371 protein-coding genes, 5 tRNA genes, 1 other RNA gene and 1 pseudogene (2 of these 378 running past the window's edge) are annotated in these 413,202 nt (G+C 58.8%); 149 read left to right on the forward strand and 229 right to left on the reverse strand.

The genetic code is table 11. The features are described from left to right. Positions 1-32, reverse strand: partial view of an acetyl-CoA C-acyltransferase gene (locus G6L97_RS16870; RefSeq protein WP_111782968.1) — the beginning only. The gene continues 1,177 nt to the left of window position 1, outside the view; the window shows 32 of its 1,209 coding nt (coding positions 1-32); the start codon lies at positions 30-32; the stop codon falls past the left edge of the window. 137 nt (positions 33-169) lie between these two features. Here G6L97_RS16870 and G6L97_RS16875 point away from each other — a divergent pair, with 137 nt between their 5' ends. The 8 genes from G6L97_RS16875 to panB all read left to right on the forward strand — a co-directional run bounded on the left by G6L97_RS16875 (position 170) and on the right by panB (position 9,027). After that, positions 170-643: an Lrp/AsnC family transcriptional regulator gene (locus G6L97_RS16875; protein WP_003500312.1), complete on the forward strand. Its 474-nt coding sequence runs from the start codon at positions 170-172 to the stop codon at positions 641-643. Between the two features lie 81 nt (positions 644-724). Beyond that, positions 725-1,897, forward strand: coding sequence for an isovaleryl-CoA dehydrogenase (locus tag G6L97_RS16880; protein WP_035199562.1), 1,173 nt, complete (start codon positions 725-727; stop codon positions 1,895-1,897). A gap of 8 nt (positions 1,898-1,905) precedes the next feature. Further along, on the forward strand, positions 1,906-3,507 hold the full coding sequence (locus G6L97_RS16885) for a carboxyl transferase domain-containing protein (RefSeq protein WP_065704308.1): 1,602 nt from the start codon (positions 1,906-1,908) through the stop codon (positions 3,505-3,507). A 7-nt stretch (positions 3,508-3,514) separates the two neighbouring features. After that, entirely contained in the window at positions 3,515-5,500 is a 1,986-nt protein-coding gene (locus G6L97_RS16890) for an acetyl/propionyl/methylcrotonyl-CoA carboxylase subunit alpha (protein WP_065704310.1), read from the forward strand. A 1-nt stretch (position 5,501) separates the two neighbouring features. Beyond that, entirely contained in the window at positions 5,502-6,428 is a 927-nt protein-coding gene (locus tag G6L97_RS16895) for a hydroxymethylglutaryl-CoA lyase (RefSeq protein WP_065704312.1), read from the forward strand. After that, complete coding sequence (locus G6L97_RS16900; protein WP_065704315.1) at positions 6,418-7,194, forward strand: enoyl-CoA hydratase-related protein; 777 nt, start codon at positions 6,418-6,420, stop codon at positions 7,192-7,194. Before G6L97_RS16895 ends, G6L97_RS16900 begins: the two co-directional genes overlap by 11 nt. A 118-nt stretch (positions 7,195-7,312) precedes the next feature. Then, the gene (gene panC / locus G6L97_RS16905) at positions 7,313-8,191 is read left to right on the forward strand and encodes a pantoate--beta-alanine ligase (protein ID WP_065704317.1); all 879 of its coding nucleotides are present in this window, start codon (positions 7,313-7,315) and stop codon (positions 8,189-8,191) included. Further along, positions 8,188-9,027: a 3-methyl-2-oxobutanoate hydroxymethyltransferase gene (gene panB, locus G6L97_RS16910; protein ID WP_111782970.1), complete on the forward strand. Its 840-nt coding sequence runs from the start codon at positions 8,188-8,190 to the stop codon at positions 9,025-9,027. The genes panC and panB overlap by 4 nt, the downstream gene beginning before the upstream one ends. Before the next feature lie 201 nt (positions 9,028-9,228). Here panB and rhaI read toward each other — a convergent pair whose 3' ends face one another. Further along, a complete protein-coding gene (gene rhaI / locus G6L97_RS16915) occupies positions 9,229-10,521 on the reverse strand; it encodes an L-rhamnose catabolism isomerase (protein ID WP_003511194.1) in 1,293 nt (430 codons plus the stop codon). 99 nt (positions 10,522-10,620) lie between these two features. Further along, positions 10,621-12,717, reverse strand: a complete 2,097-nt coding sequence (locus tag G6L97_RS16920) for a bifunctional rhamnulose-1-phosphate aldolase/short-chain dehydrogenase (RefSeq protein ID WP_065704319.1) — start codon at positions 12,715-12,717, stop codon at positions 10,621-10,623. 201 nt (positions 12,718-12,918) lie between these two features. Here G6L97_RS16920 and G6L97_RS16925 point away from each other — a divergent pair, with 201 nt between their 5' ends. The 7 genes from G6L97_RS16925 to G6L97_RS16955 all read left to right on the forward strand — a co-directional run bounded on the left by G6L97_RS16925 (position 12,919) and on the right by G6L97_RS16955 (position 20,280). Further along, positions 12,919-13,749, forward strand: a complete 831-nt coding sequence (locus G6L97_RS16925; RefSeq protein WP_065704321.1) for a DeoR/GlpR family DNA-binding transcription regulator — start codon at positions 12,919-12,921, stop codon at positions 13,747-13,749. 48 nt (positions 13,750-13,797) lie between these two features. Beyond that, positions 13,798-14,808, forward strand: coding sequence for a rhamnose ABC transporter substrate-binding protein (gene rhaS / locus G6L97_RS16930; protein WP_003511200.1), 1,011 nt, complete (start codon positions 13,798-13,800; stop codon positions 14,806-14,808). A 208-nt stretch (positions 14,809-15,016) separates the two neighbouring features. Next, a complete protein-coding gene (locus tag G6L97_RS16935; RefSeq protein WP_065704323.1) occupies positions 15,017-16,552 on the forward strand; it encodes a sugar ABC transporter ATP-binding protein in 1,536 nt (511 codons plus the stop codon). A gap of 13 nt (positions 16,553-16,565) precedes the next feature. Further along, a complete protein-coding gene (locus tag G6L97_RS16940; RefSeq protein ID WP_065704326.1) occupies positions 16,566-17,567 on the forward strand; it encodes an ABC transporter permease in 1,002 nt (333 codons plus the stop codon). Further along, a complete protein-coding gene (locus tag G6L97_RS16945) occupies positions 17,564-18,574 on the forward strand; it encodes an ABC transporter permease (protein ID WP_065704328.1) in 1,011 nt (336 codons plus the stop codon). Before G6L97_RS16940 ends, G6L97_RS16945 begins: the two co-directional genes overlap by 4 nt. 3 nt (positions 18,575-18,577) lie before the next feature. Next, positions 18,578-18,901, forward strand: coding sequence for an L-rhamnose mutarotase (rhaM, locus tag G6L97_RS16950; RefSeq protein WP_065704329.1), 324 nt, complete (start codon positions 18,578-18,580; stop codon positions 18,899-18,901). Further along, positions 18,898-20,280 carry an FGGY-family carbohydrate kinase gene (locus G6L97_RS16955; protein ID WP_065704331.1) on the forward strand — a complete coding sequence of 461 codons (1,383 nt, stop codon included), beginning with the start codon at positions 18,898-18,900 and terminating at the stop codon, positions 20,278-20,280. Before rhaM ends, G6L97_RS16955 begins: the two co-directional genes overlap by 4 nt. Before the next feature lie 55 nt (positions 20,281-20,335). Here G6L97_RS16955 and G6L97_RS16960 read toward each other — a convergent pair whose 3' ends face one another. The 4 genes from G6L97_RS16960 to G6L97_RS16975 form a co-directional block, all read right to left on the reverse strand. Beyond that, positions 20,336-21,172, reverse strand: a complete 837-nt coding sequence (locus G6L97_RS16960; protein WP_065659631.1) for an alpha/beta fold hydrolase — start codon at positions 21,170-21,172, stop codon at positions 20,336-20,338. A 335-nt stretch (positions 21,173-21,507) separates the two neighbouring features. Beyond that, on the reverse strand, positions 21,508-22,203 hold the full coding sequence (locus tag G6L97_RS16965; protein ID WP_003511210.1) for an FkbM family methyltransferase: 696 nt from the start codon (positions 22,201-22,203) through the stop codon (positions 21,508-21,510). Between the two features lie 164 nt (positions 22,204-22,367). After that, positions 22,368-24,290, reverse strand: a complete 1,923-nt coding sequence (locus G6L97_RS16970) for a putative bifunctional diguanylate cyclase/phosphodiesterase (RefSeq protein ID WP_236742517.1) — start codon at positions 24,288-24,290, stop codon at positions 22,368-22,370. 21 nt (positions 24,291-24,311) lie between these two features. Next, entirely contained in the window at positions 24,312-24,818 is a 507-nt protein-coding gene (locus tag G6L97_RS16975) for a molybdopterin-dependent oxidoreductase (RefSeq protein ID WP_003511212.1), read from the reverse strand. A 625-nt stretch (positions 24,819-25,443) separates the two neighbouring features. Here G6L97_RS16975 and G6L97_RS16980 point away from each other — a divergent pair. Together G6L97_RS16980 and G6L97_RS16985 are read left to right on the forward strand one after the other, a co-directional pair. After that, complete coding sequence (locus G6L97_RS16980; RefSeq protein ID WP_003511213.1) at positions 25,444-26,880, forward strand: NAD-dependent succinate-semialdehyde dehydrogenase; 1,437 nt, start codon at positions 25,444-25,446, stop codon at positions 26,878-26,880. A 317-nt stretch (positions 26,881-27,197) separates the two neighbouring features. After that, on the forward strand, positions 27,198-28,295 hold the full coding sequence (locus tag G6L97_RS16985; protein WP_065704332.1) for a DNA alkylation repair protein: 1,098 nt from the start codon (positions 27,198-27,200) through the stop codon (positions 28,293-28,295). 18 nt (positions 28,296-28,313) lie between these two features. Here G6L97_RS16985 and G6L97_RS16990 read toward each other — a convergent pair whose 3' ends face one another. From G6L97_RS16990 to G6L97_RS17010, 5 genes are all read right to left on the reverse strand, one after another. Beyond that, positions 28,314-29,339: a sulfate/molybdate ABC transporter ATP-binding protein gene (locus G6L97_RS16990; protein ID WP_003511215.1), complete on the reverse strand. Its 1,026-nt coding sequence runs from the start codon at positions 29,337-29,339 to the stop codon at positions 28,314-28,316. A 5-nt stretch (positions 29,340-29,344) separates the two neighbouring features. Next, the gene (cysW, locus tag G6L97_RS16995; protein ID WP_065704334.1) at positions 29,345-30,232 is read right to left on the reverse strand and encodes a sulfate ABC transporter permease subunit CysW; all 888 of its coding nucleotides are present in this window, start codon (positions 30,230-30,232) and stop codon (positions 29,345-29,347) included. A 3-nt stretch (positions 30,233-30,235) separates the two neighbouring features. Next, on the reverse strand, positions 30,236-31,078 hold the full coding sequence (cysT, locus tag G6L97_RS17000; protein ID WP_083211639.1) for a sulfate ABC transporter permease subunit CysT: 843 nt from the start codon (positions 31,076-31,078) through the stop codon (positions 30,236-30,238). 54 nt (positions 31,079-31,132) lie between these two features. Continuing rightward, complete coding sequence (gene cysP / locus G6L97_RS17005) at positions 31,133-32,119, reverse strand: thiosulfate ABC transporter substrate-binding protein CysP (RefSeq protein ID WP_174003473.1); 987 nt, start codon at positions 32,117-32,119, stop codon at positions 31,133-31,135. A 173-nt stretch (positions 32,120-32,292) separates the two neighbouring features. Continuing rightward, positions 32,293-33,363, reverse strand: coding sequence for an enoyl-CoA hydratase/isomerase family protein (locus G6L97_RS17010; protein WP_065704338.1), 1,071 nt, complete (start codon positions 33,361-33,363; stop codon positions 32,293-32,295). 281 nt (positions 33,364-33,644) lie between these two features. Here G6L97_RS17010 and G6L97_RS17015 point away from each other — a divergent pair, with 281 nt between their 5' ends. Next, on the forward strand, positions 33,645-33,896 hold the full coding sequence (locus G6L97_RS17015) for a DUF2934 domain-containing protein (RefSeq protein WP_065704340.1): 252 nt from the start codon (positions 33,645-33,647) through the stop codon (positions 33,894-33,896). A 68-nt stretch (positions 33,897-33,964) separates the two neighbouring features. Here the strand turns inward: G6L97_RS17015 and G6L97_RS17020 are convergent, their stop codons facing one another. Next, complete coding sequence (locus G6L97_RS17020) at positions 33,965-34,768, reverse strand: SH3 domain-containing protein (RefSeq protein ID WP_003511225.1); 804 nt, start codon at positions 34,766-34,768, stop codon at positions 33,965-33,967. Between the two features lie 258 nt (positions 34,769-35,026). Here G6L97_RS17020 and ubiG point away from each other — a divergent pair, with 258 nt between their 5' ends. Further along, the gene (gene ubiG, locus G6L97_RS17025) at positions 35,027-35,773 is read left to right on the forward strand and encodes a bifunctional 2-polyprenyl-6-hydroxyphenol methylase/3-demethylubiquinol 3-O-methyltransferase UbiG (RefSeq protein WP_026330704.1); all 747 of its coding nucleotides are present in this window, start codon (positions 35,027-35,029) and stop codon (positions 35,771-35,773) included. An 82-nt stretch (positions 35,774-35,855) separates the two neighbouring features. Here the strand turns inward: ubiG and G6L97_RS17030 are convergent, their stop codons facing one another. From G6L97_RS17030 to G6L97_RS17045, 4 genes are read right to left on the reverse strand one after another with little or no spacing between them, the layout of a single operon-like run. Then, a complete protein-coding gene (locus G6L97_RS17030; RefSeq protein ID WP_065704342.1) occupies positions 35,856-36,284 on the reverse strand; it encodes a DUF1178 family protein in 429 nt (142 codons plus the stop codon). Beyond that, a complete protein-coding gene (locus G6L97_RS17035; protein WP_003511228.1) occupies positions 36,281-37,132 on the reverse strand; it encodes a carbon-nitrogen hydrolase family protein in 852 nt (283 codons plus the stop codon). The genes G6L97_RS17030 and G6L97_RS17035 overlap by 4 nt, the downstream gene beginning before the upstream one ends. A 29-nt stretch (positions 37,133-37,161) precedes the next feature. Further along, positions 37,162-37,416, reverse strand: coding sequence for a glutaredoxin 3 (gene grxC, locus G6L97_RS17040; RefSeq protein WP_003511229.1), 255 nt, complete (start codon positions 37,414-37,416; stop codon positions 37,162-37,164). A 60-nt stretch (positions 37,417-37,476) separates the two neighbouring features. Beyond that, a complete protein-coding gene (locus G6L97_RS17045; RefSeq protein ID WP_376909369.1) occupies positions 37,477-38,211 on the reverse strand; it encodes a ComF family protein in 735 nt (244 codons plus the stop codon). A gap of 201 nt (positions 38,212-38,412) precedes the next feature. Here G6L97_RS17045 and G6L97_RS17050 point away from each other — a divergent pair, with 201 nt between their 5' ends. Continuing rightward, complete coding sequence (locus G6L97_RS17050; RefSeq protein ID WP_065704534.1) at positions 38,413-39,294, forward strand: methyltransferase domain-containing protein; 882 nt, start codon at positions 38,413-38,415, stop codon at positions 39,292-39,294. A 17-nt stretch (positions 39,295-39,311) separates the two neighbouring features. Here the strand turns inward: G6L97_RS17050 and G6L97_RS17055 are convergent, their stop codons facing one another. The 6 genes from G6L97_RS17055 to G6L97_RS17080 all read right to left on the reverse strand — a co-directional run bounded on the left by G6L97_RS17055 (position 39,312) and on the right by G6L97_RS17080 (position 43,477). After that, on the reverse strand, positions 39,312-39,503 hold the full coding sequence (locus tag G6L97_RS17055) for a Flp family type IVb pilin (protein ID WP_153793397.1): 192 nt from the start codon (positions 39,501-39,503) through the stop codon (positions 39,312-39,314). 94 nt (positions 39,504-39,597) lie between these two features. Beyond that, on the reverse strand, positions 39,598-39,912 hold the full coding sequence (locus tag G6L97_RS17060) for a hypothetical protein (protein ID WP_003511234.1): 315 nt from the start codon (positions 39,910-39,912) through the stop codon (positions 39,598-39,600). Between the two features lie 162 nt (positions 39,913-40,074). Further along, positions 40,075-40,488, reverse strand: coding sequence for an 8-oxo-dGTP diphosphatase MutT (mutT, locus tag G6L97_RS17065; protein ID WP_065704347.1), 414 nt, complete (start codon positions 40,486-40,488; stop codon positions 40,075-40,077). Continuing rightward, positions 40,485-41,261, reverse strand: a complete 777-nt coding sequence (locus G6L97_RS17070) for a GNAT family N-acetyltransferase (protein WP_013761724.1) — start codon at positions 41,259-41,261, stop codon at positions 40,485-40,487. The genes mutT and G6L97_RS17070 overlap by 4 nt, the downstream gene beginning before the upstream one ends. 18 nt (positions 41,262-41,279) lie before the next feature. Continuing rightward, the gene (gene argJ, locus G6L97_RS17075) at positions 41,280-42,521 is read right to left on the reverse strand and encodes a bifunctional glutamate N-acetyltransferase/amino-acid acetyltransferase ArgJ (protein WP_003511237.1); all 1,242 of its coding nucleotides are present in this window, start codon (positions 42,519-42,521) and stop codon (positions 41,280-41,282) included. 92 nt (positions 42,522-42,613) lie between these two features. Beyond that, a complete protein-coding gene (locus G6L97_RS17080; protein ID WP_013761725.1) occupies positions 42,614-43,477 on the reverse strand; it encodes a peptidylprolyl isomerase in 864 nt (287 codons plus the stop codon). A 243-nt stretch (positions 43,478-43,720) separates the two neighbouring features. On the opposite strand from G6L97_RS17080, the gene secA reads away from it, so the two are divergent. From secA to G6L97_RS17105, 5 genes are all read left to right on the forward strand, one after another. Then, positions 43,721-46,429, forward strand: coding sequence for a preprotein translocase subunit SecA (gene secA, locus G6L97_RS17085; protein ID WP_038495808.1), 2,709 nt, complete (start codon positions 43,721-43,723; stop codon positions 46,427-46,429). Positions 46,430-46,578: 149 nt separating this feature from the next. Then, positions 46,579-47,472 carry a DMT family transporter gene (locus tag G6L97_RS17090; protein ID WP_076845508.1) on the forward strand — a complete coding sequence of 298 codons (894 nt, stop codon included), beginning with the start codon at positions 46,579-46,581 and terminating at the stop codon, positions 47,470-47,472. 81 nt (positions 47,473-47,553) lie between these two features. After that, complete coding sequence (locus G6L97_RS17095; RefSeq protein WP_076845507.1) at positions 47,554-48,756, forward strand: acyltransferase family protein; 1,203 nt, start codon at positions 47,554-47,556, stop codon at positions 48,754-48,756. A 57-nt stretch (positions 48,757-48,813) separates the two neighbouring features. Next, a complete protein-coding gene (gene uppV / locus G6L97_RS17100) occupies positions 48,814-50,229 on the forward strand; it encodes a Wzx-type polysaccharide biosynthesis protein UppV (RefSeq protein WP_038494164.1) in 1,416 nt (471 codons plus the stop codon). 8 nt (positions 50,230-50,237) lie between these two features. Further along, the gene (locus tag G6L97_RS17105; RefSeq protein ID WP_003511245.1) at positions 50,238-51,509 is read left to right on the forward strand and encodes a GNAT family N-acetyltransferase; all 1,272 of its coding nucleotides are present in this window, start codon (positions 50,238-50,240) and stop codon (positions 51,507-51,509) included. 63 nt (positions 51,510-51,572) lie between these two features. On the opposite strand, the gene uppQ is transcribed toward G6L97_RS17105, so the two are convergent. Beyond that, a complete protein-coding gene (uppQ, locus tag G6L97_RS17110; protein ID WP_003511246.1) occupies positions 51,573-52,214 on the reverse strand; it encodes a polysaccharide biosynthesis GNAT family N-acetyltransferase UppQ in 642 nt (213 codons plus the stop codon). A gap of 296 nt (positions 52,215-52,510) precedes the next feature. Between uppQ and G6L97_RS17115 the strand changes: the two genes are divergently transcribed. Both G6L97_RS17115 and G6L97_RS17120 read left to right on the forward strand, forming a co-directional pair. Further along, positions 52,511-52,595 (forward strand) — tRNA-Leu (locus tag G6L97_RS17115). A 266-nt stretch (positions 52,596-52,861) separates the two neighbouring features. Beyond that, positions 52,862-53,377: a disulfide bond formation protein B gene (locus tag G6L97_RS17120; protein WP_013761732.1), complete on the forward strand. Its 516-nt coding sequence runs from the start codon at positions 52,862-52,864 to the stop codon at positions 53,375-53,377. 29 nt (positions 53,378-53,406) lie between these two features. On the opposite strand, the gene G6L97_RS17125 is transcribed toward G6L97_RS17120, so the two are convergent. Next, positions 53,407-53,964: an HNH endonuclease gene (locus tag G6L97_RS17125; protein WP_003511248.1), complete on the reverse strand. Its 558-nt coding sequence runs from the start codon at positions 53,962-53,964 to the stop codon at positions 53,407-53,409. A 322-nt stretch (positions 53,965-54,286) separates the two neighbouring features. Here G6L97_RS17125 and G6L97_RS17130 point away from each other — a divergent pair, with 322 nt between their 5' ends. The 3 genes from G6L97_RS17130 (at position 54,287) to G6L97_RS17140 (ending at position 56,373) form a co-directional block, all read left to right on the forward strand. Next, entirely contained in the window at positions 54,287-54,589 is a 303-nt protein-coding gene (locus tag G6L97_RS17130) for a hypothetical protein (protein ID WP_065662509.1), read from the forward strand. Between the two features lie 146 nt (positions 54,590-54,735). Beyond that, positions 54,736-55,341 (forward strand): transglutaminase-like cysteine peptidase, encoded by a 606-nt coding sequence (locus G6L97_RS17135; RefSeq protein WP_111800331.1) that lies wholly within the window; start codon positions 54,736-54,738, stop codon positions 55,339-55,341. Between the two features lie 240 nt (positions 55,342-55,581). Next, positions 55,582-56,373 (forward strand): metallophosphoesterase family protein, encoded by a 792-nt coding sequence (locus G6L97_RS17140; RefSeq protein WP_003511251.1) that lies wholly within the window; start codon positions 55,582-55,584, stop codon positions 56,371-56,373. A gap of 54 nt (positions 56,374-56,427) precedes the next feature. On the opposite strand, the gene G6L97_RS17145 is transcribed toward G6L97_RS17140, so the two are convergent. The 4 genes from G6L97_RS17145 to G6L97_RS17160 all read right to left on the reverse strand — a co-directional run bounded on the left by G6L97_RS17145 (position 56,428) and on the right by G6L97_RS17160 (position 61,849). After that, positions 56,428-57,645: a glycosyltransferase family 4 protein gene (locus tag G6L97_RS17145; protein WP_065662507.1), complete on the reverse strand. Its 1,218-nt coding sequence runs from the start codon at positions 57,643-57,645 to the stop codon at positions 56,428-56,430. 9 nt (positions 57,646-57,654) lie between these two features. Next, the gene (locus tag G6L97_RS17150) at positions 57,655-58,980 is read right to left on the reverse strand and encodes a polysaccharide pyruvyl transferase family protein (RefSeq protein WP_065662506.1); all 1,326 of its coding nucleotides are present in this window, start codon (positions 58,978-58,980) and stop codon (positions 57,655-57,657) included. Next, positions 58,965-60,452 (reverse strand): lipopolysaccharide biosynthesis protein, encoded by a 1,488-nt coding sequence (locus G6L97_RS17155; protein ID WP_035199578.1) that lies wholly within the window; start codon positions 60,450-60,452, stop codon positions 58,965-58,967. The genes G6L97_RS17150 and G6L97_RS17155 overlap by 16 nt, the downstream gene beginning before the upstream one ends. Positions 60,453-60,613: 161 nt before the next feature. Then, complete coding sequence (locus G6L97_RS17160) at positions 60,614-61,849, reverse strand: glycosyltransferase family 4 protein (RefSeq protein WP_174003475.1); 1,236 nt, start codon at positions 61,847-61,849, stop codon at positions 60,614-60,616. Positions 61,850-62,305: 456 nt separating this feature from the next. Here G6L97_RS17160 and G6L97_RS17165 point away from each other — a divergent pair, with 456 nt between their 5' ends. The 7 genes from G6L97_RS17165 (at position 62,306) to G6L97_RS17195 (ending at position 71,931) form a co-directional block, all read left to right on the forward strand. Next, entirely contained in the window at positions 62,306-63,634 is a 1,329-nt protein-coding gene (locus tag G6L97_RS17165) for a hypothetical protein (RefSeq protein ID WP_174003477.1), read from the forward strand. Positions 63,635-63,774: 140 nt separating this feature from the next. Further along, positions 63,775-64,893: an acyltransferase family protein gene (locus G6L97_RS17170; RefSeq protein ID WP_035199581.1), complete on the forward strand. Its 1,119-nt coding sequence runs from the start codon at positions 63,775-63,777 to the stop codon at positions 64,891-64,893. 186 nt (positions 64,894-65,079) lie between these two features. Next, positions 65,080-65,988 (forward strand): hypothetical protein, encoded by a 909-nt coding sequence (locus tag G6L97_RS17175; RefSeq protein ID WP_065704372.1) that lies wholly within the window; start codon positions 65,080-65,082, stop codon positions 65,986-65,988. Positions 65,989-66,118: 130 nt separating this feature from the next. Continuing rightward, entirely contained in the window at positions 66,119-68,374 is a 2,256-nt protein-coding gene (locus G6L97_RS17180; RefSeq protein WP_065704374.1) for a polysaccharide biosynthesis tyrosine autokinase, read from the forward strand. Between the two features lie 10 nt (positions 68,375-68,384). Then, positions 68,385-69,044: a hypothetical protein gene (locus tag G6L97_RS17185; protein ID WP_065704376.1), complete on the forward strand. Its 660-nt coding sequence runs from the start codon at positions 68,385-68,387 to the stop codon at positions 69,042-69,044. A gap of 69 nt (positions 69,045-69,113) precedes the next feature. Further along, entirely contained in the window at positions 69,114-70,637 is a 1,524-nt protein-coding gene (locus G6L97_RS17190) for an O-antigen ligase family protein (protein WP_065704378.1), read from the forward strand. Positions 70,638-70,725: 88 nt separating this feature from the next. After that, a complete protein-coding gene (locus tag G6L97_RS17195) occupies positions 70,726-71,931 on the forward strand; it encodes a glycosyltransferase family 4 protein (RefSeq protein ID WP_111782973.1) in 1,206 nt (401 codons plus the stop codon). Between the two features lie 38 nt (positions 71,932-71,969). On the opposite strand, the gene G6L97_RS17200 is transcribed toward G6L97_RS17195, so the two are convergent. Continuing rightward, complete coding sequence (locus G6L97_RS17200; protein ID WP_065704382.1) at positions 71,970-73,064, reverse strand: glycosyltransferase family 4 protein; 1,095 nt, start codon at positions 73,062-73,064, stop codon at positions 71,970-71,972. 55 nt (positions 73,065-73,119) lie between these two features. Beyond that, positions 73,120-74,268, reverse strand: a complete 1,149-nt coding sequence (locus G6L97_RS17205) for a glycosyltransferase family 4 protein (protein WP_065704384.1) — start codon at positions 74,266-74,268, stop codon at positions 73,120-73,122. Between the two features lie 420 nt (positions 74,269-74,688). Between G6L97_RS17205 and G6L97_RS17210 the strand changes: the two genes are divergently transcribed. Beyond that, positions 74,689-76,026, forward strand: a complete 1,338-nt coding sequence (locus tag G6L97_RS17210; protein WP_065704386.1) for an SGNH/GDSL hydrolase family protein — start codon at positions 74,689-74,691, stop codon at positions 76,024-76,026. A gap of 136 nt (positions 76,027-76,162) precedes the next feature. Continuing rightward, positions 76,163-77,545 carry an O-antigen ligase family protein gene (locus G6L97_RS17215; RefSeq protein WP_065704388.1) on the forward strand — a complete coding sequence of 461 codons (1,383 nt, stop codon included), beginning with the start codon at positions 76,163-76,165 and terminating at the stop codon, positions 77,543-77,545. Between the two features lie 74 nt (positions 77,546-77,619). Here G6L97_RS17215 and greA read toward each other — a convergent pair whose 3' ends face one another. Beyond that, complete coding sequence (gene greA / locus G6L97_RS17220; RefSeq protein ID WP_065704390.1) at positions 77,620-78,102, reverse strand: transcription elongation factor GreA; 483 nt, start codon at positions 78,100-78,102, stop codon at positions 77,620-77,622. A gap of 209 nt (positions 78,103-78,311) precedes the next feature. On the opposite strand from greA, the gene eglC reads away from it, so the two are divergent. Further along, complete coding sequence (eglC, locus tag G6L97_RS17225) at positions 78,312-79,709, forward strand: endo-1,3-1,4-beta-glycanase EglC (protein ID WP_065662496.1); 1,398 nt, start codon at positions 78,312-78,314, stop codon at positions 79,707-79,709. Positions 79,710-79,787: 78 nt separating this feature from the next. Here eglC and G6L97_RS17230 read toward each other — a convergent pair whose 3' ends face one another. The 6 genes from G6L97_RS17230 to G6L97_RS17255 all read right to left on the reverse strand — a co-directional run bounded on the left by G6L97_RS17230 (position 79,788) and on the right by G6L97_RS17255 (position 86,024). Continuing rightward, positions 79,788-80,702 carry a TIM barrel protein gene (locus G6L97_RS17230; protein WP_065659654.1) on the reverse strand — a complete coding sequence of 305 codons (915 nt, stop codon included), beginning with the start codon at positions 80,700-80,702 and terminating at the stop codon, positions 79,788-79,790. Positions 80,703-80,728: 26 nt separating this feature from the next. Further along, complete coding sequence (gene ugpQ / locus G6L97_RS17235) at positions 80,729-81,454, reverse strand: glycerophosphodiester phosphodiesterase (RefSeq protein ID WP_019564838.1); 726 nt, start codon at positions 81,452-81,454, stop codon at positions 80,729-80,731. 11 nt (positions 81,455-81,465) lie between these two features. Then, on the reverse strand, positions 81,466-82,578 hold the full coding sequence (locus tag G6L97_RS17240; RefSeq protein ID WP_019564839.1) for an ABC transporter ATP-binding protein: 1,113 nt from the start codon (positions 82,576-82,578) through the stop codon (positions 81,466-81,468). 5 nt (positions 82,579-82,583) lie between these two features. Then, the gene (locus G6L97_RS17245; protein WP_065704392.1) at positions 82,584-83,672 is read right to left on the reverse strand and encodes a carbohydrate ABC transporter permease; all 1,089 of its coding nucleotides are present in this window, start codon (positions 83,670-83,672) and stop codon (positions 82,584-82,586) included. Next, complete coding sequence (locus G6L97_RS17250) at positions 83,672-84,583, reverse strand: carbohydrate ABC transporter permease (protein WP_019564841.1); 912 nt, start codon at positions 84,581-84,583, stop codon at positions 83,672-83,674. Before G6L97_RS17250 ends, G6L97_RS17245 begins: the two co-directional genes overlap by 1 nt. Positions 84,584-84,650: 67 nt before the next feature. Beyond that, the gene (locus tag G6L97_RS17255; RefSeq protein ID WP_065704394.1) at positions 84,651-86,024 is read right to left on the reverse strand and encodes an ABC transporter substrate-binding protein; all 1,374 of its coding nucleotides are present in this window, start codon (positions 86,022-86,024) and stop codon (positions 84,651-84,653) included. A 94-nt stretch (positions 86,025-86,118) separates the two neighbouring features. On the opposite strand from G6L97_RS17255, the gene G6L97_RS17260 reads away from it, so the two are divergent. Next, entirely contained in the window at positions 86,119-87,258 is a 1,140-nt protein-coding gene (locus tag G6L97_RS17260; RefSeq protein ID WP_065662492.1) for an ROK family transcriptional regulator, read from the forward strand. Positions 87,259-87,287: 29 nt separating this feature from the next. Here G6L97_RS17260 and G6L97_RS17265 read toward each other — a convergent pair whose 3' ends face one another. Further along, positions 87,288-87,611 (reverse strand): hypothetical protein, encoded by a 324-nt coding sequence (locus tag G6L97_RS17265; RefSeq protein ID WP_162632817.1) that lies wholly within the window; start codon positions 87,609-87,611, stop codon positions 87,288-87,290. Between the two features lie 188 nt (positions 87,612-87,799). Next, on the reverse strand, positions 87,800-88,285 hold the full coding sequence (locus tag G6L97_RS17270; protein ID WP_065704399.1) for a hypothetical protein: 486 nt from the start codon (positions 88,283-88,285) through the stop codon (positions 87,800-87,802). Positions 88,286-88,458: 173 nt separating this feature from the next. Between G6L97_RS17270 and G6L97_RS17275 the strand changes: the two genes are divergently transcribed. The 7 genes from G6L97_RS17275 (at position 88,459) to G6L97_RS17305 (ending at position 94,832) form a co-directional block, all read left to right on the forward strand. Next, positions 88,459-90,411 (forward strand): BTAD domain-containing putative transcriptional regulator, encoded by a 1,953-nt coding sequence (locus G6L97_RS17275; protein ID WP_019564845.1) that lies wholly within the window; start codon positions 88,459-88,461, stop codon positions 90,409-90,411. An 8-nt stretch (positions 90,412-90,419) separates the two neighbouring features. Then, on the forward strand, positions 90,420-90,848 hold the full coding sequence (locus tag G6L97_RS17280; protein ID WP_003511290.1) for a hypothetical protein: 429 nt from the start codon (positions 90,420-90,422) through the stop codon (positions 90,846-90,848). Between the two features lie 37 nt (positions 90,849-90,885). After that, on the forward strand, positions 90,886-92,082 hold the full coding sequence (locus G6L97_RS17285) for a YcaO-like family protein (protein ID WP_035202507.1): 1,197 nt from the start codon (positions 90,886-90,888) through the stop codon (positions 92,080-92,082). Further along, positions 92,082-92,795, forward strand: coding sequence for a TfuA-like protein (locus G6L97_RS17290; protein ID WP_019564847.1), 714 nt, complete (start codon positions 92,082-92,084; stop codon positions 92,793-92,795). Before G6L97_RS17285 ends, G6L97_RS17290 begins: the two co-directional genes overlap by 1 nt. Next, positions 92,792-93,997, forward strand: a complete 1,206-nt coding sequence (locus G6L97_RS17295) for a hypothetical protein (RefSeq protein ID WP_065704403.1) — start codon at positions 92,792-92,794, stop codon at positions 93,995-93,997. The genes G6L97_RS17290 and G6L97_RS17295 overlap by 4 nt, the downstream gene beginning before the upstream one ends. Before the next feature lie 69 nt (positions 93,998-94,066). After that, a complete protein-coding gene (locus G6L97_RS17300) occupies positions 94,067-94,504 on the forward strand; it encodes a helix-turn-helix domain-containing protein (protein WP_025595440.1) in 438 nt (145 codons plus the stop codon). Between the two features lie 94 nt (positions 94,505-94,598). Continuing rightward, positions 94,599-94,832: a hypothetical protein gene (locus tag G6L97_RS17305; RefSeq protein ID WP_013761765.1), complete on the forward strand. Its 234-nt coding sequence runs from the start codon at positions 94,599-94,601 to the stop codon at positions 94,830-94,832. A 200-nt stretch (positions 94,833-95,032) separates the two neighbouring features. On the opposite strand, the gene G6L97_RS17310 is transcribed toward G6L97_RS17305, so the two are convergent. The 3 genes from G6L97_RS17310 to xylF all read right to left on the reverse strand — a co-directional run bounded on the left by G6L97_RS17310 (position 95,033) and on the right by xylF (position 98,268). Next, positions 95,033-95,815, reverse strand: coding sequence for an ATP-binding cassette domain-containing protein (locus G6L97_RS17310; protein WP_003511297.1), 783 nt, complete (start codon positions 95,813-95,815; stop codon positions 95,033-95,035). Between the two features lie 18 nt (positions 95,816-95,833). Next, complete coding sequence (locus tag G6L97_RS17315) at positions 95,834-97,147, reverse strand: sugar ABC transporter permease (RefSeq protein ID WP_065662488.1); 1,314 nt, start codon at positions 97,145-97,147, stop codon at positions 95,834-95,836. A gap of 80 nt (positions 97,148-97,227) precedes the next feature. Next, positions 97,228-98,268 carry a D-xylose ABC transporter substrate-binding protein gene (xylF, locus tag G6L97_RS17320; protein ID WP_003511300.1) on the reverse strand — a complete coding sequence of 347 codons (1,041 nt, stop codon included), beginning with the start codon at positions 98,266-98,268 and terminating at the stop codon, positions 97,228-97,230. 242 nt (positions 98,269-98,510) lie between these two features. Between xylF and G6L97_RS17325 the strand changes: the two genes are divergently transcribed. Beyond that, on the forward strand, positions 98,511-99,743 hold the full coding sequence (locus tag G6L97_RS17325) for an ROK family transcriptional regulator (protein WP_065704405.1): 1,233 nt from the start codon (positions 98,511-98,513) through the stop codon (positions 99,741-99,743). A gap of 19 nt (positions 99,744-99,762) precedes the next feature. Here G6L97_RS17325 and G6L97_RS17330 read toward each other — a convergent pair whose 3' ends face one another. The 7 genes from G6L97_RS17330 to G6L97_RS17360 form a co-directional block, all read right to left on the reverse strand. Continuing rightward, entirely contained in the window at positions 99,763-101,307 is a 1,545-nt protein-coding gene (locus G6L97_RS17330; protein ID WP_065704406.1) for a glycerol-3-phosphate dehydrogenase, read from the reverse strand. 189 nt (positions 101,308-101,496) lie between these two features. Further along, the gene (gene mce, locus G6L97_RS17335; protein WP_111782974.1) at positions 101,497-101,913 is read right to left on the reverse strand and encodes a methylmalonyl-CoA epimerase; all 417 of its coding nucleotides are present in this window, start codon (positions 101,911-101,913) and stop codon (positions 101,497-101,499) included. Positions 101,914-101,926: 13 nt separating this feature from the next. After that, positions 101,927-104,068: a methylmalonyl-CoA mutase gene (scpA, locus tag G6L97_RS17340; RefSeq protein WP_065704407.1), complete on the reverse strand. Its 2,142-nt coding sequence runs from the start codon at positions 104,066-104,068 to the stop codon at positions 101,927-101,929. 118 nt (positions 104,069-104,186) lie between these two features. Further along, positions 104,187-106,190 (reverse strand): acetyl-CoA carboxylase biotin carboxylase subunit, encoded by a 2,004-nt coding sequence (locus G6L97_RS17345; RefSeq protein ID WP_174003479.1) that lies wholly within the window; start codon positions 106,188-106,190, stop codon positions 104,187-104,189. Positions 106,191-106,238: 48 nt separating this feature from the next. After that, positions 106,239-106,616, reverse strand: a complete 378-nt coding sequence (locus G6L97_RS17350) for a hypothetical protein (protein ID WP_111783012.1) — start codon at positions 106,614-106,616, stop codon at positions 106,239-106,241. A gap of 125 nt (positions 106,617-106,741) precedes the next feature. Further along, positions 106,742-107,638 carry a glutathione-dependent disulfide-bond oxidoreductase gene (gene yghU / locus G6L97_RS17355; RefSeq protein ID WP_003511310.1) on the reverse strand — a complete coding sequence of 299 codons (897 nt, stop codon included), beginning with the start codon at positions 107,636-107,638 and terminating at the stop codon, positions 106,742-106,744. A gap of 100 nt (positions 107,639-107,738) precedes the next feature. Beyond that, entirely contained in the window at positions 107,739-109,271 is a 1,533-nt protein-coding gene (locus G6L97_RS17360) for an acyl-CoA carboxylase subunit beta (RefSeq protein WP_035199610.1), read from the reverse strand. A 117-nt stretch (positions 109,272-109,388) separates the two neighbouring features. On the opposite strand from G6L97_RS17360, the gene G6L97_RS17365 reads away from it, so the two are divergent. Then, positions 109,389-110,807, forward strand: coding sequence for a helix-turn-helix domain-containing protein (locus G6L97_RS17365; protein WP_065704413.1), 1,419 nt, complete (start codon positions 109,389-109,391; stop codon positions 110,805-110,807). Positions 110,808-110,822: 15 nt separating this feature from the next. On the opposite strand, the gene G6L97_RS17370 is transcribed toward G6L97_RS17365, so the two are convergent. After that, positions 110,823-111,470: a DNA-3-methyladenine glycosylase family protein gene (locus G6L97_RS17370; RefSeq protein ID WP_013761773.1), complete on the reverse strand. Its 648-nt coding sequence runs from the start codon at positions 111,468-111,470 to the stop codon at positions 110,823-110,825. A gap of 72 nt (positions 111,471-111,542) precedes the next feature. Between G6L97_RS17370 and gluQRS the strand changes: the two genes are divergently transcribed. Continuing rightward, complete coding sequence (gene gluQRS, locus G6L97_RS17375; RefSeq protein ID WP_162632826.1) at positions 111,543-112,427, forward strand: tRNA glutamyl-Q(34) synthetase GluQRS; 885 nt, start codon at positions 111,543-111,545, stop codon at positions 112,425-112,427. Here gluQRS and G6L97_RS17380 read toward each other — a convergent pair. Next, complete coding sequence (locus G6L97_RS17380; protein ID WP_013761775.1) at positions 112,395-113,312, reverse strand: YihY/virulence factor BrkB family protein; 918 nt, start codon at positions 113,310-113,312, stop codon at positions 112,395-112,397. The two genes, gluQRS and G6L97_RS17380, sit on opposite strands and share 33 nt — an antisense overlap. A 182-nt stretch (positions 113,313-113,494) precedes the next feature. Here G6L97_RS17380 and G6L97_RS17385 point away from each other — a divergent pair, with 182 nt between their 5' ends. The 7 genes from G6L97_RS17385 to G6L97_RS17415 all read left to right on the forward strand — a co-directional run bounded on the left by G6L97_RS17385 (position 113,495) and on the right by G6L97_RS17415 (position 118,828). Continuing rightward, on the forward strand, positions 113,495-114,328 hold the full coding sequence (locus G6L97_RS17385) for an SDR family oxidoreductase (RefSeq protein WP_035199614.1): 834 nt from the start codon (positions 113,495-113,497) through the stop codon (positions 114,326-114,328). Positions 114,329-114,345: 17 nt separating this feature from the next. Beyond that, positions 114,346-114,543 (forward strand): twin transmembrane helix small protein, encoded by a 198-nt coding sequence (locus tag G6L97_RS17390; protein ID WP_003497428.1) that lies wholly within the window; start codon positions 114,346-114,348, stop codon positions 114,541-114,543. A gap of 1 nt (position 114,544) precedes the next feature. Next, positions 114,545-115,138, forward strand: coding sequence for a cob(I)yrinic acid a,c-diamide adenosyltransferase (locus tag G6L97_RS17395; RefSeq protein WP_065704414.1), 594 nt, complete (start codon positions 114,545-114,547; stop codon positions 115,136-115,138). Positions 115,139-115,170: 32 nt separating this feature from the next. Continuing rightward, positions 115,171-115,944 carry a rhomboid family intramembrane serine protease gene (locus tag G6L97_RS17400; protein WP_003511318.1) on the forward strand — a complete coding sequence of 258 codons (774 nt, stop codon included), beginning with the start codon at positions 115,171-115,173 and terminating at the stop codon, positions 115,942-115,944. Between the two features lie 183 nt (positions 115,945-116,127). Continuing rightward, entirely contained in the window at positions 116,128-116,874 is a 747-nt protein-coding gene (locus tag G6L97_RS17405; RefSeq protein ID WP_013761780.1) for an electron transfer flavoprotein subunit beta/FixA family protein, read from the forward strand. 25 nt (positions 116,875-116,899) lie between these two features. Then, positions 116,900-117,829, forward strand: a complete 930-nt coding sequence (locus G6L97_RS17410) for an electron transfer flavoprotein subunit alpha/FixB family protein (RefSeq protein ID WP_003511321.1) — start codon at positions 116,900-116,902, stop codon at positions 117,827-117,829. Between the two features lie 117 nt (positions 117,830-117,946). Beyond that, positions 117,947-118,828 (forward strand): 3-hydroxybutyryl-CoA dehydrogenase, encoded by an 882-nt coding sequence (locus G6L97_RS17415; protein ID WP_013761782.1) that lies wholly within the window; start codon positions 117,947-117,949, stop codon positions 118,826-118,828. Between the two features lie 67 nt (positions 118,829-118,895). Here the strand turns inward: G6L97_RS17415 and tlpA are convergent, their stop codons facing one another. Next, positions 118,896-119,564 (reverse strand): thiol:disulfide interchange protein TlpA, encoded by a 669-nt coding sequence (tlpA, locus tag G6L97_RS17420; RefSeq protein WP_065704415.1) that lies wholly within the window; start codon positions 119,562-119,564, stop codon positions 118,896-118,898. 24 nt (positions 119,565-119,588) lie between these two features. Here tlpA and argH point away from each other — a divergent pair, with 24 nt between their 5' ends. The 4 genes from argH (at position 119,589) to G6L97_RS17440 (ending at position 125,533) form a co-directional block, all read left to right on the forward strand. Beyond that, positions 119,589-120,989: an argininosuccinate lyase gene (argH, locus tag G6L97_RS17425; protein ID WP_025595424.1), complete on the forward strand. Its 1,401-nt coding sequence runs from the start codon at positions 119,589-119,591 to the stop codon at positions 120,987-120,989. Positions 120,990-121,184: 195 nt separating this feature from the next. Beyond that, the gene (gene lptM / locus G6L97_RS17430; protein ID WP_035199619.1) at positions 121,185-121,388 is read left to right on the forward strand and encodes an LPS translocon maturation chaperone LptM; all 204 of its coding nucleotides are present in this window, start codon (positions 121,185-121,187) and stop codon (positions 121,386-121,388) included. A gap of 13 nt (positions 121,389-121,401) precedes the next feature. Beyond that, complete coding sequence (lysA, locus tag G6L97_RS17435) at positions 121,402-122,670, forward strand: diaminopimelate decarboxylase (protein WP_019564865.1); 1,269 nt, start codon at positions 121,402-121,404, stop codon at positions 122,668-122,670. A gap of 178 nt (positions 122,671-122,848) precedes the next feature. Continuing rightward, the gene (locus G6L97_RS17440) at positions 122,849-125,533 is read left to right on the forward strand and encodes a TIGR02302 family protein (RefSeq protein ID WP_065659672.1); all 2,685 of its coding nucleotides are present in this window, start codon (positions 122,849-122,851) and stop codon (positions 125,531-125,533) included. 193 nt (positions 125,534-125,726) lie between these two features. Here the strand turns inward: G6L97_RS17440 and G6L97_RS17445 are convergent, their stop codons facing one another. The 3 genes from G6L97_RS17445 to G6L97_RS17455 form a co-directional block, all read right to left on the reverse strand. Next, positions 125,727-126,086 carry a response regulator gene (locus tag G6L97_RS17445; protein ID WP_003511329.1) on the reverse strand — a complete coding sequence of 120 codons (360 nt, stop codon included), beginning with the start codon at positions 126,084-126,086 and terminating at the stop codon, positions 125,727-125,729. A gap of 142 nt (positions 126,087-126,228) precedes the next feature. Further along, complete coding sequence (hpt, locus tag G6L97_RS17450) at positions 126,229-126,771, reverse strand: hypoxanthine phosphoribosyltransferase (protein ID WP_003511330.1); 543 nt, start codon at positions 126,769-126,771, stop codon at positions 126,229-126,231. A gap of 70 nt (positions 126,772-126,841) precedes the next feature. Beyond that, positions 126,842-127,510, reverse strand: a complete 669-nt coding sequence (locus tag G6L97_RS17455) for a hypothetical protein (RefSeq protein ID WP_065704418.1) — start codon at positions 127,508-127,510, stop codon at positions 126,842-126,844. Between the two features lie 200 nt (positions 127,511-127,710). Here G6L97_RS17455 and ftsE point away from each other — a divergent pair, with 200 nt between their 5' ends. From ftsE to G6L97_RS17475, 4 genes are all read left to right on the forward strand, one after another. Continuing rightward, on the forward strand, positions 127,711-128,370 hold the full coding sequence (gene ftsE, locus G6L97_RS17460; protein ID WP_003511334.1) for a cell division ATP-binding protein FtsE: 660 nt from the start codon (positions 127,711-127,713) through the stop codon (positions 128,368-128,370). Further along, positions 128,363-129,370: a cell division protein FtsX gene (locus G6L97_RS17465; protein WP_065687913.1), complete on the forward strand. Its 1,008-nt coding sequence runs from the start codon at positions 128,363-128,365 to the stop codon at positions 129,368-129,370. Before ftsE ends, G6L97_RS17465 begins: the two co-directional genes overlap by 8 nt. Positions 129,371-129,483: 113 nt before the next feature. Further along, positions 129,484-130,221 (forward strand): YdcF family protein, encoded by a 738-nt coding sequence (locus tag G6L97_RS17470; protein ID WP_003511336.1) that lies wholly within the window; start codon positions 129,484-129,486, stop codon positions 130,219-130,221. 123 nt (positions 130,222-130,344) lie between these two features. After that, positions 130,345-131,142: a lysophospholipid acyltransferase family protein gene (locus G6L97_RS17475; RefSeq protein WP_025595414.1), complete on the forward strand. Its 798-nt coding sequence runs from the start codon at positions 130,345-130,347 to the stop codon at positions 131,140-131,142. Here G6L97_RS17475 and G6L97_RS17480 read toward each other — a convergent pair. Continuing rightward, positions 131,139-131,666, reverse strand: coding sequence for a gamma-glutamylcyclotransferase (locus G6L97_RS17480; RefSeq protein WP_065704540.1), 528 nt, complete (start codon positions 131,664-131,666; stop codon positions 131,139-131,141). The two genes, G6L97_RS17475 and G6L97_RS17480, sit on opposite strands and share 4 nt — an antisense overlap. 49 nt (positions 131,667-131,715) lie before the next feature. Here G6L97_RS17480 and G6L97_RS17485 point away from each other — a divergent pair, with 49 nt between their 5' ends. Continuing rightward, entirely contained in the window at positions 131,716-132,717 is a 1,002-nt protein-coding gene (locus G6L97_RS17485) for a DUF2125 domain-containing protein (RefSeq protein ID WP_013761789.1), read from the forward strand. Here G6L97_RS17485 and G6L97_RS17490 read toward each other — a convergent pair. From G6L97_RS17490 to G6L97_RS17505, 4 genes are all read right to left on the reverse strand, one after another. After that, positions 132,714-133,133 carry a GNAT family N-acetyltransferase gene (locus tag G6L97_RS17490; protein ID WP_111782975.1) on the reverse strand — a complete coding sequence of 140 codons (420 nt, stop codon included), beginning with the start codon at positions 133,131-133,133 and terminating at the stop codon, positions 132,714-132,716. The genes G6L97_RS17485 and G6L97_RS17490 overlap by 4 nt on opposite strands. A gap of 9 nt (positions 133,134-133,142) precedes the next feature. Continuing rightward, positions 133,143-134,072: a prephenate/arogenate dehydrogenase family protein gene (locus G6L97_RS17495; RefSeq protein ID WP_003511341.1), complete on the reverse strand. Its 930-nt coding sequence runs from the start codon at positions 134,070-134,072 to the stop codon at positions 133,143-133,145. Further along, on the reverse strand, positions 134,072-135,178 hold the full coding sequence (gene hisC / locus G6L97_RS17500) for a histidinol-phosphate transaminase (protein ID WP_003511343.1): 1,107 nt from the start codon (positions 135,176-135,178) through the stop codon (positions 134,072-134,074). The genes G6L97_RS17495 and hisC overlap by 1 nt, the downstream gene beginning before the upstream one ends. Before the next feature lie 84 nt (positions 135,179-135,262). Beyond that, positions 135,263-136,024 (reverse strand): class I SAM-dependent methyltransferase, encoded by a 762-nt coding sequence (locus G6L97_RS17505; RefSeq protein ID WP_003511344.1) that lies wholly within the window; start codon positions 136,022-136,024, stop codon positions 135,263-135,265. Between the two features lie 107 nt (positions 136,025-136,131). Between G6L97_RS17505 and gloB the strand changes: the two genes are divergently transcribed. Together gloB and G6L97_RS17515 are read left to right on the forward strand one after the other, a co-directional pair. Continuing rightward, positions 136,132-136,902, forward strand: a complete 771-nt coding sequence (gene gloB, locus G6L97_RS17510; protein ID WP_003511345.1) for a hydroxyacylglutathione hydrolase — start codon at positions 136,132-136,134, stop codon at positions 136,900-136,902. Continuing rightward, positions 136,902-137,342 carry a cupin domain-containing protein gene (locus G6L97_RS17515; protein ID WP_065662475.1) on the forward strand — a complete coding sequence of 147 codons (441 nt, stop codon included), beginning with the start codon at positions 136,902-136,904 and terminating at the stop codon, positions 137,340-137,342. Before gloB ends, G6L97_RS17515 begins: the two co-directional genes overlap by 1 nt. Before the next feature lie 5 nt (positions 137,343-137,347). Here G6L97_RS17515 and G6L97_RS17520 read toward each other — a convergent pair whose 3' ends face one another. Beyond that, on the reverse strand, positions 137,348-138,121 hold the full coding sequence (locus G6L97_RS17520) for a DUF3108 domain-containing protein (protein ID WP_013761795.1): 774 nt from the start codon (positions 138,119-138,121) through the stop codon (positions 137,348-137,350). A gap of 251 nt (positions 138,122-138,372) precedes the next feature. On the opposite strand from G6L97_RS17520, the gene rpmB reads away from it, so the two are divergent. The 3 genes from rpmB to G6L97_RS17535 all read left to right on the forward strand — a co-directional run bounded on the left by rpmB (position 138,373) and on the right by G6L97_RS17535 (position 139,862). After that, positions 138,373-138,663: a 50S ribosomal protein L28 gene (gene rpmB, locus G6L97_RS17525; protein ID WP_003509888.1), complete on the forward strand. Its 291-nt coding sequence runs from the start codon at positions 138,373-138,375 to the stop codon at positions 138,661-138,663. Between the two features lie 111 nt (positions 138,664-138,774). Next, entirely contained in the window at positions 138,775-139,413 is a 639-nt protein-coding gene (locus G6L97_RS17530; protein ID WP_003511348.1) for a queuosine precursor transporter, read from the forward strand. 116 nt (positions 139,414-139,529) lie between these two features. Then, positions 139,530-139,862 (forward strand): pentapeptide repeat-containing protein, encoded by a 333-nt coding sequence (locus G6L97_RS17535; RefSeq protein ID WP_065704542.1) that lies wholly within the window; start codon positions 139,530-139,532, stop codon positions 139,860-139,862. A 4-nt stretch (positions 139,863-139,866) separates the two neighbouring features. Here the strand turns inward: G6L97_RS17535 and G6L97_RS17540 are convergent, their stop codons facing one another. From G6L97_RS17540 to G6L97_RS17555, 4 genes are all read right to left on the reverse strand, one after another. After that, entirely contained in the window at positions 139,867-140,892 is a 1,026-nt protein-coding gene (locus G6L97_RS17540; RefSeq protein WP_065704420.1) for an esterase-like activity of phytase family protein, read from the reverse strand. Next, positions 140,882-142,783 carry a cobaltochelatase subunit CobT gene (gene cobT / locus G6L97_RS17545; RefSeq protein ID WP_013761798.1) on the reverse strand — a complete coding sequence of 634 codons (1,902 nt, stop codon included), beginning with the start codon at positions 142,781-142,783 and terminating at the stop codon, positions 140,882-140,884. Before cobT ends, G6L97_RS17540 begins: the two co-directional genes overlap by 11 nt. A gap of 107 nt (positions 142,784-142,890) precedes the next feature. Next, a complete protein-coding gene (cobS, locus tag G6L97_RS17550; RefSeq protein WP_003511352.1) occupies positions 142,891-143,880 on the reverse strand; it encodes a cobaltochelatase subunit CobS in 990 nt (329 codons plus the stop codon). 68 nt (positions 143,881-143,948) lie between these two features. Next, positions 143,949-144,587: a J domain-containing protein gene (locus G6L97_RS17555; RefSeq protein ID WP_065704544.1), complete on the reverse strand. Its 639-nt coding sequence runs from the start codon at positions 144,585-144,587 to the stop codon at positions 143,949-143,951. Between the two features lie 115 nt (positions 144,588-144,702). Between G6L97_RS17555 and G6L97_RS17560 the strand changes: the two genes are divergently transcribed. Beyond that, complete coding sequence (locus G6L97_RS17560) at positions 144,703-144,984, forward strand: BolA family protein (protein WP_065704422.1); 282 nt, start codon at positions 144,703-144,705, stop codon at positions 144,982-144,984. A 19-nt stretch (positions 144,985-145,003) separates the two neighbouring features. Here G6L97_RS17560 and aroB read toward each other — a convergent pair whose 3' ends face one another. After that, positions 145,004-146,137, reverse strand: a complete 1,134-nt coding sequence (gene aroB / locus G6L97_RS17565; protein WP_003511355.1) for a 3-dehydroquinate synthase — start codon at positions 146,135-146,137, stop codon at positions 145,004-145,006. A 5-nt stretch (positions 146,138-146,142) separates the two neighbouring features. Continuing rightward, positions 146,143-146,724 (reverse strand): shikimate kinase, encoded by a 582-nt coding sequence (locus tag G6L97_RS17570; RefSeq protein WP_003511357.1) that lies wholly within the window; start codon positions 146,722-146,724, stop codon positions 146,143-146,145. A gap of 188 nt (positions 146,725-146,912) precedes the next feature. Here G6L97_RS17570 and G6L97_RS17575 point away from each other — a divergent pair, with 188 nt between their 5' ends. The 5 genes from G6L97_RS17575 (at position 146,913) to G6L97_RS17595 (ending at position 150,917) form a co-directional block, all read left to right on the forward strand. After that, positions 146,913-147,086 carry a hypothetical protein gene (locus tag G6L97_RS17575; RefSeq protein WP_003511358.1) on the forward strand — a complete coding sequence of 58 codons (174 nt, stop codon included), beginning with the start codon at positions 146,913-146,915 and terminating at the stop codon, positions 147,084-147,086. A gap of 11 nt (positions 147,087-147,097) precedes the next feature. Beyond that, on the forward strand, positions 147,098-148,078 hold the full coding sequence (gene xerD / locus G6L97_RS17580) for a site-specific tyrosine recombinase XerD (RefSeq protein WP_003511359.1): 981 nt from the start codon (positions 147,098-147,100) through the stop codon (positions 148,076-148,078). A gap of 63 nt (positions 148,079-148,141) precedes the next feature. Then, entirely contained in the window at positions 148,142-149,095 is a 954-nt protein-coding gene (locus G6L97_RS17585; protein ID WP_003511360.1) for an acetyl-CoA carboxylase carboxyltransferase subunit alpha, read from the forward strand. A 290-nt stretch (positions 149,096-149,385) separates the two neighbouring features. Continuing rightward, entirely contained in the window at positions 149,386-150,684 is a 1,299-nt protein-coding gene (locus G6L97_RS17590) for a L,D-transpeptidase family protein (RefSeq protein ID WP_025595405.1), read from the forward strand. Then, positions 150,681-150,917: a sulfurtransferase TusA family protein gene (locus tag G6L97_RS17595; RefSeq protein ID WP_003511363.1), complete on the forward strand. Its 237-nt coding sequence runs from the start codon at positions 150,681-150,683 to the stop codon at positions 150,915-150,917. The genes G6L97_RS17590 and G6L97_RS17595 overlap by 4 nt, the downstream gene beginning before the upstream one ends. A gap of 107 nt (positions 150,918-151,024) precedes the next feature. Here G6L97_RS17595 and G6L97_RS17600 read toward each other — a convergent pair whose 3' ends face one another. After that, positions 151,025-152,164, reverse strand: a complete 1,140-nt coding sequence (locus G6L97_RS17600) for a CobW family GTP-binding protein (RefSeq protein ID WP_065704424.1) — start codon at positions 152,162-152,164, stop codon at positions 151,025-151,027. Positions 152,165-152,372: 208 nt separating this feature from the next. Further along, positions 152,373-153,431 (reverse strand): D-alanyl-D-alanine carboxypeptidase family protein, encoded by a 1,059-nt coding sequence (locus G6L97_RS17605; RefSeq protein ID WP_046205618.1) that lies wholly within the window; start codon positions 153,429-153,431, stop codon positions 152,373-152,375. Positions 153,432-153,655: 224 nt separating this feature from the next. On the opposite strand from G6L97_RS17605, the gene G6L97_RS17610 reads away from it, so the two are divergent. Continuing rightward, positions 153,656-154,819 (forward strand): M20 aminoacylase family protein, encoded by a 1,164-nt coding sequence (locus tag G6L97_RS17610; protein ID WP_035199638.1) that lies wholly within the window; start codon positions 153,656-153,658, stop codon positions 154,817-154,819. 682 nt (positions 154,820-155,501) lie between these two features. Then, on the forward strand, positions 155,502-155,798 hold the full coding sequence (locus G6L97_RS17615) for a hypothetical protein (protein ID WP_013761805.1): 297 nt from the start codon (positions 155,502-155,504) through the stop codon (positions 155,796-155,798). A gap of 115 nt (positions 155,799-155,913) precedes the next feature. Here G6L97_RS17615 and pbpC read toward each other — a convergent pair whose 3' ends face one another. The 6 genes from pbpC to G6L97_RS17645 form a co-directional block, all read right to left on the reverse strand. Then, a complete protein-coding gene (pbpC, locus tag G6L97_RS17620; RefSeq protein ID WP_065704426.1) occupies positions 155,914-157,992 on the reverse strand; it encodes a penicillin-binding protein 1C in 2,079 nt (692 codons plus the stop codon). Then, complete coding sequence (locus tag G6L97_RS17625; protein WP_174003481.1) at positions 157,989-163,433, reverse strand: alpha-2-macroglobulin family protein; 5,445 nt, start codon at positions 163,431-163,433, stop codon at positions 157,989-157,991. Before G6L97_RS17625 ends, pbpC begins: the two co-directional genes overlap by 4 nt. Before the next feature lie 122 nt (positions 163,434-163,555). Then, positions 163,556-163,744 (reverse strand): Trm112 family protein, encoded by a 189-nt coding sequence (locus G6L97_RS17630; protein WP_003511371.1) that lies wholly within the window; start codon positions 163,742-163,744, stop codon positions 163,556-163,558. A 10-nt stretch (positions 163,745-163,754) separates the two neighbouring features. Further along, on the reverse strand, positions 163,755-164,426 hold the full coding sequence (locus G6L97_RS17635) for an LON peptidase substrate-binding domain-containing protein (protein WP_003511372.1): 672 nt from the start codon (positions 164,424-164,426) through the stop codon (positions 163,755-163,757). 68 nt (positions 164,427-164,494) lie between these two features. Then, complete coding sequence (gene trxA / locus G6L97_RS17640; RefSeq protein ID WP_065704430.1) at positions 164,495-165,463, reverse strand: thioredoxin; 969 nt, start codon at positions 165,461-165,463, stop codon at positions 164,495-164,497. Between the two features lie 54 nt (positions 165,464-165,517). Next, on the reverse strand, positions 165,518-166,027 hold the full coding sequence (locus G6L97_RS17645) for a prolyl-tRNA synthetase associated domain-containing protein (RefSeq protein WP_013761810.1): 510 nt from the start codon (positions 166,025-166,027) through the stop codon (positions 165,518-165,520). A gap of 256 nt (positions 166,028-166,283) precedes the next feature. Here G6L97_RS17645 and G6L97_RS17650 point away from each other — a divergent pair. Further along, positions 166,284-166,358: transfer RNA gene (locus tag G6L97_RS17650), tRNA-Gly, on the forward strand. A gap of 792 nt (positions 166,359-167,150) precedes the next feature. Here the strand turns inward: G6L97_RS17650 and G6L97_RS17655 are convergent. From G6L97_RS17655 to ruvC, 24 genes are all read right to left on the reverse strand, one after another. Next, a tRNA-Met gene (locus tag G6L97_RS17655) sits at positions 167,151-167,227 on the reverse strand. Between the two features lie 135 nt (positions 167,228-167,362). Further along, positions 167,363-168,559, reverse strand: coding sequence for a tRNA 2-thiouridine(34) synthase MnmA (gene mnmA, locus G6L97_RS17660; RefSeq protein ID WP_035199644.1), 1,197 nt, complete (start codon positions 168,557-168,559; stop codon positions 167,363-167,365). A 205-nt stretch (positions 168,560-168,764) separates the two neighbouring features. Beyond that, positions 168,765-169,955 carry an OpgC family protein gene (locus tag G6L97_RS17665; protein ID WP_174003483.1) on the reverse strand — a complete coding sequence of 397 codons (1,191 nt, stop codon included), beginning with the start codon at positions 169,953-169,955 and terminating at the stop codon, positions 168,765-168,767. Between the two features lie 489 nt (positions 169,956-170,444). Continuing rightward, entirely contained in the window at positions 170,445-171,527 is a 1,083-nt protein-coding gene (locus G6L97_RS17670; protein WP_003511377.1) for a Tim44 domain-containing protein, read from the reverse strand. 225 nt (positions 171,528-171,752) lie between these two features. After that, positions 171,753-173,348 carry a phosphoglycerate dehydrogenase gene (serA, locus tag G6L97_RS17675; protein WP_003511378.1) on the reverse strand — a complete coding sequence of 532 codons (1,596 nt, stop codon included), beginning with the start codon at positions 173,346-173,348 and terminating at the stop codon, positions 171,753-171,755. An 83-nt stretch (positions 173,349-173,431) separates the two neighbouring features. After that, complete coding sequence (locus G6L97_RS17680) at positions 173,432-174,610, reverse strand: phosphoserine transaminase (protein ID WP_003511379.1); 1,179 nt, start codon at positions 174,608-174,610, stop codon at positions 173,432-173,434. Between the two features lie 215 nt (positions 174,611-174,825). Beyond that, entirely contained in the window at positions 174,826-175,671 is an 846-nt protein-coding gene (locus G6L97_RS17685) for an outer membrane protein (RefSeq protein ID WP_003511380.1), read from the reverse strand. A 188-nt stretch (positions 175,672-175,859) separates the two neighbouring features. Continuing rightward, positions 175,860-177,212 carry a phosphoglucosamine mutase gene (glmM, locus tag G6L97_RS17690; protein ID WP_003511381.1) on the reverse strand — a complete coding sequence of 451 codons (1,353 nt, stop codon included), beginning with the start codon at positions 177,210-177,212 and terminating at the stop codon, positions 175,860-175,862. A gap of 188 nt (positions 177,213-177,400) precedes the next feature. Further along, positions 177,401-179,365 carry an ATP-dependent zinc metalloprotease FtsH gene (gene ftsH / locus G6L97_RS17695; protein ID WP_013761814.1) on the reverse strand — a complete coding sequence of 655 codons (1,965 nt, stop codon included), beginning with the start codon at positions 179,363-179,365 and terminating at the stop codon, positions 177,401-177,403. Between the two features lie 154 nt (positions 179,366-179,519). Then, entirely contained in the window at positions 179,520-180,857 is a 1,338-nt protein-coding gene (gene tilS, locus G6L97_RS17700) for a tRNA lysidine(34) synthetase TilS (RefSeq protein WP_174003485.1), read from the reverse strand. 30 nt (positions 180,858-180,887) lie between these two features. Further along, positions 180,888-181,880, reverse strand: a complete 993-nt coding sequence (gene ybgF / locus G6L97_RS17705; protein ID WP_003511385.1) for a tol-pal system protein YbgF — start codon at positions 181,878-181,880, stop codon at positions 180,888-180,890. 158 nt (positions 181,881-182,038) lie between these two features. Beyond that, complete coding sequence (pal, locus tag G6L97_RS17710; RefSeq protein ID WP_003511386.1) at positions 182,039-182,572, reverse strand: peptidoglycan-associated lipoprotein Pal; 534 nt, start codon at positions 182,570-182,572, stop codon at positions 182,039-182,041. 210 nt (positions 182,573-182,782) lie between these two features. Continuing rightward, positions 182,783-184,090 (reverse strand): Tol-Pal system beta propeller repeat protein TolB, encoded by a 1,308-nt coding sequence (gene tolB, locus G6L97_RS17715; RefSeq protein ID WP_003511387.1) that lies wholly within the window; start codon positions 184,088-184,090, stop codon positions 182,783-182,785. Between the two features lie 20 nt (positions 184,091-184,110). After that, positions 184,111-185,280, reverse strand: coding sequence for a hypothetical protein (locus G6L97_RS17720; protein WP_013761817.1), 1,170 nt, complete (start codon positions 185,278-185,280; stop codon positions 184,111-184,113). 8 nt (positions 185,281-185,288) lie between these two features. Beyond that, on the reverse strand, positions 185,289-185,747 hold the full coding sequence (tolR, locus tag G6L97_RS17725) for a protein TolR (protein ID WP_003511389.1): 459 nt from the start codon (positions 185,745-185,747) through the stop codon (positions 185,289-185,291). Between the two features lie 46 nt (positions 185,748-185,793). Continuing rightward, the gene (gene tolQ / locus G6L97_RS17730) at positions 185,794-186,513 is read right to left on the reverse strand and encodes a protein TolQ (RefSeq protein ID WP_003511390.1); all 720 of its coding nucleotides are present in this window, start codon (positions 186,511-186,513) and stop codon (positions 185,794-185,796) included. A 261-nt stretch (positions 186,514-186,774) separates the two neighbouring features. Then, positions 186,775-187,215, reverse strand: coding sequence for a tol-pal system-associated acyl-CoA thioesterase (gene ybgC, locus G6L97_RS17735; RefSeq protein WP_003511391.1), 441 nt, complete (start codon positions 187,213-187,215; stop codon positions 186,775-186,777). Continuing rightward, on the reverse strand, positions 187,212-187,748 hold the full coding sequence (locus tag G6L97_RS17740) for an NUDIX hydrolase (RefSeq protein WP_076845448.1): 537 nt from the start codon (positions 187,746-187,748) through the stop codon (positions 187,212-187,214). The genes ybgC and G6L97_RS17740 overlap by 4 nt, the downstream gene beginning before the upstream one ends. Beyond that, positions 187,745-188,272: an NUDIX hydrolase gene (locus tag G6L97_RS17745; RefSeq protein WP_003511393.1), complete on the reverse strand. Its 528-nt coding sequence runs from the start codon at positions 188,270-188,272 to the stop codon at positions 187,745-187,747. The genes G6L97_RS17740 and G6L97_RS17745 overlap by 4 nt, the downstream gene beginning before the upstream one ends. Further along, positions 188,272-188,850 carry a DinB family protein gene (locus tag G6L97_RS17750; protein ID WP_111801837.1) on the reverse strand — a complete coding sequence of 193 codons (579 nt, stop codon included), beginning with the start codon at positions 188,848-188,850 and terminating at the stop codon, positions 188,272-188,274. The genes G6L97_RS17745 and G6L97_RS17750 overlap by 1 nt, the downstream gene beginning before the upstream one ends. A gap of 37 nt (positions 188,851-188,887) precedes the next feature. Beyond that, entirely contained in the window at positions 188,888-189,106 is a 219-nt protein-coding gene (locus tag G6L97_RS17755; protein WP_075807662.1) for a hypervirulence associated TUDOR domain-containing protein, read from the reverse strand. Positions 189,107-189,158: 52 nt separating this feature from the next. Further along, positions 189,159-190,199 (reverse strand): Holliday junction branch migration DNA helicase RuvB, encoded by a 1,041-nt coding sequence (ruvB, locus tag G6L97_RS17760; RefSeq protein ID WP_003511396.1) that lies wholly within the window; start codon positions 190,197-190,199, stop codon positions 189,159-189,161. 126 nt (positions 190,200-190,325) lie between these two features. Continuing rightward, complete coding sequence (gene ruvA, locus G6L97_RS17765; protein ID WP_003511397.1) at positions 190,326-190,943, reverse strand: Holliday junction branch migration protein RuvA; 618 nt, start codon at positions 190,941-190,943, stop codon at positions 190,326-190,328. Between the two features lie 31 nt (positions 190,944-190,974). After that, positions 190,975-191,487, reverse strand: a complete 513-nt coding sequence (gene ruvC / locus G6L97_RS17770; protein ID WP_003511398.1) for a crossover junction endodeoxyribonuclease RuvC — start codon at positions 191,485-191,487, stop codon at positions 190,975-190,977. Between the two features lie 248 nt (positions 191,488-191,735). Between ruvC and G6L97_RS17775 the strand changes: the two genes are divergently transcribed. Continuing rightward, positions 191,736-194,045, forward strand: coding sequence for a methyl-accepting chemotaxis protein (locus G6L97_RS17775; protein WP_174003488.1), 2,310 nt, complete (start codon positions 191,736-191,738; stop codon positions 194,043-194,045). A 132-nt stretch (positions 194,046-194,177) separates the two neighbouring features. Then, entirely contained in the window at positions 194,178-195,179 is a 1,002-nt protein-coding gene (locus G6L97_RS17780) for an LLM class flavin-dependent oxidoreductase (protein WP_174003492.1), read from the forward strand. A gap of 55 nt (positions 195,180-195,234) precedes the next feature. Here G6L97_RS17780 and G6L97_RS17785 read toward each other — a convergent pair whose 3' ends face one another. After that, positions 195,235-195,981 (reverse strand): YebC/PmpR family DNA-binding transcriptional regulator, encoded by a 747-nt coding sequence (locus tag G6L97_RS17785; RefSeq protein WP_003497595.1) that lies wholly within the window; start codon positions 195,979-195,981, stop codon positions 195,235-195,237. A gap of 200 nt (positions 195,982-196,181) precedes the next feature. Here G6L97_RS17785 and G6L97_RS17790 point away from each other — a divergent pair, with 200 nt between their 5' ends. Further along, positions 196,182-196,685, forward strand: coding sequence for a pyridoxamine 5'-phosphate oxidase family protein (locus G6L97_RS17790; protein ID WP_003511401.1), 504 nt, complete (start codon positions 196,182-196,184; stop codon positions 196,683-196,685). Between the two features lie 37 nt (positions 196,686-196,722). On the opposite strand, the gene G6L97_RS17795 is transcribed toward G6L97_RS17790, so the two are convergent. The 7 genes from G6L97_RS17795 to G6L97_RS17825 all read right to left on the reverse strand — a co-directional run bounded on the left by G6L97_RS17795 (position 196,723) and on the right by G6L97_RS17825 (position 201,599). Then, entirely contained in the window at positions 196,723-197,565 is an 843-nt protein-coding gene (locus tag G6L97_RS17795; RefSeq protein WP_013761825.1) for an MBL fold metallo-hydrolase, read from the reverse strand. A 127-nt stretch (positions 197,566-197,692) separates the two neighbouring features. Beyond that, positions 197,693-198,517 (reverse strand): TIGR00282 family metallophosphoesterase, encoded by an 825-nt coding sequence (locus G6L97_RS17800; protein ID WP_003511403.1) that lies wholly within the window; start codon positions 198,515-198,517, stop codon positions 197,693-197,695. A 105-nt stretch (positions 198,518-198,622) separates the two neighbouring features. Next, positions 198,623-199,204 carry a 5-formyltetrahydrofolate cyclo-ligase gene (locus G6L97_RS17805; RefSeq protein WP_035199653.1) on the reverse strand — a complete coding sequence of 194 codons (582 nt, stop codon included), beginning with the start codon at positions 199,202-199,204 and terminating at the stop codon, positions 198,623-198,625. Continuing rightward, positions 199,204-200,466 (reverse strand): hemolysin family protein, encoded by a 1,263-nt coding sequence (locus tag G6L97_RS17810; protein WP_003511405.1) that lies wholly within the window; start codon positions 200,464-200,466, stop codon positions 199,204-199,206. Before G6L97_RS17810 ends, G6L97_RS17805 begins: the two co-directional genes overlap by 1 nt. Positions 200,467-200,700: 234 nt before the next feature. Next, a non-coding RNA gene (ssrS, locus tag G6L97_RS17815) (6S RNA) lies at positions 200,701-200,859 on the reverse strand. Between the two features lie 78 nt (positions 200,860-200,937). After that, positions 200,938-201,315 (reverse strand): cell division protein ZapA, encoded by a 378-nt coding sequence (locus G6L97_RS17820; protein WP_003511406.1) that lies wholly within the window; start codon positions 201,313-201,315, stop codon positions 200,938-200,940. A gap of 11 nt (positions 201,316-201,326) precedes the next feature. After that, positions 201,327-201,599 (reverse strand): DUF4164 domain-containing protein, encoded by a 273-nt coding sequence (locus G6L97_RS17825; protein ID WP_003511407.1) that lies wholly within the window; start codon positions 201,597-201,599, stop codon positions 201,327-201,329. A 324-nt stretch (positions 201,600-201,923) separates the two neighbouring features. Between G6L97_RS17825 and tkt the strand changes: the two genes are divergently transcribed. Together tkt and gap are read left to right on the forward strand one after the other, a co-directional pair. Next, a complete protein-coding gene (gene tkt / locus G6L97_RS17830) occupies positions 201,924-203,906 on the forward strand; it encodes a transketolase (protein ID WP_065704432.1) in 1,983 nt (660 codons plus the stop codon). Between the two features lie 62 nt (positions 203,907-203,968). Beyond that, complete coding sequence (gene gap / locus G6L97_RS17835) at positions 203,969-204,979, forward strand: type I glyceraldehyde-3-phosphate dehydrogenase (RefSeq protein ID WP_003511409.1); 1,011 nt, start codon at positions 203,969-203,971, stop codon at positions 204,977-204,979. 200 nt (positions 204,980-205,179) lie between these two features. On the opposite strand, the gene G6L97_RS17840 is transcribed toward gap, so the two are convergent. Then, positions 205,180-205,446 carry a hypothetical protein gene (locus G6L97_RS17840; RefSeq protein ID WP_003511410.1) on the reverse strand — a complete coding sequence of 89 codons (267 nt, stop codon included), beginning with the start codon at positions 205,444-205,446 and terminating at the stop codon, positions 205,180-205,182. A 386-nt stretch (positions 205,447-205,832) separates the two neighbouring features. On the opposite strand from G6L97_RS17840, the gene G6L97_RS17845 reads away from it, so the two are divergent. From G6L97_RS17845 to G6L97_RS17855, 3 genes are all read left to right on the forward strand, one after another. Next, positions 205,833-207,698 carry a potassium/proton antiporter gene (locus G6L97_RS17845; RefSeq protein ID WP_026330715.1) on the forward strand — a complete coding sequence of 622 codons (1,866 nt, stop codon included), beginning with the start codon at positions 205,833-205,835 and terminating at the stop codon, positions 207,696-207,698. A 68-nt stretch (positions 207,699-207,766) separates the two neighbouring features. Further along, positions 207,767-208,969: a phosphoglycerate kinase gene (locus G6L97_RS17850; protein ID WP_003511413.1), complete on the forward strand. Its 1,203-nt coding sequence runs from the start codon at positions 207,767-207,769 to the stop codon at positions 208,967-208,969. A gap of 190 nt (positions 208,970-209,159) precedes the next feature. Beyond that, positions 209,160-210,185 (forward strand): class I fructose-bisphosphate aldolase, encoded by a 1,026-nt coding sequence (locus G6L97_RS17855; RefSeq protein WP_003511414.1) that lies wholly within the window; start codon positions 209,160-209,162, stop codon positions 210,183-210,185. A 56-nt stretch (positions 210,186-210,241) separates the two neighbouring features. On the opposite strand, the gene G6L97_RS17860 is transcribed toward G6L97_RS17855, so the two are convergent. After that, positions 210,242-210,397 carry a hypothetical protein gene (locus tag G6L97_RS17860; protein WP_013761835.1) on the reverse strand — a complete coding sequence of 52 codons (156 nt, stop codon included), beginning with the start codon at positions 210,395-210,397 and terminating at the stop codon, positions 210,242-210,244. 136 nt (positions 210,398-210,533) lie between these two features. Between G6L97_RS17860 and G6L97_RS17865 the strand changes: the two genes are divergently transcribed. The 3 genes from G6L97_RS17865 to rcdA all read left to right on the forward strand — a co-directional run bounded on the left by G6L97_RS17865 (position 210,534) and on the right by rcdA (position 212,932). Next, complete coding sequence (locus G6L97_RS17865) at positions 210,534-211,823, forward strand: MFS transporter (RefSeq protein WP_003511417.1); 1,290 nt, start codon at positions 210,534-210,536, stop codon at positions 211,821-211,823. Beyond that, positions 211,820-212,011 carry a DUF1192 domain-containing protein gene (locus G6L97_RS17870; protein WP_003511418.1) on the forward strand — a complete coding sequence of 64 codons (192 nt, stop codon included), beginning with the start codon at positions 211,820-211,822 and terminating at the stop codon, positions 212,009-212,011. The genes G6L97_RS17865 and G6L97_RS17870 overlap by 4 nt, the downstream gene beginning before the upstream one ends. Before the next feature lie 405 nt (positions 212,012-212,416). Further along, on the forward strand, positions 212,417-212,932 hold the full coding sequence (gene rcdA / locus G6L97_RS17875; RefSeq protein ID WP_003511419.1) for a protease adaptor protein RcdA: 516 nt from the start codon (positions 212,417-212,419) through the stop codon (positions 212,930-212,932). A gap of 151 nt (positions 212,933-213,083) precedes the next feature. Here rcdA and rpmE read toward each other — a convergent pair whose 3' ends face one another. After that, positions 213,084-213,305 carry a 50S ribosomal protein L31 gene (rpmE, locus tag G6L97_RS17880; protein WP_003506183.1) on the reverse strand — a complete coding sequence of 74 codons (222 nt, stop codon included), beginning with the start codon at positions 213,303-213,305 and terminating at the stop codon, positions 213,084-213,086. A 261-nt stretch (positions 213,306-213,566) separates the two neighbouring features. Between rpmE and G6L97_RS17885 the strand changes: the two genes are divergently transcribed. Then, complete coding sequence (locus tag G6L97_RS17885; RefSeq protein ID WP_065704434.1) at positions 213,567-215,366, forward strand: ABC transporter transmembrane domain-containing protein; 1,800 nt, start codon at positions 213,567-213,569, stop codon at positions 215,364-215,366. A gap of 11 nt (positions 215,367-215,377) precedes the next feature. Here G6L97_RS17885 and G6L97_RS17890 read toward each other — a convergent pair whose 3' ends face one another. The 6 genes from G6L97_RS17890 to G6L97_RS17915 form a co-directional block, all read right to left on the reverse strand. Then, positions 215,378-217,024 (reverse strand): FAD-binding dehydrogenase, encoded by a 1,647-nt coding sequence (locus G6L97_RS17890; protein ID WP_065704436.1) that lies wholly within the window; start codon positions 217,022-217,024, stop codon positions 215,378-215,380. A gap of 89 nt (positions 217,025-217,113) precedes the next feature. Further along, on the reverse strand, positions 217,114-218,145 hold the full coding sequence (locus G6L97_RS17895) for a peptidoglycan -binding protein (RefSeq protein WP_035199659.1): 1,032 nt from the start codon (positions 218,143-218,145) through the stop codon (positions 217,114-217,116). Positions 218,146-218,147: 2 nt separating this feature from the next. Continuing rightward, entirely contained in the window at positions 218,148-219,167 is a 1,020-nt protein-coding gene (locus tag G6L97_RS17900) for a hypothetical protein (RefSeq protein ID WP_035199661.1), read from the reverse strand. A 200-nt stretch (positions 219,168-219,367) separates the two neighbouring features. Next, complete coding sequence (locus tag G6L97_RS17905) at positions 219,368-220,168, reverse strand: inositol monophosphatase family protein (protein WP_003511424.1); 801 nt, start codon at positions 220,166-220,168, stop codon at positions 219,368-219,370. Between the two features lie 164 nt (positions 220,169-220,332). Continuing rightward, the gene (locus G6L97_RS17910) at positions 220,333-221,433 is read right to left on the reverse strand and encodes a tetratricopeptide repeat protein (protein ID WP_019564913.1); all 1,101 of its coding nucleotides are present in this window, start codon (positions 221,431-221,433) and stop codon (positions 220,333-220,335) included. Positions 221,434-221,441: 8 nt separating this feature from the next. Further along, positions 221,442-222,095: a thiamine phosphate synthase gene (locus tag G6L97_RS17915; RefSeq protein ID WP_003511427.1), complete on the reverse strand. Its 654-nt coding sequence runs from the start codon at positions 222,093-222,095 to the stop codon at positions 221,442-221,444. Between the two features lie 103 nt (positions 222,096-222,198). Here G6L97_RS17915 and G6L97_RS17920 point away from each other — a divergent pair, with 103 nt between their 5' ends. Continuing rightward, positions 222,199-222,963, forward strand: coding sequence for a sulfite exporter TauE/SafE family protein (locus G6L97_RS17920; RefSeq protein WP_174003495.1), 765 nt, complete (start codon positions 222,199-222,201; stop codon positions 222,961-222,963). Positions 222,964-223,063: 100 nt separating this feature from the next. Here the strand turns inward: G6L97_RS17920 and G6L97_RS17925 are convergent, their stop codons facing one another. Further along, positions 223,064-223,240 (reverse strand): YdcH family protein, encoded by a 177-nt coding sequence (locus G6L97_RS17925; protein ID WP_003511430.1) that lies wholly within the window; start codon positions 223,238-223,240, stop codon positions 223,064-223,066. Between the two features lie 236 nt (positions 223,241-223,476). Here G6L97_RS17925 and G6L97_RS17930 point away from each other — a divergent pair, with 236 nt between their 5' ends. From G6L97_RS17930 to G6L97_RS17950, 5 genes are all read left to right on the forward strand, one after another. Continuing rightward, positions 223,477-223,680 (forward strand): YdcH family protein, encoded by a 204-nt coding sequence (locus G6L97_RS17930; RefSeq protein WP_003511431.1) that lies wholly within the window; start codon positions 223,477-223,479, stop codon positions 223,678-223,680. A gap of 154 nt (positions 223,681-223,834) precedes the next feature. Beyond that, on the forward strand, positions 223,835-224,302 hold the full coding sequence (gene purE / locus G6L97_RS17935) for a 5-(carboxyamino)imidazole ribonucleotide mutase (RefSeq protein ID WP_174003541.1): 468 nt from the start codon (positions 223,835-223,837) through the stop codon (positions 224,300-224,302). An 11-nt stretch (positions 224,303-224,313) separates the two neighbouring features. Further along, positions 224,314-225,402 (forward strand): 5-(carboxyamino)imidazole ribonucleotide synthase, encoded by a 1,089-nt coding sequence (locus tag G6L97_RS17940; RefSeq protein ID WP_035199671.1) that lies wholly within the window; start codon positions 224,314-224,316, stop codon positions 225,400-225,402. Between the two features lie 139 nt (positions 225,403-225,541). After that, a complete protein-coding gene (gene ykgO, locus G6L97_RS17945) occupies positions 225,542-225,667 on the forward strand; it encodes a type B 50S ribosomal protein L36 (protein WP_003497670.1) in 126 nt (41 codons plus the stop codon). A gap of 100 nt (positions 225,668-225,767) precedes the next feature. Next, positions 225,768-226,388 (forward strand): tetratricopeptide repeat protein, encoded by a 621-nt coding sequence (locus G6L97_RS17950; RefSeq protein WP_003511434.1) that lies wholly within the window; start codon positions 225,768-225,770, stop codon positions 226,386-226,388. Between the two features lie 69 nt (positions 226,389-226,457). Here the strand turns inward: G6L97_RS17950 and G6L97_RS17955 are convergent, their stop codons facing one another. The 3 genes from G6L97_RS17955 to G6L97_RS17965 form a co-directional block, all read right to left on the reverse strand. Next, positions 226,458-226,715, reverse strand: coding sequence for a DUF2312 domain-containing protein (locus G6L97_RS17955; RefSeq protein ID WP_006314683.1), 258 nt, complete (start codon positions 226,713-226,715; stop codon positions 226,458-226,460). A 151-nt stretch (positions 226,716-226,866) separates the two neighbouring features. After that, on the reverse strand, positions 226,867-227,172 hold the full coding sequence (locus G6L97_RS17960; protein ID WP_035199673.1) for a DUF1244 domain-containing protein: 306 nt from the start codon (positions 227,170-227,172) through the stop codon (positions 226,867-226,869). Between the two features lie 15 nt (positions 227,173-227,187). Continuing rightward, entirely contained in the window at positions 227,188-227,976 is a 789-nt protein-coding gene (locus G6L97_RS17965) for an N-formylglutamate amidohydrolase (RefSeq protein WP_035199675.1), read from the reverse strand. Positions 227,977-228,249: 273 nt separating this feature from the next. On the opposite strand from G6L97_RS17965, the gene G6L97_RS17970 reads away from it, so the two are divergent. Both G6L97_RS17970 and pyk read left to right on the forward strand, forming a co-directional pair. Next, on the forward strand, positions 228,250-228,654 hold the full coding sequence (locus G6L97_RS17970) for a DUF1036 domain-containing protein (protein WP_370647635.1): 405 nt from the start codon (positions 228,250-228,252) through the stop codon (positions 228,652-228,654). Further along, the gene (pyk, locus tag G6L97_RS17975; RefSeq protein ID WP_003511440.1) at positions 228,654-230,093 is read left to right on the forward strand and encodes a pyruvate kinase; all 1,440 of its coding nucleotides are present in this window, start codon (positions 228,654-228,656) and stop codon (positions 230,091-230,093) included. Before G6L97_RS17970 ends, pyk begins: the two co-directional genes overlap by 1 nt. Before the next feature lie 85 nt (positions 230,094-230,178). On the opposite strand, the gene G6L97_RS17980 is transcribed toward pyk, so the two are convergent. After that, entirely contained in the window at positions 230,179-232,086 is a 1,908-nt protein-coding gene (locus G6L97_RS17980) for a DUF882 domain-containing protein (RefSeq protein ID WP_003511441.1), read from the reverse strand. 176 nt (positions 232,087-232,262) lie between these two features. Next, positions 232,263-233,807, reverse strand: a complete 1,545-nt coding sequence (locus G6L97_RS17985) for a sigma-54-dependent transcriptional regulator (protein ID WP_035199677.1) — start codon at positions 233,805-233,807, stop codon at positions 232,263-232,265. A gap of 169 nt (positions 233,808-233,976) precedes the next feature. Between G6L97_RS17985 and G6L97_RS17990 the strand changes: the two genes are divergently transcribed. Both G6L97_RS17990 and G6L97_RS17995 read left to right on the forward strand, forming a co-directional pair. After that, positions 233,977-235,827, forward strand: coding sequence for a M3 family oligoendopeptidase (locus tag G6L97_RS17990; RefSeq protein WP_035199679.1), 1,851 nt, complete (start codon positions 233,977-233,979; stop codon positions 235,825-235,827). A gap of 42 nt (positions 235,828-235,869) precedes the next feature. Further along, the gene (locus G6L97_RS17995) at positions 235,870-236,505 is read left to right on the forward strand and encodes an aminotransferase class IV family protein (RefSeq protein ID WP_035199681.1); all 636 of its coding nucleotides are present in this window, start codon (positions 235,870-235,872) and stop codon (positions 236,503-236,505) included. Here the strand turns inward: G6L97_RS17995 and G6L97_RS18000 are convergent. Continuing rightward, positions 236,502-237,410: a sensor domain-containing diguanylate cyclase gene (locus G6L97_RS18000; protein ID WP_003511446.1), complete on the reverse strand. Its 909-nt coding sequence runs from the start codon at positions 237,408-237,410 to the stop codon at positions 236,502-236,504. The two genes, G6L97_RS17995 and G6L97_RS18000, sit on opposite strands and share 4 nt — an antisense overlap. Before the next feature lie 323 nt (positions 237,411-237,733). Here G6L97_RS18000 and G6L97_RS18005 point away from each other — a divergent pair, with 323 nt between their 5' ends. The 6 genes from G6L97_RS18005 to G6L97_RS18030 all read left to right on the forward strand — a co-directional run bounded on the left by G6L97_RS18005 (position 237,734) and on the right by G6L97_RS18030 (position 244,823). After that, complete coding sequence (locus G6L97_RS18005) at positions 237,734-239,179, forward strand: homospermidine synthase (RefSeq protein WP_019564920.1); 1,446 nt, start codon at positions 237,734-237,736, stop codon at positions 239,177-239,179. Between the two features lie 148 nt (positions 239,180-239,327). Then, positions 239,328-239,702 (forward strand): outer membrane lipoprotein Omp10, encoded by a 375-nt coding sequence (gene omp10 / locus G6L97_RS18010; RefSeq protein WP_003511448.1) that lies wholly within the window; start codon positions 239,328-239,330, stop codon positions 239,700-239,702. Positions 239,703-239,919: 217 nt separating this feature from the next. After that, the gene (locus G6L97_RS18015) at positions 239,920-241,851 is read left to right on the forward strand and encodes a 5'-nucleotidase C-terminal domain-containing protein (RefSeq protein ID WP_035199683.1); all 1,932 of its coding nucleotides are present in this window, start codon (positions 239,920-239,922) and stop codon (positions 241,849-241,851) included. A 357-nt stretch (positions 241,852-242,208) separates the two neighbouring features. Further along, on the forward strand, positions 242,209-243,243 hold the full coding sequence (gene hemH / locus G6L97_RS18020) for a ferrochelatase (RefSeq protein WP_013761853.1): 1,035 nt from the start codon (positions 242,209-242,211) through the stop codon (positions 243,241-243,243). Between the two features lie 60 nt (positions 243,244-243,303). Beyond that, positions 243,304-244,353 carry an SPFH domain-containing protein gene (locus G6L97_RS18025; RefSeq protein WP_013761854.1) on the forward strand — a complete coding sequence of 350 codons (1,050 nt, stop codon included), beginning with the start codon at positions 243,304-243,306 and terminating at the stop codon, positions 244,351-244,353. Between the two features lie 2 nt (positions 244,354-244,355). Beyond that, positions 244,356-244,823: an NfeD family protein gene (locus G6L97_RS18030; protein ID WP_035199685.1), complete on the forward strand. Its 468-nt coding sequence runs from the start codon at positions 244,356-244,358 to the stop codon at positions 244,821-244,823. Between the two features lie 3 nt (positions 244,824-244,826). On the opposite strand, the gene G6L97_RS18035 is transcribed toward G6L97_RS18030, so the two are convergent. Both G6L97_RS18035 and G6L97_RS18040 read right to left on the reverse strand, forming a co-directional pair. Beyond that, entirely contained in the window at positions 244,827-245,822 is a 996-nt protein-coding gene (locus G6L97_RS18035) for a KpsF/GutQ family sugar-phosphate isomerase (RefSeq protein WP_035199687.1), read from the reverse strand. Positions 245,823-245,882: 60 nt separating this feature from the next. Then, entirely contained in the window at positions 245,883-246,248 is a 366-nt protein-coding gene (locus G6L97_RS18040) for a PAS domain-containing protein (protein WP_013761857.1), read from the reverse strand. Between the two features lie 404 nt (positions 246,249-246,652). On the opposite strand from G6L97_RS18040, the gene uppP reads away from it, so the two are divergent. Beyond that, entirely contained in the window at positions 246,653-248,131 is a 1,479-nt protein-coding gene (gene uppP, locus G6L97_RS18045; RefSeq protein ID WP_111782979.1) for a polysaccharide biosynthesis protein UppP, read from the forward strand. Positions 248,132-248,190: 59 nt separating this feature from the next. Here the strand turns inward: uppP and galU are convergent, their stop codons facing one another. Then, entirely contained in the window at positions 248,191-249,078 is an 888-nt protein-coding gene (gene galU, locus G6L97_RS18050; protein WP_003511458.1) for a UTP--glucose-1-phosphate uridylyltransferase GalU, read from the reverse strand. 195 nt (positions 249,079-249,273) lie between these two features. Here galU and G6L97_RS18055 point away from each other — a divergent pair, with 195 nt between their 5' ends. The 4 genes from G6L97_RS18055 (at position 249,274) to G6L97_RS18070 (ending at position 254,030) form a co-directional block, all read left to right on the forward strand. Then, a complete protein-coding gene (locus tag G6L97_RS18055) occupies positions 249,274-250,497 on the forward strand; it encodes a lytic murein transglycosylase (RefSeq protein WP_003511460.1) in 1,224 nt (407 codons plus the stop codon). Positions 250,498-250,561: 64 nt separating this feature from the next. Further along, a complete protein-coding gene (locus G6L97_RS18060) occupies positions 250,562-251,797 on the forward strand; it encodes an SGNH/GDSL hydrolase family protein (RefSeq protein WP_035200604.1) in 1,236 nt (411 codons plus the stop codon). Positions 251,798-252,003: 206 nt separating this feature from the next. Then, on the forward strand, positions 252,004-252,678 hold the full coding sequence (locus G6L97_RS18065) for a response regulator transcription factor (protein WP_003511462.1): 675 nt from the start codon (positions 252,004-252,006) through the stop codon (positions 252,676-252,678). After that, positions 252,675-254,030: a sensor histidine kinase gene (locus tag G6L97_RS18070; protein WP_065704448.1), complete on the forward strand. Its 1,356-nt coding sequence runs from the start codon at positions 252,675-252,677 to the stop codon at positions 254,028-254,030. The genes G6L97_RS18065 and G6L97_RS18070 overlap by 4 nt, the downstream gene beginning before the upstream one ends. 180 nt (positions 254,031-254,210) lie before the next feature. On the opposite strand, the gene G6L97_RS18075 is transcribed toward G6L97_RS18070, so the two are convergent. Genes G6L97_RS18075 through gltB form a run of 3 tightly spaced genes read right to left on the reverse strand, consistent with a single transcriptional unit; the run spans position 254,211 to position 260,593 of the window. Beyond that, positions 254,211-255,665, reverse strand: coding sequence for a glutamate synthase subunit beta (locus G6L97_RS18075; RefSeq protein ID WP_003511464.1), 1,455 nt, complete (start codon positions 255,663-255,665; stop codon positions 254,211-254,213). Between the two features lie 15 nt (positions 255,666-255,680). Beyond that, a complete protein-coding gene (locus G6L97_RS18080) occupies positions 255,681-255,839 on the reverse strand; it encodes a hypothetical protein (RefSeq protein WP_158006613.1) in 159 nt (52 codons plus the stop codon). An 8-nt stretch (positions 255,840-255,847) separates the two neighbouring features. Then, on the reverse strand, positions 255,848-260,593 hold the full coding sequence (gene gltB / locus G6L97_RS18085; protein ID WP_065704450.1) for a glutamate synthase large subunit: 4,746 nt from the start codon (positions 260,591-260,593) through the stop codon (positions 255,848-255,850). A 371-nt stretch (positions 260,594-260,964) separates the two neighbouring features. Here gltB and G6L97_RS18090 point away from each other — a divergent pair, with 371 nt between their 5' ends. Beyond that, on the forward strand, positions 260,965-262,017 hold the full coding sequence (locus G6L97_RS18090; protein ID WP_174003498.1) for a threonine aldolase family protein: 1,053 nt from the start codon (positions 260,965-260,967) through the stop codon (positions 262,015-262,017). Positions 262,018-262,053: 36 nt separating this feature from the next. Here the strand turns inward: G6L97_RS18090 and G6L97_RS18095 are convergent, their stop codons facing one another. The 10 genes from G6L97_RS18095 to G6L97_RS18140 form a co-directional block, all read right to left on the reverse strand. After that, on the reverse strand, positions 262,054-262,743 hold the full coding sequence (locus tag G6L97_RS18095) for a response regulator transcription factor (protein ID WP_003511468.1): 690 nt from the start codon (positions 262,741-262,743) through the stop codon (positions 262,054-262,056). Positions 262,744-262,761: 18 nt separating this feature from the next. Then, on the reverse strand, positions 262,762-265,464 hold the full coding sequence (locus G6L97_RS18100; protein WP_019564930.1) for a sensor histidine kinase: 2,703 nt from the start codon (positions 265,462-265,464) through the stop codon (positions 262,762-262,764). A gap of 54 nt (positions 265,465-265,518) precedes the next feature. Beyond that, positions 265,519-266,085 carry a potassium-transporting ATPase subunit KdpC gene (gene kdpC, locus G6L97_RS18105; protein ID WP_025595364.1) on the reverse strand — a complete coding sequence of 189 codons (567 nt, stop codon included), beginning with the start codon at positions 266,083-266,085 and terminating at the stop codon, positions 265,519-265,521. Between the two features lie 11 nt (positions 266,086-266,096). Then, entirely contained in the window at positions 266,097-268,181 is a 2,085-nt protein-coding gene (gene kdpB / locus G6L97_RS18110; protein WP_174003502.1) for a potassium-transporting ATPase subunit KdpB, read from the reverse strand. Between the two features lie 44 nt (positions 268,182-268,225). Beyond that, positions 268,226-268,390, reverse strand: a complete 165-nt coding sequence (locus G6L97_RS18115; RefSeq protein ID WP_162995269.1) for a hypothetical protein — start codon at positions 268,388-268,390, stop codon at positions 268,226-268,228. A gap of 9 nt (positions 268,391-268,399) precedes the next feature. Beyond that, positions 268,400-270,103 (reverse strand): potassium-transporting ATPase subunit KdpA, encoded by a 1,704-nt coding sequence (gene kdpA, locus G6L97_RS18120; protein WP_035199696.1) that lies wholly within the window; start codon positions 270,101-270,103, stop codon positions 268,400-268,402. A 33-nt stretch (positions 270,104-270,136) separates the two neighbouring features. After that, complete coding sequence (kdpF, locus tag G6L97_RS18125; protein ID WP_003511473.1) at positions 270,137-270,226, reverse strand: K(+)-transporting ATPase subunit F; 90 nt, start codon at positions 270,224-270,226, stop codon at positions 270,137-270,139. Positions 270,227-270,238: 12 nt separating this feature from the next. Next, on the reverse strand, positions 270,239-270,376 hold the full coding sequence (locus G6L97_RS18130) for a hypothetical protein (RefSeq protein WP_003497749.1): 138 nt from the start codon (positions 270,374-270,376) through the stop codon (positions 270,239-270,241). Between the two features lie 166 nt (positions 270,377-270,542). After that, positions 270,543-271,496, reverse strand: a complete 954-nt coding sequence (locus G6L97_RS18135) for an asparaginase (RefSeq protein ID WP_035199697.1) — start codon at positions 271,494-271,496, stop codon at positions 270,543-270,545. Continuing rightward, the gene (locus G6L97_RS18140; protein WP_019564934.1) at positions 271,493-272,950 is read right to left on the reverse strand and encodes an amino acid permease; all 1,458 of its coding nucleotides are present in this window, start codon (positions 272,948-272,950) and stop codon (positions 271,493-271,495) included. Before G6L97_RS18140 ends, G6L97_RS18135 begins: the two co-directional genes overlap by 4 nt. Before the next feature lie 289 nt (positions 272,951-273,239). On the opposite strand from G6L97_RS18140, the gene G6L97_RS18145 reads away from it, so the two are divergent. After that, positions 273,240-274,652, forward strand: a complete 1,413-nt coding sequence (locus G6L97_RS18145; RefSeq protein WP_035199700.1) for an aspartate ammonia-lyase — start codon at positions 273,240-273,242, stop codon at positions 274,650-274,652. Here the strand turns inward: G6L97_RS18145 and G6L97_RS18150 are convergent. The 4 genes from G6L97_RS18150 to G6L97_RS18165 all read right to left on the reverse strand — a co-directional run bounded on the left by G6L97_RS18150 (position 274,621) and on the right by G6L97_RS18165 (position 280,784). Then, positions 274,621-275,337: a FadR/GntR family transcriptional regulator gene (locus G6L97_RS18150; RefSeq protein WP_019564936.1), complete on the reverse strand. Its 717-nt coding sequence runs from the start codon at positions 275,335-275,337 to the stop codon at positions 274,621-274,623. The genes G6L97_RS18145 and G6L97_RS18150 overlap by 32 nt on opposite strands. A 217-nt stretch (positions 275,338-275,554) precedes the next feature. Then, a complete protein-coding gene (locus G6L97_RS18155) occupies positions 275,555-278,626 on the reverse strand; it encodes an efflux RND transporter permease subunit (protein ID WP_019564937.1) in 3,072 nt (1,023 codons plus the stop codon). Then, positions 278,623-279,708 carry an efflux RND transporter periplasmic adaptor subunit gene (locus tag G6L97_RS18160; RefSeq protein ID WP_019564938.1) on the reverse strand — a complete coding sequence of 362 codons (1,086 nt, stop codon included), beginning with the start codon at positions 279,706-279,708 and terminating at the stop codon, positions 278,623-278,625. The genes G6L97_RS18155 and G6L97_RS18160 overlap by 4 nt, the downstream gene beginning before the upstream one ends. After that, a complete protein-coding gene (locus G6L97_RS18165) occupies positions 279,708-280,784 on the reverse strand; it encodes an efflux RND transporter periplasmic adaptor subunit (protein ID WP_025595357.1) in 1,077 nt (358 codons plus the stop codon). The genes G6L97_RS18160 and G6L97_RS18165 overlap by 1 nt, the downstream gene beginning before the upstream one ends. Before the next feature lie 306 nt (positions 280,785-281,090). Between G6L97_RS18165 and G6L97_RS18170 the strand changes: the two genes are divergently transcribed. Beyond that, the gene (locus G6L97_RS18170; protein WP_019564940.1) at positions 281,091-281,705 is read left to right on the forward strand and encodes a TetR/AcrR family transcriptional regulator; all 615 of its coding nucleotides are present in this window, start codon (positions 281,091-281,093) and stop codon (positions 281,703-281,705) included. 570 nt (positions 281,706-282,275) lie between these two features. After that, positions 282,276-283,307, forward strand: coding sequence for a fatty acid desaturase (locus G6L97_RS18175; RefSeq protein WP_035199703.1), 1,032 nt, complete (start codon positions 282,276-282,278; stop codon positions 283,305-283,307). A gap of 47 nt (positions 283,308-283,354) precedes the next feature. On the opposite strand, the gene G6L97_RS18180 is transcribed toward G6L97_RS18175, so the two are convergent. Genes G6L97_RS18180 through G6L97_RS18190 form a run of 3 tightly spaced genes read right to left on the reverse strand, consistent with a single transcriptional unit; the run spans position 283,355 to position 284,759 of the window. Beyond that, complete coding sequence (locus G6L97_RS18180) at positions 283,355-283,930, reverse strand: DUF4865 family protein (RefSeq protein ID WP_035199704.1); 576 nt, start codon at positions 283,928-283,930, stop codon at positions 283,355-283,357. Then, positions 283,927-284,361 carry a cupin domain-containing protein gene (locus tag G6L97_RS18185; protein WP_080671296.1) on the reverse strand — a complete coding sequence of 145 codons (435 nt, stop codon included), beginning with the start codon at positions 284,359-284,361 and terminating at the stop codon, positions 283,927-283,929. The genes G6L97_RS18180 and G6L97_RS18185 overlap by 4 nt, the downstream gene beginning before the upstream one ends. Further along, positions 284,358-284,759 (reverse strand): tautomerase family protein, encoded by a 402-nt coding sequence (locus tag G6L97_RS18190; protein ID WP_019564945.1) that lies wholly within the window; start codon positions 284,757-284,759, stop codon positions 284,358-284,360. The genes G6L97_RS18185 and G6L97_RS18190 overlap by 4 nt, the downstream gene beginning before the upstream one ends. A gap of 107 nt (positions 284,760-284,866) precedes the next feature. On the opposite strand from G6L97_RS18190, the gene G6L97_RS18195 reads away from it, so the two are divergent. From G6L97_RS18195 to G6L97_RS18205, 3 genes are all read left to right on the forward strand, one after another. Beyond that, complete coding sequence (locus G6L97_RS18195; protein ID WP_013761885.1) at positions 284,867-285,769, forward strand: LysR substrate-binding domain-containing protein; 903 nt, start codon at positions 284,867-284,869, stop codon at positions 285,767-285,769. Positions 285,770-285,916: 147 nt separating this feature from the next. Beyond that, entirely contained in the window at positions 285,917-286,372 is a 456-nt protein-coding gene (locus tag G6L97_RS18200; RefSeq protein WP_013761886.1) for an Lrp/AsnC family transcriptional regulator, read from the forward strand. After that, positions 286,372-287,001 (forward strand): LysE family translocator, encoded by a 630-nt coding sequence (locus tag G6L97_RS18205; RefSeq protein ID WP_035199708.1) that lies wholly within the window; start codon positions 286,372-286,374, stop codon positions 286,999-287,001. Before G6L97_RS18200 ends, G6L97_RS18205 begins: the two co-directional genes overlap by 1 nt. A 38-nt stretch (positions 287,002-287,039) precedes the next feature. On the opposite strand, the pseudogene G6L97_RS18210 reads toward G6L97_RS18205, so the two are convergent. The 29 genes and pseudogenes from G6L97_RS18210 to G6L97_RS18350 all read right to left on the reverse strand — a co-directional run. Beyond that, positions 287,040-287,174: pseudogene (locus G6L97_RS18210) on the reverse strand (aldehyde dehydrogenase family protein); the annotation flags it as partial. A gap of 36 nt (positions 287,175-287,210) precedes the next feature. Then, positions 287,211-288,293, reverse strand: a complete 1,083-nt coding sequence (locus G6L97_RS18215; RefSeq protein ID WP_035199710.1) for an ABC transporter ATP-binding protein — start codon at positions 288,291-288,293, stop codon at positions 287,211-287,213. Then, positions 288,290-289,090 carry an ABC transporter permease gene (locus tag G6L97_RS18220; RefSeq protein ID WP_035199713.1) on the reverse strand — a complete coding sequence of 267 codons (801 nt, stop codon included), beginning with the start codon at positions 289,088-289,090 and terminating at the stop codon, positions 288,290-288,292. The genes G6L97_RS18215 and G6L97_RS18220 overlap by 4 nt, the downstream gene beginning before the upstream one ends. A 1-nt stretch (position 289,091) precedes the next feature. Beyond that, on the reverse strand, positions 289,092-289,919 hold the full coding sequence (locus G6L97_RS18225; RefSeq protein ID WP_370647636.1) for an ABC transporter permease: 828 nt from the start codon (positions 289,917-289,919) through the stop codon (positions 289,092-289,094). Between the two features lie 109 nt (positions 289,920-290,028). Further along, entirely contained in the window at positions 290,029-291,039 is a 1,011-nt protein-coding gene (locus G6L97_RS18230; protein ID WP_026330721.1) for an ABC transporter substrate-binding protein, read from the reverse strand. A gap of 56 nt (positions 291,040-291,095) precedes the next feature. Next, positions 291,096-291,410 (reverse strand): NIPSNAP family protein, encoded by a 315-nt coding sequence (locus G6L97_RS18235; RefSeq protein ID WP_019564951.1) that lies wholly within the window; start codon positions 291,408-291,410, stop codon positions 291,096-291,098. A 4-nt stretch (positions 291,411-291,414) separates the two neighbouring features. Continuing rightward, positions 291,415-292,881 carry an aldehyde dehydrogenase gene (locus tag G6L97_RS18240; protein WP_065704548.1) on the reverse strand — a complete coding sequence of 489 codons (1,467 nt, stop codon included), beginning with the start codon at positions 292,879-292,881 and terminating at the stop codon, positions 291,415-291,417. Positions 292,882-292,885: 4 nt separating this feature from the next. Further along, on the reverse strand, positions 292,886-293,926 hold the full coding sequence (locus tag G6L97_RS18245) for an LLM class flavin-dependent oxidoreductase (RefSeq protein WP_035199716.1): 1,041 nt from the start codon (positions 293,924-293,926) through the stop codon (positions 292,886-292,888). Continuing rightward, positions 293,923-294,861: a flavin reductase family protein gene (locus tag G6L97_RS18250; RefSeq protein ID WP_035199719.1), complete on the reverse strand. Its 939-nt coding sequence runs from the start codon at positions 294,859-294,861 to the stop codon at positions 293,923-293,925. The genes G6L97_RS18245 and G6L97_RS18250 overlap by 4 nt, the downstream gene beginning before the upstream one ends. Next, on the reverse strand, positions 294,858-295,703 hold the full coding sequence (locus G6L97_RS18255) for an alpha/beta fold hydrolase (protein ID WP_035199722.1): 846 nt from the start codon (positions 295,701-295,703) through the stop codon (positions 294,858-294,860). The genes G6L97_RS18250 and G6L97_RS18255 overlap by 4 nt, the downstream gene beginning before the upstream one ends. Positions 295,704-295,714: 11 nt before the next feature. Next, the gene (locus tag G6L97_RS18260) at positions 295,715-296,317 is read right to left on the reverse strand and encodes an amino acid synthesis family protein (protein ID WP_003511499.1); all 603 of its coding nucleotides are present in this window, start codon (positions 296,315-296,317) and stop codon (positions 295,715-295,717) included. Positions 296,318-296,435: 118 nt separating this feature from the next. Further along, positions 296,436-297,614, reverse strand: coding sequence for an iron-containing alcohol dehydrogenase (locus tag G6L97_RS18265; RefSeq protein ID WP_038494319.1), 1,179 nt, complete (start codon positions 297,612-297,614; stop codon positions 296,436-296,438). A gap of 97 nt (positions 297,615-297,711) precedes the next feature. Further along, entirely contained in the window at positions 297,712-298,443 is a 732-nt protein-coding gene (locus G6L97_RS18270) for an amino acid ABC transporter ATP-binding protein (RefSeq protein WP_025595347.1), read from the reverse strand. 29 nt (positions 298,444-298,472) lie between these two features. After that, positions 298,473-299,162 carry an amino acid ABC transporter permease gene (locus G6L97_RS18275; RefSeq protein WP_003511502.1) on the reverse strand — a complete coding sequence of 230 codons (690 nt, stop codon included), beginning with the start codon at positions 299,160-299,162 and terminating at the stop codon, positions 298,473-298,475. A gap of 76 nt (positions 299,163-299,238) precedes the next feature. Further along, positions 299,239-300,099 carry a transporter substrate-binding domain-containing protein gene (locus G6L97_RS18280; protein ID WP_013761897.1) on the reverse strand — a complete coding sequence of 287 codons (861 nt, stop codon included), beginning with the start codon at positions 300,097-300,099 and terminating at the stop codon, positions 299,239-299,241. Between the two features lie 184 nt (positions 300,100-300,283). Continuing rightward, positions 300,284-300,979: a GntR family transcriptional regulator gene (locus G6L97_RS18285; RefSeq protein ID WP_003511504.1), complete on the reverse strand. Its 696-nt coding sequence runs from the start codon at positions 300,977-300,979 to the stop codon at positions 300,284-300,286. Between the two features lie 144 nt (positions 300,980-301,123). Further along, a complete protein-coding gene (gene purU / locus G6L97_RS18290; RefSeq protein ID WP_003511505.1) occupies positions 301,124-302,008 on the reverse strand; it encodes a formyltetrahydrofolate deformylase in 885 nt (294 codons plus the stop codon). Positions 302,009-302,099: 91 nt separating this feature from the next. Continuing rightward, a complete protein-coding gene (gene glnT, locus G6L97_RS18295; RefSeq protein WP_003511506.1) occupies positions 302,100-303,407 on the reverse strand; it encodes a type III glutamate--ammonia ligase in 1,308 nt (435 codons plus the stop codon). Positions 303,408-303,490: 83 nt separating this feature from the next. Next, positions 303,491-304,819: an FMN-binding glutamate synthase family protein gene (locus G6L97_RS18300; protein ID WP_003511507.1), complete on the reverse strand. Its 1,329-nt coding sequence runs from the start codon at positions 304,817-304,819 to the stop codon at positions 303,491-303,493. A gap of 16 nt (positions 304,820-304,835) precedes the next feature. Further along, positions 304,836-305,522, reverse strand: a complete 687-nt coding sequence (locus G6L97_RS18305; protein ID WP_035200614.1) for a GltB/FmdC/FwdC-like GXGXG domain-containing protein — start codon at positions 305,520-305,522, stop codon at positions 304,836-304,838. Between the two features lie 35 nt (positions 305,523-305,557). Then, a complete protein-coding gene (locus G6L97_RS18310; protein ID WP_019564960.1) occupies positions 305,558-306,463 on the reverse strand; it encodes a class II glutamine amidotransferase in 906 nt (301 codons plus the stop codon). Between the two features lie 96 nt (positions 306,464-306,559). Beyond that, the gene (locus G6L97_RS18315; RefSeq protein ID WP_019564961.1) at positions 306,560-307,237 is read right to left on the reverse strand and encodes a helix-turn-helix domain-containing protein; all 678 of its coding nucleotides are present in this window, start codon (positions 307,235-307,237) and stop codon (positions 306,560-306,562) included. A 296-nt stretch (positions 307,238-307,533) separates the two neighbouring features. After that, a complete protein-coding gene (locus G6L97_RS18320; protein ID WP_003511512.1) occupies positions 307,534-307,896 on the reverse strand; it encodes a hypothetical protein in 363 nt (120 codons plus the stop codon). A 318-nt stretch (positions 307,897-308,214) separates the two neighbouring features. Then, positions 308,215-308,304: transfer RNA gene (locus G6L97_RS18325), tRNA-Ser, on the reverse strand. A gap of 197 nt (positions 308,305-308,501) precedes the next feature. Further along, positions 308,502-309,383, reverse strand: coding sequence for a dihydrodipicolinate synthase family protein (locus G6L97_RS18330; protein ID WP_038494355.1), 882 nt, complete (start codon positions 309,381-309,383; stop codon positions 308,502-308,504). Next, complete coding sequence (locus tag G6L97_RS18335; RefSeq protein WP_038494358.1) at positions 309,380-311,020, reverse strand: ABC transporter ATP-binding protein; 1,641 nt, start codon at positions 311,018-311,020, stop codon at positions 309,380-309,382. Before G6L97_RS18335 ends, G6L97_RS18330 begins: the two co-directional genes overlap by 4 nt. Next, positions 311,013-311,936, reverse strand: coding sequence for an ABC transporter permease (locus tag G6L97_RS18340; RefSeq protein ID WP_038494361.1), 924 nt, complete (start codon positions 311,934-311,936; stop codon positions 311,013-311,015). Before G6L97_RS18340 ends, G6L97_RS18335 begins: the two co-directional genes overlap by 8 nt. A gap of 14 nt (positions 311,937-311,950) precedes the next feature. Then, positions 311,951-312,865 carry an ABC transporter permease gene (locus G6L97_RS18345; protein WP_003511517.1) on the reverse strand — a complete coding sequence of 305 codons (915 nt, stop codon included), beginning with the start codon at positions 312,863-312,865 and terminating at the stop codon, positions 311,951-311,953. Positions 312,866-312,938: 73 nt separating this feature from the next. Next, positions 312,939-314,447, reverse strand: a complete 1,509-nt coding sequence (locus tag G6L97_RS18350) for an ABC transporter substrate-binding protein (protein WP_038495835.1) — start codon at positions 314,445-314,447, stop codon at positions 312,939-312,941. A 320-nt stretch (positions 314,448-314,767) separates the two neighbouring features. Between G6L97_RS18350 and G6L97_RS18355 the strand changes: the two genes are divergently transcribed. The 3 genes from G6L97_RS18355 to G6L97_RS18365 are packed head-to-tail and all read left to right on the forward strand — an operon-like array spanning position 314,768 to position 318,041. Beyond that, complete coding sequence (locus tag G6L97_RS18355) at positions 314,768-315,964, forward strand: sialidase family protein (RefSeq protein ID WP_111782982.1); 1,197 nt, start codon at positions 314,768-314,770, stop codon at positions 315,962-315,964. Then, positions 315,961-316,917 (forward strand): 4-hydroxythreonine-4-phosphate dehydrogenase PdxA, encoded by a 957-nt coding sequence (gene pdxA, locus G6L97_RS18360; RefSeq protein ID WP_038494367.1) that lies wholly within the window; start codon positions 315,961-315,963, stop codon positions 316,915-316,917. Before G6L97_RS18355 ends, pdxA begins: the two co-directional genes overlap by 4 nt. Further along, positions 316,914-318,041, forward strand: a complete 1,128-nt coding sequence (locus G6L97_RS18365) for an iron-containing alcohol dehydrogenase (protein WP_065704462.1) — start codon at positions 316,914-316,916, stop codon at positions 318,039-318,041. Before pdxA ends, G6L97_RS18365 begins: the two co-directional genes overlap by 4 nt. A gap of 48 nt (positions 318,042-318,089) precedes the next feature. Here the strand turns inward: G6L97_RS18365 and G6L97_RS18370 are convergent, their stop codons facing one another. From G6L97_RS18370 to G6L97_RS18390, 5 genes are all read right to left on the reverse strand, one after another. After that, complete coding sequence (locus tag G6L97_RS18370; RefSeq protein ID WP_003511522.1) at positions 318,090-318,797, reverse strand: FadR/GntR family transcriptional regulator; 708 nt, start codon at positions 318,795-318,797, stop codon at positions 318,090-318,092. 4 nt (positions 318,798-318,801) lie between these two features. Continuing rightward, positions 318,802-319,842, reverse strand: coding sequence for a four-carbon acid sugar kinase family protein (locus G6L97_RS18375; protein WP_111789632.1), 1,041 nt, complete (start codon positions 319,840-319,842; stop codon positions 318,802-318,804). A 160-nt stretch (positions 319,843-320,002) separates the two neighbouring features. After that, complete coding sequence (locus G6L97_RS18380) at positions 320,003-321,052, reverse strand: polysaccharide deacetylase family protein (protein ID WP_065704465.1); 1,050 nt, start codon at positions 321,050-321,052, stop codon at positions 320,003-320,005. Positions 321,053-321,058: 6 nt separating this feature from the next. After that, complete coding sequence (locus G6L97_RS18385; protein WP_065660426.1) at positions 321,059-322,246, reverse strand: carboxylate--amine ligase; 1,188 nt, start codon at positions 322,244-322,246, stop codon at positions 321,059-321,061. 165 nt (positions 322,247-322,411) lie between these two features. Beyond that, positions 322,412-322,801: an acyl-CoA thioesterase gene (locus tag G6L97_RS18390; protein WP_003511527.1), complete on the reverse strand. Its 390-nt coding sequence runs from the start codon at positions 322,799-322,801 to the stop codon at positions 322,412-322,414. A gap of 172 nt (positions 322,802-322,973) precedes the next feature. On the opposite strand from G6L97_RS18390, the gene G6L97_RS18395 reads away from it, so the two are divergent. Beyond that, a complete protein-coding gene (locus G6L97_RS18395) occupies positions 322,974-323,168 on the forward strand; it encodes a hypothetical protein (protein WP_013761913.1) in 195 nt (64 codons plus the stop codon). 38 nt (positions 323,169-323,206) lie between these two features. Here the strand turns inward: G6L97_RS18395 and G6L97_RS18400 are convergent, their stop codons facing one another. Together G6L97_RS18400 and G6L97_RS18405 are read right to left on the reverse strand one after the other, a co-directional pair. Continuing rightward, entirely contained in the window at positions 323,207-325,015 is a 1,809-nt protein-coding gene (locus tag G6L97_RS18400; RefSeq protein WP_035199741.1) for an ABC transporter ATP-binding protein/permease, read from the reverse strand. Beyond that, the gene (locus tag G6L97_RS18405; RefSeq protein ID WP_158006614.1) at positions 325,000-325,236 is read right to left on the reverse strand and encodes a hypothetical protein; all 237 of its coding nucleotides are present in this window, start codon (positions 325,234-325,236) and stop codon (positions 325,000-325,002) included. Before G6L97_RS18405 ends, G6L97_RS18400 begins: the two co-directional genes overlap by 16 nt. A 71-nt stretch (positions 325,237-325,307) precedes the next feature. Between G6L97_RS18405 and G6L97_RS18410 the strand changes: the two genes are divergently transcribed. From G6L97_RS18410 to G6L97_RS18440, 7 genes are all read left to right on the forward strand, one after another. Further along, a complete protein-coding gene (locus G6L97_RS18410; RefSeq protein WP_003511533.1) occupies positions 325,308-328,637 on the forward strand; it encodes a transglutaminase family protein in 3,330 nt (1,109 codons plus the stop codon). A 1-nt stretch (position 328,638) separates the two neighbouring features. After that, complete coding sequence (locus G6L97_RS18415; protein ID WP_003511535.1) at positions 328,639-331,044, forward strand: circularly permuted type 2 ATP-grasp protein; 2,406 nt, start codon at positions 328,639-328,641, stop codon at positions 331,042-331,044. A gap of 4 nt (positions 331,045-331,048) precedes the next feature. Further along, the gene (locus tag G6L97_RS18420) at positions 331,049-331,927 is read left to right on the forward strand and encodes a transglutaminase family protein (RefSeq protein WP_003511536.1); all 879 of its coding nucleotides are present in this window, start codon (positions 331,049-331,051) and stop codon (positions 331,925-331,927) included. A 157-nt stretch (positions 331,928-332,084) separates the two neighbouring features. Beyond that, the gene (locus G6L97_RS18425) at positions 332,085-333,323 is read left to right on the forward strand and encodes a vWA domain-containing protein (protein WP_013761916.1); all 1,239 of its coding nucleotides are present in this window, start codon (positions 332,085-332,087) and stop codon (positions 333,321-333,323) included. A 162-nt stretch (positions 333,324-333,485) separates the two neighbouring features. Then, a complete protein-coding gene (locus tag G6L97_RS18430) occupies positions 333,486-335,108 on the forward strand; it encodes an ABC-F family ATP-binding cassette domain-containing protein (RefSeq protein ID WP_174003506.1) in 1,623 nt (540 codons plus the stop codon). A gap of 86 nt (positions 335,109-335,194) precedes the next feature. Next, complete coding sequence (locus G6L97_RS18435) at positions 335,195-336,343, forward strand: alpha-hydroxy acid oxidase (RefSeq protein ID WP_035199743.1); 1,149 nt, start codon at positions 335,195-335,197, stop codon at positions 336,341-336,343. A gap of 202 nt (positions 336,344-336,545) precedes the next feature. Further along, on the forward strand, positions 336,546-337,514 hold the full coding sequence (locus G6L97_RS18440) for a MarR family winged helix-turn-helix transcriptional regulator (RefSeq protein WP_173997542.1): 969 nt from the start codon (positions 336,546-336,548) through the stop codon (positions 337,512-337,514). Between the two features lie 16 nt (positions 337,515-337,530). Here the strand turns inward: G6L97_RS18440 and G6L97_RS18445 are convergent, their stop codons facing one another. The 11 genes from G6L97_RS18445 to cpdR all read right to left on the reverse strand — a co-directional run bounded on the left by G6L97_RS18445 (position 337,531) and on the right by cpdR (position 350,905). Next, the gene (locus tag G6L97_RS18445) at positions 337,531-339,735 is read right to left on the reverse strand and encodes a methyl-accepting chemotaxis protein (protein WP_076845417.1); all 2,205 of its coding nucleotides are present in this window, start codon (positions 339,733-339,735) and stop codon (positions 337,531-337,533) included. Positions 339,736-340,031: 296 nt separating this feature from the next. Then, positions 340,032-341,531, reverse strand: coding sequence for an FGGY-family carbohydrate kinase (locus G6L97_RS18450; protein WP_162691713.1), 1,500 nt, complete (start codon positions 341,529-341,531; stop codon positions 340,032-340,034). Further along, the gene (locus tag G6L97_RS18455; RefSeq protein WP_003511545.1) at positions 341,524-342,366 is read right to left on the reverse strand and encodes a class I fructose-bisphosphate aldolase; all 843 of its coding nucleotides are present in this window, start codon (positions 342,364-342,366) and stop codon (positions 341,524-341,526) included. Before G6L97_RS18455 ends, G6L97_RS18450 begins: the two co-directional genes overlap by 8 nt. A gap of 2 nt (positions 342,367-342,368) precedes the next feature. Then, positions 342,369-344,093 carry a glycerol-3-phosphate dehydrogenase/oxidase gene (locus G6L97_RS18460; RefSeq protein ID WP_065687972.1) on the reverse strand — a complete coding sequence of 575 codons (1,725 nt, stop codon included), beginning with the start codon at positions 344,091-344,093 and terminating at the stop codon, positions 342,369-342,371. Between the two features lie 122 nt (positions 344,094-344,215). Next, a complete protein-coding gene (locus G6L97_RS18465) occupies positions 344,216-345,214 on the reverse strand; it encodes an aldo/keto reductase (protein ID WP_174003510.1) in 999 nt (332 codons plus the stop codon). Then, positions 345,211-346,185 carry a sugar-binding transcriptional regulator gene (locus G6L97_RS18470; protein WP_038494403.1) on the reverse strand — a complete coding sequence of 325 codons (975 nt, stop codon included), beginning with the start codon at positions 346,183-346,185 and terminating at the stop codon, positions 345,211-345,213. Before G6L97_RS18470 ends, G6L97_RS18465 begins: the two co-directional genes overlap by 4 nt. Before the next feature lie 29 nt (positions 346,186-346,214). Next, entirely contained in the window at positions 346,215-347,216 is a 1,002-nt protein-coding gene (locus G6L97_RS18475; RefSeq protein ID WP_065687974.1) for an ABC transporter permease, read from the reverse strand. A gap of 12 nt (positions 347,217-347,228) precedes the next feature. Beyond that, positions 347,229-348,749, reverse strand: a complete 1,521-nt coding sequence (locus G6L97_RS18480) for a sugar ABC transporter ATP-binding protein (RefSeq protein ID WP_065687975.1) — start codon at positions 348,747-348,749, stop codon at positions 347,229-347,231. Between the two features lie 69 nt (positions 348,750-348,818). Then, positions 348,819-349,832 carry a substrate-binding domain-containing protein gene (locus tag G6L97_RS18485; RefSeq protein ID WP_003511565.1) on the reverse strand — a complete coding sequence of 338 codons (1,014 nt, stop codon included), beginning with the start codon at positions 349,830-349,832 and terminating at the stop codon, positions 348,819-348,821. Between the two features lie 554 nt (positions 349,833-350,386). Further along, positions 350,387-350,461: transfer RNA gene (locus G6L97_RS18490), tRNA-Val, on the reverse strand. A gap of 81 nt (positions 350,462-350,542) precedes the next feature. Next, on the reverse strand, positions 350,543-350,905 hold the full coding sequence (cpdR, locus tag G6L97_RS18495; protein WP_003497910.1) for a cell cycle two-component system response regulator CpdR: 363 nt from the start codon (positions 350,903-350,905) through the stop codon (positions 350,543-350,545). Between the two features lie 181 nt (positions 350,906-351,086). Here cpdR and G6L97_RS18500 point away from each other — a divergent pair, with 181 nt between their 5' ends. After that, the gene (locus tag G6L97_RS18500; RefSeq protein ID WP_003511568.1) at positions 351,087-351,971 is read left to right on the forward strand and encodes an N-formylglutamate amidohydrolase; all 885 of its coding nucleotides are present in this window, start codon (positions 351,087-351,089) and stop codon (positions 351,969-351,971) included. Positions 351,972-352,291: 320 nt separating this feature from the next. Beyond that, on the forward strand, positions 352,292-353,068 hold the full coding sequence (gene hisN, locus G6L97_RS18505) for a histidinol-phosphatase (protein ID WP_003511569.1): 777 nt from the start codon (positions 352,292-352,294) through the stop codon (positions 353,066-353,068). A 53-nt stretch (positions 353,069-353,121) separates the two neighbouring features. On the opposite strand, the gene G6L97_RS18510 is transcribed toward hisN, so the two are convergent. Continuing rightward, complete coding sequence (locus tag G6L97_RS18510) at positions 353,122-354,063, reverse strand: alpha/beta fold hydrolase (protein WP_174003514.1); 942 nt, start codon at positions 354,061-354,063, stop codon at positions 353,122-353,124. 385 nt (positions 354,064-354,448) lie between these two features. Between G6L97_RS18510 and hspL the strand changes: the two genes are divergently transcribed. Beyond that, positions 354,449-354,931 (forward strand): heat shock protein HspL, encoded by a 483-nt coding sequence (gene hspL, locus G6L97_RS18515; protein ID WP_003511572.1) that lies wholly within the window; start codon positions 354,449-354,451, stop codon positions 354,929-354,931. Between the two features lie 66 nt (positions 354,932-354,997). On the opposite strand, the gene G6L97_RS18520 is transcribed toward hspL, so the two are convergent. Further along, complete coding sequence (locus G6L97_RS18520; protein ID WP_003511574.1) at positions 354,998-356,017, reverse strand: bile acid:sodium symporter family protein; 1,020 nt, start codon at positions 356,015-356,017, stop codon at positions 354,998-355,000. Between the two features lie 99 nt (positions 356,018-356,116). On the opposite strand from G6L97_RS18520, the gene G6L97_RS18525 reads away from it, so the two are divergent. Then, positions 356,117-356,977, forward strand: coding sequence for a LysR substrate-binding domain-containing protein (locus G6L97_RS18525; protein ID WP_003511576.1), 861 nt, complete (start codon positions 356,117-356,119; stop codon positions 356,975-356,977). An 18-nt stretch (positions 356,978-356,995) separates the two neighbouring features. Here G6L97_RS18525 and glpK read toward each other — a convergent pair whose 3' ends face one another. The 19 genes from glpK to G6L97_RS18620 form a co-directional block, all read right to left on the reverse strand. Then, positions 356,996-358,495 (reverse strand): glycerol kinase GlpK, encoded by a 1,500-nt coding sequence (glpK, locus tag G6L97_RS18530; RefSeq protein WP_003511578.1) that lies wholly within the window; start codon positions 358,493-358,495, stop codon positions 356,996-356,998. A 69-nt stretch (positions 358,496-358,564) separates the two neighbouring features. Beyond that, positions 358,565-360,286, reverse strand: coding sequence for an ABC transporter substrate-binding protein (locus G6L97_RS18535; protein WP_003511579.1), 1,722 nt, complete (start codon positions 360,284-360,286; stop codon positions 358,565-358,567). A 76-nt stretch (positions 360,287-360,362) separates the two neighbouring features. Further along, the gene (locus G6L97_RS18540) at positions 360,363-360,656 is read right to left on the reverse strand and encodes a DUF2160 domain-containing protein (RefSeq protein WP_013761935.1); all 294 of its coding nucleotides are present in this window, start codon (positions 360,654-360,656) and stop codon (positions 360,363-360,365) included. Position 360,657: 1 nt separating this feature from the next. Beyond that, a complete protein-coding gene (locus tag G6L97_RS18545) occupies positions 360,658-361,581 on the reverse strand; it encodes a carbohydrate ABC transporter permease (protein ID WP_003511581.1) in 924 nt (307 codons plus the stop codon). A 3-nt stretch (positions 361,582-361,584) separates the two neighbouring features. Continuing rightward, a complete protein-coding gene (locus G6L97_RS18550) occupies positions 361,585-362,451 on the reverse strand; it encodes a carbohydrate ABC transporter permease (RefSeq protein WP_003511582.1) in 867 nt (288 codons plus the stop codon). A gap of 2 nt (positions 362,452-362,453) precedes the next feature. Further along, on the reverse strand, positions 362,454-363,524 hold the full coding sequence (locus G6L97_RS18555) for an ABC transporter ATP-binding protein (RefSeq protein WP_025595315.1): 1,071 nt from the start codon (positions 363,522-363,524) through the stop codon (positions 362,454-362,456). A 13-nt stretch (positions 363,525-363,537) separates the two neighbouring features. Then, positions 363,538-364,608, reverse strand: a complete 1,071-nt coding sequence (locus G6L97_RS18560; protein ID WP_013761937.1) for an ABC transporter ATP-binding protein — start codon at positions 364,606-364,608, stop codon at positions 363,538-363,540. 37 nt (positions 364,609-364,645) lie between these two features. Further along, entirely contained in the window at positions 364,646-366,169 is a 1,524-nt protein-coding gene (locus G6L97_RS18565) for a glycerol-3-phosphate dehydrogenase (protein ID WP_019564992.1), read from the reverse strand. A gap of 108 nt (positions 366,170-366,277) precedes the next feature. Continuing rightward, positions 366,278-367,051: a DeoR/GlpR family DNA-binding transcription regulator gene (locus G6L97_RS18570; RefSeq protein ID WP_003511588.1), complete on the reverse strand. Its 774-nt coding sequence runs from the start codon at positions 367,049-367,051 to the stop codon at positions 366,278-366,280. Positions 367,052-367,192: 141 nt separating this feature from the next. Next, on the reverse strand, positions 367,193-368,671 hold the full coding sequence (cysG, locus tag G6L97_RS18575) for a siroheme synthase CysG (RefSeq protein WP_035199768.1): 1,479 nt from the start codon (positions 368,669-368,671) through the stop codon (positions 367,193-367,195). After that, entirely contained in the window at positions 368,643-371,291 is a 2,649-nt protein-coding gene (locus G6L97_RS18580; protein WP_035199770.1) for a nitrate reductase, read from the reverse strand. The genes cysG and G6L97_RS18580 overlap by 29 nt, the downstream gene beginning before the upstream one ends. 214 nt (positions 371,292-371,505) lie before the next feature. Then, the gene (gene nirD / locus G6L97_RS18585; protein ID WP_003511593.1) at positions 371,506-371,841 is read right to left on the reverse strand and encodes a nitrite reductase small subunit NirD; all 336 of its coding nucleotides are present in this window, start codon (positions 371,839-371,841) and stop codon (positions 371,506-371,508) included. 5 nt (positions 371,842-371,846) lie between these two features. Beyond that, positions 371,847-374,294, reverse strand: a complete 2,448-nt coding sequence (nirB, locus tag G6L97_RS18590) for a nitrite reductase large subunit NirB (RefSeq protein WP_076845412.1) — start codon at positions 374,292-374,294, stop codon at positions 371,847-371,849. Between the two features lie 5 nt (positions 374,295-374,299). Continuing rightward, entirely contained in the window at positions 374,300-375,097 is a 798-nt protein-coding gene (locus tag G6L97_RS18595) for an ABC transporter ATP-binding protein (protein WP_003511595.1), read from the reverse strand. A gap of 13 nt (positions 375,098-375,110) precedes the next feature. After that, positions 375,111-376,004 (reverse strand): nitrate ABC transporter permease, encoded by an 894-nt coding sequence (gene ntrB, locus G6L97_RS18600; protein WP_035199774.1) that lies wholly within the window; start codon positions 376,002-376,004, stop codon positions 375,111-375,113. A 112-nt stretch (positions 376,005-376,116) separates the two neighbouring features. Then, complete coding sequence (locus tag G6L97_RS18605) at positions 376,117-377,409, reverse strand: CmpA/NrtA family ABC transporter substrate-binding protein (protein WP_035199775.1); 1,293 nt, start codon at positions 377,407-377,409, stop codon at positions 376,117-376,119. Positions 377,410-377,786: 377 nt separating this feature from the next. Beyond that, positions 377,787-379,064, reverse strand: a complete 1,278-nt coding sequence (locus tag G6L97_RS18610) for a CmpA/NrtA family ABC transporter substrate-binding protein (RefSeq protein WP_174003517.1) — start codon at positions 379,062-379,064, stop codon at positions 377,787-377,789. Positions 379,065-379,100: 36 nt separating this feature from the next. Continuing rightward, positions 379,101-379,688 (reverse strand): ANTAR domain-containing response regulator, encoded by a 588-nt coding sequence (locus G6L97_RS18615; protein ID WP_065660503.1) that lies wholly within the window; start codon positions 379,686-379,688, stop codon positions 379,101-379,103. A 102-nt stretch (positions 379,689-379,790) separates the two neighbouring features. After that, on the reverse strand, positions 379,791-380,444 hold the full coding sequence (locus G6L97_RS18620) for a GntR family transcriptional regulator (RefSeq protein ID WP_003511611.1): 654 nt from the start codon (positions 380,442-380,444) through the stop codon (positions 379,791-379,793). A gap of 263 nt (positions 380,445-380,707) precedes the next feature. Here G6L97_RS18620 and G6L97_RS18625 point away from each other — a divergent pair, with 263 nt between their 5' ends. The 6 genes from G6L97_RS18625 to amyA all read left to right on the forward strand — a co-directional run bounded on the left by G6L97_RS18625 (position 380,708) and on the right by amyA (position 388,627). After that, a complete protein-coding gene (locus G6L97_RS18625; protein WP_003511614.1) occupies positions 380,708-381,949 on the forward strand; it encodes an NRAMP family divalent metal transporter in 1,242 nt (413 codons plus the stop codon). A gap of 121 nt (positions 381,950-382,070) precedes the next feature. Then, on the forward strand, positions 382,071-382,838 hold the full coding sequence (locus G6L97_RS18630; protein ID WP_035199785.1) for a LamB/YcsF family protein: 768 nt from the start codon (positions 382,071-382,073) through the stop codon (positions 382,836-382,838). 11 nt (positions 382,839-382,849) lie between these two features. Then, complete coding sequence (locus tag G6L97_RS18635; protein ID WP_003511619.1) at positions 382,850-383,659, forward strand: putative hydro-lyase; 810 nt, start codon at positions 382,850-382,852, stop codon at positions 383,657-383,659. Positions 383,660-383,666: 7 nt separating this feature from the next. Continuing rightward, positions 383,667-385,265, forward strand: coding sequence for a 5-oxoprolinase subunit B/C family protein (locus G6L97_RS18640; protein WP_035199787.1), 1,599 nt, complete (start codon positions 383,667-383,669; stop codon positions 385,263-385,265). Between the two features lie 11 nt (positions 385,266-385,276). Further along, positions 385,277-387,007, forward strand: a complete 1,731-nt coding sequence (locus G6L97_RS18645) for an acetyl/propionyl/methylcrotonyl-CoA carboxylase subunit alpha (protein ID WP_174003520.1) — start codon at positions 385,277-385,279, stop codon at positions 387,005-387,007. A gap of 132 nt (positions 387,008-387,139) precedes the next feature. Beyond that, entirely contained in the window at positions 387,140-388,627 is a 1,488-nt protein-coding gene (amyA, locus tag G6L97_RS18650) for an alpha-amylase (protein WP_174003523.1), read from the forward strand. Positions 388,628-388,665: 38 nt separating this feature from the next. On the opposite strand, the gene soxR is transcribed toward amyA, so the two are convergent. Then, positions 388,666-389,121 (reverse strand): redox-sensitive transcriptional activator SoxR, encoded by a 456-nt coding sequence (soxR, locus tag G6L97_RS18655; protein WP_003511623.1) that lies wholly within the window; start codon positions 389,119-389,121, stop codon positions 388,666-388,668. A gap of 154 nt (positions 389,122-389,275) precedes the next feature. Next, a complete protein-coding gene (locus G6L97_RS18660; RefSeq protein WP_076845409.1) occupies positions 389,276-391,381 on the reverse strand; it encodes a TonB-dependent receptor plug domain-containing protein in 2,106 nt (701 codons plus the stop codon). Positions 391,382-391,528: 147 nt separating this feature from the next. Between G6L97_RS18660 and G6L97_RS18665 the strand changes: the two genes are divergently transcribed. Next, positions 391,529-392,998, forward strand: a complete 1,470-nt coding sequence (locus G6L97_RS18665) for a glycosyl transferase family protein (RefSeq protein ID WP_112178536.1) — start codon at positions 391,529-391,531, stop codon at positions 392,996-392,998. Here G6L97_RS18665 and G6L97_RS18670 read toward each other — a convergent pair. From G6L97_RS18670 to repA, 6 genes are all read right to left on the reverse strand, one after another. Further along, positions 392,995-394,194: a low temperature requirement protein A gene (locus G6L97_RS18670; protein ID WP_111803334.1), complete on the reverse strand. Its 1,200-nt coding sequence runs from the start codon at positions 394,192-394,194 to the stop codon at positions 392,995-392,997. The genes G6L97_RS18665 and G6L97_RS18670 overlap by 4 nt on opposite strands. 38 nt (positions 394,195-394,232) lie before the next feature. Further along, entirely contained in the window at positions 394,233-394,505 is a 273-nt protein-coding gene (locus G6L97_RS18675; protein ID WP_003511627.1) for a hypothetical protein, read from the reverse strand. A gap of 66 nt (positions 394,506-394,571) precedes the next feature. Beyond that, the gene (locus G6L97_RS18680; RefSeq protein WP_013761955.1) at positions 394,572-394,784 is read right to left on the reverse strand and encodes a hypothetical protein; all 213 of its coding nucleotides are present in this window, start codon (positions 394,782-394,784) and stop codon (positions 394,572-394,574) included. A 399-nt stretch (positions 394,785-395,183) separates the two neighbouring features. Then, positions 395,184-396,461, reverse strand: a complete 1,278-nt coding sequence (gene repC / locus G6L97_RS18685; protein ID WP_149916137.1) for a plasmid replication protein RepC — start codon at positions 396,459-396,461, stop codon at positions 395,184-395,186. 185 nt (positions 396,462-396,646) lie between these two features. Then, complete coding sequence (gene repB / locus G6L97_RS18690) at positions 396,647-397,657, reverse strand: plasmid partitioning protein RepB (protein WP_003511631.1); 1,011 nt, start codon at positions 397,655-397,657, stop codon at positions 396,647-396,649. Then, on the reverse strand, positions 397,654-398,868 hold the full coding sequence (repA, locus tag G6L97_RS18695) for a plasmid partitioning protein RepA (protein WP_029658853.1): 1,215 nt from the start codon (positions 398,866-398,868) through the stop codon (positions 397,654-397,656). The genes repB and repA overlap by 4 nt, the downstream gene beginning before the upstream one ends. Positions 398,869-399,308: 440 nt before the next feature. Here repA and G6L97_RS18700 point away from each other — a divergent pair, with 440 nt between their 5' ends. From G6L97_RS18700 to G6L97_RS18715, 4 genes are all read left to right on the forward strand, one after another. Next, complete coding sequence (locus tag G6L97_RS18700; RefSeq protein ID WP_149916138.1) at positions 399,309-400,694, forward strand: FAD/NAD(P)-binding protein; 1,386 nt, start codon at positions 399,309-399,311, stop codon at positions 400,692-400,694. 417 nt (positions 400,695-401,111) lie between these two features. Next, complete coding sequence (locus tag G6L97_RS18705; RefSeq protein WP_174003526.1) at positions 401,112-401,537, forward strand: RidA family protein; 426 nt, start codon at positions 401,112-401,114, stop codon at positions 401,535-401,537. Between the two features lie 2 nt (positions 401,538-401,539). After that, positions 401,540-402,628 (forward strand): D-TA family PLP-dependent enzyme, encoded by a 1,089-nt coding sequence (locus tag G6L97_RS18710; protein WP_149916139.1) that lies wholly within the window; start codon positions 401,540-401,542, stop codon positions 402,626-402,628. A 71-nt stretch (positions 402,629-402,699) separates the two neighbouring features. Then, positions 402,700-404,178: a M81 family metallopeptidase gene (locus tag G6L97_RS18715; RefSeq protein ID WP_174003529.1), complete on the forward strand. Its 1,479-nt coding sequence runs from the start codon at positions 402,700-402,702 to the stop codon at positions 404,176-404,178. 12 nt (positions 404,179-404,190) lie between these two features. Here G6L97_RS18715 and G6L97_RS18720 read toward each other — a convergent pair whose 3' ends face one another. From G6L97_RS18720 to hutI, 6 genes are all read right to left on the reverse strand, one after another. Continuing rightward, entirely contained in the window at positions 404,191-404,760 is a 570-nt protein-coding gene (locus tag G6L97_RS18720) for a HutD/Ves family protein (RefSeq protein ID WP_065662382.1), read from the reverse strand. A 43-nt stretch (positions 404,761-404,803) separates the two neighbouring features. Continuing rightward, positions 404,804-405,811 (reverse strand): alpha/beta fold hydrolase, encoded by a 1,008-nt coding sequence (locus G6L97_RS18725; protein WP_112682381.1) that lies wholly within the window; start codon positions 405,809-405,811, stop codon positions 404,804-404,806. A gap of 245 nt (positions 405,812-406,056) precedes the next feature. Further along, the gene (gene hutU, locus G6L97_RS18730; RefSeq protein ID WP_025595291.1) at positions 406,057-407,730 is read right to left on the reverse strand and encodes a urocanate hydratase; all 1,674 of its coding nucleotides are present in this window, start codon (positions 407,728-407,730) and stop codon (positions 406,057-406,059) included. After that, entirely contained in the window at positions 407,727-408,545 is an 819-nt protein-coding gene (hutG, locus tag G6L97_RS18735; protein ID WP_149916142.1) for an N-formylglutamate deformylase, read from the reverse strand. Before hutG ends, hutU begins: the two co-directional genes overlap by 4 nt. 1 nt (position 408,546) lies before the next feature. Then, positions 408,547-410,082 (reverse strand): histidine ammonia-lyase, encoded by a 1,536-nt coding sequence (hutH, locus tag G6L97_RS18740; RefSeq protein WP_149916143.1) that lies wholly within the window; start codon positions 410,080-410,082, stop codon positions 408,547-408,549. After that, positions 410,079-411,338: an imidazolonepropionase gene (hutI, locus tag G6L97_RS18745; protein WP_149916144.1), complete on the reverse strand. Its 1,260-nt coding sequence runs from the start codon at positions 411,336-411,338 to the stop codon at positions 410,079-410,081. The genes hutH and hutI overlap by 4 nt, the downstream gene beginning before the upstream one ends. Positions 411,339-411,453: 115 nt before the next feature. Between hutI and G6L97_RS18750 the strand changes: the two genes are divergently transcribed. Both G6L97_RS18750 and hutC read left to right on the forward strand, forming a co-directional pair. Beyond that, positions 411,454-412,800 carry a formimidoylglutamate deiminase gene (locus tag G6L97_RS18750; protein ID WP_174003534.1) on the forward strand — a complete coding sequence of 449 codons (1,347 nt, stop codon included), beginning with the start codon at positions 411,454-411,456 and terminating at the stop codon, positions 412,798-412,800. 48 nt (positions 412,801-412,848) lie between these two features. After that, a protein-coding gene (hutC, locus tag G6L97_RS18755; protein WP_025595286.1) for a histidine utilization repressor crosses the window boundary here: on the forward strand, positions 412,849-413,202 show its start. 372 nt of this gene lie beyond the right edge of the window; the window shows 354 of its 726 coding nt (coding positions 1-354); the start codon lies at positions 412,849-412,851; its stop codon lies beyond the right edge, outside the window.

Raw genomic sequence — 413,202 nt, forward strand, 5'->3', positions numbered from 1 at the left:
GGCCATCCTCCCACCGAGAGAACGACCGTCATCGCAATCTCCTCCAGACCGCGACTGACGTGAACGCTATCACTATCTCGAATTCATTTCAAAGCTATTTTGATTGACAGTTTTTTGATTGGCGATATCTTTGATCCAACAATTAGTCATATCATAGAGCAAATGATCCATGATTGAGCTCGACAGTTTCGACCAGAAGATTCTCCATGTGCTTGGCGATGACGGGCGTGTGAGCTGGCGCGATCTGGCAGCCCGGATCGGGCTTTCCTTCACGCCGACACTGCGCCGCGTGCGCAAGCTGGAAGAAGAAGGCATCATTCGCGGTTATACCGCCGTGTTCGATGAGAACCGGCTGCTCGGCAATATGGGCGTCTTCATTTCCGTCACGCTGGAACGGCAGATAAAGGAAGCGCTGACGACGTTCGAGCACCATGTCGCCTCCATTCCGGAAGTGGTGGGCGGCTACCAGACGAGCGGCAGTTCCGACTATCTCATTCATGCCATGGTGCGGGATCTACCGCATTATCAGCAGCTTCTGGATTTCCTGACCACGGTTCCCGGTGTGTCGCGCATCCAGTCCAATTTCGCCATCAAGACATTCGTGCGCCGTTCCGCCGCCTTCACCGGAGGTGACGCGCCATAAATGAGAGTTGCCAGCACGGAGGAGGTGCTGGCCGCTGACGAGAGGGACGGAGACAAATGGCCGTCCGGAGGAGGAGACGCGATGAGTTTGAACCTCGCCGCCATTTTCGATGCCGATCTCGGCCCGGAAATCGCAGCATTGCGCGACAGCGCAAGAGCATTCGCAGACGATGAAATAGCGCCGCTCGCAGCAGAAATCGATCGCAACGATCAGTTTCCGCGCCAGCTCTGGCCGCGGATGGGTGAACTCGGTCTGCACGGTATTACCGTTTCGGAGGAATTCGGCGGTGCTGACATGGGCTATCTCGCTCATTGCGTGGCGATGGAGGAGATAAGCCGCGCTTCCGCGTCCATCGGCCTGTCCTATGGCGCCCATTCCAACCTCTGCATCAACCAGATTCATCGCTGGGGAACGGAAGAGCAGAAGCGGCGATATCTGCCGAAGCTGGTTTCGGGCGAGCATGTCGGTTCGCTCGCCATGAGCGAGACGGAGGCCGGCTCGGATGTCGTCTCGATGCGGCTGAAGGCGGAACGTAAGGGCGACGTCTATGTGCTGAACGGCACAAAGATGTGGATCACCAACGGTCACGAGGCAGACACGCTGGTTGTCTACGCCAAGACGGACATGTCCGCCGGTGCGCGTGGCATCACGGCCTTTCTGATCGAAAAAGGCTTCAAGGGTTTTCGCCCCGCACAAAAACTCGACAAGCTTGGCATGCGCGGCTCACCCACCTCCGAACTGGTGTTTACGGATTGCGAGGTCCCGGAGGAAAACCTCCTCGGGCGCTTGAACGACGGCGTGACGGTGCTGATGAGCGGGCTTGATTACGAGCGCGCGGTGCTGGCTGCCGGCCCTGTTGGCATCATGCAGGCGGCTATCGATCTGGTGCTACCCTATGCGCGCGAGCGCAAGCAATTCGGCAAGCCGATCGGCGAATTCCAGCTGGTGCAGGGAAAGCTTGCCGATATCTATTCGGCCATGAACGCCTCCCGCGCCTATGTCTATGCCGTGGCGCGCGCCTGCGACAATGGCCGCATCACAAGGCAGGATGCGGCAGGTGCGATCCTGTTTGCCGCCGAGCGGGCGACGCGAGTTGCACTGGATGCAATCCAGCTTCTCGGCGGTTCCGGCTATGTCAATGAAAGTCCGGCCGGGCGGCTGCTTCGGGACGCCAAGCTTTATGAAATCGGCGCGGGCACCAGCGAAATCCGCCGGATGCTGATCGGCCGCGAACTGGTCAAAGGCAATGGGTGAGGAATGCGATGAAGCTTACATCCAGTCTGAACCGCGATCCTACCTTTTCCGCCAACGTCACCTTCATGTCGGGCCTGGTGGATGACCTGCGGCAGCATGTCGAAAAAATCTCCAAGGGCGGCGGCGACAAGGCGCGCGAACGGCATCTGTCACGCGGCAAATTGCTTGCGCGCGACCGGATAGAAGCACTGCTCGATCCCGGGAGTCCGTTTCTCGAATTCTCGCAATTCGCAGCATACGAGGTCTACGACGAACCCGTTCCGGCCGCCGGCATCGTCACCGGCATCGGCCGGGTCGCAGGCCGTGAATGCGTCATCGTGGCCAATGACGCGACGGTGAAAGGCGGCACCTATTATCCGCTGACGGTCAAGAAACATCTGCGCGCGCAAGAGATCGCTGCCGACAACCACCTGCCCTGCATTTATCTGGTCGATTCCGGCGGTGCGAACCTTCCCAATCAGGACGAGGTTTTTCCCGACCGCGATCATTTCGGCCGCATCTTTTACAATCAGGCCAATATGTCGGCGGCAGGCATCGCCCAGATCGCAGTCGTGATGGGAAGCTGTACGGCTGGTGGGGCCTATGTGCCGGCTATGAGCGACCAGTCCGTGATCGTCAAAAATCAGGGCACGATCTTCCTCGGCGGTCCGCCGCTGGTGAAGGCCGCAACGGGCGAAGTGGTGACTGCGGAAGAACTGGGTGGCGCGGATGTGCATTCGCGGCAATCCGGCGTGACTGATCACTATGCCCACGATGACCGCCACGCGCTTTCGCTGACCCGAAGGATCGTCTCCACCCTCAACCGCCGCAAACGCGTGGAGCTGGATATTCGCGAACCCGCAGAACCGCTTTATCCATCGGAGGAGCTTTACGGCATCGTGCCCACCGATACGCGCAAGCCTTTCGAGGTGCGCGAGATCATCGCGCGTCTGGTGGATGGCTCCGAATTCGACGAGTTCAAGGCGCTTTATGGCACGACGCTTGTGTGCGGTTTCGCCCATATCCACGGTTATCCCGTCGGCATCGTCGCCAATAACGGCATTCTGTTTTCGGAATCGGCGCTGAAGGGCGCGCATTTCATCGAACTCTGCTGCCAGCGCGGCATTCCCCTGGTTTTCCTGCAGAACATAACCGGCTTCATGGTCGGCAAGGCCTATGAGGCCGATGGTATCGCCAAGGATGGCGCCAAGCTCGTTACGGCCGTTGCATCGGCTAAAGTGCCGAAATTCACCGTCATTATCGGCGGCTCCTTCGGTGCGGGCAATTACGGCATGTGCGGGCGCGCCTATTCGCCGCGCTTTTTGTGGATGTGGCCGAATGCGCGCATTTCCGTCATGGGCGGCGAGCAGGCGGCATCCGTTCTGGCGCAAATCCGGCGCGACGGCATCGAGGCGGATGGCCGCCACTGGTCCAAGGAGGGCGAGGAGGCGTTCAAACAGCCGATCCGGGAAAAATACGAGCGGGAAGGTCACCCCTATTATGCCAGTGCAAGGCTGTGGGACGATGGCATCATCGACCCGAAGGACACCCGCCTCGTGCTCGGCCTTGGCCTGTCGGCCGCGCTGAACGCGCCGATTGAACCCACCCGTTTCGGCATATTCAGGATGTGAGGCGACGATGTTCTCAAAAATACTGATCGCCAACCGCGGCGAAATCGCCTGCCGGATCATCCGCACCGCCCGCAAGATGGGCATCCGCACCGTCGCGGTCTATTCGGATGCCGACCGCGACGCCATGCATGTGGCGCTGGCCGACGAGGCCATTGCGATCGGTCCTGCACCTGCCCGCTCGTCGTATCTCGATGCTGAAAAGATCATCGCCGCCGCACAGGCAAGCGGCGCGCAAGCCATTCATCCCGGTTACGGTTTTCTCTCGGAGAATGCCGGTTTCGCCGAAGCCTGCGCCTCTGCCGGCATCATTTTCATCGGCCCGACACCCGATGCCATCCGCGCCATGGGCGGAAAAAGCGAGGCGAAGGCGCTTATGGCGCAGGCGGGCGTTCCCGTGGTGCCCGGCTATCACGGCGAGGATCAGGCCGACGAAAAGCTTGCCGGCGAGGCAGAAGCCATCGGCTATCCGGTTTTACTCAAGGCTTCAGCTGGCGGCGGTGGCAAGGGCATGCGCGTTGTCCGTGAAAAGCGTGAATTTGCGGCAGAGCTCGCCGGCGCAAAACGCGAAGCGCTCGCCGCCTTCGGCAATGACCGTATGCTGATCGAGAAATATCTGGAACGGCCGCGACATGTGGAGGTGCAGGTCTTTGCCGATGGCCATGGCAATTGTCTTTCGCTTTTCGAGCGCGATTGCTCGATCCAGCGCCGGCACCAGAAAGTCATAGAGGAGGCCCCTGCCCCCGGCCTGCCCGATACGCTCAGGCAACGCATGTACAACGCGGCGGTGGCCGCCGCCCGCGCCATCGACTATCGCGGGGCTGGAACGGTGGAGTTCCTGCTCGACCCGTCCGGCGCGTTCTATTTCATGGAAATGAACACCAGGCTTCAGGTCGAGCATCCGGTCACGGAATATATTACCGGGCTCGATCTGGTAGAATGGCAGATCCGTGTTGCGAATGGAGAGGCGCTGCCGGACGACTGGGGCAATCTGCGCATCAACGGCCATGCCATCGAGGCACGGATTTACGCCGAAGACCCGACGCATGATTTTCTGCCGTCAATCGGCACGGTCAGCCACCTCGCCTTTCCGGAAGAAGGACCTCACCTTAGGATAGATAGCGGCATACGCACCGGCGACGCCATCAGCGTGCACTATGATCCGATGATCGCCAAGCTGATCGTCTGGGACTACGACCGTCCGTCTGCCGTGCGGCGTCTGCGTCTTGCACTCGAAAAACTGGCGATTTGCGGCGTCACCAGCAATGCCGCCTTTCTGACACGGCTTGCGGGGCTGGACGCTTTCGCCGCCGCCGAACTCGATACCGGCTTCATAGCCCGCAACGAAGCGGCGCTCTTTGCCCCCGGAGCCACGAGCGAGAACGAAATAGCTTTGGCCACGCTCGGCCTGCTTCTCTCACGCCGGAACGGGGCCAAGCCGCAGGCCGATCCTTATAGCCCTTGGAACAATACGAACTCTTTCCGCCTCAATGCGCCAGCGCGGGAAACCCTGCGTTTCGTCCTGGATCAACAGCCGGTCGATGTCGCCGTTACACATGAGCCAGATGGTTTTTCACTGGAGATCGGCACGCGGGCAATCCGCGCTCATGGCAGCATCTCACAAGACGGCGCACTGCGGGCGACCGTCGATGGCAGGCAAAGGCAGTGCCGTTTCTTTGCCAGCGATAACGGCCACGCGCTTTTTCTGGATGGCGAGCACTATCGCATCAGCCAGCCCGACCCGGTCGATGTAGCTGATACCTCCACCCATACCGGCGGTCTGGAAGCCCCGATGCCCGGCGTCATCCGCGCCATTCTAAGCAAGCAGGGCGCAGCGGTTGAGGCCGGTGACGCGCTTGTGGTGATGGAGGCGATGAAAATGGAGCACACTATCCGTGCGCCAGCAAAAGGCACCGTCACCGCCATCAACTGCGCCGAAGGTAATATGGTCGAAGCCGGCGCCATGCTGGTGGATTTCGAACCGGAGGGCGCATGAGATGGCCTTGCCCAAAACCGTCAAGATCGTCGAGGTCGGCGCACGTGATGGCCTGCAAAACGAAACTGCTGAGGTTCCCACCGCCTTCAAGATCAGGTTGATCGAGCGGCTGGCTGCGGCCGGATTGGCGGCGGTGGAGGCAGGAGCGTTCGTTTCGCCAAAAAAAGTTCCGCAAATGGCAGGGTCGAAGGAGGTGCTTCTAGGCCTCAAACGACATCCCAATACCGGCTATCCGGCGCTCGTTCCCAATATCAAGGGTTTCGAGGCCGCCGTTGAAGCCGGTGTGACGGAGATAGCCGTTTTCGTCTCCGCATCCGAAGGCTTCAGCCAGCACAATATCGCCTGTTCGCGCGCCGAAAGCCTCGAGCGCCTGCGCGATGTTTCGGAGGCAGCGGCCAGCCGTAACATCCGCATGCGCGGCTATGTCTCCTGCATCGCCGGTTGCCCCTATGACGGCGCGGTCGCACCCGATGATGTGGCGGCGATGGCCGAAGCGCTTGTCGCCATGGGATGCTACGAAATCTCGCTCGGCGATACGATTGGCGTCGGCACGGCCGGGCAAATCCGCAAGCTCATCCAACATGTATCGACCCGCATCCCGCGCGAAAAACTCGCCATGCATTTCCACGACACCTATGGGCAGGGCGTCGCCAATGTGCTGGCTTCGCTTGAGGAAGGTATTTGTGTGTTCGACAGTTCCGTGGCCGGGCTCGGCGGTTGCCCCTTTGCGCCGGGCGCAAGCGGCAATGTCGCCACCGAAGACGTTATTTATCTGCTGCACGGGCTTGGCATCAAAACCGGCATCGACCTGATGGCGGTGGCGAGAACGGGAGACTGGATAAGTCGCCATCTCGGCAGGGCAAATGCGGCACGCGCAGGTAAGGCACTGCTTGCCGTAAAGATGGAGGATAATGCACATGGTGGGTGAGCTGTTGAGCGAGAAGCGCAAGGACGTTCTGTGGCTGACGCTTAACCGGCCGGACGTCCACAACGCCATGAACGCCGCGATGACGGACGCCTTGACGCATGCGATCCGGACGGCCTCCAGCGACGGCGACCTGCGTGCCGTGGTGATAACGGCGGCGGGCGACCGTAGCTTCTGCTCAGGGGCCGATCTGAAGGAAAGCGCTGGTGGCATGTTCCTCTCGCGAGACGGAACGAACCCCATCGCCAATGTGATGCGCGCTATCGAGACCTGCAACAAAATCGTCATCGCCCGCGTCAATGGCCGGGTGCTGGCGGGTGGGCTAGGCCTCATCGCGGCCTGCGATCTCGCTTATGCCGCCGATCATGCTGAGTTCGGCCTGCCGGAAGTTCGCGTCGGCCTTTTCCCGGCCATGGTGGCGGCGAAACTTCTGGCCAAAATACCGCTGAGCCGCCTCCACGAAATGGCCTATCTGGGGCAACCGGTCACCGCCGCAGAGGCCGAAGGCATCGGCCTCATCAACCGCACGGCGCCACGTGCCGAACTCGATGGCGTGATCGAGGGGGTACTCGCCCGCTTGCGGCAGAACGCGCCGGGCGCAGTCGCCGCCGGAAAGGCAGCGCTGCTGACGATGCGCGACATGCCGGCCAGTGAACGGCTCGCCTTTGCCGAAAGCGTCATCGCGAAGATCAGCAGCAGCGAGGAGGCGCGCGAAGGCAGAGACGCCTTCGCTGGAAAACGCCCGCCGCTCTGGGCTGGCGGGTCCTGAACCACCGCTCAAGGTCTTAATCGATATAATGCCCACAGCCGCGTTGACCCCGTTCGGCAAATCGAGTTCTATCCACCACCTTTCGCCGGAGGGCGATCGGGGAGCTGGAGGAGAACCTATGCGCCTTGTAAAAACCGTCGCCGAGTTGCGCGGTCTGACCGCCAAGTTTCGTCGCGATGGCAAGACCGTCGGCTTCGTGCCGACCATGGGTTTTTTGCATATCGGCCATCTGACGCTGGTTGCCAGGGCGAAGACGGAGAACGACGTGACGGTGGTCTCGATCTTCGTCAATCCGCTGCAATTCGGAGCCAATGAGGATCTTGCCCGTTACCCCCGCGATCTCGCCCGCGATAGCGCGCTGCTGGAAGAGGCAGGTGTCGACATTCTTTTCGCACCCGAGGTTACGGAGATGTATCCGCGCCCGATGCAGACCGTGGTGGATGTGCCGGAACTGGGAAGCCAGTTGGAAGGTGCGGTACGGCCGGGGCATTTTGCCGGGGTTACGACTGTTGTCACCAAGCTTTTTAATCTCGTGCAGCCGGATGCCGCCTATTTCGGAGAAAAGGACTACCAGCAGGTAACGCTGATCCGGCGCATGGTGGACGATCTCGCCCAGCCAGTCCGCATCGTTCCCGTCGCCACCGTACGTGAGGCGGATGGGCTCGCCTGCTCCTCGCGCAATGTCTACCTGAGCCTTGAAGAGCGTGCCGCCGCCGTAATTGTGCCGCGCGCGCTTGATGAGGCCGAGCGGCTGTACAATGAGGGCTGCGACGACCCGGACGCGTTCGAAGCAGCAATAGAAAAATTCATCGCCACCGAGAAGCTGGCATTGCCCGAAGTCGTGGCGGTGCGCGATCCCGACACGCTGGCCCCCGTGGCTTCGCTGCAGGCGCGGCCTGTGCTGGTGGCACTGTTTGTGCGGGTCGGCAGCACCCGCCTTCTCGACAACCGCGTCATCGGACGTGATAAAACTGGCAAACAGGAGGCTGCACGATGAGCACGCACGCGAAACAGAAGCGGCTGACGACAGCCTCCATCAAGCAAATGAAAGGCGGTGCGCGCATCGTCTGCCTTACTGCCTATACGACGCCGATTGCCCGCCTGCTCGATCCGCATTGCGACCTGCTGCTGGTTGGCGATTCAGTCGGCATGGTACTTTATGGCATGGACACGACGGTCGGCGTCACCCTGGATATGATGATCGCCCATGGCCGCGCCGTCATGCGTGGTGTGGAACACGCCTGCGTCATCGTCGATCTCCCCTTCGGGACCTATCAGGAATCAAAGGAACAGGCGTTCCGCAACGCCGTGCGGCTGATGCAGGAAACCGGCTGTGATGGCGTGAAGCTGGAAGGTGGTGAGGAAATGGCCGAAACCATCGCCTTTCTCGTGGCGCGCGGCATTCCGGTGTTCGGCCATGTCGGGCTGATGCCGCAGTTGGTCCACACCGCCGGAAGTTTCCGCTCTCTTGGACATTCAGATGCGGAAACGCAGAAAATCTGGCGCGATGCGATTGCGGTCGATCAGGCCGGTGCTTTCGCCATTGTCGTGGAGGGTACCGTCGAGCCGCTTGCGCGCGAATTGACCGAAAAACTCTCCGTCCCGACTGTCGGCATCGGCGCATCACCAGCCTGCGATGGGCAGGTGCTGGTTTCCGACGACATGCTCGGTCTCTTCACCGATTTCAAACCGAAATTCGTCAAACGTTTCGCCGATCTGGGTGCGACCGTTTCACAGGCAGCAGCAGGTTATGCCGAAGAGGTGCGCTCCGGCGCGTTTCCGGGGCCGGAGCATACGTTTCAGGTCCGTAGGCAATCGCCTTCGGCGGAGTGAGGGAACGGCGCAGATGAGGTGGTGAGGTGGTGACATACACCTTCACCTTCGTCACGCTCGGGCTCGTCCCGAGCATCTGCTACCTATCTATTTTGTGAAATGTCGGCAGATCCTCGGCACAAGGCCGAGGGTGACGTCGCGTTTGCGGCAAGGTTTGTAAGTAGGCTCGGCTTCTCCGCCTATCCCCTCAAACCCCAACCCCTAAACAATCCCGCCGCTGCCACCGACCGAAGCCGGGCGTTCCGCCGCAACCCGTTTGCGATAACCACTGGCCCGGTAGGTGGCAACAGGATCGATCGCGCCGCCCGCCAACTGCCTTGCTTTAGCGAGAACCGGCTCGACATCGGTGCGATAGGCCCGTTTCAGCGTATCGGAGGCCATCAACGCATCATTGTCTTGCTGGTAGCCATCCAAAGCCGCGCGATCCACCAGCAGCGCCTGCGCATAGGCGCGGCGGATTTCGTTGGCACTGGAAATCAGGCTTTCGATTGGGTCGGTCACATTGTGCGACTGGTCGATCATATGGGCGGGATGGAAGCCCTTCACGCCACGATGTTCGGCATCTACCAGCTCGTTGAAGACGAGGAACAGGCGGTAAGGCTCGATGGAGCCGGCATCCAGATCGTCATCGCCATATTTCGAATCGTTGAAGTGGAAACCACCGAGCTTGCCGAACTGGATGAGCCGGGAGACGATCATCTCGATATTGGTGTTCGGCGCATGGTGACCGAGATCAACGAGGCAGAACGCCTTTTCACCGAGCGTATTAGCGATGAGGTAGTTGGTGCCCCAATCCTGCACGACGGTGGAATAGAAAGCCGGCTCGAACATCTTGTGTTCGGAAAAGATGCGCCAGTCATCCGGCAGCGCCTTGTAGATATCGGCCATGGCCGCGAGATAGCGCTCGAAACTTCTGGTGAAATTGCTCTGGCCGGGGAAGTTGGAACCATCGCCCACCCACACCGTCAGCGCCTTGGAACCAATTGCCTTGCCAATCTCGATACATTCGATGTTGTGCTCCACGGCTTGGCCCCGCGTTGCGGCATCGGTGTGGCTGAGCGAACCGTATTTGTAGGAATGGCTCTGATCCGGTGCATCCGAGAAGGTATTGGAATTCATGGCGTCGAAGCCGAGACCTAGCGTGTCGGCATGGTCCTTCAAACGCTTCGGGTCCTGCTTGTCCCACGGAATATGCAGGGAGACATTCGGGGTCGCCCGTGTCAGCTGGTTGATGACGGCGCAATCATCCAGCTTGTCAAAAATGCCGCGGGGCTCACCTTCGCCCGGAAAGCGGGCGAAACGGGTGCCGCCGGTGCCGACGCCCCAGGATGGAACAGCGACGAAGAATTCCGCGACCTTGGCGGTGACAGCATCGATATCGATGTTGCGGCGCGCAAGCTGGTTGCCCAGCGCATCGTAGTCGTCCTTCAGCGCGGCGGCGCGCTTGTCGTTTTCGGCCGCGATCACATCGGCGGCGATTTTGGTGTCGGTCATCTCTTCCTCCCCGGAATCGGTCCAGTGCATGCTCGATCATCGCCCCCTCCGTCATTCCGGCCTAAGCCGTAATGACGGAGGTGAGACGTGCCGAAATTCCTACCGCGTAAAGCTCTGCGCATTGCCGGCATCGACATTGATGATATTGCCGGTTGATTTGGCCGACGCGTCGGACGCCAGGAAGTAGATCGCTTCGGCGATGTCTTCCGGGAACACATTGAGCTTCAGCATAGAGCGCTTGCGGTAATGTTCCTCCAGATCGGTCACCTCGATCTTCGACGAGGCCGCGCGCTGCTCGCGCCACTCGCCGTTCCAGATCTTCGAACCGCGCAGAACGGCATCGGGATTGACGGTGTTGACTCGAATGCCGGCTTCCGCCCCTTCCAGAGCAAGGCAACGGGCAAGATGGATTTCCGCCGCCTTGGCCGTGCAATAGGCAGAAGCATTGGGCGAAGAGGCAAGACCGTTTTTAGAGGCGACGAACACCACGTTGCCGCCGAGATTTTGACGCCTGAGTAGCCGGAATGCTTCTCGCGACACGAGGAAATAACCCGTCGCGAGAATATCGATATTCTTGTTCCACATGGCAAGCGTCGTGTCTTCCACCGGTGCAGAAGAGGCGATGCCGGCATTGGAGACGAGAATATCCACACCGCCAAATTCCACGCTCGCTTCCGCAAAGGCGGAAATGACCGCGTCTTCCTGCGTCACATCCAGCTTGACGCTGCGCACCGCATCAGCACTGTAGCGCTTCGCGAAATCGCCCTTGGCCGCTTCCAGCGCCGCCTCGTCAATATCGGCGAGAACAACGCAGGCGCCCTCCGCTGCCAGCCTTTCCGCCGTCGCCCGGCCGATGCCGCCGGCGCCACCGGTGACAAAGGCCACGCGTCCGGCAAGGCTTTTCGGCTTCGGCATGCGCTGCAGCTTTGCCTCTTCCAGCAGCCAATATTCGATATCGAAGGCTTCCTGTTCGGGTAGGCCCTGATATTCGGACACGGTGGAAGCGCCGCGCATGACGTTGATGGCGTTGACGTAAAATTCACCGGCGATACGTGCGGTTGCCTTGTCCTTGGCAAAGGACAGCATGCCGACACCGGGGATCAGGAAAATCACCGGGTTCGGGTCGCGCATATCAGGCGAATTATCATGGCGGCACGCCTCATAATATCTGACGTAGTCGGCGCGGTAGGCCTCTAGCGCCTTGTCGAGACCGGCTGTCAGCGCATCCACATCGGGATTTGCCGTATCGAGATCGAGGATCAGCGGGCGGATTTTCGTTCGCAGGAAATGATCCGGGCAGGAGGTGCCGAGATTTCCGAGCGGCTTCAGATCCTTCGAATTGACGAATTCCAGAACCGCGTCCTGATCATCGAAATGGCCGAGCTTGCGCTCCTTGCGGCCGATCCGACCACGGATTTCCGGCATCAACCGCGCAGCAATCGCGCGGCGTTCGGCAAGTGGCAGGCTCCTGGCAACGGCACCGCCGAAAATCGTCTTGCCTTCGGTCTTGGCCGCAAACCATTCGATCGCCTTGTTGATGATGGCGAGCGTCAGTTCGTAACATGTCTTGGCGTCGTTATCCCAGGTGAACAGACCGTGGCTTTCCAGCACAACGCCCTTGGCCTCGGGGTTGGCTTTTACGAAAGCCTCGAGATCGAGACCCAGTTGGAAACCGGGACGGCGCCAGGGAAGCCAGCCGATGTCATCGCCAAAGATCTGCTGCGTCAGTTCTTTCGAATTTTTGGAGGCGGCAATCGCGATGATCGCATCCGGATGCATGTGATCGACATGATCAAAAGGCACGAAGCCGTGCAGCGGCGTATCGATGGAGGCGGCGCGTGGGTTGAGGTTGAAGGTGCAATGCGGCAGGAAGCCGACCATGCGGTCCTCATCCTCGACACCCTTGTAAATGCCCTTTAGCGCTTCCAGCTTGTCGAGATAAAGCGTCGCAAAACCATCGAGCTTGATGGTACCGACATCGCCGCCGGACCCTTTAACCCACATGACGCGGACTTTCTCGCCCGTCAGCGGATCGGTTTCGAGCACCTTCGCGGATGTGTTTCCGCCGCCATAATTGGTGATGCGCTTGTCGGCGCCAAGCAGATTGGAGCGATAAAGCAGCTTGCCAGGCTCATCGAGCGTTTTGGCATAGGCATCGTCCCAACGGCTTTCGAGAAGGCGGGATTTTCCCGTCATGTCTTCCTCCCAAGTCAAGTCTGCATTCGCGGGTGCCGAGATCGGTCCGCCTCCGTTGACGGCAGATATCGCGCATACAAAAGCGAAATGTCAATCAAAAACGATCATAAATTTTCATGTTGCAGCGCGATATTGATTAATTTGATCGTTCTTGATTGACAACGTAAAGAGATTGCGAATAATCACAATCAGGAGGACCACATGCACGAACGCGAACGCCATCGCATCATCTTGAGCGCCACACAGGAAAAAGCTGTCGTGACGGTGCAGGATATTGCCGAACTGACGGATGCGTCGGAAGCAACGATCCGCCGGGATATCGCGTCCCTGCATGTTCAGGGAAAGTTGCGACGCGTGCGTGGCGGTGCCGAAGCGGTGCATCCACCGCAGTTGGGTAATCTGGCCGCGCGACCGTTCCGCGTGTCCGAATCGGTCAACATCGACAAGAAACGCGCAATTGCGCGCAAGGCGGTTGATCTCTGTAATGAGGGTGATGCGATCATCTTAAATGGCGGCACGACTACATTCCAGATGGTGCACTACATGGCGGCGCGACGGCTGCAGGTGATGACCAATTCCTTCGCGATTGCGGAGCATCTGGTCAAACATTCCAAATGCAATGTCAGCGTGCCGGGTGGCGCAATCTATCGCGATCAAAGCCTTATCCTGTCGCCCTTCGAAAACGATGCCATCCGCAATTTTTACGCAAGACGAATTTTTCTCGGCGCGCAGGGCATAGGCGCACTCGGCATCATGGAATCGGACGCGCTGGTGATCCAGAGCGAGCAGAAGCTGATGCGGCAGGCGGAAGAGCTGATCGTGATGGTCGATTCCTCGAAATTCAAAAAACGATCCAGCCTGATTTTATGCCCACTCGAAAACGTCTCGACCATCATCACCGATGACGGGATTTCGGATGAGGCGGCGCGGATGGTTGAAAATGCCGGCGTCGAATTGCTGATCGCCGGCGCAGCGGGGGATGGCAAGATAGCCAACCCGCCTGATGAGGAGGATTCCTCTTCGGTCGCTTGAGGAAGCACCGAAAAGAGGAACAGGTTCAAAAACGGGAGGAAAAGGAACATGAAACTTACACGCAGAACATTGACGAGCGTCCTGGCACTTAGCGCGGCGCTCTCCGTCGCGGGTCTTGGCGGCGTTGCCCAGGCAGCCGATGTGAAGATCGCGCTGGTGGTCAAATCACTTGGCAACGGCTTTTTCGAAGCCGCCAACAAGGGCGCGCAGGAGGCGGCAAAAGACCTCGGTGGCGTCGAGATCATCTATACGGGCCCGACCAGCACCACCGCGGAAGGCCAGATCGAGGTCATCAATTCGCTGATCGCGCAGGGCGTGGATGCCATCGCTATTTCCGCCAATGACCCGGACGCCGTAGTTCCGGCGCTGAAAAAGGCGGCGCAGCGTGGCATCAAGGTCATCTCCTGGGATTCCGGCGTGGCACCTGAAGGCCGCATTTTGCAGCTCAACCCCTCGTCCAACGCGCTGATCGGCAAGATGTGCCTGCAGCTTGCCGCATCGCACCTGGAAGGCGGCAAGGGCGATTTCGCCATCCTTTCTGCTACCACCACCTCCACGAACCAGAATATCTGGATCGATGAGATGAAGAAGCAGTTGAAGGACTTCCCCGGCCTCAACCTCGTTACCACCGTTTATGGTGACGACCTTGCCGACAAGAGCTACCGCGAAGCACAGGGCCTGCTTTCCTCCCATCCTGATGTAAAGGTCATCGTCGCACCGACGACGGTTGGCGTTCTTGCGGCCTCTCAGGCCGTGAAGGATGCGGGCAAGATCGGCAAGGTCTTTGTGACGGGCCTTGGCCTGCCCTCGGAGATGGCTGGCGCCATCAAATCAGGCGCAACCAAGGAATTCGCCATCTGGAACCCGATCGACCTCGGTTATTCCGCCACCCAGATTGCCTACCGCCTTGTGAAGGGTGAAGCAGACGGCAAACCGGGCTCGGAAATCGAAGCCGGCCGCATGGGCAAGATCAAGGTTGGCGAAAATAGCGAAGCGGCCATGGCCGATCCCTTCATTTATGACGCCAAGAACATCGATCAGTTCTCGAAGATTTTCTGATCTGAATAATTTCCGGCAGTGCGAAGGCTAACCCCCTTTGTCCTGCCGGACATCTCCCCCTGAAGGGGGGAGATCGATATGCCGCACCCGCTCGTTCCATAGGCAGGGTGTATCCGCTTGCCGATCTCCCCCCTTGTGGGGGAGATGCCCGGCAGGGCAGAGGGGGGTGCCTCTCGCCGCTTCACTCAAAACCAACCGGTAAGACGGAATGATGCGTGCTGAAACCAAAATCTTAGACGTTACCGAGACTTACAGCGCGACGCCCATTCTGGAAATGCGCGGCATCAGCCAGATATTCCCCGGCGTGAAGGCGCTGGATGGCGTCGATATCGCGCTTTATCCCGGCAAGGTCACGGCGCTGATCGGCGAGAACGGTGCTGGAAAATCCACGCTCGTCAAAATTCTCACCGGAATCTACCGCCCGAATGAAGGGGAAATCCTTCTCGATGGCCGGCCCGTCACCTTTCACGGCGCACAGGATGCCATCGATGCCGGCGTGACCGCCATTCATCAGGAAACCGTGCTGTTCGACGAGCTTTCCGTGGGAGAAAACATCTTCCTCGGTCATGCGCCCAAAGGCCGTTTCGGCCTCATTGACTGGAAGACCATCAATGCGCGCGCCGGGGTCCTGCTTGAACAGCTCGAAAGCACCATCGATCCGTCCATTCGGCTGAAGGACCTTTCCATCGCGCAGCGCCACCTCGTGGCAATCGCCAGAGCGCTTTCCGTCGAGGCACGCATCGTCATCATGGACGAACCGACAGCCGCCCTTTCCCGCAAGGAAATCGATGATCTGTTCCGCATCGTTGAAAACCTGAAGCGGCAGGGCAAGGCCATCCTGTTCATCAGCCACAAGTTCGATGAAGTATATGAAATCGCTGAAAATTACGCCGTATTCCGGGACGGAAAGATGGTCGGCGCGGGTAATCTCGCCGCCACCCCGCAGGATGAGATCGTGCGCCTGATGGTTGGCCGCGACGTCACGAACGCCTTTCCCAAGCAGGCGGTCGCGCTCGGCCCGACGGTTCTTTCGGTCCAAAATTATTCACACCAGACGGAATTTCGCGATATTTCTCTCGATCTGCGCAAAGGCGAAATTCTTGGCCTTTATGGGCTGATCGGCGCCGGGCGGTCGGAACTGTGCCAGTCGCTTTTCGGCATCACCCGCCCAGCCTCAGGACAGATTACCCTCAACGGCCAACCGCTCGTCATCCGTTCGCCGGAGGATGCGATCCGCGCCGGCATCGTTTATGTGCCGGAAGAGCGTGGACGGCATGGGCTGGCGCTGGACATGCCGATCTACCAGAACATGTCGCTGCCCTCTCTTGCCCGCACCTCTCGCAAGGGCTTTCTCGCCGCAGCAAACGAATTTGCTCTGGCGCGCAAATATGCCTCCCGCCTCGACCTGCGCGCCGCCGCCCTGTCCGTGCCCGTCGGCACGCTTTCCGGCGGCAACCAGCAGAAGGTGGTGATCGGCAAATGGCTCGCCACGCAGCCGAAAGTCATTATTCTCGATGAACCCACCAAGGGCATCGATATCGGCTCCAAGGCCGCCGTGCACGGCTTCATCAGCGAGCTTGCAGCCGAAGGTCTCTCCATCATCATGATTTCATCCGAACTTCCCGAAATTCTCGGCATGTCCGACCGCGCCATCGTCATGCGCGAAGGCCTGATGGCAGGTCAGTTCGAACGCGCCGATTTTTCTCCGGAAAAGCTGGTGCGCGCCGCCACCGGCAACGCCTGAGAGGGGCAAAACCATGCAACGTTTTCTCAAAAATCGCGAATGGCTGCTGGCGGGCATCATCGTCATCATGATCGCAGGCTTTGCGCTGCGCGCGCCCGGTTTCGGTAAGCTGGCCAATCTCGTCAATATCTTCAACGATACCTCCATCCTCATCATCCTGGCGCTTGGCCAGATGGCGGTCATTCTCACCAAATCCATCGATCTTTCGGTTGCCGCCAACCTCGCCTTCACCGGCATGGCAGTGGCGATGACCAATGCCGCCTTCCCGGGAATTCCACTGCCGCTTCTCATCGCCATGGCGGTCGGCATCGGTGCGTTTCTGGGATCGATCAACGGCATTCTCGTCTGGTGGCTCGGCATTCCGCCCATCGTCGTCACGCTCGGCACGCTCACCATCTATCGCGGCATGGCCTTCGTGCTGTCGGGCGGCGGCTGGGTGAATGCGCACCAGCTTTCGCCGACTTTTCTCAACGTGCCGCGCACCATGATCCTCGGCATGCCGGTTTTATCTTGGGTCGCCATCCTCATCATCGCCGGTGCCTGGCTGGTGCTCAGCCGGACCTCTTTCGGCCGCTCCGCCTACGCTTCCGGCGGTAATCCGGGCGCTGCGGTCTATGCCGGCATCGATGTCGGCCGCACGCGCTTTCTGGCTTTCGTTCTGTCGGGTGCACTGGCAGGACTTGCAAGCTATCTCTGGGTATCGCGTTATGCCGTTGCCTATGTGGATATCGCCGCCGGTTTCGAACTCGATAGCGTTGCGGCAAATGTGATTGGCGGCATCTCCATTGCCGGCGGCATTGGCTCGGTGGCAGGCGCTGTGCTCGGCGCACTGTTTCTCGGCGTCATTAAGAACGCCCTGCCCGTCATCGGCATTTCTCCCTTCGCGCAAATGGCGATTTCCGGCGTGGTTATCGTGCTCGCCGTCGTCTTCAACGCCCGCGCCGAAGCTCGAAAAGGGCGCATCATCCTGCGCGACCGGGCGGCAAGCGATCAGGCCAAGGAGGCCGCAGCATGAGTACGAATTCTCAACCGGCGCAGAAGCCACGTATCATTCCAGACAAGCTCGGCACGCCGTTGCGCCGTCTCCTGGCAAGCTGGGAAGTGCTGCTGCTCGGCGTCGCGATCCTCATCTTCATCGCCAATTCGTTTGCCTCGCCCTATTTCCTCAATGCCTGGAACCTGTCCGACGCGACGTTCAACTTCACCGAAAAGGCGATCATCGCCTTTGCGATGGCGCTTCTGATCATCGCTGGCGAGATTGATCTCTCAGTCGCCGCCGTCATCGCTCTCGCCTCCACCGCAATGGGTGCGGCGGTGCAGATGGGTGTTGGCACGCCGGGACTCGTCGCCATCGGCATCGGAACCGGGCTACTCTGTGGGGCGTTCAACGGCTTTCTCGTCGCTGGCCTCAAACTGCCATCCATCGTCGTCACCATCGGCACGATGAGCCTGTTTCGCGGTATTTCCTATATGGTGCTGGGTGACCAGGCCTATGGCAAATATCCGGCGGATTTCGCCTATTTCGGTCAGGGTTACGTATACTCGGTCATCTCCTTCGAATTCGTGCTGTTCCTCGCCATGGCCGTCATCTTCGCCATTCTGCTGCACGCCACCAATTTCGGCCGGCAGGTCTACGTGATCGGCAACAATCCGTTTGCCGCCCGTTTTTCCGGTATCCCCGTCGAGCGGGTGAAATTCATCCTCTTCCTTTTGACCGGCCTGATGAGCGGCATCGCCGCCATCTGCCTCACCTCGCGGCTCGGTTCCACCCGCCCCTCGATTGCTCAAGGCTGGGAGCTTGAAGTCGTGACCATGGTGGTGCTCGGCGGCGTGTCCATTCTCGGCGGCTCCGGCACCATTGCAGGTGTCGTCATCGCTGCCTTCGTCATGGGCCTCGTCACCTTCGGCCTCGGTCTTCTGAACGTGCCTGGCATCGTCATGTCGATCTTCGTCGGCCTGCTTTTGATCATCACCATCGCCATACCCATCGTTGTGCGCCGCCTTCGCGCCATCAGAGGCTAAGCCATGCCGGAATTAGAAAAACACGCTTTCAAGATGAAACTCTTCGCCGGCAAGCAAGCCGAATATAGACGGCGCCACGACGAGATATGGCCGGAACTGGTTGCTCTACTGCACGAAGCGGGTGTGAGCGACTATTCAATCCACCTCGACCCGGAAACCGACATCCTGTTCGGCGTGCTGACCCGCCCGAAGAACCACGGTATGGCAGCTTTGCCCGAGCATCCCGTGATGAAGAAATGGTGGGCGCATATGGCTGACATCATGGAAAGCAACCCCGATAGTTCGCCTGTCGCGACTGACCTTGTGACAGTGTTCCAACTGCCATGAATGACATGACAAAGCCACGCCGCGTCGCGGTCATCGATATAGGCAAGACCAATGCCAAGGTCGTTGTCATCGACACCCGAAGCGGCGAAGAGATAACCGGTGACAGACGTTCCAACCCTGTCCTTCGTGACGGCATTTATCCGCATTACGATGTGGAGATGCTCTGGAGCTTCATTCTCGCCTCTCTGCGGCGGTTCGCGGAAGAGCCGGGTTTCGACGCGATTTCCATCACGACCCATGGCGCGTCTGCCGCACTTCTTGACGAAAACGGCGATCTTGCCATGCCTGTGCTGGATTACGAGCACAGCTACCCCGCAAGCGTTGCGGAAGCCTATCTCCGCATCAGGCCAGATTTTGCTGAAACCGGCTCGCCCTCGCTTCCAGCCGGATTGAACCTTGGCGCACAAATCCATTTCCAGAAAACCGCCTTTCCGCAGGAATTCGCTGGGGTGCGCAGCATCGTCACCTACGCGCAATATTGGGCGGGGCGGCTGACCGGCGTTCAGGCCACCGAGACGACCTCGCTCGGTTGCCATACGGATTTGTGGAATCCGCGGCTGAAGGCGTTTTCATCGCTGGTCGAGCGCTTGGGCATTGCGCAATTGATGGCGCCGGTGCGCTCCGCCTTCGATGTACTCGGGCCAGTCCGCGAATCGGTGGCGCTGGAAACCGGGCTTTCGGGGGATATATCGGTCTATTGCGGCATCCATGATTCCAACGCCTCGCTCCTGCCGCATCTGCTGCGGCGGCAGGGTGATTTTTCGGTCGTCTCCACCGGCACCTGGGTGGTGAATTTCGCCATCGGCGGTACGGCAGAGGCGCTGGATCCCGCCCGTGATACGCTTTTGAATGTCGATGCCCTCGGGCGTCCCGTTCCCTCCTCCCGCTTCATGGGCGGCAGGGAATATGAAATGCTGACGCACCAATTCGGGCCTGCTCCGGGCGAAGAAACCGAAGCCGCTCTCGGCGGCGTGCTCACAAGAGGCATGATGCTGTTGCCCAGCGTCGTCAGCGGTTCCGGCCCCTTCCCCGGCAAAACAGCGCGCTGGATTGCCGACGACAATGCCACTGTTGCGGAACGGCACGCGGCAGCGGCGCTTTATCTCGCCCTGATGACGGAGTTCAGCCTATCGCTCATCGGGCGGAAAGGCCCGATACTGGTCGAAGGGCCATTCGCCAGCAATGCGCTTTATCTCAAGGCGCTGGCAGGTTTTGCCGAAACTGAGGTCATCGCCGTCAGCGGTTCCACAGGCACCAGTGCCGGGGCAGCACTCCTCACCGGTATCAAACCACTTGCCGGTCGCGAGCGTCATTTCGCTCCCGATGCCATTGCAGGGCTTCCCGCCTATCACAGCGAATGGCAGGCCCGTCTGGCTTGACGCAAGACGACAAAATGCGGCCGGGTATCCAGCCGCATTCCGTTTTGCAAAAGGATCAAGCCTTGATGAAGGCCAGAAGATCGGCGTTGAGCACGTCTGCATTGATGGTCAGCATGCCGTGCGAGAAGCCGGGATAGGTCTTCAGCGTACCGTTTTTCAGGAGCTTCACCGATTTCAGCGCAGAGTCCGCAATCGGCACGATCTGGTCATCTTCACCGTGCAGCACGAGTGTAGGCACGCTGATGGCCTTCAGGTCTTCGGTCTGGTCGGTTTCCGAGAATGCCTTGATGCCATCGTAATGCGCCTTGGCACTGCCCATCATACCCTGCCGCCACCAGTTCTGGATCACGCCTTCCTGAACGGTCGCTCCATCGCGGTTGAAGCCGTAGAACGGGCCGGAGGGCACATCGCGGAAGAACTGCGCGCGGTTTGCGGCAAGTGCTGAACGGAAGCCGTCAAAAACCTCCATCGGCAGGCCCTCGGGGTTGGCCTCGGTCTTGAGCATCAGCGGCGGCACGGCGGAAACCAGAACGGCCTTCGCGACGCGGCCTGCGGGTTCACCGTGTCTGGCAACATAACGCGCCACTTCGCCACCGCCGGTGGAATGACCGATATGCACGGCATTTTTCAGGTCCAGCGCTTCTGCAACCGCAAAGGCGTCTGCGGCATAATGGTCCATATCGTGACCTTCGGAAACCTGCGCGGAGCGGCCGTGACCACGGCGATCATGGGCGACGACACGATATCCTTTCGAGAGGAAAAACAGCATCTGTCCATCCCAGTCGTCGGAGCTGAGTGGCCAGCCGTGGTGAAACACGATGGGCTGAGCATCCTTCGGGCCCCAGTCCTTGTAGAAGATGTCTGTTCCATCTGTCGTCTTAACAAAGCCCATGATCGTTTCTCCTTCGGTTGCGTTGGCATCTTCCGGTGCGATCTATGTTGTGCGCCGGTTTGATGGAGGGATGATGACGCAGGAAAACATCCGCAACAATTGCAACAATAATTCTGAATGAATTGCTGATCTGGTAATAATGGCCGTGCCGCCCGCTGTCTTATGCCCCGTTACCGGCGCTAAACGGCACCGCGACCGAAAAGTTGCGACAGAAGACGCAAACGGATTGAAATAACCAACCGGATAAGTTGCGTTTTAAATTGTAATCAACGGCGCACGGGCGCGGTCGCGACTGCACACCGCCGGAAACGAAACTCGCGAAGTTGCTCGAACTCTCAATCCACGTCGGGATCGTATTCCCTCGGGCTGTCGTCCTTGGAAAACAACACGCAAGGGCCGCGTGAACCGCGTGGATCATAGGCGTATCCCTTGGCGGTCAGTGCCTGCATGATGTCGCGAACACCTTCGAGGCCATAAAGGTGATCGTGCAGCTCGACGAATATCCGCTCCACGCCAGCAAGCTCGGCATTGCCGAGCAGATCGCGTTCCGCGCCCTCGATATCCATCACGAGCGCCGTGATGCCCCGGCTGGCGACAAACGCATCGATATTCTCGGACGAGATTTCGATGCGCCTTTCATAAGGACCCTGATTTTCGTCCATGGACGACATCCAGAGATCCTTGCGGACATAGAAGGGATAGGTACGCGGCTCGTCGGCCGTGAGAAGTCCTTGGGAAAACACGACATTGCCACGGCAATTTGCCTTGATCACCCGTTCCGCCAGTGCCGCTGTGGACGGATTGGCCTCGAATGCCCAAACGGAAACATCCTGAATACCGGCAATGATCGAGGTTATGATGCCGATGCCGGACCCCAGTTCCAATACGCGGTCGCCGGGCTTGATGGCTTTCAGGACGCTGCGGGCCTCTTTCGCCTCATAGCTGCCGTCGGTCAGCGCCTGCCATATGACGGGCGATACCTCATCGGAAGAAAGAGGCAGGGCTACTCCATGCACATCCAGAATTTCCATATTTCCCAAGCCCTTTCTCAAAACCCGGTCTCGTCAACAGAACGATCCCGCATAGACCGCGAATGCTCTACAGTATCGGTGCGACAACCGGTATTGGTTTTCGCCGTCAACGATGTATCCCACTGAAATTTAACATGGCTTGCCCTGTTCGAAAGCAAACCCGTTCAAACGGAACTCCAGGCCACCAGCTCCTTGGCCGGCAACGGCCGGCTGATCAGATAGCCCTGTACCAGATCGCATCCCAGACGTTTGACCAGCTCATATTGCTCCTCCGTCTCGATGCCTTCGGCGATGGTGGTCATTCGAAGGCTGCGCCCGACGCCGACCACGAATTCGACGATCGCCAGCGCGTCGCGGTCGCTGGTGATATCGCGCAGGAATGACCGGTCGATCTTGATCTTGTCGAACGGCACGCCGCGCAAATTCGCAAGCGAGGAGTAACCGGTGCCGAAATCGTCCATGGCGATCTGGATGCCGACGGCCTTTAGCCGCGTTAGCGTGTTGATCGTCTGGTCGCTCTTGTTCAGCAGGATCGATTCGGTGATCTCAAGCTCGAGCCGGCTCGGCTCCAGCCCGCTTTTATCAAGGGCACCCATCACGTTCTGAATGAGGTTGGTACTGTGGAACTGAACCGGCGAGAGATTGACCGCCACCTTCATGTCCTCATCCCATCGCATCGCCTCGCGGCAGGCAGTCTCCATCACCCATTTTCCGAGCGAATGGATAAGGCCGGTTCGTTCCGCAACGGGAATGAACACGCTGGGCGGAACATCGCCGCGCACTGGATGTTTCCAGCGCAAAAGTGCCTCGAAGCCACAAAGCTTGCGGGTCTGCGTCGCCACCTGCGGCTGGTAATAGACCTCCATCTCGTCGTTCTGCAGCGCAGTCTGCAGATCGGCCTCGAAGGATTTCTTTTCGGTCAGCTGCTTTTGCATGCGGACCTTGAAAACACTCGCCCGGCCAGGGCCGATGGCCTTGGCTTCATAGAGCGCCAGATCCGCGCGCTTGAACAATTCATCCGCATCGACGGTACCATGCGATATGGCGATACCGATGCAGGTGCCGATTTTCACCTCCTGCTCGCCGAGCTGGTAGGTCCGGCTGATCTGCTCGATAAGCTTGGAGGCGAGACGGCGCGCCGTGTCCTCATTGAGATCATCGGACACGACAGCGAATTCATCGCCGCCAAGGCGGCAAACCATGTCGTAATCACCGCCGATCCCCGAAAGGCGCTGTGCCACGGCCTGAAGCAAGGCGTCGCCCGAATCGTGGCCAAGCGTGTCGTTGACGTCCTTGAACCCATCGAGATCAAGCAGAAGAATGGCCGTCGTTCCATTGCCGCCGAAAGAGCGGCGCAACCGCTCGATAAGTTCCTGCCGGAACAGCGAGCGGTTCGGAAGGCCCGTCAACGCATCATGATAGGCATCATGCTCAAGCCGGACATTCTTGGCCTGCAATTCAAGCGTGGCGGCGCGCAGGTCGTCCGTCAGCCCGCGCATGCTTTTCTGCGCGCGGTTCAACAGATCGTTCTGACGAAGCAGCAATATCACCAGCGCGATGCCGCACAGGATCAATCCGCCCGCAAGCGCGGTGTAGACGATATGCAGCTTGCGCACGTCCTCATGGGCCGTATCGATCAGATTGACGTCATAGGCGACCGACGACGAAGCCAGCGTCGTCATCGGCGCATCGAGCGAGCTCATCTCGGAGAGCAGATCCGGAACATCCCTTGGCTCCAGGGTGTTCATCTGCTGTTCCAGGCGGGCCAGAACCGCGTCAAGGCGGGTTACGAGATCCCGCCATTGCTGTTTTTCATTGATGAAAGCGCCGAGGTTACCCTGCTTCAAGAGCTCCAGGCGGCTTAGCATGATGTCCATGCGCAGCTGCAATTCGTCCCGGTCGATGACACCGGGACTGAGCGCAAAAACGGCCAATTTGTTCTGAAGGCGGAGATACTCCGCCACGGTCTGACTGACCGCCCACGAATCGTTATAGCGGGCAAATTTCTGCAGAGCGGTCTGACGCTCGGCAATGACGAAAGCGATATAGCCCGTTGCCAGGACGAAGCAACAGATGATCACCGCCACAAGTTTTCGCAAACGGCACCTTTATTCCACTATCAATTTGGCAACTTGCCATGCGGACCGCGAATAATAGGTCTGCTTCTGCAATTCCGGGTCGCTATCATAGGGATAGATGACAAACAGCGGACCCTTTTCGCGAACTGTCATGTAGTTGCCATCCAGCTTGATCGCGAGGATAACGTTAAATTTCTTAAAATCCTCAACCGGTATGGTGCTCACATAATCGTTGAGTGCAACTGCCGTTACGCTGGTGCCTTTTGCGCCGACGAGATCCATCAACTTTGCCAGTGACACGCCGTCAAAACGAACGCGGCCATCGTGCCAGGGCGTCGTGGTCTCCACCGTCACCATGCCCAATCCCTCCAGCATGTCGCGATCGAATACCGCAGCGCCATCGGCATTGGTGTTGGTGATGTTTCCGGAGATGGTCAATATCGGCTTGCCTTGCGGCTTGGCGATCGTCCCGGCCTCGGCACAGGAAAGCCACATGAGCGACAGAAACGCACTGAGAAGTACCCGGGCGAAACTCATACTCTTTCTCCATCTAGCGATCAGGTCGAGGGGTTTTCGCCAACCTCTGAGGGTCAAGGGAACCGACGCTCGCAATATATATCAGGAATGAATGTTATATCCTTAGTGAGATTTTATCCGTATTTTCTCTAGGTTTTGAGTAAACCGTTTGGATAATTTTTCCGTCTTATTGTACTTTTTTACACTTCACGCCCTGTTATGACGCAAGCAACACTACAAGTTACGTCTTCGTATCAATCCGTCTGGTGCGACAAAGGCCAAATTGCGGCATATGCGTGATTGCTTAACAACAGCAACACATGATTCGCGCGTATCGGACAAGACCAATGCGCGTTCGGCATCCGCCTGCCTGTCAGGCAGGAAAGCCGAGAGACAAGTTTCGCATCACAGAAAAATCATGGCGATTGCCAGAGCGAACGGTTGAAACATACCGTACGCAACTTAATATAAGAGCTGTCATTTCCGTTTCCGGCATTTTCAGCTTCCTCTTGCCGGAAATGCCCAGACGCCCGTTCCGCGCAGCGCAAGCGGCGATACCGGATATAGTCCGGTCAGGAAAATTCTGTTCACGTCTCCGGGCTGGACGGCACCCTGCCGTATCGGCCACATCATGAAGGTAGTCCCTATGCACACCTATCCCGACATCAAACTTCTCATTGATGGCGAATGGCGAGACGCCGTTTCCGGCAAGACGATCGCCGTATCCGACCCTGCGACCGACGAAATCATCGGCGCGATCGCCCATGCCGAAAAGGCGGACCTAGATCTCGCGCTTGCCGCCGCCGAGCGTGGCTTCAAGGTCTGGCGCGACACCTCGCCATTCGAGCGTTCCAAGATCATGCGCAGGGCAGCCGATATCCTGCGCGAGCGCAAGGACAAGATCGCCTATATAATGACCCGCGAGCAGGGCAAGCCGCTGTCGCAATCGGCAACCGAAATCATGGGCGCCGCCGATACCATCGACTGGTTCGCCGAAGAAGCACGTCGCACCTACGGCCAGGTCATTCCGGCGCGTGCAACCGGCGTTTCCCAGCTTGCCATCAAGCTGCCGGTTGGTCCCGTCGCGGCGTTTACGCCATGGAACTTCCCGATCAACCAGATCGTCCGCAAGCTTTCGGCTGCCCTTGCCACGGGCTGCTCCATCATCGTCAAGGCCCCGGAAGAAACACCGGCATCGCCGGCGGAACTGATCCGAGCGTTTGTGGATGCGGGCGTGCCGGCGGGTGTCATCGGTCTCGTTTACGGCGTGCCATCCGAGATTTCGGAATATCTGATCCCGCATCCGGTCATCCGCAAGATTTCCTTCACCGGCTCCACGCCGATCGGCAAACATCTGGCAGCCCTTGCCGGCAAGCACATGAAGCGCGCCACGATGGAACTCGGCGGTCATGCGCCAGTGATGATCTTTGACGATGCCGATATCGAAAAAGCGATCGAGGTGACCTCGCTTGCCAAGTTCCGCAATGCCGGTCAGGTCTGCGTCGCTCCCACCCGCTTCCTCGTGCAGGACGGTGTGGCGGATCGCTTCCTTGAAGGTTTCGTGGAAGCCACGAAGGCGATCAAGGTCGGCAACGGCCTGGAAGAAGGTGTCGTCATGGGGCCGCTCGCCAATGAGCGCCGCATCCCAGCGCTGGAAGGCCTGATCAACGACGCCGTTTCCCATGGCGCGGAACTGAAGACCGGTGGCCGCCGCATCGGCAACAAGGGCAACTTCTTCGAGCCCACGGTGCTCGCCAACGTGCCCGTGACAGCCAAGATCATGAACGACGAGCCCTTCGGTCCCGTCGCCATCATCAACCGCTTCTCGACATTCGATGATGCCATCAACGAAGCGAACCGCCTGCCTTTCGGCCTTGCCTCCTACGCCTTTACCAGCTCGGTCAAGACAGCGCATGCGCTCGGCCACCAGGTCGAGGCGGGCATGCTGACCATCAACCACAACGGCCTTGCGCTTCCCGAAGTCCCCTTCGGCGGCGTCAAGGATTCCGGTTATGGCACGGAGGGCGGTTCGGAGGCGGTTCAGGCCTATCTGGAGACGAAATTCGTCAGCCAGATGAGCTGAAGCTTTGGATGCAAGCTCAGGGCGGATGACAATATCCGCCCTGAACCTGAATTTGGCGAACTCGGAATCTCCACGCGTCGTCACCCCGGACTAGATCCGGGGTCCAGCGCGATCAAGTCATTGACCGCAAAAGACTATTCACCGCGCAGGCGCCCAGTGGCCGGATGCCGGGTCAAGCCCGGAATGACGGAGTGAAAGACCTTCGTCAATCTGTGAAGAAGCAAGATCTGCTATGTCTTTTCTTCGGTAGTACCACCTCCCTTGCCTCCGTCCTCATCATGCCCTAAAAGAACAAAAAGTGAACTTAGAGAGGTACTATGAGCGAGACAGCGGCACCCGCGTTGAAGGAAATCTTCAACCACGAAAAACTGCGACACATCGCCGATCAGACCAAAGCCGTTCATGCGCCTTTCGATGTTCCCGCCTTCATGGCGCTTGCCACGACAAATCTCGAAGCGCTGGGCATCATGCAGCGCATGCGGCAGGTGGCGACCAGCCTGCACGCCACGCTTCCCGGCGACTATGCCCGCAACATCGAAATTCTGACAGCCGCAGCACCCGGAATAGGCAACGGTTTCGCATCCATTTCGCTGCCAGAATATGTGGCGCTTTACGGTCTCGACGATTTCGATCTTTCCATGCAGGCGCTGCAATATTTCACCCGTTTCGGCTCCTCGGAATTTGCCATCCGCCATTTCCTGCAAAGGGATCTGGCCCGAACACTTGCCGTGATGGAAACATGGTCGCAACATGACAACGAGCATGTGCGGAGGCTGGCGAGCGAAGGCTGCCGGCCGCGCCTGCCTTGGTCGTTCCAGCTCAAAGCCCTGATCGATGATCCCTCACCGGTCACCGCGATCCTTGATGCCATGAAAGCTGACGAGGCGCTTTACGTGCGCAAATCCGTCGCCAATCATCTGAACGACATCACCAAGGACAATCCCGCTTTCGTGCTGGCGCTCATCGACACATGGCCGAAGGAAAACCCGCATACACGCTGGATCGTGCGGCAGGCCTTGCGCACTCTGGTCAAGAAAGGTGACGCTGCCGCGCTCGCCCATTTCGGTGCCCATAAGGAGGCTCAGATCGCACTCTCGGCGTTTCAGGTTTCTCCTGAAAGGGTCGCTCTCGGTAATCCGGTGCGGATTTCAGCTTCTTTCACCTCGACGGCAGAAAGCCCGCAGAAGCTGGTGATCGATTATGCCGTGCATTACGTGAAAAAGAGCGGTGACGCCTCCGCGAAAGTCTTCAAGTGGAAAGAAATCGAGTTGCAGCCGGGCGAAACATGCGCGCTCTCGATAAGCCGCGCCATGCGTGATTTCACCACCCGCAAGCACTATGCGGGTGTTCACAAGGTTGACCTGATGGTCAACGGCAGGCTGGCGGCCGAGGCCTCTTTCGAACTGCTGATATGAAGCTGGCGAGAGCGTCCCTCAAGCCGCCGGGAAAATCTTCGCACGGCGGATGATGACGGAACCGCGATCGCCTGCCGCGACATCATTTTCCGGCGGCACGTCGAATTCCAGGAGATCGCCGCCATCTGTGCTGGCGATCACCCGCCGCTCGCCTGCCCGGTCGAGAACCCGCGAAACCGAGGCTGGAATGCCCTCGTGCAGATCTTCCCATTCCAGGTCGGAGGGACGGGCATAGATCTCGACGGCGCCATCTGCCTGACCGTAGGAGAAAGGCAGTTCGTTGTCACCGACATAGACCTTTCCGCCGCGCGCCACGCCGGACACACGGTTGGCATCGCCGAGAAAGCGCATGACGAAGGCGCTGTTCGGCTGGCGGCAGACTTCCTTCGGCGTGCCCTGTTGCACGATCTCGCCCTGATTGAGGATGACGACGCGGTCAGCGAGATCCAGTGCCTCTTCCTGATCATGCGTCACGAAAATCGTGGTAATGCCCAGCGCGCCGTGAATTTCACGCAGCCAGCGGCGCAGGTCGCGGCGCACATTGGCATCCAGCGCGCCGAAGGGCTCATCCAGTAGAAGCACTTTGGGATCGACCGAAAGCGCACGGGCCAGCGCCACACGCTGCCGCTGCCCACCGGAAATCTGCGCCGGGAACCGGTCGCCCAGACCGTCAAGCTTGACCAAGTTCAACAGTTCCCTGACCCGCGCATCGATCGCGGCCTTGTCGCGCTTCACCTTCGACACCTTCATGCCGAACGCGATGTTTTCATGCAGCGTCATATGCGGAAAAAGTGCGTAGTGCTGGAACACGAAACCGACGCCGCGATCGCGCACCGGAATATTGGTGGCGTCTTCGTCTCCAAAAAAGATGCGGCCGCCATCGCTATATTCGAGACCGGCGACCATGCGCAGGATCGTCGTCTTGCCTGAACCGGAGGGGCCGAGCAGCGCCAGAAGCTCGCCACTTTCAATATCGAGCGAAACATCGCGCACCGCGCGGAAGGTATCGAAAGTCTTCACCACATTTTCGAGGCGGATTTTCATGGGAATCAGGTCTCCGTGGCGATGGCGGCACCGCCGCTGGTCTTCTTGGCCCCGCGCCCGGCGCCGCGCCGTTCCAGCGCCACCTTGGCGATGATGGTGATGACAGCGAGCAGAGCGAGGATGGAGGCCGACGCAAAGGCGCCCGCCGTCTGGTAATCGTGATAAAGCAGCTCGATATGCAGCGGCAGCGTGTTGGTCTGGCCGCGAATATTGCCTGACACGACCGACACCGCGCCAAATTCACCCATGACGCGGGCGTTGCACAGAACGACGCCGTAGAGCAGTGCCCATTTGATATTCGGTAGCGTCACCGAAAAGAAGGTGCGCCAGCCGGATGCGCCAAGCGAGGTGGCCGCCTCCTCCAGATCGCGGCCCTGCGCCTGCATCAATGGGATCAGCTCGCGCGCCACGAAGGGTGCCGTGACGAACATCGACGCGATGACGATGCCGGGTAGTGCAAAGAGTATCTTGATATTGTGCGCATCGAGGAACGGCCCAAACAGCCCCTGCAGCCCATAAACGAAGAGATAGGCGACACCGGCGACGATCGGCGAGATGGAGAAGGGTATCTCGATCAGCACCAGCAGGAAGCGCCGGCCGGGAAAATCGAATTTAGTGATCGCCCATGCGGCTGCGACGCCGAAGGCCGTGTTGATCGGCACCGCAATCAGCGCCGTCAGCACCGTCAGCATGATGGCGTGGCGGGTATCGGGGTGGGTGATGGTCGCTGAATAGACCTTCCACCCCTGCGAAAAAGCCTCGACCCCGATGATGGTCAGAGGAGCGACAACCAGGAACGCGCCGATGACGAGCACAAAAGCGATCAGGCTACGGCGAACCCAGGGCGCGTCACCGACGCGCGGTGGCTTGCGATGCGAGGAAATGGCGCTCATGTCTCAGCTCCTCACCGTATAACGAAGCGCACGCGCCTGCAGGTAATTGGTCACCGCCAACATGACGAAGGCCGCGATGAGCAGCACGGAGGCGATGGCGGCGGCGGCCTGATAATCATATTCCTCCAGCCGGATGAAGATCAGCAGTGCCGTAATTTCCGTTGAAAACGGCTGGTTGCCGGCAATGAAAATGATGGCGCCGAACTCACCGAGGCTGCGCGCGAAAGAGAGCGAGAGACCGGCCAGCAGAGCTGGCGTCAGAAGCGGCAGGATGACCTTGCGGAAGATTTCTAGATCGGAACCGCCGAGCGATTGCGCCGCCTCCTCCAATGCCGGATCGAGGTCTTCGAGCACCGGCTGCACGGTGCGCACGATGAAGGGTAGACTGGTAAAGGCCATCGCCACCATGATGCCGAGCGGCGTATAGGCAACCTTGATGCCGAATTGCGCAAGCACCGAGCCGAACCAGCCGTTACCCGCAAACAGCGTCGTCAGCGCAATGCCGGCAACGGCGGTGGGAAGCGCAAAAGGCAGATCGACAATGGCATCGACAAGGCGCCAGCCGGGGAAACGGTAACGCGTCAGCACCCAGGCGAGCGCCAGTCCGAAAACGACGTTGAACAAGGTCGCGGCGAGAGCGCAGAGCACCGTGACGCGATAGCTCGCAACAGCGCGCGGCGAAGAGATAATGGCCCAATATTCGGCTGGCCCGAGGCTCGCCGCCTTGAACACCAGCGCCGAGAGCGGCAGAAGCACGATGATGGCGACGTAAGTGAGGGTAACGCCGAGGGACAATTTAAGCCCCGGCAGAACATTCCGCTTCAAACCCCGCCCCCAATTCATCATAAAGCGACCCGGCAGTTTCCCGCCGGGTCTTTTACCTGTTGCATATCGTCGTGATTAACGGCTGCCGTAGAGCGTATCAAGCGTCGCGCCGGACGCAAAATGCTCTTTCTGGATTTTATTCCAGCCGCCGAAGACGTCATTGACATTGACGAGGCGAATGGCCGGGAACTTGTCCTTGAACTCGCCGACAACCTTTTCGTTGTGAACGCGATGGCCGAATTCGGCAGCAATGCCCTGGCCCTCTTCGGTATAGAGGAAATCGAGGTAGCTCTTCGCCAGCTCGCGCGAGCCGCGCTTGTCGACCACCTTGTCCACCACGGCGACCGGGAATTCGGCGAGCAGGCTGACGGAAGGCACCACGCCTTCAACCTTGTCGGCGCCATATTGCTTGGCAATGCCGCGGGTCTCGGCTTCGAAGGTGATCAGCACGTCGCCGATTTCACGTTCCACGAAGGTGGTGGTGGCGGCGCGGCCTCCGGTGTCGAAAACAGGGGTGTTGTCGAAGATTTTCTTGACGAATTCCTGAACCTTCTTCTCGTCGCCGTTGAACTTCTCCTTGGCATAGGCCGTGGCGGCGAGATAGGTGTAACGGGCGTTACCCGAGGTCTTCGGATTGGGGAAAACCACCTTCACGTCGTCACGGGCAAGATCGTCCCAGTCCTTGATGTGCTTGGGATTACCGGCACGCACGAGGAAAGACGGGAAGGAATAGAACGGCGAGGCGTCGTTTGCGAAATCCTTCTGCCAGTCGGCGGAAACGAAACCCTGCTTCACCAGAAAATCGACATCCGTTACCTGGTTGAAGGTGACGACATCGGCTTCCAGACCCTCAACGATGGCACGCGCCTGCTTGGAGGTGCCGGCGTGCGACTGATCAACCGTGATACCCGGATGCAGCTTGATGAAAGCCTCGTTCTCGGCTGCGAAAACCTCACGGGCAACATCGTAGGAGGCGTTGAGAATGGTGGTCGGAGACTGCGCCTGCGCCGCACCTGCAAAAAGAGCGGCAATGGCAGTGCCGACGATGAGAAGACGTTTCATGAATACCCCCGGAAAATCGAATGGTCGTCAACATAACGGGGGGCGACAACGCCTGCGAGCAACAGCCGTGCGTTAAGCAGAAGCGTATTAGAAATTTCACCCAAGCAACAGCAATTCAAAAGGTGATGATTTCATATATCTCCGCAAGCCGGATTTCTTTTGCGTTGCGCAATCTAAAGGCGGTGCTCGGGAAAGAGATTACCGGAATGTTTGGTAAAATATGGCAGAAGGTCTTCTTCACGCACCTCTTCCAGCTGTGCCGGTCGCCAGCGCGGATTGCGGTCCTTGTCGACCAGGGCCGCACGCACGCCCTCATAAAAATCATGACCCCGCAATATCTCCGTGCCGGCGGCAAATTCCCGTTCGAGGCATTCGATGAGGCTGGCGCTTTCCCGCCCCAGACGCAGCAGCTTCAGGGTTAGTTTGAGACTGGTAGGGGAGCGTTTTTTGAGAATTTCCAGAGTCTCGCGCGAAAACGTATCGTCACGCTCCGAAAGTGCTGCGAAAATCTCCTCGACCGTGTCGAAACGGAATGCCGCGTCGATGATCTCACGGTGTGCCGACAGGCCCCCCTCACCAGCTTCGACGGTATAAGTTCCGATTACCGCCTCGACACCATCAGGATCGAGCGCTTGTGATAGATTCTGCACCAAATCTGTAAGGCGCGCAGAAGGGACGAAATAATCGGCAAAACCGGCATAGATCGCATCGGCAGCAGAGACCGCATTGCCTGTCAGCCCCAGCCAGGTGCCGCATTCGCCCGGCGCTCTGGGCAAAAGCCAGGAACCGCCGACGTCAGGGAAATAGCCGATACCGGTTTCCGGCATGGCAAGCTTCGTCCGCTCGGTGACGATGCGGTGGCTGGCATGGGCGGAAATGCCGACGCCGCCACCCATGACGATGCCGTCCATCAACGCGACATAAGGTTTACCAAAGCGGGCAATGTGATAATTCAGCGGAAACTCTTCGCGCCAGAAATCCAGCACCTGCGGATCGCCCGCTTTGCCGAGATCGTGAATGATGCGAACGTCACCCCCCGCACACAGCCCCCTGTCGCCTTCTCCTGTCAGCACCACGCAGGAAACGTCAGGGTCATCCTCGAAACGGTGAAGCGCCTGGAGCATGGCACGAACCATCGGCAGCGTCAGGCTGTTGATGGCTTTCGGACGGTTCAGGTGGATGATGCCCGCCCCTACCCGTCTCTCGATGACGACCTGCGTCTCCGCTTCCGTTGCAACTTCCAAGGTCGCCTCCTCCGCTACCGTTCACCAGCCCATCTTGGAGGTCCGGGCGCGATCACGCAACGTTGATCTTGTCCTTCAGGAACGTCTTTCGCTCAAACCGCTTTCACCCGCGTAAAATGCCTGAAATCCGCTTTCGCAATGCAGCATGTTTGCTTGACGCCCGGAAAATCATGGCATGTAATGGAGTTTGAAATGCCGGCATTGATTCCTGTCGAGCGTGTGCCGGACCAAGCGGAATGTCGCCTTGTCAAAGGCGTTGTCAACAGCAACGGGAGACGAGCATGCAGGTTTCGGAACAAGAGTGGATCAGCAAACGGGCCTATACACTTTGGGAAAAGGAAGGCCATCCTCATGGCCGTGACGCGGACCATTGGGAACAGGCAAAGCATGAATTTTCGCTGCTGAAGACGTCGGAGGCGACCAAGCCTGCCCAGCGCAAGAAAGCAGCGCCGAAGACCGCTGCTGCGGAGCCGGAGGCACAAGCCCCCGCAAAATCCAAGGCCCGCGCACGCAAGGCCGCAACCGCGAAATAAAAGTACTCTCGTGACAATCTGAACCGGCAAATGAAAAGCCCGACGAAATCTCGCCGGGCTTTGTCTGTTTATCGCGGATCGCAACCGGGATCACCGACCCGGCAACCGCCCTGAAAGTTTTCCGAAGCGGGCGCGCGGCGTGGATCATCCCACTGGCGGCGCTCCGGACGACGCTGGCCTTCGTCCTGATTTGGTTGGCGATCGCGATTGCGGTCGCGATTTTCTTCCTCGAACCGAGGACGGTCACCATCTCGACGCGGCCTGTCCTGGTTTCCATCGCCCCGGTTTCTGTCACCCTGGTTCCAGTCGCCGTAACGGCGCTCCCAGCGGCCATCATTCGGTCCACCGCCCTGACGCGGATCGCGCCATTCATCCCGGCGGCCATCACGCCATTCGTCGCGCGGACGCGGGCGTTCCCAGTCACCGCGCGGCGGCGGAGGCGCAGCATTCCAGTAACCGCCTGATGGCGGCGGACGACGCCAGCGGTCACGCTCGCGGTAGAAGTCACGGTCACGATAATAACGGTCCCAATAACGACCGGCTTCGAAGGTGATCACGGGAACGCCGAGATCGCGGTAATAACGCGGCTCAACGTAGACCCGGTTCTGCCTGAACGTCGTCTGGATGTAACGACCGGCGACCCAACCACGACCGCTGACGAAAGAGACGTCGCACCACGGCGTATCGGACAGGCAGCCATGTACCGTCAATGGTGCGCCGACCGGGATCACGACCACGGCCGGATAGGCTGTGCTCGGACCGGAGCGCATATTCACATTCGCGGTGGCAAAGCCGCGAGTCGCAGCTTCGGCAAGGGCCGGCGCGGCGAGCATGGCCACCAGCGCAATTGCGCCAAACAGTTTTTTCTTCACTTACTTCTCCTCAAGCAAAAGCCCGCTTTGCCCTTGTCGGCGTCCATCGATTTCGATGGACGAGCATGCGTTCCACATACTGCCATGACTGGAAAATACGCCGTGTTCCATGAACGCAGCATGAAACAAATTGCAACCCGTTTCAGTTCCACCTGCGGCAATGAAGCACCCGGGAATTTGCCGACGGAATGTGCCGCCGGTCTTGACTTCGGGGATCAATCATCCGACTTCAATGCAACAGCAATATGGAGCATAACCATGAGCGAAACCGCACAGACGACCGTCGACCAGAGCGAAGTGGATCGCTTCTCCGCGATGGCTGCGGAATGGTGGAGCCCGACGGGCAAGTTCCGGCCGCTGCACAAATTCAACCCGGTGCGGCTTGAATATATCCGCAACCGCATCTGCGATAATTTCGGCCGCGACCCGAAGGCGCACCGCCCGCTTGAAGGGCTGCGTGTGCTGGATATCGGCTGCGGCGGCGGCCTGCTTTCCGAACCCGTGGCGCGCATGGGCGCGGACGTGGTGGGCGCCGACCCTTCAGAAAAGAATATCGGCATCGCCTCCACCCACGCCCGTGAAAGCGGTGTCAGCGTCGACTACCGCGCCGTGACCGCCGAACAGTTGCTGGAGGCGGGCGAAACCTTCGACGTCGTCCTCAACATGGAAGTGGTCGAGCATGTGGCCAATGTCGATCTCTTCGTCACCACCTGCGCGAAAATGGTGCGCCCCGGCGGGCTGATGTTCGCCGCCACCATCAACCGCACGCTGAAAGCCCGCGCGCTCGCGATCTTCGCCGCCGAAAACGTATTGCGCTGGCTGCCGCGCGGCACCCACCAATATGAGAAGCTGGTTCGCCCGGATGAGCTTGAACGGCCGCTGGTGGCCAGCGGCATGGATATCGTCCACCGTACCGGCGTCTTCTACAACGTATTGCAGGACCGCTGGAACCTCTCGCCGGACATGGAAGTCAACTACATGATGCTGGCGAAAAGACCCGCATAAAGCCAGCGCACCCAATTCGCCGGTCATGAACGACGGATGACGTCGCCCTAAGTGGTGGACGTCATCAAAATCGTAGGCAAACTCAATTCACATCATCGGGCAGCACCGGCAACGGTGCAATCTCGATGCCCTCGTCAATCAGGGCCTTCGCGTCCTGGGCAGACGCGTGGCCGATGATGCCGCGTTCGTCGGCCTCGCCATAATGGATCTTGCGGGCTTCTTCGGGAAATTTATCGCCGACATCTTCCGCATTCGCGCGGATATTGGCGACCGCTTCGCGGATTTTTGCGAGCGCCTCTTTTCTGGCCGCGTCCATGGCGAGCGTCTGGCGTTCGTCTTTTTTGCGGGCGGTGGAGACCGAAGGCGCCATCAGAAGTTTGGAAACCTGCGGGGAATTGCACATCGGGCAGGACAGGAAGCCGCGCTGCAACTGATTGTCGAAATCGTCGCTTCCGGAAAACCAGCCTTCGAACTCATGGCCCTTTTCACAGGCCAACGCATAACGGATCACGCCGCCTCACCTCCAGCAGGAATAACCGTGTCCAGTCCGAACTCGCGGGCATTGCGCAGATTGGGGATTTTCCCGCGCGCGGCAGCCACGAGAGACGTGTCGATCTCTGCGAAAATGATCTCTTCCCCGGCGCCACCGGCCATTGCCAGCACCTTGCCCCAGGGGTCGATGATGATGGAATGGCCGAACGTGACCCGCCCGTCCTCATGCAGGCCGGCCTGTGCGGCGGCAATGACGAAAGCGCCGTTTTCAATGGCGCGGGCACGCAGCAGAATTTCCCAGTGGGCTTCCCCTGTCTGGCGGGTGAAGGCGGCCGGAACCGTCAGAACCTCGGCGCCGGCGAGTGCCTCCGCCCGGAAAAGCTGCGGGAAGCGCACATCGTAGCAGATCGCAAAGCCGAATTTCCCCAGTGGCAGCTCAGCAACGCGAGCGACAGCGCCGGGTTCGTAAGCCGCACTTTCGCGCCAGCTTTCGCCATTGTCGAGATCGACATCGAACATATGGATCTTGTCATAGCTGCAGATACGCGAACCGTCAGGCGCAAACAGAAAACCGCGATTGGCAATCTTGCCATCCGGGCGGGCAATCGCTGTCGAGCCGACATGGACATGGATGCCGAGTTCGCGTGCCAGCCGCGCGGCGGTCGCAACGATGATATCGCCATCGTCGTCACGCAGCTGGGCGCGAAGCGCCTGCCTGTCCTTCTGGAGAGCGCCGGTCATTTCCGGCGTCTGAACATAGACAGCGCCCGCAGCCGCAGCAACACGTACCAGGCGCTCCATATCGGCGGCATTTTTCACCGTATCGACACCCGAGCGCATCTGAATGGCGGCAGCCTTGAAAATCATCACGTCCTCCGTATCGAAAATCGAGCCGATTAAGCGGCAAGCATAACGTCGAGTTTGCCAGCACGCTCCAGTGCATGTAGATCGTCGCAACCGCCGATATGCTGGCCGTTGATGAAGATTTGCGGGAAGGTCGTTCCGCCGGATTTCTCGATCATTTCCTGCCGGTACTCCGGCGTCGTCGTCGCGTTATATTCGGCGTAATCGACGCCCTTGCTGTCCAGCAACGCCTTGGCGCGCGCGCAATAACCACAAAAATCCCGTGTATAGATCGTTACCGGTGCCATGTATTTCGAAGCCTCGCAAACGTGTGCTGAAACGCACGATATCCTCGTTTCATTCAGGCTTCATATAGGACCGGAAATGGCCATTGCAAAGGTCAAAACGGTCACATCCGTAGCACCCGCCTTCCGCAAGACGCGACTTGCCGCGCCCACCGTCGCACCAGTGGTATAAACATCATCCACCAGCACCACTCGCTTGCCATAAACATCGGTTTTTCGGCCGGGCGCTATTGCAAAAGCACCCCGCACATTGTCCTGCCGGGCAAGCGCTGAAAGCCCCACCTGCCGCTCGGTCGGCTTCACGCGCAACAGCGTGCCGGCAAGCAGCGGTTTGCCGGTGGCCTTGGCCAGATGCCGTGCGAGCTCAGCGGACTGGTTGAAACGGCGACGCCAGAAGCGGTGGCGATGCAGCGGAACCGGCAAGATACAGTCGCAGCTATCAACCGTTCCGTCGCTTGCCCGCAGCATCCACAGCGCCATGAAACGCGCAAGATCGGTCCGGTCCTGATATTTCAGCCGGTGTACGAGTTTACGCGCGGTTCCCTCATGGCTGGCAACAGCACGCAAACGGTCGAAAGGCGGTGGGTCGGCGATGGCTTGTGCGCTCACAATACCCGCGCCGTGATCCCGGGCGAAGGGGATACCCAGAACCTCGCAAAAAGGCCGATCGATAAAGGCCACATCCCGCCAGCAATCCGCACACAGGGCACCCTCGCCGCCGGTCATGCGGGAACACCCTGCGCAAGTGGGAGGATAGACCATGCGGAAGGCCGAGTGCAACACGCTGCGTGCCGCCATCGACACCGTCGCGGACTTCGACAGCAATCCCGAAAACAAATCTTCACCAGCGCCCATGAGGTTGACTTTAGCGCCGAACGGGTGCCTTTGCGAGAGAGATATGTTTCGGCCTCTGACCGGAAAAACAATGCCCGAAGCGGCATGACAGCAACGATGCGGCCCGCCGATCCCAAAGGCGCTACAGGCCGAGCAGGCACGACGATGGATATTCTCTTTGACCAGGCCCTGATCGAACAAAATCGCCGCCGGGCGTGGAACCGGCGTGACGACAAGGCCCTGTTTCTTCTCGACATGGCCGCCGACGAGTTTGCCGACAGGCTCGCCATCGTCGAGCGCCGTTTCGAGACCGCAATCGAACTGCACGGCGGGACGGGCATCACCGCCCGGCGTGTGACTGAGACGGGCAAGGTGGAATCCATCCGCCGTATCGAGACGGATACCTCCTTTGCGACGGATGGGAATCTGCCGCAGGTGGCCTCCATGGAGCATCTGCCGCTCGAAGAAGCCTCCGCCAATCTCATTGTTTCCCCGCTTGCCCTCCACCTCACCAACGACACCCCCGGTGCGTTGATCCAGATAAGGCGGGCGTTAAAGCCGGACGGGCTGTTTCTCGGAGCCATTCCCGGCAGCGGCACATTGCAGGAACTGCGCGACGTGCTGTTGACGGCAGAAGCCGAGTTGACCGGCGGCGCCAGCCCGCGCGTCATTCCCTTTGCCGATGTGCGCGATGTTGGCGCACTGTTGCAGCGTGCCGGTTTTGCGCTTCCCGTCACCGACGCGGAAACTTATACGGTGCGTTACGACTCGATTTTTCCGCTGATGCGCGATCTGCGCGCCATGGGCATGGCCAATCCGCTGGCAAGCCGCAGCAGAAAACCGCTCAATCGCGCTTTTTTCCTGCGGGCAGCGGAGCTTTACGCCGAACGTTATTCCGATCCGGACGGGCGGATCAGAGCCACGTTTTCCATCATCTATGTCTCAGGCTGGGCACCGCACGAGAGCCAGCAGAAACCGCTGAAACCTGGTTCCGCCAAAATGCGCCTTGCCGATGCCTTGAAGACGACCGAAGTCAAGCTTTCCTGATAGGCGTAGCGCAGGCCTCAGATGTTGGCAAAAGTATCGGCGAGGAACTGGAATACAGCATTGATGTTGCTGCCGATGGTGGCTCCGCCACCGATGATGGTGGCGGAAATAACGCCGACGATCAGGCCGTATTCGACTGCGGTCGCGCCGTTTTCGTCTTTAAAGAAACGAATAAAACAATGCAGCACGGGATATTCTCCATCCGCCATCCGGTGATTACGCTAACCGGCATTATATATTGCTAAAATCGAATTTATACTATGCCACGGGCATGAGGAATCCGTTACCGATGATGGTAAACGATCAGCAACCGCTCTCGCTGCTATAGCCCGTCACGACACAGGGCATCTCGGGCATCGGCTGGGTTATGCTGCGGCGGATGGAATAGGTCTTGCCGGCATCGGTCTTCTTGATGGAGCCGGTGCTTATCATGTCGTAATTGTCGGAGAACTGCGCGACGCGCGTTGATGATTTTCCGGCAAGCATGGGGGTGACTATCAAGGAAAGAGCAATCACAGCCGTCCCGAAAAGCAGCGCGACATTAAGAACGCCGGTGCGACGGGATTTGTTGGAGTAAGACTGACGACCTTCCACCGTCTTCCAGAAATCCTCGTTCATAGCCAACCTCATACGCGCAGTTTACCGCTTCTTTAGCTTAACAATCTGCCAGAGGGTGCTGAACGATCTGTTAACACAGCCTCGTTTTGGCACGGTAAAGCGGAGTTACGGGATGTTTTCAACAGGCTGCGCGAGGGGATGGAACCCGCCAGGTAGGTCGCTTTAAATCAAATCCTGAAGGAAGGGGATGAGCGGCTCGTCGGCCGGCGGCATCGGATAATCACGCAGAGCCTGCGGCTTTACCCATTTAATTGCCTGTCCTTCGCGCCCATGGGCCATGCCTTCATAACGACGGCACACGTAAAGCGGCATCAGCAGGTGAAAAGTCTCGTAGGTATGGCTGGCGAACGTCAGCGGCGCAAGGCAGGCTATCTTGGTCTTGATACCCAGCTCCTCGTCCAGCTCGCGGACAAGGGTCTCCTCCGGTGTTTCGCCTTGTTCCACCTTGCCGCCTGGAAATTCCCACAGGCCGGCAAGCGACTTGCCCTCAGGTCGTTGCGCCAGAAGAATACGGCCGTCCTGATCGAGAAGGGCGCAGGCGGCAACCAGCAGGATTTTTTTGCCCGCTTCGCTCATTCTTCACCAGCCTTGCGCCAGTAGCGATAGGAATAGGCCTCGGTGAAGCCGAATTTTTCATAAAGTGCAATCGCGGGCGCATTTGTGGAGACGACCTGCAACCAGGCGCTTTTGGCGCCGCTGATGCGGGCCCAGCGCAGTGCTGACGCCAGCAGCTGCGTGCCGAGGCCCTTTTTCCGCTGCGACTTCTCGACATCGAGGGAAAGAATGCCGGCAAGATCGTTATCCTGCACGCAGATAACGGTGGCAAGTGCGCTGCCCCCTGCTTCTTCGTTGATGAACAGGCCAAGGGTCGGCTTGATCGAACTGAGGATTTCAGCGATCGCCGGGCGCAGGGTCGGGTCGCCATCGCTGACCTTGATGCTCGCCTCGACAAAACGGCCAATATCGTGGCTCGGCAGGCTGACCAGCGTTTCCGGCAGTTCCATGCCAGCGAGATCGGCCGTCATGACCTTGACCTCCTCAACCATGGACCAGCCGTCCTTTACCAGAAAATCCTTGAGCTGCGGCGGCATCAGCGTCGTTTCGCGCACCACCAGCGGACGGCCGAAATCCTCGAAGCGCTTGCGCGCCTTTTCCAGCCGCACCGCGCAGTTTCCATAATCGGAAGGATCGAGCGGCACCACGCAATTGATGCGTTTTGATGGATGCGACCCCGTCAGGCGGATTTGCCAGCTACCGTCATAAATCACCGACGAGGCCGGCCATGCCCGAAAGCTGACTGCTTCCAGACGGCGAACCAGCGGCAGATTGACGATTTTATTGTCCTGCATTCTCTTCGGCTCCAACGGTCAGCTCCGGTAGTCGCCGTTGATCGCAACATATTCCTTGGTCAGGTCGCACGTCCATACGGTGGCCTTGCCCTCACCGAGACCGATGTCAACCTTCACCGGAATGTCTTCCAGCCGCATCACGGCGGTGGTCTCCGCTTCCGAATAATCCGGATCGCGTTCGCCATTGACGGCAACGCGTACGCCGCCGAACCAGATTGCAAGGCGATCACGGTCGGCCATTTCACCGGATTTGCCCACAGCCATCACGACGCGACCCCAATTGGCATCTTCGCCGGCAACCGCAGTCTTCACCAGCGGTGAGTTGGCAATCGAAAGGGCGATCTTCTTGGCAGCGACATCGTTTTCCGCGCCGGTAACGGTGACTTCGACCATCTTGCGTGCGCCTTCGCCATCGCGAACCACCTGCAGGGCCAGATCTTTCAGGAGATCGTTCAAGGCGGCGCGGAAGGAGGAAAGCCGCTCGTCATCGGCGCGCGTCACCTTGACCTGACCGTCCTCAGCCGCCGCACCTGTCGCAAACAACATCAGCGTATCGGAGGTGGAGGTGTCGCTGTCAACAGTCACGGAATTGAAGGTCGGGCCGACACCGGCGGAAAGCAGCGATTGCAGCGCGGCCGGATCAATATCGGCATCCGTCACCACGAAAGAAAGCATCGTCGCCATATCGGGCGCGATCATGCCGGCACCTTTGGCGATACCGTTGATGGTGACCACGACACCGCCGATTTCAGCGGTGCGGGTCGCGACCTTGGGATAAGTGTCGGTCGTCATGATTGCCTTGGCGGCTTCCTGCCAGAAATCGGCTTCAGCCATGCCCTGCATGTCGCCCAGAACCCCGGCGAACTTGGTGGCATCAAGCGGTTCGCCGATTACGCCGGTCGATGCCAGAAACACTTCATTTTCAGAGCAGCCGACGGCAGCGGCTGCGGATTTCGCCGTCAACTCGGTCGCGGCCTTGCCTTTGACGCCGGTAAAGGCGTTTGCGTTACCGGAATTGACCACCACGGCGCGCGCCACGCCGCCGCCGAGATTGGCGCGGCAGAAATCAACGGGGGCCGAGGGGCATTTCGATTTCGTGAAAACGCCAGCCACGCTTGCCGGCTTGTCGAACACCATCAACAGAACGTCGGTCCGGTTCTTGTACTTGATGCCGGCGGCAGCCGTCGCCATGCGAACACCACGCAGTGCGGGCATGTCGGGATAGGATTTCGGAGCGAGCGGGGAAACGGCAACGGACATGGGAAAGCGCCTGAGATTCTGGAAACGGGGAAGATTTGAAAGTGCCTGAGATGAAGCGGGGCGGCCTGTGGCCGCCCCGTAACATGGTTTTATTACTGCTGCGGCTGTGCCTGCTGTTCCTTCGTGGCTTCGTCGTAGCCCTTCTTCAGCGTCTCATCCATGATTTCGATCTTCTGGTCAGCCTTTGCCTTCTCGATGAGGGCAACGTACTTGTCACGCATGACAAGCTGACGAACCTGCGGCTCGACCTGCTCGAAAGCCGGTGGCGGTGCGATGCGCTTGTCTTCCAGCTTGATGACGTGGAAGCCGAACTGCGTCTTGACAGGCGTCTTGGTGTAGGCGCCCTTTTCGAGACCGAAAGCGGCCTCTTCGAATTCCGGAACCATGCGGCCCTTACCGAACCAGCCGAGATCGCCGCCATCATCCTTGTTGGAGTCGGTCGACTTTTCCTTGGCAAGCGCTGCGAAATCCTTGCCCGCATCAAGCTGCTTGATGACGTCCTTGGCTTCGTCTTCGCTTGCAACCAGAATATGAGCTGCCTTGATTTCTTCTTCCTTCGGCAAGGCTGCGACTTCCTTGTCGTAGCGCGCCTTCACCTCTTCATTGGTGACAGCATCAACCACATGCTTGCGGAAATAGGCGTTGTGCAGCTCACGGTCCTGAATGAACTCCATGCGCTTCTTGAAGTCTTCGGTCTTTTCCAGACCTTCGGCGCTGGCATTCTTCACGAGAAGCTTGACGTCGATCGCGCCGGAAAGGGCTGCGACCTTCTTCTGCTCGTCGGGAAGCTGTGCGAGCTGCGGATCGAGATTGCCCATGGCAAGGTCGAGTTCGGACTGGTGGATTTCCAGATCGCCAACCTTGGCGACAACCTTGTCTTCCTGTGCAAAGGCAGGAAACTGGAGGCCGAGCGTGGCCACAATCACCGCAGCCGCAATTTTATTATAGCGCAACATTTTGAACCTTTCGGGGACAATGCCGGCTCCAGACATGGTTTCCGGCTCTGAAAAAACTTCCAAACACCGGATTGTGGCCATTCTGTAACGGGCAGAACCGTTGACATCATTTGCCCCCCCTCTTATCTGTCACGCAACCTCGCGTCCAGATACGTTGAAGGGCGAAGTCCGTCATTTGTTGCCGAAATCGGCGTGATGGAAAAAACCGCCTGCGAAAACGGAATTTCAGAAAGGGCCAGTAAGATGGTCAGCCTCGGCGGAATAGCCCGCAAATTGTTCGGTTCGGCAAATGAACGCCGCGTCCGCTCCTATAAAAGCAAGATCGCAGCCATCAATGCGCTGGAGGAAGCCACCAAGGCTCTTTCCGACGACGCGCTGGCGGCAAAGACGGCGGAGTTCCGCCAGCAGCTTGCGGACGGCAAATCGCTGGACGATCTGCTGATCCCGGCTTTTGCCGTCGCCCGCGAGGCGTCGCGCCGTGTTCTACACATGCGACCCTTTGATGTGCAGCTGACCGGTGCCATGATCCTGCACCAGGGCGCCATCGCCGAAATGAAGACCGGTGAAGGCAAGACGCTGGTGGCGACCCTTGCGGTCTACCTCAATGCGCTGGCTGGCAAGGGCGTGCATGTCGTTACCGTCAACGACTACCTCGCCCAGCGCGACGCGGCCACGATGAGTAAGCTCTACCGTTTCCTCGGTCTGACGACCGGTGTTATCGTGCACGGGCTAGATGACGACCAGCGCCGCGAGGCCTATGGCTGCGACATCACCTACGCCACGAATAACGAGCTTGGCTTCGATTATCTGCGCGACAACATGAAATATGATCGCGCCCAGATGGTGCAGCGCGGCCACAACTACGCAATCGTCGACGAAGTGGACAGCATTCTGGTCGATGAGGCGCGCACGCCGCTTATCATCTCCGGCCCGCTGGACGACCGCTCCGATCTCTATAACACCATCGACGCCTTCATTCCGCTGCTGTCGCCGGAAGACTACGAAATCGATGAGAAGCAGCGTTCGGCCAACTTCTCCGAAGACGGCACCGAGAAGCTCGAAAACCTGCTGCGGCAGGCGGGCCTGCTCAAGGGCGAATCGCTTTACGACATCGAAAACGTCGCCATCGTTCACCACATCAACAATGCGCTGAAGGCCCACAAGCTCTTCACCCGCGACAAGGACTACATCGTCCGCAACGACGAGATCGTCATCATCGACGAATTCACCGGCCGCATGATGCCGGGCCGCCGTTATTCCGAAGGCCAGCACCAGGCGCTGGAAGCCAAGGAAAAGGTGCAGATCCAGCCGGAAAACCAGACGCTGTCTTCCGTCACCTTCCAGAACTACTTCCGCATGTATGCAAAGCTTGCGGGCATGACCGGTACGGCATCGACGGAAGCGGAAGAGTTCGGCAACATCTACGGTCTCGACGTCATCGAGGTGCCGACCAACCTGCCGATCCAGCGTATCGACGAGGACGACGAGGTTTATCGTACCGGCGAAGAGAAGTTCCTTGCCATCATCGCCGAGATCAAGGCGGCGCATGATCGTGGTCAGCCGGTTCTCGTCGGCACGACCTCCATCGAGAAATCCGAGCTTCTGGCCCACATGCTGCGCCAGTCCGGCTTTACCGATTTCCAGGTTCTGAACGCCCGTTACCACGAGCAGGAAGCCTATATCGTTTCGCAGGCCGGTGTTCCCGGTGCGGTCACCATCGCCACCAACATGGCCGGTCGTGGTACCGACATCCAGCTCGGCGGCAACGTCGAGATGCGTCTGGAGCGCGAACTGGAAGGCATGGAGCCGGGTCCGGAGCGTGATGCGAAGGAAGCGGCCATCCGCGCAGAGATCAAGGTTCTCAAGGAAAAGGCGCTTGCCGCCGGCGGTCTCTACGTCATCGCGACCGAGCGACACGAAAGCCGCCGTATCGACAACCAGCTGCGTGGCCGTTCCGGCCGTCAGGGCGACCCCGGCCGCTCGAAATTCTATCTGTCGCTTCAGGACGACCTGATGCGCATCTTCGGTTCCGAGCGCATGGACAGCATGTTGCAGAAGCTCGGCCTGAAGGACGGCGAGGCCATCGTCCATCCGTGGATCAACAAGGCGCTGGAACGTGCCCAGAAGAAGGTCGAAGCCCGTAACTTCGAGACCCGCAAGAACCTGCTGAAATATGACGACGTGCTGAACGATCAGCGCAAGGTCATCTTCGAGCAGCGCCTCGAGCTGATGGAATCCGACAATATCGGTGAAACCGCAGCCGACATGCGCCACGAAGTGATCGAAGCGCTCGTCACCAAGCATATTCCTGAAAATGCCTATGCCGAACAGTGGGATATCGCCGGCCTCAAGGCCGGTATCGCCCAGTTCCTGAACCTCGACCTGCCGGTGGAGGAATGGGCGAAGGAAGAGGGCATCGCCGAGGACGACATTCTTCAGCGCGTTACCGAGGCCGCGGACAAATACGCCGCTGAACGTGCGGAACGTTTCGGCCCAGAGATCATGACCTATGTCGAGCGCTCGGTCGTGCTTCAGACAATCGACCACCTGTGGCGCGAACACATCGTCAACCTCGATCACCTTCGTTCCGTCGTCGGTTTCCGCGGTTACGCCCAGCGCGATCCATTGCAGGAATACAAGGCGGAAGCCTTCGAGCTGTTCCAGTCGCTGCTTACCAACCTGCGTGAAGCCGTCACCGCGCAGCTGATGCGCGTGGAACTGGTGCAGCAGGAACCGCAGCAGCCGGAGCTGCCGGAAATGACCGCGCATCACCTCGACCCCGTCACCGGGGAAGATGAGATGGCGCAGGGCGTGCCGGTCGCTTTCGTACCGGCCGAGGACCGCGACCCGAACAACCCCGCCACCTGGGGCCGTATCGGCCGCAACGAAATGTGCCCCTGCGGCTCGGGCAAGAAGTACAAGCACTGCCACGGCGTTTACGAACAGGCGTAAAAGGCCAGGGCTTTATGCCAGCAATCGATCGCCCGTAACCTGCGTTACGGGCGATTTTGTTTAGGCAGGATCATTGCTGCTGGTCGGGGTGTTGACTGGTATCGGCACTTTCCATATGGGAGCCGGATCATCCTGCGGAAACTGCTTTCATGGCCCCTCGCGATCTTGCCGCCTATATTTTTCTCGCGATTACGTGGGGCGTGTCTTTCCTGCTGCTTCTACATGTCGTCGCAGCCTTCGGCTGGATCGGCGCAGTCACGCTTCGCTCGCTCATAACCGCTGTAGCACTCTTTCTCATTGCGTGTGCGGCACGCCGGAAGCTTGCATTCTCCGCAAGCTGGCGCGCTTTCGCAATCGTCGGCGCAACGACGGTCGCCGGGCAACTGATCGGCCTGTCCTACGCGACGCCTCAGATCGGCACTGCGATGGCAGCCATATTGGTGGCGACCATTCCGCTTTTTTCAATGCTAATCTCGCAGATTTGGGGTCTGGAACGCCTGACGCGGCAGGGTATTGCCGGTCTCGTCATCGGCTTTGCCGGCATCGTCTTGCTCGTTGGTTTTCCCGCTGTTCCTGTCACATCCGGCTTTGTCATTGGCTGTGCTGCCGCTGTCGCCGCCTGCATCTGTGCCGCCTATGGCAGCAATTTTGCGAGCCTGCGCCTCAAGGGGGTTGGATCCTGGGAAATAACCATCGGTTCTTTCCTGACAGGCGGCCTGATGACCCTGCCGCTTCTTTTCGCGGTGCCCTTGCCCGGAACGCCCGATCTCGTCGATTACGGTTATCTTCTGATACAGGCGGTCGTCATGAGCGGCCTGACCTACATCACCTATTTCAAGCTGGTCTCCTCGATCGGCGCAACGAAGGCGATCAGCGTGGAATTTGCCGTCACCGTTGTGGCGGTGCTTGTTGGCGCCTTGGTGCTCGACGAACCGCTGTCGCTTCCCCAGCTGTTCGGTGCCGGCATCATCATTCTGGGCTGCGCACTGGTGCTTGACCTCATGCCCAAGAAAAAGGCCCCGCCCACGCCGTCGGGTGCATGAAGGGTTTATTAGCGTTTTCCACCAATAGTCGTGTTGATCGTTACGGATCAGGCGGGATCGCGTTCGTCACGCGAGGGGAAAATGCAACCGGGCAAATCAGACTATGAGCATTATTGGGACCCGTTGCGGGCACTCCTCATGCTGCTCGGCATACCCTATCACGCCTCCCTGCTCTACAGCTATGCTTTGCCCTGGGACATCAAGGATTTCGAGACCAGCCCAGTCCTGACCGCGCTTGGGGCAGCGCTCGTCACCTTCCGCATGCCTTCGTTTTTTCTGGTGGCCGGCTATTTTTCCACCATGGTCATCGGCAGGAAGGGCAAGATGCCATGGCTCAGACAGCGCTTCCTTCGCCTTGGCGTCCCTTTCATCGTGGCCGTGCTCCTGCTTGGGCCATCGCAGCTTTTCCTGCTGAAACTGGCAGGTATCGCCAAAGGTGATATTCCCGCCGACCGGCTGCTCGCGAACCTGCCGGATTTGCTGCTTCCGGGTGAGCAATGGATCATGCATCTATGGTTCCTACCCGCCCTTATCGCGTATTCGGGTCTGCTTGCCGGCCTGCTATTTCTGGCGGGGCGCCCGCCCCTCGCCTATGCAAGAGACTGGTTCGGCAGGATGCGGGGTCAATATCCAGCCGCGTTTTTCGCAGCGCTCTGCGCCTTCCCTGTTTTATGGGAGCTGACAGTTTACGGTTCGGGCCTGCTTGCTGGCAAAAATGGGAACAGCCTTCTCGTTCTCTATGAACCGGCCTCCGACCCTTACGCACGTTACGTACCGTTCTTCCTTATCGGGGCTTTGCTTCATCGAGACCGGGCTCTTTTTCACCGCTTCCGCCAGACGGGCATCCTCACGGGCGTCATCGCGTTTGCCGCGATCGCGGCAGCGGTCACGCTGCGGTTGGAATATCCTTTTTCGAACTCGGCCCTGCTGGTACTCGTCTCCGCAATCGCCGCCGTGGCGGCAAGCCGCCTGCTGATCGACATCGCCTGCCGCTTTTTCGACCGGCCAAGCCGGCTTGCCAGGAGAATGACCGACGCTTCCTTCACCATCTACCTGTTTCACCACCCGCTGATTTATGCCTTCGGCACCCTCTTCATCCTGATCTCGCTGCCGCCGATCCTGGAATTCGCCATCATCGTCGTCGCCACCACGACTACGGCCTATCTGCTGCATCAGGCGATACGCCGCAGTCCGCTTGCCCTTTTTCTCTTCAACGGGATCCGCAAACCGAGGCCGGTGGTCAATATCGGCACACAGGTGCCTGTCTCCCAAACCCTTCGTTAATGATAAGGTGCTTATAATCCAGTTGCCTACTCAACTGGAAATGATGGCGTGTGGATTATGGCTATCCTCAACACGGCGGAAAAAGCCTTACCCGCAGGCCTGCGCGCTAAACTGGCGCCGCTGGGGGCAAAAATCGCCGTCGTCGTTTCCGGCAGAGACGATGTCTCCCGGGCGCAGCGCATGGCGCTCGTCGCATTTGCGGTACGCATCATCAGCGCCGGTATCGCTTTCATCTCCCAGATCATCCTTGCCCGTCTGATGGGCGAATTCGAATATGGCCTGTTCGCCTTTGTCTGGGTTCTGGTCATCCTGTTCGGCAACCTCTCCTGTCTCGGCTTTCACACCACCGTCATCCGCTTTCTGCCCGGCTACCGCCTGGAGGATGCCCATGACAAGATCATGGGTCTGACCTCGACAGCGCGCCTCTTCGCCATGCTTTCGGCCAGCGCGCTTGCATTTTTCGGTTTCGTCTTCCTGTATTTCTTCGGCGAGCGCATCTCCGCCTATTACCTCATTCCGGTTTCGCTGGCGCTTTTCACCCTGCCGATGGTGGCGCTTGGCGATGTGCTGAACGGGACAGCTCGTGCCAACGGCTGGGCGGTTTCAGCCCTCAGCCCCACCTATATCATCCGCCCGGTGCTGATCCTGCTGTTCATGCTGGTGGCGATCCGTCTCGGCGCGGAAAAAACCGCGACGACAGCGATGCTTGCGGCCCTTTTGGCCACCTATGTCACCACGCTTTTCCACTTCGTGTTCATGAACCGCCGGCTCAACCGGCATTTCCGCAGCGTTGCCCGCAGGGTGCATTTCCGTCCGTGGATACGGTTTGCCTTTCCGATGTTCCTGATCGACGGCATCGGTTTTTTGATGACCAACTCAGATGTGGTAATCGTCGGTCTATATCTGCCGCCGGATCAGGTCGGCATCTATTTTGCCGCGGCAAAAACCATCGTGCTGATGCAATTCGTGTTTTTTTCCGTGCAGGCGGCTGCGGCCCCACGTCTGGCCGCGCTCATTGCTGCCAATGACAGGCAGGGGCTGGCCGGGTTCGCCAGCCAGGCGGCGCGCTGGGCCTTCTGGCCATCACTTGCCGTTGGCTGTCTCGTGCTTCTGGCAGGGCCGTTTTTGCTGTCCCTGTTCGGTCCCGGCTTCGTACAGGGTTACAAGCTGATGTTCTTCCTCTTTGCCGGCTTCCTCGCAAAAGCACTGATCGGCCCGGGAGAAACGCTGCTGAATATGGCCGGCAAACAAAAATTGTGCGTAGCTCTTTATATTATTATCTTCGGTTGTAACATTATACTCAACATGGTGTTGATTCCGGTCTATGGTCTGACTGGCGCTGCGGCAGCTGTGGCGATAGCAATGTGCGTAGAAGCTGTGCTATTGCATATTGCCATTCGCCGCACACTCGGGATCGTCCTTTTCGCCTTCAACGATCCCCGGGCGGGTCAAGACACTGGGAAGGCGGTGTAACGATAAGCATGTCCAGCGACCCAAAGAATCCGGATTTTCAGGACCCGCGCATCGCTGCGCTGATGGCGTCTACGGAGCGTGACCGCCCCGTGGCCGACAGCAGCCGGCGCGTGGGACGCGATGGCCGCGAATTCTGCATCTATCCTGGCCGGCTCGGTTACGACATGCAGGAAGAACTCGACTTCCTGTCCAACCGCGTCATGGAGGCAAATGTCTTCTTCACAGGGCGGCTTCTTGCGCCCGCCATGCCGCGTATCGATGACAAGTCCGTGCGCTTCGCCCTTATTCGCGACGAGAACGGCGCTAGAAGCCGCATGCGCTTTCTGATGCCCTTCACCGTGGAAAAGCCGGGTTTTTCCATCGGTCCCTCCATCATCCGTGGCTGGGCCAACCCCTTCGGCCCTCTCGGCACGCCGCTGGTCGATACCGAAGGTGCCGCAGAGACGCTCGACAATCTTTTCGATGCGCTTTCCGACCGGGAAATGCGCCTGCCGAATGTTCTGGTACTGCCGGATGTACGGCTTGAAGGGCCTTTTGCCCGGATGTTCAAGGCCATAGCAATCAGCCGCAACCTGCCGGTGACGACGACTGGTAACTATCAGCGGCCGATGCTGGAGAGCCTTCTGGACGGCGAAGCCTATCTGCGCAATTCACTTGCGCCGCATCATTTGCGGGAAATGCGCAGGCAGTGGCGACAGCTCGAAAAACTCGGGGCCCTTTCCTACACCGTTACCCGGCAACCGAAGGACATACGCTACCGCATGGAGGAATTCCTGGCGCTGGAAGCGAGTGGCTGGAAAGGCCGCAAACGCAGCGCGCTGGTGAACGACCGCTATCGCGCCGCCTTCGCCCGCGAGGCAATCACCAATCTGGCCGAAGCGGATGCGGTGCGCATTCACACCATCGATCTCAATGGCAGCGCCATCGCCTCCATGATCGTCTTCATGACGGCTGGCGAGGCCTATACGTGGAAGACCGCCTTTGACGAATCCTATTCGCGGTTTTCACCCGGCAAACTCTTGGTGCAGAAACTGACCGACTGGCAGCTGGACGACGCCAATATTCTGCGCAGCGACAGCTGCGCAGTGCCCGATCATCCGATCATGAGCCGCTTCTGGCAGGAACGGCAGGAAATGGGCACTCTGGTCGTCGGGCTTGCGCAGAACAGCGACCGTGACGTGCGACAGGTTTCCACGCAGGTGGACATGTATCGCAACACCCGCAACCTCGCCCGCAGCCTGCGCCAGAAAATCCTCTCCTTCGGGCGCAAGAACAGTTAGTCCCGAAGGATGCCGCAGCATCCTTCGGTTTGGTATCGGACTATCCACGGGGCTGACGCTGCGTCAGCGCGAGGCCGTCCGGATCATCTTGCACAATTGCGTCAGTGCGGCGTCATATCCGCCGCCGAGAATGTCGACACAACGACGGGCAAGCTTGATCTGCTCGTTTCGCGACATGTCGTTATAGGCCTGTATGGCATTGCGCATGCCACCGGGCGATACCGGCCCCGTGTTGCCGGGGTTTCCAGGATTGCCCGGATTACCGGGGTTCCCCGGATTGCCTGGTGAGCTGGAGCCGCCGATGCCAAGCCCGACACCAAGGCCAAGACCGCTCGATCCGCCCACATTCGCGCCAACATTGGCATTGATGCCGCTGGAGCCGCCAACCGAAGCATTGGCGCCCGCACTGACACCGCTCGAGCCGCCGACGGATGCGTTGACATCCGCATTGACCCCGCTGCTGCCACCGACCGACGCGTTGACATCCGCGCCCAGTCCGCCACTGCTTCTGCCGCCGACATCAGCGCTGGCATTGACGCCATTGCTGCCACCAACGGAAGCGTCGACACCGAGCCCACCGCTGCCATTGCCGCCCACACTGGCATTCACCCCGTTCTCACCGCCAATCCCGATATCCAGCGCGTGGGCGTTGACCGGTAAAATCAGACAGGCAGACAGTAACAAATTGCGAGAAAGCGCCCTCATAATTTCCTCCTATGAGTTCTGGCTTCTCCCGCCCCGCGTGGAAACTCCACGCAAACATCATAATTCAATTAGCAATTGTGTATATTCTAATTTATTAGTGGTATCTAATATTGCTTTAACGCCACAACCGTCGGTGTACCGATACGGGACGGACAAACGCCAGTCTCCTTTCATTCCCCGCCCGGTAAAAGCTCCGAAATGAAGGCTGCAAACGCACGTCATTAGACAGGAAAAATCAGCTTTGGGGTTGCACGCATGCCATTGACCGTGATAGACGCCGTGGCATTACCACCGTTGCCCCAATGGCGGAATTGGTAGACGCGCCGCACTCAAAATGCGGTTCCGCAAGGAGTGCTGGTTCGATCCCGGCTTGGGGTACCATTTCCAAAACCGCATTGATTTTCTTCGTTTTATTCCGGTCTTTCAGAAAGACCGGTCGATTGCTTCGCGGCCATCAAGACACTCACGAAACTTTGCTCATTCGCCCCTCGAATATTACCGGGCTTTCATTTGCCAGATGCAAAGGACTGGATTAGACGAATCCGGGAATACACCGTTGAACCGGCGACTTAATTTCGCCATCACGCCCGCCTTTTTGAAAGCCCGTTCGGGATATCTGCTTCTTCGTGAAGTTTGGGGAAAACATTATGGCCACTGCAACAACCGCCGACAACAGCCGCACGCTCGCCGCTCTTGGCGTAACGGCGGGAATGATCTTTACTGTCGGCTCCGCCCTCGGTTTCCAGCATATTGGCGGTTATACGCCCTGCGCATTGTGCCTTTTGCAGCGCGATCCCTACTACTACGCCATTCCGTTGGGTATTCTGGCCATAGCGACCAGCATCTTCAAGCTGCCGGTTCAGATCACGCGGCTGCTTCTCGCCCTCATCGGCGTGGCGATGCTGATCGGCGCCGGGCTTGGTGTTTATCACGCTGGTGTGGAATGGGGTTTCTGGGCGGGGCCTATCACCTGCGCCACGGGTGCGCCATCTATCACCACCAATGCCGGTGACCTGCTTGGCAATCTGAATGCCATCAAGGCACCCTCCTGCAACGACGCTGCACTTCGGGTGCTCGGCCTTTCGTTTGCCGGTTGGAATGTCATTGCAAGCGTTGCGCTTGCGGCCGTTGCCTTTTTTGGCGCGAGCCGGAAAAGCCGTTAAACGGAAAAGCCGCGTTGCAGTCCTCAGGATCAGGGCTGCAGCTCGGTATCCCAGTAAAGATAGTCCATCCAGCTTTCGTGCAGGTAGTTGGGGGGGAACAGCCGCCCGTTATTGTGCAAGTCCTGAACCGTCGGCTGGAAGGGCTTCTGCGCCGGGAACATGCCCGCCTGCTTGGGAAGCTTGCTGCCTTTTCTAAGATTGCAGGGAGAGCAGGCCGCCACGACATTGTGCCACGTGGTTTCGCCGCCATGGGCGCGGGGAATCACGTGATCGAAGGTCAGGTCGTCCCGCGTGCCACAATATTGGCATTCGAACTTGTCCCGAAGGAACACGTTGAAGCGTGTGAAGGCGGGGTTGCGGGTGGGCTGGACGTAGGTCTTGAGGCTGACGACGCTCGGCAACCGCATGGAAAAGCTGGGTGACGACACCGCGTGATCATATTCTGCAATGATGTTCACACGGTCTAGAAAGACGGCCTTGATCGCGTCCTGCCAGGACCATAACGACAAGGGATAATAACTCAGTGGCCTGTAGTCTGCGTTCAGAACGAGCGCCGGCAGGGCCTGTGGTGAAACTGCAATCGTCAAGGGCTTCTCCTGATCGATTCGGCATCTGCACTTGTATATTAGGTCCGTTGTTACAGGATTGTGAAGCCCATAAATGCAGCGGAGAAGAGCTTAATTTTTCAGCTCTAAAAACGTCTTTTTTGCGTTCCGGACAATCGGGCGGCGAGATAGTCGTCTGGCCACTATCTGGTGATGCGCCCCAGCGGTACCGAAGCGATTCGCCTGCCGACGAACGCTATATTCGTTCTCACCCTCAATGCGAGATCAGTGATATAGTCAACGCGACAAACGATTGGGAAAGCAGAATGCGTATCTGTCGTTCTGTCGAGGGAAGGAAACGGCCATGATCTTGCGCAGGCACCAAACGGCAGCGTTATGGAAGGGCCTGGCGGCTGGCGCCTTTGGCGTGCTTATGGTCCTGCCCGCTTCCGCTTCTGCCCAGCAATATCAGAATTTCGAAGTCACGCCGGATGGCCGTGGCGGTGCGCAGGGAACGATCGGCGGGCGCAATTTCGAGGTCTACCGCAATTACGACCGGCCGCCGGCAAGTCGGAGCAACTCAACCGATACGCGGCGTGAGTACCGAAACGCTGTGCCACAGCAGACATGTATCATAGATGCCGAGGGCCGCACCCGCTGCAAGTAAGCGCCATCGCACCGGTTTCCCGCTACTCTATCTCGCTTTAATAAAATTGGATTTCGCTAAAAAGCAATCTATCGACTTAAACGGCCCGCAACGAAGGGTCGCTATGTTGCCATGCACAAGAGACAACAACCGGGCAGAGCAGAGACATGGCGAAGAGACAAATCCGTCTGGCAAAGACTTTGGCAGTTGCCGTCAGCGTGGCGGCAAGCATCGCGACAATGGCATCGGCCGCCCCGCTTGCGGGCCTGGCGCAGAACCCGACCGCATCGCGCCCCGGCCTGTTCATGACGACAAGCCGCCCGACAATTGCCCCAATCGCCTTCGCAAAATTTTGCGACGACGCCGCCGACCAATGTGTCCGGATTGGTGATCGCGACACGGTCGAACTGACCAAGCAGAAGCGCACGGAACTCCAGCGCATCAACGCCGAGATCAACACATCGATAGTCTATACAAGCGAAGCGGACGGACAGGACGAATGGAATCTGAACCCCGCAAGCGGTGACTGTGACGACTACGCGGTGACCAAGCGGCAACGCCTTCTGCGCGCCGGCTGGCCCTCGGGCGCCCTGCGCATTGCCACCGCCCGCACCCCCACCGGCATAGGCCACGCCGTTCTGGTCGTCAGCACCAGCCAGGGCGATCTGGTGCTGGACAACCGCACCAACGTCGTCAAACCTTGGAAAGCGGTTGACCTGAAATGGATCAAGATCCAGTCACACGAAAACCCGCGTGTCTGGCTGAAACTCTAGGTCTATCGCGCACAGGATAGTCATCTTCGAACAGGAAGGGGGCGCTCCGTTCCTCTTCAATTGCCGCGGCGCGCCTTGCGAAAATCGACACCGGCTTTCGCAATTCCCTGCCCCGGATAGCTTTGTCCGACAGGGCTTTGGCGGATGCCGCAGCCGTTGCATGGACCCGGGTTTTACGGGCTCTGTGGCATTGGCTTTCAACACTCTTGACCTCGTGCAAGAGAGACAGTATCGGCATCTATGCCTAAAGTGCTAAACTGGATTCGCGGTCGTAAACAGCCAGCCCCCCGCGACGACCGGAGGCGGCGCAGAATAGACCTCGGCGACAAATCTCCGTCTTTTCCGATCTATGCCATTGGCGACGTCCATGGCAGCCTCGATCTGCTTTTGCAGGCGGAACAGAAAATCCTTGCCGATCTCGCAAGCAATCCATCCCCCGCTCTGGTTATTCTTCTGGGCGACTATGTCGATCGTGGCCGGGATTCGTGCGGTGTTCTCCAGCATCTGCTGCAACCACCGCCGGCGCCCCTGCGCCGCATCTCGCTTTGCGGCAATCACGAACAGCTCTTCAGCGATTTCCTCGAAAATCCGCAAGACAACATGCACTGGCTGGATTTCGGCGGCCGCCAGACGCTTTTGTCCTACGGGGTCGATATCAGCTACTTCATGAACAACGGCCGTCTGCGGCTCCAGCCGTTCAGGGATGCGCTGATTGGCGCGATCCCGCAGGCCCATCGGCAACTTCTAGTCAGCCTGCCTATCTGCGTCCGCATGGGACCCTATTTTTTCGTTCATGCCGGCCTTAAACCCGGGGTGCCGCTTGAGGCGCAGACCGATGAGGACATGTTGTGGATCAGGGAACCCTTCCTGTCGGAAGGGGCGGGACTGGACCTTCTCATCATCCACGGCCATACGCCGGCGCCGGAACCACAGACAGGTCCGCAACGGATCGGCATCGACACCGGAGCGTTTACGACGGGCAGGCTTACCATTCTAAAGCTGACGGATGCGGGGCCACGACTTATTGCCTGATGGCTTGCCATCGTTGGATCAGGTTGCACCAGCCAGACGCATCACAATCGCGATTTATTTGCCCTTCAGAATATTGCCGAGCACCGTCATTTGCCGGCGGTTCCATTCGACAGCGTCAAGGAACGCATTGTTTCCCAATTCCTGCCGCTGCTCCCGACTGGAAGAGAGCCGCACAATGGCATTGGCAAAGGCCTGATGATCTCCGTCTTCAACGACAATCACGCCACCACGATATCCTTCTGAAAGCCCCCTCACACCCGTCTGGGTGCTGATCGTTGGGACACCCGCAGCCAGAGCATCAAGCAGTTTTATATTGATGCCCGTGCCAAGCGTGATTGGATTGATGGAAAGTGGCGCGCGTGTGAACGCATCCTTCAAGTTCTCCACCCGGCCAAGCTTGAGAACCCCCTCCATGTCCTCGACCTTGCCACATATGCTACCTGCCAGCACCAGGCGAATGTCCGGACGGGCCGCCCTCACCAAAGGCAGGACATTGTGAAGGAAACTATTGAGAGAAATGACGTTCGCGTCGTTGCCTGAACCGAGAAACAGAAAATCAGCGGAAGTGAAGTCTTCCACTCTCTGGCCGAGATCCAGAATATGGCTCACCGTTTCAACCGCCGGCGGCTCTCCTGCCAGCCGCTGCTTGAACGAACGTTCCTCTTCTTCCTGTATGGCGACAACGACATCGGCGCGGCGGAATGCCTTGCATTCCACGTCCGGCGGAACCGAGAACCAGTACCCAAATCTGTTGGCCGTGTTCACGAACGCCTTGTGACGATCGGCGAAGGAATCGTGCGTGTCGAGAATGCGAAGCACATCATCCGGCAGCCCAAGAAAAGCTCTCGAATGAAAGGCATATTCGACGATAACGGCGTTGATCCCGAGTCGACGCTGAAGATCCAGGACCTGCCTGCCTATTTCCGGATAATAGAACTCGTCGAGGTAATTGTAGAAACCGCTGTCGCGGCCAAGGAGCCGTTGAATTTTTCGACGGGTTCGAAATGCGGTCAACCCAATCTCGAACCTGAAGTCGTCGATGAGCCGTGCTGCAAACCCGCATGTTTCCCTGGACACGACGTGCATATGCCCGGCCCCAAACTCGACCTCATGGGCCGCGGGATCGAAATCAGCTATCATCGGAGTATCGACATAGACGAAATGCACTTCATGTCCGAGGCTACGCACGGCGCGTGTCAGCTGGAGAATCCTGTTCCGCGCACCCTCGTTTGCGGGAACGGCAGGGAATACGGAAACAAAAGCGACTTTCATGAAAATGACTCAAGGCTGCTTGGCGAAGGTCTCGAACACCTGAAAATTCCTTTTGGAAAGGTCCAGAATTTCAGGCAGTTTCTTCCCGACTTTTTCGCGAATCTCATCGGCCTGATCCACAAAATTGATCAAGGCATTCTTGATGCCATCATCCGTATGGAACTTGGCGGGCGAAAGCAGCTCAGCCGCGGAGAGACCGAAATGCTGGTACAGCCCTTCGAACTTGCCTTGATACGCAATGCATATCACAGGAACGCCCTTGCCCAGCGCAGCGATCGCAAGATGCATGCGTCCGCTGACGAGGCCATCAAGTTTACCGGCAACGCCTTTTAAAACCGGGGCTGGCCATCTGCCATCCAGATATCGAACCCTATCCGTCTGTGAAGATGGAGCAAGCTCGGTAATGGCCTTGAGGCAGGCCTGATCGCCCACGTCTTTCCGGTAGTCATGCGGAATGACCAGCCAGCAGACCGGTCTTGCATCGGCAACGAACTCCAGTGCTTCGGCCCCGCGCCTGATGATCGCCGCGATCTGCGCGTTATCCGCATTCTTGAACAGCATGGGATGCAGGTTGAAGCCCATGACCCTGTATCCCTCGGCGCGCTTTCGCGCGATCCACGAGATCGTATCTTCATCGGGTTCCGATGGGACAAGGCTAAATGCAGAATCGGAAACCAGTGCCGCCTTGGCCGTGGCAAAGGCGTTCAGACGCTCGAGGGAAACAACGTCACGCACATTGAGCGACACCCCCGGATGAAGGGAGCTGTAGAACTTCGCCAAAGCGGGGTGCGGCGTTTCATTAAAACTGAAACCGAGGATAACGTTTTTGATCCCGGCAGCGGCAGCCAGATCAGCGCTTGCCAGAAGTTTTGCGCTGACCAGCGGATGATAATAGCCATCCATCACGTCGGCACCCACAACGACGATGCAATCGTACTTCCGCACCGAAAATTGCTGGGCAAGGGCCTGGATGAAGTCAGGCTTTCCAAAGATATCGACGGTAACAAAGCCTCTCTGCAAAGCAGAGTCGCCAAAATTCGTTCCGTCGACGAGGATGTCTATCTCGACATCGGGATTGCTCGCACGCGCATTCTGCACGGTCGCCGTGATCATCGCGTCATCGCCGGCGGAACCGAACAGGGTGATGGGATCACCAGCCACGATCAAAAGCCGGTTCAGCCGATCTCCGACATTGATAGGCTTGATACTGTGCTTCAGCTCTTGCAGATCATTGAAGAGTTGCTGGACCGCATTATCCAGATTGCGCCGCTCGTTATATTGCACCAGCTTCCGACGCAGTGGTGCAGGGAGTATTTTTTTCACGAGCTTGCGCATTTTCTTTCCTTTCGAGAACCGATTTTGCTCATGATGAGGGCGATGGCGGACCGGGCCTCGCTTCTCGCGGTCAGAGCCAAAAGCAACAGATATGCGACGCCAAACATACCACCGAGCAGGATGCCGGATACGAGGTCGCCCGCACCCAGCATTTTAACTTCAGGTCGCATCCACTGAACGAGCAGGAAGCAGAGACCGCTGGAACCGAAGCTTGGCAAAAGCAGGAGGAGAATTCTCCACAGCTTGATGCCGAGTTCCCGGGCGACAAAATAAAATGTGAAAGGCGTCGAAGTGAGCTGCCCGAAGACAAACACGATGACGATTTCCCGGATGTTTTCCGTCGGGACAAGCAATATCAACAGGATGGTAGAGATTGCCTTGACCGTCCCGGCAATCAGCACCTTGTCCGGCCTGCCGCGTGCGGACAGAAACGGGCCGTTTTGAAACTGGACGCATTGCAATGCACCCAGCAGCAGCAGCGGCCGCGCAACCGCGTCGGCACCCTGCCATTGCGCGCCGAACAGGACGTTGCAGATCTCTGGCGCCAACGCAGCCGAGAGCACGAAGATCGGTGTCGAAAAGATCGAAGATATGGTGATGGATTGCTTGTACAGTTCCGCCATACGCTCCCGCTCGTGCGATATGCGGGACAGCACCGTCAACGAAACATCATATAGCGCCGCCTGAAGCAGCTGCATGAGAAGCTGATAGAGCCTGCTGCCGACGGTGTAGAGCCCAAAGAGAGCAACCCCGTAACGCCCCAGGATCATGACGTCGATCAGCCGCGTGGCTCCGAAATCCACGATGCGCAGACCGAGAGCCGACGAGCCGAAGCGAAGCAATTCGAAAAAAGTGTCGGGCTTGAGCGTGGTGCCCGGAAGCCAGTGCGGTTTGCGCCAGAGCCAGATCAGCGTAACAATGGTTGCAACATAAGTCTGAACGACGAGGCTCCAGACGCCCAGGCCCATAATGGCGAAAGCAATCGCAACGCCACCGCCGATAATATTCGAAATGAAGGTTCTTATTGCCAGCGGCCTGAACGCGAGCGCACGCCGATAATTGACTTCCTGAAAAAGCGAGGCGGTATTCAGCGGCAGCAATATACAGATTGCCACGATGATCGGTGCCAGCCCTTCCACCTCGAACCAGCTTTCCAGTCTGGGCGACAGCAGACAAACAACGATGACAAACACCGTTGCCAGCGCAACGGACACATAAAATGGCAGATTGACGTCGCTTGGCTCCAGATTTCGTTTCTGCACGATCGCATCTGCGAAACCGAACTCCGACAGCATCTGGATGAGCATCAGAACCAGGCCCGCCGTGGCGACCATGCCGTAGTCGGTGGGGCTGAGGAACCGGGCAAGAACGATGAAAAGAATGGAGGTAAAAAGCTTTCCACCCCAGTTCTGGACGATGGACCAGAAAACGCCTGTTATCGCGGCGCTGCCTATCGAACTTTGCTCCGCCATCAACCTGCCGCCTGCAAAGCCGGTCGTGACAGCCCGACCACCGCAGCGGCCAGAAAACGATCGAAGTCCAGCTTAGGGAAACGGACTTTGCCGATATTGCTTTCTACCATGTGCTCTTTCCTTGGAAGAAACGCTTGCAACGGACCCGGTCCGTTGCCGGTCTAAGATGCGCGTAAGGTTCGGCTTTCCCTGCTTTTCGCCAGTACGTCCTCGTAGAGCTTCACATAGTTCTCACCCACCCGGCGCGAGGTGGATTCCTCGACGATATTTCCGAAATCGGCCTCTGTCGGCAATTGCGAGCGCGAAAGCGTCAACACCCGGCGAATGCGTGCGGCAAGGTCCGTGGCGTTGCCCGGTTCGAACAGCCAGTCGTGGTTGGTCTCGCCGATCAGTTCTGGAATGCCGCCCGAGGCCGCGCCGATGACCGGCACCCCCATCGCGTAAGCCTCGTAGATGGTGCGCGGCGAAGGTTCAGCCCAGAAGGAGGGAACGATGAGCACATCGATCTCTTCGAAGAATTCCTTCGGCTTTGCCCAGCCGACGAACTCGATCGGCAGGTCGCCGGCCTGGGCCTTGAAGCGTTCGATGGAATCGTCCATCGCGTGGCCGGCAACAAGACAGCGCCAGTTACCGTGGCCGATTTCCCTGAAGGCGTCGACCATGTTGCCGACACCCTTTTCCGTGTTGATGCGGCCGATATATCCGAAGGTCATCGGCTTGCCGGTTCGGTCGATCTGCCTGCGTGCGACCGGGTCGCCCTCTGGAACCGTGCAGGAATAAAAGATCACACGGCGCATGCTTTCCGGCAGGTGATGGAAAAGCCCGTGATCGACATGGGTTTTAAGGATTTCCGTGCCAACGCTTGCCACCGCGCCGATGTAGCGCTGCGTGAATTTCTTGGTGAAATTCACCACCTGACAGCCGAGATGGATGTGTTCGCAGGGCTTGCCACCCTTGAACATGGCGGCGTTACCGCACAAAAGATCATATTCGCAGATCGTGTGGACGATCGGAATGTTGCGCTTGTGCGCCGCCCGCCACACCAGCGTCGTCACATCCAGCAGCGAGTGCGTATTGAGAACATCCGGCTTGAAATCGTCAAGAACGGCTTCGAACTGCTTCTCGACGTTGAAATTCCATTGCTGCTTGATCTTCTGCATACGCCTTTGCTGCGGCGTATATTGTGGCCAGTCCTCGAGCCAGAAATCGTTATTGTGGAACATGCGGTAAACGCTGACGCCATTGCGCACCGTTTTGGGTTCGGCCTGCCGCTCTATGCAGGCGGCACCGACCTCATGCCCCATGGAGACGAGTTCCTCGGCAAGATGTTCGACCGAGCGTTCGCACCCGCCAACGATATGCGGCGGATAAAGGCTGCTGAGATGGAGAATTCGCATACGGATACGCTCTATTTCCTTATCGAAAATTTATGACTTCCGCTTGGCCTCGCCCATGTTCCCGGATACTCCGGGACCAATGAGACATGTGCAAAAAACACAAAAGGCAGAGCAGATTTAACGCTTGAAAATATGAATAACCAAAAATCCACTTTCAAAAAGCACGGGAACTGACGGCATTTCAAGTGCTTTTTTTCGCGGCGCGACAAAAGTCGTGCCGTGTTGCGAAAAGAACCTGTCCCGTGTTAGCTTCATTCTCATATGAAAAAACGTACGGGCGGAAGCGGTGAATTCTGTTTCGTCCGCAGATAATATCATTAATTTATATATTTATTTCATTTCAGAAACATGGATTTGATGGCGAAAACTTCCAGGACAATCTGACATCTTGAGAGGCGCCGACGATATGATCGCGGCTGCTTTTTATAATCTCGCCGGAATGACCAGGAGACGCAGATGAACGGAAAACAGCCGGTCACCATGGGCCACCTGACACGGCGCGGCCTGCTTTCAGCCGCACCTTTCGCACTGGTTGCCGCCACGGGTGTGCGCCCCGCTTTCGCGCAGACTCAATCCGTTTTTTCGGCCAGCACGGAAGCCTTTTTGGACAGTGTGGGCGTGTGTGGCCATTTCGCCCGCACGAACGGCATTTATCCGGAAAGCTTCGAGCGCATCCTGCCTGAACTGGAAGCGCTTGGTGTGGGCCACCTGCGTGACGATGGACTGATTACCGCAAGGGACAGCCGCAACAGCCCGGCTTTCCAGCGCCTGCGCAGGATTGTGGCGGCCAACGTTCGCCTCACGATCATCTGTTACGACAATCTCAACCCCTACGTCTCAACGCCACTGAACAGGATTGCCGATTTCTACGACTGGTGCGACGGCGGCATCGAAGTTTTCGAAGGCAGCAATGAACCGACGCTGACGAAAGACCCGGCCAATGCGCCGCGCATTTCGGCAGAGCATCAGGCTGCACTTTTTGCAACGATCCGCTCAACTCCGGCCGTGAGCAACGTACCGCTTGTCGCGCCAAGCTATGTCCAGGCGAATACGGCGCTGGCGCTAAACCTGCAGAACGTATGCGACTTCGGCAATATTCACCCCTACGCCGGAATGGAACATCCCGAAACGACTGGGCCGGGGGCGCTCTCCAAATCTGTCGCGGCCTCGGCGCATATAGCAGCCGGCCGGCCGGTGCTCGCCACTGAGATCGGGTACCACACCTCACTGCAACCGAAGACCTTCCATTTTCCCGTCACCGAAGGCATCAAGGCGCGCTACATGCCGCGCACGCTCCTGTGGTCCTTCATCAGCGGCATCCGCCGGGCTTATATCTATGAAATGGTCTCCAGCTTTGCCGAAGACGAGACAAATCCGGAATCGTCCTTCGGCCTGCTGCGCCACGATCTGAGCCGGACCCCTGCGTACGGGGCCGTTCGTGCCCTTCTTGCGCTTTGCAAGGCAAGTCGACAAACAGAGCCAGCGGAACGCAGCCTCGCTTTCCTCAACGATGATTCCGAAAGGTTTTCCCTGCGCCTGACAAGACCAGACGGCGCGCTGCTCGCCCCGGTGTGGCTTGGCATACGCGGCTGGCAATGGCCGGCGCGGATCGAAAATCCGCCAGCCGAACGTGCAATGGCCTTTTCGGTAACCGGCCCGCATAGCCAAGTCATCGCGCACCGGTTCGGCGATGACGGTTCCGTAAGCCAGCGGGTGATCGCAAAGGAAGGTGGGCAATACCGGCTTTCCGTCAGCGACCAGCTTACGGTGCTGGAGGTTTTCTGAACGGCGTGCGGGCGAAAATTTCCGGCCGACAAATTTTATATATCGTGTCAGCCTATTGCATGATAGCCTTCTGAAATAGAGCACTTTTGCTCGCTGCTGCGAGCGCAAAATATTACTGTATAAATTTTTTCTTTTTATAGATGATGACGATGCAAAAAATTGAAAAAGCGCCTGTTTCCGGGGCGCAGCGTCTCGATATTCTTCAAATGATGCGCGCCCTGGCGGCAATCATGATTGTTGCGCTGCACGCGCAGGTGAACTGGGAGTTCTCGCTCGTCAACCTCCATCTCCTGAGGCTGGGTGCGGGCGTAGATCTGTTTTTCGTCATTTCCGGCTTTGTCATCGTTTATGCCTCCCGGCCGTATTTCGCAGCGGAGGGAGGGCGCTCGGCCTTTCTTGTGCGCCGGCTTCTCCGCATCCTTCCTCTTTACTGGTTCGTGTTGACCATGCGGCTCGCCATGGCCGCGGTCGCCGTTCTTCTCAGCGCCAAGGCCTTCCCGTCCTTGCAGGCCGTCCTAACCTCCTACCTCTTCATTCCCTATGACAGCATGGGTTATGGTGACGCTTATCCGTTTCCAATCATCGATCTGGGCTGGACGCTGAATTACGAGATGTTTTTTTATGTCGTATTCGCGGTTTTTATCTTCTTGCCGCTGGAACGCGCCGTGCTGACAACAGCGGCTGTGCTGCTCGCCGCAGTGCTCATCGGCTCCAACTTCAGTCTCGCCTTGCCGTTTAGTTTCTGGTTTCAGCCCATCATTCTGGAGTTCGTGGCGGGAATGTTGCTCGCCGTGCTTTTCCTGCGCGGCGTGCGCCTGCCGCCCTTGCTGGGGATTGCGGTGGCCCTTTGCGGCGTGGCGATCTGGACGCTTATCGATCTGAAAAGGTTCGAATTCCAATGCAATCCGGGCTGTTATTCCTATACCCGGCTGCTCGTTTTTGGCGGTGGCGCGATTTTCCTGATGGCCGCGGCAACCCTGACCAGGGGCATCTCCCTGCCCCGTTTTGCGCAGCCACTGGCGAAACTGGGCGATTCCTCCTACGCGCTTTACCTGCTGCACCCGTTCATCTTTCGGGCATTCCTAGTTGCTTCCGGCGGCATCACCTGGCCGCAGGAGTGGAAAAATGTCGTCTATCTCATCGTCGTCGCCAGCACCATCGCCATCGCCCACGCATTTCACGTCCTTGTCGAAACGCCCGCAAATATCTGGCTTCGTGACCGGCTGATAACACCCCGGCGAAAAGTCGCCGTGTCCTGACGCCCAGAGAAAAGTCCGCGTGTCTGCTGTTAAGTATACCCCGAAGTTCCGTTCACAAGTTTATTTTAGCACTTGATCGTTAGCTAAGGCTGTGCGATTTAAAAAGAAAATTTTAGATGTTGGATAACCATATTCAGCATTTCAGCTTACTTAAAATCGTATTTTTTAAAAATTTGGAGAGTTGTGATGTCCCGCCTTCGTATTGGCTCGGCGCTCACTGGTGCGGTATTGATCACCAGCCTCGGTCTTTTTTCCGCAGTCGCCAACGCCCAGAACGTGGAACCAGCGCCGCCAGCTGCCGGGCAGCAGACGCCGCCGGTACAGACTGCGACAACTGGCGCACCCGTAAAGGCCGCCGACGAAACCAACGCCGCATTTCTGGCTCGCGTTAACAGCTCCAATCCGGACACGGTTTCCCTTGCTGCCGCGGAACTGTTCAAGCAGTCTCCGACGCAGGCAACGGTCAAGGATCTGGCCGGCATCGCTTCCAGCACCGATGCGGCAAACGCCGACATGGCGGGAAAGGTGACGAACGGCTTTCCGATCATTGCCGTTTCCACCAGCGCGGCGCAGTTCTCCGAACAGCTTTCTGGCCTGATCCTGAGCGACTCCAGCCAGTTGCCCACCATCGTCGCACTGGCCCAGAAGGTCGGCAACAAGGACTTCTCCGAAGTTGTCGGCGAAGGTCTGGCACTCGCCTATTCTACGGCGATGCAGAGGGGCAACACGATACTTGCCGCCGCAATCCAGTTGCAGACCAAGGGTGTCGGCGTGCCCTCCGATCTTCTGATCGCCTTTAGCGAAAATATTCAGGGAACGGCGGCGGGTCCGGCAGCGCCTGCGGCAGCTGCAGCTGCTGCCTCACCGATCGGTGGGGCTGGCTCTTCACCTGCAAGCGGCAACAGCATTGGCGGCTCGGGAGCGGCGGGCTCACCAGCAGGTACGGCACAGGCCGGCGGCGGAGCCGCACCGGTTGGCGGTGGCGGCAGCGGTGGCAGCACCGGCAGCGGCGGAACCACCACAACCAACAACTTCTTTGCCGCGCCCCTTTCAACCGGCAGCACCAGCACGCCAGTCAGCACAAGTCCCGTTTGAACCCGGTTTTGCCGCCCTTCCTGCGGGAATGGCGGCCGCCTGTCCTACCATGCAACCGAGACTTGGCGGGTGCCACGCCCGCCAAAAAGAGCGAGGCTGACAGTTGTTGCAAAGGCACGATCCCCTGACTATGGCCGATATCGACAAAAGCGGATTTACAGCCGACTTTATCGATATAGACGCCGTTCTTGCCACGGTCCGCCGACAGTGGCGCGTCGTTCTCGCGGCAGTCGCCATTGCCGGGACAATCGGTCTCGCTTACGCCGCGACGGCCGTTCCGATCTATTCAGCTTCGGCTACCCTTTTGATCGACCGCAACAACAGCCAGGTCGTCGAGCAGCTTTCGACAATCGGCGGCGTCGTGGAGGACGAGGCTTCCATTCTCAGCCAGGTCGAGGTCCTGCAATCGGAAACCATCGGGATTGCCGTCGTCGACAGTTTGAACCTGACGGAAAATCAGGAATTCAGGGCAAACCGCGCCTCGCTTCTGAGTTCGATATTCGGCACCATCCGTTCGCTCGTCAACGTTTCGCAATGGTTCTCACCGGCGAAAGAGACCGTCATCGATGACGGCACCCTGAAGCGGGCGCTGTCGGACCGGCTGCTGGACGGTCTCAGCGTCAAGCGTATCGGCCGGACCTACGCGCTGGAACTGACCTACAACTCGACATCACCGGTTCTAGCCGCCCAGATCGTCAATGCGGTGGCGTCGGCCTATCTGGTGGACAAGCTGAACTCCAAATACGAGGCGACGAAGCGGGCCAGCGACTGGTTGTCCGACCGTATTGCCGAGTTGCGTCAGCGGGCACTCGACACCGACCTTGCCGTACAGAAATTTCGCGCTGAACACGGCTTGATCGAGACCGGCAATAACGGCCTGCTTTCCGATCAGCAACTGGCCGAGTCCAACAGCGCGCTTATTCTGGCGCAGTCGGAAACGGCGAGGTCGCGAGCGCGGGTACAACGCATCGAACATATCCTTGCCACAGACGATGTCGACGCCGTCGTCACCGATATTCTCGAGAGCTCGGTCGCGAACGATCTGCGCAAGAAATATCTCGAATCCTCGAAGATCGAAACGGAAATCACCCGCAGGCTTGGCAGCAACCATGTTCAGGCGGTGCGTCTGCGCAACGAAATGCAAGAATACCGCCGGCTGATGTTCCAGGAAATCAGCCGTATTGCGCAAAGTTACAAGAGCGATTTGGAGGTTTCGGAAGCAAGAGAGAAATCACTTGCGGAGAGCGTTGCCAAGGCTACCAGCGTCAGCAACTCGGCCAGCCAGACCCAGGTTCAGCTCCGCGAATTGCAGCGTGAGGCGGAAACTTACAAGAACATGTATCAGACCTTCCTGCAGCGTTATCAGGAAGCGATGCAGCAGCAATCCTTCCCCGTAACGGAAGCACGCGTGATTTCGAGGGCAGTTCCGCCCAACATTCCAAGCAAACCGAACAAACCGCTACTTTTGGCGCTGTTCATGATCATGGGCGCCGCGGCCGGCGGTGGCATCGCCATGTTTCGCGAGTTCCGCGACCGTTTCTTCCGCACCGGAGAACAGGTTCGCGACGTTCTCGGGCTGGAATTTCTGGGCAACACCCCGCTCGTCCAGAACAAGCCGGGCACGGATGTGTTGCCAAAGGGACAGGAGGGGCCGCCTACCGCCACACGCCCGTCCAGCGTTGCCCGCTACACTGTCGATCACCCGCTATCGTCCTTCGCCGAAACGCTGCGCAGCACACGGCTTGCGATAGATCTTGGCATTCCCCCGAAAACCGGCGCGCGGGTGGTGGGCGTCGTATCGGCGTTGCCGAGCGAGGGCAAATCGACGATCTCCATCAATCTGGCTCAGCTTCTGGCCGGACAAGGAGCAAGGGTTCTTCTGCTGGATGCGGATATTCGCAACCCGGGCGCCACGCGCGCTTTGGGGCGCCATGCTGCAGAAGGCCTGCTCGAAGTGCTGTTAGAAGGCCGCAATATGCGCGATGTGCTGCTGCACGACGAAAAGACGCGGCTCGCTTTCCTGCCAACGGTCGTCAAGCAGCGCGTACCGCACTCCTCCGAGCTGCTGACATCGGCGCAAATGTACAAATTGCTGGCCGAAGCGAGCAGTCTCTTCGACTACATCATCGTCGATCTGCCGCCTCTCGGGCCGGTGGTGGACGCCCGCGCGATGGCCGGCCGAATCGACGGTTTCGTCTTCGTCACAGAGTGGGGCAAAACCGCCCGCAGGGCGGTACGCAATACAATTGAAAACGAAGTCCAGATCCGCAAGAAGTGTCTCGGTGTCATCCTCAACAAGGTGGACACGGAAAAGCTGAAGCTTTACCGGGCTTACGGTTCAAGCGAATATTATCACGCGCGCTACACGCGATATTACCATGATTAGGCGGGACGGAATGGCGGGCCTGCGTAAATTCTTCGCGGTCGTGCCGGTTCTCATCCTTTCCGTGTTTGTTTTATCCGTCGCCGCACAGGCGTTTTCCGAAACTCGGCGGTTTTCCGATGTCGTCGCCTTGGCAAGAATTGCCGACGACAAAAGCGGCCTGGCGCACGATCTTCTGGCGAAGACGGTCGATGGGCTGCACCCCGTCGTTGCGGAGAAAATCTGCCGTTCGGATATCGTCAAGGCCGGGTTACGGCTCGTTCTCGCAGATCTCGATGCAAATGGCCAAGATGCGACGTCGGAGGCCGGTACGGCGCGTCTCGGCTTTGCCGAAAGCTATATTCGTCACGCGCTCTCCTGTTTGCCTGCAAATGGCGATGTGTGGCTGCGTCTTGCCATGGTTCGTTCGCTGCGTAACGCCTCGCCAATGGAAATCGCCGTTCTGATGAATTTTTCCCAACTTTACGGGCCTGCAGACGCCAACCTGATACGCGGGCGCTTCGTGATGTGGCAGCAATTTCCAAAAGACACACTGCCTCAGGCCGATGCGGCCCGCAATGCGGACACGGCAGTCGTCTGCGGGAAGGAGGGGGAAATCCTGCGCTGGACCCTGCGGAAGATCTGTCCGCAGCAGCCGCAGGCCGGCATGAAACGCACCATGCCGCTTCCGTGACATAGCGGCCTGCCTCGTCCTCTACCTTAGACATCGTCGCAGCAACAGTTATTGCAAAGCCGAAAGCCAATGTCGTCCATCGAAGCCCAATCAGAACCGCTATCCTCATCGCCACCGCGACCGGTTGCGTTTCCAGACTATTTTCGGACGGCCGCCATAGTCATCTTCTGGGCTATCTTCCTGCTTGCGCTTCTCAATCGCGGCGCAACTGAAATCGAGAGCCGTATCGTCGTCACCGTTGCAATTTATTTGTTGCTCGTGCCCGCCATCCTGTTGTTCGGGCAGCCCCGGGCTGGTGCAAGCGTGGCGCTTGTGGCGACCTGCCTTTTGCTGGGGGCACTCATCATCCAGATGTGGCTGCAATCATCTGTGCCGGGTATTGCTCCACCCAATCCCGCCTGGTCGACCGCCGCCATGTTTGTGCAGTTCGCCCCCGACGCCACGGTTTCGCTCACCCCGGCGGATGATTGGCTCGGCCTGTTAAGCGCCGCCCTGCCCTTCGGCGCCTTCATGGCCGGCCTCGTCATTTTCGATACCGACGAGCGCGCGGCAAAAGCGCTGCGATGGTTCGCAATTGCCGGCGGATGGCTGGCACTGTTGTCAATCGTGCAATTTCTGCTTTTTCCAGAAACACTCGGCTTCATTCAGAAGCGCTTCTATCTCGGCAGCCTGACCGGCCTTTTCGTCAACCGTAATACCGCCGCCACCTTCTTCGGTCTCATTCTCCTGACCCTCGTCGTGATGCTGCACAAACGGCTGACAGCTCCAGACTGGGGAATGGTCAGGGCGCTGGTGGCAAATCGCCTGACCGTTCCAGTCGGCCAGAAACGCCTCATCCGCAAGGCCGCCTTCATCGGCGTGCTCACTGCCTTTTGCTTCATCGCCCTGATGCTGACCGGATCGCGCGCCGGCATCGCATCAAGCTTTGCGGCACTGAGTTTCCTCATTCTTCTGACCGTCTTCAACTCACCCATCAAAACAGGCCGCAACGCGGCTGCCCTGCGTCGCAAGCGGCGCGGCACGAAGCGCCGCGCGGCGATCGTGCTCGCCATTACGCTTGGCCTGTTCCTGCTCTTCGCCAATCGCGTGGCGCTTCGCATGGAAACGCGATTGGAAGACGACATGCGCTTCTGCTACATGCCGGGCATCGCGCGTGCCATTTCTGACAGCTGGCCTTGGGGAACCGGCCTAGCAAGTTTTACGGAAACCTACGCGCCCTATCATGCGGCGCAATGCGGGGTGGACGCCATCGTCACCCACGCCCACAATGTCTATGCCGAGGGACTGCTGACGCTCGGCCTCGCATTTCCATTTTATGCGGCTTTTTTCGTGCTCGTCCAACTCGCCATTTTTATTCGCGGGGCGCGCAAACGCAAAAACTACCGTTACGCCTCCCATCTCGGGCTTGCCGGGCTGCTGCTCGTCGCATTGCATTCGACACTCGATTTTTCGCTGCAGATCCCCGGCTTCGCAATGGCTTACGCCGTATTCCTTGCGCCCGTCGTCACGCTTTGTCTCAACCCCCCAGGGGTTGGACGGGACCGTTCGCGGCGGCGCGAACCATCTCCAAGCGATCCCGCAATGCCGGCCTAGATCAGTCCGGATGGGCAGCAGCCATCATTTCGCTGATGCGCAATAGTTGTAACGATTACAAACCACACAAAGACGCGAGAATTTGGGCATGCGGATATTGCAAATAACGTCGCTGTTTTCTCCGGACCGGGTCGGCGGCGCGGAGATATTCATGGAAGACCTAGCGCGCGGGCTGGCGGAGAATGGACACACGGTAGCGGTGGCGGCGATCTCACGCAAACAACAGGCCGTGGAGCTGCGGGATGATTTTGCCGTTTACCGCCTCGGACATACCACGCCGTTTTTTATCGGGGACTGGGAAGAGCAACCCGGATGGAAGCGAAAATACTACAAGATCGCCGTGCAGCTGGATCCGGGTCTCCTGCGCCGGCTTGCCCGCGTCATCGATGATTTCCGGCCTGATGTCGTCAACACCCATTCGCTGTCGGAGCTGACACCGCTGATCTGGCCGATGATCCGCAAGCGCGGCATTCCGCTCGTCCATTCCCTGCACGATTTCACCAGCATGTGCACCAACGGCTCCCTGTTTCACGACGGGCACATCTGCGACGGCACCAGCAAAAAATGCCGCGCCTTCTCTTACCTGCACCGGCGTTGCCAATGCGCCGTCGACGCTGTCGCCGGTGTCGGCCACGATATTGTCGAGCGCCATGTGCAGGCCGGCTTTTTCACCCATGTACCGGAAAGCCGCCGCACGGTCATCTGGAATGCCATCGCGCCGCCAGCTTCACAGACACAGCGCATTCCACGCGCGCCTGGGGACCCGCTTGTTTTCGGCTATCTGGGCCGCATCGAGGCGCCCAAGGGTGCAGATCTCCTGATCGAGTCGCTGCCGCTCCTGCCGCCGAAGGGCTGGCGACTGGTCATGGCGGGTCGCGCGCCGGGCGGCATCGAAGCCTACGAGCAAAAAACCGCCAACCTTCCGGTCGAATTTCCCGGCTACGTGGACGCCGATAGTTTCTTCGCCGGTATAGATTGTCTGATCGTTCCACCACTCTGGCCAGAGGCTTTCGGGCGCACTGTCGCTGAAGCTATTCTACGCGGTGTGCCGGTTCTCGGCGCCAATCTCGCCGGTGTCGCCGAACAGATCGGTCGGGACCGGCCGGAACGCCTTTTCACGCCGGGCAGCGCCGCCGAGCTTGCCGCCCGCATGACTAACGCGATGCGCAACCCCGCCATTCTCGCGGAAACACCGGAAACCAAAGCGCGCATTTCGCAGGGCGTCGCGCCCGAACGGGTAATCGGGGCATACGAAGCTCTCTATTCGGAGCTGCGCAGCGGCATCAGGGCATGAGCCGTAAGATTTCACCCCGGGGACATGACTTCTAGACGTCAGGTCTGTTCATGGAAAATCTGCGCATAGCTTTCCGCCGCCTTCTGCCATGAATACAGCTTGCGGTTTTCATAACCAGCCTGGCGAAGATCGCTTGCCAGATCCGGCTCCCGAAAAAGCCGCTCAAGTGCCGCGACAAGGCTGTCAGAGTCCGCGGGATCGAAGGTGAGTGCGCCCTTTCCGGCGATCTCCGGCGTTGCGGAACGGTTGGAGCAGACGACCGGACACCCCAGTTGCTGCGCCTCCAGCACCGGCAGGCAGAACCCTTCATATGTGGAAGGCACGCAAAGGCAGGCGGCGTGGCGGTAAAGGTCTGCCAGTTGATGGTCGTCTATGCCGGAAAGCCGGATCAGTCGCGCCTTCAGCTCCGGATCATCGAGCACGCTGCCGATTTCCTCGGCATCGTCGCGGCCAACATGCACGACGTGCAAATCAGGCCTAACCTTGCCAATCACGGCAAAAGCCTTGCCCAGAAGCGAAAAGTTTTTATTCGACGTCGCGTTTCCGACCGCCAGTATGTAGGGCGCGGCAACTGGCGGCGGGCCGTTTAAACTCGCTAGATCGACATTCAGGGTGCTGTCAGAATGGATAGTCAGGCTTTTTCCAGCAGCCGATGGATAAAACTGCGCCAGATCCTTTCGCGTCGCTTCCGATACGCAGGTGATCCGGTTCGAACCAGCCATCATCAGTCGAAAGATCAAATCCGTCGTCAACGTCGCCCGCCAGCCGATCTGTTCGGGGATGGTCTTGAAATAAAGATCGTGAACCAGGGTGACGCGCCGTTTGCCGCCGCTGGGACTTCCGAAGGGATCGGCGTTGAACAGCACATCGATGCCGAGCTTGCGGCAAAGTGCCGGCAACGTCATAGCCTGACGCAGCACATCAAACACCATGATACGCGGCCGCGGCGTCTCAATCAGCTGAAGGCGGCTTTCGCGCAGGTTTTCGGGCAGCTGTGCCCGCGTCCAGGGAGAGCGCAGGATGTAGTCGTCCCGCGTCTGATCCAGCAGCCGCTCCAGCAGGCTGAAGGTCACGCGGGCGACGCCGGAAGGTTTGCCGCCATACTGGCTCGGCATGTTTACGAGAATACGCATCCTGACCCTTCCGCTTGCCTGCACTTTCTGCCCGAATTGATCGCCAAGAGGCCCCTCACACTGCTTCCGACAGCAAAGCGGAAACGGACCGGCAGGTCTCCTCCAGCGAAAAACGCCGGCTCACATCCTCGCGGCCCTGCTGCGCCAGCCTTTCCGCCAGAGCCGGCTGCGACAGGATGCAGCCTAGTGCTGCCGCAAGCGCCGATGCGTCGCCCGGCGGCACCAGAAGACCCGTTTCGCCGTCCCTAATGATTTCGGTAACCCCACCACCGCGTGTAGCGACAACTGGCCGCCCGCACATCATGGCCTCCACCACCACCCGCCCGAACGGTTCGGCGACAACAGAGGTGTGGGCAACGGCATCCATCGATGCCATCAGCTCTGGTACATCCGACCGGAAACCGAGGAAGCGGACACGACCATCCAGACCGAGACGGGATGCCTGCTCGCGGATGCGCGTCTCATAGGCGTCCTGCCCGAATAGCGCTCCGCCAACGATGACGGCCTGAACGCCATCCATCGCCGCGATCGCGTCCAGAAAGACGTGTTGCCCCTTCCATTCGCTCAGCCGGCCGAACAATCCGACAAGCGGTTCAGGACCAAGGCCCAATTCCATACGCAACCGCGTAGCTCTGCCGGGATCGTGGGCCACAGCCTTTGCGGGGTCGAAGCCGTTATAAACGATGCGGACCTTTTCTGCCTGCCCGCCGGCTTCAACGAAAGCCCGGCCGGTTTCCTGCGAATTGACGGCCACCAGCCTTGCGAAAAGGCGCGCGAATGCCAGCGAGGCATGGCGATTGGCGGAGCTGAATGCGGGATCGGTGACTATATCGTGCAAAACCCAGACAAGTGGGCGGCGGCTGAGTTTCGCGGCAAGCGCGCAAACGAACAGCGCCTTCTGCGAATTGGCGCAGATTACGTCGTAATGTCTCGCCTGCTGGCTCAATTGCCAAGCGACGGCGACAACATCGGCCGCGCCACGCAGCATTGCGCCAAACGGTGAGTCACGGCGGATCGACAGCATTTTTTCGCCAGCGGATAACATGACCGGAGGCCTCCCGGCCGCTGCCAGATCATCAGCAGCACCACCGCCACTGAGAAAACAAGCTCGCCAGGAATGCGGTCCGGCCTTGACGAGGTCCGTCAGAAAAAGCTCGGCGCCACCCTTCTCTCCTGTGTGACTGACAAATAGAGCGGATGTCATGACATCACCTGTGAAGTATCAGAGCACCCAAGTTGCCATTGCCCTAAATTGCGGGCATGAATGGACAGCCCGTGAAAATGACGAGTGCACTTGCCAACGGCAGGGATATTTTCACCGGCAATTTCAGTATAAGAACAACAATGCTTGATTGTGGTTAGAAAAAATAACATTCAAACCTTTATGCGGATAAGAATCCGATATACGTAAATTAAAAGAAAAATATTCTATCTATATATTTTAAAAGAGATCGAAGAAAAATTCGTGACGTATAATTTTACTGCTTTTCGCCGTCCCGTTTCCTGCGTTTTGTCCCCCGGCCTTTCGGCGGAGTTATCCTAGGGCCAGACGAGGAGAACGAACGATGACACCGCTCAAACGCAACATATGCATATATACGACCGGAACGGAAGAGGTGCCGGCATGATCGGCGTATCGCTCGGCATCACCTCCCGAAACATCCCCACCATGGTCCCTTCCCTGAACGCGCTCTCACCCTTGCGCGCGCGTTTGACTGCGGGTCAGAATGCCACGATCTTCGTGAATGGTGACAGCACCGCCTATGCCGATGCCGGACCATTCCAGCAGTTCGCCATGATGCTTGGCGATCTGCACGACACAAGGGTTGTGCTGCACCGCTGGGCAGAATGGCAGACAAACGCCCCCACCGGGCCAAAGGCCTATGCGGATTCGGTTACGCTGCGCGCAGGCATGGGGCCAACGCTCACGGTCTATCTTGCGGCACTGCCCGGCGGCATGGCCGGTTACATGCTCGCGGACCAGCGCGCGGCGGCGTTGAAGATTCCGCGTCCCGACCTGTGCATCACGCATCATGGGCATAATATGCAGAGTTTCGAGACGCCGGGTGGTATCCTAAGCTCCGGACGAGCCGCCCTGCTCGGACCGCTTGGCATGATCGAATGGCAATGGCCGGGTGCCCCCCAACTCATCACCACCCAGAACCCCTGGCGCGATAGCACCGGTTACGACAAGGTCTATAATGCGATCCTTGACCTTGCCCGAGCGCACCCGGGCCTCACGCTGGTGGATACACACGCGTCATTTGTAGCGAGAGGCAAGGACCATGCGCTTTACCGCGACAACGTCCATCCGAACGATGCCGGATCTCAGCTCATCGCCCGAACCTTGTTCAGTTGTTATCTGGGATCGGCGCCCGATAACGTCTTTCAGACACCTTGTTGGCCAAAACTTCCCGCCGCCAATCTTATCGTCAACGGCGATTTCACCGATTGGACGGGGTCCGCTCCATCGGGTTGGAGCCTGGCGGCGTCGGGTTCCGCCATAAAAGCCGCAGAAGTCACCTTTTCTCCGGCTTTCGCTCACAGCCTCGGTTTGCGTGCGAATGGCAACCAGTCGGCCGCACTGGTTCGTTATTTTCGCAATGCGGAGGCCGCCGCGATGATCGGCAAAACCGTTTCATTTGCAGTGCTTTATAAAAATACCGAGGGACAGCGTGCGCCCTATGTCACACTGGTTTCAAAAAGCGGCGGCGCAGTCCGGACGATCAGTTGCTCCGCGCTTCAATTTGGTGGTGCGAACGCCCTCGACAATAGCGGCTGGATGTGGGCGACAGCCAACGACATCGCGATCGATCCTGATATCAGCCCCAGCGGATATGGTTTCTATGTGAGGATCATGCCGGCATTCGGCATGAGCGCGCCGGTTTCCAACGAACCGCTTTACATACAGCGGGTGATCGCCGTTGAGGGCGCTCTGCCAAAAGGCAATCTGAGCGACTGAAAACCATAGAAAATTGTCTTGCGCGGCAACGTCATCAAGACCACTATTCATCGTCATCACCCTGTCGCCTCATGGTGATGACGTCCTCTCCCACAGGGCCGCACCAAGGTCCGCCAGTGAAGGATACAGGCCGGGAATGACCAGAAGCACAAATATGGCGGCATCGCATCAATCGCCGTTGCCGGGTTTCGTTTTGGCGATGCCTCTTTATCCTTCAAAAACCATAAAGGTGCCCGGTCTCTTTCTGGCGATCTTCGTTTTTTCCATTGGCTTTTTCATTCAATGCAATGTGCTGACCAGCAATCTGGGCCTGCGCTTCCTCAACATCACCGACATGCTTGTCCTGATGACGCTACCCGTTATTGCCCTGCTTTACATTCGCTGTCTGACGCCCTCGATCATCCTGCTTTATCTCGTTCCGCTAACCATTTTTTTTGCACTTTCGGCTGTCTTTGCCGACGAACGTGGCGAAGGTGAATTTTACACCACCGCGATGGCATATTTTTACGCGGTCTATTTTCTGTTTTTTGCCTATATGCTGTTTAAGGAGAACCTTCTCGAGCTGTTCTGCTGGGGCATCTTCGCCGGCTTCATCGCGGTGACGATCCTGCTTTTTCTGGACATCGTCATTCACGACCAGCTCGCCTCCCTTGGCCTCTCTTTCATGTTCGATGAAACCGCCGTGCTGGCAGCTGCGGCAAAAGGCGAATTGAGCCCGTTGCTTTTGCGTGTCGAAAAAGCGGGTGGCATCTGGCCGGTGGGCAACACAGCCGGACCTGCCTTTGCGTTGGCGGGTGCGGCAGTCGCCTATCTTGCCGAAAGGCAAAAACGTCCCGCGCTGTTTGCCGTATTTCTGCTGGTCTATCTGGCGAGCTTCACACTTACTCTCAACCGGTCCGGAGTATTTGCCGTTCTTGCGATCGGGGTCTATTTCTACATCAGAAATTTTTCCATCAAAATGCTGCTCAGCACCTATTTTGGTTTTGCCTTGTCCGCCCTTGTCATCGCAGCGGTTTTGCCATTGGGTGCTTTCGATTTTGCGGAACAGATATTTTCAAAACGGTTTCTCGAGGACAGCAACAGCAGCAACAATGCGCAGGAGCGCTGGGATACGCTCACTGGCGGCTTTCAGGTGATGCTCCATCATCCTTTCGGCATCGGTTTTACCGCTCGATATGAAGAACTGTCGCGAATATCGAGAATCGGAACACCGCATAGTGGCTTTCTCGCCACGGCCTATGCGTCCGGCATAGGATTTGGCCTTCTCAGTGCCTTTGCGCTTGTTTACGCGATCCTCCGGAAACGAAAAGTCGGTTTCTTCGCCTATTCGGCGATCGCAATCGTTATCGTCTATCAATTTGAAGAGCTGAATTTCAATCCCGTTTTCATGGCCTATATGGGGCTCGTACTCGCCTATACTTTCATTGATCTGGATTTCAGGTTCTTTCTGAAAAATACGATGATGCGGATGGCTGGAATGGCAGAAGAGGACGCTTTGGCGACGGCACGACCGGCGTAAATTACGGTGAGGTTCTCTCGCTCCAAACCGCACATCCTTGCTGCCAAAGTTTGTTCCGTTTTCAAGTGGGCGCTTTAGGTCACTTCGATGATTTCAATCTCTTTGTCACCCAGGCTGACAACATCACCGGCAGATTTTCCCATCAACACTCCTGCGACCGGGGAGACATAAGACATCGATCCAGTGGCCGGATCGGCTTCATCCTCGCCTACGATCCGGAACCGTTGCGTCCTCCCGTCATCACGGCTGAATGTTACCACGCTGCCGAAGGCAACGGTGCCATCAGCAGGAGGGCTCGGCATCAGCTGGGCGGTGCGAACGCGCTCCGCGAAATACCGAATGTCCCGCAGAGGATTGGCCGAAAGCCGACGTCTTTCATTGACGTCTTCGACGGCATTGGCCGTTTCGCAGGCTTCGCGCGCCAATTGCAGCTGCTGCTCCAGCGCTTTCAGCCCAGCTTCCGTCACCAGATTGGGATGAGGCGAAATCACCCGGTCCGGCAGAACCGTTTCGGCTGCGGTTTCGGCACTATCTTCCTTGGTAAAGGCTACACTCAATTCTGGCACTCCATTGCCGTGAGATGCCGCTTTGAGCATCTCCCTTGCCGTCCAATCCTGCCACCGCCCATCGCAATGCTGCAATAGCGTGCACCACACAAACCGCCCATGTACCCCTCATTTCTGGCTCTAACAGGAGGCTTTTCGCCCTGTTAGGGTATTGCCCAAGAGGAGTGAGAAAGCCAACGCTAACGGACAGGAGACGGTCAATGGCCCGGACAGTATTGAATGCGCTTGGAGACACACTCTACTACAGCGACAATTCCACCGGATTTTTTTCCGCCACGGGTTCCGGACCGCTGCTGACAGGCACTGCCGGCAATGATTCCATGTGGGGCGACAGTTCCGTCAATGTGACAATGGCGGGCGGCACGGGCGACGATATTTATTACCTCTATTCCAGCATTAACCGCGCCGTCGAAAATGCCGGGGAGGGTATCGACACCATCGACACCTGGATGAGTTATACCTTGCCCGACAATTTCGAAAACCTGCGGGTAACCGGAGATGGTCGTTATGCCTTCGGAAATGAGCTGGACAACATCATAACCGGCGGATCGGGCAGCCAGACCATTGATGGCGGGGGCGGTAACGACGTGCTGATCGGCGGTGGCGGTGCGGATACATTCGTTTTTACGAGCGGCAACGGCACCGATCTCATCATGGATTTCAGCGCCAACGACACGATCCGGCTTAACGGTTACGGCATCACGTCCTTCGAGCAGCTCGTCAGCAATGCCACCCAACAGGGCGATAATCTCTGGCTGAACTTCGCCAACGGCGAGGCCGTCGTTCTTGCCGGAACGACCATCGACGATCTTCAGGCCGACCAGTTCGAGCTCAGCCTCGACCGATCATCCCTCACCCAGACCTTTGCCGACGAATTCGATGCACTTTCACTTCGCAGCGGCGATCAGGGGACTTGGGATGCCAAATATTGGTGGGCACCGGAAAAGGGAAGCTCGCTGACGACGAATGGCGAGGCGCAATGGTACATCAACCCCGCTTATGCCGGCACATCAGAGGTAAATCCCTTCAGCATAAACAACGGTGTCCTGACTATCACCGCCGCGGAAACCCCGCAATCGATCGCCAACGAGGTTGAGGGCTATGATTATACCTCGGGTATGCTGAACACCTATTCGTCGTTCAGCCAGACCTATGGTTATTTCGAAATGCGCGCCGACATGCCGACCGACCGGGGCGCTTGGCCGGCCTTCTGGCTTTTGCCTGAGGACGGCTCCTGGCCACCGGAACTCGATGTCGTGGAGATGCGTGGGCAAAACCCCAATACGCTGATCATGTCCACCCACTCCAATGCAACGGGAGAACAGACATCAGTCATAAACAATGTCAGCGTGCCGAGCACGGAAGGTTTCCACACATATGGCGTGTTGTGGGATGCGGAGCATATTACCTGGTATTTCGACGACGTCGCCGTGGCGCAGACGGATACGCCTGATGATATGCACGATCCCATGTATATGGTCGTCAATCTTGCTGTCGGCGGCATGGCAGGAACGCCGTCGGCGGTTGATTTCAGCGACGGTTCGCAAATGATGATCGATTACATCAAAGCCTATTCGCTTTCCGACTGGGCCGCGTAACGAAAAACGCCGGCAGTTGCGTTCAGAACTGCCGGCGCTTCAGACCTCAGCCTGTCGGCTGGGCCTTGTTCAGTTCAGTCATTCAGCCGCGATCTGCATCCGCTCAGTGTAGAGCGACATGAGATGACGCGCCGTTTCAAGGCTCGCGGGCTGTTCGGCCCGGTAGCGGCGGCCGATTTCCATCATCAGCACAGTATCCGGCAGGAAGGTCAGCTCCGAGAAAATGCCCTGCCAGTCGATATCTCCCCAGCCGAGCGGCATATGCAGATCGCCGATGCCGAGAGCGGTATTTTCCTGGTCGAAATACGGCTGATAGAAGCCCTGCGGCCGGCCGAAGGAATCGTGCACATGCAGATGGCCGGCGACCGGCGCCATGGCGCGAAGCTGCTCGCGGAAATCGAGCCCGCGATAGGTGGATTCGAGATAGGCGTGGCTAAAGTCGATCAGCGCCACGACGTTATCATGGCCGATGGCCTTAACTGTCTGGGCCACCTCGGCAGGCGTCTGACGATATTGGCCGGGTTCGGTGGAGAAGATATTCTCAAGCGCGACCCGCACGCCATAGCGCTTGCAGAATTCCGCCAGCTCGAAAAGCGCTTCCCGCTCGCGGCTGTCGGCATCGGCCCGCTCGGCGATCTGGTCGGCACGCAGGGCACCACCATGCTGAACGAGGATGCCCGCGCCGATGCGATCGCACAGGACGGCCAGCGCCTTGGCTGCATCTATCTGGTAGCGGCACGTTACCGGGTCCATGAAATTGGACGAAACAAGACCGTGCACCGTGTAACGGAAGTCGAATTCTTTGGCGAGCGCCACGAACCGTTGAGCGCGCTCCTCGATGATGCGACCGCCTGCGATCAGATCAAGGCTCGTTGCGGCGATTTCAACGGTGTCGCAGCCAATTTCGGCAAGCGCACGAAGATCGCTTTCGAGTGTGGCCAGTTCACCGTCGTCCGAGCTGGCGTTGAAGCCGGTTCCAATAAGATTGCTCATGTCATCATCTCCAGGGGTAAGGAAGGTCATGCGAGTTCAGGCTGCCGTACGGCGCGGCGCGCCGTATCGAACAGGTCCGGGCGGTCGATATTGACGTAGTCTACCCCGGCCAATGCGATCTCATTATGAAGGTTGGCATCATCGCCGCCATAATAAACCATGATTTCCAGACCCGCCTTGCGGCATGCCGCGACAAGGCCGGGCTTGCGCATCTGCGCAGGTGTGATCTCGATGATCGAGGCATGGTGAACAGCCGCAGCCAGCGAAGGCGACTTGGCGATATCGAGCGTCATCATCTTGCGGAATTCCGGCGCGGCGGCGGCCAGGCCCCGGCGCATTTCTTCGGAGAAAGAGAAAAAGAAGGTGTCGCGCACCATGCCGAGGCTCCGTACCAGTGCCGCCACCTTGACGGGATCGCAATATTTCAGCTCGACATAGACGCCGCAGCGGCCGCGCAAATGGCTGAGATAGGCATCGAGCCGCGGTACAGCCGCACCCTTGAAGTTTTCGCCGAACCAGCTGCCGGCGTCCAATGCATCGATCTCGCTCGACAGCATGTGGCCGATGGGACCCGTGCCATTGGTGGTACGATCCAGCGTTTCGTCGTGAAAGACATAAAGCACGCCGTCCGCGCTCTCGCGCACGTCGAGCTCGATGTAATCCGCTCCCTGCTGTAAGGCGAGGTCGGCGGCGGCAAAGGTGTTTTCGGGCGCAAAATGGTTGGCGCCGCGATGGGAGACGATTTTAGGCATGGAAATTCCTGTCAGTTTACGGCTTCCGGTTCACGCGCCGGAATAGTCGAATGGTGGGAAAGATCGGCATGCAGCCCGGCGATGCGGTTACCGGCGGCATCGAACACGAGCGTCAGCGCCGATTTGCAGCTGATCCCGACACGATCTCCCGGCGCGTGGCGTATCGTCTCGCCATATTCGAGCGCGTGGATCATGCCTGCGGGCGTATCGATCGTGTAGAATACCTCGCGCCCCATGGGCTCGACGGTGGTAACCTGCCCCTCAAGCCGCGCCTCGGACGATGTGACGAGGGCGATATCTTCCGGGCGCAGGCCAAAGGTGACTTCGCCGTCACAGCGGGCATTGAGGTCGAGCAGGGCATCGCCAATCTGCAACTGCCCGCCCTGCGCCCATCCTTTCAAGAGATTCATTGGCGGCGTGCCGATGAAACCGGCCACGAACAGATTGTCGGGCCTGCGATAAAGATCATCGGGCGTGCCGATCTGGGCAATGGCGCCGTTGTTCATGCAAATGATCCTGTCCGCCATGGTGATCGCCTCGATCTGGTCATGGGTGACGATCAGCGTGGTGATCTTCAGGCGCTTCTGCAGGCTTTTCAGCTCGGCGCGCATGGTGATGCGCAGGGTCGCATCGAGATTGGAAAGCGGCTCGTCCAGTAGCAGGATGTTCGGTTCCTTGACCAGCGCGCGGGCAAGCGCCACACGCTGCTGCTGGCCGCCGGAAAGCTGCGAGGGCCGTCGGTCGAGCAACGCGCTGATCTGCACGAGGCTTGCCGCCTCCTCCACCCGTCGCGCTGCCTCCTCACGCGGAACATTCTTGAAACGCAACGGAAAGGCGATGTTCTGCCGCACTGTCAGGTTGGGATAAAGTGCATAAGACTGGAAGACGATGCCGACATTGCGGTCGCGCGCATCGATGCGATTGACGTTGTGGCCGTCGAAAGAAATCTGACCCGCGGTCGGCGCGTAGAGCCCGGCGAGCAGGAAAAGCGTGGTCGACTTTCCGCATCCGGACGGCCCGAGAACGGCGACGAATTCGCCGTCTTCGATGGAGAGGGTCATCGGTTGCAGAACGCGGGTGTCGCCCCAGCTTTTGGTGACATTGTCGAGGGTGATCCTGGCCATGGCGATTATCCTTTGATCCCGCCGAAACTCATCTGGGTGATGTATTTCTGCGTGAAGATGTAAATGATCAGCACAGGCAACAGATAGATGATGCCTACGGCAGCGATCATGCCGTAGTTCACGCCGGCGCTGTCCTGTGCCACGAAGAAGAGATAGAGGCTCATCGTCATCTGGCTTTTTTCGATGAGCAGGGTCTGGACGAAGACATATTCTTCCCAGCCACGCAGAAAGGTGAAGGTGGCAACCGCGATCAGCCCGCTTCTTACCTGCGGCAGAACCACCATGCGAAAGGCTTGGAAGCGGGTCGCGCCATCGGTGACGGCGCTCATTTCGATGTCCCAGGGAACGTTATCGAAAAAGCCCTTGAGAACAAAAATTGCAAACGGCAGCTCAAGCGCACTCATGACCAGCACGACGCCGAAGAGATTGTTGAGCAGGCCCATGTAATGCAGTTGCACGAAGATCGCGACGGTGAGCGCGAGCGCCGGAAAGGCATGCAGCAGCAAAAGCCCGCGCAGCACGTTTTCACGCCCGGCGAAGGTGAAGCGCGACAGCGCATAGGCGGCCGGCGTGGCGACCAGCGCGACGATCAGCGTCTGGGAAGCGGCAAACAGCAGTGAACTGCGCATGGCGGTCCAGACGGACGGCATCAGCGCCATGCGCGTGGTGCCGGTTTTCTCGATATCGCGGCTCCAGAGGAAACTGTAGTTGTCGATAGTCAGATGCGGCAGCACCAGCGCGAAGACGAGCGCCGCGACCACGGCACCAAATGCCAGCCATAGCAGCGCGGGATTGCGCAGGCGCGCGGAAAGAAGCGCAACTGCTATCGCCCCGCCATAGGCAAAAGCGGCGATTGCGCCGCTGCGCCACAGCACAAGTCGGCTGAGATTGTCGTCGGAAGTCGTAAGCGACTTCACCAGCAGCCACAGGTAGGGCAGGAGAACCGGCACCGAAACCACCGTCAGGAACACAAGAATGACGGGAACGAAACCGGCGCGATGGGCAAGGCTGCGCCTTTCAAGACGCGTCCAGTCCGGCTTCAGATCAAGGGCACACCTGCTGTGGGCATGCGAGTGGGTGTGGGCGAGCGTCATCACAGCACCTCGATTTTGGCGGGAGCAAAAGTCGAGCGCATATTGCTGATGCGCCATTGAATGAGGGTGATGGCAACGCCTATCGCCATCAGGCCAAGCGCAAGTGCAGCACCATAGGCATAGGCGCCGTTTTCGAAGGCGCGCCGGTAGATATAAAGCGGATAGGTCGTGGAATCGTAGACAGGCCCACCGCCGGTGATGAGCAGGATATATTCATAGGTCGTCATCAGTGAGAGCGCCTGATAGAGCGTGATGAAACGGATCGGTGCCGAGAGCGCGGGTGCGACGACATGGCGAAGCACACCCCATTCGCTGGCGCCATCGACGCGCGCGGCATTGGCCAGATGCGACGGTATGGAGCGGATGGCCGATGTGAGGATGACCATGGCGAAAGACGCGCCGACGACACCGTTCGCCACCACCACCAGAAACAGCGGAAAGTCGTTGCGCAGGTTGAGAGCGGGTGCGCCGAGCGCGCCAAGAAACTGGTTGAGCAGGCCGGAAGACGTCGGATCGGCGATCCATATCCACAGCACGCCGTAAAGCACGGCGGGGCTCATGCGCGGCAGCAGCCAGAGGCCGCGAAAAAAGTTGCCTAGCCGGTCCGGTATCGCCGTGGTCGTTACGGCCAGAAGCGCGCCAAGCCCGATATTGAAGATGAACAGCGTTGCGCCGACATAGATCAGCGTCGTCAGCAACACCATCGGCAGGCGCACGTCGCGCTGAAACATGCGCTGGAAATTCTCGACCGTGAATTTGCCCACCCTCAGGTTTGCGCCCATATCGGTAAAGGCGATCACCAGATTGACGACGATCGGGGCAAGAAAGAACAGGCCAAGCAAGGCGAGAGCCGGAGCCAGATAAAAGATCGGCCGGGCCGGGCGACGCGCCCGAAGCTGAAATTGAGACATTACGATATACCGGTGGGAACGCGGAAAAGCCGCCCGGCAGAACCGGGCGGCATGGTTTCGGGCAAACTCAGTTGCTTGCGGCGTCGCGGATTTCGATCTCTGCGCCAAATTGCAGCTCAAGCTCGTCGGCGATGAAATCGACCGCCTGCGCGGCCGTCATCTTGCCGGTCTCAACCGCTTGCAGACCGCTGAACAGCACCTTGTTGTAGCTGCCGAACTTGGTGTGGTTGGGCACAAACTGCGCGTATTTCATCATCGGCGAAGCAGCGGAGAGTACCCAGTTATCGCGGTATTTCGGCATGGCCGTCTGGGCGTTGCTGATGGCCGTATGATAGGATGTCACCGCGTGTTCGTTGTTGAAATAGGGCAATGTCGCAAGCGCCACGAGATCGGCGGCGATATCGGCATTGGCACTCTTCGGATTGAGGGTGTAGAGCAGCGGGTGCGACAGGTTGGCCGGCTTGCCGCCTTTTTCGGCTGCCGGAGCGGAAATCCAGCCGATCTTGTTGAAGTATCCCTTGCCGTCTGTCGGCCAGGTCGCGCCGTTCTTGTCACCCACCTGCCAGGCAACCGCCCAGACACCCTGATGGAAGATGAAGGCCTTTTCCTGCTTGAAGGCCGTCTGGATCGCCTCCCAGCTCATGGCGGTATTGTCGACGGGCGTCACGCCTTCCTTGGCATTGCGCTCATACCAGCCGAGCGCCTTGGCCATTTCGGCCTTGGGGAACATCAGCTTGCCGGTCTTTTCGTCCATGAACTTCACGCCATAGGACTGGAACACCATCAGATAGTCGATACCGACATTCGGGCGGTGCAGCATGCCGTATTGTGCGGCCTTGCCGTCTACCACTTCCTTCGACAGGGTCGTCAGATCGTCGAGCGTGAATTCGCCGGCGTCGACCTTGGCCGGAAGGCCTTCGATGAAGGCTTCGTCCTTGCCGATCTTGCGCAGCATGTCCTTGTTGTAGAAGAACATGCGGATTTCCGCGTCCTGCGGAATGCCGTAAATCTTTCCGTCCGTCGCCTTGGCCGAATTCCACAGAACCGGCAGGATATCGCCATAGACCCAGGGAGCAGTGGCGATCTTGTCTTCCATCGGCATGGCATAGCCGTCCTGCGCGAACTGGCCGATCCATTCATGCGGCAGGATGTAGATATCCGGCCCCTGCCCCACCGAAAACGCCTTCAGCGTATCGAGCGCGAAGGAGTCCCAGCCCTGCACGGCGCTGTTGTTGATGTCGATGACGACGCGTTTGTCGACGCCTGCTGCCTTGAACTGCGCGTTCATGATGCCGGCGGCAGCTTCGATGTTGGTGACGCGACCGGGCGCATTCTTGTCGGCTAGCGTCCAGAGCTTGATGTTGATGTCTTCGGCAAAGGCGACAGCCGGCAAAAGCGCGCCGAGGGCAACCGTGGCCATCAGGGTGAGAGACTTGAACATGTGATCCATTCCCGTTGAAACTGATTATTTAATTAAGTTGCTTAATTAACAGCTTCATGACATTTCCCCAGGTAAAGCGCGGGAGAGTGAAACTTTGACTGAGAGACGGCAGGGCGGGTTGGCAGGCATTGGCGCAACACAGGGTGCGCTTCTGGGATATATCAGGCGCAAGGGTTCGGCCTCGCGGGTCGAGCTTGCCGACTATTGCAGCATAACGCCGGCTGCCGTGAGCATGATGACGCGCAATCTGCTTGAACGCGGTATCATCGAGGAAGGTGCACGCCGGCAGGAAGGCCGTGGCGCACCCCATATCGACCTCACGCTCAAAAAAACTGTCGGTTACGCCCTTGGTGCGCACGCCAACCGTTATTCGGTGATGTTGACGCTGTTGAATTTTGGCGGAGAGATCGTTGGAGAATTGCAGATGCGCGGCTCCTATGACGCGTTTTCCGATGTCCAACGGGCGCTTCAGGACGGATCCGAAGAACTACTGACGAAAAATGCGATCAACAGGAGCCAACTGATCGGCGCGGCCATTGCAATGCCGACCCGCTTTCGCAAGGAAGCCATGTCGCTCGATCTTGCCGAAGAGGTTATTTCCTGGGCCGGGTCTGACCTTTCCGCCATGCTGCGCGAGGCGCTGCGTTGTCCGGTGATCATAGAAAATGATGCCAATGCCGCAGCCATGGGTGAACTGACGCTTGGCAATGCGGACGGACACGAAAATTTCGCTTATCTCTATCTGTCCGAGGGGATCGGCGGCGGCATCATTATCAAAAATGAGCTTTATCGCGGTTATCTCGGCAATGCCGGCGAGATCGGCGCCTTGCGCGGCCGCAGCACTTCGCGGCCCTCCTTCGAAGACCTGGCGGCATGGTGCGTGGAGCATGTGGGAGAAAAACCCTCGGGGCGCGCACCCGAGGTCTGGACGGATTACCTCTTGCGCAACTCCGCCGTGTTTGAGGCGTGGCTGGAACGGGCGGGACCGGAGGTTGCGCGCCTCGCCTTCGCTGTCAGCGCCGTTCTGGCGCCCACGGCAATCTTTGTCGGCGGCACCTTACCAAGGATCGTACGACAGCGGCTGGCGGAATGGCTGGATTACGAACGCTCGGACCCGTTCGACGGCGCAAAGGTGATACAGCCGAAAATCCAGCTGCCGGATGTGGTTGCGACAGACCCCGTGGCCTTCGGTGCGGCGGCGATGATCCTGCACGGCGTCGGAGAAGTGCGTTAAAGGCCGGAGCGCATGTCCCGGGGGAGGCCTCAGCCGAGATTGGTCACCATGAAATAGATCAGCCAGCAATGCCCGATCACCAGCACGGCCCAGGCCCATTTTGCAAGCCTGATATCGACATCGATGACGGTATTGCTGATTTCCGCCACGCGAAAAGCCTCTTCCTCAACCCGGTTCTCCGGCGGGCGAGATCTCAGCACCTTCCTGGAAACCGGCTCGCCCACGACATAAAGCCTGTCGTTCGCAACTGATGGACGCGGGTCGTCGTTGGCGCTCCCGTCAAGGGAAAGCACGTCGTCACCCGAGGCGCAACTCACCGCTAATAGCTGTGATGACACCCGCCTGTTACGCATGTTACCTCCATTGGGCATCACAAATCTTCCACACAATAAAAATAAAAAAATTCACCTGCTGCTCCCGACAAAGCCTTGGCTTTACCGGGCATATTTGCGATGCGCGCAATACGCGCCGCGCCAGTTGAACCCCTTCTCGCCCCACGCTCTTGCGCTCCCCCGGAAACGCATCGGCATCAGCCCCGCCATTAACGTGCCGGGCTTCCCGGCAAATCGTGCCTTCCCGCGTAAGGCCTTACCTCTCGCTGGATCAGGAAGACGGATTTCTCGACCGGCAGCGGTTCGGCTGTCCGGTAGCGATGAGACCGCTTGGAATATTCAAACCGGATCCGCCTGTCTTCGAACTTCCCCGCCAGAACGCGATAGCCGTTGACGACCTCGTTCAGTATTTCCAGCTCTTCTCCCCACAGCCAGCCACCGTAAGAAGTGCCTTCGTTGGAGCGCAGCACGATCTCGAAAAAATGCCCGCCGGCTGCAAATGGCATGCGGAAAATAATATCGAGATTGTCCTCATCTTCGTCGTCGCATGCCGACAGTCTGGCATGGGCAACCTTCGCATGGGCCAGCGCCGAGACCGGATAGAACGGGCGCCCTTTGAACCACATGAACTCACACACCGCATAACCGACGTCGTCGGCACGCTGGTAAGGTTCAGTACGCGGCTCGAACGCCATGTAGCTTCCGTTAAACGCTATCAATTTCGAAAATTCCCGATGCCTGCCTGATGCATGATTGCTGTTTTCCGCCCGTCGCCCGCGCCTCTATTCACGACAATAGGCAAGCGGCGTCACACCAGCGTCAAATGGAACGCCAATGATGACTTTCAATTTCCCGGACACATTGTTAGATGGTGATTCATGAGGGAACGAAATTGGCTGGGAACGCTGAACTGATACCGATCCGGCTTTTTGGCACCCCGCGCTGCGATGCGGTGCGGCAAGCGTTTTTCCCGTCCAAGGGCTTTGCCCTCACTGCCGCCCTGATCCTTGCTCCCAATCAGTCCCTTTCCCGCCAGCAGGCCGCATCGCTGTTATGGGAAAACGTCGAGCAAAAAAGGGCACTGGGCAATTTGCGGCAGCTGATCCTGCGCCTCCAGAAGCTGTCGAGCGATGACGATGCCATCCTTCTGACAGAAGGGAACGACCTGAAGGCCGGAAAGCTGGCGCAGCGGACCGACCTTGCGATCTTTCTTGCCGGCGCGAGAGCAGAAGACCCGATGCAGAGGCTGCAAGCCCTGCTCGAATTCGGCGGCGATCTGCTGGAGGGGCTGGAGGCTGGGCAGGACCACCTTTATCTCTGGCTGCTGTCTGAGCGACGCCGTCTCAAGGACCTGTTCTTTTCAAGCTATACACCGCTTCTGGAGGAGTTGACGCGGTTCGGCCGCGCCAGTTCGAACAACATCGCATCGCTTGCCGAATGCGCGCTGAAGATCGAGCCGGAGCGCGAGGAAACCTACCGCGCCGCCATGGCGGCCTATGCGCGGGTGGGAAACACCAGCGCCTGCGAGGGAATTTTCCAGCTTCTGATGGAACAGCTCCGCCAGGAGGACCGACCTCCGGAGGCCGAGACAGTGGCGCTTCGACGGCGGATACAAAGTCTGGCCTCGACGATAGTATCCCCCGCCGAACCGGATGAGGGTAGCCGCCGAAAACCGATGGCAAAACCACGCGTCGCCTTCAGCCGTCCGGTGCGGGTGGACGGGCTTGCGGTATCGCCGGTGATGAGTGCCTTTGTCGAGGATGTCGCCAATAGTCTCGTTCGATACCGGACCTTCACCGTTCTTTCGACGCACAGCACCTTTGTAGCGACACACGACCGGACCGACGACAGTTATGCAATGTTGCGGGCGGATTACCGCATCGTCTCCACGGTTTTCGACGATGCCCGCATGTCGGTAGCGCTGATCGAGGAAGCGACCGGAGAAATCGTCTGGTCGCTGGAGGTTGTGCTGACCGCGCGGCATATTCACGCCGCTTTTCGACTGCTGTCCAAACAGGTGGCCGCGGGGCTTGCCCGCGAGATCGAGCGGCTTCAGGTGGAACCAGACCGCAACCACAGCGGCGAGGCCTACCGGCAATTGCTGGAGGGCCAGCAGCTTCTGCGCGGCAAGTGCGACCTGCCGCTTCTTCGAAGAGCACGCTCGATGTTCCGCAAGGCGGTCGATCTGGATAACAGCATGGCGGTTGCCCGCGCCCGCGTGGCGCAGAGCCTGCAGCTGGAATGGCTGATGCTGGGCGGCAACGACCCCCACCTGCTGCACCGCGCCAAGGCGGAGGCAGACGCCTCCGTCGAAATCGATCCCGCTCTTGGCGTCGGCCACTGGATGTGCGCCGTCGTGGCGCTCTACCAGCGGGATTTCGACATATCCGCCGAAAGGTTCTTCGAAGCGGAGGCGCTTGCGCCCAACTCCGCCGACCTTTTGCTCCAGCATGCCGATGCGCTCGCCCATTTCGGCGATGCCGAAACCGCATGGGAAAAGTTTCAGCAAGCCATCGACCTCAATCCGCTCGCACCCGACATCTACTGGTGGGCGGGCGCCAGCATCGCGTTCAAGCGTGAGGATTACGGCGCGGCAGTAGAACTGTGCGCGCGCATGGAAAATGACGAGCCGGCATTGCGCGTCTTGACCGCGAGCCACGCGCTCCACGGTGATTTGGACGCTGCCCGGGAAACCGGCAGCAGGCTTCAGGAAAACTATCCGGGTATGACGGCGAGGGAAATCAGCAGCCTGTCCCCAGACCGAGACCCGGTAGCGAATGAAAAATTCTATAACGCACTTCGATTAGCTGGGATCAAATAGGAGTTATTATGTCCTCGCACTTCTTTATTGTCGGAAAAAAGGGTTTCGGCGTTCTCTTCATTCGCACGGCGCCGCTCAGGGTTGCGTCCGTCTCGCATGAGACGATTGCCGCCTATGAAGCCAGCCATCCCGGTGTGGACGGTTACGCGCGCGTTGCTGCGGCAGCAAAATCCATGCTCGTTCGTCAGGACGGCCAGCCCGAAAACGAGCTGGATCAGGTCCAGATCCAGGGCATCGAAGCCCTCGTCGCCGGCGGCGCTGTCGTTTCCGAGGCCGATTTCGCCTTTGTCGGCGAAGTGATCGACGCCGGCTGGGATTTCAACCGCATGGTGCAGGCGCCGATCGAATCGGCCCTGAAGGCTGTTGGTCCGGCGGGTTCCGTCACCGGCGAACTGTTCGACGCCATCCTTGCCGACGACACCAACGCGGCGCCTTGATTGCGCCCCCGCAGCCTTGACCGCTGACGGCGCACATATTCCAGCGACAGCGGCTTTAGGGCATCCGGACGCTTCGTTCTTCGATCCCGAACTGCTTCGGCGGTTCGGGATTACCCGCGTCGGAGACGTGACCGGTCTCGATATTATCGGCATACCCGTCTGGTTCGCGACGCGGCCCAATTCACGCGGACTGTCGGTCTCCCAGGGCAAGGGGCTTGTCGCGGAGCAGGCACGGCTTTCCGCGATCATGGAAGCGATCGAAGGTGCCGTCGCCGAAGACACCCGCAAACATATCACCACTTTCGGCTCCATTCGTGAGATGCGGGACAAGGGCGCCCCTCTCGTTCCTTTCGAAACGATCGGCCGGGTCGACCCGGACACTCTTGATCTGCGAAACGAACGCGCCTGGGTGAAGGGAACATCCATACGCCAGCAGCTGGAGGTTTTTGCCCCCTATGAGCTGGTGGGCATGGATTTTCGCGCGGATTTCCCCTGGGACCGGCAGGCCTTTCTCATGAGTTCGCAAGGTCTTGCGGCGGGTTTCGACCATGACCACGCGGTTCTGCACGCCTTGCTCGAACTCATCGAAAACGACGCCTGCTTTCTCGTCGATACCTTCGAAACCCGCAATATCGCGCCGGAACCGGTCGTGTTGCCGATGGGTGTCGACACATCCTTCGATGCTCTTGTTCAACACCTTTCACATATCGGACTGCCGCCCCGCTTCTTTGATCTCACCAATACGCTCGGCGTGCCTGTAGTCATGGCGAGCCTGCCACGGTCAATCCACGCGCAGGACGGACTTGCCACCCGCAGCGCTGCCGGCGCAGCGTGCCGGTTTGGCACCTATGACGCGGCAATTGCCGCGCTGCTGGAGGCGATCCAGTCGCGACTGACTGACATCAGCGGCGCGAGGGACGATCTCTCTCCTTTGCGCTACCAGCGGGATATGTTTGCGGCGGGACCGGCGGCATCCGAGGTGTGGCCAATGGACCGGATCCCGGCCAGTCTCGATTTTGCGAATAGCGATCCGGCTCTACCGCCGTGGCGTCAGCTTGCAGAGCATCTTTTCGCCGCCGGGATCGACGACATCTATGTCTTTGCGCTGGAAACGGGCGTATCCGGTCTGCATGTCGTCCGGGTTCTGGCAAGCGGCCTCACCCCTGCCGGTGGTGGCCTTCAACGTATATCCCAGCGCACGCTCGACCGGTTCCTGAACCTCGGAGGCCTTTGATGAAGCCGGTGGTTTTTGCAGGCCCGTCCATCCACGGCATCGCACCCGCGCAGATTTCCGGCCTCGATCTTCGTGGCCCGGCTGCCTGCGGCGACATTTTCGACGCGGTAAAGCAGGGTGCCCGGACAATCGGGCTGATCGACGGCCTCTACGGTGACTGCGCCGCCGTGTGGCACAAGGAAATCCTGTTCGCGCTGTCAGGCGGCGTCACTGTTCTCGGTGCCGCCAGCATGGGCGCGCTAAGAGCGGCGGAATGCGCGGCCTTCGGCATGATCGGCATCGGCGAAATCTTTGAAGCCTATCGGGACGGGCTGCGTTTTTCCGACGCCGATGTGGCAGTCAGCCACGCGCCCGGCGAACTCGACTACCGCCCGCTTACAATCGCGCTTGTCGATGCCGAAGCGACGCTCGAAGCGTGTCGCGCCGCTATCGCCCCAGAGGAACACGACGCCTTGCTGAACGCCGCCCGCAAGCTGCATTTTAACCGCAGGACATGGCGTGCAATGGCAACTGAGGCAAACCTCAACCTCGAGACCGCAAATTTTCTGGCCGGAAACGCGGTTTCCGCCAAACGCAACGATGCGGCCCGGCTTTTAGGCCTGCTTGGCAGCGGAGAATTGCCATCCCCGCCGCCGCAATCGTGGAAATTACAGAACACGGTATTTTTCCAGCAATTGGCCACGCGGCAGACGGCGGGAGAAAAAGCGTCTTGACCGCTGCCCCGCACCCGTCTCTGCTGCCCGACTGCGGAGGACTGATCCGGACAATCGCGCTTGCCTTGCCCGCCGCGTTTTTTGCGGGTGACAGGGCTGAAGGGGGCGTCTCTCCGCTCATCCCGATCGGAAACCTGCTTTCGGCTCTGCCTTCCGACGTCACGGCCCTTGTTCTTATCGATGGCCCCTGTCTCGCCTCCGCTGAAAGCTGGCTCAGCAGGCTGGCAGCCACCTGCACCGCAGAACTGTTACCGCTCGATGCAACCAGCAGCGTTTCGCACCCGTGGATACAGGACGTGTTCCACGTTCGGACTGCTGATGGGATCGCAACCGAACTGCTTTGTGCATCGGAAAGCGCCGTCACTGGCGAGCTCGCCAATCGTCTCGGGCTTGCCGCCAACGCTTCGCATGTCACTTTGCCGGGCGGTAACCAGCTGGTCGGGCCGGACTTTCGATTGGTGGGCCATTCCAGCCTGCAGGACGACAGGGGTATGGCAAACAATGCGGCAACCGAACGGCCGCAACAATGGCAGCGGGTTCAGGCACTCGACTACAGAACCCTGGGCAGTTTCGGATATCGGCCGGAAGACCTCGGCAATGCCTCGGCCTCAATCGCTCTTACCTCGGCAAACACGTCGCCTCCGGCGATCACCTTCGGAAAAATCCACCAATGCGGTTTCCACGTCGACCAGTTCGTTTCGGTCACAGGTCTAAGACGCGATGGCCACCCGCTATTGCTGGTTGCCGATCCGGTGGCCCATGAATGCAACGCCCGTAATGCGATGGATTTGAAACGTAAACTGGATGCCTCCGTTCTATTGCTGGCACAGCAGGGCTTCGCAATCCTGCGAAATCCCATTCCGGTTTTACCCACCATCGACACCAACAAATGCCTGCCTCGGCTTTATAACAACGTGCTTGTTGAAAATATCGTGCGCTCCGACCAAGAGAAGCCATTCGTCTGGGTTCCCCATTTCGGTGATGCGGAAACGCTCGACGGTTTCGACCGAGAGAACAGGAAAATTTGGGAAAGACTGGGCTTTCACGCCATCGGCGTGGCCGGCTGGAGCCATTTTGCCAGCAGAAACGGGGCATTGCGATGTGCAACAAAGGTGATAAACCGTCAACCAGCACAGCATACCGACGGAAAACAGCCTTACTTTATCAGTAACACCTCACAATACCCGTGGAAATTGTGTTGAATGTCTACCTTCAACAATATTAATTGATAAATATCCAATTTAAGAACCTCACAACTGGAGGAGTTCATGATGCAGGCCAAACTACCCAGCCCGATCGATGTGCATGTGGGTACACAAATCCGAATGCGCCGCAAGTCGCTCGGCATGAGTCAAAGCGCGCTGGCGGGCCGGTTGGGCATTACCTTCCAGCAGGTCCAGAAATACGAAAAGGGTGCCAATCGCGTCGGCGCGTCCCGTTTGCAAGCCATTGCATCGGTTCTCGGCGTCGATGTCAGCTCTTTGTTCGCCAATGCGACGCCGGATGTCGGAAACGCCAATCCCGCCCTTGGCACGATCAATGCCATGCAGTCTTTCGTTGCGTCGAATGAAGGATTTTCGCTCAATCAGGCCTTTGCCCGAATCAAGAGCGCAACCGTGCGCAAGAGCATCGTTGCCCTCGTGACATCGCTTGCGGCTACCGAAGCGGCGGAAAATAACGGCGCGCCGGAAAACAAGAGCGACGATTGACGCAGGTGTGACGCTCGCGTGACGCTCGATGTGGTCGAAAATGAACAACGCGGGATCAACGCGTTTTCATACTGTCGACTGTCGAGAGGGAATCATGGTGGCGTCTACCGCAGCAATACTTGAACAGGACAATGCAGACGAGATTCTGGCGCTCGGGCGGATGGTTTCCTATCTTTGCCAGCGCTCCAAATCTCTGGAACTGGGGATGTCGACCTATTTCCTGGAAATGGCATTGCTGTCGCTGGCCCAGGACATCAATCAGCATGGCTCGCTACCGGCTGGCGCAGAAATGAACGGCAGCGGTTTCGCACACGCCGAACTCCATTAAAACACCGCTTTTTAACGACCGCGTCTGCAATTGCGCAGAGCCGCAGACATTTTTCGTCTGCGGTTCCGGCTGGGCTGAAACACACCGGACGCATATATTTTTTAGTCAACTCCAAGAACTTTTGTTCCCAGCATTTGTCGAGGCCCGGTTTTTACCGGGCCTCGATTTGTAGTGGAAGTAAAGACGACAGAATTCTGTCGTCAGGCAACGACCGCGCCCGGACCCGCCACAGCACCCGGCGGCACCTTGCCCAGAATAATCATGCCGAGGACCTCGTCCTTCGTCACATCTTCCGTGCGGGCATGGCCGACCACCTTGCCGTTTTTCATGACGAACACCCGGTCGGCGAGATCGAAGACGTCATGGATATCGTGGCTGATGAGGAAGATGCCGATGCCCTGCCGTTTCAGTTCCTTGACGAGATCGCCGACCTGTGCCGTTTCCTGCGGCCCGAGTGCTGCCGTCGGTTCGTCCATGATGAGGATGCGGGCATCGAACAGAATGGCGCGGGCGATTGCCACGGACTGCCGCTGGCCACCGGAAAGCGCCTTCACCGGCTCCTTGAACCGCCGGAAATTGGGGTTGAGACGCCCCATGACCTCGCGGGCCGAAGCTTCCATGGCGACATCATCCAATGTTCCCCATTTCGTCTTCAGCTCGCGGCCGAGATAAAGATTGGCCGCCGCATCGACATTATCCGCCACCGCCAGCGTCTGGTAGATGGTTTCGATGCCGTATTTCTTGGCGTCGCGGGGATTGCGGATATCCGCATCCTCGCCGTTGATGAGGATGTCGCCCCCATCCCGCCGGTATGCACCGGACAATATCTTGATGAGCGTCGATTTGCCGGCGCCGTTGTGGCCAAGAAGGGCCACAACCTCACCTGGGAAAAGATCGACAGAGGCGTTTTCCACCGCATGGATACCACCGAAGGAAATGGAAATATTGCGCATTTCCACGAGGGGCGTGACTTGTTCCGTCATTGGGGTTCTCCTCGGTTCTTACTTGGCGCGGGCGCGGTAGATGGTGTCGAGCCAGACGGCGACGACCAGAACCACACCGACGACGATGCGCTGAAAGGGCGTATCGATGCCCACAAGCACCATGCCGGATTGCAGCGATTGCATGACGAGCGCGCCGAGCATCGCGCCCGCTATGGTGCCGACGCCGCCGGCGAGCGACGTGCCGCCGATGACCGCCGCCGCGATCGTATAAAGTTCATCCAGTTCACCCTGGGCATTGGTGGCCGCGTTGAGGCGGGCAGTCGAGATTGCCGCAGCGATGGCGCATAGAACGCCCATCAGCGTGAATATCTTGACCGTGACCCAGCGGGTCTTGATGCCGGCGAGTTCCGCCGCCTCCGGGTTGCCGCCGATTGCGAACACATAGCGTCCGAAGCGCAGCCGCGTCGCGATGAAGGTCATGACAGCACCGACGGCAAGCGCCATCAGCACCGGAATGGCAATGCCGTGCGGAATGAACAGACCACCATCCGGCCAGGTAATGCCATTGGCATCGGCATAGTTGCGGGCAATGTTGACCGGCCAGGGATAGCTGTTGACGACAGCTACGAAACCGACGACGACGACGCAGCCAAGTGCCACCAGGAAATATTCCGCCCAGACGGGCCGCAGCGGAAAACCGAAACGGCGACGCTGGTGGCGGGAATTCAGGATTGCCGCGACAATGGCGACGCAGGCGGCAATGGCTGCGATCCAGCTCCATGTCGCGCCGATCGAGCCGCTGGTGCCGCCACCCATCAGGCGGAAGGTGGAATCCATCGGCGCCACGGTGCGGCCGCTGGTGACGAACCATGTGCCACCGCGCCAGACCAGCAGACCGCCAAGCGTGACGATGAAGGACGGCACGTTCAGGAAGGCGATGATCGAGCCCTGCAGCATGCCGATCGCTCCGCCGACGAAAATGCCGACCAGAAGCGTGACGATCCATGTCGCCCAATGTTCAAAGCCGAGGAGCTGCGGCAGGATTTCCGCCTGCATGACACCCATGATCATGCCGGAAAAACCGAGGATCGACCCGACCGACAGATCGATGTTGCGGGTAACGATGACAAGCACCATGCCTGTCGCCATCACCGCGACAGAAGCGGTCTGGACGGAGAGGTTCCAGAGGTTTCTCGGCGTCAGGAACAGCCCGCCCGAAAGAATATGGAAACCGATCCAGATCAGAAGAAGCGCGCCGACCATGCCGAGCAGCCGGGTATCAAGCTCCGTGGCACTGATGAAACGCGAAATCGAGCCCGTCTTTTCCGTCTTGGGGGACGCTGTGGAATTGGATTGTGTCATGTCGGCCATGGCCTGCCGGTCCTCCTTACATCTGAAAGGCGCCGCGCCACGTATCAGTGGCGCGGCGCCCAAACATCAACCTAGCGGTCTCAGTTGCAGGCCTTGACGGATCCGGCCTTTACACCCTGGCAGGCCGTTTCCTTCTTGATCCAGCCGGCGTCGATGACGACGTTCAGATTGTCCTTGGTAATGGCGATGGGCTTGAGGAAGACTGACTGCATCGTCACTTTTTTCGGACCGCCATCAAAAGCGGCAACGCCCTTGATTTCCGTCATCTTCTTGCCGCCCGCAAGTTCCAGCGCGATGCCGGCAGCTTCCTTGCCGAGTTCGCGGCTATCCTTCCAGACAGATACCGTCTGCGTGCCGAGCGCTACGCGGTTGAGCGCGGCGAAGTCCGCATCCTGACCGGATACAGGAACAGAACCTGCGAGGCCCTGCGCGGCAAGAGCGGCAATTGCGCCACCGGCCGTTCCGTCGTTCGAGGCGACGACCGCATCGACCTTGTTGTTATTCTTGGTCAGGAACTGCTCCATGTTCTTCTGGGCATTTTCCGGCTTCCAGCCATCGGTATAGGCTTCGCCGACATTCTTGATCTTGCCCGCGTCGACAGCGGCCTTCAGAACTTCCTGCTGTCCGGCAAAAAGAAAGTCCGCATTCGGATCGGAAGACGAACCCTTGATGAAGACGTAGTTGCCTTCCGGCTTGACCTTGAAGACTTCGGCGGCCTGAAGGCGACCGACTTCCTTGTTGTCGAAAGTGATGTAGAAGGCGTTCTTGTTTTCGATCAGGCGGTCGTAACCCACCACCGGAATACCTTCAGCGACGGCCTTTTCAACGGCCGGGCCAATCGCGTCGCTGTCCTGCGCAAGAATGATCAACGCATTGGCGCCCTGGGAAATCAGCGATTCCACGTCAGTCAGCTGTTTTGCGGCGGACGACTGCGCATCGGCGGAAATATACTTCGCACCGGCCTTGTCGAGAGCTGCCTTGATTGCCGCCTCATCCGTCTTCCAGCGCTCTTCCTGGAAATTGGACCAGGAAACGCCAACGACGAGATCAGCAGCAATGGCTGCGGTGTGCAGGGAAACGAGTACAGCTGTACCCGCCAAAAGCTTGGCAAACGAATTCATGATGTCCTCCCGGTAAGGGCGAAGCCTGCACCTCCATGCAGGGAAAACGCCCGGAAAAAGCTGTCGGGCTCTGTGATTTCACAATTTTCTCGACAGTCGAGAAAATTAATGTCAGAGATTCCCCATGCTGTCAACAACGGCTGCGGGCAGCATCCGGGTGCCTTGATCTTGCTCGTGGCGTGCGCCATCAGAGGGGATAAGCACGACAGGAAAAAAGCCGTTCAGGGAGCATACCCCAGCCCATGTCCGCCATTGCAAGCACGGAACTGGTGCGCCAGAAAAACAGCCTGTCGGTGATGGCAGCGCTGCGCCTTCATGGCAGCCTATCCCATACGGACATGTCCTCCTTCACCGGGCTTGCCTCCGCCACCGTTTCCGCAATCACCATGGAACTCGAGCGGGCCGGCCTAATCCTGCGCAAAGAGCAGCTAGCCGCCGCCGGGCGCGGGCGGCCGCGCATCCTCTTTGGGCCTGATGGTGCTTTCTGCCACGTCGCCATCGTCATCATTTCGTCCGACAGCGTGCAATATTCGTTGGTCGACTATGCCGGCAAGCTGGTGGACCGCTTCACCGAGCAGAGGATCACGGCTGAAAAAGGGTCGTTCGGCGACTCGATCCTCTCCGGCCTTGCACGGCTTGCGGACCGTTCGCGCATCGACCGGCACGACATTCTCCAGGTGTCGATCAGCAGCAAGGGGCTTGTGGACGCGGCAGCGGCGGTGCTCGTCTGGTCGCCGGTGCTCGGCACCGAAAAGATAGATTTCCAGCAGCTCATTTCTCAGGACGGCCGCATCCGCGTGACGCTGAACAACGAAACGCTGCTGGCCGCAAAAGCCATCTGGATGCAGGAGCAGGCAAAGGACGGCCCGAAACCGGAGGCACTTGTCACCCTATCGCTCGGCCACAGCATTGGCCTCGGCATTGCCCGCGCCGCGGGTGGAGGGATAGAGGTTAGCGCCCCCAATTTCGGACATATGCTGCATCTGGCCGATGGCGCCCTTTGCCGCTGCGGCACCAGAGGCTGTATCGAGGCCTATTCAGGGTTTTATGCAATCCTGCGTTCGGCATTCGAGGCCCCGCCGCAGGCGGAACCGGCAAAATTCGTGCCGATTGCCGAAGTGGACAAGATCGCCGCTTCCGCCCGCGCCGGCGGGCGCATGGCGCGGCTTGCCTTCCGCACAGCCGGGCTTGCACTCGGCAACGGCCTTTCACGTCTGTTCAGCCTGCACGGCCATATGCCGGTCTTCATCACTGGCCCCGGCACACGCTATTTCGATCTTCTGGAAATCGGCCTTCACGATGGCCTTGCGCAATCGCAGTCGGTCCGCTTCGGCGGAATGCCAAAAATCGGCATCGCGCCCAACGAACCGGAACTGGTGTTCGAAGGGCATATGGAACACGCTCTGTCCGCCGCCGACGACTATATATTGAGCGCCGATGGCCCTGAAAGAGCGGCAAGGAACTCGGGGAACTGACGGGACAACTCGTAAAAGCTCAGGCCTGCTCCGTCACGGCTTCGCCCTTTTCCTTGACACCAGTCAGCGTGGAAACGAATTCATCCAGAGCGGCAGCCTCGTCCCTGCTCAACCGCAGGCCCTGTTTAGTGCGCCGCCAGAGAATATCCTCTGCTGCAAAGGCCCATTCGTGTTCCACCAGCCAGCGCACTTCGCATTCGTAAAGTGTGCCGCCGAAATGCCGACCGAGGCCGGAAACATCGGTGGCGACACCGAGCAGTTCCGCAGCCTTCGTGCCGTAGTTTCTGATGAGCCGCTCGGCATGGCGTCCATCAAGGAATGGGTAACGGGAGACAAGCGCCCTCACCTGGGCGTCATATCTCTCCACCCCGAAGTCACCGCCCGGCAGATACGATCCCGCCGTCCAGGGCTTGCCCTTTTCTCCGATGGCTGCGCCGATCTTTTCCAGAGCATGTTCCGCCAGCCGCCGGTAGGTGGTCAGCTTGCCGCCGAAGATATTGAGTAGCGGCGCTTCGCCCTCTGCCTCTTCAACCTTCAGCACATAGTCGCGTGTGGCTTCCTGCGCCTTTGAAGCGCCATCATCGAAAAGCGGGCGCACGCCGGAATAGGTCCAGACGATATCATCCGGCTTCACCGGCTCGCTGAAATATTCGCTGGCGGCATTGCAGAGATAGGAAATCTCTTCCTCAGAGATGCGCACCTTGGCCGGATCGCCCTTATAGTCGCGGTCCGTGGTGCCGATCAGCGTAAAATCTTGCTCATAGGGAATGGCGAAGATGATGCGGTTGTCCGGGTTCTGGAAGAAATAGGCGCGCGGATCGGAAAACTTCCTGCGCACGATGATGTGGCTGCCCTGCACGAGACGAACATTGTGCACATCGTTGCGGCCGAACACGCCGGACAGCACGTTATCCACCCACGGGCCAGCGGCATTCACCAGCATGCGCGCTCTGTGCGTGGCTGAACGGCCGGTCTTTTCGTCCAGCGTCTCGATAAGCCACACGCCGCCTTCGCGCCGTGCGGAAACGACCCGCGTGCGGTTCATGATCGTCGCACCGCGATCCGCCGCGTCACGCGCATTCAGAACTACGAAACGGGCATCGTCCACCCAGCCGTCGGAATATTCGAAAGCCTTGGCAAAGACCGGCTTCAGAGGTTTGCCTGCCGGGTCCTGCCGAAGATCGACCGTGCGCGTCGGCGGCAAAAGCTTGCGGCCGCCGAGGTTGTCGTAAAGAAAGAGGCCAAGCCGGACCATCCATGCCGGACGCACGCCGCCTTTCTGGAGCGGCAGGACGAAGCGCATGGGCCAGATGACGTGCGGGGCCATGGACCACAGAATTTCACGCTCCATCAAGGCTTCGCGCACCAGACGAAACTCATAATGTTCGAGATAGCGCAGGCCGCCATGAATGAGCTTGGTGGCTGCCGAAGACGTACCGGAGGCAAAATCGCCCTTTTCCGCAAGCGCCACGGAATAGCCCCTACCCACGGCATCGCGGGCAATGCCGCAACCATTAACGCCACCGCCGATGACAAAAAGATCGAATATGTTTTCGCCGGACATAGGGCCTCCCAAAACAGCGCCGGGGACCATTTTCCCCTACGTTGAAAGATTATCGTCATAAAAACGAAAACAAAACGAATGTCAAAAGAAAACAAACGAAACCCATGTTTTCAGCACAAGCGAACGGCAACTGCCGCCGGTGAATCACGTCGCCAGCGTGTTTCGGGATGTCGGTACGGGGTCTGTGTTTCAGACGTGTGTCGGAGTGACCTGCTCAAGCTCGTAAAGCACGCCGCCCATATCCTTTGGATGCAGGAAGAGAACGGGATTGCCATGCGCGCCGATCTTCGGCTCGCCATCACCTAAAATGCGGATGCCTTTTTGGACGAGATCGTCTCGCACGGCCAGAATATCCGGCACCTCAAAGCACAGATGATGCGTGCCGCCACCCGGATTTCTTTCGAGGAAGGCGGTAATCGGGGAGTTCTCTCCAAGCGGATGAAGAAGTTCGATCTTGGTATTGTCAGCCTGAACGAAAACCACTGTCACGCCGTGTTCGGGCAGGGTTTGCGGCTCGGAAACTTGAGCGCCAAGCGCCCTGTATCGCGAAACCGCGGCATTAAGATCGGGCACGGCAAGGGCGACGTGGTTCAATCTTCCGAACATGGCCGTATTCCTCTCACGCGTTGCGCCGGATGCCTTCGAGCAGATCGAGAACCTTGTTGGCCGCATCCATGACATTGGTGCCGGGTCCGAAAATCGCCGAAACGCCGTGGTCCAGCAGGAACTGGTAATCCTGGCGTGGGATGACGCCGCCGACGACGACGATGATGTCCTGGGCACCCTTCTGCTTGAGCGCCTCCACAAGCTGCGGTGCGAGCGTCTTGTGGCCTGCGGCAAGCGACGACATGCCGACCACATGCACCTTGTTCTGAACCGCAAGATCGGCTGCCTCGGCAGGCGTCTGGAACAGCGGCCCGGCCAGCACATCGAAACCGATATCACCAAAGGCCGACGCGATAACCTTCGCGCCGCGATCATGCCCGTCCTGCCCGAGCTTTGCGACCATGATGCGCGGTTTGACGCCGAGCCGTTCTGCCACGCCGGAAAGCCGCGTAGCGAGCGTGGCAAGCTCCGGCTCGTCCTTGTAGGCTTCTCCGTAAATATCCTCCACCACTTCCGGCACGGCAACGTAATCGCCGAAGACGGCACGCAGCGCATCGGAAATCTCGCCGACGGTAGCGCGGGCGCGGGCGGCGACGACTGCCGCCTCGAGAATATTACCCTTGCCGCTGCGGGCAATTTCAGACAACGCCGCCAGCGCCTTCGAGAGGTCCCCGCCGTCGCGGCGACGTTTGGTGTCCTCAAGGCGGCGGATTTGCGCGGCGCGTACGGCGGCGTTGTCGATATCGAGAACGTCGATATCCTCCTCGGTTTCCAGACGGTAGCGGTTGACGCCGACGATGACTTCCTCGCCCTTGTCCACGGCCGCCTGCCGACGCGTGGCCGCCTCCTCGATCAATCGCTTGGGCAGGCCTTCGGCCACCGCTTTGGTCATGCCACCAAGCGCCTCCACCTCCTCAATCAGCGCCCAGGCTTTTTGCGCCAGTTCATCCGTCAGGCTTTCGACGTAGTAGGAACCGGCCAGCGGATCGACGACCTTGGTGACGCCGGTTTCATGCTGGAGAATAAGCTGGGTGTTGCGGGCGATGCGGGCGGAAAATTCTGTCGGGAGGGCAATGGCTTCATCAAAGGAATTGGTGTGCAGCGATTGTGTGCCGCCCAGCACGGCGGACATGGCCTCGAAAGCGGTGCGGACAATGTTATTGTAAGGGTCCTGTTCCTGAAGAGACACACCGGATGTCTGGCAATGGGTGCGCAGCATGAGCGACGACGCCTTTTGCGGCTTGAACTCTTCCATGATGCGCGACCAGAGGAAGCGGGCGGCGCGCAGCTTTGCGGCCTCCATGAAGAAATTCATGCCGATGGCAAAAAAGAACGACAGGCGGCCGGCGAAATCATCGACATTCAGTCCCTTGGCAAGGGCGGCCCGCACATATTCCCGCCCATCCGCCAGCGTGAAGGCAAGCTCCTGCACCAGCGTGGCACCTGCCTCCTGCATGTGATAGCCGGATATCGAAATGGAGTTGAATTTCGGCATCTCCTTCGCCGTATATTCAATGATATCAGCAATGATACGCATCGAAGGCTCGGGCGGGTAGATATAGGTGTTGCGGACCATGAACTCCTTGAGAATGTCGTTCTGGATGGTGCCGGAAAGTGCGGCACGCGAGACACCCTGCTCTTCCCCCGCAACGATGAAATTGGCGAGCACCGGAATGACGGCCCCATTCATGGTCATGGAGACGGAGACCTTTTCGAGCGGTATGCCATCGAACAGGATTTTCATGTCCTCGACGCTGTCGATCGCTACGCCTGCCTTACCGACATCGCCTTCAACGCGCGAGTGGTCGCTGTCATATCCGCGATGAGTGGCAAGATCGAAGGCGACCGAAACACCCTGTTGGCCGGCGGCGAGCGCCTTGCGGTAAAAGGCGTTGGAAGCTTCGGCAGTCGAAAACCCGGCATATTGGCGGATCGTCCATGGCCGCCCGGCATACATGGTGGCGCGCGGGCCGCGCGTGAAGGGTGCAAAGCCCGGCAGGCCATCGAGATGTGAAGCCTTTTTCAGGTCATCGGCCGTGTAAAGCGGTTTGACGTCAATGCCTTCGGGCGTATGCCAGACGAGTGCATCCGGTGAACGCTTCAGCTCCTTTTCGGCAAGCTGCAGCCAATCCCGCACCGTTTTTTCACCCGACATGCATATCTCCCCTTCTGCATTTCATTTTCAGTACTGTGACTGGTGATCGTGACCGAAATCCAGCCTACCCCGTAACCCGCTCCGCCCCTCATCCGTTCCTCAAAAACGGTATCAAGCCCTATTCAAATTCGATGATAACCTCATCCACGGCGAGGCTATCGCCCGGCTTTGCCGACACTTTGGCGACCCGGCCGCGTTTTTCCGCACGCAGGATGTTCTCCATCTTCATTGCCTCCACCGTCGCCAGCGCCTGACCGGCTTCCACCTCGTCCCCCTCGCCAACCGAGATCCCGGTGATGACGCCCGGCATCGGGCAGAGCAACAGTTTCGACGTATCGGGCGGCAGCTTTTCCGGCATCAGCAGCGCCAGTTCCGCCACGCGCGGGCTGCGCACATGGGCGAGAACATCCATGCCGCGCCAGCGCAGACGAACCGCCGCACCGGCAAGATCGACCTTGGCGGCGATCACCTCGCCCGCCACCGTGAACAGGCCAAGGCTGCGGCCGGGAAGCCAGCCGGTAGCGACCGTCAGCGCAGCACCATCCTCAAAACGGATTGCCATGCCTTCAGCACCGGTTTCCACGCTGACGCTTCGACGGGATTGACCAAGCGAAACCACCCAGTCCTGACCGACAATGCGACGATGATTGCCAATGGTACCGGAAATTTCGACCGCACGGTTTTGAAGCCGCTGGTGGATAACGGTGGCGATGGCTGCGAGCTTGCGCGCGGAGGCCTCATCGGGCTCGACCCCGGAAAAGCCCTCCGGAAATTCCTCGGCGATAAAACCCGTCGTCAGACGGCCGGCCCGAAAACGCTCGTGCTGCATGACAGCCGAGAGGAACGGCAGATTGTGGCCGATGCCCTCCACTTCGAAACGATCCAGCGCCTGCCCCATGGCATCGATGGCGGTTTCACGATCCTTTGCCCAGCTACAAAGCTTGGCGATCATCGGATCGTAATACATCGAGATTTCACCGCCTTCGAAGACGCCGGTATCGTTGCGGATCACGGTGCCGTTTTCCTGCTCGCCCTCTTGCGGCGGGCGATACCGTGTCAACCGGCCGATGGAGGGCAAGAAATTACGATACGGGTCTTCAGCATAAAGCCGGCTTTCGATTGCCCAGCCGTTCAACCTTATATCGGTCTGCCCGAAGGACAGCTTTTCGCCTGATGCCACGCGGATCATCTGCTCGACCAGATCAATGCCTGTGACGAGTTCCGTTACCGGATGTTCCACCTGCAGGCGCGTATTCATTTCCAGAAAGTAGAAATTGCGCTCGCCATCAACGATGAATTCCACCGTTCCGGCCGAATGGTAACCAACTGCTCTCGACAGAGCCACGGCCTGCTCGCCCATGGCCTTGCGCGTTGCCTCATCAAGAAAGGGCGATGGCGCTTCCTCAATGACCTTCTGGTTGCGGCGCTGGATCGAGCACTCTCGCTCGCCAAGGTAAAGAATATTGCCGTGTTGATCGCCCAGCACCTGAATTTCGATATGGCGCGGCTGGGTGACGAATTTCTCGATGAAGATGCGGTCGTCCCCAAAGGAAGATTTCGCCTCGTTTTTTGACGACTGGAAACCCTCGCGCGCCTCCGCATCGTTAAAGGCGATGCGCATGCCCTTTCCGCCGCCGCCGGCCGAGGCCTTGATCATCACGGGATAACCGATCTCGGAGGCGATCCTCACCGCCTCATCTGCATCCCCAATCAGCCCCATATGGCCGGGCACGGTGGAAACACCGGCTTCCGCCGCGAGCTTCTTGGAGGTGATCTTGTCGCCCATGGCCTGGATAGCGCCGACCGGCGGGCCGATGAAGATCACACCCGCCTTCTCCAGCGCCTCGGCAAAGGCAGCGTTCTCCGACAGGAAGCCATAGCCGGGATGCACCGCATCAGCCCCGGTCTTCTCGATCGCAGCAACGATTTTATCGATGACGATATAGGACTGCGACGAGGGCGCCGGACCGATATGAACGGCCTCATCCGCCATCTTTACATGCAAAGCATTGGCATCAGCATCCGAATAGACGGCAACCGTCGCAATGCCCATCTTCTTCGCCGTCTTGATGACCCGGCAGGCGATCTCGCCGCGATTGGCGATGAGGATTTTCTTGATCACGCGGTTATTCTCCCCTCTTCCCCTCACGACAAATGCCGTATGCCGTCCTCAAATCTCGAAAAAGTTCTCGAAGGATTCCGGGAAACTCTGCCGGGCGACGCGCTCGTCGATGACAAGCATCGCCTGGTAGGAAAGCGGATCGAAATTCTTTTCCGCCGGCAAGACCTCGCGGCCGAACAGCAGGCTGAGGCGGGCCGCGTCGAGATTACCACGCTCGAACGGCTCGGGACCAAAATGGTGCCAGAGCGAGTGCAGGAAGGCCGCATCGATGCGGTGTTCCTTGGAATCGTCCCGCGCCCTTCGGGGTATCATCTTGATGGGCGTTACCCCTTTTGGATTGGCGCGGCGGATGGTGAACTGGATGCCCGTGCTCGGCATGCCGGAGGGAAATCCCTTGTGTTTGGTCATTTCGGGCAGGTTCGCCATCTTTTGTCCTTCCAGAAGCATTTCCATTAAAAGCAGGTCCGCTTTTACGTCCGGATATGCGTAAATTCAAATAATTAGAGCGCTTTCATGGTCCTATTAAAACCAGAAGCGCTCTAGTCTTTTCGTTATGCCTTGCCGATTTTGTCCTGCGTCTTCTGCTCGAAGTCGGAGGCATCGTGGCGTTCATGCAATTGTTCGGACGGATCGCCCGAGGTTTTGTTGACGATCACGCCGCGCTTGACCGCAGGGCGTTCGCCAATTTCAAGCGTCCAGCGCATAAGGTTCTTATAACCGGCCGCTTCAAGGAAAGCACCGGCATCGCCATAAGCTTGGCCGAGCGCTATCTTGCCATACCAGGGCCAGACGGCCATGTCGGCAATCGTATATTCCGAGCCCGCCAGATAACGGTTGTCGGCCAGATGACGGTCAAGCACGTCAAGCTGGCGTTTAACCTCCATGGCGTAACGGTCGATAGCATATTTGATCTTGATCGGGGCGTAGGCGTAGAAATGGCCGAAACCGCCGCCGAGGAAGGGGGCGGAACCCATCTGCCAGAACAGCCAGTTCAGCGCCTGCGTGCGGGCATTGCCCTCTTTCGGCAGGAAAGCGCCGAATTTTTCCGCGAGATAGACGAGGATCGAGCCGCTCTCGAAAACCCGGGTCGGCTCGGGCGTCGAATGATCCATCAGCGCCGGGATCTTGGAGTTCGGATTGACGCCGACAAAACCGGAGCCGAACTGGTCGCCTTCGCCGATCTTGATCAGCCAGGCATCATATTCGGCGCCCTTGTGGCCAGCGGCCAGCAATTCTTCCAGCATGATCGAGACCTTCTGGCCATTCGGCGTTGCCAGCGAATAAAGCTGCAACGGATGTTTGCCGACCGGCAATTCCTTGTCATGGGTGGGACCGGCGATCGGGCGATTGATATTGGCGAACTGGCCGCCATTACCCTTGTCCCAGGTCCAGACCTTGGGCACTTCATATCCGGCGGGAAAATTATCTGCGGAGGAGTTCTCGGCCATAAAAATCAGTCCTTGTGCGTTTCGGGAGGGCACCGAAGGTCGGGCGCCTGAACATCATTATAGTAAGGTGGCCAAAGTATTTTTCCAGCCCCAGAGCAGGTCAGAGCGGAATGGTATCGTGCTTTTTCCAGCGGGTTTCGACGTTCTTGCCCCGCAGCGAAGCAAAGGCACGGGCGATGCGGCGGCGCGAGGAATGCGGCATGATGACCTCATCGATGAAACCACGCTCTGCCGCCACGAAGGGATTGGCGAAACGCTCCTCATATTCCCTTGTGCGCGCGGCGATCTTGTCCGGATCGGAAAGCTCCGAGCGATAGAGGATTTCCGCGGCCCCTTTTGCGCCCATGACAGCGATTTCCGCAGTCGGCCAGGCATAGTTCACATCAGCGCCGATATGTTTCGAGGCCATCACGTCATAAGCGCCACCATAGGCCTTGCGGGTAATTAGCGTCACCATCGGAACCGTCGCCTCAGAATAGGCAAACAGCAGTTTCGCGCCGTGCTTGATGACGCCGCCATATTCCTGCGCCGTTCCCGGCAGGAAACCGGGCACATCCACCAGTGTCAGCAGGGGAATGTTGAAGGCATCGCAGAAGCGCACGAAGCGGGCGGCCTTGCGTGAGCTGTCAATATCCAGACACCCGGCCAGCACCATCGGCTGGTTTGCGACGACGCCTACCGTCTGGCCTTCCAGACGCATGAAACCGGTGATGATGTTTCTGGCAAACGCCTCCTGCAACTCGAAGAAATCGCCCTCGTCGGCGAGCGCATGGATCAGTTCCTTCATATCGTATGGCTTGTTGGAACTGTCGGGGATCAGCGTATCGAGGCGCGCTTCCAACCGTGCGGGATCGTCATGAAAAGGCCGGACTGGCGGTTTTTCCCGATTATTCAGCGGCAGGAAATCGAAAAGCAGGCGCACATGCTCAAGTGTCTCGATGTCGTTTTCATAGGCGCCATCGGCAACGGAGGATTTTTTGGTGTGTGTGGAGGCGCCGCCCAGCTCTTCCGCCGTGACGATCTCGTTGGTCACGGTCTTCACCACATCCGGCCCGGTTACGAACATGTAGGAGGTATCGCGCACCATGAAGATGAAGTCGGTCATGGCAGGCGAATAAACGGCACCACCGGCACACGGCCCCATGATGACAGAGATTTGAGGCACGACACCGGAGGCGATGACGTTGCGCTTGAAAACGTCGGCATAACCGCCGAGCGAAGCAACACCTTCCTGAATGCGCGCGCCGCCACTGTCGTTGAGGCCAATCACGGGCGCGCCGTTGCGCACGGCCATATCCATGATCTTGCAGATTTTCTGGGCATGGGTTTCCGACAGCGAACCGCCGAGCACGGTAAAATCCTGGCTGAAAACATAGACCTGCCGGCCGTTGATGGTGCCCCAGCCGGTAACGACGCCATCGCCCGCCACCTTCTGTTCGGCCATGCCGAAATCCACCGCCCGGTGGGTAACGTACATGTCGTACTCTTCGAAGGAACCTTCATCCAGCAACACATCGATGCGCTCGCGCGCCGTCAGCTTGCCCTTGGCATGCTGCGCCTCAATGCGCTTGACGCCGCCGCCGAGCCGCGCTTCGTCGCGGCGCGTCTGCAATTGCTCCAGAATGCTGGGCATGTTTCCTCCATGCGTTTCCTCAAATCAATAGCTTAGAAAACATTCGCCTAGAAGCCTTGATCGTGCGCGTATGCGTGGCATAAATATTTGCAATATTTACTTTTGCAAAGTTGCAACATGGCTATGGAAAAGCTCTTCATCGGCCGCAAGGTCCGCGGCCTTCGCGAAAACGCCCGCGCCACGCAGGCACAGTTTGCCGAACGGCTCGGCATTTCGGCCAGTTATCTGAACCAGATCGAAAACAATCAGCGACCCGTTTCCGCCAGCGTTCTGGTGACGCTGGTGGAAAAATTCCAGCTCGACGTGACGGAGCTGGCAACCGGCGAAAACGACCGGCTGGTTTCCGCTGTGCGCGAGGCCCTGAAAGACCCGCTGTTCCTGAATTACGAGCCCGGGCTGCAGGAGCTGAAGCTGATTGCGCAGAACGCACCGGGTTTTGCCCATGCGCTTTTGCGCGCCCACCAGGCCTACCGGCAAAATAGCGAGCAGCTGGTGCAGCTGGATGACAGGCTGGGGCGGGGAACCGCGCAGGTGGAAAGAACACCTTACGAAGAGGTCCGCGATTTCTTCCACTTCGTCGACAATTACGTTGCCGAGATCGATCTTCTGGCGGAAGAACTTGCATACGAACTGGAGATAGAGGGCGGCGAGACCTACGGCATTCTCGCGGCCCATCTACGCAGCCGCTTCGGTGTCCATATCACCAGAACGGAGGCGGCGGGCGGATTGATCCGGCATTTCGATCCGGCCGGCAAAACGCTGGCGCTCAGTTCCTACATGGCAGTACCGACCCGCTGTTTTCAGCTTGCGCTTCAGATCGCCCAGCTTCATGCGGGAGCAACCGTGGACAGAGTGCTGGCCGGCGCCGGTTTCCGTAGCGCCGAAGCCGCGGAAATCTGTCGCATCGGCCTTCACAACTATTTCGCCGCCGCGCTGATCCTGCCATATGGGCAATTTCACCGGGCCGCGCAGGAATTGCGCCACGATCTGGAACTTCTGGCCGTGCGCTTCGGCGCGAGCCTTGAACAGGTGGCCCACAGGCTCAGCACTTTGCAACGCCCTGGTCAGAAAGGCGTACCGATCTTTTTCGCCAAGATCGACCGGGCTGGCAACATCACCAAACGCCACAGCGCCACAAGGCTGCAATTTGCCCGTTTCGGCGCGGCCTGTCCGCTCTGGAACATTCATCAGGCCTTCGAAAGCTCCGACAGGATAGTACGCCAGCTGGCGGAAACACCTGACGGCGTGCGCTATCTTTCCATCGCCACACAGATCGAAAAAGCCGGCGCCGGTTTCAACACGGACAGGCCACGCTATGCCATCGCGCTCGGCTGCGAAATTTCCCATGCGCAGAATTTCGTCTATGCCGATACACTCGATCTCGCCAATGCCGCCTCCTTCAAGCCCATCGGCGTTTCCTGCCGGGTTTGCGAAAGGGTCGACTGCGTGCAGCGCGCCGTACCGCCGCTAAAACGCAAACTACATGTCGATCATCTCTCACGTGGGGCCTTGCCCTACCGGATCGCAGACTTCTAGCGCCGCGCGGCCATATCAGGGTAGCGGCACCATCGCGCGCCGCATGATATTTGCATAGTAGCCCCAGAACAGCCGGGCGGCGACGGAGCGCCAGGGCGTCCAGAGTTCCGCCCGCGCCGCCAACCATTTCGCATCCGGCCGTGCCTCGAGCGAAAGCGCGTGGCCCACCGCAGCCCGCAGCGCCACATCGCCAACCGGAAAAATGTCGGGGTGGCCGCCGCAGAACATCAGATATACTTCCGCCGTCCACGGACCAATGCCGCGAAGCGCCACCAGCTCAGAAAGGGCCACATCCGCTTCCTTGCGACTGACGGCATCAAGATCGATGCGGCCATCCGCAACCGCGTGCGCCAACCCTTCCAGCGTTGTTGCCTTGGCCCGGGAAAGGCCGAATGTGGCGCGCAATTCTTCCGGCACCGCCAGATAGTTTTCCGCCGTCACCGCCCCGCCCGTGCCGGCAAGGATACGGACCCATATGGCGTTGGCGCTGGCGCGCGACACCATCTGCGACACGACGATATGGGCAAGGCCCGCAAAGCCGGGCTCGTGAATACGCAACTCCAACGGACCGGCTTTTTCGATAATAAGGCTAAGAGCCGGATCGAGGCGGGCAAGATGCGCCAGACCTTCGCTGATATCGTCGAGGCCCCTGATGATTTTCATGTCTGCACAGCCCATATTCACGTTGGCCCGGCACCGGGTGGCGAGGCGCTTCAAGACATGGCAGAAGAAACCATGCCTTCGCCCGTCCGTCAAAAACCGGTTTATCGTTTTGCGCCCAGCCCCAATGGCGCCCTGCATCTGGGCCATGCGCTTTCCGCTTTTCTGAACCACGACATGATGCGGGAAAACAGTGGCCATTTTCTGCTGCGCATCGAAGATATCGACCAGACGCGCTGCACTCCGGAGCTGGAGCAGGCGATCTATGATGATCTTGGCTGGCTGGGACTGGAATGGGAAAAGCCGGTGCGGCGGCAATCGGAGCACTTCGATGAGTATCGCACAGCACTCGACAGGCTGGTCGAGGCCGACCTCGCCTATCCCGCCTTCTTAAGCCGGGGTGAGACGAAAGCCGTTGTCAGGGCCTTTGAGGCAGAGGGAAGGCTCTGGCCGCGCGATCCCGACGGCGCGCCGCTTTACCCCGCAATAGATCGGCAAAGGCCGCAGGCGGAACGGGCCGAACTTCTGGCATCAGGCAGGCAACACGCCTGGCGGCTCGACATGGAAAAGGCGGTCCGCACCTTGCACAGCAAGCTGTTCTGGCGCGAGAGCGGCGACGGGCAGACCGGGGAAATCGAAGCTTTGCCGGCGCTGTGGGGCGATGTGGTGCTGTCGCGCTCCGACGCCCCCTCGAGCTATCATCTTTCCGTGGTGTTGGATGACGCGCTGCAAGGCATCACCCATGTGGTGCGCGGCATGGATCTGTTTAACGCAACCGCCATTCACCGGCTGCTGCAACAATTGCTGGACCTGCCGCCACCCGCCTATCACCACCACCGACTGATTTTGGGTGCTGATGGGCGCAAGCTCTCGAAAAGCGAAGGCAGCACCGGCCTTTCAGCGCTTCGGGCGGAAGGAAAAACGCCGTCAGATATCCGCCGGCTTGTCGGGCTCCTCTAGCACCTGCTCGCGGCGCGCACTGTTGCCGGAGATATTGCGGCGGATGATCTGCCGGACCTTGTATTTCATCAGAGCGGCATTCACTTCCGCACCCAGCATGAAGATGACACCCACCATGTAAAGAAACACCAGAACCACCATCACCGAGGCCAGACCGGCGTAGGTGGCGGCATAATTGGCGAAGGTGGAGAGGTAATAGGCAAAGATCGCCGCGCCGATGACCCAGAAGATCATTGTCAGCAGAATGCCGGGCCAGACATCCCAGATGCGGCGTTTGCCGGCCGGAAGCCACAGATGCGCCGCCACCAGCCCGACCGTCAGAACGACGATGGTGCCGTAAAGTCCGAGGCTGGAAACCGTGTTCAGCGCATCCGTCAGCCAGGGAAACCGCTGTTCGGCAAAGGACGTTGCGACCGGCACCGCAACAAGTACGATACTGATGCCGGTAAAGACTACCACTGCGATCAATACATAAAGCAGACTGAGAAGACGGGTGATGTACCACCAGCGCGTTTCCGTGACGCGATAGGCGCGGTTGAGCGAGATTCTGAGCGCCTCGACGCCGTTGGAGGCAAAATATGCGGCCGCCAGCACCGAAATCGTCAGCAGTCCGCCGCGCGGAATGGTCAGGACCTGCTGCACCTGCGCAGCAAGCGGACCTGCGATCGCTTCCGGCCAGGTGTCAAAAATCAGATGCACCGCCGTCTCGGAAAACTGGTCAGCCCCCAGAAAACCGGCCAAAGCCGTGCCGAAAATCAGGAACGGGAACAGCGCCAGCAGGATGGAAAGCGCCATGTGGCTCGCCATCGCCCAGCCGTCATCCTCGGCAAAATGAGAATAGGCATCGAAGGCAACCTTGCCTGCCAGGCGCACTGCGGCAACCATGTCGCCTCCATTCATCGGCATTTCATTTGTAACTTCGCCCCGAATATGGGAAGTCAGCTCTACTTTGTACAGCGCACAAGCCCGCCTTTCGGTTCCCGCAGGCATACAGATTTTGCGCAATACAATTTTCACAGGCCGGACCATCGGGCCAGCGCAACATTCGGCTTTCCGGAGCGGCATAGATGCCTGAAAAACCCGTCATCATAATTACCGGATGTTCCTCGGGCATCGGAGCCCATTGTGCCGGCGCGCTTCACCGCGACGGCTGGAGAGTGTTTGCCACCGTGCGCCGCATCGTCGATATGGCCGCGCTCGAAAATGAGGGCATAGAAACCCTGATCATGGACTATACCAAGCCCGAAACCATCGCGGCTCTCGTGGATACGGTTGCGGCCAGAACCGGAGGCCGCATCGATGCGCTGTTCAACAACGGCGCCTATGGCCAGCCGGGTGCTGTGGAGGATCTGCCGGTGGAAGCACTGCGGCAGCAATTCGAAACCAACGTCTTCGGCTGGCACGATCTGACGCGGCGGGTCATTCCCTTCATGCGCCAGCACGGTTCAGGGCGCATCGTGCATTGCTCCTCCATTCTCGGCCTCGTTCCCTATCGTTATCGTGGTGCCTATACCGCATCGAAATTCGCGATCGAGGGCCTTGGCGTCACGCTGCGCATGGAACTTCAGGGCAGCGGCATCCATGTGAGCCTGATCGAACCGGGGCCGATCACGTCGAAATTCACCACGACGGCGCTTGCCCACGTCAGGGACAAGATCGATCTGGAAAACTCGGCCCATGCTGTGGAATACAAGCGTCAGCTGGCGCGGATGGATGGGTCCGGCCCGGTCAACCGCCACAAGCTTGGCCCCGATGCCGTTTATGCCGTGCTGAAACACGCCCTGACCGCCGCAAAGCCAAAACCGCATTATCCCGTCACCGTTCCCGCCAAACAGGGGCTGTTGCTGAAACGGCTCTTGCCTGCCGGACTGTTCTATCGTCTGCTGCGCAGATTCGATTGAGGAGGAGTACCCCCTAAATGTCCGGCTTCACCACTGTTCTGGCCCTTATCGTTATGGGCCTCGTTGTCATCGTGCTGATACGAGGCCTTTTCAACATGCTGAAGGGCCAAGACGCCAACCGCTCCAACAAGTTGATGCAGCTTCGCCTTCTGTTGCAGGCCATCGCCATCGTGCTCATCATGCTGACCCTTTGGCTCACCGGCGGTGGACGCTGACATGGTGAAGCTGAACAAGATCTACACCCGCACCGGCGACAAGGGCACGACGGCGCTGGTGTCCGGTCCCCGCCGCCTGAAGCACGATCTTCGCGTCGAGGCCTATGGCACGGTGGACGAAACGAATTCGGCGATCGGCGTGGCGCGGCTGCATACCGCCAACACTGATATTGCCAGCATGGAAAAGCTGGATTCCATGCTGTTCCGCATCCAGAACGACATGTTCGACCTCGGCGCGGATCTCGCGACCCCGGAAACCGACGAGCCGCCAGCCTACGAACCGCTGCGCATTATCGAGAGCCAGGTCACGCGGCTGGAAAACGAAATCGACGACCTCAACTCCGCAATTGAGCCGCTGACCTCCTTCGTGCTGCCGGGCGGCAATGCGGCGGCGGCCAATCTGCATCTGGCGCGCACGATCTGCCGACGCGCGGAACGGCTCATGGTGGAACTCTCGGTTGCTGAAAACGAGATCGTCAGCCCGGAAGCGCTGAAATATGTCAACCGCCTGTCCGACTTCCTGTTCGTTGCCGCCCGGTTTGCCAATGACATGGGCAAGGCTGACATATTGTGGGTTCCCGGCAAGAACCGCTAAAGCCTATCTCTCGCACAAACGAAGGGCATTCGATGTTCATACCGCTGCACGATGCGAATTCCCTCAAACATATCCGGCTGCAATATGTCACGATCGGCCTGATCGTGGTCAACGTGCTGGTATGGCTATTTACCGGCGTGCTTGCCAGTGACGTCCAGGCCAATGCCGCAGCGCTCGGCCTCGGTTTCATCCCGGCTGTGGTGTTCGACTACGCCTACCTGGAGCCCGCCTTGCAGGTGGTGCCGGATGACCTGACCGTCGTCACCTATGCGTTCCTGCATCTGGATTTCTGGCACATGGCAGGCAATATGCTGTTTCTGTGGGTCTTCGGCGACAACGTCGAGGACGCACTCGGCCACTTCCGTTTCCTTATCTTTTACATCGCCTGCGCCATAGCCGGCGCGCTGTTGCACGGCTTTGTCGCACCCATGTCAGAAGGGCCGCTTATCGGTGCATCAGGCGCTGTTTCCGGCGTCGTCGCGGCCTATTTTCTCCTGCATCCCAAGGTGCGCGTCTGGGTTCTGGTGTTCATGCGCATTCCGTTGCCCTTGCCTGCCTTCATTCCGCTGGCGCTATGGATCGGACAGCAATTTCTGATGCTGGCACTTGGCCTTGAGGAAAATGTTTCCTGGGGGGCACATGTGGGCGGCATATTGGCCGGGGCTGTGATGGTAATTTTCATGCGCCGGCCGGACGTTCCCCTGTTCGACCGCACGATTGTTCCGCCAAGGGCGGCGCAGTTCAAGAATCCGTCGCAAACGGCGGGGTTGTCGCAAATCGAACGGGGCTATGACGGGAGCAGATGAGCCGTTGACGAAGAGATAAATTATTTACGTTAACGTCAACGTAAGGTATGCCTTGCGTGCATGTGATAATGAACATTGCTCCGTTGTATTTGCGGGAAAAATGCTTATCCATGTCGCCAACCTGTTTTTGGAGGTCCGCGCGGTCTTGTCGCCTCGCGGACAGGAGTTTGAGGAAAACCGCCGATGAAGATCCTTGTCCCTGTCAAACGAGTTGTTGATTACAACGTCAAGATCCGCGTGAAGTCGGATGGTTCGGGCGTTGAACTCGCGAATGTGAAGATGTCGATGAACCCGTTCGACGAAATCTCGGTGGAAGAGGCTCTGCGGCTGAAAGAAGCCGGCAAGGCCGAAGAAGTCGTGGTCGTGTCGATCGGCCCTGCCAAGGCGGAAGAGACGCTGCGCACGGCGCTCGCCATGGGTGCCGACCGCGCCATCCTTATCGAGACCGACGAGACGGTCGAACCGCTAGCCGTCGCCAAGCTTTTGAAGGGCGTGGCGGAAGCCGAGCAGCCCGGCCTCGTCATCGTCGGCAAGCAGGCGATTGACGACGACAGTAACCAGACCGGTCAGATGCTGGCCGCCCTTCTCGGCTGGGGCCAGGGCACCTTCGCCTCCAAGGTCGTACCGTCTGATGGCAAGGTCGCTGTGACGCGTGAAGTCGATGGCGGCCTGCAGACGGTCGAACTGAAACTTCCCGCTGTCGTGACCACCGATCTTCGTCTGAACGAGCCGCGTTACGCCTCGCTGCCGAACATCATGAAGGCAAAGAAGAAGCCACTCGACAAGAAGACCCCGGCCGATTTCGGCGTCGATGTCACGCCGCGTCTGAAGGTGTTGAAGACCGAGGAGCCCGCAGGCCGCAAGGCCGGCATCAGGGTCGGCTCGGTGGCTGAGCTGGTCGAAAAGCTCAAAGCCGACGGCGTCCTCTAAGGTTTCGGAAAAGGGAGATTACAACATGGCCATTCTTCTTCTGGCAGAACACGACAACGCAACCCTTTCCGACCTGACGGCGAAGACGCTGACGGCGGCAACGCAGATTGGCGGCGACGTCCACGTGCTCGTTGCCGGCTCCGGTGCGAAGGGTGCCGCCGACGCGGCGGCGAAACTGTCCGGCGTTGCCAAGGTACTGCTTGCCGACGACGCATCCTATGCCAACGCGCTTGCCGAGCCGCTGGCGGCGCTGATCGTCTCGCTGAGCCCTTCCTATGATGTCATCATCGCACCGGCGACCGCTTCGGCCAAGAATGTCGCCCCACGCGTCGCAGCCCTTCTCGATGTGGCCCAGGTCTCGGAAATCATTGAGGTCGTCAGCCCGGATACTTTCAAACGTCCAATCTATGCCGGCAACGCCATCCAGACGGTGCAGGCAAGCGACGCCAAGAAGGTCATCACCGTGCGCCCCACCGCGTTTGCGGCAGCCGCTGAAGGCGGTTCGGCACCGGTGGAAACCATCGGCGCTGCCGAGAACCCCGGCGTTTCTGTCTTTGTGTCCGACGCGCTCGCCTCTTCCGATCGTCCGGAACTGACCTCTGCGAAGATCATCATCTCGGGCGGTCGCGCACTCGGCTCCTCGGAAAAGTTCCGCGAAGTGATCCTGCCGGTTGCCGACAAGCTCGGTGCAGCCGTCGGCGCATCGCGCGCAGCCGTCGATGCGGGTTATGCACCGAACGACTGGCAGGTCGGTCAGACCGGCAAGGTCGTGGCACCGCAGCTTTACATCGCTGCCGGCATTTCGGGCGCCATCCAGCATCTGGCCGGCATGAAGGACTCGAAGGTCATCGTAGCCATCAACAAGGACGAGGAAGCGCCGATCTTCCAGGTTGCCGATTACGGCCTCGTCGCAGACCTGTTCGAGGCTCTGCCGGAACTCCAGAAGGCTCTGTGATTTTAAGCCTTTAGCCAAAGGCGGCGCGTTTTTTGAACGCGCCGCCTTCTCTTTTTCGGCGATATGCGTAACATCGCCGCAAATGACGCAGATGAAATCCCATGAGGAGACCAGCATATGACCGCCCCCTTTAAAAACATCGGTATCATCGGAGCCGGTCAAATGGGTTGCGGCATCGCGCATGTTTCCGCCTTGGCCGGTTACAAGGTGCACATTTACGATCTTTCCAAGGACGGAATCGAAGCCGGCCTTGCCACGATCAACGGCAATCTTGCCCGTCAGGTCACCAACGGCAAGCTCTCCGACGACGCCCGCAAAGATGCACTCGCGCTCATCAGCGGTTCGACTGACGTCAACGATCTGGCGCCCATGGATCTGGTCATTGAGGCTGCTACCGAAAACGAGGAAATCAAACGCAAGATCTATGCGCAGATTTGCCCGGTACTGAAGCCCGAAGCGCTTTTGGCCACCAACACGTCTTCCCTCTCCATCACCCGCCTTGCGTCCGCGACCGATCGTCCCGAACAGTTCATGGGCATCCACTTCATGAACCCGGTGCCTGTGATGAAGCTGGTGGAGCTGGTGCGCGGTATCGCCACCAACGAAAAGACCTTCGATGCGGCGAAGGACTATGTGCGGACGCTGGAAAAGGCGATCACCGTCGCCGAGGATTTCCCGGCCTTCATCGTCAACCGCATCCTGCTGCCGATGATCAACGAGGCGATCTACACGCTCTATGAGGGCGTCGGTTCGGTGGAAGCAATCGACACCGCCATGCGGCTCGGCGCCAACCATCCGATGGGACCGTTGCAGCTTGCCGACTTCATCGGTCTCGACACCTGTTTGTCGATCATGCAGGTGCTGCATGACGGGCTGGCCGACAGCAAATACCGCCCCTGCCCGCTGCTGGTGAAATATGTCGAGGCCGGCTGGCTCGGCCGCAAATCTGGTCGCGGTTTTTACGATTACCGTGGCGAGACACCTGTTCCGACGCGCTAAGGCGCAAGAGATATTCCTCTGAAATCATTCGAGATGACGGGAGGTAAGTCCCTCCCGCACTGGACAATTATTTAGCCTTCACTGCCGATACCAACGCCTTGGCATCTTCGCTGTCCCAGGCTGCCGGACCGTTCATGGCGGCAATCAGGCAGCCTTTTTCGTCCAGCAGAAGAGTTGCGGGAAGGCCGAAAGCCAGCCCTTCCTTTTTCAGAACATTGAAGACGCCCATGGAGCTGTCGCGATAAAGTTTCAGCGCGTCGATCTTGTATTCGTCAATGAAGGCTTTCGGTTTTTCGTCCGCGCCGGTGTCGATATTGACCGCAACAACCTCAAAGCCATCGCTGCCCTTTTCCTTCTCGAGTGCGTTCAGCGCAGGCATTTCCTCCCGGCATGGCACGCACCAGGTGGCCCACAGATTGAGGAGAACCGCCTTGCCCTTGAGATCGGCAAGCGACATGTCCGACCCTTGCGGACCCTTGAAGGACAGCGGGATGCCGCGCGGCGTATCCGTGGCCGACATGGCCGCCACCTGGCCCTTCAGGAGGGGTTTCAGCGAGGCGATGCGGTTTGCCGCACCTTCACATAAACCGGCCTCGGCAACCGCTGCCCCTTGAACCGGGCTCTCAGACCCAATATGCCTGAACCAGACCGCACCCGCGCCGAACACGACACCGGCAACGGCAGCAATTGCAACCAATCTGGCGGAAGGAAGCCTGAACGGCCTTTTTTCTGTCATCGAATACTCCAGGGCACGCAGAACATGGCTGACGGCACAGATCAGAAATCCTCCAACCAGATGTGGGGCGGACGTTTCGCTTCCGGGCCATCAGCCATCATGGAAGAGATAAATGCCTCCATCGGCTTCGACAAGAAGCTTTATGCCCAGGACATCCGCGGCTCTATAGCGCATGCCACCATGCTGGCGGAAAAAGGCATTATTTCGCAGGAAGATAAAGACAAGATCGTTCACGGCCTGAACACGATCCTGTCAGAAATCGAGGCTGGCAGCTTCGAATTCTCGCGCAAGCTCGAAGACATTCACATGAACATCGAGGCGCGACTTGCCACCCTCATCGGCACGGCGGCAGGGCGTCTGCACACCGCCCGCTCGCGCAACGACCAGGTGGCGCTCGATTTCCGCCTCTGGGTCAAGGAAGAGCTGCAGAAGACGGAAGGCATGCTGACCGCGCTCATCGCCGCCTTCCTCGACCGCGCCGAGGAAAATGCCGATACGGTCATGCCCGGCTTCACCCATCTGCAGACGGCCCAGCCCGTCACCTTCGGCCATCATTGCATGGCCTATGTGGAAATGTTCGGCCGTGACCGCGCCCGCGTGCGTCACGCAATCGAACATCTGGATGAAAGCCCGATCGGTGCAGCAGCGCTGGCCGGCACCGGTTATCCTATCGACCGCCACATGACGGCAAAGGCGCTCGGCTTCCGCGAGCCGACCCGCAACTCCATCGACACCGTTTCCGACCGCGATTTCGCGCTGGAGTTCCTGTCGATCGCCTCGATCTGCGCCACGCATCTGTCGCGCCTCGCCGAAGAAATCGTCATCTGGTCGACGCCGCAATTCGGCTTTATCCGCCTGTCCGATGCCTTTTCCACCGGCTCGTCGATCATGCCGCAGAAGAAGAACCCCGACGCCGCCGAACTGGTGCGAGCCAAGACCGGCCGCATCAACGGCTCGCTGGTGGCGCTTTTGACTGTGATGAAGGGCCTGCCACTCGCCTATTCCAAGGACATGCAGGAAGACAAGGAACAGGTTTTCGATGCCGCCGAAAGCCTGGAACTGGCCATCGCCGCCATGACCGGCATGATCCGCGACCTTGAGGTGCGCAAGGACCGCATGCGTGCGGCCGCCGGTTCGGGCTATTCCACCGCCACCGATCTTGCTGACTGGCTGGTGCGCGAGGCAGGCCTGCCCTTCCGCGACGCCCACCATGTGACCGGAAATGCGGTGGCACTGGCGGAAAAGAAAGGCTGCGATCTGGCCGATCTTTCGCTGGAAGACCTGCAGGCGATCCATCCGGCCATTACAAGCGGCGTTTTCGACGTTCTTTCAGTCGAGGCATCGGTTGCCAGCCGCACCAGCTTCGGCGGAACGGCTCCTTCCGAGGTCAAGAAGCAGATCGCCTGGTGGCGTGGACGCAACTAACGCATCGGACCGATAAGTGTGAAGCGGTTTTCGGAAAATCCGATGCGCAGACAAATTAAAATGGGCGGCGGAAACGATTCCATTTTTCTCCGCCGCCCTCATAAATCTGCGTTACGCTGCGATCACAAGAAACAGGGTGCACAAGCGCCCTGTTTTTCGTTATCAGAGAAGCACATATTTCCTTTGGACAGGCTCATGCTTTCAAAAACCGCGCGCAATCTCATCGTTCCCATCGGCATGGCGCTCGCCGTCAGTCTTGCTCTCAGTGCCTGCGGGCGAAAAGGCGATATCGATCCGCCGAGCACGCCGGTCGAAATGCGCAACAAGCGCAATGCCGACGGAACCGAGACGAAGCCGGCAACGGCGGAGCGGCCGTTCATCCTCGACAAGCTTCTCTGACGGGAAAAAGCCTGTGAACCATTTTGGCTATATCGACGGCGTGCTTCACGCCGAAAACGTGCCCGTGCCTGAGATCGCCAAGGCGGTCGGCACGCCGTTCTATGTCTATTCGACCGCGACGCTGGAGCGCCACTACAAGGTGTTCTCAGGCGCTTTCGCCGATGTGGACGCCATGGTCTGTTACGCCATGAAGGCCAATTCCAACCAGGCCGTTCTGAAGACGCTGGCAAAGCTTGGCGCGGGTATCGACGTGGTATCCGGCGGCGAATTGCGCCGCGCGCTTGGCGCCGGTGTACCGGCAAACCGCATCATGTTCTCCGGCGTCGGCAAGACGGTGGCGGAAATGGATTACGCGCTGGAAGCCGGCATCTACTGCTTCAACATCGAATCCGAGCCGGAGCTTGAGGTCCTCAACCTGCGCGCCGTCAAGGCCGGAAAAAGGGCGCATGTGTCCTTCCGCATCAATCCGGATGTGGATGCGCGCACTCATGCCAAGATTTCCACCGGCAAAAAAGAAAACAAGTTCGGCATTTCCTATGAGCGGGCGCGTGCGGTCTATGCCCACGCCGCCACCCTGCCCGGCATCGAAGTCACCGGCATCGATATGCATATCGGCAGCCAGATCACAGAATTGCAGCCCTTCGAGGATGCGTTCCGCTTGCTGCGCGAACTGGTGGAATCCCTGCGCACGGACGGGCACACGATCAGCCACGTCGATATCGGCGGCGGTCTCGGCATTCCCTACCGCGAGGACAATAATCCGCCGCCGCTGCCGGATGCCTATGCGCATATCGTCAAGAACGAGCTAAAGAGCCTCAACTGCAAGATCATCACCGAACCGGGACGCCTGATCGTCGGCAATGCCGGCATTCTGGTGACGGAAGTGATCTATGTGAAGGATGGCGGCGAAAAGAACTTCGTGATTGTCGATGGCGCGATGAACGACCTCATCCGCCCGACGCTTTACGAGGCCTATCACGGCATCCGCCCTGTCGTGCAGCCCGCGGTAGACGCCCCTCGCATCAAGGCCGATATCGTTGGCCCCGTCTGCGAAACGGGTGACTATCTGGCGCTGGACCGCGAGATGGCCGCACCGCAGCCGGGTGATCTGATTGCCGTCAGCTCCGCCGGTGCTTACGGCGCCGTGCAGGCAGGCACCTATAATTCGCGCCTGTTGGTGCCGGAAGTGCTGGTAAAGGGTGACAAGTTCCACGTCATCCGCCCGCGCGGAACCTATGAAGAGCTGATCGCTCTCGATTCAGTACCCGCCTGGCTCGATTGATCCGCCATACATCCGGCTTGGTCGATCACAATTGAGCGAAGCTGCCTAAAAAATGGGGGTGAGCATCCACTTGCCCTCGTCTTCGCCACAAAGAATGTTATCCTTGCTTCTCATAATACAAGCAGCTCGCCGTTCCGGGAATGGCGTTTGACGTGGCCAGAACCGGGAGAACGGATTGATGACCACAGCCGGAGAGGACAGGACAGGCAGAAAGCGCCCTACCGGCGCATTCGCGCAGCGGCCGGATCTTGCCCGCCGGGTTGCGGCTAAACGCTTCTTCGCAAAAATCGTGTTGTTTTCGGAAAGAGTAGCACCGAAGACGCTGTGGCCGCTTTCCATCGCCGCCGCGTTTCTAGCGCTCGCATGGTTCGGCCTCTACCGGCAAATGCCTGACTTCGTGCGGCTGGGCATCGTTTTCCTGCTGGTTTTCGGTTTCATCAGCACCATCCTGCCAATCGTCCGGCTGAAATGGCCGACAGACAACGACGCGTCCCGCCTTCTGGAAGAACGCAATGGTCTCGCTCACCAGCCAGTCGGCGTGCAGGAAGACGAACCGGCGTTGGACACCCCCATTTCCCGCGCCTTGTGGAAAGAACACCAGATCCGTATGGCGGAACGCATCGCCGCGCTGAATGCCGGCCTGCCGAAACCAGATATCGCCCGTTACGACCGCTCGGCACTACGCGCCATTCCCGCCCTTTTTCTGGTTGTCGCCTTCGGTTTTTCCTATTCCAATGGTGCAGGCACGATTGCAGATGCCTTCCGTAGCCGGCCGGCAGCCGGTCCGCTCAATCCCGATATCCGTCTCGACGCCTGGGTCACGCCGCCCGCCTATACCGGCCGCGCCCCGATTTTTCTGACAGGGCGCGATGCGACTGGCCACGACGCGGTGTCCGTGCCGCAATCCTCCAAACTGACGATCCGCATGACCGGTGGCGATGGCGGCGAGGAAGTGACCTTCGAGCCTGAGACCGCCGGCGCCCTGCAGAAGCTTGCCCCCGAAGCGGCGCGCGCCGACAGCGCAAGTGGCGATGTGGCGGCACAGACAGAAAAACGCGCGCCGGATCAACCTGTCACACCGCGCACCTTTGCAATGGATGTGACCGAAAGCGGCATGATCACCGCCAATGGCGAACAATGGGTGTTCAACGTCATTCCTGACCAGCCACCGACCATCGGCTTCGACAACATGCCGCGCCGCGCCGTCAATGGTGCGCTGGAGGTGGGTTTCACCGCCAAGGACGACTATGGCATCAAGGAAGCCCACGCCATCATCGAGCCGCTTGGCGTTGCGGAGGGTGCAACAGCACTTTACCCGCCGCCGGAATTCAAGCTCGACCTGCCGCGGCAGAACAACCGCGAGATCAAGGGGCTGACCAGCCGCAACCTGACCGAACATCCCATGGCAGGTAAGCGCGTGCGCATCACGCTGGTGGCAACAGATGGTGCCGGCCAGACCGGCCGCAGCCCCGCGCATGAAATGGTGCTGCCGGGCCGCAATTTCTCTGAACCGCTGGCGGCTTCGGTTGCCGAACAGCGGCAGATATTCTCGCTCGACACGCGCCAGATGCCAAAGGCGATCGCCTATAACGAGGCGGTTGGTCTGCGTCCGGATGAAACCATTCCCAACACCACGCACTATCTCCTGCTGCAATCGGCGCAGACCCGCATGCGGCTCGCCTATAATGAGGAGATGCTGAAGAACACCGCCGATTATCTCTGGGAGATCGCGCTCGGCATCGAGGATGGTGATCTTTCGCAGGCGGAAAAACGCCTGCGTGATGCGCAGACAGCGCTTTCCGAGGCGCTTCAGCGCAATGCCTCCGATGAGGAAGTCGCCAAGCTGATGCAGGAACTGCGTGAGGCGATGCAGCAGTTCATGAGCGAGCTTGCACAGCGCATGCAGAATGCGCCGCAAGCCAACATGAACCAGCAGGCACAAAACGTCTTGCGGCAGCGCGATCTCGAAAACATGATGAACCAGATCGAAAACCTCGCGCGCTCCGGCAACCGTGACGCAGCACAGGAAATGCTCTCGCAGCTGCAACGCATGATGAACAACCTGCAGGCGGGACGGCCGCAACGTCAGGGCCAGCAGGGGCAGCAGCAAAGCAGCAAGATGCGCCAGCAGATCGACAAGCTGGGTGAAATTCTGCAACAGCAGCAGAAGCTGATGGACGAGACCTTCAAGCTCGATCAGGCGCTGCGTGACCGCATGCAGCGCGGCGACCCGCAGGATGGCGGCGAAGGTCAGGACCCGCAGACGGGTGAAAACGGTGAATCACCGCAACAGGGCCAGCAGGGCGAGAACGGCCAGCAAGGCGGACAGCCGAGCGAGCAGATGACCGCCGAACAATTGCGCGAGGCGCTGAAAAATCTGAGGGCGCAGCAGGACGCGCTGGGCAAGCAGCTGGGCGAATTGCAGCAGGGCCTTCGTGATCTCGGCATGGAGCCGGGCGAAAACTTCGGCAAGGCGCAGCAGGAAATGGAAGGCGCCGGCGAAGCACTCGGCAAAAGCCAGGGCGAACAGGCGGTCGAAGGTCAGGGCAATGCGCTGAACGCGCTGCGACAGGGCGCGCAGGATATGATGGGCCAGATCATGCAGGCCATGCGCCAGCAGGGACAGCAGCCCGGACAGGGGCAGGAAGGCATGGCGGGCCAAGGCGGACAGAACGGCCGCGATCCACTCGGCCGTCCGCGCAGCACAACCGGCCCCGATTTCGGCGACCAGGTGAAGGTGCCTGATGAGATCGACGTGCAGCGCGCCCGCGAAATTCTCGAGGCTATCCGGGAAAAGCTCGGCAACAACCCGCCGGGTGAAATCGAGCGGCGTTATCTGGAGCGGTTGCTGGATATACGGTGAGGATGGAGGCCGCCATTCCTAGCGATCGGGCGTGTTTAACCTCGCGCATTTTTTAGGAAAGGCCAGCTTATCAAACACTCCACGTCATCCTCGGCCTTGTCCCGAGCATGACGGCGGAGAGAGTTGATAACTCCGCAACAAAAAAAGGCGGCCCAAAGGGCCGCCCTTTCTCAAATCTCTGTAGCCTTATCGCTCAGGCCGCAAGCGCCCGCGCAACAGCCTTGCGGATATCCGGAAGCGCAAAAGGTTTTGAAACCACGTCCACGATCTTTTCTGCCAGATCATCAGCGCGTTCGCGCTGTTCGGCATAACCCGTCATCAACAGGATGCGCATGGCCGGGAAGCGTTCGGCGGCGCGGTGCGCCAGCTCGATGCCATCCATGACCGGCATGCGGATATCCGAAAGAAGGAGATCGAAATTGGTTTCCTGAAGCTTCTCCAGCCCCTGCTCGCCGTCTGCCGCCTCGTGGGTCTCGTGACCGTCGAGACGCAGCGCACGGGCAACGAAAGCCCGCAATGCATCCTCATCTTCGGTAATCAGAATCTTCGCCATTAATCATTGCTCCTGGGCATCATTTCCAGCCGTGAGCAACATCGCAGGCTCCTCTTTTCAAGAGGTAAACACCCAGGGTTTCGCTGGGTGAATGGTTAATGAGGCGTCTCCGGCATGTCCCATCCCGGCACGGCAGAAATCGTCAGGCGTCGCCCGTGACGACGCCTACGAAGGGCAGTTCGCGGAAGGCGTAAGCCACATCCATGCCGTAACCCACGACGAAATAATCGGGACATTCGAAACCGACATAGTCGGCCTCCAGATCTTCCTTGCGCTTGACCTTCTTGTCGAGCAGCACGGCGATGGTGACGTGACGGGCGCCACGTTCGTAAAGCAGTTCCTTGGCGAAACGCAGCGTGCGGCCGGATTCGAGAATATCGTCGATCAGAAGAACATCGCGGTCCTTCACGTCGCTGTCGATATCCTTGACGATCTTCACCCCTTGCGAAACGGTGCCGGCACCGTAGCTCGAAAGCGTGATGAATTCGACTTCGGGGGCAAGGCCGCTGTCATGCAGCGCGCGGATGAGATCGGCCGCGAAAATGAACGATCCCTTGAGCACGGCGATGACCAGCAAATCCTTGGTCGGGCCGCTCGCTATATGCTTGGCCATGTCGCGATTGCGCTCGGCAATCTGCTCGGCGGTGTAAAGCGGCTCAATGTTTTTTCCACGGACGACGGGCATTCTTTCTCCTGTGCTGCGCCTTGCCGATTTTACCTTTCAGTAAAAATACGAAGACCACGCGTTAGCACAGTCAACGTTCGGAAGCACCCGCTTCGACGAAGGAAAGCTTGATCTCAGGCGTTTTTCCACCGGGATGGCGCAACTTTGCCGAAAATCCGTGGCTGAAACCGGGCTGCATCTGCCTGACCGGCGGTTCGATGACCATGCTGGCGACCAGTTGCCCCTTGGCAACGAAGAGGTCGGCGCGAAGTGCCGGCACCTCTTCCAGAGCGGCACCGTTGTTCTCCACAATACCGTTGATGAGCAGGACATCCATGCCGCCAGCCTCCTGCGGCGTGATGGTGACATGGGAAATGGCAAGCGGGTTTGCGGCCGCAACGATCGGCTTTTCCGGCACGACCACCGACAGGCCGCCTGAGCAGATGAAAACAAAAATGACGAGCGCCGCAACCAGCGCCGAATAGGCATCCACAGACAGGCGCGACAATTTGCGGTCCACCCAGCCGATGAACGCGTAACCAAGAGCACTGGCGGTGACGGGCGGTTTTTCCATCTGACGGCGCATCGCGCCGCGATTATCGTTTCCGGGCTGACGGACACGGTTTTCCTTGATGGTGACAAATTCCGCGTCTACCACATCGGGGCCGGTGTGGGTTGCCCGCGCCGTACGGCGCACTGGCGCTTCCGGCATCAGGAGGTCGAAATCGAATGCCGCTTGCCGGCGAGATGAACGGAACATAGCCATAGAATTCCTTGGGTGAGGTTTTCCGGCCCGCAAAACTGGGCATTGCAACGAATCCTGCCAAGTTTTAAATTTAATTGGTTAATGCTTCGCAAAAACGGCTCGCATAGGCTACCGGAACCGGGTTAAACGGCGCATCCGGGCCTCACGCGCCAGCGGTTTGCGAACCACCACGAAACGAAGAGACTGGAAGTCCGTTGATCCATTTCGAAAATGTCGGGTTGCGTTACGGCATGGGCCCCGAAATCCTGAGGGACATGACCTTCGACATTCCCAAGGGTTCGTTCCAGTTTCTGACCGGCCCTTCCGGTGCCGGCAAAACCACGTTCCTGCGCCTGCTGCTGATGTCGCTGCAGCCCACACGCGGCAATATCCGCATGTTCAACCGCGATGTGTCGCGCATTCCGCGCAGCGAGCTGCCCATGCTGCGCCGCCGCGTCGGGATCGTCTTTCAGGATTTCCGGCTGCTCGATCATCTGACGACCTATGAGAATGTCGCCCTGCCGCTGCGTGTGCGCGGCAAGGAAGAAAGCGCCTACCGCAACGACGTTATCGAGCTTCTGAAATGGGTCGGGCTTGGCGAGCGCATCAATGTGCTTCCGGCCATCCTCTCCGGTGGGGAAAAGCAACGCGCCGCCATTGCCCGCGCATTGATGGACCAGCCGGAAATTTTGCTGGCCGACGAGCCGACCGGCAACGTCGACCCGCCGATGGCCAAGCGCCTTCTCAACCTCTTTCTGGAGCTCAACCGGCTGGGTACCGCTGTGGTCATCGCCACCCATGATTTCGGCCTGATGGACCAGATCGACGCACGCCGGATGATCCTCACCGAAGGGCGGCTCGACATCTATGAATGAGATCAACCGCAAACAGTTAAGACCAGAGGCGACCGCACCGAAGCGGCCGCCGATGCGTATCCGCCCGATGGCACCCATTCTGCCGCCCTCCAACATTCAGGGCAACGCGCTGATGGTGGTGATCGCCATCATGGCCTTTCTCGCCTGCCTGACGCTTGGTGCCGTTTCCATGGTGCGTGCCACCGCCGCCACCTGGCAGAGCCAGATTTCCCGCGAAATCACCATTCAGATCAAACCCGAGGACGGGCTGGACATGAATGCAGCGCTCACCAAGGCACGTTCTCTGGCGCTCACTTTCGTCGGCACGCGGGATGGCACGATCCTCGATGACGCCGCCACCGCGCGTCTTCTGGAGCCGTGGCTCGGCAGTGGCCTCGATCTTTCCGAACTGCCGGTGCCGCGCCTCGTCGTGATTACCATCGATGAAAACCACCCGCCCGATTTTCAGGCCATGCGCGATATGCTGAAGGCTGAAATTCCACAGGCGTTTCTGGATGACCACCGTACATGGGTCGACAGGCTCGTCTCCATGGCCAGGACCACCGTCATGATCGGCGTCGGGGTCCTGATCCTCGTCTTCACCGCCATGGTGCTGACGGTGGTGTTTGCAACGCGCGGCGCGCTTTCCGGCAACCGGCACATCGTCGAGGTGCTGCATTTCGTCGGCGCCGAAAGCAGCTTCGTCGCGCGGGAATTCCAGAAGCACTTCCTGAAGATCAGCCTGAAAGGTGCGGCAGCGGGCAGCGCCCTCGCAGCGGCAGTTTTCCTTGCCGCCGGTTTCTGGCAATCGAGCACGGTTGCAACGCCGCAAAGCGATCAGGCAAGTGCGCTTTTCGGCTCCTTTTCCGTTGGCCTCAGTGGTTATATCGGCATCGCCACGACGATGATCATCATCGCGCTGCTCACCACCATCACCGCGCGTGTGACGGTCATCCGCACGATCGATGATATCGACCGCGTCCGCTCCGATCCGTCTAAAAGCGACGGTGTCGCATCGTGACGCCGTCTCCCGGATCTCGCGAGGAAACTGCACCCTTCACACGCCGGATGTAACTTGCGGACGGTGGACAAAAATGCCTGTTCCTTGCCTTAATCGGCGAGTATTCAGGAGGAATGTTTGTGAGTCGGACGGACCATGATCAGGAGCAGACGACCACGCGACAGGCAAAAAAGGGCCTGTTGTCGCGGCGAAGTCGCCTGCGCCGTTTTATTCGCGGTCTCATCCTGCTTTGCGTCATTACTCTCGGGGCTTTTTCCGGCGGTTTTTTGTGGTTCGCAGATTCAGTCGCCTCCATGCGCCCGCCCGAAGGCGCCAAGGGCGACGCGATCATCGTTCTGACCGGCGGTTACCAGCGCATCGAACAGGCGGTCGGCCTGCTGCGGGACGGCGTTGGCAAGCGCCTTCTGATTTCCGGCGTCAACCCGGCCACCACCCGCACGCAAATCCGCAAGATGACGCAAGGCTCTTCGGACATGTTTTCCTGCTGCGTGGACATGGGCTACAAGGCCATAGACACCATCGGCAACGCCAATGAGGCGGCGAGCTGGATACGCGACCACGGTTATTCCTCCATCGTCGTCGTCACCAACAATTACCATATGCATCGCAGCCTGCATGAACTGCACAATGCCAGCCCGCAGACCCAATTCATCGCCTATCCCGTTATCAGCGCCGACCTTGCCCGCACCAACTGGTTCGCGGAGCCGGATGTGGTCCGGACCATGCTCTACGAATACATGAAATTCGTGATTGCAGCAGGACGCGACCTGACCGGGCTCGGCAAGGGCGACGGGTTGCGCAAGGCGGGCGCCGATCACCCCACGATCAAGGCGGCAACCTCTTCCCCGTGAATGGAAAGAACGGAGAGAACACGCTTGCTGCGGAGCCTTGTTTTCGTGTAGGCGTCTGGCATCGGCATCCGGCATCGAGGCGCGCCTGAGCTTCGGAACGGCTGCAACCCGGGAATTCTGTCGATGCTCAAGCTGCGCTCTTTTCTTTTCAATACGCTGTTTTATCTCAATCTGATTGTCCGCATGATCGTGCTCACGCCGATCTATTTCATCCTGCCGCGCAGAATAGCCTATGAAATCCCCAAGAACTGGGCGCGATCCAACCATTGGCTGATGAAGACCATTGTCGGCACCACCTTCGAGATCGAGGGGCTGGAAAACATTCCCGAAACCGGCTGTATCTTCGCCCCCAAACACCAGTCCTTCTGGGACACCTATGCGCTGCTGCCCAACCTTCCCGATCCGGTCTATATTCTGAAGCGCGAGCTTTTGTGGATCCCGCTGTTCGGCTGGTATGCGATGAAGCAGCGCATGATCCCGGTCAACCGCGCCGCGCGCGGCAAGGTGATGCTAAAGGTCATGGAGCGGGCGAGAGAGGAGATGGCGGCTGGCCGCGAACTCATAATCTATCCCGAAGGCACACGCCGGCCACCGGGCGCTGAGCCCGAATATCGTTATGGCATCGCACGTCTTTACCGCGACCTCAAAGTCCCCGTCATTCCGGTCGCCATGCATCCCGGCCTCTTCTGGCCACGCCGCTCGACAATGCGTTATCCCGGCCATTTCAAGGTGCGGATCTTGCCGGCCATCGAGCCGGGACTGGACCCGGACGTGTTTTTCAAGACATTGATCGAGGTGACGGAAAAGGCGAGCGACGAGTTGCTGCTGGAGACCGCGCGCAACAATCCGCACCTGCCGCTGCCACCGACCGCCGTGAAGCGTATCGCAGAACTTCAGGGGCAAGACACTCCCGCCGGCTAAACCGCGATCGTGCCGACACTGGCGGCAATGCTTTCCAGCAGCGTGTCGCGAATACCCATATCCTGCAGATGCTGCACGGTATTGAAGACGTAATCGGCATTCGGGCCGGACCGGCCCGATGCGGCAGCCACGATTGTAGCCGCTTCCGCGACACCGAGACCACCAATATACTGCTCGTGGGCGGGATCGGCCACATAGGTCACGGCACTGCCGCGCGTGCCATCGGCGAGCGCAATGGCAACGACGCGTTCCTTGTAGACATTCGTTACCAGCTCGCGCTCGCGCAGATAGGCCATGACCGGACCATGGTCCGCTCCGCGCACGCGAAAGGCAACGCCGAGGCAGGAGCCGCCGCGCTCCAGACCGAGAACAAGGCCGGGCTTCTCCTCAGTGCCGCGGTACACATTTGAACTGATGCAGAGGGAGCGTCGATAACCGTGCAGCCGCGCCTGCTGCCTTTCCTCAAAGGCAAAGCCCGGGTTCCACATCAACGAACCGTAGCCAAAGACCCAAAAATCGTCCATATCCCAAGCCAAATCGAATTTATCTGAAGTCTGTTCATCGGAGATCAATATGGCATCGTCAAGCCAATCCGGCACGGTCAAAAAATTCCTCTGGCTTGGTATCGCCGTCGTGCTGGTTATCGGACTTTACACGGCCGGGTGGTTTTATGCCGCCGACAAGCTGAAGCAGACAGTTCTGAACGTCATCTCGCCTTCGCAGGCCAGAAACGTCAGCGGCGAATGCGGCGACATTGCGTTCAAGGGTTATCCGTTCCGCATCGGCCTTTTCTGCTCCAAGGTAACGGTGGACGACAAGCAGAATGGCGTTTCAGCCTCGTTCGGAGAATTGCGTTCCGCAGCGCAAGTCTACAATCCCGGCCACATTGTCTGGGAACTGGATGCACCGGCTGAAATCCGTACCGCGCACGGCCTGACGGTTTCAGCCCTCTGGCAGAACATGCAGTCGAGCATCGTCACCAAGCTTAGGGGTATCGACCGTACCTCGCTTGTCATCGACGGCCTGAAGGCTCAGGCGGTTTCCACCGTTACCGGCCAGACGATCGATTTCGATGCCGCCAAGACGGAAATGCATCTGCGCCAGAACGGCGCCGATCTAGACGGCGCGATAACGTTGACCGACTCGTCAACCGTCATCAAGGATTGGCCGCAACTTCTGCCGCGCCTCAACGCCATCGCCGATGTCACCCTTGCCGGCAAGGCGGGTATGGTAGACGGCAGCGATACGGCCGGGCTTTACGGTGCGAGCGGCGAGCTTCGCCGGCTGGTCGCTGATATCGGCGAAGGCCGCACCATGCGTATCAGCGGCCCTTTCTCCTTCGATAATGAGGGCTATCTCTCCGGCCAGTTCAAGCTGGAGATCGAAAAGCTCGACGCCTGGTCGGACAATGCCAAGCAGGCGTTTCCGCAGCTGCAATCCACCATCGATACCGCCCGCAAAATGCTCCGCGCACTCGCCGGCGGCGGCGACAGGGCGTCCGTCGACCTCGTGGTGGATCGCGGCCGCGCCACCGTCAGCGGTTTCATTCCGCTGGGGAAGATCCCGCCGATTTAACAGAGAGCTTTTGTAAAAAACACCTCAGCGGCATCCTGAATTTTTGAAAGATGCAGGATGCCGGCTTCTTTGTATCCATTGCGACGATGCCACATCTGCGGTTCCCGCTCGTCCTGCTGGCTGGACGTCATCACCAGTGAGGCACCCTGCTCACGCATCAGAGTTTCCCAAAAAACTGTAAGCGTTGCGCCGACGCCATGTCCCCGAAACTCGGGAACGACGCGGATCATGTCCATGTAGGGGATCTTACCCCAGAACATCGAGAACCGCAGAAAACCGACTAGAATCGTATCTTCTTTCACGACGAGATATTCGCGGCGTCCGACGCAACGCCGCAACCAATCCTCATCGATCCATTTGTCTTCCCGCAGCAGCCATTCGATATCGTCATCCGTCGCCGCCGATATCAATATCACTTCAGCGCCCTACTTCTTCTGATCCAGCGCGTGACGCCCAAAGTCAGGCGTATCGACGTCCTGACCGGCCTCGATGATGGAGCGGCGGATGGAGCGTGTGCGGGAAAACAGTTCGAACAACTTGTCGCCCTCCCCCCAGCGGATCGCCCTTTGCAGCGAAGCAAGGTCTTCCGAGAACCGTGCCAGCATTTCGAGGATGGCATCCTTGTTGTGCAGGCAGACATCGCGCCACATGGTGGGGTCCGAGGCGGCGAGACGCGTGAAATCTCGGAAGCCGGAAGCGGAATATTTGATGACTTCCGACTCGGTTACCGTCTCCAGATCGTCCGCCGTGCCGACGATGTTGTAGGCGATGATGTGCGGCAGATGCGAGACGATCGCCAGAACCTTGTCGTGGTGTTCGGCATCCATTTCATCCACACGCGAGCCGAGCGCCCGCCAGAAATCCTTGAGCCTTTCCAGCGCCTCCGCATCCGTGCCCGGCAGCGGCGTGAAGATGCACCAGCGCTCGCGGAAAAGACCGGAAAAACCGGCATCCGGGCCAGATTTTTCCGTACCCGCCAGCGGATGTCCAGGAATGAAATGCACATTGTCAGGCATATGCGGCGCCATCTGCGCGATGACAGAGGCCTTGGTAGAGCCGACATCGGTGACGATGGCGCCGGGCTTCAGATGCGGCGCGATCTGCTCGGCAACCGCCCCGGATGAACCGACCGGCACTGAAACGATCACAAGATCAGCATCCCTGACCGCCTGCGCGGCGGATGTCGTATACTCGCTTCCAAGCGCCAGTTCCTCTGCCCGCTTCAGCGTTTCCGCGCTGCGGGTGGAAATCGTGACATGCCGGGCAAGACCCAGTTCCTTGATGTCGCGCGCAATGGACGAGCCGATCAGGCCGATGCCAACAAGCGCGATGCGCTCAAACATGATCTCGCCCATTACGCCTGCCCCATGAACTCGGTGAGCGCGGCGATGACGCCAAGATTGGCTTCTTCCGAACCAACCGTCATACGCAAGGCATTGGGGAAACCGTAACCGCGCACGGCACGCAGGATATAACCGCGGCGGCTCAGGAACTCGTCCGCATCTGGTGCACGCTTGCCATCCTGGTCCGGGAAATGGATCAGGACAAAGTTGGTGACTGATGGCGTGACCTTGAGGCCGAGACCGGTGAAGACCGTCGTGAGTTTCTCCAGCCAGAGCGTGTTGTGAGAGATCGCCTTTTCCAGGAATGCCTGATCGCGGATGGCCGCGGCACCCGCTGCGATCGCCGGCGCGCTCATGTTGAACGGACCACGCACCCGGTTCAGCGCATCGATGATGGCGGCCGGACCATACATCCAGCCGACGCGCAGTGCGGCCAGACCGTAAACCTTGGAGAAGGTGCGCGTCATCACCACGTTGCGGTTCCCAGACACCAGCTCGAGACCGGCCTCGTAGTCGTTCTTGCGTACATATTCGGCATAAGCCGCATCAAGCACGAGCACGACATGTTTCGGCAGACCAGCCTGAAGGCGGCGGATTTCCGCGACCGGAACATAGGTGCCGGTGGGATTGCCGGGATTGGCGATGAAAACCATCTTCGTCCTTGGCGTGACGGCGGCAAGAATGGCGTCCACATCGACGGCGCAATCCTTTTCCTTCACCGTCACCGGCGTTGCGCCCGCACCCATGATCTGGATCTTGTAGACGAGGAAACCGTGTTCGGTGATGATCGCCTCATCGCCCGTACCCAGATAGACGTGGCAGAGCAGGCCAAGAAGCTCATCCGAGCCGTTACCGCACATGATATTCGCTATGTTGAGGCCATGCACGTCTGCAATCGCCTGACGCAGCGCAATCGCCTGTCCGTCGGGATAGATTTCCAGATGGCTGGCGGTGGCGGCGAATGCCTCGATCGCCTTCGGGCTTGGCCCGAGCGGCGTTTCGTTGGAGGAGAGCTTATAAACCTTCGCGACGCCATCCACATGTTCCTTGCCGGGAACATAAGCGGCGATATCCAGAATACCCGGACGCGGAAGAGGTTGGCTAAGCTCTGCACTCATTTGATCGACCTTCGGAAATGCGCCGGGGAGCCCGGCAAAAGCAATGCCGGAGGCATTAGACCGGAATGGCCCCTTTGTCGAGGGTCAGCGCGGCTTTCCGTGCTTTGCGGCGGTGCGGGTGGTGGGCACACCCTGAGGCGCAAGGACCGGCACGAAAACCCGGCGTGAGGCGCGCTGGGTAACGGGCAATCCCTGATAGAGACGTTTCTGTGCCTCAACCACGATAACGCCGGAAAACAGCGGCCAGAGCCTGCGGCCGGTAAGCTCAAGGTATCGGCGGAATTTCAGTACCGGGCGGCTGGTGGTGGGCGGAAAGAAAAGCGCTTCGGCGCTTGCCCCCGGCGTAAAATTGGTCTCGCGCAGAAGCGCCGTCAACTGCCCGCGCGAATAGGGCCGGCCCGAGCCGAAAGGTGTGTGTTCCATGCGTGCCCAGACCCCACGCCTGTTCGGCACCACGATCACCAGACGCCCGCCGGGCGCCAGCACCCGCCAGAGTTCTTTCAGGGTTTCGCGCGGATTTTCGGCAAATTCCAGAGCATGCACCATCAACACCCGGTCTATCGACGAATCGGGTAGCGGCAGTTCCTCGTCAAACACCAGCGCCGTGGAGGAAAGCTCGCCTGCCGGCCAGTTCACCGCTCCCTGCCCCGCCGGCATGAAGGCAAAGGTGCGCTCCGTGTCATGACGGAACCGCTCCAGAAACGGCACGGCGTAACCGAGGCCGACCAGCCTTTCCTCCGGCAAAGGCGGCCAGAGCGATGAAAGCGCCATGGTGATCGCCTGCTCGGCCGAGCGGCCAAGCGGGGAATGATAGAATTCGCGCAGATCGACGATATCGGTGTTCATGGGCGAGAATGTAGCATCAGGCGGTTGGACTTCAAGGCGTCTGCGCCTACATTGAAATTCAGGCGGACAAATGCGCCGGCTAAGGCCGGCAAATGGAGAGGACCACGATGAAACCTTTGGAAATAGACGTCTTTCTTTGCCGCAGTGATAATTTTGGCGTTCTGCTGCACGATCCAGAAAGCGGGGCGACCGCCGCGATCGATGCGCCGGAGGAAGGCCCCATCCTGCAGGCTCTTCATGGGCATGGCTGGAAGCTCACGCATATCTTTACCACTCACCACCATCAGGACCATGTGGAAGCCAATCTGGCGCTGAAGGACAAATTCCAGTGCGAAATACATGGCCCACATGATGAGGCGATTGCGATCCCCGGTCTCGACCGGTCCCAGGCCGATGGCGACGAGTTCGAATTTGCCGGACGGCGCGTTCAGGTCATTGCCACACCCGGTCATACGGCGGGGCATATCTGCTACTACCTTCCCGATGACGGCCTGCTGTTTGCCGCCGATACGCTTTTCGCCATGGGTTGCGGTCGCCTGTTCGAACGTACGGCAACAGATATGTGGCACTCTTTCCAGAAGTTAATGGCGCTGCCGGATGACACGAAAGTCTATTTCGGCCACGAATATACACTTTCGAATGCCCGTTTCGCGCTCACCGTCGATCCTGATAACGCGGCTCTAATCGAGCGCGCCGAAAGCGTCGAAAAGGCGCGGCAGGCGAATGAATTCACCATTCCCACCACCATCGGGCTGGAAAAACAGACCAACCCTTATATGCGGGTGGCCGATGCCGGCATCCGCAGTCATCTTGGCCTTGAAGGGGCAACCGATGCCGAAGTCTTTGCCGAAATCCGCACACGCAAGGACAATTTCTGATGGGCGCCGATCTGTCTTCGGCAGCGATCATTCGCGAACTGGAACTGGAGCCGCACCCCGAGGGCGGCTTTTACCACCAGACATTTCGCGACAAGGCAGGTGGTGAGCGCGGCCATTCAACGGCGATCTATTATCTTCTGGAAAAGGGGACGCTCTCTCACTGGCATCGCGTCACCGATGCGGTGGAGGTCTGGCACTATTATGCCGGCGCTCCGATCACCCTGCATCTTTCCGAAGATGGCAGGGAGGTACAGACCTTTACCCTCGGCCCCGACATTCTGGAAGGCGAGCGCCCGCAGGTGATCGTACCTGCCAATTGCTGGCAATCGGCAGAAAGCCTCGGCGACTTCACCCTCGTCGGCTGCACCGTCTCGCCGGGTTTCGCCTTTTCAAGCTTCGTGATGGCCGAACCCGGATGGTCGCCGGGCGATACCCCGTAACTACATCAACCGCCATATTTGGTGGCGGTGATGTAGACTTGGCCTACCCGCGTCGGAATGACGGCGTAGACCGGGGCATAGACATCCATATTGTCGGATTTGGCGAACCATATCTCCATGGAAATGGATTTCAGGTATTCGATATCCTTGCGGCCCTGGCGATAACCCGACTTCGGCACGTAACGCGCCTTGCAGACCACGGCATCGCCGCTGAAGCCATTCGTCTTGAAGGGCTTGGTGCCGCTGGGGCTCAACACCAGATCCAGCCGCGATTCGCCGTCATAGATCGGCAGGCGCGACGGGCAGATGCGGCCGCCGGCGGGAATGATGAGGCCAGAGATTGGATCGAGGACGGAGCGCAGGTCGCCGTCCTTCACATTCACCCAATTGTCCGGCCGCGCCTTCGGCTCCGGTTTCACCGTCGTCGATGTGACGTTGCCGTTACGATAGACCACATCATAGGTCCGCACCCGCTTGCCGTCCTTGTAAACAAGCGAATATGTATTCGCCTGCAGCCGATGGCCGCGTTTGGCACCCGAAATCGTCGTCTTGCCGGAAATATCCGCCAGAACGCTTGCAAGCCCTGCTGAGCTGAAGGAACCGGAAATCGAATAGTTCGGGCCGTTCATGCGAGTCGAAAAACTCGCCTTGGCAATTGGTAGAATACCGAGATTGATGCTGTATTCGCTTGTATGGCGGGCTTCGGCGGCGAGCGAGGGAGATACGCCTGCAAACGCCATTGTCACAGCCATGAAAATGCTTTTTCCTCTGGCAATCATTTGGATATCACCTTAAAAGAGGCGCGGAAGCGGCCTTATGGGGCGATCATATACGCCGACTTGTGGCAATAAAAAAGCGGATGCCGGTTGAAAACGCCGGAATTTCCTTTCATTTGCTCGCGAGCGGCTTGACTGTTAAGTCCCGTCTGACTATAGAACCGCAACTTTCCAATCATGGCCAGTTGGATTGCCACCACGGTTTTGCCGGTGGCGAGCCAGTGGTGAAACAGACAAACGAAATAGGTGTACCCATGTCCCGTGTATGCGAATTGACCGGCAAGGGCGTCCAGACGGGCAACAACGTCAGCCACGCCAACAACAAGACCAAGCGCCGGTTCCTTCCGAACCTCTGCCAGGTTACGTTGATCTCCGATGCTCTCGGCCAGCGTTTCCGCCTGCGTGTTTCCGCAGCAGCTCTGCGCTCCGTTGAACATCGTGGCGGCCTCGATGCCTTCCTTCTGAAGTCCGGCGAAAACGAACTGAGCATGCGCGCTCGTCTCCTGCGCCGCCAGATCGCCAAGAAGACGGCCGAAGCTGCTTAATTAGCGGTTTCGACATCACTGATATTCAGAAGGCTTGAATGGCTTTTGCCGCTCAAGCCTTTTGCTTGTTCTAATTCGGCTCCAACTGGTGGCATCACCCAGGATAAAAAAATGCCCTACCTGCGCTACACGCTCATTTACGTTCTGCTGATGACACTGGTGGTCGTCGCGTCCAATATTCTGGTGCAATACCCGCTTTCCGGATCGCTGTTCGGCGTCAATCTCGGCGATCTTTTGACCTGGGGTGCCTTTACCTATCCGGTCGCCTTCCTCGTCACAGACCTTACAAACCGCCAGTTCGGCCCGTCAGTCGCGCGCCGCGTCGTACTTGCCGGTTTTATTGTTGGTGTCACACTGTCCTTCTGGACCTCGATCCCGCGTATCGCCGTTGCCTCCGGCACCGCCTATCTGATTGGCCAGCTGCTCGATATTTCCGTATTCAACCGCCTGCGCCGCCAGCGCTGGTGGCACGCACCTCTTGCCGGCTCGATGCTGGGTTCGGTGCTGGATACCGCGCTGTTCTTCTCCATCGCCTTTGCTGCGAGTTTCTCCTTCGTCGGTCCCAACGATGCCTTCGCCATTGAAAATGCCCCCGTGCTCGGCATCTTCGCTCTGGAGGCACCGCGCTGGATTTCCTGGGCGCTCGGCGACCTCTCGGTGAAGATCCTCGTCGGCCTCGTGATGCTACTGCCCTACGGCGCACTGATGAACACGCTGAAGCCGATGCCAAAGGTCGCCAAATCGGGCTGACACCATTGTCATCCAAGGTTTAAGGCTGGGGTGAGAGCGTGGATCGAATCGCGCTTGCAAACCAGCCGACTGCGTTGCAGTCTGCGGTCCGTGGCACAGATCAGAGGCAGGCAGATATGCAGATCAATGACGTTATCGATATTGTGGAGGCCGCCAGCGCCACGCTTTCAGGCTCCAGCTTCAACGACGTCAATCTGTCGGGTACGGTGTTCAACGACGTCAATCTCGCCGGAACCAGCTTCAACCAGATCAACTTTTCCGGCGCGTCATTTACCGACAGCAACATGTCCGGCTGGTCGATCGACGACGTTAATCTTTCCGGTCTGAAACTGAGCAACGCCAACCTGTCCGGCGCGCAGATAACAGGATACCGAATGACAGGGATGAAGATCGACGGCATTCCCGTCGAGGATCTGATGGCTGCCTACAAGGCGGCGCAGCAGGTGTGAACCTTCACTCCACCAGCTTGAATTCCAACATCAGATTGCGCTGGAGAAATGAGTGATTGTCATCGGAAACGATGATGAGGCGTGTGGAACCATCAGGCCCCTTCACCACATCCATGCCTTCCATATTATCGATCTGGTAGACCATGCCCGCTTCCAGCAGGATTTCGCCATCCACCACCGCGCCCGGCCTGATATCGGCAGCCTTGATGCGGCGGATGCGCATCCCCACCCCTTCAGCGAAATTGAAGCGGCGCTCCAGAAGCAGCAGGTCGCCATTGGGCAGGAAAGCACCGTCCGTCACGTCGAATGAGGGGTGATGGGTGACCGCGAATGTGCCCTTCAACGGGCCTTCCAGTATGGCGGCGAGAAGATTGCCGTCGGCATCGATGCTTTTCTCAGCCACCACGACAAGGGCACCGGCAAGCGGCGAATCGGCCGGCGAGACCGCAAGGGCCTCCATGCCGCCATTGTGGCGCAGTTCGCTGTTGGGAATGAGATGAGGCAGGCGGCTGAGCGGCTTTGAGGTCTCGAACCCCGGATCGGGATAGGCGTCGATCCTGTGCCGCTGCTCGTAGCTGACGAATACCTTGCCATCCCGCAGCGCCAGACCTTCCGCATCCATTTCCATCTTGCGGGAGGGTTCACCGCCGCTGGCATCCAGCATGGCAGTGATACGCACGTCAGCCAACCCGGACAGCGCGCCCGACGGGCCGCGTGCGATCTTGCCCGTGAGCCAGTGGCCGGTATCCAGCACAGCAACGAATTCCTGCCCGTTTGGGCGAAAGCGGATGGAGGATATGGCACCGAATAGTTTTTCCGGCGTGCTCATCACCATGCCGCCGATAAATTCCAGCTTGCCGAAACGCCTGGCGCTGGTGCCGACCTCGAAGCCTGACAACAGACGGACGCTGACCGGAACATCGATGGTCGACGCGCCGATGGGAACCGGAACGAGCGCTGCGACCGCAAGAACTGCAGCTACGGCCAGCGATTTACAGGAAAGAAAAGCCCGGCCCCGCTTATCCCGCACGGCGAACCTTGCGGGACGAGCTGGCGGTATTGGTATCCTCGAAGAGAGCAGCAAGCTGTTCGGTCATCGCGCCAGCCAGTTCGTCCGCATCCACGATCGTCACGGCGCGACGGTAATAACGCGTCACATCATGGCCGATACCGATCGCCAGAAGCTCCACCGGCGAACGTGTCTCGATCTGTTCGATAACGGCGCGCAGGTGCCGCTCCAGATAGTTACCCGCATTGACCGACAGCGTCGAATCGTCCACCGGCGCACCGTCCGAAATCATCATCATGATCTTGCGCTGCTCGGGGCGGCCGATGAGGCGGTTATGCGCCCACATCAGCGCTTCGCCGTCAATGTTTTCCTTCAGCAGGCCTTCACGCATCATTAGGCCAAGATTGCGCCGTGCACGCCGCCAGGGTGCATCCGCCGACTTGTAGATGATATGGCGCAAATCATTGAGCCGACCCGGCGAGCCGGGTTTGCCGCTGGCCAGCCATTGCTCGCGCGACTGACCGCCCTTCCACGCCTTGGTGGTGAAGCCGAGAATCTCCACCTTCACACCCGACCGTTCCAGCGTACGCGCAAGAATATCGGCGCAGGTGGCCGCAACCGTGATCGGGCGGCCACGCATCGAACCCGAATTGTCGATGACGAGCGAAACCACCGTGTCGCGGAACTTGGTGTCGCGCTCCTTCTTGAAGGAGAGCGGCTGCATGGGATCGATGATAAGCCGCACGAGGCGAGCCGGATCGAGATAGCCCTCTTCCAGATCGAAATCCCACGAACGGTTCTGCTGCGCCATCAGGCGGCGTTGCAGCCGGTTCGCCAGACGTCCGACGGCGCCCTGAAGATGGGCGAGCTGTTTGTCGAGAAACGCGCGCAGGCGGTCAAGCTCCGCCTCGTCGCACAGTTCCTCGGCGTGGATTTCCTCGTCGAATTCCTGGGTGAATATGCGGTAGTCGACCTTCTCGTTGAAATCGTCGAAGGGGCTGTTGGGGCGGCGGGTCTCGCCGGGCGTCTCGGAATCCTCATCGAGATCGTCGGACATTTCCTCGTCCGACATCTCGGCGCCGTCCATCTCGCCTTCTTCCATCTCCTCCTGCGAGGCCTCGCTTTCATCAGCGGGCGTCGCATCGGAACCGGCTTCTTCCTCGACCTGTTCTTCTTCGGTCTCGTTAGTGCGCGGCTGCTCCTCGTCGGATTCTGCCTCCTGGCTTTCCGGCTCGTTATCGTCGTCGCCGAATTCCTCCGCCATCTGCATGGAGGTCAGCATCTTGCGCACCAGCCGCGAAAAAGCCTTCTGGTCGCCAATCACCTTGGAAAGGTCGCTCAGGTCGCCGGCAGCCTTGTCCTCGATGAAGTCGCGCCACAGGTCGAGAACCTTGCCGGCACTGGCCGGTGGCTTTTCGCCGGTCAGCTTCTCGCGCACCAAAAGGGCGACGGCTTCGGCAAGCGGTGCATCGTCCTTCGTGTTGATGCCCGAAAAATTCGCCTTGGCATATTTTTCCGTGTTCATGGCCTGAATGTTGGAGGCCATGCCCGGCATGCGCAGTGCACCGATGGATTCCACCCGCGCCTGCTCAACAGCGTCAAAGATCAACCGCGCCTCGGCACCCTGCGGCGACATCACCGCATGGGTGTCAGCGTCATGGCAGGCAAGGCGAAGCGCCATGGAATCGCCAAGGCCACGGGTGACGGCGATTTCCTGCGCGGTGGGTTTCTTGGAAATTTCCGGCAGGCGCATGCGCTCTCCGGCAAGGCCAGGCCGCTCATTGGCGAAAACGACCTCAACCTCTGCATCGCCGGCAACCGATCGCACACATCCGGCAATCGCCTGACGCAACGGTTCGGTATCGACCGCCGTACCCGGTTTTGCTCTGGAATTGTCGCCGCGCGCTGCCATTGTCTTTCCTGTCAGTTGTCGACGCTTCGGAGCCGCCCATCCAAGGATGCGCGGCCCGCCGGCGTCTTCAAGTCATCGGTGATGTTCTCCGGACAAGCCGGGGAAGATCAGGCGCTGAGAACGATGTTCGCAGCACTTTCCTTCAGCTCGACGCCGAAAGCCCGCTGATATTGTTCGGCAACCAGCGTGCGCTCCAGTTCGTCGCACTTGTTGAGGAAGGTCACGCGGAACGCAAAGGCGAGATCGCCAAAGATTTCCGCATTTTCCGCCCAGGTAATGACGGTACGCGGGCTCATGACCGTGGAAAGGTCGCCATTGACGAAGGCCGAACGGGTAAGATCGGCCACACGCACCATCTTGGAGACGGTTTCGCGACCCTTCGGATTGTTGAGGCTCTTTACCTTTGCGGCAATGATGTTCACTTCCTGCTCATGCGGCAGGTAGTTCAGCGTGGTGACGATGGACCAGCGGTCCATCTGCGCCTGGTTGATCTGCTGCGTGCCGTGGTAAAGGCCCGTCGTGTCGCCGAGGCCGACCGTGTTGGCGGTCGCAAAAATGCGGAAGGCGGGGTGAGGACGGATAACGCGGCTCTGGTCGAGCAGCGTCAGGCGGCCCGAGGATTCCAGCACGCGCTGGATGACGAACATCACGTCCGGGCGACCGGCATCGTATTCGTCGAAGACAAGCGCGACATTGTGCTGGTAGGCCCAGGGCAAAATGCCGTCCTTGAATTCGGTGACCTGCTTGCCGTCTTTGAGGACGATGGCGTCCTTGCCGACGAGGTCGATACGGCTGACGTGGCTGTCAAGATTGACGCGCACGCAGGGCCAGTTCAGGCGGGCAGCTACCTGCTCAATATGGGTGGACTTGCCCGTGCCGTGAAAGCCGGAAACCATGACGCGTCGGTTGTGAGCAAAACCGGCAAGAATAGCGAGCGTCGTATCGCGGTCGAAAAGATAGTCGGGATCAAGGTCGGGCACATAGGCGTCGCCCTGCGAATAGGCGGGAACCCGCAGATCCGTATCAATGCCGAAAACCTCCCGCACGGACACCGTCGTGTCGGGCAGGTTGGAAATATCAAGGTCGATTTTGCTCATCACGTCTCCAAGGCGGGCGGCGGCCACCCGGCCACATCATCAATCAGGCGGTAAACACGAACGTTGGCTTAGCAGAAACCTGACTGCTTTAACAATTGATATGCTTGAACAACAGCCCGAAAACGTTCTTCAGAGCCGCGATCGCCACCATTAGCATCAGGATGGTGCTTTTTGACAAGCTCCTTATAGCGCCTTTTTATCTCTTCCTGCTTTGCACCCGCAGAAAGGCCGAGCGTATCGAAGGCTTTCGCCTCCAGCGTCTTCAACTTGCGGTCCTGCTGCAGGCGCTGGCCGCCGGCCTTTGCCCCGTTTGCATAACCATTCGTGAAGCCAAAAGGATCGCGGATGCGGGCATTGGCCGCGCCCGCCGCGCCGGAACGCAGCGTGGAGTGCAGCGGGCTGTCGCGCGCAGTCTTGTTCACGCCAACCGTCCAGGTGGGACGATGGCCGGTGATCGCTTCCTTCTGGTAACGGGCGATCTCGGTGTCAGACAGCCCGGAGAAATAATTATAGCCCTTATTGTATTCCTTCACATGCTCGAAACAGAACAGGAAGAATTGCCCCTCGGCATTGCGGCCGACAGGTGCACGGTGAGCGCCCGGCTTGTCGCATCCGTCCCACTGGCAGGTCGGGGCCTGAACCTCAGGTTCCCTGTCCCTTTTTCTGCGTGTACGGATGCGGTCGAAATATTTCGAATCCAGTTTCATGATGCCCTGATTATGGGGTGCGAAAAGGCGCACAACAAGAATTGACAAAGCGGAATGTTGCAGGCTTTTAGGTAGCCCCTTTTAAAGACCAGCCAACAGGATTGGAGCCCATCGCATGTCCCTGCGAGAACGCATAGAAACAAAGCTTCGGCAAAGCTTTTCGCCGGAACGCCTGGTGGTGATCGATGAAAGCCAGATGCATGCCGGCCATCAGCCGGACATAACCGGCACCGGCGAGACGCATATGCGTGTTCAGATAGTGTCTGAAAGCTTCGCAGGCAAGTCACGCATTGACCGCCACCGGGCGATCAATGCACTTTTGAAACAGGAACTCGACGCCGGGCTGCATGCCCTCGCCATCGAGGCGGCGGCGCCGGGGGAGCCGACGCGGTTCTAGGTAACGCGCGCCTTAAGCCTCAGCCGGGATGCTTTTCCGACAGGAAAGACTGCACCTCGGACGTCGCGACATCGTCGGCCACGAAGGACTGGCCGATGCCGTGGGTGAGGATGAAGGTGAGCTTGCCGCCCTTGACCTTCTTGTCCTGCGCAATTGCCGCCATCAGCATCTCGACCGGCGGCAGTTCACCTGGAATATCCTTCATTGACACTGGCAGACCAACCGCCTTGAGGTGCGCTTCGACGCGCGCGGCATCATCAGGGCTTGCAAGGTTGAGGCGGGCGGAAAACTGGTGCGCCAGCACCATGCCGATGGCGACACCTTCGCCGTGCACCAGCCGCTTGCTGTCATAATTCGTTGCTGCCTCCAGCGCGTGGCCGAATGTGTGGCCGAGGTTCAGAAGGGCGCGTACGCCGTTTTCCTTCTCGTCGGCCACCACCACATCGGCCTTCGCCTGGCAGCTTGTGGCAATCGCCTGGATGCGGGCGGGACCGCCGGTGCGGATTTCATCCCAGTTCTTTTCCAGCCAGAAGAAGAAGTCCGGCTTGTCGATCAAGCCATATTTCACCACCTCGGCGTAACCGGCGCGGAATTCGCGCTCGCTCAGCGTATCGAGCACCGCCGTATCGGCCAGCACCAGATCGGGCTGATGGAAAACGCCGACAAGGTTCTTGCCTTGGCGGGTATTGATGCCCGTCTTGCCGCCGACGGAGGAATCCACCTGCGACAGAAGCGAGGTCGGTATCTGCACGAAACGCACGCCGCGACGCACGATGCCCGCCGCAAAACCGGCGAGATCGCCGATAACACCGCCGCCAAGCGCAATCACCGCATCGTTGCGCTCCACCCGTGCGGAGAGAACGGCATCGCAAACAGTGACCAGATGTTCGAAGCTCTTGGTCTTCTCGCCCGCAGGCAAGGTCAGCGAAACGGCCTCGATGCCATCCGTCTGCAGGCCGTCCATCAGGCCTTCGAGGTAAAGCGGTGCAACATGCTCGTCAGTGATGATAGCGGCACGCCTGCCCTTCAGCCGCGACGAAATCTCGCCGCCCGCCCTGCCGATCAGGCCCGGTCCGATCAGAATGTCGTAAGCGCGCTCACCGAGCGGCACATGGACAAGACGTTCGTCGGTGTGGATTTCGGAAGGCGTCATGATGCTCAGTCTTTCTGTTCAAGGCCGGCGATGGCGGCCAGCACTTCGGTCACGATGATCTCCTTGCGGACATCGCGGGATTCGATGGTCAGATCCGCTTCCGCATAGATCGGATAACGTTTCTCCATCAGAGCCGCCAGCGTGGCCTTGGGGTTTTCGGTCTTGAGAAGCGGGCGATGATCACGCTTGTTGACCCTTTCCCACAAAACCTCGATATCGGCCTTCAGCCACAGCGACACACTGCCGCGCGTGATGTGCCGGCGGGTATTGTCGTTGATGAAAGCGCCGCCGCCGGTAGAAATGACCTTGGGGCCACCGCGCAGCAGCCGCTTGACGACCCGCGTTTCCAGCGCCCGGAACTCCTCCTCGCCATAGGTGGCGAAAAGTTCGGCTATCGTCATGCGGGAAACACGCTCGATTTCGACATCCGTGTCGATGAAGGAGACCTTGAGCTGCTGGGCGACCATGCGACCGATCGCGGACTTTCCAGCCCCCATCAGTCCGACAAAGACGACGTTGCGCCCGGCGAGCTTGGCCCGCGCTTGCTCCCCGAGTGTGACCGGGACAGATAAATTCTTTTCATTCATAAAATTGAAAGCCCGTTTGGCATGGATATCTGCAAATGTTTACGAAGCGTCAAGCCAAATTGCTGACTGAATTGCGTTGAATCACATTCATCGCCGCATGCGGCAGCGGCGGACTACCGCTTTTTGATCTTGTCGCCGCTTTCGCTGCACCGCATATACCTTCAGACAGCCACCCTCACGGAGCCGCCATGCCAACCCTCTTCCGCTTCACGATGATACTGGCAACCATCGCGGGGCTGATCTATGGCGGCATGGTGCTGCTGGTCATGTTCGTCAAGCCCAATGATCGCGAGGTGACGGTGCGCATTCCTTCCGAGCGGCTGAACCCGCCGTCGGCGGAGCCGGCAAGGCGCACCCCATGAGTAGCAAAGAGATGAGCGGGCGGGACGGCGCGCGGCTCGAAAGTTTTCTGGAAATGATGAGCGCCGAACGGGGTGCCGCCGCCAATACGCTCTCTTCTTACGAACGCGACCTTTCCGATCTGCGTGAATTTCTCGGTGGCCGAGGCCAGTCCTTGATGGAAGCCGCCACGGCAGACCTGTCGGCCTATCTGACCCATCTTTCCACTCAGGGCTTTGCAGCCACGTCGCAGGCAAGACGCCTGTCTTCCATGCGGCAATTCTACCGGTTCCTCTATTCTGAAGGACTTCGCGGCGACGACCCGACCGGTACCATCGATGCACCCAAGAAGGGCCTCACCTTGCCCAAGACGATGAGCGTCGCGGACGTGACAAAACTTCTTGGCATCGCTGCTGAAGAGGCCGCCTTAACCGGCCCCGGCCAGCTTGCCCGCATCCGCATGCATCTCCTGCTCGAACTTCTCTACGCGACCGGCATGCGCGTCAGCGAACTCGTTTCGCTGCCGGTCAAGGTTTTGCGCCAGGAGGGACGCTTCCTGATGATCCGCGGCAAGGGCAACAAGGACCGCATGGTGTTGCTGTCTCGCGCGGCCATCGAGGCGATGGAAAAATACGACGCGGCCAGGAAGTCGCTCGTACCTGAGAAAAGCAGGACGCCCGCGTCCCCCAAAAAGGCTGACAGTCCGGAAAGTCCGTGGCTGTTTCCTTCAAACAGCAAGGAAGGGCATCTGCCGCGACAGGTTTTCGCCCGCGACCTGAAGGACATTGCCATTCGCGCGGGCCTCAATCCCTCGGCGGTGTCACCGCATGTCCTGCGCCACGCCTTTGCCAGCCACCTTCTGCAGAACGGCGCCGACCTGCGCGCCGTGCAGGAACTGCTCGGCCATTCCGACATTTCCACGACACAAATCTATACACATGTGCTGGAAGAACGCCTGCAAGAGCTGGTACAAACACATCACCCCCTTGCCAAACAGGGCAAAAACCTTGATTAGAGCGACCGGAACCGCCGGATAATCCGGCTCAAACCTTGCGCAAAACGATCGGAAACGGATCTCATGCACAATTATCTCGACTTCGAAAAACCTATCTCGGACCTTGAAGGCAAGATCATCGAGCTGAAGAAGCTTGCCGATGAAGACGAGAGCATAGACACCTCGGAGGAGATCAATCGCCTGGAATCACGCGTCAATGACGCGATGCAGGATATCTATTCCAAGCTGAACGCGTGGCAGAAAACGCAGGTCGCGCGCCATCCGCAGCGCCCGCATTTCGTCGATTACGCCAAGGCGCTGTTCACGGATTTCACGCCACTTGCAGGCGACCGCAAATTTTCCGAAGACGCTGCCATCCAGGCGGGCCTTGCCCGCTTTAATGGCCAGCCCGTCGCCATTATCGGCCAGGAAAAGGGCAATGACACCAAAAGCCGCCTGAAGCACAATTTCGGCAGCCCGCGTCCGGAAGGTTACCGCAAGGCGATCCGCGTGCTGGAACTGGCTGACCGCTTCTCGCTGCCGGTCGTGACCCTTATCGATACCGCTGGTGCCTATCCCGGTGTCGGCGCAGAAGAGCGCGGTCAGGCAGAAGCCATCGCCCGCTCGACGGAAATGTGCCTCAACGTCAAGGTGCCGATCGTCTCCGTCGTCATCGGCGAAGGCGGCTCGGGCGGCGCAATCGCGATCGCCACGGGCAACCGCGTCTACATGCTCGAACATGCGATCTATTCGGTGATTTCGCCGGAAGGTGCCGCTTCCATTCTCTGGCGCGATTCGACCCGTGCCAAGGAAGCCGCGACCAACATGAAAATCACCTCGGAAGATCTGAAGTCGCTTGGCGTCATCGACGGCATCATTCCCGAGCCGATGGGCGGCGCGCATCGTGATCCGGCGGCCGTGATTGGTGCCACCGGCGACGTTATCGCCAAGGCGCTCGCCGATCTTTCGCAGCGCTCGGGCACGCAGCTGCGCGCCGAACGCCGCCAGAAATTCCTGGATATCGGCAGAAACCTTTAGAGCGTTTCCAGTAAAAGTGCGCAGCGGTTTACGTGCGGAAATGCGCAAAAAGAGGCAGTTAGATTTTTTGGTGGATCAAAAAGAAGCCAAAACAATCTAGCTCCAGCCTTATTTTCCTTGAATCTCGCCCCAACTCGGCCATAGTCCGGTCACATCAACAGATGTATCGGCGGCCGCAGGGGCGGGTCCGATTTGAGTTAAGAAGATGTAAACGGTTAATACCGTATTTAAAATACACGCGGGACGGTGTAGAACTCCGTCGCCCGTGCCATCGTCTTTCGGATCAGATCATGCGTTTGACACATTTTGCACTTCTTGCCTGCACCGCGCTCATTCTCAGCGGCTGCAACGATACGCTCGAAACCGTCGAACGCGACGTCTCCCACGTTAAAAACAAGGTTGATTACCCGCTTTCTCCGTCCATTCTTGCCGAGATCGACAAGAAGAACATGGATCGCACCTCGCCGATCATGATCCGCATCTTCAAGGAAGAAGGCGCGTTGGAAATCTGGAAGGCCAAGCGCGACAACCGCTTCGACAAGATTGCCGAATACCAGATTTGCGCCTGGTCCGGCAAACTCGGCCCCAAGGTGAAAGAGGGCGACCGGCAGGCGCCGGAAGGTTTCTACAACCTGACGCCCGCGCACCTCAATCCCAACTCTAAATATTACCTTGCCATCAACACCGGCTTTCCGAACCGCTACGATGCCGCCAACGGCCGCAACGGCACCAACCTGATGATCCATGGCGCCTGCTCGTCATCCGGCTGCTATTCGATGACGGACGCGCAGATCCTTGAAATCTACGGTTTCGCCCGCGACGCCTTCAAGGGTGGCCAGAAGACCGTTCAGCTGCAGGCCTTTCCCTTCCGTATGACCGCGGAAAACATGGCCCGCCACCGCCAGAGCGAGCATCTCGATTTCTGGAAGATGCTGAAGGTCGGTTACGACAATTTCGAAGTCACGAAACGCCCGCCGGAAGTGAATGTCTGCGAGAAGAAATATGTCTTCAACCAGCAGACCGAAGGCGGCACGTTCAACGCATCTGCGCAATGCCCGGCCATGAGCACGCCGCCGGCACTGGTGAGCGCGCTTTCGAGCTACGAAAAGACCTATGATCTCGCCTATGAAAAGGCGATGAAGAAATATGACGGCATGGCCTGGTACGACCCGAGCGAGGCGGAGCGCAAAGCGCTGGTTGCCGAAAAGCGCAAGGGCCGCGAACCCGCTTATGCTCCGACCGGCTCGGCGCTGAAGGCCGGCAAGCTGATGAAGGAAACGGAATATGCCGCGCTGATGGAGAAGAAGGCGCAGCAGGTGACCTCGTCTTCGCCGGCGACCACCGCAACCGCGTCTTCTCTGCGGACCCCGCATCCTTCGGCAACCCAGCCCGCAGCTCCGCAATCGAACCCTGCCCCGGCGGCCCCGACAATGGTTGCCGCTGCTACGCCTGCGGCTTCGGGGCCTGGTCAGAACGGAACTGCCGCCCAGGTCCCTGTACCGGCCATGAACCCGCTCGCTTTTTCCGCAGCACCGCCAGCGGAAGCACCGGAAAAGAAGCCGTTCTGGAAGTTCTGGGCCAAGGAATGACCGACACGGCTGACATAGTTTTCGACTTGAGGGGGCTTAAATGCCCCCTTCCGGTTTTAAGAAGCCGTAAAAAACTCGCTGGCCTGCAGGCGGGCGATGTTCTTGTTGTAGAGACGACCGACCCGCTGGCGGTTATCGATATTGCCCATATGTGCAACCAGGATGGGCATAGCCTGGTTGAAACTACGACGTTGACCAAAGGACACCGATTCAGGATCGTGAAGGGAGCGTAATTACCCTCGCTGCCGAGAATACTCCACTCGATCTCCCCCTTGAGGGTGAGATACTCGACAAGGTAAAGGGGTGCCCCGCCCGCGGGTTTCAACCACCGTTTTGCGACCTAAAACCTCAACCCCGAAACCGCCAGCGGATTGTCCGTCATCGCCTGCCTGTCCGGACGGTCGATGCCCGGCGTGCCGGTGAAAGCAGCAAACAGGTCCTGCACGAACGCCTCCGGCAAATCCTTGGTAATCAGCACCATGCGCGTGCGCTGGTCAGACGGGTCCGGCCATGCCGCGAGGCGCTCGGGTGTGTGGAAAATGTTCTGTACCCCGTGCAGCACAAGGGGTCGGTCCGGATTGTCCGACAGCTTGACGACGGCCTTCATCCGCAACAACTTTTCCCCATGCGCCGAACGCAGCAAGTCCACGAACATGTCGATTGCCATCGGGGCTATCGGCTGGTCGTGAATGATCGAGAAGGAACGGATCGACGCGTCGTGCCGGTTCACATCGTGGTGGTGATGGTGGCCATCGTGGTCGCCATGATGGTGGTGGTCATGATCGTGGTCGTGGTCGTGGTGATCGTGTTCCGCCTCTTCCCCCAGCCAGCGGCCGACATCGGCATTTTTGCTGCCGGGATCGTAAAGACCGTTATCCAGCAGTGCGGCAGCACTCCAGTCGGCCCGGTCACCATCCTCGATCGTCGCGCGCGGGTTTAGCGCCTGAAGGCGGGCCGACAGCGTGGAAATTGTGGAAGCATCGGCAAGCGCGCGCTTCGTCATCACCAGCCGATCGGCCACCGCCGCCTGCTTCACCGCTTCCTCGTGATTATCGAGTGTGGACAGGCCGTTCACGGCATCCACAACCGTAATGATGCCGTTCAGAACGAAATTCTGCGCAATCACCGGGTTGCCCATGACAGACTGCATGACGGGAGCGGGATCAGCAAGACCAGTGGTTTCGATCACGACACGCTTCACCGGCTTCAGCTTGCCGGTCTGGATGCCGTCCATCAGTTCCGCCAGAGTATCCACCAGCTCGCCGCGAACGGTGCAGCAAAGGCAGCCTTCCGCCAGTTCGATGATGCCCTCGCCTGCACTTTCAACCAGCATATGGTCGATGCTGACATCGCCGAATTCATTGATGATGATCGCGGCGTCGCTCATATCGGGGTCTTTGAGAAGCCGGTTGAGCAGCGTCGATTTTCCGGCGCCGAGAAATCCGGTGATGATTGAAACCGGTATGCGATCGCGAGACATGTCTTGCCTGTATGTTGATGGCCGCTCCGGCAGATCGTTGGCCGATATTAGATCCGGAACCGCGCAATAATCACAAAAAATCGCCCGGGGCCTGAAGGCCACGAGCGACACTGTAATATCATAACAAACCGAAGCTGCGAATACAGATTCCGCGCAGCGTTCAGGCTTCGCGCGCGCCCTCATCCATAAAGAGTGCGGTTAGGCGAAATCAGAATGTCGGACGCGGGATCGGAATCGGCACGTTGGCCACTTGTCCCTTGGCGCTCGCACCCTTGGCGGTGTTGACCGCCACCGTCTCACTGCCGGGAATGAGACCCGCGAAAGAATATTCCGGCGGACGGGTCATTTCCGTAACGTAGGGCGAATGGATGACCATGCGGCCGGTCTCGTCGCGGCTTTCGCTGCGCACCTTGGCCGCCTTCGGATTGCAGATTTCGGCACTGACGTCGTTTACCTCGGCGGTATCGCCATAGGGTGCCAGCGAGGCGAGTGAAACGCCTTGGCCCGAGGGCGCCGTCAGTCCCATCTGCAGCAGATCAGCGGACTGGTCGGTTCGCCCGGCAAGGCTATCTGCCCCCAGCACCACAGTTATGACCGAACGGCCGTTGCGCACGGCGGAGGACACCTGGTTGAAACCGGATGCGCAGATGAAGCCGGTCTTCATGCCATCTGCGCCATCAAAGCGGCCAACGAGCATATTGAAGTTGGCGTAGTCCTTCTTGCCGGTGGTGACACCTTCCAGCGAGAAATAATGGGCATATTCCGGGAATTCCCGCTTGATGATCAACGCCAGAAGCGCAAGGTCACGCGCCGTCGTATATTGGCCCTTGCCGGGCAGGCCGTTGGCGTTGATGTAACGGGTGGAGCTCATGCCCAGCCGCTGCGCCTGCGCATTCATCTGCGCCACGAAATTATCGCTGGTGCCGCCGATGGTTTCGGCAATCGCCACAGCGATATCATTGGCGGATTTGATGAGCAGCAGCTTCAGCGCGCTGTCCATCGTCAGCTTCTGGCCGGGCTTGAAATACATTTTCGAGGCCGGCTGGTCGGCGGCCTTCTTGCTCATCACCACTTCCGTCTGCGGGCTGAGCTTGCCGGCCTTCATCTGCGAAAAGGCGATATAGGCGGTCATCAGCTTGGTCAGCGAGGCCGGATACCACTTGCGGAACGCTTCCTGGTGGGAAATCACCTTGCCGGTTTTGACATCGACCACCATTTTTGGATTGGCATTCGCCACGGGTGCGGCGGCAACAAGGCCGGCGGTCATGATGGCAATGGCTGCGGAGAGCCGTCGGGCGGCGTTTGGCGATTTAAGATTCTGTGGCAAGGCTTATCCTCGAATTCCCGTCTTCAGTCAGGGAATGGCAATATTCACCATATATGTCCTAGCAATGGCAAAGTACATTGATTACGTCAATTATGCGGCGCACTATCCACCGCGGAGGATAGGCTTTTACGCCATGCCGCACCGATGAACCCAGGAATGAACGAATGCCGATTTTGAACAGAGCCGCCGAACTTCAGCAGGAAGTCAGCGAATGGCGGCGTCACCTGCATGAAAATCCCGAGATTTTGTATGATGTCGACAACACCGCAGCTTTCGTTGCGGACAAGCTGAAATCTTTCGGCGTTGACGAAATCGTGACCGGTCTTGGCCGCACGGGCGTGGTCGGCATCATCAGAGGCAATATTCCAGGCAATCGCACCATCGGCTTTCGGGCGGATATGGATGCTCTTCCCATCCTTGAGGAAACCGGCAAACCCTGGGCTTCCAAAACCGCAGGCGCCATGCATGCCTGCGGCCACGACGGCCACACCGCCATGCTGCTTGGCGCCGCCAAATATCTCGCGGAAACCCGCAATTTCGCCGGGTCCATCGCGGTCATCTTCCAGCCCGCCGAAGAAGGCGGTGCGGGTGCGCTCGCCATGGTCGAGGACGGCCTGATGGAGCGGTTCGGCATCGATGAGGTCTACGGCATGCACAATATGCCGGGTATTCCGCTCGGCTCGTTCGCCATCCGCAAGGGCGGTATCATGGCGGCACCGGACAAGTTCTCGATCACTGTCAAAGGTCGTGGCGGCCATGCGGCCCAGCCGCACCGCACGATCGACCCGATCACGATCGGCGCACAGATCGTCGGCAATCTGCAGATGATCGCCTCGCGCAATGCCGATCCGATCCGATCCGTGGTCGTGTCCGTCACCCGCTTTCACGCCGGCTCCAGCCACAACATCATTCCCAACGACGCGCTGATTGCCGGCACGGTGCGTAGTCTGGACGAGACGGTGCGCGATCTCGCGCAGGATCGCATCAAGCAGATGGCGGAAGGCATAGCGCTTGCCAATGGAGCGGAAGCCGAGGTCGTCTATGAACGTTATTGCCCGGTGACCTTCAACCATGCGGACGAGACCGACCACGCCATCCACGTCGCCCGCGATGTGGCTGGTGAAAACAACGTCGACCCCGATGTCGACCCTTCCATGGCGGGCGAGGATTTTTCCTTCATGTTGAAGGAAAGGCCGGGTGCCTTCATCTTCATCGGCAACGGCGATTCGGCCGGCCTTCACAACCCTGGATACGATTTCAACGACGACGCCATCGCCTACGGCATTTCCTATTGGGTGAAACTTGCCGAGCAACGCCTGACGAACTGACTACCGGGACGCAAAGAAAGCAGAGGAACAGGTCAACCGCGATAAAGAACGCGGTTGATCCGCCGGCTACGGCAGGTTAAAGAGCAATTCAGTGTCCACGTAGCTCAGCAGGATAGAGCACAGGATTCCTAAGACAAATTGGGGGTTGCGCCCGGAAACGACGCAATCGATCTGCTCAAAGTCGGGGAAAGCTTCGCTGGTCTTCCAGCATGCCAATCCCGAGCCAAGCTCTGGAGAAATCCGGTGAAGGTGTAGAGACTGGATGGGCAGCACCTAAAAGCCGAAAGGCTCATGGTGAAGGGACAGTCCAGACCACGAACGTCCTATCCAATGGAGATGGGCGGCGGCTAAAGCCGAAGTGGTATGAATCCTGGGGTCGGAGGTTCGAATCCTCTCGTGGACACCATTTTCCTGTAAATTCAGTTTAAAACAATAATATAAAAAAGAGCGGAATGTCGTGACCCGCTTCACTGCTGGCCATGCGGCTCTAGTCCTAGACAAACATAATAGCTGTCCCGTTTCGCTCAGCGTGCACACCGGCATGTTCGAACGGCGAAGCATCGATTGGTCACGTTCGTTTTACCAATTAGCTCCGGTCTTTTGCGCGTTTGATCGCAAACACATATCGTGCATCCACAAACAGCACCTATCTAAGATGCTCACACCCGATGAAGGAGACAGAATGATCAACGAATATGGCCCATACGTACAGATGGGAACGCTTGCAGAGCAGATGGCCACCCGATACCGGATGGACCCAAATCTCGCACTGGAACCGCACCTGTTGCACTATATGGAAGAAGTCGAGGTAAATATCGCCGCCGACAGCTTCGATCATGTTGGGTTCATGGACAAGATCCGCAGCCGGCTGGAAATGACACTGGCGAAGACCGTCGACCCTCGATGCAGAGAATTCCTGCATGCGGTTGTGGTCGCACTTCAGGAGCGTATCGATCGTCATTCACTCGACGTTGCGTGATCGCCGTTCCTCCTTCCACGTTGCATCAGGTCTCTGCAAATGAACTTCTATGACGCGGGCAAGAAGCTGCCTGCGACGCGGCGTTCAGCCGCGTGGTGCGCAAGCCGTAAAAAACTCACTCGATGAAAACGCGCACGCTCGAAGCGCGGCCATCGGCGTCGATCACGGTCAGCGTTGAAAACCCCTGCCCTTCCGGTCGCCATTCGCTGTTGCGGCGGAGCGAAGAATCCGGGAGCGGCCTGCCGTTGGCGAGCCAGCGGAAGGGCGCGCGGCCGCCTTGCAGCTTCAGCACTAGCGGCGAAATGCCTGACTGGCTGGAGAGCTCCACCCTAGCCCCTTCCGGTGGATAGACGATGCGCGGCGCGCTTTCGCGCCTTGAGGCCGAAAGCAGGCCGCTTGCGGTCAATGTGAAACGCCGCTGGTTGGCGGGAAGGTCGCTCACGGCCACCCGCGCGACGCCAGAGGGTGCAGCAGGCATTGGCGTGATCGCTACGCCGGATTTCTCGAAAGCCTCGAAGAGGATCGGGGCTGCCGTCGCATAACCGGCAATGCCCGGGACGGCGCCGTTATCGGCACGACCGACCCACACGCCGATGACATGCCGCCCGTCATAACCTACCGACCAGGCATCACGGTAACCGTAGCTGGTGCCGGTCTTGTAGGCGATGCCGCGCTGCTTCATGCCGAGTGGCGGCAGCACACCGGACAGGATGTCGGAGACGTTCCAGATCGCAGCGTCGGCAAACAGCCGATCTCCGGCAAGCGGTTGCGGCGCGGAGCGCACACCGTCCCCCAGCCGCACAGAGTCGCCGCCGCCGGCAAGGCCCGCATAAAGCTGCACCAGATCAACCAGCGAAATACCAGCACCTCCCAGCGCAATGGCAAGCCCAGGAGGCTCGGTGGTGGGAAGCACGAGCTTCACGCCCGCGCGGCGAAAACGCACCATCAGCGCAGACGGGCTGACAGCATCCAGAAGCTTTACGGCGGGCACATTGAGCGACAGTTGCAGTGCCTGCCTGATGCTGACATCACCCTGATAATGCATATCGAAATTTCGCGGGCGGTAACCGGAAAAATCCGCCGGGCGATCCTCGATGATGGTTTCCTGCCCGATGAGACCATTTTCAAAGGCAAGGCCATAGATGAACGGCTTGAGGGTGGAGCCCGGCGAGCGCACGGCGCGGCTCATCTCCACGAAACCGCGCCTTGCAGTATCGAGATAATCAGCGGAACCAACTTCAGCCAGAATATCACCGGTCTGCGCGTCGGCCATGACGATGGCGACGGAGACCTTTTCTGTCAGTTTTTCCGCTGCATGGCGGGCAACGGCTTCCAGTTCCCGCTGGATCGGCAATCTGAGCGTCGAGTGCGCCTCGGTGGCATTGGCAAACTTCACGCGTGCGGCAGCCGCCATATGCGGTGCATAGGCCGGCAGATCACGCCGGTTGGCGGGAACGGCTGCAAGGGTCGCCCGCTCTGCTTCCCCTTCACCCACCACGCGTTCTACGGCAAGGCGCTGCAAAACCCTCTCCCGCGCCTGCCTTGCCGCATCCGGAAAGCGGTCCGGTCGGCGTTTCTCCGGCAATTGCGGCAGCGCCACCAGAAGAGCCGCCTCCGCCGTGTCGAGCCGGGCGGGCTCCTTGCCAAACCAGGCGAGGCTTGCGGCACGAACACCCTCAAGATTGCCGCCATAAGGCGCGATATTCAGATAAAGATCGAGGATTTCCGCCTTGTCGAGCCGTCTTTCGATCTGGAGCGCTCGCAATCCCTGCAGAAATTTCGCCGAAAACGACCGGTCGGTGCGCGGTTCGATCAGCCGCGCCACCTGCATGGAAAGCGTCGAGGCGCCGGAGACGATCCGGCCGTTGCTTGCCAATTGCCAGGCGGAGCGCAGCAGCGCCCAAGGGTCAATGCCGTGATGGTCGTAAAAACGCTGGTCCTCGTAAGCGATCAGCATGCGCAGGAACTGCGGATCGACTTCTGCAGCGCTGGTTTTCAGCCTCCAGCGGCCATCAGGTGTCGCAAATGCGCGCAGCAACCGCCCGTCTCTATCCAGCACCTCGAAGGACCGCTGCTGCGCAGCCTCCAGCGGTGGCGGATAGGCCTTGTCCAGCGCATCGAGACCGAAGGCCGCACCGCCTACAAACAGAGCGGCCGACACGATGCCGACGATGATCGCCTTTTTTCGCCTCATGGGGTTGCCGAACGCACCTCCATGCGGCCCGTTGCCGTGCGGGCGGAAAATTGCGGCCGGTACATATCCTCGACCGAGGCGGCCGGATGATCATAAGTGCCCGGGGTGACGGCCCGGACCACATAGGCCAGCGTGATTTCCGAGCTGTCGCCAGCCGTGCGGTTGAAGGCCGCAACGAACCGGTCGTAGCGGAATTCGGTATGCGCAGCTTCGGTTTCCGGCAACCAGTCGAAATTCGAAAGGGCGGCAGAATTGACGAGGCTCGGATTGTCGATCTCGAAACCGGAAGGCAGAAGGTCAGTCACGAGAATGCGTGCTTGCCAGTCATTTTTAGGCGTGACATTCAGCACCGCCACGTAACGCTCGTTCTGCACCACCTCGCTCGCGTTCACCTCCTCGCCATCCATGGAATAATAGGTACGGGTAATGGTGAAGCCCTCGCCACCGGCGGCAAGCGGTTGTGCCGGGGGCGCGACCGTGGTGACCACCGCCGTGACCGGATCAGCCGACGCGTTGGCGATCTTCAAGGGTGCCGCCAGCAATTCGTCGCCGGTCATCCGCTTGCCGAAACCGCCGGTCTGCAAATCGCCGTTCACATCAAGACGGATATCCTTGTCCTCACCTTTGACGGCGCGGGCGGCAAGCAGCATCCATGCCTGTTCCTGGGTGCTGGTATAGGGTTTCTTTTCCCATTCCTTCGCCACGGCACCTGCAAGTTGCGGCACGACGGCAGGAACCGGACGGCTTTCCGCCGCAAGCGCCAGCGTCGCTGCGCCATCACGCAGGGCGGAACCGTAATCCGCCCTTGCGAAGCTAACCTTGGTGGCACGGCTCGCCATATCGAGCGAGGCACCGAACACAGTCTTCGCGCGTGCCTGATCTCCATAAAGCGAAAGGGCTGCGGCAACCTGCGCCTTGGCAAGCGGTGTGGGGAAATCGGCAAGCGCCGTATCCGCATAATATCTGAGATCGTTGATCGCCGCCTTGCGGTTGCGCGCCAGAACGTAAAGCGAATAGGCGATCTCGTTGCCGCGATCCTTGACGTTGCTATCGTAGGAAAGACCGTTTTGCAGGTTGCTCAAAGCCTGCACCATCGCCTGTTCGGGAACATCGTAACCCTGCTCGCGCGCACGGGTCAGGAAGTCGCTGATATAGGCATCCAGCCACAGATCTCCGTAACCGGGAGACCAGAGGCCGAAACTGCCGGAACTCGACTGGAAGGACAGCACCCGGTAGATCGCCTCCTGCACGCGGCGGCGGGTATCCGGGTCCTCGGCAATGCCGCTATCCTTGGTCATTTCCGAGAGATAAAGCAGCGGCAACGCGCGGCTCGTCGTCTGCTCGGCGCAGCCGTAAGGATATTTGTCGAGCATCATCACCAGCGCCGGAATATCGAAGGCTGGCGAGCGTGTGACGTTGACGGCGACGGACGAACCGAGAAGCATGCTATCGGCCAGAAGGTCGCCATTGATCGTCAGGCTGCTATTGGGCGCGATCTTGATTTCACGCCGCGTCGTGACCGGCAGAACGGCTGGACGCACGGGAACATTCAATACCTGCTCCAGCGAAAGACCGGCGGCGTTGGAGACCTTAATGGTGATTGCGCCATTGCCCGGCTGTTCGCCTGTCAACGGCACGGTCAGCGACGACTTGCCGCCCTTTTGCAGTGCCAGGGTCTGCGACATCTCACCCTGATCGACCGTAAGTGCCGTGTTGCTGGTGACATCCAGCCGGTAGTCGCCGGCCTCGCCATCGGTATTGGCGATATCGAGCCGCAATTGCGAGACATCGCCGGGCGCGAGGAATTTCGGTGCACTGGCAGTCACTACCACGGGGTCTCGAATGACGGCGTCGGAGACCGCATGTCCCACGCCCGTCTTCGTCCAGGCGACAGCCATGATGCGGGCCGTGCCGTTGAACTGAGGAATATCGAAGCTCACCGTCGCCTTGCCGTCTGCGTCAAGTTCGACAGGTCCCGAGAAGAAGGCCACGAGCTTTTCGGTGGGCGGGCTGCCCTGCAGTGCTGCGCCCCCGCCATCACCGCCCGTTCTCAGGCGACCGGTGGCGCCAAGCGAACCGTCGATCAGGCGGCCATAGAGGTCGCGGATTTCCAGCCCGAGCCGTCGCTGACCGAAATACCATTCATCCGGCTGCGGCGGTTCATAGCGGGTGAGGTTCAATATGCCGACATCCACAGCCGCGACGATGACATAGGCCTTTTCGCCCACGCCCGCGCCGGCGACACTGATCGGAATTTCAAGCGGCTGACGCGGCAGCGTCTTCTGCGGCGCGCCTAGCGTTACCGCAAGCTTGCGCTCGGCGGGATCGACGGCAAGCCACTTGATGCCTATGGCGCGCATCGGCATGCGGCTTTCCTGCGCATCGCCCGGACGGAACAGCGTGGCCGTCACATACGCCCCCGCGCCCCATTCCTCGGTAACGGGAATGTCGATCTCGCCGCCATCCGCACCGATCTCAGCATTCTGCACGGAAATCAGCTTTTCCGAACCTGACGTGACCATCAGCTGACCGGCAAAACGCGACGATACCTTGAGTTTTGCGGTATCGCCGATCTTGTAGTTTTGTTTGTCCAGCGCGATTTCCAGCGCATCCGGCGTCTCTGTCGAGCTTGCCTCGACGTAGAAACCAGCATCGAATTCGACGCTCGAAACCGGTGCGCCATTGCCGGCACCTTCCACTTCCAGCCTGTAGCGGCCCCAGGTGACAGGCACGGAAATCTCACCGCCATTGGCATCGACGGAAACCGTGCCGGTTTCGGTCTGTTTGGTATATTCCACCGGTTCGTACCGCCAGGAGTTACCCTGACGATACCATTGATAGTTTCGCTCTACCTTGATGAGCTTCCAGCTGAGGCCACTCATCGCCTGTTTCGCGCCATCAGCTGTCACGCCGATAATGTGGAAACGGCCAACGGAATTCTGGGCGAGATCACCCGAAAACTGCGGTTTGATGCCGATGACAGGTGCTTGCGCCTTCACCGGCAGCGTCAGAGATCGTTCGACGGCGCGGCCACCGGCCTCGCGCATCCGAACGATGACGTTGGCGGAAAGCAGCTGCGTGGTGGAAGGCAAATCCGTCAGATCGACATTGAAGCTTGCCTTGCCTTCTTCGTCCAGCGCCGGCAGATCGGCAAGCGCGGTGCGATTTTCTTCTTCACTTTCCTCATCGGCCAGACCGAAGAAATAACCCTCGAAGTCGGTACTCGTGCGGGTCGGCTTGACGGCGACCTCACCTTCCAGCGTCAGGCCGGCTGCGGGCGCGCCGTAGAGATAACGGCCATCGACGTCGATTGGCGTTTCCGCGCCCGGCTCGATCTGTTTCACCTTGCTGGAAAGATCAAACTCGGTGCGATCAGGCACGAAATCATCGACCAGAAAGCTCTTTTCGCTGATCGCAGCCGTTTTCGGATCAGTATGAATGCGCAGCGTCCAGGTGCCGCGCATGGCATTCGCCTGCAAGGGCAGATCGACCGCATGGCCGCCGAGCGCCTTGCCGTCACTCACGAAACGCCGGTCCTCGACGCCATCAGGACGCGAGAAGATGAAGGTCAGCGGCAGATCCTCGATCGCCTTGCCGTCAACATCACGGGCCAGCGCTGCCGCGTGCACGGTCTCGCCGGCGCGGTAGATGCCGCGCTCTGTCCAGCTGAACACGTCGATGGCGCCGGGGGCCGCGCGGCCAGTCACACCACGGTCGGAAAGATCGAAACCGGCGCGCGTCATGTCCAGAAAGACGTAGTCCTTGTCGCCGTTGCGCGCTGTGAGGATGGCTGGCGCCTGCGCCGCTGTGCCACGCATCAGGCCTGCCGAAAATACTGCCCTGCCGTCTGCATCCGTCTTTGCCGTGCCGAGCACTTCGTTGTTCTTGGCGAGCAATTGCAAGTCCACCCCGCCAAGCGGTGCGGCGCTGCCGAGCGAGCGCACGAATACGTTCAGGCCATCGGTGCCGGCATAGGTGGTGATGCCCGTATCGGAAACGAGGAACCACTGCGTGGCGCGCGAATCCCATGTCTCCGGTGCGGTGCCGGGCGGTACGGCGGTCAGCACATAGATGCCGGGCTTCCGCTCCGGCAAGGCTTCGTCCACCGGAAAGCTCGTCACTACGTCCTTGTTGAGGTCCGGCTGAATGTCTATCGAACCTTGCCAGACCAGCTCGCCGATCTCGTTTTCAATACGGTCGGCGTTGTAACCGTCCATCTGCGTCAAAAACTGCGAGTTTGCCAAGACCGACGTGATGTTACGGTCGCCAATACGGTAAAGCTTCAGATCGGCCTTTTCGGCATTGACCGAAACGATGGGAATGCCGCGCCGCGCCGTGCCCGGCAGCACGAAGTTCTCGCCGGTGAAGCGGACGCTCGCTGCACGGTCACGCACGTAGATATCGAGATCGACCTGCTTTTCCAGCGGTTCTTCCACCGAGGACGGCAGGCCGGCGCGGAACGCAATCTTGTAACGCTGACCATGGGTCAGCCCCTCGACGCAAATCTCACTGCCCTTCGCCTCGATCGCCTTGGGTGCAGCACCATCCAATGTGACGAAAGAGGAATAATCGACACCGTTCTTCACCAGCGGTTCGGAAAACTGCACGCATGCGCGCGGGCTGACACTATCCGTATCAATCGTATTGTTGATGACGCGGAATCCCTGGCGCGTGCGCAGATCGGCATAGGCCGCCTTCGTCTGCGCATTATCGGAAAGTGTGAGGCTCTCCTTATAGGCATTAAGCGCCGCACGATAATTCTGGGTCTTTTCGAAAGCCTGGGCCAGCCGGTTCAACGCCTCGGTGCGGGCACTGACCGTGCGGCTCAACTGATAGGCATTGATGGCAGCGGAAGCGGCCTGGCCCGCAATCGCGTAATTGTCGGTAACCTGCGCCGCCCTTTGCGAAAATTCGGCCCAGAGAGCACCGTCATCGGGCGAAATCGCAAGAGCCGCCTTGTAGGTTTCGATCGCGTCGGCTGCCGCCTGCTGCCTTGCCGTTTGCAGCAGGTTCTCCAGTCCCTGGCTCTGCTGCTCCGCGCTTGCCGCAAGGCCCGATTTCAGCCGACGCGCTTCCTGCTGCAGGCTATCAGTCACGAAAGAAAGACGCTGCGGTGCACCGATATCGGCTTCAGCGACAACCTGCACGATCTTGCCGGCGACGGCACCGGGGAAGGCATTGAGCTGATTGAAATCCGATTTAAGGAAACACCATTGCACCTTGGGATTGTAGGTGAACGCCTTGCAGGCGGTATCGCCGACGCAAATCTCGCCGCACTGCTCAAGCGAGACATTCTGCTCGGTTCTGAGATCGAACCCGAAATAATCGCCATTTTTGGTGGTAACCACCTTGCGGGAAGGTTCCGCCGCCACAGCTGGAATAAAAGTAATGGCGGTTGAGACCGCAATCAACGAGATCCGGACGAGCGCGCGCAACGACATCAGTTTTCTCCCCGCAACAGACATGTCGGGCGGGACTCTGGTCAAATCCACGCACGGTTGTCAACGCATCATCGTCAATTTGCGACGTGACACTGTGGAGAGAGCGGCAGGCAGGGCTAACGCTAGTCTTCTAATTTGCGCGCTTCGGAAATCAGCATGATCGGCACCCCGTCGCGGATCGGGTAGGCGAGCCCTGCGCTTTCGGACACAAGCTCGTTGCGGGCGCGATCGTAGGAAAGACGTCCCTTCGTCAAGGGGCAGACCAGCAGCTCAAGCAGCTTGGGATCGGCATTGCTCATCCTGTCGTCCATGGCGGCGATCCTACTGCAGCACAGTACCGGCCTCGCCCGAGCCCTGGGCAAGAACGATCTCGGTGATGGCGATCAATGTTTCGGCCCGCGTCCTCAGGTCAGGCGCTTCCAGCAGCGCCTGCTTTTCGGCAGGACCAAAGGGAGACATCATGGAAAGCGAATTGACGAGGACACGATTGCCTGCGCGCTCCACGCTTTCCCAATCGGCTTCCAGCTGGTTCGCATCCAGAAACGCACGGAATACCCGCAGCAGATTTTCGCGGTCCACAGCGTCCTCATCATACTCGCCGGAAAGATCGGCGATGAAGGGCGCGTGCCGGAAACTGCGATAGGGTTTGCCCACATCCACCTCTTCCAGCAGGCGGAAGCGGCAGATGCCAGTGAGCGAAATGACATAACGCCCATCCCCGGTCTCCGAAAAGGAAGTGATGCGACCAAGACATCCGACAGCGCTCAAAGGACCACCATCATGCCCCCCCTCAATGACGTGAAGGGCCGGCTGCACCATGCCGATGACCCGGTGGCCGGCCAGTGCCATATCAATCATGGCGAGGTATCTAGGCTCGAAGACATTGAGCGGCAGGTGGCCTTCCGGCAAAAGCAACGCGCCCGACAATGGAAATACCGGCACAGTTTCCGGCAAATCATTGTTCTTCACATATCTCGCATTTCCGACATGCATGGGATCAAGCCCCCTGTTCACCGCTGCCCGGCCGGCGGATCAACCGCCATGGCCGGGATATGCCCGCATTACGAAAACAAGATCGACGAAAGCTTCCGGCGCCCGGCCACACTTGCCGGATCCTTGAAGCCCCAGGCCTCGAAAAACTCCAGAAGCTGGCGGCGCGCGCCGTCATCATCAAAGGTTCTGTCCTTGCGCATGACATAGAGCAGATGATCCGCTGCCTCATCCCGCCGCCCTTGAGCGTTGAGGACCTTGGCAAGCTTCACACGAGCCTCGTAATTATCGGGATCGAGCGCGAGATCACGTTCCAGCACCACCGGGTCGCCAATCTTGCGGGCTTCTTCATATTGCGCGATCTTTTTCGAGACGAGCTGAATGCCAGCATCTGCGGCCACTTCCGCCGGCAGGGACGAGAGGAGTTCGCTTGCCCGTTCATATTGTCCAACGGCAATCATGCATTCGGCAATACCAGCGATTGCGGCGGCGTTTTCGGGATCGGCCTGCATAACCGCGCCGAACAATTGTGCCGCGCCATTATGATCGCCATCCGCCAGAAGCTGCTTTGCCTCTGCCAAAACCGCTTCGATCTCAGCCTTCGGATCACCCGCATCAGGTCCGGCGATCTTGTCGATGAACTGCTTGATCTGGCTTTCCGGTACCGCGCCCATGAAGCCATCCACCGGCCTGCCATCCAGGAAAGCGACGATAGCGGGAATGGACTGGATGCCGAGTTGTCCCGGAATAGACGGGTGATCGTCGATATTCAGTTTCACAAGCTTCACGCGGCCATTCGCCTCGTTTACTGCCTTTTCGAGAACCGGCGTCAGCTGCTTGCACGGGCCGCACCACGGTGCCCAGAAATCCACCAGAACCGGCTGGTGGCGCGATTCCTCGAGAACATCCTTGGAGAAGGCCGCTGTTGTGGTGTCCTTGATGTGACCGGAAGACGCGCCGTTCAGCTCCCCGCTATATTGCGCGTTGCCGGACATCTGCCCGCCATAGGAACTGCCGTAAGGATTGTTCGTGCCGCTCATGCCGGTCTCCCGTAATCTCTGTCGTATTGTCTTGGTTGAAGCAAAGATCGTATCTCACTCGCTGACTTTCAAGACAAGCGGCGTGTGGCCGGTCGCCTCCAGGAAGCGAATGAGGTCTTTGTTTCCTATCGTCGTCGTCTGGTCGTTGGAAAGCGGGTGACCGTTGATAAGCTCGTTTTCCAGAAGATCGCTGTCGAGTACGAAGGTGACCTGCCCACCCGTGTCGTTGATGGCGCCGAAAACCGTGACAGATCCCGGCACGACACCCAGATATTCAAGCATTTTTTCCGGCCTGCCGAAGGATACGCGGCTTGCCGCGCCAATCGTCTTGTGAACGCTTTTCAGATCGACGACCGCGTTCTCCTCAACGGTCAGAACGAAATATTGATCCTTCTTGTCCTTCACAAAAAGGTTCTTCGTGTGGCCGCCCGGGATTAGATCACGCAACGACTGGGATTCAGCAACGGTGTAGACCGGCTCATGCTGTTTTGTCTTATGCTCGATGCCGAGCCCGTCCAGAAACGCGAACAAGTCCGCTGCCGTCTTCGGAGAATTTTCCGCCATATCCTGCCGCCTGCCTTTGCCGATTCCGATATCCTCTCCGTCATGATTAAGGGGGCAACCGCGGCTTGGCAACGCGTGAAAAAGCGACGGCGCGAAAATTCCCAATCATTTCCGCCGCTTGTCGCATTTCTCAAAGAAATTTTCGCGTTTTTGTCATTTCCCTGTTGCATTCCAAAATCGATTGAGCGATATAGCGCCCGTCGCCGCATTGCGGTGGCCCACGGTTCAGCGTACTACCCCGGACCGATGGATTTGAGCGGGTGTAGCTCAGGGGTAGAGCACAACCTTGCCAAGGTTGGGGTCGAGGGTTCAAATCCCTTCGCCCGCTCCAAATTTCCCAGAACACAGTTATTTGCGTTATTTCGATTGCTTATGAAGACGCCGCTCCCGGTCTGTCGGCTTGGCGTGCATGATTTTTATCGGGCGACGTGTAATCAGGCGGAACTTATGGCGAGGATATCCGTTCTTGACGCGAGGCTCCTAACCTCAGTTCCCCTCTGAATTGCCCGCCGCGAGCGGGCATTTTTTTGTCACCCCGTGAAAATACCATTTGGCACAGGGAACAGCTCCCGGGCGCATCGCGTTTTCCTGCGTTGGTCAACACGAGGGGATAGCTCATGTCCATAAATCTCAGACGAACTTGTGTGGTTGCCGTATTTGCCGTCCTGTCCATCCCGGCTGCCTCTTTCGCTGCCGACATGATCACTTACGGAAGGGAAACGGCCCCGAAATACAGAGTGCACCATCATCCACGTGCCGTTGCAAATGTCTATGCTGCCGGCGCGCCCTTACGCTGCAACGATAATATCGTGTCTTACCGCTCCCCTTACGAGCGGCATACGGAAGTGGTTACTCTCTGCCATCCGCCGCTAAACTGGCAAACAGAGTCTTCTACCGCAACAATATGGTCGCCTTGATCTTGTCATAATTCATTTGATGTGCTTTTGTTCGCTCGCCCTTGTGGGAGGGGGTAAAGGTTGAGACCCGCTGGCTGTTTCGATACGGCAAGCGGGTTTCCCTTTTTTTGGCGTCCGGCCAGCCACAGGCAGTGCGAGGAATGCCGCAAATTCTCAACGTACGTCCAGAAGACGACGCAAACTTTGCTTTTCTCATTGAAGATGAATGGTAGCGGGAGAGGGACTTGAACCCCCGACACGCGGATTATGATTCCGCTGCTCTAACCACCTGAGCTACCCCGCCACAGGGAAAACGTGACAGCCATGTGACCGTCCGCTCCATCAGGATGAGCGGCTTATAAGGTGCCGCTCCCCAAAGTGTCAAGCGCATGACGCGCAAAAAATTCGCTTTCCACACGGCGGTGAAAACCGAATTGTTTCAGGCAGCAACCGGCTTTTCCAAAAGCGCCTTCAGCGAAGCCTCGGCGTCCACCGAGCGTTCCGAACGTTCGATGAAACCACCACCGTAAACGCGGGCATCAGCGCCCGGTGCAGAATAGAGCACGCAGGCCTGACCGGGAGCGACACCCGCCTCGCCGGTCATCAAATCCACGTAGATGCCGTTTTCATCGGCATGCAACATCGCTTCGGTTGGCGGGCGGGTAGAGCGCACCTTGGCGAAGCATGCAAAGCCCTGCCCGGCCTCGTCCGCAAGCGCGCCATCGCCAAGCCAGTTCATGTCTCGCAGATAGACACGGCGGGTCTCCAGCGCCTCCCGCGGACCGACGATAACCCTGCGGCCACGCGCATCGAGATGCACGACGTACAGCGGCTCTCCAGTCGCGACACCAATACCCCGGCGCTGACCGATGGTATAATGCACGATACCGTCATGGCGGCCGAGTACACGCCCGTCCAGATGGACGATATCGCCCGCCAACGCCGCATTTGGCTTCAGCTTGTTGATGATATCGGTATATTTGCCCTGCGGCACGAAACAGATGTCCTGACTGTCGGCCTTCTTGGCGACGACGAGACCCATGTCTTCCGCCAGCGCGCGTGTTTCGGCCTTTGAGAGGCCGCCGAGCGGAAACCGCAGATAGTCGATCTGCTCCTGCGTCGTTGCAAACAGGAACCAGCTCTGGTCACGATCACTGTCGATCGGGCGATAGAGCGCGCGGCGTCCCGGTTGGCCGGCAACGGGATTAGGACGCGAGCGGATGTAGTGGCCGGTCGCCAGCGCATCTGCGCCGAGTTCCTGAGCAGTGGCGAGCAGATCGGCGAATTTTACCGTCTGGTTGCAGGCAACGCAGGGGATCGGTGTTTCACCCATCGCATAGGCTTCGGCAAAGGGATTGATGACGGTTTCGCGGAACCGCGCTTCATAATCCAGCACATAATGGGGAATGCCGAGCGTTTCGCAGACCCTGCGCGCATCGTCAATATCCTGTCCCGCACAGCAGGAGCCGGCGCGGTGCACAGCCGCACCGTGGTCGTAAAGCTGGAGAGTTATGCCGAGGACGTCATAGCCCTCGCGCTTGAGGATACCGGCCACAACCGAAGAATCGACGCCACCGGACATGGCGACAACGATCCGGGTGTCTTCCGGCCTCTTGTCAAAATCGAGCGTATTCACGTTTTTTCCCATCGTCAGTCATAACGGGGGTAAAGGCCCCGCCGCCTGTCGGTCATCCGCTGCGGGAAGCCTCAGTCGAAAAAGACTGTCCGGCCTCGCCACCATGCGGATTTAAGGGCTGCATATAGAAAGGAATGGCCGCGCACGCAAGTACGGGGCGGAAAACCGCCCCGTAAAGCAATCAGAGTGAAGTGGTGACCGGTTGTTAAGCGCCCGCCGTCTTCTGGCCGCTGCTGCCAATCCACTTGTCGCGCTCCCTCCACAGGGCCGGCAAAGCCAGCAAGCCTATTGCGGTAAGGGCGATCAGCGTCTTGCTGACCTGCGAAAGTTCGGCCGTACGGCCATCCAGATAATAGACGCCATAGACGATAGCCACGTGCCAGACATAGACCTGAAGCGAATGGCGGCCGAGCAGCTGCAGGAATTTCAGCGAGAGCACCCAGATCACGCCCTGCGCAATCGAGCGGACGATCGGGCGGTGATGCTTCGGACCGGCGATCACCAGCCAAGTGAGACCCACACCAACAGCAAGGAAATTGATGAGGTAGACCGGGCCGAAATCGGCACGGATCTCCATCGTGGAGAACTTGCCCATCACGAATTCCGGCATCAGGCCCCAGGCGGTTGCAATACGAAGCGGCATGAAAAACAGGCAGATGAGAAGTGCCGCCTTCGGAAGCCATGTCTGTTGCGGTGAGAAGATCGCCTTCCACGGAATGCGGTTCTGCGCCGTCATCGCGCCCAGCACCAGCGCCGAGTAGAATACAAGCTGCCAACCGAGAAGGTTGAAGCTGACACGGATACCCTGCTCGTCGGCACCCTTGACGAGTTCATTGAGAGGCGTCGTCACGATCTGCTGAAGACCGAGCTGGCCGGCCATCCAGACCAGCAGCGAGCCTGCCATGACATAAGCCCATTTGCCGTCGAGGCAGAGTTTAACGAGGACGGGTGCGAACAGCATGTAAACAATGTACTGCGGCAGAATATCCATGAATGTCGGCTGGAAGAGGAATGTGGCGATCGCCGCCAGACGCAGCGGATCGTCGAACGAAGTCATGCCCAGCCAGTTGTACCAGATGTACGGCGCATGCGGGATGACCATGCGGAAGAACAGCACGGCGATGACGAGACCCGTCGCATAGCGATAGAGCTCCATCGCCCGGTTCCAGATCATCTGTTTTCCGGCGTCATAGCCATATTTCATCATCTTGCGGGCATAGACCATGCCGATCAGCAGACCAGACAGAAAGACGAAACCCTGCGCGTCTTCCACGAAGGCAAACTGGCGGTGATTGATTTCCACCAGCCAGAAACCGCCTGCAAACACCAGATGGTTGATCAGCATGAAGACGAGGAAGTAACCACGCATCCCGTCGATCAGGTCAAAGCGTTTCATCTCGATAGCTCTCCGTTCTCGCGGGACGTGCATTGCCCGGCCACCCAGCCCGGCTTGCGGGAGGCGGGCCGGGAATTGGATTGTCAACGCTGTTTTGCGCCTGTGGTTCCCTTCCCAAAGCGGTTTAGAACCGGCGCGAAAAGTAACATTGACGTGTACGCATGCTGGTTAGGATGCGCGGACTGAACACCGGATGAATGAAAAACGGCAATTCCGTGGAGCAAAAGAGCTATGCGTCAGCGCCAAACCTCGACGAAGAGGGCGCAAACCCCTGCATGGCAGGGAAAACGCGGACAGCCACTCGCGGGACGATACAGATATCACCCGTTAGATTTATCAGTCATTTTTTTGGAGAGTTGTGATCTGCCACCGCGATCACTGAATTATCGACGAAAGACAATGTCGCGGCATCACGCATCGCGGCACGCAGAAGCCCGGAGGTTGGTAAAACCTCCGGGCTGTTTCATTCAGACAAGACTACGCGTCGTCTCAGGCAGCGGCCTGAATGGCGGCGACCTGCCAGTTGTCGTTACCGCCACGGCGCACGAAGGTCCACATTTCCACCGCTTCGGACGGATGCTGCTCGTCCCCTTCGATCACCTTGCCGGAGGTGCGGTCGCGCATAATGTCGATGGCGGAGTAGCGCATGGCTACCGTTGCATAGTCCTGGCCCTCTTCGTGCCAGGCTTCGGCAACATCGCCCTGCAGCAGCGTTACGTCGCGCACGTCGTTTTTCACGCCGCTCGTCGCGTTGTCGCTCAGTTCCTCAGCAAGATAGGACATGGCTTCCGGCGTCGTCAGCTTGCGCAACGTGCCGTAATCTTCAGCCCCATAGGCAGCCTGAACATCCTGCAGCATTTTCTGGAAGACTTCGAGATCGCTCTGGGTAATGCCAATTTCGTCACCTTCGGACATAGCATTGGCATGTGCCACCGGCTTTGCGGTTGCGGCAGTGGCCGCGGCTGCGCCGCCCGCAGCACCGGCAAGCGCGCCGATCTTCGGAATCTTGAACGAGGATGCGGAAGGACCTGCCTGCGGGCCGCCATTAAAGGAGGAGCCGGAATGATCCGTGCGCTGCGATCCGCCTGCGCCACCGAAAGCCGGCTGGCCCTGACGGCGCGATGCGAAGAAACGCATGGCGAACATGACCAGAAGGCCAATCAGCGCCACCTGCAGCAACATACCGAAGAAACCGGCCATACCGCCGAAACCGCCACCCATGAGCATGCCGAACAGGCCACCCATCAGCAGTCCGCCCATCAAGCCACCCATCATGCCGCCAAACAGGCCACGGCTCTGCTGCGGTGCCTGCGCACCGGGACGCGCCGGCTGTGCAGCACCGGGCGTCGCCTGGTTTTGCTGGGTGTTAGGAGTCATGCTGCGGTTGATCGGCGCGGTCTGGCCGGGGGCGGTGCTGGTCGACGGCGGCGCGGAAAACGTCCTTGTGCCGCGGCTACCGAAACCGCCGCTCGCACGGCGTGCTTCCGCCATATCGACGGCTACGAAAGATACCGCGATACCAAGCGCGGCGACTGCGAACAAACCTTTGAAGCGCCGAAAGGCAGCAAACATCACTATCTCCTGTTGGCCACCCTCCCATGAGCGGCATATCAGCACGCGATATAGCAACTCATGATCATCATTTTTAGTATGCCCGCCTTAAATTTTTCGTGATATGCAACCAGAGAGAGAAACACGCACACATTTCGGTGAAACCGGCGGTTCAGAAACAAAAAAACCGGCACAGGGTTTCCCCTGCACCGGCCCTTATTGTCCCCTTGGGAGGAACGATAGGTATCAGTCGATGTTGAATGTCAGCGGCCTGACCTGGCGGATTGCCGGGTTGGCGCGCAGCTTGTCCAGCACGTCTTCGGAAACCGGACCATCGACATAAAGAAGCGCGATGGCGTCGCCGCCTTCCTTTTCACGACCGAGCTGGAAGTTGGCAATGTTGACGCCAGCCTCACCAAGCGTGGTGCCCATGAAGCCGATCATGCCGGGAACGTCGGTGTTGGTGATGTAGATCATGTGCGATCCAACATCCGCATCCATGTTGATGTTCTTGATCTGGATGAAGCGCGGCTTGCCATCCGAGAACACCGTACCAGCAACCGAGCGAACCTGGTTTTCAGTCTTGACCGTCAACTTGATGTAACCGTCGTAAACGCCGGTCTTGTCACGCTTGACCTCGGACAGGATAACACCCTTTTCCTTGATCATAACAGGCGCGGAAACCATGTTCACATCCGCAACCTGGCTGCGGATAAGGCCCGCCAGCAACGCGCTGGTCAGCGCCTTGGTGTTCATGTTGGCGGTTGCGCCATCATAAAGGATTTCGATTTCCTTGGTGGCGCTTTCCTGCACCTGACCGACGAAGGAGCCGAGAACATCCGCCAGACGGATGAAAGGCTTCAGGCGCGGTGCTTCTTCCGCCGTGATCGATGGCATGTTGATGGCGTTGGAGACGGCACCCTTGACCAGATAATCCGACATCTGCTCGGCAACCTGAAGTGCAACGTTTTCCTGTGCTTCCGTGGTCGAAGCACCGAGATGCGGCGTGCAGACGACATTGGGAAGACCAAAAAGCGGGCTCTCGGTGGCGGGCTCGACTTCGAAAACGTCAAAGCCTGCACCGGCGACATGGCCGGACTTGATGGCGTCGGCAAGAGCCGCCTCATCCACCAGACCGCCACGGGCGCAATTGACGATGCGTACGCCCTTCTTGGTCTTGGCAAGGTTTTCGGCATTGAGGATGCCGCGTGTCTTGTCGGTCATCGGCACATGCAGGGTGATGAAATCGGCCTGCGCCAACAGCTCATCCAGCTCAACCTTCGTCACGCCCATTTCCTGCGCGCGCTCCGGCGACAGGAAGGGATCGTAGGCCAGAACGTGCATCTTCAGGCCAAGTGCGCGCGAGCAGACGATGGAGCCGATGTTGCCGGCACCGATGACACCGAGCGTCTTGCCGGTGATTTCGACACCCATGAATTTCGACTTTTCCCACTTACCCGCCTGCGTGGAGCTATCGGCAGCCGGAAGCTGACGCGCGACGGCGAACATCAGCGCAATCGCATGTTCGGCAGTGGTGATAGAGTTGCCGAACGGCGTGTTCATGACGATGATACCGCGGCGCGAAGCGGCCGGGATATCGACGTTATCGACGCCGATGCCGGCGCGGCCGATGACCTTGAGATTGGTCGCCGCTTCGATCAGCTTTTCGGTCGCCTTCGTGGCGGAACGAATGGCAAGACCATCGTAATTGCCGATGATTTCAGCCAGCTTGTCCTTGTCCTTGCCGAGTTTCGGCTGGAAATCGACTTCGACGCCACGATCACGGAAAATCTGGACGGCGGTTTCCGACAGTTCGTCGGATACGAGTACGCGAGGTGCCATGGTTCAGGGGCTCCTTGAAAAACGGTGCAGTTTTAAAAGCGGGAAATCGGCGGCCCTGCATCAACGCAGGGCCGGTATCAAAATCAGGCGGCAGCCTTGGAAAGTGTTGCCTTCTGCGTCTGGTAGGCCCAGGCGAGCCAGGGCATGACGGCTTCCATATCGGCCGTCTCGATGGTTGCGCCGGCCCAGATGCGCAGACCGGACGGTGCGTCACGGTAAGCGCCGATATCGAGGGCGACATTTTCCTTTTCAAGCAGGGCAACGATGCCCTTGGCGAAATCCGCCTGCGCAGCAGCATCCAGCGCCTGTACGTCGGGATCGACGATCTTCAGGCAGACGGAGGTGTTGGAGCGGGTTTCCGGCTTGACGGCCAGGTTGGCGATCCAGTCGTTCTTCTCGATAAAGTCGTAGATGACCTTGGCATTGGCATCAGCACGGCCAATCAGCGCCTTCAGGCCACCAAGGTTCTTCGCCCACAGCAGCGCGTCGATATAATCCTCAACGCAGAGCATGGACGGGGTGTTGATGGTTTCGCCAGTGAAGATGCCTTCGATGAGCTTGCCGCCGGAGACCATGCGGAAGATTTTCGGCAGCGGCCATGCCGGCGCGTAGCTCAGCAGACGCTCGACAGCGCGCGGCGAAAGGATGATGACGCCGTGGCCACCCTCGCCGCCCAGAACCTTCTGCCAGGAGAAGGTTACGACGTCGAGCTTTGCAAAGTCCATATCCTGCGCGAAGGCCGCCGAGGTGGCATCGCAGATCGTCAGACCCTTGCGGTCAGCAGGAATGAAATCGGCATTGGGAACGCGGACACCGGAGGTGGTGCCGTTCCAGGTGAAAACCACATCGCGGTCGAAATCGACTTCCGCCAGGTTCGGCAGCAGGCCGTAATCGGCCTCCAACTTGCGTACGTCCTTCAGCTTCAGCTGCTTGACGACATCGGTAACCCAGCCGGCACCGAAGCTTTCCCAGGCAAGCATATCGACGCCGCGTTCACCAAGCAGCGACCAAAGGGCCATTTCAACGGCGCCGGTGTCAGACGCGGGAACGATACCGATGCGATAATCGGCGGGAACATTGAGAATTTCACGGGTGAGATCGATGGCCTGCTTCAGCTTGGCTTTGCCAACCTTGGCGCGATGCGAGCGACCGAGCGGTGCATCGGAGAGAGCATCTAGCGACCAACCGGGACGCTTCGAGCAGGGACCAGAAGAAAAATGCGTATTGCCCGGACGGAGGTCCGGCTTCACTATATCTGTCATTTGACTACCCTTTCAGATAGGCGCCTCTCGTTAGGGAGAGGTGTCCTGACGCCGTTGCTATTCCTCTCACCGGCCTCCGTCAAGCGGAATATGTCGCTACGCATGAGAATTTTAGTCCATATGCGTCATGCGACGAACTGGATACCGCTGAAAACAAAAACCGCCCGCACCGGAGGAGGATGCGAACGGCTGAAGCTAACAGTCGGGCGTGACGTTTATTTATAAACGGCAGGCTGCAGCGGAATATCGGCAGGCGGCATGTATTGCGCGGTATCGCAGCCGTTAAAGACATAACGGCCACCGACGCGAACCTCATGCGAATACAGACCCTTGTCGCGGCCAGGACCGCCACCATTCGCAAAATCGAACATGTCGCCCTTGTTGATCTGGCGGAAGCGGTAACCGACATCTGCCTTCAGATTACAGGTAACATCGATCGACGCACCGGCCATCAGGGCATAGGCGAAGCGCCACTTGCCTCTGCCGCCGTGTTCGGTGGTCGGGTCGCAGCCAAGGCCATTGGTGCTGCACGAAGTATTGCGCAGCTTATCCCATTTGACGTAGGAGCCGCCGATACCGCCGCCAACATAAGGCGTGATGCGGCCATAGGTACCAAGGTCGACATAGGCGTTTGCCATCAGCGTGTATGCTCTAAGCGAGCTGAGATCCGCTGAAACGCAGGGACCGGGCACGGAACCACAGCCGCCGATGGTAGACCCGCGGAAATCCGATTTACCCATGTAATCGAAGGTTACGTCACTGCGGAAATAGTTGTTGAACTGATAACCGACACCGGCGCCGACGATGTAGCTATCCTTGACATTAGCCGTATCGAAATCGGCGAGATAACCACCCGGTCCACCCTGATAATAGTTGGCGCCGCGAAGCTTGTTGAAGGAATAACCGACGTCGCCGCGCAGATACCAACCACTTGCCTGCGTGATCTGCACTTCGGGTGCCTCTACATAGGCAGGTGCAGGTTCAGCTTGATAAAGATCGGCAGCGAAGGCGCTCGTGCCGGTCATCAGAACGGCCAGAATGCCGGCCAAAGCGTTTTTCATGACTTCCACTCCAGAAGAGGCACCTGCCGTTGCGGCAGCAAATGCCAGTGAACTGTTCAGTCACGGAGATTGGCGTAAAATGGTTAAGTCCCGATTAACCACGATCATTCACTATATTTATTAGGCAATACTCAAAGAAAAAGCCGACTCGAAAGCCGGCTTTTTCTTTTCACATTTGGTGGCGCAATTTATGCAGCCGAGCGGGCATTGGTGATGACCCCGACGAGATCGTTGACGATCTGCTCCACCTTCGCACTATCGTCGCCCTCCGCCATGACGCGGATCAAAGGCTCCGTACCGGAAGGGCGGATGACGAGGCGGCCATTATTGGCCAATGCGCTTTCCGCATCCGCGATCGCCTGCTGCACGATCGGATTTTCCAGTGGCTTGCCGCCGGAAATACGGACGTTCTTCAAAAGCTGCGGCACCGGCTCGAACTTGCGGCAAACCTCGCTGACGGTGAGGCCCGAACGTTTGACCTTGGCGAGAACCTGCAAAGCTGCCACCAGCCCATCGCCAGTCGTGCCGTAATCCGACAAGACGATGTGGCCGGACTGCTCACCGCCGACGTTGAAATTGTGGTTGCGCATATGTTCGACAACATAACGGTCGCCCACCTTGGTGCGGGCAAGGGTGAGACCCTTGTCGCCAAGGAAACGCTCAAGACCGAGATTGGACATCACGGTTGCGACGATGCCGCCACCACGCAGGGTATTGTCGGAAGCCCAGCTGTCGGCAATCACCGCCATGAGCTGGTCGCCATCGACGATCTCGCCGCGTTCGTCGACGATGATGACACGGTCCGCATCGCCATCGAGCGCGATGCCGATATCGGCCCGCACCTCATGCACCTTTTTCTGCAGGGCTTCCGGGTGGGTGGAGCCGCATTCGAGATTGATATTGATGCCGTTCGGCTCGTTGCCGATGGTAACGACTTCGGCGCCCAGTTCCCAGAGCGCTGCGGGAGCCACCTTGTAGGCAGCGCCATTGGCACAGTCGATGGCAATCCTGAGCCCGCTCAGCGTCACATCACGCGGCAGGGTACGTTTGACGAATTCGATATAGCGGTAGATATCGCCATCCACGCGCTTGGCGCGTCCGATCTCGCTCGGCTTGGCGAGCTGGGCATAGAGATCCTTGTCGAGAAGATCTTCGATTTCCAGCTCAAGCTCGTCGGAAAGCTTGTATCCGTCGGGTCCGAAAAGCTTGATTCCATTATCGGAAAATGGGTTGTGCGACGCCGAGATCATTACGCCGATATCGGCCCGCAGCGAGCGGGTCAGCATGGCAACAGCGGGGGTTGGAATGGGCCCGAGCAGGAAGACATCAAGGCCGGCCGCGGTGAAACCTGCGACCAGCGCGTTTTCCAGCATGTAGCCCGAAAGCCGGGTATCCTTGCCGATCACGACACGATGGCGATGATGGCCCCGGCGGAAGATCGTTCCGACCGCAATGCCCACACGCATCGCCAGATCCGGCGTCATGGGGAAGACGTTCGATTGTCCGCGGATACCATCGGTTCCGAAATAACGGCGTGCCATTTGAACTCCAAATCTTTCGGGCATTCCGGCATAGCATAAAACTACCGGAAGCGTTTTTGGCTAAATGCCACAAACCACGATAAACAGCACGTAAATTACCGCAAAAATGGCTTATATCTTGTTACCAAACTGAAAAGGCCACCCGGAAAACCGGATGACCTTTTTCAATAGTCGTCTTGGCCAGGCAATCAGTGCGGCTGTGGCTCCATGCCGCCTTCAGCCTCGCCGTCGCCCTTGGCTTCGCCGTCACCCTTGACTTCGCTTGGGCCGTCCTTCTTGGTGCCTGCTTTCGGAACAGCCGAGCCACGGCTGCCAGGAGAATCGTCACCCAGATCGCGTGCCGGCTTCTCGCCCCTCAGCAAAGCCTTGATCTCGTCGCCCGTGAGGGTTTCGTATTCCAGAAGACCCTCGGCAATAGCAACGAACCCGTCGTGATTGTCCGTCAGGATACGACGTGCCTCTGTATAGGCCTCGTCGATCAGACGGCGGACTTCGGTGTCGATCGTCTGAGCCGTTGCCTCGGAGACATTCTTGGACTGCGAGACGGAATGGCCAAGGAAGACCTCCTGCTGGTTTTCACCATAGGCGACCTGGCCGAGAGCGTCGGAGAAGCCCCATTGCGTTACCATGGCGCGGGCAAGCTTGGTGGCCTGCTCGATATCCGAAGATGCGCCGGAGGTGATGTTTTCCTTGCCGAAGGTCAACTCCTCGGCAACGCGGCCACCCATCATGATCACCAGACGCGACACCATCCATTTGTAACTCATGGAGTAGCGGTCACCTTCAGGCAACTGCATGACCATGCCGAGTGCACGGCCACGCGGAATAATTGTCGCCTTGTGCAGCGGATCAGCCAAAGCAACCTTCAGCGCGGTAATCGCATGCCCCGCCTCGTGGTAAGCGGTCAGTTTCTTTTCCGCTTCGGTCATGGCGGAGGAGCGGCGTTCCGCACCCATCATGATCTTGTCCTTGGCGTCCTCGAACTCCTGCATGGTAACCACGCGCTTGTTACGGCGAGCAGCCATCAGGGCGGCTTCGTTGACGAGGTTCATCAAGTCAGCGCCCGAGAAACCGGGGGTGCCACGGGCCAGAACCTTGAGATCGACATTCGGAGCCAGCGGCACGTTGCGAACGTGAACCTTGAGAATGCGCTCACGGCCGACGATATCCGGGTTCGGCACGACGACCTGACGGTCGAAGCGGCCGGGACGCAGAAGTGCGGGATCGAGAACGTCCGGACGGTTGGTGGCGGCGATGAGGATGATACCTTCATTCGCCTCGAAGCCGTCCATCTCGACCAGCAGCTGGTTGAGCGTCTGTTCGCGTTCGTCATTGCCACCGCCGAGACCGGCGCCGCGATGTCGACCGACAGCGTCGATTTCGTCGATGAAGATGATGCACGGCGCATTCTTCTTGGCCTGCTCGAACATGTCACGCACACGGCTTGCGCCGACGCCGACGAACATTTCCACGAAGTCAGAACCGGAAATGGTGAAGAACGGCACATTAGCTTCACCCGCGACGGAGCGCGCCAGTAGCGTCTTACCAGTACCTGGAGGGCCGACCAGCAGCACGCCGCGCGGGATCTTGCCGCCGAGTCGCTGGAACTTCTGCGGATCGCGCAGGAATTCCACGATTTCCTCAAGGTCTTGCTTGGCTTCGTCCACACCTGCGACGTCGTCAAACGTCACGCGGCCGTGCGCTTCCGTCAAAAGCTTGGCCTTTGACTTGCCAAAGCCCATCGCGCCGCGCGAACCGCCCTGCATCTGCCGCATGAAGAACAGCCAGACGCCGAGGATGAGGAACATCGGCAAAAGCGTGCCGAGATAGCTCAAAAAACCGGAAGAACCGTCGCTCTCGGGACGCGCGACGATGGTGACGTTCTTGCTCTGCAAGCGCTCCATCAAGCTGTCGTCGATTACTGGGGAATAGGTCTGAAAGGCCGTGCCGTTCTCGGTATAGGTTCCGAGAACCCGGTTACCGGTGACGGTCACGTCGCGAACTCGCCCGGAATCCACATCGCGGAGAAACTGGGAATACGGAATTTCCCGCGAACCCGTTTGCGTCGGCGAAGTCTGGAACATGCTGAACAAAGCGATCAGCAAGAGGGCAATCACGGCCCACAAGGCGAAATTTCTGAAATTTGGGTTCATCGAACTCCCCGAACTCACACGGACATGTTTGCTGCCCGCTATTACTCGACCCTAACATAAGGACGACATCTGCCGTTGCCAAGGCAAAGGGCGTTATCTGATGCGTTTTGGTGTAAAAACTATTCCAAGGCAATTCACGAAAAAGAGGCCGGATTTAAACCGGCGGCTGTGGATAGGCCGCACGGCCGAATGAAACCGCGATGGCATTCGCCAACTCAAGGTCGAAGCGCGGCAGAAAAAGATCGAAGGGGGCAAGCCTCGGCACGATACTGATGGCACCTTCCGGAGAGGCTCGACCGGGAACCAACGCGGCAATTTGCGGCAGGATCGCCATCGCCTGTTTTGCAATCCCTGGCGGCACCGCTGGAAAAAGCGCTGCCGCATCCGCAATGCCACCCGTCCTGCCCGCCGCAATATTGACCGGAAAAGCCGATGTGTTTTTCACAAGGAAACGATCGTCCCAGAGGCCCTGCCCACCAGCCTCGACTTGCAGTTCCGGCATATTCCGGTGCTCGCGGAAAAGATAAAGCCCGTCCTTTCGGCGATCGAGAAGAACGCGGCCAACCGTTATCCGCCCGTTCTCGCCGGTTTTGAGAAACTGCAACACCCGATCCATGCTGCTGGCCGCCGGGAAATAGGCCCTTCCACCGAGATTAGCGATGAGCACCGCTAGCCCGTGCCGAAATTCGGGAAGATCGGACATCAGGCCTTCAACCGACAATCTGGCGAGCGTGGCGTGAAAGACTTCTACGTTTTGTTGGAGAAAAAAGGCGGTTTTCTCGGAATATGCCTGTCGTTTAACGGCGGCCTGCGCATCAAACGGCGGCGGAGAGTCGGAAAGCGACTGCCGTACACGAACCCGCTCGTAGCGCGCGTTGTCATTACTCGGGTCGTCAAACCAGCCACGCGAGCGAGATGATACGAAATCGCGGATCTCCTGTCTTTCACAGGTCAGAAACGGCCGCATGATCCAGTGGCGTCCACTGTATAATACAGCATCCGCCATGCCGGCGAGGCCGAGATTTTCGCTGCTCCCGCTTCTGGCGGCACGCATCGCCACGGTTTCCCGCTGGTCGCCAAGAGTATGCCCCGTCACGACGAGATCAGCGCCAATGTCGCTCGCAACGTCGGCGATCAGACTATATCGGGCAAGACGAGAGGCTTCGGAAATGCCGGAAGCGGGTTTGGGATCATCCCATCGGCGCACGGTATGCGGGATACCGAGTTCCGCGCAGAGCAGGGAGACCTTGTGAGCCTCATCAGCGGATTCCGCCCTTAGGGCATGGTCAACCGTGACGGCGGAAAGCCGCACCCGGTCGGGGTCTGCCTCCGCCCTCGCCTCATGCATTGCCAGCAACAGACCGGTGGAATCGCTACCGCCGGAGATTGCGATGAGAATATGGACGGGTTTGCGAAGATTTTCGACGAAGGACCTAGCCGCAGCGAGCGGCGCAACCGTCTTTTCGTTCAAAATGCGGACATCAACCGGCATGGAAAGACCGCCGCCATGGCAGGAGCAAGATCAGCAGCTCAGCCGCTTCTGTTCGCTGGCAACCTTGTTCAGCACAGTCTTTGAAGCACTGGGATAACGCTTCGGCACTTCGCGCAGCGTGGCGCAGGCGGTCTCGGTGTTGTCCAGAGCTGCAAGCGACATGCCGAGCTTCATCAGCATTTCCGGTGCTTTCGGAGACTTGCCATAGGTCTGATGGCCGTTCAGGAAAGTTTTTGCGGCCTCGTTGAACTTGCCCTGCGAATATTGTGCCTCGCCCAGCCAGAAGCTGGCATCGGCGGCCTTGGTGCCTTTCGGGTAACCCTGGAGATATTGCTGGAACCCCTGCTCCGCAAGCTTGTAATCGCCGGAAAGAACATGACCGTAAGCAGCCTGATAGATATCGCCCTCGCTGGTGAGTGCTGCGGTGTTGACCGGATCGGTCTTGCGCGAACCGTTGCCGGTGGTAACGCCCGGAAGACTACCGGAAGAATTGTTGGCACCCTGGTTCAATGAGCCACCGATCGGCATGCCCTTGGAATCAAGCTCGATGGAGCCAAGCGTCGTCTCTCCCGGTGCACTCGTCGGCGCGTTCGCGGAAGAGGACGGCGAAACGGAAGCGCCACCCTGAGGTGGCGTTTCGATGATCGTTGCAACGTCGTCGCTCGGCGGAGCGGCCGGAGTGGCCTCCGCCTTCTTTTTCGGCGCGGTGGTACTCGCGCCTTTGCCGCCTTCCAGTTCCTGGAAGCGGAATTCATTGTCTTCCTGCGCCTTGCGGATCGTTTCCTGCATCTGCAAAAGCTGGAAGCTCATTTCTTCGATACGGCCGTTGAGCTGCCGGATCTGTTCTTCAAGCTGCTGAACCTTATAGGCTTCATTGGCCTGAACCCGCACAATTGGGACCTGCTGAGAGTTGATCGTGCCGAAGCTACCCCCCGCACCGAACAGCGGACCCGAAACGGCTGTGCCGCTCAAGCCGGTGCAGGCTGCAAGCCCCAGCATTCCCGCCACGACAAGTTTCTTCATCTCATTTGCCCTGCCTTAACTGATTTGCACCGGAATGGCGCAAGCCGGATTTTTTCCATATCAACCGAAAAAGCAACTTAACTTCGGCCAAACTATGAAAAAAACGAAAGGCGGCCCATAGACCGCCTTCCATTCGAGATCACAAAAGCGTCAGGCGATTACATGCCTGCGCCACCGAGAACCGTCACAGCGCGGCGGTTCTGCGACCAGCAGGAAATGTCATCGCAAACGGCGACCGGCTTTTCCTTGCCGTAGGAGATCGTCTTCATGCGGCTTGCCGGAACGCCCTGGGACGCCAGGAAGTCACGGGTTGCAGCGGCACGACGGGCGCCGAGCGCCAGGTTGTATTCACGCGTACCGCGCTCGTCGGCATGGCCTTCGACGGTGATGGCATATTTCGGGTAACGGGCAAGCCACTGTGCCTGGCGCTGCAGCGTCTGCTGCGCGTCTGCACGGATGGACGTCGAGTCCGTATCAAAGAAGATGCGGTCGCCAACATTAACCGTGAAGTCCTGCTGGGAGCCGGGCGTCGCAGAGCCCGCACCGCCGAGACCAAGCTCACCGGCGCTGTTCGGCATGTTCTTCTTGTTCGCGCAGCCTGCGAGAGCAAGAGCGAGCGTCATGGCGATAACAGCCGGATTACGGGCCAGTTTCTGCATCGGGCTGAGTGCCGAAGTGTGTGTACGGCTCATCGCCGGTCTCTCCTTGGGATTGCAATAACGTTGCCAGACACTAACGGATCGAGGTTAATAGCCGACAAACGCTTATGGTTAACAGAAAGGAAACGTCCCACTTTTTTGCTCCCTCACAACACTTTGCGGCAAGAAAGAGGCAGTTTCCCGTACGGCATATGTAAAAACATGACGGCGCCGGTTGGGCCGGCGCCGTCATGGCAGTCAATATCAGTCCAGAAGCGGCGACCAGGCCGGGTCCGAAGCGAAGGTGGGAGTCTTGATCAGCTGTTCGTTGTAGCCGGTCAAGTCGATCGAATAGAGCTGCGGACCGCCAGCACCAGCGTTCTGGCGGAAGAACATCAGCACACGGCCGTTCGGCGCCCATGTTGGGCCTTCATTATGAAAGCCGCTGGTCAGAATGCGCTCACCCGAACCGTCGGTTTTCATCACGCCAATCGAGAACTTTCCGCCCGATTGTTTGGTGAAGGCGATCAGATCGCCACGTGGCGACCAGACCGGCGTGGAATACGACCCGTCGCCGAACGAAATACGCTGCTGTCCTGAACCATCGGCATTCATTACGTAAATTTGCTGACGGCCGCCACGGTCGCTTTCAAAGGCAACACGTTGCCCATCCGGGGAGAATGACGGTGCAGTATCGATCGCGGACGTGTTCGTCAGGCGCGTCGTGGTTCGTGAGCGCAGGTCCATGGTGTAGATATTGGCGTTACCATCCTGCTGAAGGCTCATGATGACCTTCTGGCCATCCGGCGAGAAGCGCGGCGAGAATGTCATGCCGGGGAAATTACCGACCACTTCGCGCTGTCCGGTTTCCAGCTGCAGCAGGTAAACGCGCGGCTGCTGGCCTTCAAACGACATGTAGGTGACTTCCTGACGGTTCGGCGAAAAACGCGGCGTCAGAACGATGTCGTTCGAATTGGTGAGGTTACGGACGTTGAAGCCGTCCTGGTCCATGATCGACAGCTGACGCTTGCGGGCTGTCTTCGGGCCGCTTTCGGAGACGAAAACGACGCGGGTATCGAAGTAACCCTTTTCACCGGTGACGCGCTCATAAATGGCGTCCGCGATGATGTGGGCGACACGGCGCCAGTTTTCCGGCTGCGTGAAGAACTGCTGCCCGGTCATCTGCTGGCCTGCGAAAGTATCCCAAAGGCGGAACTCCGCACGCAGACGGCCATCGCTTTCACGCGTCACGCGACCCGTTACGAGTGCCTGCGCGTTGATAACCTTCCAGTCCTCAAAACGCGGCTGCTGATCCGGGTTGGCGATTTTTTCGATGAAGGCACTCTTGTTGACTGGCGCAAACAGGCCGGAACGCTGCAGATCGGCAGCAATTACGGCCGATACCTGCGCGCCGATGCCGTCACCCGAGATGAAGTCGGTGATGGCGATGGGCAAGGGTTCGACGTTACCCTTGTTGATGTTGATTTCCACCCGCGCAAAAGCCGGTGCGGAGAAAACCGACATAAGGGCCGCGACAGCGAGCACCAGCCGGATCGGCGAAAATATCTTCATGTTGCCAGGCCTTTCAGCATTCATAGCAATTCACTGGGATCGAAATTCACTACGACTTCGTTCCATGCATCATATTTGTCGGCAGGAAGGTTCGTGAACGGAGCAGAACGCATGATGGCGCGATAGGCACCACCGGAAAGGGCGCGACGCGTTCCCTCGGAACCACCCGTTGCTTCGATCTCGGGTCGGCCGATGATGGATCCATCACGGTCAAGCTTCATGGTGACCCGAACGCGAACGTCCGAGGCATCCGCCATGCCGGGAATGATCTGCCAGTTTTTCTGGATTGCGCCACGCAGCGCATCCATTTCCGTCTGGCTGAGCGTCGAACCGCCCGTGGTCTTTTTGCCGCCAAGCGATGCCTGCTGGGTGGAGCGCTTTGCACCACCACCGGAGGGCGCCTGCTTGTTCAAAAGCGCGGCAACATCGTCAGCGTTAAAATCGCTTTCCTTCGACGAAGCGGATTTCGCCGTTTCCTGCTTTTTCTCACCCGGCTTCTTGTCGGAAGGCTTGTCCGTGGACTTTGCCTGATCGGGCTTGGTCTCTGCAGGCTTCTCAGCGGGCTTCTGCTCGGCAGGTTTGGTCTCAGCCTGTTTCGGCACTTCCGGCTTCGGCGGCTCCGGGCGGGAATTCGGGCGCGGCACATTCGGCGGCACGGGAATTTCGGCCGGTTCCTGTTGCACCGGGGGCGGCTCTTCCGCTTTCGTTTCCTGCGGCGGCGGCTCCGTCTTCGGTTGCGGCGCGATCTCGGGCTTGGTCTGCGGCAAGGCGGCCATTTCCTGCGGCTTCGGAGCCGAGGTCTCTTCCTTGACGATTTCCTTCACCTCATTCGCCTTGGTGTCGACAACCGGCTGCGGCTTTTCCTGCTTTGGCGGAGCGGCCGCACTGATATTGTCGTTCGGCTTTGTAGTAGGCGTCGGCGGCGCTTCTATATCGGCCACGTTGTTGCCGACATTCTGAGCGTTCGGAACGATATCCGGACGTGTAGTCGGAACCGGGGCCGACTTTTCCGCCTTCGGCGCGTTCTTGTCGCCTTGCTGGATCTGGCTCAATTCCTCGATTGGCACAAGCTCCACAGGCAGTGCCTCAGCCTGCGACACGTCAAGAGGCTCCGGCGAGCCCAGGGAAACGAGGGCGAAAGCCAGAAGCGATGCGTGCACGATCGCGGATGTGGTAAGGCTGCCCTTCATCGCTGACGTCAATTATCCTGTTTCTGCTGGGTCACAAGGCCGATATTCTTGAAGCCCGCTGCCTGGATACGCGCCATCACGTCGGCGACGACGCCGTAGGCGGCAACGGAATCCGCGCGCACGAAGATGCGTTCGTTATAACCTGTCGTGGCGATTGCCTGCAGCTTGTCGGCCACCTCGGCCGCCTGGATTTCCGTTTCCTGCAAATGGATCTGGCCATTGGCATTGACGGAAATCGTGATCGGCTGCGTATCCGAATTCAGCGCGTTGGCAGATGTCTGCGGCAGGTCGATCGGAACGCCGACCGTCATCATCGGTGCGGCCACCATGAAAATGATGAGAAGCACAAGCATGACGTCAACCAGTGGCGTCACGTTGATTTCGCTGATCGCGCCGCCCCTGCGACGTCCGCCGCGCCCACGGCGTCCACCGGAACCGCCGCTGCTGCCACCTGCTGACATACCCATAACATCTACTCCATTTTGCCTTGCGGCAAATTACTGCGCGGCGCGCTTATTGGGCTGCCTGCCGCGTCTGAAGTTTTTCATCGATCTGGCGCGACAGGATCGCGGAGAACTCGTCGGCGAAACCTTCCATGCGAGCGGAAAGCTTGTGCGCGTCAGCCGTGAACTTGTTGTAGGCGATAACCGCCGGAATAGCCGCGACAAGACCGATGGCCGTTGCCAGAAGCGCTTCGGCGATACCCGGCGCCACGACCGCAAGGTTGGTGGACTTCGAACCGGCAATCGCCTGGAACGAGGTCATGATACCAACGACCGTACCGAAGAGGCCGATGAACGGACCGGCAGAACCGATCGTCGCCAACGAACCGAGGCGAGCCTCGTATTGTTCGCCTTCACGAGCAATCGTCACGTCCATTGCCCGGTCGATACGCATTTGCAGACCGATGGGTGAACGGGCGCCGCGTTCAAATGATTTCTTCCACTCCCGCATGGCGGAAACGAAAATTGCCGCGAGACCAACATTCTGGCGTTCTGCCAGAGTGCGGTAAAGCTCTTCGAGCGACTGGCCAGACCAGAAGACCTGTTCGAACTGGTCGAACTGGCGCTTTGCCTTGCCGAAGCTTACGTATTTGTCGAAGACGATCGCCCACGTCCAGACTGAGGCGGCGATAAGTCCAATCATCACGAACTTCACGATGAGGCCCGCCTGCATAAACAGCGCCCAGAGACTTACATCGTGCGTCGCCGCTGCCAAACCTGCCTGTTCCATAAATATCCAATCCCCGAATCCAAACGCCCGGTACGGGACCGGGCGATTCAAACGCGTGTTAACGCTCGAAGCTATGCAGCAACAGCCGCAAACCCCTTTGCCATACCCCGATACTTGCCAGTAAGCCTTACTTGCCAATAAATTTGGTGAAAGGAAGGCGTGCGCCGCACAAATGCCAGTTGCTAAAGTAAGACACCATTATGGTTAAAGGAGTGTTACAACCGCGCCACGTCTGATGGATTTACTGGACCAGCCCCGAACTTACTTCAGGAATTTTTCGGCCACCGTCTCCGGAAGGCGCCTTGGCCGGCCATTGGCATTGATGACGGCGATGATGACCTTGGCAGCAACAAGCAGCGTTTCGCCGCGTCGGATTTCCTGATTGAGCACCATTTTTGCGCCCCCGGCCTTTTCGGTAAGGGTGGTGATCGTCAACACATCATCCATCCGGGCCGGGCTCTTGAAATCGATCTCCATACGATGGACGACGAAAACGAGACCCTCCTCGTCGGCGGTCAGGAGTGCGCTTTGCTCGCAGCCGAGGCAACGCAGGTAGTCGGTTCGACCGCGCTCGAGAAAATGCAGATAGCGCGCGTGATAAACGAGGCCGGAAAAATCCGTGTCCTCATAATAGACCCGCTGGGTCAGGCGGTGCCCATGTTCGATGAGTTCGCCGGAAAGCGAAACCACAAGCTCGCTCATGATATCTCCTTGGAAAGTTCGGCCGCACCTGAACGACCTTCGCGGACGATAAGATGCTCGTGGCGCTGAGGCAGCATCTCGATGCGCTCAGCAATGAAACGGGGTCTGAGATCGTGTTCCAGCAGCGCGGAAGGCTGCGCGGGCAGCCAGCGGAACTCCACCTCGACGCCATCCAGCACGCGATGCACTATATCGCTTTCATGGAACGGCAAAGGCTGGCGCAGCGAAACCAGATAATAAAATGCCAGTTCATGCGCGGCATAATCATCATAGGCGAAAAAATTCTCCGCCGACCAGAGAAGACGCTCGACGGCGCAATCCCGGTCAAGCTCCTCGCCGATCTCGCGGATGATGGTCTGCTCGGAGCTTTCACCGATTTCCGCCCGCCCGCCCGGCAGGGCCCAATAGCTATCCTTGGCGCCACGCTGGACGAGAAGATAGTTGTCGTGGAAAATCAACGCCGCCACACGCATGCTGAACAGCTGCGGCTTGCGGTCCAGCCGGATCATATGGCGCTCAGGGGCAGAAGTCATTTGGCGTCCAGGTCGCCGTCATACCAGACAAGGTGTCTTGTGGTCTCAGGCAGGTGTTCTATTTCATCCGCGATGAAATAGGGCGGAATATCGAGTTCGGTCAATGCATCACGGGTCGCAGCGACCCAGCGAAACTCGAGCTCGTTATCGCCATCCTGAACGCGGTGAATGATATCCGTCGGGTGAAAGGCAAGGGTCTCCGGCAAATCCATCAGGTAATAGAAACCGAGTTCGTGCCACTCCTTACCCTCATAATGGAAAAAATTCTCGACCGCCCATAAAAGCCGCCCGACCTTCGCCTCGACGCCAAGTTCCTCGACCATTTCGCGCGCCAGCGTTTCTTCGGAACGCTCGCCCATTTCGGCGCGGCCACCCGGAAAGGTCCAGAATTTCTCATGGGACGCGCGGTGCACCAACACGTGGCCATCCCGAAACGCCAGCCCCGCAACGCGCATCTGGAAAATGCGTTTCGGCTTGAATTTCATGCGGATACGGGTGTCCTGCACCGTGGTGTCTTGCGTCATTATCTGAACCTGCTGGCTGGAAACATCAAATCGGTTTCCGTCCACCCTAACGCATCCATCTCGGCTTTTCTCGCCTTTGCGTCGTCTCCCACAATGAATTCATCCAGTTGTGGCGGCTTGATCATAGTGCCGGACAACATGGCATGCACCTGCCCGCGATGATGCGTCTGATGCTGGAAGAGATGGGACAACACATCATCGCAGCGATCCTGCTGGATGCGTGTTCCACGATGAATATTGACGATGGCAGCGAGGCCGTCCTCATCCAGCATGTCGACAAAATCGATCAGTTCTTCGTCCAGTTTCGCTTGGGCAGCATGCAGCTCCGCCATGGTGGCGAAAGGCTCTTCCTCTTCAAAAGCGGCAAGGCCGAGCGCCCCGCCCTTAATCGCGTCGATATAAAACAGGTCAACGGTGTAGATGTGGTTCAGGGTCGCCCGAAGGGTTGGAAAGAAGCTGACGCGAGCGGCCACGAATTCCTCCTGCAACAGCTGAAGACAAGCCTGATGCAGCCTTAAATTAGCCAGCCGGTTGTTGCGCGCGAGTTTGCGGAAAACCCGCATCGGATCGTAGGCCATCGACGTCCCTTCTCATGGCGCCTGATAACGGCGCTTTTCAATCGACGTGTTCAAGCTCGGACTTGCTCTTCAGAACCTTCGCCCCATCTTCCTGCTCGATAAGATAAGCGGGTTCGTCCTTGCTGGCCTTGCGCTTTATCGTGGAACCGGAAATCGTTTTTTCGACATCATCAGTAAACGTCTCGACGATTTTTCCTTCGCCGGTTCCGTTGCCCCATTTCCAGCGAACCTTCGTACCCTTGCGATATCCAGACATCATCATTTCCTGACCAAAGAAAATCAAATGCGAAAGCGCCGGGCTTGTTCCCTCAATCCTCTTCCAGCGTCAGCCGGAATTGCGCCGCCTCGAGATCTTTAGGCGGCTGCATGCCCAGATGTTTCCAGGCAGTGCCGGTCAGAACGCGGCCGCGCGGCGTGCGCTGGATGAAACCCTGCTGGATCATGTAGGGTTCTATGATGTCTTCGATCGCATCACGCGGCTCCGACAAGCCAGCGGCGATGGTCTCGATACCAACAGGGCCGCCGCCGAAATTGACCGCGATCATGGTCAGATAGCGCATGTCCAGCTGATCGAGACCCATTTTGTCGACAAGCAACCGCGTCAGCGCTTCGTCGGCAATCTCACGGGTGACGGCTTCCGCCCGTGCCACCTCAGCGAAATCGCGAACCCGGCGCAAGAGCCGTCCGGCGATGCGCGGCGTGCCGCGTGCACGCCTTGCTATCTCGCGTGCGCCATCGTCGGTCATGTTCAGACCCATCAGCCGCGCGCCGCGCCGAACGATCAGCTCCAGCTCATCGACAGTGTAGAAGGCCAGACGGACAGGAATGCCGAAGCGGTCGCGCAGCGGCGTTGTCAACAAACCAAGACGCGTGGTCGCGGCAACGAGGGTGAACTTGGAAAGATCGATCTTCACCGAGCGGGCCGCAGGCCCCTCACCGATGATGAGGTCGAGCTGGAAATCCTCCATTGCCGGATAGAGAATTTCCTCGACTGCCGGGTTGAGACGATGGATTTCATCGATGAAGAGCACATCGCGCTCCTCGAGATTGGTCAAAAGTGCGGCAAGGTCGCCAGCCTTGGCGATCACTGGTCCGGAGGTGGACTTGAAGTTGACGCCAAGCTCCTTTGCCATGATCTGCGCCAGCGTGGTTTTGCCGAGACCGGGAGGCCCGACGAACAACACATGGTCCAGCGCCTCGCCACGGTTCTTTGCCGCCTCGATAAACACCTTGAGATTGGCGCGAGCCTCGGCCTGGCCGGTAAAATCGTCCAGCGACTGCGGGCGCATTGTGGTGTCGATATCTTCACCGCGCTTGTCCGCCGAAATCAGTCTGTCCGCATCGCTCATAGAGGGCATTCCATTGTTCTAAACCAATTCAAGAGATGGTCTTCGCCGCTATATCACGACTGTCGCACGAAGGCGCTTCACGAAATTCAGCATCGCACCCGGCTTCGTTCGCTTGCTGCGCGCAGCTTAGCGTGAAAGTTCGCGCAGGCCGAGCCGGATGAGTTTGGCACTGTCGCCGCCCTCCCCGCCGTTCTTCAGCGCGGCCGCAACGGCATTTGCGGCCTGATCGCGTGAATAGCCGAGATTGGTGAGCGCCGACACGGCATCCGCCACCGGCGCGGAGGCCACACCCTCGCCAAGTTCCTGCTTGAGTCCGATGGAAGCCGAAGCTTCTCCTGCAAAGGCAGGCGCCTTGTTGCGAAGCTCGGTAACGAGGCGCACCGCCACCTTCGGCCCTACGCCCGGCGCACGTGAAATCATCACCTTGTCCTGCAGCGCTATCGCATTGGCGAGTTCAGAAGGCGACAGGGTAGACAAGACGGCCAGCGCCACTTTCGAACCGACCCCCTGCACGCTCTGCAGCAGATTGAACCATTCCCGCTCAAGTGCCGACAAAAAGCCGAACAGCCTCAACTGGTCTTCGCGCACATAGGTTTCGATGAAGAGGACGACCGCTTCACCAGCGGAACCTATTTTTGAGAGTGTGCGCGCCGAGCAATAGGCGACGTAACAAACGCCGTGCACATCCACCAGCACGTAATCCGTGCCGATTTCCTCGATGGTGCCTTTAAGTTTTCCGATCATGATGCCGCCCGCTGCAATGAGACTTCAATATTCAACCGGCTGCCAATAGCCGCGCCATCCTGTCGCCGCCGCGATTATGGGCGTGGCAGATTGCGATCGCCAAGGCGTCCGCCGCATCGTTACCCTTGAATTCTGCTTTCGGCATCAGGATTTTCAGCATCATGTGGATTTGCTGCTTTTCGCCGTGCCCAACACCTATGACGGCTTTTTTGACCGCGTTCGGCGCATACTCGAAAACAGGCAACCCTGCCCGCGCCGGAACCAGCATGGCAATGCCGCGCGCCTGACCGAGCTTCAGCGTGGCGACAGCATCCTTGTTTACGAACGTCTGCTCCACCGCCGCCTCATCGGGTTGATAGCTGTGAACAGTATCCGCCAGCCCATCATGCAGCTGGCACAGGCGGGAGGCGAGATCCATATCACCATCCGATGTCACCGTGCCGGAAGCGACAAACCGAAGGCTGTTGCCGAAGGTTTCGATGACACCCCATCCGGTGCGCCGCAACCCGGGGTCGATACCGATGATTCGAATCGTCTTTTGCATAAGCCACCCTATCTTTTCGGCTGCGACCCTGCCAGCGATAAGTGAACAAAACGACAACATTGATCAAATTTGCAGTGCAGCATTTACCTCTGCTTAAACCGCGTACCGCATTGTTCCCGCACAAAATCAAAAAAGGGGAGCTGCGGACATGATGATCCGCAGCGCAATATTTTCGCCATATCAGCCATCCGGTGGCGCCATCAATGCATGGTGCGGGAAGTGATACGGCATTGAGGGCTGCATCGGCCATGCTGAACCGTTTTCATTCCATATCCACCAAAGTGCTCGTGATTTTCCTTGCGCTGATGACGATCTCGACCGGGGCTCTCACGCTTCTCGGCTATCAAAGCAGCAGCGGCGTTCTCGAGGAACAGGCGTCGAAATCCATGGAGAGCATTCTCGTCTTCAGGGGCGATATGCTGCAGGAACGCCTTGAGCAGCTTGAAACGCAGGCGGATTCCATCGCCAAGATCGAATCCCTGCAAATGGCGGTAGTTTCCATGCGCAGCGGCTGGGGCACCGTGCAGAAGAGTTCCGGCGACGCAAAGGCGGAACTGCAACGCGTCTTCGTCAAGGAAAACCCCTACGGCGAAAAAGAAAAGCTCATCAAGCCCGAAAATCCGAGCGGCTTTTATTATTCCACCCATGAAAAAACCCAGACGGATATCGGCGGCTACCTCAGGGGAACCCCATTCAGCGATGTTCTCTTCATCGATCCGGCCGGCACGGTTTATTACTCCTATCTGAAAGGACCGGCTTTCGGGGAGACCGTCACGGGTGGCGCCTGGGCGGATAGCGGCCTTGGGGCTGCTTTTGCGCGCGGAGCCACCAACGCAGGAAAAGCCGTGAACGACGTGGCCCAGACGAGTTTCTCCGGCCTGCGCGTCGACGCCGCGACCGAAGAGGCCGGCATCTATTTCGGTATTCCGGTAGTCAAATTCGGTGCGTTCAAGGGCATCGTTCTCTTCCGCGTCAAACAAGAGGTCTTCAGCCAAATCCTCGCGAAAGGCATCTCCGCCGGCAGCTCCGAACAATCCGCGATCGTTTCCGCCGATGGCAAGGTTCTGGGCGTGGACGGCAACGGTCTCGTCAGCCTTAATCCGGCAATCTATGGCTTCCATGCACAAGCACTCAATACGTCCGGCATGACGATCGCCAAGATCAACCGTCCGGACGGCGAAGCCAATGCCTATGCCCGCGCCTTTTCGTTTGCCGGTGAAAAATACCTCGCGGTGGAAAGCATGTTGCGCAGCGAGTTGAACGCCGGTTCCATTTCGATTGCCGGCACGCTAGCCGTCATCGGCCTTTGCGTTCTGGCAGCCATGTGCGCGGCAACCGCCTTTTTTGCACGGCGCCTGTTCGCACCGCTGGAGAAGCTGGCCGGGCTGACTGGCGAAGTGGCGGCAGGCCGTCTCGATGCCGAGATCGGCAATCAGGACCGCAAGGACGAGATCGGCCGCATGGCGCGCGCGCTTGGCAGTTTCCGTGAAAAACTCATTTTGCAGCGGGAAATGGAAGCGACCACGTCCCGCACGCGCGAGGAAGCCGAAACGGCACGCCGCGCACATCTTGCGGAACGAGAGGCCGAGGCCGGCACGCTGCAAATGGTCGTGCGTTCTCTTGACGAAGGGCTGGATCGACTGGCAAGCGGCAATCTCGCCTATCGCATTGAGACTGTCTTCCCAGACGATCTTGAAAGCCTGCGCCACAACTTCAATACGGCGCTTGCAAGGCTCAGCGAGACCATGCAGGCCATCGGCGGCAATTCCGCCGCCGTTCGCGGCGGCTCGGAGGAAATGCGGGTAGGTGCAGACCAGCTCGCTGAGCGCACTGAACGGCAGGCCGCCTCCATTACCGAGACGGCAAGCGCCATCAAGGCAATCACCGAAGCCGTCCGCGACCAGATCGAACGTGCCGAACAGGCAACACGGATCGCCCGCGACGCCAGTACGCAGGCCACTGCGTCCAGCCACGTCATGGAGCAGACCATCGCCGCCATGGAAGCGATCCAGACCTCGTCGCGCCAGATCAACCAGATCATCGGCGTTATCGATGAAATCGCCTTCCAGACCAACCTTCTCGCCCTGAACGCAGGTGTGGAAGCCGCGCGTGCGGGCGAGGCCGGCAAGGGTTTTGCCGTTGTGGCGCAGGAGGTGCGCGAGCTGGCACAACGCTCGGCCGCCGCCGCAAAAGAAATCACCAGCCTGCTGAAGCGCTCCACCGACGAGGTTTCCACCGGCGTGGCACTGGTCGAAAAGGCGGGGGCCTCGCTAACCGGCATCGGCAAGCACGTGCAGACCATCAGTTCCCGCATTGAAGAGATCATGGAATCCACCCGCGAGGAGGCGCATACGCTTGCGGAAATCAACAGCACCGTCACCAGTCTCGACACCATGACGCAGCAAAACGCCGCGATGGTGGAGGAGACGACGGCGGCCATTCACAATCTCGCTTCCGAGGCGGGCGAGATGGACGGCAGGCTCGGACAATTCGTGCTCGCTTCCGACCGGCAACCTCCAGAACATCGCGAAACCCGGCAATTCCGTCGAGCGGGCTAAAAAAATGAAAAGGGGCCTCTTTCGAGGCCCCAATTTTTTTGAACCATCCTTCAATTCTGCGCGACTTCTATGGTAAATCGGGACACGCGCCTTACATCCGCATCAAAGACAGAATTTGTGTAGGAGCGTTGGATGATCCCCTTTTCCATTCTCGACCTTTCGCCAATCGGCGAAGGCGAGAGCGTCAGCCAGGCGCTTGAAAATTCTCGCCGCATGGCGATCAAGGCTGAAGACCAAGGTTACAACCGCATCTGGCTTGCGGAACACCATGGCATGCCTGGTATTGCGAGCGCAGCCACATCGCTCGTCATCGCCCATGTTGGTGCCGCCACGAAACATATTCGCGTCGGCTCAGGCGGCATCATGCTGCCTAACCACTCCCCGCTCGTCATTGCCGAACAATTCGGCACGCTGGCGGCGCTGTTGCCTGGCCGGGTCGATCTCGGACTTGGCCGCGCGCCGGGAACCGATATGCGGACGGCAAGGGCGCTGCGCCGCAATCTTGATGCCGGTGCGGAGAACTTCCCGCACGACATCATCGAGCTCCAGCAGTACCTTGGCCAGCCCCAGCAGGATCAGGCGATCCTTGCCGTGCCCGGCATGAATTCGCACGTGCCGCTCTGGTTGCTTGGCTCAAGTACGTATAGCGCGCATCTGGCAGCTGCACTCGGCCTGCCCTATTCCTTTGCGTCGCATTTTGCGCCTGACATGCTGATGGAGGCGATCCATATCTATCGCGAGCGCTTCCAGCCCTCTGCGACGCTGGACAAGCCCTATGTGATGGTTGGAGTGATGGGTGTCGGCGCCGATACCGACGAGGAGGCGCAATATCTCTTCACCTCGTCACAGCAGCAATTCGTCAACCTGCGCCGCAATGTACGCGTGCCGTTCCCCAAGCCGGTTCAGAACATGGACGACCACTGGAACGAGATGGAGCGTTTTTCGGTGGAACATACCTTGCGTTTCGCCGCCGTCGGCTCGCCTGAAACAATCGGACGCCACCTCGACGGCTTCCTCGCCGAAACGCAGGCCGACGAACTGATCGTCTCGATGCCGATCCACAATATCGAAAAACGGTTGCGATCCGTGGAGATCTTCGCCGATGTGCGGACCTCCATCAGGAAGGCCGCCTAAACAAAAAGCCCCGGAGCGATGACGCTGCCGGGGCTTTTTTTTTAAATCTGAACCGTCAGGCGGAAAGCTTGGCGAGAATTTCTTCCGAAACTTCGAAGTTGGAATAGACGCTCTGCACGTCGTCATCGTCTTCGAGATTGTCGATGAGCTTCATCAGCGACTGCGCCTTTTCCTCATCCACCGGCACCGTGTTCTGCGGCTTCCAGATGGCCTTGACGCTTTCAGCTTCGCCGAGCACGCCTTCCAGCGCCTTGGAAACCTCGTTCATCGCCTCGAAACCGCAGATGATGGTGTGACCGTCCTCAGAAGATTCGACATCGTCGGCACCAGCTTCGATAGCCGCTTCCATGACCTTGTCGGCATCGCCGACTTCGGCCTTGTAAGTGATCTCACCGACGCGGTCGAAGGAGAAGGAAACCGATCCGGTTTCGCCGAGTGCGCCACCAGCCTTGGTGAAGATGGAGCGGACGTTGGAGGCGGTGCGGTTGCGGTTGTCGGTCAAGGCCTCGACGACGACGGCGACGCCACCCGGGCCGTAACCCTCGTAACGGACCTCATCGTAGTTTTCGCTGTCTGCACCGGAAGCTTTCTTGATCGCGCGCTCGATATTGTCCTTCGGCATGGACTGGGCCTTGGCGTTCTGAATTGCCAGGCGCAGGCGCGCGTTCATGTTCGGGTCGGGCATGCCCGCCTTTGCCGCAACGGTGATTTCACGCGCAAGCTTGGAAAACATTTTGGACCGAACGGAGTCCTGCTTGCCCTTGCGGTGCATGATGTTCTTGAACTGTGAATGACCAGCCATGGAAAACCTGATTGTCTTAATTTGGAGATTGCGGGCCTTATAAGTGCGATATGCCCGCCGTTCAAGCCCGCAAGCGCTTTCTCTTGGCCGCAAGAATATAAGGAACTGATTTATCCGCTTTTCGTTTTGACAATGAAAGCGGAAGAGCGGGACATTTTTCACCCTCCCGGTCGCCGCAGCAAACCCAACGGAGGAAACACATGGTCAGCCTGACTGAAGCAAGAGAAAACCCTGCCCGCCAGCTCTGGGATGAGGTCAATTCGGTCCATGCCGGCATGCTTGGCCTCGAGGGCCTGCACAATCATATGCAGCCGATGGCACCGCACGCCGACCCCAAGACCAACACGATCTGGTTTTTCTCCAAGAAAGACACCGATCTCGTCAAAACGCTGAAGCCGGGTTCGCGGGCGCATTTTTGTGTCGTCGGCAAGGACCATGATTATCACGCCTGCCTCTCGGGTGTGCTCGAGGCGCGCGACGACAGGACAAAGATCGAAGAATACTGGAACTCCGTAACCGCAGCCTGGTACGAGCACGGTAAGAGCGATCCGCAACTGACGATGCTGGCGCTGCATGTTGACGACGCGGAAATCTGGGCCTCGACTGACAGCACGCTAAAATTCGGCTGGGAAATCGCCAAGGCCAATATGTCCGACGATAAAATGCCTGATGTCGGCGTTCGCCAGCACCTCGCCTTCGCCTGAGATACGACTCCCCCGACTTTCCTCGCCGGTCGCTTTACTACATGCCTTTTGGCACCAGTATCTGCGGCTGGCGGGGAAGGTTCCTCATTGAGACCCGGATGATCGCATCTTTTGCGTAGGCGATCTGGAAGCTTTCCCCAAACATCGTCAGAAACTGCTCCAACGGCGGCCCGGTGCGGTGCATGGGCAAGATCAGTGCGGAGCGCAGGCGCTTGACCACGCGGCTCATGCTGTCGGCCCCCATCGTCAAACCACCATCCACTGGAACCATCAGCACATCCAGACGACCGATTTCGGCATAATGCTTGTCCGTCAGTTCGTGATGCAGATGGCCGAGATGGCCGATACACAGCCCCGCAACCTCGAAGATGAAAATGGAATTGCCGTTTTCCTGAAAGGATTCGTAATCGCCCCAGCGGTTGCGAATGTCAGTCGCGACGTTGCGGATATAGACATCACCGACCAGAAGCTTGTGCTCGGCCTTTTCTCCGGGCGTATCGCTCCAACCGTGCAGCACATGCTGAATGGCCGGATCCGGACTAAGAGTGAAATGCGTCATATGCGCCCGGTTCATCGTCACCACTGTCGGCGTGACCGGTGGGCGATAGACGCCATTATAATCTGTGGCGATCGTCACGCCGCCAGGACTTTCGATGAGATAGGTGGAATGGCCGATGAAGCTGATCTTCACCTCTTCCTTAGCCGTGGCCTGCGCCAGCTGGGCACCTGCCGGTTTGAAGCTGGCGAACATGACGCCGGGAATGTTGCGGGCGATTGCCTGGCACTGGCTGACGGGAGGGCGGCTTCCAGCCTGGGAAAAGGCCGCTCCCGCGCACGCAACCAGTCCGGCCATTGCAAGCATTAGCACGCGCAGCATCATGCCACTCCCTCGAACTTGCGAAGAAAGGAAGATGAGGCAGGTTTTGCAGGGCGTCCAGCGCCAACAGCGGCGGAACGCTCACGATCTCGTCATTGTGAACGGATGATGAGCGCTAGAAGCCGAAAGCTCACGCCCAGAAGGACGGGAGGGTTTCGGAGAGCCTCGGGCCAATTCGCAGCGGTGCGATCTTTTCCGCAAGGCCGGTCCGGTCGGAAATCTCGACGCCGACGCCGCAGATCGTCGCAGGTCCACTGGCGGCTTCGAAACGGCCCTTCGGCATTTTGGAAATGAAGCGGTTGATCGGCTCTTCCTTTTCCATGCCAAGCGAGCTGTCGTAGTCACCGCACATGCCGGCGTCCGACATATAGGCCGTGCCACCGTTCAAGATCTGGGCGTCAGCAGTCGGAACATGGGTGTGGGTGCCGACGACGAAGCTTGCACGTCCATCAACGAAATGACCGAAACACTGTTTTTCGCTCGTCGCTTCCGCGTGGAAATCGAAGATGATGGCGTCGGCCTGCTCCTTCAGCGGGCAGGCAGCGAGAATGTTCTCCGCCGATTTGAAGGGATCGTCCAGTTCCGGATGCATGAAGACCCGGCCCATGATGTTGGCGACAAGCACACGCGCACCGTTGCGGGCGTAAAAGATGCCCGAGCCCTTGCCCGGCGTACCATCGGGATAATTGGCTGGCCGCAGGAACTGGTCATGGCGCTCGCAGAAGGAAACGGCCTCCTTCTGGTCCCAGACATGGTTGCCGGTCGTCACCACATCCGCACCGGCATTGATGGTTTCGAGATAGATATCCTCGGTGATGCCGAAACCACCGGCGGCGTTTTCGCCATTAACGATGACGAAATCGAGCTTCAGATCGGAAATAAGCCCGGGCAACCTGTCCCAGACAGCCGTGCGTCCGGTCTTGCCAACCATATCTCCGAGAAAAAGAAGCCTCATTCACCCGCCCCGATCTTGCGCATGTTCCTAAATTCCGTCCCCTCTAACGGGTAATCCATCTTTTAAAAAGTGCTAAAGCGCCTTTTTCCGACCGGTCATCAACGGCTACGCCGAAAACCAGCGCAAGCCACTCTCCGTCAGAACCGCCTGAAGCGGCACGTCATGCGGCTCCGCCGGCACGGATGGCACTTCCTGACAATCAAATGCGACGCCGATGAGAACGGGGGCTCGGCCTTTGCTGTGCAATCTCGCAATAGCGCGATCATAATGACCCGCGCCATAACCGATACGCTGACCCTGCCCGTCAAAGACGGAGAGCGGGACGAGCAGAATATCCGGATCGAGAACTTCTGCGTCCTCCGCCGGACCGGTCGTGCCGAAGCCCGTCTTCACCAGCGGTGCATCCGCATCAAAGGCGCGGAAAACGATGGTCTCCCGGTTCAGCACAACGGGAAGGGCGAGGCGCCCGCCTCTTGTCCGCAGTGCCTCCATCAGCGGCCGAATATCGGCCTCTGAACGGATGGGCATGAAACCGGAAATAACGGCACCTGGCGAGAACGGAATGGCAGATGCACCATATGCCGTCATCGCCTCGCTTTTTTGCTGACGCTCGGCTTGTGGCAACGCATCACGCGCGGCAAGCCTTTCGCCGCGCAGCCTTGCTTTTTCGGCGATGTCGCCAGACATCAGGCAGCCCGGCTCACGAGCACCTTGTCGATACGGTGTCCATCAAGGTCTATGACCTCAAAACGCCAGCCGTTGCGGGTGATGTGTTCGCCCAGTTCCGGCAGGCGACGGAACTCGTCAAGCACCAGACCGGCAACGGTCTCGAACTCGGCGTCTTCGTCGATCTGGAAGCCCATGCGGTAAGCGAACTCATCGGCGGGCATCCAGCCGGCAACGAGGAACGAACCGTCCTCGCGCTCGACGATCGCCGGCTCCTCGTCATTGTCTTCCTGGAAGGCACCTGTGATTGCTTCCAGGACGTCGCCAGAGCTGACGATACCTTCGAAATGGCCGTATTCGTCATAGACCAGCACCATATGCACGGTGGAACGGCGCAATGACTGGATGACATCGACAGCGCTCGTCAGATCCGAGACGACGGGAACTTCGCGCAGAAGCTCGCGCACATTCAGCTCCTTGCCGGATGCCAGCGCATCGAAAGCGTCCTTGGCGAAAAGCACGCCGAGAATTTCATCGGAAGCGCCGTTGCGCACGGGCAGGCGGGAACGCTGCGTTTCCCGAAGCTGAACACGGATTTCTTCCGCACTGTCTTCAATATCGACGACTTCCACGTCGCGGCGCGGCGTCATCAGGCCACGGGCATTACGGTCGGCAAGGCGCATGACGCTGGTGATCATCGCCGATTCCTCGGTTTCGATGACGCCGGCGCTATGAGCTTCCGCCAGAACCGTGCGGATTTCGTCATCCGTGACCGATGCATTGGACGTGCCGCTATGGCCGAGAAGCGCAAGGATGGCCTTGCCGGATTTGTCGAGAAACCAGACCAGCGGCGCGCCGACCTTAGAGAGCATCACCATGGTGGGTGCAACACGGGCAGCGATCTTTTCCGGATCGCGCAGCGCAATCTGCTTCGGCACCAGTTCGCCGACGATCAGCGACAAATACGTGATGGCGACGACCACGGAGCCCACGCCCAACGCATCGGCAACCCGATCAGGGACGCCCTGCACCGACAGCCATGCCGTGAACCGGGCGCCGAGGGTGGCGCCGGAAAACGCACCGGAGAGAACGCCGACCAGCGTGATGCCGATCTGCACCGTGGAAAGAAAGCGTCCGGGATTTTCGGAAAGACCGAGCGCCATCGTGGCGCCCTTGCTGCCGTGCGCGGCAAGCACCTTGAGCCTCGCCGGTCTGGAGGAGACAACGGCAAGCTCGGACATGGCAAGCACACCGTTCAATACGGTGAGCAGGACCACGATCATAATTTCAGTAAACAAGTTTAGCTCTTTGGGCTGTTGAACGGCACGTCGCGGTTTTGGCCGCAGCGCCCTCTTTCAAAAAAAAGGGCATGACAGACATACCAATTGAGATAATAGGGAATTGTTCCGCCATTGCAATGACAGCAGCATAAAAAAGCCGTCTCCGGCAGCAATGAAAAATAACTGTCGACACTATATGACTCAGAAGAAGAATCGGGGAGTGACCCGAAACTTCAAGTGCGATCCACGGCGACCGATGGAGATTTACGATCCTGGGTGCCTACAAATGTAGGTGGGCGCCATGTGTCCAGCCCCACGGGACTGGCCAGGGACAGCTCCCTTTGGATCGAGTATGGCCCCAGGGATTGTGGTTCCTGTCGGGAAGCGCAGAACGCCTCTTAGATATAGGACGTATCCAACCAAACCACCAGAGGGCCACGAACGAATTTTGTTGCTGGAAAGCTTTGCCGGCGATCAATGCGCCGCAGGCTTTGGCCGCGCCAGGAGTTTTTCGGTAATACCGTTCAGACGGTCGGCCAGATCGCTGATGGCAACGGCAACCATCTCGTCCGATCTTGCCTTGTGTTCGGCCATACCGTCGCGGTTGCGAGAAAGGGACGCTATTTCCCCCTCCAGCTTTTCGATCTTGCGGTTGAGCTCGGAAAGTTCGTCCATCACCATGATGCCCGACATGACGGTCAATCGCAGATCACCGATTTCGCCGAACTGGCTCTTTAGATGCCCCACATAACGGTCAAAACGGGTAGCGAGATCGGTCAGGTGCTCTTCCTGCCCTGCCTCGCAAGCCATGCGGTAGGCCTTGCCGTCGATCATAACAGTAACTTGCGCCATGAAACCGCTCCCTATCGATCCAGCACCGCGCGAATCGTCTCCATCGCCGTCACCAGACGGCGGGAAACCTCGCGGTTGACTTCTTCGAGACGATTGGCGCGAAACTCGGCCTGGTCCAGCTCGTGCGCGAGCCTTGCGCGATCGACATGGACCCGCTTGACCTCGTTATCGATTTCGCCCGTCTCCCTTTGCCGTTCGATACGCATATCGATGGCATTTTCGAGATTTGTGATGGCAGCGCTCAGCTCCGTCACCGCAGATTGTACGGTCTTCTCAGCCGACATCGTTTTTTCCAACTCGCAAGTAACCGGCCGAATCGTCCGGTTTCAGGCCTTTTCAACATCCAAGAGGTTATTACCCGATTTATCATCACGTCAATCAAACCAGTGCATTGAGGCGTTTTGCTCTGTGGATGAACGAGGAAACGGCGACACATATCGCACGATTTTTCTCGAGACACCCGTTTTGCTAAACGATTTTTATCCTTGAGAGAACCGCAATTGCCCGTGGATTTATTGACTTGCCTGCCTCACCTGCTATGGATCAACCCGCTTTTTGGATAGTTGCGTAAAACTATCTCCCTTCACCCGGAAACAGACGGAAAAGCCATGATTTCTCGCGACAAACACGACCGGATGGCCAATGCAATCCGCTTTCTTGCCATGGATGCAGTAGAGAAGGCCAACTCCGGCCATCCCGGCCTGCCGATGGGCGCAGCTGATGTCGCCACTGTTCTTTTCACCCGCTTTTTGAAGTTCGATCCCAAGAGCTCGTTGTGGCCGGATCGTGACCGCTTCGTGCTGTCTGCGGGCCATGGTTCGATGTTGCTTTACTCGCTGCTCTATTTGACGGGCTACGAGGACATGACTATCGACGAGATCAAGCGTTTCCGTCAGTTCGGCTCCAAGACCGCCGGCCATCCCGAATATGGCCACGCGACCGGCATCGAAACGACGACCGGCCCGCTCGGCCAGGGCATCGCCAACGCCGTTGGCATGGCAATCGCCGAACGCAAGCTGGAAGAAGAATTCGGCTCCGATCTGCAGAACCACTTCACATATGTGCTGTGTGGTGACGGCTGCCTCATGGAAGGCATCAGCCATGAAGCCATCGCGCTTGCCGGCCACCTGAAGCTCAACAAGCTCGTTCTGTTCTGGGATGACAACAACATCACCATCGACGGTGAAGTTGGCCTTTCCGACAGCACCGACCAGATCGCCCGCTTCCAGGCTGTTCACTGGAACACCATACGCGTCGACGGCCATGATCCGGATGCGATTGCCGCCGCGATCGAAGCTGCACATAAATCCGACCGCCCGACCTTCATCGCCTGCAAGACCGTGATCGGTTTCGGCGCACCCAACAAGCAGGGTACCCACAAGGTTCACGGCAACCCGCTGGGCGCCGAAGAAATCGCCGCCGCCCGCAAGAGCCTCAACTGGGAAGCCGAAGCTTTCGTCATTCCGGAAGACGTGCTGGATGCATGGCGTCTCGCCGGCCTGCGCTCGACCAAGACCCGTCAGGACTGGGAAGCCCGTCTCGAAGCCACTGAAGCCGGCAAGAAGGCCGAATTCAAGCGCCGCTTCGCCGGCGATCTGCCCGGCAACTTCCACAGCGCGATCGATGCCTTCAAGAAGAAGATCATCGAGAACAACCCGACCGTTGCGACCCGCAAGGCCTCGGAAGACTCGCTTGAAGTCATCAACGGCATCCTGCCGGAAATGATCGGCGGCTCGGCCGACCTGACGCCGTCCAACAACACCAAGACCAGCCAGATGAAGTCCATCACGCCGACGGACTTCTCCGGCCGGTACCTGCATTACGGCATCCGCGAACACGGCATGGCAGCAGCGATGAACGGTATCGCACTGCATGGCGGTCTCATTCCCTATGCCGGCGGCTTCCTGATCTTCTCGGACTATTGCCGTCCGTCGATCCGTCTGGCTGCCCTGATGGGCATCCGCGTCGTCCACGTTCTGACGCATGATTCCATCGGCGTCGGCGAAGACGGCCCGACCCACCAGCCGGTGGAGCAGATCGCCGCGCTGCGCGCCATCCCGAACCTGCTCGTCTTCCGCCCGGCGGATGAAACCGAGACGGCGGAATGCTGGCAGCTGGCGCTTGAGCAGAAGCATCGTCCTTCGGCACTGGCGCTCACCCGCCAGAACCTTGCGCCTTCGCGCAAGGAATACGAAGAAAAGAACCTTTCCGCTTACGGCGCCTACGAACTCGTATCCGCAAGCGATGCCAAGGTTTCGATCTTTGCATCCGGCTCGGAAGTGGAAGTAGCGCTCAAGGCTGCAGCGACGCTGAAGGACAAGGGCGTTTCCGCCCGCGTCGTTTCCGTTCCCTGCTTCGAGCTCTTCAAGGAACAGCCGGAAACCTACCGCAACGCCATCATCGGCAAGGCTCCGGTCAAAATTGCGGTGGAAGCCGCCATCCGCCAGGGCTGGGATTACTTCATCGGCTCCGACGGCGCTTTCGTCGGCATGCATTCCTTTGGTGCGTCCGCGCCGGCGAAGGATCTCTTCAAGCACTTCGGCATCACGGCGGAAGCTGTCGTCGCCGCAGTCGAGGCAAAACTTGCATGAGGGCTTCCCAAGCCCTCACATTCCGCAAAGACCAAGCACATATCTTGTTCGGGAGACTATAAATGACTGTAAAAGTTGCCATTAACGGCTTTGGCCGCATCGGCCGCAATGTTCTGCGTGCCATCGTCGAATCCGGCCGCACCGATATCGAAGTCGTTGCCATCAACGACCTCGGCCCGGTTGAAACCAACGCCCACCTGCTGCGCTACGATTCGATCCACGGCAAGTTCCCGGCAGATGTGAAGGTCGAAGGCGACACGATCATCGTTGGCGGCGGCAAGCCGATCAAGGTTACGGCCGTTCGCGATCCGGCAACGCTGCCGCACAAGGAACTGGGTGTCGACATCGCGCTCGAGTGCACCGGCATCTTCACCGCCCGCGACAAGGCCGCTGCCCACCTGACGGCAGGCGCCAAGCGCGTCATCGTTTCCGCTCCTGCTGACGGCGCTGACCTCACGGTTGTCTTCGGCGTCAACGACGATCAGCTGACGAAAGACCATCTGGTCATTTCCAACGCGTCCTGCACCACCAACTGCCTCGTGCCAGTTGTGAAGGTTCTCGATGACGTCGTTGGCATCGATCACGGCTTCATGACAACGATCCACTCCTACACGGGCGACCAGCCGACGCTGGACACCATGCACAAGGATCTGTACCGCGCCCGCGCCGCAGCCCTTTCCATGATCCCGACCTCGACGGGTGCAGCCAAGGCCGTTGGCCTCGTTCTGCCGCACCTCAAGGGCAAGCTGGACGGTACGTCGATCCGCGTTCCGACCCCGAACGTTTCGGTCGTCGATTTCAAGTTCATCGCCAAGCGCGACACGACGGTTGAGGAAGTCAACGAAGCAATCAAGTCCGCTTCCAACGGCAAGCTGAAGGGCATTCTCGGCTACACCGAAGAGCCTTTGGTCTCCCGCGACTTCAACCACGACAGCCACTCCTCGATCTTCGCGATCGATCAGACCAAGGTCATGGAAGGCAAGTTCGTGCGCGTTCTTTCCTGGTACGACAACGAGTGGGGCTTCTCCAACCGCATGTCGGATACGGCCGTCGCATTTGCGAAGACCATCTGAACAAGCACCACGGTTCGCGAATTACGAAAAACCGGCAGGCGCAATCCTGCCGGTTTTTCTTTGCCAAAAAATTGCCGGCGGGACGAGGGACCCGCCGGTATCGCTCCTGAAGCAAGGCGGGGCGTTTCGGATCGAAAACCATCGCCCGGCAAGAGGCGCATGAGACCAAACCGACCAAGTCTGATGAACTGCACAACCCGTTATTTCTTGTTGTTGATGATAATCTGATCCGAACTGCTACCGCTCCAGATCGTATCGAAAGTCTGTTGCCTCAAATCGCTTTGCTGCATGGAAAGCTTCATCATGCAGTCAGCGAAATCACGCGAACCTTCAGGGTAACCAAACACCCGGCAACGCTCGCGTTGGGCGGCCATGTTTTCAGCCGTCTGTTCCGTGCTAGAACAGCCCGAAACAATTGGGCCGACCGCCAGCAAGGCAATAAATATAGTAATGGATTTCCGTTTCATCCGATCGCTCCGGTCATGGTGAAAGCAACTCGGACGCGACAACTAACGTAGCTGCATTGTCTCTATGTTACGTCGAAACGCCGGCATGCGAATTGTTTGCGCGAAACATCCACAGCGCTACACGCCATGAACGTTTCGTCCGGGCGCCGAAAAAAATCCCATTTCCTGCCTTCGTCTGGTCCACTTTGAAACGGACAAGAAGAACAGGGACAACGGTCGTGCGCAATGCACTTCGGCCCTGCCGTATCATTCGATACACCCCGCCTTGCGTCGCCTTTCATCGCCACCCACAACAGCGCTGACAGACCGCAACCCGTGGCGCATTGACTGCAAACGTGCAGGGCATTGATTGCGACGGCCAGCGCGGTTTGAAAGAGGCGGTGGACGTGGAATCATTTTATCTTCTGTTGCTGGTGGCAACTGTTCTGGTTCTCGTCGCAGCGTTCTCAAGCCTCATCGCCTTCCGGTTCGGCGCACCGCTCCTGCTGCTCTTCCTGATGATTGGCCTTGCGGCAGGCGTGGATGGCCTCGGTATCCAGTTCACCAACAATCCGCTCGCCTATATGCTCGGCTCGCTCGTTCTCGCCGTCATCCTTTTCGATTCCGGTTTCGGTACGTCGATACAATCCTTCCGGCTTTCGGCAGCGCCCGCCGTCGCCCTCGCCACCGTCGGCGTCATCCTCACATCCGTGTTTTTCGCAGGCGCTGCCGCCCTGCTGCTCGGACTGTCGTGGCTGGAAGGCCTGCTGCTCGGCGCCATCGTCGCTTCTACGGATGCGGCAGCCGTATTCTTTCTCTTGCGCATCGGCGGCATTCATATCCGCGATCAGGTCCGCTCAACGCTTGAGGTCGAATCCGGCACCAATGATCCCATGGCGATTTTCCTCACCGTCGCGCTGGTCGAGATCATCGCCAAGGGACAGGGACTGGCCGGCATCGACACCGGCTTCCTGCTGCTGTTCGTCGAGGAAATGGGTCTCGGTGTTATTTTCGGCCTGCTCGGCGGCGTCATGATCGCAACAGTCGTCAACCGTTTCGCTGCCGACCGCGGGCTGGCGCCGATCTTCGTGCTGGCTCTTGCCCTGCTGGTCTTCTCCTTCACCGGCGCTATTGGCGGCAGTGGATTTCTTGCGGTCTATGTGGCGGGCATCGTTGCCGGCAACCGCCGGATTTTTGCGAAGGAGACCATCCGCCGTTTCCATGAAGGGCTGACCTGGCTTGCCCAGATCATCATGTTCCTGATGCTCGGCCTTCTGGCAACGCCATCGCAATTTCCAGCGATTGCCATTCCGGCCGTGCTGCTTGCGCTTTTCCTGATCTTTGTCGCCCGCCCGCTTGCGGTGTGGCTCAGCCTCATGCCCTTCAACTATACCCAGCAGGAAACCTCCTTCGTGGCATGGGTGGGCCTTCGTGGAGCGGTTTCCATCCTGCTTGCCATCATGCCCATTCTTGGCGGGCTGGACGATGCGCAAATCTATTTCAATGCCGCCTTCATCATCGTGCTCGTGTCGCTTCTGCTGCAAGGCTGGACCATCAAGCCGGTGGCAACACGGCTCGGGCTGATCGTGCCGCCGCGCATGGGTGATGTCGACAAACTGGAAGTGGACCTTCCCGGCACTGCCAATCACGAACTGATTTCCTACCGCGTGGCCAAAGGCAGCGCCATCATGCAGGGCGAGCGAATTCCCCGCTGGGCGATGCCTTCGCTCGTCGTGCGTGATGGCAAATCCATTCGCTACCAATATGCCGGGCGCCTGCGCGAGAATGATCTCGTCTATCTTTTTATCGCGCCCGGTTATACGCGGCTGATCGACCGGCTGTTTGCAAGCGCCCTGCCGGTTGCGGATGACGACGCCGATTTCTTCGGAATCTTTGCAATCTCTCCCGCGCGTCCGGCCACGGAGCTTGACGCCGCCTACGGCCCCGGCCTTATTTCGGCCAACGAGCATGCCATGAGCATCGCGGAACTGATCGAGGCGCGCCTTTCTGGCAAGGCAGATTATGCCGACCGGGTGCGCCTTGGTTCTATTGTTCTCATCGTTCGGGCGCTGGACGAACATGAGGCGATTACCGGGATCGGAATTTCGCTTGAGCCGGTCGAACCGGCTATCGGCCTACCGATCTTTATCAGCTTTTCGGAAATTCTCCGCCGCGTGCGCGCTTATCTGGCGCAGCGACGCCAGTCGGGCTCCACCGCTGCCGGCAAGGGCATTTCCGCGCCTTCAGACGAGGCAAGAGAAAATGAGGCCTGACCGGCTTGCGTCGGCAATCAGGCATAGTATGGTCCGTCCCGAACTCGCAACGAAATCAGGATCGACCTATGCCCGCCTTCAAGACCATCGATGACCTTAACGATATTGCCGGAAAGCGCGTCCTTGTCCGTGTTGATCTCAACGTGCCGGTTGCGGATGGCAAAGTGACGGACAGCACCCGTATCGAGCGGGTTGCACCGACCATTCTGGAGCTTTCCGAAAAAGGCGCAAAAGTCATTCTGCTCGCCCATTTCGGTCGCCCCAAGGGTGAACCTGTCGCCGACATGTCGCTCTCCCAGATCGTGCCTGCGGTCGAGGAAGTGCTGGATCACGCCGTTTTCTTCGCATCCGATTGCATCGGTGCGCCGGCAGCCGACGCAGTCGCGAAAATGAATGATGGCGATATCCTGCTTCTGGAAAACACCCGCTTTCACAAAGGCGAAGAGAAGAATGACACCGCCTTCGTCGAGGCTCTGGCAGCCAATGGCGATATCTATGTGAACGACGCCTTCTCTGCCGCGCACCGTGCGCACGCCTCCACCGAGGGCTTGGCGCGTCATCTGCCCGCCTATGCCGGTCGCACCATGCAGGCCGAGCTTGAGGCGCTGGAAAAAGGCCTTGGCCAGCCTGTTCGCCCGGTCGTCGCCATTGTCGGCGGCGCCAAGGTTTCCAGCAAGATCGATCTCCTGATGAACCTCGTCAAGAAGGTCGATGCCCTCGTCATCGGCGGCGGCATGGCCAATACCTTCCTTGCCGCGCGTGGCGCACAAGTCGGTAAGTCCCTCTGCGAGCACGACCTTGCCGAAACCGCAAAACAGATCATGATCGAGGCGGCGACATCCGGCTGTGCGATCGTACTGCCGGAAGACGGCGTGGTTGCCCGCGAATTCAAGGCCGGTGCGGCAAATGAAATCGTCGATATCAACGCCATTCCCGCTGACGCCATGGTTCTCGATGTCGGCCCAAAATCGGTCGAAAGCATCAAAGCCTGGATTTCGCGCGCGGAAACGCTGGTCTGGAACGGCCCGCTTGGCGCCTTCGAAATCGAGCCCTTCGATGCGGCAACCGTTGCTGCCGCAAAACATGCCGCCGAATGCACGAAGGCCGGCAAGCTCGTCTCCGTCGCCGGTGGCGGCGATACGGTCGCGGCACTCAACCATGCCGGAGTCTCGGACGATTTCACCTATATCTCGACGGCAGGCGGCGCCTTCCTAGAATGGATGGAAGGCAAGGAATTGCCGGGCGTTGCCATCCTGACCGCCGCCAAGTAGACTTCCCACACTTGCCTGACACGAGGCCGGACAAGCGATGCTTGGCCGGCCTTGTTTTTTGGTAAGTGCGCATGGGAGGAAAGTTTCAAACGATTGAAATGATTTCAATCGTTTCAATGAGTTAGCATGCCATTTCCCTGCCCTGGAACTTCTGTTATCGGGAATTTATTGTGCCTTGGGAGAATAGCAAATGACCGAACGTCTCGAAGACATCGCAATCAAAATGGTTGCAGACGGCAAGGGCCTGCTCGCCGCCGACGAATCCACAGGAACGATCAAGAAGCGTTTCGACAGCATCAACCTGGAATCAACCGAGACCGCCCGCCGCGATTATCGCGAAATGCTGTTCCGCTCCGACGACGCCATGAAGAAGTGCATCTCCGGCGTCATCCTTTACGAAGAAACCTTGTTCCAGAAGGCCGCCGACGGTACGCCATTCGTGGACATCATCAAGGCCGCCGGCAGCCTGCCGGGCATCAAGGTGGATATCGGCGCCAAGCCGATGGCTTTCCACCCGGGTGAATTCATAACCGAAGGCCTTGACGGCCTGTATGAGCGCCTGCGCAAGTACCATGAAGCCGGCGCGCGTTTCGCCAAGTGGCGCGGCGTCATCACCATCGGTGATCAGCGTCCGAGCTGGGGTTCGATCAAGGCAAACTCCCAGTCGCTCGCTCGTTACGCTGCCCTCTGCCAGCAGGCAGACATCGTGCCGATCGTGGAACCGGAAGTGCTGATGGACGGCGAACCCGGTACGCACGATATCGATCGCTGTGCGGAAGTCACGCAATGGGTTCTCCAGACCGTGTTCGCGGATTTGTTCGACGCCCGCGTCAACCTTGAAGGCATGATCCTCAAGCCGAACATGATCATCGACGGCAAGAATGCCCGCAAGGCTTCCGTTGATGAAGTGGCGGAAAAGACCGTGAAGGTTCTGAAGGCGACCGTGCCTTCTGCCGTTCCCGGCATCGCTTTCCTTTCCGGCGGCCAGTCCTCCGAAGAGGCGACGGCACATCTCTCCGCCATGAATGCCGGTTACGACCTGCCCTGGTCGCTGACCTATTCGTACGGCCGCGCCCTTCAGGACACCGCACTCAAGGCGTGGGGCGGTAAGCAGGAAAATGTCGCGGCCGGCCAGCGTGCTTTCACACACCGCGCGATGATGAACACCCTGGCTGCCAAGGGCAACTGGAAGCAGGAACTCGAAAAGGCTGCCTGAGGCATAGCCCCAGGCATTTATAAAAAATTGAAGCCGCCCCTTGGGCGGCTTTTTCTTTATGGGCGCAAAAGCAGCGTCGCCGACCAGATGACGAAGGCGGCAACCGCTATCTTCCAGCAATCGCCTCTTTTCTTGAGGCCGGGCAGGCCCAAGGGGCGGATGATCTGCACAATCATCGCCAGCAGTAAAAAAAGGCCGATCGCCTTTGTCATTTATTGAGCCTTTTCTTTATTTCTGCATCGTCACAGGCTGGACATTTTTACCGTTCACCAGAAGAGTGCAACTCATTCGGGTAACCCCCGTCTTATGGCCTGCCGACCATACGTTCGAACGCATGAGAGTGTCTTCATGAGCAGAAATCTTCTACCCGTATTCGCTCTTTTATCCAGCACTCTGTTTCTTTTTCTCGGTAACGGCCTTCAGGGTCTCGTGCTACCCATGCGCGGTTCGGCGGAAGGCTATTCCAATGAAATTCTGGGCTTTCTCGGCACCTCCTGGGCGGCAGGCTTCGTCATTGGGTGTTTTGTGGCGCCCGCCATCGTGCGACGTGCGGGGCATGTGCGGGCATTTGCCTCCTTCGTGGCGCTTGTCTGCCTGACCGTGCTGATGACCGGCCTCGTTATCGATGATGTCTGGTGGATTACGCTCCGCGCGCTTACAGGGTTCTGCACCGCCGGCACTTCCATGATCATCGAGAGCTGGCTGAACGAGCGCGCGACCAATGAGAGCCGCGGCATGATCTTTTCGCTCTATATCGCCATAACGCTGCTTGGCGTCGTGGCTGGGCAGATGATCGTGCCGATGGGCGATATCAGCAATAGCTCGCTGTTCATGATCTGCGGCATCATCTATTGCATCGCCATTCTGCCGGCCACGCTTTCTAAGGCTGCCAGTCCCCAGCCCTTGCAAAAGGTGAAGCTGGACTTACCCGCCCTCTATCGGAATTCGCCGGTCTCCTTCGTCGGTATCCTGATGATCGGCATCGCCAATGGTGCTTACGGTACGCTTGGCGCCGTTTTCGGCGCGCGGGCGGGCCTTGATCCGACCATGATCGCCATCATGGTTTCAGTCACGATTTTCGTCGGCGCGCTCGCCCAGTTTCCAGCAGGCCGCCTTTCGGACCGGATTGACCGCCGTTATGTGCTTGCCGGACTGGCGGGGCTTGGCGCGGTTGCGGGCTTGGCCGTGGCGGCCGTGCAGCCGCATGATGTCTATGTCCTCATTCCGATGATCGCCATTTACGGCGCCGCCGCCAACGCGCTTTATCCCATCGCCGTGGCGCATGCCAACGACTTTGCGGCATCGGAAGACTTCGTCAAGGTTTCCGGTGGACTGCTACTGCTTTATGGCATCGGCACCATCATCGGCCCGACGCTCGGCGGCGCGGTCATGACCTATTCCGGCCCCTATGCGCTGTTCCTGGTGACAGCCGTCGCCCATGTGCTGATCACGGCCTATGCCATCATCAGAAGCCGTCAGCGCGCCACGCTTTCGAACGCCGAAAAGGACAATTTCTCGACGATGATGCCGACAACGCCCTCACCGCTCGTGACACCGGAAAGCATTGCGCTTGACCCGCGCGCGCCGCAATATCCCGAGGACGATGGCGACCATGTTGAAAAAGGAGCAGGCATATGAGCCTCTTGGACGATGACCGTCCGCAAAAACCGGTAGCGCATGAGATCGGCAGCGATCTCAGCCTTCTTTCGGTGGACGAGCTGAGCAACCGCATCGACATTCTTCAAACCGAAATCACCCGACTTGAAGAGGAGAGGAAAAGGAAGTCTGCCGGCCGGCTTGCGGCGGAGAACCTCTTCCGGTCCTGACAGGCGGCCTTCAGCAAAACCTCCGGCCAAGTCTTAACTCGATAAGCTGCTGCCGGAAAGGCATACGAGATTAACGATTCTGATGCAGTCTTTCGTTTACCATTAACCAAAAATTAAGCTTTCTGAGAGATTACTATACATGTCCAGTTCTTCTGGGCCTCAGGCATCTTCTCCATACGGCGAATTGGTCTGATTTTTCTCCCTGTTTTACCTTGAGAGCCGCTTTCGCGGCTCTTTTTTTACCGATCACCGGATTTCGTAAAACTGTGGGTATTAACCCTTCTTTAATAATTGCCTTGCGCATTTCAGGTAAAGATACCATCCTGAAAACACTAAAGGCCGGAACAAAATATTACCGGTCGTCGTTGCCTGACAGTGTGGTGCGTGAGCAGGGATTCAAAGAAAATGTCGGAACAGGTTTTAAATACCATTAGCTTTGCGGGTCGCGCGGCTGCTTCCAACCAGTTCAAGACCCTCTATACCGAAGGCATGACCTTGGTTGAGGAAACGGCGAGCTATCTTGATGGAGCCGGTCGTACCGCTTCAAAGGTTCTGCCGCGCATGGCGTCTGTCCTTTACGCGGCAGAATCGATGCGCCTCACCACCCGCCTGATGCAGATGGCGTCCTGGCTGCTTCTGCAGCGCGCCGTCAACAATGGCGAGATGACACGCGATCAGGTTCTCAGCGAAAAAAGCAAGGTGCGGCTCGACAGCTTCAACGTCGATCGCAACGCTCCGGGCTGGAACGACCTGCCTGAGTCCTTCCGTGACCTCATCGAGCGGTCGCTCCGCCTCCAGAACCGCGTTGCCCTTCTCGACCGTGAAATTTACCGCCCGTCCGAAGCCACCAAGGTACCTGACAACGAAAACAGCGTGCAGGCGCAGCTTAACCTTCTGCGCACGGCTTTCTCGATCAACTGAGAAAAGACGACCTTATCCGGACAATTTGAAAAGCAGGCTCATGGGCCTGCTTTTTTGTTTTGGCCTACAATGGGCTCGTTTCACCGGATCGACAGACAACAAAAAAGCCCGGTAAAACCGGGCTTTTTTAAATGATCCGTCCACAAGTGGATTAGAGGCCGAGGCCGCCGAAACGCTTGTTGAACTTGGAAACGCGACCGCCGCGGTCCATAAGCTGCTGGTTGCCGCCCGTCCATGCCGGATGGGACTTGGGGTCGATTTCAAGGTTCATGACTGCGCCTTCCGAACCCCAGGTCGAGCGGGTTTCGTATTCGGTGCCATCGGTCATGACGACCTTGATCGTGTGATAAGCGGGATGGATATCAGCCTTCATGACAATCTTCCTGGTTAAGTGACGTGCGGTCCATTTGCCGCAATTGCGTCAACTGAGCCATTTCAATAAATGAAGCCATAGTCCTGATGGGCTATGGCTTCCCAATTCGATGCGGAGCCTATACATGAAGGTCGCCCAGATAACAAGAGCCTGCTATCCCCTTGTGAAAGGAGATGGCCGCAGGGACTAGAATTTTACCGCGCGCCGGAAATTCACCCGCAAAAGGCCGAAAAACGGCACGGAACGAGGAGTGTAGCGGACGTGGCAGACATTGAAGAGCAGAAAGCGGCTAAACAGAGAAACCTGAAGCCGCTGCTTGGCCTGTTTCCCTATCTCAGGCGGTATCGCGGCCTGATGGCGGCGGCCCTGTTTGCGCTTGTGCTTTCTTCCGCCACGACGCTTGCCTTGCCGCTTGCCGTTCGCCGCATCATCGATCACGGTTTCCAGACGCCGGACGGTGGCATGATCAACAGCTACTTCGCTGTGCTTCTGGCCATTGCCGTCCTTCTCGCTCTCGCCAGCGCCATGCGCTATTATTATGTCATGACCATCGGCGAAAGGGTCGTTGCCGATCTGCGCCGGGATGTCTTTGCTCATCTCACCACGCTGTCGCAGCAGTTTTTCGATGCCAACCGCTCGGGAGAGCTGACCTCGCGGTTGACCGCGGATACCGTACAGATTCGCTCGGCGTTCGGTTCCTCAGCTTCCGTTGCGCTGCGTAACATCATCATGTGTTGCGGCGCGGTGGCGATGATGATCTATACCAGCCCCGGCCTTTCCGGCCTCGCGCTCCTGGCCATCCCGTTCATCGTTTTTCCTTTGATTGCTTTTGGGCGCTCGGTTCGTGCCCGCTCCCGCAATACGCAGGACACATTGGCCAATTCCGCCGCCTATGCCTCGGAAACGATCGGGGCGAGCCGCACCGTGCAGTCCTTTAACGCCGAGGCGCTTGCAAATGCCCGCTACGGCGCCTCCGTAGAAGCGGCCTATCAGGGTGCGCGGGCGGCGATAGGCGCCCGCTCCATCCTCACCGCCGTCGCCATCGCGCTCGTTTTCGGCAGCGTCGTCGGCATTCTCTGGTATGGCGCGCAAAGCGTTTTGTCCGGCGGCATGACAGCGGGTACGCTTGGCCAGTTCGTGCTTTATTCGGTCATCGCGGCAAGCGGCCTGGGCCAGCTCTCCGAAGTCTGGGGTGAACTGGCGCAGGCGGGCGGCGCGGCTGAACGGCTTTCCGAACTGCTGAACGAGCGCTCGCCCGTTGCCGAGCCGTCAGCACCCGTTTCGATGGTTCAGCCGCCGCGCGGCGAAGCGACATTCGAGAATGTCGGTTTCATTTATCCACTCGCAACCGGTGGCCCGATCATCTCCGGCCTCTCCTTCAAGGTCAATGCCGGCGAAACCGTCGCCATCGTCGGCCCTTCCGGGGCGGGAAAAAGCACGGTCTTTTCGCTGCTGATGCGATTCTACGATCCGCAGGAGGGCCGCATCACCATCGATGGCGTCGATATCCGCGATGTTAGCCTTGCCGATCTGCGCGCGCGACTGTCCATTGTTCCACAGGATGTGGCGATCTTTGCCTCCTCCATCCACGATAACATCGCATTCGGTCGTCCGGCTGCGACACGCGAAGAAGTGCGCACGGCCGCTATCGCCGCTCAGGCAGACAGCTTCATCGCCCGGCTGAACGATGGTTATGACACGCAGGTGGGCGAGCGCGGCGTAACGCTTTCCGGCGGTCAACGCCAGCGCATCGCCATTGCCCGCGCCATCCTGCGTAACGCCCCTATCCTGCTTCTTGACGAAGCGACCTCCGCACTGGATGCCGAAAGCGAAACGCTGGTGCAAAAGGCGCTCGATGAGCTGATGAACACCCGCACCACCATCGTCATTGCCCATCGCCTCGCCACTGTGCTGAAGGCTGACCGCATTCTGGTGATGGATGAGGGCCGTATCATCGAGGAAGGCACGCACCAGAGCCTTATCCGCCAGAACGGCCTTTATGCGAGACTTGCCCGGCTGCAATTCCAGACAGGGCCGGACGAACTGCGCGCTCAAGCGTGAGCCGTGTGGGCTTAAGCCATCACGCTACCCCCCGCGACACGGCCCGAAAACAGGCAACCGCCGAGGAATGTGCCCTCCAGCGCATTATATCCGTGCATGCCGCCTCCGCCGAAGCCTGCCACCTCTCCGGCAGCATAAAGGCCCGGAACAGGGTTGCCGGCCGCGTCCAGCACCCTCGCCTCTAGGTCCGTATGCAAACCGCCAAGCGTCTTGCGAGTCAACACATGCAGGCGCACCGCAATCAGCGGCCCTTTTGTCGGGTCTAGCAACCGATGTGGTTTTGCAGTGCGCATCAACCGATCACCAAGATAACGCCGCGCTCCGTGGATCGCCGTAACCTGCGCATCCTTGCTGAAACCGTTTTCGATCTCCCGGTCTCGTGCCTCTATTTGATAGCGGATGTGGTCAATATTCAGCCGATTGTCCCCGTTTATGGTATTCATCGCCGCCACGAGTTCTTCCAGCGTATCACGGACGGCGAAATCCTCGCCGCGTTCCATGAAAGCCTGCACCGGCCCCGGCGGCTCCTTGCCCAACCGTTTAAGCAGTAGCCGCACATCCTTGCCCGTCAGATCCGGATTTTGCTCCGAACCAGAAAGCGCAAATTCCTTCTTGATGATTGCCTTGGTCAGAATGAACCAGCTGTGACCGCTGCCGCGTTCGCCCAGCATCTTAAGCGTGCCGAGTGTATCGAAGCCCGGCATCGCGGGTGCTCCGAGCCGGTTTCCATCCGCATCGCACCAGAAAGACGAGGGGCCGGGCAAAATACGAATGCCATGGTCCGGCCAGATCGGATCGTGATTTTTCACGCCCTCGGTATAATGCCACATACGGTCGCGATTGATGACCGTTCCGCCCGCTGCTTCCGTAATAGCGATCATACGGCCATCCACATGCGCAGGCACGCCACAGACCATGGTCGCGGGGGGCTTGCCCAGCCGCTCCAACGGCCAGTTGCGCCGCACCAGTTCCTGATTGCCGCCGATGCCACCGGAACTGACGATGACCGCCGAGGCCGAAAGGACAAAATCACCCTGCTCTTCCCGGCTGCTTGGTTGCCCGCGCAACACCGGATCCCTGGCAAGAACAACACCGGAAATGCCCGTCACCCTGCCGTCGGTGATATCCAGATGATCGACGCGGTGGCGGAACCGAAAGGTGAGCCGACCGCTTGCCGTCATGATCTTTGCCTTTTCAACGAAAGGCGCCAGCACACCGGGGCCAGTGCCCCAGGTGACATGGAAACGCGGAACGGAATTGCCGTGGCCATGAGCAAGGGCACCGCCACGCTCGGCCCAGCCGACCACGGGAAACCAGCGCATGCCCAGCCGATGCAGCCATTCACGTTTCTCGCCTGCGGCGAAATTGAGATAAGCCTCCGCCCAGCGGCGCGGCCAATGATCTTCCAAGCGATCAAAACCGGCGGAGCCGAACCAGTCCTGCCTTGCAAGATCGAGATTGTCGCGCACCCGCATTCGGCGCTGTTCGGGACTATCAACAAAAAAAAGACCACCCAGCGACCAGAAGGCCTGCCCGCCAAGGTTCTGCTCCCCCTCCTGATCCACAAGGCAAACACTGAAACCGCGCTCAACAGCCTCTGTCGCTGCGACCAGACCGGCAAGCCCCGCGCCGACAACGATCACATCATATCGCTCCATCAGCTCCTCCCAGATGCGACAGAATTACGTTTACGCGAACGTAAATTCACTTGCAGCTCAAGGCAACCGCTATGATACGGCTTAAGGTGTCAGCGCTCGGTGAGCTTCAGTTCGATACGGCGGTTCTGCTGGCGTGCTTCCGGCGTGTCGCCTTCGGCAATCGGCTGATATTCACCGAAACCGGCAGCGACCAGCCGGTTGGCCGAAACACCCTTGGAGATCAGGAACTTCACCACGGAGGTTGCGCGTGCCGAGGAAAGTTCCCAATTGTCACGGAAGCGGCCGGACCCGGAAAGCTGGACATTGTCCGTGTGGCCATCCACGCGCAGAACCCAGTTGATCTCGGTGGGGATTTCCTTGGCAAGATCGATCAGCGCGGCCGCCAGCTTCTCCATCTCCGCCTGCCCTTGCGGATTGAGGTCGTTGCCACCGGATGGAAAGAGCACTTCGGACTGGAAGACAAAGCGGTCGCCGACGATGCGAATGTTTTCGCGATCCGAGAGGATTTCACGCAGACGCCCAAAAAAATCAGAACGATAGCGGTTGAGTTCTTGAACCCGCTGCGCCAGCGCAACATTGAGACGGCGGCCGAGATCGGCGATCTTGACTTGTGATGAGGTATCCTTGGCTTCCGACGCCTGCAGGGCGGCTTCCACCGATGCGATCTGCGCCCTGAGCGCCGCAATCTGCTGGTTGAGCAATTCGATCTGTGCGGAGGCGCGGGAATTGGCCTGTCTTTGGTCATCCAGCTCGCCGGTCAGGCTGCCAATCCGGGCATTGGCGCTTGCATTGTTGCCCGATCCCGCATCGAGAAGCGACTGCAGGCGTGAGCGCTCGCTTTCAGATGCGGCAAGGGTTGATTGCAGGCTCGCCAGCGCGTCCTCGATATCCTGCTTGCTGCCCTTTTCCATGGCCAGAAGTTCGGTCAATTCGGCAATCTGGCTGTTGAGGCGGGTCAACACCTCGTCCTTGCCACTAATTTCCCGCGACAGAACAAATTGCGCCAGCACGAAGACCGTCAGCAGGAACATGATGGCCATGAGCAGCGTCGACAGCGCATCGACGAAACCCGGCCAATAATCCACACCCCTGTCGCGGCGGCGGTTGCGCGCAAGCGCCATGGCTACTCGCTCCCGTTATCGTGCCGGGTGCGTCCGGAGGATTTTGTCTCGCCGTCGATACGTGTCGACAACCGGTCGAGCGTGCGGCGAAGCGATTTCGATTCCTCCTGCTGCGCCTCGATCCAGTCACGCAACATCTGCTGCTCGCTGCGCATGTTCTTGACCAGACCTTGAATGCCTTCAGCAAGACTCGTCATGGCGGCGAGCGAGCGCTCAGTGCTGACCATTGCGCCGGGTTCAGCGTTGAATTCCTTTGGCCCATCCGCCGACGTATCCGTCACCGACGACAGCCAGTTTTCGAGCTGGGTGTAAAAACGGTTCTGGGCACGGCCGGCCTGAAGATCGAGGAAACCGAGGATCAGCGAGCCTGAAAGGCCGAGGAGCGACGAGGAAAACGCCGTTCCCATGCCGGAAAGCGGCGCGGTGAGACCGGACTTGAGCGAGCTTAGAATATCGTTGCTGGTGCCGGCGCTGGGATCGAGCGACTGAATGACATTGCTGATGGCGCCGATGGTGCCGATCAGACCCCAGAAGGTGCCGAGCAGGCCGAGAAACACCAGAAGGCCGACAAGATAACGTGAAGTATCGCGCGATTCATCAAGGCGTGTCGCGATGGAATCGAGAATTGTCCGCTGCGTAACTGCAGAAAGCCGGACTTCGCCACGCTTGCCGATCAACGTGCTCATGGGGGCCAGCAGTTTTGGAGCGCGGCCGACTTTCTCGGCGCTGCCGGCGGCCCGGAATGCGTTAAACCAGCGGACTTCCGAACGCAGGCTCATGGTCTGGGTGAATACCAGAATGATGCCGATGACGAGAACGCCGAGAATGAAGCCGTTCAAGCCCGGATTCGTCATGAAGGCCGTGTGCGCCTGCCGGTAAAGAATGGCCGCCAGAAAGCCGACGAGGATCAGAAACAGAACCATCGTCCACAGAAACGGTGTGGGGCTGGACAGCTTGTGGCTGTATTGCCGTGTGGTCACCGGCTTCTCCACGCCGAGATCGAGCAACTCCGAATCCGCCATAACGTTCGCATTCCCTTCGGTCACGTATCAACCGGACGCTATTTGAAAATTGCGACGATTTGAAGCGAAAAGCCTGTCTTTCGTCACAGGCATTTCACGAAAGCCGGCTTGACCGAAGACCGAAAAAACAAAAACGCCCGGCGATAGTTCGCCGGGCGCCTAAAACCTGGATTAAACGGCAGGTTTTCTGCCGAAATCGATCAACGACCCGGAATCGGACGGTTGGCAACTTCCACAAGTGCCTTGTGGATATATTCGTTTCCGGCAGCAACACTGCCGCTGCCGAAGATATCCGCGCCGCCCTTGGCGTCGGAGGTGAACCCGCCAGCTTCGCGAATCAGCACCAGACCGGCCGCCATATCCCACGGCGAAAGCTCTGCTTCCCAGAAACCGTCGAGGCGACCTGCTGCAACATAGGCAAGGTCGAGTGCTGCAGCACCCATGCGGCGGATGCCGGCTGCTTCACCCATGACATGGCGAAGTTCGACAAGGAATTTGCCGTGATTGCCGCGACCGAGATGCGGCACACCGCAGCCGATGACGCAATCCGTCAAGGCCTTCCGCGCGGCAACGCGGATACGACGATCGTTAAGGAACGCGCCGCCGCCACGCTCGGCGGTGTAGAGTTCGTCGGTCGCGGGATTGAAAATCACGCCGGCTACGACTTCTCCGTTACGCTCGAGCGCGATGGAAACGGCGAAATGCGGAATGCCGTGCAGGAAGTTGGTCGTGCCATCCAGCGGGTCGACGATCCAGCGATGCGCACCATCACTGCCCTTTTCCTCGCCGCCTTCCTCACCCAGAAAATCGTAGGTGGGGCGGGCTTTCATCAGCTCGTCGCGCACGATCTTTTCAGCCTTGAGGTCCGCCTGCGATACGAAATCGCTCGGTCCCTTGACCGAAACCTGAAGGTTCTGCACTTCACCGAAGTCACGCGACAAAGACTTACCCGCCTTGAGGGCGGCCTGAACCATCACATTGAGAAGGGCTGAACGTGCCATCGAATTTGTTTCCTGGAAAGCTTGCGAACCACCCGCAAGCTAGCCGGGCAGGAACGTCATTATTTTCTTGAATTGAAAGTTTGCGGTTCAAGACCACAAAACGCGCGGAAATTCAAGGCAAAAAGCCTGCACATGCACGCTGGCGCCGAACAACCGGCCTTGCATCACATCGGACGGAAACGATTTGCCGCCTCGATAGCCTTTTTCTGCTGCTCGTCGGTGATCCCGAGATAAAAATCCTCGAGAGACGGATCCTTCAGCCCGGCGCGGCGGGAAAGCACGTACCATTTGGCCGCCTCCACCGGATCGGGCCGTGTGCCGAGCGCCTGAATGTAAAGATGCGCCACCTTGTTCTGCGCCACGACATTGCCGCGCTGCGCAGCACCGTAAAGCCAGCGGAAGCCTTCATCCAGATTTCGCTCGCCGCCAAAACCGTTGACCAGCCAGATGCCGAGATCGACCTGCGCGGTATCGTAGCCTGCCTTTGCGGCCCGCGTCAGCCAATCGCGCGCCTTGGCCTTCTTTTCGGCCGGCACATCCTTGACCGAGTGGTAGATCTGCGACACCGCATATTGCGCGTCGGCAATGCCCTGCTCGGCGGACTTTTCATAATACGGCATGGCCATCAGCAATCCCTTTACGCCGGGATTTTCCGAAACCAGTATCTGCCCCCAGTTGAACTGAGCCGAAGCATTGCCGGCTTCCGCCGCACGGTGCATGTAATCGTCGGCCTTCGCCTTGTCGCGGGTAACGAACTTGCCCTCCATCAAAATGAGGGCGAATTTGAACATCGCGACGGGATCGCCACCCTGTGCCGCCTGCTGGTACCAGAAGGCCGCGGTCTTTTCGTCGCGGGCGATGCCGAGACCACGCGACATCATTTCCGCCACCAGCGTCTGGGCGGCCGCATCGCCGTTCTGCGCACGGTTGAGCGCCTTGTCGAGCGCCTGGACATATTCGCCGCGCTGGAAATGCCCATAGGCCTCATCCACCCGGCCCTTGAACTCCTTTTCAGGCGGCAAGGCCGGCAGGTCCGCGCCCATGCGCTGATAGACGTTGACGCCCTGCGACGGTTGCAAGTCCTTCTGCTCTTCGGACTGCACCCTGCCCTGACGGGAAGGCTGCGCCTCATCCTCCAACTGGCGGGAAAGCGCGTTGCTTTCGCTTTGCGGTCCGGATTGGGCAAAAGCAACGCCCGCCGGCGCGCCTAAAGACAGCGCCAGCAGCGAAATAGAAAGGCAGACGTGAACCGAGCGCATCAACATCGCCTGTATCAACCGTCAAACCGTGGCGCTTTTTCGTCAAGCAACGCGTTGATTTCAGAAACGGCCTGGGCAGCACCCGAGGCATTGTCAAAAACGCCGCTGCGCATCGCCACGAATTCCACGCCGGCTTCGGCCACGGCAACCACCGACGAGATATCGGTGCCGCCCATGACGATGGATGGAATCTCGATCATCGATGCCCACCATTCGCCGAGTGCCAGATTTTTGGGATGCGCTTCCGGCTTGATGTCGCCTTCGAGCTTTCCAAAAAACACGTAGTCCGGATTGGACTCACCCATCTCCAGAGCCTTATGCCGATCATCGGCATTGCCACCGCCAACGATCAGCTTCGGCGCGAAATTTTCCACGGCCTCCGCAAGCGCCTCGGCATTGCCCGCCACATGCAGGCCATCCGCCTTCACCCGGCTCGCAACGCGGCTGTCGCCCGCGATAAGGGCAGCGGCACCAGCCTCCTGCACCATCGGCACGATCAATTCGGCGCGTTTCTGGAAAGTGGCGTCATCCAGATCATATTGCGGAATGATGACCGAAGCCACATCGCCGCCTCGCAGTGCTTCTTGCAATTCTGTCGCCTGCTTTTGCGCGTCGTCCAATTGCGGGACGATCAGAACAAGGCGGCAACGGTTATCAACTTTGGTCATCGGTTCGTCCATTTCAGGCAGAAGACACTTTCGGCGTTATCTGCACTCGTTTTGATATGATAAATCCGATAGACCGGACCGGCGAAAGGATCAACCTTCATCCATGCTGACCGATTTTCATTTTTTCCTCGTCGCCATCCCCGCAGTCGTGCTTGTCGGCCTTTCCAAGGGCGGGTTGGGCGGTGCGCTGGCACTGATGGGCGTGCCGCTGATGGCGCTTGCCATCCCGGCCGTGCAGGCGGCGGCAATCTTCTTGCCGATCCTGATCGTGATGGATCTTGTGGCGCTATGGGCCTGGCGGCACCACAACCACCGGCAAACGCTCCTCATCATGCTTCCGGGCGCGATTGCCGGCATTACTCTCGGCTGGGCGACCTCAAGCCTCATCTCGGCAGACGCCATGCGCCTCGTCGTCGCCTCGGTGACGATCCTGTTCGTACTGCGTTATTTCCAGGAGAGCTTCAAAAGCCGCAAAGGGCAGGAGATTCCGGCCAGACCGCAGCGTCCGGTGGCTGCAACACTCTGGTCCAGCCTGTCCGGTTATGCGAGTTTCGTGGCCCATGCGGGTGGCCCACCCTTCCAGATCTATGTTCTGCCGCTGAAGCTCGATCCCAAGACCTATACCGGCATGAGCGTGCGTTTCTTCGCGATCATGAATGCAATCAAGCTCATTCCCTATTTCGCGCTCGGCGCGCTTGATGCCACCAACCTCAAGACATCGGCCAGCCTGTTGCCGGTGGCAATGCTGGCGACGCTTGCCGGCGCAAGGGTGGTGAAATATCTGAAACCATCAGTGTTCTACCCGCTGATGTATACCATGGCGCTGATCGCGGCGCTGAAACTGCTGTGGGACGGGCTGCCTTTCTAGACCCAAGGCGGCCACTAAAAAGCCCTGGCAGCACGCACGTACCGCCAGGGCCGAAAAAGAATCCGTCAGTCCTTCATCGAAGGCTGGGGAATGGCATCAATCAATGCCTTGTGGAGGCGCGAAGCCTCTGTAGTTCATCCTTCAGGCGCAGTTTACGGCGTTTGAGATCGGCGATCTCTCTATCGTCAGAGGACGGGGAAGCAAGAATACTTTCGAGCTCCTCCTCCAGAGCACCGTGTTTCTTTTCGAGCGATGCAATATGAGCCTGAATGGTCATGCGGCACGTCCTTCCATTTTTAAGCCTACCTCCAGCTCTCCATCGCTGGAGTTTCAGGTTTGCGACGACAATGTGACATGGATCGTTGGTCTTGTCGAAGGCGAAATGAAGGCAATAAGTGGGCAATTTGGTCGCAAGGGATAACTTCCCGTTACCGCGATTTGATGATAGAGGCTCGAGAACCGATGACATACGCGCCGGAGGCTCTCCGGCTGGCATAAAATGGGGATGACAAGATGCCCGATCAGGACCAGGCGGACATCAGGCTTACGCTGGCGCGGCTGCGCCAGGAGCATGAGGATTATGACGCTGCGATCAACGCGATGATCCAGACCAACTGCGATGCGCTGAGAATACAACGCATGAAAAAGAAAAAGCTGGCCGTCAAGGACAAGATGACCCAGATCGAAGATCAGGTCATTCCCGATATCATTGCCTAGAGTGGCTTCCGTGCTTCCTGCCGGATGCACGAGAGACGCTCTAATCTATTGAATTTACGCATCGTGCCTTGCAGAAATCAAAATCGATTTTTGCGCCTATGCTGTAAGCCGGAGAAGCGAAGTGACAGCAGAGACACCCCCCGTCGCCATCATCATGGGCAGCCAGTCCGACTGGGAGACCATGAAGAATGCCGCCGATACGCTGGATGCGCTGGACTTGGAATACGAAGCCCGCATCATTTCCGCCCACCGCACGCCTGATCGCCTTTATGATTTTGCCAATGGCGCGAAAGACGAAGGCTTCAAGGTCATCATCGCGGGTGCCGGCGGCGCCGCCCATCTGCCGGGCATGACCGCCGCCATGACCCCGCTGCCGGTTTTCGGCGTCCCGGTACAATCCAAGACGATGTCCGGGCAGGACAGCCTCTATTCCATCGTCCAGATGCCCGCTGGCATTCCCGTCGGAACGCTTGCCATCGGCAAGGCCGGCGCTATCAATGCCGCACTTCTGGCAGCTGCGGTTCTGGCGCTGGGCGACGAGGACCTGGCAGACCGGCTCGATGCATGGCGCGCGCGCCAGTCAGCGGCCGTTGCCGAATATCCCATGGACAGCGCCCAGTGACAGCCTCTAACATGACGATGAATACGAACAATCTCACCATCGGCATCATCGGCGGCGGGCAGCTTGGCCGCATGCTGGCAATGGCCGCCGCACGCCTCAACCACCGCACCATCGTTCTCGAACCGCAAGCCGATTGTCCGGCGGCGCAGGTCTGCAACAGCCAGATCGTCGCGGAATACGGTGACGAGACGGCGCTTGCGGAACTCGCTCGCCTTTGCGATGTCGTGACCTACGAATTCGAGAACGTACCCGTCACCGCAGCCGAGACGCTGAGCGCTTCTGTTCCCGTTTATCCCCCGCCGCAGGCTCTCAGCGCCTCGCAGGATAGGCTGACGGAGAAACGCTTCCTCAACGGTTGCGGCATTCCGACCGCCGATTTCCGCGCCGTGGATAATCAGGAAGAACTGGAGGCGGCATTGGCCGCTTTTGGTGGCAAGGGTGTGCTGAAAACCCGCCGCATGGGCTATGACGGCAAGGGCCAGAGGCTTTTCAAGGGTGGTGAGGACATCGCAGGCGCCTTCGCAACACTCGGTGGCGTGCCGCTCATCCTCGAAAGCTTCGTCGCTTTCGAGCGGGAAATCTCGATCATTGCCGCCCGTTTCAGGGATGGCACCGTTACCTGCTACGATCCGGCCGAAAACATTCATCTGAACGGCATTCTGCATACATCCACGGTGCCGGCAGCACTCTCCGATGCGGCGAAGGCGGTTGCCGTGCAATCGGCGGAAAAGCTTCTGGCTGCGCTCGACTATGTCGGCGTGATCGGCATCGAGTTTTTCGTCCTGACCGATGGTTCGCTCGTTGCCAATGAAATGGCGCCGCGCGTGCACAATACCGGCCACTGGACGGAAGCGGCCTGCGTGGTCTCGCAATTCGAACAGCATATACGAGCCGTCTCCGGTCTTGTCCCCGGCAGCACGGCCCGCCATTCGGATTGCGTCATGACGAACCTCATCGGCGATGACATCAACGATGTGCCAGCATGGCTTTCGAAAAAAGACTGTCTCGTGCATCTTTACGGCAAGACACAAGCACGGCCTGGCCGCAAGATGGGCCATGTGACCGAGCTTTTGCACACAGGAAAAGCCTCAGTCTTTTAAGGCAAAGACGTCTGGAAGTGTTGACAGGCAGGGGTCAAACGGGTATTTGCCTGCCAACCGAAAAGAGCGCGCCCCGTTGCGCGCTTTTGATTGTTTGAATAAGCACGGTAAAAGCCGTGCAAAACTGCGGACCAGTAAAATGAAAATCAAGAATTCGCTTAAAGCGCTTAAGGCCCGTCATCGCGATAACCGCCTGGTTCGCCGCAAGGGCCGCGTCTACATCATCAACAAGCAGAACCCGCGCTTCAAGGCTCGTCAGGGCTGATTGAGTGCCACTGCGGTTCGCGATCACATCGCGGATCACTTTGTTGACAGTGCAGAACTTTGCATTTGATATTGGGCGCAGTCGGGTTAAGCTTTAACCCATGCGCCCAAATCGTTTTTGCACGGCTATCATCGTCGCTCAGGGTTTCCTGCTTTCGGGCCTCCTGCTTTCAGGAATGGCGTCCCTTGGTCATGCGGCAGATGGTCAGCCTCCCGCAGCCCTGGAGGCTGCGCCTTCACCTGCAAAGACAGTTGACAGTCTTTTCGCATCGCTGAAAAAAGAGCGGAATGCGGTCAAGGCGCGCAGCATTGCCAACCAGATCGCTTCCGAATGGAACGATTCCGGCAGCGCGACAATCAATCTCCTGATGCAATGGGCAGGCGAAGCCGCAGACGAGAAGCGCAACGCCGCCGCTTACGATTTTCTCGACCAGGCTATTTTACTCGATCCGGACTACGTGCAGGCGCCCTATCGCCGCGCCATGGTGCATTTTGCGGATGGCGACACCCGAAAGGCGATGGCGGATATCAATCTGACGCTGGAGAAGGAGCCGCGCTATTTTCCGGCATTGGCGAGCCTTGCAAACATCCTCGAAGCCTCAGGCCGTGACGATCTGGCGCTGAAAGCCTGGGAACGCTATCTCGCGCTCTATCCCGCGGACAAGGACGCCCGCAAAGAGGCCGCTGACCTTTCTGAAAAGCTGGCTGGCACTCGCAGCTGAATATCGCAGACGATCCAAACAAAAATCGCCGCAAAAGCGGCGATTTTTCATTGTGGGACCGTCAACCGATCATTCCATGCCAAGCGCAGCCATATAGGTCTGAAGAATGGTTTCTTCCTCGATACGCTCGTTGGCGTCCTTCTTGCGCAGGCGGATGATGGTGCGGATCGCCTTGGTATCGTAGCCACGACCCTTCGCCTCACCCATGACATCCTTGATGTCTCCCTGAATGGCGGCCTTTTCCTCTTCGAGACGCTCGACGCGCTCGATGAATTGACGCAGTTCGGCGGCGGCGACGGTTTCGGTGGTGCTCGTTTCGTCCATCATATCATCCTTCATTGGTAGCAGCTCGGGTGAGCCTTGTTCATTAAATCCAGGCGAAGCCTTCGCCGGTCGCCGCCAGCCGGGCAGCAAAAATTCCGGCCTGTGACCTGCCCACTGACGGGCCTCACGTCAAGTCGTTTCCGTCGATCGGGGGTTATTCCGTTGGCTTGTTCTGCTCAAAGGCAGCTTTCTGGGCGTCGCTCGCCTCCGCCTGATATTTTTCCTTCCACTCCTCATAGGGCATTCCGTAGACGATTTCCCGGGATTGCTCCTTGGTGAGTGCAACGCCGGCCTCGTTAGCGGCATCCCCATACCAGTTGGAAAGGCAATTGCGGCAAAAGCCCGCGAGATTCATCAGGTCGATGTTCTGCACATCGTGACGCTCGCGAAGATGCTCGACGAGACGGCGAAATGCGGCGGCCTCGAATTCAATCTGCTGTTTGTCATTCGGTGTCGTCATGGGGCAGCTCCAGGCTCAGTAGGGGCCGGTGCGAGAGGTGAACAGCTCATATTCATGCAAAATGGGATCGTCGTTCATTGCGGCGAAAATGGGAGCGAGCCGGTCCGACCATTCGGCAATCCCTTCCTCATCCGCGATCAAATCCTGCCGAACTTCAAGAAGCGCATGCGGTATGCCCTTCATCATGCAATGGCGATACATGGTATCGCCCTTCAGCGCCCCGTCATAGGGTTCGTTGTCACCAACGAGAATGTCGCCGGTCGCGCGCAGATGCGCCAGAAGCGGATCGACCGCACGATTATCCGTGTCCCACAGAACCGCCGCATGCCAGGGACGCGGTGTTTCTTTCCAGAACGGCGTGTACGAATGCAGCGACAGAACAAGCGGCGCTTCCCCCGACGACTGCGCTACACCGGTGAGCACGCGATCGACGGCATTGTGATAGGGACGATGAAAAAACTCGATCCGTCTTTGCCATTCATCATCCGAAATCGGGTGGTTGCCGGGGATGATCGCCCCGTCCGAAATCTTCATGATAAGGGTCGGATCGTCCTCGCCGCGATTGGGGTCGATCAGGAGGCGCGAAAATCGTCCAAGCACGGCCGGCACGCCGAGGCGGGCCGCAAGAGAGCGCGTCAGCCCTTCAATGCCAATATCAAATGCGATGTGACGATGAAAAGCGGTTTGCGGAAGGCCAAGTTTGCCGTAGTGTGCCGGCAGGAGGTTCATGGCATGGTCCGCCAGAAGAACCATGCCTTTGTCATAATCGCCTTCTATGATTTCATAGGGTATGAAGTCGTTCATCGATAATTTTCTGGGGCAGGATTGAGGAGAAAAGCTTGATGGCATGGCTTGAGGCCGGGCGCAAGTTTCGGCGACAGAACAGCCATCTACCTTATCGCACTCACGATCCCACGAACAATATAATCGATTAAACTCGCGTTGACTTTCTTTGGCGGCCACGCCAAGAAGTGTGTTCATTATAACCATGGAATCCGGATGGAAGCCGTGACTCAGTCATCTCTCGCTCTTCCTCGCCACTTTCGGCATCTTGCCCGTCTTTTCTCCGCAGCGGCATTGTTTCTGACCCCGTTTGTCTTCGTGGAGGCCGCGCATGCGGATTTCCGCGTCTGCAACAGCACGCAAAACCTCGTGGGGGTCGCAATCGGCTACCGGGCGCAGGACGGCTGGGTCAGTGAAGGTTGGTGGCAGGTCCCCTCCTCTACCTGCGCAACGCTGATAGAGGGTGAGTTGCAGTCGCGTTATTATTATCTTTATGCCGAGGACGCCGCTCACGGCGGCCGCTGGACCGGTGACGTCAACATGTGCGTGGCGGAAAACGAGTTCAAAATCGCCGGCGTAGACGATTGTTATGCCCGCAGCTTCCAGAGAATGGGTTTCAAGGAATATGACACGGGCAGACAGGGCAGCTGGATGGTCCAGCTTTCCGATACGCCAGGCACACAGGGAAATCAAAACTGATGAAGCGTAACCGCAAAGTCAAAATTCTTGCAACTCTCGGCCCCGCCTCTTCCGACGAGGCAATGATCGAAAAGCTGCATCTGGCCGGCGCCGATCTCTTCCGCATCAACATGAGCCATGCGAGCCACGACGTGATGCGGACGCTGATTGAGCGTATTCGCTCCGTCGAAAGCCGTAACGGCCGTCCCATCGGCATTCTGGCCGACTTGCAGGGTCCCAAGCTGCGCGTCGGTAAATTTGCCGAGACCAAGGTTGATCTCGTTCCCGGCCAGACGTTTACGCTGGACAATAACGATACGCCCGGCGACAACACCCGCGTTTTCCTGCCGCATCCTGAAATTCTCGAAGCGGTCAAGCCTGGCCACCGCCTGCTGATCGATGACGGCAAGCTGCATCTGCGCGCTGAGAAGAGCGACGGCAAGAGCATCGTCACCACTGTTGTTTCGGGCACCCGGATTTCCGACCGCAAGGGCATTAGCCTGCCCGACACCCTGCTCGGCGTCGGCGTTCTGACCGACAAGGACCGCGTCGACCTCGACGCCGTTCTTGCAACCAACGAAGTGGACTGGGTTGCCCTTTCCTTCGTTCAGCGCCCGGAAGACCTGGCCGAAGTGCGCAAGATTTCGCGCGGTCGCGTTGGCCTGATGTCCAAGATCGAGAAGCCGCAGGCTATTGAGCGCATCGAAGAAATCATCGAGCTTTCCGACGCATTGATGGTCGCACGCGGCGATCTCGGCGTGGAAATGCCGCTGGAAGCAGTTCCGGGCATCCAGAAACAGCTGACCCGCGCCTGCCGTCGTGCCGGCAAGCCGGTTGTCGTTGCCACACAGATGCTGGAATCGATGATCACAGCTCCGGTTCCGACCCGTGCGGAAGTTTCGGACGTTGCGACTGCCGTATTCGAAGGCGCCGACGCCATCATGCTCTCGGCCGAGTCCGCTTCCGGCGATTATCCGATCGAAGCCGTATCGACCATGGCATCCATCGCCAGCACGGTGGAACAGGACCCCTATTATTCCAACATCATCTACGCGCAGCGCCCACAGCCGGAAGCGACGGGTGCAGACGCCATTTCGCTTGCTGCCCGCCAGATTGCCGAAACGTTGAAGCTCGCCGCGATCGTCACCTACACCTCGTCCGGCACAACGGGTCTGCGCGCCGCGCGCGAGCGGCCACAGGTTCCGATCATTGCGCTTTCGCCGATCATCCAGACCGCACGCCGCCTGTCGGTCGTCTGGGGCCTGCATTGCGTGGTTACCGGTGACGCCAGCGATCTGGACGATATGGTGAACCGCGCTTGTCGCATCGTCGTGTCCGAAGGTTTCGGCAAGCCGGGCGACCGCATCATCATCTCCGCCGGCGTGCCGCTCGGCACCCCGGGCGCGACCAACATGGTGCGCATCGCCTATATCGGTTCGGACGGCCAGAGCGGCGTCTGATATCGCGATATCAAGCATAATAAAAAACCCGCCGTCACCGGCGGGTTTTTTGTTGGCCTTTCGGCCGCATTGCAGAAAGCGGGGCTCAGTGCATCTTCACCGGCGTGCTGAAACGGCTGGACTCGATCGCCGCTGCACCGGGCTTGAAGCTAGCCGATGTGGCGGAAGCCGACATGTCGTGGCTGAGCATACGGTTGGCGACGACGCGCGGCGCCTTCACCGAACGGCCGGTCGAGCCCTTGTTCTGGTTGAGCGCCCAGTCAGAGATCAGATCCTGCGTCAGACGACCACCGCCGACCATGGCCTGATGGGAAACGGCGGCATCCTGCCTGCTCGGGCGTGAGCCCTTGGTCGGTAAGCCGGCCGTCAGCCCACCATTGATGGAAGGTTTCAGATCAAAGGCGTCACCGAAACCTGCCTCTGGCTCAGCCTTAGCCGTTTCGGCGGGCGCGACTGTAACCTTGTGGTTGACGGCAGCCGGGAACGGCGCGGCTGTCGGCACGGTAGCGGAATTGATCTGCGAACGGGCGGCCTGACCGCTCTGTTCCAGAGCAGCAACCACAGTCGGCGAAAGCGTATCTTTCCGCTCTTCGGCGAGATCTTCGTCGCCTTCCGGATCAGCATTGGCCTGTGCCAGCAGGGCTTCCGCCACAGCCGGACGATTGGCCGGCACCGGAATAGACGCAAGTTCGCCCGTCGCTGCGGGTGTCGCACCATCTGCGGATGCGGTCAGGATCGATCCTTCAGCGTCGCCACGCATGCCACGCGGCCCAAGAAGCGTCGGCACAGGCACGGATACCTCAGCCAGATCGGCAAACTGCTGACGCTCGGCCGGAGCAGAGGTTGGCGTCGGTGTTGTCGCAGCCTGGAGTGCATCCTGCGCCGCATTACGGGCTGGAGAATAAAGCGCGGTGGCAAGGCCCGTATTGGCCGGAGGCTGGTTGCCGAAAGCTGGACGTGCAATGGGCAGCGGCGCAGTGCTCACACCGGGAAGCGGTTGGGCGGAAGCAACGGCGATCGTCGGTTCTGGCTCAGGTGCAGCAGGCGGTGGCGTTGCAGGGCGAGCGACAGCCGGACGTTCTGCGGGCTGCGGCGTAGCGATGCTATCGGGATCTTCATCCTCGTCGCCTCCGCCAAAGAGCGCCTGCAACAGTGTCTTGCGCTTGCCGCCACCACCGGAGGACGCAGGGCCGGCACCGGCGCTGGAAGCAACCTGAATGGAAGAGGAATTGACGCGCTTCTTGTAGTCAGCCAAGGCCTGTTCATAACCGGGAAGCGGATTGCCATCGGAAGGAACGTGCAGCGTATTGCCCTTGGGGAAGATACGCACGAGTTCCTGACGGCTCATGCGCGGCCAGGCACGAACGCCGCCGACATCCATGTGCACGAAGGGAGAACCCGAGGTCGGGTAGAAACCTACGCCGCCAATCTGCATCTGCATGCCGATTTCGCGCAGTGTGGAAAGCTTCACGCCCGGAATGTAGAAATCCATTGCCTTGCCGAGCATATGCTGGCTTTTTTCCGCCACGCCCTTGGTGCGCGTGCGCAGGAGGCCGTTAGTCTCAGGCGAACGGAAGGCCGACACAACGTTGATGTAATCGGTCGCGCCACTGCGGCGGTAGACTTCCCAGACAAGATCGAAAAGACGCGGATCCATCCGCGTCGGCTGGTTACGACGCCAGTCACGCAAAAAGCGGTTCAGCTCCTGCAGACCCTTCTGGTCGTATTTTCCGTTGCGCTTGAAGGTTATGACCGCCTTCTCGCGTGTATGGATATAATACAGTTTGAGACTGCGCGTTTCGGCGAAAGCTTCCGTCGCCGAGACACCTGCGAATGGCATTGCGGCGAGCATCAAGCAGGCAAAAGTGACAGCGCGTGCCGACAGCTTCGTGCATATATCCTTGATCAAGCCGCGCGCGATCTTGGTCGACAGCGCGATATTTCGATGCAGATATGGCAATTCGATCCCCGCCTGGAAGACAATTTCTGTCACATTGCCTCAAATGAACGTCAAATACGGTGACACGATGGCAAAATTGCCACACAGATGCAACCTTCCTCTATATAGTGAATCAGCCACTAACAAGAGGTTTATAGACGGTAAGCGGATATCCTTGCTCAGAAGTTAACGAATCTTGCTATCTGCCGTCGAACAGGCGGTTTGTGCAATCAGGCCGCATCCCGCAACGGATCGTCCGGATCAATGCCATAGTCCTTCAGCTTGCGATAAAGCGTCGAGCGGCCGATACCAAGTTTCCTTGCGACCTGACTCATCTGCCCGCGATAAAAACGAAGGGCAAAACGGATAAGCTCCTCTTCGATCTCGGCCAGCTTCCTGATATTGCCTGAGTCGTCCATGCTGGAGATCAGGTTTCCTCCCCGGTATATCGTGGTGGAAATATCTGACGCCTCATCCAGAATGGCGTGACTTTCGGCGACCGGCGGCGGCGGAGAATATGCGGCGAGTTTCAGCGACGATCCAGACGGCGACCGGATCGACTCACCCGCATCGTCCCCACCTGCGAATTCTGGCAATTGCAGCGCGATTTGCGGAAAATCGGAATCAGCCAGTTCCTCGCCCTGCGACAGCACGACGGCGCGGAAGACCGCATTTTCAAGCTGGCGGATATTGCCCGGCCAGTCATAGGCCGTTAGCAGTGCCAGCGCGCTAGCATCGAGGCCGACGGGATTTGGCAATTTCTGTTCCACCGAAAAACGCTCCGCGAACACCCGTGCCAGATGGGGAATATCCTCCTTGCGCCGGCGCAACGCCGGAATGGTGATAGGAAAGACGTTGAGGCGATAATACAGGTCCTCGCGGAAGCGGCCTTCCTTCACCTCTTCGATGAGATTCTTGTTGGTGGCGGAAATCAGGCGGACATTCACCTTCTGCACACGCGCGGAACCGACAGTTTCGATTTCGCCCTGCTGAACCGCCCGCAGTAGCTTTACCTGCACGTCGAGCGGCAGATCACCGATTTCATCGAGGAACAGCGTTCCGCCATCGGCTTCCATGAACTTGCCAACGTGTTTTTCCGTGGCTCCGGTAAAAGCGCCCTTCTCGTGACCGAAAAGAATACTCTCCACCAGATTGTGCGGGATAGCGCCGCAATTGACGGTGATGAATGGTTTGTTCGCCCTGTCGCCAGCCGACTGGATTGCACGGGCGACCATTTCCTTGCCGACGCCGGATTCGCCTTCCAGTACCACGGGAATGCTGGACTGGGCGGCGCGCTGCGCCAGTTCTATCACCCTCAGCATGGCCGGGCTTGCGGAAACGATATCAGTAAAATTCACGGCATTGCTCCGTCCGCGCCTGCCCGTGCGGGCCTTTGCCTCTCTCCTGTCGAGCTTGAGGGCATTGGAGATGGCGGCGCCGATCCGTTCCGGCGAGACCGGCTTGACGACGAAATCGAAGGCGCCGGCGCGCATGGCCTGCACGACGGTATCGATGCCGCCCTGCCCCGTCTGGACGATGACCGGGACGTCGGTGCCGAGTTCGCCAACGGCTTTCAGGAAGGCGAGGCCATCCATTTCCGGCATCATCAGGTCGAGGACGACAACATTGATCTCGCCGCTATATTGCTTGAGCAGCTCCAGCCCCGCCCTGCCGTTTTCTGCAAGCAAGGCCAGATGCCCATAACGTTCCACCGCATTTTTGAGCAGGCGGCGCTGGACGGGATCATCGTCTATCACGAGAACATGCGCGGTCATTTTTGGCTCCGGTTTCCGGTTTATGGACCTGCGTCATGCGGTCCCTTGTGGCGCACTCTGGCACGGGAGATTTGAACATCCAGTTTTGAGATTTGCTTGCATTTTATCCATTGCTGCGGGAAACAAAGGCCCCATATGCTGCGCAGGCATAACGACAAGGACGCGTTCGATGACCCTCAATCGCCCAACACCGCACCCCGTATTTTCGCTTGCCGAAACCTCCGGCCCTGCCCTTGGCGACCTGCCCGGCTGGAAACTCTCGGATCTCTATCCCTCGGGCGATTCGCCGGAATACAAGGGCGACATTGAGAAGGCGGCGGCGCTGGCGGCGGCTTTCGAGGATAAATGGAAGGGCAAGCTTGAAGACGCTGCAAAGGCGACGGGCGCCAACGGCATCGGCGCTGCTCTCAAGGAATATGAAGCGTTGGACGATCTTATCGGCCGCATCGGTTCCTTTGCGGGGCTGACGTATTTTTCAGATACCTCCAACCCGGCAAACGGCAAGCTTTACGGCGACGCCCAGGCGAAACTGACGGATATTTCCGCCCATCTGCTGTTCTTTACGCTTGAACTGAACCGCATCGACGACGCCGTAATGGATGCCTGCATGGCAAACGATGCCTTAGCTGGGCACTACAGGCCGTGGCTGGTGGATTTGCGTAAGGACAAGCCGCACCAGCTCGATGACCAGCTCGAACAGCTATTCCTCGAAAAATCGATGACGAGTGCCAGCGCGTTCAACCGCCTGTTCGATGAGACGATGGCCGACCTGCGCTTCGACATAGACGGCGCAAGCCTTTCGCTGGAAGTAACGCTCAATATGCTTCAGGAGCCGGAGCCGGAAACTCGCAAGAAGGCAGCGCAGGCGCTCAGCACCACCTTCACCAATAATCTGCGGGTCTTCACCCTCATCACCAACACACTGGCCAAGGACAAGGATATTTCCGACCGCTGGCGCAAGTTCGAAGACATCGCCGACAGCCGCCATCTGGCAAACCGTGTGGAGCGCGAGGTCGTAGACGCTCTGGCTGCCGCCGTGAAAAACGCCTATCCGCGCCTTTCGCATCGTTATTACGCCATGAAGGCGAAATGGCTCGGCATGGAACAGATGAACTACTGGGACCGCAACGCGCCGCTTCCCGATACATCGAATACGATAATTCCCTGGGATGAGGCGAAGGACACCGTGCTGTCCGCCTATGGTGATTTTGCGCCGGAGATGGCCGATATTGCCCGCCGGTTCTTCGATGAGCAATGGATCGACGCCCCCGCCCGGCCCGGCAAGGCGCCGGGCGCCTTCGCGCATCCGACCGTGCCTTCGGCCCATCCTTATGTCCTCGTCAACTATCTCGGCAAACCGCGCGACGTGATGACGCTTGCCCATGAGCTTGGCCACGGCGTGCACCAGGTGCTGGCCGGCGACCAAGGCGCGCTGATGTGCGCGACGCCGCTGACGCTTGCCGAAACTGCCTCCGTTTTCGGAGAAATGCTGACCTTCCGCAAATTGCTTGACGACACGAAGGACGTCAGGGAACGCAAGGCCATGCTCGCCCGCAAGGTCGAGGACATGATCAACACGGTCGTGCGACAGATCGCGTTTTATGAATTCGAACGCAAGCTGCACACCGCCCGCAAGCAGGGTGAGTTGACCTCCGAACAGATCGGTGAATTGTGGCTTTCCATTCAGGCCGAGAGCCTCGGCCCGGCGATCAAGATTTCCGAAGGGTATGAGACCTGGTGGACCTACATCCCCCATTTCATCCACTCTCCCTTCTATGTTTATGCCTATGCCTTCGGTGATTGCCTGGTGAACTCGCTGTATGCCGTTTACCAGAAGGCCGAGACCGGCTTTCAGGAGAAATATTTCGAGCTTTTGAAAGCAGGCGGCACCAAGCACCATTCGGAACTTCTGAAACCATTCGGCCTCGATGCGACAGACCCTTCCTTCTGGGACAAGGGTCTTGCCATGATCGAAGGGCTGATCGACGAACTGGAAGCGCTTGACAGCAAACAGGCCTGATTGCCTCCGAAAAATACCGATGACAGGCGACGAGCAAAGGCAATGAAACGCAAACCCGCCGATCTGACCTTGAGAGAAACGCTGCGCTGGGAGCCGCAATCGGGTTTTCAGCGCATTGACCAGCATATGCGCCGGTTATTGCGCTCAGCCGATGCGCTCGGTTTCCGAGCACCGGTCAACGCGGTTCAGGTACTGGAGAAGAAGGTGGGCGGCGAAAGTCCGCTCTGCGTGAAGCTGGTCATGAACTACAAGGGTGAGCTCGATATCGAAACGGCCGAGTTTCGGCCGTTGCAGGAGGGAACCGTCTGGCGGATCCGCATCGCGACGCAAACCAGGCTTGATTCCACCGACACCTTCTATCGCCACAAATCATCGCGCCGGGAACCCTATGATGCCGCCCGCGCCGAATTTTCAGCCGGGGATGCAGACGAGGTTCTGCTGCTCAACGAGCGCGGCGAGTTGTGCGAGGGATCATCGACCAGCATCTTCGTCGAAATGCCGGACGGGCAATTGCTGACGCCGCCGCTCGACAGCGGTATTCTGCCGGGCGTTCTGCGTGCCGATCTCATCCGCCAGCGCAAGGCACGCGGGCAGGCATTGAAGCCGGAGGATATTGCCGGTCGACGGCTGTTCGTGGGAAATTCGCTGCATGGGCTGATTGCGGCGGAGCTGGTCTAAACCGTCACCGCCAAAAGCCGGTCGCGGCCCTTTTCCTTGGCAGCGTAAAGCGCCTGATCGGCGCGCATGAAAACATCGTCGGCACTTTCTGCCATCCGATAGGTCGTCATTCCAGCGGAACAGCTATAGGAAAAATCCGGAAACTCGGCCAGAGGTCTGGAAAGACGCACCTTTTGCAGTAGCCGCTCGACGATCTCCCGGCTCTCAACAACCGAACTGCGCGGCAGGATGAGCATGAATTCCTCACCGCCGATCCTGCCAAAACAATCCACCCGCCGGACGACGGAATGGGCGATCCCGACAAAATCGCGCAGCACCGCATCGCCGCATTTGTGGCCGAAACGATCATTGATGTGCTTGAAAAAGTCGATGTCGAGCGTGCAAAGGCAAAAGGGTGCTTCAAGCCCCTTGCCGACCCGCTCCACCTGTAGCGCGAGTTTGGCGAAAACAAAACGCCGGTTCGCCGTTCCCGTCAATTCGTCGGTCTGCGAGGCGCGCACCGCCAGATCCCGGTCCTGCCGCAGGGTTCTGTAGCCCTGGCGCAATTCGGTGACATCGCTTGCGACACACAGCATCCAGCCATCCTGCTGCACCGTCTCCGTCATCCAGAACCAGCGGCCGTCATACATGTCCATCTCGAAGGCACGATACGGCAGCTTGCCGCGCCGGGACTGCGCCGACAAAAGCCAGCCCTCGAAATCGCTGTTTCTGACGACCACGCCGGTTCGCAGACGGTGGTTCAAGCGCATGATTTCCGCCCAGGTCGAAAAATCATCGTCGGCAAGCTGAAAGCTCTGCCGAAACGACGGGTTGGCATGCCGCAACCGGTCTTCGGAATCGTAAAGTGCAATAAGAACGGGGGTGGCGCTCTGAAGCGCTGCGACACGCTCGATAAGACTATTCAACAGGCAACACTCCTGTGATGACGAAAAGCCCCCTTTTCGTCATCTTGCAAAAGCCCCCAAGCCCTAGGGCATATACACGAAAAGAAGAACTTGATTATAAACGTAGTCTCTAAAATGCGAAGGGGAAGAATGCGGTCGGAAGGTCTCGACTTCAATCTCGCCGGATCGCAACCGCGCAGAACGGGATCACCACACACCAACCCGTCACAACTTTCGCATCCCGGGCTTGCGCCACCGTCATATGTCCGTCATGCACCTGCCCTTTATTGTGGCACGCTTTTATGATCTAGCTTACTTATTGGCTTAAAAAGGAAAAATGACGAATGACGGACGCAAACCATCCGATTTACGGCGATATTGACGGCCCCATCATCATGATCGGCTTCGGCTCCATCGGGCGCGGCACTCTTCCGTTGATCGAACGTCATTTCAACTTCGACAAGACCAGGCTCGTCGTCATCGACCCGCGCGAGGATATCGCAGCGTATCTGGCCGAGAGAAACATTCGCCATATCCGTACGCATCTGACCAAAGAAAACTACAAGGAGGTGCTCAAGCCACTCCTTAAAGGGGTTCAGGGTCAGGGCTTCTGCGTCAATCTTTCGGTCGATGCCGCATCCGTCGATCTGATGAGGCTCTGCCGCAAACATGGCATGCTCTACATCGACACCGTAGTGGAGCCGTGGCCCGGCTTTTACTTCGATGCAGACGCCGACAATGCCTCCCGTACCAATTATTCGCTGCGCGAGACCATGCTGAAAGAAAAGGCTCGGAAACCGGGCGGCACAACGGCCGTTTCCACCTGCGGCGCAAATCCCGGCATGGTGTCCTGGTTCGTAAAACAGGCGCTGGTCAATCTCGCCAAGGATAGCGGTCTCGACATCGAAGAGCCGCGACCGCATGACCAGCAGGCATGGGCAAAGCTCATGCAGCAGCTCGGCGTCAAGGGCGTGCATGTGGCAGAGCGCGATACGCAGCGGGCAAAAAATCCCAAGCCATTCGGCGCATTCTGGAACACCTGGTCCGTCGAGGGTTTTATCGCCGAAGGTTTTCAGCCCGCCGAACTCGGCTGGGGAACGCATGAAAACTGGATGCCAAAAAACGCGAAAAAACAAAAAAAGGGCAGCAAGGCAGCGATCTATCTCGATCAGCCCGGCGCCAATACGCGGGTACGGACATGGTGTCCCGGACAAGGGCCGCAATATGGATTTCTGGTCACCCACAACGAGGCGATCTCGATTTCCGACTATTTCACCGTCCGCAATGACGATGGCGATCTGATCTACCGGCCCACCTGTCACTATGCCTACCACCCCTGCAACGACGCCGTCCTTTCCCTGCACGAACTTTTCGGTAATGGCGGCACGCCGCAGCCGATCCAGCATGTGCTTGGCGAAGACGAGCTTGTCGATGGTGCCGACGAGCTGGGTGTTCTTCTCTACGGCCATGACAAAAATGCCTATTGGTATGGCTCGCGGCTAACCTTGCAGGAGGCACGGGCGCTCGCCCCCAGCCAGAACGCGACCGGATTGCAGGTCAGCTCCGCGGTACTGGCCGGAATGGTCTGGGCGCTGGAAAATCCGCAAGCCGGCATCGTCGAGGCGGATGAAATGGATTATCGCCGTTGCCTTGAGGTGCAGCGTCCCTATCTTGGACCGGTCGAAGGACATTACACGGACTGGACGCCGCTCGACGGTCGCCCGGGACTGTTTCCAGACAATATCGACACCTCGGATCCCTGGCAGTTCCGCAACATCCTCGTGCGCTGAGGGCATGGCGTCTCATATTTGTCACGCAGGTGTTTTCATGACGGATGTCAGGAACCCGGGAGAGCAAACAACGTTGCCTTGAAATAAATAACGCTTCACGGCATGGTCGAAACATCAGGGTTTCATCGAATCGCAGGAGAACAGGCTCATGAACTTCAAGACAAGCGCTGCTTTGCTTTGTGCCGCAATCGCGGTGTCTTCATGCGTTGCGCCGGGTCCCTCCCAGCAGACGTCGATGGCACCCTCGCTTGCCCGCGGCCCGGCCGTGGATGGCCGCTGGATCGACCGCAACGGCATCGTATCGACATTCCAGAACGGTGCTTTCTCCACCCGTTCGACCGATACCAACACGCTTCTCGCATCCGGCACCTATGTTACGATTTCGCCGACGCTCTATGAGATCAACATGACGTCATTGGTGCGCAACACGCAATCGCGCGTCAACTGCGCGCTCGTCTCCCCGTCGCAACTGAATTGCACGACAGACAGCAACAGCCAGTTCTCGCTAACGCGTCAGGGCTGATAACACAGACTTTTCAATGGCATGAGCTTTTAAAACGCACGCCTCAAGCGTGCGTTTTGCTTTATTGCGCCACTGTCACAATTTCCGCTTGCGGCAGCTGCCGCTAAATGGAAACATCGCGCTTTGAAAGACTGACATACTTTCAGACTAGAGAATGAGCACGGCCTGATGATGATCGACCGGCCAAGGCTTCCGCTTTGAACAGGAGAGAGGGACCATGAAGAAAATTTTGAGACTGAGTATGCTGAGCGTTTCCGCGATAACGCTTTCAGCCGGAGCGGCTCTGGCCGACTACGAACTCAACATTCTTCACATTAACGATTTTCACTCCCGTATCGAATCGATCAATAAATTCGACTCGACCTGCTCAGCGGAAGAGGAAGGCAAAAACGAATGCTTTGGCGGCGCCGCGCGCCTCTTGACCGCAATCAACCAGACAAGGGACGCGCTCAAGGCTCAAGGCAAGAACGTTCTCCTGCTCAATGCCGGCGACAATTTTCAAGGCTCGCTGTTCTACACCACCTACAAGGGTACCGTTGAAGCCGAAGTGCTGAACGCCATGAAGTTCGACGCCATGACCGTCGGCAACCATGAATTCGACGATAGCGAAGACGGGCTTGCGGGCTTCCTCGACAAGGTTCAGTTTCCGGTCGTGACCGCCAATGTGGTTGCCAGCGCCGCCTCGAAAATCGGCGATCGCGTCAAGCCGTCCATCGTCCTTGAAGTCGGCGGCCAGAAAATCGGTATTGTCGGCGCTGTCGCCAACGACACGGCGGAACTTGCGACCCCCGGCCCCAACATCACCATTGCGGAAGATGTCGCGAAAATCAGCGAACAGGTGCAGAAGCTGAAAGGCGAGGGTGTCAACAAGATCATTGCCCTGACCCATGTCGGATATCCGCGCGACCTCGAATTCATCGCGAAAATCCCGGATGTGGACGTCGTTGTCGGCGGCCACTCGCATACGTTGCTCTCCAACACCGATCAGAAGGCCGAAGGGCCTTATCCGACACTCGTCGACAATCCCGGCGGCTACAAGGTTCCGGTCGTTCAGGCAGGGCAATACAGCAAATACCTGGGTGACCTGCGCGTCGTCTTCGATGACAGCGGCGTGGTCAAGGAAAGCAAGGGCGATCCGATCCTGATCGATTCATCCTTCAAACCCGACGAAGCAACGCTCAAGCGTATCGATGAACTGAAAGCACCAATCGAGGCGTTGAAATCGAAGGTCGTCGGCACTTCGGAAGGCCCGATCGAAGGTGACCGCAAGGTTTGCCGCGTCAAAGAATGCTCTATGGGTAATCTGGTAGCGGATGCGACCCTGGCCCGCGTCAAGGATCAGGGCGTCACCATCGCTTTCGCAAATAGCGGTGGCCTGCGCTCCTCCATCGATAGCGGCGATGTCTCGATGGGCGAAGTCCTGACGGTTCTGCCGTTCCAGAACACGGTCGCGACTTTCCAGCTGAAGGGCGAGGATATTCGCGCTGCCCTCGAAAACGGCGTCAGCCAGATCGACGATGGCGCAGGTCGTTTCATGCAGGTTTCAGGCATGAAATATTCCTTCGACCGCTCCAAGCCGGCCGGCAGCCGTGTTACTGCGGTCGAGGTCAAGGAGGGCGACGCTTTCGTGCCTCTCGACCCGGCAAAGACCTACACTGTTGCGGCGAATAATTACGTTCGCACCGGCGGCGATGGCTTCAAGGTATTCGCGACCAAGGCGATCAACGCCTATGACTTCGGCCCCAACCTCGAAGAGGCTGTAGCTGCATATATTACGGCCAACAGCCCCTATAAGCCCTTCACGGACGGCCGCATCACTGAAGTGACGCCTGCCGGTTATGTAGCTCCGGCAAAGCCCGCTGCACCAGCGCCTGCCGCAACAGCACCGGCGGCAACTGCAACCGCTCCGGCCGCCACACCGGCCCCGGCTCCCACAGCACCTGCCGCGACCGCACCTGCCACCACCACGCCGGCAGCGGCCGCGGCTGCCGCCAGCAAATATGTTGTCGCAAAGGGCGATTCGCTCTGGAAGATCGCGGCGGAGAAGTATGGCGACGGTGCCCTTTGGACCAGGATTGCCAAGGCAAACACGCTGAAGCATCCGAACCATATCGAGATCGGCGAGGAACTGGAGGTTCCGGCTCAATAAGCCGCGAACACATACAGACAGGGCAATTTGCCGCAGATGGGAAGCCGGCCTCGCACCATGAGGCCGGCTTCTTATTTTCCCTTTAAAAACAGATCATTACAGGCTGCGTTTTATCAAAAGACAATGCGTCCGTTACCGCACCTCGGAAATCACCTCCGCAGGTGGTTCAATCCTTACAAATTTCGTCTAGAACACGTGAACAAATTGACGGCACGAGCATATAGCTTGAGCATTTCCGGCAAAACCGCGTCACGGTTTGCGTCCGGCCATGTATAAAAACAAAAAATGGAGCGTTTCCGCCCTTTATCCCAAACGGAAACGTTCTCACGCAACCAGTACGAGTTCAGGGTGTCATTCATGACGACAGAATTATCCGCACTTCCCGTAGACCATCCCCGCGTAAGATTTGGCAAGGTTGGCGTTCTGCTTGTCAATCTTGGCACGCCGGATGGTACGGACTATTGGCCGATGCGCCGTTATCTGGCGGAATTTCTGAGCGACAAACGCGTGATCGAATGGTCGCGCCTCTACTGGTATCCGATCCTGTACGGCATCGTCCTCAACAAGCGCCCGCAGAAGGTCGGCAAGGCCTATGAGGCAATCTGGAACCGCGATCGCAACGAAAGCTATCTGCGCACCTATACCCGAAGCCAAGGCGAACTGATGGCACAGGCGCTGAAGGATTTGCCGAATGTCGTCGTTGACTGGGCCATGCGCTACGGCCAGCCTTCCATCGCCTCGAAAATCGACGCGCTGAAGGAGCAGGGATGCGAGAAAATCCTGCTATTCCCGCTCTATCCGCAATATGCCGCATCGACCACGGCGACGGTGAACGACAAGGCTTTCGAACATCTGATGAAGCTGCGCTGGCAGCCCGCCATCCGGACCGTTCCGCCCTATCATGACGATCCTGCCTATATCGAGGGGCTTGCCGCCTCCGTCAAAAACCATCTGGCAACGCTGGACTGGGAACCGGAGATGCTGATCACCTCCTTCCACGGCATTCCGCAATCCTACTTCAGGAAGGGCGATCCCTATTATTGCCACTGCCAGAAGACCGCCCGTCTGCTGAAGGAAGCGCTGGGACGGACCGAGAAGAACTTCATGATCACCTTCCAGTCGCGTTTTGGGCCAGAAGAATGGCTGCAGCCCTATACCGACAAGACCATGGAAAAGCTGGCATCCGAGGGCATCAAACGCATCGCCGTCATGAACCCCGGTTTCGTATCGGATTGTCTTGAAACGCTGGAGGAAATTGCCGGTGAGGCCGGAGAAATCTTCCTGCACAATGGCGGCGAGAAATTCACCCACATCCCGTGTCTCAACGACAGCGTAGAGGGTATGACAGTTCTCGAAAAGGTTGTACGACAAGAGTTGCAAGGTTGGGTGTAATCTTGCCATAACGATGCGGGTGTAAGATCCCAAAAGGTTGTGGTGCTGGAGGAAGAAGTGATGATTGCATTGGGCGGTTTCGATATCGTCGTCATAGCGGCGGTTGTTTTGGTCATTCTGGTGCTCTTTGCCGGCATCAAGACCGTACCGCAGGGACATCGCTACACGGTTGAACGGTTCGGGCGCTACACCCGCACACTCGAGCCGGGCCTCAACCTCATCGTGCCGTTCTTCGAAAGCATCGGTTCGAAGATGAATGTGATGGAGCAGGTTCTGCATATACCGACACAGGAAGTTATCACCCGCGATAATGCCAGTGTCTCGGCTGATGCCGTCACTTTCTATCAGGTCCTGAATGCCGCACAGGCCGCTTACCAGATTACCAATCTGGAAATGGCGATTGAAAACCTCACCATGACCAACATCCGCTCGGTAATGGGCTCGATGGATCTCGATGAGTTATTGTCGAACCGTGATGCCATCAACGATCGCCTGCTGCGCGTGGTGGACGAGGCGGTGGGACCATGGGGTATCAAGGTCACGCGCATCGAGATAAAAGATATCGCGCCGCCGAAAGATCTCGTCGATTCCATGGCTAGGCAGATGAAGGCGGAGCGTGAAAAACGCGCGCAGGTGCTGGAGGCCGAGGGCGCCCGCAATGCTCAGATTCTGCGCGCAGAGGGCGCAAAACAATCTGCCATTCTCGAGGCGGAAGGCCAGCGCGAAGCGGCGTTCCGCGATGCCGAGGCCCGCGAGCGTCTGGCCGAGGCCGAAGCCAACGCCACCCGCATGGTGTCGGAAGCCATCGCTGCCGGCAATGTCCACGCGATCAATTACTTCGTTGCCCAGAAATATACCGAAGCGCTCTCCAGTATCGGTACCGCCAAAAACTCGAAAATCGTGTTGATGCCGATGGAGGCGTCTGCGTTGATCGGCTCGCTCGGCGGCATAGGGGCAATCGCCCGTGACGTTTTCGGCGACAAGGGCGATGCACCAACGGCGCCTGCCGTCCCCGCATCTTCCCGCTCGGTGCCGCCGTCGCGGCCTTCGGCCCAGGCCATCAACGTGACAATTCCCGGTAATCCCTTCGGCTCTTCATCGGAGAAGTGACGATGCTGCAACGGCTTGCCACGGAACTGGGACCATGGAGCTGGTGGATTGCCGGCTTCATTCTGCTGGCTGCCGAGCTGGTCGCTCCGGGCGTGTTTCTGATCTGGATTGGCATTGCCGCGCTGGTGATCGGCGCGCTCTCCCTGCTGTTCTGGGATGCCGCATTCTGGGCGTGGCAATTGCAACTGGTGCTGTTTGCCGCCCTCTCCATCGCCTTCGCCCTGCTTGGCAGGAAATATTTCGGCAAAAACCGTGAGGCAAGCGACGAACCCTTCCTCAATCAGCGGGAAGCCAGCCTTGTTGGCCGCACAGCGACCCTGCAGGAGCCGGTTGTCGAAGGGCGCGGCCGCATAAGGCTGGACGATACCTGGTGGTCCGTTAACGGTGAGGACATGCCAGCAGGAACACGTGTCAGGATCGCAGCTGCGCGTGGCCGCACCCTGACAATAGAGCCGCTCGACCGCTCATAGCGATCAGGCCACACCGATTCTCAACAGATCGTGGAAATGCACCAGCCCTATCGGCCGGTTATCGTCATCAACGACGATCAGCGCACCGATGTGGAATTTTTCCAGCGTCGCGAGAGCGCTGGTCGCCAGCACCGATTTTTTGACCGTTTTCGGAGTACGGGTCATGATGTCGTCCACCGTCAATTCAGCGAGGTTGCGCGACAGGTTGCGCGCCATATCGCCCTCGGTGACGATGCCACACAGACGGCCATCCTCGTCCAGAATACCGACGCAGCCGAAATGCTTGCGGGAAAGAACACTGACTGCTTCCGGCATGGAAGTTCCCTTGCCGACTAGCGGCACCCGGTCGCCGGTATGCATGATATCGCTGACCAGCGTAAGGCCCGCGCCCAGTTTGCCGCCGGGGTGAAACACCTTGAAATCACCGGCAGTGAAATTGCGTGCTTCCAGAAGCGCAACGGCAAGGGCATCGCCAAGTGCCAGCTGCATCAATGTGGAGGTGGTAGGCGCAAGACCGAGCGGGCAGGCTTCCTGTTCATTGGGAACCAGAAGCACGATATCGGCTGCCTTCGCCAGCGATGCACTCTCCGAACAGGTAAGTGCAATCAGCGGGATGGAGAAACGGCGCGAATAGTTGATGATGCTACGCAGCTCTGAACTTTCACCGCCTTTGGAGATCGCCAGCACCACATCATCGCCGCCGATCATGCCCAGATCGCCATGGTTGGCCTCTGCCGCATGCACGAAAAATGCAGGCGTTCCGGTGGAGGCGAAGGTGGCCGCGAGCTTGGCGCCTATGTGGCCGCTTTTACCAACACCGGTGATGATGAGGCGGCCATTAGACTGGCCGATCGTCTCGATCGCCTTGCAGAAAGGTTCGGAAAGCCCGTTTTTGAGGGCCTCTTCAAGAGCGGCAAGGCCAGCCCTCTCCATCGAAATCGTCCGCACGGCGGATTCAATCGCATTGTCTTCAACCAGTTTCACGGCTCTCGTAATCATGGCCGACTGTTACTATTTCAACTGGAATAAGTCCACTCTACAGCCGAAAATTGCCGCTCTTTAGTGACGCAGGTTCGGCGGAGAAATCTCCTCCATCGTTCCCATCCGCTTGAAAGGGATGTTCTCTTCATCGACCAAATATCGCCCGACTGTCCTAATCCACGAGATAGAGCCGTCATCACGGCGCACAGCATATTCCTGATGGTAAAAGCTGGCGGCCTTGAGCGTCGTGAGCGCAGTTTCGATCACATGATTGCGATGGCCGATATCCACTTTTTCGAGCATCTGGAAAATGCTGATGCCCTGCATCGCCTGCCGCAAAGGAATGCCCAAGAGTTCAGCGCAGACTTCGTCTAGATAGAATCGGTCATTGGTAATATCCCAGCAATAAAAACCGACCTGCTTGACGTTCAAAACGGGATTCATGAAACGACGCTGTGACACAAAATAAAAATCAATTGGATTGCTAAAATAAAACGGATGAGTTCCACCCAATCATAGGGCGATTCCGTATCAAAATGAAACGTTTAAATCTGATCATATTCGAAATATTGGGCATCTCGGCAAATTTTCTTCAGTCGCGGTGCCGAAGCGGCCAGATCGAACTAGGAAGCCCCCCAGCTTTGCCGCAGCCACAGATGTGGTGAAATCCGGGAGGTCTTTATCAACTGTTAACCATAAAAATCCTATTGTTAAAGCGATATTAAAACTTGCGTCGCGTGTCTGGTCTCTGGGTCGTCCACTTCATCCGTCTGCCGCTCATTCGGCTTCAGGAAATGCTGAGACGAACTTTCGATCCGACATCGGCCAAATGCGCCGGGTGAAGAGGAATGATTGTGAAGGGCACCGCCACACGTCTGCCGACGTCGCGGAAAGCAGCAACCCTGCTGCTGCTTGCCTGTACGCTTCTCTACACCCCGGGAACTGTTTTCGCGCAAACAGCGGCCACGCGGCTGCCGGTCGCAGTTCCATCCGGCGATGCAACGCCGACAGAGAACCCCACAACGACAACTGAAAACGAGGCAAGCATGGTGCGAGCAGCACCGCAACAGCAACTATGGCGCCCCTCGAATAATCCGGGCGACCCGATTTCCGAACAGCGGGAAGAAGCGGGCCAGCCTTATGCCGACGCGGAAAACCCATATGAGCCAACGGTAGACGGCGGTGAAAACCCGCAAAGAGCCACCGAACCCGGACAAACCCCCGGTATCCGGCTCGGTACATTCCTGCTGCGGCCTTCGATCAGCCAGACGATCAATACGGAAAAGCAGACGAACACCGGCGGCCCTTCCAGACGTAACTACCTAACGACAGGTATTCGCGGCACACTAACCAGCGACTGGTCCCGCCATGCGCTGACTGTAACAGGCGATGGAGCCTGGGAGAAAAATTTCGGCAGCAAGAATGGTGAAGAGCCGAGGGCGCGGATAGAAGCCGATCTGCGCCTCGATCTCGGCGAAGAAACGACGGCTAATCTCAAGGCGGGTTACGAATTCAGTCGTGAAGGCACTACGGACCCCAACGCTTTGACTGGCGCTGCCGTGCAGGGCGGAGAACACCGTTTCACGACCGGCGCATCGATCCAACGGGATTTCGGCAAGCTGCGCGGGCTAGCGGCGCTCGATCTGTCGCGTACGGTCTACACGGATGCAAAGGGCATAAACGGCCAGCCGATCAGTCTTAGCGATCGCGACCAGAACGGCGCGAACCTGCGCGGCCGTATCGGCTACGAATTGTCACCGGCCCTGATCCCGTTCCTCGAATTGAACGCGGGAACGACCAAATATGACAGGCGCCTGGACAATACCGGTTACGCACGGTCCTCGAATTCCTACGGCGCCAAAATTGGAGCCGAGGTCGATCTTGGCGAGAAGACCCGCGGCGAGGCCGCCATCGGCTATCTACGTAAACAATATGACGACGACCGCATCGCTTCCATCGGCGCGCTGACACTGGACGGCGAACTGAACTGGTCGCCGCAGCGCGGCACCAACGTCAATCTTGGCCTGCGCACGACGATAGAGGATTTCGCCGGCGGACCACAGGGCGGCTGGATTTCCTATCGGCTGGATGCCGGGCTGACCCATGAATTGCGCAGCAATCTGGTCGCGCGGCTGACCGGGCAGATCGTGCACCGGACATTTCCCTCCTCCGATATCGAGGATGCCGTGGAATACACCGCAGGCGCTGGCTTGACCTGGGGGCTGAACCGCTATCTCGATCTGACGGCGGACGTTAGTTATCAGTGGACGCCAATTTATGACAGCAACGAACTGCGCGTCGGCGCGGGGCTTGTCCTGAAACGATAACGTTGCCCCAAACAGAAATCCCGGCGCGAAGGCCGGGATCCCGTTGTCCAGTTGGTAAATTACTTCAGTCCGTCGATAAGAGCCTTGATCGGCTCCTCGATTGCGGGGCGGATGTCAGCGCGTTCGAGCGCGAAAGCAACGTTGGCAAGAATGAAACCGTCCTTGGCGCCGCAATCGAACGTCTGCCCGCGGAAATGATAGCCAGCGAATTCCTGGGACTTGGCAAGCGTCAACATGCCGTCCGTCAGCTGGATTTCGTTGCCGGCGCCCCGTTCCTGATTTTCCAGAATGTCGAAAATCTCAGGCTGAAGGATGTAGCGACCGTTGATGTAGAAATTCGAAGGTGCCGTACCCTTGGCAGGCTTCTCGACCATTTCAGTGATCTTGAAACCCTCGCCCACGGCGTTACCCACGCCGACGATGCCGTATTTATGCGTCTGATCGGGAGCGCATTCCTGCACCGCGATGACGTTGCCGGCGGTCTGGTCATAAAGTTCGACCATGCCCTTGAGGCAGCTTTTCTGTGAATGCATGATCATATCAGGCAGCAGCACGGCGAAAGGTTCGTCGCCGACGATATCACGCGCACACCAGACCGCATGGCCAAGACCAAGCGGCACCTGCTGACGCGTGAAGCTTGCCGTGCCCGCCTTGGGCAGAAGGCCGGCCAGCAATGTAAGCTCGGCATTCTTGTTGCGCTCGCGCAGCATTTGTTCGAGTTCAAATTGAATATCAAAATAATCTTCAATCACCGCCTTGCCGCGGCCGGTGACAAATACAAAATGCTCGATGCCCGCTTCCGCCGCCTCGTCGACGACGTATTGAATGACCGGCTTGTCAACGACAGTGAGCATTTCTTTCGGAACCGCCTTGGTTGCGGGCAGGAAACGCGTACCCAGACCTGCGACCGGAAATACGGCCTTCCGAATTTTCTTATGTTCTACCACATATCCCTCCTGAGAGATAAAACTTGATCACAATCCCCGCACAGTGTTGTTATTTCAAAAATAACAACGTTTTGTAAAGGGTGACGCTACCATCTATTAATGGTAAAGAATTTGTTGACATTCTTTTGTTATGCATGACGACGCCCGATGCGTTTTCGCAATCGAAATGATATTCGAGAGAACGAAAGACTGACGATGACAAAGATGATCCTTTCAAATGTCCGCAAATTCGGCTGCATGATGGTTGCAGGTCTGGCGATCTCGCTGGCCCCCGTCTCGGCCCGGGCCGATGCTGGGTTCAAGCAGTGGATCAACCAGTTCTACGCAACAGCCGCGAAAGAAGGCATTAGCAAGGCGACCTACCAGAAAGCCTTTGCTGGTGTCAGCGAGCCGGATCCGGATGCGCTGCGCAAGGCGACCTTCCAGCCGGAATTCACCACCCAGATCTGGGATTATCTCGATTCCCGCGTCAACCCCTATACGGTGCGCATCGGCCGCGAGATGAAGATGAAGCACGCGACGACGCTCAACTGGATCGAGCGCAACTTCAACGTCGACAAACATATCATTCTCGCCATCTGGTCGATGGAATCGAATTACGGCGCGGTTCTCGAAAAGCCGGAGCGCCTGCACAATATTCCGCAGGCACTGGCCACGCTCGCCTATTCCGACCCCAAACGCGCCAAGTTCGCGCGCACGCAATTGATCGCCGCACTCAAAATCCTGCAGGCAGGCGATGTCACGCCCAAGCAGCTGACGGGTTCCTGGGCGGGGGCAATGGGCCATACCCAGTTCATTCCGACCAGCTACCTGCTCTATGCTGTCGATGCGGACGGCAACGGTAAGCGCGACATCTGGCACTCGGTTCCGGACGCGCTGGCGACGGCCGCCAATCTACTCGCCAAGAATGGCTGGGAACCCGGCCGGACCTGGGGTTACGAAACAGCCGTGCCGCGTGGCGGCGCCCGTTATGAGGGGCAGACGAAGTCCATTGCGGAATGGACCAAGCTTGGCTTTGCCCGCCCGAACGGCAAGAATTTCACCCGCGGCTCCGATCGCGCCATGCTGAAACTGCAGGGTGGGGCAAATGGTCCAGGTTTCCTGATGATGAAAAACTTCTTCACCATCAAGAAATACAACGCATCCGACAGCTATGCGCTGGCCGTTGGCCTGCTTGCTGACGAGATCGCCGGTTATGGCGGCATGCAGCAGAAATGGCCGCGTCCGGACGGCACGCTGGATATTCGTGAAAAATTCGAACTCCAGACCCGCATGAAGGAACTTGGCTATTACGATGGCGAAGTCGATGGCAATTTCGGCTCCGGCTCGAAGGCGGCGATCAGCGCCATCCAGTCGCGCATGGGCCTCGAAACCGACGGTCAGCCGTCGCAGCGATTGCTGAGAGCACTGCGGAATTGATAATATGCCGGTGAATTCGGCGGCGGTCTTCAACGCCGCCGAAGCATCCGGAAGGATCGATGTCATGAGTAGGAAACCTGCGGCGAAAAGCACAAGTACGGGCTGGCGCATCTGCGCCATCATTCTTTGTGCTGTCTTGTGCACGCCGCTTGTCCCTTCGCAAACCTTCGCCCAGGAACAGCGACGCACCCTTTTCGAAATGCTGTTTGGCCGGCCCGTGGGCCGGGAGGACACGCCCGGCCGCGAATACCAGCCCCGCAGTCGCCGGGATTTCCCGGCTGCCCCGCGTGAAAAATCAGTCACCCGTCCGCAACCCGCAAGAAAAGCGCCTTCGGTGGTTCAAATGCGAACCATAAAACCGGAGCCGACCGCCAAGCTTGAAAATGCCAGGCGTGTTCTGGTCGTCGGTGATTTTCTGGCCGGTGGCATGGGGGAAGAATTGGTCAATGCCTTCGCCAGCTCTCCGGGAATTTCGGTCGATGTGCGCGCGAATGGTTCTTCGGGCCTCGTACGCACGGATTATTACGACTGGTTCGCCAATCTGCCGCAGTTCATAACCGAAACAAATCCCGCCACCATCGTCATCATGATGGGATCGAACGATCGCCAGCAGATGCAGATCGGCGATACCAGGGAAAAATTTGGCACCGATGTCTGGTTCAAGGAATATGAGCGGCGGATCGATGAACTTCTGACCCTTGCCGGCCGCCCGAAGGTGCCGCTGCTGTGGGTTGGCCTGCCGGCCTTCCAGTCAACCTCACTCTCGGCCGATCTCGTCGGCTTCAACCGGCTTTATCGCAGCCATATCGAAAAATACGGCGGCGAATTCGTCGATGTCTGGGACGGCTTTGTCGACGAGGCCGGTAAATTTGTCATCACCGGCTACGACATGAACGGGCAGCAGGCCCGTCTGCGTGAGGCAGATGGCGTCGGCATGACGCAGGCCGGCAAACGCAAGCTTGCTTTTTACGTCGAGAAATTCGTGCGCAGGCACCTCGACAGCGCCGGACCGGACCTCGTGAAACTGGACGGCAGCAATTTGCCTGCACTCACCTCCCTGCCCGCGCTTGGCATCGACGCGGGACAGGTGCGCACCCAGCCGATCAGCCTGACCGATCCGAACCTCGATGGCGGTGACAAGCTGCTTGGCGATGTCCCTTCGACGGCCGTATCGGCACGTGTCTCGGTGGTGGAATCGCCACGCGAACGGCTGACCAAGCGGGGCGAGATGGCCGATGCACCGGCGGGTCGTATCGATGACTACCGGATTGTCCCGGATACTGCTCAGGCCAGACAGTAGCCACTTCTCCGCCGTCGCTACGGCTCGAACCGGCGTAATGTTGAGGCAACCCGGCAATGGCAGGATAAATTCAGCTTTGCAGCAAATGCGGGGTCGGCCAATTGCCCTCCCCTGCCCGCGTCTTACTGCACGGTGATATTTATCCGATGCCCCCGCGCCCCTTCCTCTCCGGGAAGGCGTACGCCAGACACTGCCGAGAACAATTCATGCGCCTGCTGCTTGTTGAAGACGAACGCGAAATGGCAGCAGCCCTTTCCGCCGCCCTGCACCGGTTCGATATCATCGTGGACAATGTCGGCACGCTCGATCTTGCCCGGCATGCGATCATGGACGGTGTTCACGATCTTGTCGTACTCGACCGGCAATTGCCCGATGGCGATGGCATCCAGCTTATAGAAGATCTGCGTCTGCTTCCCGTCACACCGCCCGTCATCGTGCTGACAGCGCAAGGCACGCTTGCGGATCGGGTGAACGGCCTGAACCTTGGTGCGGACGATTATCTGGCCAAGCCCTTCGCTGTCGAGGAACTCCTTGCTCGCATCCGCGCCCTGATGCGCCGGCCAGCCGGCAGCGTGACGATGACGGCGAAACTGGGCAAGCTGGAATTTTGCTTCGAAACCCGCGAAGTCCGCATCAAGGGAGAGTTTATTCCCCTGACCAGACGCGAATTGCTGATCCTTGAAGCCCTGTTGCGTCGGCAGGGCAGAACGGTGCTGCGATCGGTACTGGAAGAGGCGGTTTATAATTTCGACGATGAAATCCAGTCGAATGCGCTTGATTCCCATATCTCCCGTCTGCGCCGCAAATTGCAGGCAGCGGATGCGGGTCTGGAGGTTCACGGTATTCGCGGCGTCGGTTATCTGCTGAGGGCGGCCTCATGAAATCGGCCGGAAGGAAATCGCTCAAGCGACGCCTGACCATTCAATTGCTGCTTTTCCAGATCGGCAGCCTTTTCATCGTCACTGCCGCCTTCGTCGCTTACCTGTCCAGCGGCGCTTCGGGCAGCGCCCTTCTCAGCCCGGCAGCGGCCCAGATTACAGCCAATGCCATCATGCGTGACAAGGATGGCCGGCTGATGCTTGACGAAACAAATGAATTTGTCGAGCTGCGCGACAGCATGCCCGGTTTCTGGTTCGTTGCAGTCAGCGAGAAAGGTGAGATCGTGCAGGGTGGGCCGGTGCCTGAGGCCTTTAGCAACATGGATCAACAGCTTAGCGACGTCAAAGTGTCGGACGTACGCGATGCGGCATTGTCCTACTCCTATCTTGCTGTCTTGCGAATCGCCGTCGTGCGTCGTGCATCGGGACCGGCGGGCGAATTCGTTATGGTCGGCAAGGGCGGAGCCTTCAGTATGGCATTCCCGGTCCTGCTGTTCTCCAACATACTGATCATGCCGATCCTCCTTATCATGTCCATTGTGACAATCGTGACCATTCCATGGATCATCCGTCGGGAATTTTTCGCACTTTCCGCAATTGCGCGAACGGCGGAAAGCATCGACATCGACAAGCGCGGATATCGATTGCCGGATGGCGATATTCCATGGGAGGTGCAGCCGCTCGTGCATGCCGTCAACGGCGCGCTGAAACGGCTGGACGATGGTTACGAGCGGCACAAGCGCTTCATTCTCGACGCCGCCCATGAATTGCGGACCCCTGTCGCCATTCTCCAGACCCGTGTCGAAACGTTGCTGGACGGACCGGACCGGAGCCGGATATTAGCCGATGCCAGCCGTCTCGCCGTGCTTGCCGAACAGTTGCTCGATCTGCAACGACTTGGCGGGCAAAAGGCGCCGCTTATTCCACTAGATCTTGTTGGCCTCTGCCGGTCTGTCGTCGCTGATATGGCGCCGCTTGCAATCTCTCAAGGCTACGAACTTTCGTTCGAGCCGGACGAAGAGCCGATCCTCGCCCTTGCCGATGACGCCTCGCTGCAACGCGCCCTGATGAACGTCGTGCAAAACGCCATCGAACATGGCGGCAATCGCGGAACGATCACCATAAAAGTGGGGGCCAACCGCGTGATCGACATATCCGACCAAGGCAACGGAATTCCCGAAGAGGACCGGGAAGCCGTGTTTGACGCATTTCACCGGTTGATACCGAAGGATCGCGGTACCGGGCTCGGTCTCAATCTCGTGCAGGAAATCGTCCGCTACCATGGAGGGGAGATCACCATCAGTGATTCCCCATCCGGCGGCGCCTCCTTCCGTATCAGCCTTCCCTATTGCTGACACGAACCCCGTCTTCGGAAGCACGTAGTGTCATCGCAATTCTCAGGCGCGATATGTTGCCGTCCCCCTGCATGCGACACCTCCATCGCGTTTCGGTTCTCCAGTCAACCGAAAGGCCTGTTGTGAAACACAACAGGCCTTTTTGTTTTCGTTACGACGGCTTGCGCCGCGTCAACTCGCTCAGCGCGGAAGGACGGTTGCGCCCATCAGCTCTTCGTCGATCGCACGTGCGGCCTGACGGCCTTCGCGGATTGCCCAGACCACCAGCGACTGGCCACGGCGAACGTCGCCCGCCGCCCACAGCTTGTCGACCGAGGTCTTGTAGTCCGTTTCGTTGGCGATCACGTTGGTGGAGCCGCGACGATCGGTGTTGAGCGACAGCTTGCCATCCATTTCCTTCAGCACGCTATCGGTGAAAGGACCGGAAAAACCGATGGCGATGAAGGCGAGATCAGCCTTGATGATAAATTCCGTACCGGCAATGGGCTTGCGCCGGTCGTCCACCTGACAGCACTTCACACCCGTCAAAACGCCGTCTTCACCGACGAATTCAAGCGTGGCAACCTGGAACTCGCGAACGGCACCTTCTGCCTGCGAAGAAGAGGTGCGCATTTTCGTTGCCCAGAAGGGCCATACGGCAAGCTTGTCTTCCTTTTCCGGCGGCATCGGGCGGATATCGAGCTGGGTGACTTTAACCGCACCCTGACGGAAGGCCGTGCCGACGCAGTCAGACGCCGTATCGCCACCGCCGACGACGACGACATGCTTGCCGCCGGCGAGGATCGGATCGGCCGGCCAGCCGATGCTGTCGATGTTTTCGCGGCCAACGCGGCGGTTCTGCTGCACGAGATAGGGCATGGCGTCGTAAACGCCATTGAAATCGGCGCCACCGATGCCAGCCGGGCGCGGAGTTTCCGAACCGCCGCAATAAAGAACCGCATCGTGATCAGCCAGAAGCGCTTCGACCGTTACATCCACGCCGACGTTGACGCCGCAATGGAAGGTAACACCTTCACCCTTGATCTGCTCGACACGGCGGTCGATGAAGTTCTTCTCCATCTTGAAATCCGGAATACCGTAACGCAGCAAACCGCCGGGCTTTGATTCACGCTCGTAAACGTGGACCTCATGACCGGCGCGGCCAAGCTGCTGCGCTGCCGCCATGCCGGAAGGACCGGAACCGATGATGGCGACCTTCTTGCCGGTGTGGATCGTCGCCGGCTTCGGCACGATAAAGCCCAGCTCGTAGGCCTTGTCGGCAATCGCCTGCTCCACGGTCTTGATGGCGACCGGTGCATCCTCGAGGTTCAGCGTGCAGGCTTCCTCGCAGGGTGCCGGACAGACGCGGCCGGTGAATTCCGGGAAGTTGTTGGTGGAATGGAGGTTGCGGATCGCCTCTTCCCAATTGTTGTTATAAACCAGATCGTTCCAGTCGGGGATCTGGTTGTGCACGGGACAGCCCGTCGGGCCGTGACAGTAGGGAATGCCGCAATCCATGCAGCGCGCCGCCTGCTTCTGCACCTCGGCATCCGACATCGGAATGGTGAATTCGCGGAAATGGCGGATACGGTCCGATGCGGGCTGATACTTGCCCACCTGCCGGTCGATCTCAAGAAAACCTGTAACCTTGCCCACGTTTATGTCCTCACATCAAAGCGGAGCGCCTGTTAGGCCCCAGTACCAGTAAGCGAAACCGAAAGCCGCCCCCAATACGATGAATTCAAATCCGGTCTCGCCGCTTGTCCAATAGATCACCATGGGAACGGCGACCGCGATCATCAGCGAGACCAGTTGGTGTAGTATCCCCACGCGGCGGATTATTCCGCCGCGACGCCCATACGCATGCGCTCCATTTCCTCAAGCGCACGACGGTATTCGACCGGCATGACCTTGCGGAATTTCGGACGGAACTCGCTCCAGCGGTCGAGTATATCCTTGGCGCGTGCAGAGTTGGTGTAGTGGAAGTGATTGGAAATCAGCTGGTAGAGCCGCTCCTCGTCGTGACGCGTCATGTCCTCGGATACGTCAACGCGTCCCTTGTGCATGAGGTCGCCACCGTGATGGTGCAGCTTCTCGAGCATGTCGTCCTCTTCCGGAACCGGCTCCAGCTCGACCATGGCCATGTTGCAGCGGGTGGCGAAATCGCCCTTCTCGTCGAGAACGTAAGCCACGCCACCGGACATGCCGGCCGCGAAGTTGCGGCCCGTCTCGCCGAGCACCACGACAATACCGCCCGTCATATATTCGCAACCGTGGTCGCCGACACCTTCGACAACCGCGACCGCGCCGGAGTTGCGCACTGCAAAGCGCTCACCCGCAACACCACGGAAATAGCACTCGCCGGTGATGGCGCCGTAAAGAACGGTGTTGCCGACAATGATCGAGTTTTCAGCGACGATACGGGTGTTTTCCGGCGGGCGCACGATGATGCGGCCACCCGAAAGACCCTTGCCGACATAGTCGTTGCCGTCACCCACCAGATCGAAGGTGATGCCGCGAGCGAGAAACGCGCCGAAGGACTGACCAGCCGTGCCGCGCAGCGTCACGTGGATCGTATCGTCCTTCAGACCCTTATGGCCCCAGCGCTTGGCAAGCGCGCCTGACAGCATGGCACCGGCGGAACGGTCGACGTTCTTGATCGGCACTTCGAAAACGACAGGCTCGCGGTTTTCCAGCGACGGTAGCGACTTCTCGATCAGCTTGCGATCGAGAATATCGTCGATCGGGTGCTTCTGACGCTCGGTCCATAAAGTTGCCTCCTTGGGAGCCTCTACCTTGTGGAAGATGCGGCTGAAATCCAGACCCTTGGCCTTCCAGTGCGCCAGCATCTCATCCTTTTCGAGAAGTTCGGAAGCGCCGATGATCTCGTCCAGCTTGGTAACGCCAAGCGAGGCGAGTATTTCGCGCACTTCTTCAGCCACGAAGAAGAAGTAGTTGATGACGTGTTCCGGCGTGCCCTTGAAGCGCTTGCGCAGAACCGGGTCCTGCGTTGCGACGCCGACGGGGCAGGTGTTCAGATGGCACTTGCGCATCATGATGCAGCCCGCAGCAATCAGCGGCGCGGTGGCAAAGCCGAATTCATCCGCACCAAGCAGCGCGCCGATGATGACGTCGCGGCCGGTCTTCAGACCACCATCCACCTGCAGCGCGATGCGCGAACGAAGGCCGTTCAGCACCAGCGTCTGCTGGGTTTCGGCAAGGCCGATTTCCCAAGGCGAACCGGCATGCTTCAGCGACGTCAGCGGCGAAGCACCGGTGCCGCCATCGAAACCGGCGATGGTGATATGGTCGGCGCGCGCCTTGGCGACACCCGCCGCAACCGTGCCAACGCCCACTTCCGACACGAGCTTCACAGAAACATCTGCTTCCGGGTTGACGTTCTTCAGGTCGTAGATCAGCTGCGCCAGATCTTCGATGGAGTAGATATCGTGGTGTGGCGGCGGCGAAATGAGGCCGACGCCCGGCGTGGAGTGACGGGTTTTTGCAACCGTGGCATCCACCTTGTGGCCGGGCAGCTGGCCGCCTTCGCCGGGCTTGGCACCCTGCGCGACCTTGATCTGCAACATGTCGGCATTGACGAGATATTCCGTCGTAACACCAAAGCGGCCGGATGCGATCTGCTTGATGGCGGAACGCTCGGGGTTCGGCTTGCCGTTCAGAAGCGGCATGTAACGGTCGGATTCTTCGCCGCCTTCGCCGGTGTTGGACTTGCCGCCGATGCGGTTCATCGCAATCGCAAGCGTGGTATGCGCCTCGCGGCTGATCGAGCCGAAGGACATGGCGCCAGTCGAGAAGCGCTTGACGATATCGACCGCCGGTTCGACGTCGTCGATGGAAACCGGCTTGCGGCCGAGCGCTTCCGCCGATTTGACCTTGAACAGGCCGCGAATGGTGTTCATGCGCAGCGCCGTCTCATTCACCATGTCGGCAAATTCACGGTAGCGCTCCTGGCTGTTGCCGCGCACGGCGTGTTGCAGCGAGGCGACGGCATCCGGCGTCCAGGCGTGGCTTTCGCCGCGCATGCGATAGGCATATTCGCCGCCGATATCGAGCGTGTTGGCAAGGATCGGATCCTTGCCGAAAGCCGCTGTGTGGCGCGTTACGGTTTCTTCGGCGATCTCGGTCAGACCCACGCCCTCGATGGAGGTGGCGGTGCCGAAGAAATACTTCTCGACGAATTCCGACGACAGGCCGATGGCGTCGAAAATCTGCGCGCCGCAATAGGACTGGTAGGTGGAAATGCCCATCTTGGACATGACCTTGAGGATGCCCTTACCCACCGCCTTGATGTAGCGATAGACGACTTCGTCGTCCGACACTTCCTTCGGGAAGGCGCCGTGCTTGTGCATGTCGAGCAGCGTGTCGAAGGCGAGGTAGGGGTTGATCGCCTCCGCGCCATAGCCAGCGAGCAGACAGAAATGATGGATTTCGCGCGGTTCGCCGGTTTCAACGACGAGGCCGACCGAGGTGCGCAGACCCTTGCGGATCAGGTGGTGATGCACAGCAGCCGTCGCCAGCAGCGCGGGGATCGCAATCCGGTCCGGGCCGAGCTGGCGGTCGGACAGAACGATGATGTTGTAACCACCGCGAACAGCGGATTCAGCCCGCTCGCACAGGCGGTCGAGCATGTCAGGCATGCCTTCGGCGCCGCGCTCCACATCATAGGTGAAGTCGAGCGTCTTGGTATCGAAACGGTCTTCGGTGTGGCCGATGGAGCGGATCTTTTCCAGATCGCCATTGGTGAGGATCGGCTGGCGCACTTCCAGACGCTTGGCACGGGCCGCACCCTCGTGATCGAGAAGGTTCGGGCGTGGGCCAATGAACGAAACGAGGCTCATCACCAGTTCTTCGCGGATCGGATCGATCGGCGGGTTGGTCACCTGCGCGAAGTTCTGCTTGAAATAGGTGTAAAGCAGCTTGGACTTGTCCGACATGGCCGAAATCGGCGTATCGGTACCCATCGAGCCGATGGCTTCCTGGCCCGTTGTTGCCATCGGCGACATCAGGAGCTTGGTATCTTCGCTGGTGTAACCGAAGGCCTGCTGGCGATCGAGCAACGACACGTCACGCCGCAGCGCCCGTGGCTCCACCGGCTTCAGATCCTCAAGAATGAGCTGGGTGCGGTCTAGCCAGGTGCGATAGGGGTGCTTGGCAGCAAGCTCGTGCTTCACGTCCTCGTCGGAAATGATCGAGCCCTTTTCCATGTCGATCAGCAGCATCTTGCCGGGCTGCAAACGCCACTTCTTGATGATGCGTTCTTCCGGAACCGGCAGCGTGCCGGCTTCCGACGCCATGATGACGCGGTCGTCGTCGGTGACGAGATAGCGCGCCGGGCGCAAACCGTTACGGTCGAGGGTTGCGCCGATCTGCTTGCCATCGGTGAAGGCAACGGCGGCCGGGCCGTCCCACGGCTCCATAAGCGCGGCATGATATTCGTAGAAAGCCTTGCGTTCAGCCGACATGGACAAGTTGCCCGACCAGGCTTCCGGGATCAGCATCATCACGGCATGGGCCATGGAGTAACCGCCGCGCACGAGGAATTCGAGCGCGTTGTCGAAGCAGGCGGTGTCCGACTGGCCTTCATAGGAAATCGGCCAGAGCTTGGAGATATCGTCACCGAACAGCGCCGACGAAACAGACGCCTGACGCGCCGCCATCCAGTTCACGTTGCCGCGCAGCGTGTTGATCTCGCCGTTATGGGCGACCATGCGATAGGGATGCGCGAGCTTCCAGGACGGGAAGGTGTTGGTGGAGAAACGCTGGTGCACCAGCGCAACCGCGGATTCGAAACGCGGGTCCGCCAGATCCTTGTAATAGGCCCCAACCTGATAGGCGAGGAACATGCCCTTGTAGACGATGGTGGAGGAGGACAGCGAGACGGGATAGAAATCCTGCGTTTCCTTGCCGCCGCCCTCGTCGTAGATGCGGTTGGAGAGAACCTTGCGGATCAGGAACAGCTTGCGCTCGAAGTCATGATTGGTCGCCGCATCGCGGCCGGCGCCGATGAAAACCTGAACATGGTGCGGTTCGGTGCCAGCGATATCGGGTGCCTTGGAAAGGGAAGAATTGTCGACTGGCACGTCGCGGAAGCCGAGGAACTGCTGTCCCTCCTCGCCGATCACGTCGACAATGACCTTCTTGTAGTGATCGATACGGGACGGATCGCGCGGCATGAAGATGTGGCCAACGGCATATTCGCCAGCTTTCGGCAGCGTCACACCCTGGCTCGCCATTTCCTCGCGGAAAAAGCGGTCGGGGATCTGCACGAGAATGCCCGCACCATCGCCCATCAGCGGATCAGCGCCGACAGCACCGCGATGCGTCAGGTTTTCAAGAATGAACAGGCCGTCCTTGACGATCTGGTGCGACTTCTGACCCTTCATATGGGCAACAAAGCCGACGCCGCAGGCATCGTGCTCATTGCGCGGATCGTAAAGACCCTGCTTTTCCGGCAGGCCGCCCGCGAAACGCCCCTTCGCAGAAACGGGTGCGGCCGCAGCCGCGGTGGGACAGTCTGTGGTCAGGGTTGCGGCGACGTTGTCTGCCTGCAGCTTGTTTGTCATTTTCGTCCCTCCTGCAAAATTACTTGCATGGTTTCATGCGAAGATCCGGCTCGACACGAATTTCGCTTTCCGAAAAATCCGCATTCAATCCGGCTCGACCAAATTTAGGACAGCAAAGCTGTCTCAATTCGAGAGAATTTTGGCAGAAACCCGCGGGTTTAGCAAGGGTGCGAATCCAATTAGTCGCAGTGCCGATTTGCAGCGAAGTTTCGATACTGACCCATTGCGCGAAACTTTCTTGTCACAAAACGCTTCGGGCCGTTGCTTTCATTGCCGGATTTGCCAACCGCGAGGTTAGGTCCTAGAACTTTGCGGATCATCGTCAACGCATTCCCAACACCAGCACAACAGCCATCGGAAAGCTTTCAGAGATGTTTTTTGCCTCAGACAACTGGGCCGGCGCCCACCCTGCCATCAACGAGCGCCTTTCGCGGGAATCCACCCGATTTGCGGCTGCCTATGGCACCAGCGCCCTCGACCTTTCCATAGAAAAGCGCTTCAATGAAATATTCGAACGCGAAGTGGCGGTGTTTTTCGTCGCCACAGGTACGGCGGCCAATTCTCTTTCGCTGGCAAGCATTGCCCGCCCCGGCGGCCTGACCTTCTGTCATTCCGAAGCCCATGTGATCGAGGATGAATGTGGAGCGCCGGATTTCTTCTCCGGCATGCGCATGGTTGCCGTCGAGGGACCGAACGGCAAAATGCTGCCGGAAAATCTGATCGAGCGCATTTCGCGCTATCCGCAGGACGCCGTTCATCACGGACGCGCCGCAGCGGTTACGATGACACAGGCAACCGAGGCCGGTACTGTCTATACGCTCGATGAAATCGACGCGATTGCCAAAATCGCCAAGGAGAACGGCCTGCCGCTGCATATGGACGGCGCGCGCTTTGCCAATGCGCTTGCCGCACTCGGCACCACGCCCGCCGAAATGACCTGGAAACGCGGCGTTGATGTGCTCTCTTTCGGTGGCACGAAAAACGGCTGCTGGTGCGCGGAAGCGATCGTGTTTTTCGACCCCGCGCTCGCCAAAGACTTCGCCTTCCTGCGCAAGCGCACCGCCCAGCTTTTTTCGAAGTCGCGCTTCATCGCCGCACAATTCGAAGCCTATCTGCAGGACGGTCTCTGGTTGGGTCTCGCAAGCCACGCCAATGCCATGGCCAATCGGCTGCGGGCCGGCTTCGCCTCGCTTAACAGTGCCCGTCTGGCATGGCCAACCACTGCAAACGAGGTTTTCGCCATTCTGCCGAAAGCCGCCGCTGAAGCGGCAACGGAGAAAGGCGCGAAGTTCTACGACTGGCTGGTGCCCCGCGATATGCCGGAAAAGGTCGGAAAGGACGAGGTGCTGATCCGCATGGTCACCAGCTTCGCAACGACCGAGGCTGATGTCGACGAATTCCTGTCGATCTGCGCCGCCGTCTGACAAAACATTCGGGGGCGCCGTTTCTTAACGGCGCCCTCAAACCTCCTGCAGCCGGTAGCCGACACCAGTTTCCGTAAGGATATAGCGCGGCTGATCCGGAATTTTTTCGATCTTCTGGCGAAGCTGGCGTACGTAAACGCGCAAATATTGCACGTCGGTCAACTCGTCCCACACATGCTCCAGCAGGAAACGGTGCGTCAGCACCTTGCCCGCATGCTGGACCAGGACCCGCAGAATATCATATTCCTTGGGCGAGAGTTTCACCTCCCGGTCCTCCACCTTGACGATGCGTCTGACGAGATCGACCGAAAGATCGCCGGTATGAAACACCGGTCTCTCACCCTGGCTCTGAAGGCGATGGCGCAGGGCGACACGAATGCGGGCAACAAGCTCGTTCATGCCGAAAGGCTTGGTGATGTAATCGTCGGCACCCAGCTCCAGTGCCTTGACGATACCCGCCTCGTCAGTGCGGCTGGAAAGAATGATGACGGGTAGGGAAAGTCCCTCGCCCCGCCATTTCTCCAGAAGCTCGTGTCCCGACATATCCGGAAGACCGAGATCAAGGACCACGAGATCGGGCTTGTCCTCGTTCATCAACTCCATCGCGACGCGGGCATTCATCGCCTCGCTGACCGCATAGTCCTGCGTCGAGAGACCGACCCGCAAAAGTTTGCGGATCGGCGGTTCATCGTCGACGATCAGAATGCGAACGGCGGAATTGGTCATTGCCGATCTCCTTCAGCCCTAGTCATGATTCAGCACCGGCACTTCGGCGGGAACGGGCAGGCTTATGGTAAATTGCGCGCCCGTGCGACCTGATCTGTTTTCAGCGCGGATAGATCCACCCATGGCCTCGATAAACCCCTTGCAGATGGAGAGCCCGAGGCCGGTCCCGGCCTGCACATGGTCCGCCTTGCGCACACGGTAGAAACTGTCGAACACCCGCTCGGTATCATCAGGGGGAATACCCGGCCCCTCGTCGGCAACGGACAGGAAGACATGTCTGCCCTGCCGCCACCCGCGAATCTGGATTAGGGTTTGTTCGGGCGCGTATTTGGCGGCATTGTCGATCAGATTGAACAGAACCTGCTCAAAAAGCACCGGATCGACCTTCAGCATCGGCAGATCGGAGGGAATGTCCAGAACGATCTCGTGCCTGACAATTATTTTCGCCGCGCGTGAAAGCGCTGTTCCGACCATATCGCCAACAAAGTGCAATCCGTAATTCGGCTCCATCGCGCCCGAACCGATCCTCGTCATATCGAGCAGGTTGGAAATGAAGCGGTTCAGCCGTTCGGATTCCTCGACGATGGTTAGAAGCAGTTCGGTGCGCGCCTCGAGCGGAATGTCGTCGGCGAAATCCTTCAGCGTTCCGGCGGAACCCAGAATGGCGGCGAGTGGCGTTTTCAGGTCGTGGGAGATGGAGGTCAAAAGCGCGGTGCGCAGCCGGTCGGTTTCCGCCGCAAGCCTTGCCCGATCGACATCCGAAACCAGCTGGATGCGCTCGATGGCAAGTGCCGCCTGATCCGCCAGCGCATCGAAAAGCCGCTGCTGCTCAGGTGTGAAAAGCGGGCCAAGCCGGTCGTCGTCCAGCCCCACCACCCCGACGGCGCCGCTGCCGGTGCGCAGCGGCAGATAAAGGCGTTTGGCACCCGGGAGCGTATCGGCGCCCCGGCCTGCAGCCTTGTTATGTTCCCAGGCCCAGTGAGCGGCCGCAATGTCCGCATCCACGAGCGTGTCATCGGGCGGATAGCCCGCCTTGACGGTGATCGAATTGTTTTCGGGCAGAAGCAGGACGACCCTGACTTTCAGCATCGACGCCATCTGGAACGCGGTTGCCCACAATACGTCATCCAGCGTGCCGGTAACCGCGAGTTTTTTGGAAAAAAGGTACAAATCTTCCGTGGTTCGCGCACGCATCCGTGCAGCTGCGGCCTGCCGCTGCACCGCCGCAGTCAGATTTGAGGCGACAAGCGCCACACCGAGATAGAACAGCAGCGCCACAACGCTTTCGGGATCGCGGACAGTCAGGGTATAACGCGGTTCAAGAAAGAAAAAATTGAACGCAAAGGCACCAAGCAGGGAAGCATAAAGGCCAGGCCCCAGCCCTCCGCGCACGGCCGCCGCAAAAACCGCCATCAGGAACACCAGCGCCAGATTTTGAACATCAAGGGCTTGGTCAAGTACGATGCCGGCTACGATTGCCAGTCCGACAAACAGGGTGCTGTTGAGATAGGGCAGTATCGAAAACCGCGATTGAGCCGTTGCCGGCTTCACGGTCTGGACCGGCTTCTCCGCGTTTTTGTCGCCGGAAATGACATGCACGCTGATATCGCCGGCATGGTCTATCAAATCATGCGTCAGCGAACGCTGCAGAATTCTCTGCCACCACGACCTTCTGGGACGGCCGATGATGATGTGGGTGAAGTTATTGGCGTTGGCATAGGATATGATTTCGTGCGTCAGGTCGAGCGCCGGCAGTGTTACTGTCTCGCCGCCCAACTGCTGCGCGAGCCGCATGGTGCCGGCCAGCCGATCCTTCTCCGCCTCCGACAATTGCTGAGAGCGAGGCGTGTCCAGATGCAGTGCCGTCCACGGCGCGCGCAGGCGATCGGCCTGCCTACGGGCATAACGCACCAGACCGGGGCCGTTGCCGCCGTGGTCCAGACAGACCAGAACACGGTCTCCCGCAGCCCACGGCCCGGAGATGGCGTGCGACTGCATGTGGTTGAGCAATTGCTCGTCCACCCGTTGCGCTGTGCGCCGTAGCGCAAGCTCGCGCAGGGCCGTCAGATTGCCGCGCGAAAAATAGTTCTCGATGGCGCGCCGCGCGGTGCGGGGCATATAGACCTTGCCGTCCTGCAGGCGCTTGATCAGATCGTCGGGGGTGATATCGATGATCTCAACATCGTCAGCCCGGTCAATGATGCTGTCCGGCACCGTTTCGCGCACGCGGATACGGGTGATCTGCGCCACCACATCGTTCAGGCTTTCCACATGCTGAATGTTCAATGTCGTATAGACATCGATGCCCTGCGCGAGAATTTCCTGAACATCCATATAGCGCTTGGGATGCCGGCTGCCGGCCGCATTGGTGTGGGCCAGCTCATCGACCAGAACCAGCGCCGGTCGACGGGCGAGAATGGCGTCGAGATCCATCTCGTTCAGCGACTGGCCGCGATAATCAATGTTCCGGCGCGCAATGATCTCGAAACCCTGCACAAGTGTTTCGGTTTCCTTGCGGCCATGCGTTTCCACGACACCGATAATGGTATCGACACCATCTGCGAGTTTTGCCCGGCCAGACATCAGCATTTCATAGGTCTTGCCGACACCGGGAGCTGCGCCCAGAAAAATCTTCAGCCGCCCTCGCGCCTCGCGCCGGGCGTTTTCAAGCAGCGCATCCGGCGATGGTCTGCTCGGCATATCACGATTATCGTCAGGCATTTAACTCACCAGTGGACAAGCTATGGCTTCCAAAGAAGCCATAGCCATTTCAGTTCATGAGCCGGCTGCGTCAAGAGCCATGTTGAGAGCCAGCACATTTACAACGGGCTCGCCCATGAAGCCCAATTCAGGCGCCTCCACATGGGCGTCGACGACGGCGCGCAGTGACGCTTCGTTCATGCCCCTTGCCTTGGCGACACGCGAGACCTGAAAATAGGCGGCCTCAGGCGACACATGCGGGTCAAGACCGCTGCCCGATGCCGTCACCAGATCAATGGGAACCTCGGCTGCCGAATTTTCGGCTTTAGCAGCCTCGTAGTCCTGCTTCACCCGGTCGATAAGCTTTGCGCTCGTCGGTCCCAGGTTGGAGCCGGAAGACGACGCGGCATTGTAGCCGTCGCCGGCAGCTGACGGCCTGCCGTGGAAATATTTCTCGCCGGTGAAGGCCTGCCCTATCAATTGCGACCCGACAACAGTCCCATTCTTCTCGATCAGACTGCCATTTGCCTGGAAGGGAAAGATAGCCTGTGCAAGGCCCGTCATTCCAAGAGGATAGGCAAGGCCGGTGATTGCGGTGGTGGCAAGGATCAGCACCAGTGCGGGACGTAGCTGTTTCAACATTTCCATACTCCTCAGGCGAGACCAAGCGCCGTAATGGCGAGGTCAATGGCCTTGATGCCGATGAAGGGCACGATAATGCCGCCCAGACCATAGATGACCAGATTGCGCGACAGCAGCGCCCCGGCCCCGATCGGGCGGTATTTGACGCCCTTCAGCGAGAGCGGGATGAGCGCGATGATGATGAGCGCGTTGAAGATGATGGCAGACAGGATCGCACTTTGCGGTGTCGAAAGACCCATGACATTCAGCACGCCAAGCTGCGGATAGAAGGCCAGGAACATTGCCGGGATGATGGCGAAATATTTGGCGATGTCGTTGGCGATGGAGAATGTGGTTAGCGCGCCGCGCGTCATCAGCAATTGCTTGCCGATTTCGACGATTTCGATGAGCTTGGTCGGATCGCTGTCGAGATCGACCATGTTGCCAGCCTCGCGCGCTGCGACCGTGCCGGTGTTCATGGCGACACCCACATCGGCCTGCGCCAGTGCGGGCGCATCGTTCGTGCCGTCACCGCACATGGCGACGAGCTTGCCCTTGGCCTGTTCCTCGCGGATAAGCTCCAGCTTGTTTTCCGGGGTCGCCTGGGCGAGGAAATCGTCCACCCCTGCTTCCGCCGCGATGGCAGCGGCCGTCATGGGATTGTCGCCGGTGATCATCACCGTGCGGATGCCCATGCGGCGAAGTTCGGCGAAGCGCTCGCGAATGCCGCCCTTGACGATATCCTTCAGCTGCACGACGCCGAGCAGCTTTCCGTCGCGCACGACGGCAAGCGGTGTGCCGCCTGTCTTGGCTATCTCTTCCGCGATCGTGCGGATGTCGCCCGTTACATCCGTTTCGGTTTTAACGGCAAGCGCCGTATTGCCTTGCTGCGTAACACCGCCATCGACATAGGAAAGAACGGCATCGACAGCCCCCTTGCGAATGGAAGAGCCTTCGAAATCCACACCGCTCATGCGGGTCTGGGCGGTGAAGGGCACGAAAGTGGCGTGCAGTTTCTGCATGTCGCGGGCACGGATGCCGTATTTTTCCTTGGCGAGAACGACGATGGAACGGCCTTCCGGCGTTTCGTCGGCAAGCGATGCAAGCTGCGCCGCATCGGCCAGTTCCTGTTCGGAAACACCGGTGACGGGGCGGAATTCGGTTGCCTGGCGGTTGCCGAGCGTTATCGTGCCGGTCTTGTCGAGCAGCAGCGTGTCGACGTCGCCGGCGGCTTCCACCGCGCGGCCGGACATGGCAAGCACGTTGAAACGCACCAGCCTGTCCATGCCGGCAATGCCGATCGCCGACAAGAGAGCGCCGATGGTCGTCGGGATGAGCGTCACAAACAGCGCCACCAGCACGATGATCGGGATGGAGCCACCGGCATAGGCCGCAAAGCTCGGAATGGTCGCGGTGGCCAGAACGAAGATGAGCGTCATGCCCGCAAGCAGAATGTTGAGCGCGATTTCGTTCGGCGTCTTCTGGCGCTCGGCGCCTTCAACGAGCGAAATCATCCGGTCGAGGAAGGTGGAGCCGGCAGCAGCGGTGATGCGAACCCTTATCCAGTCCGACAGCACCTGCGTACCACCGGTGACAGCCGAGCGATCGCCGCCGGATTCGCGGATAACAGGGGCGGATTCGCCCGTTATTGCCGCTTCATTGACTGAGGCAACACCTTCGATGACTTCACCGTCGGACGGAATGATGTCGCCAGCCTCGACGAGAACGACATCGTTCACCTTGAGGCCAGCGCCGGCTACCATCGTATATTGGCTACGATCATCACCGGTCAGAAGTTTCGCCTGGGTTTCCGTGCGGGTTTTCCGCAGCGAATCCGCCTGCGCCTTGCCGCGCCCTTCGGCTACGGCCTCGGCGAAATTGGCGAAGAGAACGGTGAACCAAAGCCATAGATTGATCTGGAAGGAAAAGCCGAGATTTGCATTGCCGATGATGAGATCGCGAACGAACAGCACGGTAGTCAGCACCGATACCGTTGCCACGACAAACATGACCGGATTGCGCGCAAGCGTGCGCGGATTGAGCTTTTTGAATGCGTCGGCAATTGCCGGAACGAGAATGCGAGAATCAAGGATGCTCGCTTGTTTGGACTGGCTCATGAAGAGACTCCAGCGTTTGAAACAGGGCGACCGATGAGGGTCGATCAGCCCGTGAGAACTTCGAGAGCGCAGACGGCGGCGAACAGAGCCGCCATCATTGCAAGAATGAGATTGGATGCGCACCAGCCGCCCGGGCCGGCGCTCCCGTGAACAGGAGCGCCAGTGCGGACAGGAAGGGTGCGGTTACGTCGGGGAGTATCCTTCGTCATGGCACCACCTCAAAATACCTGGCCGGTGGCCATGACCAGATGTTCCACGACCGGACCAAGCGCCAGGGCCGGCAGGAAGGTGAGGCCACCGACGACCACGATCGTGCCGACGAGCAGACCGACGAAGAGCGGGCCGTCCGTGGGGAAGGTGCCGGCTGATGCCGGAACGGTCTTTTTGGTAACCAGCGAGCCGGCAATCGCCAACGCCGGGATGATCACCAGAAAACGTCCCATCAACATGCCAAAACCAAGCGTGATGTTGTACCAGGTCGTGTTGCCCGTGAGGCCGCCGAAGGCAGAGCCGTTATTGGCAGCAGCCGAGGTATAGGCATAAAGAATCTCGGAGAACCCGTGCGGTCCGGCTGTGCCGACCGACGCGACCGCCGAGGGCAGGATGGTGGCGGTGGCTGTGAAAACCAGCATGGCGAGCGGCAGGCAGAGAATGGCCAGAACCGCCATCTTCATCTCCTTGGCCTCTATCTTCTTGCCGAGATACTCCGGCGTGCGCCCGACCATCAGCCCCGCCACGAAAATGGCGATGATGATGAAGAGAAGAATGCCATAGAAACCCGCGCCAACGCCGCCGACGATTACCTCACCCAGTTGCATGTTGATGAGCGGAATGAGACCACCGAGCGCCGTGAAGCTGCCATGCATGGCGTTGACCGCACCGCAGGAGGCAGCGGTGGTGATGACCGCAAAGAGCGACGAGAGTGCCACGCCGAAGCGAGCTTCCTTGCCTTCCATGTTGCTTCCGGCAAGGCCGAAGCTGTGCATAAGCGGATTTCCGGCCGCTTCCGCCCAATAGGTCACTGCAACACCGGCGATGAACAGAACACCCATGGCAGCAAGGATTGCCCAGCCCTGACGGGTGTTGCCGACCATACGGCCGAAGACGTTGGTGAAGGCAGCACCGATCGCGAAGATCGACACCATCTGGATCATGTTGGAGATGGCATCAGGGTTTTCGAACGGATGCGCGGAATTGGCATTGAAGAAACCGCCGCCATTGGTGCCGAGCATCTTGATCGCCAGCTGCGACGCTACCGGGCCGACTGCGATCGTCTGCCGCGCGCCTTCAAGCGTCTGGGCACCGACATAAGCGCCAAGCGTCTGCGGCACGCCGAGCCATACGTAAACCAGGGTAAGCACGATACAGGCAGGCAGCAGGATGTAGAGCGTCGAGCGCACCATATCCACCCAGAAATTGCCGATGGCCTTGCCGGAAGCGCGCGCGAAGGCGCGGATTAGCCCGATTGCAATCGCCATGCCCGTCGCGGCAGAAACAAAGTTCTGCACGGTGAAACCAGCCATCTGGGTCAGATAGGACATGGTGCTTTCGCCACCATAATTCTGCCAGTTGGTATTGGTGACGAAGCTGACTGCCGTGTTGAAAGACAGTTCCGGCCCGACTGCTGCCATTCCTTCCGGATTATATGGCAACATACCCTGAAAGCGCATCAGGGCGTAGAGCAGGGCAAAACCGAAGAGGTTGAAGAGGAGCATGGAAAACGCATAGGTCGTCCAGTGCTGTTCTTCGCGCTCGCTTGTCCCGGCAAGGGCATAAAGGCCGCGCTCGACGGGTGCGAGAACCGGCGAAAGCAGGGTGCGTTCGCCATTGAAGACTCGCGCCATATAGAAGCCGAGAGGCTTCACCAGCGCGACAACGATCCCGCAGAAAAGCAGGATCTGAAACCATCCATTGAGGGTCATGGTATTGAACTTTCAATAGCCGCCGCTTCCCGATCAGAAGCGTTCGGGGCGAATGAGAGCATAGGTGAGGTAGGCGGCGATAAAGACGGTGACGGCACCGCTCAAAACATAATCGAATAACATCTCGACCTCCGCCTAAAGCCGGTCGCAGGCGCGCGTATAGGCAAAGCAAAGCGCGAAAAACACCGTGGCTGCACCGATCAGAATAACGTCCATCATCGATGGGACTCCTTTTTTAACCGAGGAGCCGGACAGGAAGAAAAGCGCCGTCATGTGGGACGTCGCTTTTCATTCTTTCTGGCTGGGAAGAAACACCATCCCTTCCCGCACAGAAGAATGCACCCGAACCGCATAAAGGTTCGAGACGGCGGCAGATGGAATAAAATAGGAATCTCATAGGAATTTCGATGCCCGCCAATGCGGGCATTGCAGCCGATGCTTAAGAGAGCGAGCCGTCTTTGAACGCGGAAACGATCTTTTCCGCCGGGCTGTTGGCGGCAATCAGCGCCGCAAGCAGTATACGCGCCTGTCCGGGGCGCAGCGTTGACGAATGGATGGCACCGGCCGCGACCAGATCGTGACCACCGCCGCCACCGCCGTAACTCGCCACCAGCAGTCCTTCCGGGACCCTGCTGGAGACGACGACGGGAACGCCTCGCTCGGCACAGCGCTTCACCGCCACAGCGATGCCCGGATTGGCGTTGCCGGAGCCAAGTGCGGCAAGCACGATCCCATCCGCACCGGCCTGCAGGCTTGCCTCGATATGGGCGGCATCACAACCGGGATAAATGGCAACGATATCAACCCGCAGATCGGCGAGGGGCGCAGCAAGCTCCAGCGCTGCGGCATGGGCCGCCGGCCGCGCAGAGCGGAACGCATCCGCCGCATCCGCGCTCAGCTTGTACAGCCCCCATGCCGGCAGACATCTGCCGCCGAAGGATAAAAGCACGCCGCGTTCGGCATTCGTCTGATCAAGCGCCGTTTCTATGGCCGCGGCCAGATTGGACGGCCCGTCCGCATTCGGATGGTCGGCCGTAAACTGTGCGCCGGTGAAGACAACCGGCTTGGTGGTGGCATGCTGCAAATGCACGAGCAGCGAGGATTCTTCCATCGCATCGGTTCCATGCAGAACGACGACACCGGTGACAGCGGGATCATTGAGCTCCACGCCTACCGCATCGCTGATGCGCTGCATGTCGGCCAATGTCAGGCTGGAGGAATCCTTCGCCATCAGATCGACCGGCTTCAGCCTCGCGTTGATTTGCGGAACCAGTGCAAGCAGGTCTTCACCCGAAAGGCTTGGTGTGCTGGCGCCATCGGCGCCGCGCCTGCTGGCGATGGTACCACCGGTGGCGATGACCGCCACCAATGGAGCTTCACCATGCCCGCTCAATGCGACGCTCCCGCGCCTGCACGTTCGCCGGCCAGACGGTGGATACGGTCGCGCAGCATATACCAGCCGATGACCAGCGCCGGGATGATGACCAGCAGCGAAGCGATGGTCCACGAGCCGACAGGGTAATCAAAAGCCATCAGCACCAGCACGCCGAACAGGAAGACGAGTGTGAGAATGCCAGTGTAAGGCGCACCGAACATGCGGAAATCCGGGCGGGCGAGTTCGCCGCGCCTGGAAAGCTGCCACAGTTTGAGCTGGCAGAGCACGATGACGGCCCATGCGCAGATGATGCCGAGCGCCGACAGGTTGAGTGCAATTTCGAAGGCCGCAGCTGGCACGACGGCGTTCAGCGCCACACCGAGAACGGTGACGGCGGCGGTCACCGCAATACCGCCATAGGGCACGCCGGCCTTGTTCATCTTTGCCAGCGCTGCCGGCGCCGATCCAGAGACCGCCATCGAATGAAGAATACGGCCGGTAGAATAAAGCCCGGCATTGAGCGAAGACAGCACGGCGGTTAGCACCACAAGGTTCATGATCACATCCGCACCCTGAACACCGATGGAACCGAAGAAGGTAACGAAGGGGCTCTCGCCAGCCTTATAGGCGGTATAAGGCAGAAGCAGCGTGAACAGCAATACCGAGCCGACATAAAACACCACGAGGCGCAGCACCACGGCGCGGATGGCGCGGGGCATGACTTTGCGAGGGTCTTCGGTTTCCCCTGCCGCCGTGCCGATCAGTTCGATCGAGGCGTAAGCGAACACTACCCCCTGAATGATGACGAAGGCAGGAAGAATGCCGTTCGGGAAGAAGCCGCCATTGTCGGTGATAATGCTGAAGCCTGTCACATGCCCTTCAATGGGCGTGCCAAAGATGACGAAATAGACGCCAACGACGAGGAAGATCGCAAGCGCCAGCACCTTGATCAGGCTGAACCAGAACTCAAGCTCGCCAAAAACCTTCACCGACAGCATGTTCATCGCCAGCACAACCAGAAGTGCCGTCAACGCAAACACCCATTGGTCGATGCCCGCCAGCCAGGGGACGTAGTGCTTGAAGAAGTTCATATAGAGCGCAACGGCGGTCACATCGGCCACCGAGGTCATTGCCCAGTTCAACCAATACATCCAGCCGGCAAAGAAAGCCATCTTCTCGCCATAGAACTCGCGGGCATAGGACACGAACGAGCCGGAACTCGGGCGATGCATGATAAGTTCGCCAAGTGCACGCAGCACCAGAAACGCAAAGAAGCCGCAAAGCGCATAAACAAACACCAGCGCCGGACCGGCCTGCGCCAGCCGTCCACCGGCGCCCAGGAACAGCCCGGTGCCAATTGCGCCACCAATCGCGATCATCTGGATCTGACGCGGTTTAAGTGCCTTGTGGTATCCGAGGTCTTCTTCCGTGAAGACCTCGCGTTCGGCAGGTGCCGTTTTTACAGATTTCATTGATATTTCTCCTCCCAATGAATTTGCTTTGCAGTCGGCGATACGCCGGAAATCAAAATTGGAACTGGCATGCTCGGCGCTGGATACAGCGCCAGCAAGCTCATGCATCGCTGTAAAGCTGCATGACAGATTTTTGCCCTCATAATTGCAGAGAATGCCGTTCGTCAAGGGGATCGAAGCATTATTGACCTTCGTACGGCGAAGGATTAAGGTCGAAAAATCTGTAAGACAGCTTTACAGATTTTGGTAACGCTTTGAGCTATTGGAGGAAAAAGTGGGCGTGACGCGCATGGAGCATGATTTGCTCGGAACGAAGGAAATTCCGGCAGATGTTTATTGGGGCGTGCACACGGCACGCGCGGTGGAGAACTTTCAGATCACCGGCGTAACGATCGGCCACAACCCCTATCTCGTCAGGGGACTTGCCTATGTGAAGGAGGCCGCCGCCCTCGCCAATCACGAGCTTGGCTTGCTTGACCAGGAGCGGATGGAAGCAATCGTCAGAGCCTGCCGCGAAATTCGTGAGGGTGCGCTTCACGAGCAGTTCGTCGTGGACGAAATTCAGGGCGGTGCTGGCACTTCCACCAACATGAACGCCAACGAGGTCATCGCCAACCGGGCACTTGAACTGCTCGGCCACGCGAAAGGCGATTATGCCCACCTTCACCCCAACGACCACGTCAATCTCAGCCAGTCCACCAACGATGCTTATCCGACGGCGGTCAATGTAGGAATGATCGAAGCGATCGACGATCTCGCGGCTTCGATGGGTGTGCTGAAAGACGCGTTCGATCGCAAGGCACAGGAGTTTTCCGGCTTCATCAAGCTGGGACGGACGCAATTGCAGGATGCCGTGCCGATGACGCTCGGTCAGGAGTTCCGCACTTTCGTGGTGATGCTGGACGAGGATCAGGCCCGCCTCATCGAATCCGCAGCCCTGCTGCACGAGATCAATCTCGGCGCCACCGCCATCGGCACCGGGCTCAATGCACCGCGCGGTTATGCGGCGCTTGCCTGCCAGCATCTGGCGCGGTTGACCGGACGCCCGCTGGTGACGGCCGCCGACCTGATCGAAGCGACGCAGGACCCCGGCGCATTTGTGCATCTGTCCGGCGTGTTGAAACGTGTCGCCGTCAAACTGTCAAAAACCTGCAACGACCTTCGCCTGCTCTCTTCCGGCCCGCGCGCCGGCATCGGCGAAATCACCCTGCCCTCCGTTCAGGCGGGGTCCAGCATCATGCCGGGCAAGATCAATCCGGTCATTCCCGAAATGGTCAATCAGGTGGCTTATGCGGTAATCGGCAACGACATCACCATCACAATGGCCGCCGAAGCCGGGCAGCTACAGCTGAACGCCTTCGAGCCGATCATGGTGCGTGCCCTTTCCCAGAGCATCAGCCAGCTGAGCGCCGCTTGCCGGACTTTGGCGGCACGTTGTGTCGATGGCATCGTCGCCAATCCCGCCATCATGGCACAGCGTGTGGAGGAATCGATCGGTCTCGCAACCGCGCTTAACCCGCTGATCGGATACTATGCAGCAACTGACGTCGCAAGGGAGGCGCTGGCCAGCGGCCGCACCGTCCCGCAGGTGGTGCTGGAGCGCGGCTATCTGACGGAGGAGCAACTTCATCAGGCACTGAGCCCCCGCCACCTCGCCAACCTACCCGCGCTTACGGGTGTCGAGCCCGATCTTCTCCAATAATGGTCGTTACCACCTGCTTCACCTGACCCAGGTGAAGCTCCATCGCTTCGCGCGCATCGGGGGACGAACCCCGCCGGATCGCCTCGACGATCCGGCGGTGCTCCAAATTCGATGCAACGCGCCGGCCAGCCATCAGGTTGACCATCTCGGACTGTTGGGAAAGAGCCTCGCGCGCATCGGCCACAACCTTGGCGAACAGTGCATTGGACGAGGCTTCCGCAATGGCGCAATGAAATTGCCCGTCCAGCAGCACCCACGGATGCGGCCTTTCCTCAGCCTCCATCCTGTCGCAGAGTTCGAGCAGGGTCTCTAGTTGGGCATCCGTGCGCCGTAGCGCCGCCCAACCGGCCGCCGGCACCTCAATGAAGGGGCGTGCCTCGATCAGGTCACGGGCGGAATATGCTCCGTAACTCAATTCAGCAGGCGGTGTGGCGGTCATTACATAGGTGCCGCTACCCGTGCGCGTCTGCGTCAACCCCAGAGTCTGGAGAGATCGCAACGCCTCGCGCACGATCGGCCGGCTGACACCATATCTTTCCGCCAGATGGGCTTCGGAGGGCAGCCGGGTTCCGACCACGAGCTGACCAGAGGTGATGGCCGAACGGATATCTTCGAACACCACTTCTGCGGCATTCTTGCGATTGATCGGCTTTGCGTCCGCAAGCCAATCCGACAACCCGCCCATCCTTGAACCCTCCGGCACCCTTGGTCTGTCAACGACGCAGAAGCAAACGCTTATCTATTGAAGGACAGCGCCGCTCCCGCAGCTAAGCCGATCTTCCTAACACTATCTGCGCCGAAGGAACAACGATGGCGGGCACATTTGCAGAATTTAAGCGGGACAGTGGCTTTGCCGGCGCCACACCCTCGCGATCACGAGGGTGTGGCTGTCTCACAGGAAATTACGTCTTGATTTCCTGTGCTTCCTGCTTGTCATCTTCGCGCGGAATGCGGAACCACGCGACATAGAGTGCCGGAAGGAACAGCAGCGTGAGCGCCGTGCCAACCACGATGCCGCCCATCATGGCATAGGCCATCGGACCCCAGAATATCTCCCGAGATATGGGGATGAGGGCAAGTGTTGCCGCCGCAGCCGTCAGCATGATCGGTCGCATGCGATGCTCGGTCGCCTCGATGACGGCGCGCCAGGCCGAGACCCCCTCGCTTCTGAGATGTTCGATCTGAACGACGAGAATGACCGAGTTTCGGATCAGAATACCGATCAGTGCCAATATGCCGAGAATGGCGACGAAACCCATCGGCGCGTTGGAGAGCAGCAGCGCTGCCACCACGCCGATCAGCGCCGTCGGAGCAACGGCAAAGACAAGAAACAGCCGGCTGAAGCTCTGCAACTGAACCATAAGGATCGTTGCCATCGCAAACAGCATCAGAGGCACCACGGCTACGATTGGCGCCTGCGAATCCGCGCTGGATTCCACCGAGCCTCCTATTTCCACCTTGTACCCCACGGGGAGCGACTTTTCGAAAGCCTCGAGTTTCGGCTTCAACTGCTCCACGATCGTCGCCGGCTGCGTCGGGCCGATGATGGCAGCCTTGACCGTGACTGTCGGAATTCTGTCGCGACGCCAGATGGTCGGCTGTTCCAGCTCGTAGCGGAAATTGGCGATTGCCGACAGCGGCACGGCCTTGCCGTTCGTGGCCGGCAATTGCAGGTTCTGCAATGTTTCGATGGAGCCGCGCTCCGCCAGCTGCGCACGCGCCACCACATTGACGAGGTAGATATCATCCCTGACCTGCGTCACGGTGGAACCCTCGACAATGCTGTTCATTGCATTGGCGATGTCTTCCGAAGAGACACCGAGCTGGCGGGCCTTGTCCTGCAAAACGTCGACCTTGACCACCCGCGTCGGCTCATTCCAGTCCATGACCATGTTGGACAGCAGCCGATGCTCGCCGACGATGCCCGCCAGCTGCTGGCCTAGTTCGCGGACATGCTGGATATCCGGACCGCTCAAGCGATATTGCACCGGCTTTCCGACCGGAGGGCCGATGTCGAGCAATTTCACGAAGGCGTCGGTGCCGGTAAACGTCCGGTTCAGATAGTCCTGCAACTCAGCGCGCACCTTGTCGCGCACATCAAGCCCCTTGGTGACGATGATTGTCTGGCCGAAGGTGACATCAGGCGTCTGCACGTCAAAGGAGAGGATGAAACGTGGTGCGCCTTCACCGACATAGGTCGTCCAGTGGTCGATGTCGGGGTTTTTCGCCAGCGCTTCCTGCTCGAACTGTGCCATCTGCCGGTTGGTTTCGGCAATCGAGCTGTTCTGTGGCAGGTTCCAGTCTACGATCAATTCCACACGGTCAGAAGCCGGGAAGAACTGCTGCTGCACGAGGCTCATGCCGCCAACGGAAAGGGCAAACAACGCAACCGTGAGGATGATCGTAACCCAACGAAAGCGCAGCGCCCGGGCTAGAAGCCAGGAAAAGCCAGAGGCAAAACGGCCCTTCTTCTCATGGTGCGATTTCATCGTCTTGGGCAACATCGCCACGCCAAGCAGTGGCGTGAACACAACCGCGACAATCCACGACACGATCAGCGAAACGGCGATCACCACGAACAGGGTGAATGTGAACTCACCCGCCGCGCTGTTGTTGAGGCCGACGGGAATGAAACCGGCAACGGTGACCAGCGTACCGGTCAGCATCGGGAATGCCGTCGAAGTATAAACATAGGTCGCCGCTTTTCTGAGATCATCGCCGACCTCGAGGCGTGCGACCATCATCTCGACAGCAATCATAGCATCGTCGACGAGAAGCCCGAGCGCGATGATAAGCGCGCCGAGAGAGATGCGTTGCAGCGAAATGCCGGTATATTCCATATAGACGAAGGTGATCGCCAGCACGAGCGGTATGGAGACCGCAACCACCATGCCCGCCCGCAATCCGAGGCTGATGAAGCTGATGACGAGAACGATTGCGATCGCCTCGAACAGCGCCGAAGTGAAGCCGGAGACCGCCTCATCGACCACGGCCGGCTGATCGGACACGCGATGCACATCGACGCCAACAGGCAGGTCCGCCACGATACGCTTCATCTGTGCATCCAGCTCCTCGCCGAAATGCACGAGGTTCGCACCGGTTTTCATGCCTATGGCAAGACCGATGGCCGGTTGCCCGTTAAAGCGGAACAGCGAAGACGGCGGATCGACATAACCGCGCCGGATCGTCGCCACTTCCGTCAGCGGGAAGAACCGGTTGTTGACGCGCAGATTGATGGCGCGAAGGCTGTCTTCCGAGGTGAACTGGCCGCTGACACGCAGCGCAACACGTTCCGGCCCGGCATTGACGAAGCCGGACTGGGTGACAGCATTCTGGGCTTGCAGCGTCTTGATAATCGATTGCTGATCGATGCCCAGCGCTGCGATCTGCCGCGTGGAAAACTCCAGATAGATCGCCTCGTCTTGCGCGCCGATGACATCAACCTTGCCGATATTGTCGACAGTCAGAACCTTGGCACGCGCGTCCTCCACCAGATCGCGCAATTGCCGCTGGCTGAGACCGTCGCTGGTGAAGGCGTAGATATTGCCATAAACATCGCCGAAACGGTCGTTGAAGAACGGGCCGACAACGCCCGAGGGGAAGTCGCCCTTGATGTCGCCGATCATGTTGCGCACGCGCACCCAGGTGGGTTCGACATTCTTGGCTTTGGTTTCCGGCACGAGTTCCACGAAAATCGTCGTCTTGCCAGCGACTGTCTGGCTGCGCAGATAGTCGAGATTGTCGAGTTCCTCGAGCTTCTTCTCGATCCTGTCGGTCACCTGCCTGGCCACTTCCTCCGCCGAAGCGCCGGGCCATTGCGCGCTGATCACCATTGTCTTGATGGTGAAATTCGGATCTTCCTCACGTCCGAGGTTGAGATAGGAGAAAACACCGGCAAGAACGAAGACCAGCATGAAGTACCAGACGAGCGAACGGTGCTCGAGCGCCCAGTCGGAAAGATTGAATTTCTTCACTGATGGACCTCCTGATCGATCCTGATGGCTTGACCATCCTTAAGCTTGTGAACGCCGGCACTGGCGACACGTTCGCCGGGCTTGACGCCGCCGGTGATGCGCACACTGCCGCCTTCAGCGGGCTCGCCCTCTATTTTGACCGGGCGCGAGGTGACCGTGGCCGTATCGGTATTGACGATCCAGACACTCCAACCGTCTTCGGTTTTCAGCAGGGCCGACGAGGGGAGCATGATCTGCGATTCGGAGGCGGCAATTGCTGAGGCCGTGACGACCGAGCCGAGCCGGAATGTCGGCGGCGCATCCTGAAGGCTGATTTTCGTGCGGCGCGTGCGTGTTGCGGTTTCGGCTTCTGGGGCAATCTCACGCACCACGCCGGTGGTGCGTATCTTTGGGTCCAGTTGCAGGGCGATATCGAAGGTCGATCCGATATCAAGTCGCTGCGCCGCAAATTGCGGAACATCGACCACAACATCCCGCACTTCCGGGCGGGCAATGGTCACGACCGTCTGTCCGGCAGAGACGACCTGGCCAATTTCACCGGATGTCGCAGTCACCACGCCGTCAAATTCCGCGTGTAGCTGCGTATAGCCCAGTTGCTCCTCGGCCTTATCAAGATTTGCACGGGCTTTGGCGACGGCGGCATTGGCCGTTCGCGTGGCCTGCTCGGCCTCTTCAAGTGCTGCTTCCGTGCCGCTGCGGGCCTCGGCCAGCACGCGCTGACGCTGCTCGGTCGTCACCGCATTGGCCAGTTGCGCTTCGGCGTTGGACAGATCGGATTGGGCGCTCTTTACCGAAAGTTCCAGCGCGAGCGGATCGATCGAGGCCACCACATCGCCTTTCTTGACCAGATCGGCCACATCGACATTGCGGGCAATGATCCGGCCGAGAACACGAAAGCCGAGATCGGTCTGAATTCTCGATTCCACCGTGCCGGTCAGCCGCAGCGCATCGGCGCGCGTCTCCCCTACGACAACGGAGAGCACCGGGCGCGGCGCCTCAGCGGGCGCTTCCTGCTTTTCCTGGCAGGACGAGACCGCAATCGCCGGAAGCAGCAAAAACAAGCTTCTGTTTATCCTGAACATTATTGTGCCTGCCCCTTTTCATAGGCGACCTTTTCACCGGTGCGGAGAAATTTGGTCCCGCTGGTCACGACGAGATCGCCGGGAAGAAGTCCTTCCGCCACGACGAATTGACCCGTCTCATAGTCGGAGACCTCAACCCGGCGCATGGCGATTTCCGAGGACTGCGCATCGACCACCCAGACGGCGGGAAGGCCGTTCTGCGATGCCATTGCCGACCAGGGAAGCTCAATCGCCTCCACCTGCTTGAAGCGGAAATGACCCGATACCGGTGCTCCGAGCGGCATGGTCATATCGCCGTTCAGGCCAACCTTGACCCGGATCGTCCCATTGTCGGGATCGATCGTCGGGGAAATCTCCCGCACCGGTCCCTCGACAGCGCGGGCGGGATCCGACAGGAGGCTGACATTGACGAGATTGTCGATATCGCGCTCGAGGAACAGGGATTCGTAGACATCAAATACCGCATCGCGCGGCCCGTCATGCGCCAGCGTGAAAACGAGCTGAGCGGCCTGCGCCACCTGACCGACTTCGACATTGCGCGCGGTGATCACACCATCCGCATCGGCCCTGAGTTCGGTGTAGGAAAGCGCATCGCGCGCCGTATCCAGCTGGGCCTGCGCCGATCTGACGGCGCCTTGTGTGGTGAGCAGGGTTTCCTGCGCCTTGTCGACCGCGGAGCGCGAAGTCACCTGCGTCTTGAAAAGACTTTGCTGGCGATCGAATGCCAACTGCGCCTGCGTCATCTGCGCTTCGGCAGATTGCAGGTTGGCCACCGCAACGTCGATATCCGCCTTTTGCTCTTCCGGGTCGATGCGAGCAAGCAATTGCCCGGCCTTTACCGGGGTACCCACATCCACCAGCCGCTCGGTGATCTTGCCGCTCACCCGAAAGGAAAGGTCCGTCTGGACCCGTGCCCTTACTTCACCGGTGATGACGCTGCCACGGCCGACGGGCTTTTTCGCTGCCGCAACCACATCGACGACACGCAACGGCTTTTCAGCAGGCGGCTCTTCGTTGCTGCAGGACGACAGGGCGAAAATGCCGCCGACCGCCATTGCTAAAAGAATGCTTTTCATGGTGACCTCTTGATCTTCGCCTCACCCTATAATATTTGACTGACTGAATAGTCAATGAAATTCTTGTGTCGCCGATCGGGAACCGTCCGGACGTCAAACCGGGCTCCCCGAATGATCATTACGAATTGCCCGGCGCGTCCTCTCGGACGCATCGGGGGATGTGCCGACATATTGAACCACGCACCACGTCTTGTAAAAATCGATTCCGGTTTTTACGCCGGTGCTATAGGCAAACCACCTGTCATTTCCGCCGATTGCGACGGGTAAAAAGGCAAGTGCCGAAAGAATACGTAGGGATCCGGGGTTATGGCAAAAGCAAAACTGACACGCGCAGAACAGAAGATACAACGTCCGTTGGAAATTCTCGACGCCGCATTCGAGGAATTCACCAAGAGAGGATTTACGGCCACGCGGGTGGAGGACATTGCCGAGCGGGTGGGAGTGACGAAAGGCACGGTCTACGTCTATTTCGAAACCAAGGAGGCTCTTTTCGAGGCGATGATCAGGCATGCCTCGGCACCTTTTCAGGAGGCATTCAAGGCTTATGCACGCACGTCGGATGATCCCGTCGAGGAGCTTCGGATGCTTCTTGAATTCCTGTTCGACGCCCTCGTCGACAATAGAAAGATGCGGGAACTGTTTCGCTTCATCGTTGCGGAAGGAGCAAAATTCCCCGATCTCATCGACCAGCACCATGACGTGGTGATGGCGCCGGTATTCGAGCGGATCAATACGATCCTCGAAGAGGGCGTGGCGAAAAAAAGGTTTAGAGCCAACCCCACCGAACTGGCCAAGGTCGTCATGTCACCCATAGTCGGAACATTGGTTTTCCGGTTGATTTTCGACGATCGGCGCAGTCTGGACAAGCAGGTCGTTCTGAAGATTCATCTCGAACTGATCATGCGCGGGCTGCTGGCATAAGGGGCACTCTCCTGCCAGTCGATGACCCCTGATGCTGCGATCTGATACATCGCAAGAAACCTTACATGTCGGGCGCGATACAGCCACAATGCTGCGGTAAGGGTCTGTTGCCTCGAGCATATTGCTCGTATTTGAACGAGTAATTGCCATCCTGTTGCCGAGACCCGCTCACCACTCCAACTTTTCAGCGATTTTAGTTGCCGAGTCGAGCTGTGCTCCTGCGAGAGAATGCCAGTGCCGATTAAATTCTAGTACCCTTCAATCAATTTGAGGTCACCCTGCCCCTCTGTGCAAACAGCGCCGGTACAGTTAGACAGAACAGGTTCCAGCCGCGCAGAGTTGTGCGAGATCCTCGCCGAGCAGATCGACTTAATTAACCGTTTCAGATTTCAGGAGCGAGCTTACAGCTCGAACATTTATGAACAAAACAGTGAATGCCCGCGCCGAGCAGAGCACGGAACCGCCGCGGCAACGCGTGTTGGCTCGAGATCGGGCTATTCCAGAAAACGACCGCCAGCGCGGTGAACACTTTTTTCGAAATGCAGGCGACCAGAAGGATTGCTATCAACCATGACCGCGACGTTAACAGCCCAATTACCTGGCGGCGCGAGTGAAAAGGCCCTGCTTAAAATACTTTCGAATTATCGCAAACCCCGCACCGGCCGCAGCCTGTACGAACTTGCCGTGACGCTTGTTCCCTTTGTATTCCTTTGGGCAGCAGCGTCGGTATCGATTCATTTTGGTTACTGGCTTGGCCTGCTTCTGGTGATCCCCGCAGCCGGATTCCTGTTGAGGCTCTTCATACTGCAACACGATTGCGGACACGGCTCTTTTTTCGGGCGCCGTCGCTGGGATGACTGGACGGGTCGCGCAATCGGTATCCTGACGCTGACGCCCTACGACTATTGGCGCCGCGCGCATGCGGAACACCATGCGTCAGCCGGCAATCTCGATGAGCGAGGGGTTGGCGACATTACAACTCTGACCGTGACCGAATATCGTGCACTCTCCTCACGCGGAAAACTCGGTTATCGCTTGTACAGGCATCCGCTGGTGATGTTCGGCATCGGTCCTGCTTTCCTGTTTCTGTTCAAACAAAGGCTACCGTTTGGCATGATGCGGTCTGGAGCGTTGCCCTGGATTTCGACAATGGCAACAAATGCCGGTGTGGCCGTATTGGCCATTCTTCTTATCTGGGCGATAGGGCTCGTGCCTTTTCTGTTGGTTCATCTGCCAATAGTGCTGCTTGCCGGGTCAGCAGGTGTCTGGCTGTTTTATGTCCAGCACCAGTTTGAAGAAACCCACTGGTCCAAGCCTCCGGAATGGGCTTTTCCCCATGCGGCGATGCATGGCGCCTCGTATTACGATCTTCCGGGTCCGCTGCGTTGGATCACCGGCAATATCGGCATGCACCATGTCCACCATTTGTCGAGCAAGGTACCTTTTTACAGGTTGCCAGAGATTCTGCACGACTACCCGGAGCTTGCGAAACTTGGTCGCATCAGCCTTCGCGACAGCCTGGGCTGCGTAAAGCTCATTCTGTGGGACGAATCCACCAAACGGCTGATTTCGCTACGTGAGGCAGAAAAGCAACCGCGATAGACGAGAGCTGGAACGACGCAATACCCTTTGAGCCGGTGCGTGAGATATCATTCCGCTAAATGCAGAACCGACCCCAATGAGACGTGGCCAACAGTGTAGGTTTGCATTGTTTCAGTAACGGCCGGCACTGTCGGCCAGAGATTGAATTGTAGCAGCAGCCATTTTGTTGGATCGAATGCGGCTATGGCCGCGAGCGCGCCGGCCCTGATTGCTGAACGCGCGTCCGCGGTCGCCGTATCGCGTAGCTTGGCCAGATCAGAATGGGGCGCTATGGACCGAGCCTCCCGTGTGGCATATCGCGAAGCTGTAAGATCAGGTACGTGGTCGGCGTGCCAGACCAGCCATGTCTGCACCGATGGCCAGCCGAAGTCCCGTGTCAGAACCGCAAAACCTGGACCGGACAGGAAGCTGTCTATCCCTTCTGGCTCGTCCCAGAGATAGAACGGCGCGTAGAGATTTTCAGCACTGGTGAAGCCGGCATCCTGCTTTCTCGCCGAAAGATAGGCCTTGAAACGCAGGCGTGGAAAGCCATCGAGCAGCGGCCCCTTCTCCCTTATGCGCCGGTCTATGATCGCCATGTCGTAGCCGGCAGGCAGCGTGAAGCTGTATTGCATGGCGATCATGACGTGCTCTCCTCTTTTTTGACAGGTTCCATCCAGTGGACGGCAGTTCCACTCCTGACCGGCTGGACGCTGAGATAGCTGAAGGGACAGGACGGCGCGGCGCCATGCCAATGGGCTTCGCCGGGCGCAAACCACACCGCATCTCCGGCACGGACTTCACGCGGATCGTCACCCTTGCGTTGGATGAGACCGATGCCATCCAGCACGAAGAGAAGCTGGCCGCGCGGATGACTGTGCCAATGGGTCACGACCCCCGGCGGCACAAAAGCGCGCATTGCCGTCATCTCGCCATCGATCCGGCTCGATAACAGCATCTGGACGAGGAAGGATCCGCTGGAGATACCCTCAGGTGCAGCAACTATTCCGTCACCGGCTCGACGCACGCTCATGGTGGATGGACAGGCCGGTTGCATCTCGAAAAAATCGGTCATCGGCCACTCCCATCCGCTGGTGTGCCTGCTGAAACGCCTGATGCAAAGGACCAGTCATCAAACGTCGAGTTGACGATGGCGACCATCACATCCTCCGGCCTCACACCGGGCGACACCGCCAGGTTTTCGACGAGCCTCGCATAGAAGCGCGCCTTGGTTTCCGGCGATCGCGTCTTGCCGGTGGTGATATGAAAGAAAATGAAATCATCCGACCGAGGGCCGCCGCGATATGTTCGGTCGAAGATCAGTTCGCCCGGTTGGTGCTGGTGGATTGCAGCGAAGCGGTCGTTTTCCGGAACGTCAAAGCAGTCGACAAGCGCGCGGTCGAGACTGTCGGAAACCGCCTTGAGATAGTCGGTGGATTTGCCCGCAAGCAAAGATATTCGGGTGAAAGGCATGGATGCGCTCCGTTCAAGAGGATTGACAGCCACACTATGAAACGACATCATCATCCTGAAAATCAAATTATTCAGGACATTACGTCCTGATTTTAGGGACATTTAATTTGCGCCTTACCCATTTGGATCTGGACGCGCTCCGCAGTTTCGTGATTGGCATCGAGAGCGGGTCGTTCGCGCAGGCCGCAGACAGACTGGGGCGTTCGACCTCTGCGGTCAGCGCACAACTCAAGAAGCTGGAGGACCAGACCGAAACCGCTCTGGTGCGCAAATCCGGCCGGGGGCTGGCGCTGACCGAGAGCGGCGAAGTGCTGCTGTCCTATGCCCGCCGCATATTGAGCCTGAATGACGAGGCGATCAGCGCCGTTCGCGGGCCGGAACTCGCAGGCTGGATCCGCCTCGGGATTCAGGAGGATTTCGGAGAAACCGTGTTGCCGCAGGTGCTGGGCCGTTTCGCACGGGCCCATCCGCGGGTTCGGATCGAAGGGCGCATCGCTCGCAATAGCGAATTGCGGGAGAAGGTCGAGTCCGGCCATCTTGACCTCGCCTTGGCTTGGAATGACGACACGGCTTCGCCGGCTGAAACGGTTGCATCCATGCCACTGTGCTGGCTGGGCGCGGCGGAAACAGAAACTGTCTGGCAGACCGGCGGGAAAGAGCCGCTGCCACTTGCAGTCTTGGAAGCGCCGTGCCTTTTACGTAGCATTGCCTGCAACCACCTTGATCAACAGCGTATCGCCTGGCGCATTGCATTCGTCAGCCCTAGCCTCGGCGGGTTGTGGGCTGCGACAGCCGCAGGCCTTGGCATCGCACTTCGCACACCGTTCGGCCGGCCGCCTTCCGTACGGGTTCTCGATCCACTCACCAATGGTTTGCCACAACTCCCGTCGCTGGGGCTCAGCCTTCTTCGCTCCGGAAAAGACGAAAATCCAATCAGCGCCCATCTCGCCACGATCATCCGCCAAGCCTTGCAGGAAACGCTGCCGGAAGCATGGATAGTGCGACCGTAATCGCTGAAATAGCATGAGCTTCCGCCAAGATTACAGGCACGGCGAAGCTGCAGGGGATTCTTGGCTCGGTTTAAAGGCTTGCGCTCGATTCACAAAAATTCCGCATAATATCTTTCATTATCACAATAAACATGATTATCTGCGGAAATGGATTCAACAGACCGCAAAATCATCAGTCTTCTTGCAGAAGACGCCCGCCGCTCTCTGGCCGATATCGGAAATGTCGTGGAGCTTTCCGCTTCGGCCGTGAACGAGCGCATCCGACGCCTGACGGCCAGCGGGGCGATCCGTCGCATCACCGTTGATGCCGATCCATCCGCATTCGATTTGCCCGTGATCGCCTTCGTGTGGATCGCGTTGGCGCCGGATGCGGACGAGGCCGCGTTTCGTGTCTATGCGGCGTCGCAGTCCGCTATTGCGGAATGTCACCATGTGACCGGGCAGTGGTCCTACCTCGTCAAAGTTCACGTCGGGTCGCTGGCGGAGATCGAAACCTTTCTGGCGACAATGAAACAGAACGGGTTCCTTGCCCGTACCGAAACGATCATCGCCCTGTCTTCTGTCGTGCCGGGACCATTTATGCCGAAGGAAAGCGTGGACTGATGGAACTGATGCTCGTTTTGAAAAGCATTGTGCTGGGCCTTGCGGTCGCAGCCCCGCTCGGCCCCATCGGCGCCCTCTGCATCAACCGGACCCTTGAGCGCGGATTCTGGGCGGGAGTGGCAGGTGGCCTTGGGACTGCTCTGGCGGATGCCGTGTATGCCAGCCTCGCAGCGCTGGGCTTTTCCGCTTTCGCGGCGACCCTTGCGACAATCGATACGCCGCTCAAAATCGTCGGCGGCCTTTTCATGCTGTGGCTCGGCTGGAAAAGCCTGAGGCCCAAACCTCTGGCAGAAGCGGCCAAGGTTGGAGCGCGCGATCTGCTCGGCACCATCACCGCGACCTTTTTCCTGACGATCACCAACCCCATGACGATTCTGTCCTTTGCAGCAATTTTCGCGGGTCTCGGCCTTGCTGACGCATCGGGAGCGACGAGCGCGTTTTTTGTGGTCGCGGGCGTTTTTCTAGGGTCTTTATTGTGGTGGTTCATGTTGAGCGGCGGCGTTGCATTTGCCCGGCAGCGCCTTCCCACCACCTTTGCCCGCTGGGTTTCCCGCCTGTCCGGAGTGATCCTTGTCTTATTCGGGATTTTTTCCCTAGGTTCACTTGCCTGGGGCATGATGGCTCATTGAAATGCAACGGTTTTTTCTGCGGCTCCAACTTCTGGGAAAATCGGCGCTCCCTCCACGGCCGCATCGAGATCGGCGTCGTCGACGATGAAGGGCGCATTGCCGCAAAGTTCCAGTCCCAGTTTCTTGATGGTCGGCGCGCATTGCCGGTAGAGATGTCCTCCCGTGCTCGCCGAAGAGCATGGGATCATTAAGATGCATATTTCCGACCCTCAACAGAAAACCTGCGCCGACGCGGGATCGAAGGCCAGATGCACGAGATCACCACGGTTGAGGCCCGAAATCGCCTCATGGCCAAATGGCAGGCGCACGGCAAAGGGCTCTCCCGAACCTGTATGGGCGACGACATGGACGTTGTTGCCAAGGAAGGTGATATCGCTGACGGTGGCCTGAAAACCGGCGTAAGAGCCGGGCCTGTTGCGGCTGAGCTGTAAACGCTCCGGACGCAGCATCAGCGCCGCCTTTTTTCCCGGTGCAGCTTCGCCATGAACCGGAATATGGTCAAAGACGATATTCTGCCCGAGCGAAACCGTCGCCTTGCCGCCCGAGGCGGCGAGGAGATCGCAGGCGATGAAGTCGCTGTCACCGATGAATTCGGCCACGAAGCGGGTGGTGGGGTGAGCGTAAAGCTCCGGCCCCGTACCGATCTGGTCAATCACGCCTTTTGAAAACACCGCGATCCGGTCGGAAAGACGCAAGGCCTCTTCCTGATCATGGGTGACGTAAAGGATCGTTACTTCCGTCTGCTGGTGGATGCGACGGATTTCGAACTGGATTTCTTCCCTGAGCTTCTTGTCGAGCGCCGAGAGCGGCTCGTCCATCAGAAGAACCGGCGGATCATAAGCGAGCGCCCTTGCCAAGGCCACGCGCTGCTGCTGGCCGCCCGACATCTGCGCAGGCTTTCTGTCCTCGAAACCTTCGAGACGAACGAGCCTCAGCATCTCCTTCACCTTCGCATTGATTTCCGCCTTGCTCTTTCGGCGCACTTTCAGCGGAAAGGCGATATTCTCGCCAACAGACAGATGCGGAAACAGCGTGTAACGCTGGAAGACCATGCCGATATTGCGCTTGTGCGACGGCGTGGAGAGCAGACTTTCGCCGTTCAGCAGGATGTCGCCCGCCGTCGGCTGTTCGAAACCGGCCAGAATGTAGAGCGTCGTGCTCTTGCCCGAACCGGATGGTCCGAGAAACGTCATGAACTCGCCCGGCTGCACCTCGAGATTGACATCCTGAACGGCGACGACCGGTCCGTATTGCTTGGCGATGCCGCGAATTTGCAGGAGCGGTTTGGTCATGTTTTCAATCCTTTTCGGACAGCCGCGACAAGCAGCATGAGAATGATGGTCACCGCGATGAGAAGCGTCGATGCAGCGGCGATCACCGGCGTCAGATCCTGCCGCAGCGTCGCCCAGATTTTCACCGGCAGCGTCTGCAACGTTGGACTTGCCATGAAGATCGCCAGCACCACCTCATCCCAGGAAGTGAGGAAAGAAAAGATCGCGGCTGAGAACAGGCCATGGCTGATGGCCGGCAAGGTGATGCGGATTTTGGCCTGCAGCGGGCTCGCGCCGCATAGCACTGCAGCGTCTTCGATCGATTTATCGAAATCCTCGAGCGCGCTGGTCAACGCCAGAATGGAGAAAGGCAGCGCCACGACAAGATGGGCAATGACAAAGCCCGTAGTGGTGCCCGCAAGGCCGAGCTTCAGGAAAAAAGCATAAAGCGCCACCGCCAGCACCACGACAGGCAGGATCATCGGCGTCATGAACAAAGCCCGCAGACCCTCGCGCCCAATGAAACGCCCCCGCACCAGGCCGAAGGAGGCCACGAGGCCGATCAACACCGACAGGACTGTGACCATCACGGCGATACGCAGGCTTGTCCAGGCAGCATCCAGCCACCTCGGATCGGCAAAGAAATCCGCATACCATTTCAGCGTCCAGCCGGGCGGCGGAAAGATCAGCCATTGCGACGAGCCGAAGGACAAAGCAGCGATGAAGACAATCGGCAGGATAAGGAATGCCGCTGTCAGCACGGTGATTAAAAGGAGCAGCCACTTCCATGCGCCAAGGCTGTTGTAGTTCAAAAGCATGTCAGCGCCCCCCTGCCCCGGCCGCGCCGAAGAATTTCAGCTGGATTGCGTAAAGCGTCAGCGTCACCACCAGAAGCACCAGCGCCGCTGCCCCGCCCATGCCCCAGTTGACGAGAGACTGCACGAATTGCGCGATAAGCTCGGCCAGCATCATGTTCGCCGTGCCGCCCAGCAGCGCCGGGGTGACGAAATAGCCAAGCGACATGACGAACACCATCAGCGCGCCGGAGATCATACCGGGAGCGGCAAGTGGAATGAGAACGCGGGTCAGCGCCTGAAAGCGGGTTGCCCCGCACAGCGCCGCCGCCTGGAGAATGGCCGGATCGATCTTGCGGATGACGCCATAGAGCGGAATGATGATGAATGGCAGCATGATATAGGTCATGCCGATCGTGACGCCGGTCAGGTTGTTGACCAGTGCAAGCGGCTTGTCGATGATGCCAAGGCCCATCAGCGTCTTGTTGACGACACCCGTCCGCTGCAACAGCACCATCCAGGCATAGGTGCGTGCCAGAAGGTTGGTCCACATGGACAGAAGCAAAATTGCGAAAACGACGGAGGCAAGCCGCGACGGCATGATGGCAAGCGCCCACGCGACAGGAAAACCGATGACCAGCGTTACGAGCGTGACCAGCGCCGAGACCGCGAATGTATTGAAGAAAATCTTCAGGTAGGTGGAGCTGCCCAGCAATGCGGCGTAATTGCCAAAGCCCAGAACAGGCTCGGTAACGCTGCGCGACAGCAGGATGATAACCGGCACGACGAAGAACAGGGCAAGCAGAACGAATGCCGGCAGGGTGGCGGCAAAATTGCCGGGCCGGAAGGGCATCCGCACCTTCGTCTTCGGGCTTTCTGTTTCATCGGTAAGCGAGACCATGCCCAAACCTCCCCGGAGGTGAAAATTTGCGCGGGCGCTTTTGGCTGCCCGCGCCGTTGCCTTACTTGGCCTGCCAGGCGTACCAGCGCTCACCGATCTCGTCACGATGTTGCGCCCAGTAGTTCATGTCGGCATTGACCTGGCTCGCTGTCTGCTGGTCAGGCAGGGTCTTTGCCGTTTCCGGATCCATCAGCTTTGCGGATTCGACATTGACCGGGGCATAACCCGTGGCAGACGCCATATCCGCCTGCGCCTGCGCGGAGGTCGCAAGAGCGATGAACTTCATCGCCGCGTCCTTGTTCTTCGTTCCCTTGGGAACGACGAGAGAATCCGCTGCCGTGATGTTCTGCTCCCAGGAGGTCTCCACCTTCACACCGCTCTTCTCAAGCGCTGTCATGCGGCCGTTCCAGACGCTGCCGAAGGGTGCCTCCGCAGAAGCGATCAACTGCTGCGATTGCGCACCGCCAGACCACCAGATGATATCGGATTTGATCGTGTCCAGCTTCTTGAAGGCGCGATCGAGATCGAGCGGGTATAGCTTGTCGGCGGCAACACCATCGGCCAGCAGGGCTGCTTCGATCACACCCGGCGCGGACCACTTGTAAAAGGTGCGCTTGCCGGGGAACTTTGCCGTATCGAAAAGGTCGGCCCAGCTCTTGGGGCAGGCGGCTACAGCATCAACATTGCAGCCGATGACGAAGGAATAATAGAAGCTTCCGACGGAGTAATCAGTGACGAAACGAGGGTCTAGCTTCGTTTTGTCGATGACGGCGAAATCAAGCTTCTCCAGCAGGCCCTTCGGCCCGGCCTGCGCGGCGTAGTCGCCCTCCACGTCGACCACATCCCATGTCACGCCGTTCGCCTCGACCATGGCTTTCAGCTTGCCATAGTCCGTCGGGCCATCCTGAAGCACGTTGATGCCGGTCGCCACCATGAATTTTTCGGCCCAGGCCGCCTTCTGCGCGTCCTGCGTGGTTCCTCCCCAGCTGGAAAAAACCAGATCATTCGCCTGTGCGGATGCGCCCAGGGCGAAAATTGCTGCGCATGTCATCAATACCAGTTTCGATCTCATGTTCCCTTACTCCGTTTTAGAGCTTGTTGTTGGCATGCACTTCGCGGCCGGCAGATTCACTTCAGCGGTGAAAAAGGCGCCGGCTTCATGATCTTGTTTTCGGCGACTTCAATGAGGTCGCGGATCTTAGGCAGGAAAGACAACCAGCGTGGATCGGCCAGGAGCCGCGCGCGCCGTTCTTCGCGGTCATCCAGGCTGGAAAAAGCCCAGATGTGGACAATTTCATTGATCGGCCCGATCTCGGAAAAGAAGTAACCCACCAGCTCGCCCAGATGGCTTTTCTGGATTTCGATGCCTTCCTCCTCGACAACCCGAAGGTAGGCCGGAATGGCGCCGTTCTTCAGCCGGTAGGTGCGGATCTCGTAAAACATCGCGTCACCGCATCACGAATGGATCGGGGATCGGGTCATCGGAGGTTCTAAGCCATATGGTCTTCGTGCGCGTGTAATCGAGCGCTGCCGCAAGCCCGCCTTCGCGACCATCACCGGAAAGACCGAAACCCCCGAAAGGCGCAATCGGTGAGACGGCGCGATAGGTGTTCACCCAAACCACACCGGCACGGATCGCCTTCATCAGCCGATGGGCGCGCGTCAGGTTCTGCGTGAAGACGCCCGAGGCGAGGCCATAGACCGTGTCATTGGCCAAAGCGATCGCTTCCGCCTCGGTTTCGAAGGAAACAACCGAAAGAACCGGGCCGAAGAACTCCCTTTCCATGGACGGCGAACGAATGCCGTCACAATCGAGAATGGTCGGAGGGTAGAAATAACCAGCGCAATCCACCGCCAGACCGCCCGTCACCACCTTCGCACCGGCTTTTTCGGAAGCAGAGACCAGAGAGACAATATGCTTGCGCTGCCGCTCGGTCGCGAGCGGCCCCACTTCCGTTGCCATGTCCAGCGGCGAGCCGATGCGGATCGCCTCAGCCTTCGCCTTCAAAATCCCGAGGAAGCGATCCTTCACGCTTCTCTCGACGATCAGCCGTGATCCGGCAACACAGCTCTGACCGGTTGCCGCGAAAATTCCCGCGACCTGCGCATTGGCGGCGCTTTCGAGATCGGCGTCGGCAAAGACGAGGATTGGCGATTTGCCGCCGAGTTCGAGCGACGTGGAGGCAAGATTTTCGGCCGAGTTGCGAACGATGTGACGCGCCGTTTCCGGCCCGCCGGTAAAGGCGATATGGGCCACCTTGGGGTGTGTGGTGAGTGCCGTGCCGCAGGACGCACCGAAACCAGTGACTATATTGACGACGCCGGCAGGAAAACCAGCCTCCTGCACCAGCCGGGCGAACTCCAGAAGCGGCGCCGGTCCGTCTTCCGAGGCCTTGATGACGATTGTGCAGCCGGCAGCGAGCGCCGGGCCGATTTTAACGGCTGCCAGAAAAAGCTGGCTGTTCCACGGGACGATCGCGGCCACCACACCCACGGGTTCGCGCCGCAGCCAGACATCCATGTCCGGCTTGTCGATCGGCAGGTAGGCGCCCTCGATCTTGTCAGCCAAGCCCGCATAATAGCGATAATAGTCCGCGACATAGGCAATCTGCGCCGAGGTCTCGCGGATGATCTTACCGGTGTCACGGGTTTCGAGCTCGGCAAGCGTCTTTGCATTTTCGGCAACCAGATCGGCAAGCCGATAGAGCAGCTTGCCGCGTTGCGTCGCCGTCAGTTTCGACCAGGCGGCATCGTCATAAAGCGCCCGATGCGCAGCCTCTACGGCGCGGCTAATATCCGCTTCGCGGCTTTCCGGCATTTCTGCCCAAGGTTCACCGGTTGCCGGGTCGAGGCTCGAAAAGCTCGCCTCACCATCCTCGAAGCGCCCGTCGATGTAACATTGGAAACGGCGCATCATCTTACTCCTTGAAAGCCGGCATGACATCGGAAAGGAAGCGTTCCAGCGAGGCCTTCTTGCGCTCGAAGCTCATGCCGGTATCGATCCAGAAGGAATATTCGTCGTAGCCCATGGCCTCGTAGGCCTTAAGCCGGGTAATAACTTCATCGGCATCGCCGACAACGTTGTTCTTGCGCATGACATCACCGGAAAGCATGGCGTTTGCGGCAATCTCCTCCGGCGCAATACGCTCGATCAGCCCCTGATGAACGGGCTTTTCGTTTTTGAACCATGCAAAGAAGTAGTTGTAATAGACGCTCATCTCATGGGCCGCCTGGGCAATATCGGCTTCATCGGAACCGACATAGGTGTGGCGCAGCAGCATGATTTTCGGCCGCTGTTTATCCGGATTTTTCGCACAGGCATCGTTGAAGCGGCCCATCAGGGTTTCCACCTCGTCATCGCCTTGCCAGAGCGGCGTCACCTGAACATTGCAATCATTGGCGACAGCGAATTCATGCGAATTCGGATCACGCGCCGCCACCCAGATGGGCGGAAAAGGCTGCTGCAGCGGTTTGGGAGCCGATGTGGTGGCCGGGAACTTGAAGAATTCGCCGTCGTGGGTGTAGTCACCCGCCCAAACCCCTTTGACAGCCGGAATAAGCTCGCGCATCCGCTGGCCGGCGCCCCAGGCATCGAGGCCTGGAAGCAGCCGCTCATATTCGAACGAATAGGCGCCACGCGCGATGCCGATATCAAGACGGCCGTCACAGATCAGATCCGCCATCGCCGCTTCTCCGGCAAGCTTGATCGGGTGCCAGAAAGGCGCGATCACCGTTCCCGTACCCAGGCGTGCCGTCTTCGTACGCCGCGCCAGATCGGCGATCGTTACAAAGGGGTTGGGCGCTATGGTGAAATCCATGCCGTGATGTTCGCCGGTCCAGATGGCATGCATGCCACCACGATCGGCGATTTCGCAAAGCGTTACGAACTCCTCGTAGAGTGTCTTGTGGTCCTGGGAGGCGTCCAGCCGCTCCATGTGAACGAAGAGGGAGAATTTCATGGGTTTGGCCCCTTCATGGAGATGGGATGAACCTTGCCGGCAGTCTCGTTACCGACATAGACGCCGAAGTTGCCGATCGAGCTTTCCAGCACGAAACGATTGACGATATCCGCCGTAGCGCCGGAGTCGAATTTTGCCGAAGCCAGCGCGCCGGGCAACAGAAATCGGCCCTCGCGCGGCGCTTGATCGCCATCGGCAAGCGCGTGATAGACGACGTGTTGGCGCCCATCCGTCTTGTTCTCATAAACCGAGTAGAGAAATCCCGTTTTGACGGAGAGACCCGTCAGGTCTTCGAGACGTGATGTCAGCGCCGCGACCGGATCGCCGCTTGCCACGACACAACCGGGAAGCGACAGCACGTCGTCGCCAACGAGGTAAATCTCGCCGCGCCGTTCCAGAACGGCGCCCACGACGATATCGCCCTCTGCCGCTGCCGATACCGCCTTTGCAGCCAGCATCGGCGTGAAATAGCCGCCGCGCGCATAACCGAGACCGTTCAGGCCGCTATTGTCGAAAGCCTCGATACGGCCGAGCAGAATGACATGATCGCCGGCCTCGATAACCTCCTGCATCGAACATTCGAACCAGGCCGCGACGTCTGCAAAGACCGGGGAGCCCTTCGGCGCATCCAACCAGCTGGCGGTGGCGAAACGGTCTTCGACCGGCCGGGCGAAGGTGTTGGAGAGGTCCTTCTGGCTTTCCGACAGAATATTGACCGCGAAGTTTTTGGTGCCCGTCATCGTCGCGAAATTGCGCGAGCTACGGGCAAGGCAGATCAGCAGCAACGGCGGATCGAGCGAAACCGAGGTGAAGGAGTTGGCGGTAAAACCGATGGGCTTTCCTGCATCGTCCCGGGTGGTCACGATTGTTACTCCCGTAACGAAAGCGCCGAATGCATCGCGCAAAGCGCGCGGATCAAGGGTTGCAACAGTCATTGCGGCTCCTCCTCTAAAGCCAGCCATTCGGCCATCATTGCATTGACAGTTTCAGGCGCGGTCAGGTTGACCATATGCCGGTGCGCCTCAACGACGCGGGCGTAACCGCGCGGTGTGATCGCCGCCATCTGCTCGGCCATCAACGGCGTCGAATTGGGGTCGTCCGAACCCGTCAGGAAAAGAGCCGGGCAGATGACCGAGGGCCACCGATCCGCATAGGTCTCGTCGCCGCCCGCAAATGCGGTATAGGCAACCGCGTAACCTTCGGGATCGACCATTTCCAGCCAGCCCCGCGTCAACTCCCGCGCCTGCTGGCTCTTTGGATCGTCGCCGAACCAGCGTAACAAAGGGCCTTCCTTGTCCACGCCAGTGGTCCGGATGGCAGCCGCGCGTGCAAGAACCGCAGCCTTCGCGGCCGGATCACGGCGGTAGACGCCGTTCAGATAACCAACGCGCGCAATTCGATCTCCAAAGGTTGCAGCGGCACCGCCGGAAATCAGCGCACCCATGGAGTGCCCGGCCACATTGGCACGCGCGATCCGCATATCGTCAAGAAACCGGCCGAACCAGCCGACAAAATCCTTGAGCGAGCTGCCCGCTGGCAGGCGTTCACTGCCGCCATGCCCCGGCATATCTACCGCGATGACACGGTGCGTCTTTGAAAAGATTTCGATCTGCGGCTTCCAGGCTTCCAGCCGCATTCCCACGCCGTGGATGAGGATCAGGTCTTCACCGGCGCCTGCCTCGAAATAGGCCGCCCCGCCCTCGGTCACCTTGCGAGGGAGCACAGCAGCACCTGCCTTTGCAGCATTGACCCGTGACGTGGTGGCGGCCTCCTGCATTTGCATCACCCTCAAACGCCCGCCGGGTTGGCAACATCCTGACCGAGATCCTTCAGATCCTGATACCGGTCGCCGATGCGGTGATGAGGCCTGCCGCCGACTGAAGCACCGAGCGCCACGACGATCTCGTCGGCAGCCGGAGCATCGGGAACGGAGGTCTGGATAGTCAGGTAGTGCGAACGGCGGCCTTCATCGTTCTTGTCCATTAAGGGGATCATGATCGGCGCATTGCCGGGACCACGCGTATTGCAGAAGGCGAGATAGGACTTGGCACCCACAGCCTGACGATAGTGATTGCCGAAACGCAACGTGTGAATGAGCGCGGAGGCATGTTCGATCTCACCATCCAGCCCGACGACGGCCGCCTTGCCATAGGCCTCCACCGCTTCGCCGGAACCCACGGCATCAAGGATCATCTTCGTCAGGAGTTCGCCCAGCACCGGCGCACCGGCGTGGATTTCCGGTTTGAGATCATCCACGAAGCCTTTTCCAGCCCAGGGATTTTTCACGACCGCGATGGCGGTGAACAGCTTCAAAGGTGTCGCTGCGGCCTTGCCTCCTTCAATCAACGTTGTTTCGACCTGCAACAGGGTCTTACGGATCTGGATGGGCATAGGCGTTCTCTCCGATAAATATGATGTCTTATGGTATGCCATAATATGCAGGTGTCAAGTGGCGGAAGTCTGCGGCTTGAAGTTGTGAAAAATAACAATTCTTACAGGAGGTTATGGCTCAAGGCCCTTCCATGCGGCCGTCAAAGGCAAGTTCGTAAAGGCGCGTCATTTCCGCTGCCGTCGGAACCCGTGGGTTATTTGCCGGTGTGCCGGAGGCGAGGCCTTGCCGCACCATTTCCGGCAAAAGATCGAGATAGCGGGTTTTGTCGATACCGAATTCCTGCGGGGTCGGCACCTTCAACCGCCTGTTCAGGTCGATGAAAGCCTCCACCATCTTTGCGCCTGCAATCTGGTCACTGTCCGTCGAACTGGCGCAACCAAGTGCGCGGGCGGCGGCGGCATATTGCGGTAGAGCGGAATTCAACGAAAATTGTGTGACCAACGGCAGCACCATCGCATTCGACATGCCGTGCGGAACATGGAAAAAGGCACCGACCGGCCGGCTGAGGCCGTGGATCAACGCTGTGGATGTGTTGGAAACGGCAAGACCCGCATGCGTCGCCCCGAGCATCATCGCTTCGCGTGCTTCCCGGTTTTGCGGGTCGTTCGCGACTTTTTCGAGATTTGCCCCGATCAGTTTCAGCGCGGACAGCGCCAACGCCTCGGAATGGGCATTACCGTTGCGGTTGACCAGCGCTTCCAGCGCATGGGTCAGCGCATCTATGCCGGTATCGACCGTGACGCGGTAAGGGCAGGTCAGCGTCAGCTCGTAATCGATGATGGCCGCAACGGGCAAAGCGGCAGTGCCGAGGATGAGCATTTTTTCGCTGGCAGCCGTATCCGTCACGACGGCGGCGCGTGTTACTTCCGATCCGGTTCCTGCGGTTGTGGGTATGGCAATTACCGGCATGACGGCAAAATCCACGATCCTTGGAACTTTCAGCGCCCGCAGCTCTTCGCCACTGGTTGCAACGATGGCGCCTGCTTTCGCCGTATCCATGGCGCTACCGCCGCCGAGTGCGACGAGACCATCATGACCGCCCCCGGAAACGCGTTTCACCAGTGTGGCGATGGATATATCCGTTGGATCTTCTACGACATCCGCAAAAATGGCGGCATCGATACCCTCACCGCCAAGCGCCTGCAAAAGCGCATCCGCATGGCCGAGTTTCTGCATGACTGGATCGCAGACGAGTAGAGGGCGCTTCACCCCCAGAGATTTCAACAGTGACGGCAATCGGAAACGGCTGCCACCGCCGATGAGCATTTCGCGAGGCATCAGGACACGGTTTATCATTGCGGTTCTCCGCCACTATCATTCTGCGTTGTTCGGAACGGCCTAAGGCACACGATCTGAAGCGGGATTTCGCCATCCCGCTCCGGTCACCGTGGCGTCAATGCGCCAGGATTTTCGACAGGAACGAGCGTGCGCGATCCGTCTTCGGATTGGTGAAGAAGCTGTCACCCTCGCCGATCTCGACGATCTCGCCGCCATCCATGAAGACGATGCGGTCAGCCACCTTGCGGGCAAACCCCATTTCATGCGTCACCACCATCATCGTCATGCCTTCCTGCGCAAGCGAGACCATGACGTCGAGCACCTCGTTGATCATTTCCGGATCAAGCGCCGATGTAGGCTCGTCAAAAAGCATGGCGACCGGATCCATCGCCAGCGCGCGGGCGATTGCGACGCGCTGCTGCTGACCGCCGGAAAGTTGACCGGGATATTTCTTCGCATGCGCGGTAAGCCCCACCCGCTCCAGAAGGGCGTTGGCTTTGACCAGCGCCTCCGCAGGGGAGCGGCCGAGAACCTTCTCCTGCCCGATGCACAGATTTTCGAGGATCGTCATATGCGGGAAGAGTTCGAAATGCTGGAACACCATGCCCACTTTGGAGCGCAGCTTAGGCATATCGGTCTTGGGGTTGGTCACCTCAACCCCGTTGACGGTGATGATGCCGTTGCCGATCGTCTCCAGCGCATTGACGCATTTGATCAGCGTCGACTTGCCCGAACCGGACGGCCCGCAGATCACGACGACTTCGCCCTTGGCGACATTCAGGCTGCAATTGGTCAGAACCTGAAAGGTCGGACCGTACCATTTGTTGACGGATTGAAGTTCGATCATGCTGGTTGCTTGAGACATCGGACTTCTCCCTAGTGTACGTCAGCCGACATTGGGCCGTAGGCCTTGCCGAATCGTTTCTCGATACGGCGCTGGATGAGTTCCCAGGCGGTCGTCATGGCGAGGTAATAAAGGGCCGCAACCATGAAGAGCTCCAGAACGAGGAACTTTTCCTGGATAAGAACCTGCGTGCGGCGCAGCAGCTCCTCCATGGAAATGATGGAGGCGATCGACGTTGTCTTCAGCACGCCATTGACGGAATTGCCAAGCGGCGGAATGATGATGCGGAAGGCCTGCGGCGCAACTATGTAGCGCATCACCTGCGCCTCGGTCATGCCGATGGCGCGCGCCGCATTGATTTGGCCTTTGGGAACCGCGGCGATACCTGCCCGGACGATCTCCGACAGATAAGCGGCCTCGCAAAGCGACAGGCCGATCAGGGTGGACTGCAGAACCGTCAGCTTGATGCCGAGCTGCGGCAGGCCGGTATAGATGATGATGAGCTGCACCAGCAGCGGCGTGCCGCGAAATATCCAGGTGTAGAAATAGGCCGGTCCGGAGAGGAACCGGTATTTCGACATGCGCATCACCGCAATGACGAAGCCCAGCGCAAGACCCGCCGTCATGGCAAAAACCGTGAGGCCGAGCGTCACCATCGCCCCCTCGAAAAGATAATAATTCGTCAGGTATTCGAAGAAACCTTCCCAGTTCCAACCCTTCACGTCTTTCTCCAATTCATGCGGGAATGGTCGCGGCGAGAACTCTCCCGCCGCGCTGACAGTTCAGATGGAGGAGATTTCAGCCTTCCGGACCAAGAACGGCGAGGTCGCCGGGCGCGATGCTCACGCCATAACCACCCATCAGCTTTTCAAGCGAACCATCGGCCTTCATTTCCTTGAGAGCAGCAGAGACGGCACTGGCGACGTCCTTGCTTCCAAAGGAAAGCGAACCGGGCGTAGGGTACATGCCGGAAAGTGCATGCGTGAACTCGCCGCGATCCTGGTATTGCTTGGCGACAGGATCGATGGAGACCGCGGCCTGAACCTGACCTGCCCGCAGCGCCTGATAGACGGTCGCGTAATTGTCGAACAGGTTTATGGTCATCGGCGCAAGACCGCGTTTCTTGAAGTCCTCGTTCAATTCCTTGATCTTGCGCTCGGCATAGCCACCGATATCGGTGCTGACGGCCTTACCGGCCAGATCGTCCACCTTGGTGATGGGCTCGGATGCACCGACGGCCGTTGAAATGCTGATGGCGAGACTCTCATAGGGGATCATGAACAGGATCTTGCGCCGCTCCGCCGTCACGAACAGGCCGGCATTGATCATATCCCAGCGGCCGCCCTGCAGGCCCGGCACCATGGTGGCATATTCCGTGCTGATATATTCGGGCTTCAGGCAGAGGCGCTTGGCGATTTCATAACCCAACTCGATACGAAGGCCTTTGAGCACACCCTGTTGGTCGGCATAGGCCATGGGCGGCAATGTCGGGCTGGTCGCCATCACGAGATGGCCGGGCTTGATGAGGTGATCGTTGGATATTTTCGGCGTGCAGTCCTGTGCAACGGCCGCACCGGCAAGAAGACTGATGACAAAGCCCGCCAGAGAGGTTTTGGCGCGCACGGCTATGCATTTCCGGGAAATCGGATTCCAGTTCATATTAAGCTCCGCTCTTTATATTATTTATTATGGCATACCATCACACCAAACGGATTGCCCTGTCAATAAGCGGTCATTTGTTTTTCTAAATTATTGTAAAACAACCATAAAATCAAAAAACCGCAGAGCCTGCGGCCGCCAACTGGGCAACCGCAAGACAAGCAGAACGGAGCGCCAAAAACCGTCAGTCAGCCGTTTTTTGCGCGGTGAGAACGGCTTCGGCGATAGCGCATGCGCTGGTGACATGATCGAGAGCGGCTTTGTAAGCGGCGTCCCCGTCACCTTTCCGGATCGCATCGACGATCTTTTTCATCTGCGCCGGACCTTCGGTATCGCGGCTTTTCGTCTTAATCGTCATGGAGCGAAGATGGTTGATCCGCACCGTCAGCAAATTGACGACGCCCCAGGCGACATGCCGGTCGATCTTGCTGAACAGCGTATGATAAAAAGACGAGGTATGCGCGAGAACACCGGGCATATCCTTGGCAACGTAACTTTCGCGAATATGCTCGAGTGAAGCCTCAAGCGCCTCGACAATGGCGGGATCGCGACGCTCCGCACAAAGGCGCGCCGCCATTCCCTCCAGCGCACCGCGGATTTCGTAAATCTGCTTGGCCTCGGCGAGATCGAGCAGCGCAACCATCGGCCCCTTGTTCGGCAAATTCGCCACCAGCCCCTCGGACTCCAGATGCCGCAGGACTTCGCGCACGATGGTGCGGGAAACGCCCAGCTGGGCGCAGAGATCGCGCTCTACGAGGCGATCTCCCGGACGGAAGTAACCGTTCACGATGGCGTCGCGCACCTTGTCGAGCGCAAGCTCCCTCAGCGTCTTGGTCGGACGCTCAACGCGAATGGCAGTTCCCTGCAAAGCACCGGTCATGGTATCACCTCGTTTGGCACATCCCGCTTCCGCCCGCCGGGCGTGAAAACAGGTTCTGGCTCTTTATATTATGGCGTACCAACTTATTTAGCCGCGCACCATGTTTATGGCAACAGCGCGCGACCCGCTTGTCGCAATGCCGCGTCACCCCATCCGTTCCGATGCATAGCTGCCCGGGCTTGGCGGGAAGACCACGGTGCGGTTACCGTTGATGAAAGTACGGTGGTGGATATGGGCGTGGATGGCGCGTGCCAGAACCTGCGCCTCGACATCCCGGCCGAGCGAAACATAATCCTCCGCGCTCTGGGCATGGGTAATACGCACAATATCCTGCTCGATAATCGGACCTTCATCGAGATCGGCGGTGACATAGTGGGCCGTCGCACCGATCAGCTTCACGCCGCGCTGATAGGCCTGCTTGTAAGGGTTGGCGCCCTTGAAGGACGGCAGGAAAGAATGGTGGATGTTGATGATCTTCCCCGACATCGTCTCGCACATCCGGTCGGAAAGCACCTGCATATAACGCGCAAGCACGATCAGCTCGGTTCCGGTGCTTTCGGCAATATCCATGATCCGGGCTTCAGCCTGTGGCTTGTTTTCCTTCGTCACTGGAATGTGGTGGAAGGGAATATCATGATTGACCACCACTTTCTGGTAATCGAAATGGTTGGAGACGACGCCAACAATATCGATCGGCAAGGCCCCGATGCGCCAACGGTAAAGCAGATCGTTCAGGCAATGGCCGAAGCGCGACACCATCAGCAGGACCTTCATCCGCTCGGACTGGTCATGAAGCGCCACTTCCATGCCGAATTTCTGCGAGATCGGCATCAGTCCAGCCATCAAGTCGTCACGCTTTGCTCCCTCTTCGGAAATGAAGCCCACGCGCATGAAGAAACGGCCCGTACCGAGATCATCAAACTGCGAACTATCGACGATGTTGCAGCCTTTTTCAGCGAGAAAGCCTGAAAGGGCAGCGACGATACCTCGGGTGGACTTGCAGGTTACGGTCAGGACGAAGTTCGTCATCCGGCACTCTCTCTGTCATCGATACTGGAAAAACCCCGCGCTGTCTGACGAGCGCGGGGAAAAGCCGCGAGGGCGGCGGGGAAACCCGAACTCAAACGTCGAGCGTTGTCTGGTGCTCCCAGGCAGTGAATTGCGCGCAATAAGCGTTCCACTCGCCCTGCTTGAGCTTGAGATAGGCCTTTGAGAACTCCATGCCCAATGCCTGCTGCAGTTCCTCGTCCTTCTCGTATTCGCGCAGCGCATCGAGAAGATTGAGCGGCAGTTTCGGCGCATTCGTCACGGTATGACCTTCGCGATACATGTCTATATCGTGATGCGGACCGGGATCGGCCTGTGAGCGGACACCCGACAGACCGGCCGCAATGATGATGGCCTGGAGCAGATAGGGGTTCACGGCGCCATCCGGCAGACGCAGTTCGAAACGCCCCGGCCCTGGCACGCGAACCATGTGGGTGCGGTTGTTCCCGGTCCAGGTCACCGTGTTCGGCGCCCAGGTCGCGCCCGAGATGGTCCGCGGCGCGTTGATGCGCTTGTAGGAATTAACCGTCGGATTGGTGACGGCCGCAAGAGCGGAGGCATGTTTCATGATGCCGCCCAGAAACGTCTTGCCCTTTGCGGAGAGCCCGAAAGGCATTGCCTTGTCGGCAAAAGCGTTGACCTTGCCGTCCAGATCCCAGACCGAAATATGAGCGTGGCAGCCGTTGCCGGTCAGACCCTTGAAAGGCTTCGGCATGAATGTCGCGCGCAGCCCGTGCTTTTCGGCAACCGACTTGACCATGAACTTGAAGAAGGAATGTTTATCCGCCGTCTGGAGCGCATCGTCATATTCCCAGTTCATCTCGAACTGGCCGTTCGCGTCCTCATGGTCGTTCTGGTAGGGTTTCCAGCCCAACTCCAACATGTAGTCGCATATTTCCGCGATCACATCGTAACGACGCATCACTGCCTGCTGGTCGTAGCAGGGCTTTTCCGCCGTGTCGTACTCATCGGAGATTTTCGCGCCGTCCGGCGAAATGAGGAAAAATTCCGGTTCCACGCCGGTTTTGACCCGCAGCCCTTGCCCGGCCGCTTCCGCGATGAGCTTTTTCAAAACGACGCGCGGCGCCTGTTCCACAGGCTGGTCTTCCATGACGCAATCGGCAGCAACCCAGGCCACATCCTTTTTCCAGGGAAGCTGGATGACCGAGGAGGCGTCCGGCACTGCGAAGAGATCGGGATGGGCGGGCGTCAGATCGAACCATGTGGCGAAACCGGCAAATCCGGCGCCGCCCTTCTGCATATCGGCAATCGCTTCTGCAGGAACCAGCTTGGCGCGCTGGCCACCAAAGAGATCGGTATAACTGATCATGAAATATTTGATGCCTTTTTCGGCAGCAAACTTGGAGAGGTCCAGTGTCACGTCATTCCCCTTTTTTTGAATATCAGACACTTCATCGAAAAAGACGGCCACATCCTCCCAAATGCGCCCGTCCATTGTGTTTTTTAAAAGCTGCCTTTACCCGGGAACCAGTTTGTTCCCGCCAGCGGAACCTGCGCCATTGCCGCAGCCTCCATGGTTAGAGCCACCAGATCTTCCGGCTCCAGATTGTGGAGATGGTTTTTGCCGCAGGCGCGTGCGATGGTCTGGGCTTCGAGCGTCATGACCTTCAGATAGTTGGCGAGGCGGCGACCGGCGGCGATTGGATCAAGACGTGCGGCAAGTTCCGGGTCCTGCGTGGTGATGCCTGCGGGGTCTTTGCCCTCGTGCCAGTCATCATAAGCGCCGGCCGTGGTGCCTAGCTTCTGGTATTCATCTTCCCATTTCGGGTCGTTATCGCCCAGCGCCACCAGCGCCGCCGTTCCGATGGCAACCGCATCGGCACCAAGCGCCAGAGCCTTGGCGACATCCGCACCCGAGCGAATGCCACCGGACACGACCAATTGCACCTTGCGATGCATGCCGAGATCCTGAAGCGCCTGTACTGCGGGGCGAATACAGGCAAGCGTGGGCATGCCGACATTTTCGATGAAGACGTCCTGCGTGGCCGCCGTGCCGCCCTGCATGCCATCAAGCACCACCACATCGGCACCGGCCTTCACGGCAAGTGCGGTGTCGTAATAGGGGCGCGCACCACCAACCTTGATGTAGATCGGTTTTTCCCAATCGGTGATTTCGCGCAGTTCAAGGATCTTGATTTCCAGATCGTCCGGGCCGGTCCAATCAGGATGACGGCAGGCGGAACGTTGGTCGATGCCCTTCGGCAAATTGCGCATATTGGCGACGCGATCGGAAATCTTCTGGCCAAGCAGCATGCCGCCGCCGCCCGGTTTCGCGCCTTGGCCGACGACCACCTCGATGGCGTCCGCACGGCGCAAATCCTTGGGGTTCATGCCATAACGCGACGGCAGATACTGATAGACCAGCGTCTGGCTGTGGCCGCGTTCCTCATCCGTCATGCCGCCATCGCCCGTCGTGGTGGACGTGCCGGCAATGGTCGCGCCACGGCCGAGCGCTTCCTTGGCGTTGCCGGAAAGCGCGCCGAAGCTCATGCCGGCAATGGTGATCGGCGTTTTCAGCGTGATCGGCTTCTTGGCAAAGCGCGTGCCAAGGGTGACGGTCGTATCGCACTTCTCGCGATAACCTTCGAGCGGATAACGCGAGATGGACGCGCCGAGAAACAGCAGGTCGTCGAAATGCGGCACCTTGCGCTTCGTGCCTGCGCCGCGAATATCATAGATGCCGGTCGCAGCCGCACGGCGGATTTCCGCCAGCGTATGATCATCGAAAGTCGCGGACTTGCGCGGTGGGGTGAAGGGGTTGTGATAGCTCATCGGAAAATCCCTCGCCTCAATACGCGTCGGCGTTGTCGATGTTGAAATTGTAGAGCGTGCGGGCCGAACCGTAGCGTTTGAACTCGCTTGGGCTGACATCGGAGACGCCGGCTTTTTCAAGAAGCTCGGCAAGCTTTTCCAGATGTTCGGGCCGCATTTCCTTTTCGATGCAGTCGGCGCCGAGGCTTTTGACCGAGCCGCGCACGAAAAGCTTCGCTTCATAAAGGGAGTCACCCAACGCATCGCCCGCATCGCCGCAGACAACGAGGTGGCCCGACTGGCCCATGAAAGCGGACATGTGGCCGATATTGCCCTTCACGACGATATCGATGCCCTTCATGGAAATGCCGCAGCGGGAAGCGGCATTGCCCTTGATGACCAGCAGCCCGCCGCGACCGGTGGCACCTGCGTATTGCGAAGCGTCGCCCTCGATGACGACGGTGCCCGACATCATGTTTTCGGCAACGCCCGGCCCGGCCGAGCCGTAAACGGTGACGGTGCCGCCATCATTCATGCCGGCGCAATAATAACCGACCGAGCCGCGAACATCGACGATGACGGGGCTGTCTATGCCAACAGCGACGGCATGGTGGCCGCGCGGATTGACAACTTCGAATTCGGTGTCGTTTGTGCCCGAGGAAAGCCCATGGAGCGCGCTGTTGAGTTCACGCAAAGGCGTGTGGGAGAGATCGAAAACTGGCATGGATATGACTTTCGCAATATGCGCCGATGACGGTTTCACGCGGCCTTTTCATGGTCCCAGAAATAGACGGTCGCCGGCTCCGGCTCCCAGACGCGGGCATTTTCGATGCCGGGCAGATTGACCAGCGCGCGGTATTCAGAGCCGAAAGCGACATATTGATCGGTCTCGGCCATCACCGCCGGCTTGCAGGCGATGGGATCGCGCACCACGCCGAAACCGGATTTGGTGCCGACGACGAAGGTAAAGAACCCGTCGAGATCATCGAGCGCGCCGGTCAGCGCTTCGCCCAGATCCTTGCCCTTGGCCATTTCAGCCGTGAGATACGCGGCGGCCACTTCCGAGTCGTTCTGGGTTTCGAAGGTCATGCCCTCGCGTACCAGTTCCCGACGCAGATTATTGTGGTTGGAGAGCGAACCGTTATGCACCAGGCACTGGTCGGCACCGGTGGAGAAGGGGTGTGCGCCAAGCGTCGTCACAGCCGATTCCGTTGCCATGCGGGTGTGGCCGATGCCATGGCTGCCCGCCATGGAGCGCACGCCAAAACGGGCGACGACATCTTTCGGCAGGCCGGTTTCCTTGTAGATTTCCACGCTGTCGCCGGAGCCCATCACCCGCACATTCGGGCGGATGGCAGCCAGGACCGAGCGAATTTCCGTGAGCTTTGCCGATGGAATATCCAGGACCGCGTGGGTGCTTTTCACCGCAACCGAAGCTTCAACACCATTTTCCTTCAGCGCTTCGGCAAGGCCCGAAAAATCGGCGACGGGATCGGCTGACTGGATGGTCACTTTTGCCCGGCCATCGGCAGCGCTTCCATAGATCGCGATGCCGGCGGAATCCGGTCCCCGATCCGTCATGGTCACGAGCATGTCCGAAAGCAGCTCACCCAGCTGCGGTTCAAGGCTTTTGTCCTTCAGGAATAGTCCAACAATGCCGCACATCGACAGGCACCTCCATTCGTTTCTGAATGAAGAGCTAGCATATGGAATTCCATCTCGTCAACTATCAGGAATATTTTTTTCTTCTAAGGCAACTTTTCAATCATTTGTCAGCCGCCTTTGCGGATAGGAAATGATCGACAGATAGCGAGCGGGAAGCTTCACCAGTTCCTCCGGGCCGTGCGGCGCATCAGCATCAAAAAACAGGCTGTCACCCGCCTGCATGGTGAAAAGCTGCTCGCCGTGGCGATAAACCACCTCTCCCTCCAGCATGTATAGGAACTCCATGCCCTCATGCTGGAAGGTCGGAAATACATCCGAGTCCGTCGTCAGCGTGATGAGATAGGGCTCGACGGTGACGCCGCTGGTGTTGTTGTCGATATGGCCAAGCAGGCTGTACTGATGGCCGGCGCGGGTGCCTCTACGCTCGATGTTCACCCCTTGGCCCGCCTTGACGAAGGTGGCGCTGCGCGGCTCCTCGAAGCCACGGAAGAACGCCGTGATCGGCACGCCAAGCGCCTTTGAAAGCGTCTGCAGCGTGGTGAGGGACGGCGAAATATTACCGTTTTCGATCTTTGAGAGCATTCCCACCGATACACCGGTGGCCGATGCGAGATCGGTGACCGTGATGCCCAGCTTCTTGCGATAGGCACGCACCTCATGGCCGATCGCCATTTCGAGATTATTGACCCTCGGCTCGCGAACCGCATGCGGGTCCTGCGACAAAAGCGCAGGCTCGGTCTTTGTGCTGTCCTTTGCCATGTGATCCTCCGGCATAACGTGTTTTCCCTTCTTTAAAGGAAAACTATTTTAATTCAGAGGAAATTTTTACATCGCAGCATCGGTAAAGCCTGCGGAAGGTCAGTACGTCACCCTGCCATCGGAGAGGTCAAAGACGGCACCAGTATAGAGGCATTTCAGTGGACTACGGACACGCGCTGTCCATCGTAGTCTTACGCAGATATTGAAGCTCACCTCTAACACGCCGCCAAGCGGTGCCAAGAATTACCCGGCACCGCTGGATTTCGAAAGGCCCTTCGACCAGTCAATGGCAAGAACCGTTCCTGCGGAGTTCAGGCTTCGACCAGCTCGCGAACATCATCAACGAGAAAATGCACGATCACATAGCGCGTCGTGTATTTCTGACCGCTATCGGACACGCTCTCGACGCTGCCGCCGTCGGAGGGATGCCATTTCTGATAGTGAGGATTGTTGGCGATCAGCGTAATCGCCTTGCCCGAAAACCTGCCGGTCAGCCGATAGCGAGCCTCTGCAAGATGCCAAATCTTTTCAAAATCCTGCTGGCTGATGCGGGCTTTCAAAGCCTTCTTGGATATCGTTTCTTCGGGCGAACTGTCGTCGTGTGCCCCCGATGGAATATGCAGGTCAACCTCTTCCGCGCCGTCCAGCAGAAAGGCAAATTCGTCTGGCCACATCCGTCTCACGTATCGCTCCTCCCAAAGCTTATCGTCCTACAACACAATTATGATAGCGCCTCTGCCGTAAGAGGCAATGGCGGATATCAACGAGCACTTGCCGGCATCCCAATTTTTCGGGAGCGTGGCCATGTGGGCCTCCAACAGGTGCTGAAGATCGCGGGTGGGACGCAACGAAATGGAAGCCAACGGCTATCTCAACCAGTCTGCCTCCGCTGGCGCAAAGCGGCACCGGCTTCGCTAGCGGACTGCAGCATCAAAGCGACCAACGAATGAATCAGGCTATCTCGGAAAAATCTTACGGCTCAGCGTAAATTATGGCGGAGAGGGTGGGATTCGAACCCACGATACCCTTGCAGGTATGCCGCATTTCGAGTGCGGTGCATTCGACCACTCTGCCACCTCTCCGCATGCGCGAACGCTTGCGTTGCGCGCTCCTCATAAACATCAATGGCGGGACTGACAAGGGAAATTTCGTGTTTGTGTCACAAATTATTCGTCCCGGACAAGGCTGTATAAATGCTTCGGCTTCTGGCCGTTTTGTGGATATTTTTCACGTGGCGCCACACGGCTTCACTCCTCCACGTCACATTCGGGCGGTGGCGTCACAGCTGGTGATAGCGACGTAAGATTTCCACGATCCGGTCATCCTGCTCCTGATCCGGCAGAAGGGCGGGTTGCCGGCTGGCGCCGACGGATGGGTCCTGAAGGTAAAGCGAGCGCTTGACCATGGCGGGCGCAAAACCGAGCGCATAGAGATCGGTGCGAAAATCCGTATAGATCGCCTGCTGGCGTTCGGCCTCAGCGATATCGCTGGCGTTGAAGGCATTGAGAATGCCGGCAAGTACATCCGGGAGCGCGTTGCCGAGGCCGGAGATGCAGCCGGCGGCACCGTTCTGCAACGACCAGAGAACGAGATGATCCGGGCCGGAATAGACTTCGAAACCGGGCATCTCCTTTGCTACCTGTAGATAGGCTTCCAGCGTCTGCTGCGCACCGCCCGAATCCTTGATGCCGGCAATGTTGCCATGGGCGGCAAGTTTGCGGGCGGTTTCCGGCTCTATGTGGTTCTGGGTTCGGGCGGGAATATCGTAAAGATAGACCGGTGTTTCGACGGCGTCGGCCACAGTCGAGAAATGGCGGATCAGCCCATCCTGGGTGCAGGCGATGAAGAAGGGTGTGATGACGGCAATACCGTCTACGCCGATGCGGTCGAAGGCTTTGGCGAGTTGCAGCGTTTCGAAAGTGGCGGGCATGCCGGCGTTGACGATGACCTTCGCACGGCCCGCAACTTCGTCCACCACCTCTTCCGTCAGCCGGATTTTTTCTTCATGCGTCAGTGCGGTGAAATCGCCGTTAGTTCCGGCGCACATGATGTTGTTGCCGGCCGCCACCTGACGGCGCACCTGCGCACGGGTCGCTTCGTAATTGATGGTTTCGTCCTCGTTGAAACAGGTCACGAGCGCGACGAAGGCTTGTTTGGTCATGAAAGAACTCCGCTTGGATTTCCAATAGTGTGATCGGCATCGGCCGGACGCACAGACTGCATATCGGGGTCGGGATCGAGGCTGGCGGAAAGAAGTGCGCGCGTATAGGCCTCGCGCGGCGCTTCGAAAACCTGCCGGACAGTCCCGAATTCCACAACCTCTCCCCGCTGCATGACCATGACGTGATCGGCAAAATCGCGGACCACCGGCAGGTCATGCGCGATGAAGATGAAGGAGAGGCCCATTTCACGGCGCAGCTTGTCAAGAAGTGCAACAACCTGCGCCTGGACAGACACGTCGAGCGCCGAGACCGCTTCATCGCAGATGATGAGCTTCGGCTCCAGCGCCAGCGCGCGGGCAATCGCGATCCTCTGCCGCTGCCCACCGGAAAACTGATGCGGATAACGGCGCATATGTTCCGGCGAGAGGCCGACCTGATGCAGCAATTCCGCGACCCGTTCGCGCCATTTCGCTTTGGGTAGTATGTCCGGATGGATCACCCAGGCTTCGGAAACCAGCTGGAACACAGTCATGCGGGGGTTCAGCGACTGGGTTGGATCCTGAAACACCATCTGTAAATCACGCCTGAGGGCAAAGAGTTCGGCAGGCGAAAGCTTGAAGAGATCACGCCCCTTCCACTCGGCGCTGCCGGCATCCGGCTCGTCGAGCCGGAGCAGAATGCGCGCGAGTGTCGATTTGCCGGAACCGCTTTCGCCAACGACAGCTATGGTTTCCCCCGCCATAAGGTCAAAGGAAACGCCCTTCAGTGCCTCGAAAGCCCCATAACGTTTGCGCACATCGCGCACACGGAGGAGCGGTTCGCCGGTCGCATTCGGCTCGTGCATTTCGCCCCTGCCGGGGGCGGCGCTGATGAGCTTGCGGGTATAGGGATGCTTTGGGTTGCGATAGACCTCGCGAACCGTGCCTGCCTCCACCAGCACGCCTTTTTCCATCACGACCACCCGGTCGGCGATTTCGGCGACGACGCCAAGATCATGGGTGATGATGAGAACGGCCATACCGGTTTCCCGCTGCAATTCCTTGAGCAGGGCAAGAACTTCAGCCTGAACCGTCACATCGAGTGCCGTGGTCGGCTCGTCGGCGATCAGGAGATCGGGCCGGAGCGCAAGCGCCATGGCGATCATCACACGCTGGCGCTGGCCGCCGGAAAATTCATGCGGATATTTCTTCAAGGCTCCGTCCGGATCAGGAATTCCAACGCGCGCGACAAGCCGCCTCGCCTCCGCTTCGGCTTTCACCCTGTCCATTCCATGGGTGGTCATCGCCTCGCGGATCTGCCAGCCGACGGTATAGACCGGATTGAGATGGCTGAGCGGGTCCTGAAAGATCATGGCGATGCGCCGCCCATTGATCTCGCGGCGTGGCTCAGCCGGCATTGTCAGAAGGTCTTTGCCATCAAGAAATATCTGGCCGCCGCTGATACGTCCGGGCGGCATGTCGATGAGGTTCATGATGGCCGAGGACGATACCGATTTGCCCGAGCCGCTTTCACCGAGGATCGCAAGCGTTTCACCACGGTCGATATGATAGGAAACATCCTTCACCGCATGCACGACACCGCCTGCGGTGTGAAACTCCACGGAAAGGTTGCGCACATCGAGAAGATGGTCAGCCATGTTTGCGGCCTTTCATTTCCAGCCGCCAGCGCTGCACGGGGTCGAGCGCAATGCGCAGCCAGTTGGACAGCAGGTTGAGCGACAGGGTGGTGAGTATGATGGCAAGGCCCGGCCAGAAGGACAGCCACCAGGCATTGGTGAGGTACTGCCGCCCCTGCGAGATCATCAGGCCCCAGGTGATTTCCGGCGGCTGAATGCCGATACCAAGGAAAGACAGCGCGCTTTCCGCCAGCATCACATAGGCGAAATCGAGCGTCGCAAGCGTTGTCAGCGTCGGCAGGACCACGGGTAGAATATGGCGGAACAGGATACGTTTGCCCGATGCGCCCATCACGCGCGCCGCCTGTACGAACATGCGTTCACGCACCTCCAGCACTTCGGCCCTTGTGGTGCGGATGTAAACGGGGATGCGGGTTATCGCCAGAACCAGCATCAGGTTGAGGATGGATGAGCCGAGCAGATAAAGCACGATGACCGCGATCAACAGTGACGGAAACGACATGATCACGTCCGCCAGCCTCATGATGATCTGGCCAACACGGTTGGAGGAAAAACCGGCGATCAGGCCAAGCACGGTGCCGGTGACGGCGGAAAGGAAAACGGCACCGGCGGCGATCATCAGTGTATTTTGCGTGGCGGCGACGATGCGCGCCAGCAGCGGGCGACCGAGCGCATCCGCCCCCAGCCAGAAATACCATTCGCGTTGCCATTGGAACGGGGCAAGGTTGCGTCCACGCAGGTTCTGCTTCGTCGCCAGCTCGCCAAGCCACGCCGGGCCGACAAAGGCGAGAATGATGACGACGATGAGGAAGATCGCGGCGCAGAGGGCGAATTTATCGGCCCACAACATGCGCAGCATGCGCGTTGCAAAGGATGGCTCATCGATAATCTCTGTATCGGCGTTTGAAAGGCTCATGGCTGAACGTCTCCTCAGTGCCGGATACGCGGATCGAGCAGCGCATAGGCGATATCGATCAGAAGATTCATCAGGAAGATCGCAAGCGCGGTCACAAGAATTGCTGCCAGCACGACGTTGAAATCGCGCTGAAGAATGGAATCGATCATCAGCTTGCCAACCCCGGGGAAACCAAAGATGGTTTCGACGATGACTGCGCCGTTGAGAAGGCTTGCCGCCTGATCGCCGATGACGGTGATGACCGGTAGCATGGCGTTTCGCAAGGCGTGGATGAAGATGATCGGACCCGATTTCACACCCTTGGCGCGCGCCGTTTTGACATAGGCAGAGGACAACGCACCGATCATCGAGCCGCGCACCACCTGAACGATGATGCCGAAGGGGCGCACGAACAGAACCGAGATCGGCAATATCCAGTGCAGCACCGAGCCGGTGCCGGAGGTGGGCAGCCAGGCGAGATTGACGGAAAACACCACGATCGCCACGATCGCGAGCCAGAAATCCGGCACGGAAGCGCCGATGAGCGAAATGGTGGAGGCCATGCGATCGAAGAAGCCACCGGAGCGGAAAGCGGCAAGCGAACCGACGACGATTGCTGCGGTGGTGACGAGGGACATGGTGATGACCGCAAGCCACAGCGTCCAGACGAAAGCCTCCAGCACCACATCCAGCGCAGGGCGGGCTTTCCTGAGCGATTCACCCAGATCCCCCGTCATCACGTCGCCCGCGTAGCGCAGGAACTGCACCATCAGCGGATCGTTCAGCCCATGCAGCGCACGAAACTGCTGCTTCAATTCCTCCGAAGCCTCCACCGGCAAAAACAGCGCGGCCGGGTCGCCCGTCAGGCGGGAGAGGAAGAAAACCATTACGATGAGGCCGATCAGGGAGATCAGGCTTGCAACGGAACGTTTTCGGATGAAGCTCAGCATGGTTACCTCCGGTGTTCAGCACGACGGCGAAGCTAAAGCTCCGCCGCCGCTCTTTGGCAGATGAAATACCGGCTTACTTGATGCCGATTTCCGAAAGCTGCAGCATCGAATTGGTGGCGATGGTGGGCTTGAAGTCCAGCCGTTCGGAGACGCGTGAGAAGCCAACCATGTGGAACAGCAGCACATCCGCCACGACATCGTCATGCAGGTAGGCGATGAGCTCGGACCAGAGCTTGGCGCGTTCATCGCCGACGGCTGCGGATGCTCGTTCGATCAAGTCATCCACCTTGGGGTCCGAGAAACCGGATTGCGTGCCCTTGGTGGCATATTTGAAGAACATGGTGAAGGACGGATCACCCTTGGAATTGTCGTGCATGGCAGCGACGATCTGCGGTCCCCGGCCTTCCTTGAAAGGCTTGGAATAATAGCTTTCGTGCTCGGCCACTTCCACGAATTTGAGGTCGATCTTGAAGCCGACTTCCTGCAATTGCTGCTGGATCGCCTCCATGATCTCGGTGACATTAGGGAAGTTCGCAGTGCGCGCGATGATGGTGATCGGCGTATCCACCTTCACACCAGCAGCTTTTGCCTCCTCCAGCAACTTCTTCGCGCCATCAGGGTCGTAGGGGAAAACCTTGACATCAGGGTTCCAGCCGAGCGTGGTCGGCGGAACGAGTGCGGTGGCCAGCACAGCACCTTCGGGAACCAGCGTGCCGAGGAAAGCCTGCCGGTCGATGGCGAGGTTGAGTGCACGGCGCACCCGCACGTCATTCAGCGGCGCGATGTTGTGGTCGAGGCGCATGTAGACCGTCTCGCTGTCGAGATAGGAAAAGTCGGTCTTCGGGTTTGTCGCGTCGAGCTGCGAAATGGAGGGTGAAAGATCGGCTTCGCCGGTCTGCACCATGGCGGCGCGAACCGAGGGATCAGCTCGGAAAAGATAGGTCGCTTCCGTCACCTGCGGCTTGGCGCCCCAATAGTCGTCACGTGCAGTCAAAACAATCTGCTGGCCCGGTGTCCAGTTGGTCAGCTTGTAAGGTCCGGTGCCAACAGGCTCGCGGATAAATTCCATCTTGGTTTCTTCGGGCACGATGGTGACGAGCGACATCAGGAGCGGCAGAATGGGCTGGGCTGGCTCTGTCTTGAAGTCGATCGTATGGTCGTCGACAATCGTGGGGGTGACGGTCATACCGCCGAAGTAACGACGGGATTCGCATGCATTCTTGTCGCTCATGATGCGCTCGAAGCTATGCTTGACATCCTTGGCATCGAAACCCGTGCCGTCGGAAAACTTCACGCCTTCACGCAGGTGGAAACGCCAGCTGCCATCCACGTTCTGCTCCCATTTTTCAGCGAGGCGCGGTTGCACGCCGTTCTTGCCGCGCACATCAAGCTCGGTCAGCGTCTCGCTGACATTTTCCATGATGATACGGCCAATATTGGAGCGGGTCGCCATGCAAGGCTCCAGCAGGTCAGCCTCTTCCGCCAGCACGATCTTGATCGGCCCCGACGCCGCAAGCGCCGGCGAAACCGCGGCGCTAAGGCAACCCATAACAAGGGCGCCCGCAATCAATGACTTCTTCATTCCGTTCTCCTCCCAGATCAGAAATTCAGCAACATGGCGGCGTGCCGCAAGAGGCATTCAAAAGCCCCGTCTCCTGCATTGAGGAGCATGGCGTGCGGATGATCGTCTCCTCCACCCGTTATCAAAGCATCGACGCTATCACATTTTTTGTCAAATTATTTTTCAGAAGGATTTTTTATTGAGACTTAGTACAGAAGTTTTATGTTTATAAAACATACACTTATTTTAATTCATCAAAAATTTTCGGACGTCCTTTTGTCTTAAATAAACTTGACAACTTTTTGAATATGCCATTTTCATCAGACCAAGAGGAGACCACGATGACCCCTGATGACATTGCTCACGCCATGACCGGAGCCATCCATGCCGTTTCGGAAAACCGGCACGAAGCGTTCCTGCCATCGCCGATGATCCAGAACCATGCGAGCTTTCTGCACCTTCTGCAGGACGGCACCCTGCTGTGCGCCTGGTTTGGCGGAACGCTGGAGGGAAAATCGGATATTTCGATCTTCGCGTCCGCGCTCACACCCGGCGCGAGCCGGTGGGGAGCGCCGCAGCGCCTGAGCAACGATCCCGCCCATTCCGAACAGAATCCGGTTATTTTCACCGCACCTGATGGCACTCTCTGGCTGTTTCACACCGCCCAGCCATCCGGCAATCAGGACGAATGCCGCATCCGCATGGCGCGGGTCGTCCACGACCCGGCAACGCCGGAAAAGCTGTCCGCCGAAGATGGCCGTTTTCTCGATCTTCCGAAAGGCTGCTTCATCCGTGCGCCGCTTCGCATCCGCGATGACGGCGCATGGCTTCTGCCGATCTTCCGCTGCGTCCAACGCCCCGGCCAGAAATGGAACGGCAGCCACGATACCGCAGCACTCGGCATATCGAAAGACAACGGCCTCACATGGCAATTGCAGGAGCTGGCGGGCTCGACCGGCTGCGTTCATATGAGCCCGGTTGCGGGCGCGAATGGGCGCTACTCCGCTTTTTTTCGCCGCCGTCAGGCCGATCTCGTTTACCGCACGGAAAGCACAGATGGCGGTCGCTCATGGACAGAACCGCTGCCGACCGACGTACCGAACAATAATTCCTCCATCGCCGCGATCAGGCTCGCACACGGCAGGCTGGCGATGATCTGCAACCCCATCAACGCCGCGCAATCCAGCGACCGTCGCGCCTCGCTTTATGACGAACTGGGCGAGGAAGACGACAGACCGGATGCCGATCCGAGCGGTGGATGTGTGCCCATATGGGGCGTGCCGCGCGCGCCGGTTTCCATCTGCCTGTCCGATGACGACGGCCGCAGCTTTCCTACCCGGATTTTGATCGAGGACGGGCCGGGCACCTGCCTGTCCAACGATTCGACCGACGGCCGCAATCTGGAAATGTCCTATCCATGGCTTCTGGAGGCAGCGGACGGTACCCTGCACGCAAGCTACACCTATCATCGCCGCGCAATCAAATATGTCCGGCTGGCGCCCGGCTGGGCAGACGCCAAGGACGGGAGAATCGGATGAGCAACATCATTGGTATCACCATGGGTGACCCCTGCGGCGTCGGCCCGGAAATAACCGTCCGCGCGCTTGCGGAAATGTCCGCCCCGGATAGGGAAGCAACGCGGATTTATGGCAACCTTGCCACGCTGGAAGCGGCGCGGGGTGCGCTTGGCATCGACATCGATCTTACTCGGAATGTGGTCGATCTGCCGGTGGAGGGTGCGCCGCTGCCATGGGGCACGCTGTCGCCGGTTGCCGGAGACGCCGCTTTCCGTTTCATTGAAAAAGCGGTGCGGGATGCCGAAGCGGGCGCAATCGGCTGCATCGTCACTGCTCCGATTAACAAGGAGGCCCTCAATCTTGCGGGCCACCATTATGACGGCCACACCGGCATGCTGCGCAGCCTGACCGGTTCTTCAGCCGCCTACATGTTGCTTGCCTCCGAGCGGCTGAAGGTCATTCACGTCTCGACCCACGTGTCCCTGCAGGAAGCCATTCAACGGGCAACGACGGAGCGGGTGCTGGCGACCATCCGCGCTGGCAATGCTCATCTGAAGCGCATCGGTTACGAGCGGCCGCGCATCGCGGTTGCCGGTATCAATCCGCATTGCGGCGAAAACGGTCTGTTTGGCACCGAGGATGATGACCAGATTGCGCCAGCGGTTGCCGCCGCGCGCGCTGAAGGCATCGAGGTACACGGGCCGATCTCCGCCGATACCGTGTTCCACCGCGCCTATTCGGGCACTTTCGATCTGGTTGTCGCGCAATATCACGATCAGGGCCATATCCCGATCAAGCTCGTCGCCTTTGATACCGCCGTCAATGTCTCGGTCGATCTGCCGATTGATCGCACTTCGGTCGATCATGGAACGGCCTTCGACATCGCCGGCAAAGGCATCGCCAATCACGGCAACATGAATGAGGCCATAGCCTATGCGCGCAAGCTCGTGGCGGGCAAGGGCGCAAGAGGATGAACACCATGTCCACAGCCTCCATTCTCATCCATCAGCCGCGCAGGCTTGCCGTTGGCGCCGGCACCATTTCTCAGGTCGGCGCCTGGGCCGTCAAAACCGCTTCGACCCTGGTGATCGCCACGCCGCTGACCGCGAAATTTGCCGACCGGCTGCAATTGCAGGGTCCTTTCACTGTCTTTGACGCCATTCCCGGCGAACCGGACACAGGGACGCTCGATGCAGCACTGGCCGCAGCGCGCGCCGCCAAACCCGATCTCGTCATCGGCCTCGGCGGTGGCTCGGTGATGGATGTGGCGAAACTCGTCGCCGCACTCTGGAATTCCAGCCAGACGCTTGAGGATGTGGCAGGACCGAACAGGGTCGCAGGGCGCGACACCAGGCTCGTCCAGATCGCCACCACCGCCGGAACCGGCTCGGAAGCCGGGATTCGCTCGCTCATCACCGATCCCGTCAAGGGCAGCAAGGTCGCGGTCGAAAGCCCTCATCTGATTGCCGATTTCGCGGTGCTCGATCCGGAACTCACGTATTCCGTGCCATCAGCTGTGACAGCGGCGACGGGGGTGGATGCCATGGCGCATTGCGTGGAGGCTTTCACCAATCGCAAGGCCCATCCGATGATCGACGGTTTTGCCCGCATGGGCTTTTCGCTGGTGGGCAAATATCTGGCGCGCGCCGTTCGCGACGGCGCTGATACCGAAGCCCGCGAAGGAATGATGCTCGCCTCCTACTATGGCGGCATCTGCCTTGGCCCGGTCAATACGGCGGCGGGTCACGCCATCGCCTATCCGCTCGGCACGCTTCTCAACCTGCCGCACGGGTTGGCAAACGCTATCGTCTTCCCGCATGTTCTGGCTTTCAACCAGCACGCCGTTTCGGCAAAGACGGCGGAGGTGGCCGGAGCGCTTGGGCTTCGCGAGCATCTTTCATCCGATGATCTTCGCAAGGCAGCGACAGATTTCTGCGCCGGCCTCGGCATTGAAATGTCCCTTGCGCGGCACGGGGCAAGCGAAACCGACCTTCCCCGTTATGCGCAAGACGCTCACGCAATCCGCCGGCTGATGGACAACAATCCCGTCGATATGAGCCTTGATGACGTGCTCGGCATTTACCGCCGCGCTTTCTAATCGAAAGTCCGGTGCGCTATCGCGCGCACCGGCTCGCCGTCACTTCCCTCAATCCGTATGCGAAGACTCGAAGAGGCGGTCACGTGATCCCGTCAGATGGTCGTGCATCAGCCGCCGCGCGGCCTCGGCATCTCCTTCGGCAATCGCCACCGCAATCGCCTCGTGCTCGGCAAACACGCGGGTAAGGCCGGATGCCTCGCGCTTCACCGACATGCCGTGAAACTTCATTCCCACCGCAATGTGGTCCTTGAGAGCCTCCATCGCAGTGGAGAAATAGCTATTCCGTGCCGCCCGCGCGATGGCAAGGTGGAACTGATAATCGGCATCCTCACGGTGGGACTGGCGATTGGTGGCGTCCCGCATCAGCTCGAGCGCCTTTTTGATTGCGACGAGCCTCTCGCCATCATGCCGCAAGGCCGCCGCCGCCGCAGCTGCCGGCTCCAGAGTCAGCCTGAATTCATAACAGTTCAGCAGGTCAGCGACATTTTCGAGCTGGCCGAAGCCCAGCGGCTCGCGCAGGCCGAATGCCCGCACATAGCTGCCGGAACCCCTTCGCGAATAGATGAACCCCTGTTCGCGCAGCCGCCGAAGCGCCTCGCGGACCACCGGTCGCGACACTTCGAATTCCATGGCGAGTTCATGTTCGGTCGGAAGCCGTTCATCCGGCTTGTAGGCGCCGGATTTGATCGCCCGGTGCATTCTCTCGAAAATAATGTCCGGAAGTGCCTTGCGCGCCGTTTCTTTCATCAGCCCCATCTGGTCAGCTTTCTCCAGCGTCATTTTCGCCAAGCATCATTTTCGCAATCCGTTTCAACGTGTCAGCTTGCCCAAAACCACCTGACTTCGCAATGATACATTGGTCGCCGGACCAGCCGACACCAAGACCGGGCAGGCACTCGCCGGCAAGGCGCAGACGCGATACCCCCATGGCAAGCAGCACCGCTTCGGCCGTGGCGCCGCCGGACAAAAGCAACGTGTCGGTCCCGGTGGTGAAAAGCGGCACGACGCCATACGCCAGCTGGTCTGAAACCTCGAGCGGGGAAAGATCTTCCGCCCCTTGCGTCGCGTAAACGAGCGTCAGGCTGGAACGAGCATGCGCGTGAAACGGCACGACGCCATTGGGTGCATCGGTGACCGATACCAACCCCGTTCCTTTAAGGATTTCAATTTGTTCAACGGTGATCGGGTCGCGCGAACCTATGACGAAAAGCCCCTTACCCGCGGGAATAGATGCCGCTTCGGGCACCGCCTGCGCTGTCATCATTTCGGCCAGCGCCTCGGCCAGCCCTCGCGCGCCCACCAGAAGATCAACCCCGTTTGCGCGCCCGGCAAGCAAAGCCTCCCTGATGTCCGCATGCGATAGGGTGTCTGGTATTGCGCAGCGGCTGGCGTGACCGCCCAGTCTTTCATGAACCGAAATCGTGCCGTCAACGCCAAAGCCGGACACGGAACCGTCTACGACGATGCGTCCAAAATCCGGAATGGCTGGCGCTACAAGCGCATGCCGATAGGAAACAGCATCCATTTCGGCGGCGATATGTCCTTTCAGGCGGGAATCGATCTTCTTGAACAGAACTGTATCGGCCGGAACCAGTGCCATCAGTTCCTGCGTGCGGCGGCGGGCTTCATCCGCCTTGCCATCCCGACAACCCAGATTGACGCTGAGGACGGCCGGCGCATCGGCCACCGCTGCACGGACGCCGTCAAGACCAATCGCAACTTCAGTCGAAAGCCCACGCCCGGCGAAGGGGGCGGCCGCATCAAGCGCACCGGTCAGGTCATCGGAAAAAATCAACAGCACGGGCGAAACCTTAAGAAAAGTTGTAATGTTTTCCTTCGATAAATTTATTTATAATCAATAGATAAATGGATGTGAATAACAAAAACAACACGACAGCTCGATTAGCCGCACCGACACATGTCGTCGTCATCGGCGAAAGACGGCAGGGAGAGGTTGATCGCTAGACGAACCGGAAAGGCAGGCCTGAGATGAGCGCTTTGACAAAGCGCTTCTTCTGAAAGCGGCCGTTCAGCGAAACGCGCGGCAACAGCATCGGCTTTTCAAGGCTATCGGCCCCAAGAATACCGGCCTGCGTGGTAACAGCTACGGGAAATCCCGCATCAAACACCGCTTTCGCCTCGCGTTCTCCCACGGCCTTTATCCAGCCATAGGGATAGGAAAAGGACCTCGGTCGACGGCCGACATAGGTCTCCACCCGTCTTGTCGATTCCTCGATTTCGTATGCCAGACGCGCCGCATCGATCTTGCGCATGTTCACATGCATCATGGTATGCGCGCCGAGATGGACCAGGGGATCGCTCGACAGCGCCTTGAGTTCGGCCGCATCCATGACGAGTTTTTCCACGATCGCGATCGGATCGATACCATGTTGCCCCGCGACACGGTCGATCCTCTCCACCGCCTCGTCCTCCGCGAATATCTGGACGAAGTTTTCCAGACGCGCAAAGGCTTCCGCTTTTTGTGGAAGGCTGCCGGATTTAATCTGCTCCGGCCCTGTCCCGAAATCGAATTCAAAGGACGTGGCTTTCTGCGTCAGCGTGGCAGTGGTTTCCCACCACACGCTACGCGTCCGCTCCACAAAACCCGGCGTGATGAAAATCGTATAGGGAACAGCATATTTCCGGAAAATCGGTGCAGCATATTCGGCATTGTTGCGATAGCCGTCATCAAGCGTGAAAGCGCAGAACGACCGTTTCTCGGAACTATCGGCGAGCAGGCCCGGCAGATCGTGCAGATGAACGGGAACGAGACCACATTCGAGCGCCGCCTCTATCGCCTCTTCCAGAAATTGTGGCGTGATCGACAAGTGTGCATTCGGCGCAAAAGCTGACGCTTCCTCGTCCGGACGAACATGGTGGAGCGTGAAGATCACGCCACGCCCGGCAAGAGCCGGAAAAGCCGCACGAACCGCCGGCAGGGAAGCTATCTCCAGCCCCGCCCTTATGACCCCATATTTCAGAGAGCGTTTTACCGACCGCAAAAACACCATTACCGATTACCGCAACTTCAAACCGGGCAGAACCCGTTTTTTGATGACTCTCCAGACCGTGAGGGGCAGGTCGATAAGGCCCGGCAAAGGATCGTTCGCCGCAAAAGCCGCCCAGCTGCGGATTGTGCGCAGAGAGGCGACATAGTCCCCAATTCCCGCCTGTCCCCGTCGATTCAACGTCAATGCGGCAATGGCATCACGGACAAGATAGGACCATGACACACCTTGCCGCGCATCTAGCATCTGGCCGCGCGGCATGTCGTTGGCAACCTGCCACAGCAGCGCGCCGAGATCGATGCCGGCCGCTGAACACAGGCCAAACCACGACCATGGGCGAGGATTAACATCGAGAAGTTTCAGCGATCCATCCCTGCCATCCCGCTTGAACTCCACCTCGACCAACCCGCTGTGACCGGCCGATTTCAATATCTTCCTTGCCGCATCGATCGCTTGAGGGTTGTCGACAACCTCGACACAGGTGCTGGTGTAACCAAAATCGACGGGATACTGACGCAGGCGTCGGGCGGTGAATTCTGCAACAGGCTCGCCATCGCGCCAGAGCGCCGCATAGGAAAACTGGCTTTCTCCCCCGCCGGGAATGAGCTCCTGCACGACGACATTGCCCGCGCCGATCTCGCCGCTCGCAGCGGCAAAAGCGGCTTTCAGCGCCTGCCTGTCATCGGCGCGGATAACCTTCGCCCGGGAAATCGCGGTATCGCCCCCGCCCATATTCGGCTTCAGGATAACGGGAAACGTCACGTCCAGCGCATCGGCGTCATCGGACGAGGTCATGGCATAGGTCCGGGGGAAGCTGACACCGAGTTCCGCCGCGCGTTTGTAGAGCAGCGGTTTCTCGCACAACCATTGAAGGGAGGACCAATCAGGCAGGACGATTTTGTAAAGGGCGGAAAGCTCGTCGCGATGTTGTGAAACGAGCTGAACCTCGCCATCCCCTGATGGCACCAGAAGACACCCTTTCAGATGATGCTTCTCTGCCATATCGCGTAAAAACGCCATCGCCCCTGCATCATGAGGACCGGACCAGCGGATCGTGTTCTTCACGAAACGCGACCAGCCCGGCAGCGGTGAATCATGGGTGATATAGTGCACAGGCACATCAAGGGCGCCAAGGCTGCGGGCAAGGGCAAGCGTGCCGTGAGCGCCACCAACAATAACAACACCTGGAATGGTCACAGCCTGATCCCCGCCCTATTCCATACCTTGATCGCAAAAATTGATAAATAAATTGGATATTTCTAAAGTATTGCGCGTTCGGAGATCGAATTGGCGGAGCCGAAGAGCCTCATGCTCTTTCGGCTGCCTGCGAACGGTTGGAAGTTTGCTTCGAAGGCAAGCGCCTTACGCCTCTTTGCGCACAGGGCGCGGCTCGCCTTTGTCATCCACCGCTACCATGATGAAGACGGCCTCCGTAACCTTTTCCCGGGAATCCTGATAGTGCCTGCGGGTCCAGGCCTCGATCTTGAGCGTGACGGAGGTGCGCCCAACCTTTTCGATCCTAGTATAGACACACAATGTATCGCCGATCTTGACCGGTTTCTTGAAGACGATTTCATGAACCGCCACTGTGACGGTACGCCCGCCTGCCACATCATTGGCGCGGACGAAGGCGGCAAGGTCCATCTGCGACATCACCCAACCGCCGAAAATGTCGCCGGCCGGATTGGCGTCAGCCGGCATGGCAAGCGTTCTGAGCGTGAGTTCCATATCGGCGGGCGGTTGCTGTTCCATATCAAATTCCTTTCAAGAACCTCCCGCCGCCGGATTTAAACAACCGCGCCCCCTCAGCCAATAGCCGATTTTTCGCGGCAGCCCTTCCAAAACAGCAAGGAATCACGAAGCCATCGTAAGCTTCGGTTAACCATGATGCGGCACGATTCCAAAAAACCGCGAGGGCGTGCGAATGGCCTATGACTGGAGTGGAAACAATAAGATACAGCAGCGCTACGACCGTATCATTCTCGCGGTTGCCAGCGTCATTGCCATCAGCCTGGCGACCGGCACCTTTGTTCTGCGCTCGCAGATGGAGCCGGACGGCACCATAAGCCTAGCCAAACAGCAACGGCTGGACCTCGAAAAATGGCATTTGCGGCTTTGATCCGCACTGTGAGATCAACAGCAGCATAACCCGGCGGCTTATTTTGGAGCGATATCCGGCTTTACGGTATTTTCCTTCATGGGGGCATGGTCCAGATGGGCCAAAGCCGGGGTAAGAACCGACAAAAATGTCTCTGATCTGCCGATATAGATAATCGCTACGCCGTCGATCCCATTCAAAACCTCCGCCAGCGTATCCTGTGTCTGTTTTTCCAGCCCTTCCAGCAAATCGTCGATGACGATGAATTTCGGCTTCAACAACAGGGCATTGGCGATCCTAATGCTGGCCTGTTCATCCGAATCCAGCTTCTTGTCCCAGCGAATGTGTTCATCAAGCCGGGGCGCCATTTCACCGAGACCGCACGCGGTCAGCGCCGCGACATAGTCTGCCTCCACAAACCGCTGGGGCGCGCGCGGATAGGCCAGAATTTCGCGCAGCGTTCCTGTTGGCAAATAGCCGTGCTGGGCAATGAAAAGCGTGTCGGACTGTTCGGGCATTTCTATCCTGCCCTGCCCCCATGGCCACAGGCCGGCCATGGCGGCAAACAGCAGCCGCCGGTTCACGCCCTGTTCGCCATTGATCATCAGACGATCACCCCGCCCGATTTCAACCTCGGCCTCACGCAGCCGGAAACCCCGCTCCAGATCCTGTCCGCCCGCATCGCGGCAGATAGTCACCGACCGAAGGCGGATTTTTTCGTTGTCGGCACTCCGTTGAAGATCGATTGCGAGGCCGTGCTGTTCAACGCTATCCATCTGGATCAGAGCGTTGCGAAACACCGAAACACGCTGCAACGTCGCCTTCCAGCTGGCAATCGGCCCGAAATTGTCGATATACCAGCGAAGTGCGGTATTGACCTGGTTGAAGGCGCCGACGGCCATCATCAGCCCGCCGAAGGTGAGGTTGCCGGAAAAATAGACCGGCGCTGCAATAAGAATGGGCGCCACAACCGCCAACCAGCCGTAGCCCGACGACACCCAGGTCAGATGCGTCATTGCTAAAGCGAGCCCGCGGATTACGCCGAGCACGGCATCGATATCAACGCCGATCCGCCGCCGCTCGTTTTTTTCACCACGCGCAAGCGCAATCGCCGCCAGATTTTCGCTGGCCCGCATCAGGGAAAAGCGTAGTTCGGCCTCTTTTGAATAACGTTCAGCATTCAGGCCGACCAGACGATAGCCGACAAGGTTGCTGAGCAGGGACGCCGAGCCCGCATAAAGGATCGCCGCCCAGACCATGTATCCGGGAATCGCAACCGGATCGCCGTTGATCGTGATGGAAAAGCCTGCCGACAATGTCCACAGAACGCCGATGAAGCTGATGAGCAGGATCGTCGCATTCACAAGGCCGATGGAAAGCGCCGTGCTGCTTTCCGCAAGGTTGCGGACATCGTCGTGCAAACGCTGGTCCGGATTGATCGCAATCGTGCCGAAACCGGCAAGGCGGGCGGCGCGCCCCGGTTTCAGCCACTGGTCCACCATATCCTTGGCAAGACCCTCGCGCATGTTCAGCGCCGTCATCTGGTTAAGCCAGGTCTGAATGACATTGAGAAGCAACAACAGCCCAGCAATGATCGCGAAGACTTCGAGCTGATGGAGGAAGGCGTCAAGATCGCGCCGCTCCAGCGCATTGTAAAACGGCGCGTTCCACTCATTGAGCCTGATCTGCCCGTAAGCGGTGAGCAATATCACCGTGAGCAGGGCAATCGACAGCAATATCAGCCGGTTGCGAACCGGCGACGTCCAGAAGGCATTGCCCATCATGCGTAGTTGCGAACGAAAATCGAGATCGAAGCCCGAAAGGTTCGCCGCACTCTTGCGCTGATCGTCGGTCACCGTTGTTGCCATTCATTCCATTCCGAAACGTCAGTCGGCAAGGAAAGCGGTTTGCGATGCTGCACCTTGCGATGCCCAGCAATAACACGCCGTTCAACCTTGTCCACAACCGAGGAGAAATCCCCAGGGAGACAATTAAAAAGCCGCGGCAATTCTTCGCGCCGGCAAACATCGGCGCCTCGGCCAACAATGCGGGTGCCTCCGGAAATGATCCTTGCTTTCTTTTCCTGCATTGCACAAAATCCAAATAATTTCAGAGGGGCGGACAAACCGCATAAACCGGAAAACCGGGCAAGGCAGATTAATGGCGATCAAAGCGAGCATCTATCATCTGACGCATTATAAATACGACAATCCGGTTCGCCTTGGACCGCAAATCATAAGATTGAAGCCCGCCTCGCACTCCAGAACCCATGTCATCAGCCATTCTCTCAAGGTTTCGCCGTCAAATCATTTCGTGAACCTTCAACAGGACCCATACGGCAATTATCTCGCCCGGTTCGTTTTTCCCGAGCCGGCGACGGAATTCAAGATCGAGGTCGATCTTGTCGCCGATATGACGGTTTACAATCCGTTCGATTTCTTCGTTGAGGAAGAGGCGACCAAGTGGCCGTTCGATTATCCGCAGGAGCTGCGGGAAGATCTGTCCATCTACATGAAACCGGAACCGACCGGCCCCCTGCTTTCCGCCTTCATGGCCACCGTGGACCACACACCCGGACAGCCGACGGTGGATATGGTCGTCGGCCTCAACGCCCGTCTGCAGCAGGAAATCGGTTACGTCATCCGCATGGAACCGGGTGTTCAGACGCCGGAAGAAACGCTGGCTTCCGGCAAGGGTTCATGCCGCGACACCAGCTGGCTGTTCGTCCAGATCTTGAGACATCTCGGCCTTGCCGCACGTTTCGTGTCGGGATACCTCATCCAGCTGACACCGGATCTCAAGGCATTGGATGGCCCGTCAGGGACAGAGGTCGATTTCACCGATCTGCATGCCTGGGCCGAGGTCTATATGCCGGGCGCCGGCTGGGTCGGTCTCGACCCCACTTCGGGGCTTTTGACCGGCGAGAGCCATATTCCGCTGGCGGCAACGCCGCATTTCCGCAATGCCGCGCCGATTTCCGGCGGTTATTTCGGCGAGGCCAATACGGAATTCGCTTTCGACATGCAGGTTCGGCGCGTTGCCGAGACCCCGCGCATCACCAAACCCTTCTCCGATGAGAGCTGGGAGAGCCTCAATGCACTCGGCGAAAAGGTCGATCAGGTTCTGAACGCCCATGACGTCAGGCTGACCATGGGCGGCGAGCCGACCTTCGTTTCCATCGACGATTTCGAATCCGAGGAATGGAACACCGGCGCGGTTGGACCGACGAAACGCGAAAAAGCGGACGTGTTGATCCGCCGCCTGCGCGAACGTTTCGCGCCCGGCGGCTTCCTGCACTACGGGCAGGGAAAATGGTATCCGGGCGAAAGCCTGCCGCGTTGGACATTTTCACTCTACTGGCGAAAGGACGGTCTGCCGATCTGGCAGAACCCTGCGCTGATTGCCGAAGAAGGCGCAAATACCGGTGTTGCGGCCGACGACGCGCAAAAGCTACTGAGCGGTATCGCCACTCATCTCGGTGTGGAGCCCGATCTGGTGCTTCCGGCCTATGAGGATCCGGCCGAATGGATCATCAAGGAAGGTAGTCTTCCCGAAAATGTCGATCCGTCCAACTCGAAACTGAAAGACCCGGAAGAACGCAATCGCCTTGCCCGCGTGTTCGAACGCGGGCTGACGACACCGACGGGTTATATTCTTCCGGTGCAGGCGTGGAACGCCAAGCCCACCACAGACAAACGCTGGGTCAGCGAGAAATGGAAAACACGGCGCGGCAAGATTTTCCTCGTTCCGGGTGATAGCCCGGTAGGTTACCGCCTGCCGCTTGGCACCCTGCCCCATGTGCCGCCATCCGCCTATCCTTATATCCATGAAGCTGACCCTTCGATCCCGCGAGGGCCGCTTCCCGAGAAATTCCAGCCCTCCGGACGCACCATGCCGGAAGCGTCTTTCCATGCGGATGAGGCATCCGGCCAGGAACGCATCGAGCAGACGCTTGGTGAAATCGGCGGCGCGGTGCGCACAGCCATGTCGGTGGAACCGCGCGATGGACGGCTCTGCGTCTTCATGCCGCCTGTCGAACGCATCGAGGATTATCTGGAACTGGTCGCAGCGGCAGAAGCGGCAGCGGCCGAGCTCGGGCTGCCCGTCCATATCGAAGGTTATGCTCCACCACATGACGAGCGTATCAATGTCATCCGTGTAGCGCCCGATCCCGGCGTCATCGAGGTCAACATCCACCCGGCCGCAAGCTGGAAGGATTGTGTCGACATCACCACGGCGGTCTATGAAGAGGCGCGACAGACGCGTCTGGGCGCTGACAAATTCATGATCGATGGTCGTCACACCGGCACCGGTGGTGGCAACCATGTGGTCGTGGGCGGGGCCAACCCGAATGACAGCCCTTTCCTGCGCCGTCCCGACCTTCTGAAAAGCCTTGTATTGCACTGGCAGCGGCACCCGTCGCTTTCCTACCTGTTCTCCGGCCTGTTCATCGGACCGACGAGTCAGGCGCCCCGCATCGACGAAGCCCGCCACGACAGTCTTTACGAACTGGAGATCGCGCTGGCGCAGGTGCCTGCCCCTGGCCAGGGTGCGCCGCCGCTGCCATGGCTGGTCGACCGCCTGTTCCGCAACCTCCTGACGGATGTGACGGGCAACACCCACCGCGCCGAAATCTGCATCGACAAGCTGTTTTCTCCCGATGGGCCGACCGGCCGCCTTGGCCTTGTGGAGTTCCGCGGCTTCGAAATGCCGCCGAATGCCCGCATGTCGCTCGCCCAGCAATTGCTGGTGCGCGCCCTCATCGCCCGTTTCTGGAAAAACCCCGCCGCCGGCAAATTCGTGCGCTGGGGCACGGCACTTGCAGACCGATTCATGCTGCCGCACTACATCTGGGCGGACTTTATGGACGTGCTCGGAGACCTGAGGGAAAATGGCTTCGACCTGAAGCCGGAATGGTTCACAGCCCAGCAGGAATTCCGTTTCCCCTTCTTCGGTGAGGTGGAATACGAAGGCGCGAAGCTGGAATTGCGCCAGGCTCTGGAGCCCTGGCATGTTATGGGTGAACAGGGTGCCATCGGCGGAACCGTGCGTTTTGTCGACAGCTCCGTCGAGCGTATGCAGGTCCGCCTCGAAACCTCCAACCCTGCGCGCTATACCGTGGCGTGCAACGGTCGCGCCGTTCCGCTAACTCCAACGGAAAACCGAAGCGTTGCGGTCGCCGGTGTTCGTTTCAAGGCGTGGCAGCCCTCTTCCGGCCTGCATCCCGTTCTGCCGGTCAATTCGCCCTTGACCTTTGACATTTATGATACATGGTCGGGACGATCGATCGGCGGATGCATCTACCATGTTGCTCATCCGGGTGGTCGCAATTACGAGACCTTTCCCGTCAACGGCAACGAGGCCGAGGCACGCCGCCTTGCCCGTTTCGAACCATGGGGACATACGGCCGGGCAATATCCGTTGATGGCGGAAACCGTGTCGCCAGAATTTCCGCTGACGCTCGATCTGCGCCGGCCATACGGAGTGTAAATTGTCCAAAGCCCCGGCCACGGAACGCAAGACGGAAACGAGCGCGCAATCGCGCGGGCTTGACTACTCCACCTTGCCCGGCGTGGCCGATGAGATGCTCGATACCAACGGCAAGGTCAGACCGGTCTGGAAAACCCTGCTCGGTGCCCTGTCGCGCATGTCGGAACGCGAACTGCATGAGCGCTTTGCCCGCACCGACCGCTATCTGCGCGATGCGGGCGTGTTTTACCGCGATTACAGCAAGGGCAGCAGCGAAAGAAACTGGCCGATCTCCCATATCCCGGTGCTGATCGACGACAAGGAATGGACGGTTCTTTCCGAAGGGCTTAAACAGCGCGCCAATCTTCTGGAAGCCATGGTCGCCGATTTTTACGGCGAAAACCGGCTGGTGAAGGAAGGTTACGTACCGCCGGCACTGATCGCCTCCAATCCGGAATATCTGCGGCCGATGGTCGGCGTAAAACCGGCAAGCGGCCATTATCTGCATTTCTGCTCGTTCGAGATTGGACGTGGACCTGATGGCAACTGGTGGGTACTTGCCGACAGGACACAGGCGCCCTCCGGCGCAGGTTTTGCGCTGGAAAACCGGGTGGCGACCACACGCGCGCTTTCCGACATCTATGCCGAAACCCATGTTCACCGTCTCGCTTCATTTTTCGGCGCTTTCCGCGACACCTTGCAGTCGCACAGAAAACATCCGGATGACCGCATCGCGGTGCTGACGCCCGGCCCCGCAAACGAGACCTATTTCGAACACGCCTATATCGCCCGCTATCTCGGCTTCATGCTGCTAGAGGGTGAGGATCTGACCGTGGTCAACGGCCGCGTGATGGTAAGGACCGTGGCCGGACTGAAACCGATCGGCGTGCTTTGGCGGCGCCTCGATGCCTCCTATTCCGATCCGCTGGAACTGAACCAGCAATCCCACATCGGTACGCCCGGCATGGTGCAGGCGCTGCGCAATGAGGCACTGACAATCGTCAACGCGCTCGGCACCGGCATTCTCGAAACACGGGCCCTGCTGTCCTTCATGCCGCGCGTCTGTCGCCACCTGCTTGGCGAAGACCTGAAACTGCCGTCCATCGCGACCTGGTGGTGCGGACAGGAATCCGAGCGCCGCCACGTTGCCGGCAATATCGAAGGCATGGTCATAGGCCCGGCCTATTCCCGGCTGCCCTTCTTCGAAGACAACGGTCAGTCCGTGCTCGGCTCGTCCTTACGCGAAACGGCGAAGGAATCGATCAGCGACTGGCTCGCTTCCGATGGCCACAGGCTTGTCGGCCAAGAGGTGGTGACGCTTTCCACCACGCCGGCCTATATCGACAACAAGCTCGTGCCGCGCCCGATGAGCCTTCGCGTTTTTGCCGCCCGCACCCAGGATGGCTGGCAGATCATGCCGGGCGGCTTTGCGCGGATCGGCAGCAGCAACGATGTATCCGCCATCGCCATGCAATCAGGCGGCAGTGCCGCGGATGTCTGGATCGTCAGCGACAAGCCGGTGGAACGCACTACGCTTTTACCGGCGGAAGAAAGCTTCACCCGCAACATGCCGGGTAGCCTGCCGAGCCGTGCGGCGGACAATCTCTTCTGGCTCGGCCGCTATATCGAACGTTCGGAAGGCGCATTGCGCATCTTGCGCGCCTGGCACGGACGTTATGCCGAATCCGCCGACCCACGTCAGCCCTTGCTTGCGCATGTGACGCGTTATCTCGAAGCGCTGGATGTGGAAATGAACGATGCCGTGCCGGAAAGCCTGCTGAACAACATCAACAGCGCGCTCTATTCCGCCAGCAACATCCGAGACCGTTTTTCGCCGGACGGATGGCTTGCGCTGAATGACCTTGCCAAGACTGCCCGTCGGTTCCACGCAAAGGTTTCGCCGGGCGACGACGCGACCCATGCCATGACGATCCTCCTTCGCAAGCTTGCAGGCTTCGCCGGTCTCGTGCACGAAAACATGTATCGTTTCACCGGCTGGCGTTTCCTGTCGATCGGCCGCTATCTCGAGCGTGGCCTGCATATGACAAGGCTTCTCGGCCATATGACCGGACCGGATGCGCCAGATGGATCCTATGACATGCTGCTCGAAATCGGTGACAGCGTCATGACCCATCGCCGCCGATACAATGTCAGCACGGCGGGTCTGACCGTCACCGATCTTCTGGCGCTCGATCCGCTCAACCCACGGTCCATCCTGTTTCAGCTGAACGAGATTCGTACTGAGGTGGAGCAGCTGCCGAACGCCTTTACGAACGGCCAGATGTCGCCCTTTTACCGCGAGGCAATGCGGCTGCATTCCGGCCTTGCCGTCATGACGCCGGAAAACATGAACGGCGCGATCTACCGCCAGCTCGAAACGGACATGGAACATCTCTCCGATGTTCTGGCCCAGACATATCTCGGATAACCCGATGCTTTATGACCTTTCCCTGCATATGGGTTACACCTACGACACGCCGGCCCATGGCGCGCGCCACATCATCCGAGTGCTGCCCCTGTCGATCCCGGGCCGTCAGCGCTTCATCGCCGGCACCATCGATGTTTCGCCGGTGCCGGAAGAACGGGCGGTCTTTGAGGATTTCTTTCATCAATCGGCCACCTCAGTGCATCTGCGCGCACCGCACGAAAAGCTGGATATCCGCATGCAGGCGCGTGTGATGGTGGAGGCACCTGCGCTGACGGCAGATTTTTCACCCGAGCTTTCACGCCTGCCGCAAGACCTTGCAGACGTCTGGTCGGTCGACTTCCAGTCACCGCATCACTTCATCGGCGCCAGCCCGAGACTAGGGACGGATACGGCGATATCGGCCTATGCGCGGGAATTGCTGAAGCCCGGAATGACCATTCGCGAAATCGCACTCTCGATGTGCAAACGCATACACAAGGACTTCACCTATGACGGTGAAGCGACGACTGTCGATACGACACCGTCGGAAGCCTTCAAGCTGAAACGCGGCGTATGCCAGGACTTTTCGCATATCATGATCATGGCGCTGCGCAGCCTCGGAATTCCCGCCGGTTACGTCAGCGGCTTCCTGCGCACCATCCCCCCGCCGGGCAAGGAACGTCTGGAAGGTGCCGATGCGATGCATGCCTGGGTTCGAGTATGGTGCGGTGAGGCCGCCGGTTATCTGGAGCTCGACCCCACCAACGATATCGTTGCCGGCAGCGACCATATCGTCGTTGGCTATGGCCGGGACTATTCCGATGTCGCGCCGGTGATCGGCGTATTGAAGAGCTACGGCAACCAGCAGATCAAACAGGCCGTCGACGTCATTCCCGTCCAGTAATGATACATTACGTGTTATTATGAGCATACTCGAATTAATACTTGAAAAACTGCACCAATTTGAACGACATATAAAATTTAACCGTCTACATTAGTGGATTCTACATCGTTTGCGGGTTTCCTGCGCTCAGTCTAATGTTCTAATTAGTGAGCCCGTTATGATCTCCTCCGCATATCAAAAAATGACGCGCCGTTTCCTTGCCGATACGGGCGGCAATTTTGGCATGATGACGGCAATATTGCTGCCGGTGCTGCTTGGTTTTGCCGGCGCCGGCATGGAGCTGGCGAATGTGATGCAGGTGAAAGCGGACCTGCAGAACACGGCGGATTCGGCGGCTCTCGCGGCCGCGACCGAGGCCCGCTTGAAAGAAGGCGCTCTGACGGACGAACAAATCAAGGAAATCGCCAAGGCCTTCATCGCCAGCCAGATGGAAAAGACCCTGACCGAGGAGGAGAAGAAGGCGCTCGAGAAAAACTCTCCAGTCAATATTGGCACAACGGACGATGCGCGCGGCAAGACCTACACCATCCAGACCACGATAAACTACCAGATGCAGCTTAATCCGCTCTTGGGGTTCTTCGGGGCGAAAACACTCGATCTTGCCGCGACAGGCACCGCGGTAAGCACTGTCAACAAGGGCGCGCCGATCTCCATGTATCTGGTGCTCGACCGCTCGGGTTCGATGTCCTTCAAGACCGATACGCTCAACACCAAGAAAACGTCGTGCCAGAACTACACGGTCGATAACTGGGGGAGTTATCCCAATCTCAAAAATACATCGCCCTGCTACGTCAACAAGGCTACTTCGCTAAAAACCGCGGTCGGCTATCTCGTCGCGACGTTGAACAAGGCCGATCCCACTTATACCGCCAACGGCGGTTCCGAACTGGTTCGAACAGGAGCCTCGGTCTATACGCATGAGACCTACGCGGCCCAGCCTATCACTTGGGGTACTAGCAGCGTTGCCACCTATGTCGACAAACAGATCCCGGAGTTTCCGTCTGGCGGTACGGATGCCCGCAGCAGTCTGAATGCCGCATACAACGCCCTTAAAAAAGCGAATACCGTTGAAGCGAAAGAACACAAGGACAAGAAAAGCGAATCCTTCGAGCGATACATCGTTCTCATGACGGATGGCGAAATGACGGGAAACAGCTCCTCCTGGAGTTCCAGCATCGACCAGACCGTGCGCAATACCTGCGATACGGCCAAGAAAGACGGTATCAAGATTTTCAGCGTCGCGTTCATGGCGCCGGACAAGGGCAAGTCGCTGCTGCAACATTGTGCGTCCAGTCTCGACAATTATTACGCGCCTGAAAACATGGAGCAGATCGTTACCGCCTTCGGCGAAATTGCCCGCAAGGCTGCCGGCAGTTTGGCAACGCTGACCAATTAACGGAAAATCGAGCCAGCATCCCCCGGAAACGACCCCGCTTCCGGGGAGCGATGTTCCCGGGGCGACCTTGCCGGGTTGCATGGCTGGCACAGCGTGCGCGGCAGGTGACAGCGCCGGCGACACATGGCATAGGAGAGCCGCTCCCATTCACAGGCCCCTGTCATGATCCGCATCGAAAATATCAGCAAGTCGAACAGTCACCGCATTCTCTACATCGAGGCCTCCGCTGCGCTCAATCGCGGCGAGAAGATCGGCCTTGTCGGCCCCAACGGTTCTGGCAAGACCACGCTGTTCCGAATGATGACCGGCGAGGAACAGCCCGACGAGGGACAGGTCGTCGTCGAAAAGGGCATGACGGTCGGTTATTTCAACCAGGACGTCGGCGAAATGTCTGGCCGTTCCGCCGTGGCCGAAGTCATGGAAGGCGCCGGCCCGGTCAGCGAAGTCGCAGCCGAACTCCGGCAGCTGGAAGCCGCCATGTCCGATCCCGACCGGATGGACGAAATGGATGCCATCATCGAGCGTTACGGCGAAGTGCAGGCGCGGTATGAAGAACTGGACGGCTACGCGCTGGAGGGCCGCGCGCGCGAGGTTCTGGACGGGTTGAGCTTCAGTCAGGAAATGATGGATGGCGATGTCGCCAAACTTTCCGGCGGCTGGAAGATGCGCGTAGCGCTCGCCCGCATCCTTCGGATGCGCCCGGACGTGATGCTGCTCGACGAACCATCGAACCATCTCGATCTCGAAAGCCTGATCTGGCTCGAAGATTTTCTGAAGAACTACGACGGCGCGCTTTTGATGACCTCGCACGACCGCGAATTCATGAACCGCATCGTTACCAAGATCATCGAAATTGACGCTGGCAACCTCACCACCTATTCCGGCGACTACGGCTTTTACGAACAGCAGCGTGCGCAGAACGAAAAGCAGCAGCAGGCGCAGTTCGAACGCCAGCAGGCGATGCTCGCCAAGGAAATCAAGTTCATCGAGCGCTTCAAGGCGCGTGCCTCGCATGCCTCACAGGTGCAGAGCCGCGTCAAGAAACTCGAAAAGATCGACCGCGTCGAGCCGCCCAAGCGGCGCCAGACGGTCGCTTTCGAATTTGCGCCGGCGCCGAGATCTGGCGAAGATGTCGTAGCGCTGAAGAAAGTCAGCAAGGCCTATGGCAGTCGCACGATCTATGGCGAACTGGACTTCATGGTGCGGCGCAAGGAGCGCTGGTGCATCATGGGCGTCAATGGTGCCGGAAAATCCACCTTGCTGAAACTCGTGACTGGCACGACCACGCCGGATTCCGGCAATGTCACTCTCGGCGCCAGCGTCAAGCTTGGTTATTTCGCCCAGCACGCCATGGATGTTCTGGACGGCGACAGCACCATTCTGGAATGGCTGGAGGAACGTTTCCCGAAAGCCGGGCAGGCACCGCTGCGCGCCCTTGCCGGCTGCTTCGGTTTTTCCGGTGACGATGTGGAGAAGCGCTGCCGCGTTTTGTCCGGCGGTGAGAAGGCCCGTCTGGTCATGGCTGCCATGCTGTTCGACCCGCCGAATTTCCTCGTGCTGGACGAGCCGACGAACCATCTCGACCTCGACACCAAGGAAATGCTGATCAAGGCCCTGTCGGAATATGAAGGCACGATGCTTTTCGTTTCGCATGACCGCCATTTCCTGGCCGCCCTTTCCAACCGGGTGCTGGAACTGACGCCTGACGGTATCCACCAATTTGGCGGCGGATATACGGAATATGTAGAAAGCACCGGACAGGAAGCGCCGGGCCTGCGCAGCTGAGGCAGCTTGACGGACGTATGAGACGCAGAATTCCCGGGACAGGTTTCATCTTTTAACGTTTGCAGAGCGGATCGGTGGACTAACAAATGCAACTTAAAGACTGCTACAATTTCCACGATTTTCGCCGAATGGCAAAACAGCGTCTTCCCGGACCGATCTTCAACTACATCGACGGTGCTGCCGACGATGAGGTGACGTACCGGAGAAACACGGCCGCCTTCGAGAATTGCGATCTCGTTCCCGACGTGCTGCGGGGTGTGGCCGATGTGGACATGTCTGTCACCGTCATGGGGCAGAAGCTGGCGATGCCGGTCTATTGTTCCCCGACGGCGCTTCAGCGTCTCTTCCACCATCAGGGGGAGCGGGCGGTTGCGGCCGCAGCCGGAAAATTCGGCACGATGTTCGGCGTTTCTTCACTCGGCACCACCAGCCTCGAGGAAGCGCGCCGGATCAGCGGCGGCCCACAGGTCTATCAGTTTTATTTCCACAAGGACCGTGGTCTCAACCGCGATATGATGGCGCGCGCCAAGACTGCGGGTGTGCAGACGATGATGCTGACGGTGGACAGCATCACGGGTGGGAACCGTGAGCGCGACAAGCGCACCGGTTTTGCCATTCCGTTCAAGCTCAATCTTTCTGGCATTGCGCAATTCGCCATCAAGCCGGCCTGGGGGATCAATTATCTGACGCATGAGCGCTTCAGCCTGCCCCAGCTCGACGGCCACATCAAAATGGACGGCGGCGCGCTCTCCATCAGTCGCTATTTCACCGAAATGCTCGACCCATCCATGACGTGGGACGACGTCGCACAGATGGTGCGTGAATGGGGCGGCCCTTTTTGTCTGAAGGGTGTCATGTCCGTGGAGGACGCCAGACGCGCCGTCGATATCGGTTGCAGCGGCATCGTGCTTTCCAATCACGGCGGTCGCCAGCTCGATGGCTCGCGTAGCGCCTTCGACCAACTGGCCGAGATTGTCGACGCAGTCGGTGACCGTATCGATGTCATGATGGATGGCGGTGTTCAGCGCGGAACGCACGTCCTCAAAGCCCTGTCTCTGGGGGCGAAGGCCGTGGGGCTTGGCCGCTATTACCTTTTCCCGCTTGCCGCCGCCGGACAGCCGGGTGTCGAGCGGGCGCTTGAGCTGATGCGCATCGAAATCGAGCGCGGCATGAAGCTGATGGGCTGCACCACCGTCGACCAACTGACACGCCGGAACCTGCGGTTTCGTGACTAGAGCGGTGTCAGCGCGAGAAAATCGAGGCCTGTCGAGCTTATCGACAATATAGTCGGATAATCACCCGTACCGAATGACCCCTTTGAAACCACCATAGCGGTTTCGAGAGGTTTTCACGCTATCGGCGCTGCGCAGTGGTGACCTTGGCAAGACCGATCGAATATGATTATGGTTGCATGATGCAACCATAATGGATTTTGGCATGTCCGAAAGACCCTTTCCCATAAACGATATCCGCTCCACCTCGCGTCGGCTCGTGCGCGAACTCGGCTTCATGGGTGGAGACTTTGCCGGCACCGATCTGCCGCCCTCCGCCGTGCACGCCCTGATCGAGATCGAGGCATGCCCACGCATTACCGCACGCGATCTGGGAAAGATGCTTCGGCTTGAAAAGTCGAGCATCAGCCGCATGCTTCGCAAACTGGTTCTTTCGGGCGATGTTCTGGAAGAAACGGACGAAGAGGATAGTCGTATCAAGCGGTTGCGCCTCGCCGGGCGAGGACAGAAGCGGGTCGAAGCCATCCACACCTTTGCCAACCGACAGGTATCAAACGCACTGTCGCGGCTCGCGCCTGCGGATGGCCAAAAAATCCTTGACGGGCTTCGCCTTTATGCCGACGCGCTGGGAGACCGGGCCTACGCCGCGGCTCCCCCGATCGAAATCGTCAGGGGCTACAGGCCCGGCCTTATTGCCCGTATCACGCAAATGCATGCGCTTTATTATGCCCGGACATCAGGCTTCGGCCAGCGCTTCGAATCCGTTGTTGCCGAAGGTCTCGCCTCCTTTTGCAACCGGCTCGAAAGCCCGCAAAATGCGATCTGGGTCGCAATGCGTGGAGACGATGTCATCGGCTCCGTTGCAATCGACGGTGAAGATCTGGGACCGGGAACCGCGCATCTACGCTGGTTCATCGTCGATGATGGCGTGCGTGGCGGCGGCGTCGGGCGAAGGCTGTTGGCAACCGCCCTTGCGTTCACGGACGAAAAAGTATTCGCCGAAACCCATCTGTGGACTTTCAACGGACTTTTGGCGGCACGGCATCTTTACGAGGCCCAGGGTTTTACCTGTGTAGAGGAACGTCCCGGCAGCCAGTGGGGAAGCGAGGTTCTGGAACAGCGCTTCGTCAGGCCGCTTCCTATGGTTGGCGACGCTGAACGTGAAGCGAACTAAACCCCGTGGCGGCCGATCAAGCCGCCTTGAGAGCCCCCCGATGAGCAAGTGCGCCTGAACCCAGCTCGAACTGGCCGAGCAACCGGTTCAGCGCATCGACCTCGCCTGCAAGATTGTGGCTTGCGGCGGTCATTTCTTCCACCATCGCGGCATTTTTCTGCGTGTCCTGATCCATCTGATTCACGGCTGTATTGATCTGCTGAAGGCCGGACGACTGCTCTTGCGCGGATTCGACGATCGCGGCGACGTGCTGGTTGATCTCCTGCACTTCGGCGACAATCGCGTCGAGTGCCTTGCCGGTGTCGCCGACAAGATGCACGCCCTCTTCGACCTGCTGGTTCGATTTTGTGATCAGCGACTTTATTTCCTTCGCCGCGCCGGCAGAACGCTGTGCAAGTTCGCGCACCTCCTGCGCCACCACGGCAAAACCCTTGCCCGCCTCGCCGGCTCGCGCCGCTTCCACGCCGGCATTGAGCGCAAGCAAGTTGGTCTGGAAGGCAATCTCGTCGATCACACCGATGATACTGGAAATCTCGTTCGAGGATTTTTCGATCCGCTCCATCGCGATTACGGCCTGACGCACGACTTCGCCCGATCGTTCCGCACCGATGCGCGTGCGGGAAACCAGACGGCCCGCCTCGTGCGCACGGTTCGCGGCGTCTTTCACGGTTATTGTAATCTCTTCAAGAGCTGCGGCGGTTTCCTCCACGGCAGCAGCCTGCTGCTCCGTCCGCCTTGCCAGATCATCGGAGGCTGCCTTGATTTCATTAGCGCCGGCATCAATACCGGCGGCATTATCCGATACCCGCAGAAGCGCGTTCTGCAACTTCCCGGCAGAACCGTTAAAATCGTTGCGCACGGCATCGAACCGCTCGACAAAGGGATCGTTGATACGACAGGACACGTCGCCATCTGCGAGCCTGGCCAACGCCTGAGCCAGACTGTCAACCGCGAAACGGATGCCGCTCGCCTCATCGGCCGCCTTGTGTTCGCGGGCCACCCGCTCCTGTTCGCCAAGAGTTCGGTTGGCTTCCGCTTCCTGCTCCAGCAAGGCTTTTTCACGATTGTTTTCGCGCAAAACGTCAAGCGAGCGGGCAAGATCGCCGATCTCGTCCCTGGTCTCGATATCCTTCAATGTCAGCTGGAGATTTCCCCGAGCGATCTGGGCGGTCTCATCGATGACATTCGTGATGCGGTTGATGAACCGCCGTGCAATAAACCAGCCGGCCATCGCCAGCAGCACCGCCGCCGTTACGATCGTCAGGACGGCGTCACGCATCATTGCATGCAGCTGCGCAAAGACCGTGTCTTCCGGAACCGAGACGATTGCGTACCATTTCATGTCGCCGGTGAGCATGACCGGCAAGGCGACGGCAAGGGAAACCGTGCCGTCCTGTGCCGTCATTTCCAGCTCTTTTCCGGGATTGGCGATCAGTTTATCCCAGCCTGCAGTTTGTGCGCCGCCATCTGCGAGGTTCTTACCCATTATCGTCGCATCGGGATGGCTGATGATCTTGCCGCCGCCACTCACAAGGCTCATGAAGCCCGTTCCCATCGGCCGGACGGCTGACAACGCCTTGTTCGTTTCCTCCAGCGACAGATCGAGGCCAGCGACGCCCAGAGTTTTACCGTCGACGATGACAGGTTTGGCGACCGAGGTAATCAGAACCTCCTTGCCATCGATTGCGTAAGAATAGGGTTCGATGACGACTGTTTTCTTCAATGTGAAGGGCAACTGATAATAATCGCCTGGACCCGCGGTGGTATAATCCGTCAATGCGGTGTTGCTTATTTTGCCTCCGCTCCGCACCCAATAGGGTACATAACGACCAGTCGCATCATATCCCTCCTTGTTGACGAAGTCCGCATCCTTGCCATCGAAGGCATTGGGCTCCCATCCGGTCCAGAGACCAAGCAAATCGGGATTGTTCGCCAGCATGTGCCGGATAAGCTGATCGGCCTTGCTCCGATCGGCATCGCCCGACTGCTTCATCGATTCCAGAACCGAGCCGAGGCTATTGACGATGTGAATCATGCCGCCGATATTTTTCTCGGTCGTCAGGGCTTCGGCTTGCGCGATCTGCTGCATACGCTCCATACTGTTGGCCCTCGTATCCTCAAAGGACCGATAAAACAGCACGGCCGAAGCCGCGATCGTTGCAACGACGCCGCACGCGGCGACTGCGAAGATATTACGGCCCGTTGTCGATTTAAACAGCATGTCTCATCCTCACAAAAAATCCCGGCCGCGACGGCTGAGGTCACTGCGCGCAAGCCCAAAATGTCAACAACCAGACCGGAGGATAATATTAGAAAACTATGCTTAAAAATTACTTTAATTCATATTTTTAGCGCAATTAAGAAAACAGAAATAAATTATAAAACCGTAATATTGCAGTACATACAAAATATTACGCGATATCCGAACCTTCCGAAACGCCAGCATATATTGCAAGCTACGAGCAAGCTCAGCGGCACGCATCATTGCGTGCCGCTGATCAGGAAAACCGGGAGCCTTTAGTCCTGCAAACGCAGATCACTCCAGAAGCCGCGCAACTGGTCGGTCAATTGTGTGTAGAGGCCGTAGCGCCGCCGATAATGCGGGAGTTGCCCCGCATCCGGCCGGTAGGCACTGGCCACGCGGGTCATCGCTGCGACCGCCGCTTCATAGCCGGTATAGAGACCGACCGCCACGGCCGCGCCGATGGCCGCACCAAGCGCGCCGGTCTCGCGGGCCTCCGCGACACGCAGCGGGATTTCAAGAACGTCCGCCATGATCTGCGGCCAATGCTGGCTGCGGGAACCGCCGCCGGACATGACGGCACTGTCGATCGGCAGCCCCGCTTCCCTGAGAACGCCGATATGGCGGCGGTGTTCGAAACACACACCCTCGAACAGGGCTCTCAGCATGTGGCCTTCGCCATGCCATCCCGCCAGACCATAAAACCCGCCCCGAAGTTCCGCGCCCAGTCGCGAGCCGAAGATGAACGGGTGGAAGAACGGATCGTCGGCGCGTTGCGAAACGGAACCGACCAGATCGTTGCAGCGCTCGAAGGCATGGTCACCATGGTCACCGCGAACACGGTGCACGTACCATTCAAGATTGGCCGCAGAGGTGGCGCTGGACTCGATATTGACATAGCGGCCACGTCCAAAGGTCGTGACCATGAAGACATCGGGGCTGATGACCGGTTTATCCGCGAAAACCTGATTAATGCTCCAGGTGCCGGCGATGATAGAAGCCTCCCCGGCGTTGATGACGCCCGACCCCATGGCGCTGGAGACGACATCGAAAAAACCGCCGATAACGGGTGTGCCCTCGGAAAGCCCCGTCAGAGCCGAAGCCTCAGCTGTCACATGGCCGACGATATCCGCCGATTCTACGAGGCGCGGAAAAAAGGCGACGGCATCCTCAAGCCCGTAGAGCGACAGGAGTTCCCGGTCGAGCTTCGCTTCGGGGAAGGCAAGCAACCCCGCACCACTGAGATCGGAAATATCATTGGCAAGACAACCGGTCAGGCGGAAGTTCAGGAAATCCTTGCAGAACAGCACCGTTCCGATCTGGGCATATGTATCGGGCGCATGCCTTTTCACCCAGGCCAGCAGGCTGGGCGTTTGCGCGGGCCAAGGCCGTTGCAGACAACGGTTCTGTAGTTGCGCGCCGCTTTTCCGGTCAAGCTCTACCGCCACATCGGCGGCTCGGCTGTCAAGCGACTGGATACCGATCAGGGGCTGCTGATCCTTGTCCAGCAGGTAGAGACCGTTGCCGTGGCCGGCGCAACCGACGGCAAGGATGCTCCGGGGATCGACGGACGATTTTGCCAGAAGCTGGCGGATCGCCTCGCATCCGTTGCGCCACAACTCCTCCAGATCGCGCTCGACGTAACCGGGCTGCGGAAATGTCGAATGGCCGTCGATGGCGTGTTGCGCGACCTGCCGGCCGGCCGTGTCGAACAGCACCGCCTTGATAACCGTGTTGCCGACATCCAGACCCAATATATGATTTTTATCAGCCACGATTATAGATGTCCCATGCTTCTTCGCTGCCCGCACCCTGATGGATGATAGCCATCAAGGCCGCAACGACGGCCTTGGGGTTGTCATGCTGGTAGATATTGCGTCCATAGACCATCCCGTTCGCACCTTCGGCCACCAGTGCCGCTGATTTCGCCAGCACGTTGCGCAAGTCCTCACGCCCCCCGCCCCGCACCAGAACCGGGCACCGCGCTGCCTCGATGACCTTGTGAAAATCCAGCGGATTGCTGGTGGGATCGGCCTTGATGATATCGGCTCCCATTTCCGAGGCAAGACGCACCAGGGTGACGATCTTTTCAGCATCGCCATCCACCTGGTAACCGCCGCGCACATCATTGGGCAACATCACCAGCGGTTCGATCATCAGCGGCATGCCGTAACGATGGCAATCGGCGCGCACGCGGCTGATATTCTCGACGCATTGGCGAAACAGTTCCGGCTCGTCCGGCAACATGAACAGGTTCACGACGACGCAGGCGGCGTCCATCTCCAGCGCGCCGATGATCGGATCGTGATAGTTCTGGAGCTGCGACCACATGGTTCTGTGGCGCGTTGAATTATAGGGGTTGCCCATGTCGATGCGCATGACGAGCGCCGGCTTGTCGCGCTGCGGCCTTTGCTGCAGCAGGTCCGCTTGTCCGTAGGTCATCTGGATGGCATCGGGAGCTGCTTCCACCAGCCTGTCGACAGTTTGAGCCATATCCTCCAGCCCGACGAGGAAGCTCGGCTCGTTGCAAACGCCGTGGTCAATGGCAACGTCCAAGCATCCACCATTGCGGAACAGCCGGTTCATGCGCGCCTTTTTCGAAATCCGCATCATCATGCATTCTCCTTGCATCTGTGTTTAAGCATTGCCGTCGTGACCCCGTAAAAGGTCTCCAGTTCATCAACGAGCCGCTGCCGTTCGTCCGCCGCCTGCTGTGGCGCCCATCCCAGCTCGCGCGCTGCGACGCCAAGGATCGCATCGATCAGATCGGCATCGATGACGCCGGTAATGGCAAGCGTCGTGCGGCGCAGGATGAGATCCGTCAGATGGCGGACATGTTCGCAGCGGATCAGCCAGACCACCTCTGCCGCCGTGATCGGCGGTTTTTCGCAAAGCGGACTGTCATCCGGACGGCCCCGACAAAAACCCATCAACTCGAAGGCACGTGAACCATAGGCCGATGCCAGATACTCGGCCCGGTCCCGGTCGATCGAAAATTCCTCCGACAGCAGGGCCGGCAGGCGCCCGGCACCGCTGGGGAAGTTCCTGCCGCCGCCGATCGGGCGGTTCATTGTGCCAGTCAGCCGCTTGCGTCCGAGAAAGGCCAGAGCCTCGTCGGTCACCTGTTCGCCAAAGGCTCTGAACGTCGTCCACTTGCCGCCGATCATGCAGAGCTGCGGCGGATCGCCCTCCACGCGGTGGATGAAATGGCTGCGGGATATTCTTCCGGTAAAGGCCGCGTCGCTGCGCGGCAGCGGGCGGATGCCGCTGAAACTGTAGACGATGTCGGAATGGTCGATGGAAATATGCGGAAAGACCTGACGGACCGCATCGAGAATATAATCACGCTCTTCCGGTTCGCATCGCACCCGTTCGGGACGATCAACCTTGATATCTGTCGAACCAGCGAGAACCCGGCCAAGATAGGGAAAGAGGATACAGACACGGTTGTCGGCATTCTCGAAAAAAATCATATGGCCGTTCAAGGCCTTAAAGAGCGCCTCGTTGGCGAGGATCAGATGCGATCCCTTGGTGCCGGAAACGGTCGGTTTCGCCCTCCCCGCAACCTGTGTGGTCGTTAGCGCTCCAATCGTCTCATCGATCCAGGCGCCCGTCGCATTGACGATGATGCGTGGCCGGACGGGCAAGGTTTCGTCCGTGCCCTCCACCTTAAGACCATAATCACCGCCAGCACGGACAAACTCGGCATAGTTCAGCGCAATGCTTTGCGGCGCATCGGCCCGGGTGTCGATCAGAAGCTCCAGCGCAAGCCGTTCGGGCTGGCTGATCCACGCATCGTAATAGGTGGCCGAATATCTGATGCCTGGCGTCAGGCCCGGCCAGCGTTGCAACGTCTTGCGTGCGTTGCGGAAGGTGTGTCGGGGAAGGATGCGATTTTTGCGGGTGACGAAATCATAGAGCATGAGGCCCGCCTTGATGGCCAGTGCCCCCCGGCTGGCGGGTTTTCCGCCGGAACTCACAAAGGTCGCAGCCGCGTTGAACAAGCCGCTGAAGGTTGAAAATATCGGGATCGTCGTCGGCAGCGGATGAACCATATGCGGTGCCAGCGTCAGAAGCGCATCACGCTCCCGCAGCGATTCCGCCACAAGGCCGAATTCACCGTTTTCGAGATATCGCAGGCCACCGTGGATCATGCGCGAGGGTGCGGCACTGCAACCGGACGAGAAGTCGTTGCGCTCTACCAGAAGCACCCGCAGTCCCTGTAAAGCGAGATCGCGATAGGCGGCGATACCATTGATACCGCCACCGATGACGACGGCGTCGAAATCACCGTCTTGCCGGATGCGGCGTAGAGCGTCCTCGCGAAAACTGGGCATAGGAATACCGTTCGCTGGCTAACAACCAGCGTCCCAATGTTGTTAAACGTTTAAAGCGACGAGAGTGAGGGGTGGCGAAAATTATGCGCTATTCGCCTGAAGCCCCGTCTCAGCTACATGATTTACGCATCGAGCCCCACGAGATGCTCGGCAACGCCGGCGCTGATGAGAGCCAGTTCATTTTCCGCAAGGCGCAGGCGGGCCGCAGCAGCGTTTTCAACCGCCTGAGCCGGATCGCGCGCGCCGCACAGCGAGAATGTTATGCCGGGCTGGGCAATCGTCCAGGCAATCACGACCTGCGCAATCGGCGCCCCATGCGCTTTGGCGACCGGCTCCAGACCCCGCGTCAGCCGCGCGATCTTCTCGCGGTTTGCCTGGCTGAAACGCGGATTGCCCTTGCGCTGATCATCCCCTGCAAAAACCCGTTCGGGTCCAACCTTGCCCGAGAGGAGACCGAGCGCCAGCGACGAGTAGCTCAGGACCGAAACAGCACTCGTGCGGCAAAGCGGCAGAAGTGTCGTCTCGATGTCCCGCCGCACCATTGAATATTCTTCCTGGATGGCATCCAGCGCGCCGGTGGCGATATAGGCTACCAAATCCTCCGGCGAGACGTTGCTCGCGCCGATCGAACGGATCTTGCCTTCGTCCTTCAGGCGCACAAGCGTTTCCACCGTCTCGGCAATCGGCGTCGTCGCATCCTGCCAGTGGGTGACATAGTGGTCGATATAGTCGGTTCCGAGCCGCTTCAGGCTCTCTTCGACCTCATGCCGGATCGAAGCGGCGCCGAGATAACGGTGAACGGGCTTGCCATCCTGGTGGAAGAAATAGGCGCCCTCGTTCACATGCCAGACCAGCCCGCATTTGGTGACCAACACCACCTTGTCGCGCCGGCCGGCAATCGCCTTGCCGACGATGGTTTCCGCAAGCCCCATGCCATAGGCTGGCGCGGTATCTATCAGGGAAATGCCGGCGTCAATGGAGGCATGGATAGCGGCGATGGATTGCCGCTCGTCGGTGCCGCCCCACATCCAGCCGCCGATGGCCCAGGTGCCCAGCCCCACGGCTGATGCGCTGATACCGCTGCCGCCAATCGTCCGGGTCAATATTGAATTGTCCGTCACGAAGTTTCCCCCTCTTCCTGATCCAGTAAATAGCCGGCGATCGCCTCGTCCACGACGAGCGAGGTCAGATAGCGGCCGGCAAGCGTGGCTGCCACCGGTCCGGCCTTGATGGCCCCGGCCGCCACGCCGATGATGTTCGGGCACCGGGCAAGCTGCCCAGGGTCCAGCGCCACCACGCGCGAGTTGAGATCGATCCGCGCCAGCTGCCCATCCGCCATGGTGAGATGGGCAAGGAATTCCCCGGCAATGCCCGCATCCACCAGCGCCTGCCCGCCACGGGCCGCATCCGGCAGCAGATCGTAATAACCGGAACCGGGCGCCTCCACGGAACCGATGCCAACCAGTGCCACCTGCGCCTGTCGCGCTAAGTCGAACACTTCGCGGATCGAAGCGACATTCATCAGGAGATCACGCTGTTCTTCATCCTCGGCAAATAGCGGCGCATGAATGAGCGACGCGCTGCCGCCGAGCTTCTCCGCCAGTTGCGTGGCCAGATGATTGACATCCGTATAGTGCTTGCCCTGGACACCGCCGGTCAGCGGCACTACCCGCACATCGAAACGGCGCTCGGCCTCCAGATTATCGACGACGGCACTCACCGCCTTGCCGCCGGTAATCGCAATCACGTCGCCGTCGCGGATCGTCTCCAGCAAGTGGTTGGCGGCCACGCGTCCGACCATCTGCAGCGCGGTTTCCGGATTGTCGGACACCGTCGGTGTCACCACCGACTGTCTGAGGCCGAAGCGGCGTGTGATCTCGTTTTCGAGGTCCACCAGCCTCTGATAGGGACTGGCGATAGTGATCTTTACCATGCCTGCCTTGCGGCCCGCCGCTATCATGCGGTTCACCTTGGTGTGGGAAAGATTGAGCCGCTCGGCAATTTCCGACTGCTTCACGCCCTCGATGAAATGCAGCACCAGGACGGAGTACATCTGCCTCTGTTGATCGAAATCGTCCTTGGTATCCAGCATGATCGTATATCTCCAATTACCACAGGCGCTCAGCGGCGACGCTTGACAAGATAGTGGTCGAACAGGACCGCCGTCAGCAATATGCTTCCCCTGATGATGTCCTGCCAGTAGACAGACACATTGAGCAAGGCAAGCGAACTGGAAACGACCGACAGAAGGATCGCCCCGAGGATTGCGCCGAGAATGGTGCCCGAGCCGCCCGAAAGGCTGGCGCCACCGATGACCGCGGCTGCAATCACGTTAAGTTCCATGCCGACTCCGAAGCTCGGCTGTGCTGACCCGAAGCGGGCCATGTAGATCACGCCTGCGACACCGCACAGCATCGAACAAAGTGTGGTGGTGGCAAACACCACCCGGCCGACGCGGATGCCGGAATAAGCCGCCGCTTTCGGATTGCTGCCGGTATAGAACACCTTACGGAATGCCGTCGTGCGCCGCAGCAAGAGATCGAAGCAGACGACCACCATCGCGAATATGATCAGCACCAGCGGAATGCCGCTAAGCGCGCCCTGGCCGATGAATTTGAATTCCGGCGGCAGCGAGTAGAGACCAAGCGGCCGGCCGCCCGTTGCGAGCAGGCAGACGCCGCGCGCAATCACCATGACGCCGAGCGATACGATGAAGTGATGCAGGCCGATGACCGTTGTCAGAAATCCCATGGCCATGCCGACCAATGTGGTGAGGCAGATTGCCAGCCCGGCCGCGACCCAGGGATCGACACCGTTGAGGAATAGCCAGCCAGCCGCAACCATCGCAAGCGCCGTGACGGAACCGACGGATAGATCAATGCCGCCCGAGATTAACAGGATCGTCATGCCGACCACGACGATGCTTTCGATGGCGAAAACCATCGCCATGGCCCGCAGATTGTCGACCGTCAGGAAATACGGGGATATGAAAGACATCACCGCGAAAAGGGCGAGGATGATGACGATAAGTCCGGTCTCCCGTGCCTTGAGCGCCGGTTCCCACCAGCCTGTGCGGCGAACCGCCACTTCTGCAATGCCCGAAGGTGTTTCCGATGTTGCCATTTTCCCGCTCCCTCAGGCCCCTGCCGTGCTCTCTGCAATATTGATCGATGCAAGCTGCATGATCTTTTCTTCCGTCATGTTCTCACCCTCAACCTCGCCGGCAATGCGCCCCTCGCGCACGACCAGCACGCGGTCGCTGACACCGATGAGTTCCGGCAATTCAGAGGATATGACGATCACGCCCACACCCTCGCGTGCCAATTCCCGGATCTGGCGGTGGATTTCGGCCTTTGCGCCCACATCCACCCCGCGTGTCGGCTCGTCGAGAAAGACGACCTGTGGCTCCACCGACAGCATCTTTGCCAGTGCCACCTTCTGCTGGTTGCCGCCGCTCAAGGTAGAGACAGCGTCGCCGACGCTGTTTGCCCGCAATTTCAGCCGGCGTCCCAACTCGTCGGCGCGCTTCATTTCCTTGCGCCGTTCGATAAAGCCCATGCCGTTCGATATCCTGCCGACATCGAGCGCCGAGACATTCGCGGCAATGGACATGTTGAGAAACAGCCCATCGCCCTTGCGGTCTTCCGACAGATAGACCAGCCCCTCCCGAATGCTGTCGCGATAGTCATTGAGCCTCAGCGGCCGGCCGCGCAACGTGACCTCGCCTTTTGGTTTTCCCTCCAGCCGGCAGACCGCACGGACAATTTCGCTTCGACCTGCGCCGATCAGGCCGGCGAGCCCGAGGATTTCGCCCCGGCGCAGATCGAAATCGACATCGAAAACGCGCTTTCCCTCGTTCAGTCCCCGAACAGAGAGAATGACGTCATTCGATTTCTCTTCTTCCGCAAGTTTCGGTGGGTAGAGCTTGTCGAGCACCCGTCCCACCATGCTGTTGACGACTTCCTCCGGGGAAATCTCCGAGATATTCTCCGTCCTGATGTGGCAACCGTCGCGCATCACCGTGATGCGGTCGCAATGCTCAAAAATCTCCGCCATCCGGTGCGAGATATAGATGATCGCAATTCCGCGTTCCGCCAGCCGGTGCATGATCCGGAAAAGGGTCTGGGCCTCGGTTTCGGTCAAAGCCGCCGTCGGTTCATCAAGGATCAGGATACGGCAGTCCAGCGTCAGCGCCTTGGCAATCTCGACGATCTGCTGTTGCGAAATCGACAGATCACCGGCACGGCTGGTGGGATCGATATCGCCGATTTCTTTGAGGATGGTTGCCGCCCGCTTGCCAAGATCGCGATAATTCATGAACCAGGATTTACTCTGGCCGGTCTCCGACATGAACATGTTTTCGGCAACCGAAATTTCCGGGCAAAGCGCAATCTCCTGATGCACGAAACCGATACCGAGCCGGTTCGCCGCATTGGGCGAGGAAATCTTGACCGATTTGCCGTCCAGCAGGATTTCGCCGCCATCAGGCTGCAAAATGCCATCGATAATATGCATCAGCGTCGATTTACCGGCGCCGTTTTCACCCGCGAGCGCATGGATTTCTCCCCGCCGCAGCTCAAAGGCAGCAGTGCGCAACGCCCGCACGGGCCCGAACGCCTTGTGAATATTCGTCATGTTGAGGATGACCTCTCCCATAACGCCCCTCCCGAACGTGGCTCCCCTTTGCCGGCGAGGCGTAAACCTCGCCGGTTTCAGGGCGGCGCGTCAGCGCCCCTTCATATAGTCATTGAGATCAAAGGAAGCGGCGTTCGCCTTGGTAATCACGGCGAAACCATTGTCCATTGAAGGAACCTGCATCGGGTTGAAGCCAGATACCTTGTAGTCGTTGAAGGGGTCGATCAGATCCGAATGGGCACCCAGAAAGGTGTTCATGAAACCCATGAAGCCCTGAACGCCCTGATTGGGATTGATGGACATGTAGATGTTGCCCTGCTTGATGTGCTCCAGCGTCGCCGGGGTAATATCCGCATGCAGGATCAGGACCTTCTTCTTGGCCTCGAGAACAGCGGTCGTTGCGCCTTCAGCCGAGCCGGCTTCAGGAATCCACAATGCGCCGAGATTGGGGTTGGCCTGCAACAGGGCACCCACCGCCTGATAGGCGACGTTTGCATCCTGGTTGGTCGCCTGGCGGCCGACGAGCTTCATTTCCGGATAAGTGCGCCCCATGTAATCGATGAGTGCGGTGACGCGCAGATCATGGTTGCTTTGGCCCGGATTTTCGAGAACGGCATATTCGCCCTTCTTGCCCAGCTTCTTGACGATCTCGTCAGCCGCAAATTTCGCCTCGGCAACATTGTCCGAGGTGATGTAGGCGGTGCGTTTTGACTTCGGCGAATCTGCCGCAAAAGTCGTCACCGAAACACCGGAGTCGATCGCCTTGTTGATCGGTTCGATAAAGGGATCGGCCTGCATCGGATGCAGCAATATACCCTTCGGCTTCTTCACCAGTTCCTGCTCGAAGGACGCGATCTGCTTGGTGATGTCGTATTCGGGCGTACCGGTGAAAACGGCCTCGCAGCCCAAGGCCTTCGCGGCCTGCTTGAAACCTTCAAACACCGGCACCCAATAGGGGTGGCTGGAAACCATGACGTTCATCACATAGGTCTCGCCCGGTTCACAGGCGAATTTGCCCGCAGCAGCGGCCTGAGAGCCGGCGCCTGCGGAAATCGCCACGGCTAAAACACCCGCGGCAACGGTCGATTTCAGAAAAGCCAACATATTCCCCTCCCAAGGACAATGACCAATCCGCAATAAATTTTAAGTCGTGTAATTTATTGCATGACGTTTGAGATATCGGGAAACCGGGCAAGCGTCAATCCGGTTTGCATTTTATTATTTTGAGTGAAATTTATTGCGGAGCGCGTGGATAGTTTGGAGGCTGCCTACAGGATAGCCCGTCGCTCGAGCGAACTCCGCGGATCGAATAGGCAGTCAATCAGCTTGCCTATACCAATCAGCTGGCGGCAGTCGGATGTCTTAAGAACAAGGGACGGCAAGGCGCGATGCACTCAGGACGCCAAATGGCGGGCAGCGCGTAAACGCTTCGGTTCATCACGCCCTCCTCCATGTCCATGCCGCATGGAAGGCCGCAAAGTCCTCCTGCCGATCCTCTTTGCCCTAGTTGGAGTGGTATTTATGACGGTGTCGCAGCGGGTTCCTGTGATGGGACCGTTGACGCGTACTCCATAGGGGACAGGTTCAATTGACACTGAGGCCACTATGCAAAAAGGCCCTGCGATTTCTCGCAAGGCCTTGATATTTAAGAATTCGGATGGTGGGCGTGACAGGGATTGAACCTGTGACCCCTACGATGTCAACGTAGTGCTCTCCCGCTGAGCTACACGCCCTCCGTGGCGGCGGATAGACCACAAAACCGGTTCATGCGTCAACTGCTTTTTTTCGGTTTTGTGAAGGTTTTTTGAGACCCCTTACGCCACAAGGAGTTTGTTGACCTCATCCACCAGATCGCGAAGATGGAACGGCTTGGAAAGCACCTTGGCATCCTTTGGAGCCTTCGAATCGGCGTTCAGCGCGACGGCCGCAAAGCCGGTGATGAACATGACTTTCAGGTCGGGGTCGAGTTCAGTCGCGCGCCGGGCCAACTCGATGCCATCCATTTCGGGCATGACGATATCTGTCAGCAACAGCGAGAAAGGCTCTTCGCGAAGCCGGTCGTAAGCGCTTGCGCCATTGTCGAAGGAAGAAACCTTGTAACCGGCTTTTTCCAGCGCCTTGACGAGAAAGCGGCGCATATCGTTATCATCTTCAGCGAGAAGAATTTTCTGATTCATCATAAGTGACCGTAACTGCTCAATGTTTGAGATACCCTAGCCCGATTATAGGATTTTCACGGTAAATATCATGTGAACACAAGAATCGGTATAGCGCTGCATGGTCGATAGTATGGACTTGCCGCACCGTAACTGGCAACATGAACATCCTGATAGTTTACGACATGGTAAATGGCACTGAATGGACTGGATAACGGGTGAATACGAGCTGTTCGAAGTAACGGAACCTGCCGTTCAAACCCTGCCATTCGTCTATAATTCACCCCATAGCGGTCGCTGTTACCCCATCTCCTTTCTGGAATCGGCACGGCTTGATTCGCACGAGATCCGGCGCTCGGAAGATCATTTCGTTGACGAGCTGTTCGCCGCTGCGCCCGACATCGGTGCGCCGCTGCTGAAAGCCAATTTTCCCCGCGCGTATCTCGACGTCAATCGCGAGCCCTACGAGCTTGATCCGCGCATGTTCGAAGGCACTCTGCCTCCCTACGCCAATATCGGCTCCATGCGGGTTGCCGGCGGCCTGGGAACGGTACCCCGTATCGTCGCCGAGAATATGGACATCTATGCCCACCGCCTGCCGGTGGACGAGGCGCTGTCACGGATCGAGACGATTTACAAACCCTACCACGCCTGCCTGCGCCGGCTGCTGTCACGCACCCACGCCAATTTCGGCATGGCGGTACTGATCGATTGCCATTCGATGCCGGGCAATATCCGCGTTGCCGGCTCGAACCTGCGGCCGGATGTCATTATAGGCGATCGCTACGGCACCAGTGCTTCCCAGGAGGTCTCCCGCGCCGCTCTGCATTTTCTTGAAGAACTGGGTTTCGTTGCGGTCTGCAACAAGCCCTATGCCGGCGGCTTCATCACGGAACATTACGGCCGACCGATCCGCTCTCTTCACGCGCTCCAGATCGAGGTCAATCGGGCGCTGTACGTCGATGAAAAAACGCTTTCGAAGAAAGCAGATTTTCCCGCCATTCAGGCATCGCTTGAAATATTCATGCGCCAGCTCGGCGCTTTTGTTTCGGAATACGCGATCGAAACCTCGCTCGCCGCCGAATAACACATCAAATTCCAGGATATTTCAGACCTCTGTTCCAGACAGCCTGGCCACGCGCCGGACAAAAAAAACCGCGCCTTGGCGCGGTCAAGTCTAGGGAGGAAACACCCAAGGAGGGTATTTACAGTCAAAGACTGCAGGGTCACGCTACGCATTATATGCACAATTGTCAATCATTTTATTTTATGCACTTTTTTTAGGCTTATGCTGAAAATTTGGAATCGGCCGTGCCTGCATCCGTACGTGTGGACGGCGGGTGCAATTCCGGTCTATGCATTTCGCCATACAATTCAGGCCCAATAATTCAGGCAATGAGGTTTCGCATGCTGCCCGACCGGGATTTCTTCTTCAAACTTGCCGAAGCCGCCAGCGCTGAAACGCTTCCCCGCTTCCGCACAGGCATTGCCGTCACCAACAAGGAGGACGGCGGCTATGACCCGGTGACGGAAGGCGATCAGGCAGCAGAAAGCGCCATTCGCGCCCTCATCGAGGCACGTTTCCCGCAACACGGCATTCTTGGTGAAGAACACGGCAATGTCGGTCTCGATCGCGAACATATCTGGGTTATCGATCCGATTGACGGCACACGCGCCTTCATTTCCGGCGTGCCGGTCTGGGGCACGCTGATCGGCTTCCAGTCGGCCGGCCGCGCTTCGATGGGCATCATGGACCAGCCCTTCACGAAAGAGCGTTATTTCGCCGACGGCGAGGCCGCATGGTATTTCGGGCCGGATGGTGAGCGCAAGATCCGCACGCGCGAATGCGCTTCGCTGTCGGATGCTGTACTGTTCACCACGACACCCCATATCTTCACGGCGGAAGAAAAGCCCCTTTACGACAAGGTGCAGGATCAGGTTCGCCTTTTCCGTTATGGCGTGGATTGTTACGCCTATTGCCTGCTTGCCGCCGGCCATGTCGATCTGGTGATCGAATCGGGCCTGAAGCCCTATGATGTCGGCGCGCTCATTCCGGTGATTGAACAGGCGGGTGGCATCATCACCACCTGGGATGGGGGTCGTCCGGAAAATGGCGGCCGCATTCTGGCAGCCGGTTCCAAAGCCGTGCACGAACAGGCGCTCGCCATTCTTTCAAAACTGTAGATGGTGCGACTGACGGGGATGGCGCAAACCGCGCCATCCCCGTCATCGCCGCGTCATTCCGGCGCGAAAAAGGCGTCGATGGCCGCCAGCGCCTGTTTGCGGAAAACGTCGCGCTCATGCAGCAATTCATGGCGCGCGCCGGTTATGGGAAGAAGCTGCGCCGCGCGAAAGTTGCGCGAGAGTTCCTCCTGCGCCTTATAGGGCGTGATCGTATCCAGCATCGGCGCAAGAATGAGGGTAGGAATGGTTATGTCCGTCAGATGGTCCTGACGGGTCACCCGACCCATCGTTTTCAGCGCTTCATAAACCCATCGCGCTGTCGGTGCGCCGATGAAGAGTTCCGGAAATTGCCGATGCAGCGCAAGATTTCTGGCAAAACGTCTGGCGTCAGAGGTCAGCGGGTTGCCATCGAAATCCCGTTCGCGCTGATCCCTGCCGAGCTGAAGCTTTCCAAGACCCAACAGGCTTAAAGCGGTCGCGACCAGCCGGATGACGGACGAAGGAACGGATTGCTGGCTGTCCAGCTCGATAAAGGGCGAACAAAGCGCCAGACGGTCGATCCTGTTCGACAGGCCGGGTGCTGCGGCCAGTGCTGCAAGTGCGCCGGTTGAATGCGCGATCATGAAGAATGGCAGCCGGGTATCCGGCAGCACCACCTGTTCGAGAAAAAAACTTATATCGCGCTTGTAGTCGGAAAAACGTCGTACATGCCCGGCGCCTGGCTTCTTCAGCAGCCGTTCGGAACCGCCCTGCCCGCGCGTATCGAAGGTCGCGACCCAGAATCCCATGGCCGTCAGATCGCTGACGGTCTCGAAATATTTCTCGATACATTCGTTGCGACCATGCAGCAGAACCACAGTTCCGCGCGCAATGTGTCGGCTGGCGCGGAAGATCGCGTATCGAAGCTGTTTGCCGCCGTGGCCGGTGAAATAACCGACGGTATGGTTGCCGGGAACCGGGTTGTCTTCGCTCTCGCGCAATGTGGCTTCGATCATCGGTCTTTTCCGGCTTCTCTGCCTTTTCGGGATAGGTCGGCGACGGCGGAAGGTCAAAGAAAAAATTGCCGGAACCGTCGGTTAAAGCAGTCGCGGTTCCGGCGAATAGGACAGAAGAAGAAGGGACGTTATTGCTTCTGCCACGGAGCATGTCTCCGATGACGGATATTTATGGCTCTCAAACTGAACGTTGCTGGAACCGGATGTTCAGCGATGGTTCATCTTGTTGTCGCCCTTTCCGCTTTAAAGCGCCCCCTTGACGGAGCGCCAAGCCATTCCCATCTCATTCATGCGGCCGCCAGAACGGGGCCGCGCCATATGTCCGGCCGTCGCCAGAACGGGACGCCGGATCAACCGCAAACAGTCGCTTCATAAGGAGGACACCATGCGTCACGTCGATTTTTCCCCCCTCTATCGCTCCACCGTCGGTTTCGACCGTCTTTTTTCGATGCTCGACGGCCTCGGCCAGCCCGAACAGGCCCAGTCCTATCCGCCCTATAACATCGAGCGGACGGGTGAAAACGCCTATCGTATAACCATGGCGGTTGCCGGTTTCGATGAAACGGAACTAAGCATAGAATCCCGTGCCAATACGCTGACGGTGAAAGCCGAGAAGGCTGCAGATGAGAAGTCGTCTGAAGGCGAGTTCCTGTATCGCGGCATTGCCACGCGCGCTTTCGAACGCCGCTTCCAGATGGCTGATCATGTCGAAGTCCAGACCGCTTCCCTGAAGAATGGCCTGCTTCACATCGATCTCGTCCGCAATATTCCGGAAGCCATGAAACCGCGCCGTATCGCGATCTCCTCCGACAGCGCAGATGCGCCGAAGACGATCGAAGCACAGGTCACGCCGGCCCAGGTCAACTAAGCCGATCCGGATGTCAAACGAACGGCCCCGTTAAGGGGCCGTTTTTGTTTGCCTAAAATTCAGCCCTCAGCGGGTGGATACTGCCGCGCCTTCCGCAGCGACAGTTTCCGTTATCGCTGCTTTTTCATGGGCCTTGCGGGCATAACGCTGGGCCAGCACTGCGCAGACCATCAGCTGAACCTGATGGAAGAGCATGATTGGCAATACGATTGCGCCGATGCTCTGGCCGGCGAAGATCGCTCCTGCCATGGGCACGCCGCTGGCAAGGCTCTTCTTCGACCCGCAGAAGGTGATGGTGATTTCATCCGCCTTGTCGAAACCAAGCGCCCGGCTGCCGAACATCGTCACGCAGAGAACAAGCGCCAGAAGAACGATATTGATGCCGATGACAACGCCGATATCGCGCACGGAAAACGTCTGCCATATGCCTTCGATAACTGCTTCGGAGAAGGCAAGATAGACCACCATCAGGATGGAACCGCGATCGACCGGCGACAGCAATTTCTTGCGTGCCCTGATCCAGTCACCGATCCACGGCTGCAGCACCTGGCCGGCGATGAAGGGCAAGAGCAGTTGCAGGAAGATTTGCAGGAACGCATCCAGCGAAAATCCACCACCATGGCCACCGACCGTGAACAGCAGCCCGACCAGCAGCGGTGTCAGCACCATGCCGAAAATATTCGAGGCGGAGGCTGAACAGATCGCGGCAGGCACGTTTCCGCCTGCCATGGATGTGAAGGCGATGGACGATTGCACCGTCGACGGCAGGACGCAGAGAAACAGCACACCCATATAAAGCGGTGCCGGCAGAATGCTCTCGGGAATGAAACCGATCGCCACGCCCAGCAACGGGAAAAGGCCGAAGGTGACGAGAAGGATCGCCATGTGCAGGCGCCAGTGCAAGATACCCGCAATCACCACATCCCGCGACAGCCGCGCGCCGTGGAGAAAAAACAGCAATGCGATTGCCAGTTTCGTGGCAAGCCCGAAATACACCGCCGGCTGTCCGCTGATCGGCAAAAGGGAAGCCAGGATCACGGTGGCCACCAGCATCATGGTGAAACGGTCAGGCAGGAAGCGGGTCATGGGAGGTCTTTCCGACATCGGTTTTGCTTGAAATATCCCATACTATCGCTCATCATGAATTCGGATGCAAAGACTAACAGTTATCACGATATGAGATAAATGCTGAACCTTCAACATCTTGCCAGCTTCGTGATGCTTCAGCAAACCGGCAGCTTCACGCTGGCTGCCGAGCGGCTGGGCATCGGCCAATCCACCGTCAGCCAGCATATTCAGCGGCTTGAGGCGGCACTTGGCCGTCGGTTGATTGCGCGCAGCACCCATCAGGTGAAGCTGACGGGCGAAGGCGAGGCGCTGCTCGGTTATGCCCGCAATATGCTGGAGATCGACAGCAGAGTTTCATCGCTATTCAGCGAAAACCGCCTGCGCGGGCGCTTAAGGCTTGGCGTTTCCGAGGATTTCGTCGCTAGCCGGCTCACCGCCATTCTGGAAGAATTCATCCGCCTCTATCCCTTGGTCGATCTGGAGCTGACGGTGTCGCTGAGCGGCGTGCTTTACCAGATGCAGGATAATGGCGAGTTGGACGTCGTGCTCGCGAAACGTCGACTCGGTGATAAGCTCGGCCACTTCCTGTACCGCGAACCTCTGGTATGGCTCGCGCGTGACCCGGAGCGAATGCTGAGCCAACCGGACGCCCTGCCGTTGATCGCCTTTCCGCCGCCAAGCATTACTCGAAAGGCGGCACAGGAAGCGCTGGATCGGGCAGGTCTCGCGTGGCGGATCGTCTGCACCTGTGGCAGCCTTAGCGGACTGACCGCTGCCGCAAGGGCGGGCATGGGCATCCTCGTGCAACCGCGCAGCATGGCGCCAGCCGGCCTCAGGGAGATTGCGGCTGATGTCCTGCCGGCGCTCGAAGACGTGGAATTCGTGCTTCAGCCAAGTAAGGGCGCGGACACAAAACTGGTGCGCGCCCTTTCCGATCTGGTATCCAGCAAGAGCATCGCACCGGGCAGTTTTGCGTAAAAAAGACGCTTGCTCGAGTCAATCTTCCCGTTTCGAGAGGCAGCGGCCAACACTATCACGCCACCCCGCGATGGCGCTCTTACGCTCCGTCTCATCCATATCTGGCAGAAAACGGCGATCCCGTTTCCAATGGGCGGCAAAGGCCTCCCGGTCCGGCCAGATGCCGGCGCGCGATGCTGCGAGCCATGCCGCACCGAGAATGGTGGTTTCCAGGAATACCGGCCGGTCGACCGGTGCAGCGAGAATGTCCGCCAGCCGCTGCATGGTCCAATCCGAGGCAACCATGCCGCCATCGACCCGGAGCACCGTCTTGCCATTGTCGCCCGCCCAGTCGTTGCGCATGGCATCCAGAAGATCGAAAGTCTGATAGGCGACGCTTTCGAGTGCCGCGCGGGCGAACTCCGCAGGGCCGGTGCCACGCGTCAGGCCGAAAATCGCGCCCCGCGCTTCGGCATCCCAATAGGGCGCGCCAAGGCCGGTGAAGGCCGGCACGAGGTAAACCCGCTGCTTGGGATCAGCCTTTTCGGCAAGCGCGCTGACTTCAGACGCGACCGATATGAAACCGAGCTCGTCACGCAGCCATTGCACGGCGGCGCCGGCAATGAAGATCGAGCCTTCGAGCGCATAGGTCGTCACGCCATCGAGGCGATAGGCAATGGTCGTCAGCAACCGGTTTGTCGAGGCGACCCGGTCGGTGCCGGTATTGAGAAGCGCAAAGCAGCCGGTGCCATAGGTCGATTTCATCATGCCGGGTTCGAAGCAGGCGTTACCGATAACGGCAGCCTGCTGATCACCGGCGACGCCGAGGATCGGAATTTCCGCACCCAGAAGCGCCTTGTCCGTTACGCCGAAATCGGCCGCGCAATCAAGCACCTCCGGCAGCATGGCGCGGGGAATGTCGAGGATGGACAGCAATTCGTCATCCCAGGCATTGTCCTCGATATTGTAGATCAGCGTTCGCGAGGCATTGGTAGCGTCGGTCACATGGCGGCGACCGCCGGTGAGGCGATAGATCAGGAAACTGTCGACCGTGCCGAAGCAGATTTCGCCCTTCACGGCTTTTTCGCGAAGGCCGCTGACGCTGTCGAGAAGCCATTTCAGCTTCGTGCCGGAAAAGTAGGGGTCGAGCAGCAGACCGGTCTTTTTCGAAAAGAGCGGCTCCAGCCCCCTTCGTTTCAGATCCTCGCAAATTGGTGCAGCACGGCGATCCTGCCAGACAACGGCCCGATGCACGGCCTCGCCCGTATTACGGTCCCACAGCACAGTCGTTTCGCGCTGGTTGGTGATGCCGATCGCCTCGATATCGGAAGCGGAGATACCGGCATCGGCAAGCGCCAGCCGGATTGTTTCAAGCACGCTTTTCCAGATATCCTCGGCATCGTGTTCGACCCAGCCAGAGGCCGGGAAATGCTGCGGAAATTCTCGCTGGCCGACACCGATGACCCGCATGTCGCGATCAAAGACCATCGACCTTGTCGATGTCGTCCCCTGATCGATCGCCAGAATATAACCGCCCATTATGTCACTCCCTTTCAAACGCAATGACGGGGCGGCAAAGCCGCCCCGGTTTAAGATTTCACGCAGACATTACTTCTGCCAGCTTTTGACCAGCTCGTCGTAATTGACGGTGACCGGCTTTTCCTTTTCGTTGGCAATCTTCAGCTGCGGTGCCAGATTGCCCTTCGAAACGGCGTCCTTGTTCCAGTAGTCGATATCGTGTTCTTCCGCCAGTTTTGGGCCGATATCGCCCTGCACACCGGCGCGCTCGATACGGGCCATGACTTTTTCCTGCTCGGCGCAGAGCGAGTCCATTGCGGCTTGAGCGGTTTTGGCACCCGAAGATGCATCGCCAATTGCCTGCCACCAGAGCTGCGCCAGCTTCGGATAGTCAGGCACGTTGGTGCCGGTTGGCGACCATTGCACGCGAGCGGGCGAGCGATAGAACTCGATCAGACCACCAAGCTTGGCGGCCCGGTCCGTGAAGCTCTTGTGATGGATGGTGGTATCGCGAATGAAGGTCAGACCAACATGGCTCTTCTTCACATCCACGGTCTTGGAAGTTACGAACTGCGCATAAAGCCATGCGGCCTTGGCGCGATCGTCAGGGGTGGATTTCATCAGCGTCCACGAACCCACGTCCTGATAACCGAGCTTCATGCCGTCCTTCCAGTAGACGCCATGCGGGGAAGGTGCGACGCGCCATTTCGGCGAACCGTCCTCGTTCACGACAGGCAGGCCGGGCTTGGCCATATCGGCAGTGAAGGCCGTGTACCAGAAGATCTGCTGGGCAATGTTACCCTGCGCCGGCACCGGACCGGATTCGGAGAAGGTCATGCCCTGCGCTTCTGGCGGCGCAAATTTCTTCAGCCATTCGAGATATTTCTCGATGGAATAGACCGACGCCGGACCGTTAGTATCGCCGCCGCGTGCCACGCACGAGCCGACCGGCTGCGACTTGTCGTTGACCTTGATGCCCCATTCATCGACAGGCAGGCCGTTTGGCAGGCCCTTGTCGCCGTTGCCGGCCATGGAAAGCCAGGCATCGGTGAAGCGCCAGCCAAGCGACGGGTCCTTCTTGCCATAGTCCATATGGCCGAAGACCTTCTTGCCGCCGACATCACGGCCGGTGAAGAATTCGGCAATATCCTCATAAGCCGACCAGTTTACGGGCACACCAAGGTCGTAGCCGTATTTGGCCTTGAAATCCGCCTTGTTCTTGTCGTCGTTGAACCAGTCGTAGCGGAACCAGTACAGGTTCGCGAATTGCTGGTCAGGAAGCTGGTAGAGCTTCTTGTCCGGTGCCGTCGTAAAGGCGCTGCCGATGAAATCCTTGAGATCTAGGCCAGGATTGGTGACGTCCTTGCCCTCATTTGCCATGAAATCCGTGAGGTTGCGCACCTGCTGGTAACGCCAATGCGTGCCGATGAGGTCGCTGTCATTCACCCAGCCGTCATAGAGGTTCTGGCCGGTCTGCATCTGGGTCTGAATCTTTTCGACGACGTCACCTTCCTGGATGATGTCGTGCGTGACCTTGATGCCAGTAATAGCGGTAAACGCCGGTGCCAGGACCTTCGATTCATATTCATGTGTTGTCAGGGATTCGGAAACGACCTTGATGTCCATGCCAGCAAAAGGTTTGGCGGCATCGATAAACCATTGCAGTTCCTTTTCCTGATCTGCACGCGAAAGCGACGACATATCGCCGATTTCCTTGTCCAGAAATTGCTTTGCCTCCTCCATTCCGGCGAAAGCGGAACCTGTCATTGCCAGCAGCATGGCTGCCGTCGTCGTCATCAGATGCCGTCGCATATCAGTCCTCCCAAGGGTTGCGATTGCACGAAGTCTGCCGGGTGCGGTTTTCCTCCGCCGCACCGTTCTTCCTGCTCTAGACGAAACGGAAAACGCCAATTGCGTAAACCGCCGACAGAGCGAGAGCCCACCACAGGTTCGGGCCGATCAGCCCGAGCCATGCAAGATGAATGAAAGCGCTGCCGAGCAGCGAAATGAACAACCTGTCGCCACGCGTTGTCTCGAAACGCAGCAGGCCGAAGCGGGGGTTGCCGCCGGGCGAGAGCTGTTCCCAGAACCACATCCCAACCAGCAACACGGCGATGGCACCGAAAAACGCGGCCGTCTGCCAGGTCCATGCCATCCAGGTGAAATCGGGCATCTTCGTCATGTCAAACCCTCCCCAGCGCAAAGCCCTTGGCGATGTAATTGCGAACAAACCAGATCACCAGCGCACCGGGTATGAGTGTCAGCACGCCGGCGGCGGCAAGCAGGCCCCAGTCCATGCCGGCGGCGGAAACGGTTCTCGTCATGGTCGCGGCAATCGGCTTGGCGTCGGTCGTCGTCAGCGTGCGGGCGATCAGAAGCTCGACCCACGAGAACATGAAGCTGAAGAAACAGGCGACACCGATGCCGGAGGCAATGAGCGGCATGAAAATCTTCACGAAGAATTTCGGGAAGGAATAGCCGTCAATATAGGCGGTCTCGTCGATTTCCTTCGGTACACCCGACATGAAACCTTCGAGAATCCACACCGCCAGCGGCACGTTGAACAGGCAATGCGCCAGCGCCACGGCAATATGCGTGTCGATCAGCCCGAAAGCGGAATAGAGCTGGAAGAAGGGCAGCGCGAAGACGGCAGGTGGCGCCATGCGGTTGGTCAAAAGCCAGAAGAACAGGTGCTTGTCGCCCAGGAAGCGGTAACGGGAGAAGGCATAGGCCGCCGGGAGTGCCGCCGAGACCGAGATCACCATGTTCATGACGACGTAGATGATCGAGTTGATGTAACCCGAATACCAGGATGAATCCGTGAAGATCGTCCGATAATTCTGCAACGTCGGCTGGTGCGGATAAAGCGTCATCGACGAGACGATTTCTGTGTTCGTCTTGAAGCTCATATTGATAAGCCAGTAGATCGGCACGAGCAGCAGGATGATGTAGATCGTCGGCACCAGCCAGGAAAAGCGCGATGGCCCATGGCGGCGGCGCGATCGTGAATTCGCAGCAAGGCCTGATATTCTTGCCGAACTGGCTCTTACCGGTGGATTGCCGATACCGTTGAGTTCCACGCTTGTGGTGACATCAGAGGCGCTCATGTCTCAAGTCTCCGCGTCGTGGCTGGTCATCACGGTGTAGAACACCCAGGACAACAGCAGGATGATGAGGAAGTAGATCAGCGACATGGCCGCCGCGGGACCCAGATCGAACTGGCCGAGCGCTACCTTGACGAGATCGATGGACAGGAAGGTGGTGGAATTTCCGGGGCCGCCGCCGGTGACGACGAAAGGCTCGGTATAGATCATGAAGCTGTCCATGAAGCGCAGCAGGAATGCGATCAGCAGCACCCGCTTCATCTTCGGCAACTGAATGAACCGGAAAACCGCAAAACGCGATGCGCCATCGATCCTTGCCGCCTGATAATAGGCATCCGGAATGGAGACGAGGCTGGCGTAGCACAGGAGGACGACGAGGCTTGTCCAGTGCCACACATCCATGATGACGACGGTGATCCATGCGTCGACGGGATCGTTGACATAGTTGTAATCAAGCCCAAGCTGATTGGCGTAATAACCCAGCAACCCGATATCGCTGCGACCGAACACCTGCCAGATTGTGCCTACCACATTCCATGGCACCAAAAGCGGCAGCGCCATGGTGACGAGGCAGACCGGCACGCCGATGCCGGATTTGGGCATCTTGAGCGCGATGAATATGCCGAGCGGAATTTCAATCGCCAATATGATGCCGGAAAATACCAGATTGCGTCCGAGCGCGTTCCAGAAACGGTCGGAGCCAAGAATTTCCTGAAACCATTGGGTTCCCGCCCAGAAGAATTGGTTGTTGCCGAAGGTATCCTGCACCGAATAGTTCACGACCGTCATCAGCGGGATGACGGCGGAAAAGGCGACCAGCACCAGAACCGGCAGCACCATGAACCACGCTTTGTTGTTCCAGGTCTTTTCCATGGTCAGGCCCCCATCTTCACACGCCAGGAATCGGCAAAGACACCGATAGCGGCCGGATCGAAGCGAACACCCGCTTCTGCCGGAATGTCCTCCTCCTCCGGAACGACAATCGCAAGCTTTTGGCCGGCGAACCGGGCGCGAACGATTTTTTGCCGACCGATATCCTCGACCTTGTCGACGGTGATGGGCATGCCACCCCGCTCCAGCCGAACGAATTCCGGGCGGATGCCGATTTCGATCCGCTTCGATCCATCCACCACCGGCACGCCGGCAAGCGGAACGCCAAGGCCGCCGACAACCGCCGTTGCGCCATCAATGCTGGCAGGCATCACATTCATGCCGGGCGAACCGATGAAATAACCGACGAACGTATGTCCCGGGCGTTCGAAAAGCTCGGCGGGTGTGCCGATCTGGACGATCTGTCCGTCATACATGACCACCACCTTGTCGGCGAAAGTCAGCGCTTCGGTCTGGTCGTGCGTGACGTAGACCATGGTGAAACCGGACTGGCGGTGGAGGCGCTTCAACTGTGAGCGCAGCACCCATTTCATATGCGGATCGATCACCGTCAGCGGCTCGTCGAAGAGGATGGCATTGACGTCGGATCGCACCAACCCGCGCGCCAGCGAAATTTTCTGCTTCTGGTCCGCCGTAAGTCCGCGCGCGTGGCGTTTGGCCATGCCGGAAAGATCGGTCATCTCGAGAATTTCCCGCACACGGCGGTCGACTTCGGCTTCCGGCACTTGCCGGTTGCGCAGCGGAAAAGCCAGATTGGCATAGACTGTCATCGTGTCGTAAACGACCGGGAACTGGAATACCTGGGCGATGTTGCGATCTTCGGTGGAAAGATCGGTGACATCCGTTCCGTCAAAGGCGATGCGACCTTCCGAGGGGCGCAGCAAGCCGGAAATGATGTTAAGCAACGTGGTCTTGCCGCAGCCGGAAGGGCCAAGCAGCGCATAGGCACCGCCATCCTCCCATTCGTGATGAACTTCCTTCAGGGCATAATCACCTGCCGCCTGCGCCTTGGCGTTGTAAGCGTGGCGAATATGATCGAGCGTGATGCGTGCCATGATCGATCTCCCCTTAAGCCGCTTCGCCGATGGCGTGGCCGTGCGTATCGAAAGCCATCAGGTGCCGCGTATCGAGAAACAGTTCGATCTCCGTGTCCGGCTCGATGTCGTGAATGCCCTGCGCCAGCATCACCCAACGCTGGCCTGAAAATTCCACATGTACGAAGCTTTCCGATCCGGCGATCTCCGAGATCAGTGTCCGCGCCCGGATGGATTGCGCCGCCTGCCCCTTTTGCTGTGGGAAAAGATGATGTGGCTGGAAGGCAATGGTCACTGGACCGTCAGGCATGGCAGCAAGATGCGCCGGCACCGGCACAACCGCATGGTCGGCGCGCGTGAAGGCGCCGCCCGTCTTGATGACCTCGATGGTGTTCAGTGGCGGATCGGCAAATATTTTAGCGGTTACGATATCCACCGGACGCCTGTAAACTTCGATCGTGCGGCTGAATTGCGTTACCTTGCCCTCGTTCAGCGTCGCGGTATTGCCACCAAGCAGCAGAGCTTCGGAGGGTTCCGTCGTGGCGTAAACAAAGATCGCACCGGATTCGGCAAAGATGCGCGGCAATTCCTCACGCAACTCCTCACGCAGCTTGTAATCGAGATTTGCGAGAGGCTCGTCGAGGAGCACCAGATTGGCGTTTTTGACGATGGCGCGGGCAAGTGCCGTGCGTTGTTGCTGGCCACCGGAGAGGTTGAGAGGCGTACGATCGAGATAGGGCGTCAGCCTCAGAAGCTCGGCGGCCTTCCTCACCTCCCTGTCGATCGTTGCCTTGTCCTTGCCGGCAACGCGCATCGGCGAGGCGATGTTTTCATAAACGCTGAGCGCCGGATAATTGATGAACTGCTGATAGACCATGGCGACGTTGCGCTTCTGAACCGGCCAGCCCGTCACGTCCTCCCCATTGAAGAGAATCGTACCGCCACTTGGCTTGTCCAGCCCGGCCATCAGCCGCATGAGTGTCGTCTTGCCCGAAAGTGTCGGTCCAAGCAGGACGTTCAGGCTTCCGCGCTGCAACGTCAGATCGGTCGGGTGAATATGATATTCACCGCCGGCCATCTTCGAGACGTTTCGCAATTCAAGCATGGTGATCCAAAGCCTCCTCCGCTTTTTGATCGGATCGTCAGATTGCCTTCAAGCGTCCACCTGCAATGTCATCGATATAATCCTCCAGCCCGCGCACCTCTTCTTGGGTAAAGAAAAGCCCCTGCTTGGTGCGGCGCCACAGAATATCCTCCGCCGTCAGCGCCCATTCCCGGGCCATCAGCCAGCGCACCTCGGCCTCATAAAGCGTGCCGCCGAAATGCCGTCCTAGCCCTGCCATGTCCCCGGCATTGCCAATAATCGACGCAGCGTCCGTTCCGTAGCAGCGGATGAGCCGCTTCGCATGCCGCTCATCGAGGAAAGGATAACGCGACCGCAGGGCCGTGACCTCTCCCGCATAAGCCTCGGCACCGAAATTTCCGCCCGGCAAATGTGAACCTGCCGTCCACGGCGAGCCCTTTTCACCCAGCGCATCACCGATTTTTTCAAGAGCATGTTCGGCAAGCCGTCGATAGGTGGTGAGCTTGCCACCGAAGATATTGAGAAGCGGCGCTTCGCCTTCAGCTCCTTCGGTTTTCAGCACATAATCGCGGGTTGCCTCCTGCGCTTTCGATGCGCCGTCGTCAAACAGCGGCCGCACGCCGGAATAGGTCCAGACGATATCGGCCGACGTCACCGGTTCAGCGAAATATTCGCTCGCCGCGTTGCAAAGATAGCTGATCTCCTCGTCGCTGATCTTAACAGCCCGGGGGTCGGCGGTATAGTCGCGATCCGTCGTGCCGATCAGGGTAAAATCCTGCTCATAAGGGATGGCGAAGATGATGCGCCCGTCCGGGTTCTGGAAAAAATAGGCGCGCGGATCGGAAAACTTCTTGCGCACGATGATGTGGCTGCCCTGCACGAGGCGGACATTGTGGACATTGTTTTTACCGAATGTCGCAGCCAGAACCTTGTCTACCCAGGGGCCGGCCGCATTTACAAGCATGCGCGCCCGGTAGGTCGCGGTTTCTCCGGCACCATTTTTCGTTTCGACCCGCCAGAAGGCGCCTTCGCGGCGTGCCGAAACGACCTGCGTGCGGTTGAGGATCAAGGCGCCGCGATCGGCGGCATCGCGGGCGTTCAGCACCACAAGACGGGCATCGTCCACCCAGCCGTCAGAATATTCGAAAGCCCGGGCAAAAATCGGCTTCAGCGGTTTCCCTGCGGGATCACGGCGCAGATCGAGCGAGCGGGTGGCGGGCAAAAGCTTGCGGCCGCCGAGATGGTCATAAAGAAAAAGCCCGAGACGCACGAGCCAGGCCGGGCGCACGCCGCCCTTCTGGAATGGCAGAACAAAGCGCATGGGCCAGATGATGTGCGGCGCCATGGCCCACAACACCTCGCGCTCCATCAGCGCTTCTCGCACCAGACGAAATTCGTAATGTTCGAGATAACGCAAACCGCCATGAATGAGCTTTGTGGCGGCCGAAGAGGTGCCGGAGGCAAAATCGTTCATTTCCGCAAGCGCAACGGAATAACCCCTGCCGACAGCGTCACGCGCGATGCCGCAGCCGTTGATGCCGCCGCCGATCACGAAAACATCGTGGATTGCCTCGTCAGACATGGACCCTCCCGCGCTTTCATCGACGCTCTCCTCATCGATATATTGAAAGCACGGACATCTAATTTGAAGACAAAACGAATGTCAAACGAAATTCCGGGACGGTTCGGATCAAGGCTCCCCAACCTCGGTTTCAATCAACCTGACGTCATGATCGGCACAGATGGATCGGATCGAATCGACCGGACAATGATCGGTAATGAAGGTGTGCACCTGTGAAAGATGGCCGATGCGCACCGGCGCCGTCCGCTCGAATTTCAGTGAATCCGATACAAGAATGACGTGGCGAGCGTTGGACATGATCGCCTGGGCAACCTTGACCTCGCGAAAGTCGAAATCCAGCAAAGCGCCGTCTTCATCGATTGCAGAAACGCCGATGACGGCGAAATCGACCTTGAACTGGCGGATAAAATCCACTGCGGCCTCCCCGACGATGCCGCCATCGGAACCGCGCACGACGCCGCCAGCGATCACCACCTCAATGCCCGGAAAAACCCGTAACCTGTTGGCAACATTAATATTGTTGGTGATGACCATCAACTCGTGATGATCCGCCAGCGCTTCGCCCACCGCCTCGGTCGTCGTACCTATATTGATGAAAAGCGAGGAATTGTTGGGGATGAGGGCAGCGGCAGCGGCGCCGATCGCCTGCTTTTCGGAGGAGGCGATCGCACGGCGTGCCTCGTATTTGACGTTTTCGTTGCCGCTCGGAAAAAGTGCGCCGCCATGGATGCGCGTCAGCACCCGCGTATCGCAGAGATCGTTGAGGTCCTTGCGGATCGTCTGTGGCGTTACCGAAAACCGCGTGGCCAGCTCGTCCACCAGCACACGCCCGCTTGCTTTCGCCAGCGCAACGATTTCATCCTGACGCGGTGTGAGCATCATTTCACCCTCCCTCCTCTTTCAATTTTTTCGTTTTATTGAAGAGCGAACGAAAAACCAATGTCAAGGGACGGTTTTGTGGCGCCGATCAGGTCCACTTGCGGAGGTATGCGAAAAACGTATCCGCACGGACCAGCAAGATTATTAGCCGGCTTTCTGACTTGACATCGGGACCGGCTCCGGCAGGCCTATCTCGGAAAACGCAGAGATTGCAGCACCAAACGCATCACCGATGCCGATCAATATAGGCTCGTTCACGCCCATTCGCTCAACCGCCGCAGCCAGTTGCACGAGCGAACCGCACCAGCGCTGCTCATTTTCGCGGCTGACGGAAATCATGATGGCGACGGGCGTCGAGGCCGGCATGCCATGCGCCAGAAGGGCTTCCTCGATGCTGGCAGCGGTTCGCCCGCCCATGTAAAAAACCGTGGTCACGGAAGGGTTCGACAGGGACTGCCAGTCTATATTCTCCGGCAGCTTGCCCTGTCTGGAGTGCCCGGTGACGAAGCGGACCGACTGGGCGTGATCGCGGTGGGTGAGGGAAACGCCGAGCCGCGAAGCCATGGCGCTTGCCGCGGTGATGCCGGGTACGATTTCGACCGGGATGTTTTCAGCCTCCAGCGCTGCGATCTCCTCGCCGGCGCGTCCGAAAATCATCGGATCGCCGGATTTCAGCCGCACTACCCTTTTGCCGGCCTTGGCAAGGCGGATCATCATGTCGTTAATATCTTCCTGCTTGCAGCTTTCCCGGCCGCCGCGTTTGCCAACAAGCATACGCTTCGCCTCCCGCCGCGCCAGTTCCAGCACCTCGGATGAAACGAGATCGTCGAACAGAATGACATCCGCCGCCTGCAAGGCGCGTACCGCTTTCAGCGTCAGCAGCTCGGCATCGCCCGGTCCGGCACCGACCAGCGTCACAAGGCCGCGTGCCGATCCTTTCCGACCTGCCTGCGTGCCGATGTCTGTCAGCAGCCTTTCTTCGCTGCCCTCATCCAGCCTTTCGGTAAACGCCCGGTCGACAAATTTCTCCCAGAATGAACGCCGCGCCGGGCCGGGCGCGAGGCGTATATTGACCCGCTCTCGGATGGTCTGGGCAAGCGCGCCCCAATCCTTGAGAGCGAGCGGCAGCAAAGTCTCGATGCGCCGGCGAATGGCCTGCGCCAGAATGGGTGCGGCGCCATCGGTGGAGATCGACACCACCACCGGCGAACGATTGACGATGGAGCCAAACTGGAACTGGCAGAATTCTGGCTTGTCGATGACATTGACAGGCACGCCGGCTGAGCGCGCGGCATTGTAAAATCTTCCCGCCTCTTCGTCGGTTTCACAATCCGCCAGCGCCAGTTCCGCGCCTTTGAAACTATCCGGACCCCAGGAACGGTCATGCCATGTCAGCATCTGGCTTGTCGAGACGAGCGCCGCAAAGCAATCCGAAAGCTCGCTTTCCTCGCAATAGAGGTGAAGTTCCGCCCCGCAGGCAAGCAGCAGTTCCGCTTTCCATGCGGCCCCATCCGATCCGCCCGCCAGCACCACGCGCTTGCCCTCAAGCCCCCAGAAGACCGGCAACTTGGCGAGCTTCTCCATGCGGTTCGGTTCATTCCGCTGCGGTTTTAAGGCATCCATCGATGATCCCCCTGATCTCGGCGCGGCAGGAGCCGCAATTGGTTCCGGCATTCAACGCAGCACCTATGGCTTCGACGCTGTGGCAGCCATTGCGGATGGCGGCCGTGATCTGGTTGACCCCGACATTGAAGCAGGAGCAGACCGTCGCCCCCGGATCGGCGCGGCCGGCGCCGGGACGCCCGGCGACCAGGGCAAAACGCATGCGCAAATCCTCATGGCGTTCGTTCAGCTGTGAAATCGCCCAGTTGCGGGCAACGGCCACCGGCTCTCTGGCGACGAACAGCGCTGCCAGCAAGGTACCACCGTCGAAGAAAGCAAGCCGCAGATCGCCCGTCTGCCGGTCACTGTAACCCAGAGGCTCAACCCTGATATCGACTCCGAAAACCCGTCGCGCCCAGAGCGTCCAGTCCTGCGGCTGTTCCTCGAAGGCAAGCTCCATGCGGTAGCCGCCATCCGCCTTCGCAACTGCCCAATAGGCGCAGCCCGGCGCATCAGGCCGGGTGCGGGAGATCGCAAATCCATAGGCTTTCGCCACAAAACGTCGTGCACTCACGCCGACATTCTTCGAAGCGGGCTGGCCGGAATGCGGGTCCGTGACCGCTGGCACGAGCATATCGATGCGGGCCTGCGAGGCGAACTGGTCGTTCCAGTGCATCGGCGCAAACACAGCTCCCCGTGCCTGCCTCTCGCTGACCAGAGCCCGCAGCAGGACCTTGCCGTGCGGGCTTTCAATCTCCACCAGATCGGCGCTGTCGATGCCCAGCAACTGTGCATCGCGCGGGTGAAGTTCGGCAAAGGGTTCGGCGATATGGGCGGTAAGCCGCGCGCTTTTGCCGGTGCGGGTCATGGTGTGCCATTGGTCGCGGATACGGCCAGTATTCAGCGTCAGCGGGTAGTCCGCCGATGTCCTGCCGGTCTCCGGCAGTGCCGTGGCGATGAAGCGGGCCTTGCCATCCGCATGGAAAAAGCGGCCATCCGCGAAAAAGCGGGTATTGGCGGCTTCACCGCGTCCGGCTTTTGGCCATTGAAACGGTTTCATCGTACCGTAGGAATCACGGTCGATCCCGCCGATATCGAAATCGCGGCCTCCGGCGTTCTCGAAGCCGGAGAGAGCGGCATGCTCGGCGAAAACCTCAGAAGGTTGCCGGAAGCCGAAGGCGGCGTCAAAACCCATGCGCCGTCCAACTTCGGCGAATTGCCACCAGTCGGCCTTTGCTTCGCCGGGCGCGTCAAGAAAACCGCGCTGGCGGGAAATACGTCGTTCGGAATTGGTGACCGTGCCGTCTTTTTCACCCCAGCCGAGCGATGGCAACAGCACATGGGCGTGGCGGGCGGTATCGGTATTGGCGATGAGATCGGACACCACGACAAAGGGACAGGCCTTGATCGCCGCCTCGACGGCACCGGCATCCGGCATGGAAACGACGGGGTTGGTGGCCATGATCCACAGCGCCTTGATGCGGCCATCGGCAACCGCCCGGAACATATCCACGGCCTTGAGGCCAGGCTTCTGCGCAATCGCCGGCGAGGCCCAGAAGCGCTGCACGCGGTCGCGGTCTTCAGCGCTCTCGATGGCCATATGGGCCGCCAGCATATTGGCAAGCCCGCCCACCTCGCGTCCGCCCATGGCGTTGGGCTGACCGGTCAGCGAAAACGGCCCCATGCCCGGCCGGCCGATGCGGCCTGTGGCGAGGTGGCAATTGATGATGGCGTTGACCTTGTCGGTGCCGCTTTGCGACTGGTTGACGCCCTGACTGTAGCAGGTGACGGTTTTTTGCGTGCGTTCGAACAATTCGTAAAAGGAAATCAGTTCCGCGATTGTCAGACCGGTCTTGTCGGCAATCTCCGGCAGGCTGTGCCCGGTCGCTGCCTGCATCGCGGCATCGAGGCCGACAGTGTGGTTTCCAACATAAGCATTATCGAACGCGGAACTGCCGGAAAGATGGGCCAGAAGACCAGTAAACAGCGCCACATCTCCATCCGGGCGGATGGCGAGGTGCATATCGGCAATATCTGCGCTCATCGTCCGGCGCGGATCGATGACCACCACCTTCATGTCCGGCCGCGCCGCCTTTGCGGCAGCAAGCCGTTGATAGAGGACGGGATGACACCAGGCGAGATTGGATCCGGTGAGGATTACCAGATCGGCAAGCTCCATATCCTCATAGGTGCCGGGCACCGTATCGGCCCCGAAGGCGCGGCGATGGCCGGCGACCGAAGACGACATGCAAAGCCGTGAATTCGTATCGATATTGGCCGATCCGATGAAACCCTTCATCAGCTTGTTGGCGAGGTAATAATCCTCCGTCAGCAATTGGCCGGAAACGTAAAAGGCAACCGAATCCGGGCCGTGCTCGGAGATGGCCTCGGAGAATCTTGAAGCAACGAGTTGAAGCGCTTCGTCCCATGCCACCCGCTTTCCGTGGATTTCGGGATGGAGCAGCCGTCCGTCGAGGTCGATGGTTTCGGCCAGAGCCGAACCCTTGGAACACAGCCGGCCGAAATTGGCGGGGTGGTCCGGATCGCCTTTGACGGAAACGATGCCGTCATCGGCAACGGTGGCGATGACGCCGCAGCCGACACCGCAATAGGGACAGGTGGTTTTCGTTTCAACGGGCATTGGTTTGCCCTCTTGGTGCGTGGCGTTTACCCCCCTCTGCCCTGCCGGACATCTGCCCCTCAAAGGGGTAGATCAATTGTGGCACCGGCTCTATTTTACAGCTTGCGTCTCCGACAACAGAGATGAAGCGAGAAGCGTGCCACTTGTCGATCTTGCCCCTCGAGGGGGAGATGTCCGGCAGGGCAGAGGGGAGTATCGTCGCCAACATCTGATATCACTCCGCCGCAATCATCAAAGTTTCGAGCGCAATCGAAAGCCGCCCGTCGAGATTGCGGAGAGGAATGGTCCTCACCTCACCCTCATCCGCCCCCAACGCCTTGCCGGTCTCCAGCGAAATGACCCAATTGTGCAAAGGACATGTCACCGAAGCCCCGTGCACGATGCCCTGAGACAGCGGGCCGCCTTTGTGCGGGCAATGATCCTCGATGGCGAAGACCTGATTTTCAGCCGTGCGAAACACGGCGATCTTGCCCATAGGCGTTTTCACGCAGCGCGCGCCGCGCAGCGGAATGTCGGAAATGTCGCCAATATCGATCCAGTTGCTGTCCATCGTTCTCACTCCGCTGCCTCGTTGAAACCGATTGCCGCCATCGGCCTGAATTCGTGCTTGTCGTGGCCGGACACACGTTCCGACCAGGGATCGACCTGCGCGAATTTCTGGCTGAAGACGAAGCGGTCAAAATAGGCCCGGCGCTTGTCGGCATCGTCCATGATCTGGCGGCGGACTTCGTCGTAACCGATGCGCTTGGCCCATTTATAGATGCGCTCGAGGTAGCGCGCCTGCTCGCGGTACATCTGGGTCAACGCCACGATATGCTCCAGCGCCTCATCCTCGGTATGGACGAGGCCCAGCACTTCCGTACCCTTGATATCGAGACCAGCGGCACCGGCGAAGTGGATTTCGAAACCGGAATCGACGCAGATGACGCCGATATCCTTGCATGTCGCCTCAGCGCAGTTTCGCGGACAGCCGGAAACGGCAAGCTTCAGCTTGGCGGGCGTCCATGAGCCCCACATGAATTTTTCGATGCGGATGCCGAGGCCGGTGGAATCCTGCGTGCCGAAGCGGCACCATTGTTCTCCAACGCAGGTCTTCACGGTGCGAAGCCCCTTGGCATAGGCCTGGCCGGAAATGAAACCGGCCTTGCCGAGATCGGCCCAGACCGCCGGCAAATCCTCCTTCTCGATGCCGAGAAGATCGATGCGTTGCCCGCCTGTCACCTTCACCATCGGGATTTCGAACTTGTCGACCACATCCGCAATCGCCCGCAGTTCGGAGGAAGATGTGACGCCGCCCCACATGCGTGGAACGACGGAATAGGTGCCGTCCTTCTGGATATTGGCATGGACGCGCTCATTGATATAACGCGACTGGTAGTCGTCGGCATATTCGTCGGGAAAATCGCAGACGAGATAGTAGTTGAGCGCAGGTCTGCACTTGGCGCAGCCGCAGGATGTCTTCCATTCCAGTTCCTGCATCACGGCGGGAATGGTCTTCAGGCCCTTGGCCTTGATGAGACGGCGCACATCATCGTGGCCGAGATCGGTGCATTTGCACATGGGCTGCACGGCAGCGGGATTGTAGCTGTCGCCAAGCGTCAGCGTCATCAGTTTCTCGACAAGGCCGGTGCAATTGCCGCAGGAGGCGGATGCCTTGGTATGGGCGCGCACATCATCCAGCGAGGTCAGCCCCTTCGAGGTGATGACCGAGGTGATCTTGCCCTTGCAGACGCCGTTGCAGCCGCAGATTTCCGCATCATCCGGCAAGGCTGCAACGGCCGCCATAGGGTCCAGCGGGGACCCTCCCTGATAGGCCTGGCCGAAGATCAGGGTTTCGCGCATGGCGGAAATGTCGGTCGATTTCTTCATCAGGTCGAAGAACCACGAACCATCCGCTGTCTCGCCGTAAAGAACCGCGCCGATGATGCGATTTTCCTTGAGGATCAGGCGCTTGTAGACACCGGCGGTGGCATCGCGCAGCACGATTTCCTCGCGGTCGTCGCCCTCGGCAAAATCGCCGGCGGAAAACAGGTTGATGCCGGTGACCTTCAGTTTGGTATTGGTGACCGAACCGTGATACTCGGCTGAACCGCCGCAAAGCCGGTCCGCCAGCACCCGCGCAGATTCATAAAGCGGCGCGACCAGCCCGTAGCACATGCCGCGATGCTCGGCGCATTCGCCAAGCGCATATATCGAGGCATCCGACGTCATCATGCCATCATCCACGACGATGCCGCGATTGACGGCGATGCCGGCTTCCTTGGCGAGACCCGAGGCGGGACGTATGCCGACCGCCATCACCACCATGTCGCCTTTAATGACGCGACCGTCTTCCAACTCGATGCCTTCGACCTTCTCCGCGCCGAGAATGCATTTGGTATTGGCCTTGGTGATGATGTCGATGCCGCGCTCGTTCAGCGCCTTTTCCAGAAGATAGGCCGCTGCCGGATCGAGCTGCCGCTCCATGATCGTCGGCATCAGATGGATGACGGTAACATCCATGCCCTGGCGCTTCAGCCCGTAAGCTGCTTCCAGACCCAGAAGGCCGGCGCCGATGACGATGGCGCGGCCCTTGCCCTCGGCGATCTCAAGCATCTTCGTGACATCGTCGAGATCGCGATAGGCGAGAACGCCCGGCAATTGATGGCCAGGGACGGGAATGATGAAGGGCAAGGAACCGGTGGCGATCACCAGCCTGTCGTAGGAAACGGTGATGCCGTTTTCGCTGGTTACGGTCTTGTTGTCGCGGTCGATGCCGGTGACCTTGGCGCCCTTGTGCAGCGTCACATTGTTGGCCGCGTACCATTCGTCATTGTGGATGATGATATCTTCATAGCTCTTTTCGCCTGAGAGTACTGGCGAGAGCATGATGCGGTCGTAATTGACGCGCGGCTCGGCGTTGAAAATGGTGACGTCGTAGAGGCCGGGGGCGGTTTCGAAAAGGTTTTCCAGCATGCGCCCCGGCGCCATGCCATTGCCGATGATGACGAGTTTTTGCGCCATGGTGGTTACTCCGCAGCTTCGACGAAGCGGTGACGTTCGTAAAGGAACTTCAGCACGGCCTCGCGGCATTTGAGGTAGGTCTTGTCGGATGCAAGCTCGATGCGGTTGCGCGGGCGCGGCAGCGGCACGTCAAGCACTTCGCCGATATGGGCGGCGGGACCGTTGGTCATCATTACGATACGGTCGGACAGCAGCACCGCCTCATCCACATCGTGGGTGATCATGACCATGGTGTTGCCAAGCCGGGCGTGGATTTCCATCACGGCGTCCTGAAGGTGGGCGCGAGTCAGCGCATCCAGTGCGCCGAAAGGCTCGTCCAGCAGCAGGATTTTCGGCTCCATGGCGAGCGCCCGGGCAATGCCGACGCGCTGTTTCATGCCACCGGAAATTTCAGACGGTTTCTTGTCCTTGGCATGGGCCATCTGCACGAGATCCAGATTGCGCATAACCCAGTCGTGGCGTTCCGCTTTGGTCTTGGTACTGCTGAAGACCTTCGCGACGGCCAGGTTGACGTTTTCATAAACCGAAAGCCAGGGGAGCAGGCTGTGGTTCTGGAAGACGACGGCGCGTTCCGGGCCAGGTTCGTTGACCTCGCGGTTTTCCAGAAGCACGACGCCTGCTGAGACTTTGGTCAGCCCGGCGATGAGGTTGAGCATGGTGGACTTGCCGCAGCCGGAATGCCCGATGACTGAGACGAATTCGCCCTTGCCGATGGTCAGGTTGATGCCTTTCAGCACCTCGGCGCGCGAACCGCCCTTGTCGAAATATTTGTCGATATGATCGAGTTTCAGATAAGCGTTCATGATGGTCGCCCTTTTAGTTGGCCGCAGCGCCGCGGGTGATGACCTTGCCGAGCGCCGCTACCAGCTTGTCGAGCATGAAGCCGACAACGCCGATGTAAGCGAGCGCCACGATGATGTCGGGCAGGCGCGAGGAGTTCCACGCATCCCAGATGAAGAAGCCGATACCGACGCCGCCGGTCAGCATTTCCGCCGCCACGATGGCGAGCCAGGAGAGGCCGATGCCTATGCGCAGACCGGTGAAGATGTAGGGGGCGGCCGACGGCAGCATGATCTTGAAGAAGAATTCGATCTGGTTGAGCCGCAGCACCTTCGCAACGTTGCGATAATCCTGCGGAATGTTGCGCACGCCGACCGCCGTATTGATGATGACGGGCCAGATGGAGGTGATGAAGATCACGAAAATGGCCGACGGATTGCTGTCCTGAAAGGCGGCAAGTGAAAGCGGCAGCCAGGCAAGCGGCGGCACGGTGCGCAGGACCTGAAAAATCGGGTCGAGGCCGCGCATGGCCCAGACCGACTGGCCGATGACCGCACCGAGAATGATGCCGGCGATGGCCGCAAGGCCGAAACCGTATGCCACGCGCTCCAACGAGACCAGCACGCGCAAGCCGAGGCCGATATCCTGCGAACCATTATGGAAGAACGGCGATACGATGAGATCGTAGCTTTCTTCGAATACCTGGCTTGGCGGCGGCAGGGACGAGCCGGGGGCGGAACAGAGCACCTGCCAGACGCCCAGCAGAACGGCGAGGACGACAAATGGCGGTATGATATTGCGGGCCGCCGCAGCACCCAGTTTACGCAGATTGAACCGCGAGGGATGTTTGGGCGGAAGGGTCACGACGTTTGCCTTTTGTACCACCGGTTGCTGCGGCTGTTCCTTGAAATTTCGAGCCAATGCGGACATGGCGTTTCCTTTGGATTTCGGTTGCGGTCAGGGTCTCGCCCCTCATCCGGCCTTTGGTGTCCATCTTTAAATGGCAACCCGGCGGAGGAGGGGCGACACCCGTGTCTCCTCCTCAGGAGGCTGCCTTGATGGAAAGACTTTCGAGATAGGCCGACGGGTTTTCCGGGTCGAAGACCTTGCCGTCGAAGAAGGTTTCCTTGCCGCGCGACGTGGAGGCGGGAATATCGGCAACACCGAGATCCTTTGCAGCGTCGCGCCAGATGTCCTCGCGGTTGACCTTGGCAACCAGCGCCTTCACGTCCGTATCGGGTGCAAATTTACCCCAGCGGATGTTTTCCGTGATGAACCAGCTGTCGTGGCTGCGGAAGGGATAGGACGCGTGATCCTGCCAGAACTTCATCTGCAGACCGGTATTTTCCAGCACGCGGCCGTTGCCGTAATTGATATTGCCCTTGAGGCGGCCAAGAACGTCCTTCGGTGGCACGTTGAACCATTGGCGCTTGCCGAGGATCGTGGACATCTCCTCCTTGTTCGCCATCTCATCGCACCATTGCTGGGCCTCCATCACGGCCATCAGCAATGCCTTGGTGGCGTTGGGGTTCTTTTCCACCCAGTCGGCGCGCATGCCGAGCGCCTTCTCGGGATGCCCTTTCCAGAGTTCCCCGGTGGTACAGGCAGTGAAGCCGATGCCCTGATTGACGAGTTGCTCGTTCCAGGGTTCGCCCACACAGAAGACGTCCATATTGCCGACCTTCATGTTGGCGACCATCTGCGGCGGCGGAACGACGATGGTGGAGACGTCCTTGTCCGGGTCGATGCCGCCGGCGGCCAGCCAATAGCGGATCCACAGATCATGCGTGCCGCCGGGAAATGTCATGGCAGCCTTGATTTCCTTGCCTTCTGCCTTCTTCTTCTCGAAAGCTGCCTTCAGCTTGGACGCGTCGAGCTGAACGCCGGTTTCAGCATATTCCTTGGCGACGGAAATACCCTGGCTGTCGAGATTGAGGCGGGCGATAAGCGCCATCGGCACAGGCACGTTGTTCTGCGTCACCTTGCCGGTATGCATGAGATAGGGCATCGGGGTCAGGATATGCGCGCCATCAATGCCGTTCGATGCGCCGCCGAGCACGAGATTGTCACGTGTCGCACCCCAGGATGCCTGTTTGAGAACCTCGACATCCGGCATGCCATGCTTGGCGAACAGTCCCTTTTCCGCCGCGATGATAAGCGGGGCGGCGTCGGTCAGCGCGATGAAGCCGATTTTCGCGCCCTTCACTTCCGGCTCAGCCGTGGCTGCGAAAGCGCCTGACGGAAAAGCGGTGCGCACGGCGGTAACAAGGGCTGCGGCGGCTGTCGTCTTCAGTATGGTGCGGCGGCTGACATCGCCCGAGAATATCTTTTTCATTCGCATCTTCCCCTTATTGGACCACCGCATGGGTGGCGCGTTCGCTTGCGAAAAAACCTGAAAATAAAAAAAACGCCGCTCGGAGTTTGCGCCTTCGGAACGGGAAATGTTCCGGGCAGCAAAACCTTGCGACGTCTATGTCTGTGAAAGCGCTTATGCCGCGCCCTGCTCGCCCCGATCGCCGTTGACCAGTGCAAAGACGAAGACGCAAGAGGCGTGCCAGTTTTACTTATGGAAGCTATCGCCTTGGAAACAAACGGAATTTCCGAGATTGAATCGGACGATTAAATTTTAATCAGTAGGAATTTTGTCTATGGTTTGCGCAAATGGATAAATTCCGCGCTTGAAATTTGCGCAGCTTGCCCGGCCGACGGCTGTCAGGCCTCGCCTTGGGAGATGGAAAACGGGGCAGAACTGCGCACGGAAAAGCCATTCACATATCCAGCAATGTCTGCGGGATCGAAAACAAAACCGTCCACGAACCGGTCACCCGCCTCCTGCCCTTCGACTCGAATATCGGCATCATCGGGCGCATTGGCATCGCCCAGTGCCGCCCGATAAATATCTGGACGGTAAGCGGACAGGGTGGCCTCCACACCACCTTGCGAAAACTCCGTCTGCCCCCAGCGGATCATCTGGCTGTAAATCCACAGTGCCTGGCTCTGGCGCGGATAATTGGCATGGCCGCCGTGGAAGAGGAAATATTTGTCGATGACCCGGCGGTTGCCCTGGCTGTCGATGTTGAATTCACCGGCAAGCACATGGCGGATGATGCTTTGCGGCGCACCGATATAACGCGGATCGGCAAGTGTCCTGCTCAGATCATCGTGATTTTCCGCAAGGTCGCACCAACGTGCGGCGGCATCGAGCGCCGTCAGCAGCCGGCTGACCGTTTCCTGCTGGCTTTCGGCCCATTCAGGCCGCATCCCGATCACTTTTTCCGGCGCAGACGGCCACAAATCCTGCTTGGCAGCGACGATCCTGCCCACACCGCGCTCGGCAGCAACGATGTTCCACGGTGCACCGACACAGAAACCATCTATGGCGCCCGCCGCCAATGCATCCGACGTCAATGGCGGTGGTACGACCACCAGTTTGACGTCGTGATCGGGATGAATGCCACCAGCGGCGAGCCAATAGCGAAATTCGTAATTGTGAGAGGAAAACGGGTAGGTCATGCCGAGCGTCGGTGTAGCTTCGCCCCGCGCTCGCATGTCATCCAGCACCTGCTTTAAGGCCTTCGCATTTTCCAGCGCCCCCGCCGTTTCGGAAAGCCCCGTCAACGCCTTCATCCGGGCAAAAAGCCGCGTCGAAAGCGTTATAGCATTGCCGCCGCGCCCAAGTGAAAACGGCGTGATCGTCGGCGAAGGGTTCGAGCCGAGTCCGAGCATGGAGGCAACCGGCATCGGCGACAGCATATGGGCAATGTCGAATTGCCGGAATGCCAGCCGGTCGCGCACATTCGCCCAGGACACATCCTTGACGAGATCGAGCGTCAGGCCTTCGCGCTCGGCAAAGCCGAATTCCGCCGCAGCAATGAGGACGGACGCATCGACAAGAGGAATAAAACCTGCCCGCAGGATTTTTTGCCGGTCGCTGCCAACAATTGCCGGCGCGCCCGCTTTTGAACCGGCCGATTTTTCCTGTCCCGCCATATCATACACTCCTCGACTGTCCCGCCGGCGGGTTCGTTACATCAACAGACCGGCCGCGGTGACCACGCTTTGCGCGATCTCGGATATTTTCTTTTTCTCGTTCATCGCCGTTTGCCGCAGAAGCGCAAAAGCCTCCTCTTCGGACAGGCCACGCATTTTCATCAAAATGCCTTTGGCGCGCTCGATGACCTTGCGCTCCTCAAGCGCCGATTTTGCTTCGGCAAGTTCCTGTCGCAGACGGCTGAAAGCGTTGAAGCGGCTGACCGCCATATCGAGGATGGGTTTGACGCGTTCTTTCTTCAGCCCGTCAACGACATAGGCGGAAACACCGGCCTCAACGGCCGCCTCGATGGACGCGGTATCGGAGCGGTCGACAAACATGGCGATCGGCCGGCCGACCGTGCGTGTCAACTGAAACAGATGCTCCATCATGTCGCGGTTGGGATTTTCAAGGTCGATGAAGATGACATCGGGCTGCAGCGTCTCGATGGTCCGCGCCACGCCGTGCACCTCATGGATGACCGTCACGCGATTATACCCGGCCTCGCGCAGCCCCTCCTCGATGATCGAGGCGCGGATCGCGTTTTCGTCTATAACGAGAATGGTGAGGTCGCGAAGCGTCATGTCGGCATTGATGACGCACCGCAACAAACTTGGCAATCAGGCGCCGATATAAAAATGGAGCGGACGTGAAAGGGACGTTTTCATCCCGCTCCGCCTGATTTCTCAGGACGCCCGCTCGAGCGCCTTCAAAACCGTCCGCTCGGAAAGATTGAGATAGATTTCCATCTCGTCACCGGCCTCAGCCGCCTTGCCCTCTTCCATCAGCGACAGGATCTTGCTGTTCATGTCCACAAAGGGGGAATGGAGCTGCTCCGGGTCTTTCAGCAGGCCGAAACAAAGCCTGAGCTCAGCGGCAATGCGCTCGTAAAAATCGCTGAGACGAGCGCTGTCGAGAAGGTCGACCACGGCGGCGTGGAACTTCATGTTGGCGCTGCCCACGCCTAACCAGTCTGCCTGGTCGCGCTTTATCCTGGCATCATCGACCGCCGTGCGCATTGTCCGGATGGCCGGGTGCTTGTGCCAGGCCTGACGCAGCGCCCCGCATTCCACCATGCGCCGCACCCTGTAAATATCAATCACCGAAGCCAGGGTGGGAACGGCGACAAAAACGCCGCGATTGGCCTCGTGACGCAGCAGACCATCCTTGGTCAGGAGACGAAAGGCTTCACGCAGCGAATTGCGGGAGACCTCGAAACGTTCACTGAAGGCTGCTTCCGAAAGACGCTGGCCCGGCATCAGTTCACCGGAGATCAGCAGGGTGCGAATACCCTTTGCCAATCGATCCGCAAGCGGCAGACCCTCTATCGTTTCCGTCATGGCGCTTTCCTTAAGAGCAATGCAACGTTGGGAATTCCGTGACAGGCATGTTCGGACACGGCATGATTGCCCATAGCACAAAGCTTCAGCAAAGCGCCAAAAAAACGTGATGAATTCATACTCATAACGTCCAACAAATAGACAAAATAAAAGAACGATTATCATTTATTGTTGAACAATATTGACAATCTCACGGAACAAGACAAGATCGGTGGCATAAAGCATCCGCGAGGGGCGGATTGCGACAGGAGCGGAGAAAATCCATGGAGCAGAAAAAGCTCACCCCGACTGCCGATCTCAAAATGTCAAAACGTGCATCTCTTCTGGGAGCAATCTTCCTGATGGCAACATCTGCCATCGGTCCCGGCTTCATCACGCAGACGGCGACATTCACCATGCAGCTTGGTGCCGCATTCGCCTTCGGCATTCTTGCTTCCATCCTCATAGACTTCGTCGTTCAGCTCAACATCTGGCGCATCGTAACGCTGACGCGCATGCGTGCGTCCGACATCGCCAATGCTGCCATTCCGGGTTCCGGCTATCTTCTCGCCATTCTCGTCATCATCGGCGGCCTTTTCTTTAATATCGGCAATATTGGCGGCACCGGCCTCGGCCTGAACGCCATCTTCGGGCTCGATCCGAAAATCGGCGGCGCCATCAGCGCAATCTTTTCCATCGCCATCTTCGTTTCCAAACGGGCTGGCCTCGCCGTCGACCGGTTCATCATTTTCGCCGGTATCCTGATGATCGTGCTGACGCTCTACGTTGCATTCGTATCCGCGCCGCCGGTCGGTGATGCCTTCCGCCAGACTTTCCTGCCGGACACAATCAATTTCGCGACCATCACCACCATCGTCGGCGGCACCGTCGGCGGCTACATCACCTATTCCGGCGCGCACCGCCTGCTGGACCGGGGAATGGTCGGCATTGAAAACCTGCCCGCCGTCAACCGCGCCGCTCTGACCGGCATCGCTGTCACCGGCATCATGCGTTACGTGCTGTTCCTCGCCATTCTCGGCGTTGTCGCCAGCGGCGTCGTCATCGATACATCGGGCCAGGCCGCCAATCCCGCCGCACAGGCTTTCCGGTCGGCCGCGGGCGATCTCGGCTTCCGTCTATTCGGCATCATCTTCTGGGCTGCGGCCATCACAAGCGTCATCGGCGCGGCGTATACCTCCGTCTCGTTCCTGCCCGTGTTCAAGCAGGATATGACGGAACGCGCCCGCAACATGGCGACGGTCATCTTCATCGCTGTCTCGCTCGTCTGCTACCTGCTCATCACGACGCCGCCCGCCGCCATGCTGGTCTTCGTTGGCGGCCTGAACGGTCTTATCCTGCCCATCGGCCTCAGCATCTTCCTGTTTGCCGCATGGAAGCGCGAAGACCTGATGGGCGGCCACCGCTACTCGCGCATTCTGCTCGGGCTTGGCGTTCTGACATGCGCATTGACGTGGTACATGGGCTACAAGTCCGCCGGCACCATTTTCGGCCTGCTCGGCCTGTAAAAACTAGAGCGTTTCCGCATTTCGGAGAAAAACGGAAACGCTCTATATATTTGTTATTACGCATTTTCCCGACGCAAAACCGCTACGCACTTTTGCTGGAAATGCTCTAAAGGGAGGCAACATGGCCGCTATCGATCTCAACAGCGATCTTGGCGAAAGTTACGGCGCGTGGCGCATGGGAGATGACGAGGCGATGCTTGCCATCGTTTCCAGCGCTAACATCGCCTGCGGATTTCACGCAGGTGACCCGGCCGGCATCTACCGGACCGTTAAGGCCGCTGCCGAAAAAGGCGTGGTCGTCGGCGCCCATGTTTCCTACCCGGACCGCGTCGGCTTTGGCCGCCGCGATCTGGATGTGACCTCCGAAGAGCTGATCGCCGATGTCATCTACCAGATCGGTGCACTAAAGGGTGTCGCCGCCGCAGCCGGAACCACGGTGCGTTACGTGAAGCCGCATGGCGCGCTTTACAACCGCATCGCCAATGACGCGAAACAGGGACAAGCGGTCATCGACGGTATAAAGGCCGTCGATGCCTCGCTGGTGCTGATGGGCCTTGCCAATGCGCCCATCCTCGATCTCGCCCGCAAGGCAGGCCTTGCCGTCGTCGCGGAAGCCTTCGCTGACCGTGCCTATACGCCCGAAGGCCAACTCGTCTCGCGCCGCGAGGCGGGCGCCGTACTGCACGACGCTGCCAAAATCGCCAACCGGATGGTGCAGCTTGCCCGCGAAGGAACACTCGAAGCCATCGACGGCAGCAGCATCAAGATCGAAGCACAATCCATCTGCGTGCATGGCGACAGCCCCGGCGCGGTGGCGATCGCCCAGGAAATCCGCCGCCGTTTCGAAGCCGAGGGCATCGAAATCCGCTCTTTTGCATCCATTCTCTAAAAGGGCGACCAATGACGATACCCTTATCCTTTCTGAGCCACACCAATGCGGATGCCGCCCGGACGGCCCGCGCCGATTATCGTGGCGGCCTCGTTGCACCGACCTCCGGCATCGCTCCCGGTTTCACGCAGGCCAACATGATCGTGCTGCCGCGCGACTGGGCCTTCGATTTCCTCCTCTATGCGCAGCGTAATCCCAAGCCCTGCCCGGTGCTCGATGTTTCAGATCCCGGCTCACCAACCACGCTTCTTGCCCCCGGTGCCGATCTCAGGACCGACCTACCGCTTTACCGTATCTGGCGGGACGGCAAACTTGCCGAGGAAACGGCGGATGCGACCGCCGCATGGGCAGAGCGTGACGATCTCGTCGCTTTCCTGATCGGTTGCAGCTTTACCTTTGAAACGCCGATGGTCGAAGCGGGTATCGAAATCCGTCACATGACCGACAAAAGCAACGTTCCGATGTATCTGACCAACCGCCCCTGCCGGCCGGCCGGCCGGTTTAAGGGCAACATGGTCGTTTCCATGCGACCGATCCCGGCTTCGCGCGTGGCCGATGCCGCGACAATTTCAGGACGTTTTCCGGCGGTTCACGGTGCGCCCGTGCATGTCGGCGCGCCGGAAGAAATCGGCATATCGGATCTCGCGAAGCCGGATTTCGGTGATGCGGTGCGGATCGAACCCGGCGAGGTTCCAGTTTTCTGGGCCTGCGGCGTGACGCCTCAGGCTGCAGTCATGGCGTCCGGCGTGCCGTTCGCGATTACCCATGCGCCCGGGCACATGTTCATCACCGACATTCCCGATTCTGCCTATCACGCGTGAGGATATGATGCGTTTTCTCCCCGTCAGCCTCACCACCATTCTCGTCGAACTTGCCGATCTCGATGAAACGCTGGCGCTGTTCGCCTCGCTTCAGAACGATCCGATCGAGGGCATCGACGAAACAGTTCCGGCTGCCCGCACCCTGATGATCCGTTTCCGCCCCGAAAAGATTGGCGCAGAGGCGCTGGTTGCACGGCTTTCCAGCCGCGATCTCTCCGCAAAAATCGCGCCCTCGGACAATCTGGTGGAAATCCCCGTCCATTATAACGGCGAAGATCTGGCCGACGTTGCCGAACTGACCGGCATGAGCGTCGACGAAGTCATCCGCCGCCATACCGAAAGCGAATTCACCGTGGCCTTCTGCGGTTTCGCGCCCGGCTTCGGTTATCTGGTTGGCGGCGATACGGCTCTTCACGTGCCGCGCCGGCAAAGCCCGCGTACCCGCATTCCGGCGGGTTCGGTGGCGCTGGCTGGCGCCTTCAGCGGCGTCTATCCGCAAAACAGCCCCGGCGGCTGGCAGATCATCGGCACCACACCGGTGAAGATGTGGGATATAGACCGTGATCCCGGCGCGCTTTTCCAGCCGGGTTATCGCGTGCGTTTCTTCGATATGGACAAGGCCGGAAGAACGGTTGATGTTCCCACCTCAGCGCCGCGCACCGCCCGCCCTGAGATGACAAGAGAAGGCCCGCATTTCGAGGTGCTCGCGGCCCCCATGCCCGCCATTTTTCAGGATCTCGGCCGCTTCGGCCAAACCGGACAGGGCGTCTCCGCCTCCGGCGCACTGGATCGTGGCGCGTTTAACGCCGCCAACCGTATCGTCGGCAATCCCGTCAACTCGCCGTGTCTCGAGCTGACGCTCGGCGGCTTTTCCTTCAAAAGCACGAGCCGCGCCGTTATCGGCATTGCGGGCGCGCCCTGCCCCATCACCGTCAAGACCGCAGATCGCAGTTTCGCCGCACAACCCCATGTTCCCGTGTCTCTCGAACCCGGCGATATCGTAACCTTGGGTCAGCCGCCGAAGGGCATGCGCTGTTATCTTGCTGTGCGTGGCGGGTTCGATGTCGAGCCCGTGCTGGGCAGCTATGCGACGGATACGCTCGCCGTAGTGGGTCCAGAAAGCGTGACTGCGGGCACTACTCTGCCGCTGAAGGGCGAAAAGACAGGACTTTCCAGCGTGTCTGTCGACGAGGCTCCGGCCTTCGATCCGCCGGCAACCGGCGATATTGTGACGCTCGACGTGGTTCTCGGACCGCGTACCGACTGGTTCACGCAAAAGGGCCTCGATACGCTGACCGGCCAGCTCTGGCAGGTCACGCCGCAATCGAACCGCGTCGGCATCCGCCTTGCCGGCGAAGTGCCGATGGAGCGCAGGGACAGTGCCGAATTGCCGAGCGAAGGCACGGCCACCGGAGCAATCCAGATTCCCCATAGCGGCCAGCCCGTTCTTTTCCTTGCCGACCACCCGTTGACCGGCGGCTATCCCGTCATCGGCGCGGTCGCGGAATACCATCTCGATCTTGCGGGGCAAATCCCCGTCAATGCCAAAATCAAGTTCCGCCCGATCGGCCCTTTTGCCGAAATCGCGGCGGCTAAAAGTCTGTAGGGAGAATAGCGATGAAAAAAGTGCTGATTGCCAATCGCGGCGAGATCGCGGTGCGGATCATCCGCGCATGCCGTGATTACGGCCTGCAATCGGTTGCCGTTTATGCCGATCCCGATCAGAATGCGCTATTCGTTCGGTTGGCGGATGAGGCCTATGCGCTGGAAGGCGTCCGCCCCGCCGAAACCTATCTCGATATCGCCAAGCTGATCGCGATTGCCAAACGCGCCGGCGCGGATGCCGTGCATCCCGGTTACGGCTTTTTGTCCGAACGCGCCGAATTTGCGCAGGCGGTTATCGATGCCGGCCTTAGCTGGATCGGCCCCGACCCACATGTCATTGAAGCGCTGGGCGACAAGGTGGAAGCGCGGCGCATCGCCACCGGCGTCGGCGCACCGCTGGTGGCCGGCAGTGACGGCCCCGTCTCTACCGCCGCCGAAGTCACCGCTTTTGCCGAAGAATACGGCCTGCCCGTCGCCATCAAGGCAGCGCATGGCGGTGGTGGGCGCGGCCTGAAGGTCGCATGGAAGATGGAAGAGATCGCCGATCTCTACGAATCCGCCGTTCGCGAAGCGACCGCCGCTTTCGGTCGCGGCGAGTGCTTTCTCGAACGCTTCCTAGACCGGCCCCGCCATATCGAGGCGCAGGTTTTGGCCGACAAGCACGGCAATGTGCTGGTGCTGGGCACCCGCGATTGCTCGCTGCAACGTCGGAACCAGAAGCTGATAGAGGAGGCTCCGGCCCCGTTCCTGTCTGCCGAACAGCGACAAAAAATCCACGACGCGGCAAAGGCGATCTGTGCCGCCGCGGGCTATTCCGGTGCCGGCACCGTCGAATTCCTGCTCGGCGTTGATGGCACGATTTCTTTCCTGGAGGTCAATACGCGCCTGCAGGTGGAACATCCCGTTACCGAGGAAACCACCAGTATCGATCTCGTCATCGAGCAGTTCCGCATCGCCGAGGGCCACACCCTGCGGGTGGTTGAAACGCCGGAACCGCGCGGCCACTCTATGGAATTCCGCATCAATGCCGAAGATCCCGGCCGAGGATTCCTGCCAACACCCGGCACGATCTCGATTTTCGATGCTCCTTCCGGCCCCGGCATCCGTATGGATAGCGGCGTCGTCAGCGGCTCCAGCGTGCCTGGCGTATTCGACTCGCTGATGGCGAAGCTCATCGTTACGGGTACCGACCGCGATCAGGTTCTGCGCCGCGCGCGCCGCGCGCTGAAAGAATTCCGTATCGAAGGCATTGCCACGGTTCTGCCGTTCCATCGCGCCGCAATCGAGACGGACGACTTCATCGGCACCGACGGTTTCAAGGTTCATACCCGCTGGATCGAGACCGATTTCGCCGCCATGCCTGACGCCATGGAACGTCCTGCACCGGCTGAAGACCCTTCCATCACGCGCACCTTTCTGGAAATCGACGGCAAGCGTGTTTCTGTCGGCCTGCCGAACCTGCTGCTCTCCGGCCTCGGCGCTGTCAGCGGCGGCAATGCCGCTGCCCCCGGCGCGTCGGTCAAGGAGAAGGAAGGTGAAATTATCGCTCCCGTTTCCGGCACCTTGCAATCGTTCAAGGTGACCGATGGCGAAACTGTTTCCAAAGGCGATCTTCTGGCCGTCATGGAAGCCATGAAAATGGAAACGCAAATCGTGGCGACGAAGGCCGGCAAGGTCCGCCTGATCGTCAAGGAAGGCGACTATCTTCAGGCGGGCGCGGCACTTCTCGAAATTGCGGAATAACGCATAGACCAGGCCACCGGACCCATCAGGGAAGGTGGTCCCCTCACAATCGAAGTTTGGTCAATACGGTGGCGGAACCCTTTCGCCGCCGGGCCGTTTATGGCGCGACCTGCTAACCATCATGAGGGAAATATGGCCGGACGCACCTTGCTTCAATTCTTCCATTGGTACTATCCGGACGGAGGGAAATTATGGAGCGAGGTGGCCGAAAAGGCGGAAAGCCTTGCCCGAATGGGTATTACCGACGTCTGGCTACCGCCGGCCTACAAGGGTTCTGCGGGCGGTTTTTCGGTAGGTTACGATACCTATGATCTCTTCGACCTTGGCGAATTCGACCAGAAGGGAACAGTCGCGACCAAATACGGTGATCGCGCTGCCCTCGAACAGGCTGGTCGGACGCTGAAGGAAAACGGCATCCGCGTCATTCACGACGTGGTTCTCAATCACAAGATGGGCGCGGATGAAAGGGAGAAGGTGCGGGTTCGCCGCGTCAATCCCGATGACCGCACCGATATAGAGGACGAGGATTTCGAGGCGCACGCCTATACGCGCTTCACCTTTCCCGGCCGAAACGGCACGCATTCCAAATTCATCTGGGACCTGAAGTGCTTCAGCGGCGTCGACCACATCGAAGAGCCTGATGAGGACGGCATTTTCCGTCTCGTCAACGAATATGGCGACGGCGAATGGAATGAGGAGGTCGACGAGGAAAACGGCAACTTCGATTATCTCATGGGCGCGGATGTCGAATTCCGAAACAGGGCTGTCTACGAGGAACTGAAATATTGGGGCCGGTGGCTTGCCGAACAAGTGCAGGTGGATGGTTTCCGCCTGGATGCCGCCAAACATATTCCGGCATGGTTCTTCCGCGACTGGGTAGGCCATATGCGCGACACGATTAATCCCGACCTCTTCGTTGTGGCGGAATACTGGCACCCCGATATAGACGCGCTGAAAAGCTATCTCGATCTGGTCGACAAGCAGCTGATGCTCTTCGATGTCGCCCTTCACCACCGCTTCCATGACGCTTCCAAGCAGGGCGGCGATTTCGACATGCGCACTATCTTTGATGGCTCGCTGCTTTCCGCTGTTCCAGATCACGCCGTCACGCTTGTCGACAACCACGACACGCAGCCGCTGCAATCTCTGGAAGCGCCCGTTGAACCCTGGTTCAAGCCTCTGGCCTATGCGATCATTCTGCTGCGCGAAGAAGGTGTGCCCTGCGTCTTTTATCCCGATCTTTTCGGTACGACGTATATAGACACCGGCAATGACGGCAACGACCATGAGATCGTCATGCCGGCTATCGAATGCCTTCCGAAGCTTATCGAGGCACGCAGCCGCTTTTCCAACGGTGCCCAGACGGATATTTTCGACGACCCGAGCTGCATTGCGTTTATTCGCCACGGTACCGCCGACGAGCCGGGCTGCGTTGTGGTGATGTCGAACGGCGAGGCGGCGGAAAAACAGATAGATCTCGGCCCTGAGCAGGCGGGAGCTGTATGGCGCGATTTCCTTGGTCACCGTCACGAACAGATCACCCTTGACGAGCATGGCAAGGGTCTGTTTTCCACCAATGGCGGCAGCGTCAGTGTCTGGGTTCCGGCCGACGTCGAGTAGGAACAATTGCTTTTAAAGCGGCCAGCCGGAAACCTTGCTCATTTGACGGATACGAGACGGCGCGGGCCCGCGCCGGCATCGGCCAGAACATCGTTTGGATTGCGTAAGGGACAATCATCGAGTGAGAGGCAACCGCAACCGATACAGCCGGTAAGCTGGTCGCGCAGCATAATCAGGCTGTTGATACGAAGCTGCAGCATTTCCCGCCAGGACTGCGAGAACACGCGCCAGTCAGCCGTCGTCGCCACCCTGTCCTGCGGCAAATCCGCCAAGGCGTCTCTGATGATGCTGAGCTGGATACCTGCTCGCTGCGCAATGCGGATAATGGCAATGCGCCGCAAGACCGCGCGATGATAACGACGCTGGTTCCCGCTGGTGCGCCAGCCTTCGATCAATCCCTTCGCCTCGTAAAAATGGATGGTGGAAACGGCGACGCCACTACGACGCGCAACCTCCCCAACCGTCAGGCTGTGTTTAAAGATGGTATTTTCCATGCCGGCTCCGTTTTCTGAACGGCCTCCGCTCTGAAAAACGCGGAAACACACTAGAGAGCAGCCGGTATAATTCCTCAACCTTAGTTGAGGTCAATAGGATGGATGGCAAAAAGAGGCGCCCATCGGGCGCCTCTGAATTCACAAATATCGCGGATCAGAATTTGGCGGTCATGCTGATCCAGAAGCGGCGGCCTTCCATGACCGTGTTGAAATCGTCAGCGCCGACTTCCTTGTCGAATACATTGTAAACCACCGCGTTGAGATCGACATTTTCGGCCACCGCATATTTCGCCCCGATGTCGAGGGTGGTGTAAGCGTCATATTTACGCCCGGCCTTGCCGTTGATCGTAACCGGTTTGCCGTTCGTACCGATGCGCGGACCCGCATTGATTTCCGATCCGTGATAATTCACCGAGGCCCAGGCTTCCAGCCCGTCCACCGGGGTGACCCATTCGCCTCTCAGATTGGCCATGTGCTCGGGTGTCCGCGCCAGCGGAAAACCCTCGTAATCACCCGTCTTCTGTTCGGAATGCATATAGGTATAGTTGCCGCGCAATGTCAGTTCCGGCGTCGCATACCATGCTGCCGTCAGTTCTATGCCCTGAATGACCGCATCGTCGATATTATAATTGTACCAGAGGCGATAATTGCTATCTTCGCTCCAGCGGGCAGGCGTTCCATCCGGATTGAGCACCAGCGCGTTGGAAATCTTGTCCTTGAAATCTGTGTAGAAATAGGTGGCACCGAGGGCAACATCACCATTGTCCCAGAGTGCTGCCAATTCATAACTCGTGCTTTTTTCCGCCTCCAGACCCGGATCGCCGATGATCACGCCGCAGGTACCGTTCGAGGCATAGGTGCACCCACCGCCGCCAGTCGTATAGGCGTAACCCGGTGCGATCTGGCGGATTTCCGGTGCGCGGAAACCTGTTGAAATGCCGCCCTTGATCGTAAGATCGTCGGTTGCGCTCCAGACGCCGTAAAGGCGCGGGCTGAAATGATTGCCATATTTTTCATGGTTATCCAGACGAAGGCCGCCCGTCAGCGCAAAGCTATCGACGATGCGCCATTCATCCTCGACGAAGAGCGCCCATTGCGTCGCCGAGAAAGTTTCGTCGCGACCGGTACGGCGTCCCGGATTCTGGTCCTTCAGCTGTGCCTCGAAATATTGACCGCCGGTGACGAGCGTATGGTTGCCGAACAGTTCGAACGGCGTGGTGAACTTGCCGTCGAGAACGCTATTGCGAACCTCCGGCGAGCGCGGATTTTCAGTGACGCGTCCCGTGCGAAAGTTTCTGGTGAAGTTGGTGCGCTCGGCCCATTCCTGCTGGAAGGAGAATTCAGACGTGGTCGGTCCCCACCGGCCGGTATGCGACAATGACCAATGGTCGCGCGTATTGGTGTTGTAGGTGCCGTCTGCATTGGCTGCCAGCGTCTCGCCGGACTCGGCATCGCGGCGCAGCCGTGCTTTGCCAGCCTCGAGATAGATGTCGTGATCCTCATTCGGCGTGAAGGTCAAACGTCCATTGAAATCATATTCCTTCGCGCCCGTCGTACCATTCAATATGCGGTCTTCGCCGCGCGTGAAGCCCCTGCCCCAGATCTGCAGCCCCAGCCGGTCCTTCAGGATCGGCCCATTGGCATACCAGGACACCTGACCGCTATTGCCGAATTTTGAATGTTGCTGAACCGTACCCTCGCTGGTGACGGAACCAGACCAGACATCGCCAACCTTGCGGGTGATGATGTTGATGACGCCGCCCATGGCATCGGAACCGTAAAGAGAGGACATCGGGCCGCGCACGACCTCGATGCGTTCGATCGCCGAAACCGGCGGTACGAAACTCTGTTCGAAGCCGGAATTACCATTGGTACGGGCATCGCGCGTGCTCTGCCTCTTACCGTCAACCAGGATCAACGTGTAAGCGCCGGGCAATCCGCGAATGAAAATATCCTTCTCATTGGCAATGCCGGTGACAGACACGCCCTGAACTTCGCGCAAGGCGTCTGTCAGATCGCGGTAAGACCCCTTTTCCAGATCTTCTCGCGTCACAACCGTGATGCTGGCCGGAGCATCCTTTACATTCTGCTCGAAGCCGGACGCGGTCACCACGATCTGCTGAAGAACGGTGGTTCCGTCGGTCGCCTGCTGCGCGACAGCAGGCAAGGCAACGCTGAGCGCCGTTCCCGCCATAGCGACGGAAATGCCAGCCTTTATTATCGTCGCGGCCATATCCTGCCCGCCGTACTTCAATTCCATGTTACGCCCCCGCATTTAACTTGAGAATTTACCCCCACTTATTTAGGAGGGAGGTCTGGCGCAACGCGTTTGTTTTCGAACAGTTCTAAATTCCAGAAATTGCAAAAAGGCCCCCTCTAATCGGGGGCGGGGTAAAAAAACAGCAAGATGACAACCGGCAAGAGAAAAGAAGAACCAGCTTCCCCGACAAAGCCCGACAGGCTTGGTCAGCTGAAACTACTTGTCGCGTTCGATGCGTTGTTGCGGGAAGGAAGCGTCAGCCGCGCAGCGGCAGGCATGGGACTGCCGACATCATCGATGAGCCGGATATTACAGCAGCTACGCGAGAAATACAGCGACCAGCTGTTCTTACGCACCGGCCAGGGTTTGCGACCCACCCCCTTTGCCGAGACCATGCGGCTGCGCATTCGTTCGCTGGCGGCGGAGGCGGAAAACCTGATCGATTATTCACAGGAAAAAGCGGCAGCTCCCGCCGCCGCCAATGTTAGCGGCTGGGAACGGCCGGTGCTGATGAAGGCGCCGCCTCTTTCGCTGCGCCCCAGCGTTCTTCTGGAAGGTCAGCCGACACCGGAAAATATAGCGGACCGCCTTGCCCGCATCGGCCACAATGCCGATCCGCAGCACAGGCTCGCCAAATATATAGCGACCTCGGCGATGGGCATCGGCAACAGCCGCCCGCTCAGCCAGCAAGAGGCGATGGACGCGCTTTCGATCATTCTCGAAGGCGATGCAGATCCCATACAGATAGGAGCGCTGCTTGCGACCATGCAATATCGCGGTGTGACCGCGGCAGAGCTTGCCGGTTTTATCGAAGCCATGTGGGGCCATATAAAAAGAGACCAGCAAGCGCCCGCATCGGTCGATCTCGACTGGCCGGCCTATATGTCGCCCAAACATCGCGATGCACCCTGGTTCCTGCATTCCGCGCGTCTCGTTTCCATGGCGGGATATAGCGTCTTGTTACACGGCCATGTGGGCCAGGGAGAAAATGGCGGTAAGCTCGAACTCGCCGCTGAAGCCTGCGGCATACCGCTCTGCCATTCACTTTCGCAGGCGGCCAAGGCCACTGCCTCGCAAGGGATCGCCTATCTGCCGATCGGTGGACTATCGTTACAGTTTCAGAGCCTGCTTGGCCTGCACGGCATTCTGGAAATGCGCCTGCCGCTCAATACGGTCGTGCATCTTCTCAATCCGCTTCGCGCCAGAAGCACCATTATCGGCGTCGCCCGCCCCTCCTATCAGGAGCTTCATCGCGATACGGCGCGGCTGCTTTCCGTCGAGAGCCTTGCCATTCTCGGCAATACGCGGGATTTCGCGCAATTTACTCCCTTCCGCAGCACCCGGATCTTCGGTCTTTCCAGGGGCGAAGATGTCGAGTTCGTCATTCCGGCCCGCGAAACCCCACCGGCCGAAATGCCGACCATGTTCACCACCTTCGAATATTGGCGCGCCGTCTGGACGGGGGCGGCCAGAGACGAGAGAGCGGAAACCATCATCGTCTCCACCGCTGCCATCGCCCTGATGCTGGTCAATGATATGGTGCTGCCTTTCGATGAGGCCTATGCCCGCAGCCTGAGGCTATGGAACGACAGGGCACGCAATTTCGCCACTGCCTAGGCGTTGGCGACTGATTTTTTCAGCGCCAGATATTCCCACAGCGCCACCAGCAGCAAAATCCCCGTGCTTGCCAGTTGCAGCGCAAAAAGCGGCACGCCCGGCACCGGCAGAAGCAGGCAGAGCGCCGCTACTCCGGCAAAATGCGAGATCGGCCGCTGATAGGTGGCAGCAATCTTGACGCCGATATTACCGGCTAGAAACAGGATCGGGCCGCCAAGAATGGCGAGTGACTCCCTCATCGTCGTCCCTTCATGGGCATGGGACAGGCTGAAATCCTCTCCAACTGCCGTAAGGATGATGCCGGCCACGATAGGCAGATGGCCATAGTTGAAAAGATTTTGGGCGATCTTCGCTTTCTCGTCGGCATGTTCGGCCTTTCTGGAGGCCTCTTCCTGCCCGTGATGGAAATAGATCCACCACATTGTGACGGTGCTGACGAAGGCCGAACAAAAGACGATGAATGTGAGGCCGGAATTCATATATTCCGTGGCCGTGCGGCCGGTGGTTAGGATCGTTTCCCCGAGACAGATGATGACGAAAAGCGCACAGCGCTCCGCAAGGTGCTCGCCGGAAAGATGCAGCTTATCCGCATCGCTTGCTTTCAATCCCGGGACGACATAACGACAAGCGGGTCCGGCATATTCTATCGCGAGCGCTATACCCCACAGGATGATTCGATCCGTCAGATCGACAAGCCCACCAGCCAGCCAGAACAGGCTCGATACGACTAGCCAGATCGTCACGCGCACAAAAACCAGAAAAGACTGCCTGTCCTCTCCCTTGAAGGCATAAAGTGCAAACAGGCTCCGTCCCACCTGCATGGCACTGTAGATAAGGGCAAACACGAAACCCTGTTCCGCAAAAGCCTCCGGCAGCGCGATGGCCAAAAGAACCCCGCCGAACATCAGGACGAAAAGCAGAATCCGGACAGGCTCCTTTTCGGTATTCAGCAGGTTGGTGATCCAGGTAGTGTGTATCCACAACCACCAAAGTGACAATATCAGTATGCCCGCCTCAAGCGCCGCTGTCGGTCCGAAGTCCTTTGCTAGCGCATGGGAAAGCTGAATGAGCGCGAAAACGAAAACCAGATCGAAGAACAGTTCAGGAAAGGTCGCCTTTTCTGCTTCGTGCCCGTCCTGTTTGATCCAGGTTTGCGCATCCGGTTTCTGCCCGGACGTTTCGCTTTCGGTTCCCATTCTGCCCCTGTTCGTCAATATGAAATATTGCGATCGCGTTAGCGTTGCGCTTCAGCCGAAGAATTAACATTCGAGTCCCGGCCGGGAAACTGCAGCGCCCGCGCATTGTCGGGATAAAAACGCGGTCCTACCAGACGCACTGTCTTGCCGGAGACATCGGTAATATAATTCGATGCGGTCGCCCCAGGCGAGAATTCGGCGCTACGGGTCTTGGTCGGTTCCAATATGCTGACCTCTAGAGGCTGAGCAAATATCGGGTGGCTCGTCGCGGAGATGACAATTGTCGCGATAAAGAGGGACTTGGAGAACATCGGCACATCCTGTCACAATTGACTGCGCCATAAACAGCCCTCGCCCGGTTTGGTTCCAGCCGTCTTTCAGCTGTCCTCGTCCAGATAGGTGCGATATTGCACATAGTCTGAACTTGGTTGCCCGTCGATAATTTCCGGCGGCCGCCCCTCACCTCCGGTTAAATAACCGGCATCTTCAAGTCCCGCCTTCAAGAGCTTTTCGATGGCGGTATGTCGAGGCAAGGCAATGTCCGCCATGTAAACAGCGACAGCCAGCTCCATATCGTCTGGAAAAACCATAGGCTCACCGCCCCCTTCCCACATAGGTAGGGAAACGCACGATCTTAAGGAAGGTTCAGTTCCAACATAGTGCCATATCGAAATCTCGGCATTACCCCGGTCTAGTCACGCAAGAAACGCATAAAAATCACGCTTTTCCTGCCCGTATCATCGCACTACCGCTAAAAGATACCCGGACTCAAGCGATTGAAACCAATCATGGAATAACTCAAACGAAAGTCAATCAAGGCTTAACTTTCATTACTTTGCATTAACCATAGGGACCCCTGCCAGCGCAGTCTGTTTGTAAACACTGGCAGCCTCACAGCGAATCTTCGGAGTCTTGCAGAAACAGCGTCAATGTAGCTGCAGACTGGGAATTCGGCAAGCCGGCGCCATTTTCTGTCCGTCCTCAAGAACTCATACAGCCATGCTTCTCTCTATCCCGTCAGTTCGACCCCGCAGTTGCGCCAGAAGCATGGCCTGGAGATCAAACCCGCCCTCGTGGGCCTTACGGGTGAGATTGCGCAGATATCCGCCCAGTGAGCTGATTTGGTCCGCCTTTTGCAGCAGGCAGGCAAGAATCGCCGCTGTTCCCTGTCGACCGAAAGTGGTGAGGGCGTCCTGGTAGGCCGATTGGCTAACGTTGAACATGGTTTTGATGACTGATGTCGCCACTTCCAGATCACGCCATCCAGTCACTGCTCCTCCGGGTGCATAGAGGGAAATGTCCGGGCAAGCCTTCACAACCAAAACAATATCAGGAACAAAAAATTGCTTATGAAGAACAGGCTTTGGCTGTTGCGATGACGGCTTTGCACTGACGGGTACGGCGTATTCTGGCTGTACGACTGTCGTGTAGGCAGGTGCGACGATTACCGGTTCACGCAAATTTTGCGGTTTAGATATAGATTCGGATTCTGAATTCTTTATGAGGCGCTCATTTTGGCAGTCATTGCCGCCCGATTTCTCCGAATTTTCAATATTTTCCAGATAGTTGGTCACTTCTGCACGCAGGGAGACCAAAAATCCGGCGATTTCCTTGAGTTCGACAGGCTTTGAATTACGGCCGAGAGACCGGGCAATGGCATTGTAGCGCGCCTGGAATCCTTCTGACGTTACGACTTCACCGCTGGCGGCTATCATTTCGCAAAGCTTCTGGATATCGCGGCGGCACAGGCTGATGTTTTCACGAAGCCGCTGAAGGTCGAGCCGCTCGCGAACGATGCGTTCGGCGAGTTCCTCGATTTCCGATTTGCGGGCGAGAAGCGGTGCCAGCGAAAAACCATAGGCTTCGCTGATTTCCCCGCCCCTGTGCTTACGGGCGTAGCGTTTTCCGTTCGGACTATCCTTGCGGATGATGAGACCGGCCTCGACGAGAGCCGAGAGATGGCGGCGCAATGTCTGTTCTGCCATTCCATGTGCTCGCAATGACAATTGCGTATTCGACGGAAAGACGACCAAACCGGCTTCGCTGGAGAGTTCATTTTTCGGATAAAAACTCAGAAGGGCGTTCAAGACCGCGAGAGAACGATCGGTCACGCCGAGCAATGGTCTGGCTTCACAGACCGAACGGTAGAGTTTCCATTTATCGACCGCCTCGGTCTTTTTGTTTTTCTGCGCGGCAAACTGAGTTGCGAGGACGCCAAACGACATCGCTCGCCGCCCAAAGGGCGTCGTTACACATGTGCTGTCCATGTCTTTCACCTTTCACAAGGCAAAAGAAAATCGCTCACCGAAAAATTCGATGCCAAGACTCTTGACTATGATTCGCGGAAATGAGATTCTTTGGTTGCTTAGATCAAAGAAAGGCTTCCGTGCGGCAACGTTCGGGGGCTTTTTTCTTTTGTAATGCGTCTCCTGTTAGTCGTTGGTATTAACAATCACTGCTTGGACCGGTATTCGGCAAACAGCGCCTGAAGATGTTCCAGAACGAAATCGGCAAATTCCGGCGCCTCGTTCTTGTCGATGGATATATCCAGCTTGCGGTCGCTTTCGACCACCTTTGCCAGTCTGCTGCCAGTTTCCGAAGACCAGACACCGGCTTTCTTTGCCTGTGCCTTGGGTTTTAGAAAATCCAGAAGCGACTTGAAGCGTTCTTCCGACGGAAGAGCGGCAACTGAAGGTTCCCTGACATAAGCGCGCGCAGCTTCCTTGACCTGTGACGAGGAGAGCTGATCTGCGAGATCCATCCAGTTACGGCGACCGACGGTGGGTGCCGGACCAATAAGATCGACCAGATCCTCGGGAATGCGACCGACAACCGATAGCATGTTGGAAAGATCGCCCTTGTGCAGGGACATCGCCGCCATGATCGTATCACGCGGAAACCGCATCTGCAGTTTCTGGGCGAAGCGCGCCTTTTCGATATAGGTTAGGTCACGGCGCTCGTTGTTCTCCTGTCCCTGGGCGACAACCAGCTGTTCGTCGCTGAGATCGCGAACCACGGCCTTGACCGGAATACCCAGGTTGGAAACGGCGCGCAGACGGCGATGGCCAAATGCGACCTGATAACGTCCGGGAAATTCGGGATGAGGGCGCACCAGAATGGGAACCTGCTGGCCCTGCTCGCGAATAGCCTCCACCAGGCCTGCATCCGCCTCTTCTGAGGCTGGCATGCGGTCGGGTATGAAAGACGGATCGATATCAGCAGGATTGAGCGAAACGATCGTAAGGCCCTCTGCGAGCCGTTTTTCGATCTCTTCAGCACGCTTGGAGCGTTCCGACACTTCGTTCAGAGACTGGCCGATCATGCCGACTGGCGAGTTCAACACATCCGTCACCAGTTCGGGAGAACCGAGGATGGGTCTGACACGCGGACGGGACCGCTCGGGAGTGGTATCGTTGTCTGTGCCTGGCGTGCCAAGATTGGCGAAAATCTGTTTTCTGCTCATGCTGCCCTACCCCACGCTTTTTTAATCAATCCCTCGATTTCAGCGTTCACGTTGTTCATGGCTTCCAGTGCGCGGTCATAGGTGGAGCGCGTGAACTGGGTTCTTTCCACCTCGAAAAGCGTCTGGTTGGTCAATCCGGCATCCGAAACGGCCGTGCTCTTCAGCATCGGGTGAATGAGGACGTTTTCACCGAAGATCGAGCGCAGGAAAGCCACCATCTGGTTCTGCGGCCCATCGCTCGGTTCGAAACGCGTGATGAGGTAACGCATCCAGTTATAATCGGAGCGTGCGCCGGCCCTGCCGATTTCAGCGAGAAGATCGCCAGTCATGGCAAGGAACTGGTTCATGGACATGACATCAAGCATTTGCGGATGAACTGTCACGAGAACCGATGTTGCTGCCGTCAGCGCCGAAAGCGTCAGGTAACCGAGTTGCGGTGGGCAATCGATGACCACGACGTCGTAGAAATTCTGGGCCTGGGCGATCGCCTGGCCGATGCGAGCGAAGAACAGCGTGTCGCCCGGTGCGCGACGCATCAGTGCGCGCGGGGTATCATGCTCGAACTCCATAAGCTCCAGATTGCCCGGAACGATATGAAGGTTGGGAATATAGGTGCCGCGAACGATCTCGGCGATCGGCCGGCGTTCGTCGTCGTAGCGGATCGCGCCGTAGAGCGTTTCATTCGGGCCGACATCCATTTCGGGCTGGTGACCGAAGAGAGCGGAGAGACTGGCCTGCGGATCAAGATCGATAGCCAGAACCCGGTAACCGCGCAGTGCCAGATATTGCGCCAGATGCGCGGATGTCGTGGTCTTACCCGAACCGCCTTTGAAATTCATCACGGCGATGACCTGCAATTCCTCGCCGTCGCGACGGTGGGGCAGATAGCGACGCGTGCCGCGCGCGCCCTGATCGAGAAACTTTCTGATCTCGTCCATATCCTCTACCGAATAGGAACGACGACCGGATGCCTGCGCTGCATCGAGCTCCGGACGCTCAGCGGCGATCTGACGAAGATAGGCTTCACCGATGCCAATCAGCCGGGCGGTTTCCGCCGGCGAAAAATGGCGCATACTCTTTTCGGTATGCGGCGAAAACGTATTCGCATTATGCGCCTGCAATTGGGCTGACAATGCAGCCGAATGCTGTTGTATAAGGCTCGTGAGGTCGGGTGCCCCTGCAGCAAATCTTGAGTCGGCACTCTGTGTCATGGATCTACTTTCGCTCGATATTGCAGTTGCGGTTTTTTTCGAAAAAGACGGTTTTTTCCGCAACTGAGATATAAGCGCCGATTCTCTTTTTGGCGCAATAGGCTTTTTTCCCGGATGCAGAAGTACCGCTAAGGCATTGTGGAAGAATCAGTTTTGCTTTTTGTGACAGTTTTTCGGTTAGCCGCGGCTAACTTCATCTTCGTTCTGGCTGAGACGCGGTTTTTCGACTTCCTTCAAAACTGACAAGGAGCGATCAGAGCGAAAGTTTGCCGCGGCTAACTTTGACAATCCTGCGCACCAAATGTGCAATGAGCGATCCCGCCGACGGAAAGTGAAGGGTAGACATTGGCAGGTGTTTAATCTCTACTCATCGACTAGAGTATCAACGGGTCCGGCGCCCACCGCCTGACCTTTCGTGCTGTCGCAGGTTGGAGGAATAAATGTCCTATGATGTCGCTATCGTCGGTTCGGGTTTCTCGGCCATCTGTACCGCCGCTCATCTCTTATCATCCCTGCCCGGGGACGCGTCGATCGCCATTGTCGGCGACGAGTCGGATTTCGGGCGCGGTACGGCCTATCGTACCGAGTTGCCCTATCACCGGCTCAATGTGCCGGCAGGGCGGATGAGCGTATTCCCCGACAGGCCGGATGACTTTCTCGATTGGCTGACGGAGAACGGGCTCGGCAATGATCCATTGGCTTTTGCCTCACGTGGCGATTACGGCCTCTATCTCAGGGACAGGCTCGCCAGCCTGCTGAGAAGCCGGGATCAGCGGGCAAGGGTGGACTTCATTCGTGCCAAGGCTTCAGCCTGTCGCCCGGATGGCAATGGCGGTTTCTCTTTTGCACTGGAGAATGGTGAGAAGCTACGGGCGAAAAATGTTGTCTTATGTCTTGGTGTCGGCGCGGCAAGTTTGCCGGTGCAAACTCTGACGAAAGATGACGACGCGCCGCATCGCATCATCGGGCATTGCTGGCAGTCCGGATGGCTTTCGAGAGTAAAGGCGGGGGACCGCATCTGTATTCTGGGTTCTGGCCTGACGATGATAGATCAGGTCCTGACGCTTCGAGGAAAGGGACATCGTGGCCCAATCCACGTATTGTCCCGCCGCGGACTTGTGCCGCATCCACATATCAGCCCGCCACTGTCTCCAGCTGATCCGCGCTTACCAGAAGGTTCGACCGAGATCAGCCGGTTAGTGCAGGCTCTGCGTAAGCAGGTGAAAGATGGTGCGCCGTGGCGTACTGTCATGGACGGTCTACGGCCGAAGACCCAGCTGCTTTGGCAGAGCCTGACATCTGATCAGCGAAGCCGGTTTCTTCGCCATGCTTTGCCTTGGTGGAACATTCACCGGCACCGAATCGCGCCCGAAGTGCATAAGGCTTTTGAAAAGCTATTATCTGACGGCGTTCTAGAGATTCACGCCGGTTATCTCCGCTCTCTCGACGAGCAGGACGAGGGGATCGCCGTACTCTATCGCCGTCGGCATACGGAGACGCTTAGAGAGTTTCAGGTCGATTGGGTCGTTAATTGTACCGGAATGGAGAGGGCGGGGATCGGTCATTCACGGCTTTTGGAAACCATGCGGGACGATGGCGTGCTTTTGCTCGACGCCTTTGGTCTTGGGGTCGAGGTCGATGGCCAGTCGCGCTTGTCAAGCGCGGACGGGCAGGTCTGGCCTGGCCTGTTTGCCGCCGGGGCGCTGACGGCGGGCCGCTTTTGGGAGATAACCGCCGTGCCGGATATCCGCGTGCAGGCGCAAAAGATCGCGCAAGCTGTTACGGACAGAGTGGTATCGGACCGGCGGGTATCGGCACACGGTTGATGTGGCGGAAAGAACACTCGCACAGTGCCAGGTCTTAAAGAGTTTGCGCTTGAGACTGTTCCTCTAACTTTTCAGATACTGAGGTTTGCCGCGGCTAACCTCTCTATTTCTCTCATCAGGCGGCCATCCGAATGTACCGGGCTTTCCTCATTACGCGATAGAGCTAAGGGTTAGTAAGAGCCTTCGCTCAGCCAATAGCCGCTTCCATAGATCGCGACAGACAATGGGTTTTGAGCCTCATTATTCGGTTCGACAACGTGCGGCGATACGAATAGCTCACCGTGACGTCCATCCGTCCGCGAGTTGATGATTTACACAATTGCTAAATTATTTACATCACTTATGGAATATTGATGCAAAACGAGCTATTAAACCCTAAAAAATACGATTTCCATGAAAATTATTTGCGAGGCATCTATGGAAAAGCAGAAACTGGTACGATTCGAGACGGCTGACGCTCAGGCTGGCGGACAGCGCAGGCCTTTTGCGAAGGCCGTGCGGGCCGGTGATTTCGTCTATGTGTCTGGACAGGTGCCCGCGGTCGATGGTGAAGTAGTAACTGGCGGCATTGTGGCTCAGACCGAGCAGGTTGTGGCCAATATCATGGATGTTCTGGCGCTTGCGGATTGTACACTTGCCGATGTCGTCAAGGTCAATGTCTGGCTGGATGATGCTCGGGATTTTTCGAGCTTCAACGCGGTCTTCCAGAAATATTTCATCGATCATCCACCGGCACGTTCAACCGTGCAGTCGCCTCTGATGGTCGATGCGAAGGTTGAAATGGATGTTATAGCCTATAAGCCACTGGTTTTATTGCCAATTTCCGATTCTGAGAGCGTTTGACGATGACCTACCCCTGGCCTGACGAAGGCACCCCACTCGATGCGATCTCGACGCCGATGCCCGTGATTGACGAGGACCGACTTGCCGCCAATATTGCGCGGGCGCAGTCCTATCTTGATAGACATGGCATGGCTTTTCGCCCCCATATCAAGACCCATAAGATACCAGCCATTGCGAAGCAGCAGCTTCAGGCGGGCGCCATCGGCATCAATTGTCAGAAGGTCAGCGAGGCGGAAGTTTTCGCGGATGCCGGTTTCGACGACATCCTCATTACCTACAATATCCTCGGCGTGGCGAAACTCTCGCGGCTGAGGGCATTGAATGCGCGTATAGGGCAACTGAGCGTCGTCGCCGACAGCGCCGTGACGATTGCCGGCCTTGCCGGCACATTCGATGCGGAAAGACCGCTTTCCGTTCTTGTCGAATGCGATACCGGCGGAAAACGCTGCGGTGTGCAGACCCCTGAAGCCGTGTTGCAGCTTGCAGAAAAGATCGTCGCGGCACCGGGCCTCAATTTCAAGGGCATTTTGACCTATCCGGCACCCGGTGGCGCTGAAAAGGTGGAGAACTTCATTCGGGAAACCATGGCGTTGCTTGCGGAAAAGGGCATCGACTGCCCGGTTCGCTCCAGTGGCGGCTCACCGGATTTTTTCTCTGCTCACCTCGTTCCCTCCGCAACCGAATATCGGGCGGGCACCTATGTATATAATGATCGTTCGATGCTGCGTGCCGGACATTGCACCGCTGGCGACCTGGCAATGCATGTTCTTGCCACCGTGGTGTCGCGACCGACAGCTGATCGCGCTGTGCTCGATTGTGGCTCCAAGGCTTTGACCTCCGATCTCCTTGGGTTCAGCGATTACGGGCTGATTGAAGGGTATGAAGGCGCGAAAATCATGTCGCTTTCGGAAGAACATGCGGTGGTCGATTTGTCGGGCTGCACATCGGGCCGGCCGGAAATCGGTGAGCTGGTCAAGGTCGTGCCGAACCACACCTGCGTCATCACTAATCTTTTCGACAGGATGGTTTTCCATCGAAACGGTATCGTGACGCGGGTGGAAGACGTGGCAGCACGCGGCACCGTCTGGTAACATTACCCGGCTAATTAAATTGCAAAAAAGATGCTGCCGAAATGCGGGCATCGGCAACGAGAATGACAGTCATGCGCATATTCACGGCATCGCTTGCCACCGAAACCAACACGTTTTCACCCGTCCCGACGGACATGGACGCCTTTCGCGCGGCTTTTTACGCTGGGCCCGGCGAACATCCGGAAACGCCGACACTGTGCTCCTCACCGGTACCAATTCTGCGCCGGCGCGGCAAAGCGGAAGGGTTTACGGTAATCGAGGGTACCTCCTGCTGGGCGGAACCGGCGGGGCTGATACAGCGCCAGACCTATGAAACGCTGCGCGATACGATTCTTGCCGAGCTTGCCGCCGCCCTGCCAGTCGATACGGTAATTCTTGGTCTACATGGCGCCATGGTCGCGCAGGGTTATGACGATCCGGAAGGCGATTTCCTGTCACATGTCCGCACGCTTGTTGGTCCCGACGTACTGATCGCGGCGGAATTCGATCCCCACAGCCATTTGACCCCTTTAAGGGTCCAAAATCTCGATATCATGGCGACGTTTCTCGAATTCCCGCATACGGATTTTGAGGAACGTGGTGAGCACGTCGTTGAACTGGCACTTCGCACCCTGCGCGGAGAAATCAGGCCGGTTATTTCCACTTTCGATTGCCGCATGATCACCATTTACCCCACCAGCCGCGAACCGATGCGTTCTTATGTTGACCGTTTGAAGGCTTTGGAGGGCAAGGACGGCGTGCTGTCTATTTCCGTCATTCACGGTTTCATGGCAGGCGATGTACCAGAAATGGGCACGCGTATCGTCGTCGTGACAGATAATGACAGGGCAAAAGGTGACGCACTGGCCGAAAAACTCGGCCATGAGCTTTATGCCATGCGCAAGTTGACTGCCATGCCGATGCTCGACACGGAATCGGGTCTCGACAGGGCTCTCGCCATTCGTAGTGAGCATCCGGATATGCCGGTCGTGGTGTCGGATATATGGGATAATCCCGGTGGCGGCGTTGCGGGTGATGCCACCCATATTCTGCGGCGCATGGTGGAGCGCGGCATGGACAATATTGGTGTGGCAACGATCTGGGATCCGATTGCTGTGTCTTTCTGTCACGCGGCAGGCGAGGGGGCGGAGATTGATCTGCGTATTGGCGGCAAATCCAGTCCCGAAGGTGGCGAGCCGCTCGATTTCCGGATCAGGGTCATGCGCACTGCAGAAGCAGGGTGGCAGAGTTTCCGAAACAGCCGCGTCACGCTCGGCCGCGCCGCCGTCGTTCGACCGGTCGGAACGGAAATCGATATCATTCTCATTACCAGCCGCACGCAAACTTATGAGCCGGATATCTTTTCCAATCTCGGCATTGATTTTGCCAGGAAAGACGTGCTGCTGGTGAAGTCCACCAACCACTTCCATGCGGGTTTTGCGCCGGTCGCTTCCGAGATCGTTTATATCGCCGCGCCCACTTCCTATCCGACCGATCCGGCCACAACCGCCTATCGCAAGGCAAGCCTCCAGCTATGGCCACGGGTGGCCGATCCGCTGGGGTTGGACTGAGGCTGCGGCGCTTCAGATATCTTGTAGCGTGATCAGAAAGAATATGCCTTCACCATGATCTGCATCGATGGTGAACGGCACGCTTTCCGTGATGAAAACGCTATCCAGCTTCTTCAGCCGGGCTGTGTCGTTGTTGACGGCGACCGTCAGAGGATCGAGCGCGAGGATCAGCCTTGTTACCGTTGCCGGTTGCATCGAACAGCTGCCGGATAGTCTTTGCACGCTGTGGGCGAAGGACGAGCGGCGGGTCATGACGTTCAGGTCGACGATCGCGCCGTCCATCAGGGTCGCATCCACGGGAACATCGGCGGCAAAGGGCAGGGGGGTACTCTCCGTCGTCAGCGCCACCGGCTCATGACCCGAAATAGCGAGTGCAAGGCCGTTTCCCTCGATAATCGCAAGCGTGCGGTCTATGCCGGGGAAGCTGGAAAATGGTCCGTCCTGAGCAACGGTCGCCATGCTGACGCGCCAGTCGAATGCATCCACGGAAGCACCCGGCGGATGGATGGCGATTTCCACCGTAACGCCCCCGCCATTTTTCCACGGCATGGTTTTGTATTCGGAAGCGCGTAATATTCTCATGTGATGTCCAGAATCGGGTCGTTAAGGGGGCGGGGGCGAAAGTTTACGATCCGCGATCATTCTCGATGCGTCGCTCAATCGTTTTTTGGACTGCCTTTAAATCGGATGGCCGGCCGGCAACCTTTTCGATCGCGGCAATGGCAAGGTCACTGGCCACATAGTCAGATTTATGCCCGAGATTGTGCACGACGATCAAAGTGGAGCCGCGAATATCTCTGGCGAGATGACGGGAATGCACCTCTGGCGAGACGATCGTGTCCGTATCACCGGTTATGATGACGGTTGGTGCCGTGATGCGCCGATACTTCGAGGAAGCTCCGCGCGCCCATTCATTGAGAGCCGCGACCTCCTGCGCATTGTGCCGAAAGGCCCTGGGCCGCAGGGCCGCCACGGAATGCGTTGCTTCCACATAACCGGCGGGTCTGGAATTGGGTGCAAAAACACCGCGCGTTGCCTGATCCAATGCCAGGAGGCCGGCGGGCGGAGCAATGAAGGTGCTAAACAGCGGACCGGTAAAGGGCGCATTTGCCGCTGTGTAATACCAGGCGATGCCGCCCTCCCATGGATAGACAGCGGGAGAAAGGAATACGAGGCCCGCGACCATCTCCGGATGACGGACCGCAAGCGATGCCGCGATGGCGCCGCCAAAGGAATGTCCGACGATAATCGCTCTCGGGACGCCTCGCTTTTTCATAAGCTGGGCAATGGCGTCCGCCTGTCCATCCGGGAGAATATTTGCCTTGCCGCCGATATCCGAATTGCCGTGCCCTGGCCTGTCGACAAATAGCAGTTTTGCACGGCCTCTCAGCTTTTCGAGAAACGAAAACATCGGATCATAGAGACTGGCGCTTGCCCCGTGAATGAAGAGGATCGGCGGAAGCTCGGCGCTTTTTCTCGGCTCGACCAAGATGCTGTTCAGCTTGTAGCCGCCCACATCGATCCGCACGGGAACATTTTGCTGCTTTTCGGACGCCACGGCATTCGTAGCGGAAACCGGAAGAAGTGCCCCGAGCAGGAGGGTAAATGCAAGCGGAAGGAACCTGTACGCCATTCTTTGATCTACCATGTCCTTCATGCCTGCCTAACGGTTAGCGCGGCTTTCAAACGAGCATACAGTCGGTCGGTTAAAAACAGCAACGTAAGAAAGCCGCAGACAGACCAGAAGTTCCACCGGCCGCCGACAGCGGCGTCGAAACTGATGCGGCACCGCTGTCGGCACTGTACGATGGGTGGATCGCGGCTCTCTTCCCCGATCAGATAAACGGCGCAGCCTGAAGACTGCGCCGAGTTTTTTCTTTAGTTACCGAGAATGCCGGGCAGTCGCAGGCCCTGCTCTTTTGCGCATTCCACGGCGATTTCGTAACCGGCATCGGCATGGCGCATGACGCCGGTTGCCGGGTCGTTCCACAGCACGCGCTCTATGCGGCGGGCCGCGTCATCGGTGCCGTCGCAGCAGATGACCATGCCGGAATGCTGGGAAAAGCCCATGCCGACACCGCCGCCGTGGTGCAGGGAAACCCATGTCGCGCCGGATGCGGTATTGAGCAGCGCGTTCAGCAGCGGCCAGTCGGATACGGCATCCGAACCGTCCTGCATGGCTTCGGTCTCGCGGTTCGGCGAGGCGACGGAGCCGCTGTCGAGGTGGTCGCGGCCGATGACGATCGGAGCGCTGAGCTCGCCGTTCTTGACCATTTCGTTGAAAGCAAGACCGAGACGATGGCGATCACCGAGGCCAACCCAGCAGATACGCGCCGGCAGGCCCTGGAAGGCGATGCGCTCGGCGGCCATATCAAGCCAATTGTGCAGGTGCTTGTTGTCGGGCAGCAGTTCCTTCACCTTGGCGTCGGTCTTGCGGATGTCTTCCGGATCACCCGATAGTGCCGCCCAGCGGAACGGGCCGACGCCGCGGCAAAACAGCGGGCGGATATAGGCCGGAACGAAGCCCGGGAAGGCGAAAGCGTTTTCCAGCCCTTCTTCTTTTGCCACCTGGCGGATGTTGTTGCCGTAGTCGAAAGTCGGAATGCCCATGTCCTGGAAGGCAATCATCGCTTCGACATGTTCGCGCATTGAGGCACGGGCAGCTTTTTCGACGGCTTTCGGGTCGCTCTCGCGCTTTTCCTTCCACTTGGCCATCGTCCAGCCCTTCGGCAGATAGCCGTTGATCGGGTCGTGCGCCGAGGTCTGGTCGGTTACCATGTCTGGACGGATGCCGCGGCGGACCATTTCCGGCAGGATTTCAGCGGTGTTGCCGAGCAGGCCGACGGACTTTGCCTCGCCGGCGGCGGTCCAGCGCTCAATCATCTCCATCGCCTCATCAAGAGTTTCGGCGCGGGCATCGACGTAGCGGGTGCGCAGACGGAAATCGATCGAATCGGGATTGCATTCAATGGCAAGGCAGCAGGCACCGGCCATCACGGCGGCAAGTGGCTGGGCGCCGCCCATGCCGCCAAGGCCGCCGGTCAGAACCCATTTGCCTGTGAGATCGCCATTATAGTGCTGACGACCGGCCTCGACGAAGGTTTCGTAGGTGCCCTGCACGATGCCCTGGCTGCCGATATAGATCCACGAACCGGCGGTCATCTGGCCGTACATGGCAAGACCCTTTTTATCCAGCTCGTTGAAATGATCCCATGTCGCCCAGTGCGGCACGAGGTTGGAGTTGGCAATCAGCACGCGCGGCGCATCCTTGTGGGTGCGGAACACGCCAACCGGTTTGCCGGACTGGACCATCAGCGTTTCGTCTTCGTTGAGATCGCGCAGGGTCGCGACGATCTTGTCGAAATCCGCCCAGGTGCGGGCGGCACGGCCGATGCCACCATAAACCACCAGTTCGTGCGGGTTCTCGGCCACTTCAGGATCGAGATTGTTCATCAGCATGCGCAGCGGCGCTTCTGTCATCCACGATTTCGCGGTCAGCTCGGTTCCACGCGCAGCGCGGACGTCGCGAATATTGTGACGAGGATTAGTCATTTGGTTCCCCTTTTGGTGTGTGCGAGTGTCAGCGCAGTCGTTTCGATGCGCGTGAGAATGTCTTTCAGGTGTATGCGAAGCTTGGTGGCCTTGGCGTCGTCATAGGCAAACGGCGGTGCCTCTGTCGTTAGATGGGTGGATTGCGCCAGTTCCATCTGGATGGCATGCACGCCGGTTTCGGGCTTTCCGTAGTGGCGTGTGGTCCAGCCACCCTTGAAGCGACCGTTGAGAATGCTGGTGTAACCTTCTGCCGCAGCGGTCGATTCGACCGCCATTGTCTCGATGGCTGGGTCGCAGGTCCTGCCCATATCCGTACCGATGTTGAAATCCGGCAGCTTGCCTTCGAACAGGAACGGGATATGCGAGCGGATCGAATGGCAATCATAGAGAATGGCGATGCCGTGAATGGCCTTAACCCGCTCGATTTCCGCGGCAAGGGCCGCGTGATAGGGCGCATGAAACGTTTCCAGCCGAGAGACTATGTCGTCCTGATTCGGTTCCTGCCCCTCATTCCAGATCGATTTGCCGTCGAAATCGGTTTCCGGAACAAGGCCTGTGGTGTTTTGTCCTGGATAGAGGCTAACGCCTTCAGGATCGCGGTTGGCATCGATCACATAACGATGAAAGGTAGCGCGAACCGTCGTCGCGTCGGGGAGCAGATCCGCGTAGAGATCATGAATATGCCAGTCGGTATCGGCAAGCATCTTGCCGTTGTCGTTCAAGCGTTGCCAAATCGCTGCCGGAACATCGGTGCCGGTGTGGGGCAGGCCGAGAATGACGGGCGATGTGCCTTCTCTAATATCGAAGACGCGCATCTTACGCCTCCAGCTTCGGAAGAATGCCGTCGGAAATCACGGACACAAGAGCGCCGGTCGCAATAAGGTCGGATGCCGCCTTCAGATCCGGCGCCATATAACGGTCCTCTTCCAGTGAAGGGATCGCCTGACGCAGCACGGCGATTGCCTTTTGCAGCTCCGGGCTGGTTTTCAATGGCCCACGCAGCTCAACGCCCTGAACCGCCGAAAGCGCCTCGATGCCGAGGATGGCGAAAAGGTTCTCCGTCATCGGTAGCAGGCGGCGCGCGCCGTGGCAGGCCATGGAGACATGGTCTTCCTGATTGGCTGAGGTTGGCGTCGAATCGACTGAAGCCGGATGAGCCATCTGCTTGTTCTCGCTCATCAGCGCAGCGGAGGTGACTTCGGCAATCATCAGGCCGGAATTCAGCCCCGGTTTTTTCGATAAAAATGCCGGAAGGCCATAGGATAGAGCCGGATCGACAAGCAGCGCCACGCGGCGCTGCGCGATCGCGCCGATTTCGCAGATGGCAAGCGCCGTCTGGTCGGCGGCAAATGCCACCGGTTCAGCGTGGAAGTTGCCCCCGGATACGACGGAATTGTCGGAAAGCACCAGCGGATTGTCCGTCACGGCATTGGCTTCGATTTCAAGCGTGCGGGCTACCTGCCGCAGAAGATCGAGGCAGGCGCCGTCCACCTGCGGCTGGCAGCGGATGCAATAGGGATCCTGAACGCGCTCGTCGCCTTCGATATGGCTGACACGGATTTCGGATCCTTCCAGCAGGTTGCGCAGTGCAGCCCCCGCATCGATCTGGCCCTTGTGGCCGCGCAATGTGTGAATATCGGGATGGAAGGGAGCCGAAGAACCCATGGCGGCATCGGTGGAAAGCGCACCTGTTATCAGCGCTGCCTGTGCCGCGCGGTGAGCGCGGAAAAGACCGGCAAGCGCCAGCGCCGTCGAGGTTTGCGTGCCGTTGATCAGCGCCAACCCTTCCTTGGCGGCGAGCACGACCGGGGTCAGCCCGGCTCTAGTGAGAGCTTCGCCGGCGGGCAGAAGCGTACCTTCATAGAAAGCCTCGCCTTCGCCCATCATCACGGCGGCCATATGGGCAAGCGGTGCGAGATCGCCCGACGCTCCGACCGAACCCTTTTCCGGAATGGAAGGGATGACACCCTTTTCCAGCATGTCCTCAATCAGCCGCACCAGTTCCAGCCGCACGCCGGAGGCGCCGCGACCAAGCGAAATCAGCTTCAGCGCCATGATCAGGCGCACGACATTTTCCGGAAGCGCCGCACCGACGCCGCAGCAATGTGACAGGATGAGGTTACGCTGCAGCGTCGCCACATCGGCTGCGTCGATCTTGATCGAGGCGAGTTTGCCGAAACCGGTATTGATGCCATAGACCGGCGCATTGCCGGCGGCAATCTCGGCGATGCGGCCCGCTGCTTTTTTTATACCGGCATCGAACGAACGGTCGAGTTTCGCTCTGCCGTTATCCCAGTAGATTGCGGCAAGTTCAGCAAGGGTCACATTGCCGGGGTGAAGCGTGATAGTCATGGAGAAACCTTCTGTCCCTTGAAAATGCGGGCGTGGAGCGGGTTGAAGCCGATGCGGTAGACAAGTTCAGCCGGGCGTTCGATATCCCAGATGGTGAAATCAGCGGATTTTCCCGCTTCCAGCGTGCCGGTTTCCGCAAGCAGGCCGAGCGCCTTTGCGGCATTGCGCGTGGTCGCCGTCAGGCATTCTTCCACTGTCATGCGAAAAAGCGTGGCACCCATGTTCATGGTCAGCAACAGGGAAGTCAGTGGTGAGGTGCCAGGATTGCAATCGGTAGCCAGCGCGATGTCAGCGCCTGCATCGCGCAGGGCCTGAACCGGGGGCAGCTGTTTTTCCCGGAGCGCGTAAAAGGCCCCGGGCAGAAGCACGGCCACCGTTCCCGCTTTAGCCAGTGCTTTTGCACCGGCCTCATCAAGATATTCCAGATGATCGGCGGAAAGCGCACCGTAGGATGCGGCAAGCTCCGTACCGCCGAGGTTGGAAAGCTGTTCGGCATGCAGCTTGACGGGGAGACCGTACTGTTTTGCCGCCTCGAAAACCCGGGTCATTTCCTCAACGGAAAAGGCGATGCCTTCGCAAAAACCGTCAACCGCATCCGCCAGTCCTTCCGCATTGGCTTTTTCCAGCCCCGGCAGAACCACGTCCATAATGTAGTCGGCGTTACGGCCCTTATATTCGGCCGGTGTCGCATGCGCGGCCAGGTAGCTGGTGACGATTCTAACGGGCCGTAGCGTCTCAAGTTTGCGGGCGACGCGCAGCATTTTCAGTTCGGTTTCGATATCAAGACCGTAGCCGGATTTTATTTCGAGGGTCGAGACACCCTCCGCCAGAAGCGTATCCAGACGGGGCAATGCCTGTGCCACCAAAGCCTCTTCCGAGAGGGCGCGCGTGTCGCGTACCGAAGAAACGATACCACCGCCCGCTTTGGCGATCTCCTCATATGTCGCGCCATTAAGGCGCATTTCGAATTCCATGGCGCGGTTGCCGCCGAAGACCAGATGTGTGTGGCAGTCTATCAGAGCCGGGGTGATCCAGCGTCCCTCACAATCGGTTATCTCGTCGGCCGTTGCCAGGTCGGCGGGCAGATCGCTTTCAGCGCCGGCAAAGACGATGCGGTCGTTGCGTATGGCAATGGCTGCATTTTCGATAGCGCCGATGCCTTCCATGGTAGGATCAAACGTCGCCAGCCGGGCATTGCGCCACAATGCGGTAGTGTCACCCGTCGCCATTCCCTTTGTATATTTGTTCCCTGGCATTTGCTTTTCGCCTTTCTTTTATGTGTCAAATGTATATACATAATAATCACGTTGGCAAGCCGCAATTTCGTATGCGACGTCGGCTTGTCAGAAGAGATCAAGAGGAGAGGGTGGCATGACGGTAATTCACGCGGGCGCAGCACTTCTGGCCGATGGGTGGGTGCAAGATGTTCGCATCCACTGCATGGGCGGTGCTGCTTCATCCGTCGAAACCGGTGTTTCTCCGCAGCCGCAGGATGAACGGCACGCCGTTATCGTGCCGGCCATGCCCAATCTCCACAGCCATGCCTTTCAGCGGGCCATGGCAGGGCTTGCGGAAATTCGCGGGCCTGCCGACGACAGCTTCTGGAGCTGGCGCACGGTCATGTACAAGTTCGCGCTGTCGATGACACCGGATCATGTCGAGGCGGTTGCTGCCCAGCTTTATATGGAAATGCTGGAAGCCGGTTTTGGACGGGTCGGTGAATTTCATTACCTGCATAACGATATGGATGGTTCGCATTACGGCAATATCGCCGAAATGGCCGAGCGTATCGGTGCCGCTGCCTCGCAAACGGGGATCGGCCTGACTTTGCTGCCGGTATTTTATGCGCATTCCGGTTTCGGCGGTCAGCTGCCGATCGACGGTCAGAAACGTTTCATCCATTCGCTTGACAGTTACGAAAGGCTCATGCAGGGCGCCCAAGCCGTGGTGAATGGGCTTCCCGGTGCAACGCTCGGCATCGCGCCACACAGTCTCCGTGCCGTAACTGGTGAAGAACTGGCGGCGATCGAACCGCTGGCGAAAGGCGGCCCGATCCACATTCATGTGGCGGAGCAGGTCAAGGAAATCGAGGATTCGCTCGCCTTTTCAGGTGCGCGGCCGGTGGAGTGGCTTTTGCAGAATGCGCCGGTCGATGATCGCTGGTGCCTTATCCATGCGACGCATATGACAGAAGCCGAAACCCGCCGCATGGCAAAAAGCGGTGCCGTTGCCGGCCTTTGCCCCATCACCGAGGCCAATCTTGGCGACGGCATCTTCCCCGCTCCCGGTTTCATCGCGGAAGGCGGCCATTACGGTGTCGGTTCGGATTCCAACATTTTGATCTCCGTGCCGGAAGAATTGCGGATGCTCGAATATTCGCAGCGCCTGTCGCTTCGGGCGCGCAATGTCATCGCCGATGCCGGCCGTTCCACTGGCGAGAAACTGTTCCAGCAGGCGCTTAAAGGCGGTGGCAGGGCGCTGGATTCAAAAAATCAGATAGAAGCGGGAAAAAGCGCTGATTTTGTCGCGCTTGATTGCTCGGCCGTTCCCCATCTTCCGGCATCCCAGATTCTCGACCAATGGATGTTCGCGAGTAGCGTCCATGTCGATACCGTCTGGGTGCGCGGTAAAAAACTGGTGCAAGCGGGCCGGCACGTCCATCGCCATGAAATATCGGATCGCTTCAACAAGGTCATGGCCGAACTTGTCGATAGCTGATATGCGCTCGATAGGAATGACATCGAGCCGTTGGAAGGCATTGCGGACGTGACGAAAGCATCGGCCGGGCAAACCCTGCACCAGCGTATCCTCGGTGATATAGAGGGCCGGATCGTATCGGGCGAATGGCCGCCGGGTCACCGGTTGCCTTTCGAGGTTGATCTCGCCGCCCACTACGATTGCTCCCGCATGACTGTCAACAAGGTCATGGGCCAGCTTGTGAAGGCCGGCTTGATCGAGCGCCGCAAGAAATCCGGCAGTTTCGTTCGCCAGCCGCAGATTCAGTCCGCGGTTCTCGAAATCCACGATATCAGGGCGGAAGTCGAATCCCTTGGCCTGGAATATGGCTTCAAGGTCCTTAAGCGCACACAGCGTGTCGCGAAGCGTGAGGATCGGACAAGT

The sequence above is a fragment of the Agrobacterium tumefaciens genome (assembly GCF_013318015.2).
Lineage (GTDB): Bacteria > Pseudomonadota > Alphaproteobacteria > Rhizobiales > Rhizobiaceae > Agrobacterium > Agrobacterium tumefaciens.

Excerpts from the sequence above, each read along its gene's own strand:
- G6L97_RS17250 (WP_019564841.1), bottom strand. The coding sequence starts at position 84,583 with ATGTCTCAATTTCAGCTTCGGGCGCGTCGCCCGGCCCGGCCGATCTTT.
- scpA (WP_065704407.1), bottom strand. The coding sequence starts at position 104,068 with ATGTCGGGTGAAAAAACGGTGCGGGATTGGCTGCAGCTTGCCGAAAAG.
- G6L97_RS18510 (WP_174003514.1), bottom strand. The coding sequence starts at position 354,063 with ATGATCGAAGCCACATTGCGCGAGAGCGAAGACAACCCGGTTCCCGGC.
- pdxA (WP_038494367.1), top strand. The coding sequence starts at position 315,961 with ATGAGCAACATCATTGGTATCACCATGGGTGACCCCTGCGGCGTCGGC.
- repA (WP_029658853.1), bottom strand. The coding sequence starts at position 398,868 with ATGACACAGAGTGCCGACTCAAGATTTGCTGCAGGGGCACCCGACCTC.
- G6L97_RS17795 (WP_013761825.1), bottom strand. The coding sequence starts at position 197,565 with ATGATGCTGCGCGTGCTAATGCTTGCAATGGCCGGACTGGTTGCGTGC.
- ugpQ (WP_019564838.1), bottom strand. The coding sequence starts at position 81,454 with ATGCCTAAAATCGTCTCCCATCGCGGCGCCAACCATTTTGCGCCCGAA.
- G6L97_RS18090 (WP_174003498.1), top strand. The coding sequence starts at position 260,965 with ATGTTTTTTGCCTCAGACAACTGGGCCGGCGCCCACCCTGCCATCAAC.
- G6L97_RS17600 (WP_065704424.1), bottom strand. The coding sequence starts at position 152,164 with ATGTCTCGCGATCGCATACCGGTTTCAATCATCACCGGATTTCTCGGC.
- G6L97_RS17785 (WP_003497595.1), bottom strand. The coding sequence starts at position 195,981 with ATGGCTGGTCATTCACAGTTCAAGAACATCATGCACCGCAAGGGCAAG.
- G6L97_RS16885 (WP_065704308.1), top strand. The coding sequence starts at position 1,906 with ATGAAGCTTACATCCAGTCTGAACCGCGATCCTACCTTTTCCGCCAAC.
- G6L97_RS18005 (WP_019564920.1), top strand. The coding sequence starts at position 237,734 with ATGACGGACGCAAACCATCCGATTTACGGCGATATTGACGGCCCCATC.
- G6L97_RS18630 (WP_035199785.1), top strand. The coding sequence starts at position 382,071 with ATGGCCGCTATCGATCTCAACAGCGATCTTGGCGAAAGTTACGGCGCG.
- G6L97_RS17635 (WP_003511372.1), bottom strand. The coding sequence starts at position 164,426 with ATGCATGTCGGAAATGCGAGATATGTGAAGAACAATGATTTGCCGGAA.
- G6L97_RS18305 (WP_035200614.1), bottom strand. The coding sequence starts at position 305,522 with ATGCCAGTTTTCGATCTCTCCCACACGCCTTTGCGTGAACTCAACAGC.
- G6L97_RS17360 (WP_035199610.1), bottom strand. The coding sequence starts at position 109,271 with ATGCCCAGCATTCTGGAGCAATTGCAGACGCGCCGCGACGAAGCGCGG.
- G6L97_RS17080 (WP_013761725.1), bottom strand. The coding sequence starts at position 43,477 with ATGTTGCGCTATAATAAAATTGCGGCTGCGGTGATTGTGGCCACGCTC.
- eglC (WP_065662496.1), top strand. The coding sequence starts at position 78,312 with ATGGCCCGGACAGTATTGAATGCGCTTGGAGACACACTCTACTACAGC.
- secA (WP_038495808.1), top strand. The coding sequence starts at position 43,721 with ATGGTCAGCCTCGGCGGAATAGCCCGCAAATTGTTCGGTTCGGCAAAT.
- ntrB (WP_035199774.1), bottom strand. The coding sequence starts at position 376,004 with ATGTCCGCATTGGCTCGAAATTTCAAGGAACAGCCGCAGCAACCGGTG.
- G6L97_RS17445 (WP_003511329.1), bottom strand. The coding sequence starts at position 126,086 with ATGGCGAAGATTCTGATTACCGAAGATGAGGATGCATTGCGGGCTTTC.
- G6L97_RS17050 (WP_065704534.1), top strand. The coding sequence starts at position 38,413 with ATGGATATTCTCTTTGACCAGGCCCTGATCGAACAAAATCGCCGCCGG.
- G6L97_RS18640 (WP_035199787.1), top strand. The coding sequence starts at position 383,667 with ATGCGTTTTCTCCCCGTCAGCCTCACCACCATTCTCGTCGAACTTGCC.
- G6L97_RS17440 (WP_065659672.1), top strand. The coding sequence starts at position 122,849 with ATGACCACAGCCGGAGAGGACAGGACAGGCAGAAAGCGCCCTACCGGC.
- G6L97_RS16925 (WP_065704321.1), top strand. The coding sequence starts at position 12,919 with ATGCACGAACGCGAACGCCATCGCATCATCTTGAGCGCCACACAGGAA.
- G6L97_RS18070 (WP_065704448.1), top strand. The coding sequence starts at position 252,675 with ATGAAATCGGCCGGAAGGAAATCGCTCAAGCGACGCCTGACCATTCAA.
- G6L97_RS17370 (WP_013761773.1), bottom strand. The coding sequence starts at position 111,470 with ATGAAAATCATCAGGGGCCTCGACGATATCAGCGAAGGTCTGGCGCAT.
- G6L97_RS17240 (WP_019564839.1), bottom strand. The coding sequence starts at position 82,578 with ATGGCCAGGATCACCCTCGACAATGTCACCAAAAGCTGGGGCGACACC.
- G6L97_RS17960 (WP_035199673.1), bottom strand. The coding sequence starts at position 227,172 with ATGACGACACCGAATGACAAACAGCAGATTGAATTCGAGGCCGCCGCA.
- G6L97_RS17605 (WP_046205618.1), bottom strand. The coding sequence starts at position 153,431 with ATGACCGCCGGCCTTGTTGCCGCCGCACCCGTGGCGAATGCCAATCCA.
- G6L97_RS18405 (WP_158006614.1), bottom strand. The coding sequence starts at position 325,236 with ATGCAGGAAAAGAAAGCAAGGATCATTTCCGGAGGCACCCGCATTGTT.
- G6L97_RS18235 (WP_019564951.1), bottom strand. The coding sequence starts at position 291,410 with ATGTTTTACGAGATCCGCACCTACCGGCTGAAGAACGGCGCCATTCCG.
- G6L97_RS17405 (WP_013761780.1), top strand. The coding sequence starts at position 116,128 with ATGAAGATCCTTGTCCCTGTCAAACGAGTTGTTGATTACAACGTCAAG.
- tolQ (WP_003511390.1), bottom strand. The coding sequence starts at position 186,513 with ATGGAACAGGCAGGTTTGGCAGCGGCGACGCACGATGTAAGTCTCTGG.
- gluQRS (WP_162632826.1), top strand. The coding sequence starts at position 111,543 with ATGCCTTCGCCCGTCCGTCAAAAACCGGTTTATCGTTTTGCGCCCAGC.
- tlpA (WP_065704415.1), bottom strand. The coding sequence starts at position 119,564 with ATGACAGAAAAAAGGCCGTTCAGGCTTCCTTCCGCCAGATTGGTTGCA.
- G6L97_RS17965 (WP_035199675.1), bottom strand. The coding sequence starts at position 227,976 with ATGAACGACTTCATACCCTATGAAATCATAGAAGGCGATTATGACAAA.
- G6L97_RS17380 (WP_013761775.1), bottom strand. The coding sequence starts at position 113,312 with ATGGTTGCCGCAGTGCGCCTGGCAGGCAAGGTTGCCTTCGATGCCTAT.
- G6L97_RS17105 (WP_003511245.1), top strand. The coding sequence starts at position 50,238 with ATGTCCAGCGACCCAAAGAATCCGGATTTTCAGGACCCGCGCATCGCT.
- G6L97_RS18180 (WP_035199704.1), bottom strand. The coding sequence starts at position 283,930 with ATGATCGCCATGCAATACAGCTTCACGCTGCCTGCCGGCTACGACATG.
- aroB (WP_003511355.1), bottom strand. The coding sequence starts at position 146,137 with ATGACGCCTTCCGAAATCCACACCGACGAACGTCTTGTCCATGTGCCG.
- G6L97_RS17195 (WP_111782973.1), top strand. The coding sequence starts at position 70,726 with ATGCGGATATTGCAAATAACGTCGCTGTTTTCTCCGGACCGGGTCGGC.
- G6L97_RS18130 (WP_003497749.1), bottom strand. The coding sequence starts at position 270,376 with ATGACGGCGCTTTTCTTCCTGTCCGGCTCCTCGGTTAAAAAAGGAGTC.
- G6L97_RS18150 (WP_019564936.1), bottom strand. The coding sequence starts at position 275,337 with ATGGGCGGGTTGTCGGATTGGCTTGCGGACGCAAAGCCGATCAATCGC.
- G6L97_RS17800 (WP_003511403.1), bottom strand. The coding sequence starts at position 198,517 with ATGAGGCTTCTTTTTCTCGGAGATATGGTTGGCAAGACCGGACGCACG.
- G6L97_RS17175 (WP_065704372.1), top strand. The coding sequence starts at position 65,080 with ATGTCCCGCCTTCGTATTGGCTCGGCGCTCACTGGTGCGGTATTGATC.
- G6L97_RS16940 (WP_065704326.1), top strand. The coding sequence starts at position 16,566 with ATGCAACGTTTTCTCAAAAATCGCGAATGGCTGCTGGCGGGCATCATC.
- G6L97_RS18140 (WP_019564934.1), bottom strand. The coding sequence starts at position 272,950 with ATGAAATCTGTAAAAACGGCACCTGCCGAACGCGAGGTCTTCACGGAA.
- G6L97_RS18055 (WP_003511460.1), top strand. The coding sequence starts at position 249,274 with ATGACAAAGATGATCCTTTCAAATGTCCGCAAATTCGGCTGCATGATG.
- G6L97_RS16895 (WP_065704312.1), top strand. The coding sequence starts at position 5,502 with ATGGCCTTGCCCAAAACCGTCAAGATCGTCGAGGTCGGCGCACGTGAT.
- G6L97_RS18095 (WP_003511468.1), bottom strand. The coding sequence starts at position 262,743 with ATGACCAATTCCGCCGTTCGCATTCTGATCGTCGACGATGAACCGCCG.
- G6L97_RS17790 (WP_003511401.1), top strand. The coding sequence starts at position 196,182 with ATGGTCAGCCTGACTGAAGCAAGAGAAAACCCTGCCCGCCAGCTCTGG.
- G6L97_RS18160 (WP_019564938.1), bottom strand. The coding sequence starts at position 279,708 with ATGTTCAGGATAAACAGAAGCTTGTTTTTGCTGCTTCCGGCGATTGCG.
- G6L97_RS17410 (WP_003511321.1), top strand. The coding sequence starts at position 116,900 with ATGGCCATTCTTCTTCTGGCAGAACACGACAACGCAACCCTTTCCGAC.
- G6L97_RS18230 (WP_026330721.1), bottom strand. The coding sequence starts at position 291,039 with ATGAGATCGAAACTGGTATTGATGACATGCGCAGCAATTTTCGCCCTG.
- G6L97_RS17995 (WP_035199681.1), top strand. The coding sequence starts at position 235,870 with ATGAAACGCAAACCCGCCGATCTGACCTTGAGAGAAACGCTGCGCTGG.
- G6L97_RS18420 (WP_003511536.1), top strand. The coding sequence starts at position 331,049 with ATGCTTTATGACCTTTCCCTGCATATGGGTTACACCTACGACACGCCG.
- gloB (WP_003511345.1), top strand. The coding sequence starts at position 136,132 with ATGAAACCTTTGGAAATAGACGTCTTTCTTTGCCGCAGTGATAATTTT.
- gltB (WP_065704450.1), bottom strand. The coding sequence starts at position 260,593 with ATGACAAACAAGCTGCAGGCAGACAACGTCGCCGCAACCCTGACCACA.
- G6L97_RS18550 (WP_003511582.1), bottom strand. The coding sequence starts at position 362,451 with ATGGAAAAGACCTGGAACAACAAAGCGTGGTTCATGGTGCTGCCGGTT.
- G6L97_RS17210 (WP_065704386.1), top strand. The coding sequence starts at position 74,689 with ATGATCGGCGTATCGCTCGGCATCACCTCCCGAAACATCCCCACCATG.
- G6L97_RS16955 (WP_065704331.1), top strand. The coding sequence starts at position 18,898 with ATGAATGACATGACAAAGCCACGCCGCGTCGCGGTCATCGATATAGGC.
- hisN (WP_003511569.1), top strand. The coding sequence starts at position 352,292 with ATGCTGCCCGACCGGGATTTCTTCTTCAAACTTGCCGAAGCCGCCAGC.
- G6L97_RS17585 (WP_003511360.1), top strand. The coding sequence starts at position 148,142 with ATGCACAATTATCTCGACTTCGAAAAACCTATCTCGGACCTTGAAGGC.
- G6L97_RS18225 (WP_370647636.1), bottom strand. The coding sequence starts at position 289,919 with ATGCCCTTCCGGCCCGGCAATTTTGCCGCCACCCTGCCGGCATTCGTT.
- hisC (WP_003511343.1), bottom strand. The coding sequence starts at position 135,178 with ATGAGTGCAGAGCTTAGCCAACCTCTTCCGCGTCCGGGTATTCTGGAT.
- tolB (WP_003511387.1), bottom strand. The coding sequence starts at position 184,090 with ATGAAGATATTTTCGCCGATCCGGCTGGTGCTCGCTGTCGCGGCCCTT.
- G6L97_RS18395 (WP_013761913.1), top strand. The coding sequence starts at position 322,974 with ATGGCCTATGACTGGAGTGGAAACAATAAGATACAGCAGCGCTACGAC.
- G6L97_RS17495 (WP_003511341.1), bottom strand. The coding sequence starts at position 134,072 with ATGGGCGAGATCATGTTTGAGCGCATCGCGCTTGTTGGCATCGGCCTG.
- G6L97_RS17330 (WP_065704406.1), bottom strand. The coding sequence starts at position 101,307 with ATGTCCGGCGAAAACATATTCGATCTTTTTGTCATCGGCGGTGGCGTT.
- hutI (WP_149916144.1), bottom strand. The coding sequence starts at position 411,338 with ATGCCAGGGAACAAATATACAAAGGGAATGGCGACGGGTGACACTACC.
- G6L97_RS18315 (WP_019564961.1), bottom strand. The coding sequence starts at position 307,237 with ATGCCGGAGGATCACATGGCAAAGGACAGCACAAAGACCGAGCCTGCG.
- tolR (WP_003511389.1), bottom strand. The coding sequence starts at position 185,747 with ATGGGTATGTCAGCAGGTGGCAGCAGCGGCGGTTCCGGTGGACGCCGT.
- cpdR (WP_003497910.1), bottom strand. The coding sequence starts at position 350,905 with ATGAATCAGAAAATTCTTCTCGCTGAAGATGATAACGATATGCGCCGC.
- G6L97_RS17310 (WP_003511297.1), bottom strand. The coding sequence starts at position 95,815 with ATGACGGAACAAGTCACGCCCCTCGTGGAAATGCGCAATATTTCCATT.
- G6L97_RS17985 (WP_035199677.1), bottom strand. The coding sequence starts at position 233,807 with ATGACCGCGCATGTTCTCGTGATAGACGATGATCCCGTCCAGCGCCGC.
- G6L97_RS17165 (WP_174003477.1), top strand. The coding sequence starts at position 62,306 with ATGAACGGAAAACAGCCGGTCACCATGGGCCACCTGACACGGCGCGGC.
- G6L97_RS18340 (WP_038494361.1), bottom strand. The coding sequence starts at position 311,936 with ATGAGCCTTTCAAACGCCGATACAGAGATTATCGATGAGCCATCCTTT.
- G6L97_RS18430 (WP_174003506.1), top strand. The coding sequence starts at position 333,486 with ATGATCCGCATCGAAAATATCAGCAAGTCGAACAGTCACCGCATTCTC.
- G6L97_RS18390 (WP_003511527.1), bottom strand. The coding sequence starts at position 322,801 with ATGGAACAGCAACCGCCCGCCGATATGGAACTCACGCTCAGAACGCTT.
- ubiG (WP_026330704.1), top strand. The coding sequence starts at position 35,027 with ATGAGCGAAACCGCACAGACGACCGTCGACCAGAGCGAAGTGGATCGC.
- soxR (WP_003511623.1), bottom strand. The coding sequence starts at position 389,121 with ATGGAAAATACCATCTTTAAACACAGCCTGACGGTTGGGGAGGTTGCG.
- G6L97_RS18175 (WP_035199703.1), top strand. The coding sequence starts at position 282,276 with ATGACCGCGACGTTAACAGCCCAATTACCTGGCGGCGCGAGTGAAAAG.
- G6L97_RS18560 (WP_013761937.1), bottom strand. The coding sequence starts at position 364,608 with ATGCTTGAATTGCGAAACGTCTCGAAGATGGCCGGCGGTGAATATCAT.
- G6L97_RS17870 (WP_003511418.1), top strand. The coding sequence starts at position 211,820 with ATGAGCCTCTTGGACGATGACCGTCCGCAAAAACCGGTAGCGCATGAG.
- G6L97_RS16980 (WP_003511213.1), top strand. The coding sequence starts at position 25,444 with ATGCACACCTATCCCGACATCAAACTTCTCATTGATGGCGAATGGCGA.
- G6L97_RS17920 (WP_174003495.1), top strand. The coding sequence starts at position 222,199 with ATGCTGACCGATTTTCATTTTTTCCTCGTCGCCATCCCCGCAGTCGTG.
- G6L97_RS17905 (WP_003511424.1), bottom strand. The coding sequence starts at position 220,168 with ATGGCACGTTCAGCCCTTCTCAATGTGATGGTTCAGGCCGCCCTCAAG.
- G6L97_RS17255 (WP_065704394.1), bottom strand. The coding sequence starts at position 86,024 with ATGTTCAAGTCTCTCACCCTGATGGCCACGGTTGCCCTCGGCGCGCTT.
- grxC (WP_003511229.1), bottom strand. The coding sequence starts at position 37,416 with ATGGCACCGGTAACGATCTATACACGGGATTTTTGTGGTTATTGCGCG.
- G6L97_RS17155 (WP_035199578.1), bottom strand. The coding sequence starts at position 60,452 with ATGGCGGAGCAAAGTTCGATAGGCAGCGCCGCGATAACAGGCGTTTTC.
- G6L97_RS18025 (WP_013761854.1), top strand. The coding sequence starts at position 243,304 with ATGATTGCATTGGGCGGTTTCGATATCGTCGTCATAGCGGCGGTTGTT.
- G6L97_RS18165 (WP_025595357.1), bottom strand. The coding sequence starts at position 280,784 with ATGAAAAGCATTCTTTTAGCAATGGCGGTCGGCGGCATTTTCGCCCTG.
- G6L97_RS18645 (WP_174003520.1), top strand. The coding sequence starts at position 385,277 with ATGAAAAAAGTGCTGATTGCCAATCGCGGCGAGATCGCGGTGCGGATC.
- cysP (WP_174003473.1), bottom strand. The coding sequence starts at position 32,119 with ATGAAACGTCTTCTCATCGTCGGCACTGCCATTGCCGCTCTTTTTGCA.
- G6L97_RS17855 (WP_003511414.1), top strand. The coding sequence starts at position 209,160 with ATGACCGAACGTCTCGAAGACATCGCAATCAAAATGGTTGCAGACGGC.
- G6L97_RS17625 (WP_174003481.1), bottom strand. The coding sequence starts at position 163,433 with ATGTCGTTGCGCGCGCTCGTCCGGATCTCGTTGATTGCGGTCTCAACC.
- G6L97_RS17720 (WP_013761817.1), bottom strand. The coding sequence starts at position 185,280 with ATGAAGGGCAGCCTTACCACATCCGCGATCGTGCACGCATCGCTTCTG.
- hspL (WP_003511572.1), top strand. The coding sequence starts at position 354,449 with ATGCGTCACGTCGATTTTTCCCCCCTCTATCGCTCCACCGTCGGTTTC.
- G6L97_RS18705 (WP_174003526.1), top strand. The coding sequence starts at position 401,112 with ATGGAAAAGCAGAAACTGGTACGATTCGAGACGGCTGACGCTCAGGCT.
- G6L97_RS18605 (WP_035199775.1), bottom strand. The coding sequence starts at position 377,409 with ATGAAAAAGATATTCTCGGGCGATGTCAGCCGCCGCACCATACTGAAG.
- rhaM (WP_065704329.1), top strand. The coding sequence starts at position 18,578 with ATGCCGGAATTAGAAAAACACGCTTTCAAGATGAAACTCTTCGCCGGC.
- G6L97_RS18455 (WP_003511545.1), bottom strand. The coding sequence starts at position 342,366 with ATGCGGATTTCGAAAAAGGCGCGCATGAACCGGCTGTTCCGCAATGGT.
- pbpC (WP_065704426.1), bottom strand. The coding sequence starts at position 157,992 with ATGAGGCGAAAAAAGGCGATCATCGTCGGCATCGTGTCGGCCGCTCTG.
- ruvA (WP_003511397.1), bottom strand. The coding sequence starts at position 190,943 with ATGATCGGAAAACTTAAAGGCACCATCGAGGAAATCGGCACGGATTAC.
- G6L97_RS17485 (WP_013761789.1), top strand. The coding sequence starts at position 131,716 with ATGGCATCGTCAAGCCAATCCGGCACGGTCAAAAAATTCCTCTGGCTT.
- G6L97_RS16960 (WP_065659631.1), bottom strand. The coding sequence starts at position 21,172 with ATGGGCTTTGTTAAGACGACAGATGGAACAGACATCTTCTACAAGGAC.
- G6L97_RS18670 (WP_111803334.1), bottom strand. The coding sequence starts at position 394,194 with ATGGGAACCGAAAGCGAAACGTCCGGGCAGAAACCGGATGCGCAAACC.
- G6L97_RS18540 (WP_013761935.1), bottom strand. The coding sequence starts at position 360,656 with ATGACGAAGATGCCCGATTTCACCTGGATGGCATGGACCTGGCAGACG.
- G6L97_RS17275 (WP_019564845.1), top strand. The coding sequence starts at position 88,459 with ATGGTGATTCATGAGGGAACGAAATTGGCTGGGAACGCTGAACTGATA.
- G6L97_RS16965 (WP_003511210.1), bottom strand. The coding sequence starts at position 22,203 with ATGGAAATTCTGGATGTGCATGGAGTAGCCCTGCCTCTTTCTTCCGAT.
- xylF (WP_003511300.1), bottom strand. The coding sequence starts at position 98,268 with ATGAATTCGTTTGCCAAGCTTTTGGCGGGTACAGCTGTACTCGTTTCC.
- kdpF (WP_003511473.1), bottom strand. The coding sequence starts at position 270,226 with ATGTTATTCGATTATGTTTTGAGCGGTGCCGTCACCGTCTTTATCGCC.
- G6L97_RS17895 (WP_035199659.1), bottom strand. The coding sequence starts at position 218,145 with ATGGCGCTTGCGCGCAACCGCCGCCGCGACAGGGGTGTGGATTATTGG.
- ybgC (WP_003511391.1), bottom strand. The coding sequence starts at position 187,215 with ATGAGCGAGCTTGTGGTTTCGCTTTCCGGCGAACTCATCGAACATGGG.
- G6L97_RS17890 (WP_065704436.1), bottom strand. The coding sequence starts at position 217,024 with ATGGAGCGATATGATGTGATCGTTGTCGGCGCGGGGCTTGCCGGTCTG.
- G6L97_RS17215 (WP_065704388.1), top strand. The coding sequence starts at position 76,163 with ATGACCAGAAGCACAAATATGGCGGCATCGCATCAATCGCCGTTGCCG.
- G6L97_RS17915 (WP_003511427.1), bottom strand. The coding sequence starts at position 222,095 with ATGACCAAAGTTGATAACCGTTGCCGCCTTGTTCTGATCGTCCCGCAA.
- G6L97_RS18255 (WP_035199722.1), bottom strand. The coding sequence starts at position 295,703 with ATGCAGGAGGCCGCCACCACGTCACGGGTCAATGCTGCAAAGGCAGGT.
- G6L97_RS17520 (WP_013761795.1), bottom strand. The coding sequence starts at position 138,121 with ATGATTGCCAGAGGAAAAAGCATTTTCATGGCTGTGACAATGGCGTTT.
- G6L97_RS18320 (WP_003511512.1), bottom strand. The coding sequence starts at position 307,896 with ATGTGGCCAGACGAATTTGCCTTTCTGCTGGACGGCGCGGAAGAGGTT.
- G6L97_RS17265 (WP_162632817.1), bottom strand. The coding sequence starts at position 87,611 with ATGCGTAACAGGCGGGTGTCATCACAGCTATTAGCGGTGAGTTGCGCC.
- G6L97_RS16990 (WP_003511215.1), bottom strand. The coding sequence starts at position 29,339 with ATGAAAATCCGCCTCGAAAATGTGGTGAAGACTTTCGATACCTTCCGC.
- hpt (WP_003511330.1), bottom strand. The coding sequence starts at position 126,771 with ATGCCCGTCGTCCGTGGAAAAAACATTGAGCCGCTTTACACCGCCGAG.
- G6L97_RS17515 (WP_065662475.1), top strand. The coding sequence starts at position 136,902 with ATGGGCGCCGATCTGTCTTCGGCAGCGATCATTCGCGAACTGGAACTG.
- repB (WP_003511631.1), bottom strand. The coding sequence starts at position 397,657 with ATGAGCAGAAAACAGATTTTCGCCAATCTTGGCACGCCAGGCACAGAC.
- rpmE (WP_003506183.1), bottom strand. The coding sequence starts at position 213,305 with ATGAAGGCTGATATCCATCCCGCTTATCACACGATCAAGGTCGTCATG.
- G6L97_RS18580 (WP_035199770.1), bottom strand. The coding sequence starts at position 371,291 with ATGCCCGTTGAAACGAAAACCACCTGTCCCTATTGCGGTGTCGGCTGC.
- G6L97_RS17390 (WP_003497428.1), top strand. The coding sequence starts at position 114,346 with ATGTCCGGCTTCACCACTGTTCTGGCCCTTATCGTTATGGGCCTCGTT.
- G6L97_RS17810 (WP_003511405.1), bottom strand. The coding sequence starts at position 200,466 with ATGATCGTGGTCCTGCTCACCGTATTGAACGGTGTGCTTGCCATGTCC.
- panC (WP_065704317.1), top strand. The coding sequence starts at position 7,313 with ATGCGCCTTGTAAAAACCGTCGCCGAGTTGCGCGGTCTGACCGCCAAG.
- G6L97_RS17665 (WP_174003483.1), bottom strand. The coding sequence starts at position 169,955 with ATGAAACGCTTTGACCTGATCGACGGGATGCGTGGTTACTTCCTCGTC.
- G6L97_RS17055 (WP_153793397.1), bottom strand. The coding sequence starts at position 39,503 with ATGGCGGATGGAGAATATCCCGTGCTGCATTGTTTTATTCGTTTCTTT.
- G6L97_RS18380 (WP_065704465.1), bottom strand. The coding sequence starts at position 321,052 with ATGGTGTTTTTGCGGTCGGTAAAACGCTCTCTGAAATATGGGGTCATA.
- kdpC (WP_025595364.1), bottom strand. The coding sequence starts at position 266,085 with ATGTTGAAACAGCTACGTCCCGCACTGGTGCTGATCCTTGCCACCACC.
- G6L97_RS17465 (WP_065687913.1), top strand. The coding sequence starts at position 128,363 with ATGAATGAGATCAACCGCAAACAGTTAAGACCAGAGGCGACCGCACCG.
- G6L97_RS17300 (WP_025595440.1), top strand. The coding sequence starts at position 94,067 with ATGCAGGCCAAACTACCCAGCCCGATCGATGTGCATGTGGGTACACAA.
- G6L97_RS16890 (WP_065704310.1), top strand. The coding sequence starts at position 3,515 with ATGTTCTCAAAAATACTGATCGCCAACCGCGGCGAAATCGCCTGCCGG.
- G6L97_RS17865 (WP_003511417.1), top strand. The coding sequence starts at position 210,534 with ATGAGCAGAAATCTTCTACCCGTATTCGCTCTTTTATCCAGCACTCTG.
- G6L97_RS18205 (WP_035199708.1), top strand. The coding sequence starts at position 286,372 with ATGGAACTGATGCTCGTTTTGAAAAGCATTGTGCTGGGCCTTGCGGTC.
- G6L97_RS17645 (WP_013761810.1), bottom strand. The coding sequence starts at position 166,027 with ATGGCGGAAAATTCTCCGAAGACGGCAGCGGACTTGTTCGCGTTTCTG.
- G6L97_RS17610 (WP_035199638.1), top strand. The coding sequence starts at position 153,656 with ATGCCGATTTTGAACAGAGCCGCCGAACTTCAGCAGGAAGTCAGCGAA.
- gap (WP_003511409.1), top strand. The coding sequence starts at position 203,969 with ATGACTGTAAAAGTTGCCATTAACGGCTTTGGCCGCATCGGCCGCAAT.
- G6L97_RS17090 (WP_076845508.1), top strand. The coding sequence starts at position 46,579 with ATGGCCCCTCGCGATCTTGCCGCCTATATTTTTCTCGCGATTACGTGG.
- G6L97_RS18215 (WP_035199710.1), bottom strand. The coding sequence starts at position 288,293 with ATGACCAAACCGCTCCTGCAAATTCGCGGCATCGCCAAGCAATACGGA.
- G6L97_RS18660 (WP_076845409.1), bottom strand. The coding sequence starts at position 391,381 with ATGGAATTGAAGTACGGCGGGCAGGATATGGCCGCGACGATAATAAAG.
- G6L97_RS18470 (WP_038494403.1), bottom strand. The coding sequence starts at position 346,185 with ATGCTGGATACCAAGGACGATTTCGATCAACAGAGGCAGATGTACTCC.
- argH (WP_025595424.1), top strand. The coding sequence starts at position 119,589 with ATGGCTGACGGCACAGATCAGAAATCCTCCAACCAGATGTGGGGCGGA.
- G6L97_RS18700 (WP_149916138.1), top strand. The coding sequence starts at position 399,309 with ATGTCCTATGATGTCGCTATCGTCGGTTCGGGTTTCTCGGCCATCTGT.
- G6L97_RS18680 (WP_013761955.1), bottom strand. The coding sequence starts at position 394,784 with ATGGTTTTTCCAGACGATATGGAGCTGGCTGTCGCTGTTTACATGGCG.
- G6L97_RS17280 (WP_003511290.1), top strand. The coding sequence starts at position 90,420 with ATGTCCTCGCACTTCTTTATTGTCGGAAAAAAGGGTTTCGGCGTTCTC.
- cysW (WP_065704334.1), bottom strand. The coding sequence starts at position 30,232 with ATGAGCGCCATTTCCTCGCATCGCAAGCCACCGCGCGTCGGTGACGCG.
- glpK (WP_003511578.1), bottom strand. The coding sequence starts at position 358,495 with ATGGGCGGTTATATTCTGGCGATCGATCAGGGGACGACATCGACAAGG.
- G6L97_RS17120 (WP_013761732.1), top strand. The coding sequence starts at position 52,862 with ATGGCCACTGCAACAACCGCCGACAACAGCCGCACGCTCGCCGCTCTT.
- G6L97_RS18310 (WP_019564960.1), bottom strand. The coding sequence starts at position 306,463 with ATGTGCGGCATTGTTGGACTATTCCTGAAGGACAAAAGCCTTGAACCG.
- argJ (WP_003511237.1), bottom strand. The coding sequence starts at position 42,521 with ATGTCCGTTGCCGTTTCCCCGCTCGCTCCGAAATCCTATCCCGACATG.
- G6L97_RS16880 (WP_035199562.1), top strand. The coding sequence starts at position 725 with ATGAGTTTGAACCTCGCCGCCATTTTCGATGCCGATCTCGGCCCGGAA.
- G6L97_RS18285 (WP_003511504.1), bottom strand. The coding sequence starts at position 300,979 with ATGACCGGTGCTTTGCAGGGAACTGCCATTCGCGTTGAGCGTCCGACC.
- G6L97_RS18220 (WP_035199713.1), bottom strand. The coding sequence starts at position 289,090 with ATGCTTTTGAACTACAACAGCCTTGGCGCATGGAAGTGGCTGCTCCTT.
- G6L97_RS17590 (WP_025595405.1), top strand. The coding sequence starts at position 149,386 with ATGCGTTTGACACATTTTGCACTTCTTGCCTGCACCGCGCTCATTCTC.
- G6L97_RS18445 (WP_076845417.1), bottom strand. The coding sequence starts at position 339,735 with ATGCTGTTTAAATCGACAACGGGCCGTAATATCTTCGCAGTCGCCGCG.
- G6L97_RS17140 (WP_003511251.1), top strand. The coding sequence starts at position 55,582 with ATGCCTAAAGTGCTAAACTGGATTCGCGGTCGTAAACAGCCAGCCCCC.
- G6L97_RS16975 (WP_003511212.1), bottom strand. The coding sequence starts at position 24,818 with ATGAGTTTCGCCCGGGTACTTCTCAGTGCGTTTCTGTCGCTCATGTGG.
- rcdA (WP_003511419.1), top strand. The coding sequence starts at position 212,417 with ATGTCGGAACAGGTTTTAAATACCATTAGCTTTGCGGGTCGCGCGGCT.
- G6L97_RS17415 (WP_013761782.1), top strand. The coding sequence starts at position 117,947 with ATGACCGCCCCCTTTAAAAACATCGGTATCATCGGAGCCGGTCAAATG.
- G6L97_RS18565 (WP_019564992.1), bottom strand. The coding sequence starts at position 366,169 with ATGTCTGACGAGGCAATCCACGATGTTTTCGTGATCGGCGGCGGCATC.
- repC (WP_149916137.1), bottom strand. The coding sequence starts at position 396,461 with ATGGACAGCACATGTGTAACGACGCCCTTTGGGCGGCGAGCGATGTCG.
- G6L97_RS18545 (WP_003511581.1), bottom strand. The coding sequence starts at position 361,581 with ATGAGCGCCTCTGATGTCACCACAAGCGTGGAACTCAACGGTATCGGC.
- purE (WP_174003541.1), top strand. The coding sequence starts at position 223,835 with ATGGGCAGCCAGTCCGACTGGGAGACCATGAAGAATGCCGCCGATACG.
- G6L97_RS17170 (WP_035199581.1), top strand. The coding sequence starts at position 63,775 with ATGATGACGATGCAAAAAATTGAAAAAGCGCCTGTTTCCGGGGCGCAG.
- G6L97_RS16935 (WP_065704323.1), top strand. The coding sequence starts at position 15,017 with ATGATGCGTGCTGAAACCAAAATCTTAGACGTTACCGAGACTTACAGC.
- G6L97_RS18675 (WP_003511627.1), bottom strand. The coding sequence starts at position 394,505 with ATGTTCTCCAAGTCCCTCTTTATCGCGACAATTGTCATCTCCGCGACG.
- G6L97_RS17615 (WP_013761805.1), top strand. The coding sequence starts at position 155,502 with ATGATCAACGAATATGGCCCATACGTACAGATGGGAACGCTTGCAGAG.
- G6L97_RS17505 (WP_003511344.1), bottom strand. The coding sequence starts at position 136,024 with ATGAACACCGATATCGTCGATCTGCGCGAATTCTATCATTCCCCGCTT.
- G6L97_RS17385 (WP_035199614.1), top strand. The coding sequence starts at position 113,495 with ATGCCTGAAAAACCCGTCATCATAATTACCGGATGTTCCTCGGGCATC.
- G6L97_RS18475 (WP_065687974.1), bottom strand. The coding sequence starts at position 347,216 with ATGGCAACATCGGAAACACCTTCGGGCATTGCAGAAGTGGCGGTTCGC.
- G6L97_RS17825 (WP_003511407.1), bottom strand. The coding sequence starts at position 201,599 with ATGTCGGCTGAGAAGACCGTACAATCTGCGGTGACGGAGCTGAGCGCT.
- G6L97_RS17755 (WP_075807662.1), bottom strand. The coding sequence starts at position 189,106 with ATGTCTGGATATCGCAAGGGTACGAAGGTTCGCTGGAAATGGGGCAAC.
- nirB (WP_076845412.1), bottom strand. The coding sequence starts at position 374,294 with ATGGCGCAAAAACTCGTCATCATCGGCAATGGCATGGCGCCGGGGCGC.
- G6L97_RS17680 (WP_003511379.1), bottom strand. The coding sequence starts at position 174,610 with ATGACAGATATAGTGAAGCCGGACCTCCGTCCGGGCAATACGCATTTT.
- kdpB (WP_174003502.1), bottom strand. The coding sequence starts at position 268,181 with ATGAGCCAGTCCAAACAAGCGAGCATCCTTGATTCTCGCATTCTCGTT.
- G6L97_RS17130 (WP_065662509.1), top strand. The coding sequence starts at position 54,287 with ATGATCTTGCGCAGGCACCAAACGGCAGCGTTATGGAAGGGCCTGGCG.
- G6L97_RS17305 (WP_013761765.1), top strand. The coding sequence starts at position 94,599 with ATGGTGGCGTCTACCGCAGCAATACTTGAACAGGACAATGCAGACGAG.
- G6L97_RS17070 (WP_013761724.1), bottom strand. The coding sequence starts at position 41,261 with ATGCAGGACAATAAAATCGTCAATCTGCCGCTGGTTCGCCGTCTGGAA.
- G6L97_RS17145 (WP_065662507.1), bottom strand. The coding sequence starts at position 57,645 with ATGAAAGTCGCTTTTGTTTCCGTATTCCCTGCCGTTCCCGCAAACGAG.
- G6L97_RS17570 (WP_003511357.1), bottom strand. The coding sequence starts at position 146,724 with ATGAATGAAAAGAATTTATCTGTCCCGGTCACACTCGGGGAGCAAGCG.
- G6L97_RS18350 (WP_038495835.1), bottom strand. The coding sequence starts at position 314,447 with ATGAAGAAGTCATTGATTGCGGGCGCCCTTGTTATGGGTTGCCTTAGC.
- G6L97_RS18555 (WP_025595315.1), bottom strand. The coding sequence starts at position 363,524 with ATGGCACGCATCACGCTCGATCATATTCGCCACGCTTACAACGCCAAG.
- G6L97_RS17840 (WP_003511410.1), bottom strand. The coding sequence starts at position 205,446 with ATGAAACGGAAATCCATTACTATATTTATTGCCTTGCTGGCGGTCGGC.
- G6L97_RS17775 (WP_174003488.1), top strand. The coding sequence starts at position 191,736 with ATGCTGAACCGTTTTCATTCCATATCCACCAAAGTGCTCGTGATTTTC.
- G6L97_RS17150 (WP_065662506.1), bottom strand. The coding sequence starts at position 58,980 with ATGCGCAAGCTCGTGAAAAAAATACTCCCTGCACCACTGCGTCGGAAG.
- G6L97_RS18595 (WP_003511595.1), bottom strand. The coding sequence starts at position 375,097 with ATGAACGCTTATCTGAAACTCGATCATATCGACAAATATTTCGACAAG.
- G6L97_RS17670 (WP_003511377.1), bottom strand. The coding sequence starts at position 171,527 with ATGTTTGCTGCCTTTCGGCGCTTCAAAGGTTTGTTCGCAGTCGCCGCG.
- mce (WP_111782974.1), bottom strand. The coding sequence starts at position 101,913 with ATGTTCGGAAGATTGAACCACGTCGCCCTTGCCGTGCCCGATCTTAAT.
- G6L97_RS17475 (WP_025595414.1), top strand. The coding sequence starts at position 130,345 with ATGCTCAAGCTGCGCTCTTTTCTTTTCAATACGCTGTTTTATCTCAAT.
- ftsH (WP_013761814.1), bottom strand. The coding sequence starts at position 179,365 with ATGAACCCAAATTTCAGAAATTTCGCCTTGTGGGCCGTGATTGCCCTC.
- G6L97_RS18750 (WP_174003534.1), top strand. The coding sequence starts at position 411,454 with ATGACGGTAATTCACGCGGGCGCAGCACTTCTGGCCGATGGGTGGGTG.
- G6L97_RS17045 (WP_376909369.1), bottom strand. The coding sequence starts at position 38,211 with ATGGCGGCACGCAGCGTGTTGCACTCGGCCTTCCGCATGGTCTATCCT.
- G6L97_RS17955 (WP_006314683.1), bottom strand. The coding sequence starts at position 226,715 with ATGATGGACGAAACGAGCACCACCGAAACCGTCGCCGCCGCCGAACTG.
- G6L97_RS18030 (WP_035199685.1), top strand. The coding sequence starts at position 244,356 with ATGCTGCAACGGCTTGCCACGGAACTGGGACCATGGAGCTGGTGGATT.
- G6L97_RS18620 (WP_003511611.1), bottom strand. The coding sequence starts at position 380,444 with ATGACGGAAACGATAGAGGGTCTGCCGCTTGCGGATCGATTGGCAAAG.
- G6L97_RS17850 (WP_003511413.1), top strand. The coding sequence starts at position 207,767 with ATGCCCGCCTTCAAGACCATCGATGACCTTAACGATATTGCCGGAAAG.
- ykgO (WP_003497670.1), top strand. The coding sequence starts at position 225,542 with ATGAAAATCAAGAATTCGCTTAAAGCGCTTAAGGCCCGTCATCGCGAT.
- G6L97_RS16945 (WP_065704328.1), top strand. The coding sequence starts at position 17,564 with ATGAGTACGAATTCTCAACCGGCGCAGAAGCCACGTATCATTCCAGAC.
- serA (WP_003511378.1), bottom strand. The coding sequence starts at position 173,348 with ATGGCACCTCGCGTACTCGTATCCGACGAACTGTCGGAAACCGCCGTC.
- G6L97_RS17535 (WP_065704542.1), top strand. The coding sequence starts at position 139,530 with ATGCAGATCAATGACGTTATCGATATTGTGGAGGCCGCCAGCGCCACG.
- G6L97_RS18410 (WP_003511533.1), top strand. The coding sequence starts at position 325,308 with ATGGCGATCAAAGCGAGCATCTATCATCTGACGCATTATAAATACGAC.
- G6L97_RS17400 (WP_003511318.1), top strand. The coding sequence starts at position 115,171 with ATGTTCATACCGCTGCACGATGCGAATTCCCTCAAACATATCCGGCTG.
- G6L97_RS18710 (WP_149916139.1), top strand. The coding sequence starts at position 401,540 with ATGACCTACCCCTGGCCTGACGAAGGCACCCCACTCGATGCGATCTCG.
- rhaI (WP_003511194.1), bottom strand. The coding sequence starts at position 10,521 with ATGACCGACACCAAAATCGCCGCCGATGTGATCGCGGCCGAAAACGAC.
- G6L97_RS17470 (WP_003511336.1), top strand. The coding sequence starts at position 129,484 with ATGTTTGTGAGTCGGACGGACCATGATCAGGAGCAGACGACCACGCGA.
- hutU (WP_025595291.1), bottom strand. The coding sequence starts at position 407,730 with ATGACTAATCCTCGTCACAATATTCGCGACGTCCGCGCTGCGCGTGGA.
- G6L97_RS18190 (WP_019564945.1), bottom strand. The coding sequence starts at position 284,759 with ATGCCTTTCACCCGAATATCTTTGCTTGCGGGCAAATCCACCGACTAT.
- G6L97_RS18480 (WP_065687975.1), bottom strand. The coding sequence starts at position 348,749 with ATGGGAGAGGTCATCCTCAACATGACGAATATTCACAAGGCGTTCGGG.
- G6L97_RS17950 (WP_003511434.1), top strand. The coding sequence starts at position 225,768 with ATGCGCCCAAATCGTTTTTGCACGGCTATCATCGTCGCTCAGGGTTTC.
- G6L97_RS18115 (WP_162995269.1), bottom strand. The coding sequence starts at position 268,390 with ATGACGAAGGATACTCCCCGACGTAACCGCACCCTTCCTGTCCGCACT.
- G6L97_RS17245 (WP_065704392.1), bottom strand. The coding sequence starts at position 83,672 with ATGACGCTCGCCCACACCCACTCGCATGCCCACAGCAGGTGTGCCCTT.
- ybgF (WP_003511385.1), bottom strand. The coding sequence starts at position 181,880 with ATGAAGAAACTTGTCGTGGCGGGAATGCTGGGGCTTGCAGCCTGCACC.
- G6L97_RS17630 (WP_003511371.1), bottom strand. The coding sequence starts at position 163,744 with ATGGACGACAGGATGAGCAATGCCGATCCCAAGCTGCTTGAGCTGCTG.
- cobT (WP_013761798.1), bottom strand. The coding sequence starts at position 142,783 with ATGGCAGCGCGCGGCGACAATTCCAGAGCAAAACCGGGTACGGCGGTC.
- G6L97_RS18370 (WP_003511522.1), bottom strand. The coding sequence starts at position 318,797 with ATGGGGCTGATGAAAGAAACGGCGCGCAAGGCACTTCCGGACATTATT.
- G6L97_RS17740 (WP_076845448.1), bottom strand. The coding sequence starts at position 187,748 with ATGACTTCTGCCCCTGAGCGCCATATGATCCGGCTGGACCGCAAGCCG.
- omp10 (WP_003511448.1), top strand. The coding sequence starts at position 239,328 with ATGAACTTCAAGACAAGCGCTGCTTTGCTTTGTGCCGCAATCGCGGTG.
- G6L97_RS16920 (WP_065704319.1), bottom strand. The coding sequence starts at position 12,717 with ATGACGGGAAAATCCCGCCTTCTCGAAAGCCGTTGGGACGATGCCTAT.
- cobS (WP_003511352.1), bottom strand. The coding sequence starts at position 143,880 with ATGAGCAAAATCGACCTTGATATTTCCAACCTGCCCGACACGACGGTG.
- G6L97_RS17480 (WP_065704540.1), bottom strand. The coding sequence starts at position 131,666 with ATGGACGATTTTTGGGTCTTTGGCTACGGTTCGTTGATGTGGAACCCG.
- G6L97_RS17205 (WP_065704384.1), bottom strand. The coding sequence starts at position 74,268 with ATGACATCCGCTCTATTTGTCAGTCACACAGGAGAGAAGGGTGGCGCC.
- G6L97_RS17180 (WP_065704374.1), top strand. The coding sequence starts at position 66,119 with ATGGCCGATATCGACAAAAGCGGATTTACAGCCGACTTTATCGATATA.
- G6L97_RS18570 (WP_003511588.1), bottom strand. The coding sequence starts at position 367,051 with ATGATGCTCACACCGCGTCAGGATGAAATCGTTGCGCTGGCGAAAGCA.
- G6L97_RS18200 (WP_013761886.1), top strand. The coding sequence starts at position 285,917 with ATGGATTCAACAGACCGCAAAATCATCAGTCTTCTTGCAGAAGACGCC.
- uppV (WP_038494164.1), top strand. The coding sequence starts at position 48,814 with ATGGCTATCCTCAACACGGCGGAAAAAGCCTTACCCGCAGGCCTGCGC.
- G6L97_RS17745 (WP_003511393.1), bottom strand. The coding sequence starts at position 188,272 with ATGACGCAAGACACCACGGTGCAGGACACCCGTATCCGCATGAAATTC.
- G6L97_RS17315 (WP_065662488.1), bottom strand. The coding sequence starts at position 97,147 with ATGGCCGACATGACACAATCCAATTCCACAGCGTCCCCCAAGACGGAA.
- G6L97_RS18635 (WP_003511619.1), top strand. The coding sequence starts at position 382,850 with ATGACGATACCCTTATCCTTTCTGAGCCACACCAATGCGGATGCCGCC.
- G6L97_RS18040 (WP_013761857.1), bottom strand. The coding sequence starts at position 246,248 with ATGAATCCCGTTTTGAACGTCAAGCAGGTCGGTTTTTATTGCTGGGAT.
- G6L97_RS16875 (WP_003500312.1), top strand. The coding sequence starts at position 170 with ATGATTGAGCTCGACAGTTTCGACCAGAAGATTCTCCATGTGCTTGGC.
- G6L97_RS17530 (WP_003511348.1), top strand. The coding sequence starts at position 138,775 with ATGCCCTACCTGCGCTACACGCTCATTTACGTTCTGCTGATGACACTG.
- G6L97_RS18425 (WP_013761916.1), top strand. The coding sequence starts at position 332,085 with ATGATCTCCTCCGCATATCAAAAAATGACGCGCCGTTTCCTTGCCGAT.
- G6L97_RS17750 (WP_111801837.1), bottom strand. The coding sequence starts at position 188,850 with ATGGCCTACGATCCGATGCGGGTTTTCCGCAAACTCGCGCGCAACAAC.
- xerD (WP_003511359.1), top strand. The coding sequence starts at position 147,098 with ATGAGCGGGCGGGACGGCGCGCGGCTCGAAAGTTTTCTGGAAATGATG.
- pyk (WP_003511440.1), top strand. The coding sequence starts at position 228,654 with ATGAAGCGTAACCGCAAAGTCAAAATTCTTGCAACTCTCGGCCCCGCC.
- panB (WP_111782970.1), top strand. The coding sequence starts at position 8,188 with ATGAGCACGCACGCGAAACAGAAGCGGCTGACGACAGCCTCCATCAAG.
- uppQ (WP_003511246.1), bottom strand. The coding sequence starts at position 52,214 with ATGAGGGCGCTTTCTCGCAATTTGTTACTGTCTGCCTGTCTGATTTTA.
- G6L97_RS17900 (WP_035199661.1), bottom strand. The coding sequence starts at position 219,167 with ATGGCGGATTCGGAGTTGCTCGATCTCGGCGTGGAGAAGCCGGTGACC.
- G6L97_RS18250 (WP_035199719.1), bottom strand. The coding sequence starts at position 294,861 with ATGACTGTTGCAACCCTTGATCCGCGCGCTTTGCGCGATGCATTCGGC.
- G6L97_RS18625 (WP_003511614.1), top strand. The coding sequence starts at position 380,708 with ATGGAGCAGAAAAAGCTCACCCCGACTGCCGATCTCAAAATGTCAAAA.
- ruvC (WP_003511398.1), bottom strand. The coding sequence starts at position 191,487 with ATGCAAAAGACGATTCGAATCATCGGTATCGACCCCGGGTTGCGGCGC.
- glmM (WP_003511381.1), bottom strand. The coding sequence starts at position 177,212 with ATGGCACGCCGTTATTTCGGAACCGATGGTATCCGCGGACAATCGAAC.
- G6L97_RS17575 (WP_003511358.1), top strand. The coding sequence starts at position 146,913 with ATGCCAACCCTCTTCCGCTTCACGATGATACTGGCAACCATCGCGGGG.
- G6L97_RS18725 (WP_112682381.1), bottom strand. The coding sequence starts at position 405,811 with ATGGCGTACAGGTTCCTTCCGCTTGCATTTACCCTCCTGCTCGGGGCA.
- G6L97_RS18015 (WP_035199683.1), top strand. The coding sequence starts at position 239,920 with ATGAAGAAAATTTTGAGACTGAGTATGCTGAGCGTTTCCGCGATAACG.
- rpmB (WP_003509888.1), top strand. The coding sequence starts at position 138,373 with ATGTCCCGTGTATGCGAATTGACCGGCAAGGGCGTCCAGACGGGCAAC.
- lptM (WP_035199619.1), top strand. The coding sequence starts at position 121,185 with ATGCTTTCAAAAACCGCGCGCAATCTCATCGTTCCCATCGGCATGGCG.
- G6L97_RS17805 (WP_035199653.1), bottom strand. The coding sequence starts at position 199,204 with ATGTCTGGCGACATCGCCGAAAAAGCAAGGCTGCGCGGCGAAAGGCTT.
- G6L97_RS18065 (WP_003511462.1), top strand. The coding sequence starts at position 252,004 with ATGCGCCTGCTGCTTGTTGAAGACGAACGCGAAATGGCAGCAGCCCTT.
- G6L97_RS18330 (WP_038494355.1), bottom strand. The coding sequence starts at position 309,383 with ATGACCAAACAAGCCTTCGTCGCGCTCGTGACCTGTTTCAACGAGGAC.
- G6L97_RS17185 (WP_065704376.1), top strand. The coding sequence starts at position 68,385 with ATGGCGGGCCTGCGTAAATTCTTCGCGGTCGTGCCGGTTCTCATCCTT.
- G6L97_RS18435 (WP_035199743.1), top strand. The coding sequence starts at position 335,195 with ATGCAACTTAAAGACTGCTACAATTTCCACGATTTTCGCCGAATGGCA.
- G6L97_RS18060 (WP_035200604.1), top strand. The coding sequence starts at position 250,562 with ATGAGTAGGAAACCTGCGGCGAAAAGCACAAGTACGGGCTGGCGCATC.
- G6L97_RS18245 (WP_035199716.1), bottom strand. The coding sequence starts at position 293,926 with ATGAAATTCTCCCTCTTCGTTCACATGGAGCGGCTGGACGCCTCCCAG.
- G6L97_RS17365 (WP_065704413.1), top strand. The coding sequence starts at position 109,389 with ATGGCTATGGAAAAGCTCTTCATCGGCCGCAAGGTCCGCGGCCTTCGC.
- rhaS (WP_003511200.1), top strand. The coding sequence starts at position 13,798 with ATGAAACTTACACGCAGAACATTGACGAGCGTCCTGGCACTTAGCGCG.
- G6L97_RS18610 (WP_174003517.1), bottom strand. The coding sequence starts at position 379,064 with ATGGCGGGACAGGAAAAATCGGCCGGTTCAAAAGCGGGCGCGCCGGCA.
- G6L97_RS17290 (WP_019564847.1), top strand. The coding sequence starts at position 92,082 with ATGAAGCCGGTGGTTTTTGCAGGCCCGTCCATCCACGGCATCGCACCC.
- cysT (WP_083211639.1), bottom strand. The coding sequence starts at position 31,078 with ATGATGAATTGGGGGCGGGGTTTGAAGCGGAATGTTCTGCCGGGGCTT.
- tkt (WP_065704432.1), top strand. The coding sequence starts at position 201,924 with ATGATTTCTCGCGACAAACACGACCGGATGGCCAATGCAATCCGCTTT.
- G6L97_RS18665 (WP_112178536.1), top strand. The coding sequence starts at position 391,529 with ATGACAACCGGCAAGAGAAAAGAAGAACCAGCTTCCCCGACAAAGCCC.
- G6L97_RS17160 (WP_174003475.1), bottom strand. The coding sequence starts at position 61,849 with ATGCGAATTCTCCATCTCAGCAGCCTTTATCCGCCGCATATCGTTGGC.
- G6L97_RS18520 (WP_003511574.1), bottom strand. The coding sequence starts at position 356,017 with ATGACCCGCTTCCTGCCTGACCGTTTCACCATGATGCTGGTGGCCACC.
- G6L97_RS17190 (WP_065704378.1), top strand. The coding sequence starts at position 69,114 with ATGTCGTCCATCGAAGCCCAATCAGAACCGCTATCCTCATCGCCACCG.
- amyA (WP_174003523.1), top strand. The coding sequence starts at position 387,140 with ATGGCCGGACGCACCTTGCTTCAATTCTTCCATTGGTACTATCCGGAC.
- G6L97_RS17820 (WP_003511406.1), bottom strand. The coding sequence starts at position 201,315 with ATGGCGCAAGTTACTGTTATGATCGACGGCAAGGCCTACCGCATGGCT.
- G6L97_RS18260 (WP_003511499.1), bottom strand. The coding sequence starts at position 296,317 with ATGCCCATCCAGATCCGTAAGACCCTGTTGCAGGTCGAAACAACGTTG.
- G6L97_RS18345 (WP_003511517.1), bottom strand. The coding sequence starts at position 312,865 with ATGCTGAGCTTCATCCGAAAACGTTCCGTTGCAAGCCTGATCTCCCTG.
- hutG (WP_149916142.1), bottom strand. The coding sequence starts at position 408,545 with ATGCGCGTCTTCGATATTAGAGAAGGCACATCGCCCGTCATTCTCGGC.
- yghU (WP_003511310.1), bottom strand. The coding sequence starts at position 107,638 with ATGGCCGAGAACTCCTCCGCAGATAATTTTCCCGCCGGATATGAAGTG.
- G6L97_RS17350 (WP_111783012.1), bottom strand. The coding sequence starts at position 106,616 with ATGGCGAACCTGCCCGAAATGACCAAACACAAGGGATTTCCCTCCGGC.
- G6L97_RS17685 (WP_003511380.1), bottom strand. The coding sequence starts at position 175,671 with ATGAAAAACGCTTTGGCCGGCATTCTGGCCGTTCTGATGACCGGCACG.
- G6L97_RS17930 (WP_003511431.1), top strand. The coding sequence starts at position 223,477 with ATGCCCGATCAGGACCAGGCGGACATCAGGCTTACGCTGGCGCGGCTG.
- G6L97_RS17925 (WP_003511430.1), bottom strand. The coding sequence starts at position 223,240 with ATGACCATTCAGGCTCATATTGCATCGCTCGAAAAGAAACACGGTGCT.
- G6L97_RS18460 (WP_065687972.1), bottom strand. The coding sequence starts at position 344,093 with ATGCCCAGTTTTCGCGAGGACGCTCTACGCCGCATCCGGCAAGACGGT.
- G6L97_RS18270 (WP_025595347.1), bottom strand. The coding sequence starts at position 298,443 with ATGATCGAACTTCAATCCGTCAACAAATGGTACGGTCCGACCTTTCAG.
- kdpA (WP_035199696.1), bottom strand. The coding sequence starts at position 270,103 with ATGACCCTCAATGGATGGTTTCAGATCCTGCTTTTCTGCGGGATCGTT.
- G6L97_RS17940 (WP_035199671.1), top strand. The coding sequence starts at position 224,314 with ATGACGATGAATACGAACAATCTCACCATCGGCATCATCGGCGGCGGG.
- G6L97_RS18715 (WP_174003529.1), top strand. The coding sequence starts at position 402,700 with ATGCGCATATTCACGGCATCGCTTGCCACCGAAACCAACACGTTTTCA.
- G6L97_RS17325 (WP_065704405.1), top strand. The coding sequence starts at position 98,511 with ATGTCCGCCATTGCAAGCACGGAACTGGTGCGCCAGAAAAACAGCCTG.
- G6L97_RS17095 (WP_076845507.1), top strand. The coding sequence starts at position 47,554 with ATGCAACCGGGCAAATCAGACTATGAGCATTATTGGGACCCGTTGCGG.
- G6L97_RS17910 (WP_019564913.1), bottom strand. The coding sequence starts at position 221,433 with ATGTTGATGCGCTCGGTTCACGTCTGCCTTTCTATTTCGCTGCTGGCG.
- G6L97_RS17035 (WP_003511228.1), bottom strand. The coding sequence starts at position 37,132 with ATGATTTTCAAGGCTGCCGCCATTCAGATGCGCTCGGGTGTCGATACG.
- G6L97_RS17015 (WP_065704340.1), top strand. The coding sequence starts at position 33,645 with ATGCAGGTTTCGGAACAAGAGTGGATCAGCAAACGGGCCTATACACTT.
- hemH (WP_013761853.1), top strand. The coding sequence starts at position 242,209 with ATGACGACAGAATTATCCGCACTTCCCGTAGACCATCCCCGCGTAAGA.
- G6L97_RS18615 (WP_065660503.1), bottom strand. The coding sequence starts at position 379,688 with ATGACGCTTCGCGACCTCACCATTCTCGTTATAGACGAAAACGCGATC.
- G6L97_RS18535 (WP_003511579.1), bottom strand. The coding sequence starts at position 360,286 with ATGCGACGGCATCTGATGACGACGACGGCAGCCATGCTGCTGGCAATG.
- G6L97_RS17860 (WP_013761835.1), bottom strand. The coding sequence starts at position 210,397 with ATGACAAAGGCGATCGGCCTTTTTTTACTGCTGGCGATGATTGTGCAG.
- G6L97_RS18400 (WP_035199741.1), bottom strand. The coding sequence starts at position 325,015 with ATGGCAACAACGGTGACCGACGATCAGCGCAAGAGTGCGGCGAACCTT.
- G6L97_RS18240 (WP_065704548.1), bottom strand. The coding sequence starts at position 292,881 with ATGCGCCGTTTCCAATGTTACATCGACGGGCGCTTCGAGGATGGTGAG.
- G6L97_RS18335 (WP_038494358.1), bottom strand. The coding sequence starts at position 311,020 with ATGGCTGACCATCTTCTCGATGTGCGCAACCTTTCCGTGGAGTTTCAC.
- G6L97_RS18300 (WP_003511507.1), bottom strand. The coding sequence starts at position 304,819 with ATGAGCTATCACAACCCCTTCACCCCACCGCGCAAGTCCGCGACTTTC.
- G6L97_RS18185 (WP_080671296.1), bottom strand. The coding sequence starts at position 284,361 with ATGACCGATTTTTTCGAGATGCAACCGGCCTGTCCATCCACCATGAGC.
- mutT (WP_065704347.1), bottom strand. The coding sequence starts at position 40,488 with ATGAGCGAAGCGGGCAAAAAAATCCTGCTGGTTGCCGCCTGCGCCCTT.
- G6L97_RS16985 (WP_065704332.1), top strand. The coding sequence starts at position 27,198 with ATGAGCGAGACAGCGGCACCCGCGTTGAAGGAAATCTTCAACCACGAA.
- uppP (WP_111782979.1), top strand. The coding sequence starts at position 246,653 with ATGATTGTGAAGGGCACCGCCACACGTCTGCCGACGTCGCGGAAAGCA.
- trxA (WP_065704430.1), bottom strand. The coding sequence starts at position 165,463 with ATGAGCGGCACGAACAATCCTTACGGCAGTTCCTATGGCGGGCAGATG.
- purU (WP_003511505.1), bottom strand. The coding sequence starts at position 302,008 with ATGACGAACTTCGTCCTGACCGTAACCTGCAAGTCCACCCGAGGTATC.
- G6L97_RS18720 (WP_065662382.1), bottom strand. The coding sequence starts at position 404,760 with ATGAGAATATTACGCGCTTCCGAATACAAAACCATGCCGTGGAAAAAT.
- nirD (WP_003511593.1), bottom strand. The coding sequence starts at position 371,841 with ATGGACAGCAACTGGATCGATATTGGCGACATTTCCGACATTCCGCTG.
- G6L97_RS17990 (WP_035199679.1), top strand. The coding sequence starts at position 233,977 with ATGACCCTCAATCGCCCAACACCGCACCCCGTATTTTCGCTTGCCGAA.
- cysG (WP_035199768.1), bottom strand. The coding sequence starts at position 368,671 with ATGGATGCCTTAAAACCGCAGCGGAATGAACCGAACCGCATGGAGAAG.
- pal (WP_003511386.1), bottom strand. The coding sequence starts at position 182,572 with ATGAGCCGTACACACACTTCGGCACTCAGCCCGATGCAGAAACTGGCC.
- G6L97_RS18485 (WP_003511565.1), bottom strand. The coding sequence starts at position 349,832 with ATGTTGGCTTTTCTGAAATCGACCGTTGCCGCGGGTGTTTTAGCCGTG.
- G6L97_RS17555 (WP_065704544.1), bottom strand. The coding sequence starts at position 144,587 with ATGAAACTGGATTCGAAATATTTCGACCGCATCCGTACACGCAGAAAA.
- G6L97_RS18145 (WP_035199700.1), top strand. The coding sequence starts at position 273,240 with ATGGAGCATGATTTGCTCGGAACGAAGGAAATTCCGGCAGATGTTTAT.
- G6L97_RS18365 (WP_065704462.1), top strand. The coding sequence starts at position 316,914 with ATGAACACCATGTCCACAGCCTCCATTCTCATCCATCAGCCGCGCAGG.
- G6L97_RS18500 (WP_003511568.1), top strand. The coding sequence starts at position 351,087 with ATGGACTGGATAACGGGTGAATACGAGCTGTTCGAAGTAACGGAACCT.
- G6L97_RS16900 (WP_065704315.1), top strand. The coding sequence starts at position 6,418 with ATGGTGGGTGAGCTGTTGAGCGAGAAGCGCAAGGACGTTCTGTGGCTG.
- G6L97_RS18525 (WP_003511576.1), top strand. The coding sequence starts at position 356,117 with ATGCTGAACCTTCAACATCTTGCCAGCTTCGTGATGCTTCAGCAAACC.
- ruvB (WP_003511396.1), bottom strand. The coding sequence starts at position 190,199 with ATGAGCGATGCGGACAGACTGATTTCGGCGGACAAGCGCGGTGAAGAT.
- G6L97_RS18170 (WP_019564940.1), top strand. The coding sequence starts at position 281,091 with ATGGCAAAAGCAAAACTGACACGCGCAGAACAGAAGATACAACGTCCG.
- G6L97_RS17780 (WP_174003492.1), top strand. The coding sequence starts at position 194,178 with ATGATCCCCTTTTCCATTCTCGACCTTTCGCCAATCGGCGAAGGCGAG.
- G6L97_RS17455 (WP_065704418.1), bottom strand. The coding sequence starts at position 127,510 with ATGTTCCGTTCATCTCGCCGGCAAGCGGCATTCGATTTCGACCTCCTG.
- G6L97_RS18100 (WP_019564930.1), bottom strand. The coding sequence starts at position 265,464 with ATGCCTGACGATAATCGTGATATGCCGAGCAGACCATCGCCGGATGCG.
- G6L97_RS17135 (WP_111800331.1), top strand. The coding sequence starts at position 54,736 with ATGGCGAAGAGACAAATCCGTCTGGCAAAGACTTTGGCAGTTGCCGTC.
- G6L97_RS18280 (WP_013761897.1), bottom strand. The coding sequence starts at position 300,099 with ATGAACTGGAATCCGATTTCCCGGAAATGCATAGCCGTGCGCGCCAAA.
- G6L97_RS18035 (WP_035199687.1), bottom strand. The coding sequence starts at position 245,822 with ATGATTACGAGAGCCGTGAAACTGGTTGAAGACAATGCGATTGAATCC.
- tilS (WP_174003485.1), bottom strand. The coding sequence starts at position 180,857 with ATGCCGGTTGATGTCCGCATTTTGAACGAAAAGACGGTTGCGCCGCTC.
- G6L97_RS18440 (WP_173997542.1), top strand. The coding sequence starts at position 336,546 with ATGTCCGAAAGACCCTTTCCCATAAACGATATCCGCTCCACCTCGCGT.
- G6L97_RS17595 (WP_003511363.1), top strand. The coding sequence starts at position 150,681 with ATGACCGACACGGCTGACATAGTTTTCGACTTGAGGGGGCTTAAATGC.
- G6L97_RS17395 (WP_065704414.1), top strand. The coding sequence starts at position 114,545 with ATGGTGAAGCTGAACAAGATCTACACCCGCACCGGCGACAAGGGCACG.
- G6L97_RS18355 (WP_111782982.1), top strand. The coding sequence starts at position 314,768 with ATGACCCCTGATGACATTGCTCACGCCATGACCGGAGCCATCCATGCC.
- G6L97_RS18265 (WP_038494319.1), bottom strand. The coding sequence starts at position 297,614 with ATGATAAACCGTGTCCTGATGCCTCGCGAAATGCTCATCGGCGGTGGC.
- G6L97_RS17200 (WP_065704382.1), bottom strand. The coding sequence starts at position 73,064 with ATGCGTATTCTCGTAAACATGCCGAGCCAGTATGGCGGCAAACCTTCC.
- G6L97_RS17230 (WP_065659654.1), bottom strand. The coding sequence starts at position 80,702 with ATGAGCAATCTTATTGGAACCGGCTTCAACGCCAGCTCGGACGACGGT.
- hutH (WP_149916143.1), bottom strand. The coding sequence starts at position 410,082 with ATGACTATCACGCTTCACCCCGGCAATGTGACCCTTGCTGAACTTGCC.
- G6L97_RS17270 (WP_065704399.1), bottom strand. The coding sequence starts at position 88,285 with ATGGCGTTCGAGCCGCGTACTGAACCTTACCAGCGTGCCGACGACGTC.
- G6L97_RS17560 (WP_065704422.1), top strand. The coding sequence starts at position 144,703 with ATGTCCCTGCGAGAACGCATAGAAACAAAGCTTCGGCAAAGCTTTTCG.
- G6L97_RS17060 (WP_003511234.1), bottom strand. The coding sequence starts at position 39,912 with ATGAACGAGGATTTCTGGAAGACGGTGGAAGGTCGTCAGTCTTACTCC.